The 461,373-nt window shown below is 42.6% G+C and carries 352 protein-coding genes, 8 tRNA genes, 3 rRNA genes and 1 riboswitch (2 of these 364 running past the window's edge); of the genes, 205 read left to right on the top strand and 158 right to left on the bottom strand.

Annotated features, from left to right (window positions below; genetic code table 11):
- The 21 genes from rplE to HUW51_RS03175 form a co-directional block, all read left to right on the top strand.
- A protein-coding gene (gene rplE, locus HUW51_RS03275) for a 50S ribosomal protein L5 (protein ID WP_185272575.1) crosses the window boundary here: on the top strand, positions 1 to 551 show its 3' portion. 4 nt of this gene lie to the left of the window's left edge; 551 of the gene's 555 nt are visible here — the last part of the coding sequence; its start codon lies beyond the left edge, outside the window; it ends in the stop codon at positions 549 to 551.
- Between the two features lie 4 nt (positions 552 to 555).
- Positions 556 to 825 (top strand): 30S ribosomal protein S14, encoded by a 270-nt coding sequence (gene rpsN / locus HUW51_RS03270; RefSeq protein WP_185272574.1) that lies wholly within the window; start codon positions 556 to 558, stop codon positions 823 to 825.
- A 72-nt stretch (positions 826 to 897) separates the two neighbouring features.
- Positions 898 to 1,296, top strand: a complete 399-nt coding sequence (rpsH, locus tag HUW51_RS03265; RefSeq protein ID WP_185272573.1) for a 30S ribosomal protein S8 — start codon at positions 898 to 900, stop codon at positions 1,294 to 1,296.
- Positions 1,297 to 1,307: 11 nt separating this feature from the next.
- Entirely contained in the window at positions 1,308 to 1,862 is a 555-nt protein-coding gene (gene rplF / locus HUW51_RS03260) for a 50S ribosomal protein L6 (RefSeq protein WP_185272572.1), read from the top strand.
- A 9-nt stretch (positions 1,863 to 1,871) separates the two neighbouring features.
- Positions 1,872 to 2,222 carry a 50S ribosomal protein L18 gene (gene rplR / locus HUW51_RS03255; RefSeq protein WP_185272571.1) on the top strand — a complete coding sequence of 117 codons (351 nt, stop codon included), beginning with the start codon at positions 1,872 to 1,874 and terminating at the stop codon, positions 2,220 to 2,222.
- Between the two features lie 3 nt (positions 2,223 to 2,225).
- On the top strand, positions 2,226 to 2,744 hold the full coding sequence (gene rpsE, locus HUW51_RS03250) for a 30S ribosomal protein S5 (RefSeq protein ID WP_185272570.1): 519 nt from the start codon (positions 2,226 to 2,228) through the stop codon (positions 2,742 to 2,744).
- A 4-nt stretch (positions 2,745 to 2,748) separates the two neighbouring features.
- On the top strand, positions 2,749 to 2,928 hold the full coding sequence (gene rpmD, locus HUW51_RS03245; protein ID WP_228467031.1) for a 50S ribosomal protein L30: 180 nt from the start codon (positions 2,749 to 2,751) through the stop codon (positions 2,926 to 2,928).
- Between the two features lie 2 nt (positions 2,929 to 2,930).
- Positions 2,931 to 3,377 carry a 50S ribosomal protein L15 gene (gene rplO / locus HUW51_RS03240; protein ID WP_185272568.1) on the top strand — a complete coding sequence of 149 codons (447 nt, stop codon included), beginning with the start codon at positions 2,931 to 2,933 and terminating at the stop codon, positions 3,375 to 3,377.
- An 8-nt stretch (positions 3,378 to 3,385) separates the two neighbouring features.
- Positions 3,386 to 4,702: a preprotein translocase subunit SecY gene (secY, locus tag HUW51_RS03235; RefSeq protein WP_185272567.1), complete on the top strand. Its 1,317-nt coding sequence runs from the start codon at positions 3,386 to 3,388 to the stop codon at positions 4,700 to 4,702.
- 1 nt (position 4,703) lies between these two features.
- On the top strand, positions 4,704 to 5,471 hold the full coding sequence (map, locus tag HUW51_RS03230) for a type I methionyl aminopeptidase (protein ID WP_185272566.1): 768 nt from the start codon (positions 4,704 to 4,706) through the stop codon (positions 5,469 to 5,471).
- A 6-nt stretch (positions 5,472 to 5,477) separates the two neighbouring features.
- Positions 5,478 to 5,696, top strand: coding sequence for a translation initiation factor IF-1 (infA, locus tag HUW51_RS03225; RefSeq protein WP_185272565.1), 219 nt, complete (start codon positions 5,478 to 5,480; stop codon positions 5,694 to 5,696).
- A gap of 3 nt (positions 5,697 to 5,699) precedes the next feature.
- Positions 5,700 to 5,816: a 50S ribosomal protein L36 gene (gene rpmJ / locus HUW51_RS03220; protein WP_071890035.1), complete on the top strand. Its 117-nt coding sequence runs from the start codon at positions 5,700 to 5,702 to the stop codon at positions 5,814 to 5,816.
- An 11-nt stretch (positions 5,817 to 5,827) separates the two neighbouring features.
- Positions 5,828 to 6,205, top strand: a complete 378-nt coding sequence (gene rpsM / locus HUW51_RS03215; RefSeq protein WP_185272564.1) for a 30S ribosomal protein S13 — start codon at positions 5,828 to 5,830, stop codon at positions 6,203 to 6,205.
- Between the two features lie 11 nt (positions 6,206 to 6,216).
- Entirely contained in the window at positions 6,217 to 6,609 is a 393-nt protein-coding gene (gene rpsK, locus HUW51_RS03210) for a 30S ribosomal protein S11 (RefSeq protein WP_185272563.1), read from the top strand.
- A 44-nt stretch (positions 6,610 to 6,653) separates the two neighbouring features.
- The gene (gene rpsD / locus HUW51_RS03205) at positions 6,654 to 7,259 is read left to right on the top strand and encodes a 30S ribosomal protein S4 (protein WP_185272562.1); all 606 of its coding nucleotides are present in this window, start codon (positions 6,654 to 6,656) and stop codon (positions 7,257 to 7,259) included.
- Between the two features lie 41 nt (positions 7,260 to 7,300).
- Positions 7,301 to 8,290, top strand: a complete 990-nt coding sequence (locus tag HUW51_RS03200; protein ID WP_185272561.1) for a DNA-directed RNA polymerase subunit alpha — start codon at positions 7,301 to 7,303, stop codon at positions 8,288 to 8,290.
- 5 nt (positions 8,291 to 8,295) lie between these two features.
- Positions 8,296 to 8,817, top strand: a complete 522-nt coding sequence (gene rplQ / locus HUW51_RS03195; RefSeq protein WP_185272560.1) for a 50S ribosomal protein L17 — start codon at positions 8,296 to 8,298, stop codon at positions 8,815 to 8,817.
- Positions 8,818 to 8,904: 87 nt separating this feature from the next.
- Positions 8,905 to 10,008 carry a glutamine-hydrolyzing carbamoyl-phosphate synthase small subunit gene (carA, locus tag HUW51_RS03190; protein WP_185272559.1) on the top strand — a complete coding sequence of 368 codons (1,104 nt, stop codon included), beginning with the start codon at positions 8,905 to 8,907 and terminating at the stop codon, positions 10,006 to 10,008.
- A gap of 81 nt (positions 10,009 to 10,089) precedes the next feature.
- Positions 10,090 to 11,367, top strand: a complete 1,278-nt coding sequence (eno, locus tag HUW51_RS03185; protein WP_185272558.1) for a phosphopyruvate hydratase — start codon at positions 10,090 to 10,092, stop codon at positions 11,365 to 11,367.
- Positions 11,368 to 11,440: 73 nt separating this feature from the next.
- Entirely contained in the window at positions 11,441 to 11,746 is a 306-nt protein-coding gene (locus tag HUW51_RS03180; protein WP_185272557.1) for an FtsB family cell division protein, read from the top strand.
- A 339-nt stretch (positions 11,747 to 12,085) separates the two neighbouring features.
- Entirely contained in the window at positions 12,086 to 12,919 is an 834-nt protein-coding gene (locus HUW51_RS03175; RefSeq protein ID WP_185272556.1) for a murein L,D-transpeptidase catalytic domain family protein, read from the top strand.
- Positions 12,920 to 12,980: 61 nt separating this feature from the next.
- Here HUW51_RS03175 and HUW51_RS03170 read toward each other — a convergent pair whose 3' ends face one another.
- The 6 genes from HUW51_RS03170 to dapF all read right to left on the bottom strand — a co-directional run bounded on the left by HUW51_RS03170 (position 12,981) and on the right by dapF (position 20,693).
- Entirely contained in the window at positions 12,981 to 14,042 is a 1,062-nt protein-coding gene (locus HUW51_RS03170) for an Ldh family oxidoreductase (RefSeq protein WP_185272555.1), read from the bottom strand.
- Between the two features lie 153 nt (positions 14,043 to 14,195).
- Positions 14,196 to 16,451 (bottom strand): family 1 glycosylhydrolase, encoded by a 2,256-nt coding sequence (locus HUW51_RS03165; protein ID WP_228466924.1) that lies wholly within the window; start codon positions 16,449 to 16,451, stop codon positions 14,196 to 14,198.
- Positions 16,438 to 17,631, bottom strand: coding sequence for a UDP-galactopyranose mutase (glf, locus tag HUW51_RS03160; protein WP_185272553.1), 1,194 nt, complete (start codon positions 17,629 to 17,631; stop codon positions 16,438 to 16,440). The genes HUW51_RS03165 and glf overlap by 14 nt, the downstream gene beginning before the upstream one ends.
- A 56-nt stretch (positions 17,632 to 17,687) precedes the next feature.
- Positions 17,688 to 18,911 carry a glycosyltransferase family 1 protein gene (locus tag HUW51_RS03155; protein ID WP_185272552.1) on the bottom strand — a complete coding sequence of 408 codons (1,224 nt, stop codon included), beginning with the start codon at positions 18,909 to 18,911 and terminating at the stop codon, positions 17,688 to 17,690.
- 472 nt (positions 18,912 to 19,383) lie between these two features.
- Complete coding sequence (locus HUW51_RS03150; RefSeq protein WP_185272551.1) at positions 19,384 to 19,902, bottom strand: GNAT family N-acetyltransferase; 519 nt, start codon at positions 19,900 to 19,902, stop codon at positions 19,384 to 19,386.
- Between the two features lie 14 nt (positions 19,903 to 19,916).
- Entirely contained in the window at positions 19,917 to 20,693 is a 777-nt protein-coding gene (gene dapF / locus HUW51_RS03145; RefSeq protein ID WP_185272550.1) for a diaminopimelate epimerase, read from the bottom strand.
- A gap of 316 nt (positions 20,694 to 21,009) precedes the next feature.
- Here dapF and HUW51_RS03140 point away from each other — a divergent pair, with 316 nt between their 5' ends.
- From HUW51_RS03140 to HUW51_RS03060, 17 genes are all read left to right on the top strand, one after another.
- Positions 21,010 to 21,924: a class I SAM-dependent methyltransferase gene (locus HUW51_RS03140; RefSeq protein WP_185272549.1), complete on the top strand. Its 915-nt coding sequence runs from the start codon at positions 21,010 to 21,012 to the stop codon at positions 21,922 to 21,924.
- A complete protein-coding gene (locus HUW51_RS03135) occupies positions 21,921 to 22,865 on the top strand; it encodes a Ppx/GppA phosphatase family protein (protein ID WP_185272548.1) in 945 nt (314 codons plus the stop codon). Before HUW51_RS03140 ends, HUW51_RS03135 begins: the two co-directional genes overlap by 4 nt.
- Before the next feature lie 441 nt (positions 22,866 to 23,306).
- On the top strand, positions 23,307 to 26,675 hold the full coding sequence (gene secA / locus HUW51_RS03130) for a preprotein translocase subunit SecA (protein WP_185272547.1): 3,369 nt from the start codon (positions 23,307 to 23,309) through the stop codon (positions 26,673 to 26,675).
- Entirely contained in the window at positions 26,665 to 27,348 is a 684-nt protein-coding gene (gene deoC / locus HUW51_RS03125; RefSeq protein ID WP_228466922.1) for a deoxyribose-phosphate aldolase, read from the top strand. The genes secA and deoC overlap by 11 nt, the downstream gene beginning before the upstream one ends.
- Positions 27,329 to 27,847 (top strand): sporulation protein, encoded by a 519-nt coding sequence (locus HUW51_RS03120; RefSeq protein ID WP_185272546.1) that lies wholly within the window; start codon positions 27,329 to 27,331, stop codon positions 27,845 to 27,847. The genes deoC and HUW51_RS03120 overlap by 20 nt, the downstream gene beginning before the upstream one ends.
- Before the next feature lie 154 nt (positions 27,848 to 28,001).
- The gene (locus HUW51_RS03115) at positions 28,002 to 29,192 is read left to right on the top strand and encodes a M20 metallopeptidase family protein (protein ID WP_185272545.1); all 1,191 of its coding nucleotides are present in this window, start codon (positions 28,002 to 28,004) and stop codon (positions 29,190 to 29,192) included.
- 72 nt (positions 29,193 to 29,264) lie between these two features.
- Entirely contained in the window at positions 29,265 to 30,098 is an 834-nt protein-coding gene (locus HUW51_RS03110) for a DUF2490 domain-containing protein (protein ID WP_185272544.1), read from the top strand.
- Positions 30,099 to 30,306: 208 nt separating this feature from the next.
- Positions 30,307 to 30,750, top strand: a complete 444-nt coding sequence (locus tag HUW51_RS03105) for an Hsp20/alpha crystallin family protein (protein ID WP_185272543.1) — start codon at positions 30,307 to 30,309, stop codon at positions 30,748 to 30,750.
- A 201-nt stretch (positions 30,751 to 30,951) separates the two neighbouring features.
- Positions 30,952 to 32,469 (top strand): S1C family serine protease, encoded by a 1,518-nt coding sequence (locus HUW51_RS03100; RefSeq protein ID WP_185272542.1) that lies wholly within the window; start codon positions 30,952 to 30,954, stop codon positions 32,467 to 32,469.
- A 140-nt stretch (positions 32,470 to 32,609) separates the two neighbouring features.
- Positions 32,610 to 34,181 carry an L-piperidine-6-carboxylate dehydrogenase gene (amaB, locus tag HUW51_RS03095; RefSeq protein ID WP_185272541.1) on the top strand — a complete coding sequence of 524 codons (1,572 nt, stop codon included), beginning with the start codon at positions 32,610 to 32,612 and terminating at the stop codon, positions 34,179 to 34,181.
- 71 nt (positions 34,182 to 34,252) lie between these two features.
- Positions 34,253 to 35,044: an SDR family NAD(P)-dependent oxidoreductase gene (locus HUW51_RS03090; RefSeq protein ID WP_185272540.1), complete on the top strand. Its 792-nt coding sequence runs from the start codon at positions 34,253 to 34,255 to the stop codon at positions 35,042 to 35,044.
- A gap of 147 nt (positions 35,045 to 35,191) precedes the next feature.
- Entirely contained in the window at positions 35,192 to 35,872 is a 681-nt protein-coding gene (locus HUW51_RS03085; protein ID WP_185272539.1) for a hypothetical protein, read from the top strand.
- A gap of 144 nt (positions 35,873 to 36,016) precedes the next feature.
- The gene (locus HUW51_RS03080; RefSeq protein WP_185272538.1) at positions 36,017 to 36,547 is read left to right on the top strand and encodes a DinB family protein; all 531 of its coding nucleotides are present in this window, start codon (positions 36,017 to 36,019) and stop codon (positions 36,545 to 36,547) included.
- Positions 36,548 to 36,792: 245 nt separating this feature from the next.
- Positions 36,793 to 37,992 (top strand): MFS transporter, encoded by a 1,200-nt coding sequence (locus tag HUW51_RS03075; protein WP_228466920.1) that lies wholly within the window; start codon positions 36,793 to 36,795, stop codon positions 37,990 to 37,992.
- A gap of 63 nt (positions 37,993 to 38,055) precedes the next feature.
- Positions 38,056 to 38,385 carry a DHCW motif cupin fold protein gene (locus HUW51_RS03070; protein WP_185272537.1) on the top strand — a complete coding sequence of 110 codons (330 nt, stop codon included), beginning with the start codon at positions 38,056 to 38,058 and terminating at the stop codon, positions 38,383 to 38,385.
- Positions 38,386 to 38,532: 147 nt separating this feature from the next.
- Positions 38,533 to 39,138: a hypothetical protein gene (locus HUW51_RS03065; protein WP_185272536.1), complete on the top strand. Its 606-nt coding sequence runs from the start codon at positions 38,533 to 38,535 to the stop codon at positions 39,136 to 39,138.
- A 403-nt stretch (positions 39,139 to 39,541) separates the two neighbouring features.
- Positions 39,542 to 39,937 carry a GtrA family protein gene (locus tag HUW51_RS03060; RefSeq protein WP_185272535.1) on the top strand — a complete coding sequence of 132 codons (396 nt, stop codon included), beginning with the start codon at positions 39,542 to 39,544 and terminating at the stop codon, positions 39,935 to 39,937.
- Positions 39,938 to 39,945: 8 nt separating this feature from the next.
- Here HUW51_RS03060 and HUW51_RS03055 read toward each other — a convergent pair whose 3' ends face one another.
- Positions 39,946 to 41,574: a glycosyltransferase family 39 protein gene (locus HUW51_RS03055; protein WP_185272534.1), complete on the bottom strand. Its 1,629-nt coding sequence runs from the start codon at positions 41,572 to 41,574 to the stop codon at positions 39,946 to 39,948.
- Between the two features lie 76 nt (positions 41,575 to 41,650).
- Between HUW51_RS03055 and HUW51_RS03050 the strand changes: the two genes are divergently transcribed.
- Entirely contained in the window at positions 41,651 to 42,559 is a 909-nt protein-coding gene (locus HUW51_RS03050; RefSeq protein ID WP_185272533.1) for a glycerophosphodiester phosphodiesterase, read from the top strand.
- Between the two features lie 33 nt (positions 42,560 to 42,592).
- Here HUW51_RS03050 and HUW51_RS03045 read toward each other — a convergent pair whose 3' ends face one another.
- The 3 genes from HUW51_RS03045 to HUW51_RS03035 form a co-directional block, all read right to left on the bottom strand.
- Positions 42,593 to 43,318, bottom strand: a complete 726-nt coding sequence (locus HUW51_RS03045) for an ABC transporter ATP-binding protein (protein ID WP_185272532.1) — start codon at positions 43,316 to 43,318, stop codon at positions 42,593 to 42,595.
- A gap of 103 nt (positions 43,319 to 43,421) precedes the next feature.
- A complete protein-coding gene (locus HUW51_RS03040) occupies positions 43,422 to 43,643 on the bottom strand; it encodes a DUF2795 domain-containing protein (RefSeq protein WP_019948259.1) in 222 nt (73 codons plus the stop codon).
- Positions 43,644 to 43,952: 309 nt separating this feature from the next.
- Entirely contained in the window at positions 43,953 to 45,263 is a 1,311-nt protein-coding gene (locus HUW51_RS03035; protein ID WP_185272531.1) for a DUF349 domain-containing protein, read from the bottom strand.
- 268 nt (positions 45,264 to 45,531) lie between these two features.
- On the opposite strand from HUW51_RS03035, the gene ettA reads away from it, so the two are divergent.
- On the top strand, positions 45,532 to 47,196 hold the full coding sequence (gene ettA, locus HUW51_RS03030) for an energy-dependent translational throttle protein EttA (protein ID WP_185272530.1): 1,665 nt from the start codon (positions 45,532 to 45,534) through the stop codon (positions 47,194 to 47,196).
- A gap of 221 nt (positions 47,197 to 47,417) precedes the next feature.
- The gene (locus tag HUW51_RS03025) at positions 47,418 to 48,542 is read left to right on the top strand and encodes a class I SAM-dependent methyltransferase (RefSeq protein ID WP_185272529.1); all 1,125 of its coding nucleotides are present in this window, start codon (positions 47,418 to 47,420) and stop codon (positions 48,540 to 48,542) included.
- A 149-nt stretch (positions 48,543 to 48,691) separates the two neighbouring features.
- Here HUW51_RS03025 and HUW51_RS24705 read toward each other — a convergent pair whose 3' ends face one another.
- The 4 genes from HUW51_RS24705 to HUW51_RS03005 form a co-directional block, all read right to left on the bottom strand.
- Entirely contained in the window at positions 48,692 to 49,603 is a 912-nt protein-coding gene (locus HUW51_RS24705; RefSeq protein WP_185272528.1) for a DUF3471 domain-containing protein, read from the bottom strand.
- Positions 49,600 to 50,367 carry a serine hydrolase domain-containing protein gene (locus HUW51_RS24700; protein WP_185272527.1) on the bottom strand — a complete coding sequence of 256 codons (768 nt, stop codon included), beginning with the start codon at positions 50,365 to 50,367 and terminating at the stop codon, positions 49,600 to 49,602. The genes HUW51_RS24705 and HUW51_RS24700 overlap by 4 nt, the downstream gene beginning before the upstream one ends.
- Positions 50,368 to 50,600: 233 nt before the next feature.
- Positions 50,601 to 51,566, bottom strand: a complete 966-nt coding sequence (locus HUW51_RS03010) for a zinc dependent phospholipase C family protein (protein WP_185272526.1) — start codon at positions 51,564 to 51,566, stop codon at positions 50,601 to 50,603.
- A gap of 42 nt (positions 51,567 to 51,608) precedes the next feature.
- A complete protein-coding gene (locus HUW51_RS03005) occupies positions 51,609 to 52,523 on the bottom strand; it encodes an NAD(P)/FAD-dependent oxidoreductase (protein ID WP_185272525.1) in 915 nt (304 codons plus the stop codon).
- 387 nt (positions 52,524 to 52,910) lie between these two features.
- On the opposite strand from HUW51_RS03005, the gene HUW51_RS03000 reads away from it, so the two are divergent.
- From HUW51_RS03000 to HUW51_RS02975, 6 genes are all read left to right on the top strand, one after another.
- Positions 52,911 to 54,152, top strand: coding sequence for an OmpP1/FadL family transporter (locus HUW51_RS03000; protein ID WP_185272524.1), 1,242 nt, complete (start codon positions 52,911 to 52,913; stop codon positions 54,150 to 54,152).
- A gap of 23 nt (positions 54,153 to 54,175) precedes the next feature.
- A complete protein-coding gene (locus HUW51_RS02995) occupies positions 54,176 to 55,564 on the top strand; it encodes an SGNH/GDSL hydrolase family protein (RefSeq protein WP_185272523.1) in 1,389 nt (462 codons plus the stop codon).
- 305 nt (positions 55,565 to 55,869) lie between these two features.
- A complete protein-coding gene (locus tag HUW51_RS02990) occupies positions 55,870 to 57,225 on the top strand; it encodes an alpha-L-fucosidase (RefSeq protein ID WP_185272522.1) in 1,356 nt (451 codons plus the stop codon).
- A 130-nt stretch (positions 57,226 to 57,355) separates the two neighbouring features.
- Positions 57,356 to 58,345, top strand: a complete 990-nt coding sequence (locus HUW51_RS02985; protein WP_185272521.1) for a sugar phosphate isomerase/epimerase family protein — start codon at positions 57,356 to 57,358, stop codon at positions 58,343 to 58,345.
- A gap of 243 nt (positions 58,346 to 58,588) precedes the next feature.
- Entirely contained in the window at positions 58,589 to 59,581 is a 993-nt protein-coding gene (locus HUW51_RS02980) for an aldo/keto reductase (RefSeq protein ID WP_185272520.1), read from the top strand.
- A 289-nt stretch (positions 59,582 to 59,870) separates the two neighbouring features.
- The gene (locus HUW51_RS02975) at positions 59,871 to 60,074 is read left to right on the top strand and encodes a hypothetical protein (RefSeq protein WP_185272519.1); all 204 of its coding nucleotides are present in this window, start codon (positions 59,871 to 59,873) and stop codon (positions 60,072 to 60,074) included.
- A gap of 106 nt (positions 60,075 to 60,180) precedes the next feature.
- Here the strand turns inward: HUW51_RS02975 and HUW51_RS02970 are convergent, their stop codons facing one another.
- Positions 60,181 to 61,440, bottom strand: coding sequence for a M16 family metallopeptidase (locus HUW51_RS02970; protein ID WP_185272518.1), 1,260 nt, complete (start codon positions 61,438 to 61,440; stop codon positions 60,181 to 60,183).
- A 67-nt stretch (positions 61,441 to 61,507) separates the two neighbouring features.
- Positions 61,508 to 64,201: a SusC/RagA family TonB-linked outer membrane protein gene (locus HUW51_RS02965; protein ID WP_185272517.1), complete on the bottom strand. Its 2,694-nt coding sequence runs from the start codon at positions 64,199 to 64,201 to the stop codon at positions 61,508 to 61,510.
- Positions 64,202 to 64,387: 186 nt separating this feature from the next.
- Between HUW51_RS02965 and HUW51_RS02960 the strand changes: the two genes are divergently transcribed.
- The 10 genes from HUW51_RS02960 to HUW51_RS02915 all read left to right on the top strand — a co-directional run bounded on the left by HUW51_RS02960 (position 64,388) and on the right by HUW51_RS02915 (position 78,975).
- Positions 64,388 to 66,367, top strand: a complete 1,980-nt coding sequence (locus HUW51_RS02960; protein ID WP_185272516.1) for an alpha-ketoacid dehydrogenase subunit alpha/beta — start codon at positions 64,388 to 64,390, stop codon at positions 66,365 to 66,367.
- 230 nt (positions 66,368 to 66,597) lie between these two features.
- Entirely contained in the window at positions 66,598 to 66,957 is a 360-nt protein-coding gene (locus HUW51_RS02955) for a hypothetical protein (protein WP_185272515.1), read from the top strand.
- A gap of 33 nt (positions 66,958 to 66,990) precedes the next feature.
- Complete coding sequence (locus tag HUW51_RS02950) at positions 66,991 to 67,341, top strand: hypothetical protein (RefSeq protein ID WP_185272514.1); 351 nt, start codon at positions 66,991 to 66,993, stop codon at positions 67,339 to 67,341.
- Positions 67,342 to 67,376: 35 nt separating this feature from the next.
- Positions 67,377 to 67,715, top strand: coding sequence for a bacillithiol system redox-active protein YtxJ (gene ytxJ / locus HUW51_RS02945; protein WP_185274416.1), 339 nt, complete (start codon positions 67,377 to 67,379; stop codon positions 67,713 to 67,715).
- A 561-nt stretch (positions 67,716 to 68,276) separates the two neighbouring features.
- Complete coding sequence (locus HUW51_RS02940) at positions 68,277 to 69,023, top strand: hypothetical protein (RefSeq protein WP_228466919.1); 747 nt, start codon at positions 68,277 to 68,279, stop codon at positions 69,021 to 69,023.
- Positions 69,024 to 69,281: 258 nt separating this feature from the next.
- A complete protein-coding gene (lipA, locus tag HUW51_RS02935; RefSeq protein WP_394353951.1) occupies positions 69,282 to 70,166 on the top strand; it encodes a lipoyl synthase in 885 nt (294 codons plus the stop codon).
- A gap of 246 nt (positions 70,167 to 70,412) precedes the next feature.
- On the top strand, positions 70,413 to 73,421 hold the full coding sequence (locus HUW51_RS02930; RefSeq protein WP_185272512.1) for an ice-binding family protein: 3,009 nt from the start codon (positions 70,413 to 70,415) through the stop codon (positions 73,419 to 73,421).
- A 28-nt stretch (positions 73,422 to 73,449) separates the two neighbouring features.
- Positions 73,450 to 74,391 carry a PorP/SprF family type IX secretion system membrane protein gene (locus tag HUW51_RS02925; protein WP_185272511.1) on the top strand — a complete coding sequence of 314 codons (942 nt, stop codon included), beginning with the start codon at positions 73,450 to 73,452 and terminating at the stop codon, positions 74,389 to 74,391.
- A gap of 20 nt (positions 74,392 to 74,411) precedes the next feature.
- The gene (locus HUW51_RS02920; RefSeq protein WP_185272510.1) at positions 74,412 to 76,412 is read left to right on the top strand and encodes an OmpA family protein; all 2,001 of its coding nucleotides are present in this window, start codon (positions 74,412 to 74,414) and stop codon (positions 76,410 to 76,412) included.
- A gap of 283 nt (positions 76,413 to 76,695) precedes the next feature.
- Positions 76,696 to 78,975, top strand: a complete 2,280-nt coding sequence (locus HUW51_RS02915) for a TonB-dependent receptor (protein WP_194300500.1) — start codon at positions 76,696 to 76,698, stop codon at positions 78,973 to 78,975.
- A 175-nt stretch (positions 78,976 to 79,150) separates the two neighbouring features.
- On the opposite strand, the gene HUW51_RS02910 is transcribed toward HUW51_RS02915, so the two are convergent.
- From HUW51_RS02910 to HUW51_RS02885, 6 genes are all read right to left on the bottom strand, one after another.
- Positions 79,151 to 80,434: a M16 family metallopeptidase gene (locus tag HUW51_RS02910; protein WP_185272509.1), complete on the bottom strand. Its 1,284-nt coding sequence runs from the start codon at positions 80,432 to 80,434 to the stop codon at positions 79,151 to 79,153.
- Positions 80,435 to 80,441: 7 nt separating this feature from the next.
- The gene (porV, locus tag HUW51_RS02905) at positions 80,442 to 81,575 is read right to left on the bottom strand and encodes a type IX secretion system outer membrane channel protein PorV (RefSeq protein WP_185272508.1); all 1,134 of its coding nucleotides are present in this window, start codon (positions 81,573 to 81,575) and stop codon (positions 80,442 to 80,444) included.
- 49 nt (positions 81,576 to 81,624) lie between these two features.
- Entirely contained in the window at positions 81,625 to 85,110 is a 3,486-nt protein-coding gene (porU, locus tag HUW51_RS02900) for a type IX secretion system sortase PorU (protein WP_185272507.1), read from the bottom strand.
- Between the two features lie 98 nt (positions 85,111 to 85,208).
- Entirely contained in the window at positions 85,209 to 85,466 is a 258-nt protein-coding gene (purS, locus tag HUW51_RS02895; RefSeq protein ID WP_185272506.1) for a phosphoribosylformylglycinamidine synthase subunit PurS, read from the bottom strand.
- Positions 85,463 to 86,173 carry a CDP-diacylglycerol--serine O-phosphatidyltransferase gene (gene pssA, locus HUW51_RS02890; RefSeq protein ID WP_185272505.1) on the bottom strand — a complete coding sequence of 237 codons (711 nt, stop codon included), beginning with the start codon at positions 86,171 to 86,173 and terminating at the stop codon, positions 85,463 to 85,465. Before pssA ends, purS begins: the two co-directional genes overlap by 4 nt.
- Positions 86,174 to 86,198: 25 nt before the next feature.
- Complete coding sequence (locus HUW51_RS02885) at positions 86,199 to 86,834, bottom strand: MBL fold metallo-hydrolase (RefSeq protein WP_185272504.1); 636 nt, start codon at positions 86,832 to 86,834, stop codon at positions 86,199 to 86,201.
- 186 nt (positions 86,835 to 87,020) lie between these two features.
- Here HUW51_RS02885 and HUW51_RS02880 point away from each other — a divergent pair, with 186 nt between their 5' ends.
- The gene (locus HUW51_RS02880) at positions 87,021 to 88,094 is read left to right on the top strand and encodes an NAD(P)/FAD-dependent oxidoreductase (protein ID WP_185272503.1); all 1,074 of its coding nucleotides are present in this window, start codon (positions 87,021 to 87,023) and stop codon (positions 88,092 to 88,094) included.
- Between the two features lie 9 nt (positions 88,095 to 88,103).
- A complete protein-coding gene (locus HUW51_RS02875) occupies positions 88,104 to 91,367 on the top strand; it encodes a TolB-like translocation protein (RefSeq protein WP_185272502.1) in 3,264 nt (1,087 codons plus the stop codon).
- Between the two features lie 123 nt (positions 91,368 to 91,490).
- Here the strand turns inward: HUW51_RS02875 and purQ are convergent, their stop codons facing one another.
- Positions 91,491 to 92,183: a phosphoribosylformylglycinamidine synthase subunit PurQ gene (gene purQ / locus HUW51_RS02870; RefSeq protein WP_185272501.1), complete on the bottom strand. Its 693-nt coding sequence runs from the start codon at positions 92,181 to 92,183 to the stop codon at positions 91,491 to 91,493.
- A gap of 124 nt (positions 92,184 to 92,307) precedes the next feature.
- On the bottom strand, positions 92,308 to 92,562 hold the full coding sequence (locus HUW51_RS02865; protein WP_185272500.1) for a hypothetical protein: 255 nt from the start codon (positions 92,560 to 92,562) through the stop codon (positions 92,308 to 92,310).
- Positions 92,563 to 92,758: 196 nt separating this feature from the next.
- On the opposite strand from HUW51_RS02865, the gene HUW51_RS02860 reads away from it, so the two are divergent.
- Both HUW51_RS02860 and HUW51_RS02855 read left to right on the top strand, forming a co-directional pair.
- On the top strand, positions 92,759 to 93,643 hold the full coding sequence (locus tag HUW51_RS02860; protein WP_185272499.1) for a YicC/YloC family endoribonuclease: 885 nt from the start codon (positions 92,759 to 92,761) through the stop codon (positions 93,641 to 93,643).
- A gap of 35 nt (positions 93,644 to 93,678) precedes the next feature.
- Complete coding sequence (locus HUW51_RS02855; RefSeq protein ID WP_185272498.1) at positions 93,679 to 94,668, top strand: 2-hydroxyacid dehydrogenase; 990 nt, start codon at positions 93,679 to 93,681, stop codon at positions 94,666 to 94,668.
- Positions 94,669 to 94,709: 41 nt separating this feature from the next.
- Here the strand turns inward: HUW51_RS02855 and HUW51_RS02850 are convergent, their stop codons facing one another.
- The 16 genes from HUW51_RS02850 to HUW51_RS02775 form a co-directional block, all read right to left on the bottom strand.
- Complete coding sequence (locus HUW51_RS02850) at positions 94,710 to 95,150, bottom strand: VanZ family protein (protein ID WP_185272497.1); 441 nt, start codon at positions 95,148 to 95,150, stop codon at positions 94,710 to 94,712.
- Positions 95,151 to 95,531, bottom strand: a complete 381-nt coding sequence (gcvH, locus tag HUW51_RS02845; protein WP_185272496.1) for a glycine cleavage system protein GcvH — start codon at positions 95,529 to 95,531, stop codon at positions 95,151 to 95,153.
- A 143-nt stretch (positions 95,532 to 95,674) separates the two neighbouring features.
- The gene (gene sov, locus HUW51_RS02840) at positions 95,675 to 102,967 is read right to left on the bottom strand and encodes a T9SS outer membrane translocon Sov/SprA (RefSeq protein WP_228466918.1); all 7,293 of its coding nucleotides are present in this window, start codon (positions 102,965 to 102,967) and stop codon (positions 95,675 to 95,677) included.
- Between the two features lie 21 nt (positions 102,968 to 102,988).
- Complete coding sequence (ruvA, locus tag HUW51_RS02835) at positions 102,989 to 103,579, bottom strand: Holliday junction branch migration protein RuvA (protein ID WP_185272495.1); 591 nt, start codon at positions 103,577 to 103,579, stop codon at positions 102,989 to 102,991.
- A gap of 183 nt (positions 103,580 to 103,762) precedes the next feature.
- Positions 103,763 to 106,090, bottom strand: a complete 2,328-nt coding sequence (locus tag HUW51_RS02830; protein WP_185272494.1) for an NADP-dependent malic enzyme — start codon at positions 106,088 to 106,090, stop codon at positions 103,763 to 103,765.
- Between the two features lie 219 nt (positions 106,091 to 106,309).
- Positions 106,310 to 107,872 (bottom strand): LysM peptidoglycan-binding domain-containing protein, encoded by a 1,563-nt coding sequence (locus HUW51_RS02825; RefSeq protein WP_185272493.1) that lies wholly within the window; start codon positions 107,870 to 107,872, stop codon positions 106,310 to 106,312.
- An 11-nt stretch (positions 107,873 to 107,883) separates the two neighbouring features.
- A complete protein-coding gene (gatA, locus tag HUW51_RS02820) occupies positions 107,884 to 109,326 on the bottom strand; it encodes an Asp-tRNA(Asn)/Glu-tRNA(Gln) amidotransferase subunit GatA (RefSeq protein ID WP_185272492.1) in 1,443 nt (480 codons plus the stop codon).
- A gap of 17 nt (positions 109,327 to 109,343) precedes the next feature.
- On the bottom strand, positions 109,344 to 109,532 hold the full coding sequence (locus HUW51_RS02815) for a twin-arginine translocase TatA/TatE family subunit (RefSeq protein WP_185272491.1): 189 nt from the start codon (positions 109,530 to 109,532) through the stop codon (positions 109,344 to 109,346).
- An 8-nt stretch (positions 109,533 to 109,540) separates the two neighbouring features.
- Positions 109,541 to 109,759 (bottom strand): Sec-independent protein translocase subunit TatA/TatB, encoded by a 219-nt coding sequence (locus tag HUW51_RS02810; protein ID WP_185272490.1) that lies wholly within the window; start codon positions 109,757 to 109,759, stop codon positions 109,541 to 109,543.
- Positions 109,760 to 110,199: 440 nt separating this feature from the next.
- Positions 110,200 to 111,441 carry a murein hydrolase activator EnvC family protein gene (locus tag HUW51_RS02805; protein ID WP_228466917.1) on the bottom strand — a complete coding sequence of 414 codons (1,242 nt, stop codon included), beginning with the start codon at positions 111,439 to 111,441 and terminating at the stop codon, positions 110,200 to 110,202.
- Positions 111,442 to 111,688: 247 nt separating this feature from the next.
- The gene (locus tag HUW51_RS02800; protein ID WP_185272488.1) at positions 111,689 to 112,450 is read right to left on the bottom strand and encodes a DUF4292 domain-containing protein; all 762 of its coding nucleotides are present in this window, start codon (positions 112,448 to 112,450) and stop codon (positions 111,689 to 111,691) included.
- The gene (locus tag HUW51_RS02795; RefSeq protein WP_228466916.1) at positions 112,443 to 114,194 is read right to left on the bottom strand and encodes a tetratricopeptide repeat protein; all 1,752 of its coding nucleotides are present in this window, start codon (positions 114,192 to 114,194) and stop codon (positions 112,443 to 112,445) included. The genes HUW51_RS02800 and HUW51_RS02795 overlap by 8 nt, the downstream gene beginning before the upstream one ends.
- Before the next feature lie 33 nt (positions 114,195 to 114,227).
- Positions 114,228 to 115,235: a sugar phosphate nucleotidyltransferase gene (locus HUW51_RS02790; protein ID WP_185272487.1), complete on the bottom strand. Its 1,008-nt coding sequence runs from the start codon at positions 115,233 to 115,235 to the stop codon at positions 114,228 to 114,230.
- Positions 115,236 to 115,349: 114 nt separating this feature from the next.
- The gene (dut, locus tag HUW51_RS02785) at positions 115,350 to 115,784 is read right to left on the bottom strand and encodes a dUTP diphosphatase (RefSeq protein WP_185272486.1); all 435 of its coding nucleotides are present in this window, start codon (positions 115,782 to 115,784) and stop codon (positions 115,350 to 115,352) included.
- A 129-nt stretch (positions 115,785 to 115,913) separates the two neighbouring features.
- On the bottom strand, positions 115,914 to 117,410 hold the full coding sequence (locus tag HUW51_RS02780; protein WP_185272485.1) for a lipopolysaccharide biosynthesis protein: 1,497 nt from the start codon (positions 117,408 to 117,410) through the stop codon (positions 115,914 to 115,916).
- A 261-nt stretch (positions 117,411 to 117,671) separates the two neighbouring features.
- Positions 117,672 to 118,454 (bottom strand): enoyl-CoA hydratase/isomerase family protein, encoded by a 783-nt coding sequence (locus HUW51_RS02775; RefSeq protein ID WP_185272484.1) that lies wholly within the window; start codon positions 118,452 to 118,454, stop codon positions 117,672 to 117,674.
- Positions 118,455 to 118,653: 199 nt separating this feature from the next.
- On the opposite strand from HUW51_RS02775, the gene mscL reads away from it, so the two are divergent.
- The 5 genes from mscL (at position 118,654) to HUW51_RS02750 (ending at position 124,070) form a co-directional block, all read left to right on the top strand.
- Positions 118,654 to 119,070 carry a large-conductance mechanosensitive channel protein MscL gene (mscL, locus tag HUW51_RS02770; protein WP_185272483.1) on the top strand — a complete coding sequence of 139 codons (417 nt, stop codon included), beginning with the start codon at positions 118,654 to 118,656 and terminating at the stop codon, positions 119,068 to 119,070.
- Between the two features lie 53 nt (positions 119,071 to 119,123).
- The gene (locus tag HUW51_RS02765) at positions 119,124 to 120,101 is read left to right on the top strand and encodes a DUF3078 domain-containing protein (protein WP_185272482.1); all 978 of its coding nucleotides are present in this window, start codon (positions 119,124 to 119,126) and stop codon (positions 120,099 to 120,101) included.
- 245 nt (positions 120,102 to 120,346) lie between these two features.
- Positions 120,347 to 122,263, top strand: coding sequence for a 1-deoxy-D-xylulose-5-phosphate synthase (gene dxs / locus HUW51_RS02760; protein ID WP_185272481.1), 1,917 nt, complete (start codon positions 120,347 to 120,349; stop codon positions 122,261 to 122,263).
- Between the two features lie 275 nt (positions 122,264 to 122,538).
- Positions 122,539 to 123,180: a hypothetical protein gene (locus HUW51_RS02755; protein ID WP_185272480.1), complete on the top strand. Its 642-nt coding sequence runs from the start codon at positions 122,539 to 122,541 to the stop codon at positions 123,178 to 123,180.
- A gap of 89 nt (positions 123,181 to 123,269) precedes the next feature.
- On the top strand, positions 123,270 to 124,070 hold the full coding sequence (locus HUW51_RS02750) for an alpha/beta fold hydrolase (RefSeq protein WP_228466915.1): 801 nt from the start codon (positions 123,270 to 123,272) through the stop codon (positions 124,068 to 124,070).
- Between the two features lie 63 nt (positions 124,071 to 124,133).
- On the opposite strand, the gene HUW51_RS02745 is transcribed toward HUW51_RS02750, so the two are convergent.
- Positions 124,134 to 125,123, bottom strand: coding sequence for an aspartate-semialdehyde dehydrogenase (locus HUW51_RS02745; RefSeq protein ID WP_185272479.1), 990 nt, complete (start codon positions 125,121 to 125,123; stop codon positions 124,134 to 124,136).
- A gap of 145 nt (positions 125,124 to 125,268) precedes the next feature.
- Here HUW51_RS02745 and HUW51_RS02740 point away from each other — a divergent pair, with 145 nt between their 5' ends.
- Positions 125,269 to 127,863 carry a lamin tail domain-containing protein gene (locus HUW51_RS02740; RefSeq protein WP_185272478.1) on the top strand — a complete coding sequence of 865 codons (2,595 nt, stop codon included), beginning with the start codon at positions 125,269 to 125,271 and terminating at the stop codon, positions 127,861 to 127,863.
- Positions 127,864 to 127,907: 44 nt separating this feature from the next.
- On the opposite strand, the gene HUW51_RS02735 is transcribed toward HUW51_RS02740, so the two are convergent.
- Positions 127,908 to 128,480 carry a Uma2 family endonuclease gene (locus tag HUW51_RS02735; protein ID WP_185272477.1) on the bottom strand — a complete coding sequence of 191 codons (573 nt, stop codon included), beginning with the start codon at positions 128,478 to 128,480 and terminating at the stop codon, positions 127,908 to 127,910.
- 214 nt (positions 128,481 to 128,694) lie between these two features.
- Between HUW51_RS02735 and HUW51_RS02730 the strand changes: the two genes are divergently transcribed.
- Complete coding sequence (locus HUW51_RS02730) at positions 128,695 to 129,462, top strand: sulfite exporter TauE/SafE family protein (protein WP_185272476.1); 768 nt, start codon at positions 128,695 to 128,697, stop codon at positions 129,460 to 129,462.
- A gap of 591 nt (positions 129,463 to 130,053) precedes the next feature.
- The gene (locus HUW51_RS02725) at positions 130,054 to 130,533 is read left to right on the top strand and encodes a hypothetical protein (RefSeq protein WP_185272475.1); all 480 of its coding nucleotides are present in this window, start codon (positions 130,054 to 130,056) and stop codon (positions 130,531 to 130,533) included.
- Positions 130,534 to 130,639: 106 nt separating this feature from the next.
- Here the strand turns inward: HUW51_RS02725 and HUW51_RS02720 are convergent, their stop codons facing one another.
- Positions 130,640 to 131,848 carry a Pycsar system effector family protein gene (locus HUW51_RS02720; RefSeq protein ID WP_185272474.1) on the bottom strand — a complete coding sequence of 403 codons (1,209 nt, stop codon included), beginning with the start codon at positions 131,846 to 131,848 and terminating at the stop codon, positions 130,640 to 130,642.
- Between the two features lie 388 nt (positions 131,849 to 132,236).
- Here HUW51_RS02720 and HUW51_RS02715 point away from each other — a divergent pair, with 388 nt between their 5' ends.
- Positions 132,237 to 136,013, top strand: coding sequence for a metallophosphoesterase (locus HUW51_RS02715; protein WP_185272473.1), 3,777 nt, complete (start codon positions 132,237 to 132,239; stop codon positions 136,011 to 136,013).
- A 366-nt stretch (positions 136,014 to 136,379) separates the two neighbouring features.
- Here HUW51_RS02715 and HUW51_RS02710 read toward each other — a convergent pair whose 3' ends face one another.
- From HUW51_RS02710 to hflX, 4 genes are all read right to left on the bottom strand, one after another.
- Positions 136,380 to 137,120 (bottom strand): methyltransferase family protein, encoded by a 741-nt coding sequence (locus HUW51_RS02710; protein WP_185272472.1) that lies wholly within the window; start codon positions 137,118 to 137,120, stop codon positions 136,380 to 136,382.
- Between the two features lie 326 nt (positions 137,121 to 137,446).
- On the bottom strand, positions 137,447 to 139,513 hold the full coding sequence (gene ppk1, locus HUW51_RS02705; RefSeq protein WP_185272471.1) for a polyphosphate kinase 1: 2,067 nt from the start codon (positions 139,511 to 139,513) through the stop codon (positions 137,447 to 137,449).
- A 77-nt stretch (positions 139,514 to 139,590) separates the two neighbouring features.
- Complete coding sequence (locus HUW51_RS02700) at positions 139,591 to 140,085, bottom strand: SixA phosphatase family protein (protein WP_185272470.1); 495 nt, start codon at positions 140,083 to 140,085, stop codon at positions 139,591 to 139,593.
- A 159-nt stretch (positions 140,086 to 140,244) separates the two neighbouring features.
- Complete coding sequence (gene hflX, locus HUW51_RS02695) at positions 140,245 to 141,471, bottom strand: GTPase HflX (RefSeq protein ID WP_185272469.1); 1,227 nt, start codon at positions 141,469 to 141,471, stop codon at positions 140,245 to 140,247.
- Between the two features lie 301 nt (positions 141,472 to 141,772).
- On the opposite strand from hflX, the gene HUW51_RS02690 reads away from it, so the two are divergent.
- Both HUW51_RS02690 and rfbC read left to right on the top strand, forming a co-directional pair.
- Complete coding sequence (locus tag HUW51_RS02690; RefSeq protein ID WP_185272468.1) at positions 141,773 to 142,891, top strand: glycosyltransferase family 4 protein; 1,119 nt, start codon at positions 141,773 to 141,775, stop codon at positions 142,889 to 142,891.
- Between the two features lie 108 nt (positions 142,892 to 142,999).
- Entirely contained in the window at positions 143,000 to 143,542 is a 543-nt protein-coding gene (gene rfbC / locus HUW51_RS02685) for a dTDP-4-dehydrorhamnose 3,5-epimerase (protein WP_185272467.1), read from the top strand.
- A gap of 47 nt (positions 143,543 to 143,589) precedes the next feature.
- Here the strand turns inward: rfbC and HUW51_RS02680 are convergent, their stop codons facing one another.
- Positions 143,590 to 144,888, bottom strand: coding sequence for a UDP-N-acetylmuramoyl-tripeptide--D-alanyl-D-alanine ligase (locus HUW51_RS02680; protein WP_185272466.1), 1,299 nt, complete (start codon positions 144,886 to 144,888; stop codon positions 143,590 to 143,592).
- 87 nt (positions 144,889 to 144,975) lie between these two features.
- On the opposite strand from HUW51_RS02680, the gene HUW51_RS02675 reads away from it, so the two are divergent.
- A complete protein-coding gene (locus HUW51_RS02675) occupies positions 144,976 to 147,174 on the top strand; it encodes an FG-GAP-like repeat-containing protein (RefSeq protein ID WP_185272465.1) in 2,199 nt (732 codons plus the stop codon).
- Positions 147,175 to 147,579: a hypothetical protein gene (locus tag HUW51_RS02670; protein WP_185272464.1), complete on the top strand. Its 405-nt coding sequence runs from the start codon at positions 147,175 to 147,177 to the stop codon at positions 147,577 to 147,579.
- Positions 147,580 to 147,588: 9 nt separating this feature from the next.
- Here the strand turns inward: HUW51_RS02670 and HUW51_RS02665 are convergent, their stop codons facing one another.
- Both HUW51_RS02665 and HUW51_RS02660 read right to left on the bottom strand, forming a co-directional pair.
- A complete protein-coding gene (locus HUW51_RS02665) occupies positions 147,589 to 148,365 on the bottom strand; it encodes an amidohydrolase (protein WP_185272463.1) in 777 nt (258 codons plus the stop codon).
- Between the two features lie 85 nt (positions 148,366 to 148,450).
- Entirely contained in the window at positions 148,451 to 149,590 is a 1,140-nt protein-coding gene (locus HUW51_RS02660) for a methionine aminotransferase (RefSeq protein WP_317175613.1), read from the bottom strand.
- A 437-nt stretch (positions 149,591 to 150,027) separates the two neighbouring features.
- Between HUW51_RS02660 and HUW51_RS02655 the strand changes: the two genes are divergently transcribed.
- The gene (locus tag HUW51_RS02655; RefSeq protein ID WP_185272462.1) at positions 150,028 to 150,420 is read left to right on the top strand and encodes a hypothetical protein; all 393 of its coding nucleotides are present in this window, start codon (positions 150,028 to 150,030) and stop codon (positions 150,418 to 150,420) included.
- A 163-nt stretch (positions 150,421 to 150,583) separates the two neighbouring features.
- Here the strand turns inward: HUW51_RS02655 and mfd are convergent, their stop codons facing one another.
- The gene (gene mfd, locus HUW51_RS02650) at positions 150,584 to 153,955 is read right to left on the bottom strand and encodes a transcription-repair coupling factor (RefSeq protein WP_185272461.1); all 3,372 of its coding nucleotides are present in this window, start codon (positions 153,953 to 153,955) and stop codon (positions 150,584 to 150,586) included.
- Positions 153,956 to 154,200: 245 nt separating this feature from the next.
- On the opposite strand from mfd, the gene HUW51_RS02645 reads away from it, so the two are divergent.
- Together HUW51_RS02645 and HUW51_RS02640 are read left to right on the top strand one after the other, a co-directional pair.
- Positions 154,201 to 154,728: a hypothetical protein gene (locus HUW51_RS02645; protein WP_185272460.1), complete on the top strand. Its 528-nt coding sequence runs from the start codon at positions 154,201 to 154,203 to the stop codon at positions 154,726 to 154,728.
- 97 nt (positions 154,729 to 154,825) lie between these two features.
- A complete protein-coding gene (locus HUW51_RS02640; RefSeq protein ID WP_185272459.1) occupies positions 154,826 to 155,296 on the top strand; it encodes a DUF4174 domain-containing protein in 471 nt (156 codons plus the stop codon).
- 10 nt (positions 155,297 to 155,306) lie between these two features.
- On the opposite strand, the gene HUW51_RS02635 is transcribed toward HUW51_RS02640, so the two are convergent.
- Positions 155,307 to 155,858 carry a lipocalin family protein gene (locus HUW51_RS02635; protein WP_185272458.1) on the bottom strand — a complete coding sequence of 184 codons (552 nt, stop codon included), beginning with the start codon at positions 155,856 to 155,858 and terminating at the stop codon, positions 155,307 to 155,309.
- Positions 155,859 to 156,153: 295 nt separating this feature from the next.
- Between HUW51_RS02635 and HUW51_RS02630 the strand changes: the two genes are divergently transcribed.
- Together HUW51_RS02630 and HUW51_RS02625 are read left to right on the top strand one after the other, a co-directional pair.
- A complete protein-coding gene (locus HUW51_RS02630) occupies positions 156,154 to 156,645 on the top strand; it encodes a YajQ family cyclic di-GMP-binding protein (RefSeq protein ID WP_185272457.1) in 492 nt (163 codons plus the stop codon).
- Positions 156,646 to 156,775: 130 nt separating this feature from the next.
- Positions 156,776 to 157,540, top strand: a complete 765-nt coding sequence (locus tag HUW51_RS02625) for a TerC family protein (protein ID WP_185272456.1) — start codon at positions 156,776 to 156,778, stop codon at positions 157,538 to 157,540.
- Between the two features lie 81 nt (positions 157,541 to 157,621).
- On the opposite strand, the gene HUW51_RS02620 is transcribed toward HUW51_RS02625, so the two are convergent.
- The gene (locus tag HUW51_RS02620) at positions 157,622 to 158,152 is read right to left on the bottom strand and encodes an RNA methyltransferase (protein WP_185272455.1); all 531 of its coding nucleotides are present in this window, start codon (positions 158,150 to 158,152) and stop codon (positions 157,622 to 157,624) included.
- A 295-nt stretch (positions 158,153 to 158,447) separates the two neighbouring features.
- Here HUW51_RS02620 and mutS point away from each other — a divergent pair, with 295 nt between their 5' ends.
- From mutS to HUW51_RS02605, 3 genes are all read left to right on the top strand, one after another.
- Positions 158,448 to 161,045 (top strand): DNA mismatch repair protein MutS, encoded by a 2,598-nt coding sequence (gene mutS / locus HUW51_RS02615; RefSeq protein WP_185272454.1) that lies wholly within the window; start codon positions 158,448 to 158,450, stop codon positions 161,043 to 161,045.
- Between the two features lie 441 nt (positions 161,046 to 161,486).
- A tRNA-Gly gene (locus HUW51_RS02610) sits at positions 161,487 to 161,559 on the top strand.
- 78 nt (positions 161,560 to 161,637) lie between these two features.
- Positions 161,638 to 161,721: transfer RNA gene (locus HUW51_RS02605), tRNA-Leu, on the top strand.
- Positions 161,722 to 161,796: 75 nt separating this feature from the next.
- Here the strand turns inward: HUW51_RS02605 and HUW51_RS02600 are convergent.
- The 6 genes from HUW51_RS02600 to HUW51_RS02575 all read right to left on the bottom strand — a co-directional run bounded on the left by HUW51_RS02600 (position 161,797) and on the right by HUW51_RS02575 (position 169,437).
- Positions 161,797 to 162,150: a hypothetical protein gene (locus HUW51_RS02600; RefSeq protein WP_185272453.1), complete on the bottom strand. Its 354-nt coding sequence runs from the start codon at positions 162,148 to 162,150 to the stop codon at positions 161,797 to 161,799.
- Positions 162,151 to 162,655: 505 nt separating this feature from the next.
- Positions 162,656 to 163,755, bottom strand: a protein-coding gene (locus HUW51_RS02595) for an IS3 family transposase (RefSeq protein ID WP_394353938.1) whose coding sequence is annotated in 2 segments (ribosomal slippage) — positions 162,656 to 163,494 and positions 163,494 to 163,755 — 1,101 coding nt in all. Because the reading frame shifts where the segments join, the coding sequence is not laid out codon by codon here.
- A gap of 59 nt (positions 163,756 to 163,814) precedes the next feature.
- Positions 163,815 to 164,249 carry a hypothetical protein gene (locus HUW51_RS02590; protein WP_185272452.1) on the bottom strand — a complete coding sequence of 145 codons (435 nt, stop codon included), beginning with the start codon at positions 164,247 to 164,249 and terminating at the stop codon, positions 163,815 to 163,817.
- A 308-nt stretch (positions 164,250 to 164,557) separates the two neighbouring features.
- Entirely contained in the window at positions 164,558 to 165,478 is a 921-nt protein-coding gene (locus HUW51_RS02585; RefSeq protein ID WP_185272451.1) for a glycosyltransferase family protein, read from the bottom strand.
- A 434-nt stretch (positions 165,479 to 165,912) separates the two neighbouring features.
- Positions 165,913 to 168,063 carry an outer membrane protein assembly factor BamB family protein gene (locus HUW51_RS02580; RefSeq protein ID WP_185272450.1) on the bottom strand — a complete coding sequence of 717 codons (2,151 nt, stop codon included), beginning with the start codon at positions 168,061 to 168,063 and terminating at the stop codon, positions 165,913 to 165,915.
- Positions 168,064 to 168,621: 558 nt separating this feature from the next.
- Complete coding sequence (locus tag HUW51_RS02575; protein ID WP_185272449.1) at positions 168,622 to 169,437, bottom strand: SDR family oxidoreductase; 816 nt, start codon at positions 169,435 to 169,437, stop codon at positions 168,622 to 168,624.
- Between the two features lie 365 nt (positions 169,438 to 169,802).
- Here HUW51_RS02575 and HUW51_RS02570 point away from each other — a divergent pair, with 365 nt between their 5' ends.
- Positions 169,803 to 171,098, top strand: a complete 1,296-nt coding sequence (locus HUW51_RS02570; protein ID WP_185272448.1) for an MFS transporter — start codon at positions 169,803 to 169,805, stop codon at positions 171,096 to 171,098.
- A gap of 37 nt (positions 171,099 to 171,135) precedes the next feature.
- Here the strand turns inward: HUW51_RS02570 and HUW51_RS02565 are convergent, their stop codons facing one another.
- Positions 171,136 to 171,924, bottom strand: coding sequence for a tellurite resistance TerB family protein (locus HUW51_RS02565; protein WP_185272447.1), 789 nt, complete (start codon positions 171,922 to 171,924; stop codon positions 171,136 to 171,138).
- Positions 171,925 to 171,997: 73 nt separating this feature from the next.
- On the bottom strand, positions 171,998 to 172,903 hold the full coding sequence (locus HUW51_RS02560; RefSeq protein ID WP_185272446.1) for an isoaspartyl peptidase/L-asparaginase family protein: 906 nt from the start codon (positions 172,901 to 172,903) through the stop codon (positions 171,998 to 172,000).
- 192 nt (positions 172,904 to 173,095) lie between these two features.
- On the opposite strand from HUW51_RS02560, the gene HUW51_RS02555 reads away from it, so the two are divergent.
- Positions 173,096 to 173,848 carry an OBAP family protein gene (locus tag HUW51_RS02555; RefSeq protein ID WP_185272445.1) on the top strand — a complete coding sequence of 251 codons (753 nt, stop codon included), beginning with the start codon at positions 173,096 to 173,098 and terminating at the stop codon, positions 173,846 to 173,848.
- Positions 173,849 to 173,875: 27 nt separating this feature from the next.
- Here the strand turns inward: HUW51_RS02555 and HUW51_RS02550 are convergent, their stop codons facing one another.
- A complete protein-coding gene (locus HUW51_RS02550) occupies positions 173,876 to 176,710 on the bottom strand; it encodes a PAS domain-containing hybrid sensor histidine kinase/response regulator (protein WP_185272444.1) in 2,835 nt (944 codons plus the stop codon).
- A gap of 689 nt (positions 176,711 to 177,399) precedes the next feature.
- On the opposite strand from HUW51_RS02550, the gene HUW51_RS02545 reads away from it, so the two are divergent.
- Positions 177,400 to 177,852: a hypothetical protein gene (locus HUW51_RS02545; RefSeq protein ID WP_185272443.1), complete on the top strand. Its 453-nt coding sequence runs from the start codon at positions 177,400 to 177,402 to the stop codon at positions 177,850 to 177,852.
- A gap of 457 nt (positions 177,853 to 178,309) precedes the next feature.
- On the opposite strand, the gene HUW51_RS02540 is transcribed toward HUW51_RS02545, so the two are convergent.
- Entirely contained in the window at positions 178,310 to 182,821 is a 4,512-nt protein-coding gene (locus HUW51_RS02540; protein WP_185272442.1) for a T9SS type A sorting domain-containing protein, read from the bottom strand.
- An 834-nt stretch (positions 182,822 to 183,655) separates the two neighbouring features.
- Positions 183,656 to 183,860, top strand: a riboswitch (cobalamin riboswitch).
- Positions 183,861 to 184,037: 177 nt separating this feature from the next.
- On the opposite strand from HUW51_RS02540, the gene metE reads away from it, so the two are divergent.
- Both metE and HUW51_RS02530 read left to right on the top strand, forming a co-directional pair.
- Positions 184,038 to 186,368: a 5-methyltetrahydropteroyltriglutamate--homocysteine S-methyltransferase gene (gene metE / locus HUW51_RS02535; RefSeq protein WP_185272441.1), complete on the top strand. Its 2,331-nt coding sequence runs from the start codon at positions 184,038 to 184,040 to the stop codon at positions 186,366 to 186,368.
- Positions 186,369 to 186,471: 103 nt separating this feature from the next.
- On the top strand, positions 186,472 to 187,050 hold the full coding sequence (locus HUW51_RS02530) for a PAS domain-containing protein (RefSeq protein WP_185272440.1): 579 nt from the start codon (positions 186,472 to 186,474) through the stop codon (positions 187,048 to 187,050).
- Positions 187,051 to 187,377: 327 nt separating this feature from the next.
- Here the strand turns inward: HUW51_RS02530 and HUW51_RS02525 are convergent, their stop codons facing one another.
- Both HUW51_RS02525 and HUW51_RS02520 read right to left on the bottom strand, forming a co-directional pair.
- The gene (locus HUW51_RS02525; protein WP_185272439.1) at positions 187,378 to 188,538 is read right to left on the bottom strand and encodes a mannosyltransferase family protein; all 1,161 of its coding nucleotides are present in this window, start codon (positions 188,536 to 188,538) and stop codon (positions 187,378 to 187,380) included.
- A gap of 228 nt (positions 188,539 to 188,766) precedes the next feature.
- Positions 188,767 to 190,266: a polysaccharide biosynthesis protein gene (locus HUW51_RS02520; protein WP_228466914.1), complete on the bottom strand. Its 1,500-nt coding sequence runs from the start codon at positions 190,264 to 190,266 to the stop codon at positions 188,767 to 188,769.
- 2,234 nt (positions 190,267 to 192,500) lie between these two features.
- Between HUW51_RS02520 and HUW51_RS02515 the strand changes: the two genes are divergently transcribed.
- Entirely contained in the window at positions 192,501 to 192,899 is a 399-nt protein-coding gene (locus HUW51_RS02515; RefSeq protein WP_228466913.1) for a Dabb family protein, read from the top strand.
- An 89-nt stretch (positions 192,900 to 192,988) separates the two neighbouring features.
- Here the strand turns inward: HUW51_RS02515 and HUW51_RS02510 are convergent, their stop codons facing one another.
- Together HUW51_RS02510 and HUW51_RS02505 are read right to left on the bottom strand one after the other, a co-directional pair.
- Positions 192,989 to 194,236 (bottom strand): FG-GAP repeat domain-containing protein, encoded by a 1,248-nt coding sequence (locus HUW51_RS02510; RefSeq protein WP_185272437.1) that lies wholly within the window; start codon positions 194,234 to 194,236, stop codon positions 192,989 to 192,991.
- 140 nt (positions 194,237 to 194,376) lie between these two features.
- A complete protein-coding gene (locus HUW51_RS02505) occupies positions 194,377 to 195,471 on the bottom strand; it encodes a BamA/TamA family outer membrane protein (protein ID WP_185272436.1) in 1,095 nt (364 codons plus the stop codon).
- Between the two features lie 451 nt (positions 195,472 to 195,922).
- On the opposite strand from HUW51_RS02505, the gene HUW51_RS02500 reads away from it, so the two are divergent.
- Both HUW51_RS02500 and HUW51_RS02495 read left to right on the top strand, forming a co-directional pair.
- Positions 195,923 to 197,125, top strand: coding sequence for a family 1 glycosylhydrolase (locus HUW51_RS02500; RefSeq protein ID WP_185272435.1), 1,203 nt, complete (start codon positions 195,923 to 195,925; stop codon positions 197,123 to 197,125).
- A 184-nt stretch (positions 197,126 to 197,309) separates the two neighbouring features.
- On the top strand, positions 197,310 to 198,668 hold the full coding sequence (locus tag HUW51_RS02495) for an FAD-dependent oxidoreductase (RefSeq protein WP_185272434.1): 1,359 nt from the start codon (positions 197,310 to 197,312) through the stop codon (positions 198,666 to 198,668).
- Positions 198,669 to 198,859: 191 nt separating this feature from the next.
- Here HUW51_RS02495 and HUW51_RS02490 read toward each other — a convergent pair whose 3' ends face one another.
- The 3 genes from HUW51_RS02490 to rpoN all read right to left on the bottom strand — a co-directional run bounded on the left by HUW51_RS02490 (position 198,860) and on the right by rpoN (position 201,902).
- A complete protein-coding gene (locus HUW51_RS02490) occupies positions 198,860 to 199,339 on the bottom strand; it encodes a DUF4188 domain-containing protein (RefSeq protein WP_185272433.1) in 480 nt (159 codons plus the stop codon).
- A 269-nt stretch (positions 199,340 to 199,608) separates the two neighbouring features.
- Complete coding sequence (locus tag HUW51_RS02485; RefSeq protein WP_185272432.1) at positions 199,609 to 200,226, bottom strand: hypothetical protein; 618 nt, start codon at positions 200,224 to 200,226, stop codon at positions 199,609 to 199,611.
- Positions 200,227 to 200,381: 155 nt separating this feature from the next.
- On the bottom strand, positions 200,382 to 201,902 hold the full coding sequence (rpoN, locus tag HUW51_RS02480; RefSeq protein WP_185272431.1) for an RNA polymerase factor sigma-54: 1,521 nt from the start codon (positions 201,900 to 201,902) through the stop codon (positions 200,382 to 200,384).
- 207 nt (positions 201,903 to 202,109) lie between these two features.
- Here rpoN and asnS point away from each other — a divergent pair, with 207 nt between their 5' ends.
- Positions 202,110 to 203,498 carry an asparagine--tRNA ligase gene (gene asnS / locus HUW51_RS02475; RefSeq protein ID WP_185272430.1) on the top strand — a complete coding sequence of 463 codons (1,389 nt, stop codon included), beginning with the start codon at positions 202,110 to 202,112 and terminating at the stop codon, positions 203,496 to 203,498.
- A 171-nt stretch (positions 203,499 to 203,669) separates the two neighbouring features.
- Here the strand turns inward: asnS and HUW51_RS02470 are convergent, their stop codons facing one another.
- Positions 203,670 to 205,103 (bottom strand): DUF6056 family protein, encoded by a 1,434-nt coding sequence (locus tag HUW51_RS02470; RefSeq protein WP_185272429.1) that lies wholly within the window; start codon positions 205,101 to 205,103, stop codon positions 203,670 to 203,672.
- Between the two features lie 136 nt (positions 205,104 to 205,239).
- Between HUW51_RS02470 and HUW51_RS02465 the strand changes: the two genes are divergently transcribed.
- Together HUW51_RS02465 and HUW51_RS02460 are read left to right on the top strand one after the other, a co-directional pair.
- Positions 205,240 to 206,019, top strand: a complete 780-nt coding sequence (locus HUW51_RS02465) for an enoyl-CoA hydratase-related protein (RefSeq protein WP_185272428.1) — start codon at positions 205,240 to 205,242, stop codon at positions 206,017 to 206,019.
- 94 nt (positions 206,020 to 206,113) lie between these two features.
- Positions 206,114 to 206,722 carry a DUF4142 domain-containing protein gene (locus tag HUW51_RS02460; protein ID WP_185272427.1) on the top strand — a complete coding sequence of 203 codons (609 nt, stop codon included), beginning with the start codon at positions 206,114 to 206,116 and terminating at the stop codon, positions 206,720 to 206,722.
- A gap of 379 nt (positions 206,723 to 207,101) precedes the next feature.
- Here HUW51_RS02460 and HUW51_RS02455 read toward each other — a convergent pair whose 3' ends face one another.
- The 5 genes from HUW51_RS02455 to HUW51_RS02435 all read right to left on the bottom strand — a co-directional run bounded on the left by HUW51_RS02455 (position 207,102) and on the right by HUW51_RS02435 (position 214,916).
- Positions 207,102 to 207,398: a hypothetical protein gene (locus tag HUW51_RS02455; protein WP_185272426.1), complete on the bottom strand. Its 297-nt coding sequence runs from the start codon at positions 207,396 to 207,398 to the stop codon at positions 207,102 to 207,104.
- A gap of 390 nt (positions 207,399 to 207,788) precedes the next feature.
- Entirely contained in the window at positions 207,789 to 210,689 is a 2,901-nt protein-coding gene (gene uvrA / locus HUW51_RS02450) for an excinuclease ABC subunit UvrA (protein ID WP_185272425.1), read from the bottom strand.
- A gap of 406 nt (positions 210,690 to 211,095) precedes the next feature.
- The gene (locus HUW51_RS02445; protein ID WP_185272424.1) at positions 211,096 to 212,013 is read right to left on the bottom strand and encodes a lytic transglycosylase domain-containing protein; all 918 of its coding nucleotides are present in this window, start codon (positions 212,011 to 212,013) and stop codon (positions 211,096 to 211,098) included.
- 428 nt (positions 212,014 to 212,441) lie between these two features.
- Positions 212,442 to 213,305 (bottom strand): LOG family protein, encoded by an 864-nt coding sequence (locus HUW51_RS02440; protein WP_185272423.1) that lies wholly within the window; start codon positions 213,303 to 213,305, stop codon positions 212,442 to 212,444.
- Positions 213,306 to 213,668: 363 nt separating this feature from the next.
- Entirely contained in the window at positions 213,669 to 214,916 is a 1,248-nt protein-coding gene (locus HUW51_RS02435; protein WP_185272422.1) for an ABC transporter permease, read from the bottom strand.
- Between the two features lie 125 nt (positions 214,917 to 215,041).
- Between HUW51_RS02435 and queA the strand changes: the two genes are divergently transcribed.
- The 3 genes from queA (at position 215,042) to HUW51_RS02420 (ending at position 217,989) form a co-directional block, all read left to right on the top strand.
- Positions 215,042 to 216,088 carry a tRNA preQ1(34) S-adenosylmethionine ribosyltransferase-isomerase QueA gene (gene queA / locus HUW51_RS02430; RefSeq protein ID WP_185272421.1) on the top strand — a complete coding sequence of 349 codons (1,047 nt, stop codon included), beginning with the start codon at positions 215,042 to 215,044 and terminating at the stop codon, positions 216,086 to 216,088.
- Between the two features lie 122 nt (positions 216,089 to 216,210).
- The gene (locus HUW51_RS02425; RefSeq protein ID WP_185272420.1) at positions 216,211 to 216,894 is read left to right on the top strand and encodes a 2-C-methyl-D-erythritol 4-phosphate cytidylyltransferase; all 684 of its coding nucleotides are present in this window, start codon (positions 216,211 to 216,213) and stop codon (positions 216,892 to 216,894) included.
- Between the two features lie 240 nt (positions 216,895 to 217,134).
- Complete coding sequence (locus HUW51_RS02420) at positions 217,135 to 217,989, top strand: pirin family protein (RefSeq protein ID WP_185272419.1); 855 nt, start codon at positions 217,135 to 217,137, stop codon at positions 217,987 to 217,989.
- 105 nt (positions 217,990 to 218,094) lie between these two features.
- On the opposite strand, the gene dinB is transcribed toward HUW51_RS02420, so the two are convergent.
- Positions 218,095 to 219,174, bottom strand: coding sequence for a DNA polymerase IV (gene dinB / locus HUW51_RS02415; RefSeq protein WP_228466912.1), 1,080 nt, complete (start codon positions 219,172 to 219,174; stop codon positions 218,095 to 218,097).
- A gap of 209 nt (positions 219,175 to 219,383) precedes the next feature.
- Between dinB and HUW51_RS02410 the strand changes: the two genes are divergently transcribed.
- The 4 genes from HUW51_RS02410 (at position 219,384) to HUW51_RS02395 (ending at position 223,460) form a co-directional block, all read left to right on the top strand.
- Positions 219,384 to 221,186, top strand: coding sequence for a MutS-related protein (locus HUW51_RS02410; RefSeq protein ID WP_185272418.1), 1,803 nt, complete (start codon positions 219,384 to 219,386; stop codon positions 221,184 to 221,186).
- Positions 221,187 to 221,279: 93 nt separating this feature from the next.
- On the top strand, positions 221,280 to 221,840 hold the full coding sequence (locus HUW51_RS02405) for a hypothetical protein (RefSeq protein ID WP_185272417.1): 561 nt from the start codon (positions 221,280 to 221,282) through the stop codon (positions 221,838 to 221,840).
- Between the two features lie 232 nt (positions 221,841 to 222,072).
- Positions 222,073 to 222,315 (top strand): hypothetical protein, encoded by a 243-nt coding sequence (locus HUW51_RS02400; RefSeq protein ID WP_185272416.1) that lies wholly within the window; start codon positions 222,073 to 222,075, stop codon positions 222,313 to 222,315.
- 77 nt (positions 222,316 to 222,392) lie between these two features.
- Complete coding sequence (locus HUW51_RS02395) at positions 222,393 to 223,460, top strand: SHOCT domain-containing protein (protein ID WP_185272415.1); 1,068 nt, start codon at positions 222,393 to 222,395, stop codon at positions 223,458 to 223,460.
- A 706-nt stretch (positions 223,461 to 224,166) separates the two neighbouring features.
- Here the strand turns inward: HUW51_RS02395 and HUW51_RS02390 are convergent.
- Positions 224,167 to 225,300 (bottom strand): hypothetical protein, encoded by a 1,134-nt coding sequence (locus tag HUW51_RS02390; protein ID WP_228466911.1) that lies wholly within the window; start codon positions 225,298 to 225,300, stop codon positions 224,167 to 224,169.
- A gap of 161 nt (positions 225,301 to 225,461) precedes the next feature.
- On the opposite strand from HUW51_RS02390, the gene recA reads away from it, so the two are divergent.
- The 6 genes from recA (at position 225,462) to HUW51_RS02360 (ending at position 231,620) form a co-directional block, all read left to right on the top strand.
- Positions 225,462 to 226,496, top strand: a complete 1,035-nt coding sequence (gene recA / locus HUW51_RS02385; RefSeq protein WP_185272414.1) for a recombinase RecA — start codon at positions 225,462 to 225,464, stop codon at positions 226,494 to 226,496.
- Positions 226,497 to 226,658: 162 nt separating this feature from the next.
- Positions 226,659 to 227,459 carry a DUF3108 domain-containing protein gene (locus HUW51_RS02380; protein ID WP_228466910.1) on the top strand — a complete coding sequence of 267 codons (801 nt, stop codon included), beginning with the start codon at positions 226,659 to 226,661 and terminating at the stop codon, positions 227,457 to 227,459.
- 210 nt (positions 227,460 to 227,669) lie between these two features.
- A complete protein-coding gene (locus HUW51_RS02375) occupies positions 227,670 to 228,362 on the top strand; it encodes a response regulator transcription factor (protein ID WP_185272413.1) in 693 nt (230 codons plus the stop codon).
- 5 nt (positions 228,363 to 228,367) lie between these two features.
- On the top strand, positions 228,368 to 229,408 hold the full coding sequence (locus HUW51_RS02370) for a sensor histidine kinase (protein WP_185272412.1): 1,041 nt from the start codon (positions 228,368 to 228,370) through the stop codon (positions 229,406 to 229,408).
- Between the two features lie 165 nt (positions 229,409 to 229,573).
- On the top strand, positions 229,574 to 230,287 hold the full coding sequence (locus HUW51_RS02365; protein ID WP_185272411.1) for an RluA family pseudouridine synthase: 714 nt from the start codon (positions 229,574 to 229,576) through the stop codon (positions 230,285 to 230,287).
- 259 nt (positions 230,288 to 230,546) lie between these two features.
- Positions 230,547 to 231,620 (top strand): aminotransferase class I/II-fold pyridoxal phosphate-dependent enzyme, encoded by a 1,074-nt coding sequence (locus HUW51_RS02360; protein ID WP_185272410.1) that lies wholly within the window; start codon positions 230,547 to 230,549, stop codon positions 231,618 to 231,620.
- Between the two features lie 24 nt (positions 231,621 to 231,644).
- Here the strand turns inward: HUW51_RS02360 and HUW51_RS02355 are convergent, their stop codons facing one another.
- Positions 231,645 to 233,054, bottom strand: a complete 1,410-nt coding sequence (locus HUW51_RS02355) for a D-alanyl-D-alanine carboxypeptidase/D-alanyl-D-alanine-endopeptidase (protein WP_185272409.1) — start codon at positions 233,052 to 233,054, stop codon at positions 231,645 to 231,647.
- A 236-nt stretch (positions 233,055 to 233,290) separates the two neighbouring features.
- On the opposite strand from HUW51_RS02355, the gene HUW51_RS02350 reads away from it, so the two are divergent.
- Positions 233,291 to 234,523: a nucleoside recognition domain-containing protein gene (locus HUW51_RS02350; protein ID WP_185272408.1), complete on the top strand. Its 1,233-nt coding sequence runs from the start codon at positions 233,291 to 233,293 to the stop codon at positions 234,521 to 234,523.
- A 14-nt stretch (positions 234,524 to 234,537) separates the two neighbouring features.
- Positions 234,538 to 235,014, top strand: a complete 477-nt coding sequence (locus tag HUW51_RS02345; RefSeq protein WP_185272407.1) for an SRPBCC family protein — start codon at positions 234,538 to 234,540, stop codon at positions 235,012 to 235,014.
- A 21-nt stretch (positions 235,015 to 235,035) separates the two neighbouring features.
- On the opposite strand, the gene HUW51_RS02340 is transcribed toward HUW51_RS02345, so the two are convergent.
- Complete coding sequence (locus tag HUW51_RS02340; RefSeq protein ID WP_185272406.1) at positions 235,036 to 235,518, bottom strand: hypothetical protein; 483 nt, start codon at positions 235,516 to 235,518, stop codon at positions 235,036 to 235,038.
- A 247-nt stretch (positions 235,519 to 235,765) separates the two neighbouring features.
- On the opposite strand from HUW51_RS02340, the gene pnuC reads away from it, so the two are divergent.
- Complete coding sequence (gene pnuC, locus HUW51_RS02335; RefSeq protein WP_185272405.1) at positions 235,766 to 236,341, top strand: nicotinamide riboside transporter PnuC; 576 nt, start codon at positions 235,766 to 235,768, stop codon at positions 236,339 to 236,341.
- Here the strand turns inward: pnuC and HUW51_RS02330 are convergent, their stop codons facing one another.
- From HUW51_RS02330 to fabG, 3 genes are all read right to left on the bottom strand, one after another.
- Positions 236,342 to 237,010 carry an ABC transporter ATP-binding protein gene (locus HUW51_RS02330; protein WP_185272404.1) on the bottom strand — a complete coding sequence of 223 codons (669 nt, stop codon included), beginning with the start codon at positions 237,008 to 237,010 and terminating at the stop codon, positions 236,342 to 236,344.
- Between the two features lie 267 nt (positions 237,011 to 237,277).
- Positions 237,278 to 239,362, bottom strand: coding sequence for a VWA domain-containing protein (locus HUW51_RS02325; RefSeq protein WP_185272403.1), 2,085 nt, complete (start codon positions 239,360 to 239,362; stop codon positions 237,278 to 237,280).
- A 181-nt stretch (positions 239,363 to 239,543) separates the two neighbouring features.
- A complete protein-coding gene (gene fabG, locus HUW51_RS02320) occupies positions 239,544 to 240,290 on the bottom strand; it encodes a 3-oxoacyl-[acyl-carrier-protein] reductase (RefSeq protein WP_185272402.1) in 747 nt (248 codons plus the stop codon).
- 1,573 nt (positions 240,291 to 241,863) lie between these two features.
- Here fabG and HUW51_RS02315 point away from each other — a divergent pair.
- A complete protein-coding gene (locus HUW51_RS02315) occupies positions 241,864 to 242,970 on the top strand; it encodes an alginate lyase family protein (protein WP_185272401.1) in 1,107 nt (368 codons plus the stop codon).
- Between the two features lie 111 nt (positions 242,971 to 243,081).
- On the opposite strand, the gene HUW51_RS02310 is transcribed toward HUW51_RS02315, so the two are convergent.
- On the bottom strand, positions 243,082 to 243,789 hold the full coding sequence (locus HUW51_RS02310; protein ID WP_185272400.1) for a tetratricopeptide repeat protein: 708 nt from the start codon (positions 243,787 to 243,789) through the stop codon (positions 243,082 to 243,084).
- A 281-nt stretch (positions 243,790 to 244,070) separates the two neighbouring features.
- Here HUW51_RS02310 and lpdA point away from each other — a divergent pair, with 281 nt between their 5' ends.
- Positions 244,071 to 245,465, top strand: a complete 1,395-nt coding sequence (lpdA, locus tag HUW51_RS02305) for a dihydrolipoyl dehydrogenase (protein WP_185272398.1) — start codon at positions 244,071 to 244,073, stop codon at positions 245,463 to 245,465.
- A 468-nt stretch (positions 245,466 to 245,933) separates the two neighbouring features.
- Positions 245,934 to 250,475: a T9SS type A sorting domain-containing protein gene (locus tag HUW51_RS02300; RefSeq protein ID WP_185272396.1), complete on the top strand. Its 4,542-nt coding sequence runs from the start codon at positions 245,934 to 245,936 to the stop codon at positions 250,473 to 250,475.
- 199 nt (positions 250,476 to 250,674) lie between these two features.
- Here HUW51_RS02300 and HUW51_RS02295 read toward each other — a convergent pair whose 3' ends face one another.
- A complete protein-coding gene (locus HUW51_RS02295; protein WP_185272395.1) occupies positions 250,675 to 251,940 on the bottom strand; it encodes an exo-beta-N-acetylmuramidase NamZ family protein in 1,266 nt (421 codons plus the stop codon).
- A gap of 319 nt (positions 251,941 to 252,259) precedes the next feature.
- Between HUW51_RS02295 and HUW51_RS02290 the strand changes: the two genes are divergently transcribed.
- The 5 genes from HUW51_RS02290 (at position 252,260) to HUW51_RS02270 (ending at position 263,062) form a co-directional block, all read left to right on the top strand.
- Positions 252,260 to 253,531 carry a replication-associated recombination protein A gene (locus HUW51_RS02290; RefSeq protein WP_185272393.1) on the top strand — a complete coding sequence of 424 codons (1,272 nt, stop codon included), beginning with the start codon at positions 252,260 to 252,262 and terminating at the stop codon, positions 253,529 to 253,531.
- Between the two features lie 149 nt (positions 253,532 to 253,680).
- The gene (gene sppA, locus HUW51_RS02285) at positions 253,681 to 255,444 is read left to right on the top strand and encodes a signal peptide peptidase SppA (RefSeq protein WP_185272391.1); all 1,764 of its coding nucleotides are present in this window, start codon (positions 253,681 to 253,683) and stop codon (positions 255,442 to 255,444) included.
- Positions 255,445 to 255,613: 169 nt separating this feature from the next.
- Positions 255,614 to 256,444: a purine-nucleoside phosphorylase gene (locus tag HUW51_RS02280; protein WP_185272390.1), complete on the top strand. Its 831-nt coding sequence runs from the start codon at positions 255,614 to 255,616 to the stop codon at positions 256,442 to 256,444.
- A 590-nt stretch (positions 256,445 to 257,034) separates the two neighbouring features.
- The gene (gltB, locus tag HUW51_RS02275; protein WP_185272388.1) at positions 257,035 to 261,588 is read left to right on the top strand and encodes a glutamate synthase large subunit; all 4,554 of its coding nucleotides are present in this window, start codon (positions 257,035 to 257,037) and stop codon (positions 261,586 to 261,588) included.
- Positions 261,581 to 263,062, top strand: coding sequence for a glutamate synthase subunit beta (locus tag HUW51_RS02270; RefSeq protein WP_185272387.1), 1,482 nt, complete (start codon positions 261,581 to 261,583; stop codon positions 263,060 to 263,062). The genes gltB and HUW51_RS02270 overlap by 8 nt, the downstream gene beginning before the upstream one ends.
- 222 nt (positions 263,063 to 263,284) lie before the next feature.
- Here the strand turns inward: HUW51_RS02270 and HUW51_RS02265 are convergent, their stop codons facing one another.
- The 3 genes from HUW51_RS02265 to HUW51_RS02255 form a co-directional block, all read right to left on the bottom strand.
- Positions 263,285 to 264,055: a DUF4249 domain-containing protein gene (locus HUW51_RS02265; RefSeq protein ID WP_185272386.1), complete on the bottom strand. Its 771-nt coding sequence runs from the start codon at positions 264,053 to 264,055 to the stop codon at positions 263,285 to 263,287.
- Between the two features lie 60 nt (positions 264,056 to 264,115).
- Positions 264,116 to 266,428: a TonB-dependent receptor gene (locus HUW51_RS02260; protein WP_185272384.1), complete on the bottom strand. Its 2,313-nt coding sequence runs from the start codon at positions 266,426 to 266,428 to the stop codon at positions 264,116 to 264,118.
- Between the two features lie 373 nt (positions 266,429 to 266,801).
- Positions 266,802 to 268,649: a M61 family metallopeptidase gene (locus HUW51_RS02255; RefSeq protein ID WP_185272383.1), complete on the bottom strand. Its 1,848-nt coding sequence runs from the start codon at positions 268,647 to 268,649 to the stop codon at positions 266,802 to 266,804.
- A gap of 316 nt (positions 268,650 to 268,965) precedes the next feature.
- Between HUW51_RS02255 and HUW51_RS02250 the strand changes: the two genes are divergently transcribed.
- Together HUW51_RS02250 and HUW51_RS02245 are read left to right on the top strand one after the other, a co-directional pair.
- Complete coding sequence (locus HUW51_RS02250) at positions 268,966 to 269,568, top strand: hypothetical protein (RefSeq protein WP_185272381.1); 603 nt, start codon at positions 268,966 to 268,968, stop codon at positions 269,566 to 269,568.
- A gap of 121 nt (positions 269,569 to 269,689) precedes the next feature.
- Positions 269,690 to 270,079 (top strand): hypothetical protein, encoded by a 390-nt coding sequence (locus HUW51_RS02245; RefSeq protein ID WP_185272380.1) that lies wholly within the window; start codon positions 269,690 to 269,692, stop codon positions 270,077 to 270,079.
- A gap of 70 nt (positions 270,080 to 270,149) precedes the next feature.
- Here the strand turns inward: HUW51_RS02245 and HUW51_RS02240 are convergent, their stop codons facing one another.
- The 5 genes from HUW51_RS02240 to HUW51_RS02220 form a co-directional block, all read right to left on the bottom strand.
- The gene (locus HUW51_RS02240; RefSeq protein WP_185272378.1) at positions 270,150 to 270,617 is read right to left on the bottom strand and encodes a tellurite resistance TerB family protein; all 468 of its coding nucleotides are present in this window, start codon (positions 270,615 to 270,617) and stop codon (positions 270,150 to 270,152) included.
- A gap of 179 nt (positions 270,618 to 270,796) precedes the next feature.
- Positions 270,797 to 271,393 (bottom strand): hypothetical protein, encoded by a 597-nt coding sequence (locus tag HUW51_RS02235; RefSeq protein ID WP_185272377.1) that lies wholly within the window; start codon positions 271,391 to 271,393, stop codon positions 270,797 to 270,799.
- 170 nt (positions 271,394 to 271,563) lie between these two features.
- Positions 271,564 to 271,752 carry a hypothetical protein gene (locus HUW51_RS02230; protein WP_185272375.1) on the bottom strand — a complete coding sequence of 63 codons (189 nt, stop codon included), beginning with the start codon at positions 271,750 to 271,752 and terminating at the stop codon, positions 271,564 to 271,566.
- 100 nt (positions 271,753 to 271,852) lie between these two features.
- Complete coding sequence (locus HUW51_RS02225) at positions 271,853 to 272,332, bottom strand: hypothetical protein (protein WP_185272374.1); 480 nt, start codon at positions 272,330 to 272,332, stop codon at positions 271,853 to 271,855.
- A 424-nt stretch (positions 272,333 to 272,756) separates the two neighbouring features.
- Complete coding sequence (locus HUW51_RS02220) at positions 272,757 to 275,150, bottom strand: ABC transporter permease (RefSeq protein ID WP_185272372.1); 2,394 nt, start codon at positions 275,148 to 275,150, stop codon at positions 272,757 to 272,759.
- 523 nt (positions 275,151 to 275,673) lie between these two features.
- Here HUW51_RS02220 and HUW51_RS02215 point away from each other — a divergent pair.
- Both HUW51_RS02215 and HUW51_RS02210 read left to right on the top strand, forming a co-directional pair.
- Positions 275,674 to 277,050 carry a sigma-54-dependent transcriptional regulator gene (locus tag HUW51_RS02215; RefSeq protein WP_185272371.1) on the top strand — a complete coding sequence of 459 codons (1,377 nt, stop codon included), beginning with the start codon at positions 275,674 to 275,676 and terminating at the stop codon, positions 277,048 to 277,050.
- Positions 277,040 to 278,407, top strand: coding sequence for a sensor histidine kinase (locus tag HUW51_RS02210; RefSeq protein WP_185272369.1), 1,368 nt, complete (start codon positions 277,040 to 277,042; stop codon positions 278,405 to 278,407). Before HUW51_RS02215 ends, HUW51_RS02210 begins: the two co-directional genes overlap by 11 nt.
- A gap of 85 nt (positions 278,408 to 278,492) precedes the next feature.
- Here HUW51_RS02210 and HUW51_RS02205 read toward each other — a convergent pair whose 3' ends face one another.
- From HUW51_RS02205 to trxA, 3 genes are all read right to left on the bottom strand, one after another.
- Positions 278,493 to 278,900, bottom strand: a complete 408-nt coding sequence (locus tag HUW51_RS02205) for a response regulator (RefSeq protein ID WP_185272368.1) — start codon at positions 278,898 to 278,900, stop codon at positions 278,493 to 278,495.
- Positions 278,901 to 278,910: 10 nt separating this feature from the next.
- A complete protein-coding gene (locus tag HUW51_RS24500; RefSeq protein ID WP_228466909.1) occupies positions 278,911 to 280,257 on the bottom strand; it encodes a sensor histidine kinase in 1,347 nt (448 codons plus the stop codon).
- A gap of 677 nt (positions 280,258 to 280,934) precedes the next feature.
- Positions 280,935 to 281,252: a thioredoxin gene (gene trxA, locus HUW51_RS02195; RefSeq protein WP_185272366.1), complete on the bottom strand. Its 318-nt coding sequence runs from the start codon at positions 281,250 to 281,252 to the stop codon at positions 280,935 to 280,937.
- Positions 281,253 to 281,407: 155 nt separating this feature from the next.
- On the opposite strand from trxA, the gene HUW51_RS02190 reads away from it, so the two are divergent.
- Positions 281,408 to 281,959, top strand: a complete 552-nt coding sequence (locus HUW51_RS02190) for a SixA phosphatase family protein (protein WP_185272365.1) — start codon at positions 281,408 to 281,410, stop codon at positions 281,957 to 281,959.
- A 185-nt stretch (positions 281,960 to 282,144) separates the two neighbouring features.
- On the opposite strand, the gene HUW51_RS02185 is transcribed toward HUW51_RS02190, so the two are convergent.
- Positions 282,145 to 282,816, bottom strand: a complete 672-nt coding sequence (locus HUW51_RS02185) for an MCP four helix bundle domain-containing protein (protein ID WP_185272364.1) — start codon at positions 282,814 to 282,816, stop codon at positions 282,145 to 282,147.
- A 235-nt stretch (positions 282,817 to 283,051) separates the two neighbouring features.
- Positions 283,052 to 283,483: an EamA family transporter gene (locus HUW51_RS02180; protein ID WP_185272362.1), complete on the bottom strand. Its 432-nt coding sequence runs from the start codon at positions 283,481 to 283,483 to the stop codon at positions 283,052 to 283,054.
- 299 nt (positions 283,484 to 283,782) lie between these two features.
- On the opposite strand from HUW51_RS02180, the gene HUW51_RS02175 reads away from it, so the two are divergent.
- From HUW51_RS02175 to HUW51_RS02150, 6 genes are all read left to right on the top strand, one after another.
- Positions 283,783 to 284,505 carry a DUF92 domain-containing protein gene (locus HUW51_RS02175; protein ID WP_185272361.1) on the top strand — a complete coding sequence of 241 codons (723 nt, stop codon included), beginning with the start codon at positions 283,783 to 283,785 and terminating at the stop codon, positions 284,503 to 284,505.
- A gap of 247 nt (positions 284,506 to 284,752) precedes the next feature.
- Positions 284,753 to 285,781, top strand: coding sequence for an LLM class flavin-dependent oxidoreductase (locus HUW51_RS02170; RefSeq protein WP_185272360.1), 1,029 nt, complete (start codon positions 284,753 to 284,755; stop codon positions 285,779 to 285,781).
- Positions 285,782 to 286,268: 487 nt separating this feature from the next.
- Positions 286,269 to 286,730, top strand: a complete 462-nt coding sequence (locus tag HUW51_RS02165) for a RidA family protein (RefSeq protein ID WP_185272359.1) — start codon at positions 286,269 to 286,271, stop codon at positions 286,728 to 286,730.
- Positions 286,731 to 286,888: 158 nt separating this feature from the next.
- On the top strand, positions 286,889 to 288,019 hold the full coding sequence (locus HUW51_RS02160) for a D-TA family PLP-dependent enzyme (protein WP_185272358.1): 1,131 nt from the start codon (positions 286,889 to 286,891) through the stop codon (positions 288,017 to 288,019).
- A 172-nt stretch (positions 288,020 to 288,191) separates the two neighbouring features.
- Positions 288,192 to 289,265 carry a dipeptidase gene (locus HUW51_RS02155; RefSeq protein ID WP_185272357.1) on the top strand — a complete coding sequence of 358 codons (1,074 nt, stop codon included), beginning with the start codon at positions 288,192 to 288,194 and terminating at the stop codon, positions 289,263 to 289,265.
- Positions 289,266 to 289,600: 335 nt separating this feature from the next.
- Complete coding sequence (locus tag HUW51_RS02150) at positions 289,601 to 291,013, top strand: APC family permease (protein ID WP_185272356.1); 1,413 nt, start codon at positions 289,601 to 289,603, stop codon at positions 291,011 to 291,013.
- 79 nt (positions 291,014 to 291,092) lie between these two features.
- Here the strand turns inward: HUW51_RS02150 and HUW51_RS02145 are convergent, their stop codons facing one another.
- From HUW51_RS02145 to HUW51_RS02115, 7 genes are all read right to left on the bottom strand, one after another.
- Positions 291,093 to 291,497 carry a DoxX family protein gene (locus HUW51_RS02145; RefSeq protein ID WP_185272355.1) on the bottom strand — a complete coding sequence of 135 codons (405 nt, stop codon included), beginning with the start codon at positions 291,495 to 291,497 and terminating at the stop codon, positions 291,093 to 291,095.
- A gap of 174 nt (positions 291,498 to 291,671) precedes the next feature.
- Positions 291,672 to 292,025: a DoxX family protein gene (locus HUW51_RS02140; protein ID WP_185272354.1), complete on the bottom strand. Its 354-nt coding sequence runs from the start codon at positions 292,023 to 292,025 to the stop codon at positions 291,672 to 291,674.
- Positions 292,026 to 292,334: 309 nt separating this feature from the next.
- Positions 292,335 to 292,844: a hypothetical protein gene (locus HUW51_RS02135; protein ID WP_185272353.1), complete on the bottom strand. Its 510-nt coding sequence runs from the start codon at positions 292,842 to 292,844 to the stop codon at positions 292,335 to 292,337.
- On the bottom strand, positions 292,841 to 295,441 hold the full coding sequence (locus tag HUW51_RS02130; protein ID WP_185272352.1) for a thiol protease/hemagglutinin PrtT: 2,601 nt from the start codon (positions 295,439 to 295,441) through the stop codon (positions 292,841 to 292,843). Before HUW51_RS02130 ends, HUW51_RS02135 begins: the two co-directional genes overlap by 4 nt.
- A gap of 73 nt (positions 295,442 to 295,514) precedes the next feature.
- Positions 295,515 to 296,117 (bottom strand): hypothetical protein, encoded by a 603-nt coding sequence (locus HUW51_RS02125; protein WP_185272351.1) that lies wholly within the window; start codon positions 296,115 to 296,117, stop codon positions 295,515 to 295,517.
- Positions 296,118 to 297,399: 1,282 nt separating this feature from the next.
- Positions 297,400 to 298,698, bottom strand: coding sequence for an MFS transporter (locus HUW51_RS02120; protein ID WP_185272349.1), 1,299 nt, complete (start codon positions 298,696 to 298,698; stop codon positions 297,400 to 297,402).
- A gap of 332 nt (positions 298,699 to 299,030) precedes the next feature.
- Positions 299,031 to 299,522, bottom strand: a complete 492-nt coding sequence (locus HUW51_RS02115) for a hypothetical protein (RefSeq protein WP_228466908.1) — start codon at positions 299,520 to 299,522, stop codon at positions 299,031 to 299,033.
- A gap of 499 nt (positions 299,523 to 300,021) precedes the next feature.
- On the opposite strand from HUW51_RS02115, the gene HUW51_RS02110 reads away from it, so the two are divergent.
- The 3 genes from HUW51_RS02110 (at position 300,022) to HUW51_RS02100 (ending at position 302,852) form a co-directional block, all read left to right on the top strand.
- A complete protein-coding gene (locus HUW51_RS02110) occupies positions 300,022 to 301,446 on the top strand; it encodes an MATE family efflux transporter (protein WP_185272348.1) in 1,425 nt (474 codons plus the stop codon).
- Between the two features lie 283 nt (positions 301,447 to 301,729).
- Positions 301,730 to 302,266: a YfiT family bacillithiol transferase gene (locus HUW51_RS02105; protein WP_185272346.1), complete on the top strand. Its 537-nt coding sequence runs from the start codon at positions 301,730 to 301,732 to the stop codon at positions 302,264 to 302,266.
- 52 nt (positions 302,267 to 302,318) lie between these two features.
- A complete protein-coding gene (locus tag HUW51_RS02100; protein ID WP_185272345.1) occupies positions 302,319 to 302,852 on the top strand; it encodes a transposase in 534 nt (177 codons plus the stop codon).
- A gap of 51 nt (positions 302,853 to 302,903) precedes the next feature.
- Here HUW51_RS02100 and HUW51_RS02095 read toward each other — a convergent pair whose 3' ends face one another.
- Positions 302,904 to 304,124, bottom strand: coding sequence for an MFS transporter (locus tag HUW51_RS02095; RefSeq protein ID WP_185272344.1), 1,221 nt, complete (start codon positions 304,122 to 304,124; stop codon positions 302,904 to 302,906).
- Between the two features lie 343 nt (positions 304,125 to 304,467).
- Here HUW51_RS02095 and HUW51_RS02090 point away from each other — a divergent pair, with 343 nt between their 5' ends.
- The 3 genes from HUW51_RS02090 (at position 304,468) to HUW51_RS02080 (ending at position 306,857) form a co-directional block, all read left to right on the top strand.
- Positions 304,468 to 304,614 (top strand): DUF2256 domain-containing protein, encoded by a 147-nt coding sequence (locus tag HUW51_RS02090; RefSeq protein ID WP_185272343.1) that lies wholly within the window; start codon positions 304,468 to 304,470, stop codon positions 304,612 to 304,614.
- Positions 304,587 to 306,128 (top strand): cryptochrome/photolyase family protein, encoded by a 1,542-nt coding sequence (locus tag HUW51_RS02085; protein WP_185272342.1) that lies wholly within the window; start codon positions 304,587 to 304,589, stop codon positions 306,126 to 306,128. The genes HUW51_RS02090 and HUW51_RS02085 overlap by 28 nt, the downstream gene beginning before the upstream one ends.
- 198 nt (positions 306,129 to 306,326) lie before the next feature.
- Entirely contained in the window at positions 306,327 to 306,857 is a 531-nt protein-coding gene (locus HUW51_RS02080) for a DUF4126 family protein (protein ID WP_185272341.1), read from the top strand.
- A gap of 94 nt (positions 306,858 to 306,951) precedes the next feature.
- Here HUW51_RS02080 and HUW51_RS02075 read toward each other — a convergent pair whose 3' ends face one another.
- The 4 genes from HUW51_RS02075 to HUW51_RS02065 all read right to left on the bottom strand — a co-directional run bounded on the left by HUW51_RS02075 (position 306,952) and on the right by HUW51_RS02065 (position 310,324).
- Entirely contained in the window at positions 306,952 to 307,353 is a 402-nt protein-coding gene (locus tag HUW51_RS02075; protein ID WP_185272340.1) for a GlcG/HbpS family heme-binding protein, read from the bottom strand.
- 189 nt (positions 307,354 to 307,542) lie between these two features.
- The gene (locus tag HUW51_RS02070) at positions 307,543 to 308,853 is read right to left on the bottom strand and encodes a hemolysin family protein (protein WP_185272339.1); all 1,311 of its coding nucleotides are present in this window, start codon (positions 308,851 to 308,853) and stop codon (positions 307,543 to 307,545) included.
- 771 nt (positions 308,854 to 309,624) lie between these two features.
- Positions 309,625 to 309,801, bottom strand: a complete 177-nt coding sequence (locus tag HUW51_RS24495) for a hypothetical protein (RefSeq protein ID WP_228466907.1) — start codon at positions 309,799 to 309,801, stop codon at positions 309,625 to 309,627.
- A complete protein-coding gene (locus tag HUW51_RS02065; RefSeq protein ID WP_228466906.1) occupies positions 309,779 to 310,324 on the bottom strand; it encodes an MBL fold metallo-hydrolase in 546 nt (181 codons plus the stop codon). Before HUW51_RS02065 ends, HUW51_RS24495 begins: the two co-directional genes overlap by 23 nt.
- Before the next feature lie 112 nt (positions 310,325 to 310,436).
- On the opposite strand from HUW51_RS02065, the gene HUW51_RS02060 reads away from it, so the two are divergent.
- From HUW51_RS02060 to HUW51_RS02015, 10 genes are all read left to right on the top strand, one after another.
- Complete coding sequence (locus tag HUW51_RS02060; protein WP_185272338.1) at positions 310,437 to 311,159, top strand: endonuclease III domain-containing protein; 723 nt, start codon at positions 310,437 to 310,439, stop codon at positions 311,157 to 311,159.
- Positions 311,160 to 311,322: 163 nt separating this feature from the next.
- Positions 311,323 to 312,423 (top strand): glycosyltransferase, encoded by a 1,101-nt coding sequence (locus tag HUW51_RS02055; RefSeq protein ID WP_185272337.1) that lies wholly within the window; start codon positions 311,323 to 311,325, stop codon positions 312,421 to 312,423.
- The gene (locus HUW51_RS02050; protein WP_106929905.1) at positions 312,414 to 313,022 is read left to right on the top strand and encodes an RNA polymerase sigma factor; all 609 of its coding nucleotides are present in this window, start codon (positions 312,414 to 312,416) and stop codon (positions 313,020 to 313,022) included. The genes HUW51_RS02055 and HUW51_RS02050 overlap by 10 nt, the downstream gene beginning before the upstream one ends.
- A gap of 196 nt (positions 313,023 to 313,218) precedes the next feature.
- Positions 313,219 to 313,839, top strand: coding sequence for a 16S rRNA (guanine(527)-N(7))-methyltransferase RsmG (gene rsmG, locus HUW51_RS02045; RefSeq protein ID WP_185272336.1), 621 nt, complete (start codon positions 313,219 to 313,221; stop codon positions 313,837 to 313,839).
- A gap of 29 nt (positions 313,840 to 313,868) precedes the next feature.
- Positions 313,869 to 314,312 (top strand): hypothetical protein, encoded by a 444-nt coding sequence (locus HUW51_RS02040; RefSeq protein WP_185272335.1) that lies wholly within the window; start codon positions 313,869 to 313,871, stop codon positions 314,310 to 314,312.
- A gap of 180 nt (positions 314,313 to 314,492) precedes the next feature.
- A complete protein-coding gene (locus HUW51_RS02035; protein ID WP_185272334.1) occupies positions 314,493 to 315,401 on the top strand; it encodes an arginase family protein in 909 nt (302 codons plus the stop codon).
- Positions 315,402 to 315,409: 8 nt separating this feature from the next.
- Complete coding sequence (locus HUW51_RS24910; protein WP_185274403.1) at positions 315,410 to 315,634, top strand: GNAT family N-acetyltransferase; 225 nt, start codon at positions 315,410 to 315,412, stop codon at positions 315,632 to 315,634.
- 601 nt (positions 315,635 to 316,235) lie between these two features.
- Entirely contained in the window at positions 316,236 to 319,223 is a 2,988-nt protein-coding gene (locus HUW51_RS02025) for an outer membrane beta-barrel family protein (protein WP_185272333.1), read from the top strand.
- A gap of 158 nt (positions 319,224 to 319,381) precedes the next feature.
- Complete coding sequence (locus HUW51_RS02020; RefSeq protein WP_185272332.1) at positions 319,382 to 319,987, top strand: DapH/DapD/GlmU-related protein; 606 nt, start codon at positions 319,382 to 319,384, stop codon at positions 319,985 to 319,987.
- Positions 319,988 to 320,012: 25 nt separating this feature from the next.
- The gene (locus tag HUW51_RS02015; RefSeq protein WP_185272331.1) at positions 320,013 to 320,561 is read left to right on the top strand and encodes a hypothetical protein; all 549 of its coding nucleotides are present in this window, start codon (positions 320,013 to 320,015) and stop codon (positions 320,559 to 320,561) included.
- A gap of 174 nt (positions 320,562 to 320,735) precedes the next feature.
- Here the strand turns inward: HUW51_RS02015 and HUW51_RS02010 are convergent, their stop codons facing one another.
- From HUW51_RS02010 to HUW51_RS01965, 10 genes are all read right to left on the bottom strand, one after another.
- On the bottom strand, positions 320,736 to 321,626 hold the full coding sequence (locus tag HUW51_RS02010; RefSeq protein ID WP_185272330.1) for an SdiA-regulated domain-containing protein: 891 nt from the start codon (positions 321,624 to 321,626) through the stop codon (positions 320,736 to 320,738).
- 300 nt (positions 321,627 to 321,926) lie between these two features.
- Positions 321,927 to 322,298 (bottom strand): SPW repeat domain-containing protein, encoded by a 372-nt coding sequence (locus HUW51_RS02005; RefSeq protein WP_185272329.1) that lies wholly within the window; start codon positions 322,296 to 322,298, stop codon positions 321,927 to 321,929.
- 90 nt (positions 322,299 to 322,388) lie between these two features.
- Entirely contained in the window at positions 322,389 to 323,558 is a 1,170-nt protein-coding gene (locus HUW51_RS02000) for an alpha/beta hydrolase (protein ID WP_228466904.1), read from the bottom strand.
- A gap of 446 nt (positions 323,559 to 324,004) precedes the next feature.
- Positions 324,005 to 328,555, bottom strand: a complete 4,551-nt coding sequence (locus HUW51_RS01995) for a T9SS type A sorting domain-containing protein (RefSeq protein WP_185272328.1) — start codon at positions 328,553 to 328,555, stop codon at positions 324,005 to 324,007.
- Positions 328,556 to 328,809: 254 nt separating this feature from the next.
- A complete protein-coding gene (locus HUW51_RS01990) occupies positions 328,810 to 328,953 on the bottom strand; it encodes a hypothetical protein (protein ID WP_185272327.1) in 144 nt (47 codons plus the stop codon).
- 103 nt (positions 328,954 to 329,056) lie between these two features.
- Positions 329,057 to 329,128 (bottom strand) — tRNA-Arg (locus HUW51_RS01985).
- A 91-nt stretch (positions 329,129 to 329,219) separates the two neighbouring features.
- Entirely contained in the window at positions 329,220 to 330,092 is an 873-nt protein-coding gene (locus tag HUW51_RS01980) for a VOC family protein (RefSeq protein WP_185272326.1), read from the bottom strand.
- Between the two features lie 35 nt (positions 330,093 to 330,127).
- A complete protein-coding gene (locus HUW51_RS01975) occupies positions 330,128 to 330,862 on the bottom strand; it encodes a hypothetical protein (protein ID WP_185272325.1) in 735 nt (244 codons plus the stop codon).
- Between the two features lie 323 nt (positions 330,863 to 331,185).
- Positions 331,186 to 331,719, bottom strand: a complete 534-nt coding sequence (locus HUW51_RS01970) for a DUF4142 domain-containing protein (RefSeq protein ID WP_185272324.1) — start codon at positions 331,717 to 331,719, stop codon at positions 331,186 to 331,188.
- 760 nt (positions 331,720 to 332,479) lie between these two features.
- A complete protein-coding gene (locus tag HUW51_RS01965; RefSeq protein WP_185272323.1) occupies positions 332,480 to 332,728 on the bottom strand; it encodes a hypothetical protein in 249 nt (82 codons plus the stop codon).
- A gap of 239 nt (positions 332,729 to 332,967) precedes the next feature.
- Between HUW51_RS01965 and HUW51_RS01960 the strand changes: the two genes are divergently transcribed.
- Positions 332,968 to 333,807, top strand: coding sequence for a glycoside hydrolase family 25 protein (locus HUW51_RS01960; RefSeq protein WP_185272322.1), 840 nt, complete (start codon positions 332,968 to 332,970; stop codon positions 333,805 to 333,807).
- A gap of 114 nt (positions 333,808 to 333,921) precedes the next feature.
- Here HUW51_RS01960 and kynU read toward each other — a convergent pair whose 3' ends face one another.
- Positions 333,922 to 335,217, bottom strand: a complete 1,296-nt coding sequence (gene kynU / locus HUW51_RS01955) for a kynureninase (protein WP_185272321.1) — start codon at positions 335,215 to 335,217, stop codon at positions 333,922 to 333,924.
- A 293-nt stretch (positions 335,218 to 335,510) separates the two neighbouring features.
- On the opposite strand from kynU, the gene HUW51_RS01950 reads away from it, so the two are divergent.
- Positions 335,511 to 336,062 (top strand): hypothetical protein, encoded by a 552-nt coding sequence (locus HUW51_RS01950; protein WP_185272320.1) that lies wholly within the window; start codon positions 335,511 to 335,513, stop codon positions 336,060 to 336,062.
- A 46-nt stretch (positions 336,063 to 336,108) separates the two neighbouring features.
- Here HUW51_RS01950 and HUW51_RS01945 read toward each other — a convergent pair whose 3' ends face one another.
- From HUW51_RS01945 to HUW51_RS01895, 11 genes are all read right to left on the bottom strand, one after another.
- The gene (locus tag HUW51_RS01945; protein WP_185272319.1) at positions 336,109 to 337,662 is read right to left on the bottom strand and encodes a protein adenylyltransferase SelO; all 1,554 of its coding nucleotides are present in this window, start codon (positions 337,660 to 337,662) and stop codon (positions 336,109 to 336,111) included.
- A 359-nt stretch (positions 337,663 to 338,021) separates the two neighbouring features.
- Positions 338,022 to 338,405, bottom strand: a complete 384-nt coding sequence (locus HUW51_RS01940) for a DUF3037 domain-containing protein (protein WP_185272318.1) — start codon at positions 338,403 to 338,405, stop codon at positions 338,022 to 338,024.
- The gene (locus HUW51_RS01935) at positions 338,383 to 339,177 is read right to left on the bottom strand and encodes a HipA family kinase (RefSeq protein WP_185272317.1); all 795 of its coding nucleotides are present in this window, start codon (positions 339,175 to 339,177) and stop codon (positions 338,383 to 338,385) included. Before HUW51_RS01935 ends, HUW51_RS01940 begins: the two co-directional genes overlap by 23 nt.
- Positions 339,178 to 339,491: 314 nt before the next feature.
- Positions 339,492 to 341,411: a DUF3857 domain-containing transglutaminase family protein gene (locus HUW51_RS01930; RefSeq protein WP_185272316.1), complete on the bottom strand. Its 1,920-nt coding sequence runs from the start codon at positions 341,409 to 341,411 to the stop codon at positions 339,492 to 339,494.
- A 30-nt stretch (positions 341,412 to 341,441) separates the two neighbouring features.
- The gene (locus tag HUW51_RS01925; protein WP_185272315.1) at positions 341,442 to 343,418 is read right to left on the bottom strand and encodes a DUF3857 domain-containing protein; all 1,977 of its coding nucleotides are present in this window, start codon (positions 343,416 to 343,418) and stop codon (positions 341,442 to 341,444) included.
- Between the two features lie 256 nt (positions 343,419 to 343,674).
- The gene (locus tag HUW51_RS01920) at positions 343,675 to 344,262 is read right to left on the bottom strand and encodes an inorganic diphosphatase (protein WP_185272314.1); all 588 of its coding nucleotides are present in this window, start codon (positions 344,260 to 344,262) and stop codon (positions 343,675 to 343,677) included.
- A complete protein-coding gene (locus HUW51_RS01915) occupies positions 344,259 to 347,231 on the bottom strand; it encodes a M1 family metallopeptidase (protein WP_185272313.1) in 2,973 nt (990 codons plus the stop codon). Before HUW51_RS01915 ends, HUW51_RS01920 begins: the two co-directional genes overlap by 4 nt.
- A 72-nt stretch (positions 347,232 to 347,303) precedes the next feature.
- Positions 347,304 to 347,831 (bottom strand): GNAT family N-acetyltransferase, encoded by a 528-nt coding sequence (locus HUW51_RS01910; protein ID WP_185272312.1) that lies wholly within the window; start codon positions 347,829 to 347,831, stop codon positions 347,304 to 347,306.
- A 211-nt stretch (positions 347,832 to 348,042) separates the two neighbouring features.
- Positions 348,043 to 348,690: a 3-keto-disaccharide hydrolase gene (locus HUW51_RS01905; RefSeq protein WP_185272311.1), complete on the bottom strand. Its 648-nt coding sequence runs from the start codon at positions 348,688 to 348,690 to the stop codon at positions 348,043 to 348,045.
- A 244-nt stretch (positions 348,691 to 348,934) separates the two neighbouring features.
- Positions 348,935 to 349,894 (bottom strand): cation transporter, encoded by a 960-nt coding sequence (locus HUW51_RS01900; RefSeq protein ID WP_185272310.1) that lies wholly within the window; start codon positions 349,892 to 349,894, stop codon positions 348,935 to 348,937.
- Positions 349,881 to 350,360, bottom strand: coding sequence for a transporter substrate-binding domain-containing protein (locus HUW51_RS01895; protein WP_185272309.1), 480 nt, complete (start codon positions 350,358 to 350,360; stop codon positions 349,881 to 349,883). The genes HUW51_RS01900 and HUW51_RS01895 overlap by 14 nt, the downstream gene beginning before the upstream one ends.
- Positions 350,361 to 350,598: 238 nt before the next feature.
- On the opposite strand from HUW51_RS01895, the gene HUW51_RS01890 reads away from it, so the two are divergent.
- Positions 350,599 to 350,955 (top strand): cupin domain-containing protein, encoded by a 357-nt coding sequence (locus HUW51_RS01890; RefSeq protein WP_185272308.1) that lies wholly within the window; start codon positions 350,599 to 350,601, stop codon positions 350,953 to 350,955.
- 147 nt (positions 350,956 to 351,102) lie between these two features.
- On the opposite strand, the gene HUW51_RS01885 is transcribed toward HUW51_RS01890, so the two are convergent.
- Both HUW51_RS01885 and HUW51_RS01880 read right to left on the bottom strand, forming a co-directional pair.
- A complete protein-coding gene (locus tag HUW51_RS01885) occupies positions 351,103 to 351,396 on the bottom strand; it encodes a hypothetical protein (RefSeq protein WP_185272307.1) in 294 nt (97 codons plus the stop codon).
- A gap of 142 nt (positions 351,397 to 351,538) precedes the next feature.
- On the bottom strand, positions 351,539 to 352,006 hold the full coding sequence (locus tag HUW51_RS01880) for a MaoC family dehydratase (RefSeq protein WP_185272306.1): 468 nt from the start codon (positions 352,004 to 352,006) through the stop codon (positions 351,539 to 351,541).
- 227 nt (positions 352,007 to 352,233) lie between these two features.
- On the opposite strand from HUW51_RS01880, the gene HUW51_RS01875 reads away from it, so the two are divergent.
- The gene (locus tag HUW51_RS01875; RefSeq protein ID WP_185272305.1) at positions 352,234 to 352,485 is read left to right on the top strand and encodes a hypothetical protein; all 252 of its coding nucleotides are present in this window, start codon (positions 352,234 to 352,236) and stop codon (positions 352,483 to 352,485) included.
- A 160-nt stretch (positions 352,486 to 352,645) separates the two neighbouring features.
- Complete coding sequence (locus tag HUW51_RS01870) at positions 352,646 to 353,578, top strand: D-2-hydroxyacid dehydrogenase (RefSeq protein ID WP_185272304.1); 933 nt, start codon at positions 352,646 to 352,648, stop codon at positions 353,576 to 353,578.
- Positions 353,579 to 353,785: 207 nt separating this feature from the next.
- On the opposite strand, the gene HUW51_RS01865 is transcribed toward HUW51_RS01870, so the two are convergent.
- From HUW51_RS01865 to HUW51_RS01855, 3 genes are all read right to left on the bottom strand, one after another.
- Entirely contained in the window at positions 353,786 to 354,292 is a 507-nt protein-coding gene (locus tag HUW51_RS01865) for a hypothetical protein (RefSeq protein ID WP_185272303.1), read from the bottom strand.
- 92 nt (positions 354,293 to 354,384) lie between these two features.
- Positions 354,385 to 356,376, bottom strand: coding sequence for a DUF3857 domain-containing protein (locus HUW51_RS01860; RefSeq protein ID WP_185272302.1), 1,992 nt, complete (start codon positions 356,374 to 356,376; stop codon positions 354,385 to 354,387).
- A 463-nt stretch (positions 356,377 to 356,839) separates the two neighbouring features.
- Positions 356,840 to 358,105 (bottom strand): asparagine synthetase B, encoded by a 1,266-nt coding sequence (locus tag HUW51_RS01855; RefSeq protein ID WP_185272301.1) that lies wholly within the window; start codon positions 358,103 to 358,105, stop codon positions 356,840 to 356,842.
- 365 nt (positions 358,106 to 358,470) lie between these two features.
- On the opposite strand from HUW51_RS01855, the gene HUW51_RS01850 reads away from it, so the two are divergent.
- Together HUW51_RS01850 and HUW51_RS01845 are read left to right on the top strand one after the other, a co-directional pair.
- Positions 358,471 to 359,322, top strand: a complete 852-nt coding sequence (locus HUW51_RS01850; protein ID WP_228466902.1) for a DNA/RNA non-specific endonuclease — start codon at positions 358,471 to 358,473, stop codon at positions 359,320 to 359,322.
- Between the two features lie 23 nt (positions 359,323 to 359,345).
- Positions 359,346 to 359,765, top strand: coding sequence for a nuclease A inhibitor family protein (locus HUW51_RS01845; protein ID WP_185272299.1), 420 nt, complete (start codon positions 359,346 to 359,348; stop codon positions 359,763 to 359,765).
- A 136-nt stretch (positions 359,766 to 359,901) separates the two neighbouring features.
- Here the strand turns inward: HUW51_RS01845 and HUW51_RS01840 are convergent, their stop codons facing one another.
- Positions 359,902 to 360,354: a hypothetical protein gene (locus tag HUW51_RS01840; protein ID WP_185272298.1), complete on the bottom strand. Its 453-nt coding sequence runs from the start codon at positions 360,352 to 360,354 to the stop codon at positions 359,902 to 359,904.
- Positions 360,355 to 360,619: 265 nt separating this feature from the next.
- Between HUW51_RS01840 and HUW51_RS01835 the strand changes: the two genes are divergently transcribed.
- The 9 genes from HUW51_RS01835 to nagA all read left to right on the top strand — a co-directional run bounded on the left by HUW51_RS01835 (position 360,620) and on the right by nagA (position 369,299).
- Entirely contained in the window at positions 360,620 to 361,843 is a 1,224-nt protein-coding gene (locus HUW51_RS01835) for an alginate lyase family protein (protein WP_185272297.1), read from the top strand.
- Between the two features lie 565 nt (positions 361,844 to 362,408).
- Positions 362,409 to 363,629: an alginate lyase family protein gene (locus tag HUW51_RS01830; RefSeq protein ID WP_185272296.1), complete on the top strand. Its 1,221-nt coding sequence runs from the start codon at positions 362,409 to 362,411 to the stop codon at positions 363,627 to 363,629.
- A gap of 428 nt (positions 363,630 to 364,057) precedes the next feature.
- Entirely contained in the window at positions 364,058 to 364,423 is a 366-nt protein-coding gene (locus HUW51_RS01825) for a hypothetical protein (RefSeq protein WP_185272295.1), read from the top strand.
- A gap of 18 nt (positions 364,424 to 364,441) precedes the next feature.
- The gene (locus tag HUW51_RS01820; RefSeq protein ID WP_185272294.1) at positions 364,442 to 364,696 is read left to right on the top strand and encodes a hypothetical protein; all 255 of its coding nucleotides are present in this window, start codon (positions 364,442 to 364,444) and stop codon (positions 364,694 to 364,696) included.
- A 390-nt stretch (positions 364,697 to 365,086) separates the two neighbouring features.
- Positions 365,087 to 365,302, top strand: coding sequence for a sugar phosphate isomerase family (locus tag HUW51_RS01815; protein ID WP_185272293.1), 216 nt, complete (start codon positions 365,087 to 365,089; stop codon positions 365,300 to 365,302).
- On the top strand, positions 365,299 to 366,333 hold the full coding sequence (locus HUW51_RS01810) for a Gfo/Idh/MocA family oxidoreductase (RefSeq protein ID WP_185272292.1): 1,035 nt from the start codon (positions 365,299 to 365,301) through the stop codon (positions 366,331 to 366,333). The genes HUW51_RS01815 and HUW51_RS01810 overlap by 4 nt, the downstream gene beginning before the upstream one ends.
- A gap of 51 nt (positions 366,334 to 366,384) precedes the next feature.
- Positions 366,385 to 367,728, top strand: a complete 1,344-nt coding sequence (locus HUW51_RS01805; RefSeq protein WP_185272291.1) for a Gfo/Idh/MocA family protein — start codon at positions 366,385 to 366,387, stop codon at positions 367,726 to 367,728.
- A 170-nt stretch (positions 367,729 to 367,898) separates the two neighbouring features.
- A complete protein-coding gene (locus HUW51_RS01800; protein WP_185272290.1) occupies positions 367,899 to 368,060 on the top strand; it encodes a hypothetical protein in 162 nt (53 codons plus the stop codon).
- Positions 368,061 to 368,099: 39 nt separating this feature from the next.
- Positions 368,100 to 369,299: an N-acetylglucosamine-6-phosphate deacetylase gene (nagA, locus tag HUW51_RS01795; RefSeq protein WP_185272289.1), complete on the top strand. Its 1,200-nt coding sequence runs from the start codon at positions 368,100 to 368,102 to the stop codon at positions 369,297 to 369,299.
- A 315-nt stretch (positions 369,300 to 369,614) separates the two neighbouring features.
- On the opposite strand, the gene HUW51_RS01790 is transcribed toward nagA, so the two are convergent.
- Both HUW51_RS01790 and HUW51_RS01785 read right to left on the bottom strand, forming a co-directional pair.
- Positions 369,615 to 370,229 (bottom strand): cupin domain-containing protein, encoded by a 615-nt coding sequence (locus HUW51_RS01790; RefSeq protein ID WP_185272288.1) that lies wholly within the window; start codon positions 370,227 to 370,229, stop codon positions 369,615 to 369,617.
- Positions 370,226 to 370,765 carry an RNA polymerase sigma factor gene (locus HUW51_RS01785; RefSeq protein WP_185272287.1) on the bottom strand — a complete coding sequence of 180 codons (540 nt, stop codon included), beginning with the start codon at positions 370,763 to 370,765 and terminating at the stop codon, positions 370,226 to 370,228. Before HUW51_RS01785 ends, HUW51_RS01790 begins: the two co-directional genes overlap by 4 nt.
- 351 nt (positions 370,766 to 371,116) lie before the next feature.
- Between HUW51_RS01785 and HUW51_RS01780 the strand changes: the two genes are divergently transcribed.
- Positions 371,117 to 372,289 carry an acyltransferase family protein gene (locus tag HUW51_RS01780; RefSeq protein ID WP_185272286.1) on the top strand — a complete coding sequence of 391 codons (1,173 nt, stop codon included), beginning with the start codon at positions 371,117 to 371,119 and terminating at the stop codon, positions 372,287 to 372,289.
- A 117-nt stretch (positions 372,290 to 372,406) separates the two neighbouring features.
- Here the strand turns inward: HUW51_RS01780 and HUW51_RS01775 are convergent, their stop codons facing one another.
- Positions 372,407 to 373,591, bottom strand: a complete 1,185-nt coding sequence (locus HUW51_RS01775; protein WP_185272285.1) for an MFS transporter — start codon at positions 373,589 to 373,591, stop codon at positions 372,407 to 372,409.
- A gap of 387 nt (positions 373,592 to 373,978) precedes the next feature.
- Between HUW51_RS01775 and HUW51_RS01770 the strand changes: the two genes are divergently transcribed.
- Together HUW51_RS01770 and HUW51_RS01765 are read left to right on the top strand one after the other, a co-directional pair.
- Positions 373,979 to 374,800: a maleylpyruvate isomerase N-terminal domain-containing protein gene (locus tag HUW51_RS01770; RefSeq protein ID WP_185272284.1), complete on the top strand. Its 822-nt coding sequence runs from the start codon at positions 373,979 to 373,981 to the stop codon at positions 374,798 to 374,800.
- A gap of 183 nt (positions 374,801 to 374,983) precedes the next feature.
- Entirely contained in the window at positions 374,984 to 375,430 is a 447-nt protein-coding gene (locus tag HUW51_RS01765) for a hypothetical protein (RefSeq protein ID WP_185272283.1), read from the top strand.
- 161 nt (positions 375,431 to 375,591) lie between these two features.
- On the opposite strand, the gene HUW51_RS01760 is transcribed toward HUW51_RS01765, so the two are convergent.
- On the bottom strand, positions 375,592 to 376,686 hold the full coding sequence (locus HUW51_RS01760; protein ID WP_185272282.1) for a lipase family protein: 1,095 nt from the start codon (positions 376,684 to 376,686) through the stop codon (positions 375,592 to 375,594).
- Between the two features lie 598 nt (positions 376,687 to 377,284).
- Here HUW51_RS01760 and HUW51_RS01755 point away from each other — a divergent pair.
- Both HUW51_RS01755 and HUW51_RS01750 read left to right on the top strand, forming a co-directional pair.
- Positions 377,285 to 385,153 carry an isopeptide-forming domain-containing fimbrial protein gene (locus HUW51_RS01755; protein ID WP_185272281.1) on the top strand — a complete coding sequence of 2,623 codons (7,869 nt, stop codon included), beginning with the start codon at positions 377,285 to 377,287 and terminating at the stop codon, positions 385,151 to 385,153.
- Between the two features lie 202 nt (positions 385,154 to 385,355).
- Positions 385,356 to 386,684, top strand: coding sequence for a neutral/alkaline non-lysosomal ceramidase N-terminal domain-containing protein (locus HUW51_RS01750; protein WP_185272280.1), 1,329 nt, complete (start codon positions 385,356 to 385,358; stop codon positions 386,682 to 386,684).
- 185 nt (positions 386,685 to 386,869) lie between these two features.
- Here HUW51_RS01750 and HUW51_RS01745 read toward each other — a convergent pair whose 3' ends face one another.
- Positions 386,870 to 387,988, bottom strand: a complete 1,119-nt coding sequence (locus tag HUW51_RS01745; protein ID WP_185272279.1) for a trypsin-like peptidase domain-containing protein — start codon at positions 387,986 to 387,988, stop codon at positions 386,870 to 386,872.
- Between the two features lie 72 nt (positions 387,989 to 388,060).
- The gene (locus tag HUW51_RS01740; protein ID WP_185272278.1) at positions 388,061 to 388,636 is read right to left on the bottom strand and encodes an RNA polymerase sigma factor; all 576 of its coding nucleotides are present in this window, start codon (positions 388,634 to 388,636) and stop codon (positions 388,061 to 388,063) included.
- Between the two features lie 134 nt (positions 388,637 to 388,770).
- Here HUW51_RS01740 and HUW51_RS01735 point away from each other — a divergent pair, with 134 nt between their 5' ends.
- From HUW51_RS01735 to HUW51_RS01715, 5 genes are all read left to right on the top strand, one after another.
- Positions 388,771 to 388,989, top strand: a complete 219-nt coding sequence (locus HUW51_RS01735) for a hypothetical protein (RefSeq protein WP_185272277.1) — start codon at positions 388,771 to 388,773, stop codon at positions 388,987 to 388,989.
- Between the two features lie 231 nt (positions 388,990 to 389,220).
- Positions 389,221 to 389,303 (top strand) — tRNA-Leu (locus HUW51_RS01730).
- 262 nt (positions 389,304 to 389,565) lie between these two features.
- Positions 389,566 to 390,105: a hypothetical protein gene (locus HUW51_RS01725; RefSeq protein ID WP_185272276.1), complete on the top strand. Its 540-nt coding sequence runs from the start codon at positions 389,566 to 389,568 to the stop codon at positions 390,103 to 390,105.
- A 379-nt stretch (positions 390,106 to 390,484) separates the two neighbouring features.
- The gene (locus HUW51_RS01720; protein ID WP_185272275.1) at positions 390,485 to 390,853 is read left to right on the top strand and encodes a transmembrane 220 family protein; all 369 of its coding nucleotides are present in this window, start codon (positions 390,485 to 390,487) and stop codon (positions 390,851 to 390,853) included.
- Between the two features lie 123 nt (positions 390,854 to 390,976).
- On the top strand, positions 390,977 to 391,783 hold the full coding sequence (locus HUW51_RS01715) for a transporter (protein WP_185272274.1): 807 nt from the start codon (positions 390,977 to 390,979) through the stop codon (positions 391,781 to 391,783).
- A 63-nt stretch (positions 391,784 to 391,846) separates the two neighbouring features.
- On the opposite strand, the gene HUW51_RS01710 is transcribed toward HUW51_RS01715, so the two are convergent.
- The 3 genes from HUW51_RS01710 to HUW51_RS01700 form a co-directional block, all read right to left on the bottom strand.
- The gene (locus HUW51_RS01710; protein ID WP_185272273.1) at positions 391,847 to 393,220 is read right to left on the bottom strand and encodes an alkaline phosphatase family protein; all 1,374 of its coding nucleotides are present in this window, start codon (positions 393,218 to 393,220) and stop codon (positions 391,847 to 391,849) included.
- A gap of 59 nt (positions 393,221 to 393,279) precedes the next feature.
- Positions 393,280 to 394,509 carry a metabolite traffic protein EboE gene (eboE, locus tag HUW51_RS01705; RefSeq protein ID WP_185272272.1) on the bottom strand — a complete coding sequence of 410 codons (1,230 nt, stop codon included), beginning with the start codon at positions 394,507 to 394,509 and terminating at the stop codon, positions 393,280 to 393,282.
- Between the two features lie 714 nt (positions 394,510 to 395,223).
- Positions 395,224 to 396,582: a DEAD/DEAH box helicase gene (locus tag HUW51_RS01700; RefSeq protein WP_185272271.1), complete on the bottom strand. Its 1,359-nt coding sequence runs from the start codon at positions 396,580 to 396,582 to the stop codon at positions 395,224 to 395,226.
- 277 nt (positions 396,583 to 396,859) lie between these two features.
- On the opposite strand from HUW51_RS01700, the gene HUW51_RS01695 reads away from it, so the two are divergent.
- Together HUW51_RS01695 and HUW51_RS01690 are read left to right on the top strand one after the other, a co-directional pair.
- Positions 396,860 to 398,203: a dihydroorotase gene (locus tag HUW51_RS01695; protein WP_185272270.1), complete on the top strand. Its 1,344-nt coding sequence runs from the start codon at positions 396,860 to 396,862 to the stop codon at positions 398,201 to 398,203.
- 65 nt (positions 398,204 to 398,268) lie between these two features.
- Positions 398,269 to 398,345: transfer RNA gene (locus tag HUW51_RS01690), tRNA-His, on the top strand.
- 194 nt (positions 398,346 to 398,539) lie between these two features.
- On the opposite strand, the gene HUW51_RS01685 is transcribed toward HUW51_RS01690, so the two are convergent.
- Both HUW51_RS01685 and HUW51_RS01680 read right to left on the bottom strand, forming a co-directional pair.
- On the bottom strand, positions 398,540 to 398,992 hold the full coding sequence (locus tag HUW51_RS01685) for a hypothetical protein (protein ID WP_185272269.1): 453 nt from the start codon (positions 398,990 to 398,992) through the stop codon (positions 398,540 to 398,542).
- Positions 398,993 to 399,093: 101 nt separating this feature from the next.
- Complete coding sequence (locus HUW51_RS01680) at positions 399,094 to 399,714, bottom strand: FKBP-type peptidyl-prolyl cis-trans isomerase (protein WP_185272268.1); 621 nt, start codon at positions 399,712 to 399,714, stop codon at positions 399,094 to 399,096.
- Positions 399,715 to 400,029: 315 nt separating this feature from the next.
- Between HUW51_RS01680 and HUW51_RS01675 the strand changes: the two genes are divergently transcribed.
- The 4 genes from HUW51_RS01675 to HUW51_RS01660 are packed head-to-tail and all read left to right on the top strand — an operon-like array spanning position 400,030 to position 404,629.
- Entirely contained in the window at positions 400,030 to 400,644 is a 615-nt protein-coding gene (locus tag HUW51_RS01675; protein WP_185272267.1) for a TetR/AcrR family transcriptional regulator, read from the top strand.
- The gene (locus HUW51_RS01670) at positions 400,641 to 402,011 is read left to right on the top strand and encodes a TolC family protein (protein WP_185272266.1); all 1,371 of its coding nucleotides are present in this window, start codon (positions 400,641 to 400,643) and stop codon (positions 402,009 to 402,011) included. The genes HUW51_RS01675 and HUW51_RS01670 overlap by 4 nt, the downstream gene beginning before the upstream one ends.
- Before the next feature lie 9 nt (positions 402,012 to 402,020).
- Complete coding sequence (locus tag HUW51_RS01665) at positions 402,021 to 403,079, top strand: HlyD family secretion protein (RefSeq protein WP_185272265.1); 1,059 nt, start codon at positions 402,021 to 402,023, stop codon at positions 403,077 to 403,079.
- A gap of 2 nt (positions 403,080 to 403,081) precedes the next feature.
- Positions 403,082 to 404,629 carry a DHA2 family efflux MFS transporter permease subunit gene (locus tag HUW51_RS01660; RefSeq protein ID WP_185272264.1) on the top strand — a complete coding sequence of 516 codons (1,548 nt, stop codon included), beginning with the start codon at positions 403,082 to 403,084 and terminating at the stop codon, positions 404,627 to 404,629.
- 96 nt (positions 404,630 to 404,725) lie between these two features.
- On the opposite strand, the gene rfaD is transcribed toward HUW51_RS01660, so the two are convergent.
- Positions 404,726 to 405,691, bottom strand: coding sequence for an ADP-glyceromanno-heptose 6-epimerase (gene rfaD, locus HUW51_RS01655; RefSeq protein WP_185272263.1), 966 nt, complete (start codon positions 405,689 to 405,691; stop codon positions 404,726 to 404,728).
- Between the two features lie 147 nt (positions 405,692 to 405,838).
- On the opposite strand from rfaD, the gene HUW51_RS01650 reads away from it, so the two are divergent.
- From HUW51_RS01650 to lpxB, 4 genes are all read left to right on the top strand, one after another.
- On the top strand, positions 405,839 to 406,771 hold the full coding sequence (locus HUW51_RS01650; protein ID WP_185272262.1) for an ABC transporter substrate-binding protein: 933 nt from the start codon (positions 405,839 to 405,841) through the stop codon (positions 406,769 to 406,771).
- Positions 406,768 to 407,775, top strand: coding sequence for a FecCD family ABC transporter permease (locus HUW51_RS01645; RefSeq protein ID WP_185272261.1), 1,008 nt, complete (start codon positions 406,768 to 406,770; stop codon positions 407,773 to 407,775). The genes HUW51_RS01650 and HUW51_RS01645 overlap by 4 nt, the downstream gene beginning before the upstream one ends.
- Positions 407,775 to 408,194, top strand: coding sequence for a 6-pyruvoyl trahydropterin synthase family protein (locus HUW51_RS01640; protein ID WP_185272260.1), 420 nt, complete (start codon positions 407,775 to 407,777; stop codon positions 408,192 to 408,194). Before HUW51_RS01645 ends, HUW51_RS01640 begins: the two co-directional genes overlap by 1 nt.
- A gap of 154 nt (positions 408,195 to 408,348) precedes the next feature.
- Positions 408,349 to 409,467 (top strand): lipid-A-disaccharide synthase, encoded by a 1,119-nt coding sequence (gene lpxB, locus HUW51_RS01635; RefSeq protein ID WP_185272259.1) that lies wholly within the window; start codon positions 408,349 to 408,351, stop codon positions 409,465 to 409,467.
- Between the two features lie 168 nt (positions 409,468 to 409,635).
- Here lpxB and clpX read toward each other — a convergent pair whose 3' ends face one another.
- Positions 409,636 to 410,859 carry an ATP-dependent Clp protease ATP-binding subunit ClpX gene (clpX, locus tag HUW51_RS01630; RefSeq protein WP_185272258.1) on the bottom strand — a complete coding sequence of 408 codons (1,224 nt, stop codon included), beginning with the start codon at positions 410,857 to 410,859 and terminating at the stop codon, positions 409,636 to 409,638.
- 280 nt (positions 410,860 to 411,139) lie between these two features.
- On the opposite strand from clpX, the gene HUW51_RS01625 reads away from it, so the two are divergent.
- Both HUW51_RS01625 and HUW51_RS01620 read left to right on the top strand, forming a co-directional pair.
- A complete protein-coding gene (locus HUW51_RS01625; RefSeq protein ID WP_185272257.1) occupies positions 411,140 to 412,414 on the top strand; it encodes an AAA family ATPase in 1,275 nt (424 codons plus the stop codon).
- Entirely contained in the window at positions 412,411 to 413,448 is a 1,038-nt protein-coding gene (locus tag HUW51_RS01620) for a 5-methylcytosine restriction system specificity protein McrC (protein ID WP_185272256.1), read from the top strand. Before HUW51_RS01625 ends, HUW51_RS01620 begins: the two co-directional genes overlap by 4 nt.
- A 120-nt stretch (positions 413,449 to 413,568) precedes the next feature.
- Here HUW51_RS01620 and HUW51_RS01615 read toward each other — a convergent pair whose 3' ends face one another.
- The 3 genes from HUW51_RS01615 to HUW51_RS01605 form a co-directional block, all read right to left on the bottom strand.
- The gene (locus tag HUW51_RS01615) at positions 413,569 to 414,270 is read right to left on the bottom strand and encodes a ClpP family protease (protein ID WP_228466900.1); all 702 of its coding nucleotides are present in this window, start codon (positions 414,268 to 414,270) and stop codon (positions 413,569 to 413,571) included.
- A 138-nt stretch (positions 414,271 to 414,408) separates the two neighbouring features.
- Positions 414,409 to 415,740 carry a trigger factor gene (gene tig, locus HUW51_RS01610; RefSeq protein WP_185272255.1) on the bottom strand — a complete coding sequence of 444 codons (1,332 nt, stop codon included), beginning with the start codon at positions 415,738 to 415,740 and terminating at the stop codon, positions 414,409 to 414,411.
- A gap of 75 nt (positions 415,741 to 415,815) precedes the next feature.
- Positions 415,816 to 415,897: transfer RNA gene (locus HUW51_RS01605), tRNA-Leu, on the bottom strand.
- A 306-nt stretch (positions 415,898 to 416,203) separates the two neighbouring features.
- Here HUW51_RS01605 and HUW51_RS01600 point away from each other — a divergent pair.
- From HUW51_RS01600 to HUW51_RS01545, 12 genes are all read left to right on the top strand, one after another.
- On the top strand, positions 416,204 to 418,408 hold the full coding sequence (locus HUW51_RS01600; RefSeq protein WP_185272254.1) for a RelA/SpoT family protein: 2,205 nt from the start codon (positions 416,204 to 416,206) through the stop codon (positions 418,406 to 418,408).
- A gap of 110 nt (positions 418,409 to 418,518) precedes the next feature.
- Entirely contained in the window at positions 418,519 to 418,986 is a 468-nt protein-coding gene (locus tag HUW51_RS01595) for a Fur family transcriptional regulator (protein WP_185272253.1), read from the top strand.
- Complete coding sequence (locus HUW51_RS01590; RefSeq protein WP_185272252.1) at positions 418,983 to 419,327, top strand: STAS domain-containing protein; 345 nt, start codon at positions 418,983 to 418,985, stop codon at positions 419,325 to 419,327. Before HUW51_RS01595 ends, HUW51_RS01590 begins: the two co-directional genes overlap by 4 nt.
- A 59-nt stretch (positions 419,328 to 419,386) precedes the next feature.
- The gene (locus HUW51_RS01585) at positions 419,387 to 420,655 is read left to right on the top strand and encodes an adenylosuccinate synthase (protein ID WP_185272251.1); all 1,269 of its coding nucleotides are present in this window, start codon (positions 419,387 to 419,389) and stop codon (positions 420,653 to 420,655) included.
- Positions 420,656 to 421,422: 767 nt separating this feature from the next.
- Positions 421,423 to 422,943 (top strand): 16S ribosomal RNA (locus tag HUW51_RS01580).
- A 213-nt stretch (positions 422,944 to 423,156) separates the two neighbouring features.
- A tRNA-Ile gene (locus HUW51_RS01575) sits at positions 423,157 to 423,230 on the top strand.
- 13 nt (positions 423,231 to 423,243) lie between these two features.
- Positions 423,244 to 423,317 (top strand) — tRNA-Ala (locus tag HUW51_RS01570).
- A 176-nt stretch (positions 423,318 to 423,493) separates the two neighbouring features.
- Positions 423,494 to 426,386, top strand: a 23S ribosomal RNA gene (locus tag HUW51_RS01565).
- A gap of 126 nt (positions 426,387 to 426,512) precedes the next feature.
- A 5S ribosomal RNA gene (gene rrf / locus HUW51_RS01560) occupies positions 426,513 to 426,624 on the top strand.
- Together the 16S, 23S and 5S rRNA genes with 2 tRNA genes alongside form the textbook arrangement of a ribosomal RNA operon.
- 746 nt (positions 426,625 to 427,370) lie before the next feature.
- Positions 427,371 to 430,391 carry a malectin domain-containing carbohydrate-binding protein gene (locus HUW51_RS01555; protein ID WP_185272250.1) on the top strand — a complete coding sequence of 1,007 codons (3,021 nt, stop codon included), beginning with the start codon at positions 427,371 to 427,373 and terminating at the stop codon, positions 430,389 to 430,391.
- Positions 430,392 to 430,707: 316 nt separating this feature from the next.
- Positions 430,708 to 431,613, top strand: a complete 906-nt coding sequence (sdaAA, locus tag HUW51_RS01550) for an L-serine ammonia-lyase, iron-sulfur-dependent, subunit alpha (protein WP_185272249.1) — start codon at positions 430,708 to 430,710, stop codon at positions 431,611 to 431,613.
- 76 nt (positions 431,614 to 431,689) lie between these two features.
- Positions 431,690 to 432,700 carry a phosphotriesterase family protein gene (locus HUW51_RS01545; protein WP_185272248.1) on the top strand — a complete coding sequence of 337 codons (1,011 nt, stop codon included), beginning with the start codon at positions 431,690 to 431,692 and terminating at the stop codon, positions 432,698 to 432,700.
- A 69-nt stretch (positions 432,701 to 432,769) separates the two neighbouring features.
- Here HUW51_RS01545 and HUW51_RS01540 read toward each other — a convergent pair whose 3' ends face one another.
- Positions 432,770 to 433,390 (bottom strand): RNA polymerase sigma factor, encoded by a 621-nt coding sequence (locus HUW51_RS01540; protein ID WP_185272247.1) that lies wholly within the window; start codon positions 433,388 to 433,390, stop codon positions 432,770 to 432,772.
- Between the two features lie 582 nt (positions 433,391 to 433,972).
- On the opposite strand from HUW51_RS01540, the gene HUW51_RS01535 reads away from it, so the two are divergent.
- The 6 genes from HUW51_RS01535 (at position 433,973) to HUW51_RS01510 (ending at position 445,809) form a co-directional block, all read left to right on the top strand.
- Positions 433,973 to 434,998 carry a FecR family protein gene (locus tag HUW51_RS01535; protein ID WP_185272246.1) on the top strand — a complete coding sequence of 342 codons (1,026 nt, stop codon included), beginning with the start codon at positions 433,973 to 433,975 and terminating at the stop codon, positions 434,996 to 434,998.
- A 58-nt stretch (positions 434,999 to 435,056) separates the two neighbouring features.
- Complete coding sequence (locus HUW51_RS01530; protein ID WP_185272245.1) at positions 435,057 to 436,442, top strand: TonB-dependent receptor plug domain-containing protein; 1,386 nt, start codon at positions 435,057 to 435,059, stop codon at positions 436,440 to 436,442.
- Complete coding sequence (locus tag HUW51_RS01525; protein ID WP_185272244.1) at positions 436,424 to 438,712, top strand: SusC/RagA family TonB-linked outer membrane protein; 2,289 nt, start codon at positions 436,424 to 436,426, stop codon at positions 438,710 to 438,712. The genes HUW51_RS01530 and HUW51_RS01525 overlap by 19 nt, the downstream gene beginning before the upstream one ends.
- Positions 438,713 to 438,756: 44 nt before the next feature.
- Complete coding sequence (locus HUW51_RS01520; protein ID WP_185272243.1) at positions 438,757 to 440,523, top strand: RagB/SusD family nutrient uptake outer membrane protein; 1,767 nt, start codon at positions 438,757 to 438,759, stop codon at positions 440,521 to 440,523.
- 135 nt (positions 440,524 to 440,658) lie between these two features.
- On the top strand, positions 440,659 to 444,207 hold the full coding sequence (locus HUW51_RS01515; RefSeq protein WP_185272242.1) for a VCBS repeat-containing protein: 3,549 nt from the start codon (positions 440,659 to 440,661) through the stop codon (positions 444,205 to 444,207).
- A 9-nt stretch (positions 444,208 to 444,216) separates the two neighbouring features.
- A complete protein-coding gene (locus HUW51_RS01510) occupies positions 444,217 to 445,809 on the top strand; it encodes an FG-GAP repeat domain-containing protein (protein WP_185272241.1) in 1,593 nt (530 codons plus the stop codon).
- A gap of 81 nt (positions 445,810 to 445,890) precedes the next feature.
- On the opposite strand, the gene HUW51_RS01505 is transcribed toward HUW51_RS01510, so the two are convergent.
- The gene (locus HUW51_RS01505; protein WP_185272240.1) at positions 445,891 to 447,243 is read right to left on the bottom strand and encodes a vanadium-dependent haloperoxidase; all 1,353 of its coding nucleotides are present in this window, start codon (positions 447,241 to 447,243) and stop codon (positions 445,891 to 445,893) included.
- 226 nt (positions 447,244 to 447,469) lie between these two features.
- Positions 447,470 to 448,102, bottom strand: a complete 633-nt coding sequence (locus HUW51_RS01500; RefSeq protein WP_185272239.1) for an RNA polymerase sigma factor — start codon at positions 448,100 to 448,102, stop codon at positions 447,470 to 447,472.
- A gap of 477 nt (positions 448,103 to 448,579) precedes the next feature.
- On the opposite strand from HUW51_RS01500, the gene HUW51_RS01495 reads away from it, so the two are divergent.
- The 5 genes from HUW51_RS01495 to HUW51_RS01475 all read left to right on the top strand — a co-directional run bounded on the left by HUW51_RS01495 (position 448,580) and on the right by HUW51_RS01475 (position 461,067).
- A complete protein-coding gene (locus HUW51_RS01495; RefSeq protein WP_185272238.1) occupies positions 448,580 to 449,617 on the top strand; it encodes a FecR family protein in 1,038 nt (345 codons plus the stop codon).
- A 46-nt stretch (positions 449,618 to 449,663) separates the two neighbouring features.
- Positions 449,664 to 453,203, top strand: coding sequence for a SusC/RagA family TonB-linked outer membrane protein (locus HUW51_RS01490; RefSeq protein WP_185272237.1), 3,540 nt, complete (start codon positions 449,664 to 449,666; stop codon positions 453,201 to 453,203).
- A gap of 49 nt (positions 453,204 to 453,252) precedes the next feature.
- Positions 453,253 to 454,848 carry a RagB/SusD family nutrient uptake outer membrane protein gene (locus HUW51_RS01485; RefSeq protein ID WP_185272236.1) on the top strand — a complete coding sequence of 532 codons (1,596 nt, stop codon included), beginning with the start codon at positions 453,253 to 453,255 and terminating at the stop codon, positions 454,846 to 454,848.
- A gap of 293 nt (positions 454,849 to 455,141) precedes the next feature.
- A complete protein-coding gene (locus HUW51_RS01480) occupies positions 455,142 to 457,376 on the top strand; it encodes an FG-GAP-like repeat-containing protein (protein ID WP_185272235.1) in 2,235 nt (744 codons plus the stop codon).
- A gap of 178 nt (positions 457,377 to 457,554) precedes the next feature.
- Positions 457,555 to 461,067 carry an FG-GAP-like repeat-containing protein gene (locus tag HUW51_RS01475; protein WP_185272234.1) on the top strand — a complete coding sequence of 1,171 codons (3,513 nt, stop codon included), beginning with the start codon at positions 457,555 to 457,557 and terminating at the stop codon, positions 461,065 to 461,067.
- Positions 461,068 to 461,206: 139 nt separating this feature from the next.
- On the opposite strand, the gene HUW51_RS01470 is transcribed toward HUW51_RS01475, so the two are convergent.
- A protein-coding gene (locus tag HUW51_RS01470) for an NIPSNAP family protein (protein WP_228466898.1) crosses the window boundary here: on the bottom strand, positions 461,207 to 461,373 show its 3' end. It continues 637 nt past the right edge of the window; the window shows 167 of its 804 coding nt (coding positions 638–804); the start codon falls outside the window, past its right edge; the stop codon is at positions 461,207 to 461,209.

Raw genomic sequence — 461,373 nt, 5'->3', positions numbered from 1 at the left:
CAACTGCAAGATTAAAGGAGAAATATCAAAAGGAGATTATATCCTCGCTGAAAGAAAAATTTCAGTATAAAAGCATCATGCAAGTTCCACGCATCACTAAAATATGTATCAACAAAGGCATTGGTAATGCCGTTGCTGATAAAAAACTAGTTGATATTGGCGTTGACGAATTGACTACTATTACAGGTCAGAAAGCGGTAGCTACCAAAGCTAAAAATTCCGTATCTAATTTTAAATTGCGTGAAGGCATGCCTATTGGAGCTCGTGTTACATTAAGAGGTGATCAGATGTATGAATTTATGGATCGACTTTTAACTGTGGCATTGCCGAGGGTAAGGGATTTCCGTGGTATAAATGATAAAGGTTTTGATGGTAGAGGCAATTATACATTAGGTATAAAGGAGCAAATCATTTTTCCAGAAATTAGTATTGATAAAATTAAGGCTATTTCAGGTATGGACATAACTTTCGTAACTACAGCGCAGAATGATGAAGAAAGTTATGAATTGTTAAAAGCTTTCGGGATGCCTTTTCAAAATTTAAAAAAGTAGAATAATGGCGAAAGAATCTGTAAAAGCGCGCGAATTAAAAAAACAAAAAGCTGTTGAAAAGTATGCAGCTAAAAGAAAAGAATTAAAAGAAGCTGGAGATTATGAAGCTTTAGATAAGCTACCACGGAATGCATCACCTGTGCGGTTGCATAATCGTTGTAAATTATCCGGAAGACCACGAGGATATATTCGGAAATTTGGAATATCCAGGGTAGTTTTTCGGGAATTAGCTTCAGCTGGTAAAATTCCGGGTGTTACCAAATCTAGTTGGTAATTTTATTTTTTTTTATACAATTAAATAGTATCTTTGCGGCTCGAAAAACTGAGCTATAAAATTATATTCATAATGAATACAGATCCCATAGCAGATTATTTAACTAGATTGCGGAATGCTATCAAAGCAAATCATCGCATAGTTGAAATACCATCTAGCAAAATAAAAAAAGAAATCACACGGGTTTTACATGAGAAAGGGTATATTCAAAGTTATCGGTTCGATGATTCTTCGGTACAAGGCACTATAAAGATTGCACTTAAATACAATCCTGCAACTAAACAATCTGCTATAGTTCATTTAGAAAGAATCAGCAAGCCTGGATTGCGGAAATATGCTCATTTTGAAAATCTTCCGCGGGTACTTAACGGTTTAGGAGTTGCCATTTTATCTACTTCAAAAGGAGTAATGACCGAAAAAGAAGCTAAAGGTCTAAATGTTGGTGGTGAAGTATTGTGTTACGTTTATTAATAAATTGAAATATGTCACGTATTGGTAAATTGCCTATAACTGTTCCTGCCAGTGTTGAGATTAATCTTAACGCAGACAATACCATTTTGGTAAAGGGACCAAAAGGTACTCTTCAAACCCAAGTTGACCGAGATATTAAGCTATCTAAAGTTGATGGACAGCTAATTGTAGAACGACCAACTGATCAAAAAAGACATAAAGCCATGCATGGTCTTTATCGTTCATTGATCAATAATATGGTTGTTGGAGTAAGTGATGGATTTAAAGAGCAACTTGAATTAGTTGGTGTTGGTTATAAAGCTACAGCATCTAATAATACTTTAGAGCTTTCTCTTGGCTACTCGCATAATATATTTTTAGCTTTACCTAAAGAAGTTACTGCAAGTGCTGTTACCGAAAAAGGTAAGGCTCCAGTGATTATATTAGAAAGTATAGATAAGCAATTAATTGGTCAGGTTGCAGCAAAAATAAGATCCTTACGCAAAGTAGAACCTTATAAAGGCAAGGGTATACGTTTTGTTGGCGAAATAATCAGAAGAAAAGCTGGTAAAACAGCATCTAAATAATCGATAATAATGTCAGTTCAAAAATCAGAAAGAAGGCTACGGATCAGACGGAGTATCAGAACGAAAATTTCCGGTACATCTACAAAACCTCGTTTATCTGTGTTTAGAAGTAACCGTGCAATTTATGCTCAGTTGATTAATGATCAAGAGGGTAAAACCTTGGTTTCAGTTTCTTCAGGTTCCATTGATATTACTGGAAGCTCAAAAATTGAAATTGCTTCTCATGTAGGAAAAACGTTAGCGAATAAAGCACTGGATCTAGGGATTACAGAAGTTGTATTTGACCGTTCAGGATATTTATATCACGGTAGAGTAAAATCGTTGGCTGAAGGTGCTCGTGAAGGAGGCCTTAAATTTTAATATATGTCTAAGAATAATTTAAGAATTGTACGGGCTAGTGACATTGACCTTAAAGAAAGAGTAGTTGCCATAAAAAGGGTAGCTAAGGTAGTTAAAGGTGGCCGTCGATTTAGCTTTTCAGCAATCGTAGTTGTAGGTGATGGAAATGGGGTTGTAGGCTATGGTTTAGGTAAAGCTAACGAAGTAACTGATGCAATTGCTAAAGGCATTGATGATGCTAAAAAAAATTTAGTGAAAGTTCCTGTATATCATCATACAGTACCTCATTCTATCGAAGGAAAATTTTCAGGAGGCTTCGTGCTTGTTAAGCCAGCTGCTGCTGGTACTGGTGTAATAGCCGGTGGTGCAATGCGAGCTGTTTTTGAAAGTGCTGGTATTAAAGACGTATTAGCTAAATCTAAAGGTTCATCTAATCCGCATAACGTAGTAAAAGCAACCTTTGATGCACTTTCTAAAATGCGCGATCCATTAGCTGTTGCTCAACAACGTGGCGTTAATCTTTCAAAAGTTTTTAATGGATAACGAAATGGCGCAAGTTAAGATTACTCAAGTTAAAAGTATTATTGATAGTTCCAAGAATCAGAAGCTTACGATTCAAGCTTTAGGTTTAGGGAAAATAAGCAAATCTGTTCTTGTTGAAAATACTCCGCAGATTGCAGGTATGCTCCGTAAAGTTCAACATTTAGTAGAAGTTAAAGAATTGTAGCAATGAATTTAAGCTTATTACAACCAGCCTTAGGCTCTGTTAAGGATAGAAAAAGAATAGGTCGGGGTACTGGCTCCGGACGTGGAGGAACCTCCACTCGTGGCCATAAAGGAGCAAAGTCACGGTCTGGATACTCTAGTAAAATCGGTTTCGAAGGTGGTCAAATGCCTTTGCAAAGACGTGTGCCAAAATTTGGTTTTAAAAATTTTAATAGAGTTGAATATTCTCCTATCAATATCGATGTGATTTCATCTTTAGCTAATAGTTTACAGGTGAATGTTGTTGATTTAGAATTTTTTAAAGCGCACGGTCTTATTTCTAAGAATGATAAAGTTAAAGTTTTAGGACGTGGCGAAATTAATAACCCGATAGAAATACATGCTCATGCATTTTCTAAATCTGCCTCTGAGTTGATCGAAAAAGCAGGTGGTAAAATCGTGCTTATATAATTAGCTTTATGAAAAAGTTTATAACAACAGTTAAGAATATATTTGCAATTGAAGACCTAAGGACTCGTATATTGAATACCTTAGGTTTTATTGCAATTTTTAGATTAGGTTCTTATGTTGTTTTACCGGGCATTGATTCTTCTAAACTACAGTCTAACTCGCAAGGCATTTTTGGGTTATTAGATACTTTATTAGGAGGAGCATTTAGTAATGCTTCTATTTTTGCATTAGGTATAATGCCCTATATATCTGCTTCCATAGTCTTGCAACTACTTACTATAGCTGTTCCTTATTTTCAAAAGTTACAAAAGGAAGGAGAGTCTGGCAGGAAAAAAATTAATCAGTATACTAGAGTTTTAACAATAGCTATAACTGCTGCGCAATCAATTGGATTTATTGCCACCATAAATGCTGAAGCTATTGCCGTAAGTAACTTATCATTTACAATTTCTTCTGTAGTCATTTTAACTGCAGGTACTATTTTTTGTATGTGGTTAGGAGAAAAAATTACGGATAAAGGAATAGGTAATGGTATATCCATGTTGATAATGATTGGAATTGTTTCTAGACTTCCTAGTGCTATTTTGCAAGAATTATTATCAAAAAGATTAAATGGGCTATTAATATTTTTATTAGAGCTATTTGTTCTTTATTTAGTGGTTATGGCAGTAGTTATGTTAACTCAAGCAGTTCGCAGAATACCTGTACAGTATGCTAAGCAAGTAGGTGGTACTACACAATATAGTGGTCAAAGGCAGTTTATACCATTAAAAGTAAATGCTGCAGGAGTAATGCCTATTATATTTGCCCAATCTTTAATGTTTATTCCGGCTTTAATATCTTCTATCTGGCGGGATACAAGTGAAACTGCTTCTTATATTGGAACAACATTTTCTGATTATACAAGCTGGCAGTATAATGCTTTATTTGGCTTTTTAATATTGATTTTTACTTATTTCTATACAGCCATTAGTGTTAATCCCGATCAAATATCTAATGATTTAAAAAGAAGTGGTGGCTTTATCCCTGGTGTAAAACCAGGTCTAGCAACTTCTGAATATATTGGAGATGTTCTTGATAGAATTACTTTGCCTGGTGCATTATTTTTAGCTTTAATTGCTATTTTCCCTTCTATAGCATTAATCTTTGGAGTAACTAGAGAGTTTTCTGCTTTTTTTGGAGGAACTTCTTTAATTATAATGGTAGGAGTAGTTTTAGATACTCTTAATCAAGTTGAGAGTTATTTACTCATGCGCCATTATGATGGTATGATGAAATCTGGTAAATTAAAAGGAAGGTCGCAGAATATAGCCTTGGCCTCTTAAAATGATTTTTTACAAAACAGAAGAAGAAATTAGTATACTTCGTGAAGGAGCTGAGATATTAGGCAAAACTCATGGTGAAATTTCTAAATACATCCAAGCTGGAGTATCCACTAAATTTTTAGATGAACTAGCTGAAACGTTTATACTAGATCATGGGGGTAGTCCTTCTTTTAAAGGTTATAATGGATTTCTTCATAGTTTATGTGTTTCAGTTAATTCCGTTGTAGTTCATGGTTTGCCAAGTGATTATGAACTTAAACCTGGAGATATTGTTTCTGTAGATTGTGGTGTTTTTTATAAAGGCTATCATACAGATTCAGCTTATACTCATGCTGTAGATGTAGTTGAGCCGGAAATAAAGAATTTGTTAGATGCTACTAAGAAGTCATTATATCTAGGTATTGAAAATGCTATAGCTGGATTAAGATTAGGTGATATTAGTTCAGCTATTCAAAGTTATGTAGAAGGAAAAAGATTTTCAGTAGTTAGAGAATTAGTAGGCCACGGAATAGGTAAACATTTACATGAAGCCCCGGAAGTTCCTAATTATGGAAGACGGGGTACAGGAATAAAATTGCAAGAAGGTTTAGTATTAGCTATTGAACCCATGGTTAATTTAGGTAGTAAAAATATTTTTCAAGAATTAGATGGTTGGACCATCCGTACTAAAGATAACAAGCCTTCTGCTCATTTTGAACATACAGTTGTAGTACGAAAAGATCAGGCTGAAGTTCTGACTACTTTCAAATACATAGAAAAGGAAGAATAATTATATATGGCTAAACAGTCTTCTATCGAACAAGATGGGACAATAGTAGAGGCATTGTCCAATGCAATGTTTCGAGTAGAATTAGAAAATGGGCATCAAGTAATATCTCATATATCCGGCAAAATGAGAATGCACTATATCAAAATTCTTCCCGGAGATAAAGTTAAGATTGAGATGTCGCCATACGATTTAACTAAAGGAAGAATAGTTTATAGATACAAATAGAAAATGAAAGTTAAAGCATCTGTTAAGAAAAGAAGCGTAGATTGCAAAGTAATTCGTCGTAAGGGGAAGCTTTACGTGATCAACAAGAAAAACCCACGATATAAACAAAGACAAGGATAATTTATTTTTATATGGCTAGAATTGCAGGAGTAGATATTCCAGATAAAAAAAGAGGTGAGATTTCGCTCACTTATATTTATGGTATAGGTCGTAGAGCTTCCCAATCTATACTGACTAAGGCTGGAGTAAGCTGGGATAAAAAAGTAAGCGAATGGACTGAAGAAGAAGCAGGTACTATTCGTAGCATTATTGCTTCAGAACATAAGACCGAAGGTGTGTTGCGTTCAGAGGTACAGCTGCATATAAAACGTTTGATGGATATTGGTTCATATCGGGGCCTTCGTCATAGAAAAGGCTTGCCTGTGAGAGGTCAGCGTACTAAAAACAACTCGCGTACTCGTAAAGGTAAGCGGAAAACAGTTGCTAACAAGAAAAAAGCTACTAAATAAGTAATATAGTTATGGCTCAAAAAAGAAAAGATAAAGCCAAGAAGCGTGTAGTTGTTGTAGAACCTACAGGACAAGTACACATCAAAGCATCTTTCAATAATATTATCATCTCTATTACCAACAATAACGGACAGGTCATTTCTTGGGCTTCTGCTGGTAAAATGGGTTTTAAAGGTTCTAAGAAGAACACACCATACGCTGCCCAGATGGCTGCTTCTGATTGTGCACGAGTAGCACATGAATTAGGAATGCGTAAAGCAGAAGTTTTTGTTAAAGGTCCTGGTGCCGGAAGAGAATCTGCAATTCGGACAGTGCAAGGTGCTGGTATTGAAGTGACTACAATCAAAGATGTTACTCCACTTCCACATAATGGTTGTAGACCTCCTAAAAGAAGAAGAGTTTAAGGATATAAAATGGTAGACCTTTTTAGGTCCTGATTTGATATAAGATGGCAAGATATACTGGTCCAAAGACCAAAATTTCAAGAAGATTTAATGAACCTATATTTGGAGCAAGTAAAGCTTTACAAAAGAAAGCTTATCCTCCAGGTATGCACGGTAGAGGCCGAAGAAAAAAGCAGTCTGAATATGCTATCCAGTTGATGGAAAAGCAAAAAGCTAAATACTTGTATGGTGTTTTAGAAAAACAATTTGCTAATTTGTTTGATAAAGCGCACCGCAAAGGTGGTATTACTGGTGAAAACTTACTCCGTTTACTAGAAGCAAGATTAGATAACACGGTATATCGTTTAGGCATTGCTCCAACTCGTAGAGCTGCTCGTCAGCTTGTGTTGCACAAACATATTTTAGTTGACGGAGAAATAGTTAACATTGCATCATACAGCTTAAAACCTGGTCAAACAATTGGTGTTCGGGAAAAATCCAAATCTCTTGAGTCAATCACAACAAGTTTAAGTACACGTAACGTTCGTCAGTTTAACTGGTTAGAGTGGGACGGAAAAGACATGGTTGGAAAATTTGTTTCTGAACCAGAAAGGGATCAAATACCTGAGAAAATTCAGGAGCAATTGATCGTTGAGCTTTATTCTAAATAAGCTCCCGAATTTTAATATTCATAAATATAATATTACACTATATGTCAATATTAGCCTTTCAAATGCCAGAGAAAGTTGTTATGGAAAAAGCCGACGACTTTCATGGTCAATTTGAATTTAAACCTTTGGAAAAAGGATACGGTGTAACTATAGGCAATGCTCTTAGAAGAATATTATTATCTTCTTTAGAAGGATATGCTATTACAGCTATTCGCATCCCTGGGGTATTACATGAATTTTCTACCATCGAAGGTGTAATGGAGGATGTTTCTGAAATTATTCTTAATTTGAAGATGGTGAGATTCAAAAAAGTAAGCGAAGCTATAGAAGACAAAATTACTGTAACCATTTCTAATAAAAATACTTTCCAAGCGGGAGATATTAGCAGATTTACAAATGGTTTTCAAGTTTTAAATCCAGAGCTTGTAATCTGTCATTTAGAGCCAACAGTTAATTTTGAAATTGAATTAACTCTTCAAAAAGGCCGCGGTTACGTTCCTGCTGATGAAAATAAACCTAATGAGCAGGTATTCGGACAAATTGCCATTGATGCTATATTTACTCCTATCAAAAATGTAAAGTACAGCATTGAAAATACCCGGGTAGAGCAAAAAACAGATTACGAAAAGCTTTCTATTGATATTCAAACTGATGGTTCAATTCATCCTGAAGAAGCATTAAAGGGAGCTGCTCATATTTTGATACAGCATTTCATGTTGTTCTCAGACAATACAATGACTTTTGAAACTGCTAAACCGGAAGAAGAGGAAGCGGTAGATGAAGAAATGTTGCATATGCGCAAAGTTTTGAAAACACCATTACATGATATGGATTTATCTGTTCGTGCTTACAACTGTTTAAAAGCAGCAGATATCAAAACTTTAGGCGATTTAGTGCAGTTAGATATGCAGGATATGATGAAGTTCCGGAATTTTGGTAAAAAATCCCTAACTGAATTGGAAAACTTAGTGGAAGAGAAGGGTTTGAATTTCGGTATGGATCTGTCCAAGTACAAATTAGATGAAGATTAATTAAAATGAGACACGGTAAAAAAATAAATCATTTAGGCAGAACATCGGCTCATCGTAAGTCAATGTTGTCTAACATGGCATCGTCATTGATCCTGCATAAACGGGTATCTACAACAGTTGCTAAAGCAAAAGCGCTACGTAAATATGTAGAACCTTTATTAACAAAATCTAAAAGTGATACTACTCACTCCAGAAGAACAATTTTCTCATACTTGCAAAACAAAGATTCTGTAAAAGAATTGTTTGATCAAGTTTCCAGCAAAATTGCAAATCGTCCGGGAGGGTACACCCGTATTCTTAAAACTGGCAATCGGTTAGGGGATAATGCGGATATGTGTATTATTGAGTTAGTAGATTATAACGAAGCAATGTTAGGTGCTTCTGGTGTTGCTTCCGAGTCAAAAACCAGAACTAGAAGAAGAGGTGGTAAGAAGAAAGATAATGCATCTGTTGCTTCTACTACTAATGATGCTTCTACAACAACTAACAATACCGATGCCCCTGTTGCAACTAACGAAGAAGTTTAATAAAGTGATTTTAACTAATTCATAAATTTTTAAAAGGGATATGATTTACTTCATATCCCTTTTTTATTTTTGAGAAAAATTTAGTCTATGAAAGAGAAGAAAGCAGTTGATGCTATTTTATTATTGGCGGATGGTACGCAATGGCACGGAAAAAGCTTAGGGTGCATTGGTACTAATTCAGGTGAATTATGCTTTAACACCGGCATGACAGGATATCAAGAAATTTTTACGGATCCTTCTTATTACGGGCAAATTGTTATAACTACAGTTTCGCACGTAGGAAATTATGGTGTTCTTAACAGAGAAGTTGAATCAGAACAAATTCAAATTAAAGGATTAGTTTGTAAAGAGTTTTCTGATTTTTTCTCCCGTCAATCGGCTGAGGGTTCTTTACAAGAGTATTTTGAAAAAGCAGGCATAGTAGGTATATGCGAGATTGACACCCGAGAACTGGTGCGTCATATACGACACAAAGGTGCTATGAACGCCATTATATCTTCGGAAATTTCGGATGTTGAAGTTTTAAAAGAAAAGTTAAATGCCACTCCATCCATGCATGGACTGGAACTTGCTTCACAGGTAAGTACTTCAGAAGAATATACTTTAAAACCGGAGAATCCTGAATTTAAAGTAGCGATTTTGGACTTAGGAGTTAAGAAAAATATTATTCACAACTTAGTTAGCCGGGGATGTGAGTGTAAAGTTTTTCCGTTTGATACTTCGTTTGAAGAGATGGAAGCTTGGGGGCCTAATGGTTACTTTATTTCTAATGGCCCAGGCGACCCTGCGGCAACTACCATGGCAGTGGAAAGCGTAAACCGGATTTTGGAACGGGACAGACCTTTATTTGGCATTTGCATGGGGCATCAAGTTTTGGCTCAAGCTAATGGCATTGCCACATATAAAATGCATAACGGTCACCGGGGCTTAAATCATCCGGTAAAAAACTTAATAACCGGCAAATGCGAAGTTACTTCGCAAAACCACGGGTTTGCCGTAGATGCCGAAGCCATCAAAAATAACGAGAATGTAGAGGTAACTCACATTAATTTAAATGATGGAACCATTGAAGGTATCCGTATAAAAGGTAAAAAAGCATTTTCTGTTCAATACCATCCTGAGTCCTCGCCTGGGCCACACGATTCTAATTACCTTTTTGATAATTTCATTCAATTACTTAAAAATGGTTAATATACTTCTAAGTTATTTACCACTTTATTGCTAGTATTGCATTTAATATTGTTCTTAGTTTAATTTAACCAGTTATAAAAGATGACTTTAATTTCAAGCGTAAAAGCACGTCAGATTTTCGATTCAAGAGGTAATCCTACGGTAGAAGTAGATGTAATCACAGATAATGGATATATCGGTCGTGCAGCAGTTCCATCAGGAGCTTCTACCGGTAAGCACGAAGCTGTTGAGTTACGGGATGGTGATAAATCGCAGTACATGGGTAAGGGCGTTTTAAACGCTGTGCGGAATGTTAACGATATAATTGCTGATGAAATAATTGGCGAAAATGTATTTGAGCAAAATAAGCTCGATACTATCATGTTAGAATTAGATGGTACTTCTAACAAAGGAAAACTAGGAGCTAATGCCATACTGGGCGTTTCTTTAGCCATTGCTCGGGCTGCGGCCGAGGCATTGGGGATGCCACTGTATCGTTACGTGGGTGGAGTAAATGCCAATACGTTACCAGTTCCTATGATGAATATCTTGAACGGTGGAAGCCATGCAGATAATTCAATAGATTTTCAGGAATTTATGATTATGCCCGTTGGAGCAAGCAGCTTTACCGAAGCGATGCGCTGGGGTTCTGAGATTTTCCATAATTTAAAAAATGTACTGCACAAACAAGGCTTATCTACCAACGTGGGCGATGAAGGAGGATTTGCTCCTAACATTAAATCCAACGAAGATGCCATTAAAGTAGTATTGCAGGCCATTGAAGCAGCCGGTCGGAAACCTGGCGACGAAGTAATGATTGCGATGGATGCTGCTGCTTCTGAGTTTTATGATGCCTCTACTGGCCAATACCACTTCAAAAAATCTACAGGAGATAAACTTACTTCTTCTGAAATGGTTAGTTTCTGGACAGATTGGAGTAAAAAATATCCGATTATCTCTATTGAAGATGGTATGGATGAAGATGACTGGACTGGCTGGAAATCATTAACGGAATCGATTGGCAACCAAGTACAATTAGTAGGCGACGATTTATTTGTAACAAACGTAAACCGGTTGCAAAGAGGAATTGATGAGAAAATAGCTAATGCTATTTTAATTAAAGTAAATCAGATTGGTACGTTAACCGAGACCATAAATGCTATTAACCTGGGCCGCAGAAATGGGTACAAGAGCATTATGAGTCACCGCTCTGGCGAAACGGAAGATAATACCATTGCCGATTTAGCGGTTGCTTTAAATACCGGTCAGATTAAAACAGGTTCTGCTTCACGTTCCGATCGGATGGCTAAATACAACCAATTACTACGCATAGAAGAAGAACTGGGAGAAACTGCTTACTTCCCGGGTAAAAAAATGTAATTTTTTAAAAATTCAGATTAGCAGGACGGTAAATATTTGTTTTACCGTCCTGTTATTTTTTTATATTTGATATATGCGGATACGGGTGCCTAGATTTGTCAGAAGCTTTTACTTTATATCTACAGTAACATTTTTAGTGTGGATGTTTTTTTTTGATTCCAATGATTTTGTGACTCAATATCAGATGAGCAAAAAGTTGAATGATTTAGAAACTGATAAAGAATATTACTTGCAGAAAATAGCCGAAGTACAAAAAGATCGGACGGAACTCATGAGTAATCCGGAGCTTCTGGAAAAATATGCGCGGGAAAAATATTACATGAAACGCCCTACAGAAGAAGTATTTATTCTGGTAAAGAAAAAACCGGAGAAAAAATAAACCTAGTATATGAAGAAAGCCCTGTAGTTAACAGGGCTTTTTTTATAGCGTTTACTTCTTTAGAAAATCTGAAAATCATAAATTTTTAAAAAAGGGCATTTTTTAGCAGCATAAATTCGTTACTTTTTAAAGCTTTTAATGCCGGAGTTTTACTGTGCTAATTTAAACCTCCAAAAGTAGTACATGAACTTTGCAGCATAAAACTGCGTTTAGTACATATAATATCAAAATTGTACAACCTGTTAATTGCAAGATTACAGGACTTTTGCGTTTAATAACGTAAAAAGAGTGTGGTACTATTAGAGAAATCATTTTTCTCTTAATAAAACAGAAAAAGAAATGGTACAGGAAAATAAAGGTATTATCCGGAAAGTAAAAAAAGGGAATCGTCGCATCAGGCGTATTATTCCGTTTTTAGCGCCTTTTTTCTTTGCGCATTTTTCGCTGCCAGCCGGTAGTAATAATCATGATACTAAAACTCAGAAAACACATTTATCGGCGGCTACTTCCGAGGCAATCCGGTTTGCGGCTTTTCAGGTAGATGTTTATAAATTATACGAAGAGATTGGTTTAGAGCAAAGTGGTTTATCTCTGGATGTTTTTAACGAAGCTCTGCTGGGGTATATTAACTTGAAAGCGCAAGGCCAATTATCCGATAAAAAGTTATTAACCGTAGTAGATTTTAATAAACCGTCTACGGAGAAACGCCTTTGGGTAATTGATTTAGCTGCTAAAAAAGTACTTTTTAATTCGTTGGTGGCTCATGGTAAAAATTCCGGCGATAACATAGCCCAGGAATTTGACAATACCGTAAGTTCCGAGAAAAGTAGTTTAGGTTTTTACGTAACCCAAAATATTTATTACGGTAAGCACGGTAAATCGTTAAAACTGGTTGGTAAAGATAAAGATTTTAATACCAATGCTCTGGAGCGTTGCGTGGTTATGCACGGTGCCGATTATGTAAGCGATAATTTTATTGCGCAGCATGGGCGCTTAGGCCGCAGCCAAGGTTGCCCGGCTCTGCCTATGGAAAATTACTCAAAGATTATTGATGAGGTAAAAGATAAAACCTGTCTTTTTATTCACGCGGATAAAAAAGATTACAATTCGGATTATTTGGATGCGGAATCGGCTTTAGCTTATTACACGCAATCCGGAAACACAATTATATAAGTTCTGGAAATTAAAAATTTTAAAAAAGCCCTTCTTTAATAGAAGGGCTTTTTTGTTTAGCTTAAAAGCTTAATGAAAAACGTTGGGCTAAACTTTGTAAATCTTTAATTACGGGGTCTAACAAAGGAATACCTTCTTGCAGCCGTTTAGCAGAGGTAAGTCTTTCGGGATCACCGGGAATAAGTACTGGCTGATCGCTGGATTTTGATTTAGAGTTGCGGAAGGTGGTAATCCAATTATCCATGTGCGTTTTAAACTCACTGGCTGGCCGGAAAGCATCAATACGTATAGCGCCAAAAAAATGACCAATGCCTTCGCCTACCAAATTGGGGGCTACCGGCAGAAAGCTAACAAAAGGCGGTACCCAGGGGCCATAATTAGCGCCCGATAATACCGCCGAGAAAATATCGACTGTGGCACCTAAACAGTAGCCTTTGTGACTTCCCGTATCGCCACCAAGTGGTACTAGGGCACCACCTGCTTTTAATTCGTTTGGGTTAGTTGACATATTTCCTTGGGCATCCTGAATCCAGCCGGTTGGCGCTTCCTGATTTTTCCGTTGCAAAATTTCGAGTTTACCGTTAGCGGCGGTAGTAGTAGCAAAATCGGCTACAAATGCGGGCTGCTCCTGGGCCGGAATGGCTACAGCAATGGGGTTAGTACCTAATAAACGTTCTAAAGAGTTTGTAGGGGCTACTAAAGGGCTGGCGTTCGTCATTGCAATGCCAATCATATCGTGCGGTAAAGCTTTCATGGCGTGGTAACCAGCAATACCAAAATGATTTGAATTTTTAACGGCAACCCAACCGGTACCCGCCACTTGTGCTTTTTGAATAGCCAAATCCATGGCTTTAGGAGCTACAACTAATCCAAGGCCACTATCCCCATCTATCACGGCGGTACTGGGAGTTTCGTGAACGGTTTTTATGGAAGGAGTAGCATTAATTCGATTACTTTCCCAAAGGCGTACGTAACCGATTAGCCGGGCTACGCCATGCGAATCAATGCCCCGCAAATCAGCGGAAAGTAATACTTCCGTGGCTAAGTCAGCATCCTCTTTCGGGCACCCGATGCTTTCGAAAATATTTTTAGTAAATGTGAAGAGCTTTTGATACGAATACATATTTAAAAATTCCTGAAGGTTAGAATAAACCCTGCATAAGGTTTATAAAAAAATTATTACCTAACGGCAGCAAAGGTATTAGCTTTTAATTTAACTTAAACAAAAAAGGCCACCCCTCGTATGGGCGGCCTTTTTAAATATTTACATTTTACTTTAACCACTTAACTTCCGGTTCAGGTTTTCTTCTGTTTCTAATACATCTACATCCTGATCTATTACTTCTTTTTGTTTCAGTAATTCCTGCATTAAAGCTGGTATGCACCGGTGCAAGGCATCTTCAATAGATGGCATCAAACGGATTCTGGAACTTTGTAAAACAGAGTTTTTTGGCCGGTAAGCCGGTAAATGAAATACACTTACGGGCTGTTCCTGAATTACCACGTTTTTTAACAAAGCTACATTTGCCACTAATCTGGCTAACTCGGCCCAGGTATAAGAACCCTGGTTGGTTAGGTGCCAAATGCCATTTGCGCGATCAATCAATAAATCTAAGGCAGTATGTACCAAATCTGGCACGTAGGTAGCTGTTATTTTTACATCATTAGCCGCAACAAAAGGTGCTCCTTGCAAAAACGATTTTAAAGCAAAATAAACAAAATTATAGCGGTCCCAACTGCTGAAGAAGGCACTGGTTCTGATAATTAAAGCATCGGGCAAAATTTTTAAAATTCTACTTTCGGCGAGGGCTTTGCTATTGCCGTATACATTCCGGGGGGTAGGCGTATCTTCTTCAGTATAAGGTTCTGCTTTTTCGCCGTCAAAAACCAAATCCGAAGAAAAAGTTAAAAATTGAATGTTCTTTTCCCGGCAGACTTCTGCCAGAATAACCGGACCTTTGGTGTTCTCGCGGTAGCATTTTTCCGGATCTTTTTCGGCATCATCTACCCGAACATAACCTGCGGTATTTATAACTGCCCATGGATTATACTGCGAAATAGCAGCTTCTACCGATGCTGGGTTGGCTATATCTAATTGTTTCCGGGTTAATGATACATAAGATAATCCACGATCCCGGCAAATTCGGGCAAAAGCTTTTGCCAGGGTACCAGTACCTCCGGTAATGAGTAAAGGGCGTTGATTTTTATCCAGAATTGGTTTGTGCGTAGGCTTGGCTATATACTTTTCGCCATGCGAGTAAGCATAACGTTCTTCCCGATCCCACCAGCCTTTGTGTTGTAACACATCGTGGTGATACTTACCCGTATTACTTAAGCTTTGCAGCATAGGAACCAAAGCCGTTGGCCAAGGCTGATCACCAATCCGTAAATCAAATATGCCGTTTTCGTAAAAGCCGTTATTGCGGGTAAGTAATGAGTTCCAGTCGTAAGAGCCCAGTAAGGCCCAGGCAGTAACAGCCAGGCAGTTTACCCCGGAATTTTTTAAATCTGTAGCTGTTTCCCAAACCTCCATAAACCAACGCATTTGTTCTTCGCGGGTGCATCCCAAATGCGCTTCGGTTATAGCTATGGGAGCCTGGTAGCGTTGCCAAACTTCCTGCAATAAGGTTTTAATGCCGGCCCGCTCTATTCCTTTTACCCGAACGGCTTCTACATCGGCGTATTTATGTCTGCCATTGCTGCCATGGGTGTGCAACGGAAACAAGGTCAAGTGTTCGTCTAAATAGCGTTCGCTGGTAATGTAATGATTGATACCAAAGATGTCGGGCGGTAAGGGCGTTTGCTCAAACTCTAGTAACTCCTCGGGAGTTGCTCCGGATTTTATTAAATATTTATATAGTTTATGCGCCGGAGTAACCTTACCACATAGCAAATCAAAACTTAACCAACGGCGTTCATTTTCAAAAGCAGCCTGGTAAGCTAATAAACTGGTACTATGGGTTTGGCCTAAATCTTCGGTTTGTATTAATTGGGCGTTCGGATTTACTTGTCGGATGGCCTGCATGGCCATTTTGGTACCCTTAAGCTGATTGAGCAACGCCCGGATAAATTCTTTATCGGAGGTGCCATGCGGATACCAGAGCCCATATAAGCCGCTAAAACGAGCCGTAGTAAGAGGCTCGTTTACGGGCGTATAGTAATTTGCCCACGGATAGCGTGCTGCTACCATGCCGGCATATTGCGCTAATAAAGGGGCAAAATTAGCATTGGTTAAATTGGTGTAAGCCGGACCACTACCATGATGTACCAATCCCAAAATAGGTTCAATGCGCAGTTCCTGCAAGCGGTGCAACCGTTCATCCGACCAAGACCAATCTGGCTGATCCAGGCTTTGCGGAGCCACATGCTCCCAAAGCACCGGATAGCGTAACTTTTTAATTCCTAAAGAAGCAAATAGGTCGAGATCAGAAATCCGATCGCGGTGACCATTTCTGCTTAACTGGTCGAAGAACTGTTCTCCTACCCGGTTACAACTACATTCAATTCCGCCCCATAAATCAATGATTGCCATTTTTACTGGAGATTTTGATAGCAGATCCATTCAAGGATTTTCCTTTGATTACGATCTTCTCAATTTCTGCAATAGCTTTATCTTCTTCGGTTTTCTCGGTTAACTTTTTATAAAGCGTTAAAGCCTGGGCCACTACTTGGTCCATGTTGTAGTATTTGTAAGTAGCTAAACGCCCTACAAAATGTACGTTCGGGGTTTGATCTGCTAATTTTTTGTATTTATTATACAACTCCGCGTTCTCGGGCCGCGGTACTGGGTAGTACGGATCGCCATCGGCTTGCGGATATTCGTAAACTACGCTGGTTTTTGGATGTTTTTGCCCGGTTAAGTATTTAAACTCTGTAATGCGGGTATAAGCATGCTCGTTCGGGTAATTTACTACCGCCGTTGGCAAGAAGGTTTCGGTGTTTAAAGTTTCGTGTTTAAAATCGAGCGAGCGGTAAGGTAGTTTACCAAATTTATAATCAAAATACTCGTCTACGGGCCCGGTAAAAATCATTTCTTTAAATGGAATTACATCAATAATTTCTTTGTAATCCGTGTTGAGCATAATTTTAATATTGGGATGCGCCAGCATTTTCTCGAACATAGCCGTAAAGCCATTTAATGGCATAGCCTGATAGGTATCGGTAAAATAACGGTTATCGCGATTGGTGCGGGTTGGTACCCGCGATGTTACGGACTTATCTAATTCCGATGGATCCATGCCCCACTGCTTGCGGGTATAATTCCGGAAGAATTTTTCGTATAACTCGCGGCCAACTTTGCTTACTACCACGTCTTCGGAGGTGCGTATTACGGGCACTTGCTCTGCTACCGACTCAAACCAATCTTCTAATTCAAAAGAAGTAAGATTTAAGCCGTATAATTTATTAATAGTATCCAGGTTAATGGGCATTGGTACTAACTGACCATCTACGCTGGCTAATACGCGGTGCTCATACGAACGCCATTCAGTAAACTGCGATAAATAGTCAAAAACATCTTTTGAATTCGTGTGAAAAATGTGCGGGCCGTATTTATGTACCAGAACTCCTTCTTCGTTGTAATGATCGAAGGCGTTGCCAGCAATATGCGGTCTTTTATCAATGATTAATACTTTTTTATTAGAACGGGTAGCAAGGCGTTCGGCCAATACACTTCCGGCAAAGCCAGCTCCAACAATAAGATAGTCGAACATATATTTTCTTAATTTAATAGTTTAACAATTAATGATATAAGTGAAAAGTAAGGAGCTTACTTTGTTTTTTCGGTTAAGGCAATCTGAATAAGGCTTACCATGTTTTGCCAGGTATGATCCCAGGATATATTGGCTAAAAAGGCATCTGTTTCGGCTAACCATTGTTTATCTTCCCGTTGTTGTAAGGCCTTCTCCAGGGCAGTTACAAACTCTTGGGCAGTAGAAGCAATGTGTACTAAGTTCTGATCGCCATAGGGCCGGATAACATCCCGTATGGGAGTAGAAACTACGGGTTTGCCACCTGCTAAATATTCCGGAGTTTTAGTTGGGCTGATAAACTTGGTTGATTCATTAATGGCAAAAGGCATGGTGGCTACATCCCAGGTGCTTAAATAGGCGGGTAGTTCTTTGTAATCTTTTCCGCCTAAATAATGGATATTCTCTGCCTGTGGCAAAATGGCCGGATCTATTTTTACTACCGGACCAATAATTACCCAGTGCCAATCCGGGCGTAAGGCAGCAACTTCGCGCAACAGTTCAATATCAAAGCGCTCATCTACTACCCCATAAAAACCAAATCGCGGATGCGGAATATTTTTCTGATCTTCTGGTTCCGGCATACCGGTGCGCGCTTGCGCAAAATGGGCTTTATCGATGCTGCTCGGGAAAGCATATACATCCGGGTGCTGTGTCCGTTTAGATTCGTAAATGCTATGGCCACCAGTAAATACCAGGTCAGCTTTTTTAAATAAATCTACTTCCAGCTCGCGCAAACGTGGCGAAGCGCCTTTAAAAGCCGATAACTCATCCATGCAGTCATATACGGTTAAGGCTGGTTGCAAATGGCCATATACTTCTAAAGCCATAGGCGTGTAATACCAGGCAATAAAACGATTAAGTTGCTGCTCTTTAATAAAATTGTTTACTAACTCTATTTGAATAGCGTCAGACTCCTGCGGCGTTAAACCATGCGGCAAGTGCGCTACTATAATGTGTACATTCGGGTCGCGAAGACTTACTTCTAAACGGGGTTTCGCGCCATCGTAAAAATAAGGTTCTTCAAAAAAGAACAACCGGGTGTGTTTTGCAAAACGCGAAAGCAAATGTTGTGGCCGTTGATACACAAAATCCCAACGCAAATGCGATAAACAAACAACATCGGGCATTGCTTGAATAAAGGACTCTAGGTTATCTGTAGCTGTAGGCGCAGTAGACTTAAGGTTAATAGTTTGGTTTTTTGCTTCAGGAGTCAAAGAACTGGTGTGGTCAGATTTTAGCATAGAGGTAACGTGCACTTATTTTATCATTTAAATAAATTTGAAATTTATTAAGAAATTTTCAACGAAAGCTTAGCAGCAACAAGGGTTTTAATTACATAACATCCATACGCAAGATTTTTTAAAAAGATGTTGCATATATTAAAAATAAACCTTAATGCCTGTGCTTTTAAGTAGAAAGACCGATTGTAAAATCCGTATTTTTTCTTTGTACTGAATTATTGATTATCAAATCGAAACAATAAAAAGTACAATTATTTTATAGAATTTAATTTGCTAATTTTGCAATAAAATAAGATGTGATTAAACCATATCTGGTAATACGTTTATAGTCAGCAGCAATGTAGAAGCTGATTATAAATAAATAGGATTGTTTGAAATGCTAAAAAAGAAAGGAAAATTTAAAATTATAAAATATTTACTTTTAGAAGAGAGGTGCCACGATTTTGGTGAAGGTGCGTTTAAAATGTTCTTATTAAATAAAGATTTTTTGAAATTCTATTAGATCTTGCCAACCCGACGCGGTTCTAATCCACTCCCGTCGCTGGCCTACCATCTGAAATCCGGCTTTTTTAAATAAACGTACACTGTTCTGGTTGGTACTAATTACGGAACAAAATACCTGGTGCAGCAAAAGTTTTTCCTGGCAATAATGCAACATTAAATTTAATGCTTCGGTAGCAAAGCCCTGTTGCCGGAAAGAGGGGGAAATTACAATACCAATGCCGGCCCGTTGGTGGGTAGGCTCAAAATCAAATAAATCTATAGCGCCCACCGCCTGGTGTTGTTGCGTGCAGATAAGTAAACGAAGCTGTTTAACAGTGTAAATATCTGCCGTAGCTTGATCTAAATAGTTTTGTAAAACGTGCCTGGCATACGGGGTAGTGGTATTGCTTACCAACCAAATAGAAGTATCGTTCTCTAAAGTATATAAAAAGTCAAGATCGTGGGGTTCTAAAGGTCGCAGGTAAATTTGTTCGCCGGTTAAAAACATGTTTCGCGTGCCATTTATACCTGAATAGTACCGGTAAAAACAGGCAGCGCCGGGCCAATAAGGTAAATATTAGTAAAACCGGTGGCGGTAGGCTCAAAAGATACCTGCAAATTACCCCCTAATGTACGAATGGCTACTGGACTGGTAGCGCCTTTAAAACTAGCTGCTAAAGCCGTAGCGGTTACCCCGGTGCCGCACGAAAAAGTTTCGTCTTCTACTCCACGTTCGTAAGTACGCACAAATAATTGCGGCTCAGATGGAAGCTGGGCAAAATTTACATTGGTGCCTTCGGTCTTAAACCGGTCGTTGTAGCGGATATTCTGACCTTCGGCAAACACGTTAAACTGCTCTAAAGCATCTACAAATTGTACGTAGTGCGGCGAGCCGGTATTTAAATAATAGTAGTCAGCACCAGTTTCAATGTGGTTTACATCGTTCATTTTTAAAGAAACCAGGCCTTTCTCATCGATGCTGGCATAATGGTCGCCGTCGGCTGCCAGAAAAAAAGCTTGATTGGTAATAACCCCTAACTGCCGCGCAAATTGTACGGTGCAGCGGCCGCCATTGCCGCACATAGAACCTGGGCGGCCATCGGCATTATAATATACCATTTCAAAATCGTAACCTTCGCGGTTTTGCAGTAAAATTAAACCATCGGCGCCAATACCCATCCGGCGTTCACAAAGCTTGGCAACTAAAGCGTAATTATCTGCTTCAAAAAACAATTCCCGATTATCAATCATGATAAAATCGTTGCCGGTGCCTTGGTATTTATAAAAAGTTACGTTCATGGTTCAGGTAAATTCTACTGCAAGTTTATTCTTTTCCGGTGAGGAATAGTAATGAAATTTTAAAAACAAGAGCTAAGTTAGGTAAAAACACAGGTTAAATTAAATAGTTTAGCTCCAGAGCAACTTGCATTTTTAAAATTTAGTCTTACCCGATAATTACTAATTTTGCCTTCCGGGTTACAATGTATTTGCCGTTTGCTACCAGGGTAACTAGGTTAAGGCTAACAACAAAAACTAACGCAGAAAAAGTAAATTTTAAAAAATTTAAACACTGTAAGCTGCCCCTAACTAAAAAATTAAGTATTTATTTACAAGCATGTATTCTTTTTTAACTACTTCTAACTGGTCCGACTACGAGCTGGTAGATTCCGGAAATTTTGAAAAACTGGAGCGGTTTGGCGATTATTACCTGGCGCGACCTGAACCGCAGGCCATTTGGGATAAAAATTTGCCGGCTTCGGAATGGGACAAGCGCGCACAAGCTATCTTTAAGCGCGAAAAAGGCAGTTCCGAAAAAGGGCAGTGGCAGCTACGGAAAGGCATGGCCGAGCAGTGGTTTATTAATTACGAATACCAGCAAATGAAATTACGGTTCCGGTTAGGTTTATCTTCTTTTAAACATGTGGGTTTATTCCCGGAACAAGACCCTAACTGGCAGTTTATTTATAACGCTACCCGGCAGCTTAACACCCAATCGCCTAAAATTTTAAATTTATTTGCTTATACCGGGGCCGCCTCTCTGGCCGCCAAAGCGGCCGGCGCCGATGTAACCCACCTCGATTCGGTAAAACAGGTGAACTACTGGGCGCGCGAAAACATGGAAGCCAGTAACTTAAATCAAATCCGGTGGATTGTAGAAGACGCTATGAAATTTGTGCGGCGCGAAGTAAAACGCGGCAATGTTTATCAAGGCTTAATTTTGGACCCGCCGGCTTATGGCCGCGGACCTAACGGCGAAAAATGGCAACTAGAAGATGAACTCAATGAATTAATTAAATTATGCGCCCAATTGTTAGATCCGCAGGATAACTTATTTTTAATAAATTTGTATTCATTAGGATTTTCCGGGTTAATTCTGGAAAACTTAATTACGCACAACTTTCAGAAACACGCTAAAAAGCAGCAAGAGGTAGGCGAAATTTACCTACAAGACCAAGGCCAGCGCAAACTGCCCTTGGGAACCTTTTACCGCTTTAGCACCGTTTTGTACAACAAAATAGAAACTAAATGAAAAGTCGCCGCCTTGCCCTGATTGATATGGGTACGAATACCTTCCATTTACTAATCTCAGAAATTAATTCTGTCGGAGAACCTGTTGCTTTAGTTAAGCTGAAAGAACCCGTTAAATTGGGGCAGGATGGTATAAGCCAGGGCGCTATTGCCCCCGATGCAATTGAACGGGCGCTGCAAACTTTAACTGCTTTTAAAACCGAGATAGAAAAGCACGAAGTACAGGAAATTAAGGCGGTAGCTACCAGTGCTGTCCGGAATGCGACGAACGGACCTAAGTTGGTGCAGGCTATCCGCGACCAGATTGGCATTGACGTGGACGTTATTTCGGGCGATCGCGAGGCCGAGTTAATTTATTACGGCGTTAAATCTGCTTTGGAAATTGGTTCCGAGCGTAGCTTGATTATTGATATTGGCGGTGGCAGCGTAGAATGTATTATCTGCGACGAAGAAAATATTTACTGGAAGCAAAGCTTTGAAATTGGTGCCCAACGTTTAATGGATAAGTTTTTTATTACCGATCCAATCTCTGCGGCCGATACCGAAGCCGAGATGGAGTTTCTGGAAAAAGCCCTGCAGCCATTAACGGAAGCCATAGAACAATATAAACCTTGTGTATTAATTGGTTCGTCGGGTACTTTTGACACCCTTTGTGATATTGATGTGCGCCGTAAAGGGCTAGACCGTTCGTGCGATCCGTGCACCGAAGCGGATTTAGCTTTATCGGACTTCTACGAAATCTACGATGATATTTTAAAGAAAACCCGTTCCGAGCGCTTAAAAATTCCGGGTATGGCAGAAATGCGGGTAGATATGATTGTAGTAGCTACCATATTAATTGATTTTGTTCTGGAAAATTTTGAAATATATAAAATCCGGGTTTCGTCTTACGCCTTAAAAGAGGGCTTGCTAAGCGAACAATTAAAATTAGTGGTAAAGTAATTACAGCACCTTTTTTACCTGAGTTGGAAAGTTTATCAGGCTCAGGTTTTTAATTTTTTAAAATTTGCCTGGTACCCTGACGAATAGTCAGACCAAAGCGGGTGAATTTAGATTAGTTGGAGGTAAAATTTAAAAAAGTGACATACCCACTCTTCGTTTTAGTAAAATAATTCAAAAATAGCCTGGTGTGTATTCTAAAGCAGATTTAATTACTTATTTACTGTCATTATTTTAAAATCCTGAATCAATTTTAAAAACCATCTGTAATAAAGTGAGTACCTAAATTATTTAGGCGGATTTTTTGTTATAAGTCTTGGGTGTTCTTTAATAGGAGTAACTACGCGGTAGTTAAAACAGATTGTTTTAATTGCTTGTATACCGATATTTCAGAAAAACCCTGTAATTTTGACTTACATCTATTTTAATTTTTAACGACAAGCAATGTTCGATTTTATTGGAAAAACGGTTGCTAAAATCTTCGGCACCAAATCCGAACGAGATATTAAGGAAGTAACACCGTACGTAGGACAAATCAACGAAGAGTATGCCCGGTTAGCCGCAGTTTCAGATGATGAGCTCCGCCAGAGAACCCAGGATGTAAAAGCTATAATTGACGAGCGCCTGAAACAAATTGATGACCAGATTGCAGTCCTGCACCACCGGATTAATAATGAGCCGGAACTGGACATCATGCAGAAAGAAAATATCTTTTCCGAAATAGATACTTTAGAAAAAGACCGGAATAAACAATTAGAGCAAGTACTGATGGAAGTATTGCCGCAGGCCTTTGCTATTGTAAAAGAAACGGCCCGCCGGTATAAAGAAAATCACCAATTAGTAGTTACGGCTACCGACCTGGACCGTAGTATAGCTGCTCGTAAACCAAACGTGCGTTTAGAAGGCGATAAAGCTATATGGGCAAATAAATGGCTGGCTGCTGGTAGCGAAATTACCTGGGATATGTTGCACTACGATGTGCAGTTAATCGGGGGTATTGTGTTGCACCAGGGCAAAATTGCTGAGATGGGTACCGGTGAAGGTAAAACATTGGTAGCAACTCTGCCAGCTTTCCTGAATGCTTTAGCTAAACGGGGCGTGCACGTGGTTACGGTAAACGATTACTTGGCCAAGCGTGACTCTGAATGGATGGCGCCGTTATTTGAGTTCCACGGGATTAGCATTGACTGTATTGATAAACACCAGCCCAATACCGATAGCCGCCGTCGCGCCTACCAGGCCGATATAACGTATGGTACTAACAACGAATTTGGCTTTGACTACCTGCGCGATAACATGGCTCGTAGCCCCGACGAATTGGTGCAGCGCAAACACCACTTCGCGATGGTAGATGAGGTAGACTCTGTGTTGATTGACGATGCCCGTACACCGTTAATTATTTCGGGGCCAGTACCACGCGGCGATGAACACGAGTTTTATGAACTGAAGCCTCGTATTGCCATGCTGGTGGAAGCGCAAAAAAAGGTAGTAGGTAATTTTTTAGTAGAAGCTAAACGGTTATTAAAAGAAGGCAACGAAAAAGAAGGCGGTTTATCTTTGTTTAGAGCTTACAGGGGATTACCTAAAAATAAACCTTTAATTAAATTTTTAGGTGAAACCGGTATCCGGGCGGCTTTGCAAAAAACCGAAAACTTTTTCCTGCAGGATAATGCCCGCCAAATGCCGCAAGCCGATGAGCCGCTTTACTTTACCATCGATGAAAAAAATAATAACATCGAACTAACCGAAAAAGGGCTTGATATGATTACCGGTCAGGGAGAAGATCCAAACTTCTTTATTATGCCGGATATTGGTACTGAGTTAGCTACTATTGAAAACGACAAGTCTATTTCGGATGAGGAGCGTTTGCACCGCAAAGAAAAGTTAATGAATGATTTTGCCGAGAAATCGCAGCGGGTGCATACTATTAACCAATTATTAAAAGCCTATACTTTATTCGAAAAAGACGTAGAATATATTGTTACGGAAGACCGGAAAGTAAAAATTGTAGATGAGCAAACCGGCCGGGTAATGGAAGGTCGCCGTTATTCCGATGGCTTACACCAGGCTATTGAAGCCAAGGAAAACGTACGGGTAGAAGATGCTACGCAAACTTACGCTACGGTTACGCTGCAAAATTATTTCCGGATGTACCACAAACTTTGCGGTATGACTGGTACCGCTGAAACGGAAGCCGGCGAATTCTGGGAAATTTATAAATTGGACGTGGTTACTATTCCAACGAATAGACCAGTTGTTCGTGAAGACCGCCACGATAAAGTTTATAAAACCGTACGCGAGAAATTTAACGCCGTAGCCGAAGAAATTCAGGAGTTAACCGCCGCAGGTCGTCCGGTATTAGTAGGTACTACCTCCGTAGAAATTTCAGAATTAGTAAGCCGGATGCTGCAAATCCGGAAAATTCCGCACCAGGTATTAAATGCCAAACTCCACCAAAAAGAAGCCGAAATTGTAGCCGAAGCTGGTAAGCCCAGCACCGTTACTATTGCCACCAACATGGCTGGTCGGGGTACTGATATTAAATTAACGCCAGAATCAAAGCAGGCTGGTGGTTTAGCGATTATTGGTACGGAGCGTCACGAATCCCGCCGCGTTGACCGCCAATTACGTGGTCGTTCCGGCCGGCAAGGTGACCCGGGTTCTTCACAGTTTTTCGTGAGCTTGGACGATAGCCTGATGCGTTTATTTGGTTCCGAGCGGATTGCCAAACTAATGGACCGTTTAGGTTTAGAAGAAGGCGAAGTTATTCAGCATTCCATGATTTCTAACTCTATTGAAAGGGCCCAGAAAAAAGTAGAAGAAAATAACTTTGGTATCCGGAAACGCTTGCTGGAATACGACGACGTAATGAATGCCCAACGGGAGGTAGTTTATCGCCGGCGTCGGAATGCCTTGTATGGAGAGCGGTTAGAACTGGATATCTGGAACATGATTTATGATCTGAGCGAAGATATTGTAGCGGGCCATAAAGCCAGTGGAGACTTTGAAGATTTTACTTTAAATATAATCCGGGTATTTGGTTTTGATACCGCCATTACGGCTAATGAGTTAGCCAGCACTTCAGACGCTGAGTTAACGGAGAAGCTGTACAACGAAGCTTTAACTTATTACTTGAATAAGAATAAAGCCATTGCGGAGCATTCTATGCCAATTATCACGGATATTTACCAGAACCGTGCTATGATTGAAACCATAGCAGTGCCATTCTCAGATGGGCGCAAGCAAATTACCGCCATGACGAATCTGGAAAAAGCGTATAATACGCAGTCGCGGGAATTGATTAAAGAAATGGAGAAAGCAATTACGCTGGCTACCATTGATCAGGCCTGGACGCAGCATTTACGGGAGATGGACGATTTAAAACAATCGGTACAGAATGCCGTTTACGAGCAAAAAGATCCGTTGTTAATTTACAAGTTTGAATCTTTTGAGCTGTTTAAACGCATGATTGGCAAAGTAAACGAAGAAACGGTTTCATTCTTGTTTAAAGCGGATATTCCGGTTCAAAGATCCGAAGAAGTGCAAGAAGCGCGGCCTCCAAAACCCGCTAAAGCTCCGGCCTTAAAAGTGCAAAAAGAAGAAGTACATTCTGTTTTAGAAGGTCCGGCGGCCGAAGAAGCTGCGGAGGCGCAGGCTGCTGTAAAAGCGGTTCCGGTGCGGTCGCATAAAGTGGCAGGCCGTAACGATAAAGTAAGCGTGCAGTACAATGATGGCCGGATCGTACGCGATGTGAAATACAAAAGCGTAGAACAGGATGTGTTAAACCATCTCTGTGTAATCATTGAAGACTAAATCAAATATTCCACCTATTGCCCATTACATTGATCATACGCTCCTGCGGCCCGATGCCGATGAGCGTATGATCCGGCAATTGTGTGCCGAAGCCCAGGAGTATCAGTTTGCGGCGGTTTGTGTGCCTCCTTGCTATGTAAAAATTGCCAATAGCATTTTAGGCGAAAGTTCGGTTAATATAGCTACCGTAATAGGTTTTCCTTTTGGTTATCAAACGGCCGAAGTTAAATTTTTTGAAGCGCACAAAGCATTAAGTACCGGGGCTTCCGAAATAGATGTAGTCTGGAACTTAGCGGCTTTTAAATCGGGTAAGTTGGCCGATGTAGAAAATGAAATTGGCGAACTAGCTACACTTTGCCATTTGCGGGGTGGCTTGTTAAAAGTAATTATCGAAACTGCTCTGTTATCGGAAGAAGAAATTATAGAAGCCTGTGCTATTTGCGCCCAAGCTGAAGCCGATTTTGTAAAAACTTCCACGGGTTTTGCGCAGCAAGGCGCTTTAGTAGAAGATATTATGCTTATGCGGGATTCATTGCCCGATAAAGTTCGGATTAAAGCATCAGGTGGTATCCGGGATTTTAACTTTGCTCAGGAATTAATAAAAGCGGGAGCTGATCGTTTAGGTACATCGGTGGGAGTGCAACTTATAAAGCATGAGAAAAATCAGATTTAAAGAGCTAAGTTTTTTATTTTTAGTGCTTATTTCCTGCACCAGGCCTCCTGGAACTTCCTCAAATACCGAAGCAGCAGCAAAAGTAGAAGATTTTAGCGTTTACCGGCCCAAGTTTCCGGCTCCTCCCACAGAATCTACGGAGAACCCTAAGCCTACCACCGAGCCTACGGTATTAGTTACTCCTACTAACCACGTGAACAACCGTGTAACAGCTTTGCTTGATACCATGGCTAGCGCGAACAAAGCCATAAAATATGCCTCTGGTTACCGCATATTAATGTATACCGGAACAGAACGTAAAACGGCCATGGACATGCGGCGAGCTATTATCGAACGGATACCCGAGGAACGGGATTACCTGCAATACCGGCAACCAACTTTCCGGCTTAAAGTAGGTGATTACTTAACCCGGATTGAAGCGCAGCAAGTACTTTCCCGCATCCGGGATATTTCGCCGAACGCCTTGATAATTACTGACCAGATAAATATAAACCGGTAAAATAATGACGGGTTGTCTTTAATTATCCGGTAACCTAAAGCTGATTTTTTAAATTTTAGAATAAGCAAATAAGCCCTCTGGATGATCTGGGTGCCCTTTTGGTTACTTTTACTTATCACTTTCAACTTATAACCTTTAACTCTTAACTCTTATCATGTCTGATCTGAAAGAAGTCGTACAAAAGCTAGCTCGTGAATATGCCCCCGATGTAGTACAAATCCGGCAACATTTACACGCCAATCCCGAACTTTCTTTTCAGGAATACCAGACAGCCGCCTTTGTTAAAGAAAAGTTAAAGTCGTTTGGCCTGGAGCCAATAACCATGGCCGAAACGGGTGTTATGGCTTTAATTGAAGGCAAAAATCCAGGCAAAAAAGTAGTAGCCCTCCGGGGCGATATGGATGCTTTACCCATCACCGAGCAAAACGAGGTGCCCTATAAATCAAAAAATACAGGGGTCATGCACGCCTGCGGACACGATGTGCACACTTCTTCTTTGTTAGGTACGGCCCGTATTTTAAGTCAATTACGAAATCAATTTGAAGGAACGGTAAAGCTAATTTTTCAACCGGGTGAAGAATTAATTCCCGGTGGGGCTTCCATTATGATTAAAGAAGGGGTGCTGCAAAATCCGGCTCCTGCGGCTATTTTTGGGCAACATGTATTTCCGCAGTTACCAGCCGGTAAAGTAGGCGTAAGACCGGGCATGTACATGGCCAGCGCCGATGAGTTATATATTACCGTTACTGGAAAGGGTGGCCACGGAGCCATGCCCGAAATGAATATTGATCCGGTGCTTATTTCGGCGCACTTGATTGTGGCTTTACAACAAATAGTAAGCCGAGCGGCCAGCCCCAAAGTGCCAACGGTTCTCTCTTTTGGGAAAGTAATTGCCAATGGGGCTACCAATATAATTCCGAATGAAGTAAGAATTGAAGGTACTTTCCGGACCATGAACGAGGAATGGCGAGCCGAGGCGCACGTTAAAATGAAAAAAATGGCCGAGCAATTGGCCGAAGCGATGGGCGGAAGCTGCGATTTCGAAATCAGAAGAGGCTATCCGTATTTACAAAATTCGCCTGAATTAACGGAAAAAATGCGGGCTGCTGCCGAGAGCTATTTAGGTTCAGAAAACGTGGTAGACCTGGATTTATGGATGGCGGCCGAAGATTTTGCGTATTATACCCAACAAATTGATGCTTGTTTTTACCGCTTAGGTACCCGCAACGAAGAACGCGGTATAACCTCTTCGGTGCATACCCCCACTTTTGATGTCGACGAAACTGCTTTAGAAACCGGCATTGGCTTAATGGCCTGGTTGGCTTTAAGTGAGTTAAAAAATTAATTTAGAGCATAATTCATAACCAGTTAGCTGGTACATCCGTTTTGCCATTCGAACAAACGTTGATTTGGGTGTATGAAGTGGGGCTTTAATGTATTGGCAGTACCTGTTACACGAGTCTTTTTTTTTAATTTTTTATTTTTCTTCAATGCTATATTGGTTCAGGGGCAGCAAAAGCAACAGCTAGCACCAGAACTGTGGCCCGAGGTGCAAGCCGAATTCGTTTTTAAAAGTACCAGTTTTTTATTTTTTCGACACCAATACCGCTTTACCACCAACCAAGATTATCAAGGTTTACATTCACCAATTCTGAATAATCAGTTAAAGCGAATCCAGTTTCGAGTAGGTTACGAGCATGTATTAACGAATGCCTGGGGGGTGGGAGGTTCGCAAATGTTTAGCTTTGAACCTGGCCGCAAACTTTTTTTTACGGATGTATACCTGCGCCACTTAAGCTCCATTGTTGGTTTACAAGTAATAAAACGGTTAATGGTAGATTACCTGCAATATACCACTACCTCTTCTGTAGGTCGGCTGCGACCCCGGTTAGATCTGGATAAAGCCCTTAAAATAAATAATCTGCCTATCCGGCTCCGGGCGGGTTACGAATTGTTTTTATACACAGATTTTAAATCTACGAAGCCTTATGTCGGCAGAATAGCTGACCGTACCCGTTTGCGCTTTGAAGTAGCCATACAACCTAATCCGCATCTTACCTTTACTCCTTTTTTTACCAAACAAACCGATTATTCACAGCTACCGGATAAGGTAAATGAACAAACCAAAACGGTAATTGCCGGCGAAAATCAAAATAGCATTACTCCCATATGGGGAGTTGAATTCCGATATACAATTTTTCAGGGGAATAAGCCTTTTCCCCGGATACCAATGCCGGTTCAGCAAGATTAATAGCGTATTTAGGTAGCTATCGTGCTCCTGAAAAGTTAAATTTTTAAAAATTTAAGACTTAATGTCATTTATTTGCCTTGTGGGTAGAAGTTTTAATGTCATTAAGTCTGGATTTAGCGGTTTTACTCTGTTGGTATAATATTTACTATAGAAAGTATATCAATCAGAAAAATAAAACTTAAAAATATAAAAATAGGAGATTAAAGCGATGACAATCACAAAGTATAACGGTTATTTAACTGATAAAATGCCGCAAACTTTCAGCACTATGTTAGATCGTTTTTTCAACGAAACTGTAAACAACCGCCGGCAATTAGCTGATTTCACCCCGAACGTAGATGCCTTTGAAACCGAAAACCAGTACGAGTTTAACGTATCGTTGCCTGGTTTAAGCAAAGAAGATATAAGCATCGACTTTCAGGAAGGTAAGTTAACTATTGCGGGTGAGCGCAAGTTTAACAAAGAAGAAGAAAACCCAAACAAAAAATACCACTTGCTCGAAACACAATATGGTTCTTTCAGCAGAACTTTCTTCTTACCCGATAATGTAAATCCGGCTCAAATTGATGCCCACTTTGAGAATGGTATTTTACATGTGGTAGTACCAAAAGACGAGCAAAAAGTTAAAAAACACCAGATCCAGATTAAATAAGGATTTTAGGTAAAATTTTAAAGTAAAAAGGCGCGCTGTATGGCGCCTTTTTTATTCAAGATTGTTTTAAATTTAAACAATCTCTTTTGCAATTTTACGTACAGAATAAACTACAATAAGCCAAATACTTGTGCGTTGTATGTTTAATTAGTAAGATTGAGATAAAATAACAGCTAAAAAAATATTGTTAAGTATAAAGTGATGAAACCAAGACAATTTATGTTCGGGTTGGTGCTTTCTGCCGTAATGGGTGGAGGCTTAGCCATTGGTGGTTACAAACTGCTGGAAGACGACGAGCCCGTAGTGCAGGTGCAACAAGAGCAGCCGGTACGCAATTTCCGTTATTCCAGCTTAATGCACGACAGCGAAGTAAAAGTACCGGAGGGATTAAATTTTGTAGCAGCGGCCGAAGCGGTAACCCCGGCGGTAGTGCACGTTATGACCGAGTATGGTACCGAGTTAGCCCAGAATAAATCGCGCCGGCAAGATATCGATCCTTTCTTCCGCGACTTTTTTGGTGATGATTTCGAAGGTTATCACCGTCGGCAAGGCCCTTCTTTAGGTTCGGGTTCTGGGGTAATTATTGCTTCTAACGGTTATATTATTACCAACAATCACGTAATCGATAAAGCCGATAAAATTAAAGTAGTAATGGACGATAAGCGCGAGCTTCCGGCTACCTTAATTGGTGCGGACCCCAGTACTGATTTGGCTTTGTTAAAAGTAAACGCCGATAAATTACCTACCGTGCGTTATGGTAACTCCGATAATGTTCGGGTAGGGGAATGGGTGCTAGCTGTGGGTAACCCGTTAAATTTAAATTCAACCGTTACAGCCGGTATTATTAGCGCGAAAGGCCGCAATGTAGGTATTGTGCAGAACGTAGATGCCCAAGGCAATAACTTAGGCGTAGAATCTTTTATACAAACCGATGCGGCCGTTAACCCGGGTAACAGTGGTGGGGCCTTAGTAAACCTGAATGGCGATTTAATTGGTATTAATACCGCCATTGCCACTCAAACCGGATCATTCGCGGGTTATTCTTTTGCGGTACCTTCTTCGATTGTAAGCAAAGTAATTGACGATTTATTAAAATACGGCGAAGTGCAACGGGCTTTCCTGGGCATTTCGATGCGGGAAGTAGATGCTAAATTAGCTGAAGAGAAAAAAATTAAAACGTTAAACGGTATTTACATCAATAATTTCTCCGAGAACAGTGCTGCCGAAGATGCTGGCTTGAAAAAGGGAGACGTAATTACGCAAATTAACGGCGTAAACGTAAATACCAGTGCCGCAGTGCAAGAGCAGGTTGCCCGTTACCGCCCCGGTGATAAAGTAAAAGTAACTTACTTACGCGATAACGAAACCAAAACCGCCACCGTTACCCTGCGCAATCGCATGGGCGATACCAACGTAGTAAAGCGGGAATTAGCCAAAGCCGTTACTTACGGAGGCGCCAAATTTGAACCTGTATCTAAAGCCGAAATGACCAAACTTAATTTAGATGGGGGTGCTAAAATCAGCAATGTAAAATCTAGCGAGTTTAAGCAAACCGGTATGGTAGATGGTTTTATTATTACCCGGATTGATAAATCGAAAGTGGAAAAACCGCAGGATGTAGAGCGCCTGTTAAAAGAAGCCGAAAGTGAATCCGGGGTACTGGTAGAAGGTACTTATCCGGATGGCCGCCGGGCATTTTATCCAATTGGCCGCCGCTAATTTTTTAAAAAATTTTATTACAGAAAGCCGTTGCTATAAAGCAGCGGCTTTTTTATTTTATACCGGTACTCGCCAAACCTATCTTAAAAATTGGTGCTTCGTCTTTTTACTTTTTTAAAATTTAGTCCGTATCAGGTATTATGAAACAAGCCATTGATGTTAGTCCGCAGCAATTAATTGTGGAAGAAATAAAAACTACCCTGGGTATTAAAGCTACTAACCCGGCTTTTAGTACAGGCTTAGTGTGGGGCGGTACGGGTAATGTAAACACGAAAACAATTTACTCCCCGGTAGATGGACAGGCAATCGCCGCGGTAAATCTGGCTACACCCGACGATTACGAACAAGTAATTAAAACCGCCGAACAAGCTTTTATCCAATGGCGGCAGGTACCCGCTCCCAAACGTGGCGACATCGTGCGGCAAATTGGCAACAAACTGCGGCAGTACAAAGAGCCTTTAGGCAAACTGGTATCCTACGAAATGGGTAAAATTTACCAGGAAGGTTTAGGCGAAGTGCAGGAAATGATTGATATCTGTGATTTTGCCGTTGGGTTATCGCGCCAGTTACACGGTTTTACCATGCACTCCGAACGGCCGGGGCACCGCATGTACGAACAGTACCACGCGTTAGGAATTGTCGGTATTATCTCGGCTTTTAACTTTCCGGTGGCGGTTTGGAGCTGGAACGCCATGCTGGCCGCCGTATGTGGCGATGTGTGCATCTGGAAACCTTCGGAGAAAACGCCTTTAACAGCCATTGCGTGTCAGCACATTTTAAAAGAAGTGTTAGTAGAAAATAATTTGCCCGAAGGAATTTTTAATGTAATCATCGGTGATGCCGAAATTGGCGCTTTAATGGCGGCGGATAGCCGGATTCCATTGTTGTCGGCCACCGGTTCTACGCGCATGGGTAAAAAAGTTGGTGCGGCTGTTGGTGCCCGGCTAGGGCGGGCTTTATTAGAATTAGGCGGAAATAACGCCATTATTTTAACCGAAAACGCCAATCTGGATATGGCTCTGCGGGCCGTGGTTTTTGGCGCGGTAGGTACTTGCGGCCAACGTTGCACTACCACGCGTCGCCTGATTGTGCACGACTCTATTTACGATGAGGTGAAAGAACGCCTGCTGAAAATTTATTCTAATCTACCCATCGGTAATCCTTTAAGCGACACCGTACTGGTTGGGCCTTTAATTGATAAGGAAGCTGTAGAAAATTTTAAAAAATCTTTAATAGCCGTGCAACAAGAAGGAGGTACCCTTTTAATTGGCGGCGAAGTTTTAACCGGCGAAGGCTACGAAACCGGTACTTACGTAACTCCGGCCTTGGTAGAAGCCCAAAATACCTACCGTACCGTGCAGGAAGAAACATTTGCGCCCATCTTGTATTTAATTAAATACTCCGGGGAATTAGAAAATGCGATTGCCTTACAAAACGGGGTACGGCAAGGATTATCTTCAGCCATTTTCTCAACTAATCTGGGGCAAACCGAAGTTTTTTTATCGGCGTGGGGTTCGGATTGCGGCATAGCCAACGTAAATATTGGTACTTCGGGCGCAGAAATTGGCGGCGCTTTTGGCGGCGAAAAAGATACCGGTGGTGGCCGCGAGTCCGGGTCGGATGCCTGGAAAGTGTACATGCGCCGCCAAACCAATACCATTAATTTTAGCCGCGAATTGCCCTTAGCCCAAGGAATCAAGTTCGATTTCTGATAAAAGGCACTACCGGCACAATCAGGAACCTGATTTTTTAAATTTTTCTGTTTTTACAATAGATTATTTCCATGAAAACGGCTTTAATAACGGGGGCTTCCGGTGGCATCGGTTACGAGTTTGCCAAACTGTTTGCGCAGCGCCAACATAACTTGGTATTAGTAGCCCGGAGCGAAGCTAAATTAAACCAAATCGCTGGGGAATTGCAGTCAGCTTACCACGTGCAAGTAACCGTAGTAGCGCAGGATTTAAGTCAGCCCCAAGCCGCAACAATAGTTTATGCCAGTTTAAAAGCCAGAAACATAGACGTGGACTATCTAGTAAATAATGCCGGTTTCGGCGATTTTGGTTTTTTCGTAGAAACAAATTGGGCGAAAGAAGAACAAATGATTAACCTGAATATTACGGCGCTCACGCATTTTACTAAATTGTTTGTCCGCGACATGGTAGAGCGCCGGCGTGGCCGGATTTTAAATATAGCCTCTACGGCCGCTTTTCAGCCTGGCCCTTTAATGGCGGTTTACTTTGCTACTAAGGCCTACGTATTGTCGTTTTCGGAAGCTATAGCCAATGAGCTGCAGGGTACGGGCATTACCGTTACGGCGCTATGCCCCGGCCCAACCGAATCGGGCTTTCTGCAGGCGGCTGCCCTGGAAGAATCTAAATTATTTAAAGGCAAAAAGATTTCCAGCGCTGCAGAAGTAGCCGCTTACGGCTATCGGGCTTTCATGGCCGGGAAAACGGTGGCTATTCCGGGTTTTCGTAATTGGCTGCTTGCTAACTCGGCGCGTTTTGTTCCCCGTAAATTATTAACGGCCTTGGTCCGGAAAATGTCGGAGCGGGAAAAGGCTAAGCCTTCATAATGGTACAAGGCCCACTACATTTAAATGAGTAAATTTTAAAAATTTAAAAATCCGGTCAAGTTTATTCTAATTCTCACAGGGGTAGTAACAGTTGGCTGTATTTGTTTTTAAAATTATCGCCACCACTTACTTGTAATTAAAACTGTAATGTTGCACCGTAATCACCGAAACTATATTTTCTTTATTTTTTTACTTTGGGCAAGCTGGAGCTGCACCGCCAAACAAGAAAACCAAACGACTCAACCAGAAAATCAATCAGCGGATAACGCCGCCAAACCAGCACCAAGTAACAACTCCAGTACTGCTTCCATCGATTCTAGCCGTTTAATTGTGCCCGGAAAAAGTATTGGTTTAACTGCTTTGCAGGAAAAAGCCGAAGCAGTAACGGCGCGCTTAGGTAAACCCGACCAAGGCGATGCCGCGATGGGCAAGGCTTTATCTACGTGGTTCTCGAAACCGGCAGCTAACGCTAAAGACACTACCCGTCACCAAACTACCCTTTATTTTAAAACCAACATGGGTGCCCCCAACCAGGCTAGCCGGGTAGATCAAATACGGGTTACCTCGCCTTATTTTATAACCACCGATTCTGTTCACGTAAATGCCAGCTTATCGGTTATTCAAAAGGCTTTTCCTGGGGTAGTAAAAGCAGGAGCTTACCCGGTGCCAAAAACAACGGGCAAAATTTTTATTTACGATGCCGCGGCCGCAGGTATTGCCTTTGAAATAAACGAACAAGAACGTTGCGTAGCCATAACGGTACACGCTGCCAACCAGCAAATCAAAAACAATTATTTGCCTTTAAACCCGGATATAGAATGGTTTTAATTCAACCGGGATTGTGCTATTATTTTGCTTTAGCTGTTTGATTAAATTCAGGTTAATTTTTAAATTTTTGTTAAATGGCAATGCGTAAAATTTTATTACATTCGGTTTTATAACCCGTTATTTAACCTTTAACTTCTGCCTTATATGAAAAAAGCTACTTTCCTTTTACCCTTATTATTTATACTGATAAGCAGCCTTCGGGCGGCTACTCCACCGTCTAAAAGTCAGATGGTAGCCGATTGGCAACGGGCCAAGGCTTATACCAAAGAGTATTTAGATGCCATGCCGGAAGCCGGTCTCAGCTATAAACCAACGCCCGAAATCCGCAGTTTCGCCGAGCAGATGCTGCACCTGGCCAACGCTAATTTTAACTTTGCAGCGGCTGCTTCCGGCGCTACGAACCCGTACCAGGGTAAAAATTTAGAAAAAATGGATGAGTTTAAAACCAAGGCCGGCCTGAGTAAAGTAGTTCTGGAAAGTTACGATTTTGTAATTGCCGCCTTAAACAAGGTTACCGATGCCCAACTGGCCGAAAACGTAAAAGTATTTAACCAGGATATTAACCGCGGTTTAGCTTTTGATAAAGCATTTGAGCACCAAACGCACCATCGCGGTCAGGCTACGGTTTACCTGCGCTTAAAAGGAGTAACCCCGCCCGGCGAAAAGTTATTTTAATTTAATAAAAAGCCCGTTGTTACACCGCAACGGGTTTTTTGTTGAATTATAAAATACAGTTCCGGATTGTTTTCAGAACCGGGTTTCCTGCATTTTTTAAATTTTTACTATTCTGCGCTACTATCGGGCATTAAAATGTGCCGGATGCTAAACTATTTAACCGGTTAACAGTAACACAATTATTTGTTCTGGTAAATTTTAAAAAGAACCAGTTTTATTTTCCCTGTTAACCATCACCATCCGTAATGATAGAACATTCGCCTACTTTGGCGCCCCCTCCTTTAACCAGATTAAACCTTTGGGTAATGGCCATTGCTACCGGGTTAGTAGTAGCCAACTTATATTACAACCAGCCTTTACTCGACGAAATTGCCCGCACTTTCCGGATTACGCAGGCCAAAGCCGGCAGCATTTCGATGCTCACCCAAGTTGGTTACGCCGTAGGCATGCTGTTTATTATTCCGTTGGGCGATATGCTGAAGCGCAAAAAACTAATTATGGTAAATTTTGCGTTGATTATCGTGGCCCTGTTGCTGGCAGCTTTTGCGCCTAATGCCGGGTTTTTAATGGCGGCCAGTTTTTTTATTGGTGCCACTTCGGTTACTCCCCAGTTACTGGTACCTATGGCCGCGCATTTGGCCCGTCCTGAAGAACGGGGGCGCACCGTGGGGTTTGTCATGAGTGGGTTGCTGATTGGTATTTTATTATCCCGGACCATTAGTGGTTTTGTGGGCGCCCATTTGGGCTGGCGGGCTATGTTTATTATAGCGGCAGTAGTTATGTTCGTGCTTTGGATCGTGCTATACTTTTTATTACCCGAGGTATACCCCGACTATAAAGGTAATTATAAATCATTAATGCAATCCTTGGGTTGGTTAATCCGTGATGAACCTTTGCTGCGCATGGCAGCGGTGCGCGGGGCTTTGTGCTTTGCCAGTTTTGCCGCCTTCTGGACTACCCTGGCATTTCTACTGCGTGAGCCGCCCTTTAAAGCCGGCAGCGATGTGGCGGGCGCCTTTGGTTTAGTGGGCGCTTTTGGCGCATTAGGCGCTTCATTTATGGGGCGCATCAGCGATAAAGGTAACTCCAGGCAAATAACTACTTACAGCATTGGCTTAATCATTTTATCGTACCTGGTATTCGGTATTTTTGGAACCAGTTATATTGGTTTAGTGGCCGGGGTAATCTTGCTGGATTTAGGCGTACAGGCCACGCATATTTCTAACCAAACGCTTATTTTTTCGTTGCAGCCCGAAGCTCGGAACCGTTTAAATACGGTGTACATGGTTACTTACTTTTTAGGCGGGGCTTCCGGTACCTTTATTGCCAGCCAGTTGTGGCACATTTGGCAGTGGCCGGGGGTAGTACTTATTGGGTTAATCTTTTCGGTTTTAGCTTTACTGGTGCACGTGCGCTATGCGCAATTACGGACTGGTAAGCCCTAACAACCCAAGCTTCCGGGAGCAATCAATTTTTAAAATTTTTCTGTTTTCTTAAACCCATACTGTATGAAAATTGAAAATATTCCTTTTCAGCTGATTAACTGGGACGAGGTAGAGGTGGTGGAAGTGCCGGGTTTAACAGGTAGCGCCATGAGCAAAATCTGGGAACTGGGTAACGTGCGGGTGCGCCTGGTGCAATACCTACCCGAGTACCAGGCTAATCATTGGAACCACCGGGGGCAGGTAATGCTGGTACTGGCAGGAGAGGTGCTGGTAACTTTAACCGATGGCCGAACCAGTATGGTACAAGCCGGCGAAACCTTTGTGGTAGCCGATAATACCGAGGCGCATAAAATTGCATCCGGCAACGGCGCTACCGTTTTTATTGTGGATTAACGTACAACAGGTAAATTTTAAAATGTAGTTGCTTTTAAATGGATAGGTAAATAATACAAATTTTATTTTAAACCTTTCGCTAAATAACTACCTTACAGTTTCCGCATTTTTTCAGGAAGAAGTAAAACTAAACTTTAAATAAAGCCTATGAAAAAGTTGTTAGCCTTTTTACTGATGGCTGCGCCTGCTTTTACCAGCGTAGCTCAAACCACAGTTCCTACCCCCGAAGTTCAGATTAAAGCAGCAGTTTTAGCTGCTCCCGCCGATAAACGCGATGGGGCCGCGGTATACGGTTACACCGGCGATGGTACCTTAACGCTGTTACGGAAAGGAACGAACGAGCTAATTTGCTTAGGCGATGACCCCAAGCAAAAAGGTTTTAATGCATCTTGTTATCACAAAGATTTAGAGCCTTTTATGGCGCGGGGCCGGGCACTTCGGAAAGCTGGTAAATCGGGCCAGGAAATTTTTGATACCCGCGAGCAAGAAGCCAAAGCCGGAAAATTAAAAATGCCGAAGAACCCGACCACCTTATTTTCTTTTTCGGCGGAAGAGGATGATTTTAACAAAACTACCGGCGAAGTAAAAAATGGTTACTTGCGTTCGGTGGTGTACATTCCGTTTGCTACTTCCGAGAGCACTGGTTTGCCGCTTAAACCCGATGGCCCCGGCTTGCCCTGGATTATGGATCCCGGAAAACACAACGCTCACATCATGATTAATCCACCTAAATCAGCTTCGCCGGCGAAATAAGAAAATTTAAAAATTCTTATTTCCCCTTATCTCAGGTGCGGTTTAGTTGCCGGATATCAATTTCGGATACAAAGCTATTTGGTTAATTAACAGAACTCAATTTAACTGAGCAGTTAATCTTATTGCTTTTGTGGGCTGAGATGCTGCATTTAACCAGGCTTTATATTCTAGCCCACTGGTGCGGATTTACTATCCTATTGGTATTATAAGCCACCGAGGTAAATCCGCACCCAAGTCATCCTAAACGGGTATTTGTTTACTTGTTGCGGATTTTTAACATTTCTGCATCAGCTAACCAGGAGAAATGCTTGAGGCAGCGGTAGGTGTTTTGGCTTGCTATGCTAAAGTATTTACCTTTGCTTCTTAAAAATATTGTATCTGCTTTACCGCCGCAAAATCTTACATGTTTGATAACCCAACCGCCTTATTTTTTAAATTTTTAAAGTTTGGGCTGGTGGGGTTTTCGGGTTTGCTGCTCGATTTTGGCATTACTTACCTTACCAAAGAAAAGCTGCGCTGGAATAAATACCTGGCCAATAGCTTGGGCTTTGCAGTAGCCTGCACCAGCAATTACCTGTTAAACCGGTGGTGGACTTTCCGGAGTGCTGATCCGGGCATCGCCGTTCAGTTTTCGAAATTTGTTTTAATTGCCTTGGTTGGATTAATACTAAACAACCTAATTCTATATTTACTCACCGAAAAAGCAAAACTTAACTTTTACGTTGCTAAGTTCTGCGCCATTGTACTGGTGTTCTTCTGGAATTTCTTTTTCAACTACTTCTTCACTTTCACGCTTTAAAAATGGTATTACAATATCTGATAAATGCGTACGTGCTCGTCCCGGTGAACCCGGGGGTTTAACCGGTATAGTACCCGGTCGTAGAGCGAAGGCGTAATGGTTTGTACTAGTTTTAACCGCGGATAAAGTTGTTGTAGGCGCTGCAAACGTTTATCTAAATCATCGGCACCCAATATCACCACGTAATTAGGAGTATAAGGGAGCTTGATCTCGGCCAGTAGAGTTTTCAGGGGCTTTTTGTCGTTTAAGCTATATACCATTACAAAATCAGCGGGCAAGGGAGTACCGGTTTTATATTTCTGCCACATATTCTTGCGGTCGGTTATAAATGGTTCGGCTTCGGCGGCCATGCGACCCAGGTAAAACAACGGTGGCATTTTAAAGCTGTGGTTGCCAAACTCCAGTAAGATGCCGTGCAAATTTTCTTTCCCGGATAAATAAACCAAGGGAGCAACCCGGGTTTTTTTAGTAAAAGTAAAAGCCAATGATACCCCAGTAGTAATATTTAAAACCCAGAAGAAAGTCCAACTGGCAGCCAATAGCTTACGACGGGTTTGCCAAAAGCGCGATTGCTGCACAAAACTTTGCCAGCCAATTACCCCCAAAATCATAATAATAGGGAAGAGCGGCAACATAAATCGTTCTTGCTTGTTCGGGAATGCCGAATGCACCGCAAAAAACAACAAGCCGGCTACAAACAAAGTAGGAGCAATTTTAGCAGTGCGGGCATAGCCAATGAGTAAATAAACACTGAGCGGCGGCACCAGAAAACCCAGAACAGTTAAAACATACCGGTATACCGGCCCGGTGCTATAACTATAGGCTTTATCGGAGTTATACAAAAAATACGTAACCACCGAATGAAACGGAAATTTGTAAAAAGTAATATCAATGGTGCCCTGAATAAGAAAAGCCACGATGCTAAAGCCTAAACCCAGGTAAATTACTTTTAACCATTGTTTTTGAAAAAGCAACACGAAGCCAGCCCCGGCGGCCAGCAACAGTACGTGGTAGCGCAGCACAAACGAAAGTGCCAGCAAAGCTCCTGCCCCTAGGTACCGCCAAAAAATTACTTTCTTGTTAGTGGAGTCGGGCTTTAAAATTAAATAAAAAGCGGCCAGGTATGGCGGAATACACGTTATCTCTACCAGGTTGCGCACGTTCATAAAGGGCATAAACCAAATAAGTGCCAGCATTAAACCCACCAACCGGGCGTTGCGCTGGTTCGAGAGGAGTTCGGTGATTTTATAGCCGTAATAAACTACCAGCAACGAGTATAGGGCGTGCAGCACGCGCACTACCACCATTTTACCTGTAGGGCTGGTTAAACCCAGCATTTCGCAAGCATAAAAAATAACGTAATGAATACCCGCGTAAAACATACTGTGTCGGGGCGGTATTTTATCATGAATCCAGATGGGCAGATTATACATCCAGCTCTGGGCAATTTCAATCACATCAAAATGATCGTCGTGAAAAGCATAACCTCTAGAGAAAAAAGCCGCCAGTAATCTAACAACTAGAGCTATAAGTAAAATTAAGGATAAAGGAATTAAATTGCCTTTAGTAGTATTAGCCGCGTTGGGTAAAGAAGAAAAATCGGGATTGGGGTCGGGAACTCTGGACGTTGATGACATAAATAATGAGAAAGGCTTCTAAAAAAATAGATGCTGCTATTTTATGCGTTCAACCCGCGGGCTTTATCTTTGACTTATGAATCGCTCATCCAGAAAGCCAACCCGTTGGTACCGCAAATTATGGCTTCTGGCCGTAATTGTAGTTATTAGCACGTTAATATTTTTTGCTTACGATGCTATTCAGTTTAAGCAGCAATTAGGTTTACTCACTCCTGAACAAAAAGAAGTACAAATTATAGGTCACGCTGGTCGGGCTTTTTTTTCGCCCTTAAACCCTTTTAATCCTTTACCGCCTAATAGCCGGGAATCGCTGCTGCGTACTTTACACGAAGATGGTGCTGACGGACTGGAGGTGGATGTACACGTAAGCCGCGACGGTATTCCGGTATTATACCACGACGAAACTTTAAATACCATGTCGGTGGGTAAAGGCCGGATTGAAGATTTGCTTGCCGATGACGTACTGAGTCTGGCGTATACAGGCGGTTGGTTTTATGATTTATTTCACGACGAAAAAATTATTTCGCTCGAAGATTTGCTGCGGGAACTACCCAAACAACCCGAGTACCCATACCTGCACCTGGATTTACGCAGCTATAATCCCAACCGGAACGCTTTTTTTGCCCAAAGTGTGATGAACTTACTCCGTAAATACCATTACCCACTAAATAAACTGTGCATTATTTACTCCAAACCCGATATGCTGAATGCTTTTCGGGAGGCAGAGCCTCAATTAAAGCTGTATCTGGACATAAGCGGTGATTTTAAAGAAAATTTAAAAATTATACGGGATAATCGCTTGCACGGCTTGGTAGCCGAAGGCAAAAGCATGGACGCTACCAAAATGAAAAAAGCCCGCGCGAATAACTTAGGAGTAATTTTATTTGGCGGCAAGGCGCGCAATACTATTTATAAAATGATTTTACTGCAACCCGATGCAATGGAAGTAAACAATGTAAAAGCCATGCGGGCTATGGTACGGTAATTACTATTCCCGGAAATCGAAAAATTTAAAAAATCAGTAACTCAGCACTGGCTTTTGCTCTAAAAAAGCAATGTTCTGCTCAATGGTTTCGGGGCTTAGTATTTCCAGGTGGGGCTGGGGTTTAGAAAGATTTAGAATATAGCCGGAGTACCCGTATAAGTTTTGTAAATCGTGGGTAATGCACAATACGGTTTTTTGCTGCTGGCTTACCCAACCGGCAATCAGCTCAAATACTTTTTTGCGGTGGTAAATATCCAGTTGCTGGGTAGGTTCGTCCAGTAAACACAGGCGGGTATCTTGCAGCATTAACTGCGCTAGCCACACCAGTTGCTGTTCGCCGCCGGAGAGCTGCGTAAAATCGCGGTGCGCCAGGTGGGTTATCTCCAGTGTTTCCAGTAGCGCATCTACCTGGCGGTAGTCGGTGGCGCTGTAATTTTCCAGAAAATGCTTTTTCCGGAGTAAGCCCATAACCACCAGGTCGCGCACGGGAATGGGAAAAGAAACGGTATTTTTTTGCGGCAGGTACGATAATAAACCCGTAGCACTCCGGCGGGATAAACCTTGCAGATTACGACCCTGAATCCGCACTTCGCCTTGTTGATAAGGCAACTGCCCGGTTAAAATTTTAAAAAAAGTGCTTTTGCCGCCGCCATTATGGCCCACAATAGCTACCAATGCTGGTTCGGGCACCGAAAAAAAAAGGTTGCGGATGAGCACACGATGCTCGTATCCGGCAACCAAGCCTTTAACTTCTAACATTTTATAATTAGAAATTATGAATTAGAAATTAGAAATAAGGATCACTAATTTTTAATTTCTAATTCATAATTTCTAATTTCTAATTTCTAATTTCTAATTAATTTTAATACTCATCCTCATTAAACATAAAGTCTTCTTTGGTTGGATAATCCGGCCAAACTTCTTCTATGTTTTCATATGGCTGACCATCATCTTCCAGGGCTTGCAGGTTTTCAACCACCTCCATCGGAGCGCCGGAACGAATAGAATAGTCAATTAATTCATCTTTTGTAGCAGGCCAGGGTGCATCTTCTAAATACGATGCCAATTCCAGTGTCCAATACATGTTTATATCTCCTTAAATACGTTAAAATGTGGAATGCTAAATAAAACCCAAAATATAAAAAAATAACTAAGTTTTAACTGAATATAGAAAAAGTAGTTATTTATTTTTAAAAACACAACGTTTAAACCAAGGTAAATGTTTGACTATGTTTTTAATTTTTGTAGCCGGTTTTACCCCGGTAAAATACCAGCTACGCTTTTAAATTAAAAAACTGCTGGTAAGTAACAGCATCTTAGCTGATTAATTTATTGCCGCCTTATTTTGCTAATTTTAATAATTTTAAAAATACGCGGAGTTCATTCGGGTTACTTAATTAGGTACTTCCCGGTTTAATTTACTTTTAAATAATTCTATAAGCTCGGTCTTGGTCCGGATTTTCCGGTTAAAGTTTTTTATTTTGCCCTGGATCATGGTCCGGAAAGCATCGTTGTTAGGGGCGCTCGAAAGTTTGCCTAAGTTGGTTTCCAGTACTTCCAGTTCTTGTTTATCGGATTTTATAAAATCCCGGAGCGCGTTAATGCGGTTATGCACTTGTTCGGCCTGGTTGTTTCTATCGGCGTTCGGGTATTTTTTGCGCATAAAATGCTCCAGACTGCTTACCTCAAAAACTTTGTCGCAGGCAATAATAAATTGCTCCCACACCCGGTCCGATTCCTCGCCTTTTACCGGACCTACTTTTTTCCAGGCGGCTTGCAATTCCTTGGCACGCGCCACAGCTTCGTGCGTGTTTAGCTGCAATAAGCCTTGCGCTTCAGCTACCAGTTGTTTTTTCTTGTTCAGGTTTTCTTCGAAGAAGCGATCTTTCGACTCGGTTTTGGTAACCGTAATCTTGTTTTTTAGCCGTTCGAAAAAGTAATTATGCGCTTTCCGGAAAGTATTCCATAGCTCCGTAGAAGTTTTGCGGGGTAAGTTACCGCCAATAGCTTTCCATTGATTTTGTAAATCTTTCAGTTTTTTGGTAGTACCCTCCCAATCTTCAGAGTTTTTCAGCGCTTCCGATTCAGCAATTAAGGCTTTATATTTATCCAGGGTGCGATTAAGCATGCTTTGCTTATCCTGGTAAAAATCTTTCTTGCGCTTAAAAAATACTTCCACCGCATTCCTGAACCGATCCTCAATTTCATCCGTCAGGGCTTTATCAATGGGGCCGGTTTTAATCCAGTTTTGCCGCAGTTCCTTTAACTTTTCGGTAGTGCCTTTCCAGTCAATGCTGTCCTGCAGGGCTTCGGCTTCTTCTATTAAGCCAATCTTGGTAGTTAAATTTTTATCCCGGTTTTTACTTATGGCAACTTTAATTTCGTTTTCGGCTTGCGTAAGCTGGTGAAAAATAGCTTCAAAATCGCCGAGAGCGTCGTATTTCCCAATAAGTTCCTTTAAATGCAGCACTTTCATCAGGAAAGAACCTTTATTTTCGGAAGTAGTAATTTTTTCCAGGAGGGCATTAACTTTCTCCTGAAACGTTTGAAAGCGAAAGGCAAAATACTGCAGCGATTCATCTTCTACTTCTTTCACATCGCCTACCTGGCGAGCCGGGAAATCCATAAAAGGCTTTAGCCACACCTGATTGTCCTGAATAAAGCCGTACTTCTTGGCTTCTTCCAATAAATCTTTGTTTTCCATCGAGGGAACGCGGTAAATTTAATTTCTAATTTTTTACAAGTTTAACCATTTCCAACTATTTTCATAATCAGAAACTATTATAATTTGCGATATTTGCCCACTTTTAAGGCATAATCCGCAGTTAGGGGAGTACTGCTGCTGAAATACGTAATATCTGTTAGTTTGATATGCTTGCGGAGAAACCAATTGCCTTTTTTAATTTTATCCGGAATCTTGTTCCGGAATTTAATAACTGATTACTACGACTATTGTAAACGAAAAGATAAGCATGAGTAGCGAAACCATTATTTTCTCGATGGCGGGTGTAAGTAAAATTTACCCTCCGCAAAAGCAAGTTTTAAAAAATATTTACCTCTCGTTTTTCTATGGGGCCAAAATTGGGGTACTGGGCTTAAACGGTTCCGGTAAGTCGAGTTTATTAAAAATCATTGCCGGCGTGGATAAGCAGTACCAGGGCGAAGTAGCTTTTTCGCCGGGTTACAGCGTGGGCTACCTGGAACAAGAACCGCAGCTCGACCCAAACAAAACGGTAAAAGAAATCATTGAAGAAGGTGTAGCCGAAGTAGTAGCGCTTTTAAAAGAATTCGACGAAATAAACGAAGCCTTTGCTGACCCGGATGCCGACTACGATAAACTCTTAACCCGCCAGGGCGAAGTGCAGGAAAAACTAGATCAGCACAACGCCTGGGAGCTCGATAACAAACTGGAGCGCGCCATGGATGCACTGCGCACGCCACCCGCCGAGGCCATTGTGGGCAATTTATCCGGAGGTGAAAAGCGGCGAGTAGCTCTATGCCGTTTGTTGTTGCAGGAACCCGATGTGTTATTGCTCGATGAACCAACCAACCACCTGGATGCCGAGAGTGTATTGTGGCTGGAGCAGCATTTGCAGCAGTATAAAGGTACCGTAATTGCCGTAACCCACGACCGGTATTTCCTGGATAAAGTAGCCGGTTGGATCTTAGAACTGGACCGCGGCGAAGGCATTCCGTGGAAAGGCAATTATACCAGTTGGCTGGAGCAAAAAGCTAACCGCTTAGCCAAAGAAGAAAAGCAGGAAAGCAAACGCCAGAAAACCTTACAACGCGAATTGGAATGGGCGCGCATGGCGCCGAAAGCGCGGCAGGCCAAATCCAAAGCCCGTTTAGGAAATTACGAAAAACTGGCCAGCGAAGAAGCCCGCGAGAAAGAACAAAAACTGGAATTATTTATTCCGGATGGTCCTCGTTTGGGTAATGTGGTAATTGAGGCCGAAGGACTGAGCAAAGCGTTCGGCGATAAGTTATTATTTGAAAATTTAACGTTTTCGTTGCCGCCAGCTGGTATTGTGGGTATTATCGGGCCAAATGGTGCGGGTAAATCTACTTTGTTCCGGCTTATTACCAATCGCGAAAAACCCGATGCCGGCACCATAACCGTTGGACCTACCGTAGAAACCGCTTACGTCGATCAGCAGCACGAATCTTTGGACCCGAACAAATCCGTATTCGAAACTATTTCGGGCGGTACCGAAACCATGTTGCTGGCTAACCGCCAAATTAATTCCCGAGCCTACGTGAGTAAATTTAACTTTACCGGCGCCGACCAGGAAAAGAAAGTAGGCGTTTTATCGGGCGGGGAGCGTAACCGCGTGCACCTGGCCATGACTTTAAAGCAAGGCGCTAACTTGTTGTTATTAGATGAGCCCACCAACGACCTGGACGTAAATGCGATCCGGGCCCTGGAAGATGCTTTGGAAAGTTTTGCCGGCTGCGCCGTAGTAATTTCGCACGACCGCTGGTTCCTGGACCGGATTGCTACCCACATTCTGGCTTTCGAAGGTGAATCGCAGGTGGTGTGGTTCGAAGGTAACTTCTCGGATTACGAAGAAGCCAAACGTAAACGCCTCGGCGATGTAGAGCCCAAACGCATTCGGTACAAAAAACTGGTGTAAGGCTATTCCTAAAACCGAAAAATTTAAAAAAGGCAGTTACCTAACTGCCTTTTTTGTTTTCATCGCTTTCCTGTTTTAAAAATTTATGCAATAAGCACCAACATCAGGACGGGAAAACCAAAATGAATTAAATTTATTATAACCTTCGGATTAATCGGTAAGTAACAAAGGATCGCGTAGATTTGTATCAAGATAAGCTGTCCGCGCGGAACCGTAATTAAATGCCTGTTACCGAAACCAATTCTTTCTTCAAGCAAAAGCGCACCGCCGCCGAGATTAAATCAGAAATTTTACTATCCTGTTTTAATACGTGGTATTCTTTTTACCTCCAGCAACCAAATTTAAAAATTTATAATCTGCAATATCTGGATTTGTTGGCTGGAGCCGGTAACCCGGAAGATGTTTCGCCCGCAACTATTTTGCAAACCGTAGTAAATGCCCATGAAACTTTACCCGAGCTAAACGAATCGTTGCAAACGTATTTTTACGCCGCGGCCAAAGGGGCTTCTGACAAGTTAAAGCTTGATTTAGAAGATCAGCCTTTTTTTGCTGCGTTGAAAAATTTACCTATTCACTTACCCGAAGCCGAAGCAACATTTACCTTTTCAGATACAACAGCAACTTTATTGGCCGCCGACCCTTTTGGCGCAGCTTACGCGCAGGAACTACTACTAAAAGCTTTAAACGGCGCGCATACCGATTTGTGGTTGTTGTTTAATTTGAACAAGTTAAAAGCCGCTACTACCCCGGGAAAAGAAAAAAGCCTATTCGCGGAACTGTTTGGTGCCCGGTGGGAGCCATTAAAACAAATGTTGCAGCAAGAAACAAACCTGCGCAAACGGGAGCAAAAAAGCGTGGAAGCCTTGGAAAATGCCCTGCGCGACCAAAACTATAATTGTGCGACATTGCGGATTAATTTACCCGGGAAAGATCAGTTGCAGTATTATTTAATGGTAGCGTCTAAGAATAAACCTTTGTATTTTCAATTCCGCGAAATACTGGAGCAGCACAGCGATTACCAAGCCGATGGCGTGCCTTTATTTCAGGTAAACCAAAAACCGCAACCCGTGGAGTTGCCTGAGTTTTTCCGGTACCTGCACCCGTATTGCCAGGAAAATTTGGTGGAAGAACTAGCGAATAGTCGAAGCCGTTTTCATTACAGCACCATTCAGGAGATTTACGAAGAACACGTAATTGGCACACCTTACCGCAAATTAAATTACCTGCAGGCTTTTGATAATTTAAAAAATCAAGGCTTGATTAATCTGGTCGACGAAAAAAACAAACAAGTAAAAAAGCTCGACGAAAACGCCATTGTTTTTTATAAGCTTCACCGCAGTAAGTAAAATCCAGAAACTTGTACTTATAGTTAAAGCAGTTCTTGTAAGGTAAAATTTTTAAAATTTAAAAATTTTCACCTTCTAGCTGTTGCGAACGGGTAGCTCATATCGCTATTAATTGTTGCACAAGAAACTCGCGCCAGCAACCGGAAGCATTACTTTACTTTTTTAAATTCCAGCTCCGCGAAAATAAAGTCCGGGTTATTCGCATCCAGGCGCATGTCGGTTATACTGCCATCTGGGCCAGGTAAAAACCGGACCCGGGTAGGGGTAAGCAAAGCATAATCGGTTTTCCAATCCAAATCGAAAATGTGGGTCTGCCAGGGCGATAAGCTGCCGTTTAGAGTGGGTGCTGCCACCAGTTGCAATTGCAGTTTATTGTTCGTGAGGGTTACGGTAGCATCGCCGTACAAAGGGCTGTTGTAGGTGCCGGTATAGGCCGCTAAAGAAATGGGTAACTGGTTTTTAGCCGGGACTTCGGTTTTATTTTTGGTATTTTGATTAACTGGCGCCGCTTTGTTTTTAGCAGCTAAGTAAAACTGGCTCCAATCGCGGGAATCCGGGGTTTTTAAAAAGGCATCCAGGGTTTGATTCGCCAAAGGAGTCATGATGCTGCTCATACTATTGGTTAAAATTACCATGCTCAAATTTTCTTCCGGCACCAACACTACCCGTGAGTTCATGCCTTCGTGGCCACCGCCATGCGCTACTATTTTCCGGCCTTGATAATCGGTTAAAAACCAACCTAAACCGGTGGCCGAGAAATGCGTGGAAGGCGAGATTACTTCGGCTTCTTTGCTTATAGGAATGGGTTGAACCGGCGCCCACATGTCGCGGGAAACAGCTTCGCTGAAGATGCGCTTGCCTTTATATGTACCGCGGTTTAACTGCAACCGAATCCATTGGGCATGTTGGCTAACCGAAGTAAAAATACCAGCGGCGGGGTTCCAGGCATCCCAAGGGGTAAAAGTGGTGGGTACGGGTTGTTGGTTGGCGTTAAAACCGTGCGGCGAAGCCTGATTGGGTTTGTCTTTTAATTCTCCCACCGAAACGTAGGATTGATTCATGCCCAATGGCTGGAAAAAACGGGTACGGGTTGTTGGTTGGCGTTAAAACCGTGCGGCGAAGCCTGATTGGGTTTGTCTTTTAATTCTCCCACCGAAACGTAGGATTGATTCATGCCCAATGGCTGGAAAAAACGGGTCCGGATAAAGTCTTCCCACTTCTGGCCCGAGATGGCTTCAATTACCTGACCGGCGGCAATAAACATGATGTTGGAATAACCATAACCATCCCGGAAAGCATAGGTAGATTTTAAAAACCGGGCCCTGCGCAAAATTTCTTCGCGTGAGTAGGTAGTGTTATACCACAACAAGTCGCCGCTATAAGTTGGCAATCCTACCCGGTGGCTTAGCAAATCCCGGATAGTAACGGCTTGCGTCACGTACGGATTATACAGTTGAAAGTAAGGTAAGTATTTTGTTACCGGATCGTTCCAGTTTAATTTGCCTTCGTCTACCAGAATGCCCAAAGCCGCCGCCGTAAAAGCTTTGGTGTTGGAGGCAATGCCAAATAAGGTGTTGCTGTTTACCTGGCCGCCGGTTTTGGCATTTAACACGCCATAGCCTTTGGCAAAAATCATGGAATCGTTTTTTACAATGGCAATCGCCATACCGGGTACGTTCCAGTCTTTGCGGGCTTTCTCGTAATAAGCATCCAACTTTTTAAGGTCGGGTAATGCCTGCGCCAGCAGCTTTCCTGAAAAAGAACAAGCGTAAGCTAATACCAAAAACAACAAAAAACACGTACGCTTCGGGGCTATAGATAACATAAGAGGTGGCTACATTTAACAGCAGCGAAGGTACAAAATACTTGGCATTGCTGAAGAACCAGAAACAAGAGGAAGCTTGAGTTTGAAGGTTTGGTGATTCCCAAATTTTTAAAAATTTACCAAGAAGCGGGGTAATGTAGATCTAAATAAGAAGGAGAAAGTTACTTGATTAAATTTGACAACTTAAGTCAAGACGGTTTAAAATTATACTATTACTCAATTTAATATCTAACCTAAAAAGCTTCGTGCGGACGATCCGGGGTGAGTGTAGGTTTCAATTGTTGTTTTTCTTCGAGCAAAAGCTTTTTCTGCGTTTCGGTAAGGGGTTGCAGGTTGCGGAGATCGGGTTGGCCAGCATCTACCCAACTGGTGTACCAATAACTACCTACGAGTTTAATGGCGAGCCGCATTTGGCGTTCTACTTGTCCGTTTAAACGTTGGTGATATGCTTTCGAAAAAGCGGCCGCGTAAACCCGTACCGTAGTGCCGCCCCGTTCTTCAAAAGCGTATTTCTTGTCAGCGCTAAAGCTGGCGGATACTTCTTTCTCAAACCGAAACACCGAATCTAAAGCAGCATTGGAGCGCTGCACAATCTTCCAGGCTTGTACCTGCGGCTGATTGATGTATAGCGCGGGGCCAACCAGAAAATCGTACTGATTACTTAATAATTCCGGCAACCGCGATTCCCATAAACCATGAATGCCGCGTTGGTTGGTAAACTGCCCGTTGTAGTTGTGGGTAGTGTGTAAGGGCACGCAAGCATCGGCTACGTAATGACCTAAATCTGCGGACAAGCGCAAAATATTTAACTGGTCGTGTTGCTTAAAAGCTTCGGTGAGCTGGTTTTTTACCCGGTTGATGTGCCAGGGCACGATGCCATGCTTGAGCAAAGAATCTTCGGTGTACTTAGTGAGTGCCGCCTGCCAGGTGCGGGGCAGTTTTAAAGCAGCGCTATCGCCGTACACATCTAAATCTATAAAATGGCGCGGACCTTCCTGAGGCAGCATGTAGCGGCGTTTATCGGGGTTCACGGCATTTTCGGTGAGGTAAGCCAAATGCTGTTTGTAAAAACCAATCATCTCAGGCGGTAGGGTAAATACCGCCAAGCGGTTAATGCGCTGGTGCGCAAAAAAGCCCCACGAAAAAACCTGCGGTGGCAACAATACCAATAACCCAACAACAACCAATCGAAAACGCATAGGCTCAAAAATTAAGCAGGGGATCGGGCAAATTTTTAAAATTTACACCCGCACGTCCGTTATTTGCAACCTAAATTCTTCTTGTAATTCTTTGTTAATCATTACGCCGGCTTTGGTGCCTTCCGAGGCCGCTACAATTACCAGTTGCATATCGCGGGAAGCATCGCCGGCTACGTACAAGCCCGGAATGTTGGTTTGCTGGTTTTTGTAAGTGCGCACTACGCCTTTGCTGGTAAAATCGCAACCCAAGCTGGTGGCCAGATCGCATTGCTGCTCCGAGCCCGTACTAAAAAACAAAGCTTCGCAGCGCATCCGGCGGCCACTTTCCAAAATTATCTCGGATAATTCGCTTCCTTCGCCTTCCAGGCGCTCAATAGGAGCGGTGCAAATTTTAATGTCGTTGGCTTCCAGCAAGGCCGTGTCTTCGCGGCGCAGTTTGCGGGTACCGTCGGTGTATAAAGTTACGTCGGAGCTCCAGGTTTTTAACGATAAAGATAAACCTACCGCATCGCGGCCTTTGCCGTAAGCGCCCAAAGGTTTGTTCCGCGATTCCCAGCCGTCGCAATACGGGCAGTGGTGCACACTTTTGCCGTATTTTTCTTCGATGCCGGGTATTTCGGGTACGCGGTCTTTCAGGCCGGTTGCCAGCAAAATTTTACGGGCTACGTAGCAATGGTCGTCCTGGTCGGTAACTTCAAAATAATTTTCTACGCGTTTAACGTCTTTAACTAATTGGTTTTTTATCTCAACGGGGTATTTTTTTAATTCTTCGCGGGCCAGTTTAATAAATTCTACGGGGTTATAGCCATCACGCGAAATAAATCCGTTCATGTGGTTCGACCACCGGTTTCGGCCTAAGCCCGAATCAAATAAGAGTACTTTGCGCACACAGCGCCCCAGCAACATGGCAGCGCTGGTTCCGGCCGGGCCGCCGCCCACAATAATTACATCGTACATGTCGATAACTTTTTTCGGTTAAGTAAACGAATTCAGGTGCCGGGAGTTGCTCTTAATTTTATCGGCTAAAAACAGGTGGTTCTTTAGGATTTATAAAAGAAAAAAGTTAGCTGTAAAACATATAAACAGAAGAACTGAAAACGGATTTAATAGTATAGAAAGGAAAGTGCCTGATAATGAGTAACTAAGTTTAAGAGTTGCCTTAATCTCAGAATTTTAAAAATTTAAAAAATTCTAACAGAGCATCTGCAATTATCCGTGTTATTTAACAACGGTTAAAATATCAGGGCAAAAAGTGAATATTTTTAAAAAAGTAGTGCGGTAGCGCGGTTTTAAATATTTACATTTGTTATAGCCGAAAGTGCCTAAACGAACAAAAGAAGCAGTATGAGAGCAAAATTACTTTCTATTTTAGGAGGAACCTTATTATCCGGGATGACCTATGCCGGAGGATTTCAGGTAAATTTACAAGGCCAGAAACAAATTGGTATGGGGCACGCGGGGGTAGGTTTAGCCCGCGATCAGGCCAGCATATTTTTTAACCCAGGCGCATTGGCGCGCATCCGGCAAAATGGCGTGCAGGTGGGCGTGAGTCCGTTAATTGCTAAAATAGCTTACCAGGAACCCGAGCCTGGCAATACTACCGCCAAAACCGATAACCCGCTCGGTACGCCTTTTCAGGTGTATGGCTCTTATGGGTTTGCCAACGACAAAGCCCGGGTAGGCATTGGCGTGTATACTCCTTATGGCTCTACTGTTAATTGGGGCGATACCTGGCAAGGCCGCTACGGCTTAAACGAACTTACCTTACGGGCTATTTTTATTCAGCCAACTTTTAGTTACGCGCTTACCGATAAGTTAAGTGTGGGTGCCGGGCCAATAATTGCGCTGGGCCACGTGAACCTGCAACGCAGCATACCCTTACAGGCCGCTAACGGACAGGAAGGCCACGTGGAGCTAGACGGCAATGCCGTATCTTACGGATTTAACGCCGGTATTTATTTCCAGGCAACCGAAAACTTATCGGTGGGTTTAAATTACCGCTCCAAAGTAAAAATGGAAGTAAAAGACGGCGATGCTACTTTTAGGGTTCCTTCGGCTGCTCCCATTGCTTCGCGTTTTCCGGCGGGTACCCAGTTTGATGCTACCTTGCCTTTGCCCGCTAATATTACTCTGGGCTTAGGTTTGCGCGCTACCGACCAGTTAACCCTTGCCGCCGATGTGCAGTTTGTGCAGTGGAGTGCCTATAAATCGCTGCGCTTTGATTATACCCAAACCGTAAATGGCAGCAATTTCTCCGAAAATGCCCGTAATTACCAGGATGTGTTTATTTACCGTTTAGGCGGCGAGTACGCCGTTTCAGATCAGTTTCAGGTGCGGGCCGGGGCTTACCTCGACCAGTCGCCGGTGAAAGATGGCTATTTAACGCCCGAAACCCCCGATGCCAATGCCTTAGGCTTATCGGTGGGCTTAAGTTACCAACTCACTGAGAAATTAGGCCTGGATGCTTCCTTTTTATATTTAAACCGGAAAAAACGGACTGATGCGGCTGATTTGTCGGGTGGGGTGCCGGGCACTTTTAAATCGGTGGGTTACATCCCCGGCATCGCCATTAATTATAATTTTTAAAAAATCATTCGGTAACAGTTTATATGAAAAATAGCTTACAAAAAATAGGGGCCTTTATTGCTGGCCTGTTGGTGCTGGCTGCTTGCGAACCAGAGATTAATGATGCGGTAAAAGTAAGTAAAGGCGATTTAAACCTGGATAAATACGTGGCCGTTGGTAATTCGCTTACAGCCGGTTACATGGATAATGGCTTGTACCGCGAAGGGCAGCTCAGTTCGTATCCAAATATTCTGGCGGGGCAGTTCCGGCAGGCGGGTGGCGGCGAATTTACGCAGCCTTTATTTACCGAAGAACAAGCCAATGGCAGCGGTTACCTGCGCCTCGCCGGATTTGGGGCAGCCGGCACTCCCGAACTTGCCCCAGTTACCGATAAATTAGCGATCCGCAGCCAGAACCCAACGCTTTATACTAAATACACCGAAGAAATAAATAACCTGGGCGTGCCGGGCATTCGGATGTCGGATATTTTAACTCCGGGTTATGGCAGTGCGCTGGGCAACCCTTATTTTGAGCGTATCACCACCAATCCCACGCAAACTTATCTGGCAAGAGTAGTGGCCAGTAATCCTACTTTTTTTAGTTGCTGGTTAGGCAATAACGATGTGCTGGGCTACGCTACCGCCGGCGCAGCTGCCAACGACATTACCACTCCGGAAATTTTTACTGCCAACACTACCGAAATAATAAACGCCTTAACGGCCAACGGCGCAAAAGGCATTGTGGCCACTATTCCGGATGTTACCGGTATTCCGTTTTTTACTACCGTAGGGCCAACCGTTAAAAGTTTATTAAGCGCCGCCGGGGCGCCCGGCATGATTGCTTTAACCCGCAAAGGGAGTGCCCGGGTACCGTTTGCTGTTTCGCAAATAAAAGATGCCACCGGCGGTACCATTTTGTTTCCGTTAACCGCCAGCGCTTACCTGCCCCTGGTGGGCCAGCGTACCGGCAAATACTGGCGCGATTTAGCCCGGCAAGCGGTGCCCACCAATCCTACCCTCGGTTTAGCCAACATCTTGCAAAACTTACAGGTTGATACTACCCAGCTATTTGGCCTAAGCGCCGGTAACCCGTGGCCCAGTGCCCTGTTATTAGACGATGCCGAGCAAAAAGAAGTAAGTGACGCTACCATAAGCTTTAACTCGGTATTAAAAGCCAAAGCCCAAGAGAAGAATTTAGCGGTTTATGATGCTTATGCTTATTTTAACAGCATTCAGAGTGGTTTTACGCAGAATGGGGTAAGTTACTCGACGGCCTTTATTACCGGTAATTTGTTTTCGCTGGATGGGGTGCATTTAACGCCGCGCGGCTACGCCATAGTAGCCAACGAGATGATCAAAGCCATTAACACCAAATACAATTCCAGAATACCTACCGCCGATATTACGCAGTATCGCGCCGTGTTATTTCCGTGATGAAAGAGCTTAGATTCGTAGAGAAAGCCGTTCCTGAAAAGGAGCGGCTTTTTTTATGGTAGTTATTCCGGGATGATGTAATTATATTTCGGTTTAACAAAATTTTAAAATTTTGCTTGTTTGCGGGTTATCCTATGTCTTTTGGTGGCGTTTGTAAAAAATTTACCGGCAATATTTCGTGCCTTAAAGATTATTGGTTTCCTTCGTTTTAATTTTTGGGGGAGGTGCCGGGTAAACGTACTCTAATTGGGCCGGGTTTTACCTAGGTAGTAAATCCAGAAAGAGAAATTTTTAAAAAAATACTCATGTTACGTACTTTTAGTTTTTTGTTCTTTTCTTTATTCCTGTTTCAATCTTTAAACGCGCAAAACTTACCTAAGCCTAGCCCGCGGCAACTGGCCTGGCAACAACTCGAAACCACCGCTTTTCTGCATTTCACGGTAAATACCTTCACCGATAAAGAATGGGGCGATGGCACCGAAAGCCCACAAATATTTAACCCTACGCAGTTTGATGCCCGCAAAATTGTAAAAACTTTAAAAGAAACCGGTTTTAAAATCGCTATTATAACGGCCAAACACCATGATGGCTTTTGCCTGTGGCCCAGCAAATACACCGATCATTCGGTAAAAAGCAGCCCCTGGAAAAATGGCCAGGGCGACGTTGTTAAAGAAATTGCGGATGCCTGCCGGGAGTACGGCATTAAGTTTGGGTTTTACCTCTCACCCTGGGACCAACACGAAGCTACTTACGGCACCGACAAATACAACGATTTTTACAAAAACCAATTAAAAGAACTGCTTACCAATTACGGCGAAGTGGCGGAAGTTTGGTTCGATGGCGCCAAAGGCAAAAACGCCAAAGACATGCAGTACGATTTTGATGGATATTGGCAATTAGTTCGGCAATTACAACCCAAAGCAGTCTTGTTCTCGGATGCTGGTCCGGATGTACGTTGGGTGGGTAACGAAACCGGTAATGCCGGCCAAACCTGCTGGTCAACCATTGATGCTACTAACTTAGCACCCGGTAAAGCTGATTCGAAGTATTTAAATACCGGCGATCCTAACGGCAAATCCTGGATTCCGGCCGAAACCGATGTATCCATCCGCCCGGGTTGGTTCTACCACGCTGCCGAAGACAGTAAAGTGAAAACCGGCCAGGAATTAGTAAACCTGTATTACCAATCCGTAGGCCGTAATAGTTTGCTTTTATTAAATATTCCTCCAAACCGCGAAGGTCTTTTCTCTGAACCAGATATCAAGAGTTTGTACGATTTCCGGAGTATTCTGAACGAAACGTTTAAAACTAACCTGGGTAAAGGCAGTATGGCTGCCGCTCTCACCGATAACCAATTAAAAACTCACGTAACCGTACCTGTGAACAAGCCGCTGGTACTGGATTTTAAAAAAACAATCACGTTCGATCGGGCTTTGTTCCAGGAAAATATTGCCAATGGCCAGCGCAACGCCGAAGCTACCCTGGAGTACTGGGATGGTAAAGCCTGGAAAAAAGTAGAAACTTTTACTACCATCGGTTACAAACGGCTCCTGCGTTTCCCGGAAATAAAAACCAGCAAAGTGCGGGTAACGGTATTGCAGGCTAAACAACCCGTGCAACTCGCCGAAGTCGGTTTCTATAAAGCTTCAGAAAAAGAATAAATTTAAAAAAAGGGAAATGTATATTTCCCTTTTTTATTTATCAGTTCTTTCACTGATAAAACGCGCCATTTCTTAACTTAGGATTATTTTAAAAATTAAAAACCTGTATAAGGATACGTTAATTCTAAAAATGGCCAGAACCGAAAATAGTTTTATTACTGCATCCAGTATGTCGCGCCGGAATTTTGTGAGCACTTTGGCTACAGCCGGCGCGTTGCTGCCAATGGCTGGTTTAGCTAATCCATTTACGCCCGTTTCACCGGTTAAATCAGAGCGGTTAATTTGTGTTTTCTCGAAGCATTTGCAATGGTTGGGTGTTCCGGAAATGGCGAAAGCGGTAGCCGATCTGGGTTACGATGGCATTGACTTAACCGTAAGAAAAGGCGGGCACATTGAGCCGGAACAAGCCGCCACCGAATTGCCCAAAGCCGTAGCGCAAATCCGTAAAGCTGGCTTGGAAGTGCCCATGATTGTTACCAACATCACCGACCCAAAAGATCCATTTACGGAACCCATCTTAAAAGCGGCCAGCCAGGCGGGCGTTAAGTACTACCGTACCAATTGGGTAAATTACGATCCTAAGCTGGGTATTTTAAAAACTTTAGAGCAGTATAAAAAACAATTCCGGGAATTAGCTGGGCTGAACAAAAAATACAACATTCGGGGGGCTTACCAAAACCATTCGGGTACTAGCGTGGGGGCAGCCGTTTGGGATATTTATGAATTATTAAAAGACATCGATCCACGCTGGTTGGGGGTGCAATACGATATTATGCACGCTACCGCCGAAGGCGGAGAGTCGTGGTTAAATGGTTTGGACTTGCTGCAAAAACACGTAAACTGCCTGGATTTTAAAGATTTTTACTGGGCCAAAAAAGACGGCAAATGGCAGCACCAAATCGTGCCTTTAGGTCAGGGAATGGTAAATTTTAAAAAATTCTTTAGCCTGATTAAACAATTTAATATTTCGGGGCCGATGTCTATTCACCTGGAGTACGAACTTGGGGGAGCCGACCAAGGTAAAAAGCAGATTACCATACCTAAAGACCAAGTTTTTGCCGCCATGAAGCGCGATTTACAAACGCTACGCTCTATGTTGCAGGAAGCCGGATTAGCCTAACTAAAGCTGTATTGCGTAGTAAATGTAACTTAAAGACGCCGTAATTGGCGTCTTTTGCATAAACTAGCTGGTCAGTGGGGAGGAATTTATGACAGATTTTTTAAAAAAATGAAATAGCTTAATTAAAATTTACCTGAACTTGATTTGCCGCACGTATAAAGCACGCTGTTTAGGAAGCACAAAGCTATTTAAGCAATGATATTATAATTTACATTTAACGGAAATTACAAAAACTAACAAACTATGAAATACAATGAACTGGCGGATAGTGGCATAAAAGTATCGGCAATTACGTTTGGCGCCTGGGCCATTGGTGGCTGGATGTGGGGCGGCGCCGATAAAGATGATGCGCTGGCCGCGATAAATAAAGCTTTAGAACTGGGTATTACCACCATTGATACCGCCCCGGTTTATGGCCAAGGCGTAAGCGAAGAAATTGTGGGCGAAGCTTTAAAAGGCAAACGCCACGAAGCCCAGATTTTAACCAAATACGGCATGCGCTGGAATATCGAACGCCCCGGCGATTTTATGGCTTCCAAAGATAACAACGGTCAGGACATAAAAATTTATCGTTATGCTGGCAAAGAAAGCGTGATTTACGAGTGCGAGCAAAGTTTACGCCGTTTGCAAACCGATTACATTGACTTGTACCAGATTCACTGGCCCGATGTAACTACGCCCATTGAAGAAACCATGGAAGCCATAGACCAGTTGCTGCAACAAGGTAAAATCCGGGCCTCAGGGGTTTGTAATTACAGCGCCGAGCAAATGCGCATTGCCGACCAAACCGTAAAGCAAGTAACCAACCAGGTGCCTTACAGCATGGTAGAGCGCAAAGTAGAAGCCGACGTAGTACCGTACTGCCTGGAACACGGCCGTGGTATTTTAGCGTACAGCCCCTTACAGCGGGGCATTTTAACCGGCAAAATCACCGACGATTACCAGTTTGAAGAAGGCGACCACCGGCCCAACACGCTGCACTTTAAACCACAAAACCGCAAAACCATTAATGCGTTTCTGCAGCAAATAAAACCCGTTGCAGATGGCTACGGCGTAACTTTAGCGCAATTAGTAATAAACTGGACCATTCAACAACCCGCCATTGTGGCGGCCTTAGTGGGTGCCCGTAATCCGGAGCAAGTAACCGAAAATGCCAAAGCCACCGATTTTATGCTTACCGCCGACGAAATTAGCAAGATCAATGGTTTGCTGGCCGAGGTAAAAATGGTTTCTTAAAATTAAAATTTTCAAAAATTTAGGCATTTACAGCCGGACGTGTAGTTTGTTTTTAACTGCAAAAACCTTGTTGAGCAACTCTAAACGGCAGGTATAAATGCTTAAATGTAAAAGCCGGAAGCAAGTGGTAATTTCACCTCTTGCTTCCGGCTTTTACGCTTTTATTCGGGTTATTTTTATACTGAAATTTTATTCGGGTTTTTGCTTTTAAACTCGGAATTAAAAGAATAATTTGCTTGCACCTTCTTAGTAATCAAAATTATTTCTTCCTGTTTTTATTTCTGTCGGTATGAAGCGGATGCTCCGGTTAGTATTGAGTTGTTGTTTGGGATTGTTGGTTCCGGCAGTTATCTTTCCTTGGTTGGTGCAAGCCTTAGCGCCCGCTAAAAAAACAACGCCAACCAGTTCTTTTAAACCTATTCCCAGCTCCTCTGAAGAAGCAGGAACTAATGCCCCCGCTTCTACGGTAAAAGTGAAGCCCGCAATCAGGTAAAAATTTAAAAAATCAGGTTACCGCTTTTGTTTACTAAGGTCTACTGACTCACGTAAATCCGTATATAGTTATAAGAAACCTAATAGCCAGATAACTAAAAACGAGATTAGTGTTCGTCGGTAACGGCTTGCGGTTTTGCCTGGTAGTATAACGTAGAGCAGTTTTCGGGCCGCAGCACCTGGCGGGCCATTTTTAAAATATCTTCCTGCGTAACAGCCTGAATGTGCGAACCTTCTTCGTTTACAAAGTTGGCGTCGCCCAGCAATTTACTATAAGCCAGGTTCATGGCGCGGTTTAACAGCTCAATTTCCGAAAATACAATGCTCGCTTCTGATTGGTTTTTAACTTTGGTTAATTCCTGTTCGGCTACTACTTGTTGTTGAATTTCGGCGGTAATGGCCTCTACGGCTGCATCGGCTTCGACTAAAGTAACGCCTTCGTTTAATTTGCCTTGGATAATAAACAAGCCAGGCTCCATAGAGCCCGTTAAAGAAGCGCTGATGGAATTAAATATCTTTTGTTCTTTTACTAAGGCGTTATACAAGCGCGAAGATTTTCCCCGACCCAAAATATCGCTGAGTAAATCGGCGGCGTAATAGCCATCATCCAGGCGCGACGGCATGTGGTACGCTTTATACAAGGCACTTAAGGGTACATCGGCTTCCACGTCTAAGCGGCGGGGCTGGTTTTGGGCTGGTTCAGCGGGCAACTGCCGGTGATATCTTTGCCCCGACGGAATTGGCCCAAACCATTTTTCGGCCAGGTATTTCGCTTTATCCACAGTTACATTACCAGCTACTACCAAAATGGCGTTTATCGGCGAGTAATGTTTCCGGAAAAAGTTTTTAACGTCGGTAATTTGCGCATCGGCAATATGCGAAATTTCTTTGCCAATGGTAGCCCATTTGTACGGGTGTTGCTGGTAAGCCAACGGCCGTAATTTTAACCAAACGTCGCCATAGGGTTGGTTCAGGTAGTTTTGCTTAAATTCTTCTACCACTACTTTGCGCTGCACTTCCAGGCCTTGCTCCGAAAAAGCTAAATCCAACATCCGATCCGATTCCAGCCAAAAACCGGTTTCAATATTAGCCGCCGGTACCGTTAAATAGTAGTTGGTAATATCGGGACTAGTAAACGCATTATTTTCGCCGCCTACTTTTTGCAAAGGCTCGTCGTAACTCGGAATATTAACCGAGCCGCTGAACATTAAATGCTCGAACAAGTGCGCAAAGCCGGTCTGCGTTTCCGATTCATCTTTCGACCCCACATCGTACAACACGTTCAATACTGCCATGGGCGTAGAAAAATCTTCGTGCACAATTACGCGCAGGCCATTATCTAAGGTAAATTCTTTAAAATCTATCACGAGTTTATCTTTTTTAAGTTAAATGTTTAGGAGTAGGTTGTACGCAAATTTAACCATCCAGCTTCTACTACCAAGTAATTCTGATACCTGCCAGGTAGGTTCGAGGAATAGGATAGTTATAGGCATCCAGGCCTTGCTCAGCAATTGGTAAACCTCCTGACTCCGGGTCGTAGCCGGAATACCTGGTAAAGGTAAACAGGTTTTGCCCAGATATATAAACTTTAGCCAGTAGCATTTTATTACTTAGGGTAAACTTGGGAGGTAAATTATAAGCAAAAGTTAATTGGCGCACCCGCAGGAAAGACCCATTTTCTATGTACTGATCAGAAAATACGGTGTTGCTATAACTACCATTTAATCGTGGGATGGACGTATTCGTATGTTGGGGTGACCAATGCTGGAGTAAACGCCTGGAGCCATTATCGGTGTTATCACTGCCAGTTGTATAAAAGTTATTTAAGTGCACCAAGGTTTCGTTATAAATCTTGTCGCCCTGTACACCCTGCAGAAATAAATTTAATTCAAAATTTTTAAAACTGAGATCATTATTAAAACTATAGGTAAATGCGGGATGGGTGCTACCTAATAAAGTTTGATTACTATTTAAATTCCCACTCTTGTCCAGGTTCCGGTATTTTACATCACCGGGCAAAGTGTATGAGTTAGGTAATTGGTCTTGAGATTGATAAAGCCCATCTGTTTTAAGGCCATTGATTGCTCCAATAGATTGCCCTTCTGAATATAGGAATGTACGGTTACGGGTATTCAGCAACACGATTTTCAAACCATCTAAGTCGGTTATTATGTTTTTATTTGCAGCAAATGTAAAAGAACTGTTCCAGGTAACGGCGCCTTTTAAATTATGGCTGTTAATGCTTATTTCTAAACCTTGGTTTTTTAAACCAGCCAAATTCTTTCTGAAATAAGAATATCCAGCGCTAGAGGCAGCTGGTATAAGTACTATGGCATCCGAGGTAGTTCTTTGATACAAGTCTGTTGTTAATTGAATGTGGTTTGATAATAATTGTAAATCAGCTCCTAAATTTATTTGTTTTGTTACTTCCGGATGGATGGTGGGGTCAATGAATCCACTATTAGTGTGATCCATATCATTACCAGAAAATTGCCCATACGCTGTTAATCCGTAGCTGGTCCGGAATTTTAAACTTTGGACAATCTGCTTCGATTGTTGTTGATGGATGACTTGCCAAGCCGCTGCTATTGCGGGTAAAGCCGTATACCTTTCTGGTGGACTGAACTGCGAGGAGCCATCTTTCCGCACAGAAGCAGATATAAAGTACCTATTGTTAAAGCTATAATGAAATTGTCCGAAGTAAGAGAAAAACTTGTTTTTACTCCGTTTACCTTCCTCGCTATATTCCTCAAAACCATTTCCGGATCGGCTTAGGTTAACTTTATTGATATATGAATTTTCCAGTTGCTGCCCGGCAAAACCACTTAGTAAGAAAAAAGTGTGCTTTTGCCAGCTTTTATGGAAACGCAAGGTCGCCTCTAACATGGGTGTTTTACTACTATAATTTATTTTTGTATATCTAATGTCGTTGGATAATCTGGCGTGAAAAATTTGTCTGCTCTCTTGTTTTATCTCGTTTACTCCATATTGAGCTTTTACTAATAAACCTGGTTTAATTTGATACTCTGCAAAGAAATTTGCCCAAAGTAGTTTACCTTCTTCTGAGTAGGTATTTTCGCGGAGCAGTCTAATTGGATTCCTAAAATGGTTGGTGGTATCATTTGGCTTAAAAACAGGTGGTGCCGTTAAGGTGTAATAAATACTATTTGGATCAGTTGGTTGGTTTTTGAGTGTACTAATCAAAGAGGAAATGCTGATTTTTAAATTTTTTCCAATTTGCCCGTCGTAGTTTAGCCGGAAGTTGTAGCGCCGTAACCCAGATTGGATAACGATGCCTTGTTGATTTAAATAGCCGGCGCTGGCAAAAAAACGATGTGCCTGCGTACCACCGGTGTAACTTAGCTGGTTATTCAAGAGAGGAGCTGTCCGGAATACTTCCTCTTGCCAATTGGTTCCTTTGCCAAAAGCTTTAACTTCGGCTGCACTATATTTAGGTGCTTGGCTTTCCTGCTTTAAGGCTTTATTTATCAATTCAGCGTACTCTGTTGCGTTTAATAAAGGTATTTGCCGGGGCGCTTCTTGCAGGCCAAAATAGGTGTCAAAAGTTACTTGGTTGGATTGTGCCTGACCACGACGCGTAGTAATCAGCACCACCCCGTTCGATGCCCGAGTTCCATAGATGGCAGCAGCACCTGCGTCTTTTAAAATTTCGATGGAAGCAATATCGTTTATGTTTATAGAATTCAGAATTGACAAAAATGAATTTGCATTGCCCGATAAAGTTTGAATAAAAGGTACACCATCCAATACGTAAAGCGGTTCAGCGGAATTGAATAAGGTAGATATTCCCCTTACCCGTACGGCAGCAGCAGCGCCGGGCATACCTGAATTTTGAGTGACCTGTACTCCGGCTACCTGCCCCTTTAAAGCATGATCTACGGATATAACGGCTACTTGCTGTAATTGCTTTTGGCTAATGGTAGATATGGCACCGGTAAATTGACTTCTAAATAGAGAATGGTTGCCAAGATTAACTGAATCGATGGTAAGAGTTGTATCTTGAGTACCTTTAAACCAATTATTAGATAATAGAAAAGAACTGTTGTGGGATAAAGCAGTTAATGGGAAAAGAGAAAAAAGAGCAAAAGAAAGTAAATATTGTTTCATAAAGTGATTTGCACATTTTATAAATATATAAATTTTAAAATATAATATTTTAAAAATTTTTCATTTTTAACCTTTCTGCTTTAAAACGTACGGTTACTAACATTCTGCTTAAAGTTTGCGGGTGTAAAAAACAGTACTGCCATTAATATTTTAACTAATTTTGATAGAATAAACGCAATTTTACGAATGAATTATAATCGCAAAGATTACTCCGACGATGACCTGTTGCACTTATACCGCGGTATTTTACTGCCCCGCATGATTGAGGAGCGTATGCTGGTTTTGCTGCGCCAAGGCCGGATTAGTAAGTGGTTTTCGGGTATTGGGCAGGAAGCAATTTCGGTAGGCGCGGCTTTGGCGCTCGACTCCGACGAATATATTTTGCCTTTACACCGCAATCTCGGAATTTTTACCTGTCGTAATATGCCGCTCGACCGGTTGTTTGCCCAATTTCAAGGGAAAACCACGGGCTTTACCAAAGGCCGCGACCGGTCTTTTCATTTTGGCTCGCAGGAGCACCACATTGTCGGCATGATTTCGCATTTAGGCCCGCAACTAGCCGTAGCCGATGGCATTGCTTTAGCCGACTTACTTGCTAAGAAAAAGAAAGTAACTCTGGTATTTAGCGGCGATGGCGGAGCCAGCGAAGGGGATTTTCACGAAGCGTTAAACGTAGCCGCCGTCTGGAATTTGCCAGTAATCTTTATGATTGAAAATAACGGTTATGGTTTATCCACGCCCAACTCGGAGCAATTTAAATTTAATTATTTTATTGATAAAGGGCCCGCTTACGGCATTGATACTTTACAGATTGACGGCAACAATGTAATAGAAGTGTACGATACTGTCCGGCAGGCTGCGGCCAGTATGCGCAAAAATCCCCGCCCGATTTTAATTGAAGCCATGACGTTTAGGATGCGGGGCCACGAAGAAGCATCCGGCACGAAATACGTACCGCAGGAATTATTTGAAAAATGGTCGAAAAAAGACCCGGTAGAAACTTACGAAAAATACCTGCTCGACGAAAAAGTGCTAACGGCGCGTTTACTAGCCGCAACCCGTGATGAGTTTAAAGCCAGCATTGATCAGGGCTTAGAAGCAGCTTTTGCCACACCCATGCCTACTGCCGATGCAGCTACCGAGTTAGCGGATGTATATGCCCCTTACAATCCTATTATAGAAAATCCCCAATCCGGTCAGCAGTCAGAAAAGCGCTACGTAGATGCCATTACTGATGCCCTTCGCCAAAGCCTGGAAAAATATCCCGAACTAGTATTAATGGGGCAGGATATTGCCGAATACGGGGGCGTGTTTAAAGCAACAGAAGGTCTGGTAGCGCAATTTGGGAAAGACCGCATCCGTAACACCCCGCTCTGCGAATCGGCCATTGTGGGCATTGGTTTAGGATTATCGGTTAAAGGCAAGAAATCCGTAATCGAAATGCAGTTTGCCGATTTTGTGAGCTGTGCTTTTAATCAAATTGTTAATAATTTAGCTAAATCGCATTACCGCTGGGGTCAAAATGCCGACGTAGTTATCCGAATGCCTACCGGCGCCGGTACGGCAGCTGGTCCTTTTCACTCCCAATCCAACGAAGCCTGGTTTTTTCATACCCCTGGTTTGAAGATTGTGTATCCTTCTAACCCTTACGATGCCAAAGGATTGTTGAATGCCGCTATCTCCGATCCCAACCCGGTAATGTATTTCGAACATAAATTACTGTACCGTTCCTTATCTGCTCAAATTCCGTATGATTATTATACCTTAGAAATTGGGAAAGCCAACTTAGTAGCTGAAGGTCCTGATTTTTCGATTATCACCTACGGCATGGGAGTGCACTGGGCTACGCAATTACTCCAGGCCATGCCTCAAGTAAAAGCCGATATATTGGATTTAAGAACCTTAATGCCCTGGGATAAAGAAGCTGTGCGCACAACTGTTCAGAAAACCGGCCGGGTATTAATTGTACACGAAGATACGGTAACCGGGGGCATAGGAGCCGAAATAAGTGCCTGGATCTCCGAGCATTGTTTTCGCTATTTAGATAGCCCCGTAGTGCGGGTGGGTAGTTTAGATACGCCGGTTCCTTTCTCACCACCCTTAGAACAAGAATTTTTACCGATTCAGCGATTAAAACAAAAAATAGAAGAGTTGCTGCAATACTAATAAATGAAATACAAGCAGTAAATTATCAAAAGCCCAATTTAGACCATGTTTTATTTAATGAGATTATTTTGAGGTAAATCGTGATAAATCTGGAGAAATAATGGAGTATCTAATTTTGTTATAATTAGTTTGTTACGAGGCTTTTTAGAAGTAATAGTAGCCTGATTAAAGAAATATAGAGCGGGGAAGGAGAAATTTTAAAAATAATATAGTAAAATTTATATATTTATTTGGTTTATATAATTTGGTTTGTTAATTTAGGCTTATATTTATATATTATTATGTTTAAACCCGATAGAAGCTATTTACCAGTGCTATTTAGAAATGGCATAACGTCCATTGGCGTTTTTCTACCGGTTTTATTAATCTATTTGGTATTGCTTACAAGTTGTAACAGCGGCAAAATTCCTTGCCCGAAAATTGGCAATAAGCGTGGGTTAGCTTTTTTTAAAAAAAAGGCTGATCCAACCATTCCCAATCAGGAAGGATTTGGCCAAAGTAAACCCACCAGTTACGATAAGAATGGATTAATGAAAAAGAAAAGTTATAAAAGCTTAAAGCAAAAACCAAAGCGTTTAAAATCAGTATAATAGGTGTATGCTGATATATAAATCGAAGTCATTATGAATACAAAACTGCTCTCCGGATTATTGTTAAAAACTACTTTTGTTTTTATAATATTTATGCTAGGTCTGCATATACAGGTATCTGCGCAAATTGCTTTTGTGGGCAACAGTCAGTTAAAAGCAGAAACTAAGCGTAGCAAACGGGAGGCGGCTCGTATTGATTCCGATTACAAAGAAACACATCTAAATACCAATTATTTTACGTATAAGAAGGGCAAAGCTAGCCGGAAGCGGGTAGAAGTAGAAGAAACCTGGGAAGATTACAAGTATAATAACCTAGACCAGTTTACTTATACCGAGCCCGTAAAACTTAAAATTAAACGCAAGAGTAACCGGAAGAAAAAATAATTAATGTATTTACGATAAAAAAAGAATTATTCATGATTCAATGGAATGCCCTTACCTCTGCCGAACAACTGGATAATATAAAAGCAGAATCAAAACAGCAACCAGTTATTATTTTTAAACACAGCACCTCGTGTTCCATCAGCGCCACCGCTAAAAGCCGGTTAGAGCGGCAATGGGATTCGGTAGGTTTAGAGAATGTGAAGCCCTATTATTTAGATTTGCTTTCTTACCGGACAGTTTCGAACCAGATTGCCTCTACTTTCGACGTACGACATGAATCACCCCAACTACTTTTAATTCAAGATGGCGAATGCACTTCCGATTGGTCGCATTTAGGAATTAAACTGGAAGAAGTAAAAAAAGCGTTGGTTTAGTTAATCAGATTGAAGTGAAAATTTAAAAAATAATTATAATTAGAAAGAGAAAGGAGTTCCGGATTTTGCTGCTACTAACAACTTAGCCAGCAAACCCGGAACTTCTTTTTTTAGCTGCTGAGATGGCAAAGGTTAAGTTTTACTTTGATACAATGAAACAACGGTAATAGCGTTTAATTTTTGATAAAAGGTCAGCTTAAATTATGGGCATAAAATTTATTTTAACCGGGTAATAGGCAACCGTATTGCCTGTATAATACTTTGTTGAAAGAGTCCAAGGTTTATTCCTTCCTTCGTGATTTTCTCAGGATCTAAATTTTAATTTCAACAGTTTTAAGTTAAATAGCAATAAGATAAAGTTGGTGTTTTCTTTGAAGTAGTTTTTTTGAAAATAGCGTATTGGGAAGGGTTCTTTTGTGGCGAACTGGATAATACTTTTTATTAATATATAAGTTTAATAGCAGAGGTAACTAACTAAAATAGAAAATATTATCTGGATAAACTTATTTTTGAGGTGCCCGTAAATTTATTTAATTTTAACCAATTTAAATGGTTATCAAAGTGTTAAAATATATACTTTTTTTCTTTACTCTTAGTTTAGCTACCATACCTACCTACGCGCAGCAAGACGACCAATTGCCGCAAAAAGAGTTTACTTATGGTATTAATTTTAATACCAACGGCGGGCTTATTGGGGGCGGTGTAATTAAATCGTCGCGCTACTTACAAAACAACTGGTTTAAATTTTGGGCTTTAGAAGTAGTAGAAGTAAAGCACCCCAAAGAAAACCGCAGCTACTCGGCCAGCACCGGCAACTCCTTTATATACGGAAAAGCTAATTACTTATTTGTACTTCGCCCCGAAATTGGCCGCGAATACGTTTTCTTCCGGAAAGCGCCGGAAGCGGGAGTGCAGGTTAATGGCTTTTTCTCGGCCGGACCTTCTATTGGCTTACTAGCTCCTTATTATATAGTATACGACTACACCGATTATTCCCGCGGACCTAATGCCGTAGCTGATTACCGGGTAGAAGCCTACAACCCGGCAATCCACACCGATTTTGAAAATAGAATCCGGGGGAGTGCTGCATTCTTTACGGGTTTAGGCGAAAGTAAAATCCGGCCCGGATTGCATGTGCGGGGTGGGGTTAATTTTGAGTATGGCCGCTACCGCGAAGATGTTACCGGGGTAGAGGTAGGTTTTGTGCTCGAAACTTTTGCCAAGGAAATGGTTATTATTCCGCAAGCAGATAACTCTCAATTTTTTCCATCGTTTTATTTAACGCTGTATTACGGTCGCCGGAAGTAAAAAAAATCCTGTCTTTTTATTGCATTGCTAATTTCTTAAAAGCGGTAGCTTAATAAGGTTGCAACATCTTGCCTTATTTATTGTTATTAATGCAGAGCAATTGGTTACTTGCTTTCAGCTATCAAAATTTAAATTTTTAAAAATTTCTTAAATTAGTCGCTTAGAAAGGCAGCTTAATTTACTTTAGGTTTTACTGCGGCTAAATTGTAAGAAATTTATTGCATCCGAATAATTGCCTATCTTTGTATTATGGAAGAAATTGTTATGCTTCCGGTTATTCAGCCGGTAGAAGCGCCAGTCAAAGCGCGTAAGCCTGATTGGTTACGGGTTAAATTACCTGTTGGGAAAGAATACGCCAAGGTTAGAAATCTGGTAGATCAATATAAATTACATACCATCTGCGAAAGCGGCAATTGCCCTAACATGGGCGAATGTTGGGGAGCAGGTACAGCTACTTTTATGATTTTGGGTAACGTTTGTACCCGTAGTTGCTCGTTTTGTGCGGTGACAACTGGGCGCCCGAACGAATACGACCAGGACGAGCCGCGCCGGGTAGCCGAAGCCATTAAGCTGATGGGAGTAAAACACGCCGTTATTACTTCGGTAAACCGGGACGAATTAAAAGACCGTGGCGCCAGCATTTGGCACGAAACCGTGGTGCAGGTAAAGCAATTATCACCCGAAACAACCATCGAAACCCTTATTCCGGATGTAAAAGCCAATTGGGACGCTTTAACTACCATGATTTCGGCGGGACAGGAAGTGGTATCTCATAACATGGAAACCGTTAAAGAATTATACCGCATGGTGCGGCCTCAGGCAAAATACGAACGCAGCCTGGAGCAGATTAAGCGCATTAAAGCTTACGGCAAACGTACTAAATCTGGCATTATGCTGGGCGTAGGCGAAACCAAAGATCAGGTTTACCAGGCCATGGACGATCTGGTGGCAAACGGTTTAGATATTCTTACATTAGGCCAATACTTGCAACCTACCAAAAGGCATTTAGAAGTAGCCGAATTTATTCATCCGGATTTATTTGCCCATTACCGGGAAGAAGGACTAAATCGCGGACTTAAATACGTAGAAGCTGGGCCTCTGGTACGATCATCTTATCACGCCGAGCGGCACGTATTTATCTAAAATATAAATAGTTAAGTTTATAGAAAGCCCCGTCAGTAATCTGACGGGGCTTTCTGTTTTTAGAGCAAAAAATCAAGCTGGGTAAATGGTAGTAAATAAAAAAAATATAAAAATTTTAGTATTAATATGTAATTATATATAAAAGTGGAATCATATTTGTAATTGTATATAGTAATTATATGTATTACTAAGTAAGTTCGTGCTACATAATGACTTACAAAATGCTTTATATATTATAATCATTATATGAAAAGAGTATTACCCATTATTATCTTGTTACTTTTTGCAGCATTTCAACTATATGCGCAACAAGAGAAGGCTCCGGATTTAAAGGCAGCTCAAAATTTTGCTGTGCTAGGACCGGCTGGTATTACAAGTACAGAGGAAACGGTAATTTACGCGGATGTGGCAGTTACTACTGGTTCCTTAACTGGTTTTAATCCGGAAACAGACCAAGGACGGGTTCTTCGTAACGCGGAAGTAAACAATGCAACAGCCGAGGCTGTGCAGCAAAGTGCGAAAGAAGCCTATGATTTCTTAAAAAATCAGTCGGCAACCAATACGCTGGAGCCCAAATTAGGTAATGGTTTTACTCCCGAGAATGATCCGGCAGTTACAAACGGTATGGTTTTAACTCCGGGTGTATACAGCTTTAGCAGTCCTGATGTGCTTTTGTCTGGCCTGTTGCGGCTGAACGGCTTAAATCGCCCGGATGCCGTTTTCATTTTTAAAATAGATGGAAATTTAACTTTTGAACCTGGTTCTGTTATCAATATAGAAAGTGGTACCCAGGCAAAAAACATTTTCTTTCAAATTAATGGTGTTATGGTTCCAGCTACTTCTGGGGGCATAACAGGCGCCAACTCGGCTTTAAGAGGTAATTTTCTAGTAAATAACAATGATTCTCCTACGGGCGAAGCCATTCGGTTGAGCGATGGTGCCAGCGTAGAAGGACGTCTTTTTGCAATTAACGGCAGTGTTACCCTCCAGGATAATAATATATCTCTGGCCAATGTAATTGAAGCAGATTTAAGTGTTACTAAAATTTCGTCGCGCAAAAAAGTGCCAATCGGCGAAGAAGTAACTTTTACAATAACCGTAACCAACTACGGCCCGCAAGAAGCCACTAACGTGCAGGTAATAGAAGATTTTCCGTGGGCTTACATGGATGTGGTTAGCTATGATGTAGCTTATCAAAATACACCTGGTACGGCCGATGTTATTGTGGATCGTAACAATAAGATCTTCCAGTTTAAGCTAGGAAATTTAAAATTAAAGGAAAAAGTAATTATTACGGTAATTGCCAGAGCGTTAGTAGCTAAAACCGAAGTAACAAACCTGGTTTCTGTTTTATCTGAAGTAAAAGATTCGAATCCCACGCAAGATAATGCCCAGGTAACAGTAGAAATACCCGCAACTTCAGCTAATCTACAGGTAACCAAAACAGTAGATAAAGAAGTGGCTAATGTGGGTGATGAGTTAGAGTATAAAGTTCGGGTTGAAAATTTAGGGCCTAACCGGGCTACTAACGTTACCTTAACCGATATTTTCCCGGCCAATTATTTAACTGTTCTCGGTGAACCAGTAGTTAGCCCCGGAACCCTGTATACGCAAAATATTTCTTTCGATCCTACTTCACTGAGTAGTTCTAACTTGTTTACCATCGGAACGCTGGAAGTAGGTCCGGATAAAGCTGTTGAGTTAATAATCAGAGCCCGTATTATTAAAAGTGGTAAAATAATCAACAGAGCTGAGATATCTAATAATGCGGTAACGGACCCCACCAGCCTAAATAACCGAGCCACGGTTACTACAATTGCAGGTGATGTGCCACGAGCAGATTTGCAAATCACGAAAACGGCTGATAATGCTACCGTAGCGTTAGGTTCTGAAGTAACGTATACCCTTACAGTGCGCAATAACGGCCCGAAAGAAGCTACCGGGATAGTTATAACCGATGAATTATTTAACGATTTAAAAAATGATCTTACATATGTTCGTTCTTCTCCGGAAGCTGTATTTGATAATATTGCCGGTGTTTACACCTGGGATGTAGGCAGTTTAGCGGTCGGGGCTCAAACTTCCGTTACCATAACAGCAATTCCCACTATTGTAGGTCAAGTATGGAATACGGCTCGGGTTACTGGTAATCAGGTAGATTTAAAGCCATCAAACGACGTATCTCAGGTTGTAATTTGCGTAACACCCCGGGTTCCGGTATTAATTGCGGGCAAAACACAAGTATGTGTGGGGGATATTATAACCTATTCCGTAGAAAATTCAAATGGAGTTACCGGTTTTCAATACAACCTGCCTAAAGGATTTACCAAAATAACTGGTTCTGGTAGCACCATTGTAGTGAGAGTAGATGCAACGGCCCAAGAAAACTCCGAGATATCTATTGTTCCACTTAACTTAAATAATGTTTGCGCTAACGGGGAACCTTTAGTGGTGCGTGTAAAAGTAAATCAGGCGCCGGTACTACCTGAAGCTATTAACGGACCGCTTGCTTTTTGTGCTGGTTCAGAGCAAACATTTAGTGTTGCTCCGGTTGCTGGTGCTGCAACTTATACCTGGAGTGTACCCGCAAACTGGCAAATTCGGTCTGGCCAAAATACTACAAGCATTACCGTAATCGTAGGTACTAATCCAGGTACAGTATCTGTTTCAATTGCTAACACATGCGGAGTGGGTGGTAGTGTAACAACCAGCAATATTACACCAACTGCTATTCCCGCATTACCAGTTATTACCGATAAAAGTGGTGCGTGTTCCGGCTTAATGTACTCTATCAATGAGGTGCCAGGGGCAAGCAGCTATACCTGGACTGTTCCAGAGGGCTTTACCATTGTGGCCGGCCAGGGTACAACTACCATTAAAGTTGCTGCCGATGGTTTAGATCGCAAAGGTACCATTACGGTTATAGCAAACAATGTAAATGGCTGTTCTAGTGCAGCCGCTACCTTGGCAGCAGATGCCAGAGCTGCCGATGCAAACCTGATTTTCCCAACTGCCTTTACTCCAAACGGCGATGGTAAAAATGAAACCTGGGAAGTGAAAAACCTGACTAAGTTCCCCGAAAATGAGGTTCAGATTATTAACCGCTGGGGTAATGAAGTATACCGGGCTAAAAATTACCAAAACGATTGGCGGGCAAATGGCCTAGGCGAAGCTACTTACTTTTATGTACTGCGGGTAAAATTATGCGACAATACCACCAAAGTTTACCGGGGTTATATCACTGTAGTAAGATAATCAACAACGAAAATTGAAAAATTTAAATATGAAATTACGTTTATTTATTCTTGCCATGCTGGTGTCTTTTAGTACCCTAGCGCAGCAAAAACCGCAGTATACCCAATACATCTTCAATGGCTTGGTTATAAATCCTGCTTACGCGGGCAGTAAAGATGTGATCCACTTAAACGCCTTTTATCGGACGCAATGGACCGGTCTGGAAGGAGCTCCCACTACGCAGTCTTTCAGTATTGATGGCGTAACTAAATCTAACCGGATAGGTATTGGTGCTCAAGCTGTTAACGATCAGATTGGGGCTCAGCGGCGAACTTCTGCCACCATCAATGGCGCTGTAAAATTAAATGTGTCTGAAACAGGCGTGTTAAGTTTAGGAGTAGCCGCTGGTGCATCGCAATTTAGAATAGACCGGAACAAACTAACTACCATAGATCCAGATGATCCTACCATTATTAACGCGGAAACAAATGTTATTAATCCGGATTTAAGAGTTGGTTTATACTTTCATACGGACCGGTTTTATTTAGGCATGTCAGCCACTGACTTGATTGGGGCAAACCGGGAATTTGCCTTTAACACCGACCGCAACTATTTTCTTACGGCTGGTTACGTTTTCGATTTAGGAGAACATTTAAAGTTTAAGCCTTCTGTTCTGATGAAAGAAAACTTCCAGGGGCCTACCAATATTGATGTAAATGCATTCTTATTAATCGAGAACCGTATTTGGTTGGGTGGCTCTTACCGGACTGCTGCCAATATTTTTAAAAATAATTTTGAAGCAACCAGTTTAACTGCCAAAGATGCCGTTTCTGCCATAGGAGAGATATTCTTATCACCTAAGCTTCGGTTGGGTTACTCCTACGATTTCACCCTAACGCAGTTAAATAATTACAGTACGCATGAGTTTTCTTTAGGGGTTTTACTCTTCAAGAAAGCAGAAACTAAAATGTTGACTCCCCAATATTTTTAAAAATTAGCTACTCGATTACCATGAAATATACTTATACAAACGTTTTTATTTTATTACTGGTAGTTGCACTAGGCAGCTTACCTGCCCGATTGCAGGCTCAATCGGCTCTCCGGAAAGCGGACCAATATTTTAATAGCTATAAATATGCTCTGGCAATAGAAGAATACAAGAAGGCTATTGAAAGCAAACCACCTACGCTGGCTGTTATGCAACGTTTAGCCGATGCTAACCGGCTCAGCAACCGTTCGGTAGCAGCGGAGTCTTGGTACGCCGAAGTAGTGAAAAACCCGGAAGCAGACCCCATAAACATTATGTACTATGCCCAAATGCTTCATACCAATGGCAAGTACGATGAAGCTAAAGTACAATACCTGCAATACGCCGAAAAGCAACCTGCTGAAGCTGCCCAAGCACGTAAGTTAGCGGATGCCTGCGATACTGCAGCGCAATGGTTAAAACGTTCTCCTTTGTTTGAGGTAAAAGCAGCTACAGAACTTAACACGTTGTACTCTGATTTTAGCCCAATTCCGTATAAGAATGGCATTATCTTCACTTCGGACCGGAGCGTAGCTGGAGCGGGAAAAACCAAAGAGAAAATTTTCGGTTGGACTGGCCGTCCTTATTTAAAGTTGTACTCCAGCGAAAAAAATGGGCTTACCTGGTCTAAACCAACTCTGCTAACTTCTAACATTAATGCAACTTACCATAATGGTCCGGCCGCTTTAGATTCCGTTAAATCTACCATTTACTTTACGCGCACTAATCTGGTAAAATTAAAAAATACAAAGGCTAATCCGGACCCAACCAGTTGGGTAGAAAATCCATTTGCTTCTGGTTTTATTAACCGCCTGGAAATCTATTTTGCTGAGAAACAAGGTGAAAAATGGGCGGATGCTAAGCCTTTTGCTTATAATAAAATAGAAGAATATTCGGTAGGCCATCCTGTTCTATCACCCGATGGGAACCTCCTTTACTTTGTTTCGGATATGCCCGGTGGTTTTGGCCTTACTGATATCTACTACTGCGAACGTATGGGCAATGGCTCCTGGAGCAAACCAGTAAATGCCGGTAATACTATTAATACCAGCGGACGCGAAATGTTTCCTGCTTTCGATCAAAATGGAACCCTGTACTTTTCTTCTGATGGACATGCCGGTTTCGGCGGACTTGATTTGTTTTCTGCTAAAGGCGAACGTTCAACGTGGTCAGCGGTAACTAATTTAATGGCGCCTATCAATTCTTCGCGGAACGATTACGGCATGTTAGTAGAAGGCGCCGGACAAACCGGTTTGTTTTCTTCCGATCGTTTTAGCGAGGAAGCAACAGCAGATATTTATAGCTTTTCTATGATTCAGCAGCCTGCTGTACTAGCCGTAACTACTTTAGAGCGTTTAGCCGGCCAGATTGGTAAAAAAAGTTTAATGCCTCTCAGCAATGTTCGTTTGCGTTTAACCCAACCCAATAGCCGTGACTCCATAATAGTTACCTCTGATAAAAAAGGACATTATTACTTCAATGTATTTAAAGGAAATAATTATGCTTTGCTAGGATCTAAAGCTAATTTCTTAACCCAGCCAGCAGACGTGCAGATTTCTTTAAATGCGCCAGATACCGTAAATGTTACTTTACTTTTTGATCGCATTCAAACAAATACCCCTATTTCTTTAGCAAACATCTATTTTGATTTAAATAAATGGGAAATCCGTCCGGATGCAGCGTTAGAACTAGATAAATTAGCCGCTACTTTACTGGCAAATCCTAAAGTGAAAATAGAAATGGGATCGCATTGCGATAGCCGCGAGGGAGATAATTACAATCAATTACTTTCTGAACTGCGTGCTGAAGCAACTGTAAATTACTTGGTATCTCAAGGTGTAGCCCGGGAACGGTTAACAGCCCGAGGGTACGGCGAGTCTCAACCGGTAAACAGATGCGTAGATGGCGTTTCTTGTTCGGAAGAAGAACACCAACAAAATCGCCGGACTACATTTAAAATTCAAAAAGAATTAGCTTCGAAGTAAAAGCAACAATGCCCCAACAAAAAAGGCTTCCTTAGAGATAAGGAAGCCTTTTTTGTTGGGGATTATAATAAGTGTTTAAAATAGATATTTTTTAAAAAAAGTTAATGCGGCTAAGGTTCTAAAATAATTTGCATAGATAATGGTTATATCTAACCTATATTTACGATGTTTTTGATGCGAATGCCTGGTTGTTATGGCGATTTCCAAAGCATTTTTAATTTAAATGGAAATAGAATAATAACTTCTTTCGCCATCACGTCCATACTTTATTACTATATTCTAAATGAAAATTTCTTTACTGATTTTAGTTCTAAGTTTTTTAGTATCAGCATCTTTTGCGCAAAGGCAATATTCAGGTAAAGTTATAGCAGCTACAACGCAGCAACCATTAGCAGGGGCAAGTATCAGTATTCTGGGAGCGAGCGATGGCACAATAACAAACGACAAAGGATATTTCTCTTTAACAATCCCCTCGGAAGAAGATACTATTGTAATTTCTATAGTAGGATATTTCCCTAAGAAATTAAAGGCGGCAGTCCTGCAAAATACAAGATTAATTTACTTGCAAATTGCTGATAAAGCGTTGCAGGAAGTAGTAATATCCGGTTATGCCACTAACCGCCCGATCCAGCAAACAGCTGCCTCGGTTGGGTTATTAACGCCCCGCGAGTTAGAGCGTTTTAGTACCACTTCCCTGGTGCCGGCTCTTAATACCTTACCAGGAGTACGGATGGAAGAACGGGCCACAGCCAGCTATCGATTATCCATCAGAGGGAGCAGTTTAAGGGCTCCGTTTGGGGTCCGGAACGTGAAGATGTACTTAAATGATGTGCCCTTAGTGGAAGCTAACGGAACTTTACCGGTTAATTTAATTGATGCGGGTACTATTGGGCGGATTGAAGTTTTAAAAGGGCCGGCAGGTAGCGTGTATGGCGCCGGTACCGGCGGTACAGTTCGTTTAGAAACAATCCGGCCAAATGCGGGAGAAAGTTCTTTGGAATCTAGTTATTTAGCCGGGTCATATGGCTTGCGCCGGTACACGGCCACGGCTGCTACTGGTTCAGAAAAGTCAGGTTTTTTGGTTCGTTATGCTAAGCAACAACTGGACGGATACCGCCAGCAAAGCGCTATGGACCGGGATGCCGTTTTATTAACCGGACAATTATACCCATCCGATAAACAGACCTTTAGTTTTCATGGCTATTTTACCGACTTATATTATCAATTACCCGGAGCCCTTACCCGGGAACAATACAATGCAAACCCACGGGCGGCCCGGCAAATAAATATTGATCAAAAAACATCGCTTTCATTGCAAGGCATTAATTTAGGCATGGGGCATCAATACCAGTTTAATGAACATTGGAGTAATAATACCGCTCTATTCGGGGTATTTTCTTTTCTGGATAATCCGTTTACTACGGATTACGAGCGTAATGCTAATCAGTCTTTTGGCGGCCGTACACAAACTACTTACGCAACTTCTATTTCGGATTTGCCTGCCCGGTTTACCTTAGGCGGGGAGTATCAGCACAGTTTTGTAAATTCACGGCATTATGAAAATAAAGTAGGAGAGCCGGGTAAGCTAAATTTTGACGATGAAGTATCTACAGATCAAGGTTTTGTTTTTGCCCAGACTGAGACCAATTTACCGGGCAATTTTATTTTTACATTAGGCGCTAGTTTAAACTTTATGCGTTACGATCTAGCCCGAGTATCTGATGCCGATACTACCAGTAACTACCGGAATGAAAAACCAATTAATCCTCAGTTTTCGCCCAGGATAGCTCTATTGAAGGTGATCAACCCTAATCTATCTGCTCATGGAAGTATTAGTACTGGTTTTTCACCTCCTACTGATTCAGAAATACGGCCATCGGATGGTAGCTTTAACACCCGCTTACAACCGGAGCGCGGCCTTAATTATGAATTGGGTTTTCGCGGTAGTGCCTTACAGCAAAAGCTTAGCTTTGATTTAGTGGGGTTTTGGTTTAAACTACATGAAACCATTGTAAGCCGAACTAATCCGGATGGAATTGTGATTTTTGATAACGCTGGCGCTACCCGGCAACAAGGTATTGAAGCAGCGTTGGCTTATACTTTTATTCAAAATGCCAACCGGCCGGTAAAACTTTTTAAAGTATGGAGCACTTATGCTTATAGCCATTTCCGGTTCCAGGATTATGTGCAAAACGATGCAGATTATTCGGGCAATAAGCTAACGGGTACGCCGCCCCACGTTTGGTTAATGGGCTTGGATTTTGAAAGCCAGTTCGGACTGTACGCAAATGTTACGTCTAATTATACCAGCAAATTACCACTGAATGATGCCAATACGGTTTATGCCGACTCTTACTTGCTGTTGGGGGCTCGGGCAGGAATCAGGCGGCAATTATGTACTAAGTGGCAAGCAGAACTCTACGGCGGAATTGATAATGCTTTGGATAAGAAATACAGTTTAGGAAACGACTTGAATGGCTTTGGCGGACGTTATTTTCAAGCTGCCCCAAACCGTAATTATTACGCGGGTGTTCAGTTAAAATTTTTAATTAAAAATAAATAATTAAGTAGGTCTTTCAAGAGCATAGCTGGTTGGTAGAAAAGACAAAATTTAAAAAATTACTTTTTAACCATTTTATCAGGTTCCCATTATAAATTTAAAAGTCAGGACAAAACAAAGGGCTTCTAAACTAGCAGTTTAGAAGCCCTTTGTTTTAGGTAAATCTATTTATTAAATTTTATTGCTCTACCGGTTTCCCAACAACTACTTCATGAATGTTATCGAATACATAATATTGATTTGCCAGGGAAAGTAATTGTTCCGGAGTAACGGATTTTACTTCAGTGATATAATCGGAGTAAAAGGTTAATGGCAATTGATGCAGAATAAGGTTCTTATACTTTTCAGATTGATCGAAAATAGTACTGAGATCATTAGCCAGTTTACCTAAAGTATAATTTTGTACCGTTTCCAGTTCTGATGCTTCCACGGGTTCATTCTTTAGCAGGGCTATTTCTTTGTAAATTTCGTCTAAAGTTTGCTGAGAATTTAAGTAGTTAACATCGGTAGCTATTAATAAAAGCGCATGCTGCTCCTTCGCGGAAATAGTAGAGTAAATACCGTAGGTAAAGCCTTTATCTTCGCGGATATTTTTCATTAAACGGGAGCCAAAGTACCCCCCCAGGATTTTGTTTAACAAGGCCAGTTTATGATAATCCGGATGATTCATGGCGGGCCAGGAACTGCCAACTCGGATAGAAGATTGCAAGCTATCTTCTTTAACCAGAAAATCTTTTTTGATGCTTCCGGTAGCCTTATAAGATTTAGCAGGCCGTTCTTCTTTGGCTAATAACGAACCGCCAAATAGTTGCTCTACTTTAGCTACGTTGGCTGCATCAAAATCCCCGCAGATGAAAATTTCGGCTTCCGAGAGGTTATAGTGTTTTTTGTAAAAGTCTTTTACTTCAGCTAAAGTAACCTGATTTAAAATTACTTCATCCATTCCGGTGGTGTATGGATGATTAGGGCCGTAAATGTTGCGGGTAAATAGCTGATTGGCTAAGTAAGAATTTTTTTTCTTCTCTACACTTACATTCTGGATTGTCCGGATTTTTAATAAATCAAATTCTTTCTCCGGAATAGTAGGTGAATGCAGGATTTCGGCAAACAGATCAAGTAACGGATTAAAATGCTTGGTAAGCGTGTATAACGTAATGCTAGTCCGATCAAAGCCTTGGTTGCTTTCCAGGGATGCCCCATAAAAGGCAATAATATCAGCAATTTGCCTGGCCGAATAGTTCTGGGTACCTTCTAAAAGCATTTTTGCCGTTAAATACGAAATGCCATTATAAGGTTCGTACCACTTGCCTGCTTTTAAAACAATTTCAAATTTAAGAATAGGCTGCGTAGCGTTATACAGGCAGTGTAAACGACTGCCATTCGAAAAAGTAGCTACTTCGGCAGCAGGTAATTGTACGGTGGTTATTTCTTGCAGAGCAGGTGCTACAGATCGGTTAAGCATGTATTTTTTATTCAGTTGGGCTGGTTGTATCTTCAGTACCTAAGTTTAAGTGTAATGTAAAGCGAATAGTGTTAGATAATGGGCTGGTTCTGTTTTGGTTAGGAACTAGGTAAGCGGCATCTAAGCCAAATTTCTGTGTCCGGATGCCTAAACCTAAACTTAAATAATGACGGTCGCCTTTTTCCGGACTTTCGTAAAAATAACCTAAACGAGCGGCAAATAATTGATTGTACCAATACTCTAAACCTGTATTTAAAACAACTTCCTGCATTTCTTCGCTAAAGCCACCAGGAGCATCAGTAAATGAGCTAAAAATGGCGCTAGGTACACTCTGGCCGAAATTAGCACCTTGTGACGGCACTAACAATTTATTAGCATCTACGGCCAAAGTTAAAGTATTGTAAGGATCTAACTCCATGGTAAAGGCCGTACCTAATTTTAAATTTGTAGGTAAAAAGTCTTTCCGGTCGGCGTTGGTATAAGCGATTTTAGCCCCAATATTAGATATATTACCACCTAAGGCTAGGTTATAATTTCGGGCACCCAGGGTAAGGTCTTTGGTATAGTATATACCAATATCCGCGGCGGCAGAGTTACCCGGTCTGGAATCGTTAATACCCGCCGAAAGGTTGGAATGAATAAAACGGGCGCCAACACCTAAGCTTAAATTTTCGCTTAATTGTTGGCCATAAGCTAGGCTTACAGTGTATTCTTTCGGGTTAAATTGTTGTACCGGGTTGCCTTGGTTATCGGTAAACTGAATATCGCCTAAGTCGAAGTAAAGAAGGGAAGCCGAAAAAGAAGCCCGTTCATTTACTTTTTTCACCGCCGAAACATAAGAGATAGACATATCATTAATGATGTTGCGTAACCATGGCGAGTAAGACGCGCTGGCACTAAAATCGGTGGTTATAAAACCTAATTTCGCAGGGTTATAAAAAGAGGCATTTACATCCGGCGAAATAGCCACTCCCACATCGCCCATACCAGCAGAACGGGCATCGGGGGCAATGGTTAAAACCGGAACGGCCGTGGTTACAACGTTAGAACCCGTAAAGCTTGCTTGGGCATTAGATAAATGAGAAATAAAAAGAGTAGTAACCGGAAAGGCTACTAGTAGACTTTTGAAGAATTTATTCATAATGGGTTTAGCGATTTCTAACGTTCTACTTTTTAAAATTTTAAAAATTTTACTTTAACAAAATTAATTTTTGGGTTTTGGATGCTTCTGAACCATCACGTTTGGAACGAACGTGGAGAACATAAATATATAATCCTTTACTTATAGCTTGGTTATTTTCGTTTAAACCGTTCCAAGATATAGCTTTTAATTGCGGTTTACTGGCAAAACTGGTGCCAGTTACTGTTTTTATGAGGCTACCAGTGCTATTAAATATATTAATTTTTATATCTAAGTCTTCACCCGCCCGGTTATGGTTAAATTGAAAGGTGGTTTGGTCCTGGACTGGGTTCGGAAAATTAAAAACCTGATCCAATACCAGCTTTTCTGAGCTGGCTACAATCAACTCAATTTCACTTTCGGCGGAGTTGTTATAATTGTCCCAGGCCTTAACCGTTAAGGTATGCTCGCCTACGGATAAATTGGTGAACGGATAACGAACCTGGCCAGCTTTGTAATTATCTATTTCGGCAGTATAATAGTTATTCAGGCTAATTGGTTTACTTTTATTGTTGTCTAAAATGGCAGTTATTTCGTGGCCAATCCCAACGCCGGTGGTGTTTATGCCGCTTTCATCGGCAATATGAGCGATTAAGGTTGTATTGGTACCAGTTAAGCCACCCGAAACAAAAGATTCATCGTCCATGAACAAGCGAATGGTTGGCGGCTTTGTGTCTGGTGGGCTCGTGGAACTGGCACCGCCCACTATAACATCCGTGTATACCCCGTGAGCATCACCTGAATCGGAATAGGCGTAAAAGCTAATCTTGCCTTTACCTAAATTATAGGCTATATCTTTAGGTACCATAAACGTTACAGAAAACAAACCATCCCGCACCGAGGCAATGCCATCGTAAATAATGTTTTCCCGGATTTGTACTGCCCGCACGTTGCTAACCCCATTTGCGCTCTCGTCGCCTAAAGTGTTTATCTGGGTTTCTTTTTCAAAAACGGTAGTTTGTACCCGTCCGTTAAAATTAGTTGCTACGGTATTATTTAAGTCTTTTATACTGCCGGTTAAGGTAATGGTGCTTAAAGCTTTTAAGGTGTCTATGCCGGTAGTAACGACCCGGTTATTTACTTTATCTAAACTAACTTGCAAGGCAGGGTAGGCCAACCGCATTGATGGATCGCAAAGTAAAGCAAAGTTTCGGTTATTTACTTGCGAAAGGCTGCTGTTTTTAGTTAACCGGAGTACATCGCCTAAACGGGGCATTTGGCCATTCATGGGGGTAAAGGCATATTCAAAAAAGTTTTTGTTTAATACGCGGTTTCCTCCGGCATATACCGGCCGGGTAGTAGAAATTAAACCTATGGCTCCCCCGTTAGCATTCAGAAGCGCTTGTTCGGCGCCCGAGGCTCGGGCCGGATCATCGTACCGGCCAAATTCGCAAGTGGCAGTAACCAGAAAGGTTAGTTTATCTTTATTCTGCCAGTTGTTTATCTGCGGAATAGTCACAATTTTTTCTTGCGCCAATGTAGTCTCGCTGCCATGGCCGGTATAATTAACCAGTAAAGCGCCTTGATTTAGCCCTTGGTCAATACTGGCGCTGGCCTCCGATGATACCTGCCCACTCGCATTGTTTTCTTGCTTAAACATATCCAGGTATATTTTACGCAAATTATAGCCCGGATGGTTGGCTTTCATATAATCAGCTAAAAATTCGGCATCGCGCAAATGTTCGTTGCCATCGCCATCATCCGCCACTAAAAGCAAGCGATTGCGCCAATTACCGAAAGTTTTGGGATCGTTGTAGTGAATGAGTTTATTAACTATTATTTCGGCTTCTTGCAATGTGCGTACGGGTAAACGGCCAATACCAATATCCAGTAAGTCCGGATTAGAGAAGTTAGTTTCATCCCAAAAGCCTTCGTTGTCGTCTAAAAAACCGTAGTAATCTTCCGAAGAATAACTTTCTAAAGGATCTAACGACTCCCGGGATTGGTAAACCGGAACGTAGTTGGTGTTGTTTACCGTTCGGTTTGCCGGGTTATTGGTATTTGCAGCTTTATAGTCGTAAGAAGCATCGCCAAACAATAACAGGTATAAAGGCGTTTCGGCATTTTTTCGATCATACAGCATTTTCATAAAATCGCGGATGGCCGTAACATCCTGCGCTCCCGAAGAGAATTCGTTATATATCTGATTTGTGGTAACTACCTTTGCCTGCAGGTTATCGTGGGTTTGGCGGTGAGTGGCCAACCGTTCGGCTTGCGGTAAAAAGTGAGGATGAGTTACAATTACCAGGTTTAATTTTCCGTCTTTATTTAACTCGTGCAGGTTCTGATTAATTACTTTTCCGGTAAAACTGGGTGCCGGAAAATCTTGGCCGGTAAACGCAATAAACTCTTTCAGCGAATCAGTGGCGGTAGTAAAAGTGGCTTCGGAGCCGTTATGGGTTAAAGATAAACTTTGTGGTTGGGTAGGATTGGTTACGTCCCAGACAACAGCTTCTGGTGGCATATTACCAATAGTAAAGCTGGATACCGCGCCCGGATAGATATTTTGCAAGGAGCGGAAGAGGGTTTGATTACCGCTGAGTTTTAAAGGCGCTTCCATTAAAATTTCTAAATAATCGAGATACCCCAAGGCAGCGGCGTTACCGGCCGTGTTATAAGTTACATTTACTTTAAGTTCGTTTGTAAAAGGTACGGCGCTGCTGTTTTGCTCAAAAGTGCTCACCTGAAATACTCCTACCGGATGATAATCAAAATTGCCTCGTCCGGCCACATGAATGGTTCCTAAAGCCGTGTCATTCAGTTTTAAATTAAAAGAAGTGTTGGAAGGTGCATCGCCCACTACGGCTGCCTTTACTTGAATAATTGACTCGGGTAAAATGGCCGGAACAGGAAAAATAAAATCCCGGCTTAAGGTAAAAGAACTAAACTCTTCGCCTAGCCATTGCCGACCCGATAATAGTTTGTTTTTTAAATCATCTTCGTGAAAAAGTCTTTCCTGGTAAGAGGTAATGGTGACAGTGGCCCCCGTAACCAAAGCTTGATTTTGTACGCGTAAACCAGCAGTTTGGCCCACCTGCAGAAAATAATAGGCAGTATCGGAATAAATATTATACTGATGCCGAAAGGTTTGTTTGTTTGCTTCTAACTCCCAGGTATGCGGGCCTTGCGCGTAAAATAAAACATAGTCGCCATCGTCGAATTTGCCGTCTGTTTCGCCGGCTACGTAAATAGCATTCTCCACTAAATCGTCGGTGCGGGGAGTGGCGTTAAGTTGGGGCAACATGCCGCCACCATTGCCAAATAAGCGAATAAACTGCGGGCTTAAATTGGTAGTACTAATTCCTGTTTTTTGCAGCGCAGCTTTATCTAGTTTATACAAACCACTGGTAGTAACGCCAATTTTATACCACTCACCAGTACGCAATACCGAACCATCGGCGTACCGGCGTAATATCGGCTGGGGGTGAGGCGCCGTTTGACCAAATGCCGAAAGGGATAACCAAAAAAGTAAAAAGCTAAAAAGGCTTTTAAGCATATATCCCAAAAATATAAACAGAAGTTCTTAAAGAAAGGCGCTTTAAGAACTTCTGTTTTCAGTTCCTGTATGCTAATATGAACTGTAGAAAAAAGAAATTATTGCTGGGCGGGGGTAAGTTCGTACGAGTACGATTCCATAATTAAATTAGCCAATAATTTTTTACAGGCGTTTTCTACTTTTTCCTGCGCAGCAGCTTCGTTTTCGGCTTCTAAAGCCAGAGTTATGTGTTTGCCAATCCGTACATCGGCTACTTGTTCCAGGCCTAAATGTTCCAGGCCTAACATCACCGCTTTGCCTTGCGGATCGAGTAGTTCGGCGTGAGGCATAATATCAATTTCGGCGGTAAATTTCATGAGTAAGAAGGTTTTATTAAGGATAGAAGAATATATAAAACAATTATTAGTGGTATTGCCGCAAATTTAAGCAGAAACAACAAGGGTAAAGCAATTAATAGAAAAATAAACCGGATCGAATTATCTTTCCAGGTTAAATTTTTAAATTTTAAGGCAAACAGCGGTATTTCGGCTACTAGTAAATAACTCATTAACAGGGTTAAAACGCCCAAGGTAACCGGGTTTAGAATAAACTCATGCAAACCAAATACATCATTATCCAGAATAAGCGGTAACGAACTTATTAAAAGGGTATTGGCTGGCGTAGGAACCCCGATAAAAGAAGAAGTTTGCCGCGAATCAATATTAAACTTGGCTAACCGGAGCGCCGAAAAGATGACCATGATAAAGGCAAAAAATGGAAAAAGCTCCATGGTTACTAACGACGCTGCTTCGGAAGAGCGAATGGCTTGCTGCATTAATTTAAACATGATTACGCCAGGTAACACGCCAAACGAAACCATATCGGCCAAGGAATCCAGTTGTTTGCCTATTTCGGAATAGGCGTGCAGCAACCGGGCCAGCATACCGTCTAAAAAATCAAAAATAGCTGCTATATAAACTAATAAAGCCGCAAATACCAAATTATCCTGAAAAGCCGCAAAAATGGCGACGCAGCCGGTAAACAGGTTTAAGCAGGTAATGGTATTGGGAATCGCTTTTTTCATAATTTTTTAAAAAATTGCCCACGAACTAACGCAGAAAAGGATTAAATTTTTTCTCTTCGCCAATGGTGGTAGTGGGGCCGTGTCCCGGGTAAACCTTGGTGGAATCGGGCAGCGGAAATAATTGCGTTTTGATGCTCTGTATCAAAGTTTGGTAATTACCACCAGGTAGATCGGTGCGGCCTATACTACGGTGAAATAAAACATCGCCCGCAATTAATTGCTGCGATGCTTCGTGGTAAAAAACCACGTGGCCAGGCGCATGGCCGGGCGTAAATAAAATTTGCAACTCCGTTTTTCCAAACTGCAGTACCTGGCCTTCTTGCAAATAATGAGCGGGCAATAGTTCTTCGTACTTCGTAAACCCATAGCTGGGCCCAAATACCGCTTGGGCACGTAACGTGGGCAAATCTGTTTTGTGAATGGCTAAATCAACTTTGTAGGTATCGGCTACAAATTTATTGCCCAGCACGTGATCGATGTGGCAGTGGGTATTCACTAATTGTGTAACCTGTAAACCTTCGGTTTTAATAAAATCTACCAGGGTTTGCTGTTCACTTTTATCATAACATCCTGGGTCAACAATAATACACGTTTTGGTCTCGTCGTGCAGTACATAGGTGTTTTCCGCAAAGGCGTTAAAAGTAAAGCTGGTAACAATCATTTATTTTTAAATTTTTCGTATTTTAACAATGAGGCTGCCGGGGCTTACCCCAGTTTGCTGCTAAAATCCGGAATACGTGTTTACTGAAGTTTTGAATACTATTGATGGCTTTTATTTCAAATATAATCCTTTTGAAATAAGCGGTAAGTTACTAAATTCAGGAATACTTGTAGTATCTTAACCCGCATGATTTACGATTTTATCTTGGTAGGGCATGGATTAGCCGGCGGAATTTTAGCGCGTACTTTGAGTGAGCAGGGTTATAAACTAGCTGTTTTTGATACTTTTAAAGCCAACTCGGCTTCGCGGGTAGCGGCCGGATTAATTAACCCGCTGGCAGGCAAACGGTTTGCCAAATCGTGGCTGGCCGAAAAACTGGTGCCCTTTGCCATTGCTTTTTACCAGCAAATAGAAAAAGAATTTAATGTGAAAATTTGGCAACCGCTGCCTATTTTTAAATTTTTTTCATCGGTAGAAGAGCAAAACACCTGGATGGGTAAAAGTAGTAATCCAGCCATTCAGGAGTTTATTAAACAAGTACATCTGCGGTTGCCTTTTTCCGAAAGTATCAATCAGGATTTTGGCGCCATCGAAATAGCCCAAAGCGGCTACGTAGATGTAAATAAGTTCTTAGATTGCTTGTTGGTGGCCTTAGCTCAAAGCCATTTGCTTATACAAGAATTTTTTGAGTTTAGCAGGTTAAATTTAAATGCAGATTTTATTACTTATAAACAAGATAATAATACTATTACGGCCCGAAAAATCGTTTTTTGTGAAGGGTTTCAGGCAATTAATAATCCCTACTTTAGCTGGCTGCCTTTTTCGCTAAATAAAGGAGAAGTTTTAGACATTAAAGTGGATAATTTACCAGCGGAATGTATCTATAACAAAGCGGTTTACGTTCTTCCTTTTGGTACTGATGGGTTTAAAGTTGGGGCCACTTATAACTGGCGCGAAATAAATGAACAACCTAGCGCCGAAGCTTTAACGGAGTTAACGGAGCGGGCTGGTCAAATTTTAAAAAAACGCTTTGTGGTTACCAAACAAGCGGCGGGTATCAGGCCGGCGGTTAAAGATCGCAGGCCTTTAATGGGTTGGCACCCGGTGCACCACCAGATAGGTATTTTTAACGGCATGGGTTCTAAAGGAGTAATGATGGCGCCTTACCTGGCTCATAATTTTGTGGCAAACCTGCAAGGCGCTAAACTGGAGCCGGAGGCCGATATTAGCCGGTTCTTAAAATATTTTACGGGAATTTGATTCTTTCATATGAATAGTACTTTTAAACACGCTTTTACTTTTTATTGGCAAAAAGTATTTCTGCTGGCAATAGGAGTAATTTTTTTTAATTTAACCACCCAGGCCCAGAACCAAATGGTAGGGCAGGATGCCTTTGGCAAGAACCGCATTCAGTACAAGAGTTTCGACTGGCAGTTTTATAGCACGCAAAATTTTAACGTTTATTTTTATACCGGTGGCAAGCAAGCTGCTATTAATACCGCTGAATATGCCGAAAAGGAATTAAAGCGTATTACCAGTATTATCGGGTATTATCCTTACTCCAAAACCACCTTAATCCTGTACAACTCCATTGCCGACATGCGCCAAAGTAATATTGGCCTGAACGATGACCGTTACCAAACCGGTGGCGAAACCATGTTTTTAAAAAATAAGGTAGAGTTGGCCTTTGATGGTACCCAAACCCGGTTTAAGAAAAATATCAGCTATAATATTACCATGCTGCTCCTGAACGATATGATGTACGGAGGCAGCTTAAAAGAAGTATTGCAAAGCAGTTATTTATTGAAATTGCCCGATTGGTTTATAACCGGAGCCGCTACTTACATTACCGAAGGCTGGAACGTAGACATGGATAATTACATGCGCGATATGGTTATTAAAACCAAAAATAAAAAGCCGGAAGCCTTGTTTGTCCGGAACCAGCAGTTAGCGGGGCAAGCCGTCTGGAATTACATTACCGAACGGTACGGTTACACTTCTATCCAGAATATTTTAAATTTAACCCGTATCACCCGCGACGTAGAAATTGGTATTTCCAGTAGTTTAAACATTCCTTACCGGCGCTTTATCCGCGACTGGAATAGCTACTACCTGCAAATGAATTCGCAAACCAGTTCGCGCTTAACCACGGTAGATGCAAACCGCCAGTTATTCCGGAAAAACCGCAAAGATAATATTTACACCGAGCCGGTATTTACCCCCAATGGTACCAAAATGGCTTACGTAGAAAATGACCGCGGCCAATACGAAATTAAGCTCTACGATATTGCCAAACGGCGCATCACTAACATCAAGAAAGGCGGATACAAAACGCCCGATCAGCAGATAGATACTAAAATGCCCTTGTTGGCATGGAAATCGAACACGCAGTTAGGAATTGCCGAAATAAAACGCGGCGTGGTTACCTTATCCAGTTATTACCTGGACCGACGTAATTTTTCAATTTCAAAAGTTATAAAATCGATTATTGGTAAGCCCGATGGCGCTCTAAACCAATTTACCCAGATTTTAGACATGGATTACTCCGACGACGGAAAAATGCTGGTAATGAGTGCCGTGCGCGATGGTAAAAGTGATATTTATTTGTACCGGGGCCGTAAAGCCGAACAAATAACCAACGATATTTACGACGACCGCAACGTAGTTTTTATGAAAGGAAACAAAGGATTGTTGTTTTCTTCTAACCGCTTCCTGGATTCCACGGGTTCGGTAGTGCCGCAGTTCGATAAAGTAGTTAACAATTTTGATATTTATTACTACGATTTAGAAAAAACTGGCTTTGCATTTAAGCAGCTTACCCGTTCTATTTCTAACGAAACCAGCCCTAGGCCTTTAGATGAACAAAGCTTTTTGTATTTAGGCGAAGAAACCGGCGTCCGTTCGTTGTATCGGTATAATCTGGCTTCCGGGCAAAACGAAAGAGTTTCGGCTTATCAGCAAAATATTAAAAGCTACGATTATAACCCCAATAATAGTATGCTTACGTTTGTCGCCGCCGACCGCGACCGCGATTTTGTGTACCTTTTTCCTAATTTTAGTTTTCAGCCCAATCCGGATTTTAAAACAGTGCGGCAGCAAACGTTGGAGCAGCGCTCTATTCGCCCGGCGGTAACGGCAACTACGCCAAAAGAAACACCGCAAACGGCACCCGCACCTGCCGACACTACTCAAGCCACAAATACCCCGGATAAAGCAGTTGCCAAAGACAAAGCGGTAGATACCCGTAATTACGAGTTTGAAACCGATCAGCAAAAGCCCGCCCGGCCTAGGTCAATTACAGGAGCTCGCGCAAACCAAAATGCACTCGTACAAACCAACGAAGCCGTACAATTAGCCGGGCCTGTAAAATACGATTTGCGGTTTAGTATCAATAAACTAGTTACTTCGGTGTATCAGGACCCATTAATGGGCTTTGGTTTGGTAGCCGAAGTGGGTATGTCGGATATGTTCGAAGATCACCGGATTCGGGGTGGGGTGTTTTTAGTAACAGATTTACGGTCGAGTAACTTTTACGCCGAGTACAGCAACTTGAAACACCGTTATGATTTGCGGGTATCGTATCAAAAACAAAGCATTTTTACCTCATACCAAAGTAAAGATTTGCGGTATGGCCGGCATGAGTTTACCCCGGCGCTAATTTATCCGCTTACTCATAGCTTAAGCGTTCGGGTGTTGCCTAAGTTTGTGCATACCAAATATGCGGTTACCAATATTTTAGCCGAAGCCGATAGCGTCATGAATTTTGCCGGTGGTGGGGCCGAAGTTGTGTTTGATAACTCCGTAACTATGGGAGTAAACATGTACGAAGGTACCCGTATGAAAGCGGGCATTATGGCTTTAAAAGGTTTAGATAGAAAAGAAGAAGGATTTAATAAGTTTTACCTTGATTTGCGGCATTACCAAAAAGTGCACCGGCAAATTGTTTTTGCTAACCGGTTAACTTACGGCCATTATTTTGGGCCTTCGCCGAATCGCTTTATACTGGGTGGGATGGATAACTGGCTGTTCTCGTCTTACGACGATGACGGACCTAATATTTACAACGGTACTCCACCCCGGCCCGCAGAGTTGTTTTTCCTGCAATTTGCTACCAACATGCGGGGTTTTAAATACAACGCCCGGAATGGTACCTCGGCTTTATTATTAAATTCGGAGTTAAGAATTCCGATTGTGCAGTATTTATTTAAAGATACACCGATTGGTTCCGGGTTTTTCCGCAATCTGCAGTTTACCGGCTTTACCGATATCGGTTCTGCTTATACCGGGGTAAGTCCTTTTAACCGGAAAAACTCGTACAACACGCAAGTGCTAGGTGGTAAACAAGGCGACTTTAATACCAACCCATTCCAGGCTACGGTGGTTAATTACCGTAATCCATTCTTGTTTGGTTATGGTGTTGGTGCCCGTACTACCTTGTTAGGGGTGTATGGCAAAGCCGATGTAGCTTGGGGCCAGGAAAACTTTAGAAGCACCGGTCCGGTGGTATACGTTACTTTGGGTTACGATTTTTAAATTTTTAAAATTCTGTTAAAATAAAAAGCTCCTGGTTGGTTAAACCAGGAGCTTTTTATTTTAACAGAATATAAACGGATATAGAATTTTTAATTATCCTGTTGCCTAAGCATTACTGCTCTGCTAAGCTGGAACACTATCCATAATAGATTCAAAAATAGATAAACCTGCCAAGTTTCCTAAATCCGGGTCGGCGGCACGCTCGGGGTGAGGCATCATACCAAATACATTTTTACCGGCATTGCTAATACCCGCAATACTCTCCAGGCTGCCATTGCAATTAAAACAAGCATCGGTATTAGCGTTTTCGTCGCTGTACCGGAACATGACTTGCTCGTTGTCATTTAACTGTTTTAACGTATCGGCATCTGCAAAAAAACGACCTTCGCCGTGCGCCACCGGAATTTTATAAGCTTTGTTTACATCCAGGTGCCGGGTAGGCAATAAGGTATTGGTTTCGGGTTTTATGAACACATTCTTGCAAATAAACTTTTGCTCAATGTTGCGTAGTAAAGCTCCCGGTAATAAACCGGCCTCGGTTAAAATTTGAAAACCGTTGCATATGCCTAACACATAGCCGCCTTTGTTAGCATGGGCAATTACTTCCTGCATAATAGGGGAGAACCGGGCAATAGCACCGGAGCGTAAATAATCGCCGTAAGAAAAACCACCCGGTAAAACTATAAAATCACAGTTCTGCAGGTCATGATCTTTGTGCCAGAGGCGCGCTACAGGTTTATGCGACGTGCGGCTTAAAACTTCAATCACATCCTGATCGCAGTTAGAGCCTGGAAAAATTACTACTCCAAATTTCATGAGACAAATATAAGGGTTTTAAACCGCATTAAAATAACTCATCTGAGTTAATGTGTTATAGAATATCCGGAAAAACAAAAAGGCTACTTGGTAAAAGTAGCCAGCTAATTTTAATGTTTTCGTGTTAAGAACTGGTTTTATTTAAGTGAGCCATTGCTTCCTGCTCACTAATAATTTCACAATCAACCGTAATAAAATCGGTAACCGCATCATACTTATGAGAGCAATAAATATAATTTTCTGACTCGGTTTTGTAAATAGTATACGTAATGTGGGAATACTTCACGTTTTTGGTAGTAAAGGCCATTACTTTTAGTAGGTCTTTATCAAACTCTTTGCCGCACTTCGTCTTCAGAGTTTTATAAGAATTTAATCTCATTGTAAATACTAATTCTTTCGCTTTACCTTGTAGCGCACTGAAATAAGGATTTTAATGCAAAATTAGTTTCCAGTTTGGCAAAAACCAAATTTTAAAAATCGGGTAAAATGGGGGGAATGCAAATAAAAAATAAAAATATAAACATTACTTAATCCTGTAACTTTGACCTTTACTTGGATTACTTAAAATAGTACGAATGCTAAAATCAATGACGGGCTACGGCTTGGCCCAGAAAGAAACCGAACAGTATGCTATCTCCGTGGAAATAAAATCCTTAAATTCTAAAAGTATGGATCTGTCGGTTCGGATTCCGCGCTTTTTAGCCGATAAGGAACACGAAATCCGGAATACATTAAGTAAGAATTTGATCCGGGGCAAAATAAATCTAACGATTGATTTTACGCGTTCCCGCTTGGCTAAAACCCGCAATTTTATAAATACCGAATTATTACAGTTGTATTATACCGAATTAGAATTAGCAGCAGACCGGGTTGGGGCTAATAAAAATGAATTATTCCGGTTGGCCCTGCAAATGCCCGAAGTAGTGCAGCAAGGTTCCGGCACCGAAGAAGAAAATGAGGCGATAAGCTGGGACGAAGTGCAGGAAGTATTAACAGAAGCTCTGCAAAATTTTAATAATTTCCGGGTAGACGAAGGCAAAGCGCTTACAGCCGAAATAATGACTTACATTGATCGCATCCGGATTTTGCTGGCAGAAATTGATAAGCAAGACCCCATCCGGATAGAGCATATCCGGAACCGGCTCCGCAGTCACCTCGCCGAAATTAATACCTCCGAGCTGTTTAACGAGAACAGGTTTGAGCAGGAAATGATTTATTTTATCGAAAAGCTGGACATTGCCGAAGAAAAAGTAAGATTAATCAACCACTTACATTACTTTACCGAAACAGTGTATTTGCCCGAACCAACCGGTAAAAAATTAGGCTTTATCTCGCAGGAAATTGGCCGCGAAATTAACACCATTGGTTCAAAGGCCAACGATGCCACTATTCAAAGGTTTGTGGTAGAAATGAAAGAAGAACTGGAAAAGATAAAAGAGCAACTGAATAACATTTTGTAAATTTTAAATTTTTAAAATTTAAGCCGGCTGATCCGATGCGAATAGTATTCTTTAGTGCCAAACCTTACGATAAGCATTTTTTTGAAGAATTAAACCAATCTTTCGGGCACGAACTCCACTTTTTGGATGTACCCTTGCATGCCGATACCGCCGTGTTAGCCCGAGGGTTCGAGGCAGTTTGCATTTTTGTAAATGATGAAGCCAGTGCCCCGGTAATTCAACAGTTAGCCGACTTAAACGTAAAATTGCTGGCCCTACGATCTGCAGGTTTTAACCACGTAGATTTAACAGCAGCTCAAAAACATAATTTAAAAGTGGTGCGGGTACCGTCTTATTCACCGTATTCAGTGGCCGAGCATACCTTAGCTTTGGTGCTTACGCTTAATCGCAAAACGCATCGGGCTTACAATCGGGTACGCGAAGGCAACTTTTCGTTGAATGGTTTAATGGGGTTTGATTTACACGGCAAAACGGTCGGGCTCATTGGCTTAGGGAAAATCGGTTTTGCTACTGCTCGCATTTTTAAAGGTTTGGGTTGCCGCGTTTTAGGTTACGATATCGTGCAGTCGCCCGAATGCGAAGAAATAGGTATTAATTTTACCGATCTGGCTACCATTTACGCTGAGTCCGATATTATTTCTTTGCATTGCCCACTTACAGCAGATACGTTTCACCTGATTAACGAAACTACTTTAGCCCAGGTAAAACCGGGAGTAATGCTGATTAATACCAGCCGGGGTGCGCTGATTGATACCGTAGCGGTTATTGAAGGTTTAAAGCACGGACAAATCGGCTACCTTGGATTAGATGTGTACGAAGAAGAAGGCGATTTATTTTTTGAAGATTTATCCGATAAAGTAATACAGGACGATGTATTTACCCGTTTATTGGCTTTCCCTAATGTGCTAATTACGGGGCATCAAGCTTTTTTTACGCAAAATGCCATGCACAACATCGCCGAAGTAACCCTGCAAAACATCACCGATTTTGCGCAGGATAAAAATTTAAAAAATGCTTTATTTTAATTTTAGGCAGCTAATTGTTTACTGCTTTTAATAGGATGGGCTTATATTTTAAAATACTTTTTTACCAGATAAAAAAAGATAATACCCAGCACGGCTCCAATGGTGTTAAAGTAAATGTCAGCGATATCGGGCTGGCGGCCTAACCGCATTAAACCCTGTAATAACTCAATCAGCGCGCCGTAACTTACTGCCAAAAGTAAAGTAATTATAATGCTGTTGATATTTCGGGTAACCAGATTTGACTTAGAACGATAGTAGCCAAATAGTATTAGAAAAGACCAAATTAAAAATACAAACAGGTGCGCCAGCGAATTTATACTGATAAGGCTCCAATCCGGAACTTTAGGCAAAGCTTGCGGCGGTAATAAAGTTAATACCAGTATAATACTAGCCCAAATAACAGCCGGTATATAAGGTAATAAAAGCGCCAGCGTACCAGTACCTGGCGAAATAAGGCCGGCGCTTTGTTTTTTAAAATTCATTTAAGCCCCAACTAAGTCGCCGTAAGCTTCAGCGGTTAATAGTTCTTCAATTTCACTGGTGTCCGTAATAGCCAATTTTATCATCCAACCCTGGCCATACGGATCAGAATTTACCATTTCGGGGTTAGAATCCAGCTTTGGGTTAACTTCCAGTACAGTACCCGTAAGGGGACTAAATAAATCCGAAACGGTTTTTACCGCTTCTACGGTGCCAAATACTTCTTCTTTGTTTACTTGTTTATCCAGGGTGTCAATATCTACATACACAATATCCCCTAGTTCGCTTTGCGCAAAATCAGTAATGCCAACAAAGGCTATATCTCCTTCAATACGAACCCATTCATGATCTTTCGTATACCGGAGGTCCTGTGGTAAATTCATCTTTAGTTTCAGGTTTAGGTGTTTATTTAATTTCAGAGCTTCTATATCAGGGTGCTGAAGCAAATATAATAAGAATTTAACTTTACTTGCCTGGCTAATTTACAGCCTTACCATAATACCTAATTTTTAAAATAATGTTTTATTTATTGCGACAAGCTGTAACGTAACTGAATGCCACCTTCCGAAACTGTATTTTTAAACGAACTGGATATTTTAGGTTCCGATACTACCCTGGTAAAATAAAACTGGATGTTTAATTTTTGATTTACCGTATAATCAATGGTTGGTTTAATTTGAATTTGCTTGGTGCCATTGGTGGGTTCGTTTAAGCTACGCTCTAATTCAAAGCCGCCACCAGTACCCGTAGTATCGCTAATTATGGAACGTTGAATAGTGATGTTATCGCGTAAAGTAAAGTCAAAGCGGGCATTTAACTCATTTTTAAGAACAATGCGTTCGCCGTTGATTTTAAAAGGAACCCGGAAGTTAGTGGTAGCATAACCTAAGCCTATTACGTAATCTCTGATACCCACTTCGGTAACCTGGGCATTGGTAGCCATATTCAAGGCCAGGTTGCGTTCGGTGCGATATTCTAAGCGGCCAATTACATTTTTCTGGGTTTTAAAATTAATACCCAACAAAGGAGTTAAGCGCTCCATGATTGTTAATTGACTAATAACGTAATACGGCTCAAACTCATTTCGCTCGTTTTTAACCGTTGAGAAACCGGATTCTGGCTCGGTGTTGTATTTAAGCGAAGTAGCAAAGTTGTTAATGCTATACACCGAGCTGTAAGCGTGCGCCAAGGTAAACGAGCTAAAATACTGTTTAATAAATGGCAGTTCTGCTAAGCCATTATAATCTAAACGCCAGTTGGGCAACGGAATGCTTTTAAACAAATTGGTAGACCGGCCTGCTTTGGTTGTTGGATCATACGTGTTAATATCCTTACCAGTATAAGCATATATAAAAGCCGGTATTAAAACATCCTGCGAATTTTTGGTGTAAGTACCCGTTTTATCGGGGTTGGCGGCACCTAACCGGGGCGCAATAGTAGACCGGTATTTTATAAAATTATCAAATGCCTGCGAGCTATTGCCCCGTTTGCTTTCGAACATGGTACCTAACGATATAATGGAAGTGCTAAAAGAACCAGTGTGGTAGGGGTTCTGCAATTCTGGGGTGGTACTAATTGGCTCTCCGGTGGCTTCATCAACGGATAAGCGATAAAAAGCTTCTTCAATATCCGAACGTTCCCGGCGAGCTTCTACCTGGATGTTAAAGTTTTTAAAAGGTACCACATTGGTCCGGGCCGAGAAATTTTCGGTTCGTAAGCCGCTAAACGCCGTGTTTAATAAATGACTGTTTTGGGTATACCAACCGTTCCGGTAAATAAGATCATACAAATCACTTAACTCAAATTGCTTACCTAAAATAAAAGGCAAGCCCGGAGCATTAAAACCTTCGTCGAAGCCCAGGAATTTAGATTTAGGTAGATAGCCCGGCACTAAATTGCCTCGCGTTAACTGGTAAGTAAAATTAACGGATTGCACAGCCATTAATACTTTAAGCGTTGCTTTTAAGGCCCTTAGCTCGGGCTTTTTCTCGGTAGTATCTTGCGCGGCCTCTGTGCCTGGTGCTGCTGGTTGTGGTGGGCGGGCACCGGCGTTGGGCGTAGCTTCGTTAATTGCTTTTAAGAATTTTACCTTATTGTACAAGCGTAATAAATCTACTTTACCAGTAGCACTGGCATCGCTGTTATTCTGGATGGTATTACCTAAACCGAGCGAATCGCTCAACAATACGGTAGATCCTGATGTCCAGGTATATCCGGCCGCGTAACGTACATCAGCGCTAACCCAGTCAGTTAACGGAAATTTATCGAGTGGCAAGCGGTAAGTTACGGCTGCTGATTGATCAAAGTTGGTGGTACGGCCACCTTTATAAAGATTGCGCCAAATTTCGTTACTTCTTTCCCGGACTAACGGGTCTTCATCGTGGCGGTTAATTCTGCCATCCGGCTCATCTACCACCGAGCGGTTAGTGGCAGTATAATCAAAAGATAAGCTTTTGGTTAAATCCCATTTAATATCATAAACCCGGTTAAAGAAAAAAGTCTTCTGAAAAGTGGCATATTTCGGATCTAAGGGTACCGGCGTTTCATTTGGGTTAAGACGGCGCTGCAGGAACAATTCGTTATACCGCCGGTCTAAGTCGGCCCGGAAAGCAACCCGGCTCGGTAACGGAGTAAAGTTAAATTCTTGTAAGAATTTTAAATACGGCGATTTTAAGGCCGCCACTTTACTTAGCGGAGTATAGTTTTTAGGCGCACCATTAAAGGCGTAAGCCAAACCGCCGGTATACGTTTTAGTTAAATCCCGATCCGTGAATATATCTGTATGCAACAGTTCGCTGTAAGCATAAGAAAGCGACAGGTTCTCGATATCGTACGGGCGAGATTTAGAGTCCGGATCGGTTTTCTCTTTCCGGACATTTAGTAAGTTAAAACTTTTGGTTGTAGTTTGATTAATAACTTCTTTCCGGTATTCCTGTCGGTCCTTATCGTTGGCAAACTTCTTTAAAGATTGCTCCAGGGGCGTATCCGGATCTAAGGGATCGTAGCGCGGTTCCTGGGTGGCCTTGCCGTACTGCACAGCAACCGGAATGCGAATGCCTAAATTTTCGGGTAAGAATTTATCTGCCGCAATATTGGCATTTACATCAAACTGAGCGGTATTAGCCCGGGCCCGTTGCGCAATTTTTTCCTGCAAACCACCAAAGCCAACGGTAGTATACGAACCGGTTGCCGAGATATTAGCTAAATCGGCTAATTTTAAATTGGCGCGGGCATTTGCCGCCCAACCGGCTTTCTTATCAAAATCAGCTACGCGCAATTCATCAGCCCAGATACAAAACGATTTATCGGCCCGATCGGGAGATCTTGGGTTAAGAACGCCCATCATAATGCCTTGCACCGAACTAAAATCCGGGTTACCCACTACTACTATCTGACGACCATTTTCTAGATCTACTTTGTATGGTTGCAAAATACTGGCCTGGGCCTGGTTGCGGGCAGATTTCGCGTTAATAAAATCCTGAAAGGCTACATCAATCATATTCTCTACCTTCCAGATTTCCTGCTCGTTGATTTCCCCATTCCGGGTAATTTTTAAAGGTAAAGAGTATTCGTAGTAGTTTTGCGTGTAATCAGTACCAATCCGGATAAAGGCCCTTACTTCGTCGTCGCGGGTGCTGCCGTTTAAGCTTTGCGCATGTATGAATAACTTTAAACGTTTATAAATAAGCATATCCATGGTAACGTTTTTGTAAACGGCTTTACCAAAAGAGTCTTTTAAGTTATCCACGCAAATTTGCAGCGATTGTTCGTTTTGCCGGCGGGTAGTAACCGAAGAGTTATCAAACTGGCGATAAATACCTGGTGGTATCACGTATTTAATATTACCCGGATCCGCTTCGCCGTTTTCTTCGAGGTTTACCGTAGAAACAGTAAAATTATCTACATCGGTATCGCAATTGCCGGTACATGGTACTCCTCCTTCCGACACAGAACCCAAGTATTTACGCCATTGATTGGATACAAATTGCATCTGTACTGTACGGAGTACTACTGGTTCCTGAAACTGAGTTAAGTACATGCGCATAAACCGGATAGATTTAAAGCCCTGCATGTTATTAACGTTGCCGGTAGGTTGGCGAACCGGAATCCGGAATAAATACCAGGAAACTTTATCGCCGCTTACGGTGGTATCCACCCTGTCTACAATGTAGTTTTGGCCTACTTCTAATTTGCCCGGGCGTAAATCAATTTTGTATTCGTAGTAGCGTTCTACATCCGATACAATATTATCTTTATTTAAATCTTCTTTATCCGGGTAAGGGTAGGCGGCTTCTACGCTGTTTTCAACAGAGTTACCTTCCATACCGTTAAAGTATTTGTACCGGCCAAGTACTTTAACATTGCGGTTATCATAATCCTGATTTAAATGGTGTTTAAAATTATCGTTCGAGGGGTCAGCTAATTGTTGGTATACCCCAGCAAAAAATTGTTTTTCTTCAGTGTCGTTTAGTCCTTCTAAACCTATATCCTGAAACTGGCGGCTACCAGAAGTATTATCAAAAGCATCGGTTAAAAACTGCCGCCGCGTTACTACTCCCCAGGGAGTGCGGTCCGTATCGGGTTTGGGTGTAGTGGCAATATTACCGGTAAAATTTTCGGTTGGTAATCCGTTTTCGAACTCGTAGCGGTTTTGATCTTTTAATAAATCTTCCGATACGTTTCCTAAGTTAAATATTAATTCACCTCCGGTGGTATTGGCTCTTGAATTTGTGCCTTCATCATCGTTAATATCTGCTAGTTGCGTATTGGGGTTTGTTACTTTCAGGAATGGATCCATCATCCAGAATTCCAGATACTCAATATTAGCATTATCAAAATCGGTATCAAAGGTTATTTCGCGGCTAATACCGCCCCAGTTATCAACCGGGTTATTCCGGTTCGGCAGAAATTTACCGTCAGCGCTTACGCCTTGGTTGTAGTTATACTGCCCCCGCTCGGCAGGATAAAAGGCTATGTCGAAAGGATATTCGTAGTTGTTTACCGCATCTAAATCGCGGTTCGGGAATATTTCTTTCCGGTTAATACCCCGGATATAATGGTTTCGCAAATCGGCGTCCGAAATGTTTCTTGGATGCTGCGGTCCGTTACGGTAATATACGCCTTGGTCAATCGTATACCAAGCCAGGTGTGCCCGGTTATTGGCATAAGCCAGACCAGTTCGGCCATTAATTAAGGGAGCCGGCGTGGCTGCCAAACGCCAGTTATTCGTGTTACTGCTGCTGGATAAAGAGTAAGAAGACTCGGCCCCTTCAAAATCATCGATGTAAGAAACCCCATCTTCGCCTTTTAATTTTGCTTTAGCGGGTAGTAGTTGCGCAAACTCGGCGTTGAAAGCAAAAGCCGAAGGCTCTTTGGTTTCAATAAAAGGGAGTTTGTCGGTAAGGGTAGTTAATAGGCGCGATTCTTTTTTTAAATTTATATCTAACCCGTAGATGGTATTGTTAGAAGGTTCGTCGCCGAGGCTTACCCGGTTGTTATTGTAAGGAGTTTCGCCGAGATGTAAGATGGTGGCTCCTAAACCAATATCCCGGTTTAAAGCATAATCTAGGCGGGTACCAACCAATGCCCGCGGTTGCGGGTTAATTATCTCGGCTTTCTCAAATTCTACGCTCAGGTTGCTCGCCGAATTTAGATAGCTTGGATTTAAAATTTTGACGCGGGCCAAAGCATAATCTACCCGGTAATCAACCCCTTCGGTTAGCAAATTTCCTCCGGACCGTACCCGAACCGAACCTTCAGCTACCTGAATGCCGGGCAAAGCAATTTCGTCGGTGGAACTGGCTTGGTAGCGTCCTTTCAGGAAAAACTTAGCTTTACTGGTAACTTGCTGCGCATCACTTTGAGTTTGTTCATACAACTCCTGAAACACGTACTTCTGAGCTATATTTTCTTCGCCGGGTGCAAACTTACTTTGCAGGTAAGAGCCAAAGGGTTCTACTTCGGGAAAGTAAATGCGGCCATTTTCGGGGTCGATGGTTAAACCGGTTAAAAAGTCGAAGTTCCCATCGGCGGGGGCGTCATTATTGGTATTTACTTTATCCAGATTAAAAACTTCAACTAGCGGAACGTCTTTAATATTTTGACCTTCTTTTAAGCTGGTAATATCTACGCCAGTCTCATCGTCTTTGTAGATAATTTTCAACTGAAATCCTTCGCGGGTTACCTGGTTGGCATTCAGCGAATACACGTTTTTCATCATCAAATCCCAGGTCGGCAACCCTAAAGCTGGATTGGTAGATTTGAGCATTTTTAAAAAAATCACTTGATTATCACCAACGTTCTGGTAATCGTCCTGCAATTCGCCTACCCGGTACACGCGGCCATTATAGGTGTATTCGTAAGCTACGCCCAATACCTGCTCGGGCAGCATTTGTATATTCAGGGAGATGTAACCTAACTCCGGGCTAAAATTATATTCCTTCGGATCTAAACGCCGGGCCCGAACGTGCTCAAAGTCTACGTTTTTTTGAAATCCTGGAGTTAAACTTTGTAATTGCTCGTCTACGGTATTATTATCCCGGAAATTACTTATTCGGCTAAACAAAGTATTAGCATCGTTACTGGCAGGTACCGTTGGCGCAGTGCCAGTTTTAGCAAATACATCCCGGTAAATTTTAGCAGTATCAGCCTCCGCTAAGTCCATTAAGGTTACTACGTTGCGCAGGTTTTCGGTTTGCCGGTTATCGTTGGTGATGTAAACTTCAAGCCGCCGGATGGTAATACCGGATTTAAGTTGGGGTAAATCGCGCAAAGAACGATCATAACGGTCGCGGAAAAACTGCGACAAAAAATAATGCCGGTCGCGCTCGTATTGGTCTATTTTTATTTCAAAAGGCCGGTTCTGTGCTCCATTCTGAATATTAATCTGATCCGTGCGGCCCCGCACATTCGACATAACCGTGGTTACCCCTAATTTACCGAACTGTAACTGGGCCTTTACCCCAAACAAGTTTTGGGCACCAGTAACCAAACTGTTATTTAAAGGCAAACTAACGTTACCAGCTTCAATCTTCCGGATAATTTCTTCCTCATAGCCGGTATAATCCATTTTAATGTTATTCTCAAACTCAAAGTTAGCTTTGGTATCCCAGTTAAAATTAAGTTTAAGTTTTTCACCAATCCGGCCGGTTACGTTAATAGCTAAATTTTGATCAAATTCAAAGTCGCCAGTCCGTTGCCGGCGCAGCGGGAGCGATTGGTTAAAGTTACGGTTAAACCGGGCGCCAAATTTTAATCCGGCATTTCCATTTGTTTGAATATCGACAAAGTTGCCACCAAAAATACGATCGAACAAGGGGCTAACTACAGGTATTTTAGGGCTCAGTAAAGAACGCCCAGAAGCTTTTTCTCCGGTTACACCTCCCTCGGCTTTGCTCCGCCAATAATTCCGGATGGCTTGTTGCTGTTGAAATTTGGTGTACTCTTCGTACGTCATTATTGTAGGATTTCGAAAATTCAGATCGCCTACTTTCTCCTTAATTTCAAAATATTTCAAGCTATCGTCCAAGTCAACGTTCAAGTCAACATTATCCGGATTTTTAAGCAACATAGGAGAGCGGGATGTCCGATTAGAAAATGGGTCACCTACTCGATCTTTCGGCCGAAAGTCGGGACGTCTGGATTTCCGATAGCCTTCGCTGGTGGTGGTATCGGTAATAACGGTATCAACTACTAAACTGCGGAGCGCATTAATATTTAAAGCGCTACCCCCGGTTAATGTTCCGGCCTCAGAAAGCCAGCCAAACATAGTAACAACCGCAACAGACGCAATAATTACGTGATGTGTACTTGTATTCAAGCGAAATGTAAATATGTTACTTTAGGAAGATTTTAAAGCAAGTTTGATCAATTCCTCCACCGTCAGGTGGTTGCCCTCCCGCTTAATAATGGCATCAAGCGTTTTCTCGGCAACAGTTCGAGCAAAGCCTAGGGTTATTAATGCAGATAACGCTTCATTTTGGTTGGTATTGTGTGGTGTAAACGAAACGTTTGCCTGATCAACGAGTACATCTTTTTTTAATTTATCTTTTAATTCTAAGATTAATCGCTGAGCGGTTTTTGCTCCAATTCCTTTAATCCGTTGGATGGTGCGCACATCTTCGCGCACAATTGCCTGCTGAATTTCGGCTACGCTTAAAGAGGATAAAATCATGAGCCCGGTATTGGGACCCACACCTGAAATAGAAATAAGATGCAGGAAAATATTTTTTTCGGCCATCTCGCTAAAGCCATAGAGCGTATGGGCATCTTCTTTAATGTGCAGGAAGGTGAATAGTTTGCAACGTTCCCCTTCTGCTAAACCAGCATAAGTGTTTAATGAAATTTTTATTTGATAACCTACGCCACCTACTTCAATAATAACAAAGGTGGGATCTTTATAAGTTAATTTACCGTCGATGTATGCAATCATAGATATTGACTATAGGTATAGGTTATAACCAGTAAAATTTTTAAAAAACCGGCTAGTTACAAACTGAATTGTAGCCTTTACCATTAGGTAAATGATAAAGGCAGATCCAAGGCAAATAGTTCTGCATAAAATAAGAACCCTGATTTTATTACTGCACTACTAGTATTTCATTACCTAATCCAATTAATTTAAAGCTCCCGACCCATTATTTACCACCTCCGATGAAGTTGCTTTCTGGTTATGGTACCGGGTTTCGTGATTTTGCGCATCTACTACGGCTATGGCTACCATGTTTACAATATCGCGGGTGGAAGATCCTAACTGTAAAATATGAACTGGTTTATGCATGCCCATCAAAATCGGGCCAATTGCTTCGGCGCCGCCAATTTCCTGCAATAATTTGTAAGCAATGTTGCCAGAAGTTAAATCCGGGAATATAAGCGTATTGGCTCCTTTGTCGGCTAGTTCGCTAAAAGGGTAGTGTTCTTGTAATAAACTTTTATTCACGGCGGTATTTGCTTGCATTTCGCCATCAATAAGCAAATTGGGGTACCGTTCTTTCGCTAGTTTTGTAGCCAGAATAGTTTTTGCCGGTATTTCGCCCTGATTAGAGCCAAAATTAGAATACGATAAAATGGCCATACGTGGCTCTACATCAAAAAAACGGACGGCGCGGGCGGTAAGCCCGATAATGCCAACCAGCTCCTCTGCCGTGGGATTAATATTTACCGTAGTATCAGCCAGAAAGTAAGGTTCTTTTTTGTTCTGGATAATATACATGCCCGCCACCCGGTTTACATTTTCTTCTACGCCAATAACTTGCAAAGCCGGTAATATGGTTTGCGAGTAATCTTTGGTTAAGCCAGAAATTAAGGCATCTGCTTCGCCGGTATCTACCATTAAGGCGCCAAAATACGTACGGCTTCGCACCAGCTTGCGGGCATCGTACAGGGTAAGGCCTTTACGTTTACGCTTTTCATACAAAATATGGGCAAACTTTTCCCGTTTTTTAATTTCTTTGGAAGGGTCAATAATAATGGCGCCATCTAAATCCAAGGCGTTTTCAGCAATTAAATTTTCAATCCGCTTTTGGTTTCCCAATAAAATAGGCTGGGCTATATGCTGATCCTGTACAATCTGGGCAGCTTTTAAAATTTTGTAATGATCCGCTTCGGCAAAAACAATCCGTTTTGGATTGGTTTTCGCCTGATTAATAATCCGGTTCATTAACTTCTGATTAATGCCAATCCGTTCTTGCAATTCCTGGTCGTATTTTACCCAGTCCTGAATAGGCGTTTTAGCCACTCCCGAGTCCATTGCGGCTTTAGCAACTGCCGGCGAAACAGTAGTTATTAAACGCGGATCGAGTGGTTTCGGAATCAAGTAATCGCGACCAAAAGTAATAGCTTTATCAGCATAAGCTTTATTTATAACTTCGGGCACCGGTTCTTTCGCCAACTCCGATAAAGCATGAACAGCGGCTAGTTTCATGGCTTCGTTTATTTCGGTAGCCCGCACATCCAGCGCCCCTCTAAAAATATAAGGAAAGCCAAGTACATTATTCACCTGGTTCGGATGGTCTGAGCGACCGGTTGCCATAATCAAATCATCGCGCACGGCCATGGCAACATTGTACGCAATTTCCGGATCAGGATTAGCTAAGGCAAAAATAATGGGGTTTTTAGCCATTAAGGTTACATGTTCCGGCGAAAGCACATTACCCGCCGAAAGCCCGATAAATACATCGGCACCGGTCATGGCCTCAGCTAATGTGGTAATTTTACGGGTAGTTACAAATTGCGCCCGGTAAATATCTAAATCGTTCCGTTCCGGATTAATGATACCATCTTTATCGAACATTACAATGTTGTTAATGTTGGCACCTAAAGCCAGGTAAAGTTTGGCGCAGGCGATAGCGGCGGCACCAGCCCCGTTCATTACAATCTGTACATCCTGAATTTTTTTATTAACCAGTTCCAGCGCATTAAGCAAAGCCGCACTCGATATAATGGCAGTACCGTGCTGGTCGTCGTGCATGAGCGGAATGTTCATCTGCTCTTTTAAAGCTACTTCAATTTTAAAGCTTTCCGGAGCTTTAATATCTTCTAAATTAATGCCGCCAAAGGTAGGCTCCAGCGAGCGCACAATCCGGATAAATTCATCTGGGTCGGTACAATCAATTTCAATATCAAATACGTCTATTCCGGCAAATTTTTTAAATAATACCCCTTTGCCTTCCATTACCGGTTTAGAAGCATCGGGGCCAATGTTACCTAAACCCAATACTGCGGTGCCATTGGAGATAACACCCACCAGATTGCCTTTAGAAGTATATTTATAGGCATCTTCTTTATCTAAAGAAATTTCTTTGCAAGGTTCCGCTACTCCGGGAGAATAAGCTAAAGCTAGATCCAGTTGTGACGAAAGCATTTTGGTAGGGACTACCTCTATCTTTCCTGGTTGCCCTTGTTGGTGATAATTAAGCGCATCTTGTTTGTTAATTTTAATCATAGCAGAAAAGTTTAGCAGAATCTGGGGTAAGTAAAAAAGTGCAAGACCAGATTTTTGTAATTAGTAAAATTAATCAAAAGCAATGGCTTAAGCTATTTACTTGTAGTACTTATTGTACTAACAAAAGTGTGTACTTAAAATTGGCTGATACAACAGGGATAAAATAAAAATATCAGGCACAGACGCCTGATATACAAAAAATAAAAATTTTAAAAAATACTAGCTGATTACCAGCTTCATGCCTGGCCGTAAGCTATTATTTTTAAGTTTATTTAATTTTTTAATTTTTTCCACTGGTATGTCGTTGTACCGTCTGGAAATACTCCACAGGGTATCGTTTGGTTGCACGGTGTGTATTTGGGTTACTTTAGGCAACGACTTTTTAGTAGTATTGGTTTTTCGCGCCGAAACTAATTGCACTGCTGGTTCTGGCTCTGTAGCAGATGCATTACTTGCCAACAATGGGTTTGATGAAACCGGGATAAATAAAAGTAGTTTTTGCCGGGCAAACAGTTTGTCTTCAGCAGTTAAATTATTCCAAGCAAGTAATTGCGCTACGGTTACATTATGCTTTTTAGCTATCCGGGATAAATTATCACCTGCAGCAACAATGTATTCTTTTTGCTGTAAAGAATCCGTGGCAGCAGAATCGGAAGGTAAGGATTTAGTGATTGGTACGGGCGGAGTAGCCTGCTTATTTGCTAAAGCAATATTTTGATAGGAGGGGGTTACTACGCCGGGTAATTTGCAAGAATCTAAAATAGAAGCGCGATTAGCAACCAACTGATTTTTGTGGGTAGCCGGCACTTTTAAAGGGTAATTGCGAATGGTAGCAGGCAAAATGGCTTTCTTTACTTCCGGATTTAATTTAGTTAATTCCTCCGGATCTAAACTAAGCTGCTCCGATAACCTTTTTAAATCGAGCGAGTGGTTAATCATTATCGTATCGGTGAGCGTGGCATAAAGGATGGTGTCTGCTACAATCTCGTGCTCCACCGCGTGGTTCATGGTATAAATAATAGCCGTTAAAGAAGGCACATACCCACGGGTTTCTTTCGGCAAATAAGGGAAAATGGTCCAGAAATCGGCTTGCCCGCTAGCACGTTTAATGGCTTTACGTACGTTGCCCGGCCCGCAGTTATAAGCGGCTAAAGCTAATTCCCAGTTACCCCCGAACATCCGGTGTAAATTGCGCAAATACCGGCAGGCCGCATCGGTAGCTTTTTCGGGATCCATGCGCTCATCAATGTAAGCGTTTATTTTTAGCTTATAATCCGAAGCCGCTGCTGGAACAAATTGCCACAAACCCACTGCAGCGGCGTGCGAAACTGCCTTGGGCAGCAACGCCGATTCTACTACTGCTAAATATTTCAGTTCGTTGGGGAGCCCGTATTTAGCCAGGTAGCGCTCGAACAAAGGGAAATAAACATTTTCCCGCGATAAAATACGGCGAGAGTATTTGCGGTTACGGATGGTAAAATAATCCACAAAACCCCGTACATAAGGGTTAAATTGTAAAGGAATTTCTTTTTGCAAACAGCTTAACCGGTCCAAAATAAGCTCATTCGTTACCATTGGTACCGAATCGGGCAAGGCAAAACCCAATATCTCTTCCAGACGAGTAGTATCGGATAGGCGTACGGTATCTGTTAAAGCTGTGGGGTATAAAGTATCAACCGGGATAAATCTTTTTTGCTCTTTTTTAAAAAAACTTGCCTCACTGGTAAAGGAAAACAACAGGCTGGTAAGAATAAAAGAAAGTGTAAAAAGATTTTTCCTCATGTTAGATTCCGTTAAGCAGTAGTGCTGATTTTTTCCGTGACTGATTTAGAAAAAGCCAATAATTTAGTTTCGGCAAAAGATTTAGTGAGAATCTGTAAGCCAATAGGCAAGCCGTTCTTATCAGACCCTACCGGAACCGAAATAGCCGGCACGCCTGCTAAAGAAGCTTGAACCGTAAAAATATCACCTAAATAAATAGCTAAAGGATCGGTTAAATTACCACCCAACGGGAAAGCTGTGGTTGGGGTAGTAGGCATAATCAAGAAATCAAATTGCTCCAGGAGCTCTTCGGTTTTTTCTTTAATTATTCTTCTTACTTTTTGCGCTTTGGTATAGTAAGCATCGTAGTAATCGGCGCTTAATACAAAGGTACCCAACATAATGCGTTTTTGTACTTCGTGGCCAAAACCTTCGGCGCGCGATTTTTTGTACATCGACAGTAAGTCGGTAGCATCGGCGCTGCGATAACCGTACTTCACCCCATCGAAGCGCGATAAGTTAGAGCTGGCTTCGGCGGTAGTTAAAATATAATAAGTCGGAACAATGTAATCGAGGTAATGAAAATCCACAGGTTCTACGGTATGACCATCTTCGCGCAGATTTTGAATAGCGCTTTGCACGGCCTCCCTTATTTCCGGATCTAAACCTTCGTTTTCTAAAGTGTCGCTGATATAGCCAATCCGGAATTTGCGTTCACTGCTGTTTTCCAGTAAACTGCTATAGGCCGGAACTTCGCGCTGGCTGGCGGTACTATCGTATTCATCCGGACCAGCCATAACTTCGAGCAACAAAGCGGCATCATCGATACTGCGGGTAATTGGGCCAATTTGGTCGAAGGAAGAGGCGTAAGCAATTAAACCATAGCGCGAGATGCGCGAGTAAGTAGGTTTAAGGCCAATAACCCCGCAAAAAGCAGCCGGCTGACGAACAGATCCACCAGTATCGGAACCGATAGAGGCCAAGCATAAATCAGCTTGTACAGCTACGGCAGAACCGCCGGAAGAACCACCCGGTACCCGGGTAGGGTCGGCTTCGTTTAAGGCGGGGCCAAAAGCGGAGGTTTCGTTCGAAGCGCCCATGGCAAACTCGTCGCAGTTTTGGCGACCAATAACAATAGCATCTTCGTCTAATAACCTTTGTACCGCGGTAGCAGTAAATAAAGATTTAAAACCAGTTAAAATTTTGCTGGACGATTGCAGCGAGTGCCCTTTGTAGGCCAGTACATCTTTAAGGCCAAGTACCATGCCGGCTAACCGGCCGGCTGTACCATTGGCTAATTTCTGATCTACCTCGTCGGCTTTTGCCAAGGCTTCGTCGGCAAAAACCTCCAGGTAGGCATTCAGGTATTTTTTACGCTCGATGTTATCTAAGTAGTAGTGCACCAGTTGCCGGCAGGTAGTAGTACCATTGGCTAAGTCCTGGCGTACTTCCGATAGGCTATTATAACGCTTCAAACTAATGGGGTTCGTTTCTATTCTTTATTTCTTTTTTCTGACGGGGTGTCTTTGCCTTTGGTAGCATCTTTAAACTCACGGATGCCTTTACCCAAACCACGACCAATACCGGGAATGCGGCTGGCACCGAAAAACAGCACTAAAACAGCAATAATTAAAATTACTTCGGTTACTCCCAAAAATGCGAACACGGTAGGTACTATCACGGGCTACCTTATTTAGAAGTAGTGTGCGAATCGTCTTTTACAGCGTTCTCTACTTCGTTTTTAATTTCTTTGGTAGCATCCTTAAATTCCCGGATACCTTTACCTAAGCCTTTCGCCAGTTCAGGAATACGCTTAGCGCCAAAAAGTAATAAGATTACCAACATAATAACCATTACTTCGCTGGTACCTAAACCGCCAATAAAAGCCAACACATTATTCATTGCCATAACTTTAATATTTAAATGTTAGAATTACAAAATTAAATTAATATTTGAATTTTAGGTATAAAAGAGATTAAACTTTAAAATGGTGCCCAATTTTAAAAGTATTTTTCAGACAGACTCCTTAAATCTTAACGGTATTTTATTTACGTATCTTGTATCCTATTCAGATTTAGTTGAAAGTAGTTTAGTTCGGATTAATATGCAAACTAAAGTTTACCCGATATTAGCTTTAGCGAAAGATAGAAGCAAGAACAGCCGGTTGCACTTAGCTTAATGTTACAAAATTTAAAATATTTAAAAAATTAAACGAGTTTCAGCATCAGGTTATTAGAAGTTTTATTGTAGGATTAAATAGATGTTAATTGCTGGTGGCAGCAATAACAAGATCCGGTAGAATAAATAATTTTTTAATTACTTAAAATGGCGAAAAAAACTGTTCGTAATTAACGGGTCAGGAGCCAGGCTTCCGGATTTAACTTGGTTGTATTGCGCCAAATCTCAAAGTGCAGTTCGGTGGTTCCATCGGGGTTCGTGTATACGGTGCCTATTACCTCTTTCGCATCTACCTTCTGACCTTCGCTTACCGAAGCCGATTTTAATTTAGAAAAAGTGGTAAAATACTCTCCATGCTGAATCATGACGACGGTATGGTAAGGCGGAACCTCAAGCACAGCCCGGACTATCCCCGAAAAGATAGAACGGACACTTTCGCCGGCATTAGTTTGAATGTCGATGCCGTTATTGCGGGTAGATACATTTTTTAACACAGGATGCGCATGTACCCCAAATCGCTGCGAAATAAAACCGCGTTCTACCGGCCACGAAAAACGGCCTTTGTTGCCTCCAAAGTTTGATGAAAGCAGAGCTGTTTCCGGCGTAAGAGTTACTCTATTAGCTGAAGTACGGGCCGAAGTTCCGCCTTCGGCGGCAGCTTTGCTCTTTGCGGCTCGGGCAGCCCGGGCAATTTCTTCCCGCACCATGTTGGCAATAACGTTATCCAGTTTGCGTACGGCGGTCTGGCGGCGGTTTACTTCCTGACGAAGTTCTTTTTCTTTCTGGCTTAGCTGCTGCACCATATTATCTTGCTGGTCTTTTAAACTAAGCAAGTTGTAATTTTCTTTTACCTGCACGTTCAGCAGGTTCTTCTTTTGCCTTTTTTGGCGGTTTAATACCGTGAGCTTTTGCCCTAGGTTGGTAGTTACTCGGTTAATTTCGGCCACTTGTTTCTTCCGCGATTCAGAATACTGGCGCAAATAAGTAAGCCGCCGGATAAATTGGTTAAACGAGTCGGCGGCAAACAAAAACATGAGTTTATTGTAGCTATTGGCCGTTTTAGATGCGCCGTAAATCATAGTAGCGTACTCGGCTTTTAGCTTTTGCAAATCGGTTTGCATGTTGCCCACTACCGTTTCGGTTTGCTTTACATCTGATTCAATGTAATTTAACTCAGAGGAGATATTGGTAATTACTTTTTTCTGAACGGTAATTTTTTCTTTAATAGCGTTTAACTGCCCCAAAGAAGCTTCCTTTTGCTGCTTGGTTTGCTCCAGAATGCGATTGGCTTCTTGTATACGGTTTAAATTTTCGCGCTTTTCACGTTCCAGTTGGGCTTTAGATTTAGGTTTACGGGTTTGTGATGTCCGTTTCTGCGCCTCTGAGTGGTTAAAGAGCGTAACAAAAAACAATAAAAAAAATAAAAAAAATTTAAACCGAACCTGCATCCAAAATTAGTGGTAGGTATTTTAAAAAAATACAAAGTAAGATACCTGCTTATAAATAATAACTGGCCAATTTAAATTATCAGGTTGTTAACAAAGGTATTTATTACCCGCTGCCTGATTACAAAAATTAAAAACCAAAAAGTTTGGAGGCTTACCCGAAGCAAAGTTAAAAAATCTAAAAAGCAACGACCAGCAATTTGGTAGTTAAAATTTATTTTCGCCGGTAATCTTCCGGAATAGCAAACGGGAAAGTTAAATTGGCGCTATTAACTTCTACTTTGTTATAGTTGATAGAGGCGACCATTTTTTTTGCTTGATTCTCTTTTACGGTATTGGCCACCACCAACGTAGATTTAGCCAAAGGCTTATCACCCACATTTTCAAAATCAGAATAATCCACGGTAATGGTGTTAGGCGATTCCGGATCCGAGATCTGTAATTTTTTTAATTTAAAAGATTCGGTAGAGATAAATTGATCCAAAATAGCGGCGCCCAGATTTTGTCGGGTGTGCTGGATTGGGTCTTTATCTATTAACTTTTCATTGCCATTTTCGCCGGGCACGTAGTTTCCAATTAACAAGGCCTGCACCATCTTAAAAGTTAAATCTACGTTAAAGCGGGTTTTTAAAGATGCTACGTTGTCGGCAAAGTACGTTTTCTCTAACCGGTTAATCATCGCCACCGAATCAGGGGTAATGCGCACCCGGGCCACTTCTATGCCTAAAGCCGGTACTACCGAAATCCAGATGATGCTATCTTTTTGCATCCGGATGGTAATGCCGGTATTTATTTTTTCACCGTCGTTTTCGAACTGCATGCGGCCTTTAGCCGACAAGTTGTTATAATCGAGGTTAATTACGTTTACTTTGTTTATTTTTTCGGGAGCCGAGGAACCGGATATGTTATTGCGTTTACAAGCGGAAAACCAGACAACCAAACATATTGCGTATAGAATATGAAAGGACTTATTCATAGAGTTTTTGATCTTTAATCTTTTTGTCGATAAAACTGGAAGCTTCGCCTAAGGTTTTAGCGCGTTGCCATTGTTGTACGGCTTTTTCTTTCTGACCTACCTGAAAAAGTACGTCGCCGTAATGTTCGGCAATGGTGCCATTCTTAGTGGTTGCGGCAATTTTCTCGAAGTATTTTAAGGCTTGAGGATATTCTTTTAATTTATATAAAACCCAGGCGTGGGTATCGAGATACGTTTCTTCGTTGGGAAATAAGTTTACTAACTTACTCGAAAGGGACTTCGCTTTAGCCAGATCTTGGTTGCGAAGCGATAAAAAATAACTGTAATTATTTAGTACCTGGGGATTGTTAGGGTCTTGTACCAGTACGGCTTCGTAAGCCTCATCCGATTTGGTGTATTCTTTCAGAGAGTTATAACTATCGCCTAAGCGCATATTAAACTGGGTTACCAACTCTGGCTTATCTAACGATAACTTTTTGCCATATTCAAGCGATTTAACAGCCCGGGAGTAATTTTTTTTAATTAAGTAAGAGGTACCGTTGTAAAACCAGAAAACTGCCTGGTTCGGGAATAATTCCAATGCTTTTTCCGTGTGGGCCAGCAAAGAGTCGGTTTGGTTTAATTCGGCATCCAGCGCCACCAGTTGATTCCAAATACTAAAATGGGAATTATCTAATTGCGTAGCTTTTATGTAATTGTTGCGGGCTTCCAGTTTTTTGTCGGCCATATTTTGCACATCAGCGGCTACGGCGTAGGCTTTTGCTTCTTGCGGGTGCGCTTTAACCGTTTGTTCAGCCAGGTGCAGGGTAGTATTTAGTAGAGCCTGGTTTTTAGTAGCGGGTTGGGGCAATTGCCGGATGTACTCCAGTATAATTTTTACTTTGGCATCAATATCCAGGTCCGGGTTACCAAAAGCGGTTTGTAGTTCTGTTACCGCTTCGTTTACCTGGCCTTTTTGTCGTAGAAGTTCGGCGAGCATTAAGCGTGCTTGAGCATTATTCTGATCAATGCTCAAAGCTTTGTTTACCATTTGTACCGCTTGGTCAATCTTTTTATTATTAGCTAGCATTTCGGCTTGGGCCAAAGGATAACGCACTTCTGTTGGGTCGCTGGCAATAAGGGTTTCGCCTTCTTTCAAGGCCTTTTCTAAATTATTTTGCTTCAGGTAAATCTGTTGTTTTTTAAACGATACTTCTTCAATAAAGCCGTATTGTTTTTCAATCCGGTCGTAGGTTTTTAAAGCATCATCAAACCGGTTTTTGGCCATGTACAGATCAGCCAGATTAAATAGATATTGTTCGGTACCCGGAATGTCTTTGGTTAGTTTAGTAAGTACTTTAATGGCTTCGTCGTAGCGCTGGCCACCGGAATATAATTGCGCTAACAATAAATAATAGTAAGGATTAGAAGCATCGAGGGTTACGGCTGCCTGGGCAAAAGGTAAAGCATCGGTTAGCCGGCCAGCCAGCATGTGCGTTTCGGCTAGTTTATAGTTAAGCGCCGCGTTGCCCGGGTTAAGTGCATACGAACGCTGAAACCGCTCCAGGGCTTTGTCGTACTGTTCCAGCATTAAAAATTTAATCCCATCTACGAAAAAAGACTCACCAGCTTCTTTCTGGCGGGCATCAGCCAATAAAGGTTCGACCGGCTTTTCGGCAACCTCCATTTTCTCGGCTTTTTTTCGCTGACGCTTCTTTTGGCCGTAACTCTGCCCGGCGCTTAAGCCCAGGCAGAATACTATCAATAAAAAATACTTAACTAAATCATTCAAAGTATATTACTCCTTCAAAACATTATAATCACCTAAACTTAAATCAGAAGGTGTACCGGTAAAAGAAACAAAGCTACCCAACATGGAATTTTTAATGTTGGCACCTTTAATTACCGTATTTTCCTGAACAATCGAATTGCTGATTACCGAATCGGTAATGGTGGTGTTCTTTCCAATAGAAACGTGCGGACCTACTACAGAATTGTTTATTACCGCATTTTCGCCAATGTATACAGGTTCAATAATAACAGAATTATTCGTTTGTACCGACGAGGCAACCAAGTCTTTTTCGCCTTTAATGTACTCCAGGTAGCGTTGGTTGGTGTAAACGGTGGCGTCTTTGTTGCCGCAATCTAACCATTCGGATATTTTACCAGGCACGAAAATGGTGCCTTTGTTTTTCATGTTTTCCAAGGCATTGGTTAACTGGAACTCGCCTTTGTCTTTAATGTTGTTATCCAGTAGGTATTGTAACTCGTCGCGCAGGTAAGCACCGTCTTTAAAGTAGTAAATACCAATAATGGCCAGGTCCGAAATAAAGGTATCGGGTTTTTCCACAAAATCCGTGATCTCGCCGCGATCGTTTAATTTTACTACGCCGTAAGGCCGCGGATCTTCTACTTGCTGTACCCAGATGGTGCCGTCGGCGGAAGTATCCAGAGTAAAATCGGCTTTAAACAACGTATCAGCAAAAGCCACTACTACCTGGCCTTCTAGAGATTCTTTGGCACACAGAATAGCGTGGGCCGTACCCAGCGGTTCTTCCTGGTACGAGATAGTGCCTTTGGCGCCTACCGAAGCGGCAATCTCCATTAATTTTTGTTCCACCGCCGACCCAAAGTGGCCAATTATAAAAGCAACTTCTTCAATGGGTTCCTGACAAACTTTGGCAATATCTTCTACCAAACGTTGTACAATCGGTTTGCCGGCTATCGGCACCAATGGTTTAGGAACCGTTAAAGTGTGCGGACGCATGCGTTTGCCCATGCCGGCCATTGGAACAATAATTCTCATAGTTTTATAGTTTTAAATTTTTAAATTTTTTGATTATACGTATTTCAGAATTTTAATTTTCAGAAAAGTTTTAAGAACTAAAATAAATTAACAGATTAGTAAAACAGCTCTTACTTATTTAACTCCGGTGCTGCCGTAGCCACCCGCGCCCCGTTCGGTAGTAGTTAGTTCCACCGATTCTTGCCACTCCACGGTTTCGTGCCGAGCCACTACCATTTGCGCAATGCGTTCCCCATCTTCTACGGTAAAGTTCTGATCCGATAAGTTTACCAGCAGTACTTTTATTTCGCCGCGATAATCCGCATCAATGGTGCCGGGGCTATTAACTATGGAAATGCCGTGTTTATAGGCCAAACCACTCCGGGGCCGGATTTGAGCTTCGTAGCCTTGGGGTAATTCTATAAACAAACCCGTAGGAACCAGGGCGCGTTGCAGCGGTTTTAAAATAATGGCTTCTTCCAGGTTAGCGCGCAAATCCATACCAGCCGAACTACTGGTTTGATATGAAGGTAAAGCGTGCTTCGATTGGTTAATTACATTTACTAGCATGGGTGTGGTACTTACTGATTTAAGCGCAATAGAGTTACTACTAATGGCGATGAAGTTAAAATAAAATAATGATACCGTTGAAAAATTACCGGTAATTGTTTTGTTAATAAAAATTTTTACGCGGAAAAATTACCGGCTAACTGCAAAAGTGGGCTTCTCGATTATATAAAGTACTATTAAGTAAAGGCCGCATAAACCTAAATGGAAAAGGTGGCGCCAAACAAAATCCTCGATAACAAAATGCTGGGCAATGTAAACTAAACCAATAGCCAGCGCCAAATACCCCGCCATGGTGGCTACCGGATACGGAATAGGATAATGTTTCTGACCAAAATAATAACAGGCCGCCGCCATAGAAAAGTAACAGGCTAAGGTGGCATAAGCACAGCCCATGTAACCAAGCACCGGAATAAGAACAATATTTAAAATAATGGTAATGGCCGCTCCGCCAAAACTTATAAAGGTACCGTAATACGTTTTATCGGTAAGTTTAAACCAGGTCGATAAGTTGTAGTAAACTCCCAAAAACAAATTGGCCAGCAACAAAACAGGTATTACCGACATACCTTGGTAATAACTAGGCCGGCGCAGTAAAAATTTAAGATCATCGAGGTTGGCGCTGATAAATAAGAATATAAAGGCACAAACAATCACAAACCATTTGGTTACTAAAGCAAAAGTTTGAGCAGAGTTTCTTTCTTTGGCCTGCGAGAAAAAAAAAGGCTCACCCGCATACCGGAAAGCTTGAATAGCTAACGTCATAAAAGTGGCAATTTTATAGCAACCCCCGTAAACGCCTAAAGCTCCTTTGCTGGTTAAATCGGGGTAAAAGCCGGGGGGCAATAATTCCAGGAGTAAAATCCGGTCGAGCAGCTCATTTACAATGCCGGCAAAACCCATCAGCATAATGGGGTAGCCGTATTGCAGCAACGGCTTCATAAAAGCAAAATCCAGCGAAAATTTAAAACTCCGGAACTCCCGCCACAGCAACGGAATAAGCAACAGGTTGGCTACCAAATTAATCAGGAAAATATAACCTAATTTCCACTCCGGAAAGTAAATTTTTGAAATGAGCGGTTTTAAGCCGACCAAAAAGTTTTCCTGGTAAACGTTGTAGCAAAACCAGTAGATAAAAACATTAGCCGCCACGGTTATTAATACATTCAGCATTTTAATACCCGCAAATTTCGCCGCCTTGTTTTCGAGGCGCAGCCGCGCGAAAGGAATATTAACAATCGCATCTACGGCCAGAATAATGGCTAACCAGGAAATAAATAATTGCTGATCCGGAAATTTTATAGCCCGGGAAATAGGATCGATGAACAGTAAAATGCAGGCGGTGAGCAGAACGCTGCTGAAAATAATAAAACTCAGGACCCGGTTAAATAATTGTTGCCGATCGGCGCCGGGTTGGTTGGCGTACCGGAAAAAAGCAGTTTCTAAGCCAAAGGCAAACAAAATATTAAAAAAACCTACGTAAGCGTAAAGCCCATTAATAACTCCGTAGTCTTCGGGAGCAAATATGCCTAAGTAAAGCGGGAAAAGCAGGAAATTAAGAGTACGCCCGATAATACTGCTCAAACCGTAAGCAGCCGTTTGCCCCACTAATTTTTTTGCTATACTCATGCTTTTTTAGTTGAAAGTCCATGGTTCACAGTCCATAGACCCCAGAAAGATTTGTTAAATGGTTGGAAGGTGAATTATTTGGTGATTGCTACGTATGCCGGTATCTAAGCTCCCACAATAATTAAAAAAGGTAGATAGTAGTAGATAGTATTGCCAAACCGCCATTGGGTTATAAAGTTTCGGGTTACTTAAAAAGTAAATTTTTAAAAATTTTACTTTTACAACCTTTAAACCTTCTAACTTTTAAAACATTCAACTAAATTAATTCCCTTTAAACTGAGGTTTACGTTTCTGGAAAAAGGCGTTGATACCTTCTACAAAATCGTCGGAACCGCAGCAACGGCTAAACGAATTAGCTTCGGTTTGGTAGCCGTGTTCTTCTTTATCGTACCAGGCATTTACGCAGTCTACAATCATGCCCACGGCAAGCGGCGCTTTAGAAGTTATTTTGCGCATTATTTCCAGGCATTTTTCCATGAGCATACCCGGGGTAGTTACGTGGTTAGCTAAGCCCAGGCGCAGCGCATCGTCCGCAGTAATCATGTCACCGGTCATCATTAGTTCCATGGCTTTGCCTTTGCCTACCAATTGCGTTAAACGTTGCGTACCCCCGTAGCCCGGAATTAAGCCCAGGTTTACCTCGGGTTGTCCAAAACGGGCGTTGTGGCTGGCTACCCGGATGTGGCAGGCCATGGCTAACTCGCAACCACCACCTAAGGCAAAACCGTTTACCGCGGCAATAACCGGTTTGGTAGATTCTTCGATCATGGCAAAAATATCCTGGCCCCGCTCGGCAAACCGCCGCCCAATTACTTCGTTCAACTGCGAAATTTCACCGATATCGGCACCGGCCGCAAAAGCTTTATCGCCTTCGCCGGTAAATATGATGCCTTTTACCTCATCGTTATCGTATGCTTCCTGCATGGCCGTCTGTATTTCCTCTACAGTTTCAATGTTTAAAGCATTGAGTTTGGCCACCCGGCTGATGGTAATGGTTAATATACCTTCCTGCAGGTTAAGTTTGAGGTTGTTATAAGTTGTCATACATATATCCGGACTTCTACATTCAGGTCCAAATCCGGCGCAAATATAATTAAAAGCATCATGCATTATCAAACATACCGGTCTTAATTAAAACAGCCGCGCCCCGCCCTAGATAGTTTTTTAAAATTTTGAAATATTATTAACTCTGCTATATTTGATAGCCATACTAATTTAGTTGTTCAACTTAATCTATTTACTTATGAGCCTATTATCAGAATTTAAACAGTTTGCCGTTAAAGGAAATGTTATTGATTTAGCGGTTGGTATTATTATAGGAGCAGCTTTTGGTAAAATCGTTACATCATTGGTAAACGATATTTTAATGCCACCCATTGGGTTAGCTATTGGCGGTATCGATTTTAAAGACCTGAAATACGTATTGAGTGAACCTATTATGGAAGGGGGCAAGGTTATTACCGAGGGCGCATCTATTAATTACGGTAATTTTATTCAGAGCCTGGTAGACTTTTTCATTATTGCTTTGGCTATCTTTGCCCTGGTTAAAGTAATAAATGCGATGAAACGGAAAGAAGAGGCCGCACCGGCTACGCCAACGCCAACTAAAGAAGAACTTTTACTAACCGATATTCGCGATATTCTTAAAAGCCGTTCTTAATTTTTATTAAAAATATTAGAAAAATACCCCTGCGCTTATCTCATACTGTTGGTATGAAAAAATATTGGTTGTTAAGTTTTCTGTTGCATTATTGTTTTGCGAAAGCAACGGCACAAACTGCCCCTATTACTGTAATAGCCGTGGCAGATACTGCCACTAAAGCAAAACCCTGGAAATTTAATGGCACCGGTACACTTAATTTTAACCAGGTGAGCTTATCGAACTGGGCCACTGGGGGCCAAAGTTCGGTATCCGGCTTAAGTTTAATTACCTTAACCCTTAACTACAAAGATGAACGTAGTTCGTGGAACAACACGGGTAATTTTACTTACGGTTTATCTAAGCTAAACAAAGAACGCCTGAAAAAGAGCGATGATCAGATTGATTTTACTTCTAAGTACGGCCGCAATATATCAAAAGCCTGGTATTATGCCGCGCAGCTTAATTTTAGAAGTCAGTTTACCCCAACTTTAGACCGCGAAACCAAGGTATTGGTTTCGCGTTTTCTGGCGCCAGCATTTATTCTTACCTCGCTGGGCATCGATTATAAACCGCGCGAAAATTTTTCGGTTTTTTTATCGGCAGTAACGGGCAAGGTAACCATTGTACGCGACCAGACCTTGGCCGATGCGGGAGCTTTTGGGGTGCAGGCGGCCCGCCGCGATACGGCTGGCGCCATTATACCGGGTACCGGCGACAAGTTCCGGCGCGAGTTCGGGGGGTACCTGAACGCCCGTTTCCGTACGCCAATCATGGAAAATATTACTTTTCAAACGCAACTCGATCTTTTTTCGAATTACGTCCGGAACCCCCAAAACATTGATGTAAACTGGCAAAATACCGTTAACATGAAAGTGAATAAACTTATTTCGGTGAGTGTATTCACGCACCTGATTTACGACGACGATATTTTAACCGAAATAGATTCGGACGAAGACGGCGTTATTGATCGAAAAGGGCCCCGCATTCAGTTTAAAGAAACCTTGGGTATTGGGCTTACTTATAAATTCCCTAACCGCAAGAAAGGTTAAGTTTTCTAAAATTTAAAATTTTTTAAAATTTGAGCCCAAAGCTGGTTTATCAATGCCTTATTTTTAGCAGATCAGAAGAATTTTAAACCGCTACCATTTATTTTCCGGAATAAGCGGGCACAATCTTTAAATTACCATAAATAAATTGACTAATTTTGCGCCTAATACGTAAGTAGGCATACAGATGCGCAAACTTATTGGCCGGAACTTTGTTCTGTTTCTACCATTCAATTACTAGCCAGCCCATGTTAATAAAGCCCGGAAAGCTTTTAGCTACTATTAACTCTCCTGCCGATCTCCGGAAATTACCGGCGGAACAACTTTTAGAAGTTTGCCAGGAACTTCGGCAATTTATTATTGATAACGTTTCTATTTACGGCGGGCATTTTGGGGCTAGTTTGGGCGTAGTAGAACTTACGGTAGCCCTGCATTATATTTTTAATACACCCTATGACCAACTAGTCTGGGATGTGGGGCACCAGGCCTACGGGCATAAAATTTTAACAGGTCGCCGGGATAATTTTCATACCAATCGAAAATACGGTGGCTTATCGGGTTTTCCGAAACGCAAAGAAAGTGAGTACGATACTTTTGGGGTAGGGCACTCCTCTACCTCCATTTCGGCGGCTCTGGGTATGGCCGTGGCATCGGAATACAAGCACGAAACCGACCGGCAGCACATTGCTGTAATTGGCGATGGCGCTTTAACGGCCGGCATGGCCTTCGAAGCTTTAAACCACGCCGGGGTAACCAATACCAACCTGTTGGTTATCTTAAACGATAATTGCATGTCCATCGACCCGAATGTGGGCGCCCTGAAAGAGTATTTAACCGATATTACTACATCCCGTACTTACAACAAGCTGCGCGATGATGTCTGGAACATTCTGGGTAAAATCAGTAAGTTTGGCCCGAATGCGCAAGCCATTGCTTCTAAAGTAGAAAGCGGGATTAAAGCTACGTTGCTGAAGCAAAGCAATTTATTTGAATCTTTAAAACTCCGGTACTTTGGCCCGATTGATGGGCACGATATCAATCATCTGACTTCGGTACTGCACGATTTAAAAGATATTCCGGGACCTAAGTTATTGCACTGCCTTACGGTAAAAGGCAAAGGCTTTGCTTTGGCTGAGAAAGACCAAACCAAATGGCATGCGCCGGGTACTTTCGATAAAATTACCGGCGAAATTTACAAAGTACACTACGATACGCCGCAGCCTCCTAAATACCAGGATGTTTTTGGTCATACCATGGTGGAGCTGGCCGAGCAAAACAGTAAAATAATGGGAGTAACACCGGCCATGCCTTCCGGTTGTTCTTTAAACATCATGATGGCGGCTATGCCGGATCGGGCTTTTGACGTAGGTATTGCCGAGCAGCACGCCGTAACTTTTTCGGCAGGTTTGGCTACCCAAGGCTTAATTCCGTTTTGCAATATTTATTCTTCGTTTATGCAGCGGGCCTACGATCAGGTAATTCACGATGTAGCCTTGCAAAATTTAAACGTGGTGTTTTGTTTAGACCGGGCCGGTTTTGCCGGTGCCGACGGACCTACTCATCATGGTTCTTACGACCTGGCCTACATGCGTTGCATCCCGAATATGGTTGTTTCGTCGCCCATGAACGAATCAGAACTGCGCAATTTAATGTACACGGCGTCGCAGCCCGATATGGGGCCGTTTAGTATCCGGTACCCGCGCGGCGAAGGGGTTATGCCGGAATGGCGTACTCCCCTCAAGAAAATTGCCGTGGGCACCGGCCGTACCATCCAGGAAGGCGAAGAACTGGCGATTCTAACAATTGGGCCCATTGGGAATTATGTCGTAGATGTTTGCCGGAACTTGCAAAAAGAAAATGTAAAAATCGGGCACTACGATATGCGCTTTGCTAAGCCCCTGGACGATAAGCTGCTGCACCAAATAGCCCAGAAATACGATAAAATAATTACCATCGAAGACGGGTGCTTACAAGGCGGTTTTGGTAGTGCCATACTCGAATTTATGGCCGATAACAACTACCACTTGCAGGTAAAACGGCTGGGTATACCCGATGCTATTATCGAGCACGGCTCCCAACTGGAACTGCACCGCGAATGCGGCTTTGATCCGGCCGGTATTGAGAAAACAGTACGCCAGATATTATTTCAAGCTGTAACTGTTTAAAAATAACAAACATTTTATTCGATTAACAATACTATAAACCCTGGAGCTAAACCTCCAGGGTTTGTTTTTTATCTGGCAGTATTTTAAAATTTTCAGGGGCTTCTTTGTAATATAAAAGTTTTAAAAAATAACTTTTATCAGCTCAGCCAAAATCGTCTGGATTATATTCATTTACTAGTAGTTAGAGCCTCAAATTAAATCTATATTTTTTCCAGAAAAGTTAGAATATTTTCATTTATATCTTTATTATTAAGGCAACATAAACATGCAACCTTATGAAAAAAATCTTACAACTTTTTCTGGCTTTTTCGATTTTAGTTTGCCTGGCATCGTGCAAAGGCGATGATGGGAAAGACGGTGCTCCCGGTCCAGCCGGCCCCGCTGGTCCTGCTGGTGCCCAAGGCCCTGTTGGTCCGCAAGGCCCTCCCGGTGAATCTGGTGCCGATTCAGCTCAGGTATTTGACATACCAGGTGCTACTTTTACTGCAGCCGAAGAGTATTCTCTTGGTTTAGAGTTTGATGAAGAGTTTCCGGTTGGAGCCAGTGATATTATGCTGGTTTATCGATTAGTTGGCGTCTCGCAGGATGGTAATACTCCTTTCTGGAGCCCATTGCCTGCTACCTATACGGTGCAAGGGCAATCTTTAACTTACAATTTTGCTTATTCCAACACGGCCGTGTTATTGTTTTTAGAATCTGCGGCTGATTTATCCGGCGCTGATTTTAAAAACTACACCACAGATCAGGTATTCCGGTTTGTTCTTATTCCGGGTAGAAATATTGGGGGACGTACTACCGGTAAACCACTTACTAAAGCGGATATGAGCAAATATCCGGTTGATTTAAATGATTACAATGCCGTAGTTAAATACTTTAAAATCAACGATTCAAACGTTAAGAAATTTAAGCTGAAATAAATTCTTAATCCCTAAGAAAGTGTTTCTGCTGGATAATCAGTAGCATTTCTTTCAAAAACCCGTAAGAAGAAATTTTTACGGGTTTTTTCATGAGCGAAATTTTAAAAAATATGGATGAACAAATAATTACAGATTCCGGTGGTGCGGGTAAAGTACTGGTTTTTCTGCATGGCTTTCTCGAAAGCAAAGCAGTGTGGGATACTTTTACCCAACCTTTTTTAGAAGCATACCGGGTTATTGCCATTGATTTGCCCGGGTTTGGTAAAAATACTGCACCCCGCACCAGTTATTCCATGGAAGAAGCGGCTGCTTACGTGTACCAGGTGCTAAAAGCCTTAGAAATTAAAAAATGCGTATTGGTGGGGCATTCGATGGGCGGTTACGTAGCGCTGGCTTTTGCCGAGAAATACCGCACTATGCTAAGTGGCTTGTGTTTGTTTCATTCCAGCGCTTTACCCGATACCAAAGAGAAAAAAGAAGTGCGCACCAAAACCATAAAGTTTATTAAAAAAAATGGCTTAGATGTATTTATGAATTCGTTTGTGGCGCCTTTGTTCTCGCCGGCCCGCCGGAAGTATTTTTCGAAAGAAATAAAAATGCTGACTGCTATTGGTAAAAACACCTCTATTGAGGCAGTTCTGGGTGCGGTAAAGGGCATGCGCAATCGCAAAAAAAGAACAAAAGTTTTAAAAGATGCCCGGTATCCGGTGCTGTTTATCGCGGGTAAAGACGACCAGGCCGTTACGCTGGAACAAACTTTGGCGCAATGTACCATCCCGGCTAATGCCACCGTGCTGCTTTTAGCCAACACCGGCCACATGGGCATGTTTGAAAAACCGCTGGAAACGCAAAATGCATTACGCGCTTTTGCAGAGTCTATTTTGGTATAAATTTTAAAAAACGAAAAGCCCCAACTACTGTTGGGGCTTTGTAAAAAGAAAAAATTTAAAAAATTAAACCAAATTGTGTTCAAGTAAATACTCCGCTATTTGTACGGCATTGGTAGCCGCACCTTTGCGTAGGTTATCCGCTACAATCCACATGTTTAAAGTGCGTTCCTGGGTTTCGTCTAACCGAACACGGCCCACCAATACTTCGTCTTTCTGGTGCGCATCTTGCGGCATCGGGTATTTTAAATTTTTAACGTCGTCCACTACAATTACACCGGGGGTTTTCTCCAGAATAGCGTACACTTCATCCAGCGTAAAATCTTTTTCAAATTCTACGTTTACCGACTCCGAGTGGCCGCCCATTACCGGAATCCGCACGGTAGTAGCGGTTACTTTTACGCTATCGTCGCCGAAGATTTTTTTGGTTTCTTTCACCATTTTCATTTCTTCTTTGGTGTAGCCGTTTTCGGTAAACACATCAATGTGCGGAATTACGTTTAAATCTATTTTGTATGGGTAAGCCATTTCGCCTTCTTTGCCGGCCCGCTCGTTCATTAACTGGTCTACTGCTTTTTTACCAGTACCTGTAACCGACTGGTACGTAGATACCACAATGCGTTTAATTTGTAACGCTTTGTGCAGCTCGTTTAAGGCCACCACCATTTGGATGGTAGAGCAGTTGGGGTTGGCAATAATTTTATCGTCTTTGGTTAACTCCTGGGCGTTAATTTCCGGTACTACCAATTTTTTGGAAGGATCCATGCGCCAGGCCGAAGAATTATCAATAACGGTAATACCGGCGGCCGCAAAATTGGGCGCTTCGGCTAAAGAAGTGCTACCACCCGCTGAGAATATGGCTATCTCGGGTTTTGCGGCAATGGCTTCTTTTACTCCCATTACAGTCAGCTCCTTACCCTTAAAAGTTTTCTTGGTACCAATTGATTTTTCCGAGGCTACTAATAATACTTCGTCTACGGGGAAATTCCGTTCCTCCAATACTTTTAAGATTTCACCGCCTACTAAGCCGGTGGCTCCTACTACTGCTACTTTCATGGGTTTTAATTGAATTAAAAAATATAAAAAATGTTAGCTATACGTTCCGCTAATTCTGGATTCAGCTATATCGCTTATTTTTAAGCTTTAACCAAATGCAAAACGCGGCGCAAAGAAAATATATTTTCAGGACTAATCGCGTGCTATGCGAAAAATTTTACTTTTCTTTTTTATTCTTTTGCCATTTTTGAGCTTTAGCCAGTTACAGGATAACTTTTCTGATGGTAATTTTTCGCAAGATCCAACCTGGCAAGGCCATGTAAATGCTTTTATAGTGAACGCGGCGGGTCAGTTGCAAAGTAACGGGCCGGCTGTTACCGGTACCCAGTTGCAATTAGCTACGGCTTCTACTTCGGCAACCGATGTTTCCTGGGAATTTTGGGCGCAATTAAATTTTGCTACATCGGCCAGTAATTACGCCGATGTATATCTACTTTCTGATTCTGTAAACTTAAGCGGTAAAAACAGCGGTTACTTTGTGCGCCTGGGTGGTACCGCCGATGAGGTAAGTCTTTTTAGGAAAGATGTCGGAAAATCGCCCATAATTATTATTAATGGTACCGATAAAACGCTGGCTAGTAATACGGCCAATATAGTACGGGTTAAAGTTACCCGGAGCGCCAGAGGGAAATGGCAACTAGATGCCGATTTTTCTGGGGCCGGTACCAACTATGTAGCGCAAGGCACAGTTACAGATTCCGTTTACCGGCAAGCGGCGTATTTTGGCATTTTTTTAAAATATTCTTCGGCCAATGCTAAAAAGTTCTTTTTCGATGATATCCGCATCCGCGATACAAAAGCGCCCACCGTATTAAGCATTACCCGAACAGGCAGTAATACGGTGGATGTAAATTTCAGCGAACCCGTTTCCACTACTTCGGCGCAACTGGTTATGAATTATACGTTAAAGCCCGTTAACGTTCATCCGGTTACTGCTTTGCGCGACGCGGCCACGCCAGGTTTAGTCCATCTGACTTTTGCCGACGAGTTTGCAACCGGCACCCATACGCTAGCGGTATCCGGAATTCAAGATTTGTACGCCAATGCCCAAACTACCACCGAGAGCCGGTCTTTTACTTACGAGCGGCCGGTAATTGCCCTACCCGGCGATGTGCGGATTACCGAAATTCTAGCGGATTACTCGCCAGCCGTAGGTTTGCCCGAAAGTGAGTTTTTTGAAATTTATAATGCCAGCGGCAAAACTTTTAACCTGGCTAACTGGAAGTATTCCGATGCTACAACCGCTATGGCCGTTTTTTCAGCCGTTTTATTTGCTCCGGGGGAGTACCGGATTGTTTGCCGCGCCACCGATACTTTAGAGTTTAAGCCTTTTGGTAAAGTAATTGGGTTGAAAACTTTTCCTTCTTTAAACGACGGCGGCGATGCGGTAGAGTTATTTGACCAAACCGGTAAATTAATTGATAAAGTAAATTATACGCCAGCCTGGTACCGTAGCAGCAGTAAAGCCGAAGGCGGCTGGAGTTTGGAGATAATTGATTTGCAAAACCCGTGCGTTTCGGGTAACAATTGGGTAGCCAGCATAAACGAAGCGGGTGGCACGCCGGGTAAAGAAAACTCGGTAAAAGCCAGCAATTCCGATAATTTGCCGCCCGTCTTAAATCAAGCTATAATTAAAAATAACTCGGTTCTTTCGCTTACTTTTAACGAGAAGCTGGATAGCGCCCAATCCGTAAATCCTGGTTTTTATAAGATTTCGCCGGACATACCGGTTTTAAAAGCTACCGTTATAAGCCCCGATTTTACTACCGTGGAACTTACCCTCGGAAGCAGCCTGCAAGCCGGTAAAACCTACGAAGTAAGCGTTACCAATATTCGCGATTGCAGTGGTAATATTTTGGCTAACCCGGCTAAAGCTAGTTTCTTATTGCCCCAAACCGCTGCTCCCGGCGATGTGGTTATTAACGAAATTTTGTTTAATCCGCGTAGTGGGGGCGTAGATTTCGTGGAAATTGTGAACCGCTCCGAAAAGTATATCTCTTTGCAAAACTGGCAGATTGGCAATATGAAGGCTGATACCGCTTTAGATGCCCGCACTATAAATTCAGCTCCTTTTATTCTGGCACCGCAGCAATACCTGGTACTTACCATGCGTCCGGATATTGTGCAGCAGCATTATCCGAAAGCCAAATTAGAAAATTTTTTAAAAGTTAGTAGTATGCCTTCTTTCCCCGATGAAGCTGGTACTGTGGTTTTGTTAAACCCCGATAAGCAAGAGATTGACCGGGTAAGTTACCACGAAGACATGCACTTTCGGTTGATTGACGATGTAAACGGCGTATCGCTGGAACGAATTCGGTTAGATGGACCAAGTACGGCTAGCAACTTTCATTCGGCGGCCACCAGTGCGGGCTTCGCTACGCCGGGTTATCGCAATTCGCAGGTGCAGGAAGCAAGCTCAACCGCGCAAGTATTTACCGTTGAGCCCAAAGTTTTTACGCCGGATGGCGACGGCGACCGTGATTTTACTACTATTAATTACGCGGCCGCGAAAAACGGCATGGTCGCCAATGTAACCGTGTACGATCGGGCCGGCCGTTTGATTAAACGTCTGATAAAAAACGAGCTTTTAGCGAATCAAGGGTTTTTTCAATGGGATGGCACCAACGATCAGCAGCAAAAAGCGCCCATCGGTTATTATGTATTATTTATCGAATTATTTAACCTGCAAGGCAACGTGCAAACTTTTAAAGAAACAGTGGTTGTGGGCGGAAAGCTTTAAGCTAAATTTTTAAAAATTTCTAAATCAGGAAGCACTTACTTTATTTAAGCTAGTTCCGTATCTTCGTAGATAGCAGCTAAGGCTATTTCAAAACCAGGATTAGTAAAAGTTAGCACGGCATTTCGGTCTCGTTCTTCCGTCAGTACCCAGGTGTTATCCAGGTTTTTGGTGTATTTTTCTACGTGGCAGGTTCGCGAATCAACCAGTAAATAATGCTGTAAACTAACAATGCTGCGATAAAGCATAAATTTAGTGCCCCGGTCGTAATCAGCCGTTGAGGGCGATAGTACTTCTACAATCAATACTGGATTTAAAATGGTATCTTTTTTCTCGTCCAGAAATTGCTTTTCGCCGCAAACTGCTAGCACATCGGGATACGTGTAAAGTCCATTTAGTGGAATGTGCAACCGCATATCGCTGGGATAAACCCGGCAATTTTTACCTCTAAAATTATTGCCTAAAGCTATAATTAAATTAGCAGTAATAATATTATGGTTATTACCCGTCCCGGCTAAAGCAAATACTTCGCCCTGGTAGTATTCACTTTTAAAATTTGCTTCTCTTTCGGTAGCTAAATATTCTTCCGGAGTAATAAACTTTTTAGTCTGAACGGCCATAAAACTCTCGTTTAAGCAAATATAACGAAAACCATGGTTAATTTACGGATTAACTCTTTGATTAACCCGGCGCTCCTGATTCTATCTTGTGGGAAAATAGAAAAATTAAAAAATAAGGATTAAGTGAAGATTACGGGTTTTAAACCGTTGGATAAACGAATATTATTAATTTGCATGGGTGTTTTCCGGAACCGGAAAGTTTAATGTGGCTTTTGTGGAAGTTGAGATTGTTTACCTGTGTTTTTTTGCTTTTCTGGCCGGATTTATTGATGCCATTGTGGGTGGCGGCGGCCTTATTCAAACGCCGGCCATGCTTATTTTACTGCCCCAGCAGCCCATTGCCAGTTTATTAGGTACCGGAAAATTAGCTGGAATTTCGGGTACTACGGCGGCTTTATTGCGTTACCGCACGAGCGTACAAATTAATTGGGGTAATATTTTGCCTACTGCCATTACGGCTTTTGTTTTTTCCTTTATCGGGGCGCGTACCGTAAGTGCTATTCCAACGGATATGTTGCGACCCGTAATTTTATTATTACTGATAGCCGTAGCCGCCTATACTTTTTTACGCAAAGATTTTGGCAGCCTGCACGCTCCCCGCCTTACCGAAACCCAGGAAAAATTGTATGGGATAGGAGTAGGTTTAGCCATTGGTTTTTACGATGGTTTCTTTGGCCCCGGAACCGGTAGTTTCTTGATGTTTATTTTTATTGGTTTGTTTGGCTTTAATTTTCTGGCGGCTTCGGCTTCGGCTAAAATTGTGAATGTAGCCACTAACTTGTCGGCTTTGTTGTACTTTGTGTTTACCAAACAGGTATTGTATCACATTGGGGTGCCCATGGCCGTTTGTAATATATTAGGTTCTACATTAGGTGCCCGTTTAGCTATTCGTAAAGGTACGGGTTTTATCCGGGTGTTTTTCTTAATTGTGGTAGCGGCTATCATCTGCAAATTTGCTTACGATAGCTTTTGCAAACATTAACAGCATCGGTAAATTTTACTTGCCCGTAAGTCTTTAGCTAAAATTAAAAATTTTAAAAACAGTACTTCTGTCGCAATCCGCTAGAGTAAATTGTTCGTACGTTTTCTTGTATTTATAAACAATACAACGCGCCTATTATGAAAAAATGCCAGCGCATTGGTGTTGGCATTTTTAAGAATTCCGGCAAACAGGCGATAATATACTGGCAATACAACTAACTTGATTTAAAAAATTTCTGGTAAAAACGATCAGAATAGCAATATTTTTGAAATTTTGAATTTCCTGTTTCCTGTTAAACACCCGCTCCCGTGAGTGGGTGTTTTATTTTAGGCAGGTCAGGAGAGTTTATCAATCAGAAAATTCTCCTCACAGAAATCCAGCTTCTAAATTTGGTATTTGCTTCATCGGAAGCCCTGATTTTTTAAAACTTTGCTTTTTTGTAGTTAAGTAAATGGGTTATTGTGCAAGTTTTTAGGAGTTAAATCAGGTGGGTATAGCACTAAATTGGGGTCTTTTTTTGAAATAAGTTTTTATCCGGCGTAAGAGCGCTACCGGCTTTATTTTAGCAAGCGTAAAACAAAAATATAAACTATGCGACACCTCTACAGATTAACTATTTTAACTTTATTAACGCTGGTGTTTACCTTTAATCCGGCTTTGGCCCAAGACTCGGCCAAAGAAAAAGAGCGGGCGCGCAAAGAAGCATTAAAGGCCAAAGAAGAAGCTGCCAAACAAAAAGAAAAAGAGAAAAAAGAACTGGCTAAAACGCGCGCCGCCGAAAAAAAGGATGCCGATAAAGTTAAAGCCAAAGCCTTAGCGGCGAAAAACGAAGAACGCGAAGATGCTTTAAAGGCTAAAGAAAAAGCCCGCAAAGAAGCGCAGGAAGCCAAAGAAGATCAACAAAAACAACTGGCTAAAGAAAAAGAAGCTGCCGCTAAAGACAAAGCAAAACTAGCCAAAGAAGCCGACGAAGCAAAAGCCGAAGCCCGCGAGGAAGCTCTGGAACAAAAACAAAAAGAACGCGAACAAATGCTGGCCGACAAAAAGCAAGCTGCTAAAGAGAAGAAATAATTCGTAAATTACTTTAAAGTTTAATAAGTAAAAAGCCGGTTAGTAAATCAACCGGCTTTTTACTTTATAGCTAATTTTTAAAAAATCACGATTTATCCAGAATAACTTAGCGGCTAATCGCAATCACAAAAGCAATTACGGTTAAGATTAAACCAATCATAAAAATGGTGTAGGAGATGCGGAGTAACCGGTATTTCTTGGCCAAAACATCGCCGAGGTAATAAATATCTGTAATCATGTTGGTGTACAAAGCGTCTTTTTCGCGCATAATCTCGTACATGCCTGCCTGAAAATCTTCTAAAGGTAATTTGGTGAAATTACCAAAAAACAGCAGGTTCACTTTTTTGCTTTGCACTTTGCTGGGTTTAATGTTAAAACTGGTAACCTCTGGCTGCGCCGACATAATAGCCGAAACTACCGAACCCAACGTGGTTAACAATAGAATACCCACCGGAATCATCAGAATAGGATTACGGGTAAACTCGGTACCAATTACGGAGGTTTTAGCGCCCAGATACGTAATAATCACCGACATAATAATCGCGTTTAAGCTAATCATCATATTGGCTTTATTATCGGCAATAGAGCTCAAATTCATGTGGTTGCTGTAGGTGCTCTGAAACATAGTTTCGATACCCCGTTTGGGTTGCGCGTAAGTTTTTCGTTTCTTTTTTTCGGCCTTTTTTTCTTTTTTCGCGCTTTCCGTTAAAATATTTTGCTGTTCAATTAAGTTTTGGGCTAACTGGTAATTATAGCGACGCTGGGCGGCTTCGGTTTTAAATTGAGTAGCTTCTAAAAAATCCAGTTGGTATTGCGCCCACTCGGCATCGGTATAAAATTTATTTAAAAAAATCTCCCATTCGGCCCGCAGCAGCTCGGCATTCGGGAAAAAAGTCTTTTTCCCGATGTTCGAAATATCGGCATCGGCTAGAATTTCTTCGAGTAAACTGGCCGGTTGGCTGCCCGCTTTGGTAGCTAGAATACACGCTTTTACCCGCTGTATTTGGGCGGCCGGGTAGTTTTGTTGTTGTAAAAAAGCAGTGGCTATTTCGGCGCTCCGGTCTTCGTGGCCCTGGTAGGTTTCGGTGTAGCCGGTATCGTGAAACCAAGCTGCCAAAAGCAAAATTTCTTTTTCTGATTCCGGTAACTGGTAATCGTCCGCTAAAAGGCTGGCTTCCTGCGAAATTTCAAGCGTATGGCGGTAATTGTGGTAAACGTATTTTTTAGATAATTTATCTGTAAAAAGCGTTTGTACGTATTGCCTCGCCTTTAATATAATTTCTTGTTCTTTATTTATAAGCAGTGATGTTTCCATAGATAGAATAATGACGCAAGGCGTAAACCCGTAAAAAAAACGCAGCCAGGCGCCCGCTATTTGAGTAAAACGCTAATTATTACCGTAAGGTTAACTCGCGAGCTGGCAGCATTGGTTGGTATTGGGTTAAGGAAATATACGAAATTTTTAAAAATTCTGATTTTGTAGCAACCAACTTCTCTGGAACGATTAAAAAGAAAACCAATTATTTACGCTATTGTTAAAAGCTAAACACCGCGCTAATTGTTTGGTTCTCGCCTAAAAAATAAACTTATCGGGCTAAGTTGCAGTAACACCAAATGGCAGCTACTTTTAAACGATACAAAAGCTTTGCTGCAGCAAATAAATGCAGCCGGTTTATTTGTTTTCTTATTGGCCCCATTGATCTATGAGTAAAATTATTACAGGTGTTCTTTTTTGCTGGCTTACGCTTTTTCTTGTACCTTCTTGTACTGTTCATAAACCTTATTATAACCGCGAAGCAGCCAATTGGCAGCAAAACACCCCGCCGCCGGCTAACCAACTGGCTTATTCTATTTTCTTAATCGGCGATGTAGGTGCTCCCGCTAAAAACCCGCTGGAACCGTCGTTAAACCTGTTGCGTGCGCAATTGCAGGCAGCCGGCGAAAAAAGTGCCGTGGTTTTTTTGGGCGATAATATTTACTCGTATGGCCTTACCGAACCCGGTAGCCCCGGCCGCAAAACCGATGAAGAACGCATCCGCACCCAACTGGATATTTTGCAAGGCTACCGTGGCGAAAAGTATATGATTCCGGGCAACCACGATTGGGCCCAGGGCCGGCCCGGCGGACTGCAATCGGTAATCCGGCAAGAAGTATATGTAGAAGAATACCTGAAAGATTCTACGTTTGTGAGTGGCGGTAATTTTTTTGTGCCCGACGAAGGTTGCCCCGGTCCGTACGAAGTTTTTTTACAGGAAAATTTAGTGCTTATCGCCTTAAACTCGCAGTGGTGGCTGCAAACCGAAGAACGCCCTTACGGCCCTAACAATTACTGCAACGTAGCCGACGAAGCCGAAGTCCTGGTGCAACTGGAAGACATTATCAATCGCAACAGCGGCAAAAACATTATGGTAGTGGGCCACCATCCGCTGCAAAGTAATGGTGTTCACGGCGGCAATTTCCGGGTGCTCGACCATATTTTTCCGCTGTTAGAATTAAATCCGTATTTGTTCATTCCGATGCCGGTGGTTGGGTCTATTTACCCTTGGGCCCGGCGCTACGGCGGCATTAGTCAGGATATTTCTTACCCCAAATACCAGGCTTACGCGAACGGTTTAATGGAAATTTTTAAAAAATACCCCAACGTGGTGTATGCCGCCGGGCACGAACATAATTTGCAGCATTTTAAAAACGGCAATGTGCACACCATCGTGAGTGGCTCGGGCTGTAAAACCCAATACTTGAAACTAGGCGGCGGCAATGCCCAATTCGGGCACGAAGCCAAAGGCTACGCCATCGTAAATTATTACACCAACGGCGAATCCTGGCTCGAGTTCTGGGAACCCCAAGGCAACGGCAACCAAGGCCAGCTCATGTACCGCACCAAGCTGTACCAGCAACAAGATGCTGCTCCTCTAAAACCAGTTGAAAATGTGGTGGCCCGACCTAGTTTTAAAGATAGCAGCATTACCATAGCAGCTAATCCCAAACTGTACGGCGCTGGCCAAACCAAGCAATTTTTATTAGGAACACATTACCGGCAGGAGTGGGCTACCCCCGTAAAAATGCCCTTGTTGGATTTGCAAACCGAACAAAACGGCCTGATACCGTACCGCTTAGGTGGCGGCAAGCAAACCGCTTCTTTGCGGCTACGCAACGAGGCCGGCCGGGAATTTTCGTTGCGGTCAGTTAACAAAAATCCTGCGCAAATCTTGCCCAGCAGCATGCGCCAAACCTTAGTCCGCGATGTGCTGCAAGATCAAATTTCGGCGCAACACCCGTACGGCGCCTTAATTTTACCCGTTCTGGCCGAAGCAGCTAGCGTATACCACGTTAACCCGAAATTAGTGTACGTACCCGACGATCCCTTGCTGGGTAAATACCTGGAAAATTTTAAAAACCAGGTAGCAATTTTGGAAGAAAATCCTGACGAAGACCACCGCAACGTGGCTAGTTTAGGTTACGCTAAAAATCTGGTGGGCACCGATAAAGTGCTCGAACGCAAGCAACAGGATAATGACAATACCGTGGATGAAGTAAGTTTTGCCCGCGCCCGCTTGTTTGATATGCTCATCGGCGACTGGGACCGGCACGAAGGCCAGTGGCGCTGGGTAGAACGTAAAGGCGATGGCGAACGAATTTTTGAACCGGTACCTAAAGACCGGGATGTGGTGTTTTTCAAAGCTGATGGTTTTATTCCTTACCTTATTACCCGGAAGTGGGCTGTCCGAAATATCCAAAATTTTGATTACACTTATAAGGATTACATCGGGTTGAATTTAACGGCCCAAAGTGCTGATCGTACTTTTTTAGCCTCAGTAACTAAAGAACAATGGCTGGCCGAAGCCGAAAAAATTAAAAAAAACGTAACCGATGCCGTAATTGAACAAGCCGTAGCGCAATGGCCCGCCGAAATAGCAAAACTATCCGGTGCCGAAATTGCTGCCAAGCTCAAATCCCGCCGCGATTTACTGCCTCAACTGGCCGCCGTTTATTACGCATTTTTGGCCAGAACCGTAGATGTAGCCGGCAGCGATAAACGCGAACGCTTTATCGTGAACCGCTTAAATAATGACCAAACCCAGGTAATTGTAAATAATATTCGTAAAAACGGAACCATTGGTCGGCTGGTATACGATCGTACTTTTAATACTAACGAAACCAAAGAAATTCGCTTGTATGGCTTGGGCGGCGACGATGTGTTTAAAGTAAACGGACAGGTGCAAAAAGGTATTCGGGTACGCATAATTGGCGGCAGCGACTGTGACTCGATAACGGATAACTCCGTGGTAAGCGGCTTAGTCCGTAAAACCCTGGTTTACGATACTAAAGCCGGCAATTACTTTAATTTTGGCCCCGAAACTAAAAACGAAACCAAAAACTACAAAGAAGTAAACCGCTACGACCGCACGGAGCAGCAAACGCCTTACATCGGCCCCCGGCTTTCGTTTGCCTATAACCCCGACGATAAATTTTTTATAGGAGCTGGTTTAATTTACCGCACACATAAATTCCGGAAAGAACCGTACGCTACCGAGCACCGGGTAGGAGCAAATTATTCTTTTGCCCGGGCGGCGTATAATGTGCGCTATGATGGCGATTTTAAAGCTGTTTTCTCGCAGTACGATGTAGGATTGCAGGCTTATGTGTACGGCCCTCAGTTACTGTATAACTTTTTTGGCGAAGGCAACAAGACGCCGGCCGATTTAGATCAAGTAAAAGATTACCGGGTGCGGTTCTCCCGTCTGTATTTTTCGCCTACCATCAACAAAAATATATTTAGTTTTTTAAAATTTGGGATTGGTCCGCAATACGATCATTTCCGGATTGATTCGGCCGCTTCGGGGCAGCAAGCGCGGCAGTTAGTGCAAACCAACGCCGAAGTACAAGGTGCTTTTGATAAGAACGATTACCTGGGTTTACGCTTATTTCTAAATCTGGAGGCTGTTAGTAATCCGGTTAACCCCTACATCGGCATAAAGTTTTTAAACGAAGTAAGTTTTAACCGTGAGCTGGGGCGCAACCAATTGCGCTATACCAATGTGAATTCTCAGGTAGTCTTTTATCTCACCCCGGATTTTCCGTTTCAGCTTACCTGGGCAGGGCGGTTAGGCGCGGCGCATAATTTCGGCGATTACCGGTTTTACCAGGCTAACACCTTGGGGGGCACTACCAACCTGCGCGGCTTTAACCGTACGCGTTTTGCCGGCCGCAGCACCGTGTATGCCAACGCCGAGGCGCGTATTCAATTGTTCCGGTTTAATTTGTACTTGTTCCCGGGAAAATTTGGTACGCTGTTGTTTTACGATACCGGCCGGGTTTTCGCAGATAACGATGCTTCCAACAAATTATTCCGGGGTTTGCACTACGGCTACGGGGTAGGCGCCTGGGTTGATATTTTAAACAAAGCCGTGTTTTCCGGCACCTACTCCATCGGCGGCGAAGCCCATTATTTTAATTTAACTTACGGCTTTTTGTTTTGATCCATACCGTTCGGCTAATCTAAATAAAGCTGAATTTTTAAATTTTTGATATTTCTGAAAAAGTAAAATCCAGGCTTCAGTTATGCGTAGAGTTCGCGTTAGCAGTCTCTACGCATTTTCGGACGGCTATTCTCTAATTAGCACATCCATGCATTCAGATAAATGCCAATCGGAGATTGGCTGCCCGAGAGTACTTAGAGCGCTGCGCTAACTCTAAGTACAACCCTAGACAATGTTAAGTTTATTTGCCGTAAAATAGGTGCTTCGTTTATCCGCAGAAATGAGAAATTTTAAAAATTTACTCTATCGGCTGATATTAAGGTATAAATATCCGTGGTCTACGGACTATCGACCATGGACTATGAACTAACGTCCGGCAATTTCGAGGACGTGGGTGTACTTTTTAAGGGATTTTAGGATGATGAAAATTACAACGCCGAGTCCAAAAACAATTTGCCAGAATACATCTACTTGCAATTGCTGATGCATAAATAAGTGGCTCATGGCATTTAGCAAGGTAAAAGAAACTACCAGGGCCAGTAAACCATTGTACTCGCGTTTAAGCACGTTACGCAGCGAAAAGGGCAGGGTAGAAGCCTGCCAGCCCGATAAACGCGGTAAAAACGCCGGTGTTTGGCTGGCCCAGGTTTCATAAGCTTGCGAGTAGCTGCGGCGTAAAAACTCTTCTTCGGCAAACATAATGCGTTCGTAATACAGCCAAAATACTAGCACGCAGATAATTACAAACCACCAGATGCCAATAAACAAGAACAAGCCCAGCCACATTAAAAAATTACCTAAATACAAAGGGTGCCGTACCACCGAATAAACTCCCGTATGGTTTAAACAATCGGCTACTTGTTTTTCGGTATTGCGGCCGGAGGTGCCTTTGGGCGTGTGCCCCACAGTAAGAGCGCGTACCAGCAAACCCAGCAAGGATACTAGTAAACAGACTGTACTCCAAAAAGTACTGGTAACGCAGGCGTAGGTAAAATCGCGGTAAAAATAAAGTAAGGCAATAGCAAACGGGAAAAGTAACATGGGCAACCAACCACGCCGCCGGAATAACCAGTTACCGGAAATTTCAAATTCTTCTCTTAAAGGCATTCGCACAGATACATTATAACAGAACATTCGGGCTGTTCTGCCCCAACCGCCAGGCTGGTTAAAACCTAAAACTAGGGAAAATACTTTAGATCTATACGTAAAATTTTAACCTAACGCCGGAAGTTGATGAGGGATTATCGTTTACTCGCTGGCATATTTAGGTGCCCACAGGGATGTTTTTTATAGCTGAAAACTAGATACATAAAGCCGCAGAAACGGAAAAATTTAAAAATTTTCGCTTCCTGAAATCAAGGATTTAACCAAATTAATTTTGGAAATCTACCCGCAATTAGTGGCATAACATACCTGCAACTCCTTAACTTTAGTTACTTTGATTTAGAAGGAGGTGGAATTTGTTCTTCTAATTTTTCCAGGTAGGTATAGGTGGTGTACTGCGAACGGGTTTCGGCGGAAGCCCCGGAACCCAGGTATTGATTTTTGGGATTGCGGGCTTTTACGTTATCCTGCAGTTGCAAGTCAATCAAGTGCCGGATTTCTTGCTGCAAAACGTTATCGAAAATAGGAAATCCTACTTCTACCCGGCGGCTTAAATTACGCGTCATCCAATCGGCCGAGGAAATGTACATTTTTTCTTCGCCGTTATTCGCAAAGATAAATACCCGGGCGTGCTCCAGGTAACGGTCAACAATGCTGCGCACGGTAATGTTTTCGCTTAAATTTTTTACTCCCGGGTTTAAACAGCAAATTCCCCGCACAATCAAATCCACGCGCACGCCGGCAGCACTGGCTTCGTACAGTTTTAAGATCATGGCCTCGTCCTGCAGGGAGTTCATCTTGGCTATAATGTAGGCGGGCAATCCTTTCTTCGCATTCCTAATTTCCTGGTTAATAGATTGAATGAAGCGGGCGCGCATGTTAAAGGGAGCCACCAGCAAATGCCGGAATTGTTTGTTTTCGGGGTTGCGGTCCAGTAAATACTGAAATACGCTTTCTACTTCTTTGGTTAAGCGCGTGTCGCTGGTAAATAAACCGTGGTCGGCGTAAATGCGCGAAGTTTTTTCGTTAAAATTACCGGTACTTAAATACGCGTATTGCACCGGGCCGTTTTTCTCTTGCCGGGTTATTAAACATAATTTGCTATGAACTTTATAACCCGGTAAACCCACCACTACGGTGGCACCGGCTTTTTCCAGCTTGCGTGCCCAGTAAATGTTCGATTCTTCATCGAAGCGAGCTTTTAGCTCAATGACGGCGGTTACTCTTTTGCCTCGTTTAGCGGCCTTTACCAGCGCTTTGGCTACTTTTGATTTATCGGCTACCCGGTACAAGGTTACACTAACCGTAGTAACCGCCGGATCTTTGGCGGCTTCGTTTAGAAACTGCAATACGTAATCAAACGACTGATACGGGTAATGCACCAGGAAATCTTGCTGGCGAATTAGCGGGAATAATTTTTTAATCCCGTGCAGCTGTGGGTGTGCCAAGGTGGGCTGCGGCGGGTATTTTAAATGGGGCAAATCAAAATCCGGAAAGCCAAAAAAGTCCCGAAAATTATGGTAGCGGCTGCCTTTTATTAATTCTTCGGACGTAACGCCTATTAACCGGCAAATGGTATCCTGCAAGTTTTTTGGCATGGTGCTGTCGTAGAGCAACCGCGAAGGATAACCGGTTTCGCGTTTTTTTAAGCTGCGCTTAATTTTAGCCATTAAATTATCCGACACTTCTTCTTCAATGTCCAGCTCGGCGTCGCGCGAAATTTTTATGGCGTAGGCTTTGGCTACCTTATAATCCGGAAACAGTTGCGCTAAATTGTACCGGATTACATCATCCAGAAATAAAACAAAGCGCTCTTTATGGCTTGTTGGTAATTTTACAAACCGACCCCCGTGTTGCTTGGTGGGTACCTCCAAAATGGCCGTGGCAGCGGGTTGCTTCGGTTTGGTAAGCTCAATTAATAAGTAAAGTACCTGGTCTTTTAAAAAAAGGAAATTTATATCGGATGTGAGTATTACCGGGGCGAGTAAAGGCTGTACTTTCCGGGTAAAGTAATCCCGCACAAATTCTTCCTGATCAGGCTTGATGGTTTTTTCGTTGATAATAAAAATCTTTTCGGCTTGTAAGGCCGGTACAATCTGGTTCCGGAACGTTTCTCCTAATTCTTCTTGCTGGTGGGCTACTTCGGTTAAAACCTGGTCTAGTTCTTCGCTGGGGTCCTGGGTTAATTTTTGGCGATCGCTTTTCTTAAACTGAATCAGGCGTTTGAGCGTGGCTACGCGTACTTTAAAATACTCGTCGAGGTTCGAAGAAAATATGGCCATAAACTGGATGCGTTCCAATAAAGGCACGGTAATATCTTGGGCTTCTTGTAATACCCGGTGGTTAAAAGCCAGCCAGCTTAGTTCTCGGCTCAAAATTTTTTTATTTTTTTCCATAGCAGCAGGTAAAGCGCGGTTAGCGTTACGAATAAGTAACGGTACGTGTTAGTACGGAAAAAAACAGATGGAGTAACTTATATGTGGTTTTTCGGAAAATCGTAGAGTACCAACGCCGCGTTTTCCTGACTGATTTCGGCCCAGGCTTCGCAGTTAAACCGCAGGCCCACCACTGCTGCGGTAGGCATACTGGCAAGGTGTTCGGGCGATAAAAGATTGGCTAATTCGGTAATTTCCGGATTGTGACCCACCAGCATTACGGTATCCAGGTTATCGGGCGTTTGTTTAATAATGGTTAAAAGCCCCGGCGTATCGGCTTCGTAAATACCTTCGTTTATAACAATTTCTTCGGTGTCGTACTCCAGTTCTTTGGCCACCAGCGAGGCTGTAGTAAGCGCCCGCACCGCCGAACTAGAAACAATTAAATCCAGACTAATTTCGTGCGAAGCTAATTCCCGGCCCATTAAAGGCGCATCGTGCCGGCCCCGTTTGTTTAAGGGCCGGTCGTGATCGCTTAATTCCTCAAATTCCCAACTCGATTTGGCGTGGCGTAGCAGGTATAAGGTTTTCATAGCAGGCAATTATTTTATGGCTTCATTCCTACAGGTAGGGGTTCGTTTTATCTTCTGGTTTTAATTGGTGCTTTTGGTAAAATTTTAAAAATTGGCAGCAATAGCAGCAAGTAAGGAGCAAAAGCAGGAATCTTCATCAGAACAAATAATTCTTAAAATTTATACTGTTTCGGGCGTTGTAAATTCTTCTTCGGTGGGTGGAAGCACGTTGGGGTAACGTTCGTAGTGAATAGCCGCTACCCGCGCAAACAACTCGTCGCGTAAGGTATCAATATTTGTCCGGTCGGTGGCCGAAATAAAAATAGCCGGGTTATGCATTTTGGCTATGTAGGTTTGCCGCAAGTCTTCCAGCGTAGGTTTTTCAGTGCCTTCACCCATGTCGTTTAGTTCTTCGGCTTCCTGGGCACGGTATTGGTCAATTTTATTAAAAACCAGCAACACCGGTTTTTCGGCTGAGTCAATTTCTTTTAAAGTTTTATTTACCACCTCCATGTGTTCTTCAAAGCCCGGGTGCGAAATATCTACCACGTGCACCAGCAAATCAGCTTCCCGAATTTCGTCGAGGGTAGATTTAAAACTTTCGATGAGACGGGTAGGTAACTTGCGGATAAAACCTACGGTGTCGGAGAGCAAAAACGGAATGCGGTTAATTACTACTTTGCGCACCGTAGCATCTACCGTCGCAAATAATTTGTTCTCGGCAAAAACTTCGGATTTAGAAAGTAAATTCATGAGCGTAGATTTACCCACGTTGGTATAACCCACCAGGGCTACCCGTACCATTTCGGTGCGCGACTTGCGTTGTTGGTAGTTTTGTTTATCTAGTTTTTCGAGTTTATCGCGGAGCAAAGCAATTTTATCCCGCACAATCCGGCGGTCAGTTTCAATCTCCGTTTCCCCCGGACCCCGCATGCCCACGCCGCCTTTTTGCCGCGACAAGTGCGTCCAGAGATTGGTTAAGCGGGGTAAAAAGTATTGGTACTGCGCCATTTCTACCTGGGTGCGGGCCTGGGCGGTTTTAGCGCGTAAAGCAAAAATATCCAGGATTAATAAGCTGCGGTCTACAATCTTCACTTTCAGCTCGGCTTCCAGGTTGCGCACTTGGGAGGGTGTCAGGTCATCGTCGAAAATAACCATGTCGATCTGAAACTCCGTAACAAAAGCTTTAATTTCTTCGAGCTTGCCCTTGCCCACGTAAGTGCGGATATCGGGTTTATCTAATTTTTGAATAAAACGTTTTATAGTTTGTGCCCCTACTGTTTCGGTCAGAAAAGCCAACTCATTCAGGTACTCTTCGGTTTTTTCATCCGCTTGTGTTTTAGAAGGCACTGCTACCAAAACCGCTGTTTCCTGCATTTTAGCGGTATCATGTAATTTCTTAGCCATAAGTAGTAATCAAATTAAAATAGAAAGTGTACGGTTTTTTTTTCAAAAAGGCCATCTATATGGTTCATGGATGCATTTATAACCTTCCTGCTATTTTAAAAAAAATTGCTTTTCAAGCATTAAAAACCGGACAAAATAAGAATTAAATAAAGTGAAAAGGCTGCTAATATAGGTTTGTTTAGCCACAAGGCAGCCAAAAATTTAAAAAATCGGAGCAGGATAACTTAAACGGCTTTAGCGAAAACTTTAATCCAACTGCTTATCTTTGCCCCGCTAAAACAGGGTTTGACTAAAAGCGGGTATGCGGATTGCTATTGTTATTAATACTTCCTGGAACATCTACAATTTTCGGCTGAATTTGATTAAAGCCCTGCAGGCGGCCGGGCACGAAGTAGTAGCCATAGCTCCCCCGGATGCGTACTCGCCCCGCTTAGAGGCCGCGGGTTGCCGGTACGTACCCATTCTGATGGAAAACAAAGGCACCAACCCTGTGCAGGATATGCTGTTAATTAAGCGGTTTTACGCTGTTTACCGGCAAGTACAGCCCGATGTAATTCTGCAATACACCATTAAACCCAATATTTACGGTACGCTGGCGGCCAGGTTGGCTGGCATTCCTACGGTAAATAACGTGTCGGGTTTAGGTACAGTGTTTATTGTGCGCAACCTGGTTTCTAAAGTAGCTTTAAGTTTATACCGCTTGGCTTTCCGGTTTCCGGTAAAAGTATTTTTTCAAAACCCTGATGACCGCGAATTATTCTTTCACTATAAACTTGTAAAGTCTTCCATCACAGATGTGTTACCCGGTTCGGGCATTAATACCCGCCAGTTTGTGCCGGCGCCGGTTTTTACCCGTCAACAACCCTTTACTTTTTTAATGATTGGCCGGGTACTCTACGAAAAAGGCGTAGTGGAATTTGTGGAAGCCAGTAAACTACTCAAGCAAAAATACCCGGAGGTTCGCTGTCAGTTACTCGGTAGTTTTGACGAAGCCGGCAACGTGGGAATTAAAAAGACTACGTTTATGGCCTGGGTAAATGAAGGTGCCATTGCGTATTTAGGTACTTCCGAAGACGTAGCTTCGTGCATTTTAAAAACGGATTGCGTGGTGTTGCCTTCTTACCGCGAGGGTACGCCCAAAACCTTACTCGAAGCGGCTGCGCTAGGCAAACCCATTATTACGACCAACGTGCCTGGTTGCAAAGAAACCGTAATTGATGGGCAGAACGGCTTGCTCTGCGAAGCCCGTAATGCCACCGATTTAGCCGCCAAAATGGAACAAATTTACTTACTTCCCGATCAGGAACTAAAAAGAATGGGCGCCGCCAGCCGCCAGCTCGCCGTTACCAAGTTCGACGAGCAGTTTGTCATCGATAAATATTTAACGGTGGTAAATTCGGTGGCGGTAAAAGTTCGTTGAAAATTTAAATTTTTTAAAATTTGCTATTCGCCGGTAGTTGTTTCGGTATTTTTGCGTTTAATTTAAATCTTTGGCCCAGGCCATTCAAGAATAATTAAAAATCGTTTCATGGAATTTAAGCGCTTCGCGATAGAAGGTCCCGTTGAGATTACACCGCGCCGGTTCGGCGATGCCCGGGGTTATTTTTTTGAATCATACAGCTATCGGATTTTTGCCGAAAATGGCATTACCACCGAGTTTGTGCAGGATAATCAATCACTGTCGCAGAAAGGGGTATTACGGGGCTTGCATTTCCAAAATCCGCCTTACGCGCAAGCCAAATTGGTGCGGGTAGCGGCCGGCCGGGTTTTAGATGTAGCCGTGGATATCCGGAAAAATTCGCCTACTTACGGCCAACACATTACCTGCGAACTTGATGCCAATAAAGGAAATATGTTTTTTGTTCCGGAAGGTTTTGCGCACGGTTTTGCCGCCTTAACCGATAACACCATTTTCCTGTATAAATGCAGCAATTATTACCACCCGGCTGCCGAAGGGGGGCTTTTATGGAGCGATCCGGCCTTAGGTATTGATTGGGGCATTACCGACGCCATTATCTCGCCTAAAGATGTGGTTTTACCCACGCTGCAAGAGCTAAACTCTCAGTTTTAAATTATAATTTTAAAATTTTAAACTTTTGCTCCGGCTGACAATCAACTTTAACTGCCCGGCTCTAAATAATCCAGTAAAGATTCTAAGCTCATGCCGCGGGAGCCTTTAATTAAAACAAAGCTGTTCTGCACCGGGTTATTCAGTAGCCATTGTTTCAGGTCGGCTTTGGTGGCAAAGTGATGAGCTGCCGGGACATAGGCACTGGCTTGCTGCATTTCGGGGCCACACAGTAGCACCACATCAAAAGGAAAACCGGCTACTAATTTCCCGAGTTTGGCGTGTTCATCGGTACTCGAGGTGCCTAACTCCAGCATATCACCCAAAATAAGTACCTTGCGCGCGGCTTCGGCATGGGCAAAATTGTTCACCGAGGCCGTCATGGATGATGGGTTGGCATTGTAGGCGTCCAGCAAAATGGTATTGGTGCCTTTTTGTATAATCTGGGAGCGGTTATTCGTAGGCACATAACCGGCTACGCCCGCATTAATTTTAGTTAAGGGCACGTTAAAATATTTTCCGATGCACGATGCCGCGGCTATATTTTCAAAATTATACTCCCCGATAATTTGAGTGGTAACAATTTCGTTGTTTTCGGACTCGTAAACCACGAAAGGCGAGGCCGAAATAAACTTGCAATGGAAAAAATCGCCGGGCGCCGGGTACGTTATTTTAATGGGTAAACGGCTGCCCATGCGCTGCAAATGTTCGTTTTGTGAGTTGATAAAGGCTGTTCCCTTATTGCGGAGCAGGTGCATGTATAACTCGCTTTTAGCCCGGGCTACCCCTTCCAGGCTGCCAAAACCTTCCAGATGTGCTTTGCCAATGTTGGTGATAATGCCATGCGTAGGCTCGGCAATATTGCAAAGCTGTTCTATTTCACCAATGTGGTTGGCGCCCATTTCAATAATGGCAATCTGGTGTTCGGGCTTAATGGTAAGTATAGTAAGCGGTACGCCAATATGGTTGTTTAAATTGCCTTTGGTGTATACGGTATTAAACCGCTGGCTTAAAACCGCGTGAATTAATTCTTTGGTAGTGGTTTTGCCGTTAGACCCCGTAATACCAATTACCGGAATAGTTAATTGCCGCCGGTGGTATTGGGCGAGTTCCTGCAGGGCTTGTAAGGTATCGGGCACCACAATTATTTGGTCGCTGGCCAGTGCTGGGTCGTCTACCACGGCGTATCGGGCCCCTTTAGCCAAAGCCTGGGCCGCAAACTGGTTACCATTAAAATTGGGGCCGTGTAAGGCAAAAAATAAATTGTTGTTCTGGTCGGCCCGCGAGTCAGTACTAACGGCCGTACATTCCAAGTATTTATTATAAAGCAACGAAATGGTTTCTGCCATATATTTGTATAGATTACTACGCTGATAGCGTTACTTACCTGTATGAAAAATATTTTGTTTTGTTTATTGGTTGTCTGTTTTTCCGGAATGAGCACCCGCGGTTTCGGGCAGCAATATTATGAATTTCGTTATCAAAATAACGTAAAAATAAGCGATGGTACGAATATTTTAAATAATCCCTGGGCTGGCGGATTAAACAGCGCGGTATTCTCTAAAATTCATTTAAACCAAGACGATATCGAGGATTTATTTGTTTTTGATCGCACGCAAAATAAAGTTTCTACGTACCTGGCGCAGCAAATAAACGGACAATGGTCCTGGCAATATCAACCAGAATACGAGGCGTTTTTCCCGGATAGTTTATCGGATTGGGTGGTGTTACGCGACTTTAACCAAGATGGCCGCAAAGATTTATTTACCAAGAGCAATCTGGGCATAAGGGTTTACGAAAACGTAACGCCGGTAAACGGCCCTTTACGATTTGCTTTAAAAGAAGATTTTGTGCGGTTTAACAACGGCGTAAATTTACAGGTAAGCGGCGACGATTTACCCGCTATTACCGATATGGATAACGACGGCGACCTGGATATTCTTTGTTTTGATTTTTACTCGGGCCACACCATACAGTTATACAAAAACATGCGGGTAGAAGATAACTTGTCGCCGGATAGTTTGCGGTTTAAGCTCGAAGATGCCTGGTGGGGCAAATTAACCAAGTGCGAAGATGCCTGCGGTAGTTTTATGTTTAATTCGGCTTGCCGTACTACCGGCACCAAACATAGCGTGCCCGTAACCATTTTGGCCCTAGACCTGGATAACGATCAGGATAAAGATGTTTTAATCGGGGGCGATCCTTGCAGCGAACTAGTACAAATTACCAACCAAGGTACGCCAACCAAAGCTGTAATGAGTAGCTCCGGCGTAAAAAAAACGTTTCCGGATAATACCACACCTGCTAATTTCCGGCAATTTCTGGCCGCTTACTACGAAGACGTAACTTTTGATAATGTGCCCGACTTGTTGGTTTCGCCGTATCTGCCCGCTAACATGGATGGCATTAATACCAACCAATCTATCTGGCTGTACCGCAACACCGCTGCGGCCAATGCCAGTCCGGCATTTGAATTTTTGCAAAATAATTTTTTACAAAATTTCGTGCTGGACTTAGGCGAAGACAGCGCCCCGGCTTTTGCTGATGTAGACGCCGACGGCGACCTGGATATGCTGGTAGGTAACTACGCCACCATGAAAGGTGATAACATGGTGAGCAGTATTAGTTTATACACCAATATTGGTTCGGCTACTGCACCCGAGTTCCGTTTAGAAACCGATGATTATGCCAATTTATCTACTTTAGGACTACAGGGCATAAAACCGCGCTTTGCCGATTTAAACAACGATGGCCGCCTGGACCTTACCTTTAGCATACTCAACAGCTCAACGGGCAGCAATAAATATATTTTAAACCAAGCCGCCGCCGAACAACCGTTTCGTTTTAATGTAAGTGCAGTGCAATCTTTAGATATCGGCGAAAACACCGGCGATGTAGCGGTTTTTTACGACCTGGATAACGATGGCGACCAGGATGCTATCGTGGCGGCCAGTTTTCTGATTTCCGATACCAGCGGGCCTTTGCTTTTTTACCGTAACACCGGTACGGCCGCTCAACCCGTATTTACGCTGGAAAACGAAAAATTTGGCGGTATCGAATTTCAGGAAGAAGCCAATCGCAACTTATACCCTTTAATTGCTGATTTAAACAACGATAATTCTCCCGAATTGCTAACCGTAGATAACCGGGGAGTAATTAGAATATACGCCAATTTTATGGCCGATTTATCGGCTAATTTTACCGAAACGCCTGCTTTATTCGCCAATAGCATTAGTAACTCGGCCGTAAGAAGCCGCTTGGGCACCCATGTAGCCTTGGCAGCCGCTGACTTAAATGGCGATAAACAACCCGAAATAATTGCGGGTAACACCGGGGGGGGCTTGTTTTACCTGACTCAACAATTAAGAACCGGAACCGGTATTTCGGAAGAAGAAAAAGCCCGGCTAAATATTGCGGTATTCCCGAACCCGGCCAACCAGGAAGTTACCGTAACCGGCCCGGAAAAAATGCAGGTAGCTTTATTTAGCTCCGATGGCAAACAAGTGCGCAGGAACACAGTGCCAAACAAAGAGCACCGCATCAAGCTGGTGGGATTAGCACCCGGGTTGTATTACGTACGCGTGCACACCGCCACGGGCAAAACAGCCGGTTACAAACTATTAGTAAACCCTTAAATGGCAGCTTTTATCTACATCGAATTAGGCTTGTCGTCAGATTACACTTACTACAAGCCGGTTTTGGCGAAAGTGAAAAAACGCTTTCCTCACCTGGATTACCTGGATCTGGATGCTTTTTCGGAGGAGTTTTTAATGGCGCAAGTTAACCAGGTAGTAGCAGCCGCGGATAAATGCGCCGTTTATTTTAATATTGTTGATACCGAAGAGCCGTTAGGGGCAGTTTTACCTTTAGCTGAAATTCTGATTCGACGGCAGGAAAATACCCAGGTAGTGCTGCAAGGCCCACATACCCGGTTAGAACGCCTTTTTAGTAACCGGCAAAATTTAAATTTTTTAAAAAATCCAGATGATAGTACCTTAATAGCGCACCTGGAACGCTTTTTTTCGGAAGTTAGTAAGTAAGCTCTCCCATTACTCTAATCTAAAAGCATCCGCATCCAGGTGAGTCGGGAAGCTTTGCCGGAAATCCATTAGTTCTTGTTGGCTTAAAGTTATGGTTTGGGTAATTGCTTCATCGGCGGCATTAAATAAAATATCGCCTTTGTAATTGATAACCATAGAATCGCCGGAATATTGGTGGCCGTTATCGTCTTCGCCGATGCGGTTAACGCCCACCACATAAGCTACATTTTCAATGGCGCGGGCAGCCAAGAGCGTTTTCCAGGCAATGTTTCTTTTGGCGGGCCAATTGGCTACGTAGAGCAACACATCGTACTGGTTTTGCACGTTGCGGCTCCACACCGGAAACCGTAAATCGTAGCAAATCAACGGACAAATTTTTAAACCGTTTAATTCAACAATTAACTTGTCGGTACCCGGTGCATACACTTCCGTTTCCCCGGCTATCCGGAACAAATGCTTTTTGTCGTAATAGGTGTATCTTCCATCCGGCTGCATCCAGATAAGCCGATTATAGTAATTGTCCTTATCCATTACAATTAAACTACCCGTAATAACGGCTCCGGTGGCTTTCGCCATGTTTTGCAGCCAATGTAGGCTAGGGCCTTGCATGGACTCGGCAAGTTCCGGCGCTTGCATCGAAAAACCGGTGGTAAACATTTCGGGCAATATAATTAAATCGGTAGGTTCCGTTATTTCCTCGATTTTGTGGGCTAGCATTTCCAGGTTAAAAGCCCGGTCGTGCCACTGCAAAGGCGTTTGAATAAGGGTAATCCGTAAATCAGGCATGTTGTTGCGTTAATTTTTTAAAAATTTTCTTTTTGCCGAATTAAAAAAGTTGTGGGTGAAATTATTTAATTAAATACTTCTGAGCTTATAAATTCTGCAGCTTTTGAGCCGCCGCTCGTAAGGTTTCCTCGTTTTTAGCGAAGCAAAAGCGCAGTAGGCCGTGGTCGGTTTGCTGTTGGTAAAATACCGAAATAGGAATAGCGGCTACCCCAATGTCGGTAGTTAACCGGCGGGCAAAATCCTGATCCTTTTCGCTGGTAATGTTTTCGTAACTCACCAGTTGAAAATACGTGCCCGTTGATGGTTGAAATGTAAACCGGGTATCCTGCAGTAACTGGCAAAATAAATCGCGTTTACGTTGGTAAAAATCCGGCAGGTTTAGGTAATGATCGCGGTTAGTTAAAAAATCGGCCAGCGCGTATTGTACTGGCGTAATCGTGCTGAAAGTAAGGTATTGGTGCACTTTCCGGAATTCAATAGTTAAAGCAGGGGGCGCTACGCAGTAGGCTACTTTCCAGCCGGTAGCGTGGTAAGTTTTCCCGAAAGACGAAATAACAAAACTGCGACTGGCCAGTTCGGGCAGCGTAAGCATACTTTGGTGCGGCTGATTATCGTACACCATGTGCTCGTATACTTCGTCGCTGATTACCAGAATAGCGGTATCCCGCGTAATTTCCGCGAGTATTTGTAAATCCTGACTTTTTAAAATTGCTCCCGACGGGTTATGTGGCGAGTTGAGCATAATGGCCCGGGTGCGCGGCGTAATGGCCGCTTTTACCAGGTTCCAGTCGATGGTAAACGAAGGTACTTGCAAAGGCACAAAAACCGGCCGGCCGCCGTTTAACAAAATAGCCGGAACGTACGAATCGTAGGCTGGCTCCAGAACAATAACTTCGTCGTGGGGGTGCAAAATGGCTGCCAGCGCCGCGTATAAAGCTTCGGTAGCCCCCGATGTGATGGTTATTTCGGTTTCTGGGTCGGGCTTGCTGCCATACAATAATTCGGTTTTTAAACTGATTTGCTCCCGCAACGGCAAAACACCCGCCATGGGTGCGTATTGATTATAGCCTTGTTGCAGGTAATAACTCACCCGGTCAATCAATTCCGGCGGACAGTTAAAATCAGGAAATCCCTGCGACAAATTAATAGCGCCGTGTTGTTGCGCTAACTGCGACATAACGGTGAAAATACTGGTGCCTACCTGCGGTAGTTTTGATGCGAGCATAAGCCGGAGCAAAGAAATTTTTAGCTAAATAAAATTATTTGATTTAACGCTGACGCAAACTCTTGGGCTAATCAGGATTTTAAAATTTCCCTCAAAAATAATAGCAATTGGTATGGTACCGGTAGTTTCGGTATTTTTATTTACCTAATCAAAGAATTACTGCTATAGCCTTACAAAGCTGATTCTGAAATTTTTAAAAATTTAAAACTTAGTTTGTACTGGCAAAAGCTAAATTTATTACCCGCCAACCATAAAAATTTGATAACAGTATTTATTAAAAATCGTATAAACGAAATTTGTGCAAATCAGCTAAGGAGATAGAGCTTGCTATACGTTGCCAACTAATTTAAAAATTGATTAAATTATATATTTGGTTTTTGGCTTGATTATTACTTCTGTAACTTCTAGCAAGTAAAAGTTACAACCGCCTTTTTCGAATGGATAAATTATATTCTACAAGTCAAATTGAAATTTTTTACGATCTCGAAAATAATTGGCTTTACGTTAATTGGATTGGCTTCCAAACTACTCAATCGGTGAAAGATGGGTGCGGTAAGATTTTAGAATACATGGTATCGGAAGCTTGTACCAAAATTTTAAACGACAATACCCTCGTGGAAGGCATGTGGTCGGGTGCTGCTAAATGGGGTGCCGATGTTTGGTTTCCGGCCTTACGGGGACATGGCTTACAAGCTTTTGCTTGGATTTATTCGCCCAGTATGCTTAGTCGCTTATCTACCGATAAAACATTAACCCACGCCCATCAACCCAACTACATCCGTACCTTTGATGATCCGGAAGAAGCTACTGCCTGGTTGCGGAGTATGTAGTTTAGCTGATAGATCTTAAATTAAATTCCACAATACAATTTTTTAAAATTTCTCCAGTTTCGTATATAAATCAGGGCACAATAAAAGGCGGTTTAGTTTTATGCCTTTTATTGTGCCCTGATTTTGTTTTAATATCTTTGGATAATTTCTACAAGCCGGAAATTTACTGCTTCACCGCATCCGTTAACTCCTCAAACACATCGCACGCGGCATTCACTGATTTAATGCTGTCGAAAATTACAATCAGCTTGTCTTTGGTTTCTTTCAAGCGCGATTGGCGAGGGTGTTGCTGGAAAAATTTCAGAATCCGGCCAAATACCTCTGACTGAAAATACTTGTCGTTGTTTTCCGACGGAATGTAGCCTTTCATTACCTCTTTTTTAATCGTCAGTTTTTCGAAGCCAATTTCCTGCGCTTTCCAACGCAGCTTTACAATTTGGATCAGTTTTTCTACCGATTCGGGCAAGGGACCAAAACGATCGACGATGCTATTTTTAATTTTTTCCAGCGCCGGTAAATCCTTTACTCTATCTAGTTTGCTGTACAAGTTTAATCGCTCCGAAATATTGCTCACGTAGGTATCCGGAATGAGAATTTCCAAGTCGGTTTCTACGGTACATTCGCGCACCACATCCAGGAACTGATTCAAGTCTTTTTCGGAACTCAAAAACAAATCGCGGAATTCGGTTTCTTTTAGTTCTTTAATGGTATCGTCCAGAATCTGGTGGTACATTTCAAAACCCAAATCGTTAATAAAACCGCTTTGCTCGCCGCCCAGTAAGTTACCCGCTCCCCGGATATCCAAATCGCGCATGGCTACTTTAAAACCATCGCCTAAATCCGAAAATTCTTCCAGGGTACTTAAACGCTTCCGGGCATCCGAAGGTAAACTTGATACCGGCGGGGTAAGCAAGTAACAATACGCTTTTTTGTTAGAACGGCCCACCCGTCCGCGCATCTGGTGTAAATCGCTTAAGCCAAACATATGCGCCCGGTTGATAATAATGGTATTGGCATTTGGAATATCCAGACCCGATTCAATGATGTTGGTGGAAATTAGAACGTTAAACTCGCCTTCCACAAATTTGAGCATGCGTTTTTCGAGCTGCTCCCCGTCCATTTGGCCGTGGGCGTAGGTGATTTTGGCATCGGGTACTAATTTTAAAATTAGGTTGGCCATTTCTTCCAGATCGGCAACCCGGTTGTGCACAAAAAATACCTGACCACCGCGCTTCAATTCGTGCATTACCGCATCGCGAATGATGATCTGGTCGAATACGTGCAATTCGGTTTGTACCGGCTGCCGGTTGGGCGGGGGAGTAGCAATTACCGATAAGTCGCGGGCACCCATGAGCGAAAAGTGCAGCGTGCGCGGAATGGGAGTGGCGGATAAAGTAAGCGAATCCACGTTTACCCGCATTTCCTTGAGCTTTTCTTTGGTTTTAACGCCGAATTTTTGCTCCTCATCAATCACCATTAAGCCCAGATTTTTAAATTTCACATCTTTGCTCACAATCCGGTGCGTGCCTATTAAAATATCCGTTTTGCCTTCGGCTACCCGTTGTAAGGTTTCTTTAATGTCTTTGGCGGTTTTAAAGCGGTTTACAAACTCCACGTTCACCGGAAATTTCTCCAGACGGTCACGGAACGTTTTGTAATGCTGCATGGCCAGAATGGTGGTGGGCACTAAAACGGCTACTTGTTTGCTATCGGTGGCGGCTTTAAAAGCGGCCCGGATCGCAACTTCGGTTTTACCAAATCCTACGTCGCCGCACACGAGGCGGTCCATGGGGTGCGGCTGCTCCATGTCGTTTTTCACGTCCTCGGTGGCTTTGGCCTGGTCCGGGGTGTCTTCGTAAATAAACGACGATTCCAGTTCGGCTTGCATAAAACCATCGCGGGAGAAAGCATAACCCGGCGCCGATTTACGTTTGGCGTACAATTTTATGAGCTCGGTGGCAATATCTTTCACCTTGCTCTTCACGCGTTTTTTCTTGTTTTCCCACTCCGGCGAGCCCAGTTTACTCATGCTGGGGGGCGTACCTTCTTTGCCGGTGTATTTACTTATTTTATGCAGCGCGTGAATACTCACGTACAGCAAATCGTCGTCGCGGTACACCAGCCGAATAGCTTCCTGCATTTTACCGCCTACTTCCACTTTCTCCAATCCGGCAAAACGGCCAATGCCGTTATCCACGTGTACCACGTAATCGCCGGGTTGCAACGAACGCAGTTCTTTTAAGGTAAGCGCTTTAGATTTAGAAAAACGTTCTTTGTTTTTATATTTGTAGTACCGCTCAAAAAGCTGGTGATCGGTGTATAAAGCAACTTTTACCTGATCGTCGATAAAGCCCTCACGCAACGAAATAGTTAAAGCCTGAAATTTTACCGCGTGGTCGAGCTCATCGAAAATAGTCGTGAGTCGGTCGAGCTGGCGCGGCGATTCGGCCGCAATTACGTTGGTAAAACCGTTGGTTTGATTATCGTGCAGGTTGCTGACCAGCAAATTAAAATCTTTGTTAAACGACGGCTGCGGCTTGGTGGTAAACGTGATGGTTTCGTGGGCTTTAAACGTAAAGCGTTTGCCAAACTCCACGGTAGTATAAGGTTCGAGTAATTTTTTAAAACTTTTGCCGGTTTCAAACAAATCTTCGGGTTGGGATACTACCTGGGTGCCGCCGTTGGTGAGCATTAAATACTCAAAAGCTTGCTCGGCTTTACTAAACGATTCGTCAATTACTTCCGTAGTATGCCGCACATCTTTAAACCAGAACCGGGTGTCTTTCGGTAAAAATTCTAGAAACGACTCCCGGGTTTCCTGCAGTAATTTGGTTTGCACGTTAGGCACCACCGAAACCGACGTTTTGGTTTCCACGGAAAGCTGCGTGTTGGGGTTAAAAGTCCGGATACTTTCGATCTCGTCGCCAAACAACTCGATGCGGTAAGGCAGTTCGTTGGCGTACGAAAATACATCCACAATACCCCCCCGCACGGCAAACTGACCCGCTTCGTACACAAAATCCGTACGTTCGAAATCGTATTCTGTGAGTAGTTCGGTTAAAAAGTTTACGTCTAGTTTTTCGCCCACCTTAGCGCTGAACGTATTGGCAACCAGCGATTTTTTGTTAATTACTTTTTCGGTAAGCGCCTCCGGGTAAGTTACTACCAGCAAGCCATCGGTTGCTTTATTCGATATTTGATTGAGCACTTCCGCCCGCATTAAAATATTGGCGTTTTCGGTTTCATCGAACGAATACGGCCTTTTGTACGACGACGGAAATAGCAGCGGCTCTTGCCGGTCGGTAAATAAATGTTGTAAATCCGAGAGGAAATAAGCGGCTTCTTCTTTGTCGTGCAGCACAAACACGTGGTGGCCCGGTTGCAGACTACTCACGGTGGCAGCCAGCACGGCATCTAAGCTACCGGCTAAGCCTTTCAGGTGCAAATGTGTTTTTTCCGGCGATTTAAGTCGCTCGGCTATGGTTTGAACTACCGGGTCGAGCCGGTAGAGTTCCAGAAAATCCTTTAATTTCAAAACTGTTGTTCTTTCGGTATTATAAAGCAAAGATAACGAATATTCTGCTCGCAAACTCCTTACGCAGATGCGGCGCGTAAGGTGCAAAAAATATTAAAACTAAAAATTTTAAAAATCGTTATTTAATATTGATACTCCCTGAATAATAATTGATTATATTTATAAATCCTTCGGGGCTCGGCTGATAGCACGCGAGTAGTTTAACGTTATTTTTTAATCCATTTAAATTTTTACTAAATGATAAAATGATGTACTCTAAATTTTTAACTCCCGCTATTTTCTCAGCCGAGGAGTCAACTATTCAGTTGCATATTCAAAGCTTTTGGGCGGGTTATACCAAATGTATTTACCTGGCGCTTGGCCTTAGTGGTATCGGACTTTATTTAAAATCTTACCAACTACTCACCGATAAACTACTGGTATTTACCTTAGCTACGTTGGCGCTGTTATTTTTAGGGCAAATGCTGCTATCTTTTTCCTTTATGCTCAAAAACCTGGGGTTAGCCCTGCTGGGTTCCTTTTGCAGTTTGGCCTTGGCTACTGGTTTTACCAGCGTCTTATTTCTTTTTCAGGGCTGGTGGGGTTCCGGCATCTTAATTACTTTAACGGCTCCGTTAGCGGCCGTTTCTTTGCTAATTCTGATTGGGTTTATTTTGCAACAAGGGTTTAACCGGCGACGCAAACAACGGTTTTTTCTGCTTTGTAATCTGTTAATTCCATTTGGTGTTTTGCTGCTGCTCGGTACGGTAGCTTTTTTTAAGAGCAAGGTATAACCTGTTGAGCCCAAGTACCGTTTGTTAGTGCATCGCCGGGGTTGCCCGCTTTTTGACAGGTAAAATAGATTTGGAGCAATGCGGCGAAAACCTGATAATGAGCAAGAAATTTAAAATTTTTATTACCTGTTTACTCGGGTGCTTGGGTTGTACTTGGTCGGTTATGGCTCAGTCTGGCAGTGCTGCCGCTACCTTAAACGACATGGATAAAGGAAAACACCGCATTTTATTAGTATTTGCCCCCAATAGTCAGAATGAATTGTTGCAGGAACAAAATAAAATGCTGCGCCAGGCTCACCCGGGTTTAACTGAGCGCGACATGCTGGTAGTGCAGGTAATCGAAAATAACGTAGAATTAAATCCAGACATAAAAGAAGCCGTGCCCAGTGCCGGTAAACTGCGCCAGGAGTATAAAGTAAATGCTGAGCAGTTTTCGGTGGTATTACTGGGCAAAGACGGTGGTGAAAAATACCGGGCCCAGCATCCCCAGGCCCCGGCAGTGTTGTTTCAAATTATTGATGCCATGCCCATGCGGCAAAGCGAAATGCACGGGAAACGCAGCGATTAATTAAAATTAATTATCCAAAGCAACTTTGATCGGTTACGCGTAAATGGTCGGTATCAAAGCCTTTTTGCTGCGCCAGGGTTACCAGGTTTTGGTACAAAGTAGGCGCCATAAACGGTGAGCGGCTCAAAATCCATAAGTTTTGCCGGTCCGGGGTACCCACCACGGCATACGAATAATCAGCATCTAAGCCAATAATCCAATAGTCGCCGGTAAAGGGCCATTGAAACTGTACTTTTAATTTAGAATTGTTGCTGCCCGCCACCGGAAAAGCTTTCGCTTCGGCTACTTTTTTCTTGCCTTTCGGATTGTTGCGGTTGCAACTGTTTACTACTTTCACGAAACCAGCCGGATCTAAGCTGTACTCGGCGGTAGTGCAATGGCAACCCCGCTCAAAAATTAAAGGAAAAGCCGCAATTTCGTACCACTTGCCCATGTATTTGTTTAAATCAACCGTCGGAACAGTTTCTAAAGGCTGGTGATTGCGGGTAAAATATCGTAAGGCCAGTGTTCCTAAAAGCACTGTGCCGGCGGCAATAGCTATTTCGCGGGTGTTTTTTTGCATATTTTTAAAAATTTATTTGGTACTATAGTAGCTCCTTTATACTACTGCACTGCTATTAAAAAGCAGGTAGCTTTTGGTTATTTTACCTTATTTAAGCGATAAAAGTTTAACCTGTTTGGGAGCTGTGGCTAGCAAGCCGGCGAAACCGGCTCAGAAAAGCTATTTTTTTAAATTTGCCATTATATTGTTTCAACTTAGTACCGGCGAACCTGCGGTAAAGAAAAGAAGTGTTACCAAAAATATTAACTTTACCCGCGCATATACGTCTAAATCCTGTAATTAATATATTTCTCGCATGGCCTCATTTGATATTGTAAGTAAAATAGATCCGCAAAGCTTGGAAAATGCCCTGAATACCGTAAAGAAGGAAATTCAGAATCGTTACGATTTTAAAGACACGAAAGGCAGCGTGGAACTCGACAAAAAATCAAACATTATTCATATTACCACCGAAAACTCGATGCGGGTAAAGCACATCGAAGATATTATCATGACTAAAATGGTAAAGCAAAACCTCGATGCCACCGCTCTGGATTTTTCGGAAGAAGAGTATGCCTCCGGCCCGATGATTAAAAAAGATGTGAAGGTGAAAGTGGGCGTGGATAAAGAAACGGCTAAAAAAATTGTAAAAATAATTAAAGACAGTAAACTGAAAGTGCAGGCCGCCATTATGGACGATCAGATACGGGTTACCGGTAAAAAAATCGATGATTTGCAGGATGTAATTGCCTTAATGCGTCAGTCGAATTTGGGCTTGCCGTTGCAGTATGTTAATATGAAATCATAAAATTTTAAAAATACCGGATTAACTAATGTGTTTGGGTTGTACAACCAAACACATTAGTTAAGACCGGGCAAATTAACCGAACTAATCTGTTTTCTAAACGCCTGTTAAGATTTAAAATCACAATAAAACTATGTTTGATATTTTTGCGAGTGCCGATACCTGGATCAGTTTATTGACACTAACCTTTATGGAGGTGGTATTGGGCATCGATAATATTATTTTTATATCCATTGTAGCCGGTAAATTACCCGAGGCGCAACAAGGCCGCGCCCGCACTATTGGGTTAATGTTAGCCTTGGTTTTCCGGATATTACTGCTTCTTTCAATTTCGTGGATTGTAAGCCTGAAGGATCCTTTGTTTACCATTAACCTCCCCTGGACCGCCGAAGACTTTGGCGTTACCGGCCGGGACCTGATACTATTGGCTGGTGGTTTATTTTTGATTGCCAAAAGTACCACCGAGATTCACCATAAGCTGGAGGGGGACGAAGAAGACCTGGGATCAACGAAAGTATATCAGAATATCAATCGGGTAATTTTTCAGATTGTACTGGTAGATATTGTATTTTCCTTCGACTCGATCTTAACCGCGGTGGGCCTGGTGGATCACGTGATAATTATGATTGTGGCGGTAATTATATCCATGGGTATAATGCTGGCCTTTTCGAAATACATCGCCGACTTTGTGAACAAACACCCTACTATTAAAATGCTGGCTTTGTCGTTCCTGATTATGATTGGTTTTATGCTGGTGCTGGAGTCATTGCATACGCACGTACCAAAAGGCTATGTTTATTTCGCCATGTTTTTCTCGCTGGTAGTAGAAATGCTGAACATGCGCCTGCGCAAAGCAACTACGCCGCCGGTTAAACTCCGCGATTCGGATTTTGACTAAGCCAAAACGATTAAGAAGAATTTAAAAAGGAAGCCAATCCAAGAGTGGCTTCCTTTTTAGCTAAAATTTAAAAATTTCATTTTATTTAAGCAGCTTACTTAAGAAATCCCAGGTCACTACGCCTACCGCTACCGATATATTAAGCGAATGCTTGGTGCCAAACTGCGGAATCTCGATTACGGTATCGGCTAGTTCCATTACTTCGTCTTCTACGCCAAATACTTCGTTACCAAAAACCAAAGCGTACTTTTTATTAGCGGCCGGTATAAAATCAGCTAAAGAAACGCTGTGGTCGGCCTGCTCAATGGCAATGAGCTGGTAGCCTTCGGCTTTTAATTGTTGCGCTAATTCGGCTGTATTGGTAACGTGTTCCCAGTCTACGGATTCGGTGGCGCCCAAGGCAGTTTTGGTAATTTCTTTGTGGGGCGGGGTGCCCGTAATGCCGCATAAATAAATTTTACTTATAGCAAAAGCATCGGCAGTCCGGAAGGCCGAGCCCACGTTGTGCAACGACCGTACGTTATCCAGAACCAACACAACCGGTAATTTTTCCTGTTCTTTAAATTCCTCTACCGATACCCGGTTGAGTTCTTCCATTTTTAATTTACGCATGAAATTTGGGTTGATAGATGCGTAAGGCGTGCTCCAATTGTTTAATTTTGTTTAATTGTTCCGGTAGCAGAAATAACAACCAGCATTTTACTGCGGATAGTTTAAGTAAAATTGCTGCCGGCAAAGTCAGGAGACCACCTAAGGCATGATGAAGCCGCAAATTTAGCTTATTTTTAAAAAAGTTAAAAAATGCTGGTTCGTGTAAGCTTTAGTGGCCGGTAGTTAATTATAATTTTAGAATAGTTTAAGCCATTATATTTTGAGTACCAAAGCCGAAATTTCTGTAACGCCTTTAATGAAACAGTATTATGCCATTAAGGCGAAATATCCCGGAGCCTTGCTGCTTTTTCGGGTAGGCGATTTTTACGAGACTTTTGGGGAAGATGCCGTTAAAGCCAGCAAAATCCTGGATATCGTACTTACCAAGCGGGGAGCTGGCTCCGCTTCGGAAACAGCTTTGGCCGGTTTTCCGCATCATTCAATGGATACGTATTTGCCCAAGCTGGTGCGGGCCGGCGAACGCGTAGCTATCTGCGACCAGCTCGAGGATCCAAAATCGGTAAAAGGCATTGTAAAGCGCGGGGTAACCGAATTGGTAACGCCCGGTGTATCTTTTAACGACCAGGTACTCGAGAAAAAAAGCAATAATTACTTGGCAGCCGTACACTTTACTAAAAACGAAACCGGCATAGCCTTTCTGGACATTTCTACCGGCGAGTTTATTACTGCCCAGGGCGACCGGCCTTACATCGGGAAATTGCTGCAAAGCTTTGCCCCCGCGGAGGTGCTTTTCTGCAAAAAAATGAAGGAAGAATTTTACCTATCCTTCGGTCCGGATTTTTGCCAATACGCCCTCGACGAATGGGTATTTGGTTACGATTTCGCTTACGAAAGTTTACTGCGGCATTTTGGAACCACTTCTTTAAAAGGTTTTGGCATTGAAAACCTACGCGAAGGCATTATTGCGGCCGGTTGTATTCTGCATTACTTATCAGAAACCCAGCATCACGATATCAGCCACATTGCCACTATTTCGCGGCTCGAAGAAGATAAATACGTGTGGCTGGATAAGTTTACCATCCGTAACCTGGAGCTTATATACCCGCAACATGCCGAAGGCGTACCGCTGATTCAGATTCTGGATAAAACCGTTACGCCCATGGGCGCCCGGCTGCTAAAAAAATGGGTAGTGCTGCCGCTCAAAGAAGTATCGCAAATTCAAAGGCGTTTGGATACGGTAGAGGCTTTAATCGGGAACAACGATCTTTTGCAAGATATTACGCATTACCTAAAGCAAATCAACGACCTGGAGCGCTTAATCTCGAAAGTAGCAGTAAAACGGATTAATCCCCGCGAAATGCTGCAACTAAGCAAAGCCCTGGAAGCTACCGTACCCATTAAAGAATTGCTGGGTTTCAGCCAGATTCCGGCTTTAAAAAAACTGGCTGACCAACTAACTTTCTGCGACGAAATCCGGGAAGAAATCAAGCAAAAAGTAAAGCCCGATGCCCCCATGCTTACCAATGCGGGTAATATTATACAACCGGGTATTCACGCGGAACTGGACGAATTACGGGCAATTGCCTTTTCGGGTAAAGATTACTTACTGCAACTGCAGCAGCGCGAAATCAAAAACACGGGTATATCGTCGCTTAAAATTGCCTACAATAAAGTGTTTGGGTATTACCTGGAGGTAACCCACGCCCACAAAGACAAAGTGCCCAAAGAATGGATCCGGAAGCAAACGCTGGTAAACGCCGAGCGCTACATTACCGAAGAACTAAAAACCTACGAAGAAAAAATTCTGCACGCCGAAGAACGCATTTACACCATCGAGCAGCAGTTATTTAACGAGCTGGTAGTAAGCACCACCGAATACGTGGGCCAAATTCAGCAAAACGCCCGGGTTTTAGGGGTGATTGACTGTCTTGCTTCTTTTGCCTGCGCCGCGGTGAGTTACAAGTATGTTAAACCACAGGTTAACGATTTAAATGCTTTAAATATTAAAAAAGGGCGTCACCCGGTAATTGAGCGGCAATTGCCGCCCGGCGAAAGCTACATCCCGAATGATATTTTCCTGGATACTGACGAGCAGCAAATTGCCATTATTACGGGTCCGAACATGGCGGGTAAAAGCGCCTTGCTGCGGCAAACGGCTTTAATTGTACTCATGGCGCAAATCGGATCATTTGTGCCGGCCGACGCGGCTGAAGTAGGCATTATTGATAAAATATTTACCCGCGTGGGCGCTTCCGATAACTTAAGCCGTGGCGAAAGTACGTTTATGGTAGAGATGACCGAAACTGCCAGCATTTTAAATAATTTGTCGGAACGCAGTTTGGTTTTAATGGATGAAATTGGCCGCGGTACCAGCACCTACGATGGTATATCTATTGCCTGGGCCATTGTGGAGCACCTGCACAACCACCCGAAAGCCCGCGCTAAAACCTTATTTGCTACGCATTACCACGAACTAAACCAACTGGCCGAAGAGTTACCGCGCGTGCGCAATTTTAACGTGAGCGTGAAAGAAACCGGCGGTAAAATTTTGTTTATGCGCCAACTTAAACCAGGTGGTAGCGAGCACAGCTTCGGGATTCACGTGGCCCAAATGGCTGGTATGCCCAACACCGTTGTTCTGCGCGCCAGCGATATCATGCACCACCTGGAAGAAGATAAAATACGGCAACACCCGGATAAAAATAATTTAAAAATTGTACCCAAGCAGCAATATCAACTTAATATGTTTGAGCTCAACGATCCTGCCATGGTGCGGCTACGCGAGATTTTTGAGAAATTGGATATAAATACCATTACTCCCGTAGAAGCCTTGCTTAAATTAAACGAATTAAAGTTGTTGGTAGATGCCCAGAAGGTACCGGGGAAGAAGTGATTTTTAGTTCGGGAGTGTTTTGAGTGGTTCTGTACCGGAATGCTAGCAGATGCTCTAGAACCAAACGGGTGAAATTAGTAGTAACAGTTACCCTAATAAAATATACTTGTTAATTGAGGATAGATTTACTTGTAAAGCTTTCCTCCTAAGATTAGGAGGGTCAGTTTGACTCTACCAAGCACAAGCAAAGCTATTCTTTGTAGAAAAAGCGTTACCAAAGCGATCTTTATAAGCTCCTTGGATTTCTCTGAAACCGAAATATACCTCGTTCATTGCTTGTTTTGATTGATGTTTAATGTTTTTAGGCAGCAACAATAAAAATAATGCGGCTGATAATCAGGAAGAAGAAAAGAATGTTTACTTTTTTTTAATTTGGTACTTGACAAATGAAAAATAGTGCTTAAATTTGCATCACTAAATCGGTTGAACGAGATAGTAAACGCGAAAGTAGCTCAGTTGGTAGAGCGCGACCTTGCCAAGGTCGAGGTCGCGGGTTCGAACCCCGTCTTTCGCTCAACGAAGTAATCCTTCAAAAGACGTTGCGCCCGCAACGTCTTTTCTTTATAGAATTGGACCGGCGCAAGCTGTCCATGCCGGGGTGGTGAAACTGGTAGACACGCAAGACTTAAAATCTTGTGAACATTAGTTCGTGCGGGTTCAAGTCCCGCCCCTGGTACTCGAAACCCTTGTAGATCTTTGATTTGCAAGGGTTTTTTCTTTTCTAGTTATTAAAGTTGATTATCAAAATTTCTTAACTATGGAACGTCCAATATTCATCTAAATGTAAAGCTCCTAATAACTTTTTAATCTTTCCTATACCAATTTTATTTTCAGGTTCATTGCTATCGTAATCATCTGTTTCTGGACGAGCAATCAAAATAAATCCTCCATTCTTAAGAGTCGAATGCATAACTATTGCTGAATAATCACCAAAGAAATAGTCGTCACTTAAAATAACATATAAATCTCTAAAATTTTGTTTCCTAATTACCTTCAGTATATAAAAGTCAGGGTCATTAACAACTTCCACATTTTTAACCTTATTATGATTTGAAATAGCCTTCATGATAAAAGGTAGTATGGTACGGTGTAAATCTTTTCCCATTATATTTGATCTATATACTGATTTTTTAAAATGAATTTTTTGTAAAATGACTTTTCTCGGCTTGAAAAAATGGTAATGTGCAATCCTTTTTTGAATTTATTTTTAAAGGATGATTTTAAAGTTTTAATCTTGTTATTTATTGCCAATATAGCTTCTTTTTCTGCTGTATTTAAGATTAATACGACATCAACATCTTTATTTAAAGAAGTATAAAAAAGAACTGATCCAAAAATAAACGCTTCTTTGATATAGCTGTCTAATAAGTTTTTAGAAAGCCATCTTTTTATTTTTAAATAAGTCTTATTGTTCTGGTTACTATTGAAACATTCCTCTTTTACAACTTTTTCTAATCCAATTGGAAATTGATGTTCAGTATAGTCAAATTTAGGATTTTCAACATGTTTCTTAAAGGCAAAAATATGAGAGTTTAATTTTCTAAATAGTTCAGAGTAAGATTCTGGTGTCGGCTTCCCATTATTAGAACTGGGTAAAAGTATAAATTTGGTTAAGCAGATAATATTAGTTCTAATTGTTTTTTTCTGGCGTACTCACTGGGTGGCATTCCGGCTAAAGCATCATGTGGTCGTTTATGGTTATAGTCGTTTACCCAAGTAGAAGTAATTTCTCTTACTTCCTCCAGGTTTTCAAACATGTAGACATCTAGCACCTGCCTCCGGAAAGTGCCATTAAAGCGTTCCACAAAAGCATTCTGGGTCGGCTTGCCGGGTTGAATATAAATCAACTCAATGCCTTGCATCTGGCTCCATTCCGTCATTAAGCTAGCAATAAACTCTGGTCCATTATCCATTCGAATCTGTTTTGGTTTTTCCCTTCGCCTGATCAAATGATTAAGTACCCAGACTACCCGATTGCTCTTCAACGAAAAGTCTACCTCCATGTGCAGTGCTTCTCGGTTAAAATCATCTAGGACATGGAAGGAGCGGAACTTTCGCCCGTTTTCCAAAGCATCACTCATAAAATCAATCGACCAAGTGTGGTTCAACGACTCTGGTACTTGCAAGGGCTGTTGAGTGCGGGCGGGTAAGCGCCTTTTCGCTTTGCGCCGGATATTCAATCCAATAGCCTTGTAAATGCGATAAACCCGTTTATGATTCCAGAGATAACCTTCTTGGCGCAACCGCCTGAAAGCTTTCCAAAAGCCTTCGCGGGGATGCTGCTCGGCTTTCTGCCGTAAAGCTTCTTCCAGCGGCTGGTTATCTTTAACAACTTGATAGTAGTAAACCGACTTACTTAAGTTCAATACCCGGCACGCCCTACTGATGCCGGCTTGTGGTTGCTGGTACACCTCTTCCACGAGCTGTCGCTTTTGGCAGGGCTTCAAAGCTTTTTTTCAATGATTTCTTTGGCTAGCTTTAGATCCAAGGCTAGTTCGGCGTACATGGCTTTCAGCCGTCGGTTCTCTTCTTCTAAGTCCTTGAGCCGTTTGAGTTCCGTGGCATCCATGCCATTGTAGCGCTGCCGCCATTTGTAAAAAGCTGCCTGGCTCAGGCCATGCTCCCGGCTAATCTCGGCGGCGCTTTTGCCTTCCTCAAACTCCTTAAGGATTTTGGCAATTTGTTGGGGACTGAAGGTTTTTCTTTTCATAAGCACTGTTCTAAGTTAAATTTTTTTCTCTTCTCAAACAGTTCTATTTTCAGGGAAGCTTACACTGGGATTAAATGGCTATTCTTTTCGATGAGGCATCTAATTAACTCATTGTTAGGAATTATATTTTCAAGCCGTGCATTATGCCACAAAGTCATGTCTACTCTAAGAGAAGTTAATTCACTAAAGGAGGAGTTTGGGCCAAAGGTTTTAAAAACATATTTATTATCTTCTAAAGGCTTAAGCAACAATTGGCATAGTTCTGAAAATGTGTTGACTGTTACACATTCAATTATGCTCGTTGGCTTACTATTTGGCTGTATTGTAGTTATGCTCTTTCTTCTAAAAAGCTTTTTAAGTACATTATTTACAAATTTCCATATTAAGGTAAAAATGCCAATTATGAAGGCTAAAGCTAAAGGATAAATAAAATTATCCTTAAAGCCTTGATCATTTATATATCTGTATAAACTATCTATTTGAAGTATTGACATCGTAAATGGCTCTAGTACATTTTGTTACAGCCAATCTCCTGATTGGCATGTTGGGATAAATATTATATTACTAAAGTTTACCAGCTTAGGGAATTAATAAAGCAAACCACTCATTCCAACAAAATAGAATTGCTTCCGCAAGGCTTAAATTGACTGCTTTGAAATACGTACAATGCTTAGCACACCACTAAACTAATAAGACGAATTTTTAAATTTTTTCAAAAAAGCTACTACAAAGCAGGATCTGCTAGTTTAAAACGACTATGCTTAAACTAAAAAATGTAAAATGAAAAAAAGGAAGCTTGAGCTTACGCGTACGATTCGGTTAAAACCTGTACCATCTTATTGGCTTGGTTTTCCCAATCCAGAGGCTGATCCATGGGGAGGTAATTGGTAAGTTGCTGGTCTTCTTTGCTTTGCCACAAATTAAGGCTTCCTGTTTCTATAGAATTTAATTTGGTTGGGAGTGTGGCATCCTCTAAATAAAATATTTTATCCGAGGTAACCGGATACGCTGCTTCCAAACAGTCGGCAATTACCAGGCTAGGGGTGAAAATGTAACTGGCCCGCTCAATCACCATTTTTTCCAGTTCGTAGCGCCAGCCTTGGTTGTTCAGATCCCGGTGATCCTGGCTTAAAGTATTCATTTGAATGGCCAAAGGTTTACCAGTAATTAAATGCAGTTCGTTGCCGGCTAAATAAGTTAACCAATTCGAAGCAAAAATTACATCATAGTCGCTATTTGCCGCAAAACGGGCCACAAAGCGGGCATACTGAATAACTTTACCCTCGGTATGTAGTTGATCCCAGTTTACCTGTTCGAAAAAATTTGCTATTTCTGGGGAAGTATGGTTGCTATTATTCGGAGTAGATGCAGTTCCGGAGGAGGCAGAAGATAGAATGGTTCTTTCGGGAGAGTAAGCCCGTTGATTTTCCGGGAGGTTTGGCGCTCCGTAAAGCGGGATCTCTGGCCGGATGTAAGCAGATTCGGCAAAGGGCTGTACCTTCGGTGCGTTCCGGGCCGGAGAAACCTTATTAAAATTTACCTGATTTAACCCTATCAGGTGCACGTTATCTACATATACATTAGAATCTGCTTTGGGTAAAATTAAAGATAGGTTTACCTGGTTAGCCATGGCTTTAGCTACGCCATAGCAATTTGTTTCAGGCTCATGTTCGTTGTCTGGTAAAAAGTCCCAACCTAAAAAAAGTATACGTAAGTTATTCATTTATAATGCTACAGGATTGATTCATCTGGCAATAAAAGTTAAATAGCAGATGCACCTACTTATTGAACCTAGATTTTAAAATTTGGTTTAACTATTATTCATGATTTATACTGGCTTTACGGTTTAATTAAAGCTATTTCTAATCACTGGATATTTTTAATTATCCAGCAAATTACGATGCCTGCTGGTACTTGGTACAAGCAAAGGCTTTATTTACGTATTTATTAAAAAAATTAGGTATTTGGCCCCGCGTTTTTCCCGGATATATACTTACTTATAAGGTAAGTAGTTGCTGTTGGTGGATGCCAATAAGAACCCAGTGTAATTTCAGGGTGGTGATAAAATAAAAATGCGGAGAACAAACTGCTGTTCTCCGCATCTGCGTTAAAAATTATTTATGGATTAGGTGCTGTGTTAACCAGCTAAAGTAAGGGTTAATCGGGTAAAGCAAAAGCTACGTAGCTGTCGCCTTTACGGGCCCCTAGTTTAGTGCCCCCGCAGGCTAGTACCAGGTATTGTTTGCCATTTACTTCGTAGGTGCTGGGCGTAGCAAAAGCAGCGGCGGGCAAAGTAGTTTCCCAGAGCAGTTTGCCGGTTTTCTTGTCGTAAGCTCGAAATTTACCGTCTTTGGTGCCGGCAATAAACAATAAGCCGCTGGCCGTTACTACCGGACCACCATAGCTTTCGGAGCCGGTTTGCGGCAATCCTTTGGCGGCAAGCTCGGGCGTTTCGCCGTAAGTAATTTTCCAGCGGTACTCGCCGGTATTTAAATCAATGGCGTTTAAGGTGCCCCAAGGCGGCTTTATGGCCGGATATCCTTTCTTATCTAAAAATTTAGTATAGCCCGAAATGCGGTAAGGTACGTCGGGCATGCCTGCTTTTTTTTCCAGGCCTGGTTCTTTTAACTTGGTAATACCCGGTTCTACTTTTTCGGTGCCGAACAAAAACGCTACCAAGGCCTTTTTTTCTTCGGCTGATAACTTGGTAAAAGCCGGCATCATGCCTTTGCCTTTAGCAACCACATTGGTTACATAGTCGGTGGTGCGGTGCTTTTGAATGTCTATTAACGAAGGATAGCCGCTGGCCGGGTTGCCCTTACGCTCCGCGCCGTGGCACGGGGTGCAGTTGCTGGCATACAGCCGTTCGCCGGAACTAAGGCTCGCTACATTGGCATCGGGCGCGGTGGTTTTTAAAGCTAGCAGCCAGGCCATTTCGTTGCTGTTTAAATACATAACGCCGTCGGGGTCCACGGCAGCGCCACCCCACTCGGCGCCCCCATCCAGGCCCGGAAAAATAATCGTACCTTTTTTGCTTAAAGGCGTAAACGGACCTGCCTCGTTCCGGGAAGCCTGCAGTGTGGCCTTCAACTCGTCCAGATTTTCGGCATAAGGGTTTAAGTCGGTTTCGGTGAGGGATTGCCGGGCGTAAGGTGCCGGTTTTACCGGGAAGGGTTGCGTGGGCCAAGCTTCTTCTTCAGGTACGTCGGTAGCGGGCACGGGGCGTTCCTCAATCGGGAATAAAGGCTCTCCGGTTACCCGATCAAACATAAAAATATAACCTTGTTTAGTTACCTGCGCAACCGCATCCACCATTTTGCCATTGTGCTTTACGGTAAGTAAGTTGGGTGGGGCTGGGGCATCGCGATCGAGGATGTCGTGGTGCACTAATTGATAATGCCACAGCCGTTTACCAGTATTAGCATCGAGAGCCAGCAGGCAGTTGGCAAATAAATTTTGCCCTTTGCGGTTGCCACCGTAAAAGTCGAAGGCCGCCGAGCCGGTTGGTACGTACAAAATACCGCGCTTGCGATCCACGGACATACCCGACCAATTATTGCCGCCACCCACGTCGGTGTTTTTATAGGTATCCGGGGGCCAGGTTTCGTAGCCAAATTCGCCGGGCTGCGGGATTGTCCGGAACACCCAGGCTAATTTACCCGTCCGGATGTCAAAAGCCTGGATATGACCCAAAGCCGCATCCGCGCCTTCGGATAAGCGCATGGGCATAATTATCAAATCATTGTAAACGGTGCCGGGCGTATTAGAAATCACAAATTTATCTTTCGCGGTTTCGCCCAGGCCAGCTTTTAAACTGGTGCGCCCATTTTCGCCGAAGCTGGTTATGGCCTGACCGGTGCGGGCATCTAAAGCATACAGCCACGGGCCGTTGGTATATAAAATGCGTTTATCGTCGCCATTTTCCCAATAAGTAACCCCGCGGCTGGTGCTTAGTCCGTTAGATTCGGCGGTAGGTTTTAGGCGCCATTTTTCCTGACCGGTGGCCGCGTCTACGGCAAAAGGTTGGGTAGTGGCCGTCATGGCGTACAGAATGCCATCCACAATAATCGGGTTACACTGAATCTGGCCCGAATCCAGGGTGTGGTATTCCCAGGCCATCCGGAGTTTGCCTACATTATCGGGGGTAATTTGTTTTAAAGTAGAGTAATGGTTCCGATCGGGGCCACCTAAGTATTCGCGCCAATCTTTGCCGGAGGCAGTAGCATTGGTATTATCTGGTAACATCCGGCTGGTAAGGCACCCGGTTATCCCCAACAGCAGCAGGGCAGGTAGTAAAAGTTTTTTCATTCAGGTAATCAGGTAGGATGACAATAGGAGGGAGCCGGCAATTTTCTTTAGAATAGATAGATTTATCCGTTCCCTTAACTTTAAAGATAAGCGGAATAAAGTAAACCATCAAAATTATTTACGGCACTAGGGATTTACTTCTTTTTCGGATAAAAACGGAGCATGGAAACCAAGCTGTTTGGTGCAAAATAAGCTGGTAAAAAAGAGCGAAAAGAAGAACTCAAAAATTAAAAAATTTAAAAAATGAAAGCGCCCGTTAAATGTATGCTTCCGTAGATTGTTTTGGAATTACGTTGAAAACGACGTGATGCGCCAGCGAAGCTAAATTAGGTAACAGATAATTTATTTAAAGCCTTACTGCGCCCATTTAACAATGTATAGTTAGTTGATTTGGGGGTGGGTAATGTTTATAGCAGCAAAAAATGCCGTTATGGTTGGGGCTTCACTAACCATGTAAGAAGCCCCGACCATATACGAAACAGGTAAACTAATAACTACGCAATAATTATTCGTTTAACCCAACAGCCTTGGTACACCAATTTTTAAAAAATTTACTTTTTAGCCGTTGGCTTCAAAGCCCGGAAATAAGGTCATGCCGCCATCCACAAACAAGGTAATGCCGTGTACGTAATCCGATTCGTCGGAGGCTAGCCAGGCGGCGGCTTCGCCAATATCCTGCGGTTCGCCGATACGGTTGTACGGAATAAGCGTTAGTAGCTTTTTGGCAGCTTCTTCGGTTTCCCAGGCTTCCTGGTTGATGGGCGTTTTAATGGCGCCGGGGCCAATGCTGTTTACCCGGATTTTATGCGAGGCTAACTCTTGGGCAATGGATTTCATGAGCAGCATAATGCCTCCCTTGGAACTGGCGTAGTTTACATGCCCGGCCCAGGGAATTACCTCGTGTACTGAACTCATGCAAATAATTTTACCGGCTGCCTTCGAAATTTCGGGTTGAATGCCGCGGCGCAGAAATTCTTTAGCGGCCTCACGGGCGCATAAAAACTGACCCGTTAAGTTTACGTCTATTACTTTTTGCCATTGCTCCAGCGTCATCTCCACAAAAGGCGCATCTTCCTGAATGCCGGCGTTGTTAATTAATATGTGCAGGGTGCCAAACCGGTCTATTACCTGCCGGAATAATTCGAGTACTTCTGCTTCTTTACTTACATCGCCCTGTAGGGCAACTGCTTCGCCGCCGGCTTGTTTAATTTCTGCTACTACTTCTTCGGCACCTTCGGGGCTGCTGGAGTAATTTACCACCACGGTAGCGCCATCGGCGGCCAAGGCCTTGGCTACGCCCGCTCCAATGCCGGAACTAGCCCCGGTGACCAGGGCAATCTGATTTTTTAAACGTTGTTTTTCGGTTTTAGCCATGGTGCAGCAATCTATTTTAAGGTAAGTCTTGCGGATTTACATACCCCCGGAAAGCCGTATTTGTTGCTTTTTATTCCGGTTAAATGCCGGTAATTTTAATCTGAACCATGGCAACCGTCCTAAAATATTGCTGGATTAAGAATGAGCGCCAGTATAAAGTGGGTTACAGGAGTAATTTTTTAAATTTTATTTTTCTGAAGATCAGGGTAAAAGCAATAAATAATGGTATTTTAATTCTGTTGAATTTCTATTAACTGAAAGATCCGGGGTTTGGGATAGCCGCAAATTTTCATCCGCAATAAAAATTACCGCCCGCAATCCGGTTGATCTTTGCTAAACGTATGTCTAACAACAAACGCTAGTTAATGGGTTTACCAGCTTTAACCCAAAGTGCCCGCATGAGGTACTTTACTTTCTTTTACTTGTACTTAATGCAGGGCATCCCTTCGGGGTTTGCGCTTACGGCTATTGCCAATTATTTAGCCGGTAAAGGCCTTAGTTCGGCCAGTATAGGTACTTTCGTGAGTATTGTGGGCATTCCTTGGGTGATTCAGTTTTTCTGGGGGCCGCTAATCGACCGGTATCAGTATTCGGTAATCGGGCACCGCAAACAATGGGTGGTATTAACGCAAATAGCCGCTTTCTTAGCATCCTTAACGCTTCTATTCGTACATGATCCGGTTGCACAACTTGCATTTTTAGGCCTGGTGTTTTTTACGCATAGTTTATTTGCTTCGGTGCAAGATGCCAGTGTAGATGCCATGGCCATATCGGTGGCGCCGGAAGCGGAGCGGGGCCGATTAAATGCCTGTATGCGGGGTGGTTTGTTAATGGGGATTTCTTTTGGGGCAGCCGCTTTAGCGTATGTGCTGCACCAATTTGGGTTTAGAACTGCCGTGCTGGTGCAATCGGGTTTACTTTTTTTATTTACCGCAATCACTTTTTTCGTGAAGCTCGAACCCGGCGATTCTTTGTTGCCATCCCGTAAAGCTAAAGAACGAGTAAAGCAACAGGCAGAAAATCCGGAATTAAAAAAAGTTTTTGCTTTTTTGTGGCGCAGCATGAGCAACGCTACGAGTTGGCGCACTTTTGGAGTAATTATCGTTGTTTATTTATGCTTCAGCGTATTTATCCGGTCATTTGCTTTTCATTTAATTCAGGTGTTGCACTGGCCCGACCAGGAACTTTCGGTTTTGCAAGGTGGCTGGGGAAGTGCGGTTACGCTTTTGGTAGTACTAAGCGGGGGCATTTTGGCCGACCGGGTAGGGCCGCAGCGGTTACAACTAAAAGTATTGGGGGTGCTGGCCTTTTTCCTGGTTAGTTTTAACTTACTTGCCTTTCTGTGGCACGTTAAAGCTTTTACCGTATCTGGGTTGATTTTTTGGAATATCGCTGACCCGCTGTTTAGTGTGGCGGCGTTCCCGATTTTAATGACTTTATGCCGGGATTACACCGCTGGCTCGCAGTTCACGGCCTACATGGCTTTGATTAACTTGAGCGATGTTATAGGTTCTTATTTAAGCGGTTGGGCCTTGCTGGTGTTACCGGCTCCGGTACTGGGATTTAGCTGCGGCGTTGTGCTTTTTATTTGCATGTACGTGGGGTATACTTTAAATAAAAGCAGTGCTCCAACTACTAAATCCCTGGTTCCGGAGCTGTAAGATTTGGTGAAAATGAAAATTTTTAAAAATTGTAATTTTACCAACCCGAACCCCGGCGACCACCGCCCAGGATGTTACCCAGTAATCCTCCCAAGCCACCGCTACCCATGCTGCCATAACCACGTCGGCCGTTTAACCCGCCCAAAATAGAAATAATAGAACCAAGTCCGCCGCCGCTGCCATACCGGCTGCCACCCATACTGCCGCCCAGTAAACCACCTAGCAAGCCACCGCCCAGGCCACCCATCATGCCCCCACTATGCCGCCGGCCGCCCATCATGCGACTTAGTACAATGGGAGCCAGAATACCCAACATACCGGTAACCATTTGCGGCGAAATTCCGGCGTTTTTAAACATATCGCCAAAACCACTTTTATTTAAGAAAGCTGGCGACGTAGGATCTTCGCCTTGTTGCTGCGCGGTATTGGCTTTATCTACAAATTGATCCAGAATGCTGAATTGCTTTTGATCAATGCCCAGGTAGTTGGAAATTTCCTGAATGCGCTGTTGTTCTTCCGGCGAATATTGCCCGTCGGATTTGGCAAAACTGATAATATCGGTAACAAAAGAAAAGCGCAAGGCACTTTGCTTTAAAATATCCAGGCACTTCTGCAGGCTTATCTGGGAGGGGTTTTGGGCAATTTGTGTGATTTCCTGTTGCAAATAATCGGGTAGCTCCGCGGCTTCGGCCATCATTTTTAAAAATTCCAATTCTTCTGCCGAGGCATGACCATCGGCAGAAGCCATAGTGGCTAATGCGCCCAAATACGCGCCCTTTTCTTCCAGGGAATAATCTTTCAACAGAGTGGTTTGCTCTTGTTCCATTTGTTTATAGTTAAGTAGTTGACTTAAATTAACGAAGGAACGTTGCCGGAAGTTAGGATTTAAATTGATGGATTTAGTCTTCCCAAATAGCTACGGTAGGCGGCTGGTTGTTTTTCCGGAAGGCCCGGAACATCAATTTGGTTTCGTAATAAATGCCAATGTTACCTTGTGGGTCCAGGGCAATTAAATTTTTGTCTCCTTCAATCTTATCCTTATACATGTTAGCTGCTTGCGCACAGGCATCCTGAATGGGTAGTTTTAAATATTTTACTTGCGCATACACTTCGTGGCCCACTACTGCCCGCATAATGCCTTCGCCTTCGCCGGTACAGGAAATAGCGCAAACGTCGTTGTTGGCGTAAGTGCCGCTGCCAATAATTGGCGTATCGCCCACGCGGCCATTGTGTTGATTTACCAAACCTCCGGTAGAAGTAGCCGCAGCTAAATTGCCGTTTTTATCTAGTGCTACGGCACCCACGGTATCAAACTCTTTTATTTTTTCTTCTTCTTTGGTTTTTTCTAATTCATCGAGTTGCTTTTTGGTCCGGAAGTATTCGGCGGGTTTACATTCCAACTGGTGCTCCAAGGCAAATTCTTCGGCACCTTCGCCCGTTAATAACACGTGTTTTGATTTCTCCAGAATGGTTTTGGCTAAAGTAATTGGGTTTTTCACCCGGTGCACGCCAGCCACCGCACCGGCTTTTAACGTTTTGCCGCACATGATAGAGGCATCAAACTCATTCTTATACTTTTCGGTGAAAGCGCCGCCTTTGCCAGCATTAAACAAATAGTTGTTTTCCATGGTTTTTACGGCGGCCTCTACCGCATCCACGGCGGTTCCATTATTATTTAAAATTTGCCAGCCCGCTAGTAAAGCTTCTTCCAAACCTCGCCGGTAAGCAGCTTCCATATCTGAACCAATATCCTGACGGGTTTTATTTTCGGCACCTCCATGAATAACTATTACAAAATCGTTCATCTTACTTATTCCGTTTGGCTAATGTATTTGGTTTTTAAGTACTATAGAACTAAAGGTAAGTTGCTGTTTAAATACGGAATTATCTCTCCGTATTAGTTTACTTAACCCGTATAAAAGCGCTAAACCTGGCTTTAGACCAGCCGTTAAAATGAGCAGTTATCTATAATAGAAAAATTTTAAAAATTATAACCTATGAACAGATTAGGTCTTATAGGTGTGGTGGGTACCTGTATATTGCTAAGTTGCGGGGGCGAAAATACCAGCTCGTACGTAAAATCGCCGGGGGCAGAAAAATCTACGAAAACCAAGGTGCTGGAAACCGGCGCTGATGTAATGCAGGATAAAACGCCGCTAAAAAAATTAAACATGTACCTGGACGGATTTCATTTTTATAACGGCAATATGAAAGGCCAGATGGAAGCCCACCATTACTGCACCAAGATTAACGAAGATTTAACCCAATGCGTGATGTACGATGGCAACGGCGAAAATGCCAAAATAATGGGCGTAGAGTACATTGTGTCGGAGAAATTATTCCGCACTTTGCCCATGGCCGAACGGGAGCTATGGCACAGCCACGCTTACGAAGTTAAATCGGGGGAGTTAATTGCCCCGGGCATACCCGACGTGGCAGAACACGAGTTAATGGAACAAATTGTATCTACGTACGGCAAAGTAATTCATACCTGGCACACCGACCGCGACTTGGGACTACCCATGGGCATTCCGCAGATAATGATGGGTTTTACCAAAGACGGACAACTCGACCCAAAACTACTGGCCGACCGGGATGCACGGTTTAAGGTAAAAGCCGCCGAAAAGCGACAGCAACGTGCCGATATTCCTGTGCCTAAACTTGTACCCGGAGCAAATGCCTGGGAGCAAGGTAAAGTAAAACAACTGCAAGTTACTTCGGAGCCCAATAACGCAGCCCACGCGCATTAATAAATTTAAAAATTACCGGATTTACGGTTACGCCTGCGAGTCGGTATCCGGAAAATCTTGCTGCAATTGCGCTATAACTTTTTGCAGGATTTGGGCAACATTGCTAACTTCTGTTGGTATATGGGCTACTTGTTTACCATTGCGGGCATCGGTTTCAATTTTTACGATTTGTTCCCGGATAGTGGGTAGCATTAAAGTATCTACCGCAGGTTTAATGCTATGGGCTACCTGGCTTAATTCGTACCATTCGCCGGCTGCCGTATGTGCCTGCATTTTTTGAAGTGCTTCCGGTATTAACGTTATAATCATAGAAACCATCTGGTTCACAAAAGATTGATCCCCTTTGGCCAGGTTCTGGATTAAACTTAAATTGTATTGGTTTTCAACGGGTAACATGGAGGGTTTTGTTTCTGGTTTTGTTGCTTCGCTTTCGGGCTCAATTACCAGGTTACTATGACGAATATTCTGCGCTATTTTTAAAAATAACTTTTCTTCTTCGTAAGGTTTCGACATGTAATCATCCATGCCTGCTTGCAGGTAAATTTCGCTGTCGCCTTTTAAAGCATTGGCAGTTAACGCAATTATAGGAATTTGCGCCTTTACCGGATCGACCATTTGCCGGATTAAGCGGGTGGCTTCTACGCCATCCATTACCGGCATCTGAATATCCATTAAAATAAGATCATAGTTTGCTTGCTCGTGCAGGGCCATAGCTTCTTTCCCATTATTGGCAATGTCAACCGTTACCCCCCAACCGTGTAAAATAGATTCAGCCATAAACTGGTTAATGGCATTGTCTTCCGCCAGTAATACTTTACAAGCGCTTAAGCTGCTATAATCAATTTGGGGAGTATTCTCCAGCGTTACCGGTTCTTGGTGAACTTTGGCGTAAGTTATTTCAAAAGTAAAGGTTGTTCCTTTACCCGGTTTGCTCTTTACCCAAATTTGGCCGCCTTGTAGCTCTACCAGATTTTTACAAATGGTTAATCCCAAACCGCTACCGCCGTATTTGCGGGCCGTATCGGTATTTGCCTGTACAAAACTCTCGAAAATGGTATTTATTTTATTCGAAGCAATGCCAATGCCCGTATCTGTTACAGAAACACGTAAGGTATAGTCAAAGATGCTTTCGTGGATTACTTCGGCGGCCAATTCTACTTTACCAACTTGCGTAAATTTTATGGCGTTGCTTAGTAAATTAATTAAAATCTGCGTGAGCCGGTAAGGGTCGCCTTTAACAATGGGGTGTTCTAATTTTAATAATTTTAAATCCAGCAAGATATCTTTTTCTTCGGCTTTATATATTAAAGATTGTTGCGCCGATTTTAAAATATCGTTTACGTTAAAAGGAATTTCTTCGAATTGTAATTTGCCCGATTCTATCTTGGCAATATCGAGTACGTCATTAATAATAACCAACAGGTTTTGTGCCGACTCCTGAATTAACCGCAGGTAGTTTTGTTGCGATTGATCTAAAGGAGTTTTCTTTAATAAAGAGGCCATCCCGATAATCCCGTTCATCGGAGTCCGGATTTCGTGGCTCATGTTGGCCAAAAATTGTTCCTTCGATTTAGCCGAAATTTCAGCTTTGGTTTTGGCTCTTTTTAGTTCCTCTTCCGCCTCTAAACGCTCGGTAATATCCTGGGCAAATGCAATAATATAAGGCTCTACTTCCGGTTCGTTTACTTTTATGTTATGAAACAGTAAATGTTTTGGCTGGTTTTGCTTATCCAGTACGGTTATTACATCTACAATTTTATCGTGTTGGCGAATGTCGCGCAGGTATTCCTGGTAACGTTCCCGATCTTTCGGGCGAAGAATATCGGTGAAAGGAAGGCCAGTTAACTCAAGTTCCGTATAACCCAATATGTTCTGCATAATCGGGTTAGTAGTTAAAATAGTGCCGTCGAGGGTATGGGTAAAAATAATGGCCTGGCTGTAACTTACTAAATCCCGGTATTTTTTTTCACTCTTTTCGAGAGCGGCCTCTACTTTTTTCCGTTCGGTAATATCCCGCGAAGTGCTTATGAAATAAGTAAATTGCCCTGCTTCGTCTTTAATCCATTTAATGGCGGTTTCGAACCAAATGTATTCTCCTGATTTTTTACGAACCCGATAATGTGGCAGTAAACCCGGTTGTTTTTCTTCTAATACTTTAGTTCTTTGCTCTTGGATTAGCGGCAGATCATCCGGGTGAATAAGGTTTACCGGATCACTATTAATTAATTCTGCGGTTTCATAATCAAAGATTTCTTTGCTGTTTGCCGAATAATTTAAAATTTTTCCGTCGGAGTAATGTAAGCCGATAAAATCAGATGAATTTTCTGTTACTAAAGTTGAAAATTCTTGCTGCTCTACCGAATAAGGTTTATTTATTCTATCCAGGGTAACTTCGGTTAGTTGTACCAGCAAGTACGTTTCCTGAATAACGGTTATAGGCTGTTTGCTGCTTAAAAACCATTTTTCCTCTTTATCCGGACCAACATACTTTTCTTCGGAACGAAAAATTTCTTTTGTTTGAATTACCCGCTGGTTAAGGTCGCGCTGTGCGGCGATTAATTTTAAATCCGGGTAAAGAAGCGATAAGTAATTTTTACCGAGCAATAATTGCGGATTAATAGAAACTAACTGGCCAAATGCTTTATTAGCAAAAATAATTTCGCCGGAAGGTGCGGCAACAAGCGTTAACCGTTCGTCCAGATGAAAGATTTCTAATAATAGCTGTTCGGGGGTACTTGCCATTTTGGGCAGCTCTCTGGGTTCTACAAATTTTAAATTATCATGGTGCCCGGTATTAACTGTATGGATAGCCTTACGGTTAATAACAGTGGTACTACCATCCATGCTCGGTTTCCAGACCATAATCTGATTTTTTACAAATTTAAGTAATATCTTATTTAATAAATATATTACATATGAAAATTTATATGTTTTAATTAATAAAAATTATACCAAACTTTATTTGCTTAGTATTTAACTAAAAAGAATGAAGAAAAAATTATGAAACTGATCTAAAAGATGGTTGCGGATGATAATGGCTGCTAAAACCTAAGCAGTAAAGTTCGGATATAAACCAAAGTTGCGGAGAAGAGATGGTACTCAGTTGATATACTGGTTGTTTAGGGAGGATGAAGTATGATATGCAATGCAGATTAACCCAAATAGATTTTCTTTTTTATACTAAATTTTAAAAGAATATTTGGAGGCATTTGTACATACCATAAACTACTTGTTTATCAATTATAAAGCATGCGTACAGAAAATTACAATGCTAAGTTGCCTGGTAAACTTATCTAGTTATTCTATTATCAATTATAGCTTTAAAAACCAGCCTTTATTCAGATTGTATTTAAAAAATCAGAATAGTTAATGTACCAGTTTGTGGTTAAATTGTTCAAACGTGTTATAAATGAACTACATAGTACGTTTATTGATTATGGAAATGTTAAGTAATTGTAAATTATTTTGAATAATTTTTAAATAAATAGATTTTTGCTTGACAAATTAATAATGATTGTTTTACTTTGTTGCATAATTTAAATGCAATAAAAATGAAAAAAGTAATTTACACTGCTTTATTGGTAACAGGGTTATCAGTAAACACTTTCGCCGCAGATGATTACCGGTACAGCAAAGAAGCTAAAGTTTCGTCGGTTGCTAAGTCTCAATTTAATGATTTATATACAGGCGCAACTAATGTAAGCTGGGTGGTAACCGATAAATTTCAAAAAGCGTTCTTTACCCTGGATGGCGTAAATATGACGGCTTTTTATGATTTAGAAGGAAATCACGTAGCAACTACGCAGGCTGGAAAAACCGAAAAATTATCTGAATTAGCCTTAGCTCGTATTGCCAAAGCCTACAAAGGTTACGAGATTACTAAAGTAATTGAGTATAACAGCGATGCTACCATTTATTTTGTTGACCTTAAAAAAGGAGAAAAAGAAGTATTAGTGCGCGTTATGCCCGACAACTATGTTTACTTCTTTAAACAACTAAAATAATGGCGAGGCTAGTAATACTCGTTGTTCCTTTAAAAACCTTACCAAACACTATGGTAAGGTTTTTTTATGCCAGGTAAATGATGCACAACGAAACATGTCGTTGCTCTTAAATAGCCTTCAATTTCCTAAAATGTAAAATTAAGCTACCGCATCTGTTTCTTTTTTAACCTGCCCAATTAAGTTTTAAGAAACATCTGTTATAATTATTAATTGCTGCAACTCCTTCTTAATAAATGCCTTTGTGCATGCTACAGCAATTAAATCAAGCATTCTTTAGTAGCCAGCTTGTTCTAAGTTTTAAATTTTTATAAACAGTAAGTTCCTATTATTTCATCCGCAATCTTAACATCACTCGCCAACTAAGAATTATATACAGGATTACTAACTAGGCGCTTATGAAATAAAGGGAGCTAGAAAAAATCCTAGCTCCCTTGTCATGTTTATAGGAGATTAAAAGTTATCGGACGAGCAATACTTTAGACTGGCTGCGGTTAGTAGTCGTTTGCAATTGCAGCAAGTACATACCCGGGGCTTGTTTTTGCGCTTCCCATTCTACCTGATACAGTTGATTTGCCTGAGCTTCATCCTCAAACAGAACAGCTATTGCGCGCCCCTGCAGGTCATACACTTTTAGAGTAGCAGTTTGCGTTTCCGGAATTCTAAAGCGCATGGTAAGTTTGTCGGAAGAAGGGTTGGGAAAAGCTTCGACTTGTACTTCTTTTATTTCTGCTGCTGGTTTTGGCAACAGCGTCACTTCCCGGGCCACGACTTGAGAAGTAGCCGGTGAAGCTATTTTCACGAGCCAGTAATCCGTTCCCCCTTGGCTAGGCTGAGTTCGATCACCACTTACTCCAGAGGAAGACCGACCACCTAACAAGTACCCGCCATCGCTGGTCTGGATAGCGGTACGTAATTCATCTTCACCGCTGCCACCAACCCGCTTATCCCATTGTAGCATCCCGGTGCTACTGGTCTTCACCAGCCAATAATCATTACCGCCCTGGCTCGGTTCACTCTGGTCGCCACTTACGTCCGATTCGGAGCGTCCAGCGAGCAAGTAGCCACCATCACTGGTGCGCAAAATAGAACGTAATCCTTCATCCTGGCTACCCCCAAAACGTTTATCAAACAACTTCTGACCATCACCATTGATTTTGAGTAGCCAAAAATCCTTTCCTCCTCGGCTATCTTGGCTCTTATCGCCACCTAAGCCGGAAGTACTATGACCAGCAATGATAAAATCACCTGAATTAGCACCGGACCTGCTCACCACCATCAGGTCGTCTGTGCCCGAACCGCCAAAACGCTTATCCCACACTTTCTGGCCGGTACTGGTAATCCGGACCAGCCAGTAATCGTTACCGCCCCGGCTAGATTGCGTTTTGTCACCGCTCCGACCCGAAGCAGACCGGCCACCCAATAAAAATCCGTCACTTACCGTGGGTGCTAAACCTTCAAGAATATCGTCCTGGAAACCGCCAAAACGTTTATCCCACAACAGCTCTCCCTCGCTATTTACTTTAAGAACCCAGAAGTCTTGCCCTCCTTGGCTATTTTGACTCTTGTCGCCACCCACCGGAGAGTTACTGGTACCCGCCAGCAGGTATTCGCCTTTAGCAGTTTGTAACACTTGTTTTAGCTCGTCCGCACCTGTACCGCCAAAGCGCTTATCCCATTGTTTGTTACCTTTAGCATCCGTTTTCACGATCCAGTAATCCCGATCGCCCCGGCTATCCTGGCTTTTATCACCACCAATTCCGGAGAAAGAACTACCGGCTAAAAGGTAACCTTTATCCTGAGTTTGAATAACCAGGTTCAGGTAATCATTTCCGCTGCCGCCAAAACGTTTGTCCCAGAGTTTTTTACCATTCTTATCTGATTTTACAATCCAGTAGTCATTTTCTCCCCGGTTAGCCTGCGTTTTATCACCGCTTACGCCGGAATTGGTGTATCCGCCAGATAAATATCCCCCGTCACTGGTTTTAATTACCGAGGTAAAAAGGTCATTACCAGAACCTCCGTAACGCATATTCCAATTTGCAAGCGGGGTATTTTCGTCTAGGATTTGTACTAGCCAATAATCGTATTGTTTAACCCCTTTTTCGGTACGATTAAATTCACTTTTATCGCCACCCATATCCGAATCAGATGCTCCACCCAAGACAAACCCGCCGGCTGAACCATTAACTGCCGCTGCCAGAAAATCGTACCTCAATCCACCTAATGATTTATCCCATTGTTTCCTGCCTTGGGCATCAATCTTAACTGCCCAATAATCGTTAAAATCACCCCTTAATGCTTCCGTCTTGTCTTTACCTATGGTCGAAGTAGAATTGCCTGCTAGTAAGAATCCATTATCCGGTGTAGAAACAATAGCTTTGAGATCGGAATCGCCACTGTATACGGTATAAGTATTGGCACCAATACCGTTGGTGGATTCGAAAAGGCCGCCGGCATAAGTTTTATCCCACACCTTATTTCCTTTATCATCAATCTTAACTACCCAGTACTTATTCCGGGCCGTATAATTTTTACCTAGATTATCTTCACTTTTTTCCCTTCCGGTTGCGGCATTAGAAGTACCGCCTAACAAGAAGCCCCCATCTGTCGTAGCGACAATCGCGGAAAGGGTGGAGGTACCATAATAATTGACATAAGCATTAGTGGTGTCCGTCGGGTCAGTTCCCGGATCGCGGTAAGAGCTTTTTATACCACCGTAAGCTTTATCCCAAATCTTCGTGCCAGAAGCAGTTATTCGCACCAGCCAATAATCAATTATACCACGCTTACTTTGTTCTTTGTCCCCGCTATAACCGGAGCCGGATGAACCACCTAGTAGATAGTCTCCATTGGAACAAATAGCTAGGGAAGCTAAATTTTCGGCCGCACCGCCTCCAAAAGTTTTATCCCAAAGTTTTCTTCCGGTTCCAGTTATTTTAACCACCCAATAATCCTGCAGGCCTTTGCTGGCCTGACTTTTATCCCCGGAATGTGTAGAATTAGAAGTCCCACCCACCAGATAACCGCCGTCGGGAGTAGGTAAAACTGCGTTTAAAATATCTTCGTTGTTGCCTCCCAAAGTTTTATCCCACTCCTTTTTACCGGTACTATCTATTTTTACTAACCAGTAATCTGCGCCACCTCGAACGGCTTCCGTTTTGTCGCCTGAAATAGTCGATTCCGAAGTGCCACCTAGCAGGTAACCGCCATCCGGAGTGGTTATAATAGTTGCTAATTTATCCTGATAGTTGCCACCATAACTTTTATCCCACTGCTTTTTGCCTGAGCGATCTACTTTTATGATCCAGTAATCTTTTCCGGCCCCTGCTTGGCTCCGGTCACCGGATTTACCTGAATTAGAGGTGCCACCTACTAAATAGCCACCGTCGGTGGTCGCCACCATGGTCGTGAGCACATCTTCCGCGCTGCCTCCGTAAGTCTTATCCCAACCTTTTCTGATTAAGGAAACTGGCTGCACCAAAAAGGTTTGCGTAGCTTCTGCGGATAAATAGGTAGCACTGCCCGCCTGGGTAGCTTTAATGGTTACAGTGCCCACTCCGGTAAGCGTTAGTATATTCCCCTTTAAAGTTGCTGGGCCCGATACCACTTTAAAAGAAACGGGTAACCCTGAGCTAGCCGTGGCTGAAAGCGTAAAGGGCATATCGCCTAGGATTTTGTAAGGAATAGGATTAAAAACAATATATTGTTTCAAGTTAGCCCCACTGTTATCGATTTTCACTAACCAGTAATCCGTTGAGCAATTACTTTCACATTCGCCCCGGTTAGGTTCACTCTTATCCTTACTGGCTCCCGAGAAAGATGTTCCGCCCAAAATAAAATTACCGTCTGCCACTTGCTGGAGAGCAGTCAGCTCATCCTCTTGTTCCCCTCCCAACGTTTTATCCCAAATTTTAGAGCCGTTAGCCTTTAATTTTACTACCCAGTAATCTACATTATAATCACTGGATGTTTCTGTTTTATCGCCACTAATCGGAGAGCCCGAAGTTCCCCCCAGTAAATAGGTACCTTCTTTGGTTTCTATTAGTACTTTTAAGCGGTCATCTGCGGAGCCACCCAAGGTCCTGTCCCATTCTTTGGAACCATCGGCTTTTATTTTTATTACCCAGTAGTCATAAATAAGCCAATCCTGGTAGTTTTTCCCGTTTCTACTGGCTTCCGACTTGTCCCCGCCTTTATCAGAATAGGAACTTCCACCCAGAAGATAGCCGCCATCGCTAGTTGGTCGAATATCTTGAAATTGTTCGTAACTGGTTCCACCATAGGCTTTGTCCCAGTCTTTTGTCCCATCTGCCTTTAACTTTACAATCCAGTAGTCTGTTTCGCCTTTACCCACATCCGTTTTTTCCCCAAATATTCCGTATCCAGAGGTAGAGCCCAGTAAATAGCCGCCGTCGGGGGTTTGTTGAATTTTATTTTCTCCGCCACCTATAATAGTTCGGTCCCATACTTTCGTGCCGTTTGCTTGTAGCTTCACAATCCAGATACCTTTACCGGCTTGGGTTTTATCCCCGGATTTATCCGAAGTGGATGTCCCACTCAGAATGAAACCGCCATCCTGGGTTTGCTGTAGCGAAGTTAAGTTATCCTCCTTATTGCCTCCAAAGGTTTTATCCCAGGCTTTACTTCCATCGGCATTTAACTTCACAATCCAGTAATCAGTAGAAAATTCTTTACCTTTATTATCTTCTGATTTATCACCGCTTTTTTCCGAAGTGGAATAGCCACCTAGAATGTAGCCGCCATCCTGGGTTTGCTGCAAAGCGGTTAATAATTCAAAATGAGAACCTCCAATCGTTTTATCCCAGCTCTTCGTGCCATCGGCTTTTAGCTTGACGATCCAGTAATCGTAAGTTGATACTTGACCCTTATTGGCTTGCGATTTATCACCACTTCTATTCGATTCGGAATAGCCACCTACAATGTAGCCTCCATCACTGGTTGGTTGCACAGTAGCTAAATTATCCGAAAGATTTCCCCCTAATGTTTTATCCCAGATTTTGTTCTGCGCAATTGAGGATAGTGGGACAATGACATAGAGTAGTAAAAGAAACAGAAGGTTGACCCATCCAAAACGGAGTACCTGGTTACTTGGAACCAAGCTGTTAATAGGAACATGTAATTGCATACAAATTTAATTTGAAATAGATACCGGTAAATGGAAGAAGTAGAAGAAAGATAGCAGATCAACCCTTAATAGGAAGCCTGCCAGCAGAGGAGCCTATAAATGTAAAGGCTAAAGTATTTTGGTGCAATACCTAAAATAGGGTAATTTTTAAAAAAGATTTAGAATGTAGGCAGCCGGAAGGTGCTGGGCCTAATAGCTTACTTTTAAGATATGGCAGGTAGTTGTTTTATAAGTAAATAAGTTGATCAATAGACTTTTATTACGACGAAAAATGCATTAAAAGAGGTTGTATTCTACCTAAAACAATTTATAAAGATTATATAACAAAGTAGGAGCTAAATTAGACAGGTTTACCAAACAACTGTTACATTGCGCAGCATGTTACGAAAGTAATCACAAAGTTTAACTAGTCCGAGCGAACTTCATTTTGGTGAGTTCTTTATTTGTAAATGGTTTATATTTAAGTAAGTATGTAACTGCTAAAATGGGATGTTCCATTTAATGATTAGTTTAATTATCCAGTGCATCAACCACAATGGTAGAGTTAAATGATAGGATAATCTTGTATAATTTTTAAAATACTTCTTATTACTCTTTAATATTAGGATTAATGGTTTCAAATGCATTAGTTTTGAAGCCTGTTCTTTGACACTTTTGTTTCATCCCAAACTTATAGGTTTGCCCGAGAGGGCAATTAAAAAGGAACCGTGTGTAAATCACGGGCTGTCGCGCAACTGTAAGAGGTAGCCAAGTTTTATTCAAATACGCCCCGGCGTATTCCAGAACCACTGTATTGCTCAGGCATTATGGGAAGGTTGAATAAAATGCCTCAAGCCAGGAGACTTGCCGAGTTTGCCAGATGGTGAAAGCTTTCGCGATTATAAAGCTACACCTTGGACTTTCTATTATTTATCTCCTGCTCCTGCCCGAGTGGGAATTGTAGCATCATGTCCATTTGTGTGTAGTTATTAACCGGGAGCGCTTTTAAGCAAGAGCGCCGGGAACAATAAATCAAATTATTGTTAACTAACACCAAAAAATGAAAACAAATGTTTTAGGCTATCCGCGCATTGGTAGCCGCCGCGAACTCAAAAAAGCCTGCGAAAACTACTGGTCAGGCAAATCTTCTCTTTCGGAACTGGTAAATACCGGCAAAGCCATCCGGCAGCACAATTGGAAGCTGCAAAAAGATGCCGGCATTGACTTAATACCCTCCAATGACTTTTCTTTTTATGACCAGGTTCTGGATATGTCGCTTACGGTAGGCGCTATCCCGCAACGTTACTACGAGGTAATTCGCCAGGAAGGTAACACGGACTTAGATCTTTACTTTGCTATGGCCCGAGGTTATCAAAAAAATGGCTTAGACATAACTGCCATGGAAATGACTAAATGGTTCGATACCAATTATCATTACATCGTTCCGGAGTTTCACGCCAATCAGCAATTCAAACTTTTCTCCACTAAAATCATTGATGAGTTTTACGAAGCAAAACAATTAGGAATTATAACTAAACCGGTTTTACTCGGTCCTGTATCGTACTTACTACTGGGAAAAGAAAAAGAAGCCGGCTTCCATCGCTTGGATTTGCTTAAAAACTTACTGCCGGTATATCTGGATATTCTGGAAAAGTTAAAAGCTTACCAAGTAGATTGGGTACAATTTGATGAACCTTGTTTCGCTCTGAATTTAAGTCCGGAAGAACAACAAGCTATTAAATACGCCTATACAGAAATTAAGAAACGTTTTCCATACCTGAAAACAATTCTTACCAATTACTTTGATTGTTATGGCGAAAATTTAAAAACTGCCCTATCCTTACCAGTAAACGCCCTGCATTTAGATCTGGTACGCTGCCCGTCGCAGTTAGATGATATCCTGGAAAGTAATTTATTAAAACAACATGTGCAATTATCTTTAGGTGTAGTGGATGGTCGCAACATCTGGAAAAATGACTTTCAGCAATCGTTAGCGCTCATTAAAAAAGCCGCGGCAAAAATTGGAACTGCTAACCTGATGATTGCTTCCTCCTGTTCTTTGTTACATGTTCCTTGTGACTTAGATCTGGAAATTAATGCGGAAGGATTATTACCAGAAATAAAACAGTGGCTGGCTTTTGCCAAGCAAAAGCTCGCGGAAATAGTAACCTTGCAAGAATTGGTGAGTGGTAAAGATTCTCCTAGGTCAGCTGAAAAACTACAGGAAAATATAGCGGCTATTCACCGGCGGCAAACCTCGGCGCTTATTCATGATTCTGCGGTAAAACAACGCGTTAAGGCAATTACTGAACAGGACACTGCACGAAAAAACGAGTTTACTGTTCGCCGCCAAGCTCAGCGGAAATCTTTGAACTTGCCGTTATTTCCTACTACCACCATTGGTTCTTTTCCGCAAACACCCGAAGTAAGAAGCTGGCGCGCTAAATTTAAGAAAGGAGAGCTGAGTCAGTCGGAATACAACCAATTGATTCAACGGGAAACCGAAGCAACTATTCGTTTTCAGGAAGACATTGACTTGGATGTATTAGTACACGGGGAGTTTGAACGCAATGATATGGTAGAATATTTTGGAGAACAGCTAGCCGGGTTTGTTTTTACCCAAAATGGCTGGGTACAAAGTTACGGGAGCCGGTGTGTGAAACCGCCCATTATCTACGGCGACGTTTACCGTCCTGCTTCTATGACGGTGCAATGGACCAAGTTTGCCCAATCATTAACAAATAAATGGGTAAAAGGGATGTTAACGGGACCGGTTACCATCTTGCAATGGTCCTTTGTGCGTAATGACCAACCTCGTTCCCAAACCTGCACGCAAATAGCTTTGGCTATCCGGGATGAAGTACTTGATCTTGAGCAAGCCGGTATTAAAATTATTCAAATTGATGAGCCAGCAATCCGGGAAGGCTTGCCTTTACGCCAAGCCGATTGGCCGAACTATTTGCAATGGGCCGTCCAGGCGTTCCGGCTAGCCGCCAGCGGGGTGCAGGATACCACCCAAATTCACACGCACATGTGCTATTCCGAATTTAATGATATTATTCAAAATATCGCCGACATGGATGCGGATGTGATCACCATTGAATGTTCGCGTTCGCAAATGGAGTTACTAGATGCTTTTGCTGATTTTCAGTACCCGAATGAAATTGGTCCCGGAGTATATGATATTCATTCGCCCCGGGTACCAGCCCAAAGCGAAATGGTAAACTTGTTAGAAAAAGCCAAAAAAGTAATTCCGGCTGATCAAATATGGATTAACCCGGATTGTGGCTTAAAAACCCGGCAATGGCCCGAAACCAAGGAAGCGCTAACCGAAATGGTAGCCGCTGCTAAATTCCTGCGGAAAACCATTAACAATACCCTAACACTTTAAGCTAAATAACCAGGTAGCATACGCTAGTAGCTACCTGGTATTTGTGTACCAGCTTTCTGATTAATTATTAAGCTTAAATGTGCTAACTCGAAAAATTTTAAAAATGGGAAATAAGCCTACCAATTTAAATGCGATGTTGGGATTGGATATGTACCTGGCTTCTTTAAGTCGGGGTAAATGCCAGAAAATCAAAGATCAACTCAAATCTGTACCCATCACCATGCACCCTTTAATGAGCTGGGATTTGGCTGGTACTGCTTATTGGAACTCATTTAGGAAGGGTAGAAATATAAACGATTTACGGAAACTTACGCAGTTGGCGCATGAATATAATTGGTCCGTTGATTTACCAACCTTGCTAACATCCCCTTACGAAGCATTGGTGCTGACAAATACGGAGCAAGTGATTTGCTGGGTAAATCCCGGATTTACAACCATGACGGGTTACCCCGCTAACTTTGCTATCGGCCAAACCCCTATTTTTTTACAAGGTGAAAACACGTCTATCGTTAAAATAGAACAACTTCAAAACCAACTAAAAGCCGGCGAAACTTTTACCGGAAGTATCCTGAATTATCGTTTAAATAAAGAAGAATACCTGTGTCAGATAAGCATTTACCCGATTAAAAATAATAGTCAGGTAATTACCCATTTTTTAGCTCTAGAATTGGAAATACGATGAACCTGTAAGAAAAAAAAGCAGTCGGCAGTCGGAGAGCTGCGTGTTGAAAACAGTTTTTCCGAACCATTACGATACTATCCAGATAATGGATGAAGTAGCCTTTATTACTGCCACCCACAATAGCAGTCAATGCATGGTTACGGATAGCAGCGTTAATATAGATTTTAAAAACCTATTCCTGCCGCGGGCATGGTTATAAGAACGGTTTAACTATATGCTAAATAGTGGACAAAAGGTAAAACTGAAATTGAAAACGGTAAAAGCAAAATATTATTAATAAAGGATAACACCTCTCAAGGCTTTTACTTGGATGCAGTATAAGAAAAATTATCCGACCCACCATCCATTTACAAACAGACAGACACTATTCACCAGCGTAATACTACTAATTCCGATATAACAATAATACAGTACAGGCAAGTTAAATCTGCTCCAAAAAAAGTATATGGGAAAAATTAGTAGTGTAAATCTGGATAAACTATATAGAGGCTGAAAAGGCATCGCCGCCGAAAAAAGCGGTATAAGTAACCACAACCAGCCAATGATTAGGTATGATTGAGGTAACCTTATTTTAGAAGGTACACTAAGCAAAAGCATAATTCCGAGACTAAGGACCGTAAGAATGAAACTTAAGTTATTGCCATAGTAGGGCGGGGTAAAGCCATGATGTAAATCTTCCCGGAATATAACAAACCCGTGCCGCAAATTTGTTAAAGGCAGACTAAACTTACGTCCCCAGAACTCCTGATTGCTCACAAAACCAACTGGATCATCAAACGCAATAAAGTTAAACAATATATAGGCTAATAAAGCTAAGGGAATAAAAAGAATTGCTAACATAGAGCAATCTAGTTTATGTTTTATTTTGTAATCTAACCATATTTGGTAAGCTAGAATCAAGCATAAAAATATACCTAAATTTCGGGTAAGGGCAGCACAGGCCCCAAGTATGCCTGCTGTCATGTATTTGCTTTGTTGGGCAGTATAGAGGCAGAGAAAAGAAAAAAATAAGAAAAGGGACTCAGAATATACGCTGTTCAGAAAAAAAGAGGTCGGAAATACAGCCAAAGCCATTAAAGCTCTTCTGGTTTCACTTTCCGTAAAATATAATCGACCCAATTTGTAAAAAGCAATGAAGGTGAGAAAAGTAAATACATTGCAGATCACAAAGCCAGCTAGTCCTGTTTCTATTCCAAAAGAAGATAATGTTTTAATAAGAATGATGAGCAAAGGGAAAAAAACTGTTGTTTTTTCCGTATAACCGGTTTCAGCAATGTAAGTAAACCAATGAGCATCCCAGGTTAGCAGTTGTTTGATGAAAAAAGAAGAATGATCTAATGCGGGGTTAATGAAACCTTCAAATCTGTTTTTTGGAAAGAAATCAGCCAGAAAATACACAGAACCAAATACCAAGACAGTATGAAGAATATAAGGAATGAGTATAGACTTAAAAACAATTCTATTGGCCCAAGTTCTTGGTAATTTCATTAAGATAAAGTTATAAACACTCTAAACTTTGTTACTGCGAATTTCATTCAGTTCTTAAACATTAAGTTGTCTATACCATATCCACAGAGAAAAAGCTTCATCTAATACCTTCCATGTATACATTAGGATAGATTAAAACCAAGTTTCTAGAAACTAAAAAGCGCCGAAAACTAAAATTTAGTTTTCGGCGCTTTTTAGTTTTTTAAGCTAGTGACTTGTGTCTACAGGTTAGCTGGCTTGTTGAATCAATAAAGGATTGTTTTTTGATGAGTTATAATCCAATTCTTCGTATTTAGAGTTTTTGCTTAAAAACTCTGGAACAATTTCCTTCATTTTCTTAACTACCTCAAAATCGTCGTTCTCTTTTTGAACTAAGTTAATGAGCTCTTTAATATCGCTAACTACCTTATCGTAAAGGTAAGTTCTTACTTTAGAAATCTTGATCTTATTGTGGTGCGTTGGAATAGATTCTTCTTCTTTATTCAACAACTCTTCATACAATTTCTCACCGGGGCGCAAACCAGTATAAACAATCTTAATATCTACATCCGGAATTAGGCCAGCCAATTTGATCATTTTCCGGGCTAAATCGGCAATTTTAACGGGTTCTCCCATATCAAATAAGAAGATTTCTCCACCTTTGCCCATACTACCAGCTTCCAGTACTAATTGAACCGCTTCCGGAATAGTCATGAAATAGCGGGTAATTTCGGGGTGCGTAACAGTAAGCGGCGCTCCTTTTTCAATTTGAGCCCGGAAGCGCGGAATTACTGAACCATTAGAACCTAACACATTACCAAAACGCGTAGTTATAAACTTAGTTTTAGAATGAGTAAGATCATTTAACCGGGAGCTAATGTAATTGATATTATTCAGCGACTGAACATTTACATCGTTCAAAGATTGAATGTAAATCTCAGCAATCCGCTTGGAAGCCCCCATGATATTAGTTGGGTTTACGGCTTTATCAGTAGATATCATCACAAACTTTTCTACATCAAAAGCAATCGATAAATCAGCTAAAGTTTTGGTGCCCAAAATGTTAGTCAGGATAGCTTCTGGTGGGTTGTTCTCCATCATAGGCACGTGTTTGTAAGCGGCCGCATGAAAAACAATCTCCGGATTAAAATCTTCGAAAAGAGAATACATCCGATTATAATTTGTAATGTTCGAAATGTAGATCTTTATGTTTGCATCCGGAAACGCTTCTTCAACTTCTAACTGCAGCTCGTGCAAAGGTGACTCAGCCTGATCGCAGATAATTACCATAGCCGGATCAAAAGTAAGTACTTGTCTTACAATTTCGGAGCCTATAGAACCTGCACCACCTGTTACTAAAACACGTCTACCGGTTATCTCTCTCGAAATATTGTCGCTTTGAATAACGATTGGATCACGCTGTAATAAATCTTCAATTTTAAGGTCTTTTATTTGATTAACCCGTAGTTTACCAGAAATCCATTGTTCAGTAGGAGGAACAGTTAATACCTTCAAGCCTATTTCCAAGCATTTCTCAACTATTTTCTTTCTACCTTCAGTTTTTAAATCCTCACTCATTACCACTACCTTATCTACTTTCAACTTTAGGCGTAATTGCTCAATGTTGATAGCCGGATATACCTTCTTCTGTTGAATGTATTTATTTACATTCTGGTAATTATCGTCGATGAAGCCAGCAATAACAAACCGGCTGGAGTTACTATGTTCCAAAGCACGTTTTATCAGCATAGAACTGGTATCTGAACCAAAAATAAGTACGGTTTCTTTTTCGGTAGCAGTGCTTCTTTTGATGAATTGGAAAAAGCTTTTTGCTCCTATTCTTAACATTACCAGTAAAGAGGAAGAGATAAAAAAGTTAATCAGAAGAACTGTAAAAATATTAACAGTATCAATATGGTAAACTGGAATTACTACCATGCTTAACACTAAGATGTAGATAAAGCTGGTAGCTAATACGGCCGAAAATATTCTGACTATATCTTGCGTATTGGAATACCTGATTACTCCGGTATGGATACGCATGAGAAAGAATACACTCAGCGAAATAATGCAGTATAAACCAGTATATATAAAGAAATGCCCTCTCAATATGTTTGAAAATTCAAACTGCGTTATTACAAAAAAGGCTAATACAAATGACCAGCTTGTAATAACCTGATCGATCAATAAAATGACCCATCGTGGTATTGAATTAGCAAGTATAAATTTTTTCATGGCACAAAGTAATTTAAATAGCGTTTATGAAGTATTAGCTTAACAAAATCTCTTTTTTTGATGGTATTAACAAGGCTTACAGATTTTAATATCTACAGCTTGGCTGTTTAATATCTATTTTATTATTCTTTTTTAGTGAAGTAATGTCTTTTACTAAAAAAAATTATAAAGGTTCAGGAAAATAGTTTTTAATATATATTAAATGTGCAATCATATATTAAATTTTTATAAAATAAGTAAAGTAAATCCTATATCGCAAAAAAAAATGGTAAAATTTTCTATATTTTTTGAATAATGTGTAATTAATTGGCAAATAAGTTATAAAATTAAACAATTTAATTTTTTGTAAAATTATTAAAGAGTGATAAATTAATTTTCAAATATAATACTAAATTAATAAAAAAATTTAAATATAAACTTAAATTAATATCTATATAAAATTGGCTTTAGTTATTAATAGTAGTGGTAATCTCATTAAATAAAAATGAGAACTTAAATAGCCTTTAATATAAATTAGATCATATTAAAAGCGGGTTTCTTATAGTTTTTCCAACTTTTTTAATTTTTAATCCTATTCATTTCTTTACATTTTATCTAATAAAATTATCAAAAAGCGATGATTGGTTATTTACGGAGAAAGTTTTTAACAACAATTAGGCCAACGTGAGCTTATTTACTTTTTAACTGTACTGATTTAAGAATATAATAGGATTTTATAGCCAGTAATAATTTATAGTAGAATGAATATATAAAAAAGTTGAATATTTAAAAAATTATTTCGTTTAAATCTATATATGTAGTGGTATAAGCCGTTTTAATTCTTTTTCTGGTTAGCAATGTACTTGATTAAGAGTGCTACATTGATGCAGGATGAATAACCTGCTGTTTAGCTGTAAAAAATGCTTATGCCGGTTCTATTTAAATGTAAACTATTGATTAGCAAAGCAATAAATACAAATGGCTATTATTTAGCTCAGCTTAACAAAATTGATTGCCGGAAAGTTAGTGGGAATAATATTTGCGCTGAAGGTCCTCGGGCAAGCCAATTCCTTCAAAACGATAATTCCCTGTCTGGATTTTTACGAATTCTGCTCTTTGGGCTTGTTCATACATGGGGTGAGCGGCCTCTTCTTGACGACAACTAGTACATAACATGTGTAAATTAAACCAAGAAGCTCTAAGCGAATCTGCTTCGGCTCCGCATCGATGACAAATTTGTTTACAATAACGCATAATAATGTTGGTTGACAGTTAAATGAGTAATTCTTTATTACATTTATATTAATATATTTTAATATTTATATATAACAAATATACGGAATGTTTTTTTAAAAGTTACTTATAATTAAAAAAAATATTAAGTAAATTATATATTGATTTTTCAGAGGCATCCGCATTAGCAAGAATGCTCTTGGTTGATAAGGTAATTCTTAGATTAGTTTCTGAAAATCAAAATATTAAACAGATGGAAGAGGGTATAAGCTATCTTTTGCTTAGATTAGAAAACTGCCTACAACTATTAATGTATCTGATAAGCCCAATGCATTTACCGGTACTAGGGAAGTTGCTAAAGGCTAAAGATACGTTGATGTAAAAGCGGCATAAAAGAATGCTTTATTGGCGAGCTTATAAGGTAATATATTTTGCGCATATTATGCAGATACAAAAAATTACTCTCCCGAACCAAGGATAAATAGTTGTACTACCTGTAAAATTTTAGTATAATGGAGCTCAAAAAATAAATTATCATGAATAAATTACTTGGTTCTGGTTTAATTGTGCTGGCGCTTGGGGCGCTGGTTTTATTTTCAACATCGTTTATGGCTAAAAATGAGCAAGTACGGCACGTAGTAGTTTTTAAATTTAAACCTAGTGCTACTCCGGCCCAAATAACGCAGGTAACACAAGCCTTAGCCGATTTAAAAAACAAAATTCCAGGTATTGTTTCTTTTGAGCACGGCGTTAATAATAGCCCGGAAAATAAAAATTTGGGTTTTACGCACGTTTTCCTCTTAACTTTTAAAGATGCCGCCGCCCGCGATACTTATTTGCCGCACCCGGAACATAAAAAATTCGGGCAGCTTTTAGGACAGTTAGGCGTAATGGAAGATGTGTTTGTGGTAGATTATTCTCCGGCAGCAAAGTAAATGAGCAATAGCTGATTTTTTAAAATTTTAAATTTTAGCAATTCTTACCAAAAACCAGAAGCCCGTTGTTTAAACAGGCTTCTGGTTTTTTATTTACGTTGTTGGGTAAAAACAAATACTCCTTTTTTATTGGCAACTATTATATCAATTAAGTTATCCTGGTTGATGTCTTGGGTTACTACGTGTACGCCCACGCCGGAATCAGTATCAATTAAATGCGGTACCCAGGTTGGGTTTTTACCTGGCTTAAATTCAAACCAGTAGAGTACCGGTGGTTCGTATTCGCCGGGGTCTTTGCCCATGTGCGCAAAATAGCGTTTGCCGGTAACTAAATCCGGGTTGCCATCGGCGTTTATATCCGTAAAAGCTAAGCCATGCGTTTGTGTAAAAGCTTCGGAAATTAGGTGGCGGTTCCACTGGGGTGTTCCTTGCTCATTTAAGGTTTGCTCGTACCACCAAATACCTAAAGCGTGTGCCGATGAAGCTACTACATCCTGATCCCCATCCTGGTCGAAATCGTAAGCGTGCATTTGGGCACAAGCTTCCCCTAAATTAGCCGGGTGAAAAGTCCAGCCGGGTTGCAAGGGGTTAACTGGAGCCTCCCACCAACCTTCTTTTACCATTACATCGGGTCGGCCGTCTTTATTTAGGTCGCCTAAACCTAAGCCATGCGAGAAAGGTTCGGCACCGGGTCCTTTTTCTTTACTAATGGCTACTTCTTGCCAAGTTAAATTGTCTGGTGATATTGGTGGTTTAAACCAAGTCATTTGGCCGGTGGTGGAGTTTCCACCGAGTAAATCGGGCTTGCCATCACCATCTACATCAAAAAAGCCAGCCGATTCGTTGCCAACCGTGTTATGGATGGTGTGGGCTGTCCAATGTCCTTCTTTTTGCTTCGGATTTTCGAACCAGAGGGCTTCTTTGCCCGGAAAACCAATGCGCACGTAGTCCAGCCAACCATCCAGGTTTACATCTATGGTTTGGCTCACGAAAGCATTGCTGTATCCTTTGTCGTAGTAAAAAATTTCGGGTTGGGTTATTTCGTGTTTTTTCCAGGTGGGCGCTTCAAACCAATAGGCACCGGCTAAAACATCTATCCGGCCATCTTTATTTACATCGCCTACGGCTACCCCTTCGGCAATAAACTCTTTGGTTAACACTTGTTTGGTAAACGTGATGGTGCCTTTTTTCAGACGTTTGTCTTTCTTTTGGGCTAATGCGCTAGTGGGTATTAGCCAAACTGCCAGTAAGCCCCAAGTAAGAGCGTAGGTAAGGAATGGTTTTGGAAGAAGAATTTTAAAATTTACGCTACTAAGCAGGGCAGGATGGTTTATCATATCATCGGGAAATTACTTTGTTGTTACTGGTTCGTAATTTTAAAATTTATTCTTTTCAGAACGGGGGCCTCAATTGCTGCATTAGCTAAAAAGTAAACTTAAAATTATTTAGGCAAAATACACGGGCACAAACATTATTTCTAAAAAGCTTCGCCAATATCAAAATACAGACCTTTGGCTTTATCACTGCCAATAGCGTAATCAATTCGAATGTTCAAGCGTTGAGCGCGGTTAAGCATCAGGCGCACGCCACCGCCCGCTGCCCGTTTAATTAAATTAAGGTTTAAATCTTTGCCCCGGTCGGCTACCTGCCCCAAACCACCAAATACCACAAAACCTAGCCGAGAGAAAAGTTGTTGCCGGTACTCGGTTTGCACCGCTAGCAATTGCCGGTCGCGAAACCGGCCTTCGTAAAAACCCCGCATGGTTCGGCCTCCACCCAATAAAGCCATTTCCCGGAAAGGCACCTTGCCCGTGCTGAATTTACCTACACCTTGTATGGCCAGCACCTTTTTAGCGGACAAAGGAATAAACCGACGGACATCGATGTTGTAACGAGTAAAGTTAAATTCGCTGCCTAACGCTTTCTGGTTAAAGTAGGTGCCCAATTCGGCGTACCAGCCTTTGGTGGCATTTAAAGGATTATCGCGGCTATCCAGTAATAAAGCCGGCCCTAAGCCCGATGCTGTACTGCCATCGAGCTCCCGGGCATTTCGTTCAATTATTTTACTCTGCACATTTTTGTACCGTACATCATTAATGTGGGTAAGCTGGTATTGTACCCCCGCAAAAACAAAATTTTTAATTTTTTTTAAAAACCGGTTCTGAAAAAGAAAAAGTTTGTAGGTAACCAAAGAAGAATCGGAGAGCGCATTGGAGTTGCCTGTTCCGTAATACAGAATGGGCCAATCGTAATAATTAGCGGCTCCGGTAATGTTAAAGCGCTCGTGGTTGGTATAAATGGTATACGTAAGCTGCACCGAAGATTGCTTTTTTTGCGTGTAATAAGCCAGAAGCTGCCCGTTAGAACTGCGGGTAAGCGAATCTGAACCAAAATTGTAAACAGGTACTACCAACCCCCCGTACCCAATACCGGTTTCGGGCGTAGAAAATAAAGCCGGAAAAGGAGTAAGGCTTAATTTCTTTTTCACTACGGTAGAATCGGATGGCCACATGGCCTGGCTGTAAGGCAAAAAGAACAGAAAGAAGCAGAAAAAAAGGTATATTTTTTTCATAGGGGCACCTAAAACTCTGGAGTAAAATGTAATGCTTCTTGTAAATCGTTAGCTAAAATATAAGTAAAGCAATGATAAGTGCTTATTAGCAAAAAACACTTCCGGGAGGTTAAAGAAAGATAGTAAATTTTTAAAAATTTGCCTTCTTACTTCGGCTTAATATTTAAGCTTATTTGCTACTTTTTATCTTTTAAAATAAACTGATTTTATAGGTATATTATAGAAAGCAACTGATTAAAATTGCTTTAGGAAAAAAATACTATCCGGTATTATAAGGCTTTAAGATTGTAATTTTTAAATAAATTAAAACTCAAGACCCTTCTGGTAAGTTTAGCGCTATTATGTAAACTTTTCTGCGGGAAAGGTAGTATGCCAAAGTGAATTTATACTACCCGCAGATACTTTCGTTATCCAAGATATATATTGTTAAACTACCTTATCTGTAACACGAATGAATCAATTCATGTTTGCCACCGGGATAGAGAATAGCTATCCGAATATTATTTTACCAGATGGCAAGGTAAAGCGAGTAGATGAAATGGAAAAAGCTTTCCATTATGATTACTGGGAAGAAGATTTCCGGTTGGTAAAAGAAATGGGCATTGACTACCTGCGCTACGGTCCGCCTTTGTTCTCGACGCACGTGGGGCCGGGCCAATACCACTGGGATTTTACCGATACCACCTTCCGGAAAATGCAGGAAATGGGCATTATTCCGTTGGTAGATTTGTGCCATTTTGGGGTGCCCGATTGGCTTGGTAATTTCCAGAATCCGGACTTCCCGCATTATTTCGCGGAGTACGCCCGGGCTTTTGCCGAACGGTTTCCTTACCTGCAATACTACACACCCGTTAACGAAATATTTATTGCCGCCACTTTTTCGGCCCAGTACGGCTGGTGGAACGAATGTTTGAGCAGCGATAAAGCTTTTGTAACGGCCCTTAAAAACATCTGCAAAGCCAACGTAATGGCCATGCACGAAATTTTAAAAGTGCGCCCGGATGCGGTATTTATTCAAAGCGAATCGTCGGAGTATTTTCACGCCGAAGACCCAAGCTGCACCAAACTAGCCAATTTTTTGAATCAGAAACGGTTTTTATCTCTGGATTTAACTTATGGTTACCCCATCCGGGCCATGATGTACGAGTATTTGCTCGACAACGGCATGACCCGCGAAGAATACCACTGGTTTTTGCAAAATCAGGTAAAAGCCCACTGCATTATGGGCAACGATTATTATTTCACGAACGAGCATATGGTACACGCCAACGGTAGTACCAGCGCTTCCGGCGAAATTTTTGGATATTATGTAATTACCACGCAGTATTATAACCGCTACCGTTTGCCGGTAATGCACACCGAAACCAACATGATTGAGCCAAACTCGGTGAGCTGGCTCCGGAAAGAATGGGCCAATGCCAAACGTTTGCGCCGCGACGGTATACCGTTAATGGGCTTTACCTGGTACAGCCTCATCGATCAGGTAGACTGGGATTCGGCGCTGCGGGCTGATGCGGGTCGCGTGAATGCTTTGGGCTTGTACGACATGAACCGCCAAATCCGACCGGTAGGAGAAGCTTATAAAGAACTAATCCGGCAATGGAAAGGCGTGATGGAAGAAGAAAAATTTGGCTTGCACTTTAATTATTACTAAGCCGGTAATATGTAATAAGTAATAGGTTTTAAGTTGGTCGGCAGTGTTTATAGTTTAAATCTTATAGGGTTTAAGCTGTCGGGTTTTAGTTTAAAAAATACAACTTAAAACTTATAACCTACTACTTGCATAAACTTTATTACCTTCGTGCCGCAAGTAAAATTTAAATGCAGCTACAAACCTTATGGTGACAGACGATAATAGTAATAACAAAGTAACTATTATGGGAGCCGGCTTAGTCGGCTCCCTTTTGTCATTGTATCTAGCTAAACATAACTACCGCGTAGCAATTTACGAGCGGCGCAACGATTTGCGCAAAAATTACGTGGAATATGGCCGTTCCATTAACCTAGCGCTGAGCGACCGGGGTTGGAAAGCCCTGGAAGGCGTAGGCATTGCCGAAGAAATCCGGAAAGTAGCCATACCCATGTACGGGCGCATGATGCACGATGTACAGGGGCAGCTATCGTATCAGCCTTATGGCAAAGAAAACCAGGCTATTTATTCGGTGTCGCGTGGCGGCCTGAACGTAGCGCTCATGGATTTGGTAGATCAGAACCCTAATATTGACCTGCATTTTAACCAGCAATGCCTTCACGTGGATTTAGCTGCCAACGAACTGGAAATGCTGGACACCACTACCCAGGTAAAACAAAAAATTGCGGCTAATCGGTTGTTTGGTGCCGACGGCGCTTACTCAATGGTGCGTTACGCCATGCAAAAAACCGAACGCTACGAATACTCTCAAACCTACCTGGAGTACGGCTACAAAGAACTGCGCATTGCTCCCGGCGAAAACAACCAATGGGTACTGGAGAAAAACGCATTGCACATCTGGCCGCGAGGCTCTTACATGATGATTGCCTTGCCTAACCTGGATGGCTCTTTTACCTGCACTTTGTTTTTTCCGTACGAAGGCGATGTGTCGTTTAACAGCCTGCAAACCGAGGCGGATTTATTGGCTTTTTTTAAAAAAATATTTCCGGATGCCTTGCCGCTCATGCCGGATCTGGTAAGTGATTTTTTTGATAACCCCACGGGCTCGCTGGTAACAATTAAATGTTTTCCGTGGTCGTTGCAGGATAAAGTGGTATTGTTGGGCGATGCCGCGCACGCAATTGTGCCTTTTTACGGGCAAGGCATGAACGCCGGCTTCGAAGATTGTACCGTACTAAACCAATTAATGGATGAGCACCTCGATAATTGGGATTTAATTTTTAAAAAATTTCAGGAACTCCGTAAGCCTAACACCGACGCCATGGCCGAACTGGCCGTGCAGAACTTTATTGAAATGCGCGATTTAGTAGCCGATCCACGATTTTTACTGCGCAAAAAAATAGAATCTAAAATAAATGCGCAGTACCCAGAAAAATGGCTGCCGCTTTATACCATGGTTACCTATACGCATTTGCCTTACTCGCTGGCTCTGGAAACCGGCAAACACCAGGATAAAATCATGAAAAAACTCATGAAACACATTACCCTGGAAAGCGATTACGATAAGCCGGAAGTACAGCAACTACTTCAAAAATTATTACATTAACGCTGAGCCGAACATATTAGTCCGGATTTTTAAAAATTTTCAAATTCCAACGCACTTCTAATTTCGGGAAGAGCAATTTCTGTTATCTTAAAGTGCGTTCCATCACTTACCAACCAAATTATGGCAATGGAACTGGTTAAGAATTAGAGAATAATTGATTATCAAGTATAGCGCATCCGAACAACGAAGAACTACAGTTTTGGAGCATTTTGCAAGCGCTGGCGGGCCTGGTCTAAAGAATCAGTAACTGTGGTGGATTTACTTACTTTACCTAAGCCAAAAACCGGCATGTTTACGTAAATACTCTCGTGTTTGCCCGCGGCAATTTGGTAAGTTTCGTGCCATACGCCTACGGCACCGGAGGCTCGGACCAGCTTGTTAAACCGTACCCAGTTGGGATAGTGTTCGGCATTAGGATCGCGGGCATAAGTCTCTAACTTTTCAAACGATTCCCAGTATTGCACCATTATGGTAGTGCGCCCTAACCATTGTTCACTACCTAAAAAACCGCTGTCCGGGTTTTTTTCCAATTCCTGTATCATGCGGGGCATAGATTGGGCCACGGGCCACCATTGCCCCAAACGCCAGAACTTATTAATGCGCATACCAATTAAAAACACCACAAAGTCCTGATTTAACTGGGTGGTCATGCGGCCCGGAATAATGCTCATTTTTAAAATTTTTGTCAGTGAGATAACAGTAGTGATGGAATTTAGTTACAAATACGACTGAGGTTACAAGAGATTACGTTGAACAGGCACGTAATTATTAATAAACGTGCGTTCGGGTTAAGAAAAGATCCCCTTCGGAACTGAGCCATTCTGTTCCAGTTCGAATGGCCGGGATTGACTGTTACGTTATTTGTAATCGGACAAGGCTACTAAATTATAAAATCAGAAAAATTTAAAAATTTAGTTGAATGAGTTATGCAAATAGAAAATTAGGCGAGCAGGCCAATACCGGCGCTGAGGCTTAAACCCAGGAAAAAACCGGCGTAAACCTGGGAAGGCGTGTGCGCATCCAGAGCTAACCTAGCCGATAAAACCGCGCCGCTGATTAAAATAGTACCGGAAACCAAATACAGGCTGCGTTGCTCGGGTTGCCAGGTATGCAACAACATTATAAATCCTAAAGCTCCGCCCATGCCCACACTATGCGCACTTATTTTCCAGAATTGTGAAATTATAAACGTAGAAAAAACTGCCAACGTAATAACCGCCATAATCACGTACAATATATCATCAAAAACTTGTTCGCGGTAAAACATGTAGGTAGCCATGGCAAAACAAACTGTGGTAAAAAACAAAGGATAGCTGCGCTCGCTACGTTCCTCGGCCAACATCGATTTTACGTAACCCGTACGTACCAAAGCCAAGGTGCCTAAAACCGGAATTAAAAAAGTAGAAAAGAAAACAAGTAACATCACCAACCAACGGCTCACCAACGGAAAAGTAAGCATGGAATCGGGCATGACGTATAAGAGCAGGTAGTACAAGTAACTAGGAACGAGCAACGGATGAAAAACAACGGATAATAGCTGCGCCAACGTTCGGTTCACTTAAAAGTAATTATGAATTAGAAATTAAAAAATAGAAATTGTAAGTTTAACAAATATCTGTAATTCAATGTTTAAGTTTATTTACGCGGGCAAATTAGTTTAAACAACAGAAAAATCACTCATTTCTAATTTTTAATTTCTAATTTTTAATTCTTTTATAACTCTTTTCTCAATCGGGCTACGGGAATGTTGAGCTGTTCGCGGTATTTGGCTACAGTGCGGCGGGCAATGTTGTAGCCTTTTTCGTTCAGCATTTTTTCCAGCTTATCGTCCGATAAAGGTTTCTTTTTGTTTTCCTTGTCAATAATTTCTTTGAGAATGTGTTTTACTTCCCGGCTGCTGGCATCTTCGCCGGAGTCGGTGGCAATGCCTTCGGAGAAGAAATATTTTAGCGGATAGACGCCGAACTCAGTTTGTACGCTTTTGCTGTTGGCTACCCGCGAAATAGTAGAAATATCCATGCCGATGTCTTCGGCAATGTCTTTCAGGATCATGGGGCGCAGCTTGCTTTCGTCGCCTTCCAGGAAAAACTCGCGCTGGCGTTTTACAATGGCTTCCATGGTGCGCAGCAAAGTTTGCTGGCGTTGTTTAATGGCATCGATAAACCATTTGGCCGCATCGAGCTTTTGCTTTACAAACGTTACTGTTTCTTTTAGCTTTTTATCTTTCTTGGCGCTCTTATCATAGGCCTCAAACATATCGGCGTACTCCCGGCTAATGCGTAAATCCGGGGCGTTGCGCGAGTTTAAGGTTAAATTAAACTGCCCGTTTTCCATCGTCAAGATAAAATCCGGAATAATGTACTGCGGTTTGCCCGCACCGGCATCCGACCCGCCTGGTTTGGGGTTTAATTTTAAAATAATATTAATAGCTTGCTTCAGCTCAAAATCATCAATATCCAGCCGCGACTGAATTTTTTCGTAGTGCTTCTTGGTAAATTCATCGTAGCACTCATCAATAATCCGTTCGGCAGTTTCGGTAAATTCGTCTTGGTCGAGGCGCTCTAGTTGCAGTAACAAACATTCCTGTAAATCGCGGGCAGCAATACCGGCCGGGTCAAACGTTTGAATTTTCCGAAGTACGGCCTCTATTTCATCTTCGGTAGCTTCAATGTTTTGCGAAAAAGCTAAATCGTTGGCAATAGAACTGAGTTCGCGCCGGATGTAGCCGTCGTTATCAATGCTGCCAATCAGTTGCATGCCAATGGCTTCCTGTTCCTCGTTCAGGTTTAAAAAGCCCAACTGATCCAGCAACGAATCAATTAAGGAACTGGTGCCCGCCAGAGGCATTTCCCGGTCTTCGTCTTCGCCGGGACCATCGCCCTGCATTTTATAACCGGCAATTTCGTCGGAGTGCAGGTAATCGTCTAAATCTAAATCGCCGCCATCGTCAACAATGTTATCTTCCACACTGTCGTAGGTATCATCGGCGTTGCCATCGTCAAAATCTTCATCGAGGCTATCATCGGCGTCAAAATCATCGTCGTTGTCACTATCCTCATCGTCAGATCTTTCTTTGTCATCGTCCGGACCTTCTTCCAGGGCAGGGTTCATCTCCATCTCTTCTTTTATCCGCATTTCCAGTTCGGCCGTCGGAATCTGCAACAGTTTAATAAACTGGATCTGCTGCGGCGACAGTTTCTGAGATAAAAGTTGTTTTAAATCAAGTCTTTGCATATGAGCGCCATCTTACCGGCGGATTAGTTGGCTTTTCAAAAATATGATATTTTTACTGGTCTTCTAAAAAAAAGGTTAAAATATCGTTACTTTGTGCTGAATTAGTAGCAGGTAATAAGTATTAGGTAGCAAGACCTGAGAGTATAACGAAACTTTTATCTGTATAGTCCTGATACTTGCAACCTGCTACCCGATACCAATAAAAACATGAAACGAACCAAAGTTGCCGAATTGCTGCAAGGAACTGCTGTAGGGCAGGATGTATTACTAAAAGGATGGGTGCGCACCAAGCGCGGAAACAAATTTGTGAATTTTATTGCCGTAAACGATGGCTCTACAATTAACAACATGCAGGTAGTAGCCGATGTGCAGCAGTTTAACGAGGAAAGTTTAAAAGATATTACTACCGGCGCCTGCGTGGCTGTTACGGGTACCCTGGTGGAGTCGCAGGGTAAAGGGCAAACGGTGGAGGTGCAAGCCAAAACCATTGAGGTTCTAGGCCTTGCCGATGTAGAAACTTACCCTTTGCAGAAGAAAGGCCACTCGCTGGAGTTTCTGCGCGAAATTGCGCACTTGCGGCCGCGCACCAACACCTTTGGGGCGGTACTGCGTATCCGGCACGCGATGTCGTACGCGGTACATAAATATTTTAATGACAAAGGCTTTTTCTACGTGCAAACGCCTATTATTACGGGTTCCGATGCCGAAGGAGCGGGTCAGATGTTTCGGGTAACTACCCTGGATGTGGCTAACCCACCCAAAACCGAAACTGGTGCCGTTGATTTTTCTCAGGACTTTTTTGGTAAATCTACTAACCTAACGGTATCGGGGCAATTAGAAGGCGAAGTAGCCGCTATGGCTTTGGGCGAAATTTATACGTTTGGGCCTACCTTCCGGGCCGAAAACTCCAACACTACTCGCCACCTGGCCGAGTTCTGGATGATTGAGCCCGAAATGGCTTTTTATGACCTGACCGACAACATGGACCTGGCCGAAGATTTTTTAAAATTTTTGGTAATGTACGCCCTCAATAACTGCAAAGACGACCTGCAGTTTTTAAATGATATGTACGACAAGGAATTGTTGAACCGCCTGAACTTTGTGGTTACCAACAACTTTGAACGACTGGAGTATACGGAGGCCGTCGAAATTTTAAAAACGGCTAAGCAAAAATTTGAATTCCCGGTAGAGTGGGGTACTGATTTGCAAAGCGAGCATGAACGGTATTTAGTAGAGAAACATTTTAAAAAACCGGTAATCCTGATTAACTACCCAAAACACATTAAAGCGTTTTACATGAAACAAAACGAAGATGGCAAAACCGTAAGGGCCATGGATGTGCTGTTTCCGGGTATCGGCGAAATTATTGGTGGCTCGCAACGCGAAGAAAATTACGAGAAACTGTTGGCCCGGGTGCAGGAAATGGGCATCCACGAAGAAGAATTGTGGTGGTACCTGGAACTGCGTAAATTTGGTACCGCACCGCACGCGGGCTTTGGTTTAGGCTTCGAGCGCTTAATTCTTTTTGTTACCGGTATGGGCAACATCCGCGACGTTATTCCTTTCCCACGTTTCCCCAAAAGCGCAGAATTTTAAAATTTAGATGCTGGTATCTAGACACTGGATACTAGACTTTTGATATTTAACAAAAAGCCCACTGTTTCAGCAGTGGGCTTTTTGTTTTGGTAAGTTTTTAAAAATTTTCTTAATTAAAATAAACAGACAAGATTGGCCGAATGTAATTAGATAACCTTGTTGGGAAGGGGCTTATTCCTGTATTGTAATTAATTTTTTGCCATAATACCGGGCATTTAAATCGTTTTCCCATTCGCTTATTTCGGGTTCCTGGCGGAAATAAATGGATTTGGGTTGGTGCGTTAAATCTTTTATTTGGCAAAGAGAACACCTACTGTTTTTTAAAAAATTATCCCGGCTTTTTAATTCCTGGTCGTAAGCAGCAGCTTCGCCACTTAACCAATCAATATAAGCCGTTCGTACATTAGATTGTTTGTTATGAAAAATCAACAGAAAGCAAGCGGCTACTAATAAGGTTTGGGCATAAACGGGTAGTTGGGGCAGGTAATTTTCTAGCGTATTCTGGTAGTATTTTACAATTAGCGCTACGTTGGCAAACCACCCGATCAGGAAAATAAAATAAATAAAATTTTGGGTCCAGATGGGCGCGTGCATGCCCCGGTTCCAGTAGATAACAAAAAAACACTGAAAAATAAGCAGGTACAATAGGGCCGTAGTAACAACCGGATGCGGAATTTTTAAAAATTTTCTGTTTTTAAAAAATTTATGGCTTACCGGAACAAATAAAACTGTTAAAAGTAAGATGGGAGATAAAGTTAAGTAGTTACTGGTGTTGTTTACCGTAACCGCCACGGCATAAGTAAACGAGTACATTAAATTGCTATGGTTCGGGTGTGTTTGCAGCCGGGCTAAATTGCCATAACTAAAGATAACCAGCAAACTGCAGCTAAAAGCCAAAAGCAGATAGTACAATAGCAACTTATTAACGCGTTTATATCGCCAATAATCTACCAGAAGCAAGGTAAGCAAACCTTCCAGAATAAAAACCATGCTTAATTCATTGCAGCCAACACCGGCAAAAATTAAAAAAGATAAGCCTATAATATAATTTGTTTGTTGCCAGAAGTTTCGTTTTTGTTGGTAGTTAATTAAACCCGCTGCCAGTAAAAGCAGGCAAATAAGGGCCGTCTGGTAATTTAAAGCGCTCGACATCCAATAATACCCTGAGGCAATGGCGGGCATAAAACCTAAATAAAGTACTTGCAAAAGCAAGGCAAAAAATATTTTTTTCTTTAAAGAAGTGCCCGGAATAATGCGGCTTATAAGAAAATAAAGGGCCGCCAGGGTAAAAAGAATAAGTAAAAAAGGTAGAAGTTTATAGCCGGTTAAAGAGTTATAAACCAAAGGATTTACACTGCCCAAAAACATGGCAAAATAACGGCCGCTCCAGGTTTTTCTAATTTCTAATTGAGCTTGCCAAATTCCTTTTTCCTTAGCCAAACTCGTGAGCCAAAAATCATCGGCAAATGGCTGACTATAAAAAGATAAAATTAAGAAAGGAACAAGGGCTGCGCTTAGTACAAGTAAGCTGGCGTTCATCCAACCAAAACGCTGAAACGTTTGCCGCAAAGAAAAAACTAACTTCTGGGTAACCGCCGTTTTCATTCAGGTAAAGCTAAATAAAAATCAGGGATAATAAATTGCCTCTTTTTATTTAGAGAAATAAACCAGAATAAGTGTTTATCCCTGCAGAATTAACTAGTTTTAGTACACTTAGTAATTATTTAAAAATCAGGTTTATATGTACGAAACGCTGCTTTTAACTCTCGCCAATAACATTGCCACCATTACCTTAAATCGCCCGGAAGTATTTAATGCGGTAAACGAAAAACTCACCGAAGAACTAAAGGTTGCTTTAGACGAGGTAGCTGCTAATCCGGAGGTAAGAGCGTTAATATTTACCGGTACGGGAAAAGCATTTTGTTCCGGTCAGGATTTAAAAGAAACATCTCTGTTAACCAATCAATCTCTGGCTGATGCCTTACATCAACGATATAACCCTATAATCCGGTCTATGCGCGATTTGCCCAAACCAATAATTGGCAAGTTAAACGGCGTGGCCGCCGGGGCAGGTTGTTCGTTGGTGTTGGCTTGCGATGTAATTATTGCTTCGGAGGCGGCCAGTTTAAGTCAGTTGTTTATAAACATTGGTTTGGTGCCCGATTCGGGAGCTTCTTTTTTCCTGCCTCGTATGGTAGGCTCGTTAAAAGCTTTTGAATTATGCACCTTGGGTACAAAAATAAACGCGCACGATGCCCTGGAACTAGGTTTGGTAAACCAGGTGGTTACCGCCGAAGCTCTCGATAAAACCGTGCAACAACTAGCCGAACGTTACGCCGCCGCACCCACCAAAGCTATTGGTTTAATTAAAAAAATGCTGCAGCAGTCCGGCAGTGCTACGCTGCACGAAATGCTGGATTTAGAAGCCGAGTGCCAGGAGATTGCTGGAAAAACTACCGATTTCCGGGAAGGCGTGGCGGCTTTTCTGGAAAAAAGAAGCCCCCGGTTTACAGGGAATTAAGTGCTAGTACTAGTAAAACGTAATAGCAATAGCTGCGTATAGAGGGAAAAGATTTTTTAAAAAACGGAATTTACAAAGCTAAAAAAGTAAACCTATGAAAAAGATAATTTGTAATGGACTGCTAGCATTTGCCTTAGTGGTAGGTTACGGCTGTGATTCGAATCCAAAAGCAAGTACCGAAACTGCTGCCACCGATAACTTATCCGGATCGGGAGAAGATAGCTCCGCCGCCAGTACTACCGATTCTACCATGAACGAAACACCAACCAGCACGCCCGCAAACGACTTTATGCTGAAAGCCGCCAGCGGTGGTATGATGGAAGTTACGTTGGGTAAAATGGCGCAGGAAAAAGGCAGCAACGCCGATGTGAAAGCTTTTGGTAAGAAAATGGAAGAAGACCATGGTAAAGCCAACAGCGAGCTAAAAACCGTGGCCGCTTCTAAAAATGTAACCTTACCTGTAGAACTGCTGGCAGAGCATCAGAAACACGTAGACGAACTATCGAAACTGTCGGGCGCTGATTTTGACAAGCACTACATGAGCATGATGGTGGAAGATCACCAGAAAGATATTGCCGAGTTTGAAAAAGCTAGCAATATGGAAGACCCGGATGTAAAAGGGTTTGCCACCAAAACTTTACCGGTACTTAAAATGCACTTAGATATGGCTAAAAAAGCGAATGACAAAGTAGCATCAAAATAAAAATTTTTAAAAAACAGAGAAAAGCCGGGGCCACAGCTTCGGCTTTTTTGTTGCTTTAAATTTAAAAATTGGATAGTTTATTAAAGGGAATTTGGGTTAATAAATTAACCGGTAAAAATAGAAAGAAGTAGAAGAAGTTTGTGAAAACACAAATTTCGGCACCGTAAGCCCCACTGCGGCATTAAAGCAAAACCTTTGGGTTTCAAGTAGGAATGTTCTTGTTACCAGTTTTTTTAAGAAAGTTTTAGTATTTAAGTAACTGGACAAATTTAATTTTGTATCCTCAATGTCGGAATTGGTGCAATAAATTATTGATATTAAGTTGGTTAATTAGCAAAAGTCTAACATCTAATATCTTGATACTTGTGTCTATATAAAATTAATAGAATAGCATATTGGTATTGCCATTATCCAGGTACGGTAAAGCTTCTTCTTCCGAAATAACCTGGTAAGAGGTATGCAGGGTATCTTCGTCGCTGTTGTATTGGGTTATTTCCAGCAAGTACTCGTCTGCAATAATGGTTTTATACACGGAGTAAGTGGTAGGAATAAAAGCCGGGTTAGAAGTAGCACTCGTATTGCTTACAATGCCTAAAGCAACCTGGTCCAGGTGATCGATAACGTACTGCTGGCCGGTGTTGGTGGTAATTAAATTTAAAAAGGTAGTCTCTTTCATCTAGGAAATTCTCCTCACTAATAATATCTGACGAAAGCTGAAAAGTCGAACTCAGAAATTACGCGGTAAATTAAATTTTTCACTAGTACGAACGAAATATATTAAAGATTAATATTTCCGTCTTTTTTAAAAATAATTAAAAATTAAAGTAATAAACAAAAATTAAAAGCTTTTAAATAAGTTAGTTTGAAAAAAAATTACTGAAAGTATGTGTTGTAATTTACTGGTATATAAGTAGATGTAATTTAAGATGATAGCTAGAGTGGCGTTTGCCACAAGGGTGCATTACAGCGAGAAACCAGGTGAAATAAAATAATTTTAAAAAAAGCAGCCGTTGCGTTTCTATTTGAAAGCACAACGGCTGCTACAGCTTCATTCAGCAAAAGTATCTTAAGGCAAATATTGGCTGGTACGTAATTCTTCGCGCAGGAACCGGGCGGTATAGCCTTTATTGCAGGCAGCTACTTCTTCGGGTGTACCTTGGGCCACAATGGTGCCGCCCGCGTCGCCACCTTCCGGACCAATATCAATAATGTGGTCGGCAACTTTAATCATATCCAAATTATGCTCAATGAGCAGTACCGTGTTGCCTTTGTCCACGAGCTTATGAATCACATCGGCCAAATGCTTAATGTCTTCGAAATGCAAACCAGTGGTTGGTTCATCCAGAATATAAAACGTTTTACCGGTATCTTTTTTAGCTAACTCGGTAGATAATTTTACCCGTTGTGCCTCGCCGCCCGATAGGGTAGTGGCTTGTTGCCCCAAAGTAATGTAGCCTAAACCTACTTCGTTTAAAATTTGCACTTTGCGCAAAATGCGCGGCTGGTTATCGAAAAACTCTACCGCTTTTTCTACGGTCATGTCCAGCACATCGGTAATGGATTTGCCTTTAAAGCGTACTTCCAGGGTTTCACGGTTGTAGCGTTTGCCCTTGCAGGTTTCGCAAGGTACGTATACGTCCGGTAAGAAATTCATTTCGATGGTGCGCATGCCGGCGCCTTCGCAGGTTTCGCAGCGACCGCCTTTTACGTTAAAAGAAAAACGTCCCGCCGAATAGCCCCGGATTTTAGCTTCGGGTAATTGCGCGAACAAAGCCCGGATATCCGTGAACATGCCGGTGTACGTAGCCGGATTGGAACGCGGCGTACGGCCAATCGGCGACTGATCTACTTCAATTACTTTATCCAGGTGCTCCAGACCTTCGATGGCCTGGTAGGCAAGCGGATCGCGTTTAGCATTAAAAAAATGCTGATTTAAAATCGGGAATAAAGTATCGTGGATTAACGTAGATTTACCACTGCCCGACACGCCGGTAACCGCAATCAATTTGCCTAACGGAAACGTAACCGATAGATTTTTTAAATTATGACCTTTGGCACCGCGTAGTTCCAGGAACTTGCCATTACCGGGCCGTTTTTCCCGGCGTACTTCAATGTGTTTCTGGCCGCTTAAATACTGCGAGGTTAAACTGCCCGAGTTAAAAATTTCGGTGGGCGAACCCGCCGCTACGATATGGCCCCCGTGAATACCAGCCCCCGGACCAATATCCAGCACATGATCGGCGTGCAGAATCATGTCCTTGTCGTGCTCCACCACAATTACGGAGTTACCGATATCGCGCAGGTTTTTAAGAGCATTAATCAGTTTTTCGTTGTCGCGCTGGTGCAAGCCAATGCTGGGCTCATCCATAATGTACAATACGCCCACCAACTGCGTACCAATTTGGGTAGCCAACCGGATACGTTGCGATTCGCCGCCGGATAAGGTGCGTACGGAGCGGTGCAGGTTCAGATATTCCAGACCCACGTCTAACAAAAACTTAATCCGCTTCCGGATTTCTTTGAGCAATTCCCGGCCAATTAAATTCTGGCGTTCGGTTAACCGGTCTTCCAGGTTCGTAAACCAATCGGCTAGCTTGCCAATGTTAAACTGCGCCAGTTGGCCGATGTGCAAGCCGTCAATTTTAAAATGCAGCGATTCTTTCTTCAGCCGGTAACCTTGGCACTCGGGACACACGCTGGTTTGCGTAAACTCATTAATCCAGGTCCGGATAGCATCCGAATCCGAATCCATTTGTTTGCGCAGGAAATTAATAATGCCTTCAAATTGGGTAATAAAGTTCTGCCCCTTGGCTTTTACAATAATATCTTCGTCGATGCCGTGCAGCAACTGGTTTAAAACGGGTGCCGGAATATCCTGAATCGGCGTAGAAATGCTGAGTTTGTTTTGTTTCAGGATGGTTTGAATCTGGTTAAAAATCCAGATGTCGCGAAACTCACCGAGGGGCGCAATGCCGCCGCGGCTAATACTTAAAGTTTTATCCGGAATAATCGATTCTTCGGTAATTTCCTGAATTTCCCCTAATCCATTGCAATTCGGGCAAGCGCCATAAGGCGAGTTAAACGAGAACGTGTTAGGCGCCGGATCGTCGTAAGCAATACCAGTAGCCGGGTCCATGAGGTGGCGTGAGAAAAAGTGCGATGCGTTGGTATCCGGATCCAGAATGGTAACGGTACCTTTGCCGTGTGTCAGCGCATTTTGAATGGAGCTCGACAGCCGGTAACGATCTTCCGTGTTCACGATAATCTTATCGATGACAATTTCGATGTCGTGAATTTTGTAACGGTCGACCTGCATTTTAGGCACCAGTTCCATTAAATCACCATCAACCCGTACGCGCACAAAGCCCATTTTCCGAATTTGCTCGAATAATTCGCGGTAGTGCCCTTTGCGACCTTTTACCACCGGTGCCAGAATAATCAGCTTTTTCTTGTCGTGGTTTTCGAGAATATGGTTTACAATCTGATCATCGGACTGCCGGATCATGCGTTCGCCAGTAACATAACTAAATGCTTCGGCAGTACGGGCGTAGAGTAAACGCAGGAAATCGTAAATTTCGGTGATGGTGCCTACCGTGGAGCGCGGGTTACGGCTAGTGGTTTTTTGCTCAATGGAAATAACCGGGCTTAAGCCTTCAATCTTGTCTACGTTGGGCCGCTCCAATCCGCCCAGGAAGGAGCGCGCGTACGCCGAAAAGGTTTCCATGTAGCGGCGCTGGCCTTCGGCGTAAATGGTATCAAACGCCAACGACGACTTGCCGCTGCCGCTAATGCCGGTAAAAACTACCAGCTTGTTGCGTGGAATTTTCAGGCTAATATTTTTTAAATTATGTTCCCGGGCACCGTAAACTTCAATTAAAGGCGCTTCGGTGGTAGAGGGTGTTTCGGGTGTTTCCGCCGTGGCGGTCCCATTATCAATAAGTAGATTTGCTTCTTTTTCTGAGGCCATTGTGGGGCTTAATTAATCCGCAAAGATACGCAAAATACCGCGTATTAGCAGGTTAAGGTTAATCATATCTTAACCAATTTTCGGCCGTTTTAGTTTAATTTAAATGCGGTGTTCTGCTGGGTGGGAGTGTAGCCTGTAATCAGAACATTTTTAAAAATTTTACTTTTTAATGAACTGAATAAACCGGAATAAAGCCTTTTTAGATTTGGAAATTAGGTAGAAGATAGTTGGTTAATAGTACGAAGACGTGCATAAAAGCCATTTGTGAAGACACAAACGGCGGCATAACGGCGGCATCTTAGTGCCCCTGTTTACCATCTTTGCCATCATTTGTGTCTTCACAAACAAATTTTTTAAATTTTGAAAATCTTAAAATTTAAAAAATGCTACCTAGAAAGCAGATCTCTTAATCCCGCGCCGAGTTTACCGAAGTTTGCGGAATTTGTAACGAGTAAACGGAGGTGGTATCGGCTACAGTTAATTTGTAACCACGCAACCAAGGGTTTTGCAGGCGCAGAGTTTTATAGTTAATGCCTTGTTCCAAAGCAAACTGTGGTAAATCATCAATGGTATTGGATACGGTTATGGATCGAGTAGGTACATTGGCGTACGCATCGGCTTGCAGCAAATCAAAACCGTAACGCTTCGGGTTCTCCAGAATTTCTTTTAACGCTAAAATCCGGAACAAGTACCGTGAAGTTTCTTCGTTCAGGTACAAATCGTAATACGAGGTAACTTTTTGGGCTTTTAAAGCAGCTTGTAAACCACCCATGCCCCGGTTGTACGAAGCAGCCGCGTTAGTCCAGGAACCGAAACGTTGCTTTGCCTTTTTAAAATAAGTACAAGCCGCAATAGTTGATTTTTCGAAATGGTACCGTTCGTCTACTTCGTCGTTAATGGTAAGTTTTAATTCCCGGGCGGTAGCCGGCATAAACTGCCATACACCTACTGCGCCTTTCGGCGAAATAACATTGCCCAGTAAACTTTCCGCTAAAGCTACATACTTAAAATCGGCGGGTAAACCGTTGGCCTCCAGTAATCGTTCCATTTCGGGTAACGAACGTTGTAAGCGTTTTAGCGCCAGTAATACGTTCGAGTGAAAGTAGGCATTCGATTGTAATTCGCGGTCAAGGCGTTCGGCTACATCGGGCACATCAAAAGGAACTGGCTCACCAGCAAAAGACAATGATTGAGGCAAAGGAAAAGGCCGATGACCTAAATTAGCGATCTGGCTGGGGCTTACTTGCTGGCTACATAAATTTACAACACCTAATAAACAAGCAGCAAAAAATAAGTATTTTGTATAAGAAATGAGGTGTGCCATGCGAAGTACTTTTACCGGTTTTGATTTGTAACAACCCCTATAATTTAAGGTTGGTTCGGGTTTCCGGATAATTTTAAAACAATCACTTTTCTGAAATTATCATAAAAGTTAGTATTGAAGCGGATGTATTCCGAATTATTTTATTGATTAAACCGGCTAATTGGCAATGCTTCCAGCTTAAGCAATTCTGTTTGAGTAAACTATATTGTCAATTAATTTTAGTTTTAAATTTTAGAAAAAAAACCAGAACGGTCGCTTATTAGCTTATCAGCTAAAATTTTAAATTTTTTATTTTCTCGAGCGTAAGCTTCTTACTTGAACGGGATTTTTCATCCCGTTCATATTTTTTATCAGGAAATTGGCTGCGATGGTGCTCTGGAACTTTGAAGAATAGATGTTTTTGGGTGAGATTTAAATTAGAAAAAAGTCTAGAAGTTCGGCGATAACAAGTATTTGCTATAGAACTCGTCGATTACTTTTACGGCGTCGGTGGCATTATCTACCAGGTGCACTAAATTTAAATCTTCCGGACTGATATTGCTTTCGGAGTTCAGCATCACGTCTTCAATCCAATCGAATAAGCCTTGCCAATATTTTTTACCCACTAGAATAATCGGGAACCTGCCAATTTTCTTGGTTTGAATTAAGGTAATCGCTTCGAATAACTCGTCGAGGGTGCCAAAGCCGCCGGGCATTACCACAAAACCTTGCGCGTATTTCACAAACATTACTTTCCGCACGAAGAAGTAATCAAAGTCCAGCAGCTTATCGTGGTCGATGTAAATATTATGAAATTGTTCGAACGGCAATTCAATGTTTAAACCCACTGATTTACCCCCTTCGGAATGGGCGCCTTTGTTACCCGCTTCCATAATGCCGGGACCGCCGCCGGTAATTACACCGTAACCGTGCCGCACCAGTTTGGCCGCAATTTCTTCCGTCATTTTGTAATAAGGGCTATCGCGCTTGGTACGCGCCGAACCAAAGATTGAAACGCAAGGCCCGATGCGTGATAGTTTCTCGAAGCCCTCTACAAATTCGGCCATTACTTTAAAAATCTGCCAGGAATCGGCAACCCGGATTTCGTTCCAGTCTTTGTCTACAAATGCTTTCCGGATCTTACTATCGTCGTCGGAAATAGTGCGGTTTTCTTTTAAAGCTTGCTTTTTGGCTTCTTTAATCGATTTCGCCTTATTTTCGTTTACATCGGGTTGAATAATAGTTTGTCCACTACCAGTGTTGGTAGTTTCTTCCTGAAGTTTGGTTTTGCTGGTTTTACTGAGTTTAGCCATAGGTAATCAAAATCAAGCAATGCCGGGTGGCGTTGCCGTGGTATAATGTATTCTAGAAATTAAAAATTTTAAAAATCGGTTGTCGCAGTTGCAAATAGCTTGTTTTTATTGGACAAGGCCGATTTATAACAACTCGAATTCTGCGGAAAAGTTGCGGTTTGGGGATTAATAAAAACTTAGAAAATAGCAAACAGAGTAAAATAAAGCCGTTTTCGGGCTTTCACCGGATTTTGCTTAAACCTGTGTTTGGGTTTGCTATAAACTTAATGGTGCTATAGAAAGGATAATAAAGTGCCAGGACACAGTACCCCAAAAGGTTGGCCAGAAAATTTAAAATTTTAAAAATTAGAATAGCAGACTGGCTTACTTCGAGCGAATGGCAATTACCGGGTCGAGGTTAGATGCCAGTACCGCTGGAATAATACCCGACAGTACGCCAATTACTACCGAAACACCTAGACCCAGCGAAATATTGGCAATGCTCAGCAGTAATTTTAAAGCATCCTGCGGAATGAGCGTAATCAGGAAAACAATAAAAATACCCACGCCACCGCCAATTAGACTTAAAAAAACCGACTCGAATAAAAACTGAAACAAGATAAAGTAGTTTTTAGCGCCCAGCGATTTTTGAATGCCGATGATATTAGTGCGTTCTTTTACCGATACAAACATGATGTTGGCAATGCCAAAGCCACCCACCAAAATGGAGAACCCGCCAATTACCCAACCGGCCACCCCAATTACATTAAACAAACTGGAAATAGCTTCGGCTACCATTTCGGGACGGTTTAAAGCAAAGCTATCTTCCTCGCGGGGTTTCTGACCCCGGATGTTGCGCATTACGCCTTTAGCTTCGTATTCCAGTTCCAGCAAACCCGGATCGGAGTCAAAGCCTTTCAGGGCAATGGTAGGTTCTACGCCGCCGCGGCCAATCGAAAATAATTTACTAAAGGCGCCGTACGGAATAATGGCATTTTTGTCGTTGGTAGGCGCACCCAGCATGTTTTCGCCTTGCTTTTCCATTACGCCAATCACCGTAAATTTTAATCCTTTAATCCGGATGGGTTTGCCTAAAGCCGATTGATTCCGGAATAAATTTTCGGCGATGGTAGCGCCAATGATAATTACGTTGCGGGCCGCATCCACTTCCTGGGTAGTAAAATAACGGCCTTCGGCGGTAGGAATATCCGAAACCAAATTGTAGGCGTAGGATACGCCGATTAAATTAATATCCGAAATATTGTTGTTGCGGTACTTGAGCGTATTGTTGCCGTTATCCCAGAAAATAGCTACGCCCTGGGCATTTTCCAGGCGCCGCTCAAGTAATCGAAACTCGCGAATACTGGGAGCCGGCCGCTGAAAATATTTCCACCACGGATACTCGCCGCCAAACGACCAAGGCCACTTTTGCACGTAAATTACGTTATTACCTAAAAAGTTCATACTGTTGCGAATGCTGCGTTCCAGCGAATCCACGATGGTAAAAACCGAAATAATAGCAAAAATGCCAATGGTTACCCCCAACAACGAAAGTATGGTACGCAGCAAGTTAGCGCGTAAGGCTTGTCCGGCGAACCGGAAACTTTCCAGAATGAGTCGGAGGTAAATCATTCTTTTTGAAGAGATTTTGAAGTAATTTTTCTAAAAATAATAATAATTGCGCTAAACTAACTAACTTTGCGCCTCTTTTTAAAATTTAATACCGTAATATTAAATTAATACTGTTAATATTAAATATGAAGCTCTCCGAATTTAAATTTGACCTGCCCGCCAACCTTCTTGCCATGCACCCCGCCAAAGAACGCGACGAAGCGCGCATGATGGTGGTACACCGCGATAGCGGCAAGATAGAACATAAAATATTTAAAGAAATTTTAAATTATTTTGACGACGGCGACACCATGGTAATTAACGATACCAAAGTGTTTCCGGCCCGCATGTACGGCAACAAAGAAAAAACCGGAGCCAAGATAGAAGTATTTTTGCTCCGTGAACTAAATAAAGACATTCACCTGTGGGATGTTCTCGTGGATCCGGCCCGGAAAATCCGGGTGGGTAATAAGCTGTATTTCGGCGAAAGCGATTTAGTAGCCGAAGTAATTGATAACACTACTTCCCGTGGTCGTACCATTAAGTTTTTATTTGATGGCACCGACGAAGAATTTTACAAAACCATTAACGAACTCGGCGAAACCCCGCTGCCCAAATACATTAAGCGCGAAGCACAACCCGAAGACCGCGAACGCTACCAAACCGTTTACGCCAAACACGTAGGCGCCGTGGCTGCTCCCACCGCTGGTTTGCACTTTACCAAAGAAGTGTTAAAACGTCTGGAATTTAAAGGGGTAAATGTAACTCCTGTAACGCTGCACGTTGGTTTAGGAACTTTCCGACCCGTAGACGTGGAAGACTTAACCAAGCACAAAATGGATTCCGAAAGCTTTATTGTGCCCGAAGAAACCGCTACTTTGGTAAACCAGGCGCTGGATAATAAAAAACGCGTTTGCTCTATTGGTACTACCACTTTGCGGGCGCTGGAGTCATCGGTATCGGCGAACGGCCGGTTGAAGCCCAACCAAGGCTGGACCGATAAATTTATTTTCCCGCCGCACGATTTCCGGATTGCCAATGCTTTGTTAACCAACTTCCACATGCCCGAATCTACGTTATTAATGATGGCGGCGGCTTTTGGTGGTTACGAACTTATTATGGAAGCCTATAATGCAGCCGTAAAAGAGAAATACAATTTCTTTAGCTACGGCGATGCCATGTTGATTATTTAAAATTAGATTTTGGATGTTAGATATTAGATGTTAGATTCTGGTATTTAGACAGTAAAACAGTTATTCTGAAAACCCGTTGGTTGTTTAGCCGGCGGGTTTTTTGTTTTTGTATATTTGGCCTTATGTCGATTAATAATCAGGAATTCGTTATTTTGGTAGCCGGAGGCTCGGGTACCCGCATGCAAAGCCAGTTGCCTAAACAGTTTATCTCCGTAGGAGGGCGACCCATTTTAATGCACACCATTCAACGATTTTACGACTACAATCCAGAGATAAAAATAATACTGGTATTACCCTCCGATCAGATTTTATTCTGGCAGAAACTCTGCGTTGATAATAATTTTACTATAACACACCAGGTAGTAGCGGGCGGCGCTTCGCGGTTTGCTTCGGTTAAAAATGGTTTAGCCGTAATTTCAGGCGACGGCGTAGTGGCGGTGCACGACGGCGTGCGGCCTTTTGCGCCTGTAGCGGTTATTCAGGAGGCTTTTGCCGTAGCCGCTCAAAAAGGCAATGCCGTAGTAGCCGTACCTTTAAAAGAATCTATCCGAATTTTAAAAAATAATACCAGCGAAGCCCTGGACCGGACCGAATACCGCTTGGTGCAAACGCCCCAATGCTTTCAGCTTGCATTGCTGCGACAGGCCTATCAATTACCGGAGGAATCCTCTTTTACCGATGATGCCTCGGTAGTAGAACGGCTGGGCAAAAAAATTAATCTGGTTGCGGGAGCTTACGAAAATTTAAAAATTACCACTCCCGAAGATTTAATCTGGGCCGAAAGTTTTTTAAAAATGGGTAAGTAATTGATTCACTTCTAATTGATAAAAGGTTAATAAATAGAATAAACCGGAGTATTCACCTAGATTAGATAAAACTAATAGCTGCATTAATTAATAGTAATCGGGTGCTTGTACCTGGGTAAAAGGTAGCAACACTTCCTATTCGGGAGTTTGGTTACCTATTTTTGAAACAAGCTTAATCAACAATTGCGTGTATTTATGGTTATATTTTAAAATTTTAAAAAATCTGCTGATTAATTTATTATGCGCACCATCAAAAAAATACATACGGCGGTTTATGCTCCTATTCACGATTTGGTTACTTACCGGGCCTTGCCTTCAAACCAAATCGACTACCTGGATCCTTTTTTATTTTTAAACCATCATGGTCCGCAGGTTTACCCGCCATTTAACCGGGGATTGCCTTTTGGGCCGCACCCGCACCGGGGCTTTGAAACGCTAACCTTTGTGCTGGCCGGCGACATCGTGCACCGCGATACCGGCAGCGGCGAAAGTGTTATTGGCGCCGGCGGTATTCAATGGATGACGGCGGGCCGGGGTTTAATTCATGCGGAAGTTTCGTCGGAAGATTTTAAAGAACACGGCGGCAACGTAGAGGTAATTCAGTTGTGGTTTAATTTGCCCGCAAAACTTAAAATGGTAGCCCCGCATTACGTAGGCTTGCAGCAAGAAGAAATTCCGGCGGTAGTGCAGGACGAAGGTAAAGTTACCATCCATGCGGTTTCGGGTAACTGGGCGGGCACTCCAGGACCCGTAGCGTCCCTGACGGATATTCAAATTGTCCGGTTAGAACTGCTAGCTGGTGGCGTTTTTACCACTCAAGTGCCTGCCAACCGCAGTATTTTATGTTACGTGGTGCGGGGTAAGGTAAACGTAAATGGCGAACCCGCGGGCACGCATAACTTAGTTCAATTTAATCAGGATGAAGAAGAAATCCGGATAGAAGCTACCGAATATACCACACTTATTCTGGGGCATGGCGAACCGTATAACGAGCCGGTAGTAGCCCAAGGCCCTTTTGTGATGAATACCCAGGCCGAGATCATGCAAGCCATGCGCGATTACCAAATGGGCAAAATGGGCGTGTGGATCGATTAAGAATTTTAAAAAATATAAATTTTAAAAATCTGGATAAATTTAATAATCCCAAAAATCAAAATCTCGAAACACTCCTGAGAATCCTTTAATCCTTTAAATCAAGGTTTAGAAGTCGAAAGTAAGTTGGCGTGAAACGGGTTGGTCGTGGGCGTAGAGTAAATTAGAAACCGATATACCCAGTAAGCGCACCGGGTAAAGTGGTAAAGCGGGCGTGCGCAATAAATCGCGGGCTACGGTAAATAGGGCATCCGACGAATTTAAATAACTCAGTAAGGTTTTACTGCGGGTTTGCTGGGTAAAATCGAAATATTTTAATTTCAAAGTAACGGTTTTGGCTGCCGTTTGCAGACGTGCCATGTCCTGGGCTACTTCCTGGGCCAGAAATTGCAGCTTATCCAGCAAATCTTCTTCCTGCACTAAATCTACGTCGAAGGTGCGCTCCGAGCCGATAGATTTTCGGATGCGATGGGGTTGCACCGGCCGGTCGTCTTGCACGCGGGCAATGCGGTAATAATACTGACCGGTTTTACCAAAAAGCCTAAATAGTTCTTCTTCGGAACGTTCGCGCAAGTCGGCGCCGGTACTAATGCCTAATTGTTGCATTTTAGCGGCTGTTACTTTGCCAATGCCATGAAATTTTTCGATGGGCAAACTGGCTACCAAAGCGGCGGCTTTATCGGGTGTTACCAAAGTAAAGCCGTTGGGCTTATTCAGGTCGGAGGCAATTTTGGCTAGAAATTTATTAAAAGAAACGCCGGCCGAGGCAGTTAAGCCGGTTTCGGTTAGAATGCTGGCTTTTATTTCTTTGGCGATTATGGAGGCCGAGGGCATACCTACTTTATTTTCGGTTACGTCCAGGTAAGCTTCGTCTAGCGAAAGCGGTTCTACCAAGTCAGTGTAGCGGTAAAATATTTCCCGGATTTGCCGGGATATAGCGCTGTACACCTCAAAACGGGGCTTTACAAAAATTAAGTTGGGGCATTTCTGAATAGCAATACGCGAAGCCAAAGCCGAATGTACGCCATATTGCCGGGCTTCATAGCTAGCCGCGGCTACCACACCCCGGGCCCGGGAGCCGCCCACGGCCACGGGCTTGCCACGCAACTCCGGATTATCGCGCTGCTCCACCGACGCGTAAAATGCGTCCATGTCGATGTGGATAATTTTGCGGATGGCAGTGGTCAAAACAGCAGAAATTTAAAAATTTACTAAGTAAATGTAGTTCAGAAAAACAGCAGATAAAAGCAGTAATTAAGCTGCCGAAGAAATATTAGCTATTTGCCAATCCTCACTTCCGATTAAATTAACTAACATTGCTGGATTTTTAAATTTATCCTGTTTTACCGGCGGGGTACTTATATATTCCGTTAACATCTAGTCGTTATCTGTTCAGCATGCAGGCATCACCTTCCGAGATATTTCAAAAATTAACCCAGGATAACCAACAACAAGAACAACGGTACCGCCAAAAGTGCAGCCAGGTGGGGTGGTTGCGCTTGTTTATTTTTATAGCGGGTATTGGCAGTATCGTGTATTTTTTCCAGCAAGATCTAACCGGATTAGCCTGGGGGGCTGTGCTGTTTTTTTACGTGATTTTTTTAGTAGTGCTGCGCTGGCACCAACGGTTGCGGTATAACCAATACCATCACGAATTTTTAAAAAAAATCAATGCCGAAGAAACGGAACGCTTGAAAGGCAAATTAGCTGGCTTCGACAATGGCCAGCGCTACGTAAATCCGCAACATTTATATACTTCCGACTTAGATATTTTTGGCAATCATTCTCTGTTTCAGTTACTTAACCGGGCCGTTACGGCCATCGGGAAGGATAAGTTAGCTAGTTGGTTAAAAGCGCCGGCTACCGAAGCAATTATCCGGGAGCGACAGGCCGCCGTGGCCGAATTAACACTGCAACTCGGTTGGCGGCAAGAATTACAGGCAAAAGCCTTACACTACAAACACGAGAAGCAAAATTCTAACTTGTTCTTTGAATGGCTGCACGCCCCCGATTTTTTTAAAAATAAAGGCTGGCTAAAAGTTTTGCTGTTTGTTTTACCGGTTTTAACGGTGGGCAGCATTTTGGCTTGGTGGTTCTTCGATACTCCATCTTATCCTATATTGGGTTTTATGTTGGTGCAGTATATTTTAAATGCGCGGTACGCCATGTTTCGGGAGCAATATTACGAGCAAAGCAGCGGCATGTACGAAGTATTAAAAAGTTATACGGCCTTGCTGGCCCAAATCGAAACGCATACTTTTACCTCGCCCAGGTTACTGGCATTGCAGCAGCAACTCCAGCTAAAATCTAAAACCGCCTCCGGCTACTTAAGCGAACTGGCCGGTATTATCCAGTACATTTCGGCGCGGCTTAACGTATACATGAACATTTTGCTGAATGGCACTCTAATGTGGGATTATTACTGGATGTTCCGGCTCGAAAAATGGAAAAAAAACATGGCTGCCAACTTGGAACCCGTGTTGCTGGCAGTAGCCGAAGTGGAAGCCTTAGCCAGTTTAGCCGCTTTTCAATTTGCTAACCCGGATTATTCCTTACCCGAAATTAGTCAGCAAGCGTTTGAAGTGGAAGCTACCGAGCTGGGGCACCCGCTTATTTTTACCAAGTACCGTGTAACGAATAATTTTGCCATGGATGGGGCGGGCCAAACTTTTATTATTACGGGGTCAAACATGTCGGGGAAAAGTACTTTTCTGCGCACGTTAGCCATTAATTTGGTGCTGGCTTTTGCGGGTTCGGCGGTGAGCGCCCGGCGCATGCGGGCTTACCCGGCCCAGGTATACACGGCCATGCGCACCGAAGATAATCTGGCCGAAAGTACGTCGTCGTTCTACGCTGAATTAAAACGGTTGAAAATGTTGCTGGACGTAACCGCCGCCGGCACGCCAGTGTATTATTTCCTGGATGAAATTTTAAAAGGCACCAATTCCCGCGACCGGCATTTGGGCGCGCAAGCTTTAATCCGGCAGTTGCACGAACAAAATGCCTCCGGGTTGGTTTCTACTCACGACTTGGAACTGGGCAACATGGCCGAAGAAAATGCCGATTATATCCAGAATTATTCGTTTAACAGTACCATTGAAGGAGATAAAATATTGTTTGATTACAAGTTGCATCCTGGGGTTTGCAACAGTTTTAATGCCAGTAAATTAATGCAGCAAATGGGCATCCGGATGGAATAATCTTTATTTTTTTAAAATTAATAAAAGCAACCTTGCCTTTGCTATTTACATCCGTTAACCAGAACAGGTAACGAATTTTTGCACGAAAACGGAATGGTTAAATTTTTACTAGTACTCGCCTTTATTTTTCCTGCAGTTGCTTTTTCCTGCTTTAGCCAAACCGCAGATTCTACCCAAGCTACCGCCACCGAAAATGCGGCGCCCATTGCCCCTAAATATTTTTTAGTACTGGATAAACCCGGAAGAGTAAGCCGCCTCCGTTTTTTTACCGGCAACAAAATTACCTTTAAACTGGTCGGCGAAAAACGCGCTTACTCCGGCCAGATTACCGACATCAATAAATACTCCTTGGTGATGTGGGATACTGAAATCCCGCTCCGCGATATCCGGAAAATACGCTTAACCAACACCAGCCCGGCTTCTACGGGCTTGCAGTTGCTGGGGCGGCTTTTGAAAAACGGCGGCCTGTTTTTTTCGGTAATTGCCGCCGGCAATTACGCGCTAAACGTAGAGCCCGGCGATAATACCCTTACTTTTTTAAAATATTCGGCCGGAGCATTTGTGGCGGGAACCATAATCACCAGCACCAGCCGCAACCGAACGTACAAAATAAACGAGCGTAACCGACTAAAAACCATTGAGCAGTTCTGGTAGAGTTTAGGTTATAGGTTGTAGGTTATAGGTTGTAGGTTTTAGGCCCGTTTTGGTGGTGGAGACACCCCCAAAGGCGAATGTTGTTTTTATTTTTATATAGGCTATACCGCTTATACTTCCTTCCTAGAGCTTAAAACCAATTACTTAAAACCATATAAAACTAAAACTTACTACTTACTACATAATACTTACTACTTAAAACCTATCACTTAAAACTTACAACCTAAATACTATGCGCGTAGTTACTGAAATTCCGCATGCGGCGGTTAAGATTACGGTGTTTGCCTGGAACGGAAAATATTTGATTAAGCTGGAACGTGGGCCTTACGAACAAACTTACAAAATAAGTGAGATGGAAGTAGCTGGCGATGAAACCATCAAGCAAATGCTGGATGAAACATTTATAAATGAAGCGGTAAGCCTGTTTCAGCAAATGCACCAACACCTGATGGCCGCGTTGGAACGGGCAGAGTAACAGAATAAAATGGGGCAATAGGTCTAATTTTTAAAAATTCCGTAAAAGCTAGAAAACCCAGCCGAGAAATTAAAAATATGGATAACGAAAATTCCACCATCCGCTCCCTGAACGAACTTAAAACCTTGTTCGATTCCGGAGCGATTACGCAGGAAGAATACGAAACTTTAAAAAAGCGGATTATTTTTGGCACTTCTACTGCCTCAGAACCCAGTGAGTTGCCGAACCCAGAACCCGTGGCGCCTGTTTCTAATCCTTTGGGTGCTCCCCTCGAAACCAAAGTAATTTATCCAACCGGATACACGGGCGAGCCGGTTTCGGAACCGCCCGTTACTACTCCGCCCTTAACCGACGAAGGCTCGTTAAACGAAGCGGAGGAGTCCGAAATAGGAGTAAGGCCGGCTCCTAAAAAAGATTGGCTTTTAATTTCGTTGGTTGTTTTGGGGGTTTTGTTGTTGGGTGGTTTGCTAGCCTATCAATTTTTAAATAAACCTAATTCGGAGCGGATATCTAGTTTATCCGGACCCGAAACAGAAGAAGTTATACCCACCGGGCCAGGAGCCGAAGAAACTCCGGTGCAACCAACGGATAGTGCTTTGCTACGCTCCGACCAAATTCCGGTAGCTGGTTCCGATAGTACTGCCACGGGTAATGCTACCTTACAAAATCCAACCGTTACCTCCGCAGAGCCAACTACCCAAGCTACGAGTGCAGCAACAGCAGGTTTAATTACTGATAAAGAAGAAATTATCCGGAAGGCGCAGCAGCAACTCAATGCGTACTACACCGATATGGAAGCCGCTCCTTTTGACGCCAGTAATTATTTTGCGCCGCAGGTAGAGCGTTATTACACTTTATCCAATACCACGCCGGCCGCCATTAACGAAAACGTTAACACCTATCATTTTCCTGAATTTCTGGACGGGAAGAGCAGCATTCAGGAAGGTTCTATGGCTGTAGTAAATGTAGGCAATAACAGCTACGAGCTAACCTACCTCGAGAACGGCTCGGCGTTCCGAAAATCAAAAAATCAAAAACAGGAAACCAAGGCTGCCGTGCGCGTGCGCTTTAACCCGGATTTTAAAATTACTTACTTCCGGCAAGAGCAATTGCTGGAAAACCGGTTTATCACGGAAGAGCAATAAATTAGCTTGTAAGTTGATAAAGAAACATGTAAAATAAGTGCCTTGTAAGGTGTGAAATCAATTACTCCTGCTTTCTAAGCTTAGGCGTCTTTACCATTCCGCCTGCGGCACCTTCCCTAAAACAGGGAAGGAGATGCTGTCGACTAATTAAATTGAAAGGATTTCGATTGATATGAATCGTTAAAGCAATGAATAATAGACAACTAAGGCATACACTTAGGGCTTAAACCTAAGTAGTATAAGTCGAATTAAGGAAAAGCAGTAGCTAAGAATAAAGACACCAGTTTGGTTATTGAGGGCCTTCTAAGGTTCCGGTTCTGCGAAGCAGAATTTCGACGATAGGAGGAAAGGAAGCTTATACCGCCCGAAAGAGCCAAACGAGGCCCGCCGGCCATGAGGCAAACGCAGCCTGTTCAAACAAGATAGAACCTGAGCATGGAGACTTGAAAAGGCTCCAAGTAATGAAGGTAAAGAATAAAATTACTAAAACTCTCTGTTAGCAGCTTGCCAAAGCAATTAATGGCTCCGGTTTTTGGCCGGAATAAAGTCAGAGACTTTACCTTGTACGAAGGCCCAAGTTTGAAAACTTGCGCCAGAGAAAATAGCTGGAAAAGGCTCCAAAGTTAAACAGTGTGCAGTTACAAAAGCAGATGCGCCAGTTGTAAGGAGACGGAAATCACTTTCAAAAAATAAAAAATTTAAAAAATTACGGCTTCACCTTACTCACAAACAAATCCGTGTAATAATGCAGGTAAAAGCCGTTCGAAAATTCAAAAGCCGGATTCTGAAAATCGTAAATCGGCTCTAAGCGCAAAGTCAGAAATAAATTATCCAGCAACTTTACATCCGTCATCACCCGCAGAATAAGCAACTTCCGGTTAGGCTCCTGGTAACCGGGGTGCAAAAACGAGGTGGTGGCCGACTGAAACAAACGCCCGCCTTTTTCGGCGACATAGTTTTTCCCTTGCCAATAGCTCAGCATCACGTTAGCGAGTTTAGTTTTTACGCCGGCATTTAGGTACAAGCCGTGACCTTGTTCAAAAGCCAGTTGGGGCACGTTCGAGAATTCTTTATTAACTACGTAGTAGTTTTTTGTGTACACGCCCTGCCAGAAACGGCCGGGTAATTTCTTCTCCAGGTTAAAACCCGTGGCGCCGTTAAAAACCGTGAGCAAAGGCAAGTCGCTGGAGTCAATTTGGCCGCCTTTGTGCTGGGCGGTAAACTGGATAGGTAAACCTAAGCGCCAGCCATTTTCGGTTTGCCAGGCAGTATGTTCAAAAGTTAAGCCGCCGGCTATTTCTTCTCGGAAGGGGTCACGGGGGTAAATCATGCGCTCCCAGTCGATGTAAGCATCCAACTTGGTGCGTTCGCGGGTTAACAAAAACTGCACGCCGGTTTCCAGGTTATCATTTATTACTTTTTCAAAATCGTAGAGCGGCTCAATGTAGCCGTGGTTTAAATTTCCCTCCAGGTTGCCAAAAAGTAAAGCGTAATTTTTCTTCTGCACTTTTAAAGTAAAGGTGGGCCGAATTTGAGTAAACCGGTTGTTGCCGAAGTCCTGCCACAGAAAAACACCGGCTTCCAGGCGTACAAAATCGGAAGGAAAATAAACCAGTTTCGGATTGAAATGATAACCAAATAAGGTATAGCCATCGGCAATATCGTTGAAGTACTCGTTGTTGCGGGTAAAGCCAAAAGCATTCAGGCCAAACCGGAAATCCTGATTGTATTCCGACTTAATCGGTAAGTGATATTCCAGGGCTGTATTATCTAATTGGGCCTGTACTTTATTGATAATCAATAGGCTGAAAATAAGCGAAAATAACAGGTATTTTGGCATAAAATAACACGGATAAATGGCACAAAAAGCGCCAAGATTCTGTTTAAATTTGACCCTATTTGTGGCGGATTAGCGGGCGTAAATACCCGGTATAATGCTTGCAAGTTGGCGCAAAAAATTGTAATTTCACCTAAAAATAAGCAATTATTAAAACCACTAACATGAGTGCAAACAACGATAAACTGAAAGCTCTCCAGTTAACCATGGACAAGCTCGACAAAACCTTTGGTAAAGGTACTGTTATGAGATTGAGCGATAATAAAGTAGAAGATATTCCGGCTATCTCCACAGGCTCGCTTGGACTGGACATCGCTTTGGGTATCGGGGGCTTGCCCCGGGGCCGCGTTGTAGAGATTTACGGCCCGGAATCATCTGGTAAAACAACTTTAACTTTACACTGTATTGCCGAAGCGCAAAAAAGAGGTGGTTTAGCCGCTTTTATTGATGCCGAACACGCCTTTGACCGGGCTTATGCCGAGAAGTTAGGTATCGACACTACTAACTTATTAATTTCGCAGCCCGATAATGGCGAGCAGGCTTTAGAAATTGCTGACCATTTAATTTCGTCTGGCGCTATCGATATTATTGTTATTGACTCCGTAGCGGCCTTAGTACCAAAAGGGGAATTAGAAGGCGATATGGGCGATAGCAAAATGGGTTTACAAGCCCGTTTAATGAGCCAGGCTTTGCGTAAATTAACCGGTACCATTAACAAAACCGGCTGCTGCTGTATTTTTATTAACCAGCTGCGCGAGAAAATTGGTGTTATGTTCGGTAACCCCGAAACAACCACCGGTGGTAACGCCCTTAAGTTCTACGCTTCGGTCCGTTTAGATATCCGCCGGATTGGCCAGATTAAAGAAGGTGCCGATAATGTAACCGGTAACCGTACTAAAGTAAAAGTAGTTAAAAATAAAGTGGCGCCGCCGTTTAAAGTAGTAGAGTTTGATATTATGTACGGCGAAGGTATTTCGAAAGTAGGCGAAATCCTGGACTTAGGCGTAGAGCTAAACATTATTCAGAAATCTGGTTCCTGGTTCTCGTATAACGGCGAGAAATTAGGCCAGGGCCGTGATGCGGTGAAGAATTTACTGCTGGATAACGAAGGTTTAATGGAAGAAATTGAAACCAAAATCCGGAACATGATTAAAGGCGAACCCGAGAAAGTGGCCGCTGCCATGATGGATAATGAGTAACCCATTTTAACTTAATTTAAATTAAAAGGTGCCCTAACAGGCACCTTTTTTTGTGTTTTTAAGTATGAGTACCAATACGAACAAGCGAAATTCGTTATACCTTTGCCAGCAATTTGTTGGTACACTAGTTGATGATTACTGGTACATCATACTCTGTTTTCTATGAACAAATTTTATCTGGCTATCGCCACGATGTTCTTGATTGTTTCGGGCTTTGTGGTGCAGCAACCTCTAGATATTCCAACAGAAGAACGCCCGCACTTTGGTACCGGCGAAGTTTTAAAATACAAAGTACATTATGGATTAATTAACGCCGCCGAAGCCGAAATTGAAATTGCCCCTGAAATCCACCACGTAAATAACCGGCCTTGCTACCGCGCTAATGTGTTTGGCAAAACCGTGGGCTCCTTTGATTTTTTTCTGCGCATCCGCGATACCTGGCGCTCGTTTATTGATACCAGCTTAATTGTGCCCCAAAAATACTACCGCAACGTAGAAGAAGGAAAGTACCGCAAAAAAGAAAACGTAACCTTTAATCATAACAGCAAAACTGCTCTCGTAGAAACCAAGCAAACCTTAACTTTAAAAATTCCGGACCGGGTGCAAGATGTGGTAAGCGGTTTTTATTACCTGCGTACTTTAGATTTCGACCGTTACCGCCCCGGCGATGTAATCCGGATGAAAGGTTATTTTTATAAAAAAATATACGATATGCAGGTGGTTTATAAAGGCCGCGAAACCATAGATACCAAAGCCGGAACATTTAAAGCTTTTAAGCTGGTACCCAAAATGCCCAGCACCGATTTGTTTGCCGGCGAAAGTTCGGTAAGCGTTTATTTATCCGATGATAAAAATAAAGTTCCGGTACTTATTAAAGCCAATTTACTGGTAGGAGCCGTTAAGGTAGACCTCTACGAATACAGCGGTTTAAAATACCGATTAAATTTTGCCACCAGCGATTAACCCCCTGACAAGACGATCACAAGATCGTCTTTTTTTACGCCCAAATTTTAAATTTTAAAAAATCATGCAACAGAAGAACTTAGCCACATAATTTTAAAATCAGCGAATTCCTTTATCTTTGTTCTACAATCTGAGACTATCTATTGTAAATTTTAAATTTTTTCTCACCGCCCACCCCTTAAACCTATTACTTACTTAACCAATAAAAACGTGCAGAATACAAATCAGTACAAAGTTTTGGTAGTGGACGATGATCCGGATATTACCGAGTTGTTGCAGTACAATTTAGAAAAAGAAGGTTACGAAGTAACCAGCGCCGAAAACGGGAAAGAAGCCCTGGAGAAGGCCGCCAAATTTAATCCGGATATTATTTTGATGGATGTAATGATGCCCGTAATGGATGGCATTACCGCTTGCCGGCAACTGCGCGAAAAGCCGGAATTCCGGGAAACCTACATCTTGTTCTTAACGGCCCGCTCCGAAGAATTTTCGGAAATTGCTGCTTTTGATGCCGGCGCCGATGATTTTATTACCAAACCCATAAAACCGCGGGCTTTAATAAGCCGCTTAGCGGCATACGTTCGGCGGGGCAACCAACAAACCGGCGAAGAAAATAAGGTTATTCAAATTGGCAATATCCGCATCGATCGCACCAGTTTTTCGGTTTTTAAAGACAACGAGAAAATTACCTTGCCCAAAAAAGAATTTGAATTACTTTCCTTCCTGGCTGCTACTCCCAACAAAGTTTTTAACCGCGAAGAGTTATTAAACAACGTTTGGGGAACCGATGTGTACGTGATTGCCCGCACCGTAGATGTACACATCCGGAAAGTGCGCGAGAAAATTGGCGAAGATCACATTAAAACCATTAAAGGCGTGGGGTATAAGTTTAATACCGATTAATACGTATGGGCTTTTCTTCCCGCACCATTGCTATCCTTATTTCGTTGGCAGTGGCAGCCGTTATTTTGGCGGGCTTATTTATTGGCCCTTACCTGCCTTTCCGCACGCGGGTTCTTACTTTGGCCATTGCTTTTTCGGCTTGCTTCTTATTAATCTATTTTTCTTTTGAGATTTTAATTTTTAAAGAAATTAACAACATTTACGCGGGGCTCGAGCATATTAAGCGCAAAGAGTTCCGGAAAATGAGCAATAAATTTTTGTTCCGGCCCGATCCCTTACAGCGGATTAAAGACGAAATTTTGTTTATGGCCGAACAAAAGCAAAAAGAAATAGATGAGCTTAAACGCTTACAAGTACTCCGGCGCGAGTTCCTGGCCGACGTATCGCATGAGCTGAAAACCCCCATTTTTGCCGCGCAAGGCTTTATTCATACCTTGCTGGATGGGGCCATGGACGACGAACGGGTGCGCGATAAATTTTTAAAAAAAGCGGCCAAAAGTCTGGATGGCTTAGATGCCCTGGTGCAGGATTTAATCAGTATTTCGCAACTCGAAAAGGGCGTAGTAAAAATGAACAAGCGCCCTATGGATATGCTGCCACTTTGCCGCGAAGTGTTTGAGGAGCTCGAAATGAAAGCCCAAACCAGGCAAATAAAGTTGCACCTGCAGCAAAACGGCCACCAGCAAATAATGGTACACGCCGACCATAACCGGATAAAGCAGGTATTAATTAACTTAGTGGACAACGCCATTAAATATGGCAGCGAAAACGGTAATATCTGGGTGGCCTTAATCGATGGCAAACGCAAAGTATTAATCTCGGTAACCGACGATGGACCCGGTATAGCTAAAGAACACCAAAACCGTATTTTCGAACGTTTTTACCGCATTGATAAAAGCCGCTCGCGCGATAGCGGCGGCTCCGGTCTAGGTTTAGCTATCTCCAAACACATCATCGAAGCGCACCGGTCTACAATACTCGTAAATAGCGAATTAGGCAAAGGTACTTCTTTGCAGTTTAAACTATCTAAGCCAAAGGTTTTGTAAATTTTAAAAAATAGGGTGCGCTGGTCGGCGGCTTAATCAAAAATTATTAAACTGTTTCTATGGTTGTAACTGTTACTTTTGTGATTAAAATAAATTGTAACTGAAAAACACCCGGGCAAACCTTGGCGGTATTAAAACCCATTGGTTTAGCGGTAAAATGTAAATATGAAATACCCCGTATTTAAAGACTTAATCATATTTGAGAACGACGATTATATTCTGATAAATAAACCCCCTTTTCTGGCAACGCTCGAAGACCGGGCTTTGCACACCACCAACGTTTTAAAGCTGGCCCGTCAGTACCACCCCGATGTGCAAGCCTGTCACCGCTTAGATAAAGAAACTTCCGGCGCTTTGGCTTTAGCTAAAAACAACGAGGCTTACCGGCATTTGTCCATGCAGTTTGAGCACCGCGAGGTCGCAAAATTGTACCACGCTGTAGTTTGGGGCGTGCACCAGTTCGAAGATCAGTTAGTAGATCGCTCCATTCAGCCGGGCTTAAAAGGCTCCGCTAAACTGGCGTACAAAGGCAAACCCGCCGAAACTTACTTTACTACGCTCGAAAAATACGCGAAACATACCTTAGTAGCTTGTAAACCCATTACGGGCCGCATGCACCAAATTCGCTTGCACTTAGCTTACCTAAATGCGCCCATTGTGAGCGATTTGTTATACGGCGGCGAGCACGTGTATTTATCGGATTTAAAAAGAAAGTTTAATTTGAAAAAGGACGCCGAAGAACAGCCTTTTATCAAACGTTTTGCCCTACACTCTACTAAACTGGGTTTTACCTTACTTAACGGAGAACCTATCGAAGTGCAAGCTCCGTACCCGAAAGATTTTCAGGTGCTCGTTAAAACGTTGCAACAATACGCCTGATTGGTATTAAAGCCGGATGAACTATTTACTCTAAAAAGGCTGCTCCCGGAGCAGCCTTTTTTGTTGAAGTAATGTATGCTGGAAAATAAAAATTTTAAAAAAAACTTTTTGGAAGCTAATCGTCAATTTTAGATAAAAAGGAAAACTGTTAGATATTGTTTAATAAAGCTGGAAGAATTTTAAAATATTTTTTATTTTGGGATAAGTTTTAAGCCATCTTGGCCAGAAACTCCTGAATGTAAATCTAGCTTTTACCGGATTGGAAACCACCTTTGTTACTACGGAGTTGCCCGGTCGTACTTTAGTTACGGCCAATGGTACGTACCTGTATGGTAGTGGTACTTCTTACCTGGGAATGGCCCGAAACGAAGCTTTTGAAAAGTTAATCCAAGCCAGCTTTGCAGCGTATGGTACCAACTACTCCAGTTCGCGCCTTTCTAATGTACAGCTAGAAATATACGCCGAAACCGAAAACTATATCGCTGCCTGGGTCGGTGCGGAAGCTGCTCTAACGGTTTCGTCGGGCTTAATAGCCGGACAAATGGTTGTAAAAGCCTTAGAAGGTTCCGGTACTTTTTTTTACAGCCCGCGGGTACATCCGGCTTTGTGGCGCACCCCCGCCGATTGTTACCAAGGCAACTACGCCGATTGGGCGCAGGAAATTGCTTTTCAGGTTGGCCAAACACGTAGCAAGAATGTAGTTATTCTAACTAATTCTTTAGATGCTTTATACGCGCAAGCTTACGACTTTACCTGGCTAAACCAATTACCCGCAAATAAAACATACACCATTGTAATAGATGATTCGCATGGGTTTGGAATAACGGGGGTTAACGGAGCGGGAATAATTACGCAATTGCCGGCTTTGCCCGACTACGTACAGGTGGTAGTGGTGAGTTCTTTGGGCAAAGCTTTGGGTATTCCGGGCGGGGTAATTCTGAGTAATGCCCGCTTAATGGCCGAAATAAAAAATATCGCCTTTTTTGGGAGTGGTTCCCCGATTATTCCGGCTTACCTGGCGGCCTTTTTACAAGCAGAAACTTTGTATCAGCAAGCCCGGCAGCGTTTGCAAGCAAATATCCGGTACTTTACTGGTTTGCTGCATCAGCCAACTATATTTTCTTCTTTTCCCGGATATCCGGTTTTTTACACGCCGCAACATGATTTGTACTTATTTCTGCTGAACCGCTACATTTTAATTTCCCACTTCCCTTACCCAAGGCCCACCGATCCGCCCATTACCAGGGTTATCCTGAATAGTTTGCATACTCCTTCAGACATTGAACAACTGGCCGCTGCTATCAATGCTTTTAGTGCTTCGGTAGTAGCATAAATTAGCCGCCGAAATTTGAAATTTTTAAAAATTCTGGTGAATTTGGGTCACAATGCGTTCCATCTCGAGTTGTATCTCCGCGGACGATCGGGTGTAATTGTTATTCATAAAAGCGAAAATGTAGGTTCGGCCGCTTTTACCCGTAATAAAACCGCTCTGGCTGTAATTGTTGCTTAACGAACCAGTTTTACCAAATACAAACGGTGCTTCCGATTGGTAAAATCTTTTTAGAGTGCCGGTTTTACCGCCTATGGTGAGCAAGGAAAAAAGCCGGTCGCGGGGTACTTCCTGGTAAATTTTCAGCCATAGGGCTACAATGCTACGCGGCGTAATTAAATTAAACCGCGACAATCCTGAGCCATCTACCCAGTTGGGCTGATCAGGTAAATCCAGAAGAAAGGTTTTCTTTACGTGGTTTATGATCAAAGAAGTATTCAGCGAATCAAAAACGGTGGCTGAGCAAAGGAGCAGGAGATGTTCCGCAAACATATTATCACTGTCCTGCATCATGCGTTTATACAGCGTATCCGCGGGGGTAGCGTACAAGGTGTGGGCATTCATGGGTAGGCGCCGGTTTAGTATTTTAACGGGTTTTCGCAAGGTATCGCCTAATAATTGTCGGGTTAGCTCCGTTGATAATTTAAGAGGAACATCTACAGCAAAATCTTTCGTAACCCGCCTGGGGTAAAAAGTAAACTGATTCTTATCTGGTTCGCGCAGAACGATATAATTTTTTGATGTGGTTAAAATGCTGGTTTTTAGCACATTACGAAAATAACGGGGTTGTACTTGCACCTGCGAAGAACCAAATTTACCGGTGAACCGCACCACATTGCCATAGACCGGCAGCGACGATCTTTCGGCGGAATAATAATCGTTGTAATCCTGCCACGACCAACCCGGTCCCAAAGCATCTACGGCAAAATTAGCTGCCGAGAAAAACAGCTTCTCCCGCCGATTTTTTAAAAAATTAAAAACGCGGTTGTTCTTTAAATCCGGATGCAGCAGGGTAGGGTCGCCGGTACCCCAAAAAATCAGCGAATCTCGGCGCACCTGGTAGCGCAAGGCCGGAATAGAATCTTTTAAAATTTTGAGCCCGGCATAAAGCGTCAGGATTTTGGTATTAGAAGCGGGTGTAAAATACTTATGCGCATTATGCTCCACCACCATTTTGCTCGAATCCAGATCGTACAAAGCAAAACCGGTAAAATGTTGGGCAAATACCGGCGACTGCTCTAGTTGCTCTTTTACCTGGTTCCAGCTAGGTTTTGGTGATATTGCCGGAGTAGTTGGGGTAGGTGCCGGCGCAGAAGTGGCAACGGGTTTAGCTGTTTGGCAGGCGCTCGCCAGCAGCAAAAAGAAAAACAAATTCTTAAAAACCAGGCGCAGGAAGAAAATTTGGGGTTGATGCAAATCAAAAATCCGGTGAAGCATAAAAGTACTTTAAAGCCAGTGCGGCCGCTACATAATAGTTATTTGCCTGAAATTAACTTAAATTTTAAAAAATAAACTTGCTAACACACATTGCTATAAATTTTAAAAATTATAGCCGCAAAGCTTCTTTGTTGTCTGCTTTTTTCCGGGATAAACTTTTTATTTGGTAACTCAACTTTACGGCTTTAGCAGTATATTGGCTCGTATTCTGTACGTTTTACCGGATTGCCCGTTATATGGTTTTAAATTACCTCTGGATTGCCTTTTTCCTGATTGCGTTTGCGATTGCCTTATTTAAACTCATCTTTTTCCAGGACACGGAGATTTTTGCCGCTTTAGTAACCAGCATGTTTGATATGGCAAAAACTGGTTTCGAGATATCGTTGGGTTTAACTGGTGTCATGACTTTGTTTCTGGGCTTGATGAAAATAGGCGAAAACGCCGGAATTATTGCGGTTTTCGCCCGGTTGGTGGGACCATTTTTTAATCGCCTGTTTCCGGATTTACCCAAAAACCACCCGGTATTTGGTTCTATCCTCATGAATTTTTCAGCGAATATGCTGGGGCTGGATAACGCTGCTACGCCTCTAGGCCTAAAAGCCATGAAAGAAATGCAGGAACTAAACCTGGTAAAAGATACGGCCAGCAATCCGCAAATTATGTTTCTGGTGCTCAACACCGCCGGCTTAACCATTATACCAATTAGCGTAATGGTATTCCGGGCGCAAATGGGCGCCAAAGATCCTTCAGATATTTTCTTGCCGGTACTCATTACTACTTTTCTGGGCGCTTTAATTGGGTTAATTACGGTGGCTATTTACCAGCGCATCAACTTATTCGATAAAGTTATTTTTGCGTATATCGGCACCATTAGCCTTTTTCTGGGGGCACTTATTTATTATTTTTCTACCATTCCGCAGGAGCAAATTGCGGTAATTTCCCGGGTGGTCAGTAATTTTATTTTGTTCGGGTTGTTTGTAGCGTTTATTACCCTGGCTTTAATTAAAAAAATAAACGTGTACGATGCATTTATCGAAGGCGCTAAAGAAGGTTTTCAGGTAGCCATTAATATTATACCGTATTTAGTGGCTATTCTGGTGGCCATTGGCGTTTTCCGAGCTTCGGGAGCACTAGATATGCTGGTAAATGGCATTGCCTGGATTTTCGCGCAGCTCGGGTTTAATACCGAATTTGTACCTGCTTTGCCCGTTGCTTTTATGAAACCACTCAGCGGCAGCGGCGCTCGTGGCCTGATGCTCGACGTTATGAAAACCTACGGTGCCGATTCGTTTGTGGGCCGGGTGGCTTGTATCATCCAAGGCGGAACCGAAACTACTTTTTATATTCTGGCGGTTTATTTTGGCTCGGTAGGCATCCGGAAAACCCGATACGCCGCAGCTTGCGGGCTATTAGCCGATTTAGCCGGGGTAATTATTGCCATTTTAATGAGTTACCTGTTTTTTCATTAGGCGAGTAGGAGCAGATGCCGACCATCCAGTTGCAAACTTTTATTCAAGCGCCCAAAGCAGTTTGTTTTGATTTATCGCGCAGCATTGACTTACACGTAAAATCCACGGCACATACCGGAGAAAGAGCCATTGCTGGCAGAACCAGTGGTTTCATAGAACTAGGTGAAACTGTAACTTGGCGGGCCAAACACTTGGGAATTTGGCAAAACTTAACCACCCAAATTACCGAATTTAAATACCCCGATTACTTTGTAGATGAAATGGTTTCCGGTGCCTTTCAATCGTTCCGGCACGAGCATTATTTTAAAAATACCGCAACCGGAACTACCATGACGGATGTTTTTACTTTTATTTCGCCTTTAGGTTGGCTAGGCGAACTAACAAATGCCTTATTTTTAACCAGCTACATGCGGCGTTTATTAGAAAAGCGCAACCAGGTAATTAAAGGCACCGCAGAGAGTATAGCTGATAAAACCGGAAAGAAATTTTAAAGTTCCAGCTAACAGAAATCATTATTCTCTAAAAGTACCGGTAAAACTACCATCCGTTATATGGATGGTATCGGCATCCTGCCCCGAATAACTATTAATGAGCTTTAAGTCTAGGTTAAAACTACCCACTATTTGTTTTTTCTCCGCATTGTATTTTAATATATCTAATTGCCCGATTGAGCCAGGAAGAAGCCTGTAATTACTTAAAAGTACATCTCGACCTACCGTAGTATAGTAGCCAGCTAGATTCTGGGTCAGGGCATAAGTGCCGATGCCCTGAAATTTTATATTCAGGACTAATACTGCTTCACTTGGGCGATCAGCAATACACCACATTGTTAAAGTATCTGATTGATTATTTAAGTACACCTCGGTATTACCAATGTATTTTACGCCATTATTTTTCATGGAAAAAGTATTTGCCTTTGCTGGCGTATTAGTTTGATCTTCTTTGTCGCAGGAAAATAAAAAAACCACAAAAAGCAATAACCACAGATTTTTCATAACTTTTTTTTATAACGACCCATATGTTGCTTCTATGGTTGCATTAAGCTAGCAATGTTAAAAAACTAAATCGATTTAAATTTCTCGACATGAGTAGTATTAAACTAGCGTTTTAAAGCAGATAGCTGTAGTTTCAGGTAACATATGCGGATAATTTTTTAATATTGTTCCTGAATAGCCGAATGAAACCAAGTAGATCAGCAAAAATTTAAAAACTAAAGCTGCTGATTTTGGTACTTAAAAAATAATGACGATTTACGAAATAATAGGTACCGTTACCGGAGTGGCGGGCGTGTGGTTGGCTGCGCGGGAGAATATCTGGACTTGGCCCATGGGCATGCTGAGTACCATTATGTTGATTTACGTGTGTTACGATGCTCGTTTGTACGCCGATGTTGGCTTGAACATTTTTTACTTTGTTACGAGTGGCTATGGTTGGTACGCCTGGCTGCACGCTAATCCGGATAATACCCGCGAAGAATTGCCCGTGACCCGTACGCTACCCCAGCAATGGTTAGGCCTGTTAGCTTTTTCCTTGATTTTTACTGGAGCTTTAGGTTACTTTTTAACGCATTTTACCAATGCCGATTTGTCGTACACCGATTCAGCAACTACGGGCGTGAGTTTAGCGGGTTATTGGATGATGGCCCGTAAAAAACTGGAGAACTGGCTGGTGTGGCTTTTGGTAGATTCGGTTTACGTGGGCATTTATTTGTACAAAGAACTCTACCTACTGGCGGGTTTATACTTCGTATTTTTAATTTTAGCTACCGATGGTTATATAAAATGGCGCCGGGCCTTTCAGGTGGCCCAGCTTGCCTAATTAACCATTTTGTTCGATGCGGCCATCTAATAAATTTAAGATGCGGGTGCCGTAAGTCGCATTTTTTTCGGAGTGGGTTACTTGTATAATGGTGGTACCTTCTTGGTTTAACCGTTTAAAAAGCTCCATAATTTCTTCACCTTGCCGCGAATTTAAATTACCGGTAGGTTCATCGGCCAGAATCAGTTTAGGCGAAGCTACTACTGCCCGGGCAATACCCACCAATTGTTGCTGCCCACCGGATAATTGGTGCGGAAACAAATCTTTTTTCCCTACAATCTGAAAACGGTCCAGGATATCGGCCACCAACGATTTGCGCTCCGATGATTTCATGTTTTTGTACAAAAGCGGCGTTTCAATGTTTTCGTACACCGTTAATTCATCAATCAAGTGGTAGCTCTGGAAAACAAAACCGATAAAGTTTTTGTGTAGCTCGCTCTTTTCCGAATCTTTAATTTTATGAACCGGTTTATCCAGAAAGTAATATTCGCCATCAGAGGGTTGTTCCAGCAAGCCGATAATATTAAGCAAGGTAGATTTACCCGAGCCCGATGGGCCCATAATAGAAATAAATTCGCCTTCCTGCACTTCTAAATTAATGTGCCGCAGCACGTACGCGCGGGAAAAACCGGAAGAGTAATACTTTTCAATGTTACGTAAGGATATCATAATTGGCGTGAGTTTTAGCAGGCCTTAAGGTACAGCTATTTTTGAAATGTACTAATACTTAAAATAGGAGGTAAGCTATAAAATACATTCTGCTCTACCTATTATTGATTGCGCCATACCAATAACGAACGCAGAGTTTAGAGAGAATTTTAATATTTTCCATTTCTCAAAGTACAAAGTAAGAGCCAGAAAATGGCGGTTACCATAATCCGGACGCTTACTCAAAATTTAAAATTTTAAAAAATCAGGAATGACATTGCGTGTCATTTACACTGCGCCGTTATATTTCCGGATGAGCCACTCGGCGGTAATAAATGCCAGCAACACAAAGAAGATCCACTTCTGGTTGATCAATTCCTGAATGTTTTCCGATGAGTAAATCACGTTTTTAAAGTCGGCTTTCAGGATATCAGATTCTAGTTGGTCAATTTGGTTGGGGTAATACACCCGCGAATCTGATTTTTGCGCAGCCTGGTGTAATAAGTTTAAATCGGCCAGCGAGGCTACGGCTTCCAGTTGTACATCTTGCACCACAAACTCGCCGCGGTCGCGGTACACGCGGCCATCGAGGGTAGCGGAACCTTCGTATTTATACACGCCACCAGGTAAATTGCCAATGTTTAAACCCGAAAAGCCTTCGCCGTTTTCGAAAGAGAAAGAGCGTACTTTGTTTTTCTCGTCGGTTAAGCGCAAGGTTATCTTCTGCCCGTAAATCTTTTCGTAAATCGAGTTATAAGTTTCGGCTTCAAAACGGATATCGTCTTGTACTAAATATTCATCTTGCACCGGATAAACATTTAAGCGTTTTTTATCGGTGGCCGAGGTTAAAAGCTGGGCTGTACTCACGATAATTTTGTCAAAAACATCGGGCTTTTCATAATTCGCCGCTTCCGTTAAACGCCATTGCCAGGAGCCATCGGCCAACAGCGTGGCTGAACGGGTTTCGCCGGAAACCTGTGCAATGAGTAAAGGGCGGGTAGTTTTTAATTTACCAATTTGCTGCGACAAAATAACTTCGGCGTTTGGAGCCAGTTTTATATCCGCAAAAGGAGCTTCGGCCGGCGGGTATTTCGAAAGGCGTTCCGGCGCCGAGGCATCTACTTTAAATTTTGTAAAACTCACGTTAAACACCGGCACTACTTCATCGACCTGGTTGCTTTTGCGCGTAATGGCCAATCCGGCATTCTGGCGGTTAAAACCAGCTAAATCGCTCTGGGCGCCAATAATATAAAAAGCCGGTACTTTCTGTTGTTTAATTAAAGATAAAACTTCGTTGCCGGTTCCTAAGCGCGATGGTAACTGGTGCAGAATGACTAAATCGTATTTGGTAGCGGCCTTCAGGGGAAACACGCCCGGAATATACAGTTCGGTTTGAAAATTTTCGTTGGTTTCAATGGCGCTTTTTATGGCTTTTATATCCGGGTGAGGAGTAGCCGCTGCCAACAAAATTTTTAATTTTCCTTTTACAATATCCAGATAGGCGTGCTTCAGGTTGTTTAGTTTGGTAAACTCGCCGTTCTTGGCTTCGAGTAAAATTTCGTAATGCTTTTTGCCTGGTTGGGCAGCCGTAACTGCAAATTCTACATTGGCCGGTTTATCAGTTAACTTAACTGTTTTTCGTTCCAGCGTTTTGTTGTTTTCGCGCAGCAGTACTGTAGCGGTTTGACCGATAAAACCTTGGTTATTGATCTCCGCAATTATTGGGAAGCGGTTGCCACTGTAAGCTACTTTGTTGTAAGATAAGGCCGGAATACTTAAATCTTTCTTCGGGATGGTGTCGCCTACCGCTACCGGAAAAAGCCGGTAATTGTAATCCGAAAAAGCGGGTGACTTGCCTTGATTAATAATACCATCCGATAGTAACACTACCCCGGCCAGATTGCGGCTTTCGTATTCTTCCTGCACGCCTGCGAGCATTTGGTCTAAGTTGGTAGCCGGCGCGGTAAAGGCCAGTTTAGATAAATCTTCGTTGGTGTTGGAACGGCCGCTTAACGTACGAACCGCAATTTGTAAATCTTTATCGGCTAAAGACGATTTTAACTTGTTCAGACGGTCGAGCAAGGAATTCAACAAAGCTGGCTGAGTAAATAACTTTACCGATTCGGAATTATCAATGGCCAGTACCAGGGTGGGTTTTTGAGTAGTATTGGTAATAGCCCGCACAAAAGGCCCCAACAGCAGAAAAGCTAAAAAAGAAACTACCAGGAACCGCAGGCCCGCCAGTAAATAGTTGATAAATCGTGGCCAGGTAGCTGTTCTGGAATACAACAGCCAGGCATAAACCGCTCCCAGCACCAAACAAACAACAATAAGCCAGGGCGAATAGGTTAATGAAAGTTTAAATTGATTCAAAATTTGGTTGTTAGTTATTCGTGGCTCGTTGCTTGCTACCAACGAGTAGGTCTATTTACTACCTTAAACGCAGAAAACCGTTTTTAATTGATAATAAACCTTTATTTTAAGTAGTAAGATAAAAAATAAATTTTATCTCAAGCAACAAATACCCAATAACTAACAACCAGAAAATTTAAATTTAGGTTAATAAACCGCCATCTACCTGTAATACTTGTCCGGTAATGTAAGCCGATTGGTCGGAACCCAGGAAAACAGCGCAGTTCGCTACGTCTTCGGGAGTGCCACCACGTTTCAGCGGAATGGCTTTTTTCCATTCTTCCACTACGGCCTCGCCCAGTTCGCCGGTCATTTCGGTTTCTATAAAGCCGGGTGCAATAGCATTACACCGGATATTACGTGAGCCTAGTTCTAATGCAACCGATTTGGTAAAACCAATGATACCTGCTTTTGAAGCCGCATAATTAGCCTGGCCCGCATTTCCTTTAATCCCAACTACAGAGGTCATGTTTACGATGGAGCCGTATTTTTGGCGCATCATTACTTTGGTAGCGGCTTTGGTAAGGTTAAATACGGATTTTAAATTAACGTTTAACACGGCATCCCATTGCTCTTCGCTCATGCGCATAAGTAAACCGTCTTTGGTGATACCGGCATTGTTAATTAAAATATCCAGGCGGCCAAAATCAGCCACTACGTTTTCAACTAACTTTTCGGCTTCGGTAAAAACCGAGGCATCGGAGCGGTAGCCTTTTACTTTAACGCCGCTAGCCGCTAGTTCCTGTTCTAAAGCCTGGCCTTTTTCCACGCTAGATAAGTACGTGAAAGCTACCTGGGCTCCCATTTCGACGAACTTTTGAGCAATAGCGCGACCAATACCTTTGGAGGCGCCGGTAATTAAGGCTGTTTTTCCTTCGAGTAATTTCATAGGGGGTTATCTTGTATCAAAAACAAAATCCAGGCTTTAACTTATAAAGTAGAAGCACTTCGTTTCTGATGGGTTTGGTTTTAAGTTAAATTTTAAAAAGATTACTGTATTACTGGCTGGTTTTACTATGAATAGCCGAAACCAAGATGCAAATAAAGGCAAATCTAATTAAAGTTTATCTTAGAAATAAAAGGCGATTTTAACAACGGATAACATATACTACAATAGGAATACCCGCGATGGTTGAATTGTGCTAAATTGAGAGAACTAAGGAACTAGTAGCGATGGTGGTAAAAAGCAGCAACAAGAAAATTTTTAAATCTTTGCTTTTTTAGAGTTCCTGATTTAAACCCTAACGTGTTGCATTACTCCGATTAGACTACCTGCGCTTGGGGTTATATCTTCTTAAATCATTGTTTAAGAAATTATTGCCGGGAATTCTGATGGCTTTAAGCGAAATAAGTAGGTTGCTTAAGGTTTAAAAACAAGTGGGCGCTTATCGGGCGCCCACTTGTTTTTAGGAGTAGCTTGTTCCATACAATTGCCTGTTAAACCAGATTTAAATGTAACAGGTAACCTTGTTTTGTATATAAGTTGTTGCTTGTGAATAGGGTTAAATAATTAAAAGAGGCTGGTAGCAGTTAATAATCGTTGTATTTTTCTCTTCTATCTGATTTTGGTCGCCATCTTTGTTTTGCCCATTCATAGATTGCCCTGATTGCCCCGGCTACAAAAATTAAAGTCAAAGGCCATTGTACCCATTCCATTGTGTTAATTTTTAAATTTTTTTAAAATAGATGGGGTACAAAAACTAGGGAGCAGCATGCTTTCCTTAAACTCAGTATTATTAGCGTCAGGGTTATGTATTGTTCTTAGATCTGCGAGTTGGCTTATTGTAAGATCAGTAAAAACCTTACTGGTGTTTTTGGTAAAATAGGTAGCTGATTTTAAAAATTTAACCTGCGCTCTCTGCTGTAGTCCGCTTGGTTCAGGGTAAATAGAGTAATGTTGGAATAAATGCATTATCGGGATAGATGTAAATAATAATGTTATATATTGAATATTAAATATTATGCCATCTTTTGCATGCTCTTGCAATTACTACATTTTTATTTTAAGCCTTAAAATCACATTACAGATAAGGATTAAAACTAAAGTAATGGAAACTATATAATAGGGCAGAATAACAATAAAGTAATTCCGGATTTGTAGTAAACAAGTGAGGGTACAGATTTTAAACATAATAATATTTGTATTTTATTAATATGGTTGTTGTATGGTTTTGTTGGGTGTGCTGTGTTTAGTTATAATTAAAAAGTGGTAAAAAGGCTTAAATAAGTGTTTTTAGGCTTTTGTTCAGTTTATTTAACGAAAAAGTGCAATTTTAATTTACTTAACCCCTTTCATTGTATTGGTGTTGGTTTGTATTTTTGCATTGTTAAAAAACAACAAAGTATCCATGAAAAAATTTTTACAAGTTATTTCTCTCTCTTTAACCTTTACACTAGCAGTTTCATTTTCAATAATTGCGCAGGTAAGACCCAATACTTTTTTAATGAGTGGAGATCTTTTAATGGAAAACAAATTTAAAATTAATGCAGGTAACGAACAGTGTTTGGCGGCTCTGAAGCAGTTGATAGCTGCTACCGCACCATCACTTTCTAAAACTCCCACCACCATCGTTAATAAATCTTTTACCCCGCCCAGTGGCGATAAGCACGATTACACCAGCTTAGCTACTTATTGGTGGCCAAATCCTAAAACCGCTTCTAAGCTGCCCTACATTCGGAAAGATGGGCAAACTAACCCGGAAGCCAATGCTATTAAAGATAACGCCTACCTCCGGGACCTCTGCAAAGACATTCGCCTGTTAGGCCTTTGCTATTACTTTACCAATGATGAAAAATACGCGAGTAAGGCAACAGAAATGTTAAAAGTATTCTTTTTGAATAGCGCTACCCGCATGAACCCGCATTTAAAGTATGCCCAAATGATTAAAGGCGACAATAAAGTATACGGTACCGGTACTATTGATACAGAGCAATTTCCGGAGCTACTGGATGGCGTACAGTTAATAGTGGGTTCTAACTCCTGGACAGCGGCAAATCATGCAGCTTTGCAAAATTGGTTTAATCAATACTTAAACTGGTTAATGACCAGCGATGGCGGCAAAGAAGCCAATGCAGCCCCTAACAACATTGGTACGCATTATAATCTGCAGGTAGTTACTTACGCCTTGTTTGTGGGAAATAAAACATTAGCTAAATCTTTAGTAGAAACCCAAGCCTTTAATCGCCTGGATGGTCAATTCAAAGCAAGCGGCGAACAAACCTACGAACTTGCCCGCACTAACTCCTGGACTTACTGCAACAAAAACTTAAAAGGCTGGTTTAATCTGGCGAGTGTGGCCGAAAGTGCCGGAGTAAACTTATGGGACTATACTACTCCGTCCGGTAAGAGTTTGAAAAAAGCTTTTCAGTGGATGATTCCTTACGGTGCCGGTACAAAGTCCTGGTCTTTCGACCAAATCGGGACCTTTAAAATCGAATACTTTACTATAGCTGCCCGGACCGGTTCGGCTATCTACAAAGATTTAAATCTGCAAACTGTTTTGGCTAAAGATCACGCCCGTTTTATGTCAGGAGCGTATTCAGAAATGTTAACTTCCCGGTATTACTAATAAATTTTAAAAATCGGATCGCTCAGGTATTTATAGCGCTATTAAAAAGCTGAGTTTTATGATGCCAGCCCGGATAGGCAATATCATCCGGGCTGGCATTTTTATTTACAATTACTTGCAATAACGCTTGCGGTAATCGCCCGCTTTCGGTACGCCTAATTCTTCGGCTTTGGCCCAATCGCGGCAGGCATCCTGATCTTGTTTTAAAGTTTTATTAATTAAAGCGCGGTTAAAGTAAGCTTCCGGTAAATTGCTGTTATACATTAAAGCTTTATTATAATCCTCCAGCGCTTCGCGGTAAGCTTTTACTCGGAAACGGGCATTGGCTCTGTTTTGATAGGCTACCGCATAATCCGGTTTAAATATAATGGCTTTATTAAAATCATTTACAGCGCCGGCATGGTCTTTTAAGCGGGCTTTACAAATGCCGCGGTTATTATAAGCGTTGGCATATTCTTTATTTAAGTTAATTGCTTGGTTGTACTCCTGAATAGCTTCTTTTAAGTTAGTCAGATTCATCTGCACATCGCCGCGGTACTTAAAGGTTTCGGCATCGTTTTTATTTAAAATAATTGCTTGATTTAGATCCAATAAAGCATTTTGGTAATCTTTTAACTCGTAGCGCGCAATACCGCGTTGTTTATACGCGTGGGCCACATCAGATTTGCGTTCAATTGCTTTCGTCCACTCTTCCACGGCGCCCTGGTAATCTTGTTTATTAAATTTATGGGCGGCCTGGCGCGAATAGTGCTTATAGTTCCGCGGCGAACAGGCCGTAAAAAAAGTTAATGCTAAAAATAGAATAAACAGGTATCTCATATTTTTTAAAAAATCCGCATAATCAGTTAGGGCTAGATGAAATTCCTAACGGGATATAAAGTGAAATTTTCGTGCCAGGGTGCTTTTAATTTTACACGACCAAACATTTTTCCTTTATAATTGTATCTACTCTAATTATGTAATATTAGTTATTTAAAATATAAAATTCTCCCGATAAAGTTTATATTTTATGAGATAGGGGCCGGCTAAATATCTGTTTGGGAAATACAGATTATAGCCTAACTTTGCGCCACTCAATCAGAAACATAATTCCAAAATAAATGGCATCAGCATACGATTTGATAGTGATTGGCAGCGGACCGGGTGGTTATGTAGCCGCTATCCGGGCTTCGCAACTTGGCCTGAAAGTAGGTGTAGTGGAAAAAGCAGAACTAGGTGGAATTTGCTTAAACTGGGGTTGTATTCCCACGAAAGCTTTACTAAAAAGCGCCCAGGTTTTTGAATATATTAAACACGCTCAGGACTATGGCATTAACGTAGGCGAGGCCAGCCCAGATTTTGCGGCAGTGGTTGCCCGTAGCCGTGGCGTAGCGAGTGGCATGAGCAAGGGTATTCAGTTTTTGTTCCGGAAAAATAAAATCGACCATATTGCCGGTACTGGTAAATTGCTAGGAAATAAAAAAGTAGAAGTAACTGCTGCCGACGGTAAAAAAGAAGTGTACGAAACGCCACATATTATATTGGCCACTGGTGCCCGCTCGCGCGAGTTGCCCAACCTACCCATCGATGGTAAAAAAATTGTGGGCTACCGCCAAGCTATGGTGCTCGAAAAACAACCTAAATCCATGGTAGTGGTGGGTTCTGGCGCTATTGGGGTAGAGTTTGCTTATTTCTACAATGCCATGGGCACCAAAGTAACTATCGTGGAATACATGCCTAACGTAGTTCCGGTAGAAGACGAGGAAGTATCGAAGCAACTCGAAAAATCTTTTAAAAAATCCGGCATTGATATTTTAACTAACTCTTCGGTAGAAGCGGTAGATACCAGCGGCGAAGGTTGTGTTGTTAAAATTAAAACCCAGAAAGGCGAAGAGACGATTACCTGCGACGTGGTTTTATCGGCGGTAGGTGTAGCTACTAACCTGGAAGGCATTGGCTTAGAAGAAACTGGCGTAAAAGTAGAAAAAGGCCGCGTAATAGTAGACGAATTTTACCGGACCAATGTGCCGGGTGTTTACGCTATCGGTGATATTGTAATGGGTCCTGCTTTGGCGCACGTGGCTTCGGCCGAAGGTATTATTTGCGTAGAGAAAATTGCCGGTCATCATCCGGAGCCGCTTAATTACAAAAATATACCGGGTTGTACCTATTGCTCGCCCGAGATTGCTTCGGTGGGTTTAACCGAAAAACAAGCCCGCGAGCAAGGTATTGACATTAAAGTAGGTAAATTCCCGTTCTCGGCTTCGGGCAAAGCCAGCGCCGGCGGCGTGAAAGATGGTTTTGTAAAAGTAATTTTTGATGCCAAGTACGGCGAATGGTTAGGTGCCCACATGATTGGCGCCAACGTAACCGAAATGATTGCCGAAGTAGTAGTAGCCCGTAAATTAGAAACCACTGGTCACGAAATCATAAAATCGGTTCACCCGCACCCCACCATGTCGGAAGCGATTATGGAAGCCGCCGCTGCTGCTTACGATGAGGTAATTCACTTGTAATTTTTAAAAATTTAAAATTTTACATGCATAATAAGGCCGGGAGAGCAATCTTCCGGCCTTTTGCTTTTTATCCGATTGCTGAAATTTAATTTAAATGGAATATAAAGTAACTGGTGAAAAAAATAAAGCTAAGCAACGCAACCAAAAAGAATAAATTGGAATCTTAACTACAATAATTCTTTTTACTGTTAATTATGTGTACCGTGCATTTCTACTAATAAGTTGCTGCTCCATTAAGCATCCTGATATTTACAAAATAGTATCTCCATCAAAGGGATGTATCAATAGTGAATTGTAGTATTTAACTATATAACAAGTATATGCTTTTTATAAACTAGCAGCCATTTTACCTGCTTATAACCTGATGCGCTCTGCTATCCCAGCTCTAAGTTTTATCTCCTAAAGGTTGTTACAAGCTTATTCTTTTTACCTAGTGTATACCCTTTTCTAATAAACTATGAAATAAAAATGAAAACAAAATTAATTCCAATCAATCCATCAGTAATAGCAATTAACCTGCTTTCCTGGTTACTACGACCTGCGTTTACTCTTGCGCTTTGCCTTTACTTTAATTATAACACCTTTGCTCAAACTAAAATTTGGGATAAAACCTTTGGCGGAGATAAGGCTGATAATCTTAATACAATTGTACTGGCCGCACAAGGGGGCTATTTATTAGGTGGGACTTCGTTATCTGGTGTTAGCAAAGATAAAAGTGAAGCTTACCGCGGAAAGGAGGATTACTGGGTTGTGCGGGTCGATGATAAAGGACAGAAAGTTTGGGATAAAACCTTTGGAGGAACGGGTTCGGACGAATTGGTGGGAATTGTGCCTACCAAAGATGGTGGCTATTTATTAGCCGGCAGCTCCCTGTCCAGAGAAGGTGGCGATAAAACAGCGCCCAGTAAAGGTTTGTATGATTACTGGGTAGTTAAAATAAACGCCGAAGGCCAGAAAATGTGGGATAAGAGTTACGGTGGTAAGGCCTATGATCGATTGGCAACTATAGTGGCCACGCCCGATGGTGGATTTGTACTGGGTGGTACTTCTACATCTGGCAAAAGTGGAGATAAAAGTGAGGGCACTATTGGCTACTCCGCAGATGGCGTTTATGACTTTTGGATTTTAAAAATTGATGAATCCGGTATAAAGCAATGGGATAAAACCTTGGGTACAGAAGCTATGGATGAACTAACGGCTTTGATACCCACCCCGGATAATGGTTTTTTAGCCGGAGGAATGTCGCAGGAATATTATTTTTTAACAAAAATTGATGGAAAAGGCAATCCGGAATGGGGCAGGTATTTACTAACAGAGTATAATGAAACCGGATTAGATATTATACAGGCTCTTTTGGCTACGCCTGATGGTAATTATGTAGTAGCTGGTTGGTCAGAATCGGGGATAGGTGGTGTTAAAAGTGATTCGAGCCGGGGAGCCTCCGATATGTGGCTGTTAAAATTAGATCCGAAAGGAAATAAAATCTGGGATAAAACGTACGGTGGCCAAAATTACGATTTCCCATCTAGTCTGGTTGCCAGTACGGATGGAGGCTATTTAGTTGCCGGTTATTCTGAATCGCCGGTATCAGCAGAAAAAAGTGAGGCGAGCCGCGGCGGTTTTGATTACTGGCTCCTGAAATTAGATGCCAATGGCCAAATAATTTGGGATAAAACCCTTGGTGGTACCTCCAAAGACGCTTTAACTACCATTATAACTACCCGCGATGGTAATTATTTATTGGGTGGTTCTTCTAAATCGGGTAAAACTGCTGATAAATCAGAAGCTAGCCGGGATATTAGTTCCGACGAAAATTTACGCGGAGATTTCTGGATAGTTAAAATAAAAGATGAAGGCAAAAATGGGCAGGCAATCACGTTTGATGTTCCGGTAAGTAAGTTAATCACCGATAAACCCTTTAATTTACAAGCGAGCGCCAGTTCTAATCTTCCGGTTGCTTTAACCATTGTATCTGGTCCGGCCACCATAAAGAATAACGTAGTAACATTAACGGGTGCCGGCCTGGTTACCGTAAAAGCTTCCCAGTCCGGAAATGCCACCTATTTGGCTGCCCCGCTGGTAATTAAAACATTTATGGTGGGCAGTATCAGCAAACAATGGGACAAAACATTTGGTGGAAACAACCAGGATTATCTTACAGCTACTATAAAAACCCCAGATGGCGGCTATCTGCTAGGTGGTAGTTCCCTATCGGGTAAAAACCAGGATAAAAGCGAGGCGAATAAAAGCAATGATTACGATTATTGGGTTATAAAAACAGATAAAGCAGGCAACAAAATCTGGGATAAAACCTTAGGCGGAACAAAGGCCGATCACCTTACTAGTTTATTGCTTACTCCGGATGGCGGATACCTGATCGGGGGATATTCTTCTTCCGGCAAAAACGGGGATAAAAGTGAAGCTAACCGCGGGCCGCTAAATACTTACGATTACTGGATTGTAAAGCTGGATGCATCCGGGAATAAAGTTTGGGATAATACCTACGGGGGTAAAAACAACGAAACAAGTAATAACGGTGATTTACTTACTACCATGGTGGCTGCACCGGGCGGTGGGTATTTACTCGGCGGTACTTCTAACTCCGGCTCTGGCGCCGAAAAAAGCCAGGCTAATAAGGGAGCCGAAGATTACTGGATTTTAAAAATTGACGAGCAAGGCCACAAAATATGGGATAAAGTTTTTGGCGGCAGTGTTAACGGTACGAATAATGGCGTTGATAATTTAACAAATATTTTGGTTCTTCAGGATGGAGGTTACCTATTAGGTGGTTATTCTTGGTCAGGAGCCAGCATGGACAAAAGTGAGCCAAGCCGAGGATTTTTCGATTACTGGATTATCAAAATAGATGGACAAGGTAAAAAGTTATGGGACAAAACCATTGGCGGCAATGGCTCAGATCAGTTGCGGGCTTTACAAGAAACCGCAGACGGATATTTACTTGGCGGTAGCTCTACCTCCGGTATAAGCGGCGAAAAGGGTGAAATGTACCGTCGGGAGTTTTTTACTGACTTCTGGGTGGTAAAAACTGATTTACAAGGTAATAAAATCTGGGATAAAACTTTTGGGGGTACCAACCACGAAAATATGTCCCAAATTTTAATTTCGGCCAATGGCAATTATGTTTTGGGTGGTACTTCGTATTCGGGCAAGGATGGGGATAAACAAGAAGATAACCGGGGCTTGTCCGATATCTGGTTAGTCACCATCAGCACCAATGGAGTTAAAATCCAGGAAAAAACTTATGGTGGCAATAAAAACGATAACCTTACTGCTTTACTTCTTACTGCAGAAAACAATTATTTACTAAGTGGTTCTTCCGATTCTGAGGTAAATAATGATAAAACTGCTCCCAACAAAGGGCTTACGGATTACTGGATGCTGCTCGTTCAGGAAAAAGCAGCATCCCATCAACTTGTCTGGAACAAAACTTACGGCGGTACTAATTTAGATGGCTTTACTACAGCCGTACCAACAACGGATGGCGGTTATTTGCTGGGTGGGCATTCGCTTTCCGGTAAAAACGGTACTAAAACCCAAGCCAGCTTTGGCGGTTACGACTTTTGGGTAGTAAAAACCGATAAAAATGGAAAACAAGTTTGGGATAAACGATACGGCGGCACGGCAAACGATTATTTAAACGTAATAATGCCAACTCAAGATGGTGGATATATTTTAGGCGGTAGTTCTAATTCGAACCAAAGCGGCGATAAAAGCCAAGGCAGTAGGGGCGACCGGGATTTCTGGATTGTGAAGATAAATAGCCATGGTACCAAATTGTGGGATAAACGTTATGGCGGTAGTGGGTTCGAAGATTTACGGGCAATTACTATTTTAAAAAATGGCGATTATTTGTTGGGCGGTTACAGCGATTCGCCGGCAGGCGGCGACAAATCGCAACCAACTCAAGGTAAAAAAGATTACTGGGTCGTTCGGGTTACACCGGCCGGGGAAAAGGTTTGGGACAAACGTTTTGGCGGTAGCGAGGAAGAAGAACTGGAAACATTGGCTATCACCAAATTGGGCAATATATTGTTGGGTGGCAGCACCAATTCAGGCCCCAGTGGCAATATTTCGCAAGATAAACGGGGCGGTTGGGATTACTGGTTAGTAGAAATTGATGAATCAGGATCGCTGATAACGGAGAAACGATACGGCGGACCCAGCAACGACAAGCTAAATGCGTTTTTAATAACTTCGGATAATAATTACTTACTAGCGGGAAGCTCAACTTCCGGAAAAGGCGGTGATAAAAGTCAGGCCAATCAAGGGGAACAAGATTATTGGGTTATTAAAATTACCTCTGCCGGCTCTAAAATATGGGATAAGCGCTTCGGAGGCCAGGGTACCGAAACCTTACAAGCTTTAATGGAAACACCAAATAAAGAATACGTACTCGCGGGCAGTTCTACCTCAGGAGTGAGCGGCGACAAAAGTCAGGAAAGTCAGGGAGAAAGTGATTACTGGCTGATTAAAACCGATGCCCAAGGAAACCGCCAATGGGATCAACGGTACGGCGGCGACAAAACGGATGAACTACGTGGGGTTTGGCAGACGAAAGAAGGAGCTTATGTGCTGGGCGGACGTTCTAACTCCGGCATCGGTGGCGATAAAACCGAGGCTAGTTGGGGAAACATGGATTACTGGCTTTTACAGATTTCTCCTGATTTAAAGGAAAATACCGAAATCATAACGAGAACTACCACGCAAACGGAAACGCAAATTTTACCGGAACCTGTAAGAGCCTATCCTAATCCATTACAGGATAAACTAACGGTGCAATATACCGCACCGCAAACCCAATTAATAAACGTGCTGGTTTATGATAGCCAAGGAAGAGAAGTGGCTCGTTTGTACCAAGGCTCAGTAGAAGCGGGTCAGGAAAAACAATGGGAGTGGCAACCAGATGTTAAACTGCTTAATGGCTTGTATTTTATACGGGTGCAAGCGGCAGATGAAGTGCTCACATCCAAGCTACTGCTCAATCGGTAAACCGGGGAATGCTTTTTTAATAATTCTCTAAAAGAGAAACCAGTTAAAGGCAAAATTCTAAAATTTTGTCTTTAACTGGTTTCTCTTTTAATAAAAAATGAAAAGTTGTTAACCTAAACGTGAAAAAAATAATTGCTTAAGAAAATAATAAACTGGTAAAATCTGGTGGTACTACCAATGAACTTACAATTTTAAATTTTTAACTTTCCGGATACAGTAAATACTTCTTACGAAGCTGTTTGTAATTACTTAAACCGGGCTCCCAGCTTTTTCGGATTTCGGCTTCGGATAAACCCGCTATTATTTGTTTGCGCAGTTTGGTGGTGCCGGCCAGTTTATCAAAATTGCCCATTTGTTTGCTTTGGGTATAATCAAAAAACTTTTCCTTTTGCGGGTAGGCTTGATACAGTTCCATCAACCATTTTAAGTTTACTTGACCATTTTTCCGGAGTAAGTTCACGTCGTAATTGCGTAAGTCTAGGCCGTAGCAATCCTGGTTTTGGTGCAACGGTGTTTCGGACATTCCCGGAATGCTTACTGGCCGGAACGAGAACGGATATTTACCTTTTAAAGCCGGAGCGCCTAATACGGTAAAAGGCATGCGGGTACCACGGCCCTGGCTAATAATGGTACCTTCGAACAAACACAAACTCGGGTACAGCAAAATAGATTGTGGCGTATTTAAATTAGGCGATGGGTTCACGGGCAATACGTAAGGGGTAGCGTGCGTGTAATTGGCAATTTTAATAATTTTAAGCTTGCATTTATTTTTACCTTCAATGTAGCCTTCGCCGTTTAAAAATTGCGCAAATTCGCCAATGGTTAAGCCGTGCGTAATCGGAATCCGGTGCTTGCCAATGCCGGAGCGCAGCGAATCTTCCAGAATGGGACCGTCTACGAAATAGCCGTTCGGGTTAGGCCGGTCCAGGATTACCAGTTCTTTGTTATTCTCCGCGCAGGCTTCCATTACGTATTCCAGCGTATTTATAATGGTATAAAACCGGCAACCTACATCTTGTATGTCAAACACCATCACGTCAATATCGGCTAAGTGTTCTTTGGTGGGTTTGGCCGTTTTGCCATACAAAGAAATAATGGGCAGTTTGGTTTTTTCATCCACCTCGTCTTGTACTTTGGCGCCGTTGCTGGCATTGCCCCGGAAACCGTGTTCGGGGCCGAACACTTTTTTTAAATTTATGCCCAAAGCCAATAAACTATCCGCGCTGGCTTGTTTGCCGATGATGGAGGTAGGGTTAGCTACCAAGCCCACGCGCTTGCCGCGTAAATACGAGATGTACTTTTCTGTTTGATCGGCCCCCGTAATTGGTTTAGTGGCTTTTGGAGCTGGGGAAGGAGCAACGGGCGGTGCAACTAATGGCGTAGTTTCATTTCGGCAGGTAATAGCTGCCGAAATGAAAAAGACCAGTAAGATGAAGCCGCTGAAGAATATTTTGTTTACTTTCATTTCTAAATTTTACCAATTCAATTTTAAAAGATTTACCCGGACGTATTAGCGAAGGTAAAGAAATTAATTTTTAAATAATTCGCTCGCCTCTTACTTGTTCTTAATTAAAACAAGGCAACCTGAAGTTATGAATGTACAAGATTATGTTGTAGCGATCGTAAATTTGCCCACCGGTACAATGTTTTCCGGGGGTGAGAAACGGAAAGTGCTTGCTCTTTTTAAGAAAATTTCTAAAAATCTGGTTCTTCCGGTAAAACTGTTGGCTCATTTGTTATGCAAATAGAGGCCGCTTTTCCTAAAACTTTATTTAAATAACTACATGATACATACCGCTAAAATTCCGTTGGCCGAACGCATGCGTCCGCATTCGCTGGATCAATTTGCCGGGCAGCAGCACTTGGTTGGACCTAACGGCGTACTGCGCCGCTACCTGGAATCGGGCATGATTCCGTCGATAATTTTGTGGGGTCCGCCGGGCGTGGGCAAAACCACTTTAGCCAACATTATTGCCTCGCAGCTAAAACAACCTTTTGTGGCGCTCAGCGCCATTAACTCCGGGGTAAAAGATATCCGGGAAGTCATTGACCAAGCCAAAAAACGCCAGGGCACCGTTTTGTTTATCGACGAAATTCACCGGTTTAATAAATCGCAGCAAGATGCTTTGTTGGGCGCCGTAGAAAAAGGAATAATTACGTTAATTGGCGCTACCACCGAAAATCCGTCCTTCGAAGTAATTTCGGCTTTATTGTCGCGGGCACAGGTTTATATTTTAAAATCCCTGGGCAAAGACGAGTTAATTGAACTGATTAACAAAGCCATTCGGGAAGACGAATATTTAAAAAAGAAAAATATTACGATTGAACAGTACGATGCCTTATTAACCATTTCGGGTGGCGATGCCCGCAAACTGCTGAACTTACTTGATATTGTGGTGGAAGCTTCGCCGGAAACCGATGTGATAATTACAGATGAAAAAGTAAAAGAAATTGCCCAGCAAAACATTGTGCTGTACGATAAATCCGGCGAAAACCATTACGATATCATCTCGGCATTTATTAAATCCATGCGCGGCTCCGATCCTAATGCAGCCCTGTACTGGCTGGCCCGCATGATTGAAGGGGGCGAAGATCCGAAATTTATTGCCCGGCGCATGCTCATTCTAGCCTCGGAAGATATTGGGAATGCCAACCCCAACGCTTTGTTAATGGCCAATGCGTGTTTTCAGTCGGTAAATGTAATTGGCTATCCCGAAAGCAGCATTATTCTTTCACAAACTGCCGTTTTTCTGGCTACTTCGCCCAAAAGTAATTCTACCTACACGGCTATTTGGGCGGCGCAGGAGCACGTTCGCAAAAACGGGGCGCTGCCGGTGCCCTTACATCTGCGCAATGCGCCCACCAAACTGATGAAGGAAATTGGTTACGGCGAAAGTTACAAATACGCCCACGATTACGCTCATAATTTTGTAGCCCAGGAATTTTTGCCCGACGAAATCAAAGGCAAGGTATTTTACGAACCCGGCAATAACCCCCGCGAAAACGAAACCCGCAAAATCCTGCATAACATGTGGGGCGATAAATACGGGTATTAACAGGTTATGGAAAAAGCAAAAATTTAAAAATTTTCAGGCTGATGCTTTCCGGAATAATATAAAACTAAAACTACTATTTTCGTTAAACTATTAGTAGCTTGAGCCGGTATTGCTATCGGCAAAACTATAGCCGTTAAATTTAAATTATCATGGTACAGTTTCTAAAATATACGCTAGCCACGGTTGTGGGCTTATTTTTATTTTTCCTCCTCTTTTTTTTAATCATTATTGGGATTGCGGCTTCTACTGCTTCCAGCGACGAAGTTACCATTAGCAAAAATTCGGTTCTGGAGTTAAAACTCGATCAACCCATTACGGAGCGACAGGCGAAAGATCCTTTCGATGAATTAGGTCTGCCGGGTGGTTTTGGTTCGGGCGGTTACGGTCTTGATGAGATTAAAGCTTCTATCCGCAAAGCGAAAAATGACAAAAACATTAAAGGTATTTTCCTGAATGTAGAAATGGTGGATGCCGGCATGGCTACCCTGGAAGAAATCCGGAAAGAACTGGTGGCCTTTAAACAATCCAAAAAGTTTGTAGTGGCCTACAACGATATCTGCTCCGAAAAAGCTTATTACCTGGTTTCGGTAGCCGATAAAATGTACATTAATCCGCAGGGGGCTTTTGAACTGAATGGTTTAAGTGCCGAAACCATGTTTTTTAAAAATATGCTCGAAAAGCTGAACATCGACGTGAATATTTTTAAAGTAGGCGAATTTAAAAGTGCCGTGGAGCCTTTGTTCCTCGATAAAATGAGCGAGCCCAACCGCTTGCAAGTTACTTCTTTTTTAAATTCCTTAAATGATTACTACTTGCAAAATGTGGCTAAATCGCGGAACAAATCGGTGGCTGAATTAAAAAATATTTCGGACTCGATGCTGGTGCATAGCCCCGAAGATGCTTTAAAATACGGCTTAGTAACGAACGTAGGTTACTACGACGAAGCTTTAGATTATATCAAAAAGCGCTCGGGTTTAAAAGAAGATGCTAAAATGACTTTGGTTTCTTTAAAAAAATACCGCAAAGTAGCCGGTACCGCAGAGGGCGATTATTCTAAAAACCGCATTGCGGTAATTTACGCTTCCGGCGACATTGTAAATGGCGAAGGCGACGACGAATCGATTGGCGGAACTAAGTTTGCCAGCGAAATAAGAAAAGCCCGTAAAGATAAAAACGTAAAAGCCATTGTGTTACGCGTAAATTCGCCGGGCGGTAGCGCCATGGCTTCAGATGTAATCTGGCGCGAAGTAATGCTGGCCCGCAAAGAAAAACCGGTTATTGCCTCTATGTCGGATTACGCGGCATCGGGTGGTTATTACATTGCCATGGCCTGCGATACCATTGTGGCGCATCCCAACACCATTACCGGCAGCATTGGCGTTTTTGGCGTAGTACCTAACTTCCAGGGTTTTTTAAACGATAAATTAGGCATTACCCTAGACCGGGTTAAAACTGGTAAATTCTCGGATTTACCTACCGTTACCCGCCAGATGACTGATTTTGAAAAACGTATTGTACAGCGCGAAGTAGAAAAAATTTATACCGATTTTACCTCTAAAGCCGCCAAAGGCCGCGACATGTCGCTGGCTGAATTACAAAAAATTGCTTCGGGCCGGGTGTGGTCGGGCATCGAGGCCAAAGAACGGGGTTTGGTAGATGTACTGGGTGGTTTAGACGAAGCCATTAAAATTGCGGCGGCCCGGGCTAATTTAAAAAATGATTACCGCCTTAAAAAATTGCCGGCTCAACGTTCGTTCCTGGACGAGTTAATGGGTGATGCTACCAAAGAAGTAAAAACCCGCAGCATGCGCGCTGAATTAGGAGAACTGTATCCTTATTTCGAACAACTCAAAAAAGTGTCGCACCTGCAAGGCATCCAGGCCCGCTTGCCATTTGAGCTAAAAGTGCAATAGGCAAGTAATTTTTAAAAATTTAAAATTTTCAAGGTTATACTATTCTAGCGGAGCGCACTTGTTGTTGAACCAGGTTCATCAGTGCGTTCTACTAGAATACAAGTTGCAAATTTTCAACATGCAACCAATAACCTGCAACTTTTCAACCTTCCAACTACGCAACTAACTCATGCAGCAACTGCAAGACGCCACCGATTACCTGATTCAGCAAACGAATAGTTTTGTGCCCGCTTACGGTATTATTCTGGGTACGGGTTTAGGCGCATTGGTGAACGAAATTGATATCCAGTACAGCATTCCGTATCACGAGATTCCGCATTTTCCGGTTTCTACTGTAGAGAGCCACTCGGGTAAATTAATCTTTGGCCAACTAGCCGATCGCCCGGTTGTAGTAATGCAGGGCCGGTTTCATTATTACGAAGGCTACAGCATGGAACAAGTAGTTTTTCCGGTTCGGGTCATGAAAATGTTGGGCATCCAAAAGCTGTTGGTATCTAACGCGGCTGGTGGTTTAAATCCGGAATTTAATACCAGCGACTTAATGATTATTACGGATCACATTAACTTACAACCCACTAACCCCTTAATTGGCCCGAACAAGAATGTCCTTGGCCCGCGTTTCCCGGACATGAGCGAAGTATATGATGAGAATATGATTTCTCAGGCAAAGCAAATTGCGGCGGCTAATCAATTACCCGTTAAAACCGGCGTTTACGTGAGCGTGCCTGGGCCTATGCTGGAGACCAAAGCCGAATACCGGTATTTAACTCTAATTGGGGCCGATGCCGTGGGTATGTCTACGGTGCCCGAAATTATTGCTGCCCGCCACATGGACTTGCCGTGCTTTGCCGTGTCGGTGATTACTGATCTATGCGTGCCCGGTAAAATTCAAAAAGTAGTTATCTCGGATATTCTGGCAGCAGCAGCCACCGCAGAGCCCAACTTAACGCTATTAATAAAAGAGTTAATAAAGTTACAAAGCCCACCCATTGCAAAATAATAATAGTTTAAATGCCGGATTAAAAAGGGCAGCTACCGTGGCTGCCCTTTTTAATTTTTAGCCGATTTACCGCCTTCGTAAAACGTTCTTAATTAATTTATAGATTATTCTTGTTTAAAGGCACTATTTTGCGCAAAGTTTCCTTTTACTATAACTAGCCTGCAAAGCAATTGAGACAATTAAATCAATGAAACAGGTACATTTTTTACCGAATTTTAGAGGAAAGTATGATTAGTACAAAAATTTTAAAAATATTCAAAAAGCGTCCGGTGTAAAAATGATTTTTTCAATTTTGGGTAATTCTGATGGCTCATTTTGCAAATTGTTTAGCATTTTACTAAAAAATATCCCGCTAAATACCCATTTTATTTAAAGTAAAATATTTTAAAATTTTTGTTTAAATATTTTTATCATTAGTTTAAGGTTCCAATAACTTAATTATACTGTTCGCATCACTGCACCCAGGATATTAAACCAAGTCTATATAAAAGATAGTGGCCTTATTTTGTAACTGTAAGGAAATCAAGTGTTAAGGGGATGTTTTCGCCAGAGAGAAAAGTTACTGCAAGATATTTTAATTAGGTATGTTCATGTCTGATCAAGTAAAAACCGGTTTGTACGATCCCGAGTTCGAGCACGACTCGTGTGGTATCGGATTTGTTGCGCATTTAAAAGGCAGAAAGTCGCACGATATTGTAGAAGAAGCTTTGCACATGCTGGCCCGGATGGAACACCGCGGGGCCTGCGGCTGTGAAAAAAACACCGGTGATGGGGCAGGTATTCTCCTGCAAATTCCGCACGAATTTTTTGTGGATGAGTGTGTAAAATTAGGTATTAAGTTGCCGGCTTTCGGCCAATACGGAGTGGGCTTGGTTTTCTTTCCGCAGGATAAGCGCTTGCGCGAAGAATGCCGTTCTATTTTTAACCGGAACATTGAAAAACTAGGCATGCAATTGTTAGGTTACCGCCAGGTACCCACCAACAACAGCGAAATTGGACCTAGCGCATTAGCCGTAGAACCACAAATGGAACACGTTTTTATTAGACGGCCCGACCACATTACGACCAATGATGATTTTGAGCGGAAACTGTTTATTCTACGCAATTACACTACCCGGCTCGTGCGCGAATCGGTGCAAATGCCGGACGTAAATAACGCTTTCCATATCGCGTGTTTATCTTATAAAACCATTGCGTACAAAGGGCAGTTTACTACTTCGCAGGTACGTTCTTATTTCCCGGATTTACACCACGAAAACGTTTGTACTGCTTTAGCGGTGGTGCACTCGCGTTTTTCTACCAATACTTTCCCTGCTTTCCGTTTAGCACAGCCTTTCCGCTACATTGCTCATAACGGGGAAATTAACACGGTTAAAGGAAATATTAACTGGATTGGTGCCAACGAAGCCGTTCTTTCTTCTAAATATTTTACCCGCGAAGAACTGGATATGATATTGCCATTGTGCGATCCTACCCAATCCGACTCGGCTAACCTGGATAACGTAATTGAATTATTGGTGCTGTCGGGCCGTTCTTTACCGCACGTAATGATGATGCTGATTCCGGAAGCCTGGGATGGCAACAAAGACATGGATGAAGACAAGCGGGCTTTCTACGAATACCACGCCGCGTTAATGGAGCCATGGGATGGTCCGGCTTCTATTTCGTTCACCGATGGTAAAATTGTAGGAGCTACCCTGGACCGGAATGGTTTGCGTCCGTCGCGTTATTTAGTAACTGACGACGATAAAATTATCATGGCTTCGGAAGCCGGTGTATTAGAAGTAGATCCGGCCAGAATCGTGAAGAAAGGCCGCTTGCAACCGGGTAAAATGTTCGTGGCTGATTTAGAGCAAGGCCGTATTATTTCGGACGAAGAAGTAAAACGCGATATCTGTACGCGTCAGCCTTACAAAGAATGGCTGAAAAATAAAATGAAAATCAAAGATTTGCCGGAGCCGCTCGGTGCTTTTCACCAGCCGGGCCAGCAAGCCTTATTAAAACGCCAGCAAGCTTTCGGGTATACTTCCGAAGATTTGCAAACCATTCTTGCCGAAATGGCCGAAACGGGTAAAGAGCCATTAGGATCTATGGGTACTGATACGCCTTTGGCCATTTTATCGGATCAAAGCCAGCATATTTCCAGCTACTTTAAGCAATTATTTGCCCAGGTAACTAACCCGCCTATCGACCCGATTCGGGAGCGGATGGTAATGTCGCTGGTATCCTACGTAGGTGGTGGTTTAAACTTACTGGAAGAAAGTCCGCTGCACTGTCGCCAGGTAGAGTTGCATACACCGGTATTAACTAATAACGAACTCGAAAAATTACGGTTCCTGGATCAATCTTACTTCCAGACCAAAACTATATACACATATTTCAAAGCCGATGGCCAGGCAGATTCGCTGGAACGCGCTTTAAAACGCATTTGCCAATACGCTGCCGATGCCGTAGAAGATGGTTTCTCCATCATTCTGCTTTCTGACCGCAGCATTGATAGCAGCCACGCGCCTATCCCAACCTTATTGGCTACTTCGGCGGTGCATCACCATTTAATGCGTAAAGGTTTACGCGGTAAAGTAGGTATTGTGGTGGAAGCCGGCGATGCGTGGGAAGTACATCATTTTGCTACTTTAATTAGCTACGGTGCTTCTGCAGTTAACCCGTACCTGGCTTTCGAAACCATTGTGCAAATGCGGGCCAACGGCTTAATTAAAGCTGATTTAACGCAGGAGAAAATGTTCTATAACTACATCAAAGCTATTAGCGATGGGTTGTTGAAAGTATTCTCCAAAATGGGTATTTCTACCTTGCAATCGTACCAGGGCGCCCAAATTTTTGAGGCCTTAGGTATAAGCCAGGAAGTTATCGATAAATATTTCCCACGTACGGTTTCCCGGATAGGTGGTTTAACTTTAGAAGGAATTGCCAAAGAAGCTTTGGTGAAACACCGCTTAGGTTATCCCGAGAAATTTATTCCGAATCCGAAGTTGGAAGTGGGTGGTATTTACCAGTGGAAACGCCGCGGCGAATTCCACTTGTTTAATCCGCAAACGATTCACTTGCTGCAGCATGCTACCAAGACCAACGATTATCAGGTATTTAAAAAATACTCAAGTCTGGTAAATGAGCAAAGTGCCAAAGCCGCTACGCTGCGGAGTTTAGTTAAATTTAAAAATACCTGCAAGTCTATTCCGTTAAGCGAAGTAGAGCCCGTAGAAAATATATTTAAACGTTTCGCTACTGGAGCCATGTCTTTCGGGTCTATTTCGCACGAAGCGCATACAACGTTAGCTATTGCCATGAACCGTATTGGTGGTAAAAGTAACTGCGGCGAAGGCGGCGAAGACGAAATCCGTTTTGAGCGGAAGCCGAACGGCGATTGGGAACGTTCGGCTATTAAGCAGGTAGCTTCGGGCCGTTTTGGGGTAACCAGCTATTATTTAGCAAACGCCGACGAACTACAAATTAAAATGGCGCAGGGCGCTAAGCCCGGCGAAGGTGGCCAGTTGCCTGGTCATAAAGTAGACGATTGGATTGGCCGGGTACGTCATTCTACGCCAGGTGTAGGTTTAATTTCACCACCGCCGCACCACGATATTTACTCCATCGAAGATTTAGCGCAGTTGATTTTCGATTTAAAAAATTCGAATCCGAAAGCCCGAATTAACGTGAAGCTGGTTTCGGAAGCTGGTGTAGGTACAGTAGCCGCTGGAGTGGCTAAAGCTTTCTCGGATGTTGTTTTAATCTCCGGTTTTGATGGAGGTACCGGTGCTTCACCAATTTCTTCGATTAAACACGCTGGTTTGCCTTGGGAATTAGGTGTAGCCGAAGCGCACCAAACCTTAGTACGTAACAAACTGCGTAGCCGTATTGTGCTGCAGGCCGATGGTCAGATGAAAACTGGTCGGGATTTAGCGATTGCGGCTTTACTGGGTGCGGAAGAATGGGGCGTAGCTACGGCTGCTCTGGTTACTTCCGGCTGTATTATGATGCGTAAATGCCATTTAAATACCTGCCCGGTAGGGGTTGCTACCCAGAACAAAGAATTACGTGCCTTATTTACCGGCAAGCCGGAGCACGTGGTAAACTTGTTCCATTTCTTAGCCGAAGAATTGCGCGAGATTATGGCGGAATTAGGTTTCCGGACGATCAACGAAATGGTAGGCCAGGTTGATATGTTGGAAATGCGCGATGATATTACCAACTGGAAACATAAATCCATTGATTTAAGCCGCGTATTGTACAAAGAAAACGTAGGTCCGGAAGTAGGTATTTACAAGCAAGAAGAGCAAGAACACATGCTGGACGTAGTGCTGGATGTGGACTTAATTGAAGCTGCTAAAGCTGCGCTGGAAAATGCCGACCCAGTAACCGGTGATTTCAGAATTACCAATACCGACCGGGCTACCGGCACCATGCTGTCGCACGAAATTTCTAAAAAATACAAAGGTGTAGGTTTACCAGCCGGTACCATTCATTTTAAATTTATTGGTTCTGCCGGGCAAAGCTTCGGCGCCTTTGGTGCACCAGGAATTAAATTTGAATTAGAAGGCGAAGCCAACGATTATTTCGGTAAAGGTTTATCTGGTGGTCATTTAATCTTATATCCGCCTAAAACTTCCCGCTTTAAGGCTAACGAAAACATTATTGTGGGTAACGTTGCTTTTTACGGGGCTACTTCCGGCGAAGCTTATATTCGCGGCCAGGCCGGGGAACGTTTCTGCGTGCGGAACTCTGGTGCCAAAGCGGTAGTGGAAGGAGTAGGCGATCACGGTTGCGAATACATGACCGGCGGGGTGGCCGTAATTCTGGGTGAAACGGGTCGTAACTTTGCCGCCGGTATGAGTGGTGGTATTGCTTACGTTTTCGACCCGAACCAACAATTTGCGGGCCGTTGCAACATGGAAATGGTAGAGTTCGATGCCATGGAAGAAGAAGATTTGCAAGAATTACACCGCTTAATCAGTAACCATCACCAATATACCGGTAGCGATGTAGCCGCCGCTTTATTGGGCAACTGGGAAAATACAATTAAACAATTTATTAAAGTTATGCCAAGCGACTACAAAGTGGTGCTGCAAAATCGCAAGCTGGTACACGAAGTAGAAGTAGGAAATATGGAGGTAGCAATCAATGGGTAAGCCAACCGGATTTATGGAATACGGCAGAGAACTGCCGAAAAAAAGAGACCCCAAAACACGGGTAAACGATTATAACGAGCTGTACGAACCTTTTAGCGAAGAGAAAGTACAAACACAAGCTGCCCGTTGCATGGATTGCGGCGTGCCATTTTGCCACAGCGGTTGCCCGCTGGGGAATATCATTCCGGAGTTTAACGATGCCGTGTACGAGCAAAACTGGGAGTTAGCGGCTGAAGTATTGTTTTCGACTAACAACTTTCCGGAGTTTACCGGCCGTATTTGCCCGGCTCCCTGCGAATCGGCTTGCGTGTTAGGTATCAATAAACCCCCGGTAGCTATCGAGGAAATTGAAAAAAATATTGCTGAAGTAGCTTTTGAAAGAGGTTACGTGCGCGCCAAAGAACCGGCGGTGCGTACCGGTAAAAAAGTGGCCATAATTGGTTCTGGTCCGGCTGGTTTAGCCGCTGCTGCTCAGTTAAATAAAGTAGGCCATTCAGTAACTGTTTTTGAACGGGCTGACAAAGTGGGCGGTTTGCTGCGCTACGGTATTCCGGATTTTAAACTGGAAAAATGGGTAGTGGATCGTCGTATCCGGGTAATGGAAGACGAAGGCGTAGTTTTTAAAACTAACGCTAACGTGGGTGATAACATTAAAGTTGCCGATGTTATGCGGTCTTTCGATGCCGTTCTTTTAACCGGAGGATCTACCGTACCCAGAGATTTAAATATTCCGGGCCGGCATTTAAAAGGCGTTCATTTTGCTATGGACTTTTTAACCCAGCAAAACGGCCGGGTGAGCGGTAAAGAATTCGCTCCGGAAACCGAAATCTGGGCTACCGGTAAAAATGTGGTAGTAATCGGGGGCGGTGATACCGGCTCCGACTGCGTAGGAACGTCTAACCGGCACCGGGCAAAATCAGTTACGCAAATTGAAGTTTTAGCTAAACCACCGCAAGATAGAGATCCTTCTACCCCTTGGCCCAACTGGCCAATGCAGTTGCGTACTTCTACCTCGCACGAAGAAGGTTGCGACCGGAACTGGGCTTTAACCACCAAGGAATTTATTGGCGATGAAAATGGTAATTTGGTAAGCCTGAAAATTGCGCAAATGGATTGGGTAACTTCCGCGCCCGGCGAAAAACCAAAATTCCAGGAAGTGCCCGGCACCGAACGCGTAATTCCATGCGAGTTAGCATTGTTGGCCATTGGCTTTGTGCATCCGCAGCATAACGGCATGATTCAAGAGTTAGGTGTGGCGTTGGACGAGCGGGGAAACGTGAAATCGGCGGATAACTTCCAGACTACGGTTCCTAAAGTATTTGCAGCCGGTGACATGCGCCGTGGACAGTCTTTAGTAGTTTGGGCTATTTCGGAAGGCCGCGAGGCTGCCCGCAATATTGATATTTACCTGACTGGTTCTACTAAGTTAGAGGCTCGCGATATTTCTATGTTAAATACTGCGATGCTCGCTTAAAAGCGTTTTATTTTGAAAACTAAAAAGGCTTCTGGGTAAATCAGAAGCCTTTTTTATTCTCCAGCAGTTTAGTTCTTTGATACTAACTCTAGTGGTTTTTAACTTTAGCTTTTACCAAGCCTCTATAAAATAACTCTAAATTATTCTCCACCTAAAACAAGCGTTTAAGATTTAAATTTTTTCATTTCTGGAATTATATCAACGCGGAAAATCTACTTCGTTTTACTTTTTGGCGGGCACTACTAATTTTCGTCGGTCGTAAACCAAATTGGTGAATACGCCTAAACCGCCTTGTACGGTAGATTTTACCCGCCCAGGTTGTGAAAAAGGATTGCCGTTGGCACTCTTCGCCTCATCCACCGACTCCTGAAAATCAAAGAAAGCTTTATCTAAGTGATGGAGAGTAACAACGATAACGTCGCCAGTTTCAAAGTCGTAGCCGGTACCAAAAACAAAAGGCTCGCCGTTGCTTAATTCATCCGAAGTCGCGTAACTTATTTCGGTTCCGCCTTGCAAACTGTCGCGGTGAATAGAATAGCGGTAATAATCTTCGGTATCTGCGTTGTCTTTAAAACGGGTTACTACTATGGCTTTGTTTCTATCGTTAAAGTTAAATTCAATGGTATCGATAGGAACGGGAGGCAAAATAGTAGTGGTCCCGGTTAGTTTTCGCCCTTTCGGATCGGTAATAGATAAAGTAAAAACATCGCCGGGTTGGCCTTGTACAATATAATCTGAGGTATGGGTGTAGTATTTACCGGTACTATCATCCAGCGCCGGCTCATATTTTAAATTTTCGGTAATGCCGTGGTGCGAAATAGTTACGGTAGCGTCCGGAATTAAATCCAGCGAAGGCGGATCTAGGTAACCGGTGCTTTCCAGTAATGTAAGCCGGGCTGGTTTGCCTTGTTCCAGGTAACATTCAACTACCAATTGTCTCTCGTAAGACGGTAACTCTACTTCAATATCTTTTTCCAGGTTACAGCCATGCATTGCAAAAGCTATTAACCCCACTAAAAATGCATATATATAATAGCGAAATCGCATAAAAATTTAAAATTTAAAATTATATGTTATAGATGGAATTACCGGGAACAAGGAAACCTGCTTGGCTTTAAAAGCCAAAGGCAAATCGGTCTGTTTGTCTTTTTCTTCGTCGAAATACACAAAGTATGGGTTGCGGCGGTTATAGGCATTGTACACGCTGAAAGTTAAATCCGACTCGCCGTGCCGCGGGCGTAACTTGTAAACTGCGCCTATATCCATGCGGTGGTAAGCTGCCTGCCGGAAAGAATTGCGGTTGAGGTAAACCGGCACCACCGAAATATCGTCGCCGGGTTGGCCTTGCAAGCCAAAACGCCCTACCGGCAAAGAATAAGCGCTACCCGTGCCATAAACCCAGGTGCCCGTTATTTGCCAGCTTTTATTAAGTTGGTGCAGTACCACGGCGGTTATATCGTGGCGCCGATCGGCACGCGTAGGAAAGCGCACGCCATTGTTGATTTCGGCAAACTTCCGGTTAGACCACGACAAGGTGTAGCCGAGCCAACCCGTGGTGCGACCTTCTTTTTTTTCGAGGTAAAATTCGCTGCCGTAACTATCGCCACGGCCAAATAAAAATTCTTCATCCAAGTTATCATTCACAAAAAGTTGTGCGCCATCCCGAAAATCAATCTGGTTTTTCATCCATTTGTAGTACAACTCGTGGGTAAACAGAAACTGTCCGCCATTAAATAAATGGCTAAACCCTAAAGCTACCTGCGTAGAACGTTGCGGCTTAACTACCGGGTTAGAAGGATACCAAATATCGGTAGGTAAGCTGGCACCCGAATTACTTACCAGATGGATGTATTGCCGCATGCTGGTAAAGCTGGTTTTTAAAGCCGTATTTTCGGAGAGGCTGTAACGCACGGCCGCCCGGGGTTCTAAAGCATGATAATACGTATTGCCATTTAAAAATCCGGAATAACGCAAACCATACTGGAACGACCAGATAGGGGAAGGTTGAAAATCATCGGCCAGGTACACGCCAATTTCATTGCCGCGGTACTTAGATCCGGCGCCAAAATTAAAGCTGTTATCCGCGGCTCCCGCCTGCAATCGGCCCACCAAGAACTTGTGGTAAGTATAATGCGCTCCGAATTTTACCTTATGTGCGTTATTGGGTAGATAATCAAAATCAACTTTTGCGGCGTAATCCTGAATATCGGAGCGTAGGTTAAAGCTAAAAATATCCAATTTATTAGCGATGGAATACTTATAACTCGAGGTAGATAGGCTGGTATTAGCGTATAATTTCGGGTGAAAAGTATGGTTCCAGCGAAGCGTAGCGGCTTTGTTGCCCCAACCGAAATCAAATTTAAAACCACTGTTCCGGAACCCAAAAATATCGTTGCCTAAGTAACCACTCACAAACAAACGATCTTTCGGCGAGAGATCAAAAGTAGCTTTGGCGTTTAAGTCGTAAAAGTAATAATCCGGAATTGGGTTGTATTCCGGATCGTCTTCGTTGGCCCGGTTGGCCATGCGCGTAAATACATCAACGTAGGTGCGTCGCCCCGAAATAATAAACGACGATTTACCTTTTTTTATCGGGCCTTCCAGGGTTAACCGCGAAGCAATCAGGCCAATACCGCCCGTTGCGCCAAACTTTTGTTTATCGCCTTCGCGTAATTTTACATCTACCACCGAGGATAAGCGCCCCCCAAACTGCGCCGGAAAACCACCTTTGTACAAATCCACGCTACGCACCGCATCGGAGTTAAACACGCTGAAAAAACCAAATAAATGCGAGGCATTGTAAACGGTAGCTTCGTCGAGCAAAAATAAGTTTTGATCGGGGCCACCACCGCGCACGTATAAACCCGAAGTTCCCTCACCACCCGACTGCACGCCCGGCTTTAATTGCAAAGTTTTTAAAATATCTACTTCGCCGAACAAGGCAGGTAATAACTTGGCTTCGCGGATGGAAAGTTGTTCTACGCTCATTTGCGCCCCCGAAAATTTTTGCTGCAAACCGCTGCCTTCCACTACTACTTCTTTTAACTGGTTACCGGCAGTGGGCAGGTTTATATTGAGCTTTAGGTTGCGCGACACCGTAATTTGCCGCGTAACGGTTTCGTAGCCAATGTAGGAGAATTGTAGGGTGTAAGTACCGGGCACTACCCGGAACATGTAAAATCCTTCGGCGTTGGTAGTAGCGCCCACGTTGCTGCCGGCAACATAAGCCGAAGCGCCAATTAAGCTTTCGTTGTTATCATCGGCCCGAATGGTGCCGCTAATGGTAAATTGTTTTTGAGCGACGGCCGGTAAGCCAATCGCCCACGAACTAATAAACGTAATTAATAGGTAAAAATAATGGCGCATGCGAAGGCAATTCTGATGTAATACCTGGTAAATGGGTTTGAGTAAGAAATACTCAACAAATAAACGCTTTCGGGAGTTAGTTGTTTGAACGGAGCTGGCAATTTAAACGGAATATCTGTTTAAGTCTTTCCCGGCGAAAGCGGAGTAGATTTTAACTATTCTGCTTTTTATTACCATAGTAGCTAAAACACGATAAAATTTTAAAATTTTCTGATTTAGACTTCATGCTTTCACTTTTAAAAATCAGCGGATTAATCAAATAAAAGTAATTGCTTATAGCTGATTTTAAATTTTTGCAGCAAAATGCATAACAACTTTACTACGTTATTCCACTAAATTCTAGCTTTCAAAAATTTGCTACGGTGTTGCGGTACTAATTGCTATACAACCAGGTATCCCTTAAAATTTTTTGCTGGGGGGTAGCTGTAGGGTCGACGGCAATTAAATACTTTTTCTCTTCAGTGGTTTCTACCAATGGAGTGGTAAGTTTTTTAATTTTTATTTTATCCCGTTTATTGGGCCGCCCAATTAAGACTTTTATCTCATCGCCGGGTTTATGTGCGTAAACTTCGTCTCTTAGGATATTATTGACTGTTTCTTGGGTAAGTGTTCTTTGATTTATAGCCAGTAGCTGATCGCCGGAGCGTAAATTTAATTTTATTGGGGGAGTGCTGCCATCAGCTACTTCTTCCACTATAAATTTCTGCGACTCCGGATCAAAATTTAAATGAAACGGACCTAAACTTACTCTTTCTTCTTTAACAACCGGCTGGTAGCTTATGCCCACTAATTTAAATAAGTCGGTGTAAGGCAAAGGCTGGTTTCCTTCTACGTACTGCCGGAAAAAAGCCCGGATTTCCGGATAGGTAAGCGCGGTAATCTTATCGAACAATTCTTCGTCGGTAAATGCTTTATGCTTGCCGTAAGTAGCAGCTAAGGCATTCATAAGGTTACGGACGCCATAATTCCCGCCGGATAATTCCCGTAATTTAAGATCCAGGGCTAAGCCAATTAGGGCTCCTTTTTGGTATACATTGCCGTACTCCTGGGAGTACGTTTCGAGTACGCCTTGGCTCATGGTGGTAAAAGGCAAGGTGTCGTTGTAGCGGCTGGCCCCGATAATGTAAGCACGTAATTTATTTAAGTAATCATCCAGCGTAATTAACTTTTGATTTACCTGCACGTGCGTAGCAGCATACTCCGTTACGCCTTCGTACAACCATAAGTGCCGCGACATTTGCGGGTTATTAAAATCAAAATCATGAATTTGCTCCGCGTGAATGCTTAAAGGGGTAACAATATGAAAAAACTCGTGGGCTGCAATACTAACTATTAACTGGGCAATGCGTTCCGGGGCCATTTCGGGCATGTAATAAACCGACGAATACGAATGTTCCAAGGCACCATAGGCCCCGGTTTTATTTGGTTTATCCGATAAGTAAATTAAAAAGGCGTAACGCTCTACGGGTAAGGTGCCGCCTAAGTAATTTTTTTGGGCTTCCAGCGTAGAGCGGATGGTAGTGCCAATGTAGTTGGCTTTTACTACTTTGCTGGGCGAATACACCGAAACTAAAACGTCGGCGCCCCCAATTTTTAAAACGGTGGTATCGGGTACGTTATACATTATCGGCGAATCAACCAGTTCCATGTAATCCGGCACCAGGTAAGTGTCGGCGGTGGGCGTGGTTTTAATAGCCTTTAAAGCCGTGGAACCATAAAAATTTTGGGGTTTTAAAACGGTAACCTCGTAGGGCAGACGCTTCAGGTTATCGAAATAGCCCATAAACCCGTGGTTGTTAATTAAAAAATTTTGATTAGCCTCGATGTTGGTACCCGCCGGTTCAAAAATTTGATGCTCCGCCGCTAAATCCTGAAAAGTATCATCAATCAGATAGGTTATTTTGGCTAGCTGCGTGGCATTTTTTATTCTCCAGCGGTTATCATCCAGCTTTTCGGAAGTAAGCAAACGGTTGGTGTGGTCATATGCTTTAAAATCGGATACGTATCGGCCAAAATTATCTACGGAATACGTGCCGGGTACCATTTTGGGGATGTTGTAAACGGTTTCGGTAGTTTGTAAGGTAGGGGTTTGTAAACTAACCTTAATTTTATCGTCCTGCACCTGAACCAGGTCTATCGTAAAACGATATGAATTGGTAGCCGCCAGTAAGGGAGTAATCAGGAAAGCGAAAAAAACGGCTAAAGCATAATTTTTTTTCATTAATAAAATAATAAGTGAAACAATTAATAAGTTTACTTTCTCGCAGGCGGTAGTAAACCGACAGGAGTTGGGGTGGTTTGTTTTGCGTGGCGGTCAGGTCAGGAACATCTTGCAAGCAGATGCAGTAGAACAAGGAATGAAACAAATGGGTTTTCCCTCACTCAAAGATACACTTTTGTCCGGATTATATTTTTTAAATTTAATTAACGGAGCATCTGATAAGAGCTATACCCGGTAACGCTATTACAAAAACAACCATAAAAGAAAGGCCCTGGCCTGTAATTTGCCTTTTATTTGGAGGCTAAAAACACAAACTATGAATAAAGTAATCTTTGTTTTTTTATTTCTTTTTACTTGTCATTTATCAGTTCAGGCGCAGAAATACCGTACTGCCGCCGGGGTAAGGTTTGGGGGTAATAATTTTGGAATTACGGCGCAACAAAAAATTTTAAAAAAAACAACTATCGAAGCTATTGGGGCTGTTGGCGGCCGCGAAGTAAGCGCCACGGGTTTAGTAGAACAGCATTTTCCGTTACTGGGGCCCGGATTTAATATTTACTTAGGGGCCGGAGCGCACGTGGGCCATTTAAAAGACAATGGCGCCTTTTACGGCGGCGATTTAATTGCCGGCGCCGAGTTAAAATTGCCCATTGCTCCCCTGGTACTTTCTTTTGATTTAAAGCCGACTTTTCACGTAAACCACGAAGAATGGGGTGGGGTAGGAAGCGGTTTCTCTATCCGGTATATTTTAGTTAAAGAGAAAAAAGAAAAGAAAAAGCTGTTTGGTATTTTTAACCGCAAAGATAATGACCGGGATAAGCGCAAGAGTAGAGACGAAGAACGGGGCGGCTGGTTTAAGAAAAAAAAGAAGGTAGAAGAAAAACCAAAAGGATTTTTTAAAAGAATATTTGATAAATAGCTGATTAGAAACCAGGTTAGTTAATGTTTTTAAGGAAAGTGGAGCCAGAATATAAATTTGCAAAACTTTATAGCCCCTGGGCCGGTAAATAGTATACTCTTACTTATAAAATTTAAAAATTATGCCCACCAGCACTTCGTTCGATGAATTACTAAATACCAAACAAAAGAAATTGGCCTTTTTTCAGAATCTGGTTTTGGTAGCCGTAGCCGATAAATATTTAGATAAAGCCGAAAGTGATTTTTTAGTATCTATTGGTCAGAGGTTAAATTTAACGGAAGAAGATACCCGGCCCATCGCCGATAATTTATCTCTTTTAAATTTTATTATACCGGAAGAAGGCTTGCAAAAGACCATGGAGCTGCAAACCTTGGTGATGATGGTGGTGCAAGATGGCCAGGTAGCCGATGCCGAATATAATTTGTGTTTAGATTATGCCCGGCGCATTGGTTACAGCAAAGAAATGCTCGACGATTTTATTAAGCAATTAGGGCAAAACAGTGCCGGATAATAGTTGGTAAGCCCAAAATAAACTAACTCTTACTTACGTACAAAAGCCGGTAATTACCGGCTTTTGTATTTTATGCTTTGGATTGAAGAATAAAGTTGCCTTTGTTTTTAATCAATATAACCTCAATAATTTTAGTGGCTAAGCTTTCGTCCAAATCCAGGGCACTAACTAGGTAATCGGTAATTTCTTTTTCTTTATCTGCCAGAATCCCGTCGGCGAGTAGCAGTTCTACGATTAAAGCAAAAAGTGTAGGCTTGTTTTCAGCTGATACTTTATCTACGCTCCTGTCGATTAATTCTTTGCTGCCCAGTTGTAACTGGCGGGTCATGGCGGTTTTGTAGAGCTCTACGGTATCATGGTTACGGAACAAAGCTTTATATACCATGATCTGAGATAATTTCTCTGTTTCCGCGTTTGATATATCATCATCTACGGCCATGCAACTAAACATAATAGCAATCCAGGCTTCTGCTTCAGATTGCGGCGTGTAAACAACAGTTGGTTGGCTAGGTTTTAAAACCGTATCAAAAAGTCCCATAAGCGTGCATTAATTAAATGTAAATAACTGAAATATTTTAAAAATTTAAAAAATGCCTTTGTTAAAAGTTTTACTTAAAAGAAATAAGGTAAACCCTGGCATTGGCGTTAATAATAAAAAAAGCCCCAGTTACGGGGCTTTTTCGTTTTCTGTTCCTACAAGAGAGCGTTTGGTAGCTTTTACAAGCTTTGGTTTAAAAAAGGTTTATTTAAATGAAAGGTATTGGTAATCCAGAGAAAAAATAAGGCTTCAAATACCAGGGTAAACGGAATAACAGACAAATTTTTAAAAAATAACAAGATGGTCCATTCCGAAGCGGTACTTACTAAAATTTGATGACTGATTAACGTTAAATACAAGCACGTTTCGTAAGCTAATAAGTAAATTAAATAGTTAAAACCGGCCGCTATCAACGAAAAACCAACGCAATTAAAAACAAAGGCCAGCCAATTATTTTTAAAATTTTGCTTGGCAGCCTGCCATTTTAATTTTCGGTTAGGCTTTTGCGTAAATAAGTGTTTTATCCGGGAAAGGCCGCTTTTTACATTGGCTAAACCCAGCGCGTAAACAAACAAAAGTAGCCGGGCCGATTCTATAATTACTTCTAAAACAATATGCGTTACGGAAGTAACTTCGCCAAAGCCACCCAACTGAATTACCCGTCCCAAGCCGGCAATAAAGCCCAACGCCATAATTACCTTAAAATGCTGGCCGATAAAAGAAAAAGAACCGAAAAGCCAGCTTAATTTACCGGAAATACGAAATGGCAGATTCATGGGTATAACTACATTTAGCCGGAAGTTAAACAGCTACTATTTTAAAATTTTAACAAATCAATGCGTTTAAGAGGTAAAAGTAAGGCCGTGCAAAACACGGCCTTACGATAAACACCAACCAACTAATAAAGTATACTAAAAAAAATCTTGCCTTTAATCAGGCTATTATATTATAATTCTATTTCAATTTGTTCTTTGGTTTCTGCCGGTATTTGGGCGGTAGAAACAGATTTATTATTTAATTTGCGCAAGAGCTTGGTCTCCAATTCACTCTTTGCTCTTTCTTCAACACTATTGGTACTCAGCAAAAGCATAAACACCAGTAACAAAGAGCGGGTTTTGAGAGCTTGCATTTCCATTTTTAATCATCTTGGTAAAAAATAAAAATTACGACTCTCTTTGCTTTTTCTGCACACTTCTTAATCAGTTCCTTTGGGGTAACCGATTGCCGTGTAGGTATTAACAAGCTGTTGCCTCGCAAGCATGCAAATACTGCAAGCCAAACTGGGTAATCTGCAAATAAATCCGAGCATCAATGCCTTTTACTTTTATAAAATTCTTCTTCAACAAATATTCGGTTAACTCTCCTGTAAAACTCCAGTCTTTTCCTTGCAAAGCCGGAATAAACTCTACCGCTACAAATTCGTTTTTTAAAGTTTTTAAATGAAAAAGAACCTTTAAAGTTGATGCCATTACGTTAGCCGAAGTACTAAACGACTTATTGGCGTTAGCACCCAACGAAGTAAAAGGGCGATTATCTGGTTTCTGTTTTTCTATTACAACGTTATTTTTATTAACTTCCAAACCTATTGGCTCACAAGCCGAAGATAAACCCAGCGACTTAACAAACTGCGAGAGATCGGCCATATTAACATGGTTCTCCTTAAGCTTATTATAAAGCCAAACTAAAGATTCTTCTTTCACTTCCAATGTTGCCATCTTAGGAGCTGCAGGTGTTGTTTGTTTTTTTTAACGATATAAACTTACTAGCTACTACTGCTGAAAAAAAGGAAATTAAGTGCTTAAAAGTAACATGGATTTTTGCTTTGTAAAATTTTAAAAAAGTGACTTTTATTGCCTTTAAAGCTAATTTTTGAAAGATGATTTGTGGTTTGAAAGTGGGGTTTAGTAACAAAATTTAAATTTTTTTGTTGGTTTTAATTAAAATTAATTGCAGAAAAAAGGCGGGCAGATCTAAAATTTTGGGCAAAAAAAATCCCTCCTGGGAGGGTTTCAAACTTTCCCCGGCGATTACACAAGCCCAGCAGGCTTGTGCAAATCGGTGGGGTTCTTAACAAAAACAAACAAAATTTATGTTTACAATGGCTATGGTTTCCCTAGCCAAAGAATCAAATCAAGTATTTTACTCCGAGCGAAGCGCTTTTACCGGATTAAGCCATGCTGCTTTGGCCGCCTGAAAACTAACCGTGAGCATCGCAATAAGCAACGCGGCAATGCCGGCCAAACCAAAAATCCACCATTGAATAGGTAACCGGTAAGCAAACTCTTGTAACCAGTAATGCATGCCGTACCAGGCTACGGGGCAAGCCAGAATAATGGATATAAACACCAGTAAGGCAAAATCTTTCGAGAGCAAAATAACAATATCGGTTACCGAGCTACCCAGCACTTTGCGAATGCCAATTTCTTTGGTGCGCTGCTCGGCAGTAAAAGAAGTTAAACCAAACAAGCCCAAACAAGCAATCAATATGGTGAGCCCGGCAAAATAACCGAACACGGCCAACATTTTTTCTTCGGAGCGGTATTGCTGGGAAAAGTTTTCGTTTAAAAAATAATATTCCATCGGGTGCTTGGGGTCATAGGTTTTCCAGATAGCTTCTACCGTTTGAATAGTTTCGGGTAAATAATCCGGCTTTAACCGAACCAGTAAATAAACCGGGGGCGTAGGAGCCAAAGCTATAATCAAGGGTTCTATTTGGTGGTGCAGCGAGGTATAATGAAAATCTTTTACCAACCCGATTACCGTACTCGAATCGTATTCGCCCATTACAAGTTTTCTACCCACCGGATTTTTCCAACCTAGCTCCCGGGCTGCTGCTTCATTAATTATATAAGCACCCTTTTTGTCACTTGGGTTATTTTTTAAAAAATTCCGTCCTTCCAATAGTCTTATTCCCATCAAATCTAAAAAGTCGTAGTCCACGAACATGGCGGCCATGGTTTTTTCAATCACGTGGTTTTTTTCTTCTACCTGCACCAATGCCCGCGAGGTGCGTTTTCCCGGAATTTGCACGCTGGTAGATACTTTTTGAACCCGCGGTTGTTTAAGCAGTTCACTTTTTACTTTGGGCAGGTTATTGGTTAGGGTAGTATCGCCGATGGGCACTTCTATTACCAACACTTGCTCTTTGTGGAAGCCTAATTCCGAATTTTTTAAAAATTGCATTTGCCGGTAAACAATAAGCGTACCGCTGACTAATATTAAAGAAATGGTAAACTGAACCACCACTAAGCCTTTGCGGAAGAAAGCATTGCCATGCGGGTTTTTAGCTGTTTTAAGCACATCTACGGGTTTAAACCGCGATAAAAAGAAGGCTGGATAGCTGCCGGCAATTAAACCCACGAATAGAACAATAGCTGCTAAAGTGCCAATAAACGAGAATTGCAAAAAGGCCCCGTGCGTGAAATTTTTACCGGTAAGTCCGTTAAAGAACGGCAGCATAATTTCTACGGCGGCTACGGCCAGCAAAATAGCCAGCAACGTAATAATCACGGATTCGCCCACAAACTGCCAGATAATTTGCGACCGGTGCGCGCCTACTACTTTCCGGAGGCCTACTTCGCGGGCGCGTTTGGTAGAGCGGGCCGTAGCCAGGTTCATGTAATTAATGCAGGCAATTAACAAGATAAATACCGCTACCAGCCCAAAAATATACACGTATGATTTGTTACCCGCCGGCGAAATATCGTAGGTGCGATCCGGGTTTAAATGAATGGCCGCAATGGGTTGCAACATAAATTTTAAACGGGCGCTTACGTTGTATTTCTCCGTCCAGGGGGCTACTTCCTGGTTATACAAGCGGTCGAGTTTTGACTGGAAAGTTTTTTCCTGACGGGGGCTGTCCAGTAAAATGTAGGTAAACCAGTTCATGCCAAACCAACTGTAATTAGCTGAATCAATGGCGCTGTATTTTAATGTCCGTTCTGCCAGAAACATGTTGGCTTTAATGTGGGTTTGCCCCACATCTTTAAAAACGCCGGTTACCACGTGGGCATTTTTACTGAACTGCAATACCTGGCCCAAAGCTTCATCGGCCGAGCCAAAGTATTTTTCGGCTAAGCGGTCCGAAATTACTACCGTGCGCGGGTTTTGCAGGGCCGTATGCGGATTACCTTTTAAAAACTCGTAAGAAAAAATGTCAAAGAACGTACTGTCGGCAAAAAACAAATCTTCTTCGTTAAAAGCTTTGTCTTCGAGCCAAACCGTTTGTTTGCCAATGGGGAGCAACCGGGCTACCTTTTGTATTTCGGGATAAGTTTTTTGCAAAGCTGCGGCCAAAGGCGCCGGCGAACGGGCAAACTTATCTTGCTGGCCCTGCACGTTAATATCGGTTACTACCCGGTAAATCTGGTTGTAATTCTCAAAATGGTGTTCGTAGGTAAGCTCATCTTTTACATAGAAAAAAATAAGAATACACGCCGAAATGCCCGTAGCTAAACCCGCAATGTTAATGGCCGAATAAGCTTTGTTGCGTAATAAGTTGCGTAAAGCTATTTTGAGGTAATTTTTTAGCATAGGCACTTTTGTTGTTTCTGTTTAAAGGCTCCTGGCTTAGCCTAACTTATTAAGATTAGCTCGATTTTTAAATTTTATTAATTTTCCGGCATCTCTTGCAAGTTAAGTTTGAGTCAGAGCAATTTAGAGACAGATCTTAAATTTTTCTTGCGGTGTCGCGCATTATATTTCAGCTTTTGTTATTTGTTCCGGTGATTTGTTGGAGCCAATAAGAATGCCATTTTTTGCTTTGCTTTGATTATGAGTTAATTAGAGTGATTGCTTGTGTGGGGCTAGTTAATTACTGTTCGGAACCGGACATTTATTGCCTGAAAACGGACACTTGGCTGGATATATTAGTATATTTGACTTCCAGATATTTACTAAAACCTTGATTTAGAGTAGGCTATTCTGCTTTAAAAAGGGTGGCATTTTAGTTGTGCTGCCAGTATAAGAAGTTTAGCAATCCCAATACAATCTCTCTAAATTTAGTAATTTTAAAAAAAGAAGAAAATACAACCCTACTTACCAGATTTGCCTGTTTATGGCTAAAACCGACGCAAAAATTTTAATTGTTGATGATCAGGAAGATATCTTAACGGCTGGTCGTATATTTTTAAAACAGCACTTTACCTACGTGCGCACCGAGCCAAACCCCAACCGGATTCCGTATTTAATGCAAAACGAGCATTTTGATGTAATTATGCTCGATATGAACTATTCGGTAGGGGCTACCTCCAGCAAAGAAGGGTTTGATTGGTTAAAAGAAATTCTGGAACGCGACGCCAACGCCGTCGTAATTTTAATTACGGCTTACGGCGACGTAGAAATTGCGGTAAAAGCTTTAAAAGAAGGCGCCACCGATTTTGTGTTAAAGCCCTGGCAAAACGAAAAATTGTTGGCTACACTTTTATCGGCTACGCAACTAAGCAAGTCGAAGAGCCAGGTAAAACACCTCATGGCACGGCAGCAGCACATTACGCAAACCATCGAAAAAAACTACGGCGAGTTTATCGGGGTGTCGCCTACCATGCAAAGGGTTTACCAAACCATTGAGAAGGTAGGTCCTACGGATGCTAATGTTTTAATTTTAGGCGAAAACGGTACCGGTAAAGAGTTAGCCGCCCGGGCCTTGCACCGCCAATCAGCCCGGAGCAACGAAGCTTTTATTAACGTGGATTTAGGTGCCGTGAGCGAAACCTTGTTCGAAAGCGAACTGTTCGGCCACGCCAAAGGCGCTTATACCGATGCCAAAGAAGACCGCGCCGGCCGTTTTGAAACGGCATCGGGTGGTACGCTTTTTTTAGATGAAATTGGAAACCTTACTTTACCGTTGCAGGCTAAATTGCTAACCGCTTTGCAGAGTCGTCAGATTATCCGCTTAGGTACCAACAAGCCTATTCCCATAAACATCCGGTTAGTAAGCGCTACCAATATGCCTTTGCACGAAATGGTAGGGCACGGGCGTTTCCGGCAAGATTTACTCTATCGCATAAATACCGTCGAAATTCACTTGCCACCCTTGCGGGAGCGCAAAGAAGATATTAAACTGCTGGCGGAGCATTTTCTGAGTAACTATCGCCGCAAATACCAGAAACCTAACCTGGAGCTGGACAACGAAACTTTAAAAAAATTAACCCAATACCATTGGCCCGGTAACATTCGCGAACTCGACCACGCCATTGAACGGGCCGTGATTATGAGCGATGATAAAGTTTTACAAATTTCGGATTTTGGCTTTGCGCCTGCACCCGTTAGAAATGAAGCCAACCTGGACGGCGATTTAACCCTAGATGCTTTAGAAAAATTAATGGTGCAAAAAATGCTGGCGAAATATGCCGGCAATATAACGCACGCCGCCCGCGAGTTGGGCATAACCCGTACGGCCCTTTACCGCAGAATAGAGAAGCATGGTTTATAATAATTTTCGTGCCCGGCTGCTTCTTAAAATTGCCAAACTGGTTTTTACCATATGTTTGCTCGCCTTTGTGGTTATTTACCAGCAATGGTATGTTTCGGGATTTTGCCTGGCCTTAGTTATCGCGGCTCAGTTTTATTTTTTAGTAGAGTATGTAGAGCAAACCAACCGTGAATTAACTCGGTTTTTTAGTGCTATCCGGTACTCCGATTTTACCCAACGCTTTGCACCCGAAGGTAAGAACCCTACTTTTAAACTTTTGTACCACGAGTTTAACGAAGTTATAGAAGCTTTCCAGCGAATAAAAGCCGACAAAGAAGCCAATCATTTGTATCTGCAAACCATTGTGGAGCACATGAGCATCGGCATTTTAATTTTTAACGCCGCCGGCGAAGTAAAACTGTTAAATAAAGCCGGCAAGGAATTGTTGCGCACGCCTTATTTAAAAAGCATAAAAGCGCTGGAGCGGATTAGTTTAGAATTATTGACTACCCTGTACACTCTGGAAACCGGCGATAGCAAACTGGTTTCGATCAGTCGCGAAGATGGATCGGTGTCGCTGGCTTTGCGGGCTACGCAGTTGCAGTTACAAGGCGAATTATTAAAAATTATTTCGCTGCAAAATATTCGGTCCGAGATGGAAGAACAGGAGCTAGAAGCCTGGCAAAAACTCATCCGGGTATTGTCGCACGAAATTATGAATTCTATTACGCCGGTTGTTTCGTTGGCATCCAGTATTCACGACCTGGTAGCCCAGGATTTAATTACCCAAACGGCGGGTGGCCACTTAGCCGTGGACGAAGAAGTTATGAGCGATGTGCAAACCGGTTTGCTTACCATTGAAAAACGCAGCGAAGGTTTGCTGCATTTTGTGCACGATTACCGCCGACTGGCGCGGGTACCCAAACCAAACTTAAAACCGGTGAAGGTGAAAACCTTGTTTGAGCAGCTCGATACCTTAATGCGCACCGAAATGGGCTTTCACCAGGTAGAGTTTTCATTGTATGTACCTAAAGAAGACATGGAAATATCGGCGGATGCCGAGTTGATTAGCCAGGTACTGATTAATTTGGTAAAAAACGCCATGGAAGCTTGTTCTGGTTGCGAAAACCCTCGGGTAGAAATTTACGCTTATTACGATGCCATGGAAAATAACCGGGTGCGCATTGAGGTAAAAGACAACGGTCCCGGCATTCCGGAAGAAATTATTGATAAAATTTTTATTCCTTTTTACACTACTAAAAAAGAAGGGTCGGGTATTGGTTTAAGCTTGTCGCGGCAGATTATGCGCTTGCACCGCGGCACTTTGCGGGTAAGTAGTTCGGCGGGTAAACAAACCGTATTCTCGTTGTTGTTTTAGTTGCAGATTTTAAGGTGCCGCATACAGATAGCTTCTTCAGGTTTTTAATATCAGAAACGAACTTAAATTATTATCTTTCTTTAGATTAGCTCGAAAAGTAATTTTTTACGATTTCGTCGAGCATTTCTACAGTTAATGGCTTGCGCCGAAACCCGGCTATCTCGGCAATTCCGTTTGCTTTCTTTTCGTCGTCGTAATTTACTGAAGCGGTCAAAATAAAAATTACAGGCGGATTATTGTTGCCGGATTCTATTTTTTTATACTCATCAATAAAATCCCAACCCGTTAGGCCAGGCAAATTCAAATCAAGAAAAATAAGTTCTGGTTTATCCTGTTCGGCGTAATCCGGGCTTTTCCAGTAGTTTAAAGCTTCTTGAACCGTTTCGGCTACCTCGATATTTCGGGTTAACTGGGTCTTGTTTAGAGTACGTTTATGTAAAAAATTAGTAGTCGCATCATCGTCAATTAACAAAACGTTTAATTTTCTACTCATAGTAATGTATTTAAATAACAGGTAACTTAAAACGAAAAATACTGCCTCCTTCCGGATTTGGTTCCACCCAAATTTTACCTCTGTGTAACTCTACAATTTTCCGGCAATGTGCCAGCCCAATACCGGTACCTTCGTACGCAGTTCGGGAGTGCAACCGGTGAAAAATAACAAATATTTTCTCCTGAAATCGGGCATCAATTCCAATGCCATTATCAGCAACCGAAAATACCCAGTAATTGTTATCTTGTAGGGCAGTAATTCTAATCTGCGGAGAAATATTTTTCTTACGAAACTTTATTGCATTACTAATAAGATTCTGAAACAATAATTTAAGTTCTAATCCATAGGCCGGCAGTTCAGGAAGCGGACTACTGGTAATAATAGCTTGGTTTTCCTGAATGTACGTTCTTAAATCGGCTAAACATTCTTGCAAAATAATATTACAATCAACTTTTTCCAGCAGTTTATCTTTCCCCAGGCGGGAGTATTCCAGCAGACCGGTTATTAAAGCGCGCATTCTTACCGCAGATTGCGATAAAAAGCCGAGGTAAATGGAGGTCATTTCGTCCATGTCGCCTTTATTTTGTTGTTCCAGATCAGCGACCACGGTAGTAATCGTACGCAAAGGTTCCTGAAGGTCGTGGGAAGTGATAAAGGCAAATTGCTCTAATTCGTGGTTTTTGTCCTTTAAGGTTTCAATAAGTTGTTCCATTTTAGTGCTTTCTTCTTTTAGTTGCATCTGCAGGTACGCTTCCTGAGTTATTGTTTTCTGTAAACCCTTAACCAGCATATCCAACAGCGCTACACAAACTACATTCAAACAAATAAGATTAGAAGAAACTGCTATCCAGGATTCTGCAGTATATAACTGCGTTAAAGAAGAATTTAGCAGCTTATAATGAATAATGAGAGCAAAAAGAACGCAGATTATTAAATTAAGGCCAATACTTTTGTAGGCAACAGACACCGGGAAAATAAGCGCCGTAAAAATTGTTATGGTTAACAGATACAATAAGCCAGGCCCAAAAGAACCCAAAAACAGAAGCAATATCACGGCCAGCAAGTAAAGCATGGCCATAGCTAAAACTTTCCGGGTAGCTAAATTTAGGCTTCTATGAAAAGCTATCAGAACAAAAGAAAGTGCCGTTACAATATCAACAATAGCTAAAAACCATAAACCTTCTTTTAAAGACAACCATACACCCGGAATTAATGCTACTAAACTTACCGGTAAAAAATATACAATGGCATTTGTAAACACTTTATCGCGCCAGTAAGCCAAATCTTCTATTTCTGGCTTATTCTTACCTAGTAAATTTTCTTCCGTAAATTGTCTGTATTGCAGCCAATAACTCATTTAAATCTTAATTTATATAGACGCAAGTCCTTAATGCTGCGCTAAATTAATGTTAATATGCTATCGAAAAATTATATTTAAAATAATTAAGTTTTTTGAAAAAGGCAGATTCTACAGGGTAAGTTTTAGTTCGACAAATCTATTTAAAAAACAAGATACGGGGGAAGATTCCAGAGTTTTTCTCAAACCAGGTGGCTTGGGCGCTTCTCGGCTTCATACTTTTGTTTAGCAGGATGATTCAAATATAGTAAGGGGATAAAATTAAAAAAGTGCAATAATTAAAGCCGTTAATTTGATTGAGTGCCGTAAACAAAAATAATCAAGCATTGTGGAAGCTCCTTCAGGTCTAATTGAAATCAGAAAATTAAATGAAAGCAAGTTTTGGTTTCCGGGGCGCCAGGAGAGATTAGTTTTATTTTATTAGTCCGCTATCATCACTTACAAGAGTATTGCTTGCGTTTTATTACTGCGGCAAATGGGCTAATTAACAATTTTTAAAAAAATAGATTTTCCCGGATTTTAGATTTAAAAATTGTCCTTCGGGAGCAATACTTTTGTTTCCGAGAGCTGATAAAAAATACTATCCTTTTTCCGGAAGCTTTTTTGCAAATTCCGGCAAATTGTTTTTTCCTCTGTTTTTAAATTTATTACATTTGGTAAATGTTGCTGGCTCTACACTATGCAACATTTGCTACCTGTTGCGCAATAATCTGATTGAGTTGATGCGCTGGAACAACCCCCGACTGACGCCACAAAATACGCCCCTGATAAAACAAGATTAGCGTGGGAATGCCCTGAATCTGATACTGCTGCGCCACTGCCTGATTATGATCTACATTAATTTTAATTACCTTTACTTTGCCGGAGTGGTTTTTAGCAACCTGTTCAATAATGGGTGCCATGGTTTTACAAGGACCGCACCAATCTGCGTAAAAATCAACTAAAACCGGCATGCCGGGAGCCTGTATTAATTCCTGAAATGATTTTTTAGGCATAGGTTTAAATAATTATTTTAAAAATTCTTTTGAGTTTACGGCTTCTTTATTTTACTGGTTTTAAAGCAATCAGGTTAGCCGAAATAGTTTAATAATACCTGTTGATTTAACTGCTTTTTGCTATTCAAAAAATGATAACCAACTTATAATGCGGCATGAAAAAAACTGTAGCTGTTTTTGCCTTTTTACTCGGGTTGTTTTTCGTTTACCGGTCAGGCCGGGCGGGTAATCTGTATCCGGATCAACCGCCCAAAACTAAAACTACCATTGTGTACCTGGTGCGCCACGCCGAAAAAAGTACAACTAATCCCGACGATAACGACCCTGACCTGACGCCGGCAGGTTACGCCCGGGCCAAAGCCTTACAAAAGCATTTGCAAAATATTCCAATTGATGTTTTTCTATCTTCGCCGTACAAGCGTACCCGGTTAACCTTAACCCCGTTAGCTGCCGGGCGCGAAATTGGCACTTACCCGGCGCATGGCTACACCGCTTTAAAAAAACTAATTACCGGTAAATACGCGGGCGAAACCATTATAGTGGCGGGCCACAGTAATACTTTACTAGATATTATTGAAACCTTTGGTGCCGCTAAGCCGGTGCGGGCTATTAGCGATTCTAAATACGATTATATTTTTAAATTAACCTTGCGGCCGGGCAAAAAAGCCAAAGTAGAAACGGCCACTTTCGGACAGCCTACAACGTAAGTGCAGAAATGTAAAAATTTAAAAATTAATACCATGCCGTTAATTTAACAGCCAGTCGCCAACACAAATTAGGAGCCTTTACCTTAATGTGATTGCCTTAATCCAGTAATGAAAGTGATGGCAAGGACAACCGAAAAAGCCCCTAACTCAGATTAGTTAAGGGCTTTTTCGGTTGCCAGTAAGGCTTAGTTTAATCGAAAATTTTTTAAATTTTTTGGAATAAGCGGGTGCCGGTCCAATAATAAAGCTTGTTGCACGATTAGGGTAATAATTACGATAACGGCAATTTGTAAATTGCTTAAAATTCGGGCGTTGCCTTGTATGGCATCGGAGCTATGCAATAATTCTTTGCCCACTTTAATCTGAATATCGCTGAGTAAAACCAGTTCTTGGTGAATGGCTTTAAAAATCCAGGCAATTTCCTGGGTGTTTCTGCCAGATAGGGGCGGGTTACTTAATAATCGCTGCTCCAGGGCATTATAGCGGTTCATGTTTGCTTTAAACGCTTGCAACCGCCGGCTTTCTTCATCTACCAGGTAAGTAGTTTCAAATTTCTGAATGGTAGAGTCGATTTGCCTGGTATAAGCCGCTAGCTGCCGGGTTGTTGCGGCTTTTTGCTCAACGGAGGGGTGGAGCAGGTATTGGTCCAGAATAAACCTTTTATTGTACATTAAATCGTTCATAAAGAAAAGTTCGGAAGCTGGAATCAAACGGTCTTTGTAAATAGAAGAAACCGAACTGTTCATATCTTTCATTAAACTTTTCTCGATAAAACTGCTACCCAGCACAATCAGTACCACTACCATCAGGAGCAAGGCGGGTTTGGCTTTGTTATGAATTTTATATAACATCTTCATGAAAATTTCCTTTCTTCGTTGCTTTTCTAATTTACTAAAAATTTTTCAGATTTTAAGTATATAAAAGGAGAAAGGACCCGGTTTCATTTAGAAAACTACAGAATTTTTAAAAATTTTATTTTAACGCTATGTAAATTCTTATGCAGGGCAACAGGAGTAACCAGGTAAAATCTTGCTAAACGAAATAAATGAAATTGGCCTTGTAGCAGCTGTTTATTGGAGATTGAGAGCGTTTTTATTTAGCAGACTGGCCGTAAACCGCAATAATAATAGCCCCACCGGCCATTAAAAGGCCACCCAGAATAATGGGCCAATCTACCCGTTCTTTTAAAAAAATGGCCGCAAAAAGAATAGCAAAAACTAAAGACAAGCGTTCCAGCGGGGATACCCGCGAGGCATCGCCCAGCTTTAAAGCATAAAAAGCCAGTAACGACGAGATGCAGGTTAATACGCCCGCAATCCCCAAAAACAACCAGGTGCGGCGTTCAATTTGCGTTACGTGCGATAGGTTGCCCTGAAATGTGACTACTCCCCACGAAATTATCAAAATGAATATGCCCTGAATAGCAAAAACCAAACTGGAATCTACGTTTTTAATGGCGGCTTTAGATAAGGTAACTACAATAGCAGAAGTAAGAGCGGCTAGCAAAGCAAAAAGAATCCACATAAGCAGGTTATATAATCTTAAAAAGAATAGCGGGGTAAATGGTTAATCTAGAATATGTTCTAACGGCACCCGTTAGAGTAAGTTGTAGGTTTAAGGCTTCCAGTCAAAATAAGATAAAACCTTGTTGCCTTGTAAAGCATGTTATCCCAGTATTGTTTCGTTCTACCGGTTGGGTTAACGCGTGTAACCGGGAGCAGTGGCACGCTTTACGGGTTTGAAAAATTAATTTTTTAAAAATTTAAATTTTTAAGCTGGATATTCACCCTCGGTTCTCTTTTCATTATTTTGATTTTTTAAAAATGCCGGTTTTTAGCGCAGATATCTGGTGGGTAGTTGGCTTTTTAATTTTAGGCATGTGGCTGAGCGTAGTTACCCGAAAACTAACGGTGGCTGGCGCTTTTACCGGGGGAGCTTTGGGCATAGCCATTTTCCTGGGAACTGGTTACGTGGGCTTAATCATGCTGGGTGTTTTTTTTGTGCTGGGTACCCTGGCCACTTCCTGGAAATTAAAATACAAACAAAGTCTAGGACTGGCCGAGTTAAACAAAGGCCGTCGGACGGCGGGGCAGGCTTTTGCCAATGGGGGAGTAGCGGCCATTATGGGCTTGTTAGCCTGGGTTTTCCCGGAGCACGCTACGGTATACCGGGTTATGTTGGCCGCCGGTTTTGCCGCTGCTACCGCCGATACGCTTTCGTCGGAGTTGGGCAACGTGTATGGTCGTCGGTTTTACCACGTTCTTACGGGTAAAAAAGCAATGCGGGGCCAAAATGGGGTAATTAGTTTGCAGGGTACGCTTTTGGGTATTTTGGGAAGTGGTATTATTAGCGCTATTTACGGATTTAGTTTTGGTTGGGGCACTCCGGTGCTTGGCATTGTAGTGGCAGGTACCATCGGCAACTTCTTCGATTCTATTTTGGGAACTACTCTGGAAAACCGAGGTTGGCTGTCGAATAATGCCGTTAATTTTTTAAATACCTTGGTGGGCGCCTTGGCCGGTGGGGCCTTTTACCTGCTTAGTTAAATTTAAAATTTAAAAACAGACTATTCCTTTAAACAGATTAGCATCTGTAATTCTACTTCCAAATTACTCCTAAACTTTATGCTGGTTAATGCTGTTAATTAAAATAACAGTAGCTGGAAATCCGGGAGCGGCTTTAATTTTAAAAGAATAATTAAAATAAAAGCTTAAGCTAATGCCCGCTGGTTTTTCCCAGCAGAGTTGTTAATCAGTGAAGAAATTAAATTTTTTAAAAAATTTATTTAGAAAAATGACACAGTCGAAAAAACTTTCGGAAATACCCGTTTCGGTGCTGGATTTGGTGCCTGTTTTGGCCGGACATACGCCCGCTGATTCGTTCCGGAATAGTTTGGAATTAGCCCAGGCCGCTGAACGCTTGGGATATAAACGATATTGGATGGCCGAGCACCACAATATGGTAGGCATTGCCAGCTCGGCTACGGCCGTATTAATTGGGTATATTGCCGGAGGTACTTCTACCATCCGAGTAGGTTCCGGGGGGATTATGTTGCCGAACCATGCCCCCTTGGTGGTAGCGGAGCAGTTTGGTACGCTGGCTTCGTTGTACCCCAACCGCATTGATTTAGGCTTAGGCCGGGCTCCCGGCTCCGACCAACTTACGGCTATGGCCTTGCGGCGCAGTTTAACCGGTTCGGTCAATGATTTTCCGGATAACGTGGAGGAGCTGCGCACGTATTTATCCAACGATAACAGTACCTCGCCGGTGCGGGCCATTCCGGGCGAAGGCTTAAATGTGCCCCTTTATATCTTAGGTTCTAGCACTTTTGGCGCCCAGTTAGCCGGCCTGATGGGTTTGCCTTACGCTTTTGCCAGCCATTTTGCGCCTACGTATTTACAAGCAGCTTTACAAGTGTACCGCGAAAACTTCCGGCCCTCCGAAAGTTTAAAAGAACCCTATGCCATGGTGGCCCTTAATGCCATTGTCGCGGATACCGAACAAGAAGCGCACCGGTTAGCTACCAGTTTGTATGCTTCTTTTATTAACGTAATTCGCGGAAAATCGCAGCCTTTGCAACCCCCCGTTGATAACATGGACGATATTTGGGATGCCAATGAGGCTTACGCGGTACAACAAATGCTCCGTTATTCTTTCGTGGGTAATCCGGAGCAGGTAAAAGAAAGCTTGCAATCCTTTGTGGATAGCACCCAAGCCGATGAACTGATTATTTCGTCGCACATCTACGACCAGGCCGCCCGCGTTCGTTCTTACGAATTAATTGCCGAGTTAAAACAGGAACCGGCCAGCGTAACTATTTAGAAGTTGGATGTTGGATGATAGACATTAGATGTTAGATATTAGGGTTTAGTATTGATGATTATTGAACATCAATGTGTTGAAGCTTATCAGCCTATATAAAACTAGAAGCAACCTTCGCCTTTGGGGGTGTCTCCACCACCAAAACGGGATAGCTCCTCAAAATGCTACTCGCTCCTAATTGGTAGCTTTAATTATTCAATTTTAGAATGCTTAACAGATTCAGTATAAAACAGACCCGATAAGTAAGTAGTTTAAGTGCGATAATTTAAATACTTTGTCGCTGTAGAAATTAGAAAATTTAAAAAAGCAATCCGGATTAATGCGCCGGATTGCTTTTTTGTTTTCAACCATTTCCTTCCGAAAACGATTTTGTTGAGGCATAAAGTAGCATTCCGGTTAAATTATGTGGATGTAAAAATCTATTTACTGCCGGCAAAAGGCCGAACAATAAACCGGATTCCTATATTTGCAAAAACAACGAGTTCCCATGACACCAGAAGCAAATTTCGAAAAATTAGGATTATCCTTACCTCCCGCTCCCAAACCTTTGGGGGTTTATAAACCTTTATTACTAGATGGTAAATATTGCTACGTTTCCGGCCACGGTACCGTGCAACAAGATGGTTCTTTGATTATCGGCCGCATTGGTCAGGATTTTACGCCCGAAGAAGGAAAACTGGCGGCACGGCAAGTAGGCTTGGCTATTCTGGCTACTTTAAAAGAAAATTTAGGCAGTTTAAACCGGGTTAAACGGGTTATCAAAGTTTTAGGAATGGTTAATTGCGTTTCCAGCTTCGAGCGACATCCGTTTATTATTAATGGCTGCAGCGAATTGTTCGCCCAGGTTTGGGGCGAAGAAAACGGCATTGGCGTGCGTAGCGCAGTAGGTATGGGCTCGCTCCCCGATAACATTCCCGTAGAAATTGAAGCTTTATTTGAACTGCACTAATTTCATCGGATTTTAAAAGCTTTGGCGGAAAGATCAGAAATGTAAAATTTTAAAAATTTACGATTTTATCTTTCCTCAGCGTTTATTTTTTAAACTCCATACGGTGCCAGAGCCTTTTTTAACGAGCAACGACTAACCAACAACGAAAAAAGATAACCATGAGCATCCTGCCTGAAACTGACTCCCAGCCCTGGTACCCGGTTACCAACATGGATACTGTTGATACGCCCGCTTTGCTGGTTTATGCGGAACGGGTAAAACAAAACATTCAGTTGCTCAAGAGCATGGTTCCGGCTGTAGCATGCTTGCGCCCGCACGTGAAAACGCATAAAATGTTGGAAGTTAGCCAACTATTGCTGGATGCCGGCATTACCAAATTTAAATGCGCCACCATTGCCGAAGCCGAAATGTTGGCGCAGGTGGGAGCGCCGGATGTGTTGCTGGCTTATCAACCCGTTGGGCCCAAAATATACCGATTGCTGTTACTGGTGCAAAAATATCCCAACACCAAATTTTCGTGTTTGGTAGATAACGAGACCATTGCCCAAAGCATTGCCATTACGTTTGACCGGGAAAATTTAACCTTACCGGTTTATCTGGATTTAAATGTGGGTATGAACCGGACCGGCATTGTTCCCGGACCGGAAGCTTTTGCTTTGTACCAGGCTTGTAGTCAAATGGCGGGCATTGAACCCGTGGGTTTGCACGCCTACGACGGGCATTTGCGCCAACCCGATATCACCGACCGGAAAGTTGCCTGCGATAAAGCTTTTGAACCCGTATTGCAATTAGCCGACCAAATTGAAACGGCGGGTTATCCAACTCCTGTTATTGTGGCCGGGGGCACACCTACTTTTCCCATCCATGCCCAGCGGCCGGGAGTAGAATGCAGTCCGGGTACGTTTGTGTTCTGGGATTACGGGTATAGCACTACCTTAACCGAGCAACCGTTTGTATACGCTGCTTTGGTGGCTACCCGGGTAATTTCCCGGATTGATGACCAAACGCTTTGCCTGGATTTAGGCCATAAAGCCATTGCCGCCGAAAATCCTTTACCTCGGGTTATCTTTTTGAATGCGCCGGAGGTTAAGCCCATTTCGCAAAGCGAAGAACATATGGTGGTGCAGGTACCTGCGGGCAATAATTACCAGGTGGGCGATGTTTTTTACGGCATTCCGGTGCATATCTGCCCCACCTGTGCCCTCCACGACAAAGCCTACGTGGTCGAAAATAACCAGGTAAAAACCACTTGGGCAGTTGTTTCGCGTAACCGGTTTATTACCGTGTAAGTTAATTTAACTAAACCTAAAATGTTTATTGCTGAGGTTTAAACTCAAAAATCTATTTATAGCTAAACGCCCTATTACGGAAATTTAATTTTTTAAAATTTAACAAAACCAGCTACTTATTACAAGTCGGAAGCTATTTCAAATATAAAAAACAACTAACGCTACCAACACCATGTTTACCATAGATGCGCACCTCGACCTGGCCATGAACGCTTTGGAATGGAACCGGGATTTGCAACAACCCGTAACTGCTATCCGCGAACGCGAACAAGGCAAAACCGATTTACCCGATCGTGCGAAAGGTACGGTGTCTTTCCCGGAGTTGCGCCGCGGTAACGTAGGTCTGGTAGTAGCCACCCAAATAGCCCGCTACGTAGCCCCGGATAACTCTTTGCCAGGCTGGCATTCGCCAGAGCAAGCCTGGGCGCAAACTCAAGGGCAACTGGCCTGGTACCGCGCCATGGAAGAAGCCGGGGAGTTAGTTTCTATTACCGATTTAGCTGGCCTGGAAAATCATTTACAAAACTGGGCCTTACCCGATAGCTCCGATTCTAAAAAGCCGATTGGTTATATTCTGAGCTTGGAAGGAGCTGATTCTTTAGTAACGGTGGGGCACTTGGAAAGAGCCTGGCAACGTGGTTTACGCGCCGTTGGTCCGGCCCATTACGGTCCGGGCCGCTACGCCAATGGCACCGATGCTACCGGCCATTTACAAGCGCCGGGTAAAGATTTACTTCGCGAAATGGAACGATTAAACATTATCCTGGATGCCACCCACCTCTGCGACGATGCATTTTGGGATGCCCTGGATGTATTTTATGGTCCGGTTTGGGCTAGCCACAACAATTGCCGCAGCCTGGTTAACCACAATCGCCAATTCAGCGACGAGCAATTAAAGGAATTAATTTCCCGGGGTGCCGTAATCGGAGCTGCTTTTGATGCTTGGATGCTGGTACCTAACTGGCAGCGGGGCCAGTCTACACCGCAAGAGATGCATTGTTCTTTAGAAACCGTACTGGACCATCTGGATCATATTTGCCAGTTAGCCGGTAATGCCAAGCACGTTGGGATAGGATCAGATTTAGATGGTGCTTTTGGCCGGGAACAAAGCCCCTACGACCTGGACACCATCGCGGATCTAAATAAAATTCCGGATTTACTCGCTAAGCGTGGGTATTTACCCGAGGATATTCAAAATATTATGCACGGCAATTGGCTGCGGTTTTTGCGAAAGGCTTGGGCTTAATTTTTAAAATTTTGCCTTTTATTTAGCGGTATTGTTTAACCCCTCCCCCTGCGGGACCTCCCCTAAAAACAGGGGAGGAGATGCCGCTATTCATTTTTTCTTGTTTCGTTTTCAGCAGCGATAAGATGTAGCAGTAGGAACGTGCCGCGGCACGTTCCTACTGGAAAGGTTCACTGATGCCAGGAAGCTTGAAAAGACTCCAAAGAACAGCCGCTACTCCTGGAATAAATCAGCTTTAATACTGTCCATAATCCACTAACTTATATTATTTTGAAAGAACCGCTTCGGTTGTTATTAATTCTTCTATATTTCTGGAAACTTCTTCTGAAATTAAGATGAGTACAACAAAGCAACTCCAACGGTCGCTGGGGCTTCGGTTAGTAATTGTGGTAGTTATTGGGAACATTATTGGTTCGGGCGTTTATAAAAAAGTAGCTCCCATGGCCAATGAGCTGCATTCGTCCGGTTGGATTTTAATTTGTTGGGTGCTGGGAGGAATTATTACGCTGTTTGGGGCGCTGAGTAATGCGGAGGTGGCCGGTTTATTAGCCGACACGGGCGGCGAGTACTCGTATTATAAAAAAATCTATAACCGGTTTTTTGCCTTTATTTTTGGCTGGTCGTTGTTTACCGTTATTCAGACGGCTTCCATCTCGTCGCTGGCTTATGTTTTTGCCCAATCTTTAAGCAGCATCGTAAACCTGCCGCCTTTGTTACCCGATTTAGCCCAGGTAAATATCGCGGAAGTGTTTTATCCGTTCGCTGACTTAAACGTAAAAGTAACGGCCATTATTTTGATTTTACTGCTTACCTGGCTCAATACCAAAGGCATTAAAACGGGGGCCAACGTGAGTACCGGTATATTAGTTCTGGTTTTCACGGGCATTTTAACCATCGTGCTTTTTGGCATCAGCAGCAACGCGGCTAACCTGGTACAACCTTTTCAATTAAGTACGACTACCGGACAAGCGGTTACCGTAAGTTCCGTATTTACCGCTATGTTGTCGGCGTTTTGGGCTTATCAAGGCTGGGCGGCCATTGGGTATGTGGGCGGCGAAGTGAAAGACGCAAACCGCACCATTCCGCGAGGTATTGCTATTGGCGTGTTACTCATTATAACTATTTACTTATTGGTTAACGCCACGTACTTATCCGTTTTGTCCATTCCGGAATTAACGCAGATACACCAGGCAGGTAACCAGATTGCGGCGGTAGAAGCCGTGCGGAGTTTCTGGGGCAGTAAAGGGGCAGTATTTATTTCGGTGCTGATTTTAGTGACTACCCTGGGCTGTACCAATGCTACCATTCTGGCGAGTTGCCGCACGTACTTTGCCATGGCCCGCGAAGGCTTATTTTTTAAAAATGTAGCTAATTTAAACAAAGAAAACACACCCGCTAATTCGTTGTGGTACCAATGTGTATGGGCGTGTATGCTGGTGTTATCCGGCTCTTTCGACCAGTTAACCGATATGATTATTTTTGCCGTATTTATTTATTACGGCGCTACTACCTTGGGCGTATTTATTCTGCGGCGTAAAATGCCCGATGCCCACCGCCCTTACCGGGTGTGGGGCTACCCCATAGTACCCGCCGTTATGATATTGTTTTGCGCGGTGCTGGTGCTCAATACTTTTTTCATCCGACCACGGGAGGCAGCTATTGGTTTGATATTGATGCTTACGGGCGTGCCTTTATACTGGTATTTTACCCGCCGGCAAACGCAAAAAATCCAGGAGCTAAACAACTAGGTTTGTTAAGCTCCTGGTTAATTAAATTTTTAAAATTTATAAGTTCTAAGCACCTGTTTAGAGGAAATCAGCGCGCTTTTTAATAAGTAACTACCGGTTTAGGTTTACGCAGGGCATCGAGGCTCCAGATACCAGCACCGTGCGCAGCAATGTATAAGAACAAAAAGCAGTATAACATGGCCAGTTCGCCCTGGTTCAGCAACGGAATGGGGCCTTTGGGGAAATGAGCCATAAAGAAAGCGGCCGCCATTTGCCCGCAGGCAATAAAAGCGGCAATGCCGGTAAATAAACCAAAAGCAATCATTAAACCACCTACTAACTCTACTACGCCGGCAAATCCCATCATCGAAGCCAGGGGCATGGACGTTCCATCGCCGGGCCAACCCAACAACTTTTGGGTGCCGTGCATGGCAAACAACAAACCGGAAACAATTCGTAAAAGCGCAAAGAAATAAGGGGCAAAATTACCTAAGATTCTAGTCATGGCTTTAAGGTTTATTTTACAACATTTGATTTAAAATCAGCTTATTTCAAAAACAAGGGCAATAATGGTTTATTAACGAGGCTAAGTGCCAGAAAGTTAATATTTTAAAATTTTCTTAAAATGCAGAGTGGTAGCATTTGCCTAGTTTAAGGACTGCTATAGATAGTTAAGGCTTTATCTGGTAAAGGTATAAGCCCACCAGATGAGTACGCCTTGCAAGGGTAAGCGCAGCCAGGTCAGCCACCAACCGGGCCGGTGCTGTTCGGTAAATTGCAGCGCCATTTGCACGTTGGCCGGGAATACTGCTATTAATAAAGCAATAATCAGCCAGGCCGCTACAGGGCGAGTGCCAGCGGGTAACAACAAAAGTCCGAACAGTATTTCACAGGCGCCACTAGCCAGTACCAGAAATTTATGCGCCGGGAGCCAGGGGGGCATAATGCCCATATACATGCCCGGTCGGAGAAAATGTAAAATACCGGCTCCCACGTAAATTAAAGCCATGATATAAAGGGATGCCTCTCGCATGATTCTTAGTAACAAATACCAATACGTATTTATTATCCATAAACTACTTAAGTAGATTTTGGTTGATTAGGCTTAAAAATTATAGAATGTTTATCAGCGTAGGAGATCTAGAAGTTAGTTAAAGGTTGTCTGATAGCGCAATTTTAAAATTTTAAATTTTTACATTAAAGCACAATGGGTTACAATAAAACAAAACCGGGAACTTACCCAGCACCCTAGCGCTGGGAAGTCCCCGGTAAGTAAAGCCAACGAAAATTTTGTTTCGCTAGCTTAAGCTGTTCCTAATGGGTTTGTATGAAGAGCGAAGTTTTAATTTAAATCTTTACACGGCGTTAGTTTTTCGGCAATTAAATTATTTAGAGCTGATTCAAGAGATGAACCAAACTGGTTCCGGTTGCCGCAGTTACAAATATAGGCCAGCGGATTTGCATCAATAATGCTGTTTTTTAATTCCTCCAAACTGGGCGCTTGCGGCAAAGCGGCATATTGTTCAAAGGTGTAACTTGTAAAAGCCACGTATTGGTTGATGCCCTGGTTATCGAGTAAGTACCCGTCGGTTAGTAAAGTAGGTTTAACGCGGTTGCCTTTTTTGGCTATGTCCTGAGGGTGCGGATAAGCCGCAATGCCCGTTTTGTCAGGAGTTAAGATTATGGCTACCTGGTTGGTGTAATCTTGCCGGGTTTTATACACTAGGGTGGGCGGCCCCGCCGAAAAATCAAGTGGGGTGGCTTGAGTTGCGTTTTGGGTCATACTGGGTTTAGAACTCTGGCAACTGCTGGCTACCAAGGTAGCCAGCGTTATAAGCAAAGCTAATCTCATTGCTTCACAATTTTTTGCATCTGGTAACCGGTTTTGGTTTGCGTGCGCAGCATGTAAATACCGTTGGGCAAATGCGAAATATTAATTTCAGTGGTATTCTTTGGGATGCTGAGCATCACTTTACCGGTTAAATTAAGCAATTCGTAGTTAGTGTATTCTTTTTTGGCCTGCAAATGCAAGGTACCGGAAGTAGGGTTAGGGTAAGCCTGTACCGCTAAATCTTGGTAATTATCGTCTTTGGTGCCGGTGGGTAACAATTGTTTTACGGTGATATCTAAAGCATACGTACCGGTTTCGCCCTGAAAATACGGTGATACTGAGGCGTAGATAGTTTTACCGCCTTCTACTTCTACGGTTTCCATTTCCTGGTCGTAGGCTTCGGTCCAGTTTTCACCATCCGGTGACATGGTAAAGAGCACGTCGTTGGTATAGGTTTGGTTATCGGTAGAGCCATACGAATCGTTTACCCGCGCCGAAATTTCGTATTTGCGGCCGGCCGATAGTTCAAATTTGTAATAATCGTAATCGGTACCCACGTGAATGTTGGCTTGCGAAGTAATGATGCGGGCCGTGTTGCCCACAAAATTTAAGGTCAGCGGTGTGGCTTCGGCTACCGTATTGTTGTTTTCGTACGCGTCGCCACCAATAGGGGCTGCCTGCACCACTACTTTAATGGGGTTTACAAAATTTTTGGAACCGGTTATGCGCCAGTTATCGGTTTCGTTGTAATGCAATACGGCCAGCAAGTAGGTGCCCGGTTCCACATCCAGTTTCTCGTTTTCAAAAACAATTTCGCCCGATTCGCAATTGTAGCATAGTTGGTTTAATTGTTTTTGCCCGATTTCAAAGGCGAAATCGCCTTCCAGGTCGTACAGGTTCACGGCCATAATGCCGGTAAACGATTCATTTTTTAAATTTTTTACAAACGTACTCACCGCAATTTTCTGGCCTTGGTACAATTCTTTAGGTTTTTGTACCGCTACGGCCTGGTACAAGTCTAGATTATTCTGATTGATAATTTGCAGCTTTACATGGTCGGTGTAATACGAGCTTTTAATTTGTTGCCATTGGCCCCCTTCCGGGCGTGAATAAATGTAGATATTGTACGTGCCCGGCAAAAGGGAAAGCATGCCTTTGGTATCAAAGTCCACGCCGTCGATGTAGTAGTTATCGGGTTCCAGTTCGTTGCCGGTGTAGGTTTTAACAAAATCAATAAAGTTGCCGTTTTCGTCGAAAGCCGCTGCGGCATAATCACCCTTAAAGGTGCCTTTACCGTTGTTATGAATGTTGGTGTGCACTTTAAATTCGGTGCCAAAACTCACAACGTCGTAGTCAATGGTAACATTATCAAATAATTGCAAATCAGCGGTTTCCTGGTTCGGAGCTTCGGGGGCTTTTATGCCGATTAAAGCTTGCTGGTTGCTATTATAACTGCCGGTACCACCGCCGGTTCCCTGGCCGTCGGGGTTTAAGGCCGAAATCGCGAAGAAGCCATCGTAATAACCGCTCCAGCCCCAGTTCATGTGAAACAAATTATTCTGGTCGTAGCCGTCGCACACAAAAGCGTGACCACCACCGCCGCCAAAACCAGCGTACAAAATGGGTTGACCGTTGGATAATTCAGTTTTTAATAAATTTATCCAATCCGCGTCGGTGTAATCGTCGCGTTGCACGCCTCTTACGTCTTTGTAGCCAAAATACGTTTTTAAAGCATATTCCGAGCAATGCTCGCCTTGGCTGGCCGCTGATATTACGTACGCGCTGCTACCACCGTCGGCAGCTACGCCGTAGCTCATTTCCACGCTCACGCCTACGTCTTTCATTAAAGTGGCAATGGCTTGGTTCGGGCCATTAATGGCGTTGGGCATGTTGTTCCAGTCGTAGGTAGAGTTGCTGAAGTTAGCCGATAAGGTACCGTATTTTTCGTGGTTGTACGAGTGAAAACCACTGCCTTGGGCCGGATATTTCCAGTAGCGCATAATTTGGGCCATGGCGGTAGCTACGCAACCAGTTACCGCTTGCTCATTGGCGTCATTATCCCAGGGGCATAAAGCGTTGTAGTACGGCGATTGGTCCCAGGTGGTAGTTAGTAACGGATCTACGGCTTCGGCTAAGGTGCCACCGGTTCGGGCTACCGGCGAACTGCCAGTTTCTAATGTCCGCCAGGCTAATTGTGTCTTCTGGCTGGCTTTGCCTTGCTTGGCGGCAAACCTGATTTCGTTTTTGTACCCTTCCAGCCATTTTACCAAGTTGGTAGGTAGCTTTTTTTGGTTGTAGGTGCCGGTGCGGGTATAGCCCAAAACCGGATTTACATTATCATCGGCCGAGATAAATACCATGCCGCCGTTAGCCGGCGCCGAAAAAACGTAATAGTAGGTGAAAGGCGCTTTACGCGCATTGCCCGGACTTATTTGTTTGGCTACTTCCTGGTGCACCAGGGTTAGTTTTTGCTGTCCCCGGCTGTTGGCCGCCGGTGAAGCTACTTGCGCGAAGAAATTGGAAGCCACTTTTAAGGCGTTTTCGGCTGGTACGTGTTTGGCCACGCTGCTTAGCCAACTAAAGCAGCTTATTACGGTTAACAGGTAAATCTTTTTCATAGTTGGATAGATTAATTGCGTAGTAAAATTTTTAAAAATTCAGCGTAAGAGGTTATAATAAAGTAGTTGCCGATTATAGGTAAACCGCTAGCACAATCCCGACTATTAAAGCCATACTCGCCAGAATACCCGTGCCGGTACCTGCTGCGGCTTTCCCCACTTTCCGGTAATGGGCTTGTTTGCGGTAGCCTCTTAAGTAGTCCTGGTTTTGGGCCAGATTGGCATCCGGTACCCCCAAAGTGCCCAAGCGGGGTGGGGTAACGGCCATGGCTACAGGAGCTACTAAAGTAAGTCCTCCGGTAAATAAGCTGGTAGCCCCGGCCGCCGCAGAACCCCAGAAAGTACCCCGGCCTTTGTAAAACAAACGCGCATCGCGGCGGCCTTGCAAAAACAGACTTTCAGAAGATTGCACGGCCCGGCCCAAAGTGTCAGTGGGTAAATCCAGCTTAATTAATTCAGTGGTGCCGTTGGCGTACTGGATCATAAATACCTCGGTCTTGGCTAGTGATAAAGTGGGGCTTTGCAGCGAATCGGCAGTTTGGTACAAAATGGCCGAGGGGGTAATTTCCTTTACCCGGGCAGTTACCTTATCGCCGGAAGTTTTAAAAATAATGTCTTGCGCCTGGGTGGTTAAAAAAGACAGCGACAAGCATAAAAGCAATACTAACTTTTTCATTTGTTTATTCTGGCTGGAGCAATGCGCTCATTTGTTCAGAAGATTTTTAAAGAACCATTGACTTTGAATCAGTTACTGGTTCATTCTTTTTTCAGGACAAAGTTAGAGGGGCTACGGCCGGATGGGAATAGGTACTACTACTTATTTTATCTAGGTAGTACACCTCAATTAATGAGTTAAATGATTGATTATGAAACTGCCGCGTGCCGCAATTTTTTATTTTAAAAGCTAAAATTTAAAAAAGCGACCTCTCCTGGACAAGCAGGAATATTTTGTAGTTGCGCTAAAGTTCTCTTAAGCAGAAAAGAGTAAACTAACCACCGTATTTACGAGAAAGCCCTAGCTAAAGTGCCATTTTTAGAATTTAGACGGCACCATAAATGATGTGCATTTAAGATTATAGTGATTAAAGCTTAAAAAGGAAATCCGGTTGCTCTAATCGGTTATCTTGGAAGAATGACTGAATGGAACAGAGGTCAGAATCAGAAAAATTTAAAGATTACCTTGCAATAACTTAGCCACCGGCTAATTTACTATGGCAATAGATTTTCAGTTGAAGCCTTATATGCTTTGTTGCTTCATGTTGTTAATTGATGGGATAAATTGTATTATAGTAAGAATAATTAGCGTTGCTGGATCTATCCGCAATGGTAATTGATTTCTTGAAGGAGAATATTGGTGAGCTCAGAAATATTAAATAAATCTTATTTAGGATCTGGGAGAATTATAAGATTACAAGCAGAAGAAAGGAAAAATTGACCTGATTGATAAGCAGTTACTGTTGCCCGAAAGGAAGGCTATCTGATTCTGGAAAAAAGAAGGGGTACTGTGGCTTGGCCGATCAGTACCCCTTTTGCTTTAAGAACGAACTCTAACGTAAGCTGGAGCTGGTTTTTTGGTTCCGCATTTGCTGTTGATAACAGTGAAAACCCGAATAAGCGATTTTAATAAATATCTAAATTCTTGCATAACGATCACATTTAAATTTATCCACTTAACGGTTTAGCGAGGAAAAAGACTAATAATATACTAAGATTATTTGTTTTTATTTATTAACAAAGTTTAATTACAAACAGTTTTTAAATAGTTTAGGTATTTTAAAGTTGAAACTACATGGTAAGAGGAAATTTTAAATTGGACTATTTTTTTGCTGCTTATTCAAGTTTTTGCAATACAATACCCGTCTTTGTTATTACCAACGGTAAAATTTTAAAAATATTTAATTTCAGAATCTATTTTCCTGTGTTGGTAAAGTAAACCCTTATAGATCAGCTTTATTCATTTAGGCTTGCTGCACTTTGGTAAAAGTTGGCTGGGTTTCCACCACCGGATTGTTGCCTGAAGGCTTTACCGCGATTAAAGTTAAAATTGCCGAAAGTAACAGTGAGCCCGCCATAAACAAATACGAAGCCCCAAAGCCACCCGTAGAACTGTTTAGATAACCTACCAGGTAAGCACCCACAAAAGAGCCCAGTGCCCCCATGCTATTGATTAAAGCCATGGCTCCACCGGCCACATTTTTAGGTAAAAGCTCTGGAATAATGGCAAAAAACGGTCCGTAGGGAGCATACATGGCACCGCCCGCCAAAATCAACAAGCCAAATGATAACCAGAAATTATCCGGGCCAAGGGCAAAGGAGCCATAAAACGCCAAGGCGCCGATAATTAAAAATGGCCACACAAAAGCCTTGCGGTTTAACGTTTTGTCGGAAAAATAGGAAGCCGCTAACATCGCCACAATCGCCAAAACGTAAGGCACCGACGACAACCAACCGGTTTTTACAATGTCCATATCGGGGGCGGCTTTAATAATAGAAGGCAGCCACATCACAAAACCGTATACCCCAATGCTCCAAAAAGCGTATTGTAAGCTTAGTAAAATAACGGTGCGCGATTTAAAAGCTTCGGCGTAGTTTTTTACCGGTTTCAGGCCTTGTTGTTCGGCTTGCAACTGGGCCGCTAAGGCTTGTTTTTCCGGTTCGGTTAACCATTTGGCATTTTGTGGTTTATCATCTACCAAACGCCACCAGAAAAAAGCCCAGACTACCGCCGGTAAACCTTCCAGAATAAACATCCAGCGCCAACCCAACGAATTAATTAAATAGCCGGATAAAATCGACATCCAGAGAATTGTGGCCGGATTACCTAAAATTAAAAAAGTGTTGGCCCGCGAACGCTCCGATTTAGTAAACCAGTTGCTCAATAAAATCAGCATGGCCGGCATCACGGCGCTTTCTACTATACCCAGCACAAACCGGATTACAATCAATAAGTTTACATTGGTTACCATACCGGTAGCAGTGGCTAAGCCGCCCCACAAAATCAAAGACCAGAAAATAAGCTTTTTAGCGCTGTTGTTGGCCGCATAATGTGCGCCCGGAATTTGAAAAAAGAAATAACCCAGGAAAAATAAGGAACCCAGCAACGACGACATGGCGGGGGTAATTTTTAAATCTTCGGCCATACCGCTGGCGGCACCAAAGCCAAAATTGGCCCGGTCCAGGTAAGCAAGGCTGTAGGTTATAAAAGCAACGGGAATTAAACGGTACCACCGCGATGCGGCTATTGTGGTGTTCTCCATGATAAAGTTTTTTCGGCTGGTTGTAAACTTAAATTATAATGGCCGGCTTAAGATAACTTATTTTTGGCGTAAACCAGCCACCTAAAGCTCGATTACTGTTAAATCAAATACGCCAAACTAAGTTAAATTAGCATTTAACCATTCATAAAGACACCAACTACGCGCCTAGGGATGAAGCTTGTGGAAAAAAGAAACGCCTCTGCATAAAAAAAGTAATGCCCCTGATTGCTATCAGGGGCATTTTTAAAATTTCGGCTTCGGTAGGTTCTGCTGGTATTGTAATGGGAGTCTGCCAGCCTCTATTGATGTCTGTGCCAACAGTTTTTTAAAATTCAGGCTTTTTCTCCCACAGTCCAGCCGGCGCGGGGTACCGGTTCGCTGGGCGCACCCGCCACTAAGGCATCAGCTACGGCACCGGTAGTAAAAGCGTAAATGCCTTTATGTATTAAATCAATGGTCTGTTCATCTTTTGGCCAAGTCCAGGGTAGAGCACCTACGCCGGTTGCATTTTCCAGGGTTTGATCGTTAAGCAGGCGCAAGTTCATAAACAGAAACGAGCCCACCGGCCCCCGGATACCGTACTCGGCCATAATGCCCCGAACCACCCCCATTAAAATGCCTTGCCCCCAATGCATGGTCCAGTTAAGGCCTAATCGTTGTTCGTCGGGTTGGTGGGGTAACTGTAACAGGCGCTCCAGAGTATGGGCGGGTACGTAGGAGTTGGGCCGTTTGGTAATTAATTGTTCTAATTTTTCGGCTAAGGTCATAGCGGCTACCCCCGCCAAACCAGCTACTAAACCGTTTAAAATTGCCTTACCTGTCATGTTCGTATCAATTTTTATTTTATAGTAAATTTTTATCCGCCAGCATCGAATAATAGATTTAGGCGTAGCAGCGCTGATTACAATTACGCTGATATGCTAAACCTTTATGAGCTGTTTGTTTATCGCATGTAAAAGTTAGTACTAGCGCTTTGCCTGCTAATTGCAGGTTTAGCGGAAAACGTTGCTAAAAGTTTCTGCTTGTACGCGCCTGAAACAGGAGGGTTCTGGTTTGTATTCAGGTATTTTTAAGGCATTGCTTTCGATATCAACGTATTACCCGGGTTGGTATGCAGGATAAAATTTTGGCGTTTGCGCGAATTTTTAAAAAAATGCTTGCGTTGCAGCAACTGAATCGCTTATATTTGAGCCTCATTTTGCGAAGAACTATGATTGTTTCAGCAGCCCGCCTCTGCCAGTAGGGCTCCATTCCCTTCTTTTTTCTCTTAAAGTCCGGCTTATTTCGTCCGGTCTAATTTTCCTTTTATAATATTTTTCAATCATGTCGCAAACTGTTATTAATCAGAGCAAGCGCGCTGCTTTTTTTTCTGTAATTAAACAATCGCTGCAAGGCGGCGAAATCGATTATACCGTGGGTAGTATCCGGCGGTCGGTAGTTTTACTGGCCATCCCGATGATGCTCGAAATGATTCTGGAATCGGTATTTGCCTTGGTAGACCTGTACTTTGTGGGGCATTTACACGATAGTAGTTATGCAATCCAAACGGTGGGTTTAACCGAATCGGTGTTGACCGTTATTTATTCCTTAGCCATCGGTATCAGCATGGCGGCTACGGCGGTGGTGTCGCGCCGGATCGGCGAAAAAGATCCGGAAGCGGCATCTAAGGCTGGTATGCAGGCTATCTTAATTGCGGTAGCGCTCAATACGATTATTAGTATTCTGGGATTAGTATTTGCTACCCAAATTTTGTTGTGGATGGGAGCTTCGGCGGAAGTAGCGCAACGGGGAACTTCTTTTATGCAACTCATGATGGGCAGTAGTGTATTTATTGCCTTATTATTTTTAATTAATGGCATTTTCCGGGGAGCTGGCAATGCGGCTATCGCCATGAAAAGCTTGTGGGTAGCCAACATCGCCAATATTATTTTGTGCCCTATATTTATTAATGGATTTGGCCCGGTGCCGGCTTTTGGCTTAACGGGAGCTGCTATTGCTACTACTTTGGGGCGTGGTTTGGGAGTTGTTTACCAGTTATACCATTTATTTAACGGCAAAAACACGCTTAAAATATTGGCCACGCATTTTGCCCCGGATTGGGACCAAATTAAGGCTTTAATTAAAATTGCTTCGCCGGCCGTGCTGCAGTTTGTAATTGCTTCCTGTAGCTGGATTTTCTTGGCGCAGTTAGTAGCTACCACCGGCGGCGACCATGGTTCGGCGGGTTACCAAACCGCGTTGCGGCTTTTAATGTTTTTTATGCTGCCCGCCTGGGGTTTGAGCAATGCAGCCTCTACTTTGGTTGGTCAGAATTTGGGGGCGCGGCAAATCGAGCGAGCCGAACAAGCAGTGTTTAAAACGGCCAAATACAACGTGCTTTTTATGGCAGTCATCACCATTTTGAGCCTGACGGGAGCGCAGTGGTTTGTGTCTTTTTTTACGAACGATGCCCAAATTCAGGAAGTTGCAATTCAAGCCATCCGGATTATGAGCGTAGGTTACGTGTTCTACGGTATTGGTATGGTGCTCATGAACGCATTTAACGGGGCCGGCGATACCTGGACGCCCACCTGGGTTAACCTGTTTGGCTTCTGGTTTTTTCAGATTCCTTTGGCTTATGTTCTGGCGAAGTACTTGCAGATGGGGCCTACCGGGGTGTTTATTGCTATTCCGGTAGCTGAAACAAGCCTTACCCTGGCTAGTATTGTTCTGTTCCGGCGGGGCAAATGGAAAAAGATGCAGGTATAAAGCCCTTGATTTACTTGTTTTTAAAACCTGGTAAGTTTAACCGCTTACCAGGTTTTATGCCTAAACTGAATTCAAAAATTTAGCGGTACGGCTTAGCTGATGCATTTAAATAAAATTATAGTAACGCTTCTGCCTCATTACTGAATTGTACTCAAGCTAAATGCTGCATTCCCAGATATATTTAAGGCTTTATTTGGAATGCCATATGGGGGAAGCACCAATTTAAAATGGTAAAATTTTAAATTTTTTAAAAATCACAATTCTCAAAACTATACTATACGCTATGGAACATGTACAATACCCGGTAGGCCGGTTTCAACCGCAACCCGATTATACCGCTGCCGAAATAAGCGGTTTCTTATGTTATTTAGAAAGTGCCCCGGAACGGTACGAACAACTGGTAACTAACCTCACCGAAACAGATTTAAATAATACGTACCGGCCGGGTGCCTGGACGGTGCGGCAATTGGTGCACCACGTAGCCGACATTCATCTAACCAACTTCCTGCGCCTGAAAAAAGCCCTCACGGAAGAAAATTACGAAATAACCATAATCCGGATGGATGAATGGGCAGCTTTACCCGATTCTACCCAACTGCCCATTGATAGTTCTTTACTTATTTTCAGAGGAGTAAATTTCCGGTACATTGCCTTGTTCGAAACGCTGGACGAGCAAACGCTGGCTAAAACCTATTACCACGCTGTCCGGAAATTACATTTAAGTTTAAAGCAAATGCTGTACATGGCTACCTGGCACGTGGCACATCACCTGGGACATATCCGAATTGCTTTAGGAAAAGAGCCGGAAGCGTTTCGGTAAGGGCGTATGCCATACGCCCCAACGCTGATCAGAAAAGGCCGTAAAAACAAAAATGGCCTATAGTCCACTTATCCATCACCGCCGCTCTATCCGGCTGAAAGGCTATGATTACAGTCAAGCCGGTGCGTATTTTATTACCCTTTGCACCCATCACCGCGAGCATCTGTTTGGGGAAGTTAAGGGCGGTGAAATGAAGTTGAATCCCTTCGGGCAAATTGCCTATGAAAATTGGCTGAAAACGCCTCAGATTCGGCCTAACGTTGCTTTAGATGTCTTTGTAATTATGCCCAATCACCTGCACGGCATCCTCCTCATCCGTAAGGGCGAATCGCATTCGCCCCTTTTGAATCCGGATAAGGGCGAATGCGATTCGCCCCTACGAACACCGTCCAATACCATTGGGGCGATGGTACGGGGATATAAATCGGCAGTAACCAAACAAATAAATTTATTACGTGCTGGGGTAATTGTTTGGCAACGCAATTACTACGAACACATTATCCGGAACGAACAAGCGTACCACACCATTTCGGTATACATTATCCATAATCCTTATAAGTGGGAGCAAGATAAATTTTACAGTTAATGAAGCTCCGGATTGTTGTTAATTAACCTCTGCCCGTTTTTTTTCTTATACTTATTTCTGCTTTCCCACATTAGGTAAGAAAAACGTTAATAAGCCGATTAAAGGCAAAAACGAACAAATTTTAAAAACAAAGTTAATGCTGGTACGGTCGGCTACTTCGCCCAAAACCGCGGAGCCAATACCCGCAATACCAAAGGCAAAACCAAAGAATAAACCGGCAATTAACCCAATTTTGCCCGGTACCAGTTCCTGGGCGTACACCAGAATAGCCGAAAAAGCTGATGAAAGTATTACCCCAATCATCACAATCAGCACACCGGTCCAGAATAAATTGGCGTAGGGTAGGAGCAGGGTAAACGGCGCAACGCCCAAAATAGAACCCCAAATCACGTATTTGCGCCCAAAGCGGTCTCCGATGGGGCCGCCGATAAACGTACCAGCCGCCACCGAAAACAAAAACACAAATAAATACAGTTGCGAGCTTTGCACCGACACGTGAAATTTATCGATCAGGTAAAACGTAAAATAACTCGTCATGCTGGCCAGGTACACGTGCTTGGAGAAAATTAAAATCAATAAAATACCCAATGAGAAAATAACCCGGTGCCGCGAAAGGGTTTGCACTACTTCGGCTGGGGCAGCCACTATTTTCTGTTTGATTTTTGCTGTGTGGTTTCTTTGCCAGGTGCCTACCCAACCTAATACCAACATGGCCAATAAAGCCGCTAACGAGAACCAGGCCAGTTTGGTCTGGCCGTAAGGCACAATAATTAAAGCTGCCAGAATTGGGCCTAAGGAACTGCCTGCGTTACCGCCCAACTGAAACAACGATTGCGCCATGCCGCGTCGGCCACCAGACGCCAAATGGGCCATGCGCGAAGCTTCCGGGTGAAAAATAGAAGAACCTACGCCCACCAAACCTACAGACAATAAAATAAAAGGAAAACTATGAACCTGCGATAAAAGCAGCAAGCCAATCAGGGTAAAGCCCATACCGATTACCAGGGCATAAGGCTGGGGTTTTTTATCGGTATACAGCCCTACAAAAGGCTGCAAAATAGAAGCGGTTAACTGGTTGGTTAAAGTAATTAAACCAATCTGCGCAAAATCGAGCCGGAACGAAGTTTTAAGCAAAGGATAAATAGCCGGAATCAGCGATTGCATGGTATCGTTGAGCAAATGCGAAAAGCTGATGGCGAATAAAATAGGAAAAACAGTTTGCTGCACCACTTGTTGTGGCAAAGTAGTTTCCTGCGTTAAAGTATTTTTCATAACACTAAATAATTCGGGTTATACGCGCAGGTTGGATAAAATGGTAAAATTTTAAAAAAAATGCTTTTCCCAACTGCATTAACGGGCAAAATTACCCAGCACAACTGCCCGATAAAGCTGCAAAGGTAGTTATTTGTGCTAAACCCAAAAAAGGAATCTAAAAGTTAGTCGTGCTGCCAGGTATTTACCTCAAGCTAACCAGAATACGCAACCGTTAAAGTTAAACTTAGGGACTTGCGTGGGAGAATTAAATAAAAAAATATCTATTTATAAAGCCTAAATTGGTTGGTCTTTGTTAAAGATTAGGCAGGCTGTGGCGGTTGGCAGCTTTTAAAGTAAAAAGATGAAAGGTGTAAAAAAACAACATTTACCGGTTAAAGTCTGTATCGTTTGTCAGAAGCCTTTTACCTGGCGCAAGAAATGGGAAAAGGTATGGGCCGAAGTTAAATATTGCAGCGAACGATGCCGGAAAACAAAATCCTCCGCCTGATTCTGGGTGACCAACTAAACAGCCAGCATTCCTGGTTTTCTACCACCGACCATTCGGTTACTTACGTGCTGATGGAAGTATGGCAGGAAACCAACTACGTAGTGCACCACCTCCAGAAAGTAGTAGCGTTTTTTGCGGCTATGCGCCAGTTTGCCGCCGAATTGCAAGCCATTGGCCACGAGGTTATTTATTTTAAAATTTCAGATCCGGAGAACAAGCAATCCTTTGAGCAAAACTTACAATACCTGATTAGTAAGCATTCTTATACAAAACTGGAGTATTTGCTACCCGACGAATACCGGCTCGACGAAGAATTAAAACGTATTGCCCAGGCTTTGCCTATTCCAACGACTATTTCAGACACCGAGCATTTTTACAGTACCCGCGACGAGTTGGGCAAGTTTTTTAAAAATCGCAAAACCTACGTCATGGAAAACTTTTACCGCTACATGCGGCAAAAACACGGAGTATTAATGCACGGCGATGAACCCATAACCGGCCAGTGGAACTACGACCAGGATAACCGCCAGAAAATGCCTGCCAACCATTTGCCCCCGGCGCCTTTGCTTTTTGCGAATGCTATTACTGAAATTAAAAAAGAAGTAGCCGCGGCCGGAATTACCACCATGGGCTATTTGCCGGAAAACAACTTAAGCTGGCCTATTAGCCGCGTGCAATCGCTGGAGTTACTGGAATACTTTGTGCAAAACAATTTGCCTTTGTTCGGTACATTTCAAGATGCCATGACGCCGCTTTCCTGGTCGTTGTACCACGCCCGGCTTTCGTTTGCGCTAAATTCTAAAATGTTAGCTCCCCGTGAAGTGGTGCAACGGGTAATCCGGGAGTGGGAAGAAAGCGCAGGCAAGATAGAATTTCACCAGGTAGAAGGATTTGTGCGGCAGGTTTTAGGTTGGCGGGAGTACATGCGCGGCATGTACTGGTTAAAAATGCCCGACCTGGAAAAGGCAAACTTTCTGGAAAATACCCAATCCTTACCTAGCTGGTACTGGACCGGTAAAACCAGAATGAACTGTTTGAAGCACGCTATTGGGCAGTCGTTGCACTTTGCCTACGCGCACCACATTCAACGGCTCATGATTACCGGCAATTTTGCTTTGCTGGCTGGCGCCCACCCCGACGAAGTAGATGCCTGGTACCTGGGTATTTACATCGATGCCATTCAATGGGTAGAAATTACCAACACCCGGGCGCTAAGTCAGTTTGCCGATGGTGGCCAGATTGGTACCAAAACCTACGTGAGCACCGCGGCTTACATTAACCGCATGAGCTCGTATTGCCAGGGTTGCTACTACGATAAAAATAAAAAGATCGGCGACCGGGCTTGTCCATTTAACAGCCTGTACTGGAATTTTCTGGATCAGCACGAAAGTAAATTAGCCCGGAATCCACGCATCAGCATGGTGTACAAAGCCTGGTACAAAATGGAACCCGACACCAAAGCCGCCATTCTGGAGCAAGCCCAGCAATACCTGGAACAAATAGAAGAATTGTAAGTTAGCAACTTTGGTAGCTGCCCGGGGTCTCTTAAATAAGAGATAAGGGAGAAAAACCTACAGGATTAAGTAATTATTTTTTACCGCTTGGGAGCGGAGCAAAATTAAAATTTTTAAAAAATCGCCCTTTTTAAGAAGTTAAAAGGGCAGCCAATCAGAAATTCCGTATAGCTAAAGGTTCAAAAATAAAAAATCAGTATGGCAAATAAATCAATTATTTCAGCCTGGCCGGCTTTTAGTTGGGGAATAATAGCGGGTATGCGCAGCCTGACAGCTCCAACCTTCGCCGCACATTATCTTTCGCGGGCGTATTCGCCGGTGTTGGCTGGTTCGCCGTTGCGCTTTTTGCAATCGGCCAAAGTAGCTACTGGGTTAAAAGTATTAGCCGGCGCCGAATATATTGGCGATAAAATGCCGAATGCCCCTAACCGGATTGCCGCGCCAGGCTTAACGTTCCGGGTTTTGTCGGGAGCTTTGGTAGGCGCCGCTTACCGTTTGAATAAAAGCCAGGATGCCACCACCGGAGCTATTTTGGGTTGTGCCGGGGCATTAGCCGGCTCGTACGCGTTTTATTTTCTCCGGACCAGATTAACCCAACATACGCCCGCCCCAGATTGGGTATATGCCCTTCTGGAAGATGCGCTTACGCTAACCAGCGGCAATCTTTTAGCCCAAGCTACCTTAACCAACGAGCTTAGTTTAGAAGAAGCCGGAATTGGAAGAATTTAAAAAATTAATGGAAAGTTACGGGTTAAACCGTTGGTTAACTTGCTTGGAAAAGGAAAGAAGAGAACTATTTATAGAATAGCTCTCCTTTTGGTTTTTATTTAACGGCTTGCACGCCGGCTTCAGCTACAGTATGGTCGTTTTCTACGGTATCGCCGGAAACGCCAATGGCCCCAATAATTTCGTTCGAGTTGTTCCGGATGGGAATACCGCCCGGGAAGGTAATTAAGCCACCGTTGGAGTGCTCGATGTTGTACAGCGAACCGCCGGGCTGCGACAACTTACCGATTTCGCCGGTGTTCATGTCAAAATAGCGGGCGGTCTTGGCTTTCCGGATGGATATATCCAAAGACCCCAGCCAGGCACCGTCCATGCGCGCAAAGGCGGTTAAGTTGGCTCCGGTATCTACCACGGCAATATTCATTTTAACCCCCAGTTCCTGGGCTTTTTGCTGAGCTGCTTGTACTGCCGCTTCGGCTTGTTTTAAGGTAATGTTCATGCGTATATGGTTTATGGTTATGCCTGGGGTTGTTTTTGCGGCTCTATTAACCCGTGTTTAAGTCCGCTTCGGGCAAAAATTTTAAAAAAATCAAAATCTACCGAGAGCTTTCTACCCAAATATATTTACAACGAGGGTACTCTGCTGATTAGATTGATAGATTTTAATAATGGCGGATAATCAAAAAACTTATAAAATGTCGTCGCGTTTGTCTTCGGTTACTTTAAGCAATACCAATTCAATGTTGCGTTGCGATTTTTCAAGCACTTTAAACTCGTATTCGTTAAATACCACGGTGTCGCCTACTTCGGGGATGGCGCCGTAAATCACGTTTAATAATCCGCCTACCGTTTCATAATCTTCGCCTTCGGGTAAAGGATAAGGTAAAAAGTCGTTGGCATCCAGAATCGAAGCAGCCGTGCTCACGCGGTATTCAAAGTCGTTGAGCTTTTGCACCACCGGAATTTCTTCATCATACTCATCCTGAATTTCGCCCACGAGTTCTTCCATGATATCTTCCATGGTAACCAAACCCGAAACGCCGCCAAACTCATCCGATACTATGGCCATGTGCATGTGGGTGCGTTGGAAATGCTGCAGCAAGCGGTGAATTTTTTTGGTTTCGGGCACAAAGTAAGGCGGGCGCATTAATTTACTTAAATTAATGGCTTCGTTGCGCCGGATTACAATTAAAAGATCTTTGACGTACAACACGCCCACAATATTATCGATGGTTTCTTTGTAAATCGGAATCCGGGAATAACCTTCGTTAAAAACCATGTCCAGAATTTTATCTTCCGGGGCATCTACATCTAAAGCGGCCAGTTTGGTGCGGGGCACCATAATTTGCTTTACCATGCGGTCGTTAAACTGAAACACGTTTTCCATTAATTCGTGCTGCGAATCCTGAATGGCGCCGCTTTCCTTGCTTTGCTCAAACAACAAACGCAATTCTTCCGACGAATGAACTTCGGAGCCGTGGATGGGCGTAATGCCGAAAGCCCGCAAAATTAAATTGGAGAAACCGTTTAAAAACCAGATGGCCGGCCGGAAAATAAAATAAAATACCCGCAACGGAATAGATACCGCTAAACTGGTAGCCTCGGAGCGCTGAATGGCCAAGGATTTAGGCGCTAACTCCCCGAACACAATGTGCAGAATGGTAATTACGGCAAACGCAATGGGAATGGCAATGCTGTGCGCCAAGGCTTCGTCGCCCTGAAAACCGGCCCACACCATAATGTTAATAACAATACTGGCTACTACTTTTTCGCCAATCCAACCCAAGCCCAAACTAGCCAGCGTAATACCTAACTGGGTAGCCGATAAATAAGCATCCAGATTGTTAATCATGACCAGGGCCACTTTTGCCAAGGTATTGCCGGTTTGGGCGCGTAGCTCCATTTGAGAGGCGCGCACTTTTACAATCGCAAACTCGGCGGCAACAAAAAAACCATTAAGTAAAACCAAAAGAATTGTAAGCAGAATATCAGCTATCATAGTCGGGCAGCGGAACCGCACGGGCGGCTTGGTACAATATTGTTCAAATATACAGGTCTGGCAGAAGTATCAAAGGAAATAACAGAACTTGTACGCGGAATATCCAGCAGAGATGTACGCGCCAGGTTTTATTTTGATACTTGATCAGGAGTTGCCATATCAAATATCAAGCACGATTAACCAAACCAAACCCATCCGGACAAATTGACAAAGCAAGAAGGTGATTTCTGCCCGTAATGATTTCTTTTCTTTATACCCATATCTGTCGTCTATCGCGAGCGTCCACGCTCGTGATGATTATCGTCCGGCCTCTGGCCGGTTAGAACTTGCCGGTTGATTGGCTTTTAAATTCTGTTTATCCGTTCGCCCGGCCAGAGGCCTACCAGATAGTAGACACGAGCGGGACGCTCGCGCCAGCATTTTAAAAATTTAATTTTTTTAAAATTTTACCAGTCAGCGATGCAACAAGAAGCTTTAGCCAGGTGCAGAAAGTGACGCTAAACTGTTCGAGCGGTCAGCGAGTTTTTAGCGTCTTGATTTTTTTGGTTCTTTTTGTGTCAAGACAAAAAGAACAGAACCTCAGCTATGAAACAACTTCACTTTATAATCATAGGCAATGCAGCGGCTATGCGAACAAGAACTTTTTTTGAATTAACAACTTGCACTGCTCTGTAAGTCACGGAAGTAAATCTGCGCCATAGTGAATGGGCTACTAGTATTAACCGATAAGGGATTATAACGAATTTTTAAAAACGGTATTTCATGGAAAACTTAATAACATAAACCCGGCTGCTGATAAACCAACGGAATGGTGTTATCGGGTGGGTTTTGGGCTGGATTACAGTGATAACCCAGAATAGGAAAGGAGAATTTCTTTTGCAAGGCCATTAAATCCAGGTAATACGCGTGGCCTTTATTTTCGGGATTAAACGAAATGTCGTGATACACGGTAGTGGGGGCACTGCGGCAGTGTAGCCAGGTAATGAAACAAATAAGTACAGTCTCCTAGATCGCCGGAGTAAACCAAACGCTCACCAGCTTCTTCCAGAATAAAACTGTAGGTTTGAAAGCCTGCAGAGTGCCGGTTAATAGTATCGAGGTAGGTAAGTCCGTCTATTTCGGAAATTGGTTTAAAATTAACGTACAAATTAACTTCTTTGAGTTGAATATTTAAAAACTGAACAATCTGCTGGCGAAAAGTTTCGGTTTGGTACAAGATTACCGGCCGTTTGCCATTGCCGTAAAAAAAGCAGTGCAGCAGAATATTTGCGAGGCTGCCGCAATGGTCGTTGTGCAGGTGCGTGAGTAAAATATAATCTAGCTGGTTCCAAAAGCCCAGTTCCATTAATTTGGGATAAACCGTAAAACCCGCATCCAGAAGCAGCGTTTTTTGCTTAAAGGTTATAATGGCGGCAGAGTTGCCGTAGGCGGGCTCAAAGGCCCCACCCGTACCCAGAAATTTTATTTGCATAATTGTAGAAAGCAAGCGTTTGTCCTGGTTAACGTAAACCGGTGCTGCCAAGATACTGTAGTCTTAACTTTCTGGCGGTTAGTACGTTTGTTTGGGGGTAACTATTTAAAAAATGAACCCGGCGAACGAGCAATTAAGCCCCGAAGAGAAAACCTGGCAAACCCACGAAGCGCTTAACGAACTATACGGCGTGCTGGACTTGCGCAAACCCCGGCGCGAACCCATCCATGAGCTTATTTCTACCATGTTGTCGCACCGCACTACTCACGCCAACGAAGAAACGGCGTATTACCGCATGCGCGAACTATATCCCACCTGGCCCGAAGTAATGACGGCTCCCATCGAAGATTTAACCCAAGCCCTGCAAACGGCCCAGTACCCCGGCCCTAAAGCCATTAACATTCAAAAAACCTTACGCTTGATTCAGGAAAAAGCCCCGGATTTTTCGCTGCGCTTTCTGGAGGAAATGCCAGTAGAGGAAGCTATGACCTGGCTCATGGATTTGCCGGGGGTAGGTTTAAAAACGGCCACTTTGCTTTTATTGTTTAACTTTCATAAGCCGGTGTTGCCTGTGGATACCCACGTTTTCCGGGTGAGCCAGCGGGTTGGTTTAATTGGTGCTAAAGTAACCGCCGAAAAAGCACACACCATTTTGCTGGATATGCTGCCCAAAGATGCGCCGGTATTGTTTAACTTTCATAAACATTTATACTGGCACGGCCAGCGCATTTGCACCTGGAAAGCTCCCAAATGCCAGGAGTGTCCGCTCTGCCCCATCTGCAATTATTGTCAGGAAGTACGACAGAAAGGCATAGACAAGAAAAAGAAAACGTAAATTTTTAAAAAATTTTACCAAACAGGAGTTAAATTAAGAAACCTGTCTTGCGAACCGGTGCTGGCAGTACGATTAAAAAAGTAAATTTAAAAAGCTAAATACCTTTTTGGATTCCGGAACTTCGTGTTACCTTTAAACGCAAACTATCTTAACTGCTTTCTCCTTGCTCCCATTACTTTTCTTATTGTTGTTTTGCGTGCTGGTGCAGGCGGGTTATACTTTTTATTATTTTTATTCTTTAGTTCATTACACTACTCCCGAGCTAGGTACCAAACAAGTACCGGTTTCTATTATTATCAGCGCGCATAACGAGTACCAGAATTTACAGCAGCTTATACCGGCTTTGCTGGCCCAGGATTATCCGGAGTTCGAGATTGTTTTAATCAACGACCGTTCTACCGACGAATCGGCGGATTTAATGCGGCATTACCAGGCGCAGGATGCCCGCATCCGGGTGGTTACCGTTTACGAAACGCCCGCCGATTTTAATTCAAAAAAATACGCTTTAACGCTGGGCATCCGGGTGGCCCGTTACGACAACCTGCTGTTAACCGATGCCGATTGTAAACCATTGACGGATAAGTGGATTGATGCCATGCAGGCGGGTTTTACCACTGGCGCCGAAATCATTTTGGGGTATTCGCCGTATTTAAAGCTGCCCGGTTTTCTCAACTATTTAATCCGGTATGAAACTTTGCTGACGGCAATTCAGTATTTATCATTTTCCTTAAAAAATAATGCCTATATGGCCGTTGGCCGAAACGTAGCCTACACTAAAAAATGTTTTTATCAAACCAAGGGATTTGCCTCTCACATAAAATTTTTAGGGGGCGATGATGATTTATTTGTGCAAAACGCCGTGGCGCACAGCTCCCCAGCCATAGCGATTAGTAAAAATGCGCAAACGGTAAGTGTACCCAAGCAAACCTATTCGGAGTGGATTACCCAGAAAAGGCGGCACATGCGCGTGGGCCTGCAGTATAAATGGTCGGACCGGCTGCGGATCGGAATTTTTATGCTTTCGAACATTATTTTTTATATAATTTGGATAGTTATGCTGTTATTGCAGCAATATTTATGGCTGCTTGGCATACTTTTTTTTGTGCGCGGTATCGTTCTTTTAACGGCGTATGCGCGTATTGCCCGAAAACTAAATGAAAAGCTGTCGGTTATAGGTATGGTTGTCCTGGATGCGGCTTATTTTTTGCATTACCTTTTTCTGGGCGTTTCTGTTGTATTGTTTAAAAAAGTAAGATGGAAGTAAATAAGCAATTTTCTGCGAAAGCAAAACACGATTTTAAACTGATTCAGTCAGCGGTAGAAGATGGGGACGAAAAAGCCTACGCCGAACTGATGAGTATTTATAAAAAACCCGTGTACCACGTGGTTTTAAAAATGGTGCGTAACCCCGACGATGCCGAAGATTTAACCATTGAAGCTTTTGCCAAAGCGTTCCGGAACCTGCATAAATTTAACCCGGAGTATGCTTTTAGTACCTGGCTTTTCCGGATTGCCACCAACAACTGCATTGATTTTATCCGGAAAAATAAAATCAAAACCATGAGCATCGACTCGGCCATTAAAATTGATAATGGCGACGAAATAAACATTGATTTTAAAGATACCAACCTGACACCGCAGGAAAACGCGATCAAAAATCAAAAAATTGAAATTATGCAGTTTGTAGTGGCAAAACTGCCCGATAAGTACCAACGCTTAGTAACCTTGCGCTACTTCGATGAGTTATCGTACGAAGAAATAGCCACCGAGCTAAACGCACCCTTGGGAACGGTAAAAGCCCAATTACACCGCGCTCGCGAGTTACTGTACGACATGATTAAAAACAAAAAACACCTGATTTAAGAATTAGAAATTATGAATTAGAAATTAGAAATTTCTGGTTCATAATAGTTTAAGAACCCTGGCCTTGGCTGGGGTTTTTGCGTTTATAGGATATCAAATTTAAAAAAAATCGAGTATTTGGAAAATGCCTTAGTTAAGCTAAATCCCAGAATATAATTTCTAATTTTGAATTTCTAATTTTTAATTTTTTTAAAGAGTGGATATTATCAAGCATTATTTCCCGGAAGCAAACGAGCACCAGTTAAGCCAGTTTAACCAACTGGAAACTTTATTGCGGGAGTGGAATTCGAAAATAAACGTGATTTCGCGGAAAGATACCGAAGCTATTGCGGTGCATCATATTTTGCACGCGCTGGGTATTGCTAAAGTAGTGCAGTTTCCGGCGGGTTCGGCGGTGTTAGATGTGGGTACCGGGGGCGGTTTGCCTGGTTTGCCTTTGGCCATTCTGTTTCCGGAGGTAAAATTCCACTTAATCGACTCTATTGGTAAAAAAATCCACGTGGTGCAAAGCATTGCTGAAGCATTACACTTAAGCAACGTAAAAGCTACCCACATCCGCGCCGAACAGGTTCCGGAAAAATACGACTTTATCGTGAGCCGCGCGGTTACCCGCTTGGCCGCTTTCCACCCCTGGATTAGAACCAGCTATAAAAAAGACCCCGCGCCCAACCACGGGCTCTATTACCTGAAAGGCGGCGACCTAACCGAAGAAATTGCCGAGTCGGGTTTAGTAACCCAAGTTTTCGAGTTAAAAAACTACTTTACCGAGGAGTTCTTCGAAACCAAGAAGGTGGTATTTGTACCCGTTACGCATTAGTTTTTTAAATTTTTAAAATTTCCGGAGTTTTGGATAAAGATGAACGGCAAGAGTTAATAAAGCAACTAGAGTCTGCTAATCCGAGGAACAAGGCTTACTTCGGAATATTTCAGTACGGAGGAGGATCTGACGAGAGCTATATAAAAGCCAATGTACAAGGTTTAGAGCTTTTTGCCGCCACTATGCTTAAAGCAGTTTCACAATTTGATCAGGCTTGTGCGAAGAACGAAACCATTGATATCGCTCAATATACAGATGATTGGGTTAACAAAGATAGTACTACTTCTATTGATTACATTGAGCCAATTCTGGAAGAAATAGAAAAACCTAAGTTAGAGTACAAGCAAACTACGTTAGATAAGCTGGTACCAATGGGTTGTTTTTCAGTACTTATTCTGGCTGTTATTTCCGGTATTGTTGGATTTGTAACTATTGTAAACTGGTTTCTATCGTTGTATAATCAGAGTCAATAAATTGGTTTAAGTTTATTTTAGTAATCGGGTTCAAAATTTGCGGTTTTCGCAATAGAAAATTCCCTCGCCCGCTTAATCTGATTTAACCATTTCCAGAAACAGAGTTTTTTAGCAAATTTAATTGTAAGCAACTTTAAAGAATAACTTACTATTAACGACAAAAGCTTTAGCACTAATACGATGAAAGAAGTGGTTATTGTGGAATTTCCCTCGAACCTGGGCTTAAAAGAACCTACACCGGGCAAAGAGCCCGGCGTTAAAAAATTGCCGGGTTGGCTAAAGCAACATGGGTTTCACGAAAAGCTCAATCCCCGACAAGTTTATCAATTACCTGCCCCCACTTATAACAATTTGCCCGATGCCGAAACAGGTGTTTTAAATATTACGGGCTTACAACAATACGCCCAGGAACAAGCTAATTTATTTGAGTCGATTTTTCAGAAGCAAGATTTTCCGGTGGTACTGGGCGGCGATTGCAGCATTTTGCTGGGCAGTGCATTGGCGTTAAAACAACAAGGAAATTACGCCTTGTTTTACCTCGATGGCCACACGGATTTTATGGAACCAGGGCTTTCCGGCACCGGTGGTGTAGGGGGTATGGCGGCGGCCATGGTAGCGGGTTATGGCCCGCAGAAGCTAACACAAATTAATAATTTAGGCCCGTACATTCCGGAAGAACTTGTTTGGTGCGTGGGTAACCGCGAGTACGATGCGGAATACGAAAAAGCTATTGAGGATTCCCGGGCCACTTATATTAGTTTAGCGAAATTGCGCGAGATGGGTATAACCAACTGCGTAGCTGCATTTTTTAAAAAATTAGAAATTGCCAAAACCGATGGTTTCTGGTTACACCTGGACGTGGATGTGCTGGATGATGCCGTAATGCCCGCCGTGGACAGTCGAACGCCGGATGGTTTAAGTTACCCGGAATTAGATCGTTTGCTTACACCCTTAATAGCCAGTAACAAACTGGCTGGTTTACAAATAACCATTCTGGATCCGGATTTAGATCCTACTGGGCAATATACCCAGGAATTTGTCGCCAACTTTACTGCTATCTTTAACCAGGCCCGCAAAGCTATGGTTTAAGCAGCGGAATTATTTTAAAATTACGTAGAAGGTATTTACGTGAAACCAACTTTCGGCGGCAAGGCATCTCCCGGCAATTATTACCAGCCAGCGAACAATGGCTCCGGCAAAAAGGCTGCACCCAAATTGATTCCGATATGCAGCTAAACAATACGATAAGCTACCATTTCCATATCCGTATGGGTTTTAAAGAAGCAGCCCAGTTAATTGCTTTTATCAAAGATTTAGACTAACAGCTATTTTGTATTTAAGATTTAACCAATACCTAACGTCTATTTGCCTACTTGCCGCGAAAACACGCAATAGAAACTTTCTTTTCTGAATTTTTAAATTTTTTAAATTCCCAAACCATTTAAAGGGCTTCGTAAAGTAACAAAAGGAATGCTACCTACTAAGTGGGGGTATAAGCTCCCTTCCTCAGTTTAGGAAGGGGCAGGATGGTTGTTTTTTCATTAAAGCTACCCGTATCATTAAAATGTATTTTGCCTAGGTATTTATTCTATATAAAAATTAAAAAACTCTATTTCTAACTCTTCATTTTAGCGTATTCCGGGCTAAGCCAAATAAATTTTTAAGCTTCTGGAGGTGCTATTTTTAAGCCATTAACTGGTAAATAATAAGCCGCAATTTCTTACAAATATTCCTCTATTCTATTTTTTAATTTATTAATAAACCAGCCTAATTATTTTAAATTATGTGAGTTAAAATAAATCTGTTTAAACAAAAAGAAAATGTCTTTCTGAATTGTTATAAAACTGAAAAGGAGTATGCTACAGATTTACTTCAGATTTACCTACTACTTTAAAGCTTTAATATTTAAGATTATTAACAACTATGAAAAAACGTTTATTCCTTTTGCCTTTTTTAACACTGGCATGTGGCGTGCAGCTGGCATTAGGGCAAAATCCGGGGGGGGCACCCAGCACCAATCGCCCGGCGGGTAACCCGGGGGCCGTTGGTTCGCTGGCTCCAAAAGGAAATAGTAAAATTACGGGTACCGTACTGGATGCAGCCAATCAGCAGCCCGTTGCTTTTGCCACTATTACCTTAAATAATCCGGCTTCCGGCAAACCGCTGGATGGCGCTTTGGCCGATGATAAAGGTAAATTCACGATCTCTAACATTGGCAGCGGTACTTACCAAATCGTTATCACCTTTATCGGTTACGAAACCCGCACCCTGAACGATGTACGCGTGGGCGGCAATGATGTGAACCTGGGAGAAATTAAAATTAATACCAGCACGCAAACCTTAAAAGAGGTAACCATTGAGGCGCAACGGGCCATGATCGAAGAAAAAGTGGACCGTACCGTATACAACGCCGAAAACGACCAAACCAATCGCGGCGGCGATGCTACCGATGTTTTGCGCAAAGTGCCCATGCTATCCGTAGATTTAGACGGCAACGTATCCATGCGGGGTAGCCAGAACATTAAAGTTTTAATTAACAATAAGCCTTCTACCATTGCGGCCAGCAGCGTATCCGATGCATTAAAGCAAATACCCGCCGATATGATTAAATCCGTAGAGGTAATTACGTCGCCCTCGGCCCGTTACGACGCCGAAGGTTCTGCGGGGATTATCAACATTGTTACTAAAAAGAATAATTTATCGGGCTTTTCTTTAAACGTAGATGGCAGCGCCGGTTTGCGGGGTTCTAATTTGGGTTTGCGCGGCTCATACCGCAAAGGCAAAATGGGCTTTTCGCTGGGTGGCTTTGGCCGGGGCATGTATAACGTAAAAGGCGATTTTATTAACCGGCAAACCAGTATTTTTAACGATGCGGCTACCGGTTCCGAAATCCGGAACTTAACCGAGCAAAGCTCTTCTACCCGCAACCGCAACATGTTTGGCCGCTACACCCTGGGCTGGGATTACGATATCAACAAAAACAACTTCTTAACGGCTTCGGTGATGTTTGGCGTGCGTAACGGCCGGCAGTTCCAGGATTTTTTGCGTACCAACACGTACCGCAACGCTACGTTGTTTAACAGCATTCTGGAAGACAGCGAAACCAAAGATAATTCCAACAACGTGGATGTGAGTTTAAACTACACTCACACTTTTGCCAAACCGCAGCAGGAATTAAACATTCTTACGCTTTTTAGCCGGAATAACCGGAACAACGACTTTATCCGGGATTCTCTGGATTTGGATTCGAATTTGATTTTACACCGGTTAAAAAACGATAACACCAGCTTTAACCAGGAATCAACCATTCAGATTGATTACCAGAACCCGATTGGTAAAATGCAGATGGTGGAGTTCGGGGGAAAAATTATCAGCCGTAAGGTTACCAGTGATTACGATTCTTACACTGCCGACGGGGAAAATAGTCCGTTTGTGCCTCTGCTAAATCAGCAGTTCGCCAACGTTTTTGATTATAACCAGAATATTTCGGGGGCTTATTCGTCGTATACCTTAACCACACCTAAAAACTACAGCTTAAAAGCCGGCGCCCGTTACGAGTACACTACTATTGATGCTAAATTTAAAAATGGATCTAACGGCGAACGCGATATTCCGTCGTATGGCAGTTTAGTGCCCAGCGTAAACTTATCGAAAAAGTTAAAAAGCGGAAATACCCTGAAATTAGCTTATAACCGCCGCATCCAGCGCCCATCGTTGCAGTTTTTAAACCCCAACGTGCAAAGCGCCAACGCCCGTAACATTACCGTGGGTAACCCTGATTTGCGGCCTGAGTTTACCAATAACTTTGAATTAGGGTATAATACCTACATCAAAAGTACTTTTTTAACTTTTTCTACTTTTTTCCGGAACACCAATAACTCCATCCAAAGTGTGCGGGAACCGGTGCGGCCGGGCTCCGATACCATCCGGACTACTTTTGCCAATATTGGCCAGGAAGATGCCTACGGTTTTGGGGTATTTGGAAACGTAAACCTGTCGAATAAACTTTCTTTGAACGGCGGTACCGATGTATATTACGCCGTTTTGGATAACAACATTTCGGACCCCCGGTTAGCAGCCAGTAACCAAGGCTGGGTAGCCAGTGTGCGGGCTATGGGTTCTTACAATTTCGCTAAAGACTGGGGCTTGCAATTATTTGGTTTCTACCGTGGGCGGCAAGTGCAGTTGCAGGGCTACCAGGGTGGTTTCGGGATCTATTCCTTAAGCATTAAAAAAGACCTGAAAGATAAAAAAGGCAGCATTGGTATTGGAGCCGAAAACTTCTTTACCCGTTCTATTAAAATGAACAACAAATCGGGATCGCCTACTTTTACCCAACGTAGCACCAATACCATGTACAATACCAGCGTGAAGGTAAACTTTAGTTACCGGATTGGTAAAATGAACATGCAGGATCAACCCCGTCGCCGGCGCAAATCTATTACCAACGACGATTTGAAAGAAGGCGGTGAAGGCGGCGGTGGCGGTCAGGATGCTGGCGGTGCACCAGCCGGTGGTGGCGGTGGGGCAGCTCCCGGCGGAGCCGCACCAGGTAATGGCGGCGGGTTAGCTCCCCGCGGTGGTGGCGCTCCCGGTCAGCGGCCAGCAGGCGGACAAGCTCCGGGTGCCGGTAGGGCGCCGGATCAGCAGCGCCCAGGTGGCGCACCAGGTCAGTTTGCTCCTGGTCAGGCACCAGCCCAACCCGGTATGGCACCAACCAACCCGCTAAATAACGCTCCGGTGCAAACTCCGGCTCAACCCGCCGATTCTTTGCAGCCTGCCGTACCAAGCGATTCGTTAAATAAAGTTCCGGCGCCGGTTCCTACAGATTCTTTGCAGCGGGCGCCCGTTACTACTCCGGCTACAAATCCGGTGCCGGCGGCTCCTAATCAACCGGCTAAAAATGAATAGACCGCTTATTAGAAGAAAATAATTAAAGAAAAGCCGGGCAGTTTAGGTCTGGCTTTTCTTTTTTAAATAATTTTAAAAATCCAATCCTAGGAAATCTTTCGTACTTGTTCCGGTTGTTGCTTTAAATACATCCTAAACTATTTAAACTTTCCGATTACATGTTTGCCATTAACCAGTACATTACAAATTTTCCTGCTGTTTTCGACCTCTCCCTGGAAACAAATCCCTGGGAAATAACTAAAAACTTGCCTGCCAGCTTACCCGATATTATTGCGAAGTTAAACTCCGATTACGAAATAAAAGACAACGTAGCCATCCATATAACAGCCGTTGTAGAAAGCAGCGCGGTAATTAAAGCGCCCGCCATCATTGGCGAAAAATGCTTTGTGGGTGGCAATGCTTATGTAAGAGGCGGCGTTTACCTAGACACTGGCGTAAGCATTGGTACCGGATGTGAAATTAAATCCAGCATAATTTTAAAAAATAGTGCCATTGCCCATTTTAATTTTATCGGCGACAGCATTGTGGGGCAACAGGTTAATTTTGAAGCCGGTTCTATTACGGCTAACCACCACAACGACCGGTCGGATAAGCGGATTTTTGTTTTTTATAATAACGCGGTTCTGGAAACCAATTCGCACAAGTTCGGCGCTTTAGTAGGCGACTTCTCTAAAATTGGCGCTAATGCGGTTTTATCGCCGGGCACGCTATTGCTGCCCCACACTATTGTCCGGAGATTAGAATTAGTAGAGCAGGTTTTTTAAAATTAGTAGATATTGTAAGGTAAAAATGCTGCGTTACCAAATTAAACAACCTGACGAGTTACAACCTATTGAAATCCGGACCATCCTGCATTACTGGGAAGTAGATGAGTGGCAGCAGTTAAGTGAATCGGAATTTAAAAATAAATTTGCTCAATCGGAGTTTCATTTACTCACCAACGAAAATTTTAAAATCTTGGCGGTGGCTCGCCTTAATTTTGATTTTAGTATAAAAGTGCAAGACCAGTTTTATAAATTGGTTGAGCTAGTAGGTTTAGTAGCCATGGAAAAACGCCGGGGCTACGGCAAAAAGTTAATAGAAAACCTGGTAGCCAACGTAAAAGCCAGAAACCTGCAAACTATTAGTTTTTGCGAAATGGTAAACCGACCTTTTTACCAAAGTTGCCAGTTACCTATGCTGCTAAACCAAGCAAAACAATTGCGCGAACCCACTGGAGCGGAGTGGCTGGTACCCGAGGATGATGATTTGTTAATTGTCCATTTATCCGAGGAACACACTCAAATTTTAAAAAATCTAAGTCCGGAGAACCTGGGCTATCTGGTATTAGGTAATTGATTAGATTCCTCCGGAAAGACGTAGATAAGGTAATATGGCTTATTCCGAACTTCTGATAAAGTATTTAAAAAAACGAAAAGCCGGCTGAATAAAACTTATATCCAGCCGGCTTTTTACTTTCTATGACGCCGGTATGCCTTTTTACAATAATTAAATTTTAAAAAATTTACCAGTTTAGGGTTGCGGAATTTGGACCTGTAAAATATTGCCGGGTTCTTTCTTGCCTTCGTTCGAGATAAATAAATCACCTTCGGGGCTAAAGGCTAAACCTTCGGGCTGCGCAAAATCACCGGAACTTAAATGCAGTAACCGCTTTATTTTACCGCTGCTATCCATAATCAGCAATTTAGGTTTAGTGGCTTCGGTTACGTATATATCGCCGGTTCGCGGATGAATGTTTATCTCGGAAGGCTGTATAATGGTGTTTTCTTTCTTGGCTTTTACTTCTGCAAAAGCTGGGTCGCGCAGGTTAATTTTATAAACCGGATTGGGGTTTAATTTTTTACTCTGTAAATCAAAAGCGTAAATGCCTTTGTAACCTGGGTTGTTGGGTTCGCTGCCTTTAATGGCCAGCAACAAACGGTTATGCTTTTTATCGTAGCACAAGCCTTCTACGTTTTGTTTGGCGGTTAAAGCAGTAGCGTAGGTTTTTACGGGCAAGGAGTTATTACCTAACAAGTCAGGAATTTCAAAAATATTTCCATCGCTGCGAACTACGTAGGCGGCTTTACCGGCTACTGCAATGCCCTCGTAATCGCCGGCCCCGGCAAAATCTACTTCTTCTTCTATGGTTTTGGTAGCGGTATTATAAATAAACACAATGCCGGCTTCGTCTTGCACGCAGGCAAACCGGTTAGGGCCCAGGTACGCAATCCCCGACACTTCTTTTAATACGGCGGGCAAATCCCATTTATTTGTTATTTTAACATCGGCTGCTCGTTCTTCTTTTTTCGCTTTTTTCTTTTTGTCTTTGTCTTGTTTATCGTCGGCTTTAGAAGTATTGTCGCAGAATACCAATCCGAAAGAAAGAAGGAGCAGCAAAAGAGAAACAGGTACTTTTTTCATAGGCGTAGTTAAGAGCGCAAAATAGTAAGGTGTACAATAATTACTTATGCGGCGGCAAACAAGGCTACCGTCGGTTTTGTTAGTTTATAACCCCGAAATCAAAAAATGGTTGCTTTTAACTTTATCTAAAGCCCGGATACAGCAATTTTTAAATGGCATTGGTGAGTAATTGATTGAGTTCAATTTTTTTAAATACAGTTGATGCAACAAACAAAATCCCCTGGCTAATAGCTAAGCCAGGGGATTGTAAATTTTAAAAATTACAGCCTTTATTGATTGCTGGGCGATTTTTTTAAAAAATTAATATTCTAGTTCGTCCATTTCTTCTGGTTGCGATAAACTGGCGGCCAGCACACTGGTGGCGCCCAACGCCAGAAAAGTATTCCGGGCTTTTTCGTTATCGGCAAAATTAAATACCCAGGGAGCGCTCATGGTAAACAAGCCCACGGCAAAATCCAGGGCTAAATGCGCCTTAAACGGAATTAACTTAAAAGCGCCCCATTCGGCCCGGGTCATCAGGCTGGTCATTAAAATACCGCCGCTCATAACGCGGCACAACGTGGTGGCGGTTTTTTCTTCGGTAAAACCTACGGCTTCGGGGGCAGCGGCAATGGCCGGAATATAGCTGTAATCGGCAAAGCCATGCATTTGCCGGGTGATTGGTTGTTTCATAGTTTATTTATTTTAAGTGGTGAATACATTATAGGTTTAGCTTTTTAATCTTGCTTTAAAGAGATTTTTAAAAATTCTTATTTTTAAGAACTACTGGATGTTGCTAAAAGCTTTCTTTAACTCGTCGGTGGCAAATTTTTGGGCATCCCGGGCTTGCGGTACTACTGGAGCCATGCCAAAAAACTCGTGCGTTACGCCGTTATACACTTTAGCACTAACATCAACTCCGGCATTTTGCAACTTAGTGGCGTATTGTTGTCCTTCGCTCAGCAAAGGATCTATTTCGGCATTAATGATGGTGGCCGAAGGTAAACCAACCAGTTCCGGCGCGTCTACCAGCGAAATCCAAGGGCTATCACCTAAAAATGGGCTGGATACATACTGCGCAAAAAACCACTCCATTAAAGGTTTGCTTAAAGGCTTGGCGTTGGCGTATTGATTGTAAGACGGGCTGTTGGTATCGTTGTTGGCGATGGGGTAAACCAGTAGCTGGTGCACCGGTAAATCCACCCCATTATCCAAGGCCATCATACAAACGGCGGCGGCTAAGTTACCGCCCGCACTTTCGCCGGCTACGGCAATTTTATCTGGGTCAATGTTTAAGGTAGCGGCATTTTTCATCACCCACTTGTAAGCCGCAAAAGCATCTTCGTGAGCCGTCGGGAATTTCTTCTCGGGCGCTTTGCGGTATTCCACCGAAACCACTACAGCTCCGGCTTGTTCGGCTAAGGCGCGGGCCGAGGCATCGTAGGTGTTAATGGTAGCAATTACCCAGCCACCGCCGTGGTAATACACAATACCGGGCAGCTCGCCCGTTGCATTTTTAGGTTTATAACTGCGCACGTGAATACTGCCTCCGGAAACCGGCACCGAATAGCCCATAGTATCTACCTGCGAGGGCGGCATGGGGATGTTGTTTTCCTGCATTACGGCCATTACGGCGTCAGTAGCTGTGGGCGCCTGGCGGGCTTGCTGCGGCGTAAGCGTGTTTAAGGCCTTACCACCACTAAGTTCGTCGAGTTTTTCAATTACCCGCAACATTTCGGGGGCAATGGTTGGTCCCCACTCGGGTTTTGGCCCTTTGGGCGCAATGCCGGTATCGGATTCATCATCGTCCTGGCAAGAAGTTAAGGAAAGCGTTAAACCCACTAAGGCCAGGGTACCCAGCCGGCGCCAGGCTTTGCCCCACCACAAATTTTTAAAAAAAGTAACAAAAGGGATAACAGGAAATGTACTTTGTTTGGTTGTTGGTAACATCATTTTTTAAATAAGCTCGTGTATTAAACGAATATTTTTAGCTTACTTGTACCTTACAGCGGAGGAAAGGTTACCAACCGCGCGGAAAGTAGTAGTTATACGGAGGGTATGATATCCGTAAATTTGCTAGCTATGAATACTAACAGCCGCTAATAGATGGGAAATAAAAAATTACAGAGATTTACTTTATTCAGGTAGTAAATTTTAAAAAGCAGTGCATCTGCAGGATCACATAGGCACTAAAATAGCTATTGTTTTAAACAGCAGGAGAGTAGGAAATGGAGAGGATTGTTTGGAAGAATTGGTAAAAAGAAGTAAATTAAATATATCCGGTAAGTTTTAAAACCTGCCGGGTTTACGCGCGCTGGTATAAAACAAGCCAGTAAATCTAATTTTTAAAAATTGGATTTACTGGCTTGTTTCGGAATGCTTCTGTCGTAAAAAATAAACTATCGGGCAAGCAGCAGTTTAGAAGTGTGCATTTTATCGGGTGCCTGCACCCGCAAAAGGTACAAGCCGCTGGCCCGGTAACTTTCGGGCAGCCACTCCCACGTTTGCTCCCGACCAGCTTCTACCGGACCTTGATACAAATGGGCTACTATTTTGCCTTCGCTGCTATATACCTGCACCGAAATAATCTGTGTTTGAGTGGGGGTATAATGGATAATTACTTTATCCCGGAAAGGGTTGGGATAAGTGCGAAACGTTTTTATTTCTTCAATTTCAGTGGCGGTGCGGGTAGCCACCAACGGATTAGTTAATAAATCAGGCGCAGTTTGCAGGAGCCAGTAATCGGTGTTGCCGAGATTAGCCGTAGTCTTGTCGCCGCTTTTACCCGAGTTAGAGCGCCCGGCTAATACATACCCACCTTTGCTTAAAGGCCAGATAGCGCGCAGTTCGTCTTCCTGGTTGCCGCCGTACCGTTGGTCGTATTGCCGGATGCCCGCAGCATCGGTTTTAATTAACCAAAAATCGGTTTTCCCCTGACTATTCTGGCTTTTATCCCCGCTGATGCCCGAATCGGAACTGCCGCCCAGCACATATCCTTTATCCGGTGTTTCTTTTAAAGCCCACGCTAACTCTGTACCGGTGCCGCCAAAACGTTTATCCCACAGCTTCGCCCCGGTTGCGCTGTTTACTTTTAAAAGCCAGTAATCTTCTTTTCCCTGACTGGCCTGGCTTTTATCGCCACCTTTGCCTGAAGCCGAAGTGCCGGCTAATACATAATTATTATCCGAAGCATGAATTAAAGCGGTGAGCTTATCTTGACCGGCCCCGCCGTATCGTTTCTCCCACAAAAGAGTACCTGTATCGTCGATTTCGAGTAACCAGTAATCCCAGCTACCACGCGATCTATGCGAAACCTGCCCGCTGATACCGGAATTGGTACTGCCTCCTAAAATTATTTTACCCGAATTAGTAACCACTAAAGCTTCCAGTTCTTCATCGGCTGTGCCACCGTAACGCCGATCCCAAACCTTGGTGCCATTGGGTTTAATGCGCACGATCCAGAAATCTTTTTGGCCCTGGCTGTTTTCCGTTTTATCGCCGTCAGCCGGCGAGTCGCTGTAGCCACCCAGCAAGTAATCGCCGTTGGGTAAGGTGGCCAGCGCCCGGATGTCTTCAAAACCGCTGCCACCGTAACGTTTATCCCATTGCTTGGTTCCCTGGCTGTTTACTTTTACAATCCAGTAATCGCGGCTGCCCCGCGAACTTTGGCTTTTGTTTCCATCCTGGCCCGAATCAGAACTGCCGCCCAGTAAATAACCCCCGTCGGCGGTAGGTATAATGGCATTCAGGTAATCGTTGGCGGAGCCACCGTAGCGTTTATCCCAAATTTTTTGGCCATTGGCCTCGGTTTTTATTAACCAAAAATCGTTAGCTCCAAAGCTGGTCTGGCTTTTGGTGCCATCCTGGCTCGATAACGAGAAACCGCCCAATAAGTAGCCATCTCTGGTAGGTAAAACGGTCATTAATCTTTCGCGGTTGGTACCCCCGTAGCCAGCATCCCAGGTAAGCTTACCTGGCGCTGCTTTATCCTGGATTTGCAGTAACCAATAATCGTAGTTACCGCGGCTGGCTTGAGTTTTATCTGTACTTATGCCGGACCCCGATGAACCACCAATGATGTATTTGTTTTCCGGAGCCGGCAGAATTTTAATCAAGTCATCGTAGTTTTCGCCCCCGTAGGTTTTTTCGTCTACTTTACTGCCATTGCTGTTTACTTTTACTAACCAAAAATCCTGTAAACCCCGGCTGGGCTCATTTTTATCAAAACCTTTATCGGAATAAGTAGTGCCGCCCAGTAAGTAACCGTTGTCGTTCGTCTCTGCTAAGGCCCGCAAATAATCGTGGTTCTGGCCACCGTAGGTTTTATCCCAGATTTTTTTACCAATGGCATCAATTTTTAAAACCCAGTAATCTACGTACGATTCAGCTAAATTTTTCTCTGATTTTTCGCCGCTAATCCCCGAAACAGAACTGCCGCCCACCAAATAACCGCCATCGGAGGTGGCAATCACGGTACTTAAATCGTCGCTGCTGTTGCCGCCGTACGTTTTATCCCAGAGCCGGTTACCTTGCGAATCAATTTTAATAATCCAGTAATCCCGGAAGCCCTGGTTAGCTTCGCTTTTATCGGTGCTGGTACCAGACCAGCTACTGCCAGCCAGCAAATAATTACCATCTGGGGTGGGTATTAGATCGCGCAGCATATCGTTGCCAGTTAGTGGGGTATTGTTTATGGCGCTGCCCCCGTAGGCTTTGTCCCAGATTTTATTTCCCCGGGCATTTATTTTAATAACCCAGTAATCTTCGCCTCCTTTTGCCTGGGTTTTTTCAGCGCCAATACCACTAGCGGAAGTGCCAGCCAAAAGAAAACCACCATCTGGCGTTGCTACTACTTTTTCTAATAAATCGCCGCCGTAGTCGGGATCGTTGCCCTGGCCACCAAAAGTTCTATCCCATACTTGTTGCCCGTTTGCATTAATCTTAACGATCCAGTAATCGTAGGTATTGGCATTGCCGCGGTTTGCCCCGGTTTTATCGCCGCTAATGCCCGACGAAGAATAGCCACCCAGCAGATAGCCGCCATCTGTGGTAACAGTTATATCTTTTAAATAATCGGCACCCGTACCCCCAAAAGTTTTATCCCAGATTTTTATGCCGGCTTTATCAATTTTTATTATCCAATAGTCGTAGTCGTTACTTTTATTGTTCTGGCTTTTTTCTCCGCCTTTATTTGATAAGGATACGCCGCCGAGCAGGTAACCTCCATCCGGGGTGGCAATCATGGCAGATAGATTATCGTGCGAAGGACCGCCTAAAGTAACATCCCATTTTTTTAAAAAATTAGTTACCAGAAACGTTTGAATAACATCCGGCGCCGGCAGATAGGTTTGGTTACCAGCTTGGCTGGCTTTAACGGTTACAACGCCAGAACCGGTTAAGGTTACTACATTATTTTTAATGGTAGCCGGCCCGGAAACAATAGTAATTTTAACAGGCAATCTAGAAGTTGAACCAGCAGTAAGGGCAAATGGGGCGTCTCCGGTTTTTTTAGTGGGAATGGGATCGAAAGTTACTTTTTGGCCTAATTTATTTAGTTCTTTAATGTTTATGAGCCAGTAATCATCGCCGCCCCGGCTTTTTTCTGATTTGTATGCCCCGGGCGGAGAGCTAGACGTACCCGCTAATACGTAACCTTCCGGTGATTTTACCAACGCAGCTAACCGATCAGATTGGGTTCCTCCATAAACTTTATCCCAAAGTATTTTACCTGATTTATTTATTTTAATAATCCAATAATCAAAACCGCTGTACGAAACGTTGGGGGTTATAGGGCCTAACTGGCCTTCGCTTTTTTCAAAGCCAACATCCGAATTAGAATAGCCGCCTAACAGAAAACCACCGTCTTTGGTTGGGGTTACATCTGTGAGGTAATCGTTATTGTTTCCCCCGTAGGTTTTATCCCAGAGTCTATTGCCATTCGCATCTACTTTTAACAACCAGTAATCTTCGGCCCCCCGCGAAGAATCTGATTTAACATCATTCGCCTCGGATTCTGAGCTTCCGCTTAGTAGAAAACCGCCATCCGCAGTAACAGTTACGGATTCTAAAATATCGTTTCCTGTTTCGCTACCGATAGTTAAGTAAAGTTGTCGCCAGAGTTCTTTGCCTGTGTCCGTTATTTTCGCAAGAGCATAATAACCGCTTGCATCAACCCCCAGTACATAATTGCCATCCCGGGTACGCACAATCTCTTTCATAAAATTATGGCCTCCCAGGTTAAAAGTTTTATCCCAGATCTTAGTGCCGTTTGCTTGAATTCTAATGACCCAGGCATCGTATTCTCCTTTTGGAGTTGCGCTTTTATCGCCGCTTTTGCCGGAATCAGAGCTTCCTCCCAGTAGGTATCCGCCGCCTAAAACCGGAACCAGGGTATACAACCGATCATATTCTGAGCCGCCAAAGGTTTTATCCCATTGTTTATTGCCATTGTTATCAATTTTTACAATCCAGTAATCGCTTCCGCCCCGGCTGCTTTCACTTTTATCGCCACTTTTGCCGGAGTAAGACGTGCCGCCCAACAGAAAACCCCCATCCGGCGTAGTAATTATTTTTTCGAGTTCGTCTTTGTTGTTTCCGCCAAAGGTTTTATCCCATACTTTCTGCCCTTTACTATCTACTTTTACTACCCAGTAATCTTTTCTTTTTTCCAGATCCGAAGCCCGGCCATTGCGACTGTAGTCCGTTTTATCCCCGGATTTCCCCGAGATAGAAGTTCCTCCCATTAAGTAGCCGCCATCCGGCGTAGCCAACGCGCTTGTCAGGTTATCTTGTTGGTTGCCGCCCAGGGTTTTGTCCCACACTTTGGTTTGGGCCCAGGAACTATTGGCAAAGTAAACCGTGAAAAGAAGGAAAAATACCCAGCGCAACCACCCGGGCGCGCGGTAAACTGTTGATTGAAAAGCGTGAGCCGGAAGTAATTTTGTTTTCATAGCAGGTACGTTAACTTTTAGGGGATTTGGAAATGGTAAAATTTTAAAAAATTAATTTTTGCGACCGGCCCTCCCGGAAACTCTGGGGTTAATTGCGCGGTAAATTCAAAAATAGGAATGCAATGGCCAGAAAAATAGCCTTTATACCATGCTATTGCCCCGAAACTCTTTATCGAAAATAGAATCGCATAAATTTGCATTATATATTACTGCAATTTATTGAAAATCAAACAATAAAATACATAATAAAGGCGCTATTTTATTTCTGTAAAAGTGTGTGTAATGGGGTAAGTTGTGCGGGCAAACTTTTCTTTTGGAGTAGGGGTATCGAAGGAAAACCGAACTAGATATACTAGTTGCAGCATTAAAACAAAAAGCCCTTGCAAGTTTGTGTCCATACAAGTGCTTAGTTATTACGGAGCTTTAGTTACACTATTGGTAACACTAAATAAAAAAATCCGCTGCAAATATTTAATTTACAGCGGATTCGTTTAATTCAAGTGCTCCCGAAGGGATTCGAACCCCTATCATTGGTACCGGAAACCAACATTCTATCCATTGAACTACGGAAGCAGGTTAAATGGTGGCACAAAATTAAAAAATATTCCGTAGGAACAAAAATGATTTTGCAATTGGGCGCTTTTTTTAAAAAAAACTTCTCTAATCAAGCATTTGTTGCCAGTTCCACGGTAATGCCGTCTTTATCGGTTACCTGTATTTTATTACCAGCAATTGTTTTAACCAGATAGTCTGCGTCCTGCAGGCGGGTTGTTACTTGGTGCAGCGTAAGGGCATCGGGTACCTGAATTTGAAAAGAAGCCAGGCCGGTAGCCTGGGGGTTACGGGGCAGCGTTGCCCGGCTGCGCCAGGTATTTAGGCCCAGGTGGTGATGGTAACCGCCGGCCGCGACAAACAAAGCTCCCGGATAAGATTGCTGCGTAATGGCAAAACCCAGTAACTCATGATAAAAAGTACGGGCCAGGTTTAAATTGCTTACCTGTAAATGCACGTGGCCAATACAGGTACCCACAGGTAAGCCGGTCCAGGGTTTATCCGGAACCGGTACTTCTTGCTGCAAACTTTCCACATCTACGGGGTCGGTGGTCATTTGTACCTGGCCATTTTGGATGGGCCAGGTAGACCGGGGGCGGTCCGCATAAATTTCAATCCCGTTCTGGTCCGGATCGGCGAGGTAAATCGCCTCGCTCACCCGGTGGTCGCCGAGGCCTTGCAAGGGCCAGTTGCTAGCCCTGAAATGCTGCCACCAGCGCGCTAACTCTAAACGATTGGGCAACAAGTAGGCTACATGAAACAAACCCGGCTGCTGGGCACTTTGCCGGGGTGCGGTTACATCTTGTTCCAGGATTAACAAAGCCGGTTCCTGGCCGGTAGCCGATAAATAAGCGGCGTTTGCATGCTGACGGATGACTTTTAACCCGATTACCTGTTCGTAAAATTGGGTAAGCGCCGGCAACCGGTGGGTGCGCAACGTTACCTGGGCAATACTGGTGGTATCTGGTAGCACAAAAGGATCCATAAGGGGCGCAGTTTACAAATAAGATTTTTAAAAAATCAATCCCGGGTCGGGTAATTACCTAAAGTAGACAGATATTTTACCAGCGAGCGTTTAGCAATGGGCAAGATAGAATGCTCGAACGGAAAACGGGCGCGCGCCACCACCGCAAACGTAGCCGGGTTTGGAAAATCACGGTTTTCGCGGGCTAATTGTAGTTTCAGGCTTTCGTGGGTAAGCGCCATGCCGCGGCGTACCGTATCCAGGTGTTGCGTATGGATGCCCCGGTATTTTTCGTAGGTATTATTAAAAATGGTTATTTTGTAAAAGTAAATTTTAGTTTCCTGGTTCCAGTATTCTTCCAGAAACAAATATCCTTCGTTAAAATAAATAGGAGTGATGCCCACAGGGGTTATTTCCAGGTGACGCTCCACGGTGTTGTAAATTTCTTTACCGGTATCTACGGCCTGGCTAAACAAAGGCGTGGCAAACTGAATAATCTCCTCCAGTTCTTTCATGGTATCATCGTCTTCCACAATTTTCTGGTATACCAGTTCCAGTTTTTCAAAATCGGCCCGGCTGATCCGTTCCGGAAATTGCTCGTAAACCAGTTTTTTGTGTTCTTTAATCTGCAATAAATTCTGGTAATGCCTGATTAAATCGGAGAAGATAGGATATAAGCGTTGCGCGCCAAATTCAGTTTTTACGCCCTGCAGATAGTCGAGCAATAAGTATTTTTTGTATTCAAAATCAATTAAGCCATCACTGAGCCAGTTTACATGCAGCTTTTTCATAATTCAGTATTCCAAAAAAAAACGTTAATGCAGTTTGCCAGGCCAGCAGATTTTTAAAAATTTAAAAAATCTACCCGCCGGCAGAAGAGAGTTTTATAACTAAAAAATACGAAAAAAAAGTAAAAAGTACAACGCCTGTTATTTCTTTAAAACAGAAAACGATTACGCATTTTACAGTTTAATTACTAATTGGGTTTTTCCTAACCGGTATTGGCGGTGAATAATCCACTAAGGGTGGTGCTTTTTTATACGAAACAGCTTCTGTAATCTGCAGCTTATTTTTTAAATTATAAAGCCAGGTTTTTATTTTACTGCTTTACTTATTATAACGCATCGGTTTTTGATTTTACCATTAAGGCATGCTCGCGGTGAGCCTGTAAATTAGGTAAGGTGTTGGTGGCAAAATTCCGGATATCCGGGTCTTGAAGTTCCCGCGCGCCTTGTTCGTATAATTTAATAGCTTCGTCGTGGGCTTTTATTTGAACATCTACAAAATCTTTATCGAATGCAGTACCGCTTTCACTGGACAAGCGCAGCCGGATGGCCCGTTTTTCAGCGCTAAGCGAGTCGGGTAGAGTTATCTTTTTTTGAGCGGCCAGGTTTTTAAGATCTTTACTGGATGCCATGTGGTCTATTACCAGATTTTGGGCAAATTCCCGCACCTCCGCCAGGGTGCCTTTCCCCGAGGCAATTTGCCCGGTCTGAATTTCAAAAAGATCGCTGTCCGCGGCCCGCAACATAAAATCGGTTTCGGTTAAACGGTTAACCTGGCCAGCATCGTCCTTCTCACAACTGCTCACCGTCATACCAATAAACAGCAGTGTCAGCAGCCATAACTTTACCTGAATTGTATTCATCTTCGTTAAATAATATGTTTGTTTTTGTTGGGGTTTCCGGGTATAAAACAGAATAGTACTTCTGTAATTACGCATTGTTTGTAACAACGGATTGATTTTCGGGAGAGTTAATGCAAAAGCTTGATTTTACGTATTTTCAGCAAGCAAATCCGTATTAAGTGCAAATAAGGCTGTTCCCGGATAATTGTATTTTACGAGCTATTAAAAATCAAGAAAGTTAAGCCAACAAGCTTAGGCTTAGGGGTAGTTTGATAATGAAGTAGCCCTGATTTTGCTAAAATGCAGGAGAATAATTGAAGGCTTTAACTACTGGTAGAAATTTTAAAAATATTGATTTTCTGACCTTTACGGAATGGCTTGGCTTGCTTAAATTAAAAAATAGCTGCTAAGCCTTTTTTCATATTGTAACGTTTACGTCGTCGTACTTTGGTAAGATATTCGGGTAAATAACTGGTTAATTACACTTTAAGCGAATTGGTATAAAAAAATAGTCTTTGATTTGGTAATCAAAGATTATTATAAATTTTAAAAATTTATAAGTTAGCTCAATGCCTGCGCTTAAAGTAGCAGAAGCGTTTTAGAGATAGTATATTTTAAAGCTGGTGTTAAGAGAAAAGCGCAACGTACCATACTGCTTAAACAGGATTATACCGGCAAAAAAAGAGGCGGGTATTCTCCGGAATGGACCATCCGGGATTACCATTTATGTAATTATTATTAGATTTATCGGATGCTTAAATAAACAAACCGGTAGTTTGGTTTAACTAAAACCTTTCTTGTTTAAGTATTGTAATGCTTCGTTTTCCGATATCAGCACAAAGGTATCCAATACTTTTTCGGAGGTACCGGTATTATAGCCTTTAATGTAATAACACTGATTGGCTTTGTACACCGCAAAATTGTGGGCACCGTAAGGGGCGCTCAGGTTGCGGGCAAACGGAAAAGCCCGTGATAAATCGAATCTTTTGCCGCAATTGGTCTGAATGATGTTGCTGAGTTGGTGTTCCATACCGCGAAAATAATTTAAACGGGTTAATCAAATATTAAATTGGTATTATGCTGTGTTAAGATACTATTATTTTTTAGGATAAAAAAAATATTCAAACATTAATATAATAATTAACCGCATTATTTTAGCAAAATTTTAAAATTTTAAGTTTTCGGTGGCTCCGTACTACTTTGTTTATTAGCTAACTTAAATTTAAAGTAAATTGCTGCCGTTAAGAAAAAGAGCAGAAAGCATTTATAGTGGCCAGAAAATCTTCCGGAGTTAAACGACCCGTCGTTAAGCAAACCAGTTATAAAAAGTATTTTTTAAGCGCTGCTTTGCTGGTTTTAGCAATATTAGGTTATGGCTTGTATCGGCACCCGCCTGGTTTTTTAATAAAAATTTGGGGCCAGCAACGCGTAAAGCAATTTAGTAAAGAAGAGAAAGGTTATTATTATGGTTTACCCGGCGAACCAGTAAAATGGCCCACCGGAGAGGTGCTCCGGGGCATTGATGTATCAAGGTACCAAACGCACGTGAAATGGGCGCAAGTAAAAAAACAAAAAATCGATTTTGTGTTTGTAAAAGCTACCGAAGGCTTTTGGGGCCGCGATCGTTTGTTTCATAAACATTGGCAACGAACCGGACAGGCTGGCTTTATCAGAGGCGCTTACCATTTTTATCGACCCAATCAGCCGGCCTGGTTGCAGGCAGTTAATTTTTTAACGCAGGTAGAAATTAGCACCGGCGATTTGCCGCCAGTATTGGATGTAGAGCAAGCCGGTCACGCTACCGCCGAAGAATTACGCGACCGCGTAAGTACCTGGCTGCGGTGGGTAGAATGGCAGTATGGCGTTAAACCCATTATCTACACCAATTACAGTTTTTACAAGTATTATTTCGAAGGTTTTTTTGAAGATTACCCGTTTTGGATAGCACACTACCAGATTGATAAACTAAAGCTTACCAATTATAGCCGCAAACAGGTTAAATTTTGGCAACACACCGACCGAGGCGCCGTGCCCGGCATAGAAGGACGCGTAGATTGTAATGTATTCTACGGTACTAAAACAGCCCTTAAACAACTTTGCGTTAATTAAAGAACTTTTGCGAAAAGGTTGGATAGCGGTTCTACCGGAAAGAAAATTTTTAAAAATTTTCTTTCCGGCGTGCCTGATTAGGTTGCTCAAAACAGCTATTATATCGGCTAAGGGTTACCATTTAGTAGGCGCTTGTTCTAGTTCTACCCAACTTTTTCGCAGGATCTCGGCAAAGCAAAACACGTCTTCAAAAGAATTATACAAGGGCACCGGGGCTACTCTTATTACGTTAGGCTCGCGCCAGTCCAGAATTACGCCGGCTGCGGTTAGTTTCTCAAACAAAGCCCGTCCGTTTTGGTGCACCAGCAACGATAGTTGGCAGCCGCGAGCGGCTGGCTCAGTAGGCGTAATAATTTGTAATTTGCTATTGGGTAGACCCAACTCTTTAATTAAAAATTCCAGATAACCGGTTAATTGTTCGCTTTTGGCCCGTAAAGCCGGCATTCCTGCTTCGTCGAAAATATCTAAAGCGGCTTTATGCGCCGCCATGGTTAAAATAGCCCCGTTGCTTAATTGCCAGCCGGCGGCTCCCTCCATGGGCTTAAAGCCTTTTTTCATCTGGAAACGTTCTTCCTGGTTATGGCCCCACCAGCCCGCAAAACGGGGCAGGTCTGGGTTGTTTGCGTGTTTTTCGTGTACAAAGGCCGCACCTACACCGCCCGGTCCCGAATTTAAATATTTGTACGTGCACCAAACGGCAAAGTCTACTTCCCAATCGTGCAGGTTTAGTAAAACATTACCGGCGGCGTGCGCCAGATCAAAACCTATCTGGGCGCCGGCGGCGTGACCTGCCTGGGTAATTGCGGCCAAATCAAACACCTGGCCGGTATAATAATTTAGCCCACCCATTAAAATTAAAGCCAACGAATCTGCATTTTCCCGAATGGCGGCTACAATATCTTCGGTGCGTAAATTACATTCTCCGGGCCGTGGTTTTAATTCCAGAATTGCTTCTTCCGGATTGTACCCGTGAAACTTTACCTGCGTTTCCAGGGCGTATTGGTCCGAGGGGAAGGCGCCGCTTTCGGTAATAATGCGATAGCGCTCCGGGGTAGGGCGGTAAAACGAAACCAGCATCAAGTGTAAATTGGTGGTTAAATTATTCATCACGATCACTTCTTCGGGAAGCGCGCCTACTACCCGGGCTTCTTTCTCCAGAAACAGTTCGTGGTAACGAAACCACGGATTTTTACCCTCGAAATGGCCTTCTACCCCTAAGTTCTGCCAATCCAGTAATTCATTTTCTAAAGCCTCGCGTACCGATTTGGGCTGCAGCCCCAGCGAATTGCCGCATAAATAAATAGCATCTTTTCCGTTTACCTGCGGAATGTAAAACCGATCCCGGAAAGATTGTAACGGATCTTGGTGGTCGCAAGTACGGGCAAAGGCTAAAGAGTTTTCGTAAGTCATAAATAAATTTTAAAAAACAGCTTTCCGTAGAAACGCAGAAAGCCCGTTAATAGATTTATTGGTTCCCGCAATTGTTATTTTAAGGTTGTAGGCAGTGCCCGCAATAGGGTTGGATTTACAGGGTAGCCAAAGGTATACCCGAATATAAAAGTAACCCTTTCTTTAAAATTAGTTGTCTACCTGTAATGCTTCCTGCTGGAAACTATTTTGTTCCGAAGAAAAACAATTTAGTAGTAAAAAGTGGCTACTATCTTGCTTATTTTTCTTCATATTTCGTTTAAAACAGCATGGTAATGATAAAGAAGCTCTTTTTGATTGTCGTTTTTGTTTCTTTCCTGGCCGAACTAAGTTCCGCCCAAACTTTCCAGGGTTCTACATTAATAGGCGGCACCGGTACTTTGCACATTGGCACCGGCAATAATAAAGGCATGTTGTTAATGCTTTCGCCCCGGATTGGGACTTTTTTGGCAGATGATCTGGCGGTTGGCGCTACTGTGCCCTTATCGTTGTATGCTTACGCTAACTCCACTACTACCAGTGTTGGCTTAAGTCCGTTTGTGCGGGGATATTTTGGCGCTACCACTACCCGTTTGTTAGTGGAAGGGCGTATTGGGGTTCAACGCTTTGCTTACAACAGCGACAATACAAATTTCAATGATAATTCCAGTGCTTTTACCTACGGCATAGGTATAGGCGCCGTCCATTTTATTTCGGAACAAGTAGGCTTGGAGCTTTTATTAAGCTACGATAACTCGGGGAACAACGATGCTATTTTAACGATGGCTAACTTAACCGGAATTAACCTGAACGTTGGGTTTCAAATTTACTTACCCTCAGCCAAATAAATGTAAAACTCAAAATTCAAGGTTAAAGAAGTTGTAAGCGTATTTTCTAAGAACTGCACGACAGCATGGAACAACCCGCTTTTTGGCTGGCCCAAGCGGGTCTTTTAGCAAAAAATGCATCATGGTTCCGGGAATAAGGTTCTTTTATGGCTGCTTGCAGCTTTTCAAAAAGTTGGCTGTTTCCTTGTTCCAGCTCCTCAATTGCCTGGTGCAGTAAATAATTGCGTAAAATAAACCGGGGGTTGTGGGCGCGCATGCGTTCTTTTGCTTCTTCTTCCGGGATGGCATTGGTTTGCCGGCGTTGTTCGTACTTTTGAATTACGTTGTACAAGGCGGTACTTTTATCTGAATCGGGTTCTTTATAGAAGCTGTCTTTAAAATAATTTAAAATTTCTGATTCATTTAATTGCTGAGGTAAGTCTATTAACAACTGGTAAAAAATGGTCATATCGGGTTTTACCTGGGCCAGCATATTTTCAAATTCAGAAATTAAAACGCCATCTTCCGGCCGGACTGCATCTAAACCTAATTTATTGGCCATCATGGTTTGGTATTGTTGCACGTAGATGGGTTCGTACGTATCCAAAGCGGCCACGAGCTGGTCGGTGTCCGGAAAAAGAATGGCCAGTGCGCTTGCCAAACAGCCTAGGTTCCAGTAGGCAATACCGGGTTGTTTGCCAAATGCATACCGGCGACCAGGTAAATCGGTCGTGTTGGGCGTAAAACGTAAATCAAAGTTATCGACGAACGAAAACGGACCGTAATCGATAGTTAACCCCAGTATCGACATGTTATCGGTGTTCATCACTCCGTGTACAAAACCTACCCGTTGCCATTCTACCATCAGGTGGGCGGTGCGTTCTACTACTTCTTTAAACCAGTTTATAATTTTATCTTCGCCGGTAATGTGCGGATAGAAGCGAGTAATGGTCCAATCTACTAATTTTTTTAAATTTTCTTCTTCCTGGCGGGCGGCGGGCATCTCAAAATTGCCAAAGCGCAAAAAGCTGGGTGCTACCCGCAGCACAATGGCGCCGGGTTCGTATTGCGGGTTGCCGTTGTAAAACATATCCCGCACTACCTGGTCGCCGGTTGTTACTAAACTTAAAGCCCGGGTAGTAGGTACTCCCAGGTAAAACATGGCCTCACTCATTAAATATTCCCGCACCGAAGAGCGTAGTACTGCCCGGCCGTCGGCGCGCCGGGAATAGGGGGTAGGGCCCGCGCCTTTTAACTGCAACTCCCAAGACTTGCCCGTATTAGTTTGCCATTCGCCTAAAGTTATTGCCCGACCATCGCCTAATTGTCCGGCCCAGTTACCAAACTGGTGCCCTGCGTAACAAGCCGCGTAAGGGTACATGGTTTCCGTAACTAAGTTGCCGCCCAATATTTTTACATCGTCAGCGGTAGGGTTTGCTATTTCCAATTCCTTGGCTACATCCTCTGACCACGCCAGTAATTGCGGGTTTTGTACCGGCGTAGGCAAGGCTTTACTATACAACATGCCCGGGGTTTGCCGAGGCCTTAAATCCCCGCTGTTATCCCCCGGGAAATTATTTACAAATTCGTTCTGATATATTTTAGTGCGGAGACTGTGCATAATTTTTAAAAAATTTAATTCCGGATGATCTGGTTTTCACCAGCAAATCGTCCATCATTTTAGGCTTATACTTACAGGTTATTTAACGAGAAAGATTGAACAAAAATTTAAAATTCTATTAAACCACCCTGATTAGTAGAATTCTTGCGCGAATGGTTTAGTTCAAGAAAATTTAAAGTCAAACCCAGTACGCTACGAATCAGGTTTGATTAACCTGTGCGCAAAACCGGGAAAATTTAAAATTTTAGATAAAACAGGTGAATATAACTAAAGGTTATGCTTTACGGTGAGACTAAGAAGCAGATGATTTATAAGTGAAATAATTGATTCAAGAATTATTAACAAGCTGGAGTAGATTACTATAAAACCAATTGCGCGTGTAAACGCAAAAGTGCTTGTTCTGAATTGGTACATAAACCGGGGTGCACTCCCGACGTTTGAATGACGGTACTACGCGCGGCAGTGAGCCAGCGAAACCGGCTGGCCAATGGTAATTGCCCAATCACACCACCCATTTTTCCGCCGGCGCAAATTTTTTCGAATACCCGCAAACGTTCCTGTATTTCTATTACATCTAACTTTTTCGAGAAGGCCAGTAAGCGGGTTTCGTTCAGCTCAAACAAAGTGCGTAAAAAGCCTTGCGCCGGACAGTACAAGATTACGCCCACATTTAAAAACTCTTCTCGTTCCACGCGGGGCACTACCCGAATGGTGGCGTACTCAAATAAGTGCTTTTCTGGCATGTTGGGCGGCTTGAACAAAAATAGAAGAGTGAGAAATGCGATTATTTAAAAAATGGGCGTACATCTGCCGGGTTTCTTCGGCTGGTTCGTTGTTTTCGTTGGTTAACCATTCTGCCGGAATCAGGGAAACTATTTGATTAATTAAATCTGGAGTTAAGATGGAACGGAATGCTGCATCTATCGAATCTAACTCACTGGCCCGGGGCAACAATACGTGATCTTTAATCGGAGCAAAAGGGCGTACGCTTTGTTCTTCCCAATTCTGGCCCGCGTGATGAAAATACAAGGCCGCTCCGTGGTCGATGAGCCACAATTCTTTGTGCCAGATAAGCATGTTGGTATTCCGGGCTGTCCGGTCTACGTTGGTAATCAAACAATCTAACCACACAATCTGGGACGCTAACTTGGGGTCTACCGTAGTTACCAGGGCATCAAAAGTAATAGCACCGGATAAATAATGCAGACCTAGGTTAAGCCCTTCGCTGGCCCGGAGCAAATCCTGAATTTCTTCGTCGGGTTCGGAGCGGCCAAAAGCTACATCTAGTTCGGCAAACACGATTTCGGGTACGCGAAAACCAAGCGTCCGCGCAATTTCGCCGCAGATTAATTCGGCAATTAAAGCTTTTACTCCTTGTCCGGCGCCCCGGAATTTAATTACGTAAAAGAATTCGTCGTCGGCCTCCACAATGGCGGGCAGCGAGCCACCTTCGCGTAAAGGCGTTACGTAACGAATGATCTGGACAGTACGAAGAGGCGATAAGTTATTTCGCATACACAAAAATAGTCGGTAATTTTTCTTAGTAGCTTAAAAAAGCAGCAACTCCAGCATTTATCCGCGAGCGGGCGCTTATTTACTTGAAGACTAATACGGAAGAAATAACATTACCCAACCAAAATGAGCTGAAAAATAAAATTTAATCTGCTGGCCTTAAATGTAGTAAGTAACAGAAAAGGTAAAATAAGCTTGAAACCGCGGGTAGAAGGTGCTGAAAATGAAAAATTTTTAAAATTTAAGTAGCTGATTTTTAAAAACAAAAGGCTTCTACCAAAGAATGGTAGAAGCCTTTTGTTTGCTTATTGGATGTATTACTGTGGTTTACTATTCAATAAAACAATCTTCATTTTATCCGCGGCAACAATTTTTTTGTGAAAATCTACCAGTTCCGGGTAAGCTGTTTTGGGGAATGTGCCTTTGTGCATTTGCAGCGTACGAATATAAGTGAGCGTGTTATCTTTAGCCGTTACCGATGCCGTATATTCTCCAAACTGCGATTTAACGGAGATTTTTTCTGGTAAATGTTCCATTTCGAAAGCACCAACGGGTAAATCATAACGAATGGTATCCGAATCGATGAAGGCCATTTTGATCATTACTTCGGATTGGCGGTTTTCTAATTTGGGCGGAACACTGCGCCATTGGTTCAGCATATTTACTTCCAGGAAAAGCCGTTTGCCACTAGCGGTGGCGTATTTATTGGCTTGCAGCATAACTTTTTCTTTTACCGCCGGAATTTTACTTTTTTCGGCTTTAAACTCGAATTTTTTAATGTCGAAATTAGCTAAGGTAAGATGGTCGTATAACCATTTTTTCTGCTTATCAGTGGTTTCCTGCATAACTTCGCTTACGTATTTCTGTTGCAATCCTTTGTACGTGGTATTTACCTCGGCGGCGGCATTGCCGGTTTCGTCTAATTTCACTGTAACTGTACGATATTGCGTGTTATTCTGGGCAGTATAAACCGGTGTTTTAACTAATTTACCACCTTCCGGAGTAATTAAAAGTACATGCCGATCGCCGGTAAAGTCGCCTAGGTAACCCGCCGCTTCTGTTTGACTGGTACACTCTAACCACATCGTATCTTGAGCCAATGGAACGCTTAAAATTACGTGATTAAACTGGTCGCTCGGAAAATCCGTGCGAATATCAGGACTATTTGGTCCGGCTTTTACGATAGCCGCGTACGACGGAATACCAACAGCATTAAGCATGGCTTTCATGTAGTTCGTTAAAGCTTTGCAGTCGCCATAACCATTTTTGTCAACGGTGGCGGCATCAAAGGTCTGCAAACCACCGATACCCAACTGAATACCTACATAACGAGTATTGCTTTGCAAGTATTCGTAGACTTTCTTAATTTTTGCTTCCGGACTTTTTTCATCTTGTACCAGCGCTTTAATTTTGCTGGCGGTAGCTTCTGGCAAAACGTCACGGTCTTTGTTTAAGTCGTAGTACCATTTTCCGTAGGACTGCCAGGTGTTCAATTTCCCTGGACGATTATCCAGTTCAAAATCTTCGGGAGCTAAATAAACACTAGGAACTAATTTGTTAAACCTTGGCCCGTAAGGTTCCAATTCCAAAGTAGGTATATTGGTTAAGGTCCAAATATACTTTTTACGGTCACCCTCAGTACTTTCAGTTAAAGCTTGGCTGACGTTAACTTCTTTGTAACGCAGGTTTAACTTAGCTGGAGTTTCTACTTGAAAAGTGGCTTTTTCAACTGCTACGTTTTCGTCAGTTTGCGGGAAAAATGTAGGATATACGACTAAACCGTTCCAGGTAGTTTCGTATTCAAATTCTACGGTATAGGGATATTGTATGGGTGTAAAGCCTGCAATCTTGGCTCGGTTATCTTCGTAGAGGGAGCCACCTGAGTTTGCAGAAACATCGGAAATTTCAGAAGGTTTTAACTTTTTTAAAATTTTGCCATTGGCGTCGTACATTATACCCTTCAGGTAATTAAACCGGATAAATTTATCGTAACCCACCTGGCAGTAAGAATATTCTTTAGCCTTTTCGTTAAAGATGGTAACTACTATGTGAGTCTTATATACAGCTTTGCCCGGGCTGGAAATATTAAAACTTTCTTCATTTAAACGAATCACCGCATTCGCGTTTTCCCGCAGCGGGTTAGGGATAGAACCTACTTCGTACCGGATTTCGGCGGCATAAGCGGCCTGTACACTCAGCACTAAGCCCAGCAAAAAGCGAATAATTGTTTTTACCATGGTGTTCCTGGTTTGGTAAGTTTTGGGGGATTAGTTAATGGTTTTTTTCAGGACAATTTGCTCCGCTTGTTTCGCTACAATCTGGTTGTAAAACTCTTTCAGGTACGGGTATTCTTCGGCTAAAAACTGCGGGCGGTTAATGGTTAATTTACTTAACACATTAATGGTGTTGCCAATAGTAGTTACACTATAAACAAAGCTGCCGCCATCTTCTGGTAAATTTACCTTGGTGCTCTTAGGTTGTTCTTCCACGGCAAAACCGGTCGGAATGGTGTAAGAGTACATATAAGTTTGTTCAACTGCCGTTGTAAAGTCGATGGGGTATTTGCGGGTTTCGTGTTTAAACGGATTAGCCTTAATTCCTAAGCTCTGCATCGGTTGCAGGTAGATAATATTACCCGCTTGCGGCTGACCAGAGGCAGTTACTTCATAATCAATAATCAGGGGCTCTACCGAAGGAGTGGTATTTTTAAGATTTATATTTTTAATTTCGAAAAGGTCAGAAGCCTTTTTTAAATTATCAATGTATTTCTTTTCTCCGTCCTGCGAAATGGATTTGCGGCAAGATAATGCATTATGGCCATTACGAACCACGTGTACTACCCCGTTAATGGAGTTATCTTCGCCGATTACTAATTTGGAATGGTGTACAAACGAATCTTTAGAACCGGACTGCAAAGCTACCCAATCTGAGTTTTCGGCGGAGATTAAACGGCCTACTTCACTAATGCAACGGGAAGGTAAAACGTTGATCGTGCCCATGGGTTCAGTAGCATCCAGCAGATATACTTTATCCCCAATTTTAGCGTGAGCAATGGTATAGTTGAACTTGGTTAAGCTGGGATAATACGGGTTGATTCTACCATGACCGCGGGTGCTCAAAATTACCGGATCGGCTTCAATACCAGCTTCTTTTAACATGGCTGTTAATAATAAATTAATTTCGGCGGAGGTTCCTACTTTTTTCTCCAGTAGTTTGCCAAAAGTTTGGGTGGCGTATACCCGGTAGGATTCGTTCCACTTAAAGTTAGAGCGCACATAATCAAAAATGGCTTCTAGGCGTTTAACTGGTTCGGTTTGCTGTGCTATAATTGGGGCAGTCAGGGCTTTAACAGTACCGTTTTTCTTTAAGCGTCCGCCAAAGTTTTCGCTTTGCAGTAAGTTCGTGGTAATTTTATCCCAGCTATTATTCATCGGCCGGACAAAATCGCCGGGAAGGCTGATACGGCCTAACTCAAATTCAATACGGGCTACATAATCTTTCAGGCTGCTCATGTAAGGCTCTTCTTCCATCGCCGGAACATCTTTCATGGCCCAGATATACCGCGTGCCAGTGCCGGTTAAACTTGCCGATAAGCTAACATTTATAGGTTCTGATTTTACCAGGTAAAAAGGCTCGTATCCTTGGGTGGTTTTCTTGTAATCAAACCATTCCGGGAATTCGGCGGTGTACTCACTGTACAATACCGGAATACTGCGTTGGAAGGTCCAGTTAGGAAAGTCGAAGATGTAACCCGATTTAACCCGGTAACTGTATTCGATAATCGAGCCTTCTTTTACGTTGGGTAAAGAGAACTTCTGATTGGTCCAGAATTCATCTTCTTTTTCGTTAAATACCGCTTCTTTGGGCATTTTGTCGGTAACTACCTTGCCATCTACTAGGTTATAGGTATTACCTTTTAAGTTCATAACGGTTTCTCGGTCGCTGTTAGAGCTACCAAAAAGTGGAACGGTGGTAGTTGCCCAGTCGTAGCCGTTCTTTTTTAAAATTTTAATGCGCACATGGTGGTCCGAATACAAAACCAAACCCGAGGCATCTACACCAAACTTAGATTCGCCTACATTAAATAAAACTACGGCACTAACGCTGGTATCGGCGCTGTATTTTTTTTCAAAATCTTTAGGTTCTATTTTTCCAAATTTGGGGATTACCATCGGGGCCTGGCCAAACGACCAGAAGGAAATACCAGTAAGAAAGAAAATTAAAAAAGGTAAACGTTTCATCATATAAGATTGATTGGATAAAAAGTGTTTTTTAGGATATTTAGCTAATACTATATTTTTTATTTAAAATATAGTATTAGCTAAATATCGTGCCAATAATCTTGAGGAATACGAAATAAATAACTGTGAATTAAGGCTTAGTAAAACCAGCAGAAATTTTAAAAATCAAATGTTACGGCGCTCCGCTTTGGGAGAAACAGGGTAACTGAAAAATTTTAAAATTTAAAAATTTAAAAAATGGCAGGTCGCCGGAAAGTTTTTACAGCAGATGCTGGCGAATAAAATCTTCGGCGTACTGTTCATTTTTCCAGCCCAGAATGCGCACCTTCTGACTGGGGTTAGCGTGCCGGAACCATTTCGTTAAAATATCTTTAATTTCGGGATAAGCTTGGTTAAAAGAGGCATAATCATCGGCGGTGATTATTTGCTGGGTGGGTTTAGCCGGAATGGCAATTACTGTAGGATCTGGTAGGCCATCGCGCTCCAGCAAGATAACACCCAGGGGCAATACTTCCAGCACGGTGCCGCTTGGCTGGCTTTCCGAGAGGACTAATATATCAATTGCTTGTTCGTCGCCGGCTTTCTCGCCGGCCGTTTTGGTAGAAGGAATAAAGCCATAGTTGCCCGGAAAAGGCAAGTAGCGCACAGTTTGATCCGATGCGTTCTTAAATTCTTTTTCTTTAGCGTTATATTTTACTATTTGATTGGTGCCCGCCGGTATTTCAATAATGGCTTGTAGGTACTTCTTGTCGGTAAAAGCGGGTAAATTTTGGTAGTCGGTTTTACAGGCCGATAAACTGAATGCAACAAAAAGGAATAAACCAGCAAAGAAATTGAATCGGATCATTGTTTTAAAGTATCAGTCAATAAGCGGAAAGGATTATAAGCCGATAAGTTTAAGGTAAAACGGATATTGCGGGTAAAATCTTTGAAGCTACCCGGTAACTTATTTTCGTAATTGCTGCCCGTTACAGGAAAGTAAAATTGTAAAAGTTTACCGCCCTTAATTGTTAAACCGCTACCATAATAAAAATCGGTATTAACCCCTGACTGGAAATTGCCGGATGTCACCGAAGCTACACCCGCATCGCCGTACCAACTTAAGGGGGTAATAGGTAAATCCAAAACCAAATTAAGCGAGGTTAACCAGCGGTCGGCGTACACGGGCAGGTAGTTTTTAAAAGCACCCTCGCGGTTATCAGTTTGGTGGACAAAGGCCATAAATGAAGAACTGCGCTGCGACCGGTCGAGGAAGATGGTCTCTTTTTTATAATCCTGACTGCCGCTTAAACCTAACCTAAACTGATCGTAACCAATGCCCAGAGGCTTATCACCGAAAAATTTACCCACAAAAAAACGGGTTTGCAGCCACCTGCCCGGCCGGTATTGCCGATCGTATTCCAAGGTTATTTTCCCGAGTACGGGTTTGCTTTGGGTAGTTTGATTACGATTTACAATAAAAACATCCATGCTGGCTTCGGCCGAAATCCGTTTTACCGCATTTTTAGCAGAAATCCGGTATTGTACCGACGGAATGGTGTAGGCAAAATCGTATTCAAAATAACTATCTTGTTCGTTTACTTGCAACCGGATGGGGGTACTCACGTGCGTAGAGCTGATGCGCAATTGCTGCTCGGGAGAGTAAACGCTGAACCGGGGTAGGTTAAACGTAAGCGAAGGTTCGTATTTTTTAAATTTTTCAAATCTGGCTACCTGAAAACTCAAGGTAGTTATCCCCATATTCTGGCGGGGCAGTACATTCAGGTTAATGGTGCCGGTACCGTTTATCCGGTTTTGGTTAAAACTGTAGAGGGGCATTAGCACGTAATTCACTTTTTTCTGAATCAGGGAGCTGTTATAAACGGCCAAACCCAGCATAAATTTGTCGTAGGTGTTGGCGCCAATCACGGGCAAGTAGTACAGTTGTTTGCGGTCGGGTTGTTCAATACCAGCCAGCAATTGCAGGTTTAGCTTTTCTTTTTCCGGAAAAGGCTGGTTTAATTTTACTTGATTATTGCCCCGGTTTACTTCGGGTAAAAGATGCTCCGGATCCAGCAGTATTCGATCGGCATTCGGTGCGTTTTTAAAATTTATTTTTTCGTCGTGCACCAGCGGGCCAACCCATTGCGTTTCCAGAATTTTGCCCGAGGCATCTACCGCGGCTACCGGCACCGGAAACGGGAAAGCTGTATTATTTTGCACCGTAACTTGCGCCTGGTTGCCCGTATTTTCTTTTTTTAATGCGGCATCTACGGGAGCATTGGTTTGAATTAAATTTTTAAAAAACCAGTCGAGTTTCTCGCCGGTTTCTTGTTCCAGCACGTTTTGCAAATCTTCGGGGTAGGGATGCTTAAACTGAAATTTCTGGTAATACGCCTGTATGGCCCGGTCGAACTTAGCCTGACCCAGGTAAGCGGCCAGGTACTTGAACAACATACCGGTTTTCATGTAAACAATAGCGCCGTAATTGGTAGTAGTGTAGTGAGCAGCGGGTAATTGCACCGGCTGACTTAAACCGCGACTGGCTAGCATTTGGTACAAGAGCAGGTTTAAACTGTTGGCGTGAATGTTTTCCAGATTAAACGCTTTTCTCAGTTTTTTACTCTTAACCAGCGGTTCTAACTGGCTGTAATCCGGGTTTTCTAGTTCATTTAACCGAAACTCGTAATACGAATTAATACCTTCGTCCATCCAGGCATATTCGCGTTCGTTGTTACCCAAAATGCCGTAAAACCAATTATGGCCAACTTCGTGGATGATAGCTTCCGGATCGGTTACCGTAACCATCGGGTACTCCATGCCCGAGCCGGCACTTAAAGCGCCATCCACGGCCGTAGCGTGTTCGTAGGGGTAGTCGCCCACCCACTCGGAATAATATTTTACTGCCAGGTTAATGTCTCTTATGCTGTTTACCCAGGTAGCCGCATTCTTATTTAAAAAAAGCAGCCAGGTAGTTACGGTGCGGCCAGAATTGGGCAGGTTCACGGCACTTTTCAGAACATTAAACCGCTTATCGGCGAACCAGGCAAAATCATGGATATTGTCTTGCACATAGCGCAAGGTTTTGGTTTGAGCCGAAGAAGCTGGAAAGGCGGTATCCGCCGGAAAACTTGTTTTGTTGGCGGTTATGGTGGCTAAAGAATCCATCCGGTTCTGTTCTTCCGGATTTTGCAGTACCCCGGTGGCCCCCATGGTATAATTAGCGGGCAATGTTATAGAAACATCAAATTTACCGAATTCGCTATAAAACTCACCTTGGTTTAAGTAAGGCATTTGGTGCCAACCTTTTTGGTCGTAGACGGCCGGTTTAGGAAACCATTGCGTTATCTGGTACGATTGCCCTAAGTGCCCGAGCCGGGAAAAAGAGCCGGGCAATTGCACCTGAAACGGCGTAGTAATAATAACGCGTTGATGGGGCAATAACGGCTCATTAAGCAAGATTTTACAGATATCCGGATGCTCCGGATCTTTTTCTACCGTAGCGGTTTTGCCGTTTATTTTAAAATCTAAACCAGTGATATAGCCTTTCTGGTTGGGCGGTGAAAAATAAAAACCCGGCTCGTTCTGCTTTAAGAGTTGTTTACCTAGCGCTGTGTGGTTGTTTTGGTAAGCGTTCGGCCATAAGTGGAAATAAAGAAAAGTTAATTGGTCCGGAGAATGGTTGATGTACTCAATTTCTTCGGTTGCGGTTAAAGTATGTTGCTGGTCATTCAGCGTAACTTGTATGGTATAATTAACCTCTTGTTGCCAGTAAGTTTGGGCCCAAACGGAGTAGGGGAACAAGCCCCAAAACAACCAAAGTAGTTTTTTAATCATAATACTAAAATACGGATTCCGGAAACAATGGCTGTTTTTAAAAAAAGTATTGGCTTAGAAATGTGATGTTAACTAATCGGAGCACAGGCGGGAGTAGATGGCCAGATTAACGTATTGCCCGTTTTTGTATTCGTAATCCCGAAAAGTACCTTCTTGCTGAAATCGTAATTTTTGCAGTAGCGCGGCCGAAGCCAGATTGGGGGTTTCCAGGTAAGCTTCCAGGCGGTGCAAACGGATTTCGTTAAAGATAAAATCAATGCAGGCATCTACCGCTTCAAACATTAAACCTTGATTCCAGTACTCCGGTAACAGCCAAAAACCTATTTCCGCTTTGCGGTGCTGCCGCGAAAGATTGTTAAATCCACAAGCACCAAATAATTTTTGATTTTCCGGAAAACAAAGTCCCCACCAAATGCCGGTTTGTTGCGCAAATAAAGCGTAGTACCAGTTCATTTGGGCCTGGGTTTCGGGTAAGGTTTGGTAAGAAACACCGTAGTGGCGGGTTACATCCGGGTGCGATAAACCTTTAAATACCTGCTCTATATCGTCTTGGTTTATCTGGCGCAGGAGCAGGCGTTTCGTGTATAAATTAGGAAACATAGGAGGTAAGGCGCTTTTTTAAAGAAGCTGCAAAGAAAAAAATTAAGTTTATTTTCCGGCTTCAGCTCAGTAGATTCAAAAATTAGTAAAATTAAAAAAGAGCGTCAGTTTTGCCGCTCTTTTTTAATTTTATTGAAACTAGAAGTTAAATCAGGTTACCATAAGTTGCTTAGAATAAGCTGTAATTCTTTTGTGGTAATCTTTGTCCAATTTAAGGCAAAGGTTTAATCATCACGTCTTTAAAATAAACTTTGCTATCCGGATCGTGGCCTTGCAGCGCTACGGTGCCGCTGGATAGCATTTTGCCGCCCATGTTGGTAGTGGCAATGCTATCGGGTTCGGTGTAATCCACTACTACTTTGTCGTTTATTTTAATGGTGATGCGTTTGCCTTGTACCGTTATGGATTCGGTGTACCACTCGTTGTCTTTTACCACTTGTTCTTTTACGTCTTGCACGGCATATAAACTGCCGGTGCGGCGCCAATCGGTATGGGAGTTATTCACCTGAATTTCGTAGCCTTTGGAGGGCCAGCCGGTTTCCTGGTAGGCTGTGTGAATAAACATGCCGGAGTTAGAACCGGGGGTAGTCATTACCTGGGCTTTAAATTCAAAATTTTTAAAATCGTGGTTTTGTACCGGCCCTTCGTAAAACAAGTGCGCCCGGGGGCCATGCACCACAATAGCGCCATTCTCGACGCTAAAAGTGGCGGGGTTTTCGCTGGCCCGCCAGCCGTTTAACGAAGTACCATCAAAAAGGCTGATCCAGCCATCTTTACTTTCTTTGGGGCCTTTGCTGGCGCTGGTAGTACATCCAAAAAGGAACAGGGCCAAAACCCAAAGGTTTAATGTTTTCTTCATGTGTTTTATGTAAAAAGTTTAGTTAACACAAACTTAAAATAGTATGCCTGGTGTAAAGCAAAGTGAGTACAAGGATATAGGAACTAAATTTTTTAAAAAATTAACATTCCTTATTCTCTAAGCCAGCATACCCTGGTTTTTTTTAATAAAGTTCTTAACCCAGAACGTTACATTTAGCTTCTTCCGGCTTAAAGCTTTTTTTAATTTGTACCAAAAAATAACTCCAAAGCAAATAAACGTAAGTTTATTTATTTTCGGAAGTAGGTAATTGACTTACCAAAGTAATAATAAATTCGTGGAGATGCCAATGCATGTTTTCTATTTCGCGGCTGGTATCTTCCAGGTGCTGCGTAAGATTAGTGGTAACGGCTGGTACCACAAAGGCTTCGCCAAAATAAATATGACCATCTTCCCGGATCCGGATGGCAGAATCTTTAATCCAGCTTTTCTGGCGCAAAAATTCCTCGATGTGTTTAATTATGGGGTCAGGTTTTTGATTATCAACGGTTTTGGGTATTTGATCGATTAAGTCAAACAAAGCTTGTTTTAAATTTTTAAAACCATCATGAATTACGTCCAGGGCAATTAAGGAAGCCGCTACTGCATCGGCCCACCAGAAACCCCAACCAATTCCTAAAATTCCCACGATGGCCGCTACCCCGGTCATCCAGTCGGCTTTTTGCATTTCGGCATCGGTATGTAAGTTTTTTTCGTGCAGCTTTTGAGCCAAAGGTAATTTGGCTTTTCCCAGAAAAATAGACGGTACTGTTCCCCAGATTAAGGCCACAATCATCAGGTACCCGGACCAAATTTGATGGCCGAAAATAATAGTAGTGCCAATGGTTGGCCGATCTGCTTTAATTAAGGTTAAGCCCGAATCAATAACTAAAAAGATGCCTACCGAAAATAAAGCCAGCGAGCTGCACAAATAAGCAATAGAAACTACTTTGTGATAGCCATACGGAAACTCGTTATTGGCGGGCTTTAGAAAAATTCGGGAAATTACCAGAAAAGCTACCGAAGGTGTAAGGCTTAATAAGTCTTCGTACCAAGCCGTTTTCATGGCTTGCGAGTTGCCCATCGTTAGGTACATTACAACCACTGTAACCGATAAGTAAGCGATGGTTAACCATTCTAAACGTTTAGCTTTCCGATATAAAGGTTGCAGTTCCGCAGGAAATTCAAAGGTCTTAACGGTTTTCATAAGTTTGTAAGCGGCTGGGTAGGTTGGCTTCCTGGCGGTGTAAAAATGTTTCTAAGGCAACGGTAAAGGCATTTTCGCCTTTTATAACCGCCATTACATGTTTTTCTTTTGGTATTTGATAATAAGGCCGGGTAAAACTTATTTTGCTCTTCCAGGAATTTTTATCGGTAATGCCCCCAATTACCAGGTGCAGTTCTTGTTTTTCCAGTTTTTCGAATAAATCTTGCTCGGTATCGTTTACCCAAATAACTTTTGCCTGCTGGGTTTGGGCAAACTCTTTTATTAATTCGGCTTCCAGGCCCGTAGGGGCGGCATTGGTTTTTATTACCCAGGGTGGGTTTTCGGAATAACCTACTAATAAGGTACCATTTTTTACTTTTTCAAGGGTTTTATCCGGGTCGCGCGGAAAGTTATGGCAAGCCGAGATTATAAAAACAAGTAAAATAAAACAGTGCACAAGGCGCATAAAAATTGGGGGTGAAATATACGTTTACTTAGCCTACGTGGTACAGCAAGTAAACTCCTGATAAATTAAATTTATACAGCAATTAAATCAAATTACCGCAATTGGTAAACTTACCCGATAACCCAATTTTTAAAAAATCGGTAATCTGGTAATAAACAAAACAGAAAAATACCGTTTGATTTTTATAAAGTGCTGAGTGAAAGGAGAAATACCCCGGTAACCAGCTGTAAATAAATGTATGATAAAAGCTTATAAAATTTTCACGGGTCCGGACGGACATACGCACGTAACCCAGGGCCGGGTTGCCGATAATCAGTTAAATCAAGCCCTTGGTATCCGGTTTAAAGAAACGGCGGCACCAGCTATTTACGACTGGCATACGGCGCCAACTAATCAGTACGTACTTACCTTAACCGGTACGCTGGAGTTCGAAACCTTTGATGGCCAACGCTTTATTTTACAACCCGGCGAAGTTTTACTGGCTATGGATACTACCGGCTCGGGGCACAAGTGGCGGATATTGGGCAATGACCCTTGGAAAAGGGCTTACGTGCTCTTTGATCCGGAGCAGGAAATTAACTTTAAACCGGATTAATTGCTGAAAATCAAAATTTTTAAAATTTCTGATTTTTCAAGCATAATACGCTATCATCTGCATAAAAAATAATTCCCGGTAAAATAAAAAAGAGGAAGTATTTACTTCCTCTTTTTTATAATCAAACCGATTTCTCAGTTATCTCGCTTATTTATCTTTTTCGTAACCAGCTAATTTTATCATCTTGTTGTAGTTTCCTAAAAGTAGGAAAGATGGGGCCCACTGACCCACGAATAAAGCTTCTTCGTCTTTTTTCATGATTTTTAAAGTAGCCGAAACTGCCATTGAGCCTAATGCTGCCCATAAAAATAGATCAGAAGGTAGCTTAGAAGTATAGTTTTCGATAGCTGCGGCAACCGGACCTTCTTTATGCTCAGGGTTTACGTTATCTGCTTTGTTTTTTAAGTCTTGGGCTTTGTTTTTTAAGTCTTGTGAGTCCATAGTTTTATAGTTTAAATATGTGTTACAAGCCTAAAAACGAATTACAGGTTAGAGGGTTTAAAATTTCTTTCATCCAGTTAAAAATATTCTGGTTAATTTTACCCTTTTTAGGTAATTTTTAGGGATAAATGCCGTGCCAAGCTTACTTATTAAAATGATATAAAAAGGTTATTGTGCCGGAGTAAGCTGGTTTAGGACTATCTTTAATTTCTAGGGTTACTTCAATTTGGGCTTTAGCCACCCCCCGCAAATTTTTCAGGGTTAGCAATTTGGCCCGCAACCGAACTTCGCTGTTAACCAGTACCGCTTGGTTAAACCGTAGATTCTCGATTTCGTAATTTACCTGCATTTTCAGGTTCCGAATCGAAATAATCTGCCCCCATAAATAAGGCAGAAGCGAAACCGTTAAATAACCGTGCGCAATGGTATTGCCGAACGGCGATTCGGTTTTTGCCCGCTCCGCATCCAGGTGTATCCATTGATGATCCAGGGTAGCATCTGCAAATTTGCTAATTTGTTCCTGGGTTATTTGGTGATACTCTGAAACGCCTAACTCGGCGCCTTCGTGCTGCTGAAATTCTTCGAAACTACTAATTACTAATGGGTTCATGTTTTATCGGGCGCTGTTTTAATGTGGCTCTATAATTTTTTAAAAATTTAAAAATCGGATAATTACATAATACCGGTATTGCGGCTAAAATTAGTTTTATATTGGTTTGCCTTAGGGCAACTAGCCTGGGGCTTTTACTTTGAAGCAGTAAATATTTAAAAAGAACTGAATGTAAACAATACGGGTTTAGTAATTACCCGTTTATTGTAGATAAGATTTAATACAACATGTTTGAGCATAGTTTATTTTACCAACTGCCCCTCCGGAACCAGGTAGAGCTTTTAAACCGCCAGGGTACGGCCGTAGCCCATCGATGCCACAAAGGCTGGAACATTACTTTATACGCCATTAATAATAACTTTGTAGAACGTTGGGAAAAAAACGGGTTAGATATTGTGGCCTCTTTTAAAGCAGAAACCAGTGCCGTAACTATTCTGGAGCCCTATTTAGATAAACTGGAGGTGGAGCCGATTTATTAATGGTTAAGATTCTACTGTCGTTTTTATTGCTTATAAAAATACCAGCTATTAGCTCTTAATTAGGTATGAAACCAAAAATAAAAAATTTTAAAAATTAAGCTTATGGTACTTTTTACCTTAAAAGAAGAAGTAAAATAGCATCAGCAGAACTATAAAAACTATGAATGTATTTGTTTACACGGCTTTAAGTGAAGCTAACCAGAACCAATTAAAACAACAATTACCAACCGAACTTGAATTAGTATTTCGGACAGAATTGCCTAAAGACGAAGTACAAGAAAAATTTAAGGAGGCTGAAGTGATTATGGGAAACCCGCCGGTAGATTGGTTTAACGCTGCGCCGCCCACACTTAAGTTCTGGCAATTAGATTCGGCCGGTTTCGACCAGTACAAAGAAGTAAAAGTAGCTGCCCTAGTAGCCAACATGGGCGATTTTTTTGCCCGGCCCTGCGCCGAAACTATGGTGGCGGGTATTTTGGCTTTTTACCGCGGCATTCCAGAACTGGTAAAATGCCAGGAACAAAAAAAATGGCGGGGTAATCAAATCCGGCCAAAACTGGATTTACTTGGCAATAAAAAGGTAGTAGTTTTGGGAGCCGGCACCATTGGCATGGCTTGCAAACAAATGCTAACTGGTTTTGGCTGCGATGTAAAAACTACCGCCCGCAGTAATCCCAAAGCCGATATTCACTCGTTCGAAGATATTTTAAAAATTTTGCCCGATACGGATGTGGTAGTAAACACTTTGCCTGGTGCCGCCGATAAATACGTTTCCGGAGAGTTTTTGCAGGCCATGAAACCCGGCAGCTTGTACGCCAGCGTAGGCCGTGGCAGCACCACCGATGAACAGGCCCTGATAAATGCTTTACAAGCCGGTAAATTGGCCGGCGCGGTGTTAGACGTTACCGAACAAGAACCGCTGCTTGAAAGCAGCCCGTTATGGCAAATGGAAAATGTACTATTAACCCAACACACCGGCGGAGGTTATTTCGCCGAAGAGGAAGGTAAAATAGCGCATTTTTTAAAAAATATTAATTTGTTCCTGAACCAGGAAGCTATTCCGGATCAGGTAAATTTATCGCAGGGATATTAACGCAAGCTACCAGACTACTTTTGTAGTAAATTGGGATTGGGGCTTACATCAATTTAAATAAAGTAAATTCTAATAAACAAAAAGGCGACCTTTGGGGTCGCCTTTTGCACTAGTTGGTAGGTGTTAAAAAAACAGGAAGTAAAATTAACAATTTATCTATTTCAAATTCCTTGCCGAAAATCTTGTTTGCCCGGGTAAAGCAATTAATTATCTGATTTCTACTAAATAAGGCTTCATCGAATCGGGCAAAGTGTTGTAGTTTAGTAACTCCAACGTAGGTTCAGTAGCATTGGCAACTTTGGGTTGCAGGGTTTCATTTACATATTTGGTGTCCAGTTTCCACATGGCGCCCGTAAGCGGGTCAATCACCAAGAACCCAACAAATCCGCCAAAAACAACATTGCCAAAGTACCAGGCATTTAAGTCGAAGTGAACGGGCACGGTGCGGGTGTCGTATCCGTCTAATTCAAAGGTAACCGTGTAACTTGCTTTTTTAAAAAATCCGGCTCCGGAGCGTAAACGCGCGGAAGTGGGTGTAACGCCGGTGTGTACCGTCCGGCCTTTCATGTCGGTAATGGTAATGTTGGCTCCATTGGGGTTGCTGGTAATGGGCAGGCGGTAACTGCTTTTGCCTACAATAGAGGCGCAACCCGAAAAAGTTAATAAGCTAATAACTAATAGAATAGTTAAAGAATGTTGGTAAAATTTTCTCATGCAAAAAAGATGAATGTTTTAGTTAGTACAAGTTTGATCTGTTGCTTACAATATCTCTTCCAGTAATTTCTAATTTGCATTTTAAAATGGTACTATTTTAAGGAAGTAGTAGGAGCTCCCTTTTTTTGAAATAAAACTTGCTGCTGATTGGCTTGAACCACTTTGTTAAAGAATTCTTTGAGGTAATGGTATTCTTCAGGACTGTATAATGGTTTGTTTAATACCATCAGGCTGGAGAGGGATAACCGGTTGCCAATATTAGAAGCCTGGAAAAGAAATTTGCCGCCATTGTTGGGTAAGGTAATGGCAACTGCCGGCGGTAAGTTTACTGTTTCGAAATCTTGTGGGTAATTAATCGTTAGGGTAAACAATTGCTCCATGGCGGTACCCAGATCAACCGGATACAGGCGTTCGGCAGCAGTAAAGGGGTTTTTCTCCCAGCGGTCAATAAAGAAAGGATCCAGCAAAAACTGGTTTTTATTTAAATTATCGAACCCTGATATTTCAATATCCATGGCTTGAATAAGGGGTTTATCTAAGTCTTTTAAATTCTGAATAGTGTGTTGGTTTATCTGGGCATCGTGCCATTTATTACCTAATTCTTTGGTGTATTCTGCCTGGCTACTATAAGCGTTAATGTGTTTGCGGTTTTCCATTGCCTCGTAACCCGATGCGGTTAAAGATAGGTTGCCGGTAAAATGGCCGTCGGGTTGTAAGGTTAAGTTCAGTAAAGAAACCTGGCGGCGTTTATCTATGGGTTTAAGCTCGGTCCAGTACGAGTCGCCTTTGGTAGGAATAGCTCGGCCTTTCCCATTTAAGCAATGGATGGGCAACATGCCAAACGGCAAATTCGGATCGGTGGCATCTAACTGGTAAACATTATTTTTAATTTTAACCTGAGCAACTACGTAATTAAAATCGCTGATTACCGGGTGCACCTCAATGGGGTAACCATTCTGGCGGGTAGATAATATGACCGGGATAGCGGGTAAGCCAGCGTATTGCAAAGCAGCAGTTAAAGCCAGGTTGATATCAGCTACATTGCCTGTTTTGGCATCCGAAGCTTTTTTAATGCCAATTTCGCTGAAGCAACCATACACCTCGTTCCAACGGAACCAGTTTTTTACAAAATTGTAAACGCCTTGCGCCCGCTGCAACGTGTCGGGAGTGGTGTTAAGTAGGTTTTCTAAATGCTCTTTAAATACTTCTTTGCCCCGTTTTAATTGCAAGCCAAATTTGGGTTCGATTCGCATTTCATGGTCGGCGTCTTTCCATTCTTTGGTGTACCGGGTGCGGGTACCGTTAAAGCTTTGTACTTCGGCTAATTCAAAATTTAAGGCGGCCAGGTAATTGCTGCGTGCGGTCATGTAATCTTCTTCGATAAAGGCGGGTACGTTTTTCATCGCATTTTTGTACCGGGCACAATCGGCTTTGCCACCGCCCACGCTAAAGCAATCTTTTATTAATTCGCTTTCTTTTTTAACCAGCGGGTAAAAACTTGTTAAAGTTATGTTATAGGTGTAGTTGCCCGGAATTTTAGCCCAGTATTCCGAATACATCTTAGGAATATCGCTCTGAAACTCCCATCGCCGGAAATTATACTTAAATGGCGATTGCAACTGGTATTTTACTTCGATTACGCTGCCTACTTTAACGTTGGGCAAAGTAAATTTTATCAGGTCGTAGTACTTGCTTTTGGTTTCGGTGTAAGTTTTGCCGTCGAATTTGGTTTGGGTTATTCTGTCGTTTTCGATGTTAAAAGTAATTCCTTCTACCTGGCTAATGCTTTCTAGTTTACCGCCGGATTTGCGTACCGGTATGGCAAAGTTGGCCTGATCTAAACCTTGCTTATCTAAAATCTTTATCCGGACTTTGTAGTCGTGTTTTAAATCTAGATCACCCTCTTCGCTGATCCAGGTATCGCCAAATTCGTTCAGTACCACCGCATGGGCGGTGGAGTCTAAGGCGTACGAAGTCATTTGCAATTCGGCGAGCGTCGTGTTGCCTAATTTAAATCCATGATCCTGGGCCTTAACTAAAACCGGAATACTTAAAAGAAATAGGAAAAGTAAACGTTTATGCATATTTATGTAAGCTGAGAGTTAGTTTTTATTAGAAATTAAATAAAGAGCTTGATTAAAGGCTTAAGCCAAATAAAGCTGTAAGCTGAACCAGAAATTAGAGCTAGTATTGAGTAAGCAGATGAAAGGGGTAAACAGTTTTTTAAATTTTTAAATTTTCCGGAAATCAAACCTACAGGCAGTAAGCATATCTTGTGCCTTTTTCATTTACTTCCGGCACATTTCGGGATAATATTTAAAAAAGTATATACAACTGCCTTTTAGGTAAAGCCTGTTGGGGGTAAAACTTTGGTTTACTAAGCTATCGGAACTATAAAAATTAAATTTTGTACTTGCCCCAATGCAGATTTGAGCAAAGTTTTATTGGCGCATGGCTGTGGCGGTAACTTTTATTACCTCAGATTAGAACTATAAAAAAAAATACTGCTGCCTTATTTGAAATGGTAGGTAAGAATTGTTGGTGAAACTAGGTTTTAGGCTTTTTCTTTTTGGCCGCCGGAAAAAGAATATTATTTAAAATTAAGCGGTAGCCGGGCGAGTTGGGATGTAAAGCCAGATCGGTAGGTTCTTCGCCGGGACTGTGTTGGTAATCTTCGGGATCGTGGCCGCCGTAAAAAGTCCAGGTACCTTTGGCAACCGTGCCGTGCATGTATCTTACTTCGTTGGCGGCTTTGGTTTCTCCCATAATAATCACGTCAGATTTTATGTATTGCTTTTTAAAGGCGGTAGTCTGGCCCATAAACCCTTTAATGGTTTTTTCGTGATTTTGGGTGAGCATGGTTGGGATAGGGTCCCACTTGGCCGAAAAGGTAAATAATGAAAAAAAGTCGTTGTCCTGGTAAATATCCCGTTCCCGGCGCTGGTTGTCAATACTAGAAAATTCACCTTCGTAGGGACTGGAAAAAACGGTAAAATCTTTAAAAGCAAAGGTTTTGCTAAAATCTAATTTTTGCTGCGCCTGCGGATCGACCCCATCGCCATCGTATAAAGCATCTACTACATCTACGCCGTTGGCGGCCAGGGCAATATCGTAGGTATCGGTGGCCGAGCACATGGCAAACATAAAACCGCCGCCTGCCACAAAAGCTTTAATGTTTTTTACCACCGCCAGCTTCATTTGCGTTACTTTAGCAAAGTTGTATTTTTTAGCTAAAGCCTCCGACTCTTGCTGCTGCGCCCGAAACCATTCCTGGGTACGTTGCCACCGGCCCGATTTGCCATATTGCCCGGTAAAATCTTCGTGGTGCAGGTGCAGCCAATCGTATTTTAATAATTTCTGATCGAGTACCTCTTCATCAAAAAGTAAATCGTAGGGTATTTCGGCGTAAGTTAAAACCAGCGTAACAGCATCGTCCCAGGGTTGTTTTATTTTAGGGGAGTAAATCGCAATGCGGGGTGCTTTTTCTAGTTTAATAACATCCATGTTGGTGTCGGGCGCGGCAATTTGCGCTAATATTTGCTGGTACTGCGCATCCGAAATTACTTCGTACGTAACTCCCCGCACCCGTAATTCATTTTCTGTGGCCGGCGTATGCGGAAAAGCAAAACTACCGCCGCGGTAATTTAAAAGCCACTCCGCCGTTTGCTGGTTTTGTAGTACCCAGTAAGCTACACCATAAGCTTTCAGATGATCTTTTTGGGTGTTGTCCATGGCTACCAGTATCTGGGTGGCCCAGCCGGGAAATAACACCAATAAGCAAAAAGTGAGACAGAGGGTAAAACGTTTTATCATAGCAGGCGGGTTTTAAATTATTAACTGCTAAGTACTTATAACGCAATATAAATAACTTAGATGTAAATACATCCATAAAAAAACACATTAAAAACCCGGTATTTACGAATGGCTGCCTAAGGAACTAATTGCCCGGCCAACGTTGCGGTATTTTCTGGTTTTAGAATAGATTTTAAAAAATGAGGTGCCTATGGATGCTATAGAAAATGAAATTTTTAAAAAATCTGATTTTAGAGAAGCAGGATTTAAGGAGGGCTAAAGTTACTTGCTTTCTCTGAAATGGTTTATTTTTTACGCCGCTACGTTTCAGGCACCTGGTATAAATTGCCTACCTTTGCTTTTGTTTTAAGTTTATGTTTTTGTTCATGCGCCGGTACTTTGCTTCCCTTTTTATTTTTGTAGTATTATTTTCGGGTTGTAAAGACACCGCCGTTGCGCCCAAAAGATCCCGGTTTGTTGCCACCAACGTGCACCTTACGTTAGGCAATCCCAGTAGTGCCGTTGCCGATCCGCTTAATTACAATAATTATTTAATCGAGAAGCCCCAGTATGTTCTCTCGTATAGCCGGGATAACGGCATCCCGAATTGGGTAAGTTGGCATGTAAGTAAAGATTGGTTGGGTACAGCACCGCGGCAAGATAATTTTCGGGCAGATGAAACTTTGCCTGCTGACTGGTACCGCGTAAGCCCTGGGGCTTATACCAACAGCGGCTTCGACCGGGGACACAATTGCCCCTCGGCCGACCGGACCAAGAGCGAAGAAGATAATTCGGCTACTTTTCTCATGACAAACATGATTCCGCAAGCGCCCGATAACAACCGGAACACTTGGGCAAACCTGGAAGAATATACCCGGACTTTAGTAGAAAGCGGCCAGGAAGTATACGTGATTATGGGAAACTACGGCTCGGGCGGAACTGGTGCTAACGGGTCGGCCCGTACCATTGATGGCGGCAGAATTAAAGTGCCCAAGCAAATCTGGAAGGTTTTAATAATATTGCCCGCCGGGGAAGATGATGTAAACCGGATTACTACCAATACCCGCGTAATTGCGGTAGATACTCCTAACATCAACGGCGTACATGCGGATTGGAGCAATTACCGGACTACCGTAGATGCAATAGAAAAAGCTACCGGCTATGACTTACTATCGGAAGTGCCCGAAGATATTCAGCGGGTTATAGAAGCCCGGGTAGATAATGGACCAACGCAGTAGTTGTAGTTAGCTGTATTTTTAAAATGGAAAATATTTCGTCCTTAACTGCCGAAGAAATTATAACCCGGTTGCAGCAATTAACGGCTGGTGTGTCTTATCAAAGCGAATCCGATTTTCCGGTGGAAGTAGTGCAATTACATTCAACAGAACCAGACCGGTTTACCAGGGAAAGTATTTTGACTTTAACCGGGCATCCCCTGGAAACCCCGGTTGCAGAAACCAGTATCGCTGTTTTTTTCGGGCATTTAGTACAATCAGAAAAATTGCCCGTTCACGGGGATAATGCGGTAGATCAAATTACTGCATTGCAATCAATTTGCACGCAGCAGTTGCAAAGCATTCAGGTTTTCCGGATTGGTAGTAGAACCATCACCATCTTGCTGTTAGGTAAAACTCCCGAGGGTATTTGGGTGGGGTTAAAAACTACCGCTATCGAAACCTGAAAAATTATTTGGTTTAAAAATTAAAACAACAGCAGTAGTTTAAAGAGGCAGAGCTTGAGTTAAATTTTGCTTTATTTATAAATAAGCAACTATACTGAATGAGCTTAATCTAATGAATATTGAAAATTTTAAAAAATTACAATTTAATGAACACCTGGGTGTAAATGGCCCGTTCCGCCGATTTAAGTTCGGTGCCCGCTTGATAACTGGTATTATCCAGGTCTTGTTGCCAAACCATGCTGGTAGCAGTCAGTGCAATTAGGTTATAAGTTGCAGTGGTGCCGGGCAGTTGAATTACTATTTTTTTTCTATCGTCTTCGTTGTAAATGCGGTAAGTGCCTGGCACCGTATGGCCCCCAGTATATTCTACCCGCACCGTAGCGTTATCAAAAACATAAATTTTATTTTTCTCCGGAGCATGTTCTTCTTCGTGCACTAAGTGGCTATCTACCACATACTGCGTTTGCATGCTTTTGGGCGCCCACCGCCCTTGGATAGAACTATCGGGCAAATCAGGGTTTGTTAACTTTAGTTGATTCTCTAAATGAAGAAAACCAAGCAAAAGCGACATGAAAAAAAGGATTCTCATAAACAGGTAACAGAATTATACGGTATAGTTACTGATTTTATCTTTAAAAAAGAACACTAGGGGTAAACCAGTGTAGGTAAAAGGGGATTCCAGCATGTAAAAAACCAGCCACAGGAATTTAAAAGCCTGTATGTATAACGCTCGTTTTTAAAAAATCTGTTTTTCTGCAAGGGGTTTAGCAAATAAGTACAATAAATATAGTTAACTATATACATTGTTAGCACTATGTTTGTTTTGTACTTTTTAAAATTTTAACTCTTTTTTAATGAAAAACAATATACTTTATTTTTTGTATTTTTTTGCATTAGTTGTTTCTGTTAATTTACCGGCGGTGGCTCAACTGCGGCCTAATACTTTTGTAATGAACGGAGACGTTTTGATTCAAAATAAAATAAAAATAGATGCTGGCACTCCCGAGTATTTAGCGTCGCTTAAAATATTGCAGTCTTTAGCTAATCCGGCTCTTAGCAAAGCGCCTTATACTGTAGTAAATAAAACCAATGCCGGCCCTAGTGGCAGTAAGAACGACTACGTGAGCCTCGCGCCGTACTGGTGGCCTAATTCTGGTACTTCTACCGGATTGCCTTACGTGCAAAAAGATGGACAAACCAACCCAGAAGTAAATGAATTTAAGGATAATACTTATATCCGGGATTTAAGCCGCGATATCAGGCTACTTGGGCTTTCTTACTATTTTACTAATAATGAACAATATGCGGCTAAAGCAACCGAATTTTTAAAAGTGTTTTTTCTGGATAGTGCCACCCGCATGAATCCTAATTTAAAATATGGACAACTTATTAAAGGCGATAACACCGTTTATGGCACAGGCATCGTAGATACCGAGGTTTTCCCGGATTTGTTGGATGGGGTTCAATTGTTAATTGGTTCCAATTCCTGGACTCCCGAAAACCATGAGGCTTTGCAAGACTGGTTTAATCAGTATTTAACCTGGTTGTTAACGGACGAAAAAGGTAAAAAGGCCAAAGTGGCGCCTAATAATATTGGCACCATTTACGATTTGCAAGTAGTTTCCTATGCTTTGTTTGTAGGGAATAAAACATTGGCCAAAACCCTGATTGAAAAACAAACTTACAACCGCATCGAAAGCCAGTTAACCGTAGATGGAGAGCAAACTTTTGAAGTAACCCGTACCAACGCTTGGACTTATTGCAATAAAAACCTGGAAGGATGGTTTAATTTAGCTAATTGCGCCGAAAGTGCGGGTATTAACTTATGGGATTATAACTCAGCTAGTGGTAAAAGTTTGAAAAAAGCTTTTGCCTGGATGGTTCCTTATAGTGCCGGCATTCAGCCCTGGCCTTATCAGCAAATCGGACTTTTTAAACCCGAGTACCTTACGCCTATGGCCCGGGTTGGTTCGGCAATTTATAAAGACATTGATTTAAATGTCCTGCTTGCTTCTACCCACCAACGCTTTATTTCGGGAGCCTATTTAGAGCTTTTAACCTCCAGGTATTCTGAATAATATAAAAAATCATAAAACCAAGCCGTGTTTTATTTACTACCAGTTAGTTAGGTGATGCTTAACATTAAGATAAACAGCCTGGCAATTACTGGTAATTTTAAAAAAATTTACTTATTAAGGTTTAAACAAAGTAAAAAATTTAAAAAAGCGGTTTGCCCCGAACAATGCCGGAGGTAGGGGAGCAGCCCAGGGGTAAACCGCTTTTTAAACATCACAGGTTTGCGCCGTTTTTAAGAAAAATCTACGTGGAACCCGGTAGTGCAGCCGATAATAGAATGCTGCAATTTTCTTTCCGGAATCAAGTTTTTACCCGGTTTACTTAGTTCTAAAGTTTGCTTACACTTTGCCTGTTTTATATATTATTTAGTTTTCTTAAAATGTGTTTGTAAGCGTGTTTGTAGGAATGGTTATAATGTAATTTGATTAATTAAGGCTAAATTTTAAAAAATTAGCCTGTTTATGCACTTAATAAAAAGAAAAAGTACAATTTTAATTAAAATTGTGTGTTGCCTGGTTAGTACTTTGATTTGTACTTTTGCATTGTTAATTAAATAAAGTGCTTGATATGAGAAAAACATTACTTAATCTATCATTCTTATTGGTTTTAACCTTTGTTCTTACCTTTAATGTTTCGGCGCAAGTAAAGCCCAATACATTTTTAATAAACGGAGAGTTGCTACTCCAGAACAAATTAAAAATCACGGCTAAAAATCAAGGCCATTTAGCTGCTCTAAAGGTGCTGGTATCTTCATCGGCTCCTGTTTTAAACCGGGTGCCGTATACTGTAGTTAGTAAAACCATTACTCCACCCAGCGGCGATAACCACGATTACATGAGTTTAGCCCCTTATTGGTGGCCCAACCCCAAAACTGTTACGGGTTTGCCTTACATTCAAAAAGACGGACAAACAAATCCGCAGGTGAATCAGGTTAAAGATAATACTTACCTGCGGGCACTTTGCCAGGATGTGCGGTTATTAGGTTTAGCTTACTATTATACCAACGAAGAAAAATACGCGCAAAAAGCTACCGAATTATTGCAGGTGTTTTTTCTGAATAGCGCAACCCGCATGAACCCCAATTTGAAATACGCGCAGACTATTAGAGGAGATTTAAAGGTTTATGGTACCTGTACCGTAGATACCGAGCATTTTCCGGAACTTATCGATGGCGTACAACTCTTAGCAGGTTCCAAATCCTGGACTTCAGCTAACCATGAAGCGTTACAAAGCTGGTTTAATCAATATTTAAACTGGATGTTAACGAGCGAGTGGGGGAAAAAAGCAAGCATTGCTCCCAATAATATTGGTACTTACTACGATTTACAGGTGGTAACATATGCTTTATTTGTAGGTAATAAAACTTTAGCTAAGTCGATACTGGATAACCAAACAATTAAAAGAATGGAAACCCAATTGGGTGCCAATAATGAGCAAGTGCTGGAAGTAGCCCGCACCAATGCCTGGACTTACTGCAATAAAAATTTAGATGGCTGGTTTTGCCTGGCAAGCGCGGCCGAAAACGTAGGGCTAAACTTATGGGATTATACTTCCACTAGTGGCAAAAGTTTAAAAAAAGCGTTCCAGTGGATGTTGCCTTACGGATCTAAAACCAAAGCCTGGCCGTATCAACAAATTGGTACTTTTAAACCCGAATACCTTACTCCCATTGCCCGGATAGCATCCTCTATTTACAAAGACATTAACCTGGATAGCCAATTAGCTACTACGCATACCCGCTTTATGGCCGGGGCTTACCTGGAGTTATTAACCTCTCGTTACTATTAATCTCAATTATCTTGTTGCTGTTGCTATTGTTTAATTTAAACCGGCACCAATACGGGCTTTAATGCCAAGGCAGCTAAACAAATTTAAAATCTAAATCTTAAAGCTAGTTTGGTTTTAACCAGCAAAGCCATCCTTGTACGGAGTGGCTTTGCTGGTTTAAGGTACCAGGGTAATCTTAAGCAAAAAGATAAGAAATTTTATATATAACAATTCTGATAAAAAAAAGTACCTACGCGTGTTATACTATCCGTATTTTTCTCGTATACTTACCTAATTGTAATTTTTACAAGTAATTAACGAAATTCCTGTACGTATTAATAGTTTATAAATGAGATACGTAAACGCCGAGCTGATTATACCTTACTGCCAAAACACCAACTAACTTTTAAAGTGAGATAATCTATGTAAAACAAAAACAATACATACTGATGCTATCAAATTCCGAGGATTCGTTGCGTTCGTTGCTGGAGCAAAATTATGCTTTGTTAGAGCAGTATAGCAACGAGTTAGAAAGGCCCAGCATTAAAGAGGAAAGAATAGAAGAAATATTAGCCCAGGTAAAAAAACTGACTTTTCATTCTATGAAATGGTTACTGGATCTGATCCCGTCGAACAGTGATCCGGTGCAATCGGAGTGTCTGGAATCTTCTCTGAATTACCTGCAATATGCGCTTACCGAAGAAAAAACAACTTCTGCTAGTCGGCGAAAAGTATTGAAGCGGGTACTTTACCATTCTAAAATGGCTTTGCTCAGCTTCTTGGGTTGGGGGCAAGTAATTTTTATTTGTGTATGACGCTAAATGCAAAAGGCTATGCTCCACCAAGATGAATTTGATTTTTTGTTTAAAAAAGAGAAACTCGCTTATTTGCGACGCCAAGGCCGGTTTTTAGCTACCCGGCACACGCCCTCCTTTGAGATTAAACTCTACGGGCTAAATCACTTTTTTGTGGAAGTTTATTTTTGGCCCGGGCAATTCCGGAGTGCTTACATTGGTACCTTTCAGGATACGAAAATGCTGGAGCCCTATCTGGAGCCTATTCAGTTAAATTTAAGTTTTTTAAAATAACAGACTAACCCTTTTATTATCTGCGGTTAAGTTATCAGACCAGTTTGTTTTGCCATAAAAAGCCACTTTGTTAAAAGTGGCTTTTTTAGTTTAAATCAAACCAACACTTGCGAAAAGTTACTTCTGTAATAATTGTCGGGAAGCATCGGGCAACCAGTTTCAATGCCTTCGGATTATACCTCAAAAGAAAATAAATTTTAAATTTTGAAAAATATCGCCTTATCTTAAAAGCGCCAAAGTGTAATAGTTGTTGATATTTACTGCAGGCACCTTTAAAACGAAGCCGTTAGAGGTAGCTTTTTAAAGAGACCTAAAAGTTTGCGCAAAAGTAAAATTTTTAAAAATTACCTTTTGCAACTGAGCGTAAACCCCAGTACTTTGCTTTATAAAATGAAAATAAACACCTTTTCTACGCCGCCGGAATTAGGTAAAGCTGCCGGTAATATTGCGGCTGGATTAATCTGGCAAACCATTGCCGCAAAAGGACATGCCACTATTATTTCGGCTACCGGAACCAGCCAGTTTAAAACTTTAAAGGAGTTAGTAGCCTGGCCAGGTGTTGATTGGAAGACAGAATGCTGCATTATTGATTTTAGTTTACTATGAAAAAAAATTACAACAGACGCGAATTTTTAAAAACCGCAACAGTAGCAGGTATGGGTTTAGGTTTAGGATTGCCGGCCACGGCGGCCGTAAGTAAAGAAGTAGCCGTACAAAAAGGTAAAAGGGTCGGTATTATTGGTTTAGATACCTCGCACAGTACCGCTTTTACTAAATCCCTGAATAAACCGGATGCCGGACCGGAGTTTAACGGTTACCGGGTGGTGGCAGCTTACCCCAAAGGCAGCAACGATATTGAATCTAGCACCAAACGCGTACCGGAGTACACCGAAGAAGTTAAAAAATACAACGTTAAAATAGTAGATTCCATTAAAAAACTACTCTCGGAAGTAGATGTAGTATTGCTGGAAACCAACGACGGCCGGCCCCACCTGGAGCAAGTGCTGCCGGTACTAAAAGCCGGAAAACGGGTTTTTATTGATAAACCCATTGCCGGATCTTTAAAAGATGCGGTGGCTATTTTCGAAGCTTCCAAACAATACAAAGTGCCGGTTTTTTCGTCGTCGTCGTTACGGTATTTAGCTAGTGCGCAGGAAGTGGTGCAGGGCAAAATCGGCAAAGTTTTAGGCGCCGATACCTATAGCCCGGCTACATTAGAAAAAACGCATCCTGATTTGTTCTGGTACGGCATTCACGGGGTAGAAACACTTTTTACCGTTATGGGGGCGGGTTGTAAAAGTGTGGTTCGGCATTCCACCGACAGCACCGACCTGGTAGTGGGTACCTGGCAGGATAACCGCATCGGTACTTTCCGGGGCACCCGCACCGGCACCCACGACTACGGCGGCACCGTTTTTGGCGAAAAAGGCAATGTTACCCTGGGGCCATACGCTGGTTATGATTCCTTACTGGTACAAATTATTAAATTTTTTGAAACCGGGCAGCCACCTGTAGCGCCTGAAGAAACCATGGAGGTTTACGCCTTTATGGAAGCCGCTGATGAAAGCAAGGGCCAAGGGGGCAAGCCGGTTACTCTGGAAAGTGTATTGCAAACTGCCCGAGCAGCCAAAGGTTAACGCAAATTTTTAAAATTTTACTATAATCAGGATACTTTAAGTAGATTATTGATGAAGAATACACGCAGATCGTTCATTAAAAATGTGGCTACCGGAGCTGCTGCCGTTTCTTTTGGCGGTATTTTGCCAGGCTTTAGCCCTAAGAGTTACGGCAACATTCTGGGCGCGAACGAGCGCATTAAAGTAGCCAGCATGGGCGTAAATTCCCGGGGATTAGCAGTAGCCAGTAATTTCGCCCGCCAGGAAAACTGCGAAGTGCTTTATATTTCGGACGTAGACTCCCGGGCCGCAGAAAAATGCATTGCTACCGTAGAGCCCATCCAGAAAAAGCGTCCCAAAGCAGCGCCGGATTTCCGGAAAGCCCTGGATGACAAAAACCTGGATGCCTTGATTGTAACGGCCCCGGACCACTGGCACGCGCCCGCGGCCATCCTGGCCTGTAAAGCCGGCAAGCACGTTTACCTCGAAAAACCCTGCAGCCACAACCCCAACGAAGGCGAGCTGGTAGTGGCGGCCGCTAAAAAATATAACCGGGTAATTCAGATGGGGAACCAGCGACGGTCGTGGCCCAACGTAGTGGCAGCTTTAAAAGAATTGCAAGCCGGAGTAATCGGTCGGCCTTATTTCGCAAAGACCTGGTATACCAATAACCGGGAATCTATTGGTAAGGGCAAAGAAGTGCCGGTGCCCGCCTGGTTAAATTACGAATTGTGGCAAGGCCCGGCGCCACGCCAACCTTACCGCGACAATTTAATTCATTACAACTGGCATTGGTTCTGGAACTGGGGTACCGGCGAATCTTTAAATAACGGCACCCACATGGTAGATTTAGCCCGCTGGGGCTTAGGCGTGGATTATCCGACGCGGGTTACATCGGCAGGTGGCCGCTACCGGTACCAGGACGATTGGCAAACTCCGGACACCCAGGTTATTACTTTAGAGTTTAACAATAAAACCAGCATGGTTTGGGAGGGGCGGAGTTGTAATGGTCGTACCATTGAAGGTAACAGTGCCGGTGTTATGTTTTACGGCGAAAACGGGTCACTTTTGATCGAAAGCGGCAATTCCTACATTATTTACGACTTGCAGAATAAAGTAGTAAAAGAAGTAAAGAACGACATGGAAATAGATGCCCGCAACGTAGCTGACCCGGCCCAGGAACTGGACGCATTTCATATACGTAACTTTTTCGACGGTATTCGCCAAGGAGCCAAAGTTAACTCCGATATTTTGAGTGGGCACCAGAGCACTTTGTTAATGCAGTTGGGTAATATCGCCCTCCGTACCGGTCATACTTTAAACATCAACCCAGAGAACGGCCATATCATCAACGATAACGAAGCCATGAAGCTTTGGAGCCGGGAGTATCAACCGGGCTGGGAACCGAAGATTTAAAACTACCTTCCGCCCGCATCTCCTTACCTAAAAACAGGGAAGGAGAAGGTTATACTCTTGTAATATTGAATTATGAGACCTGAATAAACTGGTATTGTTTTTAAAAACTTTAAATACACAAAGTATAAATTAAAGCTACTCGAATTTACGAAAGCCAAATTAGCGCTTCTGTGATACTTATAGGCTTGTGCGGCAACGCCATTATGCCTTTATTTTACGGGTATTTAGCCGATGCCTACGACGTACGTACCGCTTATTGGGTATTGTTCCCGTGTTACCTGTACCTGGTCTTCTACGCCGTGCAGGGCCATCGCATCCGGAGTTGGAAATAAACTAATTGGAGCAACCCGGATTTTTAAAAATTCTTTTTCATGAACACGCAGAAACTAAAATTAATTAATGGTAAGATCATCTCACCTTACCGCATTATACCCCAGGGCACCGTACTGGTAGAAAATGGTAAAATCGCTGCGGTAAGCGAAGGTAATTTAGAAGTAGCCGATGCGCTGGAAATAGACGTGCAGGGGAAATACATCGCACCTGGTTTTATTGACATTCATGTGCACGGTGGCGGCGGGCACGATTTTATGGATGGCAGCGAGGAAGCATTTTTAAAAATTGCCGAAACTCATGCGCAATATGGTACTACGGCTCTATTGCCTACTACGCTCACCAGCACTTCCGAAGAACTTTTTCATACTTTAGAGATTTACGAACAGGCCAACCGCAACAATAAAAAAGGGGCGCAGTTTCTGGGCTTGCACTTAGAAGGGCCCTATTTTGCCATGAGCCAGCGGGGTGCCCAAGATCCCAGATACATTCGTAACCCCGACCCGGCGGAATACCAGGAAGTTTTAGCACGTTCCACGTCTATTAAACGGTGGAGCGCTGCTCCGGAATTGCCCGGCGCCATTGAATTCGGAAAGTTCGTGCGCTCGAAAGGTGTATTAGCGGCCGTTGCGCATACTGATGCTATTTACGAAGACGTTTTGGCGGCTTTTGAAAACGGTTACACGTTGGCTACCCATCTTTACTCGGCTATGTCGGGAGTTACCCGGCGCAATGCTTTCCGGTACGCCGGGGTAATTGAAAGCGCCTACATCATCGACGAAATGGACGTGGAAATTATTGCCGATGGTACTCATCTGCCCGCTCCCTTACTTAAGTTAGTTTACAAAATAAAAGGCCCCGACCGAACGGCTTTAATAACCGATGCCATGCGGGCTGCCGGCATGCCACCCGGCGAAAGTATTTTGGGTAGTAAGCACAACGGCTTAAAAGTAATTGTGGAAGATAACGTGGCTAAACTACCCGACCGGACTTCTTTTGCCGGAAGCGTGGCCACCGCCGACCGCCTGGTACGCAGTATGGTAAACCTGGCCGACGTGCCCTTGCTGGATGCCATCCGGATGATAACCAGTACCCCCGCCCGCATTATGGGCGTACTGGATAAAAAAGGAACCCTGGCTGTTGGGAAAGATGCCGATATCGTAGTTTTTGATCAGGATATAACCATAGACACCACCATTATTGCCGGAGAAATTATTTACTCCCGCTCAAAGCAAAATTAAGGTTGAATACGAGCCAGCATTTTTCTATTATCATTTTAAAACTTTGCCCTGATTATTTAGCCGTTAATTACTTTATGCAAAAATTTTAAAAATGATTCTAATTTCAGGTGAGTTCGAAATAAACATTTACTTATTCAAGCAGCCAATAGGCGTACATACAATAACGCCAAAACTATAAATTTGAAAGTTTTTGCTATTTATTAAGTCATCCCTCTGGAATTCTTTGAATTCTTCCGGGATGGCTTAATTTGAATAAGAAAGCTTTCTTTTTATTTAGTTCTTTTCTTAACTCGAACGCACGTTAATTTCCATGATCTATACCGCTACACGTTGCAATACTACTTTACAAGGTTCTGGCGAAGTTACCCGAATGGTGTGGGGTGTATACAAAGGTACTTCGTAAAAATCGCCGGGTTTTAAATAGAATAAAGCTTCGCCGGCAGTAACGGTGCAGGTACCTTCTACCACCAGGAACCGCTCGTGCTCTTTTTCGTGTACTTCCTTTTCGGCTTCATCTATTAACCAAACCACTGCCGACGTAACTGCCGGGGTAGCCTCTATAATTTTTATGTGTAAATCCGTAGTTTCATCAGGTAAAGTAAAATCCGGACGGTTTAACCATGCGGCATATTGTTCTACCCGCGAAGTTTGACTTAAAAGGGGCGGCGTAATTACAGTTTCGCCGTTTTGCAGGCGCTCCATATAATCCACCGTAGCCAGAAAAAGTGATTTCATTAATGGCCGGGGTTGTACGGCGTGGGCAATGGCATATTGTTCCAGGTTTTCCCGGATAGCATCCAATTCCTGGCGGATGGCCGGATGCCTGGCGGCCATTTGTTCTACTTCTGCGGCTTGGGCCGGGGTTACTTGTTCCAAAATATATAACTCCAGTATGCCGGACTCTATATATTCGGTAATAATATTAGTCATGATTGGTTAGCGCGTAAATGATTAATTGCCTGGCGCAGTTTAATTTTTAAATCTTCCTCCGAAATACCCAGACTGGCGGCCGCTTCGGCACTGCTGCAGCCTTTCAAATAAATTAAGTCGAGCACCGCTTTTTCCTGGGTATTTAATGGTGCGTTAGTTTCCGGGGCTTTTGTTGGCGGCGGGTTTAGGGCCGGTTCCGGTAAAGCAACGCTGCCCGGCAAGTGTTCTTGGCTTAGGCCAGAAGAAAAGTTGCTGGTGGGCAGGGCCTTTAATGCCGATTCTTTGGCCAACATAATCATCCAGGTTAAAAGTCCGGTTAGCGCCGGGTTGTATGTAGCCCGCTGTTGCCAGATTGCCACAAAGGTTTCCTGCAAAACAGATTCGGCGGTTTGCGAATTCCGGACAATGCGGGAAATTAATCCCAGCAAAACGGGGGCATAAGCATCGTACAATAAAGCAAGCACGTTTGGTTCACTTTGTTGTAATAAAATAGCTAAAGCCTTTTCGGCCTCTTTGCGGCTTGGGTATTCCTGCATAAACTAAAGCGCTGATTTAACCTGGGTTAAATACCAGCGGGTAGGGTAAACAACTAAACTTTAAATATACGCGATCCGGGAAAGATTACCTAAACCGTTGCCGGCAACTCTAAAATTTTTTAAAAATCCGGGCACAACCTGGCTGGGGTAAATAAAAAAACACCCGAAACAGAATTCTTTAATACCGGAAATCTGCTGATTAGCTAATTTTTAAAAAAATAAGAATTTACGGGTAAGACTGATGGCAAAACGCAATAATAAAAAGCCAGCTCATTTTGCAACTGATTTAAGTTTTCTATATTTAGCAACCAGAATTACCCAGTTTATTAATTTTGGTTTATTTGATTTTTTATGGCTAAAACTTTTTCTTCTTCGGTAACGGCAGTGCCCCATATACAAATACCTAAAGCCGGGCAAAGGTATCTGGCGCTGGATGTGCTGCGTGGTTTAACCATTGCCCTGATGATTGTGGTAAATACCCCGGGTAGTTGGGAAACTATTTATGCCCCATTTAGGCATGCCGAGTGGCACGGGTTTACCGTTACGGATTTGGTTTTTCCTACGTTTTTGTTTGTGGTGGGTAATGCTATGAGCTTTAGCCTCCGGAAAATGGAACAACAGGAAACCAGCGTTTTTTTAAGTAAGGTTTTAAAACGAACCGCCCTCATTTTCTTGATTGGATTGTTCTTGAATGCTTACCCTTTTATTACGTTTACCGATGGAGCGTATGCCTTAAAAGATTTTTCGGCGTTGCGCATTATGGGCGTGTTGCAGCGCATTGCGCTGTGCTATGGTTTAGGCGCTTTAATTATTTATTTTTTAAAAATCCGGGGAGCCATTGTTTTTAGCGTATTGGCTTTGCTGGGGTATTGGGCTATTATGTATTTTATGGGCGCCCACCCAGAACCTTACAGCTTGCCCAACAATGCCGCTTTAAAATTTGATTTAAGCTTGCTTCCGGAAAAAAACTTGTACAAAGGCTACGGCATTCCCTTCGATCCGGAAGGTTTACTTAGCACCTTGCCGGCTATCGTTAACGTTATTATGGGTTATCTGGCGGGTGTTTATATTCAGAAAAAAGGCAATACGCAAGCTACCGTTAAAAATTTATGCATTGCCGGATTTCTGGCGATTACTGTGGGGGCGTTTTGGGATGGAGTTTTCCCGATTAACAAACCCATCTGGACCAGCTCTTACGTGTTACACACCGTGGGTTTAGATTTAGTAATACTGAGCGCTTTAATGTTGTTTATAGAAGTAGCTAAAATCAGAAACTGGACGTATTTCTTCGAAGTTTTTGGCCGCAATCCTTTGTTTATTTATGCCATGTCGGGTATTCTCGTAAAAACCATGAGCTTAATCCGCATTGGCGATGCTGGTTTGCAAGGCTGGATTTACCAACACGGTTTCACGCCGTGGCTTGAAGGAAAAAACGCATCGTTGTTATTTGCCATTTCTTACATGCTGGTGTTGTGGCTCATTGGGTACTGGATGGATCGCCGGAAAATTTACCTGAAAGTGTAAAGTTTAAGTAGGCTGATTTTTGATGTTGTATATAAGCTTTGATTACTTTAGCGTAAATCAGTTTCGCTGTTTTTAGAAATTTTTCATTGCGAGCTAATCCGGTAGAATTGCGAAAATTTAAAAAATTGTCTGCCGGTTTAAATTAAACTTGCTGGCCAGAAATAAAAAAACAAAAGCCGTTAGGGCAAATAATGCTGCCAACCAAAAAACGTGAGCAATATTTTGGGCCTGGTTCGCGAAGATCATGCCGGCAAGCAAGGCGCCCCCGCCCACACCGCCCTCTACGGCAAAATAAGCAGTAGCCATAGCCCGGCCGCGGTGCTGTTCCTGGCTTAAATCAATGGTCCAGGCGTACAGGGTAGGAGAGTTAATGCCCGAAGTAATGCCGTACAAAACAGCGGCTACCAACAAAAGCGCCGGCGAAGCAGCCAACGCCGTTACCACCATCGATATAATCAGTAAAGTTAAAGACCCGTAAAGCACCGGAATGCGGCCGTATTTGTCGGAAGTTTTACCGGCGAAAAAACGCGTGGACAATGAAGCCAGCGTAAAAAAGGTAAAGTAAATGCCTTTGTTGCTTAAACCTAAATAATCGCTAAAATCGGGCACCAGGGTAAGTACCATTCCATTCGGGAACATGATTAAAAACAAAATCAGGGCGGGCACCCAAACGCGCGGCTCCAACAGTTCGGCAGCTCTTATTTTTAATAAACCAAAGGAAAAAGGTACCGTATTCGTAACAGTTTCGCGCAGCCGCACCAGCAACAATACCGACACTAGCGAGCAAACCGACGACATATAAAACATAGTATTCAGGGATATTTGCTGCGCCACGGCACTACCCACCACTGGGCCCACGGCAATGCCCAAGCTTCCAACTAAACCAAATAAACCAATGGCCTCGCCGCGCCGGTTGCCCGGTGCAATATCGGCCACGTACGCCGATGTGCCCGTTGGTTGAAAACCAATGGAAAAGCCGTGCACCAACCGCAACAAAAGAAATGCCGCCACGGAGCCTACCCAGGGGTAAACTAAAGCGCACAAACAGCAAACCGCAGTGCCAAAAATAATAACCGGAATGCGGCCCATTTTATCGGCCAACCTTCCGCTAAAGGGACGGCTAATGGCCGCCGTAACGGTAAATAAACCAATAATATAACCTTTGTAATCGCCGCCGCCTAAAGAACTAAGATAGCCCGGCAACTCCGGCAAAATCATGTAATGCCCGGTCATAAACAAAAAAGAACAAATGCAAAGTAACCAGAATTGCAGCGAGTAGGTTTTATTTTGGATTTCGGGCATACAGCTAAAAGGGATTGTTTGGGAGCTTTTAGTACCAATGAGCTTGCTAAATATAGCTGAATATACCAGAAAAGCAGAGATACGTTTGGTAAGTTAAAACTATTCTGGTTTATGTAGTTAGGAAGTAGATTTATAAAAAAGCTAAGTAGCAGGTTGCGATTCCCTGCCAGAAATATAAATTTTAAAAAATTAATTATCCGGTCCAAATACTTCAGGGTGCCGGGTGAGATTAGTAGAGGTTGGTTTAACTAAAGAGATTACTGATTGCTAAGGTAAATTTTCTGTCTTTGTACCTAATAGCCGGGCACAACTAAATAGCTTAAACCCCTGAAGCAGTAGCGGTGGTTAAACCAATTTTTTAATTTTACCTCAAGTTAATAAAATAGTATGGTGGAGGTAAAGCATTTATTTACGCAATTAGATACTAAGCTGATTGAATTATTAAAATCCTTAAGTCAAGAGGATTGGGAAATGCAAACCGTGGCCAAGTTGTGGCGGGTAAAAGATGTTGCGGCTCATTTGCTCGACGGTAATATCCGGGTGTTATCTATCCAGCGCGATCGTTATTTTGGCGAACAACCGCCATCCATTTCGGCTTACCCCGATTTAGTAAATTGGTTAAATCAGTTAAACGCCGATTGGGTAAAAGCCTGTAAAAGAATCAGCCCCGGCGTGCTCTTATTACTCCACCAAGTTACCGGGCCACTGGTTAGTGCTTATTACGAAAGTCTTAATTTACCGGAAAAAGCTATTTTTCCGGTAGCCTGGGCTGGCGAGCAGGAAAGTGTAAATGAGTTGCATCTGGCCCGGGAATACACCGAAAAATGGTTGCACCAACAACAAATTCGCGATGCCGTTAACCAACCCGGTATTCTGACCCGGGAATTTTACTTTCCTTTTATCTCTACTTTTATGTACGGGCTACCCGTAGCTTACGAGGCAGTACAAGCTGATGCAGGAACTATCGTTCAACTTACGATACCCTCTGACGTTGGCGGCGATTGGTTTTTAGTAAAAGAACCCGAAAAGTGGCATTTACAAAGTGACCCGGAGGGCAAACCTGCAACCCAGGTTATTATTCCCCCGGATATTGCCTGGAAGTTGTTTTCCAAAAGTATCCGGCCAGGGCAGGTACTAGATCAGGTTAAAATCTCCGGAGATAAGGCATTAGGCGAAGTAGCTTTAGGAATGGTTTCGGTGATGGCATAATACTACCGTAAGGTAATTTGATTCAGGAAAAATTCAGGGAATTGCCAGATCAGGTTTTTATAGGCGAAAAACGGTATTTTAGCTCCTGTTTAAGGCGCTAAATTTTAAAAATTTTAAAAATATATGTTTGTTGTCCTATTAGGATAAAACATTCCTGTATATTGTAATTGAAAAACTTGCTTCATGACGCAATATAAGTTTACTCAGCTCGATTGGAAATCGTCTTTACTGGTAATTGTTCCAGTTATGTTGTTTCAGTTAGTGCAGGATAATTTAGGGTTTGGCATGGCTATGTTATTGGTTATTCCAACTGGCATACTGCTGGCAATAATTTCCAACAAGTTTTTTCAATCGATAGTTGAATTCCGGGACTCTGATTTGTGCTACAAACGCGGTTATTTTGGCAAGCCTGAAAAAATACCCTACGCTCAACTAGAGAAGCTTACTTATTCCAATGCTACCCGATTTTTAAAATTAAAGGTGTATGCCAACGGCAACCAAATAGAATTACCCCCGCCTGCCCGGCTCGCCCAGGCAAAAGAGTTATTTGCCTGGCTACAAATTAAAAATCCGGGTACCGCTTTCGAAATTATACAGCCTAAGCCAGCTCTGGAGGAAGCAAAATTTTAAAATTTTCTGCGTTCCAGCGTAAATTTCCTTTTACTTTAATTAGCTGCTCTGGTTAATACGAGTTATTTCTAAAAGTAAATCCGGGATTCTTCCGGCAGTATAAATTCTTAAAATTTAAAAATTTTAGCTTTTACCGGATTTACCCGTTTTTGCTAAAACAGTTACTTTAACTTTTGCGCCAAATAGTAATAAGGTTGTAACATGTGATGCGTAAATACCTTAGTTTGGCTATCCGGGAATTGTTGATAATAAGCCTCATCGGCTAATAACACGATAAAGGTACCGGTGCGCACGTAATGGTTAGAATTATAAAAAGCCGGAATTTCAATTTCTTTTAATTGAGACTTTACGTACTTCGATGCTTTGTTGCCTAAGTATTGCTGGTAGCGTTTCTGGGCTTTTAAGGTGTGTTTGGTTAACTGCCGGTAAACGTAGTTTAAAGCAGTTCTTCGGGGAAATTTTTGTTTTTTAATGCTGGCTTTGGCATTGGTAAAAGGATTGGTGTTATTAAAATCATTTACCGTTTGAATGGAAATCGGAACTTCCGGTACCCAATCAGCGGAGTTAACTACGTTAAACGCCCACCCTCCTTGCGTGCGGTTTTCGTACTCGTAAGCATAATACAAATTACCGGGTTTGGGTCCGGCGCTGCAGTACGTTTTAAAGCGAATATCGGCGGGTAATTTTCCGGTATCTTGCAAATAATATAAATGCGAAGTAAGCAAATAAGCGATAGCCCCGCCCTGGCTATGGCCCAGTATTATATATTCTTTTATTCCGGACCGGTAACAAGAATCCAGCCGGGGTAAAATATCGTTGGCCAGAAACCCCAAACTTATAAGCCAACCGGCGTGCACCGCCGCCTTGGGGTTGGTAGCCAGGTGGTAGTTAAAAGTTAAATTTTTAGTTAACTGCAGGGTGCCTTTGGCCGGAACCATAGCCGCATAAAAGTTGGCCAGCCAGCTTACCGGATCGGCGATAGTACCGCGGATGCTTATCACGGCTACATTGTGCAGCTTGTTCACGTGCAGCTCCCACCGGTTTTCCAGGCCTACCGTCGGCGACCTGTACGCTCGGGCATACGTTTCGGATTGCTCTATGCCGGTGTAAAAACTAGAGTCGCCCCACCGGGAATAAATTTTTAATAATTCCAGGTATTCTTGTTTATCAAAGCCGGGTTGTAGGTTTTGGCCTTGGGCAAAGTAACCAAAACAAAAAGTTATAATAAATAAACTGATCAGGTAACAATAACGCATTGGCTTAATGGTTGATACAACTGGCTCTAAATAGCTAAATGTATATACTAAATTTTAAAAATTAAATATTTTCAAGCTTAAACAAGCCAATTGGTTGTAGAAAAAAGATATAAATAAAGGCTTTTGAATGACCATAGAAGTACTTAACAAGATTTGTAAATCCATTTAAACATATTTTTTCAGGTAAAATTGAATAATATTTATTTATGCTCTTTTAATTATATTATGAAGTATTTGATTAGATAGTATTAACTACTTAGAGTGATAATTGTGAGTTTAAGTAATTGTACGGATAATAAATTAAGTGAATCTGTACTATATAATGAATTTATATATAATAAAATTATTTCTGATCCATATAAATCCAATTAGATCATTTTTATAATACAATTGGATTTTTAGGATATATTTTCTTGTACTTAATTTAAATTATATTCATTTATAAATAAATTTAAATAGGCAGCTTTCCTAGTTTTTAAGTTTTACGTTACTTATCAATGATATTAGACTCTTTAAATTCTAGTGAGTGATAATAAATGCAAATGGCTTTGTATTTATTGGGTATGGCAAAGTAGTATGAACTAATTGTGATTGATAAATGCTGCATCTTTTACGTAAATTAACCTTTCTTCTATTTGTATTAAACATATTTGGATATTCTGCTTTTGCTCAAGTTTGTATCTCACCTGGAAAAGATGGTCCTGCAGTATCCGGTACTATTATTAATACTTATTATCCAGGAGCCGGTACAGTTGCCATTGGGGCAACGTCTTTAACCCTAGGGACTTCCACAGGTAGTACTACCCCCATTAACAAAGGCGACTTGGTCCTGATTATACAAATGCAAGGGGCTAATATCAATACAGCTAATGATGCTACATATGGCTCCGGTAATGGTTCTGGGAACTTAACCGGTAGCTCATTTATTGCTGGCAACTACGAATATGCGCTAGCAGCAAATAACGTAGCTACTTCAGGGGGTACCTTAACCTTAGCAAGTGGAACTATAAATGCCTATGCTTCCTCCGATTTTGGCGCCACTAATACCACTGGGCAACGGCGGTATCAGGTAATCCGGGTGCCGCAATATAGTGCCCTTACATTAAGCGCCGGTATTACCGCGGCGGCCTGGAACGGTGCTACTGGTGGCGTGGTCGTAATGGATGTAGCCGGACAATTAAATTTTAACGGACAAACTATTAACGTAGCGGGTTTAGGATTCAGAGGTGGTGCTGGCCGGGCCTTACGCGGAACAACCGGTTTAGCTTCCGGCGATTATCGCTCTTTATCTACACAAACTGCACATGCCCAAAAAGGGGAAGGTACTGCAGGTACTCCGGCTAATGTATTGAACGGAGGTGCCTTGCTCAATACCGGTTTTGAAGGTTATAGTTCTGGAAGTATGGGACGGGGAGCACCCGGGAACGCTGGTGGTGGTGGTAGCGATAGCAATCCTACCGCTAACGATCAGAATGCAGGAGGTGGTGGTGGCGCCAATGGTGGTGCTGGTGGTAGAGGAGGCAATTCTTGGAGCAGCCAAGCCATTAATGGTGGTTTAGGGGGGGCTAGCTTTAGTGTAGCTGCTCCTGGTCGCTTAGTACTGGGCGGCGGTGGCGGTGCAGGTACCACCAATGATGGCTCTGGTAACTTAGCCAATGGTTTAGCCAGTAGCGGCGCAGCGGGTGGCGGTTTGGTAATGGTGCGTGCCGGACGGGTAATTGGCACCGGTACTATCAATGCAAACGGAAGTGCGGCAAACAATTCTGTTTTAAATGATGCGAGTGGTGGTGGCGGTGCTGGAGGAAGTGTATTACTAACCACCGTAGCTAGTGGGGGATTAACAGGTATAACTGTTACGGCAGTAGGCGGAACCGGCGGAAATAACACTGGAGCGGCAACAGGGGCGACTCCTTCCCCGCACGGACCGGGTGGTGGTGGCGGTGGTGGAGTTATATATGCTTCTTCCCCGTTGGCCAGTGCCAATGTTACCGGAGGGGCGAATGGTACAACCAGAAACGCTAACAACACAACTAATGAGTATGGGGCAATTGATGGATCTAACGGTATTGTTAGTACCAATATAACAACAGCCCAATTAGGCAATAGTTCGGCTGGTGCGCTTTGTTTGCCAAGCTTAACCGTAACAAAATCCACCTCTACTCCAACTGTTTACCGATTAACAAGTGGTACCGTAGCTACTTATACCATTACGGTTAGTAATTCAGGTGGAAGCGCCCAAGGGGTTCGGGTAACCGATGCTTTGCCAGCTAATGTTACTTTTAATTCTACTGTTTCTATTAATTTAGGTAATAGCAGTAGCTACGACGATGTTGGTTTAACCGCCTCCAAAGCGCCTGTTTTAACTACCACTACGGCTACCATTACGCCAACGGCCGGTTCAAGCACTCCGGTTTGGGGTACCTTTTCTATTCCTTCCGGTGGATCTGTAGAAATAACATTCCGAGTGAATATCAGCAATACAGCGGCTTTAAATACCCCTATTCAAAATTCGGCAACAGCGAGTTACCTGGATCCTACCCGAACCAGTTTAGCCCGGTTAGTAACCTTGGATAATACCTCTACATACGAAACTGGAGCAAACGCCGGTGGTTTTGTTCCCGGTAGTAATTATGCCGGTAGCTCCACTACGAACGAAGACGTAACAGTGCGATCTACGGTGGATGTGGCCGTAACTAATACCGTAGTAAGCACTTCGCCTTATTACGTGGGGCAGGAGGTAACCTATCGAATTACGGCCCGAAATAACAATACCACCAGTGCGGCTACCGGTGTAGTAATTACGGATGTATTACCTGCCGGCTTATCCTTGGTTAGTGCTACTCCCGGTAGTGGAACTTATAATACCGCTGATGGAACCTGGACAGTTGGTACTTTGGCTGCCGGATCCGAAACTATCCTGACATTAGTAGCCAGACCAACTATTACGGGTAATATTACTACCACAGCTGCTAAAACAGCGCAGGTTGAACCAGATGAGACCACTGGTAATAATACCTCTTCCAATACCATTACGGTAGCTTCTCCTGCCGATATTGCGGTTACTAATACCGTTGCAGCCGGTAATTACTATAACGGCGTAAATACCACCTTCACGGTAACTGCCAGGAACAATGGCCCTAGTAATGCTACTAATATTAACATTGTGGACCAGCTACCTAATACTTTGGAGTTGGTGAGCGCTACCCCAAGTACCGGTACGTACAATACCACTAATGGAACTTGGGTAATCAATAGTCTGGCGAATGCAGCCAGTGCTACGCTTGCGTTAGTGGTGAAACCAAAAACAACTGGCCTAATTAAAACAGTAGCTACTAAAACCTCTGCTACGGAGTTCGATAACAATACGGGTAATAATTCTGCCGAAGCCGGTATAGAGGTATTGCCCAACGCTGACTTAATTGTTACCAATACCGTGGCAGCCGGGTCTTATTACCGGGGTATCCAGACTACCTATACCGTGACGGTAACCAATGCCGGACCAGATGCGGCTTCGGGAGTTACCGTTCGGGATTTATTACCTGGCGGGCTTACTTTTAATAGCGCCCAACCCCCAGCAGGTACTACTTACGATAGAGTTACAGGTAATTGGGTAATTGGATCGCTGGCGAAAGACGCCACGGTAACTTTAACCATTAAGGCTACTCCCAACACCACCAATGCGATTACCACCACGGCTAGCGTAGTTGCCAAAGACCAATACGACGTCAACGAAATAAATAATACCTCGTCCAATACGATATACCCAAATGCGGCCGCCGATATTGCGGTTACTAACACCGTTGCTGCCGGGCCTTATTATAACGGCGTAAATACAACTTTTACGGTTACTGCTAAAAACAACGGCATCAGCAATGCCTCGAACGTGAGCATAATCGATAAATTACCAGCCGGACTTACTTTGGTTACAGCTTCCCCATCCAATGGCACTTACAGCCCTAGTGATGGATTATGGAACATTGGCAATTTAGTTAATGGCGCAGAAGCTACCTTAACATTAGTGGTAAAGCCTAATACTTCTGGTACTATTACTACCCTGGCTACAAAGAATAGCTTAAATGAATATGATAACAATACAGCTAATGATTCTCAGATCAGAGAAATAATCGTGTCGCAAAACGCAGACCTGGCAATTACTAATACAGTGTCGGCAAGCCCGTACGTAGTAGGTACCAACGTAACCTATACCGTAACGGTAACAAATAATGGCCCGGATAATACTACTGGCGTATCTGTAAAAGATTTATTGCCTGTTGATTTAGATTTTAAAAATTATACCGCTACTACCGGAGCAGGTACTTATGATCGATCAACTGGAATTTGGACGGTGGGTAACTTAAATAGTGGAGCCACCCAAACTTTAACAATAATAGCCGCTCCTCTTAACAATAACACCATTACCACAACGGCATCGGTAAATAATTCCAATATTCCTGATAACCAGAATGCCAACAACTCGGCTTCTAATTCTATTGATGTAGATGCAAAACCAATAGCGGATATTGCAATAACCAATACCGCCGCTGGAGGTAATTATTACAATAATGTGCCCACTTTTTTTACCATTACCGCTAAAAACAACGGTCCGGGTGCTACTTCGGGCGTGAAGGTAACCGACCAATTGCCTCCCGGTTTAAACTTTATAAGTGCGGAGCCCAGCATTGGTACTTACAATAGCAACGGCGGCGTTTGGGATATTGGCAATTTGGGCAGCGGGGTTACGCAAACCTTGGTGCTGCATGTTGTACCAAATACTACCGGCAACATAACCACACGCGCCACTAAAACTGCTCAATCCATTTCCGAAAATGATCCCAATAATGGAAATGATTTCCAGGACGCAACTATTAACGTTTTAGAAAATGCTGATTTAGGAATTGTAATTAGCGTAGGTGATGGACCTTATTACGTAGGCAGTACGCCAACTTTTACGGCCAAAGTCAGGAACAACGGTCCTAACAGAGCTACCAATATCAAGTTTTACGATAATCGGCCCAATGCATTTGATATTCCATCTATTAAAACAGTAACTACACTCGGAACAAAATATGACCCAACTACCGGCTACTGGGACATACCAAGTTTAGAATCAGGAGCCGAAGCCACTATTACCCTGACCGGACGTCTTATTCGCTCAGGTACTGTAAGCTTCCGGGTTTCCAGATATAGTGCAGATCAACCTGATAGAAATCTGGCAAATGACCAGGATTTTGCTACTATCACCGTCAATCCATCGGCTGATATTGAAGTTACGAGCACTGTTTCGCCGGAGCCTTACATCAACGGAAACGAGGTAACCTATACCATTAATGCTAAGAACCTGGGGCCTAGTTCGGCTAGTGGGGTTAAAATAACCGATAAATTACCGGAGGGATTAAGTTTTGTACGGGCCGCCACTACGGCGGGCACCTACGATGCTGGTTCCGGAGTCTGGAACATTGATAACATCGGAGCAGGAATAACGCAAACGCTCACCTTGGTTGCCCGGCCCACCCAAACTGGTACTTTTATTACTACCGCCGAAAAAACTGCCCAAACTGAAACTGATCCGGTGCCTGGCAATGATAAAGCAAGTAACACCATAAACGTAGGGTCCAGTGCCGATGTAGCCGCTTCTTTTAGCGTATCACCGGGGCCTTATTATAATGGGGTAACCGCAATTACATTTACCGGAACCTTGGTAAATAATGGCCCAGATGCAGCTACTAACGTTGTGTATTTTGATAATCGTCCGTCGGAGCTCAATTTTAGAATTACTAAAGTTACTCCAAGTCAAGGCGATTATGACCCTGCAAGTGGTTATTGGAATGTAGGCACCATCGATCCCTTAAAAACAGCGACATTAATTGTTGAAGCAATCCCAGTTAAAACAGGAGATATTAAAATACAAGTAACAAAAACAGGCCAAGATCAAACTGATCCGGTAGCAGAAAATAATAATGCATCGGTAACTGTTAACGTACAGAAAGCGGCTGATATAGAATTGAGCAGTACCCAGGCCAGTAGCCCGTATTTTGTAAATCAGCAAACAACTTTTACTATTACCGCCAAAAACAATGGTGCAGATAATGCAACCGGAGTAGCGGTGCGCCAATTCTTGCCAGCTGGGTTAACCTTGGTTAGTACCGATCCTTCAGCAGGAACTACCTACGAGCCGGCAACCCGAATCTGGACGATTGGAGATTTAACTGTTGGCAGTTCAAAAACTATTACCTTTACGGTTGTTCCTACGGCAGCTACTACTTATACTGCCCGAGCTACTAAATCATCCGAAATAGAGTACGATGTAAATGGTGGAAATAATGTGGTGAATACTATATTTAACAACGTTATAGTTCACCAACCAGCGGTATATACTATAGAGCCGCCCCGAAACATAGATTCATACACGGACAACCAAAGTTTGGCTACGGTAGCAGATCCGGATGGTGCCATAAGAGCTGCTCAAATTATTAGTGGCACTTTACCACCCGGCGTGGCCTTTAATACTACCACCGGCCAATTTACCGTAGCCGATAGAAATTTACTGGTTCCTGGTTCTACCACCGTGCAGGTACGTACTTCCGATAACGATGGTGGGCAAACTACTTTGTCGGTTACGCTTACTTTCCTCCCTGATGCGGAAGTGGGAGTTACTGTTTTTGCTGCTAAAAATTTCTACGACTACCGTAACGGCGACATCCTGGCTACTTTCACCGACGATGACGGGCCCGTTGTATCAACTTCCGTAGTGAGTGGCAGTGGTTCGTTGCCAAACGGGTTGTCTATGCCAGACGGCCACATTGTAGTGAGCAATCGTTTTCCGCTGCGCCCCGGATCGTACCCGTTAACCGTGCGAACGGTAGACCAAACCGGCGGTATCACAGAAAAGGCCCTTACGCTGGTAATTACAGCCGACCGCGACGGAGATGGCGTAGATGATTTTACAGATATTGATGATAATAACGATGGCATTACCGATGTAGTTTCCGGGGAAGGTGTTGATCCGCTGGGCAAAGCAAGTAATGGCCAATTAAACTACTATGATCCGAGTTATATTCATCCAAAATACGGCGCCTTCCGGGATAGAAACAATGATCAGATAAACGATTGGTTTGATATCGATCTGGACGGCATCATCAATAATTTTGATTTAGACATGGATGGCGACGGCATTGCCAATACCATTGAAGCAAATGGAGGTTTTGTTCCGGCTAATTTTAATTTAATAATTAGTAAGTACAACGGGGGTGTTGGTAGCAACGGTATGCCCGATTATGCCGAAACTTCCCCGGAAAGCGGCATTACCATCTTGCCTATGCCGGATACCGATGGAGACTCTTTTAAAGACTTCCTAGATATTGATGCGGATAACGACGGAATTCTGGATAACATTGAGGCGCAAACCACAGCCGGTTACCGGGCTCCTAACCAAATAGATGCCGATAACGATGGTTTAGTTGGCGTTTACGATGGTAACGAAGATGGGCAAGTTCTTATTCCAATAAATACCGATGCTAACTATGTTGTGAGCGACAATATTCCGGATTATCTGGATTTAGATTCGGATAACGATGGCGCTTTTGATTACTACGAAGCGTTTGATGTAAATCATAATAAAATTGCCCTCGATAATTTGGTACAAAGAGCGCAGAATTTTCAGAATGCAGCAAACAACGGGTATTTCCTGAACCGCGATATCAACGGGTTTCAGGATAACGACGATGTGCCCGATTGGTTGGAAAGTCAGGTAGCAAATAAACCTAATTTCTTAAGCGCCAATAATGCCGTTTATTACCACGATACCGACCAGGATGGCTTAGTAGATTTGTTTGACCCGGATAGTTTTGGAGTAACCGTAGTGCCAAGTGCCCTTGGCGACGAAGCCGATTTCAGGAGTGAGCAAGTTATTGTGCCTTTGCCAGTAGAGTTAATTTACTTTAAAGCTAAATACCAGAACCGGCACGTTGCCCTAAGCTGGGCCACCGCTTCGGAAAAAAATAGTCAATACTTTATAGTGGAACGAAGCGCCGACGGTAAAACTTTTAGCCCGATAGGTCAAGTAAATGCCGCAGGTACCAGCAACCAGGTTAAGGAATATGCCTTTATGGATGAAGCGCCATTGCCAGGAGTTACTTATTATCGGTTAAAGCAAGTTGATTTTAATTTATCTAGCCGAAACAGTAAAGTAGTTTGGGTAAATGCAAGAATAGAGGCTAGCCCAGTTATTAAATTGTATCCAAATCCGGCGCAAGATAAGGTAACTATTGAATTTAGTGCCACCACTGATGAACAGGGTACGTTGGTGGTACTGAATGCCCGTGGCCAGCAAGTTAAAACCCAGAAGCTGGACATTAAAGCCGGACAAAACAGCTTGCTCCTGCAAGTTCAGGATTTAGCTAGTGGCATGTATGTGGTTATTATTAATGGGCCGGGGTTGCGTTATAATGTACAGCTGATTAAAAATTAGGTTGATTAATTATCTCATAAAGTAAGAAGCCCTGCTTAGCAGGGCTTCTTACTTTATAGAATAGCAATTTTTTAAAAAATACGCCATCCAGTATTGGAGAATAGAGCCAAAATTACCAAACTGCTTTTTTCAGACAGTCCTTGTTCCGGAGTACAATTGTAAATTTATTTGGAACTATATTGAACAATAAAATCAAGTAAAATTGCGGTATCTTACTTTTATCTTAGTCGGTTTATGGTTGGGTTGCCCCGCTTGCATTACGCAAAAAATAGATACTACGCCTTACCAGCAAACAGCTTACTACCAAAAGTCGAAAGAACAAATTACGGCGTTTCAGCCAACTGCATTAACTGGTTCCGATACAGTGCGGGTTGGTTGGGCTAAGGTAAATATTACTCCGGCAAAACCGGTGCCTATGGCGGGTTATGGCAAGCGGCGTGGTAAAAAGTTTGAGCAAGTACACGATTCGGTGTGGGTACGGGCTTTTGTTTTTAAAACTGGCACCCAAAAAGTTGCCTGGGTTACCGCTGATTTACTTATTATGCCCATGCGTGTTACGGCCCGGGTACAGGAGCTGCTGGGTAGTAAAGGGTATTTTTTAAAAAATTTGTTTTTTACAGCTACGCACACGCATTACAGTATAGGTGGGTGGGGCAAAAAACCGGCTGGCCGGATAATGGCAGGTAAATACAGCAACCAAATTGTAGATAACCTAGCGCAATCAATAGCAAGGGCTATTTTAAAAGCAGAACAAACTGCAGTACCGGCCGCCATGGCTTACCAGCAAATGGCTGCTCCGGAATATGTTAACAACCGCTTAATAGGGGAGAAAGGCGGCGTAGACTCCTTAATCCGGGTGCTTTATTTTCGGAAAAGAACCGGGGAAAAAGCCCTGCTGTGCACGTATGCGGCGCATCCTACTTCGGTTGCCTCCAACGATTTGCGTTTATCAGCGGAGTACCCGGGTGCCTTGGTAAAACTACTCGAACAAAGATTACAATTAAATATGGCCGCTTTTGGCGCCGGAGCGGTAGGCAGTCATGGCCCGCAAGCTGCCGGAGCGGAGTATGAAAAAGTAAACAATCTGGCAACCGGCTTAGCCACAAAAATAGAAAACAGATTAAATCAAACCACGTTAAGCTATGCTTTTAACCTGCAAAGTGCCTTTTTCCCAATAAGTTTGAGCAAACCGCAATGGCGGTACAAAGACGACCGGCGATTTAGGCCGTGGTTGTTTTATACGGTTTTCGGAAAATACCCGGCGGGTTTATCGATGCTTCAAGTAGGGCCGGTACAGTTTATCGGAACGCCCTGCGATTTCTCCGGCGAATTGTTACCCGCTATTACAGCGGCGCATGCAGATAAAAAAATTATAGTAACAAGCTTTAATGGCAGCTATATCGGCTATGTAACGCCGCAGAAATACTATAAATTAAAAAAATACGAAACCCGCGATATGAATTTTTTCGGGCCTTATACCGGCACTTTTCTTACCGAAATGATTAACTTAATTATTCAAAAATTTAATTGAGTACGGAAATTAAACTCGCATTTTTTTATAATTAAAGCAATTAATTATTTACAATCGGGTGCAGAAGTGTTGAACTTAAATATCAGTTTTTAAATTTTTTAAAATTTACCAAGCCAGGCACCAGCCGGAAATAAAAAAGGCTTCTCTTGTTCTGAGAAGCCTTTTTATGGAAGCAGTTACTATGTTTAGTTGTAAATTTTAACCATAAACACGTAATCCTGCAATTTCTTTATCTGTTGGGTGCGGGCTAAGCCAGCTAAGTTATTGCGGCGCGATAAATTAATGGGTTCCTTTAACGTATCCTGACCCATACCCTGAATTAACGTTTTAAGATAGGCCGATTTAATAGCAAAAGCTGCGCCTTCCTGTTCGCGCTGTTTGCCGCTGATAATACCAATTAAATTACCTTGACTATCAATTAAAGGTCCGCCGCTGTTGCCGGGGTTAACCGGAATAGAAATCTGGTAAGCGGTGCTGTCGCCTTCAAAGCCGGTACGGGAACTTAAAGAGCCTTCGCCGTAAACCATGTCTTCGCGCGGAAAACCTAGCGTATAAACTTTTTCGCCTAAATCGGCGGTGCTGGATTTAAAAGCATAAGGCAAATGACCAAAAGAAGTAAAGCTAGAATCAGCAATTTTTAAAATTGCCAGATCGTGTAATTTATCTTTATACACTTCTTTTACTTTGTAGCGCAAGCCTTTGTTATTTTCAATGTACACCGAGTCGGCATCTTTAATAACGTGGTAGCTGGTTACAAAATAACCCGACGAGCTGAGCACAAAGCCGGTACCAATAAAAGAAGCCGGCCGCAAAGCTAATTTAGCGTTAGGGATACTGGGTTTGCCCGAGATATCCTGAATAAGCGCGCGCTGGCTCCGTTTAATTTGGTCTACTTCGCGGCGCAGTTCGGAGTAACGGGCATTTTGTTGTTTCTTAACGGAGCGCCAGGCATCTAAACTTAATAAACTACCAAAAACTGTAATTACCGCCACCGAAGCAGCTACCGCCATGGTTGCAAAATGCTGGTTCCAGAATATTTTCCACGACGATGTAACGGGCTCTACCGCCTCAGTGGTTTCCGGCACCGTTTCAAATTCGGTAGTATGGATGGTTTGCAGTTTTTGTTTTAGTGCCGTGCGGTTTTTGTACACGTGCATGGCCCCAAACAATTCCTGGTAATCGCGGTAACGTTCGGCAAAAACCGGATCGTTTTGCCGGTGCTGGTCAAAATCAATTTCTTCTGCCCGGTTAAGTTCCCCGGCCAGATACCTTTCAATTAAAACAAAAGTTTCTCTTTCTGTCATGGTACTAATTAGCGTTCCAATACATGCATCGCCAATGTTTTTAAAAAATTACTAGGGTATGCGTAGCCCTATTTATTCCTGCATTTTATATAAACTAAAAAACAGCTTTTTTAACCGCATTAAGCATTTATATTTTTGATTCTTAGTATTGTCGGCATTGGTATAACCAAATTTTTCGGTTATCAGTTGCATCGATAAATCCTGAAAATAATAATCTTCCAGTAAGGTGCGGCAAGGTTCTCCTAATTGGTTTAAGGCCTGAGCCATGGTACTAAATTTCTGGTCGTTTTCATCTATTACCGCCGCATCACTTAATAAATTTAAATAAGCATCCGAATCGTTAATGGAGGCACTGCTGTATTTACTTTTTTCAGCTAATTTTTTTAACCACAAGCGCCGGCTAACAGAATAAATGTAAGTTTTAATCTGGCAGTTTAACTCCAGGCTTCCGGCTTTAATTTTCTCGTAGAAAACAATAATGCTTTCCTGATAAATATCTTTTGCTTCGTCTTCGGTGCCACTATTGGTTAAGATAAAGTTCAGAATCATAGGAAAGTGCAGCCGATATAAGTAAGCCAGCGCTTCCTCATCGTCGTTAACTATTCCGTGAATAATGGCTTCATCTGAAAAATAAAGTGCTTTATGCATTAAATTCTTTTTTAATACTTTAGGGGCTGCAAATGTAACCCAGAAAAAAATATTTATTTTAATTGGGTTACCTTTTCTGTTTTGCGGTATGAAGGTGAAATTAACCCGAAACACAAATAAATTTAGCAACAACAATGAAAAACCTAACAAAATTCACCTTCGTAGCTTTCGCCGCTATTGCTGTTTCTTTCGCTTCTTGCAAATCAGAAACTTCAACTGAAGGTACTTCAACCGAAACTACTGAAACTACTGAAGGTACTGATGCAACTATGTCAGCTGATAGCGCTGCTACTGATGCCATGACTACTGATTCAGCTGCTACTACCACTACTGATTCAGCTTCTGCTCAGTAATTTTTACTATTAAGAATTAAGTAAAACAGCTAAAAAGAATTTTCTAATACGCTATACTTATTGTAACCCGCATTGCTACCACTTTGGTATCAATACGGGTTTTTTTGTGAGTTATTATGTGCCCAAAATAGAAATATTTTTAAAATTTAGTTTTTCTGAAGTTTAATTTAGGAAACCAGTATTGTACAGATGGCAAAAGATATGTACATTTGCGGCTCCTAAAATTACCCTGCGCACGTGGTGAAACTGGTAGACACGCCATCTTGAGGGGGTGGTGCCTTACGGGTGTGGGAGTTCGAATCTCCCCGCGCGCACAAACAAAAAGCCTTATAACGTAGCAGTTATAAGGCTTTTTGTATACCGGCCTTTCTTAAAACTCATGCTTATTCTCCTGCTTTTTTTAAATGCAACAAAGTGGATGACCTGCTAGATGTATGACTTTATATAATATAAAATAAATATTGCTGAAATATTATATTATATATGATTTTAACTATATATTTGGTGCGTAATTTAATCTGCAACTAGTATTACGGTTTCAGGTAATCAACCCAAATTAAAATTTTTTAAAAAGTAGTGGAAAGTCAAAACATTAGCTTAAACGGCGCTGATTTTAGCGTAGATAGCACCGTTGAAACGCAGTATTTAATTAGTGTTCCTAAATTTATTCTTCTATCTATCCTGTCGTTCGGCTTGTATGAGATATGGTGGGTGTATAAAGCCTGGCGTTTTTACCAGCAAAAAGAAGATTTAGATATTATGCCGGCCGGCAGAGCTCTTTTTAACCTGTTTTTCCTGTATACCTTATTAAAAAAGATAAAAAACTATGCTAATCAAAAAGGGGTAACTACCCGGTACTCCGTAGATTTGTTATTTATAGGTTACTTAGTTTCGGTGTTTATTACCAAATTGCCGAATGGTTTTGGGTTATTACTGGGAATGAGCAGCGTTTTATTTTTAATCCCACCTTTTAAAGCTTTAAACTTTGCCAAAAGAAATTCGCCGGAGTTAACCGTTCTGGAGCAAAACTACTTTAGCGGCCGGCAAATTGCCGTTCTGGTAATAGGGGCCATGATGTGGTTTGTAATTATTATGGGTATGATCAGTGAACTTTAGGATTGAATCTAATTAAAGAAATTTACTTAGCTGCAACCCGATTAAAGATATACACTGCCTGAACCTAGTGAGGCTGTAAACAACGGAAAATTTAAAAAATCAGGTGGCTAAGAAATAACCCTAATTGCTTGCAAGTAGCCGTAATTTTACGGCTGCTCGTTTTATAAATTATTTCAACTTCGGAATAGATTAGTGTGGCAAACAAGCAAAAGATTTTTCGCCGAAATGCCCCAACGTTGTTTAAAGAGAATAGTAAAAGTAGTTAAACGATTGATTTTTTAAATTTTTGCTAGAATAGCGATATTTGCATGATTTTAGTCAGCTTTTATTAACCTAATACCTTCTATATTTAGCCTTTCATTATAAACATACGAAGTATATGAGCCCATTAAGAATTTTTTGTTTGCTAATGACGGTTGCTTTTTTATACGCCACCGTAGTGCAATACAACGATCCGGATCCTTATTATTGGATGCCCATTTACATTTTACCGGCAATTATATCGTTGTTAATTTTTTTCGGTAGATGGACGAATAGTTTAAAAGGAATATTGTTAGTACTGGCAGTGATTTATTTTGCAGGAACGTTTTTTATGTGGCCGGCTCATTGGGAGGGAGTAGCGTTGCAACACGGTATGAAAACCATAAACATTGAAGAAGGCCGCGAGTCGTTAGGTTTAGCCGTAGCGGGTTTTACGTTGGTTATTTACTTTTTATCCTTAAACCGCACCAAACGAATTATTACATAGCAGATTGAATTTGAAAAAAAAGCCGGCTCTATCCGGCTTTTTTTATGGCTACTAAATAGGCGGGTTACAGACTACATCTTTGCTTGGGGTTACACGTATATGCGAAATAATCAAACGTAGCATATGAAATATAATTTACTCGTAACCTCTTTCTTTATTCTTATTTCAGTTTCTGCCTTTTCGCAATCTACCACAGACCAGCCCGAATTAGATTCAGATCGTCCTAACTTTACGCAAGGAGCTGCCATTGTACCTCATAAAACCATTCAGCTCGAAACAGGGGTAGAGTTTAAAAATGATCAAACACTAAGCATACAGGAAAAAACATTTTTGTACCCTACTACCTTAATCCGGATCGGAATTTTAAAAAATGCGGAGTTCCGGATTAACTTTGATTTTGAGAAAGATAGACAAAAGTTTAAGTCTGGAAGTGGTTTGCTCGGGCAAGATGAAATTGTACAAGGTTTTGATAATGTACATCTTGGAGCCAAAATAGCTTTAATTAAAGGAAAAGGGGCTTTGCCGGATATATCCATTCTGGGAAATATAATGTTACCGGTAGGTATTAAGGAATTACGCCCTCCTCATGCAGCACCAGAAGGAAGATTGCTATTAAATAACAAGTTGTCCGAAAAGCTAGAGTTGCAATATAATGTTGGTTACCGCAAGCTAATGGATCACGAAGAATACCAGGGTGAAATGTTGTACAGTATTTCAACAAATTTAAAAGTAAACGATATTTTAAAAATTTTCGCCGAATACGAAGCCACAAAGGTTTTACGGGAATCAGTGGATAGCAGTTTGGATGGCGGGTTTATGTTTCAGATACTTCCTAACTTACAATTGGATGTTTATGCCGGAGCGGCTGTTTCGGAAGCCGCCCCTGATTTTTATACGGGTGGTGGCATTACCTGGCGCATACCTCGTTAGTTATTTTTTGAAAACGTATTATTTTAAAAATTAAAAAAAAGCCCGCTAACTTGCGGGCTTTTTTTATGCTTGCAAATGCGCCAGCATCAAATTAAATACTTCGGTGGGCGCTATGCTATCGGAGGGTAGCAAATCTTTATTTTTGGTGATGAATAAGGGGCCTTTCTCCGGCGATTCCGGTTCACGACCGTGTGAGCCGCCTACTAAAGTAGCATCCAGCGGAATAATATCCATCAGCATTCGGAAGCCAAGCTTTTTCTTTAAAACTTTAAAGCCCACCTTTGGCATCAGCATTTTAATTTCCGGATTGGTAAACATTTCTACCGGGTCGAAGCCCGGTTTGCGGTGAATATCAATGATGCGGGCAAAATCGGGCGCTTTGGCATCGTCGAGCCAGTAATAATACGTAAACCAGGAATCTTTGTCAGCAATGGCTATTAACTCGCCGGCCCGGTCGTGATTAATATGATAAGCTGCTTTTTCTTCCGGACCCAAAACTTTTTCTACGCCCGGTACACTTTCAATTAACTTCCGGACTTCGTTTATTTTGGATAGATCGTTCACGTAAATATGAGCCACTTGGTGATCGGCTACCGCAAAAGCTTTACAAGTGCCGGGGTCCAGGAGTTCTAAACTGCGTTCTTCCCGAATTGATAGATAATTGTGTTGCCGCAAAACCCGGTTTAAGTGCACCGGCCGGCTTACATTGGCAATGCCATATTCCGATAAAATGATTACCTGGGCGCCCCGGCCTTCAAAATAAGTAATTACGTCGCCTACTACCTGGTCAATTTCTTTTAAATCTTTGGCTACGCTGGCATGATCAGGACCGTAGCGTTGGGAGTTATAATCCAGGTGCGGTAAATATACCAGCGTAAGCGTAGGGTCGTATAATTTATCAGTTTCTACGGCGGCCTGGGCTAACCAACGGCTGGCGTTAATGGTGGTTTTGGGCCCCCAATACTCGAATAGCGGGAAAGTACCTAATTTCTCCGTGAGCTTACCGCGCAAATCCATGGGGTAGGTGTAGCAATCCGGCATTTTGCGGCCATCGGCTAAATACTGCGGGCGGGGCGTTACGGTATAATCGGCGGTGGAGTTCATGGCAAACCACCAGTTAATGTTAGCGCAGGTAAACGTGGGATCCAACTCGCGGGCTTTTTCCCAAATTTTAGGGGCTTCTACCAGCTTATTGGATTGGTGCCAGTTCCGGATTTCGCATACATCCCGAAAGTACCAGCCATTCGCCACAATCCCGTGCTCGCTGGGCCATTTACCGGTAATATAGGTAGACTGTACGGAGCAGGTTACGGCCGGTAAAACATGACCTACGGTGGCTAACTTAGCTTCATCGGACCATTTTTTTAAAAAAGGAGTATTCTTGCCAATGGCGGCAGGGGTTAATCCTACTATATCTAAAACTACCGTTTTACGCATGTTTTTAAGATGTTCAAATATTTAAAAAATTGAAATAAAGCCAATTATTACTTGCTCTGTTAAACCGGAGCAACAGCAGGCAATTGACTTAAAACCCAGGAAAGCTCACGCTCAATGGAAGCGCCTAATTCTTGCTTTAGTTCCGGCGGCAAAACGCCCCAGGTATAAGTTTCTACTTCCAGGTGCTTGGTAACCGGGTTGCCGGGCAGCAATTTTAAAGTTTTAATTATTTCGTCCTGGGTAGATTGCAATTGGTTAAACTGGTCTACAAAAATAGGTACGTGAAAATGCGTGCGCCATTCGGTGGCTGCGGCATCCTGAATATGCTCTAAAGCAGGCGGCAAATCGGGGTATTGCTGAATAGAGCCATTGCTGTTTTTTACCAGTACCTGGTGCAGGTAAGTAGATTCTACGAACGGCTGGAAAGCATTTTTAATTGCCTCGCGCTGCGAAGCGTCCGGAGTAAGTTTTGCTTTGAGCGCCGCGCTAATCTGTATTTTCCCGATTTTAATCCCGGCTTCGGCCAGTTGATCAAAAACCACCTGGGGTTCTTCGTAGGCCAAAGCAAAATGGCAAACGTCGTAGCACAGCTGCATGTGGGTTTTTACTATTTGCGTAGCTTGCTCCGGCGATAAGCCCAAACGGGTGCCCAGATAATCTACCGTGGTAGGTATTAACCGGGAATTGTAAAAATTTAAAAATTCGGCGGCATTCTCCAGTAAACCGTCCGGCTCCGGCTCTATATCTATGTGAATGGTTTTTCCGGTTTCGTGTTGCAGCAGGTATAAACTTTCTACCAGCATGGCCATGTGTTTGGTGCCTTGGGCAAATACCTGTTCGGTTTTGGCCGGGTCGTTTTGCAACCAGGGCTTATATGAAAGCGGCGACGTAGAAATTCCGCCGTCTAATCCTGCCGGAAGTAATTTTGCCAGAATTTGGCTTAACCGCTGCGTGTATTCTAAACGGGCGGTGGTGGTCCAGTCGGGTTGGTGCACGTCGTCTTTTACTACCTGCCCGTGAAAGCCGCCAAACGGGAACCCGTTCATTGTAAATATATATAAGCCGTTTTGTTCGAGCCAGGTTTTAAACTGAACCAGGTAATCTTGCGTGAGGATATCTTTGCTGGCCTGATCGGAGAGCCGTAAACCAATGCCAAACGGTTTGTCTGGCGATAAGTGCGCTTTAATGGGTAACACATAGGTTTGCAGGCTTTTGAAAACTTCGTCCCAGGTTTCGCCAGGATGGATGTTGGTGCAATAGGTAAGATGATATCCTTGTCCGATGTTCATGAAAAACTTTGCTTTTAGGTAAGTAAACCGGAAAGTTAACGGGAATGGGGTAATTTAGTATATATTTTTAATGGTTATTTGCGGTTTTGTGATTTTCCGGATTTAAAAAATTTAAAATTGTTGTATGTTTTATAACGTGAATTTACTTCTGTGTTTTGCTTAATATGTTATTATAGCACGGATTTACTTCCGTGATTTGCAATGCATGCCTTTACTATAACCCTTACTATGGCGCCCCCACTATGGCGCGGAAGTTACTTCCGTGCCTTTCAGATTGATGCTCGTAGCTAAAAAATTCTCGTTCGCATAGCTGCGGTTATAGTTGTAATTGCTGAGTGAAGATGTTTCATTGCTGAGGTTCTGTTCTTTTTGTCTTGATACAAAAAGAACCAAAAAAATCAAGACGCTAAAAACTCGCTGACCGCTCGAACAGTTTAGCGTCATTTTTTGCACCTGGCTGAAGCTATCTATTGCATAGTAAGCAGGCAAAATTTTAAATTTTTAAAAATTTAAATTCCTGCTAATCTATCTATGGTGCCAGTCAGAAAGAAACTTACTTAGGTACGGAGTTGGGCTTTGATAAAATTGGGATAACCTTTTTAAATTATGCACTTCTCTTAAGGTGAATTGTTCTTCCTGAAAGAAAATTGGCTTAAGGGAAGTGCTAACATTACTTCATCCGTGTAATCCGGTTCATCCGCGAAAATCCGCGATCTAGGATTTATTTCGCCGGAATCCGCGGATTTTGGTGGGTTTTTTCTCTGCAAACGGCCGCCCGGTGCGTTTATCAATTACGCCTTCGTGTAAATGCTGCTTTTTCTCGTGGAAAGCGCCTTTAAAGTTAGGATCGGCGCGGCGTTTTTGTTTGTCAATTTCTAAGGCTATTTCCTGGCTTTCGGCAAATTTCGTTTTAGCTATTTCTACTTCCGGTGGGAGCGGGGCTTCCGGAATTTGCATTTTTATAATTTTTTCAATTTCCCGCACGTGGTGAATTTCGGCGTCGGTGGCAAACGTAATGGAAGCGCCTTCCTGCTCAGCCCGGCCGGTACGCCCAATGCGGTGCACGTAATCTTCGTAAATAATAGGCACATCTACGTTAATTACGTGGCTCACGCCCGAAATATCGATCCCGCGCGAGGCAACATCGGTAGCCACTAAAAACCTTACATCGCCGCTCCTGAAAGCATCCATGGCGTTAATGCGGGTATTCTGGCCTTTGTTGCCGTGAATAACCCGTACGGTGCCGCGGGCGCTGTCGTCTACAAACCCGGCTACTTTTTCGGCGTTGGTTTTGCTGCGGGTAAAAAGAATTACGCGGGTAAAAGTTTCTTCGTCTTTAAACAAATAGCGCAGCATGTTTAATTTGGTCTGCATATTGGGGAGGCGGTATAACACCTGCGACACCGTTTCTACGGGAGTGGCTGCCGGCGTAACTTCTACCTTCATCGGGAACTCCAGAAACTCTTCGGATAATTTCTCGACGCGCGGGTGCATGGTGGCTGAGAACAGTAAGTTCTGGCGTTTGCGCGGTATTACTTCCAGAATACTCCGGATTTGCGGCATAAAGCCCATATCCATCATTTTATCGGCTTCGTCGAGCACTAAGGTTTTTAATTCTTTTACCACTAAATCACCTTTCAGGTAAATTTCCATGAACCGTCCAGGCGTAGCCACCAGAATATCCAGGCCTTTTTTAATTTGTTCAATCTGGGTTTTCGGGCCTATGCCGCCGTAAATGGCCAGAAAGCGCAAATCGGTGTATTTGGCCAGTTGCCGGATGCTTTCTTCAATTTGCATGGCCAGTTCGCGGGTAGGCGAGAGAATAACGGCCCGGGGGTGCTGGCCTTGCGCGTATTTTACCTTCATGAGCAGCGGCAACAAATAAGCGGCCGTTTTGCCGGTGCCGGTTTGGGCAATACCCATTACATCGTGGCCCGCCGTAATAAGCGGAATGGTTTGCTGTTGCACCGGAGTAGGCGTGGTGTAACCCGCGTCGGCCACAGCGTTCAGCAATTGCTTATTCAATTTAAAATCGCTGAAGGAAATGGTGGGTTCGTTTTCTTGCTCTTCCATGTAAAAATTAATTTTAACGCAAAGGTACGCTTTTCTCGTACAATGATTTTTTTCTTCTTACGCAGTGCTGTTTGAATAATCTATAAACCCGGTAAATTTTCGTGATTTTCTAGCTTTTAAATTATTATTTAATTGTTTGAGTATCCGAACAAATGGAGATATACATTTTTCTTATTCTATAATAAACTTTTACCCCGCTTCTTAATAAGCAAATAAGTGTTATTTAGTCTTGCTACTAGTGTCTTGATACTTGTGTCTATTTACTTAACTTCGCCGCATGAAAACCTTTCTGATTAAAAATGCTCAGGTTGTAAACGAAGGTCAGATTTTTACGGCCGATGTGTTCGTTCAAGATGGCCGGATTGCCCGGATTGCCGCCGAGCTAAACGAGCCTGCGGATGAAGTAATTGATGCTACCGGTAAATATTTACTACCCGGCGTGATTGATGACCAGGTGCATTTCCGGGACCCAGGATTAAAGCATAAAGCCGATTTGTATACCGAATCAAGGGCGGCGGTAGCCGGAGGGGTTACTTCTTTCATGGAAATGCCCAATACCGTACCCAATACCATAACCCAGGAACTGCTGGAAGAAAAATATGCGCTGGCCGCCGAAAAATCGTTGGCGAATTACTCGTTTTTTATGGGCGCTACCAACGACAACCTGGCCGAGGTGCTACTTACTAACCCCAATACTGTTTGCGGCATAAAAATATTTATGGGCTCATCTACGGGGAATATGCTCGTGGATGAGCAATCTACTTTAGAGCAAATTTTTGAAAAGGCTCAGTTGTTAATTGCGGTGCACTGCGAAGACGAGCAAACCATTCGCGATAACATGACCTTGTACGAAGAAAAATACGGCGATGCTATTCCGGTAAGTTGCCATCCGGAAATCCGGAGCGAGGCGGCTTGTTTTAAATCATCGTACCTGGCTACGAAACTGGCGAAAAAATACGGCACCCGTTTGCATATCCTTCATATTTCTACGGAAGAAGAGCTGGCTTTATTTCAAAATGATATTCCGCTGGCCGAAAAAAAAATTACCGCTGAATTATGCGTGCACCACTTGTATTTTGATAAAACCGATTACGAAACTTTGGGTACGCAGATAAAGTGCAACCCCGCCATAAAAGAAGCCCGCCACAAAAAAGCGTTGCTGGAAGGTTTACTGGATAACCGTTTAGACATTATTGCCACCGACCACGCGCCGCATACCTGGGACGAAAAACAAAATATTTACAAAAAATCGCCATCGGGGGTGCCGTTGGTGCAGCACTCTTTGCAAACCATGCTGGAGTTTTACCGCGAAGGTAAAATAACTTTAGAGCGCCTGGTAGAGAAAATGTGCCACGCACCGGCTATCTGCTTTCAGGTACGCCACCGCGGTTTTATCCGGGAAGGTTACTACGCTGATTTAGTGTTGGTTGATTTAAACCAAACCGAAACGGTGAGCAAAGAGAATATTTACTATAAATGCCAATGGTCGCCGTTCGAAGGCAAAACATTTCATTCAAAAATAACGCACAGTTTTGTTTCGGGGCATTTAGCGTATGTGAACGGGCAGTTCAACGAAACTAAATTAGGCGAGCGCTTATTATTTGATCGGCAAAAAAGTTAGAAAAATTTTGCCGAAACGTTGAATTATTAAAGAAAAAACTTACATTTGCAAACCAATTAAAAACGGTGGTTGTAGCTCAGTCGGTTAGAGCACCAGATTGTGATTCTGGGGGTCGCGGGTTCGAGCCCCGTCTCCCACCCCAAAAGGCTTCTGAGAAATCGGAAGCCTTTTTTTATTCTTCCTCTCCGCTGCTAATTTTAATTTTTTAAAAATTTTTATTTCTACACAGCCTGCAATAAGGCAATAGCTATAACCAAAACAAGTAATTTTTAAAATCCTGATTTTTAGCTTTGCTTAAATATTTGCCTTTGGTAAGTCTGTCAGCTAAATATTGTATTATTCAAAATTGGGGGAAGCGTTGCTCGATTCTGGTGGTTCCGATTCTACGGATTGGTACGTGATAATGCGGTGCCTGGCTAAATTGATAAAATTTAAAAAAGGAGCGTAACTGCCCGAAAACCAGAATACGTAGTCGTTGGAAGTGGTACTGATTTGTAAACTGATTTTTCCTCTCCAGCCAATAAAAAAAAGGGTAGCGCCCAGAATAACCAGGAAAATACCCGGCAAAGGAGCTAATAAATTGCCTAAAACCGCCATTAACGAAAGCGTAAAAGTAAACCCGCCGGCCAGGTAATAAAACAAAAGTTTAATGTGGGTTAACTGAATGTCTGCGATTGTATTAAAAGGTAAGACATACCGGTGCCCCTGGTGTTTAATTTCCAGACTTTCCGGAGTTAAGGTCAGGCAGTTGCTAGAGTAGCCTTTTTCCGGATAATATTCTTCGATCAACTGCGTCAACGGTGATTACGACTAAACCCTGAAACGCAGCCGCCAGCTAACTAATTAGTAGCGGCTACGGTTCAGGTTAAAACAACTTTAGTAAACCGTTTTTAGTTAACGGATAATAATTCTACATCAAAAATAAGCGTGGCGTTGGGTCCGATATCGCCGCCGGCGCCGCGGGTGCCGTAGGCCAAATTAGACGGAATGTATAACCGCCATTTGTCGCCTTCTTTCATTTTTTGCAGGGCCTCGGTCCAGCCGGCAATAACGCCATTTACCGGGAAAGTAGCCGGTTCGCCGCGCTCATACGACGAATCGAAAACGGTGCCGTCGAGTAAAGTGCCGTGGTAGTGGGTAGTAACCGAATCATTCTTCGAAGGCGATTTTCCGGAACCTTCCTGTAATACCTCGTACTGTAAACCACTTGGTAAAGCAACTACACCGGCTTTATCTTTATTTTCGGCTAAAAATGCTTCGCCTTCTTTTAAGTTTATTTCACCTTGCCGGCTGGCCACCGCGTTTTGCCGGCTAGCCATTAATTGCTGCAACTCCATCATGGCCGATTGAGCATCGCTGGGACTGATTTGCGATTGCTGGCCCGCCGTGGCTTCTTTAAACCCGAGCAAAAATATTTCCGGATCTATCTCTAAGCCTTGTTTCTGAAAATTGGCGGCCATGTCGCGGCCAATAATGTAACTGATTTTTTCTTTATTGTTTTTAAAAGCCATAGTTTTTAAGAATAAGCATTTGCCTCATTTATTACGATCAATCTGGCAGATTGATACCACAAAGCTATTCTTTTCATTTTAACTACAAGCAAAACCTATTGCTGCTTCCGTATTAATACGGATAATTCTTTTATTCTGTATTTAAAATGTGTTAGTATATAATCCGATTTTTTAAAAAATTAAAAATACCAGATAAATTCTGTTGCGGTTTGTCTAACATTTTGCCTGAAAATAAGTAATAAAAAAGCACAAAGTTTTTGCTATTAATCAATCGATTGATTAATTTTGCATGGTAATTACTAACAAGCAAGTGTTGTGAAGCAAGATAAAAAAGAATATATCTTGGAAGTGGCAGAAAGGGTTTTTAGTGAATTGGGCTACGAAGGGGCTTCTACCCGCTATTTAGCCACGGAAGCCGGCGTTAATATGGCCATGCTTAATTATTATTTCGGCTCTAAAGATGGTTTACTAAAAGCTGTTCTGGAACGCCGGATTAATGTTTTGCGCCAGGCTTTACTGGCTATTAAAGAAAAGCCTATTTCTGCCTGGGAAAAGTTAATGCAAGCCGTTGATGTTTACCTGGAACGCGTATTAAAAAATAATGGCTTTCACCGGTTAATACAACGGGAGTTATCTTTAAACCAACGCCCCGAGATTACGCAAACCATTACCGAACAAGTACTGCAAAATACCAAGGTTTTAAAAGACATTATTCAGGAAGGTATTGACGATGGCTCGTTCCGGCCCGTGGATGCAGAAATGACGATTGCCAGCATATTAGGTACTAAATACTACATCTCTAACTCTTCTCATATTTCGTCGCGGCTGTTACAAGTAGACCTTACCGGTGAAAACGTAATGGAAGTTTTAAAACCCCGCATGAAACATTTTTTACAGGATTTTTTACAAGCTTATTTATTAAAAAAATGAAGTTAAACTTTTTCTGTTTGCCAGAGCCGAAACAAGCTTTCTGGTATCGCAGTTTGTGGGTGGTTATTTTTTTAAATTTCCACGTTTTAGTGGCGCCTGCCCAGGATCAAAATGCTAAAGTACTTTCTTTATCCGAAGCCATTGATTTAGGGGTCCGGAATAGCAAAAATTTAAAATTAGCCCAATCCAAAATTGATCAGGCTATCTCGCGGTATAACCAGGCCCAGGATAGCCGTTTGCCCACCGGCAGCGTAAGTTATACCTACAACCACGCCGAAATTTTAACCAATAAAGTGCAGTTAACGCCCGAAGCGGAGCCGTTTTACCTGCCGAAGCACGCCAATGCGGCTATTGGTACGGCCGGTTTACAGGAGATTATTTTTGCCGGTAACAAACTACGCTACGCCCGCGAAAGTACCCAGTTGCTTACCGAAATAGCCCGACTGGATGCCGAAAAAGACCAGGAAGATATTGTATACAACATTACCAATGCGTACTACAACTTATATAAGCTGCAACAAAGCAAAAAAGTAGTAGAGCAAAACCTGCAAGCCATTGATCGGCAAATAAAGCAGGCACAGCGGTTTTTTGAGCAAGGTATTGTTACCAAAAACGATGTATTGCGCTTTCAACTGCAACGCAGCAATGTAGAGCTCTCGCGGGTTGATTTAGAAACCAACCGCAAGATTGTGGTTTATAACCTAGACATTTTATTGGGCTTGCCCGAAAATACCGATATACAAACCGAACAACTTGCCCCGGCTACTAACCAAACTCCGGCTTTAGCTACTTTTATGGAATCGGCTTTAGCAAACCGGCAGGAATTAAAATCATTGGCACTAAACGGCCAGGTAGCCGATTTAAACATTAAATCTTTAAAAGCAGATGTGCAGCCATCGGTGCTGGTAGGGGCCAATGCTTATTATTTAAATTTTAAAGGTCCGTTTCTGCCGCAAGCCAATGGCTTTTTAGCGCCCGTAACTGCCGGGGCCACCATTGCCTGGAATTTTGATAAACTCTGGCTCAACAAAAATAAAGTGAGCGAAGCCCGCATTCAGAAAACCCAGGTAGATATTAACCGCGACCTGGCTACGGACCAGGTGAAAACCGAAGTAAACCAGAATTACCAGAACTACGTGAAAGCTTTGGAACGCATTACCATTCTGGAAACTGCCATTGCCCAGGCGCAGGAAAACGATCGGACTACTGCCTCGCAGTATCAGAATAAAGTGGCTACAGCCATTGAACGGGTAGATGCCCAAACCGAGCTGTACCAGGCGCAAATAAACTTAGAATTAGCCCGTGCCGACGCCGAAATCGCTTATTATACCTTATTAAAATCAACCGGAAAAATCTCGCAAAAATAAATGGAAGTCATGGAGACAGAAGTAATCGAAAAAAAGAAAAAGAAAAAATCAAATAAAGTAATTCCTATTATCCTGGGCTTAGTGCTGTTGGGAGGTGCCATTTTCGGCATTCGGGAGTACATCTATTTTAGCAAACACGTAGATACCGACGATGCGCAGATTGACGGCGATATCAGCCCGGTAGTAGCCCGGGTGGGCGGTTACGTGCAAGAAATTAATTTTGAAGAAAACCAACCCGTTAAAGAAGGTCAGGTAGTAGTTAAGTTAGACGACCGGGATTTACGGATAAGATTAGAGCAAGCCGAAGCCGCCCGCCGGGGTACCAGCGCCAACATTAACGTGTCGCAGGCGCAAATTACGGCCACGGCTGCTAACCTTACCAGCGCCAAAGCCAATATCCAAGCCGCCGAAGCCCGGCTCTGGAAAGCCACGCAGGATTATAATCGCTACGCCAACTTAATTCAGGACGGATCTATTACCCAGCAACAATTTGACCAGGCCAAAGCTGAGCGCGATGCCGCCGCCGCTAACCTGGAAGCCGCCAAAGGCCAATACCGGGCTGCCAACCAGCAGGTAGGTACTACGCGTTCGCAACTAGTTGCAACTACTACCGGCATAGACCAGCGCCAGGCTGATATTGATTTTGCGAAACTGCAATTATCTTACGCCGAAGTTAAAGCCCCTGCCTCAGGTATTGCTTCTAAAAAGAATGTGCAGAAAGGCCAGTTAGTGCAAGCCGGACAAAGCTTATTTTCTATTGTAAACGAGAACAGCCTGTACATTACCGCCAATTTTAAAGAAACGCAACTGGAAAGATTACGGTCCGGCCAGAAAGTGAACGTGGAAGTAGATGCTTTTCCGGAAGAAAAAGTAATGGGCGAGATTTATAACTTTTCGCCGGCTACCGGCGCTAAGTTTTCTTTGCTTCCTCCCGATAATGCTACCGGTAACTTCGTGAAAGTGGTGCAGCGGGTACCCGTAAAAATTAAAATTAATACCAGCAAAGAAATTATGGACCAGTTACGCCCCGGAATGAGCGTACGGGTTTCCGTTATAACAGAGGATTAAATATGCCAGAAACCGGATTAAAAAAGTGGGTAATTACCATTACGGTAATTACCGCTTCCCTGCTGGAGCTTATAGATACTACCATCGTAAATGTATCTATTCCGCAAATGCAGGGTAACTTGGGAGCCACTCTCGAAGATATTGCCTGGATTACTACCGGTTACGGCGTAGCCAACGTAATTATTCTGCCCATGTCGGGTTGGTTAGGCAGTTACTTTGGCCGGAAGAACTATTTTTTAGGCTCTATTATTTTGTTCACCATTGCCTCTTTTTTGTGCGGTAATGCTACAAGTCTGGAGGAGTTAATTATTTTCCGGATTTTGCAGGGTTTAGCCGGCGGCGGATTAATTTCTACGGCGCAAGCTATTTTATTAGAAACCTGGCCACCGGAACAAGTAGGTACCGCCACCGCTTTATTTGGTTTAGGCGCAGTAGTGGGCCCTACCATTGGCCCAACTATTGGCGGTTACATTACCGATAATTTTGCCTGGCCCTGGATATTTTACGTGAATATACCCGTTGGCGCAGTGGCTGCCTTTGCTACCTACACCTTTGTGCGCGAAACGCCCCGCGAAGGAAAAGGAAACCCCATTGATTGGTGGGGTATTGCTTTATTAGCGGTTGCTGTAGGTAGTCTGCAAACGGTGTTGGAAAAAGGCGAATCAGAAGATTGGTTTGCGACACCATACATTATTGTTTTAACAGCTGCTTCGGTAATTGGTACCATTTTGTTTATATGGCGCGAAAAAACGTACAAGCACCCCATCGTAAATTTTAAAATTATGCGCCACCGGAGTTTCAGCGTAGGTATGTTTACTTCGTTTGTGCTGGGCTTAGGTTTATACGGGTCGATGTTTGTGTTTCCGGTGTTTTGCCAAAGCTTATTGGGTTTTACGGCGCAACAAACCGGGGAACTCTTATTACCCGGCGGGCTATTTACCATTTTTATGATGCCTTTTGTGGGTAAAATGCTGCAACGCGGCGTACCGGCCCAGTTTATGGCTACCGTAGGTATGTTTTTGTACTTTGTATTTTCCCAAATGCTTATCGGGTCGTCGCTGGCTTCGGGTACCCAGGATTTTTTCTGGCCATTGGCTATCCGGGGTATTGGTATGGCCTTGCTGTTTGTGCCTTTAACTACCCTGGCAATTCAGGATTTAAAAGGCAAAGAAGTAGGGCAGGGCACCGGCTTAAACAACATGATGCGGCAATTGGGCGGCTCATTCGGGATTGCTTTACTTACTACGTTAATTCACGTGCGCTCCGGAGTGCACCGCAGTAATTTGCTGGTAAATATAAACGAATACAATCCGGCCTTTTTGCAGCGTTTTCAGGGGATGATGCAGAATTTTACTGCCAAAGGTTATACGTTTTTAGAGGCGCAAAAAGCAGCTTATAAAGCCATTGAAGGTATGGTAATTAAACAAACCATGCTCTTATCGTACATTGATGCGTACTGGGTTTCCGGGATGATTATGTTATGTTCTATTCCGTTGTTGTATTTACAGAAATTTAAAAAGAACGTGAAGCTGCCCGTAGATGCGCATTAGCGTTACCAAAAAGCAAAATTTTTAAAAATTTGCTTTTCTGATAAGCTAGCAGTTTAAAACAAAACCCCTCTTGCATGCAAGAGGGGTTTTGTTTTTCTAGAGATATTTATTCGGGATTAAGTACTGCTGCACATAATCCGTTATGCCTTCTTCGAGGGTGTAAAATGGTCGGGTAAAACCGATGCTTTTTAATTTTTGCATGTTGGCTTCCGTAAAATATTGATAATTATCTCGGATTACCAGCGGGGTATCTACAAAGTCAATGTTAATGCCTTTGTTCATGGCGGTAAAGGTATTAAAAGCTAAATCCAGGAAGGTGCGCGCCTTGCCGCTGCCTAAATTATAAATGCCGGAATGCTGGCGCAAATGCATCAGAAAATAACAAACCTCCACCACGTCTTTTACATACACAAAATCGCGCATTTGTTCGCCGTCTTTAAAATCGGGGTGGTGCGACCGGAAAAGTTTTAATCGGCCATTCTCGTTAATCTGGTTAAAAGCGTGAAAAATAACCGAAGCCATGCGGCCTTTGTGGTACTCGTTGGGGCCATACACGTTAAAAAACTTTAAACCAGCCCAGAAAAACGGTTTAGCCGTTTGCTGCAAAACCCATTTATCAAAATCATGCTTCGATTCACCGTAAGCATTTAACGGGTTTAACAAAGGCAGAATGGCTTCATCGTCGTCGTAGCCTAATTTACCGGCGCCGTACGTAGCCGCCGACGAGGCGTACACCAACGGAATCTGGTACTCGCAGCAGGCTTCCCAGATTTTTTTAGAATAATTTAAATTTAATAAATCAAAAACATCTTTGTTGATTTCGGTGGTATCGGTGCGGGCACCCAAATGAAAAATAAATTCTACTTCTTCGTAGTTTTCGGCCAGCCAATCAAATAAATCGTTACGGTCTACGTACCTTTTAATTTTTTTGCCGCGTAAGTTGTTTTCTTTTTTAGCGATCGAAAAATTATCTACCACCACAATATCGTTGAAGTTGTCGGCATTAAGCCTGCTCACCAAACAAGAACCTATAAAACCTGCCGCACCGGTTACTATTATCATAATTCTATTTTTATTTACAATCTGTTCTGAACTTATGCGCTAAATTTACGAAAAAAATACTACCTCGGGCGATTCCAAAATACAAGCCGCTGGTTTAATGCTTTAAATATTACAATAGAAGAATTTAAAATTTTTAAATTTTAATCAATGCCGTTATTGTTGTTCCGATTAAACCGGGTTGTAAGCTGGCCCGGATTCTTATTTTTACTTTTAGGTTTGGTGGTTATGGGTTGCCAATCCGATGCGAAGAACAAGCGATTACCCCAGGTAGAATACATTTCGGTAACCGATGATTTAGGCCGAAAATTAAAAATTCCGCGTTATCCGAAACGCATTATGGCTTTGGCGCCGTCTACCACCGAAATGTTGTTTGCGGTGTGCGACGAAAGCCAGATTATTGCCCGCACGCAAAATTGCGATTATCCGGAGCAGGTAAAAGAAAAGCCGGTGGTAAACAATTACCCCATGGATTATGAAACGCTGGTGAAGTTAAAGCCGGATATTATTTTTACGGTGCATGGCATTACCCCCCCGGAAGTAGCCGCCCGCATTCAGGAACTGGGAATTCCCGTTTATTTTCAGACTTTCGAGAAAGTAACTGATATATTTGACCGGTTGCGCGATATTGGCCGCCTGGTGCACCGCGATGCCTATGCTTTGTACTACAGCGATTCGTTGCAAAAACAGCTTAAAACTATTGTCCGGCAAAAAAAACGCCCCGCATATAAACCCAAAGTTTTGGCCATAACCTGGAACGATCCTATTTACGTGTACGGCCGCAATACTATTTTTACTGATAAATTACACTTAATCGGGGCCGAGAATGCTGTTACGGAAGTAATGGCGCAGCCTTTTCCGGCTTTAACCCGGGAGTATATTTTAAAAATTAACCCCGATGTAATTATTGGCGGTTCTTTCGGAAAAATGGACAGTACTTTTTTTAAACAATACCCCGAACTAAAACGGGTTACGGCGTACCAAACCCGCCAGATTTACGAGGCCACCGACGATTTAATGTCGCGGCCCAGTCCGCGGGTGGTCGAGTCGGTTCGTGAACTGCAATCTTTCCTTAAATTTTGACGAAAAAACTAAGCATCTATTTTTTGTTATTAGCCTTGCTCTTCATTGGGTTAGCAGCGGGTTTATCGGTGGGTAGTTTTAATACTTCGCTTACCGATGTAAAAGACGCTATTTTAAATTACGATGCCAGTAATGCTTCTCATTTTGCCATTGTGCAATTGCGTTTGCCCCGCTTGGTTCTGGCTTTTTTGGTGGGCGGCTCTTTAGCCTTTTGCGGGTATTTAATGCAGGCCATGGTTAATAACCCTTTAGCCGACCCTTATATTTTAGGTACCGCGTCCGGTGCCAGCCTGGGGGCTTCGCTCAGTATTTCGGGCTTATTGGCTACTACCTGGGGGGCTATTTACCTGCCGCCTTTTTTTGCCTTAGTGGGCGCTTTTGGCGTAACTGTTTTGGTTATTGCTTTAGGTTACCGTAAAGGGCAAATAATACCGGCGCAGTTATTATTAGCCGGCATTGCGGTCAGTTCACTTTTAACGGCTTTGGTTAGCTTATTAACTTTTTTATCCGGCTCCGAGAGTAACATCAAATCTATTTTATTTTGGTCGATGGGCGATTTTGGCCGGGCCAATTGGGAGTATTTACCTTATCCAGCGATTGCCCTAATATTGGGGCTATTATTGTTCCGGTTTCAGATGAAAGAATTAAATGCTTTATTGCTGGGCTCCGAGCGGGCGCAAACCTTAGGAGTGCATGTCGTTCGAACACGCTGGCTTATTTTAGTTACTGTTGCGGTATTATGTGGCTTTTCGGTAGCTTTAGCGGGTTCAGTGGGGTTTGTAGGCATTATTATTCCGCATGTAACCCGGGCCTTATTAGGAATTACGTACAAAAATAACCTCTTAATATGTGCTTGGCTGGGCGGTATATTTCTGGTGGGCTGCGATATTTTATCGCGGTTTATTTATCCGCCGGCCGGTTTGCCAATTGGGATTATAACTTCGTTCTTTGGGGTGCCTTTTTTCGTATATTTGCTTCTGAAAAAGCAATATTATTTTAGCTAATGGTTTATATAAGCAGATTAGAACACTTTAATGCGGCGCATAAGCTGTTCAACCCGAATTGGTCAATGGCCAAGAATAAAGAAGTGTTCGGACCATGTGCTAATGCTAATTGGCACGGGCATAATTACGAATTAATAGTAACGGTAAAGGGCAACCCCGATCCGGATACCGGTTTTGTGATAGATTTAAAAAAACTCAGCGTTCTTATCCGCGAAAATATCATCCAAAAAGTAGATCATAAAAATTTAAATTTAGATGTAGCTTTTATGGAAGGCAAACTGGCCAGCACGGAGAATTTGGTAATTGAGTTCTGGAAAATTCTGCAGCCACTTATTTCTAAAATTTCGGCCTCGGCGCAATTGCATAGCCTGAAGCTGTACGAAACACCCCGCAACTTTGTAGAATATTTCGGTGAGTAATTTTACAGTTGGTTCTGTGGCAGAATAGTTTAGTCTGTATACTTTAAAATTATCGGCTTACTTAGTTAGTCATTCAGCAATCCAACATGGTTTAAAGCTTAACCAGCGTAAAATTTAAAAATTTAAAATTTCAGAAAATCAACCATCTACCACTTTGAAGTATTACATAATTGCGGGCGAGCGTTCGGGTGATTTACATGCGGCTAAGTTAATGCAGGAACTCCGGCAGCAAGATCCGCAAGCAGAGTTCCGGTGTTGGGGCGGCGACATGATGCAGGCAGCCGGCGGCGAATTAGTACGGCATTACCGGGAGTTGGCTTTTATGGGCTTTATAGAAGCGGCCCGAAATATTTTTAAAATTTCCCGTTTTTTGCGGGAGTGTAAAGCCGATATTCTGGCTTATAATCCGGATGTAGTCATTCTGGTTGATTACGCGGGCTTTAACTTACGGATTGCCAAATTCGTGAAAGAACAAGGCTTAAAAGTTTTCTACTACATTTCTCCTAAAATCTGGGCCTGGAACCAAGGGCGGGTACATAAAATAAAAAAAATCGTCGACCGGATGTTCGTGATTATGCCTTTTGAAGAGGCGTTCTACGGCCGGTTTGATTATAAAGTAGATTACATTGGTAACCCCATTGCCGATATGGTGCGGGAACATCAGCCAACTGTGCATTTCCGGGAAAAGAATAACTTACCCGATAAGCCTCTTATTGCGGTTTTACCAGGCAGTCGTAAGCAAGAAATCGAATCGATTTTGTACATTATGCTCAGCGTGTTGCCCGCCTTTCCGCAGTACCAGTTTGTGGTAGCAGCAGTATCTAACCTTAACCCCGATTATTACCGCAATTTTAAAAGAGAAAACTTAAGTGTTGTAACCGACCAAACTTACGATTTACTGGCGAATGCGCAGGCTGCGCTGGTCACGTCGGGTACCGCTACTTTAGAAACAGCTTTGTTCAACGTGCCCCAGGTTGTTTGCTACACCACCAGCGCTATTTCGTACTGGATTGGCCGGGCCGTAATAAAGGTGCCGTATATTTCTTTGGTAAATTTAATTGCCGATAAAGCGGTGGTAAAAGAATTAATTCAAGGAGAATTAACGGGCCGGAATATAATAACGGAACTTAAAAAAATAACCGAAGATGAGGCCGTCATTCAGCAACAAAAAAACGATTATCAGGAGTTACGTCATTTATTAGGCGAAGCCAAATCAGCCAATAAAGCCGCGCAATTAATGGTACAATATCTGAAACTAGACGCTAGACACTAGACGCTAGATATTAGACACTGGATTTTACTTGGCTTTGAACATATATTAAAATAAAAGCGGCTTCTGAATAATCAGGAGCCGCTCTTGTTTTAATCAGAAATTAAAATTTTAAAAAATTTACTCTACATCTAAAATCTAGCGTCTAGCTTCTAATATCTAGTATCTAAATTAAGCTACTTTTAATTGCTTTAACGACGATTTCTCAAACTGTTGGCGGGCGTATTCCAGGTCAATCACTAAGTCGTGGGTACCTTGCTGCGAAGGTAGCTCGAACATTGCTTCGGTCATGATGCCTTCGCAAATAGACCGTAAGCCCCGGGCGCCTAACTTATATTCGGCCGCTTTCTCTACAATGTAATTTAAAGCTTCTTCGGCAAAAGATAAATTGATATTCTCCATCTCGAATAAGCGCTTATATTGTTTAATTATCGAGTTTTTAGGCTCGGTTAAAATTAAGCGCAACGTAGATTTATCCAGGGGATTCAAGTGCGTTAGAACCGGCAAACGACCAATTAATTCCGGAATCAAACCAAATGTTTTTAAATCCTGAGCCGAAATGTAACGTAAATAATTTTCATTGTTATCCAGGCTTTCGGCCGCCGATTTTGAAAAACCAATTGGTTTGGCATTCATGCGGTTTTTAATTAAGCGATCAATACCCACAAAAGCACCGCCACAGATAAACAGAATATTTTCGGTATTCACCGTAATCATTTTTTGTTCCGGGTGCTTGCGTCCGCCTTGCGGGGGCACATTTACCGAAGTGCCTTCTAATAATTTTAATAAGGCCTGTTGTACCCCTTCGCCGCTCACATCGCGGGTTATGGATGGATTATCGCTCTTGCGGGCAATTTTATCAATCTCATCAATATACACAATGCCGCGTTCGGCGGCTTCTACGTTATAATCGGCAGCTTGCAGTAAACGGGTTAAAATGCTTTCCACGTCTTCGCCCACGTAGCCCGCCTCGGTTAAAACGGTAGCATCGGCAATGCAAAATGGCACTTGTAAAATACCCGCCAGCATCCGGGCCAGAAAAGTTTTACCGGTACCGGTTTCACCCACCATAATAATGTTCGATTTCTCAATCACCACATCATCGGGTTGTACCGTTTGCATTAAGCGCTTGTAATGATTATAGACCGCCACCGACATTACTTTTTTGGCTTCATCCTGGCCCACTACAAACTGATCGAGGTACTCCTTCATTTCTTTTGGTTTTACCAAATTAAATTTAGGAGAGCGGCTACTCGAGCGAATTTTGTTTTCTTCGTTTAAAATCTGCTGCGCCTGGCCGATACACCGTTCGCAGATATGGGCATTAATGCCCGAAATCATGATAGAAACTTCTTTTTTTGTTTTGCCGCAGAAAGAGCACGTTACATCGGCCATATAATTATTATTAGTAAAAAGTAATTTTAACGTAATGTTTTACAAAGGTACTAAATAGAAATTTTACGGTTACATATTTTTATTAACACCTTCTTAATATTTAAAATATTGTATGTTAGATATTTAGCTGTTTTTAGTATGCTTAAAATCTTTTTTTGAATTTTTCTAATTTTTAAACATATAGGTTTATATTTCGGCTGGAAAAAAACTTGTTTAAATACTATTCTTTTTTCTGGAACCTAAGCCCTAAACTTGTACGTTGAAAGGGTAACAAAAGGATATGGCTACTTTTAAACTAAAAAGTATAACCCGGGAGCATATTTTGCAGGCGATCAGTGATATTGATCACCAGCAAACGCGCATGCGCGCTTCTACGGTTTACGATGTAGTTTATAAAGGTAAACGTTACCCACCCCGCGAATTAGTGCGTTTAGCGCACCAAATAGCCAGCGGAACCGCCACCGAATGGGCCATTTCGGCGGGGGTAACCGTTAATACTTACCTGGAAAAATTAGGATTTTCGGTGGTTACCAAGCAGCCTTTATTTTTACCGCCGCCCGCCGATGAAAAAGAAATAACTGAAGTAGTTGCTTCGGCCGAAATTGCATTGGCCCTGAGTAATCCGGTGCCGGCCGCGTTTGTTGCCGAGCCCGAAATAGCCTATAATTTTAAAAAAATACCCGTTTATACCTTAGCACAGGCTTTACAAGAAATATTTTTATCGGAACATCAACTGCAGAGTTTACTGGCGGTTTTGCAACGTAAGAAGAACATTATTTTGCAAGGGCCGCCGGGTACAGGTAAATCTTTTCTGGCAAAACGACTGGCTTATTTAGAACAAGGCGATCTGGATGCGGCTCGAATGGAAATAGTGCAATTTCATAGTAATTACGCCTATGATGATTTTATTCAGGGTTATCGGCCGGATAGCGAAGGGAAATTCAGATTAACCAATGGCGTATTTTTTAATTTTTGCCAGCGGGCCGCCGCCGATGTAAACCACAGCTATTTTTTTATAATCGAAGAAATCAACCGGGGTAATGTGAGCAGTATTTTCGGGGAAATGTTATTTCTGCTGGAAGCAGATAAGCGTGGACCGGAGTTTGCAACCTCGCTTACTTACGGGCAATTGGGCAGCGAACGTTTTTATATTCCGGCAAATGTGTTTGTAATTGGCACCATGAATACGGCTGACCGATCTTTAGTACTTTTGGATTATGCCTTACGCCGACGGTTTGCTTTTTTTAAAATGGAGCCCCAGTTCGGGGAACGTTTTGAACAATACTTAGCCGCTAAGAACGTATCAGCAGATCTTATAAAGCATATTGTAATAAGCATTCATAAACTGAATGAAGTTATTAGTTCGGATGCTGCTTTAGGAGCCGGTTTTCAAATCGGGCATAGTTATTTTAGTAATCTGCCAAAAGGAGCGGGAATAGCTTGGTTTAACGGTATCGTGGAAAACGAAATAACTCCTTTACTCGAAGAATATTGGTTTGATAACCCCAAGCAAATAGCGGCGCAACTTAAAAAATTACAGTTGCCGGCTTCATGAGTATTCCCATCCAGAATATTTACTACCTGCTTAGTTATGCCTGGGACAAAGCCGAGATAATTCTCGATTTGCAGCTTGTAGGGAGCGAAGCCGGAGAGCATATTAGTAACTTATTGGCCCGGATGCTTTTGCCGGAAGTTCGCAAGTTGGCTAATTTAGGTTTAGCTACGGCGTATTTGCCGCAAACTCGCCAGCTTAAAGGTATTAAGGGTAAGTTATTACTAAACGAAACATTCGGGTTAAATCAAAAAGCCATGGTGGGGCAAACCATTTGTTCGGTAGAAAAGCTTAGCCCCGATATTTTACCGAATCAAATTATTAAAACTACACTCCTGCAATTAAAACAAACCGCAGAATTAGCTGTAAATTTTAAAAAAGAGGTAGAATGGCTACTCTCGGTATTTACTCCGGTTCAAGTAATTGCACCTGCTTTACTAACAACGGAGCAACTAGCTTTGCCGCGGCATCAATCCGAACGTTACCGGTTTATATTGCAGTGCTGCGCCTTTATCCGGCAAAACTTATTGCCTACTACCGAGGGGCTAGGTTTTACAAGTAAATCGTTTTTGGCTGATAAAAAGCAGATGGCCAGTATATTTGAGGCTTTTGTGCGTAATTTTTATCGGCGGGAGCAGAAAGTTTTTCAGGTAAAATCCGAGAAAATTACCTGGCAGGGGCAGGGTACAAATAAAGAAGCGCAACAGTTTTTGCCGGTTATGTTTACTGATATTTCCCTTAACGCTCCTTCGCGGAAAATTATTATTGATACGAAGTATTACAAAAAAGCTTTACTGCCGCACTACCAGCAGGATAAACTGCATTCCAAACATTTATACCAACTGTTCGCCTACTTGCAAAATACGTTACTTGATAATAAAGAGCAAACACTGGAAGGAATGCTGTTATACCCGGTAGTTACCCAATCATTAAATCTGGAGTACACATTAAGCAATAAAAAGGTGCGCGTTTGTACTATCAATCTAAACCAACCTTGGGCCGGCATTAAACAAGATTTGTTGCAATTGCTATTTTAGGGTTTACGGCTAATTTTTCTGATTCCGATTTATTACTACCGTAATTTTTCTTGTTAAACACAAAAAAAGCTTACCCTAACGGCTGTTAAGGTAAGCTTAAAAATGGCAAATTTTTAAAAATTAAGCAGTCGGGCGAACTAAAACTTCATCGATTAAGCCGTATTCTTTGGCTTCATCGGCGCGCATCCAGTAGTCACGGTCAGAGTTGTCGTGTACTTCCTGGTAGCTTTTACCGCTGTGCGAAGCAATAATTTCGTACAGTTCTTTTTTCAATTTTAAAATTTCGCGAGCCGTAATTTCAATATCAGAAGCCTGGCCTTGGGTACCACCCATGGGTTGGTGAATCATTACGCGGGCGTGGGGTAAAGCTGAACGCTTGTTTTTAGCGCCGCCGCACAGTAATACGGCCCCCATAGATGCTGCTAAACCGGTACAAATGGTAGCTACATCGGGTTTTACGTATTGCATGGTGTCGTAAATGCCTAAACCCGCATATACCGATCCACCCGGGCTGTTGATGTATAATAAAATATCTTTTTTAGAGTCAGATGATTCTAAGAAAAGTAATTGGGCCGTAATAATATTGGCAATAAAATCATCTACCTGGGTACCCAGGAAAATAATACGGTCCATGATTAAACGCGAAAACACGTCGATTTCGCGGAAGTTGGTGGGGCGTTCCTCAATTACCGAACGAGTCATGCTTTCGATACGGTGCATATTCGTAGAGTTTTCTACGTGGCTTAAATACTGATCTACACCTAAACCGCTCAATCCTTGACCTTTAACGGCAAATTTTCGGAATTCTTCTTTATTGTACATAGAATAAGGTTCTTAAATGATGAATTATAAGTATTAGGTACTAATAACTTGTCCGGGTAAAATAACAGAAATCATGCAAAAATAAAAAAGTCCTTATTATAAGGACTTTTTAAGCTTTTTGTTTTAAAAAAAGTGTAATTAGAACGATAAATTACGGAATTCGTCGGCCGTTACTGACTTTTCGACTACTGTAACTTTGTCTTTTAATACATCCAATACTTTTTCTGCCAAAATGGCTTCGTACTCGTTAATGTAATTACGGCCGTTATTTTGTTTCAGATAATTGTCGATGTAACCGTTCATGGTATCCGCTAATTCATCTGAAATCTCCGGCATGTTAAACTGCGCAAACATTTTAGCCTTGGTAGCATTTACCACTTCCTCGTTCGAAACTTTAATGTCGTTTTCTTCTACAATTTTATTGCGGATCATTGACCATTTCAGTTCGTCTTTGTATTGCTCAAAGTTTTCCTCGATTTGCTCTGGCGTTAACTTACCTTGGTTAGATACCGCTAACCATTTTTTAAAAAATTCTTCTGGTAGCGTAATTTCAGTTTCTTTAACCAGTTTTTCAACCAGTTTATTTTTTAAAACTTTGTCGGCCTCTTGTTGGTAATTTTCGGCTAAAGTTTCCCGAAGCTTGTTGTTGAATTCTTCTTCGGTGGTAACGGCATCTTTCCCGAAAATTTTATCGAATAGTTCCTGGTTAAATTCGGCAGCAGCCGTACGATTAATTTTTTCTACCGCAAATTCAAAGTTGCCTTTTAATTCGGCAGTTTCTGCTTTTCTAACGCCGGTCACGTGCGAAATGGCACTGGCATCGTTATCAAAAACTTCCTGTAAATCAAAAGTGATAACATAGCCGGCTTTTACCCCAATAAATTGCTCTTGGTTTTTCTTGATTTTATTAATAGGCAGCAGGGTAGTAGTTTTAAATTCCCCTTCTAACTGGCGCAGTTCTCCCGATAAATAATCATTGGCTTCAGAAGTTTCCGGGTTAGCAGTTTCGCCGTATTGTCGCTGTAAGTGCTCGTGTACCTGGTTAATGGTTTCCTCGTCCAGTTCAATTTTATAAGCATCCAGGGTTTCGCCGGCTGCTGGGTTTAATTCAAAATCAGGAAGAATACCTAATTCAAAATCAAACTCAAAATCTTTTTGATTGTCCCAGTCAATGGCATTTTGCTTGGTTTCGTCCGGTAGGGGTTCGCCTAAAATACGAATGTTATTTTCTTTAATGTAGTCGTTTACTGATTTAGAAAGTAAACCGTTTATTTCTTCAGCCAAAATACTTTTGCCGTACATTTTACGGATAAGGCCAGCCGGAACTTTGCCCGGGCGAAATCCTTTGATCTGAGCCTTTTTAGTATATTCTTTTATTTTTTCGTCAACTTTAGGAGCATAATCAGCTTCCTGCAATACAACTTTTAAGTTTGCATTGGTTGTGTCGTTCTGATTTAAGGTAATGTTCAAGGCTTACAAAATTTAGGTTATGGGATAATGCATTAAAAATAAACCCTCAACACGGGTATGTTGAGGGTGCTGAAGTGCGGATGAAGGGACTCGAACCCCCATGCCTCGCAGCGCTAGATCCTAAGTCTAGTGCGTCTACCAATTTCGCCACATCCGCAGGGCTTGTAATTGTGCTGCAAAGGTATTAAACCTGAAGCTAAAAGCAAATAGCATTGTAGTTTTTTAAAAATTATTTTTAATTAATTAAAAGCCTAAAGTAAAATTTTGTTAAATCTTAAATTTACTTACTACCACAAACCGTATGTAAGGTACACAGGAGTTTATACCGCCAAATTTAAAATAGGCACGTTACCTTAGTTTTTTTTGTTTAGTAGATAATTACATTTGGTATAAATTTTAAAAAATTCCAGGTGTTTCAAAAAGTAATAGTTTAAAATACTACTGCGAAACGCATCTTTATATAATGATTGATCCAGAAGAAGAGCGAAAAGAAATATTGCGTCATTACCGGAGGTTGCTGAAATATGCTAAACCTTTTTTAAAGGACAATGACGCTAAAATTATTAAAAAGGCATTTAATACCTCTTTAGAGGCGCATAAGAATATGCGTCGTAAATCGGGGGAGCCTTATATTTTGCACCCCTTAGCCGTAGCCCAAATTGCCGTGGAAGAAATAGGCTTGGGTACTACCTCTATTGTGGCTGCTTTATTGCACGATGTAGTAGAAGATACCGAACTCGAAATTAAAGATATTGAGCGGGAATTTGGCCCGAGTGTGGCGCGGATAATTGAGGGATTAACTAAAATATCGGGGGTTTTTGATTATGGCACGTCGCAGCAGGCCGAAAATTTCCGGAAAATGCTGTTAACCCTCTCGGACGATGTTCGGGTAATTTTAATAAAATTAGCCGACCGCCTGCATAACATGCGTACCTTGGATAGCATGGCTCGTGACAAGCAACTAAAAATTGCATCCGAAACCATGTATTTGTATGCTCCTTTGGCACACCGTCTTGGTTTATACGCTATCAAATCCGAGTTAGAAGATTTATATTTAAAATATACCGATACCGATACCTACCGGGAGATTACAAATAAAATCCGGCAGACTAAAGTTGCCCGTAATAAATTTATCAAAGAATTTGTAGCGCCCCTCGAAGAAGAGTTAAAGCGCCAAGGCTTTGATTTTGAAATTAAGGGTCGTCCAAAGTCTATTTATTCTATTCTTAAAAAAATCCGCAAACAGAATATCACCTTCGACGAGGTTTACGATTTATTTGCTGTCCGGATTATTTTAAATGTACCCCTAGAAATTGAGAAAGCAGCCTGTTGGTCGGTTTATTCTATTGTAACTGATTTTTACCAACCTAACCCAGACCGGTTGCGCGATTGGGTTAGTACGCCGCGGGCAAATGGCTACGAATCGCTACATACCACAGTAATGAGCCGGACAGGCCAGTGGGTAGAAGTGCAAATCCGGAGCCAACGCATGGACGACATTGCCGAAAAAGGTTACGCTGCCCACTGGAAATACAAAAGCGAAAACAGTAATGGCCACGAATCTGGTTTAGAGCAATGGATTAATAAGGTGCGGGATATGCTCGAGATGAACAATTCCAACGCTTTAGAGTTTATGGACGACTTCCGGAAAAACTTATTCGTGGAAGAAGTTTTTGTGTTTACGCCAAAAGGGCAGTTGATAATTTTACCGGACAAAGCTACCGCCTTAGATTTTGCTTTTGAAATTCATACGCAAATAGGCACGCAGTGTATCGGGGCTAAAGTAAACCAGAAATTGGTGCCTTTAAGTTACCGCTTGCATAACGGCGACCAGGTAGAAGTTCTTACATCTCAAAAACAACGTCCTTCCGAAGAGTGGCTGAAATTTGCTACAACATCGCGGGCTCGATCTAAAATAAAAGAATTTTTGCGCGAAGACCGCAAGGTAAAAGCAGAAGAAGGTAGAACTTTAGTGGAAAAACGCTTACAGCAACTAGAAGTAGAACCTACTCCTTCTAATTTAAATCGTTTGTTTACTTTTTTTCATATACCGCATCCGCAGGAGTTTTACTACCGCATCGCCATCAATAAAATTGATATAAAAGATATTAAAGAAGAAATTTTTGATTATAACGTAGTTCTGGAGCGGCCCAGAAATGAGCATTTTGATCAGAAAAGCTTTGATAAAGAAGTGCAAAAAATACGCGGCGTTACTTCGGATATGTTAGTAATCGGCGAAAATACCTCTAAAATTGCCTATTCTATTGCTACGTGTTGCAACCCCATTCCGGGCGATGATGTGTTTGGCTTTGAAACAGAAACGGAAGGTATTATTATTCACCGGACTTCTTGCCCGAAGGCGGTAGAGTTAATGTCTAATTACGGGAACCGCATTGTAAAGGCGAAATGGACCGATCAGTACGAGTTGGTGTTTTTAGCGGGTATCCGCATTAAAGGTACCGACCGGGTAGGTATGGTAAATGACTTAACCAAAGTTATTTCGAACAGCTTAAAAGTAAATATGCGGTCTATCACCTTAGATTCGCACGATGGAATTTTTGATGGTAAAATAATGGTGTTTGTTAATGATACCAGCCATCTCGAAAAACTTATTCAACGCTTAAATCGGGTAAATGGCGTTATCTTAGTAGAGCGCTTTGATTCTTAAAGGTAGGATAAACAATTAGTAATAAGGTTTTGTAGTTTCTGATTGTTTACCACAATTTCTGAAGTGTTGGATAAGTATGTTTTTTAAATTTTTAACGAAAGACGAAAAAAGTGTTAGATCAAGTAAAATTTAACGAGGTAAGAAAAATTTTTACAGCTTACCTTGAAAGCAAGGGTTTACGGAAAACCCCGGAACGGTACGCTATTCTGGAAGAAATTTACTCCCGGACCGGCCATTTCGATGTGGAGTCGCTTTATATCAGCATGAAAAATAAAAACTACCAGGTAAGCCGGGCTACCGTTTACAATACCTTAGATTTATTGGTAGAAAATGATTTGGTAAGTAAGCACCAATTTGGCCGGAATTTAGCCCAATACGAAAAATCGTACGGCTACCGGCAGCACGATCATGTTATTTGTACGGAATGCCACAAAGTAGTAGAGTTTTGCGACCCTCGGATTCATAATATTCAGACCATGGTAGGCGAACTATTAAATTTTCATATCTTGCACCACTCTTTAAACCTTTACGGCATTTGTGCGGATTGCCGGGCTAAAAATATGGCGCAGAATACATGAAATTGGAAAGTACGGTAACTAAGGATATTGTTTACGTTCGATTACAAGGAGACTTAATAGGTAGTCCGGATTCTCAGCAACTAATTGAGTTAGTTAATAATAGTATTAACGAAACAAAATTACTGTGTGCGGTAGATTTATCTCAGGTTAGATTTATTAATAGCAGTGGCATTGGAGTGTTGGTTTCTTTGTTAACTAAGTTTCGTAACCGCGGAGGCGAAATGGTTTTGATAAATCCTTCCGAGCAAATTCGTAAACTTCTTATTATTACCAAACTGAACAATATTTTTACGGTTAAAGAAACAGATGAGGCTGCGGCCAGTTATTTAATCCAATCCTGATTCTTCATTTCAGAAAATTTTTAAAAATTTATATTTTTTTTTCACCAATCACTACTTAAATGGCAGTCGATATTCTTATAGGTCTTCAGTGGGGCGACGAAGGCAAAGGCAAAATTGTAGACGTTCTAGCTCCTACTTATGACATTGTAGCTCGTTTTCAAGGAGGCCCTAATGCAGGCCACACCCTGGAGTTTGAAGGTACAAAGCATGTTTTACATCAAATACCCTCCGGAATCTTTCATCCTAATATCATAAATATAATTGGTAACGGGGTAGTTCTGGATCCGATTATTTTTAAAGCCGAAATGAAGAAATTGGCTGACCGGGGAATTGATGCTGCTAATAACCTTTACATTTCTAAAAAAGCTGCAATTATACTGCCTTCCCATAAGTTTATCGATCGGGTTTCAGAAGAAGCCTTAGGTGAAAATAAAATTGGTTCTACCTTAAAAGGCATTGGCCCTACTTATCAGGATAAGATTGGGCGTTCTGGATTACGCGTTGGCGATATATTGTTAGCTGATTTTGATGACCGCTATAACCGGATTATTGAACGCCATAAAAAAACAGTAAGCTTTTACCAAAAAACGTTAGATATAGAAGAACAAGAAAAAGAGTTCTTCGAGGCAATAGAGTACTTAAAATCATTCAAATTAGTTGATAGTGAGTACATGATCAATCAGGCTCTGGCTAACGGCAAACGAATTTTAGCAGAAGGAGCTCAAGGGTCGCTTTTAGACATTGATTTTGGAACTTATCCATTTGTAACTTCTTCTAACACCTTGGTAGCAGGCGCCTGTACAGGTTTAGGTGTAGCGCCTCGCCATATCGGGGAAGTTTACGGAATTTTTAAAGCATACTGCACCAGAGTAGGTAGTGGGCCGTTTCCTACGGAGTTATTAGATGATGTGGGGGAAGAAATAAGAAAAGCAGGTCGTGAATTTGGCTCAACTACCGGCCGGCCGCGCCGTTGTGGCTGGATAGATTTGCCTACACTCAAATATTCCATCATGTTAAATGGGGTAACCCAATTGAATATGATGAAAGCTGACGTGCTGGATAATTTTGATGAAATTAAAGTTTGTACCTATTATCAGCTATCAAATGGCGAACTAACGGACTTAGTTCCTCATCAATTTATTGAAGGTGAACTGACGCCTCATTACGTAACCTTGCCAGGTTGGAGACAAGACACCAGCCAAATAACAAATTTTGAAAATTTGCCAGAAGCGTTTAATTCCTATATCGCATTTTTGGAACAACATTTACAAGTTCCGATCAGGATAGTGAGTGTAGGCCCGGACCGGGTGAGCACGCTGCAGCGGTAGGGGATAAGCGGGGGCAGGAGGAGGAGTTAAAAAATTTTTGGTGGTTGTACTCAGGGGATTAGGGGCAGGGCTACGGGAAAGTTGCAAAAAGGTTTGGAAAAGGGAGAAAGAGGTGGTTATCTTTGCACACCGAAACGGAAAAAGGGCAGCAGGCCCGGGGTACAACCACCTCAGTTTGGGGCCTTACAGAAGGAAGAAAATTTGACTTGTTGAAGCGGGAGGCGGCGGTTTTAAGACTGGCAAAAAGTTTTAAAAAAAAAGTTACGAAAAGATTTGGAGGGAAGGAAAAGAATTCAGACTTTTGCACTCCCAATTCGGCAGCTGGTTGAAAGGGAAGTAAGGAGAGTGGAAAAAAGCGGGAGCCAGCAGGGAACTAAGCGGAGCGGTTTAAGCGTTGTGATTTAGGTTCTGGCGGGAAGGCAAGCAAAGAAGAGAGCAGAAAAAAAAATAAAAAATATTTTTGCTTTTAGATTTGGAGAAAATAAAAAAGATGCTGACCTTTGTGCTCCCAAATAAAAAGAAGGGTTTCTCCGGCAGGGAGGAAAGAGAAAAAGTAAAAAAAACAGCTACTAACTAATCAATAAAGAGTAGTACAAGTTCAACCAGGAAGTGGTTGGAGCAAGTTCTTTGAATGAGTGAAAAGAGAAAATAGCAAACCGCATAAGTGCTATATCTAACTTACGGGTTAGAGGGTCTTATGTTAAAAGAGAGCACAGGTAACGATCCAGCGAGACACAAGGAGCAGCAATGCTTCACAATAATATTCTACAATGGAGAGTTTGATCCTGGCTCAGGATGAACGCTAGCGGCAGGCCTAATACATGCAAGTCGAACGGGCTGGAGCAGCAATGCTTCAGTTAGTGGCGCACGGGTGCGTAACGCGTATGCAACCTACCTTTTATTGGGGGATAGCCCGGAGAAATCCGGATTAATACCGCATAATATCATTTGAGGGCATCTGAGGATGATTAAAGCTGAGGCGATAAAAGATGGGCATGCGTGTCATTAGCTAGTTGGTTGAGGTAACGGCTCACCAAGGCGACGATGACTAGGGGTTCTGAGAGGATGATCCCCCACACTGGTACTGAGATACGGACCAGACTCCTACGGGAGGCAGCAGTAGGGAATATTGGGCAATGGAGGCAACTCTGACCCAGCCATGCCGCGTGCAGGATGAAGGCCTTCTGGGTTGTAAACTGCTTTTATCTAGGAAGAAAATACTCTTGCGAGAGGAACTGACGGTACTAGATGAATAAGCACCGGCTAACTCCGTGCCAGCAGCCGCGGTAATACGGAGGGTGCAAGCGTTGTCCGGATTTATTGGGTTTAAAGGGTGCGTAGGCGGCTTCATAAGTCCGTGGTGAAAGCCAACAGCTCAACTGTTGAACTGCCATGGATACTGTGAGGCTTGAGTACAGACGAGGTAGGCGGAATGGATCGTGTAGCGGTGAAATGCATAGATACGATCCAGAACTCCGATTGCGAAGGCAGCTTACTAGGCTGTAACTGACGCTGAGGCACGAAAGCGTGGGGAGCGAACAGGATTAGATACCCTGGTAGTCCACGCTGTAAACGATGATAACTCGATGTTGGCGATACACAGTCAGCGTCTTAGCGAAAGCGTTAAGTTATCCACCTGGGGAGTACGCCCGCAAGGGTGAAACTCAAAGGAATTGACGGGGGCCCGCACAAGCGGTGGAGCATGTGGTTTAATTCGATGATACGCGAGGAACCTTACCTAGGCTAGAATGCGCGTGACCGCCTCAGAGATGAGGCTTCCCTTCGGGGCACAAAGCAAGGTGCTGCATGGCTGTCGTCAGCTCGTGCCGTGAGGTGTTGGGTTAAGTCCCGCAACGAGCGCAACCCCTATCTTTAGTTGCCAGCACGTCATGGTGGGGACTCTAGAGAGACTGCCTGCGCAAGCAGTGAGGAAGGTGGGGACGACGTCAAGTCATCATGGCCCTTACGCCTAGGGCTACACACGTGCTACAATGGGCGGTACAGAGGGTCGCTACTTAGTAATAAGATGCCAATCTCAAAAAACCGTTCTCAGTTCGGATTGAGGTCTGCAACTCGACCTCATGAAGCTGGAATCGCTAGTAATCGCGTATCAGCAATGACGCGGTGAATACGTTCCCGGGCCTTGTACACACCGCCCGTCAAGCCATGGAAGTCAGGGAGACCTGAAGACGGTAACCGTTAAGGAGCCGTTTAGGGTAAAACTGGTAACTGGGGCTAAGTCGTAACAAGGTAGCCGTACCGGAAGGTGCGGCTGGATCACCTCCTTTCTGGAGCTGATTGTTACAGCTTTACTTTAACAGGTTTGTTATTTTCTTTTCCTTATTCAAATCCTAAGAGGCTAACCACAGCAGGTGGTTGGTAAAACAAAAAAGAAGTGGCATCACAGCTGCGTGTAAGCCAAAGGGCGAAAAGCTGGGCAGAACGGATAGAGAGAAGAGGAAAGTTTAGAAGCCGGAGCTTGCCACTCAACTAAAAGCTGAGGGCTTGTAGCTCAGGTGGTTAGAGCGCTACACTGATAATGTAGAGGTCCCTGGTTCGAGTCCAGGCAGGCCCACTCTATAGAACTAGGGGGATTAGCTCAGCTGGCTAGAGCGCCTGCTTTGCACGCAGGAGGTCAACGGTTCGACTCCGTTATTCTCCACACTTCATTCAATTAAGTAAAGACAGCAGGTCTTTACTACACTTAGGGCAGATTATTAGAAGCCAGATGATTAACATCGAGGGTCTAAGATCTACAACTAAAAAGTTCTTTGACATAATGGTAAGAGAAGAAACTAGAGTAGACAAAAATACGAGTAAAGAGTAAACGATTTTATTAAGAAAGTTACTAAGGGCGTATGGGGGATGCCTAGGCTCTCAAAGGCGAGGAAGGACGTGATAAGCTGCGATAAGCTCGGGGGATTGGCACATACGAATTGATCCCGAGATTTCCGAATGGGGCAACCCGGCTGGTTGAAGACCAGTCACACCGCAAGGTGAGCAAACCCGGAGAACTGAAACATCTAAGTACCCGGAGGAAGAGAAAATAAGAATGATTCCGTTAGTAGTGGCGAGCGAACCCGGAAGAGCCCAAACCAGTATTGTTACGGCAATACTGGGGTTGTAGGACCACGAGGTGGGACTGAAAATTAAAGCTAAATTACCTGGAAAGGTAAGCCAGAGAAGGTGATAGCCCTGTCAGCGTAAGCTTTTCAGCCCTAGTGGGATCCTGAGTAGGGCGGGACCAGCGAAATCCCGTCTGAATCTGCCGGTACCATCCGGTAAGGCTAAATACTTTTGAGAGACCGATAGTGAACCAGTACCGTGAGGGAAAGGTGAAAAGAACCTTGAATAAAGGAGTGAAATAGAACCTGAAACCATACGCTTACAAGCGGTCGGAGGTCTTTCGTGGACTGACGGCGTGCCTTTTGCATAATGAGCCTACGAGTTACTCCTCTCTGGCAAGGTTAAATGTTTGAAAACATGGAGCCGCAGCGAAAGCGAGTCTGAATAGGGCGCATAGTCAGAGGGGGTAGACGCGAAACTTTGTGATCTACCCTTGACCAGGTTGAAGTGTGGGTAACACCACATGGAGGACCGAACCAGTTTCCGTTGAAAAGGATTTGGATGAGTTGAGGGTAGGGGTGAAAGGCCAATCAAACTGAGAAATAGCTCGTACTCCCCGAAATGTTTTTAGGAACAGCGTCGTGGTTAGAGTTTGCTAGAGGTAGAGCTACCGATTGGACTAGGGGGAGTCACATCCTACCGAATCCAGACGAACTCCGAATGCTAGTAAATATACACGGCAGTGAGGCTTGGGGTGCTAAGGTCCCAGGCCGAGAGGGAAACAACCCAGACCATCCGCTAAGGTCCCTAAATTTATACTAAGTTGAACAAAGGAGGTCCAGTTGCTTTGACAGCCAGGATGTTGGCTTGGAAGCAGCCATTCATTTAAAGAGTGCGTAACAGCTCACTGGTCGAGCGACAGGGCATCGATAATAATCGGGCATCAAGTATAATACCGAAGCGATGGATATGTAGTAATACATGTGGTAGGGGAGCATTCTCAACAGCGTCGAAGGTGCCTGGTAATGGGTGCTGGAGCGTTGAGAAAAGCAAATGTAGGCATAAGTAACGATAAGGCAGGTGAGAAACCTGCCCGCCGCAAGACTAAGGTTTCCTGAACAACGCTAATCGGTTCAGGGTTAGTCGGGTCCTAAGGCAATACCGACAGGTTAAGTCGATGGACAACGGGTTAATATTCCCGTACTAGCTTATTAGAGTGATGTGGTGACGGAGGAGTGAAAGGTCTGCGCACTGACGGAATAGTGCGTTGAAGTCCGTAGTTAAAAGTTTGGTAGGCAAATCCGCCGGACTTGATGAAAGACGATAGTACTCTGCGCCTTCGGGCAAGGAGATAATGACCCTAATCAGACTTCCAAGAAAACCCGCTAAGCGATTACTAATAAGCTACCCGTACCGTAAACCGACACAGGTAGTCGAGGAGAGCATCCTCAGGCGCTCGAGTGAATCACGGCCAAGGAACTCGGCAAAATGGCCCTGTAACTTCGGGAGAAGGGGCGCTTCCTTGCAGCGATGCAAGAAGCCGCAGTGAAAAGGCCCAGGCGACTGTTTAACAAAAACACATGGCTTTGCGAAATCGAAAGATGAAGTATAAGGCCTGACACCTGCCCGGTGCTGGAAGGTTAAGAGGGGGGGTTAGCCGCAAGGCGAAGCTCTGAATCGAAGCCCCAGTAAACGGCGGCCGTAACTATAACGGTCCTAAGGTAGCGAAATTCCTTGTCGGGTAAGTTCCGACCTGCACGAATGGTGTAACGATCTGGGCGCTGTCTCAGCCGTGAGCTCGGTGAAATTGTAGTCTCGGTGAAGATGCCGAGTACCCGCAACGGGACGGAAAGACCCCGTGCACCTTTACTATAGCTTAACATTGACTCTGGATAACTCATGTGTAGGATAGGTGGGAGACTATGAAGCGGCGTCGCTAGGCGTCGTGGAGTCAACGTTGAAATACCACCCTTGAGTTATTTGGAGCCTAATCTCGAAAGGGAAACAGTGTTTGGTGGGTAGTTTGACTGGGGTGGTCGCCTCCAAAAGAGTAACGGAGGCTTTCAAAGGTACCCTCAGCACGCTTGGTAACCGTGCGTAGAGTGCAATAGCAGAAGGGTGCTTGACTGTGAGGCCGACAAGCCGAGCAGGTACGAAAGTAGGATATAGTGATCCGGTGGTTCCGCATGGAAGGGCCATCGCTCAAAGGATAAAAGGTACGCCGGGGATAACAGGCTGATCTCCCCCAAGAGCTCATATCGACGGGGAGGTTTGGCACCTCGATGTCGGCTCGTCACGTCCTGGGGCTGGAGAAGGTCCCAAGGGTTCGGCTGTTCGCCGATTAAAGTGGCACGCGAGCTGGGTTCAGAACGTCGTGAGACAGTTCGGTCCCTATCTGTTGTGGGCGTAAGAAATTTGCGAGGACCTGACCTTAGTACGAGAGGACCGGGTTGGACCAGCCGCTAGTGCACCGGTTGTGGCGCCAGCTGCAGCGCCGGGTAGCTACGCTGGGATGAGATAAGCGCTGAAAGCATCTAAGTGCGAAACTCACCTCAAGATGAGATTTCTTTTAAGGGTCGTGAAAGATGATCACGTTGATAGGCGGTAGGTGTAAAGCAAGAAACTGCAAAGCTGAGCCGTACTAATTACCCGTAAGCTTTCTTAATAGCCCTTCGTTTTCTGGTTTACGCGGTGTTTACTGCCAAGGACTTCTCTTACCGTATTATGTTAAAAGACTAAAAAATAGCAAAGCTGCCTAGCGCAGCTTCCCAGCCAGGTGCTGGAGCACAATAATGGTGGTTATAGCGCGGGTGTTCACCTCTTCCCATTCCGAACAGAGAAGTTAAGCCCCGTAGCGCCAATGGTACTGCAATCACATGCGGGAGAGTAGGTAGCCGCCAACCCCCTTTCTTCTGAATAGCCTCTTTCCTTCAACCGAAAGAGGCTTTTCTGCTTTTATACCCCTACCTACCACCACCAAACCAAACAACTAACATACACCTCTCCCCAAACAACAGTTACCAATCCCTACAACCAGTAAACCGCCCTAAAAAGTAGTAACTCTGCTAGCCATATAGCTGTTCCAAAAGAAAACTCCTCATATCAAGCCAATAATCAGCTGTTGTAATGTATTTATTGGAAAATGAGTTGTGCAAAACATCTGAACGCATTTAATTTATGAACTTTAAGCCAATTTATAAGCTATAGCGATTTGGTACTTGTAAAACGCTATAGCTTATAAATACTTCTAATTGGCAGAAGAATACTTCCACAAAAGGTAATTTCATTAAGAGAACTGGTTTAATCATTATCTCATTTATATGATTTAGATATACCAGAATTCAAATAGTACTTATTTTAATAAATTTGATTTAAAATTTATACAATTTATTAGATGAATTATATAGTGAGATTAGATCATAGCTAGCAATAAAATAAACAAATAAAATTACAGGATACTTATTAAAGCTATTCTGTTTAAAATATATAGATATTTTGTTATTTTGTTGTAACTTTAAGCAGTAAAATGCCGTTAAACATGAGAGATTGTATTTAGAATTGTATTTTTTTACTATTTAAAACACTGTAATTCTTTTATTTAATATATTATTATTTGCGTTTCTTTAAATTTCAATAATTTCCTGCCCTTATGAAAATGAATTATACAACTGAATTATTTGCGCATTTTAATAAATTAAAACCACTGTTAGTTTTTATTGTATTCCTGCTGATTGGTAATATAAATCTTCAAGCTAAAATTGTTGTAGCAGACCCTCCGTGTAATCCTTATAGTACTTTACCGTGTAACCAGCTAAGTGTTGCTCTGCCATTTTCTTTAACGTTTAATAACAGTGTAGTTAATTCTATTACAGATAAAAATGGGATAGGTACCGGTTTTACTATGGTAGATACTTATACTGGTTCCCGCTTAACTGCAGATGGAAGTGTTTCCAACGCAAATGTTCCAGGGTACGTGCCTGCTAACCTTTCTGTAAGTTCTGGTACATTAAAAATTGTAACAAATAAAGGTATTGCTTCTACTAATAGTAATAATCAACTTAATACCTTAGGGGTACGAGTTGATAGCCGTTCTAAATTACAGTTAGATGTAAATATAATCAATCCTTATGTTGGCTCCCAGTATGAGCAAGGTGGATTATGGTTTGGTCTTAGCGATAAAACCTTTATTAAAATAGTAGTAAATGGAAGTAAGATAGAAATGCGTAAAGAGCTGAATGATGTAAGTGTAACATCTGATCAGCGCATAACTGGAACAATCAATAATCTAAATACTCAAACTGTACGGTTGCGGTTAGTGATAGACCCAGTGACAAATACAGCCGAGGGTTTTTATTCGTTAGACGGTACTAATTATTCTAATGTTGGCGCTACTTACACTACCAAAACGCTAGGAATATCTGGCATGGGGTTAACCAATAGTACAGCTTACGCAGGCATTTTTGCAACCCACCGTAATGCTAATGCTCCTGTTACTTATACTTTTGATAACTTTAATGTTAAATCTTTTAACATACCCAATCCTTTAAACAGTAATGCTTACATGGTATTGGAAAACCCTGATAAACTTCCAGCTAATGATCAACTGACTTTCTCAATTATACAAATTCCTTGGCGTCGGACAGATCCGGTTATAACTCCTTACAATGAAAATCATGATCGGATAAAATTAAAAATTAGCAATAAAGGTACCGGCGATCTTATAATTAATAACTTAACGCTTACTAATACCGCGGCATGGAAGATTGAAACCTTTAATGGTTCGGCTTATAATGCTAGTACAGTATTGCCTCTTAAATTAGCTAAAGGAGCATCTGCCGAAGTTGGCATTCAGTTTATTGCTAAAAGTGCCGGCACCCGGGTGGCTATTGTAAATGGCAGTTTAATAATTTCTTCAAACGATGATATTGCTCCTAACAAGGAAGTTGTACTTCGCGGCTTGTGGCAGTATAAAGGGGAGGGTAAAAACGAACCTTACGCGCGAGAAATAATACAGGCATTTGGTTATAAAACTAATACCGGTTATACTCAACATGATGGTGCTATTGATGGAAAAACGATTGTACCTAATTCAGATGAAGTAGCTGCTGATTACTTTATGCAAGCAGACCTGAGTCAACCAGTGGTTGTAAGCCAGCTGGCAGCTTATCATGGTTGTTGCAGGCAGGTAGAAGATATTTTTTGGTATGACAAGCAAGCTGGTACCAAGACAAGATTATTTTATCATGATGCCTTAGATGGTCAATCTTTATTACCACGTATAGCCAATAAAACCACGACTGCTTCTGGCACATTTAAATCTTCCAAACCGTTTGGCTTCTTAGTACAGGACTCGTATTCCGATAGAAATAAAAATTTTGAAAAACGGATTGGGATGCGCTTCTGGAAGGCTATTGATTCTGAAGGTAAAGTAATTCCAAATACGTATATTGTGGGTACGGATTATCTTGGAACAGAGTACACTAATTATGATTATCAAGATAATGTGTATCTAATTAGTAATGTGCGTTTAGAAAATGAACCAGCTAGTGTGCCTGCTTTGGTTAGTGCTCCATCCGCCCTTTCTTTTGGAACCTTACAAACGGGAGTAACTAAAACCGTGGCGGTAAAATTAACCAATCAATCATCAAGCAGTGCACAAATTAGTGCTGTAGAAGTTGTAGGACCTAATTTAAATGAATTTACTGCTGTTTTACCAGCTACTACTCTGGCGGCTAATGCTTCAATAAATGTAAATGTCAATTTTAGCCCATCTACACGTGGTCTAAAAAATGCCGCTTTAATAGTGCATTATAGTACTGGGCATACGCCTCTGCGAATTCCGCTGTATGGAATTGCGAATGATGCCAGTTTCGCTTTAAATATTGCGAAGCGTATAAAAGGCGCCGCTGATGCGAATGTAACTATAAATGGCACAACTTGGGAAGCAGATAAAGCTTACCGCCAAGGCTCCATTATGCTGGATAAACAAGTTGTGGCCGGACCAATTGCTGGTACCGACGAAGATGTTCTTTATCAAACTTATTTATCTGCGGCGTCTAATCTGGCCGAAACACGTTACCAAGTGCCTTTAGCAAATGGAACTTACTGGGTACGGATGCATTTTGTAGAAAATTACTTTAATGGTCCGGTGGGTACGCGTGTATTTAGCACCACGATAGAGAACGAGTTGCGGCTAAGTGGTTTTGATATCTTCCGGGAAGTTGGCTATAGAGCGGCTTTAGTAAAAGACTTTGAAGTAGTAGTAAAAGATGGGGGCCTTTCCATTAAGTTTAACCCAACGGCTAACCGGGTTGCTTTGGCCGCTACAGAAATTTATAAAGTAAGTGCTGCTACTGTTACGGCTATCGCCAACGAAACCTTAAATACAGGTACCGAAAACATTGCAGCAGCGGTAACTGTATATCCAAATCCAACGGAAACCGGTAACTTAGTTCAAATTGAATTATCTGGTTTTGCCCCTAATCAAAAAGTAGATATTGCTTTACAAGATGTAATGGGTAAGCAAATCCTAAATAACCAGGTAACTACTAACGCTACCGGAACGGGTCAAATGCAATTTTCAGATACTCAGCGTTTAGCTGCGGGTCTGTACTTGATAAATGCGCAAGGAACGGATAGAAAGGCACAAACAAAGTTGTTGATTAAGTAATTTTTAAATTTTTATTGTAAAAGGGAGCCAAATGAATGGTTCCCTTTTTTTATGCACTGTTATAAAAAGTAGAATTTTAAATTTAACCATTAAACAGAAACATTAATTTATATTAGTGCTACTGGAACCAATACTATTTGCTAGTTAGGGTACTTATTAGAAATACAACTATATAGCTTCGATGATCTGGCAGAAAACAATATGACTTGCGGTAATATAACAAGCTTCAAAAACTTAATATTAATAAACCCGGGCTGTTTTATTAATACCTACGTTCATTAATTATACTGCTTTAAAATTTAAAATATCAATCAAAATGGCTTTACTCTTTAATGATTTTATAAGTTGGGAGAAGCATTGTGTAAGAACGGCTGAAGCCTTGTATCAACCGGTACTCGCCTACGAAATAGAATTAAAAGGCCGCACCGAAGAGTTTATCTGGCAAAATATTGCCCGTGCTTACCAGGTGATGCAAGAAGCCGTAAAAACCGGCCTTACCGCTGACATGACTTCCCGGTCAGGAATGGTAAATAATGGCGCTAAAAAGGTAGCAGAAGCCCCAGTAACAGTTTTATCTCCCGAGTTTAAAACCTTAATCTCCCGAGCCATGGGGGCTAAAGAAGTAAACTCTTGTATGGGGCGGGTAGTGGCTGCTCCAACTGCCGGTGCATCTGGTATATTGCCCGGCGTTTTAACTACTTTGCAAGACTTGCACCAATTGCCTGACCGTAAAATACACGAAGCCTTGTTGATTGCGGCCGGAATTGCTTTAATTATCGAAAAAAATGCTTCTTTAGCGGGAGCAGTGGGCGGTTGCCAAGCCGAAACCGGCAGCGCTGCCGCCATGGCAGCGGGGGCTATTGTTTATTGCTTAAATGGTACCATAGATCAGGTATTTACGGCTGTAGCTATTACAATTCAATGCATGCTTGGTTTAATCTGTGATCCGGTAGCTGGTTTAGTAGAAGTTCCTTGTATTGTGCGTAATGCCAGTGCAGCTGCTATTGCTTTTTCTTCGGCACAAATAGCAATTAGTGGCGTAAATCCGGTAATACCCGTAGATCAGTGTGTGCAAGCACTGGGCGAAGTAGGGCAGAGTATGGAGAGCCGTTATAAGGAAACTGCTTTAGGTGGTTTAGCCAATATGCCTGCCGGACGAGCTATCGAAAAAAAAGTATTAATTCAGGATATTGAAATACTTCCGGATACTCCTAATCCTTAGTTAGGGCTTTGTATTTGATTATAGAAAATCAAAATTTAAAATTTTAAAAAAAACAATGCCATTGTGGAATAACTATTTGCTTGCATCAAAAATCCTGATTATAAGTGGATTTTTAAGTTGCCTTAGCAATCAAGTAATAGCACAAGAACAAGCTTTTGTAATATCGGTAAGCGGCGCGGTTCCTAAAAATAAGTTAGGTATAACTTTACCGCACGAACATATACTGGTTGATTTTATTGGCGCTGATCAGGTAAATGCCAACTGTTACAATCCAGATGACGTTTTTGTGCGCGTACTGCCTTACTTACAGAAACTAAAGCAAACAGGCTGTAAAACATTGGTAGATTGTACGCCCGCCTACTTAGGCCGCGACGTAAAATTACTGCAACGGTTAAGTAGAGCGAGCGGTCTAACCATTCTTACCAACACGGGTTATTACAGCGCTGTGCAAAATAAATATTTGCCCGCGCATGCATTTACCGAAACGCCGGAACAACTAGCCTCGCGCTGGATAACGGAAGCAGAACAAGGAATCGAGAAAACGAACATTAAGCCAGGATTTATAAAAATAAGTGTAGATGCCGGGCCACTAACAACCGTAAACCAAAATCTGGTAAAGGCTGCAGCAATTACGCATTTAAAAACCGGTTTAACCATAGCTTCTCACACGGGTAATGGCGAGGCGGCTTTATCTCAAATTAAGCTTTTGCAACAAAACAATGTTTCCGGAAAAGCATTTATCTGGGTGCATGCCCAAAACGAAAAAGATAACCAGTTGCATCTAGCGGCAGCTAAAGCCGGCGCCTGGATTGAGTTTGACGGTATTAACAGCAATAATGTACCAGTGTATATAACCATATTGCAAAAAATGAAAGCTGCTGGTTTCTTAAAACAAACTTTAATCTCGCAGGATGCCGGGTGGTACCACGTAGGCGAAAAGAATGGGGGTAAATTTCAGCAGTACGATACACTGTTTACTGTTTTTTTGCCAGCGCTTAAAAAAGCCGGATTTAAACCATCCGAAATCAGGCAATTAATTGAAATAAATCCGCAGGAAGCTTTTGCCAAAAAAGTGAGGCCGCAGTAATCTTTTAAATTTTTTAAAATTTCAAGTGTAAAGCCGCACGGAGTAACGGAAGGAGTAGAACCTTAAACCTTATTTTCCGGCTAAATAAATGCGGGCAAATTCTTTGTCTTGACGCAGTTTTTTAAAAGCTTTATGAATATGATTAATCACGGACTGGTAATTAAGCGCCATCAGCTCTGCTATTTCATCAAACTCCAGGTTTTCGTAATATTTTAAATAAATAACTTCTTTTTGCCGCTTAGATAAAGCATTAAGCAAATTAGAAATATGTTGCCGTTTTTCCAGGCTGGTTTCTTCCAAAATAGTAATTTCTTCTTCCGAAAACGCGATATCGGGCTGGTTACTACCAAAAATATTTGCTCGTAAATAATACTTTTTATCCCGTTCTAAGTGGCGGATAATGCCCCGCCGTAAAGATTTTAATAAATAAAATTTAATAGCCTGCACATAGCCTAATTGGGCTTTATTTTTCCAGAGCGAAGCAAAAAGTTCTTGAATGGCATCTTGTACAATTTCATCGGCATTGGTAATCTTCATTCCATAATAATACAAGTCGTTGTAAAATTTGTGATAAATGTAAGAAAATGCAAGTTCTTCGCCTTTCTTAAAATCGTTCCAAATTTCAGAATCAGTTTGTAAGGAGTAATCTACTAGGTAATCCTCTTTTGATTGGGTAACTACCAAATGCATAATAAGTGTACGGATTGTAAAAGTTTGGAATAGGCAAAAAGTTTAATCTAACCTTAAGTTCGAATAATGCTACTACTATAGTAATTATTGCTTCACAAATAAGCAAATTCTAGCATATAAAATTTTACATATTTATATTTATTTGCTTCCTCAGCTTGTATTTTTAAATAATATCTTAATAAAAGGGTTAAAATTTAAAAATTTTAAAATAATGGCTTTGTTGCTTGTTATTATAGCAGTAAATGTGGGTAGGTTCAATACAATTATTAACTAAAACAATTCTTATTTCTGAAATTTTGCAATAATAGGCTTGGGTAGGCTTATGCCAAAGGGTTAAGTACGAAGTTTTATAGAATTACCGAGTGCATAGGGTTAATTTAAATAAAAAGGTTTAGTAGAAAAATTTAAAAAAATACAAAAAAGAGAGTATGAAATAGAAATAGCTGTATCTGGTTATTGAAGGTCTGCTGAAACTTGGAAGATAATTGCTATTCATACCAACAGCCTAAGCTAAATAAATGTTATTGGGGTTCGCTTACCAAACTGATAAAGTAAATTATAGCAGAAGTGGATTTATGAGATATGAAATTTTCTGAATACAAGCTGAAGGATTTTATACAAGATGAATCCTTTAAAAACTGGGTTAATAAAACAAACCCGGACGACATATTGCAATGGGAGGCATGGTTAGGCAGTAATCCGCATAAACGCTCCTTAGCCAACGAGGCAGCAGCTATTATACGAGGCATAAATTTTAAAAAAAACCAGGTTTCCCGGCAGATGATAGACGCAGGCTGGTTACGCGTAACCCAGCAGATTGCTTATAATCAAAATATGGGTAATTCAACTCCGGAAGAAACCAGGCAGCCTTTTTTTACCAGGCAAATGGTGGCTGTGTGGGCGGGATTATTACTGGCAACAATAATTGGGGTTATCTATTATAAAACTACCGGCAAGCTGCAATATAAAACCGGCTACGGCGAAACAACCACTATTGTATTGCCTGATAAATCTACGGTGGTATTAAACAGTAATTCTAAATTAACATTAACAGATAACTGGAGCATAAGTAAAGACCGGGAAGTATGGTTGGAAGGAGAAGCTTTTTTTAGCGTTCAGAAAAAGCCCGGACAAGGCAATGCCCGGTTTATTGTGCATACCGATGATATGGAGGTTAAAGTACTCGGTACTAAGTTTAATGTAAATAATCGGAAATCGCGGACAAAGGTGGTGTTAAACTCTGGCAAAGTAGCTTTAAGCGCGCAAGAATTAGCCCCTGGAAAATCAACGCTGATGCAGCCTGGTGAACTAGCCGAACTGCGGGCAGATAATAAAGAATTCGTGAAGAAAAAAGTAAACCCTTTAATTTACTCTTCCTGGATTCATAAAAAACTTTTATTCGATGATACTTCTATCCGGGATATTGCTACTCTGTTAGAAAATAATTACGGTTTTCAGGTAGAAGTTAATGATTCTACGCTCATGGATCGAAGATTAACCGGCGAAGTGTATGTAGAAGATGTAGAAACTTTGTTAAAAGCGCTTTCCAAGTCTTTTCAGTTAGATATTGCGCACCAGGGCAATACCTTAATTTTAAAAGGCAAATAGTTATAAATACCAATCACCATTTATCAAATAAACCATTAACCAAAGTTTGCTATCGAAAATGACTACAAAACGAACAAAGTTGATTTTCCGGGGCGTGTGTTGTGCAGTAGCAATGGCCTTTGTGCAGGGGCAATCCCAGGCTCAAACCATTGTGCTGGCCAATAACCAGGCTGCCGGGCAGCAACTTAGCCGGTCTGAACTGAAAAAGACAGTCGCGCTAACCGAAGTGCTGCAAGATTTACAAACCGAGTACAATGTTTCTTTTTTATACGAGAAGAAAAATCTGGAAGGAAAGTACATTCAAACATCCAAGATAGCTTACTCTGATAAACTGGAAAGTGCCTTAGGCAAGCTACTGTTGCCCGCTGAGCTTACCTACGAAAAAATTAACAGCAAAACCTACGCTATTGTAAGCAGCGACAATACCGCAAATCTTACAGTTGAGAATACAACCAATAAATCTGAAACTGAAAAACTCAATTATTTTAATATTCTCTTTGTTGATTTTAACAAAAACACCCGGCCCGATGTAATTAACTACCGGGCAAAAACAGCACCCGCCTGGCAAATTACCGGTAAAGTAGTATCTGATACCGGCGAAGGCATGCCTGGCGTTACCGTTTTATTAAAAGGAACATCTACCGGTGCCACAACCAGCCCAGAAGGAACTTACTCCATTTCGGTGCCAGAAACGCCGGGTACTTTGGTTTTCTCGTTTATCGGTTATACTACCCAGGAAAAATCTTTTACCGGGCCAGGAGCCGTTAACGTAACCCTAGCCGAAGATGCCACCGCCTTGGAAGAAGTAGTAGTAACGGGTTATACAACTGAGAAGAAACGGGACATTATTGGTTCTGTATCGGTAGTTAAGCCTACCGAATTATTGCAAACACCGGCGGCTAACCTGCAGTCTCAGTTACAAGGCCGCGCTTCTGGGGTAACCGTAAGCGGTAGCGGTCAACCAGGGGCTGGCGCTAAAGTACGTATCCGGGGTTTTGCCTCTTTCGGTAACAACGACCCTCTTTATGTAATTGATGGGGTACCAACTGAAAGCCCGGCTTCTTTAAACCCGCAAGATATTGAGTCGTTGCAGGTACTAAAAGATGCTACTTCGGCGTCTATCTACGGCTCACGTGCGGCTAACGGGGTAATTATTGTTACCACTAAGCGGGGTAAAGCCGGTACTTCCAATATTTCGCTGGATTCCTACGCCGGTGTACAGGTAATACCCGAAAGCACCATGCCTAAAATGCTGAATACCCAGCAATACGGGGAATATGTGTTTACGGCTGCTAGAAATGGCGGCACCCCTTATGGTGTTCCGGATGATAAAGGCGTTATTAGAGGACAACGTATATTTGGTAACGGCGTTAATCCGGTTGTTCCTGATTATTTAGTGATTAGCCCTAACTTTTCTGGGGGGTTATGGCTGGCGATCCGTTAGCCGATCCTAGTAAATACAATATCAGTCCCAACTCTCCTTTCTATCAAATTATCAAAACGAGCCCTGGTACTAACTGGTTCAAGGAAATTACCCGGCCGGCTCGTATCCAAAGCCACCAGCTTTCAGCTACCGGAGGCTCTGAGAAAGGTACATATTCTTTAGGAGCTAATTATTTTAACCAGGAAGGTACTATTATTAACACCGGCTATGACCGTTTTACGGTACGGGCCAATACTACTTTTAATCCGGTTAAAAGAATCCGGGTAGGTGAAAACTTACAGTTAACCTACGAAACCCGACAAGGAGGCGGCGAAGCAGGTGAAGGTGGCGCTTGGGCACAAGCCTACCGGATGGTGCCGTATTTGCCAGTCTATGATATCAATGGTGGTTTTGCCGGTAATCGGGTTGGTGAATCTGGTAATGGTAGTAGCCCCGTTGCTAACTTAACGCGTAATAGAAACAACAAGCGGTACGGCTATAAAATTTTTGGTAACGTATTCGCCGAAGTAGATATTCTAAAAGGTTTAACTGCTCGCACATCTTTCGGTACAGATTACAGTAATGAGTATTCAAATTCGTATACTTCCACTACCTATGAACGTTCTGAAAACCAAACCCAAAATGCATTTTCAGAAAGCTTTGGTTTCTTTAACACTTGGACTTGGACCAATACTTTAAACTATAATAAAACGTTTGGTGAAAATCATAACGTAAAAGTATTAGCCGGTACAGAAGCGGTTAAAGGTTCCGGTCGCGGTATTACTGGATCTAATCAAAATTATGATTTAACATCAGTAGATTTCCTTACCATTCAATCTGGTACTGGTACGCGAAATACCTCTACTTACAATACCGGCCGTTCTTCTCTTTATTCCTTATTTGGCCGGGTGGATTATGGCTTCCGGGATAAGTATTTATTTAATGCTACGGTTCGTCGGGATGCTTCTTCTAAATTCGGACCTGAATCCAGAGTAGGGGTTTTCCCTGCCGTTGGAGCTGCCTGGCGCATCTCGGACGAAGGTTTCATGCAAGGATTGGGCTTCTTAACAGAGTTAAAGCTGCGTGGTGGTTGGGGACAAATGGGTAGCCAACGTAACGTAGACGCTAATAACCAGTTTTCTACCTATGCCTCTGGTCCTAGAGAATCTTGGTATCCTATTAATGGCCAAAATACCGCTGCTACGGTGGGTTACCGTCAGTCGCGCCAGGGTAACTTAACTACCAAGTGGGAAACAACCGAAACTACCAACTTAGGTATTGATGCAACTTTACTAAACGGCCGGTTTACGATTACTTTAGAAGGCTATAATGTTTTAACTAAGGATTTATTAATTGGTCAGCCTCGCAATGGTTTACAAGCCGAAATCGATCAGCCCCGGATCAACATTGGTCAAATGCGTAACCGAGGCTTCGATCTTAACTTAGGAACAACTGGTGATTTTGCCGGTGACTTTAGATATGATGCCAGCTTAAACTTTACCCGTTACACAAACGAGCTGACACAAATGGCTGAAAAAGGACAAGTGATTTACATTGGAGCAAGCCGTTTAGGAAACGTAATTGCTACGCAAGAAGGTTATCCAATATCTTCCTTCTTTGGATATCAAAGAGATGGTATTTTCCAAAACCAAGCCGAAGTAGATGCCGGACCTGCTATGCCATATAAAACCATTGGATCCTGGAGACTTAAAGATCAGAATGGTGATAACAAAATTGATGATGCTGACCGGACTATTATTGGTAATCCAATTCCTAAGTTTCAGTTAGGTACCAACTTGTCCTTGGCTTACAAAAATTTTGATATTTCTACCTTTATATTCTGGAACTACGGTAACGACCTGTATAACTTTACCAGATGGTTTACTGATATGAGAGGATTCGTGGGTGGCGTTAGTACCCGGGTATTAGAAAACTCTTGGTCGCCTACCAATCCAGGTGGTAGTTTGCCCATCATTAGCTCTGCTGATACTTATTCTTCTGGTATTTCTACAGACTACTTTATCGAAAAAGGTTCTTACTTAAGAATGAGAACTTTACAAATTGGATATAAACTGCCTGCTGCTGCCGCTAGCAAGCTCCGCCTGAACAACCTGCGCGTTTATATCCAAGGCCAAAACTTATTCACTGTCACTAAATACACTGGTGCCGATCCAGACATCAGCTTAATTAGCGATAATACCGCTAACAACGATGATCAGTTTATGGGAGTAGACCAAGCTAATTATCCTAATTCCCGGCAATTTATTTTTGGGATAAACTTAGGGTTCTAATAGCTATCTGATTTTTAATTTAAATTGTTTAAATGTTTCTTAACATGACTAAGAATAGAAAATTTTTAAAATTATCACTTAGTGCTTTACTGCTCACCGGCATTATGGGGGCGTGTAAAGATGAGTTCTTGGAATTAGATCCGGTGGGAGTGTACACGCTGCAGTCTCTAACAAATAAAAAAGGCGTAGAAGGTATGCTAATTGCGGCTTATGCAGCCCTGGATGGCCGCCCGGAAACGCAAACTACTGGCTCAACCAACTGGGTTTGGGGAAGCGTTGCCGCCGACGATGCCAATAAAGGTACGGAGCCTTCTGACTTTAACTCTATTAACCCGGTTGAACTTTATCAACAAACGGCTGGTGGCGAGGTTGGCTCAAAATGGAGAGGCGTGGTAGATGGAATCGGCATGGCAAACCAGGTACTCAGAAGTGTAAAAGAAGCTACGGATATTTCGGCCGCTGATGCAGCCCGGATTGAAGGGGAAGCACGTTTTCTGCGGGCTTTCTTTCACATGGAAGGCCGGAAAGTTTTTGGATTAGGTTTTCCTTGGATTCCAGAAACTGCAATTCAGACTGAAGATTATCGGGCTATTACCAACCAAGTTGAAATCTGGCCACAAATTGAAGCTGACTTTAAGTTTGCTCAGGATAATTTACCTGGCACCCAACCGGAAGTAGGTAGAGCCAATAAATGGGCTGCTGCCGCCTTTTTGGGTAAAGCAATGATGTTTCAGGCAAAATACGCAGAAGCTTTAACTCTGCTGAACGATGTTATCGCTAATGGTACAACGGCGAAAGGCGTAAAATACGCTTTAAATGCCAACTTTGGCGATAATTTCCGGATTGCTACAAAAAACAGCGCCGAAACGGTATTTGCTATCCAGTACGCCATTAACACAGGGGCAGGTAATAATTCCTTAGCTAACTATGAACAAAACCTGAACTTCCCGCACGGTTCTGGTGACAAACCTGGTGGCTGCTGCGGCTTCTTCCAGCCTTCGCAGGCCCTTGTAAACTCTTACATGACAGATGCTACAACTGGTTTGCCAACCTTTAATCCGTTAACTACAAACGGCGTTAACAGTGATTATCAGGTTACTTCTTCTCAGCCATTCACTCCTTATGCGGGTACCTTAGATCCTCGCTTGGATCATACAGTAGGTCGCCGGGGTATTCAGTATTTAGACTGGGGTCCGCATCCCGGACAGGATTGGATTAGACAAGTAACTAACGGTGGTCCGTACAGCCCTAAGAAAAACGTGCATACCCGTGCCGAATTAGCCGGTGGAACTGCCGGTACTGGTGACTGGGGACAACCTGCCAATGCTCTTAGCTTCCCCGTAATGCGTTACTCTGATGTTTTATTATTAGCAGCCGAAGCAGAAGCGCAAGCTGGTTCGTTAGCTAACGCTGTAACTCTTGTAAACACAGTACGTGCCAGAGCAGGCAGCCAGGCTACCATTGACGGCCTTACTAAAGTAGGTACAAGCACATCAGGCCCAATTGCTAACTATAAAGTTAATGAATACCCTGCCTTTGGTTCTAAGGAAGATGCGATGCGGGCAATTATGGAAGAACGTAAATTGGAACTTGCCATGGAAGGTCACCGCAAGTTTGATTTAGTGCGCTGGGGTATTGCCGCCGAAACCCTTAATGCCTATGCTGCTTTTGAAAAAACTTACATTCCTAAGTTTGTAAATGCCCAGTTTACGAAAGGCCAGGATGAATATATGCCAGTGCCGGAAGGGGTAATTGCCACTAGCCGCACCAAGGAAGGAACATTTAACCTGAAGCAAAATCCTGGTTATTAATAGTAATTGCTAAGTAACTTTTATAAAGGCAAGATTCTTTAATCTTGCCTTTATTTTTGTATATTAGGTTGGTCAAAATACCCAATCCTTCATATAGAGCCAATAATAGTCAATTCAAAGCAGAATCTTTTTTAAATGAATAGAATATCCATTGCCGTACTGTTTATCTTTTGTTTTATTGCCGGAAGTTGTCAAAAAAAGCCCCAGACTTTATTTACTCAATTATCCCCCAACGATACCGGAATTACCTTCGCCAACCGCATTTTTGAAAGTGATTCCTTAAATATCTTAACGGAAGAATACATTTATAATGGAGGCGGTGTAGCTACCGGTGATTTTAACAACGATGGTTTAGATGATTTGTACTTTACCGGTAACATGGTGACCAACAAACTGTACTTGAACCAGGGAAATTTTAAATTTAAAGATATTACGCAAGTAGCTGGTGTTTCCGGCAATGGCAAGTGGTCGTCGGGAGTGGCAGTAGTTGATATTAACCAGGATGGCCGTTTGGATATGTACGTGTGTGCTACCATAAAGAAAGATTCGGTAAGCCGGGCTAATATGCTTTTTATAAACCAAGGCAACAACGCTAAAGGTGAACCAATTTTTAAAGAACTAGCCCGCGAATACGGCATTGCCGATACCGGCTACAGTACCAACGCCGCTTTTTTTGATTACGACCGCGACGGTGATTTAGATTTGTACGTGCTCACCAATGTGCAAAATGCCAGCATTCCTACGGTGTACCGTAACAAAGTAAACGATGGCTCTTCACCGAATAACGACCGCTTATACCGTAACAACGGAAATAATACTTTCACTAATGTTACTAAAGCAGCCGGCATCGTGTACGAAGGTTATGGTTTAGGCTTGGCTGTTAGCGATATAAACCTCGATGGTTGGCCGGATATCTATGTTACCAACGATTATCTCTCCGATGATGTATTATATATCAATAACAAAGATGGTACCTTCACTAACTATAAAAACAAATACATTAAACACACTAGTTTTTCGGCAATGGGTAACAGCGTGGCCGATATCAACAACGATGGTTTAGTGGATATTCTGGCAGTAGATATGTTACCGGAAAATAACCGGCGCAAAAAGTTATTAATGAAAGACAATAACTACGCTAATTATTTTTACAATAAACAGTTTAACTACGATTTTCAGTACGTCCGGAATACCCTGCAATTGCATAACGGGCTAACGCCCGCTGGGCAACCTTCTTTTAGTGAGATCGGCCAGTTATCCGGCATTTACCAAACCGATTGGAGCTGGACGCCCTTAGTCGCCGATTTTGACAACGATGGCTACCGCGATGTTTTTATTACTAATGGTTTCCCTAAAGACATCACCGACCGCGATTTTTCTATTTACCGGAGTGGTCCGGCCAGCCAGGTGGCCAATCTACAAGCTTTAGTAGATTCTATCCCGGAAGTTAAAATACCCAATTACGCCTACCATAATAATGGAAATTTAACATTTACCGATAAAGCCAAAGATTGGGGCTTAAATACGCCTTCTTTTTCAAACGGCGCCACTTATTCTGATTTAGACAACGACGGTGATTTGGATTTAGTCATTAATAATATCAACGATAGTGCCTTTGTTTACCAGAATCATTTGTACTCTCCGGATAAAGCTACCACGCCGAACCATTTTCTGCGGATAAATTTTGCGGGAACCGAACCCAATCGGCAAGGTGTGGATGCCCGGGTAAGTATATTCTACAATCATGGCAAAAAGCAATTCTACGAAAATACCATTTACCGGGGATTTTTATCTTCCGTAGAAAATAAAGCGCATTTTGGTTTAGGTGCAGCTACTACTATTGATTCTTTAAAAGTTACCTGGGCCGACGGAAAAACGCAAATTTTAAAAAATGTTAAAACTGATCAGGTATTAACCCTGAAACAAACCGATGCCCAGCCAAGCAGCGCCAAGCAAAATACGAATCAGGCTGCTTTGGCCATTTTTCAGGAAGTTAGTCGTGATTACGGCATCCGGTACCAACACCAGGAAGATGATAAAATTGATTTTAACATTCAAAAAACCTTACCGCACAAATTTACCCAGGCAGGTCCAGGCATTGCCGTTGGCGATATAAATCAAGATAATCTGGATGATTTTTACGTAGGTGGTGCTGCGGGCAAAAGCGGTACTTTCTTTCTGCAACAACCTAATGGTAATTTTAAAATATCCAGCACAAACTTTAGCGGAGCTAAACCCGAAGAAGATATGGGCATGCTGTTTTTGGATGTTGATAACGACGGTGATCAGGATTTATACGTGGCGAGTGGCAGCTACGAGTTTCCCGAAAACGCTCCGCAGTTTCAGGATCGGCTATATATAAACAATGGCAAAGGGCAATTTACTTTAGATGCCCACGCGATGCCAGCTTTACTTACTAGTAAATCCTGCGTAAAAGCCGCCGATTTTGACCAGGATGGTGATTTGGATTTGTTTGTGGGGAGCCGGGTAGTTTCGGGTAAATATCCTTTAACGCCGCCGAGTTATATTTTGCGCAACGACCAAGGCCGTTTTGTAAACGTAACCGATCAGGTTGCGCCGGAGCTAAATAAATTAGGCATGATTACCGATGCCCTTTGGTCGGATTTTAATAACGACGGGCAGCTTGATTTAGTGATTGCCGGCGAATGGATGCCCATTACCTTTCTGCAAAATAATCAAGGCAAATTTAAAAATGTAACCGCAACTACGGGCGTGCAAAACCAAACCGGCTGGTGGAACAGCTTAGCCGCCAGCGATTTTGATAATGATGGCGACATCGATTACGTGGCCGGAAACTTAGGTTTAAATAGCAATTATTGCGCTACACCCACCCAGCCTTTACAAGTTATTGCCAAAGATTTTGATAAAAATGGTAGCCTGGATGCGGTACTGTCGTGTTATTTAAAATCCGAGGATGGCCAAATGCGGCCTTACCCCATGCACACCCGCGACGATTTAAATGCCCAACTACCACGTACCCGGAGTATATTTCCCCGCTACAGCAACTATGCGGTGGCTACCATCGACGATGTAATACCGGCTAAAGAACGGGAAGGTGCTTTAATTTTGCAGGCCAACCACATGGCCAGCAGTTACCTGGAGAATCTGGGCCAGGGAAAATTTAAGTTAAGTAACTTGCCCCAAGTGGCGCAATTTGCCCCGGTTTATGGCATGGTTGCCGACGATGTAAACCAGGATGGCAACTTAGATTTACTTTTGGTAGGTAACGACTATGGCACCGAAGTATTTACCGGCAATTACGATGCGCTGATTGGATTATACCTGCAAGGCAACGGCAAAGGCAAATTTAACCCCGTGCCGGTTTCTAGCAGTGGCTTTTTTGTAAACGGCGATGCCAAAGGGCTGGCGCAATTGTATACCAAAAAAGGAGAAAAATTAACTTTAGTTACCCAGAACCAGGATAGTTTAAAAGTCTGGAAAACGAACCCAAAATTAAACAAGGCTGCTGGTAAAGTTATTGCGTTACAACCGCTAGATGCTTCTGCCGAAATCACGTACCGGAACGGTAAAAAGCAAAAAGTAGAATTTTACTACGGCCATACTTATTTGTCACAATCGGCGCGCAAATTTACCTGGCAACCCAATATGACTAACGTTACCATCAAAGATTATTCGGGACGGACCCGGCAACTAAATTTTTAAAATTTTAAAATGCGCTTTGTTTTCTGGTTAAGCTTATGGGTTTTATTAAGTGTTAGTTGTACACCTAAAAAGAATACCCCTGGTTTAGCCGTAAGTGGGAAAGAATTACAGCAAATTTTACCAGATTCAAACGAAACAGCGGCATTAGACGGCAATAGCTTGGCCCACGTGTATTGCTCGGCGTGCCACCAATTTCCTGAGCCTGCTTTATTGCCTAAGTATATCTGGGAGAAAAATGTATTACCCGTAATGGGGCATCGTTTAGGAATTGGGGCTGATCTAAGCTTATATACGCGTTTGTCAACGCCGGAGATTATGGCCTTAATAAAAGCGGATATTTACCCCAGTAAAGCATTAATTGCCAAAAAAGACTGGATTAAAATTCAGGAATATTACCAAACGCAGGCTCCCGAAAAATTGGCGGCTCCTGAACTACTGCGGCCAGATTCCCTTACTTTATTTCGGGCAAGCGCTTTACCCATTAACAAAAGCAGAAATGCGCTTACCTCCTTGTTGCAATACGAGCCTACTACCCAAGAATTATTGATCGGGGACCGGCGGAATAAGTTATTTCACTTAAACCATCAATTATCGGTAGTAGATTCTATTCAATTAGATACGCCACCGGTAGCCGCAATCCGGCAACAAAATGGCCAATACCAGGTATTAACGGCGGGTTCCTTAAACCCATCCGATGCGCCCTATGGCCGATTGTATTCCTGGAACCTGAATAACAGTGCTGGTGCTAACCCTATATTGCAACTATCCGATTTACAGCGACCCGTACACTTGGCCAGCAGCGATTTAAATCAGGATAATTTGCTAGATTTAATTATATGCCAATACGGGAACCAAATAGGCAAATTAAGCTGGTTTGAGGCCAAAGAACATGGTACCTATCAGGAGCATATTTTAAAAAAAATACCCGGTAGCCGCCAGGTTATTATCCGGGATTTAAACCACGATAACCGGCCCGATATTGTTGCTTTATTTGCCCAGGCCGCCGAAAGTGTTATTGTATTTTATAACCAAGGGCAGGGCCGATTTACCGAAGAATTGTTGGTACAATTGCCGCCGGTTTACGGGGCTAGTTACCTGGAGCTAGTTGATTTTAATCACGACGGCGCCGAAGATTTATTACTAACCAATGGCGATAACGGCGATTATTCTTTTGTGTTAAAACCTTACCACGGTATCCGGTTGTTTTTAAACAACAAAGAAAATAAATTTAAAGAAGCGGTTTTTCTGCCCTTACCCGGCGCTACGCAAGCCGTAGCCCGGGACTTTGACCAGGATGGGGATGTAGATATTGCCGCCATTGCCTACTTCGCCGATTTTATGCATCAACCCGAAACCGGTTTTGTTTACTACGAAAATAAAGGAAATAATATTTTCCGGGCGCAAACTACTTTAGCAGCTACGCAAGGGCGGTGGCTCACGCTTACTACCGGCGACCTGGACCAGGATGGCGACGAAGATATTATGCTGGGTTCTTTTATTTTTGCTACTACCCCGGTGCCCCCCTTATTGCAGGAACAATGGCTTAAAAACGGACCAAGTGTACTTCTGTTAAAAAACCAACTCCAACCCAAGTTGCAGTAACCGAGGTTGGAGTTGAATGGGAAAACCCAGATTTTAAATTTTTAAAAATTTAAAATTTTGCTGGCTGCGGTTGTTACAGCTTTATTGCAATTTGGCTAATTGCCCGCTGCGGCGGGTTTTTAGTTTTTGGTAAACCAGGTTGCCTACTTCTTTCCCTTCCTCGGCGCCATGTTCATTGGCTGGCCTAAAGTGAATGCCGCCGTACATCCGGCTCAAGCCCGCCTCCGCAGCAGCAGCGTAGAACGATCTAAATTTACGAACCGGTAAACCAATAGCTAATTGGGTAGAATCGGTAAAGGCAAAATTATCGCCGAACAAATTAGTAAGAGCCGCGGCGGCCGCCGCAGAAATAACGCTGTGCCCGCTCGGAAACTCCGGAAACGGGGGTGTTTGCAACAATGGGTCCCACTCGGGGTCGATGTATTTTTCAATGTAAGTTTCCGGACGAATATGCACGAACTTATATTTGGCATCCCAGCAGCTAATAAAACCATCGGCTAAAGACGTGGTAACAAACACGAAAGCTTCGGCTTGTTCCATGGGGTTTATGTTTTTAGATTTACACACATTGCTGGTAATAGTAATCCAATGGCCGCCCGGAGTTAATTTTTGTTTAAAATAAGTAATGTGGCCTTTGGTATAAGAAACATTGGGGTTATCGTCCCAGAACTTAGCGATGAGTTGTTTTTCTTCGTCGGAGTTTTTGCCCAATAAATAAATTTCTTCTGCTTCTTTATAAAACTTAGAACTTGGTAAAGTATCAAATGGAGTAGGATCATGGGGTTTACACTGGCTCGCAGAGTCCATCACAAAAGGGCGAATGGTGTTCCAGTGCGGTTCTACGGCGGGCATGTAATCGGGCGGAGTAGGTTGCCACTCGCTTATTTTCTGCGATAACATGTGCCGCTGCATGGCCCGCGACTCCAGGTAATTGTCTTTTAAGGCCCAGGCAATTACATGTTCGCCTACTTTTTTACCGTAAGCCAGCGAGTTTTCCAGCACCTCTTTCTTTATCCCGATTTTTTTAATTTTTTCGAGGTATTCGGTTTCGTACTTCTCGGTATTAGTTGGTACCAGGGTTAATTTTTTCATTACAGTGGCAAAAGCTTCGGCACTGGCTACTGGGTAATAGTATTCTTTGCCTTGTTCGGGGGCTGGCACATTTTCCAGGCCGTTTAACTGACCGGCTAAAGATTGGCAAGCCGGAAACCCTGGTACTAAGGCTTCGTAGGCGGCAATGTTGGTGTAGGCGTAAATGCGGCTGGCTACCGGCGGCGAAAAAATATCCGTAATAATAATGCGGCTCAGGTGCTTGTTCCATTCAACAAGCTGAAAACGGGTAAAGGCATCGAGACCGGCGGGATTGGGTTTGGGCTGGCAGGCGCTAAAATTTGCCAGAATAAGAGCAATTAAAATACGCGTAAATAATTTCATAATAGTTAGGACAAATTGCCTGATTAAAGACTAAATATAATAAAATAGTTAACAGGCAAAGCAGATGGGGCAAGTAACTTCTAATTCAGAAAAAATTAACTATGTAAATGAGTTTTAGTGGTATAAACAAGATTTGATTTTTGCGGTGAATAGGACAAGTGCGTAAAAACAAGAAAATTTAAAAAATGCATTGGTCCGGTAAAAATTTTGAGGCAACTCTGCCTTGTTAAGAAGAACTTAGTTTAAAGGAAGAGCGCCCCAGCAAAATAGCCAAATCCGGACGTTGCCGGATATTGTTTAAAGCCCGTTGAATGTGGTTTAACACCGATTGGTAACTTACATCCATTAATTGCGCCACTTCCGTAAAGCTTAAATCTTCGTAGTACCGCAGATAAAGCGCTTCTTTCTGGCGTTTGGGCAAGCTGTTTAGTAGAATAATAAAATTTTGGGTGGTTTGCTGATCAGCTTCTGACTTCATCATTACTTCTTCCGAAGAAAAAACTACATCTGGCTGATAAAATAAACGGTTTAACGCTTTTTGCCGGTTTTTTTTATGTTGTAAAATCAACCGACGATAAGAGGTAAATAAGTACAGTTTAATTGATTGTACCGCACTTATATTACTCCGGGCAGTCCAGAGGGTCACAAATAAATCCTGAATACAATCTTCGCTTAAATCGGCATCCTGACTTAGTTTAAGCCCATACCGGTAAAGGCTTTTGTAATAACTCCGGTGAATAAAAGCTAAGGCCGCCTCGTTCCCCTGCCGCAGCGTATTCCAAAGCTCCTGTTCCGGCAGCTCATCAAACTGCTGATAAGAAGTGTCGTGTAAGACAGGTAGAGGTAAAATTAACGCCATAAACAATTACACCGGTAAATTAAATATTTTAAAAATTTAAAATTTACTTACACTTTAAGCTATAAACAAGTACTAGGTCTATGCCTCCGGGGGGTATTTCTTAAACGCTCAGCAGGAAAGCAAAAAATTTATAAAGGCAGTTATAATACTAATAATTTTTTTTGAGAATTGGTAATTATTTAGCGTAAAAAATACACTTATTTTTTTGGGCGATTTTTTAGGGTTTACCTACTCATATCTTTACTGCAACCAAGCTATCAGGCAATAGCTAACGGCGTAAAACGGCTTCATAAAATAAAGGCTGGAGTTAGTGATTATTTTTAATGAAAGTTTGATTTGTTTAATAATTTTTAAATACTAAAGCTTTAAAGGTTTAAAAAGTAGAAATTTTTAAAAATAAAACCTTTTGCTGAGTAGAAACCCCTACTATTTTGCTCTATCATTTAAAAGAGCACCTAGATTGGTTTCACTTCGCCCATGAGCTTGCCGGATTATACTCTTCAAGACTTTATACAGGATTCATCCTTTCAGCATTGGGTATATAAAACCGATGCTGCAGCGGAACAAAAATGGAATACCTGGCTCGAAGCGTATCCGGAGAAAAAGGTGCTGGCGCAACAAGCCGCATTGCTGCTAACCGGCATCGCCATAAAACCCCTGCCTATCCCCGAAAGTCAGGTGCAGGCTAGTTGGCATCGCTTAAAACACAGGTTGGCATTTTCCGAAAATTCTATTAAGCCGGGAGCAACACCCGCAACTCCGGCCAGGTTGCAGCATTGGCAAAAGTGGGCGGCTGTGGTTTTGTTTTGTATCGGCAGTTTTGTGGTTTATTACATTGCGTTTAAACAAAAGCAGCAAGTCTATCGCACCAATTACGGCGAAACCGCTACCATTATTTTACCCGATTCGTCTACGGTAGTTTTAAATGGGAACACCACTTTGCGTTATCCGCTAAACTGGGATTCAGGTAAAAAAAGGGAAGTTTGGCTCGAAGGCGAAGCCTTTTTTAGCGTGCTGCAAAAGCCCGGCAAAGGCAATGCGCAATTTGTGGTGCATACGCCCGAATTAAACGTGCAGGTTCTGGGTACTACATTTAACGTAACCAACCGTCGCCAGAAAACGCGGGTGGTGCTTAATTCAGGTAAAGTTAATTTGTGCGCCCAAGGCCCGACAGAAGAATATTTAACCGAAACCTTGAAACCCGGCGAAATGGCCGAACTTATTCCTTCGGCGCAAAAATTTACTAAACGACAAGTAAATCCGGAAGTTTACTCTTCCTGGACCCACAAAAAACTAATTTTTCAGGCCACCCCTCTGGCCGATATCGTGACTTTGCTGGAAGAGAATTACGGTTACCGGGTGCAGGTAAGCGACCAACGTATTCTGACCCGCACCATTACCGGTGAAATTTATATCGACGATGTAAATACTTTACTGGTAGCTTTATCTACCTCTTTTAATTTAAAATTTGAGAAAAAAGATCAACGAACATTACGCATTACATCGCCCGTGTAAGCGGTTGATGAAGATAAACTAAAAATAAAATTTAAGCTCGTGAAAAATGATTACTAACAAGAAAAAAGTGCTGCTCCGCAATGCCTTAATTCTGGCCTGTATGGCCTCGTTACCCGAGGTTTACGCGCAAGATCTGTTATTAGCGAACAATCAGCCCAGCAAAAATCAAATCACCAACACCTCGGCCAAGAAGGTTCCATTAACCGATGTGCTACAAAATCTACAGCAGCAGTACAATGTTTCCTTTCTGTACGAAACGCAAAATCTGGAAGGTAAAGTAGTAAGCGCCGGCTCCCTGCCTTCGGGTACCATAGAGAAAGGTTTAGATAACCTATTAACGAGCGTTAATTTGCGTTACGCTAAAATAAACGAGCGCACCTATGCCATTGTGCCAGGAACAAAAAACGCCGAAATCCGCGTAAGTAGCGCTTTGGGGTCGCTTTCTGCGGCTAGCGAAAACGCGGGAAACAGCCCGGCTATGGAGTGGTTGGCAAGTAGTCGTCCGGCTATATTGCCCACCTATAAACCAACTAAAGCCCCGGATTGGCAAATTACCGGTACGGTCACCGGCTCCAATGGCGAAGGCTTACCTGGCGTAACCGTATTATTGAAAGGTACCACAACCGGAGCAACTACAGGTCCTAACGGTGCTTTTTCTTTGAATATTCCGGAGCAGGCGGGTACTTTGGTGTTTTCGTTTATTGGTTATGCTACCAAAGAAGTACCGGTAAGCGGTCCGGGACCGGTAAACGTTACCCTCACCGAAGATACCAAAGCCCTGGAAGAAGTAGTGGTGGTGGGTTACGGTACGCAAAAGAAAGAATCGGTTACCGGAGCTATTAGTTCGGTTTCGGCGAAGCAAATATCGGAGTTGCCGGTGCCTAGCGTAGCGCAAGCCATACAAGGTAGAGCTGCCGGGGTTAGCGTCGTAAATACAGGTACTCCGGGTTCTAACCCCATTGTACGGGTGAGAGGGGTTGGTTCCATAAACTTTGCGGCCGATCCGCTGTACGTAGTAGATGGCGTGCCAACTGGTGGTTTAGCAAACATTGATACCAAAGATATTCAATCAGTTGAGGTGTTAAAAGATGCGGCGGCCACGGCAGTTTACGGTTCCAGAGCGGCAAATGGCGTTATTCTAATAACTACTAAAAACGGTGGTAAAGACGGTAAAATCAGAGTTACAGTAGACGCAAACTATGGCGCTCAAACTGCCTGGAACCAGATAGAAACTTTAAATACCCAGCAGTACCTGCAATATGCCAATACGCTATTAAATGGAGCGCTTCCGCCCCGTTTACAGCCCGACAACTTTAACCAACCCATATACCCAGGAGCTACGCAAACCTACGCGCAAACCAATACAAACTGGCAGGATGCGCTTTTCCGGACTGCGGTGCTTTCCCAAAATAACATCACCATTTCGGGCGGCACAGATAAATCGCAGTTTTATACCAGCGGTGGTTACTTTAAGCAAGAAGGAATTACCGTGGGTACCGGTTTTGACCGCTACAGCTACCGGATGAATTCTACCCACAAATTGAATAGCATATTTACCGTAGGCGAGAACTTAATGGGCTCATATACTACGCAACAATACGAACCAGCCGATAACAGAACCCGGATTATTCATGCTATTCGTTCTTTACCTTATTTACCGGTGCATGACCCAACCTTATTAGGTGGTTTCCGGGCGGCTCAAAACTCCATCGATGGTTCTGACCCTTTCAATCCTATCCGGTTGGCTGAGTTAGATCAGAACGAAAACCGCAATTTTAAAATTCTGGGTAATTTATTCGCCGAAGCCAATATCACAAAATGGTTAAAATTCAGATCTACCGGGGGGCTTGATTATTATAATAACCTGCAGGCTATTTATTTGCCAATTTTCAACGATTTATCTTCTGGTTCCCGACCGGCTTCTACCATTAATAATAACCGGGCTACCGGCCGTACTTTTGTTTTAACCAACCAGTTAACAGTTGATAAAACGTTTAATAACCATTATATCAACTTTACTGCGGTGCAAGAGCGCACCGACCGTAGAAACATCCAGGAGAATATGAATGGTAACCAACCTAACTCAGTAGTTGTTACCTTAAATCAGCCCCTTAACCCTGGTTTAAGCCAAACCATTGGAGAGAATGTTTTACTTTCTTACTTAGGCCGCTTAAATTATGAATTCAAAGGCAAATATTTATTAAGTGCTTCGTTCCGGCGCGATGGTTTTTCGGGTTTTGCACCAGGCAATAAATGGGGTAACTTCCCAGGTGCCTCTATTGGCTGGCGGGTTTCCGAAGAACCTTTCATGAAAGGAATTTCGCAACTTTCTGATTTAAAACTAAGAGCCAGTTATGGTAAAATTGGTTTTAATGGTATTGGTAACTACGACTACGTTGTAAATGCTAATTTAAATGCCACCGTTTACCCTTTTGGTAATACCAGAGGATTAGGTACATATACCAATGGTTTAGCTAACCCAGATCTGAAATGGGAAATCACTACCATGCAAAACTATGGTTTCGACTTTGGTTTACTCAACAACAAAATTGTATTCTCTGCGGAATATTACCAAAGATTAACCGATGAAAAGCATGGTTTAATTTTAAGTATACCAACCCCTAACTCCTTCGGATTTGGTGGCGGTGGTGTTAACGCGAACGTGGGCCAAATGAAGAACTCGGGATTAGAATTTACGGCAGGCTATAACCAAAACGAGGGAGCATTTAAATGGAGCGTTAACGCAAACGTAACCACCTTAAAAAATGAAGTAGTAAAATTCAGTTCTCCTACCGCTACCCTGGATGAAGGTACTGACCAGGACTTTGCCGCTGGTTATGCTATTACCCGTACGCAACAAGGTCAGCCAATCCAATCTTTCTACGGCTGGGTAGTTGATAAAATTTACCAAAATGAAGAAGAAGTAAAAGCAGACAATGCCGCTGCTGTAGCTAAGAAAGGTGCGGGCGCTTTCTATCAAACGGAGAAAACAGCTGCCGGTGATATTCGGTTTAAAGACTTAAACAATGATGGCGTAGTTAACAGCGACGACCGGCAATTCTTAGGTAGTTATTTACCTAAAGTTACTTATGGTATTAACGGTACGGCTAACTACAAAAACTTTGATTTAAGTTTATTTGTACAAGGCGTAACCGGCAATAAAGTGTATAATGCTACCAGAGCAGCTTTAGAAGGTGGTTTACGTTTATTTGGTGCCGGTACCGCTGTTTTAGATGCCTGGACTCCTACCCATACTGACACGAATGTGCCCAGAATGGTGAACGGCGATCCTAACCAAAATACGCGTCCTTCCGGCCGGTTCTTAGAAAACGGAGCTTTCACCAGATTAAGAAACATCACGCTTGGTTATACCATTCCTACCGCTACTCTTTCTTCTATTACCAATGGTAAAGTAAGCAGCTTCAGAGTTTATGTAACTTCTCAAAACCTGTTTACAATTACTAAATATTCAGGTTTAGATCCGGAAGTTGGCCAGGCACGGGGATCACTTTTAACCAATGGTATTGATTTTGGTACTTACCCGCAACCCAGAACTTTCCTGGGAGGTATCCAGGTGTCATTTTAATTAATGCCTAATTATTAAATAACTATCACCAGGTTTTAACATTATTATAATGAGAAAAATATATTTATCGGCCTGTTTTGTAGGAGTACTACTCTTAACAAACTGCCACGATGATTTAAACACGGTTAACCCCAACAATCTTACCTCTGCTACCTACTTTAAAAATGCCAGCGAATTACGCGAAGCGGTTAACAGTATTTATGCCGTGGCCCACTCTAACCGTTTAGCTTCCCGGGAGTGGTTTTTTGCGCATTCACTTCGCAGTCCCGATCATAAACCAGGCGGAGGCCAGTTGGAAACGCATCGCCGGGCAGTAATTGAAGGTACGGTAGCCCCGGGTAATGGGGTAGGAACAGAAATGTGGAATGGCTTTTACACGTTAATCCATCGGGCTAATACCGTAATTGCTAATGCCGCAACGGCAGAAGGTGATGCCGCTTCCATAAAGCAAAGTTTGGGAGAAGCTAAGTTTTTGCGCGCTTGGGCATACTACGAATTAGTTAACTTCTTTGGGGGCGTTCCGGTGTATACTGCTCCAGTTTCGGGTGTGGATGCTTTTGCTCCCAGATCAAGCCCTGAGGAGGTATATAAACTAGTAGTACAAGATTTAATGGATGCCCAAACGGCGCTGCCCGCTGGCCAAACCATGGCTAACCAACCCAGTGATAGCAAAGGCCGGGCAACGGCTGATGCGGCTACCGCTTTGTTAGGTAAAGCTTATATTCAGCAGGGCGATTATGCCAAAGCAAAGGTAGAACTGGAAAAGCTAGTGGGCAGATACAGCTTAACTCCGGTTTATAACGATAACTTCAGAGAAGAAAATGAGTTTAACTCGGAGTCTATTTGGGAGATTAATTATGTAGCCCGCCCTAGCGATAATGGTTACAACTGGGATGGGGAAGGTAATGGACAAACGGCTGCTCAATCTACGGTTCGCAGCCAGGAAACCAGCCCGATTGCCTGGCGGAACCTGATTCCGGCAGAGTATTTAATAAATGAGTACGAGGTGCCGGAAACCGGTTCGCCCAAAAGAGACCCGCGTTTAGATTACACGGTATACTTTACCGGCGATCTTTACGATGCCGGTACTAAAACTTTAACCGATGCCCAGCAAAACGGGGAGACTACTAATTTCCATGGTAAAACTTTAAAAGCCAGCTGGGAGAAGTACACCGTTATTTACCAGAAGCTAAGAAGCCAGCCAACCGAAACCAATTTATTAGATCCTGGTTTCCATCCGGGTGGTATTAACACCCGGGTTATCCGGTATGCCGAAGTATTGCTGTTACTAGCCGAATGTGAAAACGAAGTGGGTACGCAGGCCGCCGCAGTGGCATACTTAAACCAGTTACGTAACCGGGCCGATGTAATGATGCCGGATTACCCGAATGCCCAATTCCCAACCGGTTCAAAAGAACAGGTTTATCGGGCCATTGTGCACGAAAGTGCCGTGGAAAGAGGTGGTGAAGAAGGCCGCGACTTCGATATTATGCGCTGGATGAAAAAAGGGGTAATAACTTCGCCTTACACGCTTTTTACCTTTAATCCGGCCCGGGATTATGTATTGCCGATTCCATCGGATGAGGTAAACCGTAATCCGCAGTTGTCTGCTGGCGGCTTACCAGCTCAAAACCCTAATTATTAATTTTCCTGATGTTGTTTAAAGTAAAAAACCCTTGGCCTTTGCTAAGGGTTTTTTACTACTCTCAATTTTTAAAATTTATCTTTTTAGTAGTTTAGAATTTAAAGAAAGCCTACCTGTCATAATACTTTGCTGTAGCTTTACACCTTCCCAATGGCCTCTACCATTTAAATCTTTTACTTAAATCTTAACTATTCATTTAATTTACATGATAGTGGCTGCCGTTGCTGTAGTTTGATCAAAGTCCCTAGTATATCATATTGAAATTTAGTATTTTGGAATAAGTGTTTTTACTCATGCCAAGAATTTTCCTCTTTTTACTGTTATTATTTATAGGTTCCCTCTGGTCTTGCCAAAACAAGGAACGGGCAGCGCACCAGGAAATGCTTCTTATACTGCAAAAAACTGCGAAGCAATACAATCATCATCAGAATAAATTTGCTTCAGAGGCCATTCTGGCGTATTACGATTCTTTATACCAGCAAGCTAATTCGGCCCAGGATAAAGTTATGTTAAGTGCTGCCCGGGCACATGCTTTGTTAATGCTGGGCAAAGAACAAGAAGCCGTTGATTTACTACACGATGCGCAACAAAAATTAGAAGCAATGGGGTTGGGAAATAAAGCTTTTAGCATTCTTGGGCCTAAATTAGCCTTAGCTTACCTGCGGCTCGGCGAAAGAAGCAACTGTGTAATGCACCATTCTTCCGAAACTTGTATTTTTCCTATCCGGGGCACGGGCATCCATACGCAGCAAGTGGGCTCGCAAAAAGCAATTGAATTGTACCGGCAATTAGTGGCCGCTTATCCTGCTAACTTAACTTACCGGTGGTTGCTTAATCTGTCTTACATGACTTTGGGAGAGTACCAGCAGGTTAAAAACGTGTCGTATTATTTACCGGACTTAGATGTAGATACTTCTACTTTAGTAAAACCATTTCGGGATATTGCTAAAAATTTAAAATTAGACATAAACAATATGGCCGGCGGCAGCATTGCCGAAGATTTTGATAATGATGGCTATATAGACCTGGTTACTTCGGGCTGGGGACTAGCCGACGAAATGCATTATTTTAAAAATAATGGCGATGGTACGTTCTCCGATCTTTCGGAAAGATCAGGTTTAAAATCCTTAGTAGGGGGGCTAAATATGATGCAAACCGACTATAATAACGATGGGTATAAAGATATTTTTGTTACCCGCGGCGGCTGGGTAGAAGACCAATTTGGCCGACAACCTAACTCATTAATTAAAAATAACGGCGACGGTACCTTTACCGATGTCACTACCATCAGTGGTTTACTTTCTTTTTACCCGACCCAAACCGCTACCTGGAACGATTTCAACAATGATGGTTGGCTCGATGTTTTTATAGGCAACGAATCCCGGCCCGGCAACAGCAAATTCATTAATCCTTGCGAAATGTACCTGAATAATCAGGATGGCACTTTTACCAATATAACCAAAGAAGCTAATTTAGATCTGGTGGCCTTTGTGAAAGGGGTAACTTCCGGGGATTACGACAACGACGGACGCCAGGATATTTTTATATCTACCATGAACGGTGACCGGTATTTATTTAAAAATACACTTACCAAAGGAAAAACGCCCATTTTTAAAAATGTAACTGCTTCGGCTAACCTGGATAAAGATAAAGGGCACACCTTCCCGACCTGGTTCTGGGATTTTGATAACGACGGTTGGTTAGATATTTTGGTGTGCGATTATAATTTTGAATCAGCCCTATCTCATTACGCCGCCGCCGAAGCCCTGAAAAAACCAATTAAAAATGCTGGCATGGTGTACCTCTATAAAAATAACCGCAATGGTACTTTTACTAATATTTCGGAGCAAGTAGGTTTAAATAGAGTTGCTTTTGCCATGGGGTCTAACTTTGGCGATATCGATAACGATGGCTTTTTAGATATGTACCTGGCTACGGGTAATCCCGATTACGAGTCGTTGGTGCCGAACAAAATGTTTAAAAATTTGGGCGGCCAAAAATTTGCCGATGTAACTACCGCCGCTCGGGTGGGGCATTTGCAAAAAGGGCACGGCGTATCTTTTGCCGATATGGATAACGATGGCGACCAGGATATTTACGTAGATATGGGCGGCGCTTACATCGGCGATGCTTACCAGAATTCTTTTTTTCTGAACCCCGGCCAGAACAACAACCGTTGGATTTACCTGGAACTAGTAGGGGCAAAAGCGAACCGAAGTGCTATTGGCTCGCGCATTAAAGTTACTTTCCGGGAAAACGGCATTGCCCGCAGCGTTTACCGCGACGTTAATTCCGGCGGAAGTTTTGGCGCCTCTCCATTAAGGCGGGAAATCGGTATTGGTCAGGCCGATCTGATTGATGAAATTGTGATTCAGTGGGCCGGCACCAATCAAAAACAGGTTTTCCGGAACATTCAACCCAATCAGTTACTCCGGATAAAAGAAGGCGAAACTAAACCCGAAATGGTACCTTTAAATAAATTAAGCTTCGAACAACCTAAGCTTCCCAGTCTAACGCAGCTTAAATAATGAATGCCTGGTTACTGAATTCAAAGAAAGGCAGCAGCTTAATTATATTATCGGGTACACCCCGCTGGTATCATATAAAAGGCAAAGAGCTTATCCTGAACTAACCGGAAGTATAATATTCCAGCGGAAATCATTACATTACTAATAAACTTTTTCTAAATACATTGATCTTTCCCGAATGAAATCCACACGTGTATTATTAGTTTTTGCTTGTATTTTACTGCTTACCAATTGCCAGTTTTTTAAAAAAGAACCAGTCTTATTCACCTTACTGGACTCGCAGGATACCGGAATTACTTTTAATAATTCAATTACCGAAACTGATTCTTTAAACATACTCACCTACGGGTACATGTATAATGGGGGTGGGGTGGCCGTAGGTGACGTTAACAACGATGGTTTACCGGACCTGTACTTTTCGGGTAATATGGTTTCGGGCAAGCTTTACCTGAATAAAGGAAATTTTAAATTCGAAGATATTACGGCCCAATCGGGCACTACAACTAAATTATGGGTGAACGGGGTAACTATGGTGGATATTAACCAGGATGGCTTGCTGGATATTTACGCCTGTACCGTTAATCCATTTGCCGATACCACGTACACGCCGAATTTGTTATTTATAAACAAAGGTATTGGCCCTAACGGTAAGCCGATTTTTAAAGAAGAAGCCAAAGCCTATAACCTCGCCGACGAAGGAAATAGTACCCAGGTGGCCTTCTTTGACTATGACAAAGACCAGGATTTAGATATGTATCTGTTGCGGAATGCCACCGATAACTTTGATAATCCAAATATTTCCCGCCCCAAAATTACCAATGGTACCTCCCGGAGTACGGATAAACTGTTCCGAAATAACGGCAATAACACGTTTACGGATGTTTCTAAAGAAGCGGGTATATTAATAGAAGGTAGGGGTTTGGGCATCGCCGTAAGCGATATTAACCAGGATGGTTGGCCCGATGTTTACGCGGCCAATGATTTTTTAAGTAACGATTTGCTTTGGATTAATAATCAGGATGGCACCTTTACGAATAAAATCAGCCAGTACTTAAAACATACCAGCTACAACGGCATGGGCACCGACATTGCCGATTATAACAACGATGGCTTACCCGATATCATCGAAATGGACATGCTGCCGGAAGACAACAAACGGCAAAAATTAACCATGGAAGCGCCCAATTACGAACGATTCCAGCTAACCCAGCGCCTCGGTTATGAACATCAATACGTGCGCAATACGCTGCAATTAAACAACGGCAACGGTACATTCAGCGAGATTGGGCAATTGGCCGGCGTGTACGCCACCGACTGGAGTTGGAGCGCCCTGCTGGCCGACTACGATAATGATGGGTGGCGCGATTTATTTATTACCAATGGCTACTTAAAAGACATGATTAACCTGGATTACATACATTACCAATCGGAGCAATCGATGTTTGGTACCCAGGAGGCCATGGAAGCGAAGCTGAAAAAAGAATTTAATAAACTGGAGAGTGTGGTAGTGCCTAACTACATCTACCAGAATAAACGCGACTTAACCTTCGCCAACAAAAGCAAAGACTGGGGTTTAGATAAAGCCGCCACTTCAAACGGTGCCGTTTACGCCGACCTGGATAATGACGGCGATCTGGATTTAGTCATTAACAACCTCAACAATCCGGCTTTTGTGTACCGTAACAACGCCGAAACCGTTCAGCCGACCAATTTTTTTAAAATTAAGCTGCAGGGACAAGCTCCCAATCGCAACGGCATTGGCACTACCATTCAAATTAAATACAATAACCAACAACAGTTTTACGAGCATTATCTTTCCCGGGGGTATCAATCTTCCGTAGACCCAACGGTGCATTTTGGCTTGGGCCAAGTGCCTACTATCGACTCGCTGAAAATAACCTGGCCGAACGGTAAATACCAGGTACTAGCACAAGTAAAAGCCAACCAAACGTTAACTGTAAAAGAGCAAAACGCTAATACTACTAAACCCAGCGTTAAACCAGAACCAACTCCGCTTTTTCAGAAAGTAAACGCAGCTTACAATATTGCCTATAAACACGAAGAAACCGATTATGTAGATTTTAAAAATCAGCCTTTGCTACCGCATAAATATTCCCAAAATGGGCCGGGCTTAGCCGTAGGAGATGTTAATGGCGACGGCCGGGATGATTTTTACGTGGGTGCGGCCGGTGATCGTTCCGGAATGATTTTCTACCAAACCGCCTCGGGTACTTTTACCAGCAAACCATTAAGCAACCAACCTAACGCCTCAGACGACATGGGTGCTTTGTTTTTTGATGCCGATAACGATAATGACTTGGATTTGTACGTGGTGAGCGGCGGTAACGAGTTTAGAACGGGTGCCACCCAATACCAGCATCGTTTATTTCAAAACGATGGACAAGGCAACTTTACCCTTAATAATCAGGCTTTACCCCAGATCTTAGCCAGCGGCTCGTGCGTAACCGCCGCCGATTTCGACCGGGACGGTGATCTGGACTTGTTTATCGGTGGTAGAAACGAACCCCAAAAATATCCATTGCCGGGGCAAAGCTGTATTTTGCGTAACCAGGGCGGTCGTTTTACCAATGTAACCCAAGTAATTTGCCCGGAACTGGAACGGGCCGGTATGGTTACCGCCGCGCTCTGGACCGACTTTGATAATGATAATCAAATTGATTTAATCGTAACGGGCGAGTGGATGCCGATCTGTTTTTTTAAAAATACCAACGGCAAGCTGGTTAATGTAACCGCCAATACAAACCTGGCAAATACCCACGGCTGGTGGAACAGCATTATTGGCGGCGATTTTGATAACGACGGCGACGTAGATTATGTAGCTGGCAACTTAGGCTTAAACTCCCGTTACAAAGCCAGCCCGGAGCAACCGGTAAGTGTAGTAGCCAAAGATTTCGATAACAACGGCAGCGTAGACCCGGTGATAAGCTATTTCATTCAAAACCAAAACTATCCCGCCCCGGCCCGCGACGGCCTTACCGACCAGATGGTAGCCATGCGTCGCCGCTTTCCGCGTTACGCGGATTACGGGGCCAGCACCATGGCGCAATTATTTACCGACGACGAGTTAAAAGACGCGCACCGTTACCAAAGTTATACGTTTAGCAGCAGCTTCATTCAAAATGATGGAAACGGAAAATTTACCATAAAGCCTTTGCCGGTACAAGCACAATTTGCCCCGGTATTCGGACTAAGTGTAGCCGATTACAATTACGACGGTAACCTGGATTTGCTTTTAGTAGGTAATTCTTACGCTACCGAGGTAGCCATGGGGTATTACGATGCCGGTATTGGTACTTGTTTAATGGGTAACGGGAATGGGACATTTAGACCGATTCCACCGCAAGGAGCCGGCTTGAAAATTTCGGGGGATGCTAAGGCCATTGCTAGGGTATTTACGAGGAATAATCAGCCGATAGAAGTTATAAGCTGTAACTCGGATAGTTTACAGGTTATACAGGGTTTAGTTCCAACCGGTAAAAAGCAGTTTATTCGCTTAAGCCCCATGGATGCTTACGCGGATTTACAATTTAGCAATGGTAAAAAACGCCGCGAAGAATTTTTCTATGGATCGGGTTACCTATCGCAGTCTAGTCGGGCCATGGTAAGCGCGGGTTTAGAGAAAGTGTACGTAACCGATTTTACTGGGAAAAAACGCGAAATTAAATTATAGCCTGTATTAACTGCCCTTAAAACAAAAGCAGTACCTAAGCCAGGTACTGCTTTTGTTTTAATTCTATTTGCCTGATTTTTTAAAAAATATCTTCTAGTTATTGCTTAGCCAGGCTGGTTGAGCAGGAGTTGAAAGAATTTTAAATTTGCGAGTAAGCGGTTGGTACTAAAAATGTACGGGTAATATTCGACAATATTTTTGAGTCGGCGTATTCCGGCATGCTGCTCATTTTCTTCCATTCGGGGTCGCTACCGAAGGTTTTCCAGCTTTGGTCATGATCGGCCATATCATCGAAGGTGAGCATGT

It is taken from the genome of Adhaeribacter swui (assembly GCF_014217805.1).
Taxonomy (GTDB): Bacteria; Bacteroidota; Bacteroidia; order Cytophagales; family Hymenobacteraceae; genus Adhaeribacter; species Adhaeribacter swui.
This window is presented reverse-complemented; position numbering and strand designations above follow the sequence as displayed.

What these genes read in the sequence shown, in the direction of transcription:
- rpsN (WP_185272574.1), top strand. Translation starts at nt 556, where the DNA reads ATGGCGAAAGAATCTGTAAAAGCGCGCGAATTAAAAAAACAAAAAGCT.
- rpsH (WP_185272573.1), top strand. Translation starts at nt 898, where the DNA reads ATGAATACAGATCCCATAGCAGATTATTTAACTAGATTGCGGAATGCT.
- rplF (WP_185272572.1), top strand. Translation starts at nt 1,308, where the DNA reads ATGTCACGTATTGGTAAATTGCCTATAACTGTTCCTGCCAGTGTTGAG.
- rplR (WP_185272571.1), top strand. Translation starts at nt 1,872, where the DNA reads ATGTCAGTTCAAAAATCAGAAAGAAGGCTACGGATCAGACGGAGTATC.
- rpsE (WP_185272570.1), top strand. Translation starts at nt 2,226, where the DNA reads ATGTCTAAGAATAATTTAAGAATTGTACGGGCTAGTGACATTGACCTT.
- rpmD (WP_228467031.1), top strand. Translation starts at nt 2,749, where the DNA reads ATGGCGCAAGTTAAGATTACTCAAGTTAAAAGTATTATTGATAGTTCC.
- rplO (WP_185272568.1), top strand. Translation starts at nt 2,931, where the DNA reads ATGAATTTAAGCTTATTACAACCAGCCTTAGGCTCTGTTAAGGATAGA.
- secY (WP_185272567.1), top strand. Translation starts at nt 3,386, where the DNA reads ATGAAAAAGTTTATAACAACAGTTAAGAATATATTTGCAATTGAAGAC.
- map (WP_185272566.1), top strand. Translation starts at nt 4,704, where the DNA reads ATGATTTTTTACAAAACAGAAGAAGAAATTAGTATACTTCGTGAAGGA.
- infA (WP_185272565.1), top strand. Translation starts at nt 5,478, where the DNA reads ATGGCTAAACAGTCTTCTATCGAACAAGATGGGACAATAGTAGAGGCA.
- rpmJ (WP_071890035.1), top strand. Translation starts at nt 5,700, where the DNA reads ATGAAAGTTAAAGCATCTGTTAAGAAAAGAAGCGTAGATTGCAAAGTA.
- rpsM (WP_185272564.1), top strand. Translation starts at nt 5,828, where the DNA reads ATGGCTAGAATTGCAGGAGTAGATATTCCAGATAAAAAAAGAGGTGAG.
- rpsK (WP_185272563.1), top strand. Translation starts at nt 6,217, where the DNA reads ATGGCTCAAAAAAGAAAAGATAAAGCCAAGAAGCGTGTAGTTGTTGTA.
- rpsD (WP_185272562.1), top strand. Translation starts at nt 6,654, where the DNA reads ATGGCAAGATATACTGGTCCAAAGACCAAAATTTCAAGAAGATTTAAT.
- HUW51_RS03200 (WP_185272561.1), top strand. Translation starts at nt 7,301, where the DNA reads ATGTCAATATTAGCCTTTCAAATGCCAGAGAAAGTTGTTATGGAAAAA.
- rplQ (WP_185272560.1), top strand. Translation starts at nt 8,296, where the DNA reads ATGAGACACGGTAAAAAAATAAATCATTTAGGCAGAACATCGGCTCAT.
- carA (WP_185272559.1), top strand. Translation starts at nt 8,905, where the DNA reads ATGAAAGAGAAGAAAGCAGTTGATGCTATTTTATTATTGGCGGATGGT.
- eno (WP_185272558.1), top strand. Translation starts at nt 10,090, where the DNA reads ATGACTTTAATTTCAAGCGTAAAAGCACGTCAGATTTTCGATTCAAGA.
- HUW51_RS03180 (WP_185272557.1), top strand. Translation starts at nt 11,441, where the DNA reads ATGCGGATACGGGTGCCTAGATTTGTCAGAAGCTTTTACTTTATATCT.
- HUW51_RS03175 (WP_185272556.1), top strand. Translation starts at nt 12,086, where the DNA reads ATGGTACAGGAAAATAAAGGTATTATCCGGAAAGTAAAAAAAGGGAAT.
- HUW51_RS03170 (WP_185272555.1), bottom strand. Translation starts at nt 14,042, where the DNA reads ATGTATTCGTATCAAAAGCTCTTCACATTTACTAAAAATATTTTCGAA.
- HUW51_RS03165 (WP_228466924.1), bottom strand. Translation starts at nt 16,451, where the DNA reads ATGGCAATCATTGATTTATGGGGCGGAATTGAATGTAGTTGTAACCGG.
- glf (WP_185272553.1), bottom strand. Translation starts at nt 17,631, where the DNA reads ATGTTCGACTATCTTATTGTTGGAGCTGGCTTTGCCGGAAGTGTATTG.
- HUW51_RS03155 (WP_185272552.1), bottom strand. Translation starts at nt 18,911, where the DNA reads ATGCTAAAATCTGACCACACCAGTTCTTTGACTCCTGAAGCAAAAAAC.
- HUW51_RS03150 (WP_185272551.1), bottom strand. Translation starts at nt 19,902, where the DNA reads ATGTTTTTAACCGGCGAACAAATTTACCTGCGACCTTTAGAACCCCAC.
- dapF (WP_185272550.1), bottom strand. Translation starts at nt 20,693, where the DNA reads ATGAACGTAACTTTTTATAAATACCAAGGCACCGGCAACGATTTTATC.
- HUW51_RS03140 (WP_185272549.1), top strand. Translation starts at nt 21,010, where the DNA reads ATGTATTCTTTTTTAACTACTTCTAACTGGTCCGACTACGAGCTGGTA.
- HUW51_RS03135 (WP_185272548.1), top strand. Translation starts at nt 21,921, where the DNA reads ATGAAAAGTCGCCGCCTTGCCCTGATTGATATGGGTACGAATACCTTC.
- secA (WP_185272547.1), top strand. Translation starts at nt 23,307, where the DNA reads ATGTTCGATTTTATTGGAAAAACGGTTGCTAAAATCTTCGGCACCAAA.
- HUW51_RS03120 (WP_185272546.1), top strand. Translation starts at nt 27,329, where the DNA reads ATGAGAAAAATCAGATTTAAAGAGCTAAGTTTTTTATTTTTAGTGCTT.
- HUW51_RS03115 (WP_185272545.1), top strand. Translation starts at nt 28,002, where the DNA reads ATGTCTGATCTGAAAGAAGTCGTACAAAAGCTAGCTCGTGAATATGCC.
- HUW51_RS03110 (WP_185272544.1), top strand. Translation starts at nt 29,265, where the DNA reads ATGAAGTGGGGCTTTAATGTATTGGCAGTACCTGTTACACGAGTCTTT.
- HUW51_RS03105 (WP_185272543.1), top strand. Translation starts at nt 30,307, where the DNA reads ATGACAATCACAAAGTATAACGGTTATTTAACTGATAAAATGCCGCAA.
- HUW51_RS03100 (WP_185272542.1), top strand. Translation starts at nt 30,952, where the DNA reads ATGAAACCAAGACAATTTATGTTCGGGTTGGTGCTTTCTGCCGTAATG.
- amaB (WP_185272541.1), top strand. Translation starts at nt 32,610, where the DNA reads ATGAAACAAGCCATTGATGTTAGTCCGCAGCAATTAATTGTGGAAGAA.
- HUW51_RS03090 (WP_185272540.1), top strand. Translation starts at nt 34,253, where the DNA reads ATGAAAACGGCTTTAATAACGGGGGCTTCCGGTGGCATCGGTTACGAG.
- HUW51_RS03085 (WP_185272539.1), top strand. Translation starts at nt 35,192, where the DNA reads ATGTTGCACCGTAATCACCGAAACTATATTTTCTTTATTTTTTTACTT.
- HUW51_RS03080 (WP_185272538.1), top strand. Translation starts at nt 36,017, where the DNA reads ATGAAAAAAGCTACTTTCCTTTTACCCTTATTATTTATACTGATAAGC.
- HUW51_RS03075 (WP_228466920.1), top strand. Translation starts at nt 36,793, where the DNA reads ATGATAGAACATTCGCCTACTTTGGCGCCCCCTCCTTTAACCAGATTA.
- HUW51_RS03070 (WP_185272537.1), top strand. Translation starts at nt 38,056, where the DNA reads ATGAAAATTGAAAATATTCCTTTTCAGCTGATTAACTGGGACGAGGTA.
- HUW51_RS03065 (WP_185272536.1), top strand. Translation starts at nt 38,533, where the DNA reads ATGAAAAAGTTGTTAGCCTTTTTACTGATGGCTGCGCCTGCTTTTACC.
- HUW51_RS03060 (WP_185272535.1), top strand. Translation starts at nt 39,542, where the DNA reads ATGTTTGATAACCCAACCGCCTTATTTTTTAAATTTTTAAAGTTTGGG.
- HUW51_RS03055 (WP_185272534.1), bottom strand. Translation starts at nt 41,574, where the DNA reads ATGTCATCAACGTCCAGAGTTCCCGACCCCAATCCCGATTTTTCTTCT.
- HUW51_RS03050 (WP_185272533.1), top strand. Translation starts at nt 41,651, where the DNA reads ATGAATCGCTCATCCAGAAAGCCAACCCGTTGGTACCGCAAATTATGG.
- HUW51_RS03045 (WP_185272532.1), bottom strand. Translation starts at nt 43,318, where the DNA reads ATGTTAGAAGTTAAAGGCTTGGTTGCCGGATACGAGCATCGTGTGCTC.
- HUW51_RS03040 (WP_019948259.1), bottom strand. Translation starts at nt 43,643, where the DNA reads ATGTATTGGACACTGGAATTGGCATCGTATTTAGAAGATGCACCCTGG.
- HUW51_RS03035 (WP_185272531.1), bottom strand. Translation starts at nt 45,263, where the DNA reads ATGGAAAACAAAGATTTATTGGAAGAAGCCAAGAAGTACGGCTTTATT.
- ettA (WP_185272530.1), top strand. Translation starts at nt 45,532, where the DNA reads ATGAGTAGCGAAACCATTATTTTCTCGATGGCGGGTGTAAGTAAAATT.
- HUW51_RS03025 (WP_185272529.1), top strand. Translation starts at nt 47,418, where the DNA reads ATGCCTGTTACCGAAACCAATTCTTTCTTCAAGCAAAAGCGCACCGCC.
- HUW51_RS24705 (WP_185272528.1), bottom strand. Translation starts at nt 49,603, where the DNA reads ATGAATCAATCCTACGTTTCGGTGGGAGAATTAAAAGACAAACCCAAT.
- HUW51_RS24700 (WP_185272527.1), bottom strand. Translation starts at nt 50,367, where the DNA reads ATGTTATCTATAGCCCCGAAGCGTACGTGTTTTTTGTTGTTTTTGGTA.
- HUW51_RS03010 (WP_185272526.1), bottom strand. Translation starts at nt 51,566, where the DNA reads ATGCGTTTTCGATTGGTTGTTGTTGGGTTATTGGTATTGTTGCCACCG.
- HUW51_RS03005 (WP_185272525.1), bottom strand. Translation starts at nt 52,523, where the DNA reads ATGTACGATGTAATTATTGTGGGCGGCGGCCCGGCCGGAACCAGCGCT.
- HUW51_RS03000 (WP_185272524.1), top strand. Translation starts at nt 52,911, where the DNA reads ATGAGAGCAAAATTACTTTCTATTTTAGGAGGAACCTTATTATCCGGG.
- HUW51_RS02995 (WP_185272523.1), top strand. Translation starts at nt 54,176, where the DNA reads ATGAAAAATAGCTTACAAAAAATAGGGGCCTTTATTGCTGGCCTGTTG.
- HUW51_RS02990 (WP_185272522.1), top strand. Translation starts at nt 55,870, where the DNA reads ATGTTACGTACTTTTAGTTTTTTGTTCTTTTCTTTATTCCTGTTTCAA.
- HUW51_RS02985 (WP_185272521.1), top strand. Translation starts at nt 57,356, where the DNA reads ATGGCCAGAACCGAAAATAGTTTTATTACTGCATCCAGTATGTCGCGC.
- HUW51_RS02980 (WP_185272520.1), top strand. Translation starts at nt 58,589, where the DNA reads ATGAAATACAATGAACTGGCGGATAGTGGCATAAAAGTATCGGCAATT.
- HUW51_RS02975 (WP_185272519.1), top strand. Translation starts at nt 59,871, where the DNA reads ATGAAGCGGATGCTCCGGTTAGTATTGAGTTGTTGTTTGGGATTGTTG.
- HUW51_RS02965 (WP_185272517.1), bottom strand. Translation starts at nt 64,201, where the DNA reads ATGAAACAATATTTACTTTCTTTTGCTCTTTTTTCTCTTTTCCCATTA.
- HUW51_RS02960 (WP_185272516.1), top strand. Translation starts at nt 64,388, where the DNA reads ATGAATTATAATCGCAAAGATTACTCCGACGATGACCTGTTGCACTTA.
- HUW51_RS02950 (WP_185272514.1), top strand. Translation starts at nt 66,991, where the DNA reads ATGAATACAAAACTGCTCTCCGGATTATTGTTAAAAACTACTTTTGTT.
- HUW51_RS02930 (WP_185272512.1), top strand. Translation starts at nt 70,413, where the DNA reads ATGAAAAGAGTATTACCCATTATTATCTTGTTACTTTTTGCAGCATTT.
- HUW51_RS02925 (WP_185272511.1), top strand. Translation starts at nt 73,450, where the DNA reads ATGAAATTACGTTTATTTATTCTTGCCATGCTGGTGTCTTTTAGTACC.
- HUW51_RS02920 (WP_185272510.1), top strand. Translation starts at nt 74,412, where the DNA reads ATGAAATATACTTATACAAACGTTTTTATTTTATTACTGGTAGTTGCA.
- HUW51_RS02915 (WP_194300500.1), top strand. Translation starts at nt 76,696, where the DNA reads ATGAAAATTTCTTTACTGATTTTAGTTCTAAGTTTTTTAGTATCAGCA.
- HUW51_RS02910 (WP_185272509.1), bottom strand. Translation starts at nt 80,434, where the DNA reads ATGCTTAACCGATCTGTAGCACCTGCTCTGCAAGAAATAACCACCGTA.
- porV (WP_185272508.1), bottom strand. Translation starts at nt 81,575, where the DNA reads ATGAATAAATTCTTCAAAAGTCTACTAGTAGCCTTTCCGGTTACTACT.
- porU (WP_185272507.1), bottom strand. Translation starts at nt 85,110, where the DNA reads ATGCTTAAAAGCCTTTTTAGCTTTTTACTTTTTTGGTTATCCCTTTCG.
- purS (WP_185272506.1), bottom strand. Translation starts at nt 85,466, where the DNA reads ATGAAATTTACCGCCGAAATTGATATTATGCCTCACGCCGAACTACTC.
- pssA (WP_185272505.1), bottom strand. Translation starts at nt 86,173, where the DNA reads ATGAAAAAAGCGATTCCCAATACCATTACCTGCTTAAACCTGTTTACC.
- HUW51_RS02885 (WP_185272504.1), bottom strand. Translation starts at nt 86,834, where the DNA reads ATGATTGTTACCAGCTTTACTTTTAACGCCTTTGCGGAAAACACCTAT.
- HUW51_RS02880 (WP_185272503.1), top strand. Translation starts at nt 87,021, where the DNA reads ATGATTTACGATTTTATCTTGGTAGGGCATGGATTAGCCGGCGGAATT.
- HUW51_RS02875 (WP_185272502.1), top strand. Translation starts at nt 88,104, where the DNA reads ATGAATAGTACTTTTAAACACGCTTTTACTTTTTATTGGCAAAAAGTA.
- purQ (WP_185272501.1), bottom strand. Translation starts at nt 92,183, where the DNA reads ATGAAATTTGGAGTAGTAATTTTTCCAGGCTCTAACTGCGATCAGGAT.
- HUW51_RS02865 (WP_185272500.1), bottom strand. Translation starts at nt 92,562, where the DNA reads ATGAGATTAAATTCTTATAAAACTCTGAAGACGAAGTGCGGCAAAGAG.
- HUW51_RS02860 (WP_185272499.1), top strand. Translation starts at nt 92,759, where the DNA reads ATGCTAAAATCAATGACGGGCTACGGCTTGGCCCAGAAAGAAACCGAA.
- HUW51_RS02855 (WP_185272498.1), top strand. Translation starts at nt 93,679, where the DNA reads ATGCGAATAGTATTCTTTAGTGCCAAACCTTACGATAAGCATTTTTTT.
- HUW51_RS02850 (WP_185272497.1), bottom strand. Translation starts at nt 95,150, where the DNA reads ATGAATTTTAAAAAACAAAGCGCCGGCCTTATTTCGCCAGGTACTGGT.
- gcvH (WP_185272496.1), bottom strand. Translation starts at nt 95,531, where the DNA reads ATGAATTTACCACAGGACCTCCGGTATACGAAAGATCATGAATGGGTT.
- ruvA (WP_185272495.1), bottom strand. Translation starts at nt 103,579, where the DNA reads ATGATTGCATACATCGACGGTAAATTAACTTATAAAGATCCCACCTTT.
- HUW51_RS02830 (WP_185272494.1), bottom strand. Translation starts at nt 106,090, where the DNA reads ATGATTAAAATTAACAAACAAGATGCGCTTAATTATCACCAACAAGGG.
- HUW51_RS02825 (WP_185272493.1), bottom strand. Translation starts at nt 107,872, where the DNA reads ATGAGGAAAAATCTTTTTACACTTTCTTTTATTCTTACCAGCCTGTTG.
- HUW51_RS02810 (WP_185272490.1), bottom strand. Translation starts at nt 109,759, where the DNA reads ATGGCAATGAATAATGTGTTGGCTTTTATTGGCGGTTTAGGTACCAGC.
- HUW51_RS02800 (WP_185272488.1), bottom strand. Translation starts at nt 112,450, where the DNA reads ATGAATAAGTCCTTTCATATTCTATACGCAATATGTTTGGTTGTCTGG.
- HUW51_RS02790 (WP_185272487.1), bottom strand. Translation starts at nt 115,235, where the DNA reads ATGAGAATTATTGTTCCAATGGCCGGCATGGGCAAACGCATGCGTCCG.
- dut (WP_185272486.1), bottom strand. Translation starts at nt 115,784, where the DNA reads ATGCTAGTAAATGTAATTAACCAATCGAAGCACGCTTTACCTTCATAT.
- HUW51_RS02780 (WP_185272485.1), bottom strand. Translation starts at nt 117,410, where the DNA reads ATGAGTATAGCAAAAAAATTAGTGGGGCAAACGGCTGCTTACGGTTTG.
- HUW51_RS02775 (WP_185272484.1), bottom strand. Translation starts at nt 118,454, where the DNA reads ATGACAACTTATAACAACCTCAAACTTAACCTGCAGGAAGGTATATTA.
- mscL (WP_185272483.1), top strand. Translation starts at nt 118,654, where the DNA reads ATGAGCCTATTATCAGAATTTAAACAGTTTGCCGTTAAAGGAAATGTT.
- HUW51_RS02765 (WP_185272482.1), top strand. Translation starts at nt 119,124, where the DNA reads ATGAAAAAATATTGGTTGTTAAGTTTTCTGTTGCATTATTGTTTTGCG.
- dxs (WP_185272481.1), top strand. Translation starts at nt 120,347, where the DNA reads ATGTTAATAAAGCCCGGAAAGCTTTTAGCTACTATTAACTCTCCTGCC.
- HUW51_RS02755 (WP_185272480.1), top strand. Translation starts at nt 122,539, where the DNA reads ATGAAAAAAATCTTACAACTTTTTCTGGCTTTTTCGATTTTAGTTTGC.
- HUW51_RS02750 (WP_228466915.1), top strand. Translation starts at nt 123,270, where the DNA reads ATGAGCGAAATTTTAAAAAATATGGATGAACAAATAATTACAGATTCC.
- HUW51_RS02745 (WP_185272479.1), bottom strand. Translation starts at nt 125,123, where the DNA reads ATGAAAGTAGCAGTAGTAGGAGCCACCGGCTTAGTAGGCGGTGAAATC.
- HUW51_RS02740 (WP_185272478.1), top strand. Translation starts at nt 125,269, where the DNA reads ATGCGAAAAATTTTACTTTTCTTTTTTATTCTTTTGCCATTTTTGAGC.
- HUW51_RS02735 (WP_185272477.1), bottom strand. Translation starts at nt 128,480, where the DNA reads ATGGCCGTTCAGACTAAAAAGTTTATTACTCCGGAAGAATATTTAGCT.
- HUW51_RS02725 (WP_185272475.1), top strand. Translation starts at nt 130,054, where the DNA reads ATGCGACACCTCTACAGATTAACTATTTTAACTTTATTAACGCTGGTG.
- HUW51_RS02720 (WP_185272474.1), bottom strand. Translation starts at nt 131,848, where the DNA reads ATGGAAACATCACTGCTTATAAATAAAGAACAAGAAATTATATTAAAG.
- HUW51_RS02715 (WP_185272473.1), top strand. Translation starts at nt 132,237, where the DNA reads ATGAGTAAAATTATTACAGGTGTTCTTTTTTGCTGGCTTACGCTTTTT.
- HUW51_RS02710 (WP_185272472.1), bottom strand. Translation starts at nt 137,120, where the DNA reads ATGCCTTTAAGAGAAGAATTTGAAATTTCCGGTAACTGGTTATTCCGG.
- ppk1 (WP_185272471.1), bottom strand. Translation starts at nt 139,513, where the DNA reads ATGGAAAAAAATAAAAAAATTTTGAGCCGAGAACTAAGCTGGCTGGCT.
- HUW51_RS02700 (WP_185272470.1), bottom strand. Translation starts at nt 140,085, where the DNA reads ATGAAAACCTTATACCTGCTACGCCACGCCAAATCGAGTTGGGAATTT.
- hflX (WP_185272469.1), bottom strand. Translation starts at nt 141,471, where the DNA reads ATGGCTAAGAAATTACATGATACCGCTAAAATGCAGGAAACAGCGGTT.
- HUW51_RS02690 (WP_185272468.1), top strand. Translation starts at nt 141,773, where the DNA reads ATGCGGATTGCTATTGTTATTAATACTTCCTGGAACATCTACAATTTT.
- rfbC (WP_185272467.1), top strand. Translation starts at nt 143,000, where the DNA reads ATGGAATTTAAGCGCTTCGCGATAGAAGGTCCCGTTGAGATTACACCG.
- HUW51_RS02680 (WP_185272466.1), bottom strand. Translation starts at nt 144,888, where the DNA reads ATGGCAGAAACCATTTCGTTGCTTTATAATAAATACTTGGAATGTACG.
- HUW51_RS02675 (WP_185272465.1), top strand. Translation starts at nt 144,976, where the DNA reads ATGAGCACCCGCGGTTTCGGGCAGCAATATTATGAATTTCGTTATCAA.
- HUW51_RS02670 (WP_185272464.1), top strand. Translation starts at nt 147,175, where the DNA reads ATGGCAGCTTTTATCTACATCGAATTAGGCTTGTCGTCAGATTACACT.
- HUW51_RS02665 (WP_185272463.1), bottom strand. Translation starts at nt 148,365, where the DNA reads ATGCCTGATTTACGGATTACCCTTATTCAAACGCCTTTGCAGTGGCAC.
- HUW51_RS02660 (WP_317175613.1), bottom strand. Translation starts at nt 149,590, where the DNA reads ATGCTCGCATCAAAACTACCGCAGGTAGGCACCAGTATTTTCACCGTT.
- HUW51_RS02655 (WP_185272462.1), top strand. Translation starts at nt 150,028, where the DNA reads ATGGATAAATTATATTCTACAAGTCAAATTGAAATTTTTTACGATCTC.
- HUW51_RS02645 (WP_185272460.1), top strand. Translation starts at nt 154,201, where the DNA reads ATGATGTACTCTAAATTTTTAACTCCCGCTATTTTCTCAGCCGAGGAG.
- HUW51_RS02640 (WP_185272459.1), top strand. Translation starts at nt 154,826, where the DNA reads ATGAGCAAGAAATTTAAAATTTTTATTACCTGTTTACTCGGGTGCTTG.
- HUW51_RS02635 (WP_185272458.1), bottom strand. Translation starts at nt 155,858, where the DNA reads ATGCAAAAAAACACCCGCGAAATAGCTATTGCCGCCGGCACAGTGCTT.
- HUW51_RS02630 (WP_185272457.1), top strand. Translation starts at nt 156,154, where the DNA reads ATGGCCTCATTTGATATTGTAAGTAAAATAGATCCGCAAAGCTTGGAA.
- HUW51_RS02625 (WP_185272456.1), top strand. Translation starts at nt 156,776, where the DNA reads ATGTTTGATATTTTTGCGAGTGCCGATACCTGGATCAGTTTATTGACA.
- HUW51_RS02620 (WP_185272455.1), bottom strand. Translation starts at nt 158,152, where the DNA reads ATGCGTAAATTAAAAATGGAAGAACTCAACCGGGTATCGGTAGAGGAA.
- mutS (WP_185272454.1), top strand. Translation starts at nt 158,448, where the DNA reads ATGAAACAGTATTATGCCATTAAGGCGAAATATCCCGGAGCCTTGCTG.
- HUW51_RS02600 (WP_185272453.1), bottom strand. Translation starts at nt 162,150, where the DNA reads ATGGGAAAAGATTTACACCGTACCATACTACCTTTTATCATGAAGGCT.
- HUW51_RS02590 (WP_185272452.1), bottom strand. Translation starts at nt 164,249, where the DNA reads ATGTCAATACTTCAAATAGATAGTTTATACAGATATATAAATGATCAA.
- HUW51_RS02585 (WP_185272451.1), bottom strand. Translation starts at nt 165,478, where the DNA reads ATGAATAACTTACGTATACTTTTTTTAGGTTGGGACTTTTTACCAGAC.
- HUW51_RS02580 (WP_185272450.1), bottom strand. Translation starts at nt 168,063, where the DNA reads ATGAAAAAACTTTTACTACCTGCCCTGCTGCTGTTGGGGATAACCGGG.
- HUW51_RS02575 (WP_185272449.1), bottom strand. Translation starts at nt 169,437, where the DNA reads ATGGCTAAAACCGAAAAACAACGTTTAAAAAATCAGATTGCCCTGGTC.
- HUW51_RS02570 (WP_185272448.1), top strand. Translation starts at nt 169,803, where the DNA reads ATGGGTTTACCAGCTTTAACCCAAAGTGCCCGCATGAGGTACTTTACT.
- HUW51_RS02565 (WP_185272447.1), bottom strand. Translation starts at nt 171,924, where the DNA reads ATGGAACAAGAGCAAACCACTCTGTTGAAAGATTATTCCCTGGAAGAA.
- HUW51_RS02560 (WP_185272446.1), bottom strand. Translation starts at nt 172,903, where the DNA reads ATGAACGATTTTGTAATAGTTATTCATGGAGGTGCCGAAAATAAAACC.
- HUW51_RS02555 (WP_185272445.1), top strand. Translation starts at nt 173,096, where the DNA reads ATGAACAGATTAGGTCTTATAGGTGTGGTGGGTACCTGTATATTGCTA.
- HUW51_RS02550 (WP_185272444.1), bottom strand. Translation starts at nt 176,710, where the DNA reads ATGGTCTGGAAACCGAGCATGGATGGTAGTACCACTGTTATTAACCGT.
- HUW51_RS02545 (WP_185272443.1), top strand. Translation starts at nt 177,400, where the DNA reads ATGAAAAAAGTAATTTACACTGCTTTATTGGTAACAGGGTTATCAGTA.
- metE (WP_185272441.1), top strand. Translation starts at nt 184,038, where the DNA reads ATGAAAACAAATGTTTTAGGCTATCCGCGCATTGGTAGCCGCCGCGAA.
- HUW51_RS02530 (WP_185272440.1), top strand. Translation starts at nt 186,472, where the DNA reads ATGGGAAATAAGCCTACCAATTTAAATGCGATGTTGGGATTGGATATG.
- HUW51_RS02525 (WP_185272439.1), bottom strand. Translation starts at nt 188,538, where the DNA reads ATGAAATTACCAAGAACTTGGGCCAATAGAATTGTTTTTAAGTCTATA.
- HUW51_RS02520 (WP_228466914.1), bottom strand. Translation starts at nt 190,266, where the DNA reads ATGCTGATAAAACGTGCTTTGGAACATAGTAACTCCAGCCGGTTTGTT.
- HUW51_RS02515 (WP_228466913.1), top strand. Translation starts at nt 192,501, where the DNA reads ATGAATAAATTACTTGGTTCTGGTTTAATTGTGCTGGCGCTTGGGGCG.
- HUW51_RS02510 (WP_185272437.1), bottom strand. Translation starts at nt 194,236, where the DNA reads ATGATAAACCATCCTGCCCTGCTTAGTAGCGTAAATTTTAAAATTCTT.
- HUW51_RS02505 (WP_185272436.1), bottom strand. Translation starts at nt 195,471, where the DNA reads ATGAAAAAAATATACCTTTTTTTCTGCTTCTTTCTGTTCTTTTTGCCT.
- HUW51_RS02500 (WP_185272435.1), top strand. Translation starts at nt 195,923, where the DNA reads ATGAATCAATTCATGTTTGCCACCGGGATAGAGAATAGCTATCCGAAT.
- HUW51_RS02495 (WP_185272434.1), top strand. Translation starts at nt 197,310, where the DNA reads ATGGTGACAGACGATAATAGTAATAACAAAGTAACTATTATGGGAGCC.
- HUW51_RS02490 (WP_185272433.1), bottom strand. Translation starts at nt 199,339, where the DNA reads ATGAGCATTATTCCGGGCCGCATGACCACCCAGTTAAATCAGGACTTT.
- rpoN (WP_185272431.1), bottom strand. Translation starts at nt 201,902, where the DNA reads ATGCAAAGACTTGATTTAAAACAACTTTTATCTCAGAAACTGTCGCCG.
- asnS (WP_185272430.1), top strand. Translation starts at nt 202,110, where the DNA reads ATGAAACGAACCAAAGTTGCCGAATTGCTGCAAGGAACTGCTGTAGGG.
- HUW51_RS02470 (WP_185272429.1), bottom strand. Translation starts at nt 205,103, where the DNA reads ATGAAAACGGCGGTTACCCAGAAGTTAGTTTTTTCTTTGCGGCAAACG.
- HUW51_RS02465 (WP_185272428.1), top strand. Translation starts at nt 205,240, where the DNA reads ATGTACGAAACGCTGCTTTTAACTCTCGCCAATAACATTGCCACCATT.
- HUW51_RS02460 (WP_185272427.1), top strand. Translation starts at nt 206,114, where the DNA reads ATGAAAAAGATAATTTGTAATGGACTGCTAGCATTTGCCTTAGTGGTA.
- HUW51_RS02455 (WP_185272426.1), bottom strand. Translation starts at nt 207,398, where the DNA reads ATGAAAGAGACTACCTTTTTAAATTTAATTACCACCAACACCGGCCAG.
- uvrA (WP_185272425.1), bottom strand. Translation starts at nt 210,689, where the DNA reads ATGGCCTCAGAAAAAGAAGCAAATCTACTTATTGATAATGGGACCGCC.
- HUW51_RS02445 (WP_185272424.1), bottom strand. Translation starts at nt 212,013, where the DNA reads ATGGCACACCTCATTTCTTATACAAAATACTTATTTTTTGCTGCTTGT.
- HUW51_RS02440 (WP_185272423.1), bottom strand. Translation starts at nt 213,305, where the DNA reads ATGGCTAAACTCAGTAAAACCAGCAAAACCAAACTTCAGGAAGAAACT.
- HUW51_RS02435 (WP_185272422.1), bottom strand. Translation starts at nt 214,916, where the DNA reads ATGATTTACCTCCGACTCATTCTGGAAAGTTTCCGGTTCGCCGGACAA.
- queA (WP_185272421.1), top strand. Translation starts at nt 215,042, where the DNA reads ATGAAGCTCTCCGAATTTAAATTTGACCTGCCCGCCAACCTTCTTGCC.
- HUW51_RS02425 (WP_185272420.1), top strand. Translation starts at nt 216,211, where the DNA reads ATGTCGATTAATAATCAGGAATTCGTTATTTTGGTAGCCGGAGGCTCG.
- HUW51_RS02420 (WP_185272419.1), top strand. Translation starts at nt 217,135, where the DNA reads ATGCGCACCATCAAAAAAATACATACGGCGGTTTATGCTCCTATTCAC.
- HUW51_RS02410 (WP_185272418.1), top strand. Translation starts at nt 219,384, where the DNA reads ATGCAGGCATCACCTTCCGAGATATTTCAAAAATTAACCCAGGATAAC.
- HUW51_RS02405 (WP_185272417.1), top strand. Translation starts at nt 221,280, where the DNA reads ATGGTTAAATTTTTACTAGTACTCGCCTTTATTTTTCCTGCAGTTGCT.
- HUW51_RS02400 (WP_185272416.1), top strand. Translation starts at nt 222,073, where the DNA reads ATGCGCGTAGTTACTGAAATTCCGCATGCGGCGGTTAAGATTACGGTG.
- HUW51_RS02395 (WP_185272415.1), top strand. Translation starts at nt 222,393, where the DNA reads ATGGATAACGAAAATTCCACCATCCGCTCCCTGAACGAACTTAAAACC.
- HUW51_RS02390 (WP_228466911.1), bottom strand. Translation starts at nt 225,300, where the DNA reads ATGCCAAAATACCTGTTATTTTCGCTTATTTTCAGCCTATTGATTATC.
- recA (WP_185272414.1), top strand. Translation starts at nt 225,462, where the DNA reads ATGAGTGCAAACAACGATAAACTGAAAGCTCTCCAGTTAACCATGGAC.
- HUW51_RS02380 (WP_228466910.1), top strand. Translation starts at nt 226,659, where the DNA reads ATGAACAAATTTTATCTGGCTATCGCCACGATGTTCTTGATTGTTTCG.
- HUW51_RS02370 (WP_185272412.1), top strand. Translation starts at nt 228,368, where the DNA reads ATGGGCTTTTCTTCCCGCACCATTGCTATCCTTATTTCGTTGGCAGTG.
- HUW51_RS02365 (WP_185272411.1), top strand. Translation starts at nt 229,574, where the DNA reads ATGAAATACCCCGTATTTAAAGACTTAATCATATTTGAGAACGACGAT.
- HUW51_RS02355 (WP_185272409.1), bottom strand. Translation starts at nt 233,054, where the DNA reads ATGCTTCACCGGATTTTTGATTTGCATCAACCCCAAATTTTCTTCCTG.
- HUW51_RS02350 (WP_185272408.1), top strand. Translation starts at nt 233,291, where the DNA reads ATGGTTTTAAATTACCTCTGGATTGCCTTTTTCCTGATTGCGTTTGCG.
- HUW51_RS02345 (WP_185272407.1), top strand. Translation starts at nt 234,538, where the DNA reads ATGCCGACCATCCAGTTGCAAACTTTTATTCAAGCGCCCAAAGCAGTT.
- HUW51_RS02340 (WP_185272406.1), bottom strand. Translation starts at nt 235,518, where the DNA reads ATGAAAAATCTGTGGTTATTGCTTTTTGTGGTTTTTTTATTTTCCTGC.
- pnuC (WP_185272405.1), top strand. Translation starts at nt 235,766, where the DNA reads ATGACGATTTACGAAATAATAGGTACCGTTACCGGAGTGGCGGGCGTG.
- HUW51_RS02330 (WP_185272404.1), bottom strand. Translation starts at nt 237,010, where the DNA reads ATGATATCCTTACGTAACATTGAAAAGTATTACTCTTCCGGTTTTTCC.
- fabG (WP_185272402.1), bottom strand. Translation starts at nt 240,290, where the DNA reads ATGAAATTACTCGAAGGAAAAACAGCCTTAATTACCGGCGCCTCCAAA.
- HUW51_RS02315 (WP_185272401.1), top strand. Translation starts at nt 241,864, where the DNA reads ATGGAAAACAAATTTAAAATTAATGCAGGTAACGAACAGTGTTTGGCG.
- HUW51_RS02310 (WP_185272400.1), bottom strand. Translation starts at nt 243,789, where the DNA reads ATGAGATACCTGTTTATTCTATTTTTAGCATTAACTTTTTTTACGGCC.
- lpdA (WP_185272398.1), top strand. Translation starts at nt 244,071, where the DNA reads ATGGCATCAGCATACGATTTGATAGTGATTGGCAGCGGACCGGGTGGT.
- HUW51_RS02300 (WP_185272396.1), top strand. Translation starts at nt 245,934, where the DNA reads ATGAAAACAAAATTAATTCCAATCAATCCATCAGTAATAGCAATTAAC.
- HUW51_RS02295 (WP_185272395.1), bottom strand. Translation starts at nt 251,940, where the DNA reads ATGAAAGTAAACAAAATATTCTTCAGCGGCTTCATCTTACTGGTCTTT.
- HUW51_RS02290 (WP_185272393.1), top strand. Translation starts at nt 252,260, where the DNA reads ATGATACATACCGCTAAAATTCCGTTGGCCGAACGCATGCGTCCGCAT.
- sppA (WP_185272391.1), top strand. Translation starts at nt 253,681, where the DNA reads ATGGTACAGTTTCTAAAATATACGCTAGCCACGGTTGTGGGCTTATTT.
- HUW51_RS02280 (WP_185272390.1), top strand. Translation starts at nt 255,614, where the DNA reads ATGCAGCAACTGCAAGACGCCACCGATTACCTGATTCAGCAAACGAAT.
- gltB (WP_185272388.1), top strand. Translation starts at nt 257,035, where the DNA reads ATGTCTGATCAAGTAAAAACCGGTTTGTACGATCCCGAGTTCGAGCAC.
- HUW51_RS02270 (WP_185272387.1), top strand. Translation starts at nt 261,581, where the DNA reads ATGGGTAAGCCAACCGGATTTATGGAATACGGCAGAGAACTGCCGAAA.
- HUW51_RS02265 (WP_185272386.1), bottom strand. Translation starts at nt 264,055, where the DNA reads ATGCATGGCTGTAACCTGGAAAAAGATATTGAAGTAGAGTTACCGTCT.
- HUW51_RS02260 (WP_185272384.1), bottom strand. Translation starts at nt 266,428, where the DNA reads ATGCGCCATTATTTTTACCTATTAATTACGTTTATTAGTTCGTGGGCG.
- HUW51_RS02255 (WP_185272383.1), bottom strand. Translation starts at nt 268,649, where the DNA reads ATGAAAAAAAATTATGCTTTAGCCGTTTTTTTCGCTTTCCTGATTACT.
- HUW51_RS02250 (WP_185272381.1), top strand. Translation starts at nt 268,966, where the DNA reads ATGAATAAAGTAATCTTTGTTTTTTTATTTCTTTTTACTTGTCATTTA.
- HUW51_RS02245 (WP_185272380.1), top strand. Translation starts at nt 269,690, where the DNA reads ATGCCCACCAGCACTTCGTTCGATGAATTACTAAATACCAAACAAAAG.
- HUW51_RS02240 (WP_185272378.1), bottom strand. Translation starts at nt 270,617, where the DNA reads ATGGGACTTTTTGATACGGTTTTAAAACCTAGCCAACCAACTGTTGTT.
- HUW51_RS02235 (WP_185272377.1), bottom strand. Translation starts at nt 271,393, where the DNA reads ATGAATCTGCCATTTCGTATTTCCGGTAAATTAAGCTGGCTTTTCGGT.
- HUW51_RS02230 (WP_185272375.1), bottom strand. Translation starts at nt 271,752, where the DNA reads ATGGAAATGCAAGCTCTCAAAACCCGCTCTTTGTTACTGGTGTTTATG.
- HUW51_RS02225 (WP_185272374.1), bottom strand. Translation starts at nt 272,332, where the DNA reads ATGGCAACATTGGAAGTGAAAGAAGAATCTTTAGTTTGGCTTTATAAT.
- HUW51_RS02220 (WP_185272372.1), bottom strand. Translation starts at nt 275,150, where the DNA reads ATGCTAAAAAATTACCTCAAAATAGCTTTACGCAACTTATTACGCAAC.
- HUW51_RS02215 (WP_185272371.1), top strand. Translation starts at nt 275,674, where the DNA reads ATGGCTAAAACCGACGCAAAAATTTTAATTGTTGATGATCAGGAAGAT.
- HUW51_RS02210 (WP_185272369.1), top strand. Translation starts at nt 277,040, where the DNA reads ATGGTTTATAATAATTTTCGTGCCCGGCTGCTTCTTAAAATTGCCAAA.
- HUW51_RS02205 (WP_185272368.1), bottom strand. Translation starts at nt 278,900, where the DNA reads ATGAGTAGAAAATTAAACGTTTTGTTAATTGACGATGATGCGACTACT.
- HUW51_RS24500 (WP_228466909.1), bottom strand. Translation starts at nt 280,257, where the DNA reads ATGAGTTATTGGCTGCAATACAGACAATTTACGGAAGAAAATTTACTA.
- trxA (WP_185272366.1), bottom strand. Translation starts at nt 281,252, where the DNA reads ATGCCTAAAAAATCATTTCAGGAATTAATACAGGCTCCCGGCATGCCG.
- HUW51_RS02190 (WP_185272365.1), top strand. Translation starts at nt 281,408, where the DNA reads ATGAAAAAAACTGTAGCTGTTTTTGCCTTTTTACTCGGGTTGTTTTTC.
- HUW51_RS02185 (WP_185272364.1), bottom strand. Translation starts at nt 282,816, where the DNA reads ATGAAGATGTTATATAAAATTCATAACAAAGCCAAACCCGCCTTGCTC.
- HUW51_RS02180 (WP_185272362.1), bottom strand. Translation starts at nt 283,483, where the DNA reads ATGTGGATTCTTTTTGCTTTGCTAGCCGCTCTTACTTCTGCTATTGTA.
- HUW51_RS02175 (WP_185272361.1), top strand. Translation starts at nt 283,783, where the DNA reads ATGCCGGTTTTTAGCGCAGATATCTGGTGGGTAGTTGGCTTTTTAATT.
- HUW51_RS02170 (WP_185272360.1), top strand. Translation starts at nt 284,753, where the DNA reads ATGACACAGTCGAAAAAACTTTCGGAAATACCCGTTTCGGTGCTGGAT.
- HUW51_RS02165 (WP_185272359.1), top strand. Translation starts at nt 286,269, where the DNA reads ATGACACCAGAAGCAAATTTCGAAAAATTAGGATTATCCTTACCTCCC.
- HUW51_RS02160 (WP_185272358.1), top strand. Translation starts at nt 286,889, where the DNA reads ATGAGCATCCTGCCTGAAACTGACTCCCAGCCCTGGTACCCGGTTACC.
- HUW51_RS02155 (WP_185272357.1), top strand. Translation starts at nt 288,192, where the DNA reads ATGTTTACCATAGATGCGCACCTCGACCTGGCCATGAACGCTTTGGAA.
- HUW51_RS02150 (WP_185272356.1), top strand. Translation starts at nt 289,601, where the DNA reads ATGAGTACAACAAAGCAACTCCAACGGTCGCTGGGGCTTCGGTTAGTA.
- HUW51_RS02145 (WP_185272355.1), bottom strand. Translation starts at nt 291,497, where the DNA reads ATGACTAGAATCTTAGGTAATTTTGCCCCTTATTTCTTTGCGCTTTTA.
- HUW51_RS02140 (WP_185272354.1), bottom strand. Translation starts at nt 292,025, where the DNA reads ATGCGAGAGGCATCCCTTTATATCATGGCTTTAATTTACGTGGGAGCC.
- HUW51_RS02135 (WP_185272353.1), bottom strand. Translation starts at nt 292,844, where the DNA reads ATGAGATTAGCTTTGCTTATAACGCTGGCTACCTTGGTAGCCAGCAGT.
- HUW51_RS02130 (WP_185272352.1), bottom strand. Translation starts at nt 295,441, where the DNA reads ATGAAAAAGATTTACCTGTTAACCGTAATAAGCTGCTTTAGTTGGCTA.
- HUW51_RS02125 (WP_185272351.1), bottom strand. Translation starts at nt 296,117, where the DNA reads ATGAAAAAGTTAGTATTGCTTTTATGCTTGTCGCTGTCTTTTTTAACC.
- HUW51_RS02120 (WP_185272349.1), bottom strand. Translation starts at nt 298,698, where the DNA reads ATGGAGAACACCACAATAGCCGCATCGCGGTGGTACCGTTTAATTCCC.
- HUW51_RS02115 (WP_228466908.1), bottom strand. Translation starts at nt 299,522, where the DNA reads ATGACAGGTAAGGCAATTTTAAACGGTTTAGTAGCTGGTTTGGCGGGG.
- HUW51_RS02110 (WP_185272348.1), top strand. Translation starts at nt 300,022, where the DNA reads ATGTCGCAAACTGTTATTAATCAGAGCAAGCGCGCTGCTTTTTTTTCT.
- HUW51_RS02105 (WP_185272346.1), top strand. Translation starts at nt 301,730, where the DNA reads ATGGAACATGTACAATACCCGGTAGGCCGGTTTCAACCGCAACCCGAT.
- HUW51_RS02100 (WP_185272345.1), top strand. Translation starts at nt 302,319, where the DNA reads ATGGCCTATAGTCCACTTATCCATCACCGCCGCTCTATCCGGCTGAAA.
- HUW51_RS02095 (WP_185272344.1), bottom strand. Translation starts at nt 304,124, where the DNA reads ATGAAAAATACTTTAACGCAGGAAACTACTTTGCCACAACAAGTGGTG.
- HUW51_RS02090 (WP_185272343.1), top strand. Translation starts at nt 304,468, where the DNA reads ATGAAAGGTGTAAAAAAACAACATTTACCGGTTAAAGTCTGTATCGTT.
- HUW51_RS02085 (WP_185272342.1), top strand. Translation starts at nt 304,587, where the DNA reads ATGCCGGAAAACAAAATCCTCCGCCTGATTCTGGGTGACCAACTAAAC.
- HUW51_RS02080 (WP_185272341.1), top strand. Translation starts at nt 306,327, where the DNA reads ATGGCAAATAAATCAATTATTTCAGCCTGGCCGGCTTTTAGTTGGGGA.
- HUW51_RS02075 (WP_185272340.1), bottom strand. Translation starts at nt 307,353, where the DNA reads ATGAACATTACCTTAAAACAAGCCGAAGCGGCAGTACAAGCAGCTCAG.
- HUW51_RS02070 (WP_185272339.1), bottom strand. Translation starts at nt 308,853, where the DNA reads ATGATAGCTGATATTCTGCTTACAATTCTTTTGGTTTTACTTAATGGT.
- HUW51_RS02065 (WP_228466906.1), bottom strand. Translation starts at nt 310,324, where the DNA reads ATGCAAATAAAATTTCTGGGTACGGGTGGGGCCTTTGAGCCCGCCTAC.
- HUW51_RS02060 (WP_185272338.1), top strand. Translation starts at nt 310,437, where the DNA reads ATGAACCCGGCGAACGAGCAATTAAGCCCCGAAGAGAAAACCTGGCAA.
- HUW51_RS02050 (WP_106929905.1), top strand. Translation starts at nt 312,414, where the DNA reads ATGGAAGTAAATAAGCAATTTTCTGCGAAAGCAAAACACGATTTTAAA.
- HUW51_RS02035 (WP_185272334.1), top strand. Translation starts at nt 314,493, where the DNA reads ATGAAAGAAGTGGTTATTGTGGAATTTCCCTCGAACCTGGGCTTAAAA.
- HUW51_RS02025 (WP_185272333.1), top strand. Translation starts at nt 316,236, where the DNA reads ATGAAAAAACGTTTATTCCTTTTGCCTTTTTTAACACTGGCATGTGGC.
- HUW51_RS02020 (WP_185272332.1), top strand. Translation starts at nt 319,382, where the DNA reads ATGTTTGCCATTAACCAGTACATTACAAATTTTCCTGCTGTTTTCGAC.
- HUW51_RS02015 (WP_185272331.1), top strand. Translation starts at nt 320,013, where the DNA reads ATGCTGCGTTACCAAATTAAACAACCTGACGAGTTACAACCTATTGAA.
- HUW51_RS02010 (WP_185272330.1), bottom strand. Translation starts at nt 321,626, where the DNA reads ATGAAAAAAGTACCTGTTTCTCTTTTGCTGCTCCTTCTTTCTTTCGGA.
- HUW51_RS02005 (WP_185272329.1), bottom strand. Translation starts at nt 322,298, where the DNA reads ATGAAACAACCAATCACCCGGCAAATGCATGGCTTTGCCGATTACAGC.
- HUW51_RS02000 (WP_228466904.1), bottom strand. Translation starts at nt 323,558, where the DNA reads ATGATGTTACCAACAACCAAACAAAGTACATTTCCTGTTATCCCTTTT.
- HUW51_RS01995 (WP_185272328.1), bottom strand. Translation starts at nt 328,555, where the DNA reads ATGAAAACAAAATTACTTCCGGCTCACGCTTTTCAATCAACAGTTTAC.
- HUW51_RS01990 (WP_185272327.1), bottom strand. Translation starts at nt 328,953, where the DNA reads ATGGACACAAACTTGCAAGGGCTTTTTGTTTTAATGCTGCAACTAGTA.
- HUW51_RS01980 (WP_185272326.1), bottom strand. Translation starts at nt 330,092, where the DNA reads ATGGATCCTTTTGTGCTACCAGATACCACCAGTATTGCCCAGGTAACG.
- HUW51_RS01975 (WP_185272325.1), bottom strand. Translation starts at nt 330,862, where the DNA reads ATGAAAAAGCTGCATGTAAACTGGCTCAGTGATGGCTTAATTGATTTT.
- HUW51_RS01970 (WP_185272324.1), bottom strand. Translation starts at nt 331,719, where the DNA reads ATGAATACAATTCAGGTAAAGTTATGGCTGCTGACACTGCTGTTTATT.
- HUW51_RS01965 (WP_185272323.1), bottom strand. Translation starts at nt 332,728, where the DNA reads ATGGAACACCAACTCAGCAACATCATTCAGACCAATTGCGGCAAAAGA.
- kynU (WP_185272321.1), bottom strand. Translation starts at nt 335,217, where the DNA reads ATGACTTACGAAAACTCTTTAGCCTTTGCCCGTACTTGCGACCACCAA.
- HUW51_RS01950 (WP_185272320.1), top strand. Translation starts at nt 335,511, where the DNA reads ATGATAAAGAAGCTCTTTTTGATTGTCGTTTTTGTTTCTTTCCTGGCC.
- HUW51_RS01945 (WP_185272319.1), bottom strand. Translation starts at nt 337,662, where the DNA reads ATGCACAGTCTCCGCACTAAAATATATCAGAACGAATTTGTAAATAAT.
- HUW51_RS01940 (WP_185272318.1), bottom strand. Translation starts at nt 338,405, where the DNA reads ATGCCAGAAAAGCACTTATTTGAGTACGCCACCATTCGGGTAGTGCCC.
- HUW51_RS01935 (WP_185272317.1), bottom strand. Translation starts at nt 339,177, where the DNA reads ATGCGAAATAACTTATCGCCTCTTCGTACTGTCCAGATCATTCGTTAC.
- HUW51_RS01930 (WP_185272316.1), bottom strand. Translation starts at nt 341,411, where the DNA reads ATGGTAAAAACAATTATTCGCTTTTTGCTGGGCTTAGTGCTGAGTGTA.
- HUW51_RS01925 (WP_185272315.1), bottom strand. Translation starts at nt 343,418, where the DNA reads ATGATGAAACGTTTACCTTTTTTAATTTTCTTTCTTACTGGTATTTCC.
- HUW51_RS01920 (WP_185272314.1), bottom strand. Translation starts at nt 344,262, where the DNA reads ATGATCCGATTCAATTTCTTTGCTGGTTTATTCCTTTTTGTTGCATTC.
- HUW51_RS01915 (WP_185272313.1), bottom strand. Translation starts at nt 347,231, where the DNA reads ATGATTAAAAAACTACTTTGGTTGTTTTGGGGCTTGTTCCCCTACTCC.
- HUW51_RS01910 (WP_185272312.1), bottom strand. Translation starts at nt 347,831, where the DNA reads ATGTTTCCTAATTTATACACGAAACGCCTGCTCCTGCGCCAGATAAAC.
- HUW51_RS01905 (WP_185272311.1), bottom strand. Translation starts at nt 348,690, where the DNA reads ATGAAGAAAACATTAAACCTTTGGGTTTTGGCCCTGTTCCTTTTTGGA.
- HUW51_RS01900 (WP_185272310.1), bottom strand. Translation starts at nt 349,894, where the DNA reads ATGAAAACCGTTAAGACCTTTGAATTTCCTGCGGAACTGCAACCTTTA.
- HUW51_RS01895 (WP_185272309.1), bottom strand. Translation starts at nt 350,360, where the DNA reads ATGCGCCTTGTGCACTGTTTTATTTTACTTGTTTTTATAATCTCGGCT.
- HUW51_RS01890 (WP_185272308.1), top strand. Translation starts at nt 350,599, where the DNA reads ATGATAAAAGCTTATAAAATTTTCACGGGTCCGGACGGACATACGCAC.
- HUW51_RS01885 (WP_185272307.1), bottom strand. Translation starts at nt 351,396, where the DNA reads ATGGACTCACAAGACTTAAAAAACAAAGCCCAAGACTTAAAAAACAAA.
- HUW51_RS01880 (WP_185272306.1), bottom strand. Translation starts at nt 352,006, where the DNA reads ATGAACCCATTAGTAATTAGTAGTTTCGAAGAATTTCAGCAGCACGAA.
- HUW51_RS01875 (WP_185272305.1), top strand. Translation starts at nt 352,234, where the DNA reads ATGTTTGAGCATAGTTTATTTTACCAACTGCCCCTCCGGAACCAGGTA.
- HUW51_RS01870 (WP_185272304.1), top strand. Translation starts at nt 352,646, where the DNA reads ATGAATGTATTTGTTTACACGGCTTTAAGTGAAGCTAACCAGAACCAA.
- HUW51_RS01865 (WP_185272303.1), bottom strand. Translation starts at nt 354,292, where the DNA reads ATGAGAAAATTTTACCAACATTCTTTAACTATTCTATTAGTTATTAGC.
- HUW51_RS01860 (WP_185272302.1), bottom strand. Translation starts at nt 356,376, where the DNA reads ATGCATAAACGTTTACTTTTCCTATTTCTTTTAAGTATTCCGGTTTTA.
- HUW51_RS01855 (WP_185272301.1), bottom strand. Translation starts at nt 358,105, where the DNA reads ATGATAAAACGTTTTACCCTCTGTCTCACTTTTTGCTTATTGGTGTTA.
- HUW51_RS01850 (WP_228466902.1), top strand. Translation starts at nt 358,471, where the DNA reads ATGCGCCGGTACTTTGCTTCCCTTTTTATTTTTGTAGTATTATTTTCG.
- HUW51_RS01845 (WP_185272299.1), top strand. Translation starts at nt 359,346, where the DNA reads ATGGAAAATATTTCGTCCTTAACTGCCGAAGAAATTATAACCCGGTTG.
- HUW51_RS01840 (WP_185272298.1), bottom strand. Translation starts at nt 360,354, where the DNA reads ATGAGAATCCTTTTTTTCATGTCGCTTTTGCTTGGTTTTCTTCATTTA.
- HUW51_RS01835 (WP_185272297.1), top strand. Translation starts at nt 360,620, where the DNA reads ATGAAAAACAATATACTTTATTTTTTGTATTTTTTTGCATTAGTTGTT.
- HUW51_RS01830 (WP_185272296.1), top strand. Translation starts at nt 362,409, where the DNA reads ATGAGAAAAACATTACTTAATCTATCATTCTTATTGGTTTTAACCTTT.
- HUW51_RS01825 (WP_185272295.1), top strand. Translation starts at nt 364,058, where the DNA reads ATGCTATCAAATTCCGAGGATTCGTTGCGTTCGTTGCTGGAGCAAAAT.
- HUW51_RS01820 (WP_185272294.1), top strand. Translation starts at nt 364,442, where the DNA reads ATGCTCCACCAAGATGAATTTGATTTTTTGTTTAAAAAAGAGAAACTC.
- HUW51_RS01815 (WP_185272293.1), top strand. Translation starts at nt 365,087, where the DNA reads ATGAAAATAAACACCTTTTCTACGCCGCCGGAATTAGGTAAAGCTGCC.
- HUW51_RS01810 (WP_185272292.1), top strand. Translation starts at nt 365,299, where the DNA reads ATGAAAAAAAATTACAACAGACGCGAATTTTTAAAAACCGCAACAGTA.
- HUW51_RS01805 (WP_185272291.1), top strand. Translation starts at nt 366,385, where the DNA reads ATGAAGAATACACGCAGATCGTTCATTAAAAATGTGGCTACCGGAGCT.
- nagA (WP_185272289.1), top strand. Translation starts at nt 368,100, where the DNA reads ATGAACACGCAGAAACTAAAATTAATTAATGGTAAGATCATCTCACCT.
- HUW51_RS01790 (WP_185272288.1), bottom strand. Translation starts at nt 370,229, where the DNA reads ATGACTAATATTATTACCGAATATATAGAGTCCGGCATACTGGAGTTA.
- HUW51_RS01785 (WP_185272287.1), bottom strand. Translation starts at nt 370,765, where the DNA reads ATGCAGGAATACCCAAGCCGCAAAGAGGCCGAAAAGGCTTTAGCTATT.
- HUW51_RS01780 (WP_185272286.1), top strand. Translation starts at nt 371,117, where the DNA reads ATGGCTAAAACTTTTTCTTCTTCGGTAACGGCAGTGCCCCATATACAA.
- HUW51_RS01775 (WP_185272285.1), bottom strand. Translation starts at nt 373,591, where the DNA reads ATGCCCGAAATCCAAAATAAAACCTACTCGCTGCAATTCTGGTTACTT.
- HUW51_RS01770 (WP_185272284.1), top strand. Translation starts at nt 373,979, where the DNA reads ATGGTGGAGGTAAAGCATTTATTTACGCAATTAGATACTAAGCTGATT.
- HUW51_RS01765 (WP_185272283.1), top strand. Translation starts at nt 374,984, where the DNA reads ATGACGCAATATAAGTTTACTCAGCTCGATTGGAAATCGTCTTTACTG.
- HUW51_RS01760 (WP_185272282.1), bottom strand. Translation starts at nt 376,686, where the DNA reads ATGCGTTATTGTTACCTGATCAGTTTATTTATTATAACTTTTTGTTTT.
- HUW51_RS01755 (WP_185272281.1), top strand. Translation starts at nt 377,285, where the DNA reads ATGCTGCATCTTTTACGTAAATTAACCTTTCTTCTATTTGTATTAAAC.
- HUW51_RS01745 (WP_185272279.1), bottom strand. Translation starts at nt 387,988, where the DNA reads ATGACAGAAAGAGAAACTTTTGTTTTAATTGAAAGGTATCTGGCCGGG.
- HUW51_RS01740 (WP_185272278.1), bottom strand. Translation starts at nt 388,636, where the DNA reads ATGCATAAAGCACTTTATTTTTCAGATGAAGCCATTATTCACGGAATA.
- HUW51_RS01735 (WP_185272277.1), top strand. Translation starts at nt 388,771, where the DNA reads ATGAAAAACCTAACAAAATTCACCTTCGTAGCTTTCGCCGCTATTGCT.
- HUW51_RS01720 (WP_185272275.1), top strand. Translation starts at nt 390,485, where the DNA reads ATGAGCCCATTAAGAATTTTTTGTTTGCTAATGACGGTTGCTTTTTTA.
- HUW51_RS01715 (WP_185272274.1), top strand. Translation starts at nt 390,977, where the DNA reads ATGAAATATAATTTACTCGTAACCTCTTTCTTTATTCTTATTTCAGTT.
- HUW51_RS01710 (WP_185272273.1), bottom strand. Translation starts at nt 393,220, where the DNA reads ATGCGTAAAACGGTAGTTTTAGATATAGTAGGATTAACCCCTGCCGCC.
- eboE (WP_185272272.1), bottom strand. Translation starts at nt 394,509, where the DNA reads ATGAACATCGGACAAGGATATCATCTTACCTATTGCACCAACATCCAT.
- HUW51_RS01700 (WP_185272271.1), bottom strand. Translation starts at nt 396,582, where the DNA reads ATGGAAGAGCAAGAAAACGAACCCACCATTTCCTTCAGCGATTTTAAA.
- HUW51_RS01695 (WP_185272270.1), top strand. Translation starts at nt 396,860, where the DNA reads ATGAAAACCTTTCTGATTAAAAATGCTCAGGTTGTAAACGAAGGTCAG.
- HUW51_RS01680 (WP_185272268.1), bottom strand. Translation starts at nt 399,714, where the DNA reads ATGGCTTTTAAAAACAATAAAGAAAAAATCAGTTACATTATTGGCCGC.
- HUW51_RS01670 (WP_185272266.1), top strand. Translation starts at nt 400,641, where the DNA reads ATGAAGTTAAACTTTTTCTGTTTGCCAGAGCCGAAACAAGCTTTCTGG.
- HUW51_RS01665 (WP_185272265.1), top strand. Translation starts at nt 402,021, where the DNA reads ATGGAGACAGAAGTAATCGAAAAAAAGAAAAAGAAAAAATCAAATAAA.
- HUW51_RS01660 (WP_185272264.1), top strand. Translation starts at nt 403,082, where the DNA reads ATGCCAGAAACCGGATTAAAAAAGTGGGTAATTACCATTACGGTAATT.
- rfaD (WP_185272263.1), bottom strand. Translation starts at nt 405,691, where the DNA reads ATGATAATAGTAACCGGTGCGGCAGGTTTTATAGGTTCTTGTTTGGTG.
- HUW51_RS01650 (WP_185272262.1), top strand. Translation starts at nt 405,839, where the DNA reads ATGCCGTTATTGTTGTTCCGATTAAACCGGGTTGTAAGCTGGCCCGGA.
- HUW51_RS01640 (WP_185272260.1), top strand. Translation starts at nt 407,775, where the DNA reads ATGGTTTATATAAGCAGATTAGAACACTTTAATGCGGCGCATAAGCTG.
- clpX (WP_185272258.1), bottom strand. Translation starts at nt 410,859, where the DNA reads ATGGCCGATGTAACGTGCTCTTTCTGCGGCAAAACAAAAAAAGAAGTT.
- HUW51_RS01625 (WP_185272257.1), top strand. Translation starts at nt 411,140, where the DNA reads ATGGCTACTTTTAAACTAAAAAGTATAACCCGGGAGCATATTTTGCAG.
- HUW51_RS01620 (WP_185272256.1), top strand. Translation starts at nt 412,411, where the DNA reads ATGAGTATTCCCATCCAGAATATTTACTACCTGCTTAGTTATGCCTGG.
- HUW51_RS01615 (WP_228466900.1), bottom strand. Translation starts at nt 414,270, where the DNA reads ATGTACAATAAAGAAGAATTCCGAAAATTTGCCGTTAAAGGTCAAGGA.
- HUW51_RS01600 (WP_185272254.1), top strand. Translation starts at nt 416,204, where the DNA reads ATGATTGATCCAGAAGAAGAGCGAAAAGAAATATTGCGTCATTACCGG.
- HUW51_RS01590 (WP_185272252.1), top strand. Translation starts at nt 418,983, where the DNA reads ATGAAATTGGAAAGTACGGTAACTAAGGATATTGTTTACGTTCGATTA.
- HUW51_RS01585 (WP_185272251.1), top strand. Translation starts at nt 419,387, where the DNA reads ATGGCAGTCGATATTCTTATAGGTCTTCAGTGGGGCGACGAAGGCAAA.
- HUW51_RS01555 (WP_185272250.1), top strand. Translation starts at nt 427,371, where the DNA reads ATGAAAATGAATTATACAACTGAATTATTTGCGCATTTTAATAAATTA.
- sdaAA (WP_185272249.1), top strand. Translation starts at nt 430,708, where the DNA reads ATGGCTTTACTCTTTAATGATTTTATAAGTTGGGAGAAGCATTGTGTA.
- HUW51_RS01540 (WP_185272247.1), bottom strand. Translation starts at nt 433,390, where the DNA reads ATGCATTTGGTAGTTACCCAATCAAAAGAGGATTACCTAGTAGATTAC.
- HUW51_RS01535 (WP_185272246.1), top strand. Translation starts at nt 433,973, where the DNA reads ATGAAATTTTCTGAATACAAGCTGAAGGATTTTATACAAGATGAATCC.
- HUW51_RS01530 (WP_185272245.1), top strand. Translation starts at nt 435,057, where the DNA reads ATGACTACAAAACGAACAAAGTTGATTTTCCGGGGCGTGTGTTGTGCA.
- HUW51_RS01525 (WP_185272244.1), top strand. Translation starts at nt 436,424, where the DNA reads ATGGCTGGCGATCCGTTAGCCGATCCTAGTAAATACAATATCAGTCCC.
- HUW51_RS01520 (WP_185272243.1), top strand. Translation starts at nt 438,757, where the DNA reads ATGACTAAGAATAGAAAATTTTTAAAATTATCACTTAGTGCTTTACTG.
- HUW51_RS01515 (WP_185272242.1), top strand. Translation starts at nt 440,659, where the DNA reads ATGAATAGAATATCCATTGCCGTACTGTTTATCTTTTGTTTTATTGCC.
- HUW51_RS01510 (WP_185272241.1), top strand. Translation starts at nt 444,217, where the DNA reads ATGCGCTTTGTTTTCTGGTTAAGCTTATGGGTTTTATTAAGTGTTAGT.
- HUW51_RS01505 (WP_185272240.1), bottom strand. Translation starts at nt 447,243, where the DNA reads ATGAAATTATTTACGCGTATTTTAATTGCTCTTATTCTGGCAAATTTT.
- HUW51_RS01500 (WP_185272239.1), bottom strand. Translation starts at nt 448,102, where the DNA reads ATGGCGTTAATTTTACCTCTACCTGTCTTACACGACACTTCTTATCAG.
- HUW51_RS01495 (WP_185272238.1), top strand. Translation starts at nt 448,580, where the DNA reads ATGAGCTTGCCGGATTATACTCTTCAAGACTTTATACAGGATTCATCC.
- HUW51_RS01490 (WP_185272237.1), top strand. Translation starts at nt 449,664, where the DNA reads ATGATTACTAACAAGAAAAAAGTGCTGCTCCGCAATGCCTTAATTCTG.
- HUW51_RS01485 (WP_185272236.1), top strand. Translation starts at nt 453,253, where the DNA reads ATGAGAAAAATATATTTATCGGCCTGTTTTGTAGGAGTACTACTCTTA.
- HUW51_RS01480 (WP_185272235.1), top strand. Translation starts at nt 455,142, where the DNA reads ATGCCAAGAATTTTCCTCTTTTTACTGTTATTATTTATAGGTTCCCTC.
- HUW51_RS01475 (WP_185272234.1), top strand. Translation starts at nt 457,555, where the DNA reads ATGAAATCCACACGTGTATTATTAGTTTTTGCTTGTATTTTACTGCTT.